At 70.3% G+C, this 447938-nt stretch carries 404 protein-coding genes, 5 pseudogenes and 2 CRISPR repeat arrays (2 of these 411 running past the window's edge); of the genes and pseudogenes, 216 read left to right on the top strand and 193 right to left on the bottom strand.

What is annotated here, in order from left to right; translation table 11 throughout:
- Window positions 1-1528, bottom strand: partial view of a M3 family metallopeptidase gene (locus KGD87_RS24715; protein ID WP_284663050.1) — the 5' portion only. The gene continues 533 nt to the left of window position 1, outside the view; the window shows 1528 of its 2061 coding nt (coding positions 1-1528); the start codon lies at window positions 1526-1528; its stop codon lies beyond the left edge, outside the window.
- A gap of 300 nt (window positions 1529-1828) precedes the next feature.
- Here KGD87_RS24715 and KGD87_RS24710 point away from each other — a divergent pair, with 300 nt between their 5' ends.
- From KGD87_RS24710 to KGD87_RS24700, 3 genes are read left to right on the top strand one after another with little or no spacing between them, the layout of a single operon-like run.
- The gene (locus tag KGD87_RS24710) at window positions 1829-2725 is read left to right on the top strand and encodes a hypothetical protein (RefSeq protein WP_284663049.1); all 897 of its coding nucleotides are present in this window, start codon (window positions 1829-1831) and stop codon (window positions 2723-2725) included.
- Between the two features lie 3 nt (window positions 2726-2728).
- The gene (locus KGD87_RS24705; protein ID WP_284663047.1) at window positions 2729-3106 is read left to right on the top strand and encodes a hypothetical protein; all 378 of its coding nucleotides are present in this window, start codon (window positions 2729-2731) and stop codon (window positions 3104-3106) included.
- 22 nt (window positions 3107-3128) lie between these two features.
- Window positions 3129-3680: a hypothetical protein gene (locus KGD87_RS24700; protein WP_284663046.1), complete on the top strand. Its 552-nt coding sequence runs from the start codon at window positions 3129-3131 to the stop codon at window positions 3678-3680.
- 92 nt (window positions 3681-3772) lie between these two features.
- On the opposite strand, the gene KGD87_RS24695 is transcribed toward KGD87_RS24700, so the two are convergent.
- The 6 genes from KGD87_RS24695 to tnpA (KGD87_RS24670) all read right to left on the bottom strand — a co-directional run bounded on the left by KGD87_RS24695 (window position 3773) and on the right by tnpA (KGD87_RS24670) (window position 7378).
- On the bottom strand, window positions 3773-4174 hold the full coding sequence (locus KGD87_RS24695) for a hypothetical protein (protein WP_284663044.1): 402 nt from the start codon (window positions 4172-4174) through the stop codon (window positions 3773-3775).
- A 376-nt stretch (window positions 4175-4550) separates the two neighbouring features.
- The gene (locus KGD87_RS24690) at window positions 4551-4832 is read right to left on the bottom strand and encodes a hypothetical protein (protein WP_284662566.1); all 282 of its coding nucleotides are present in this window, start codon (window positions 4830-4832) and stop codon (window positions 4551-4553) included.
- A gap of 68 nt (window positions 4833-4900) precedes the next feature.
- Window positions 4901-5578 carry an IS66 family transposase gene (locus KGD87_RS24685; protein WP_284663043.1) on the bottom strand — a complete coding sequence of 226 codons (678 nt, stop codon included), beginning with the start codon at window positions 5576-5578 and terminating at the stop codon, window positions 4901-4903.
- A gap of 11 nt (window positions 5579-5589) precedes the next feature.
- The gene (locus tag KGD87_RS24680; protein ID WP_284663042.1) at window positions 5590-6561 is read right to left on the bottom strand and encodes an IS66 family transposase; all 972 of its coding nucleotides are present in this window, start codon (window positions 6559-6561) and stop codon (window positions 5590-5592) included.
- A 58-nt stretch (window positions 6562-6619) separates the two neighbouring features.
- Window positions 6620-6991: an IS66 family insertion sequence element accessory protein TnpB gene (gene tnpB, locus KGD87_RS24675; RefSeq protein WP_095959537.1), complete on the bottom strand. Its 372-nt coding sequence runs from the start codon at window positions 6989-6991 to the stop codon at window positions 6620-6622.
- Window positions 6992-7378, bottom strand: a complete 387-nt coding sequence (gene tnpA / locus KGD87_RS24670; RefSeq protein ID WP_284662560.1) for an IS66 family insertion sequence element accessory protein TnpA — start codon at window positions 7376-7378, stop codon at window positions 6992-6994. It lies immediately after the preceding gene.
- Window positions 7379-7463: 85 nt separating this feature from the next.
- Here tnpA (KGD87_RS24670) and KGD87_RS24665 point away from each other — a divergent pair, with 85 nt between their 5' ends.
- Complete coding sequence (locus KGD87_RS24665; RefSeq protein WP_284663041.1) at window positions 7464-8006, top strand: hypothetical protein; 543 nt, start codon at window positions 7464-7466, stop codon at window positions 8004-8006.
- A gap of 59 nt (window positions 8007-8065) precedes the next feature.
- Here the strand turns inward: KGD87_RS24665 and KGD87_RS24660 are convergent, their stop codons facing one another.
- Window positions 8066-8365 (bottom strand): hypothetical protein, encoded by a 300-nt coding sequence (locus KGD87_RS24660; protein WP_284663040.1) that lies wholly within the window; start codon window positions 8363-8365, stop codon window positions 8066-8068.
- A 365-nt stretch (window positions 8366-8730) separates the two neighbouring features.
- Between KGD87_RS24660 and KGD87_RS24655 the strand changes: the two genes are divergently transcribed.
- Entirely contained in the window at window positions 8731-9240 is a 510-nt protein-coding gene (locus tag KGD87_RS24655; RefSeq protein ID WP_284663038.1) for a hypothetical protein, read from the top strand.
- Between the two features lie 1298 nt (window positions 9241-10538).
- Complete coding sequence (locus tag KGD87_RS24650) at window positions 10539-11072, top strand: hypothetical protein (RefSeq protein WP_284663037.1); 534 nt, start codon at window positions 10539-10541, stop codon at window positions 11070-11072.
- 261 nt (window positions 11073-11333) lie between these two features.
- Here the strand turns inward: KGD87_RS24650 and KGD87_RS24645 are convergent, their stop codons facing one another.
- The 5 genes from KGD87_RS24645 to KGD87_RS24625 all read right to left on the bottom strand — a co-directional run bounded on the left by KGD87_RS24645 (window position 11334) and on the right by KGD87_RS24625 (window position 16090).
- A complete protein-coding gene (locus tag KGD87_RS24645; protein WP_284663035.1) occupies window positions 11334-11708 on the bottom strand; it encodes a DUF2019 domain-containing protein in 375 nt (124 codons plus the stop codon).
- Window positions 11709-11800: 92 nt separating this feature from the next.
- Window positions 11801-13231, bottom strand: coding sequence for a serine/threonine-protein kinase (locus tag KGD87_RS24640; protein WP_350099686.1), 1431 nt, complete (start codon window positions 13229-13231; stop codon window positions 11801-11803).
- Window positions 13232-13339: 108 nt separating this feature from the next.
- Window positions 13340-13828 carry a hypothetical protein gene (locus tag KGD87_RS24635; RefSeq protein ID WP_284663034.1) on the bottom strand — a complete coding sequence of 163 codons (489 nt, stop codon included), beginning with the start codon at window positions 13826-13828 and terminating at the stop codon, window positions 13340-13342.
- 106 nt (window positions 13829-13934) lie between these two features.
- Window positions 13935-15443, bottom strand: coding sequence for an HAD-IG family 5'-nucleotidase (locus tag KGD87_RS24630; protein WP_284663033.1), 1509 nt, complete (start codon window positions 15441-15443; stop codon window positions 13935-13937).
- A 95-nt stretch (window positions 15444-15538) separates the two neighbouring features.
- A complete protein-coding gene (locus KGD87_RS24625) occupies window positions 15539-16090 on the bottom strand; it encodes a glutathione peroxidase (RefSeq protein WP_284663032.1) in 552 nt (183 codons plus the stop codon).
- 109 nt (window positions 16091-16199) lie between these two features.
- Here KGD87_RS24625 and KGD87_RS24620 point away from each other — a divergent pair, with 109 nt between their 5' ends.
- The 6 genes from KGD87_RS24620 (at window position 16200) to map (ending at window position 19614) form a co-directional block, all read left to right on the top strand.
- Window positions 16200-16820 carry a hypothetical protein gene (locus KGD87_RS24620; RefSeq protein WP_284663030.1) on the top strand — a complete coding sequence of 207 codons (621 nt, stop codon included), beginning with the start codon at window positions 16200-16202 and terminating at the stop codon, window positions 16818-16820.
- A complete protein-coding gene (locus KGD87_RS24615) occupies window positions 16817-17056 on the top strand; it encodes a hypothetical protein (protein ID WP_163779011.1) in 240 nt (79 codons plus the stop codon). The genes KGD87_RS24620 and KGD87_RS24615 overlap by 4 nt, the downstream gene beginning before the upstream one ends.
- Before the next feature lie 156 nt (window positions 17057-17212).
- Complete coding sequence (locus tag KGD87_RS24610) at window positions 17213-17860, top strand: START domain-containing protein (protein ID WP_284663028.1); 648 nt, start codon at window positions 17213-17215, stop codon at window positions 17858-17860.
- Between the two features lie 156 nt (window positions 17861-18016).
- The gene (locus KGD87_RS24605; RefSeq protein WP_284663026.1) at window positions 18017-18280 is read left to right on the top strand and encodes a TraR/DksA family transcriptional regulator; all 264 of its coding nucleotides are present in this window, start codon (window positions 18017-18019) and stop codon (window positions 18278-18280) included.
- Between the two features lie 120 nt (window positions 18281-18400).
- Window positions 18401-18622, top strand: a complete 222-nt coding sequence (locus tag KGD87_RS24600) for a hypothetical protein (protein ID WP_176420046.1) — start codon at window positions 18401-18403, stop codon at window positions 18620-18622.
- Window positions 18619-19614: a type I methionyl aminopeptidase gene (gene map, locus KGD87_RS24595; protein WP_284663023.1), complete on the top strand. Its 996-nt coding sequence runs from the start codon at window positions 18619-18621 to the stop codon at window positions 19612-19614. Before KGD87_RS24600 ends, map begins: the two co-directional genes overlap by 4 nt.
- 49 nt (window positions 19615-19663) lie before the next feature.
- Here the strand turns inward: map and KGD87_RS24590 are convergent, their stop codons facing one another.
- The 3 genes from KGD87_RS24590 to KGD87_RS24580 form a co-directional block, all read right to left on the bottom strand.
- The gene (locus KGD87_RS24590) at window positions 19664-20377 is read right to left on the bottom strand and encodes a class I SAM-dependent methyltransferase (protein WP_284663021.1); all 714 of its coding nucleotides are present in this window, start codon (window positions 20375-20377) and stop codon (window positions 19664-19666) included.
- A 105-nt stretch (window positions 20378-20482) separates the two neighbouring features.
- On the bottom strand, window positions 20483-21250 hold the full coding sequence (locus KGD87_RS24585; RefSeq protein ID WP_284663020.1) for a hypothetical protein: 768 nt from the start codon (window positions 21248-21250) through the stop codon (window positions 20483-20485).
- Between the two features lie 38 nt (window positions 21251-21288).
- Window positions 21289-21618 carry a DUF2917 domain-containing protein gene (locus KGD87_RS24580; protein WP_284663018.1) on the bottom strand — a complete coding sequence of 110 codons (330 nt, stop codon included), beginning with the start codon at window positions 21616-21618 and terminating at the stop codon, window positions 21289-21291.
- 209 nt (window positions 21619-21827) lie between these two features.
- On the opposite strand from KGD87_RS24580, the gene KGD87_RS24575 reads away from it, so the two are divergent.
- Window positions 21828-23264 carry an aminotransferase-like domain-containing protein gene (locus tag KGD87_RS24575; protein ID WP_284663017.1) on the top strand — a complete coding sequence of 479 codons (1437 nt, stop codon included), beginning with the start codon at window positions 21828-21830 and terminating at the stop codon, window positions 23262-23264.
- Here the strand turns inward: KGD87_RS24575 and KGD87_RS24570 are convergent.
- On the bottom strand, window positions 23261-23977 hold the full coding sequence (locus KGD87_RS24570; RefSeq protein ID WP_284663016.1) for a hypothetical protein: 717 nt from the start codon (window positions 23975-23977) through the stop codon (window positions 23261-23263). The genes KGD87_RS24575 and KGD87_RS24570 overlap by 4 nt on opposite strands.
- Window positions 23978-24048: 71 nt before the next feature.
- On the bottom strand, window positions 24049-25884 hold the full coding sequence (locus KGD87_RS24565) for a metallophosphoesterase (RefSeq protein WP_284663015.1): 1836 nt from the start codon (window positions 25882-25884) through the stop codon (window positions 24049-24051).
- A gap of 185 nt (window positions 25885-26069) precedes the next feature.
- Here KGD87_RS24565 and KGD87_RS24560 point away from each other — a divergent pair, with 185 nt between their 5' ends.
- Both KGD87_RS24560 and KGD87_RS24555 read left to right on the top strand, forming a co-directional pair.
- Window positions 26070-26534, top strand: a complete 465-nt coding sequence (locus KGD87_RS24560; RefSeq protein WP_176411037.1) for an acyl-CoA thioesterase — start codon at window positions 26070-26072, stop codon at window positions 26532-26534.
- A 32-nt stretch (window positions 26535-26566) separates the two neighbouring features.
- Window positions 26567-27337, top strand: coding sequence for a class I SAM-dependent methyltransferase (locus tag KGD87_RS24555; protein WP_284663013.1), 771 nt, complete (start codon window positions 26567-26569; stop codon window positions 27335-27337).
- A 22-nt stretch (window positions 27338-27359) separates the two neighbouring features.
- On the opposite strand, the gene KGD87_RS24550 is transcribed toward KGD87_RS24555, so the two are convergent.
- Window positions 27360-27962, bottom strand: a complete 603-nt coding sequence (locus KGD87_RS24550) for a malonic semialdehyde reductase (RefSeq protein ID WP_284663011.1) — start codon at window positions 27960-27962, stop codon at window positions 27360-27362.
- A gap of 171 nt (window positions 27963-28133) precedes the next feature.
- Between KGD87_RS24550 and KGD87_RS24545 the strand changes: the two genes are divergently transcribed.
- Window positions 28134-28487 carry a winged helix-turn-helix transcriptional regulator gene (locus KGD87_RS24545; protein WP_163779052.1) on the top strand — a complete coding sequence of 118 codons (354 nt, stop codon included), beginning with the start codon at window positions 28134-28136 and terminating at the stop codon, window positions 28485-28487.
- 3 nt (window positions 28488-28490) lie between these two features.
- Here the strand turns inward: KGD87_RS24545 and KGD87_RS24540 are convergent, their stop codons facing one another.
- Window positions 28491-29594, bottom strand: coding sequence for a hypothetical protein (locus KGD87_RS24540; RefSeq protein WP_284668689.1), 1104 nt, complete (start codon window positions 29592-29594; stop codon window positions 28491-28493).
- 161 nt (window positions 29595-29755) lie between these two features.
- Between KGD87_RS24540 and KGD87_RS24535 the strand changes: the two genes are divergently transcribed.
- Window positions 29756-30139, top strand: a complete 384-nt coding sequence (locus tag KGD87_RS24535) for an Mpo1-like protein (RefSeq protein WP_284663010.1) — start codon at window positions 29756-29758, stop codon at window positions 30137-30139.
- Here KGD87_RS24535 and KGD87_RS24530 read toward each other — a convergent pair.
- Entirely contained in the window at window positions 30136-30585 is a 450-nt protein-coding gene (locus KGD87_RS24530) for a DUF4265 domain-containing protein (RefSeq protein ID WP_284663008.1), read from the bottom strand. The genes KGD87_RS24535 and KGD87_RS24530 overlap by 4 nt on opposite strands.
- On the bottom strand, window positions 30582-31037 hold the full coding sequence (locus KGD87_RS24525; protein WP_284663007.1) for an HNH endonuclease: 456 nt from the start codon (window positions 31035-31037) through the stop codon (window positions 30582-30584). The genes KGD87_RS24530 and KGD87_RS24525 overlap by 4 nt, the downstream gene beginning before the upstream one ends.
- Window positions 31038-31502: 465 nt before the next feature.
- Between KGD87_RS24525 and KGD87_RS24520 the strand changes: the two genes are divergently transcribed.
- The 4 genes from KGD87_RS24520 to KGD87_RS24505 all read left to right on the top strand — a co-directional run bounded on the left by KGD87_RS24520 (window position 31503) and on the right by KGD87_RS24505 (window position 35277).
- Window positions 31503-32063, top strand: coding sequence for a methyltransferase domain-containing protein (locus KGD87_RS24520; RefSeq protein WP_284663006.1), 561 nt, complete (start codon window positions 31503-31505; stop codon window positions 32061-32063).
- 115 nt (window positions 32064-32178) lie between these two features.
- On the top strand, window positions 32179-34242 hold the full coding sequence (locus tag KGD87_RS24515) for a carbon starvation CstA family protein (RefSeq protein WP_284663005.1): 2064 nt from the start codon (window positions 32179-32181) through the stop codon (window positions 34240-34242).
- A 1-nt stretch (window position 34243) separates the two neighbouring features.
- Entirely contained in the window at window positions 34244-34447 is a 204-nt protein-coding gene (locus tag KGD87_RS24510) for a YbdD/YjiX family protein (RefSeq protein WP_284663004.1), read from the top strand.
- Window positions 34448-34554: 107 nt separating this feature from the next.
- Window positions 34555-35277 (top strand): YebC/PmpR family DNA-binding transcriptional regulator, encoded by a 723-nt coding sequence (locus KGD87_RS24505; protein WP_284663002.1) that lies wholly within the window; start codon window positions 34555-34557, stop codon window positions 35275-35277.
- A gap of 82 nt (window positions 35278-35359) precedes the next feature.
- Here the strand turns inward: KGD87_RS24505 and KGD87_RS24500 are convergent, their stop codons facing one another.
- The 3 genes from KGD87_RS24500 to KGD87_RS24490 all read right to left on the bottom strand — a co-directional run bounded on the left by KGD87_RS24500 (window position 35360) and on the right by KGD87_RS24490 (window position 42826).
- Window positions 35360-39739, bottom strand: a complete 4380-nt coding sequence (locus KGD87_RS24500) for a galactose-binding domain-containing protein (protein WP_284663000.1) — start codon at window positions 39737-39739, stop codon at window positions 35360-35362.
- Between the two features lie 290 nt (window positions 39740-40029).
- Entirely contained in the window at window positions 40030-40686 is a 657-nt protein-coding gene (msrA, locus tag KGD87_RS24495) for a peptide-methionine (S)-S-oxide reductase MsrA (RefSeq protein WP_284662998.1), read from the bottom strand.
- A gap of 94 nt (window positions 40687-40780) precedes the next feature.
- Window positions 40781-42826: a PAS domain-containing protein gene (locus KGD87_RS24490; protein ID WP_284662996.1), complete on the bottom strand. Its 2046-nt coding sequence runs from the start codon at window positions 42824-42826 to the stop codon at window positions 40781-40783.
- Window positions 42827-43005: 179 nt separating this feature from the next.
- Here KGD87_RS24490 and KGD87_RS24485 point away from each other — a divergent pair, with 179 nt between their 5' ends.
- From KGD87_RS24485 to KGD87_RS24475, 3 genes are all read left to right on the top strand, one after another.
- The gene (locus KGD87_RS24485; protein ID WP_284662995.1) at window positions 43006-43968 is read left to right on the top strand and encodes an ornithine cyclodeaminase family protein; all 963 of its coding nucleotides are present in this window, start codon (window positions 43006-43008) and stop codon (window positions 43966-43968) included.
- Window positions 43969-43976: 8 nt separating this feature from the next.
- Window positions 43977-45353, top strand: coding sequence for an MFS transporter (locus tag KGD87_RS24480; protein ID WP_284662994.1), 1377 nt, complete (start codon window positions 43977-43979; stop codon window positions 45351-45353).
- A gap of 208 nt (window positions 45354-45561) precedes the next feature.
- Complete coding sequence (locus KGD87_RS24475; protein WP_163784554.1) at window positions 45562-45855, top strand: YgaP family membrane protein; 294 nt, start codon at window positions 45562-45564, stop codon at window positions 45853-45855.
- A gap of 31 nt (window positions 45856-45886) precedes the next feature.
- Here KGD87_RS24475 and KGD87_RS24470 read toward each other — a convergent pair whose 3' ends face one another.
- Both KGD87_RS24470 and KGD87_RS24465 read right to left on the bottom strand, forming a co-directional pair.
- Window positions 45887-46579, bottom strand: a complete 693-nt coding sequence (locus KGD87_RS24470; protein WP_284662992.1) for a putative periplasmic lipoprotein — start codon at window positions 46577-46579, stop codon at window positions 45887-45889.
- A gap of 19 nt (window positions 46580-46598) precedes the next feature.
- Window positions 46599-47519 carry an NmrA/HSCARG family protein gene (locus KGD87_RS24465; protein ID WP_284662990.1) on the bottom strand — a complete coding sequence of 307 codons (921 nt, stop codon included), beginning with the start codon at window positions 47517-47519 and terminating at the stop codon, window positions 46599-46601.
- 227 nt (window positions 47520-47746) lie between these two features.
- On the opposite strand from KGD87_RS24465, the gene KGD87_RS24460 reads away from it, so the two are divergent.
- Entirely contained in the window at window positions 47747-48361 is a 615-nt protein-coding gene (locus KGD87_RS24460) for a hypothetical protein (protein ID WP_284662988.1), read from the top strand.
- Here the strand turns inward: KGD87_RS24460 and KGD87_RS24455 are convergent.
- The gene (locus KGD87_RS24455) at window positions 48354-48755 is read right to left on the bottom strand and encodes a DUF2203 domain-containing protein (protein ID WP_163784550.1); all 402 of its coding nucleotides are present in this window, start codon (window positions 48753-48755) and stop codon (window positions 48354-48356) included. The two genes, KGD87_RS24460 and KGD87_RS24455, sit on opposite strands and share 8 nt — an antisense overlap.
- A gap of 936 nt (window positions 48756-49691) precedes the next feature.
- On the opposite strand from KGD87_RS24455, the gene KGD87_RS24450 reads away from it, so the two are divergent.
- The gene (locus KGD87_RS24450; RefSeq protein WP_284662986.1) at window positions 49692-50000 is read left to right on the top strand and encodes a hypothetical protein; all 309 of its coding nucleotides are present in this window, start codon (window positions 49692-49694) and stop codon (window positions 49998-50000) included.
- Window positions 50001-50012: 12 nt separating this feature from the next.
- Here KGD87_RS24450 and KGD87_RS24445 read toward each other — a convergent pair whose 3' ends face one another.
- The 7 genes from KGD87_RS24445 to KGD87_RS24415 form a co-directional block, all read right to left on the bottom strand.
- Entirely contained in the window at window positions 50013-50816 is an 804-nt protein-coding gene (locus KGD87_RS24445) for a hypothetical protein (RefSeq protein ID WP_284662984.1), read from the bottom strand.
- 117 nt (window positions 50817-50933) lie between these two features.
- Window positions 50934-51428 carry an endonuclease V gene (locus KGD87_RS24440; RefSeq protein ID WP_284662983.1) on the bottom strand — a complete coding sequence of 165 codons (495 nt, stop codon included), beginning with the start codon at window positions 51426-51428 and terminating at the stop codon, window positions 50934-50936.
- 17 nt (window positions 51429-51445) lie between these two features.
- Window positions 51446-52747, bottom strand: coding sequence for a DUF1444 family protein (locus KGD87_RS24435; RefSeq protein ID WP_284662981.1), 1302 nt, complete (start codon window positions 52745-52747; stop codon window positions 51446-51448).
- 76 nt (window positions 52748-52823) lie between these two features.
- Window positions 52824-53543 carry a c-type cytochrome gene (locus tag KGD87_RS24430; RefSeq protein WP_284662979.1) on the bottom strand — a complete coding sequence of 240 codons (720 nt, stop codon included), beginning with the start codon at window positions 53541-53543 and terminating at the stop codon, window positions 52824-52826.
- Window positions 53540-54790: a YncE family protein gene (locus tag KGD87_RS24425; RefSeq protein ID WP_284662978.1), complete on the bottom strand. Its 1251-nt coding sequence runs from the start codon at window positions 54788-54790 to the stop codon at window positions 53540-53542. Before KGD87_RS24425 ends, KGD87_RS24430 begins: the two co-directional genes overlap by 4 nt.
- Window positions 54787-55425, bottom strand: a complete 639-nt coding sequence (locus KGD87_RS24420) for a hypothetical protein (RefSeq protein ID WP_284662977.1) — start codon at window positions 55423-55425, stop codon at window positions 54787-54789. Before KGD87_RS24420 ends, KGD87_RS24425 begins: the two co-directional genes overlap by 4 nt.
- A gap of 7 nt (window positions 55426-55432) precedes the next feature.
- The gene (locus tag KGD87_RS24415) at window positions 55433-56770 is read right to left on the bottom strand and encodes a WD40/YVTN/BNR-like repeat-containing protein (protein WP_284662976.1); all 1338 of its coding nucleotides are present in this window, start codon (window positions 56768-56770) and stop codon (window positions 55433-55435) included.
- Between the two features lie 196 nt (window positions 56771-56966).
- Here KGD87_RS24415 and KGD87_RS24410 point away from each other — a divergent pair, with 196 nt between their 5' ends.
- Window positions 56967-58148 (top strand): cyclic nucleotide-binding domain-containing protein, encoded by a 1182-nt coding sequence (locus KGD87_RS24410; protein ID WP_284662975.1) that lies wholly within the window; start codon window positions 56967-56969, stop codon window positions 58146-58148.
- Between the two features lie 14 nt (window positions 58149-58162).
- Window positions 58163-59380 carry a cyclic nucleotide-binding domain-containing protein gene (locus KGD87_RS24405; RefSeq protein ID WP_284662973.1) on the top strand — a complete coding sequence of 406 codons (1218 nt, stop codon included), beginning with the start codon at window positions 58163-58165 and terminating at the stop codon, window positions 59378-59380.
- 84 nt (window positions 59381-59464) lie between these two features.
- Here KGD87_RS24405 and KGD87_RS24400 read toward each other — a convergent pair whose 3' ends face one another.
- Both KGD87_RS24400 and KGD87_RS24395 read right to left on the bottom strand, forming a co-directional pair.
- The gene (locus KGD87_RS24400) at window positions 59465-60658 is read right to left on the bottom strand and encodes an OmpP1/FadL family transporter (RefSeq protein ID WP_284662971.1); all 1194 of its coding nucleotides are present in this window, start codon (window positions 60656-60658) and stop codon (window positions 59465-59467) included.
- A gap of 27 nt (window positions 60659-60685) precedes the next feature.
- Window positions 60686-63694 carry an alpha/beta hydrolase gene (locus KGD87_RS24395; protein WP_284662970.1) on the bottom strand — a complete coding sequence of 1003 codons (3009 nt, stop codon included), beginning with the start codon at window positions 63692-63694 and terminating at the stop codon, window positions 60686-60688.
- Between the two features lie 192 nt (window positions 63695-63886).
- Here KGD87_RS24395 and KGD87_RS24390 point away from each other — a divergent pair, with 192 nt between their 5' ends.
- Complete coding sequence (locus KGD87_RS24390; protein ID WP_284662968.1) at window positions 63887-64411, top strand: hypothetical protein; 525 nt, start codon at window positions 63887-63889, stop codon at window positions 64409-64411.
- A 29-nt stretch (window positions 64412-64440) separates the two neighbouring features.
- On the opposite strand, the gene KGD87_RS24385 is transcribed toward KGD87_RS24390, so the two are convergent.
- A complete protein-coding gene (locus KGD87_RS24385; protein WP_284662966.1) occupies window positions 64441-65307 on the bottom strand; it encodes an OmpA/MotB family protein in 867 nt (288 codons plus the stop codon).
- A 236-nt stretch (window positions 65308-65543) separates the two neighbouring features.
- On the opposite strand from KGD87_RS24385, the gene KGD87_RS24380 reads away from it, so the two are divergent.
- Window positions 65544-66506 (top strand): glutathione S-transferase family protein, encoded by a 963-nt coding sequence (locus KGD87_RS24380; RefSeq protein ID WP_284662965.1) that lies wholly within the window; start codon window positions 65544-65546, stop codon window positions 66504-66506.
- 179 nt (window positions 66507-66685) lie between these two features.
- The gene (locus KGD87_RS24375) at window positions 66686-67390 is read left to right on the top strand and encodes a nucleotidyltransferase family protein (RefSeq protein WP_284662963.1); all 705 of its coding nucleotides are present in this window, start codon (window positions 66686-66688) and stop codon (window positions 67388-67390) included.
- A 64-nt stretch (window positions 67391-67454) separates the two neighbouring features.
- Here the strand turns inward: KGD87_RS24375 and KGD87_RS24370 are convergent, their stop codons facing one another.
- Window positions 67455-68390, bottom strand: a complete 936-nt coding sequence (locus KGD87_RS24370) for a porin family protein (protein WP_284662962.1) — start codon at window positions 68388-68390, stop codon at window positions 67455-67457.
- A 288-nt stretch (window positions 68391-68678) separates the two neighbouring features.
- Between KGD87_RS24370 and KGD87_RS24365 the strand changes: the two genes are divergently transcribed.
- Window positions 68679-69083, top strand: a complete 405-nt coding sequence (locus KGD87_RS24365; RefSeq protein ID WP_284662961.1) for a response regulator — start codon at window positions 68679-68681, stop codon at window positions 69081-69083.
- A gap of 15 nt (window positions 69084-69098) precedes the next feature.
- On the opposite strand, the gene KGD87_RS24360 is transcribed toward KGD87_RS24365, so the two are convergent.
- The 3 genes from KGD87_RS24360 to KGD87_RS24350 all read right to left on the bottom strand — a co-directional run bounded on the left by KGD87_RS24360 (window position 69099) and on the right by KGD87_RS24350 (window position 72071).
- Entirely contained in the window at window positions 69099-69959 is an 861-nt protein-coding gene (locus KGD87_RS24360) for a hypothetical protein (protein ID WP_284662960.1), read from the bottom strand.
- A 79-nt stretch (window positions 69960-70038) separates the two neighbouring features.
- Window positions 70039-71550 carry a hypothetical protein gene (locus tag KGD87_RS24355; protein ID WP_284662959.1) on the bottom strand — a complete coding sequence of 504 codons (1512 nt, stop codon included), beginning with the start codon at window positions 71548-71550 and terminating at the stop codon, window positions 70039-70041.
- A 158-nt stretch (window positions 71551-71708) separates the two neighbouring features.
- Window positions 71709-72071 (bottom strand): hypothetical protein, encoded by a 363-nt coding sequence (locus KGD87_RS24350; protein ID WP_284662957.1) that lies wholly within the window; start codon window positions 72069-72071, stop codon window positions 71709-71711.
- A 204-nt stretch (window positions 72072-72275) separates the two neighbouring features.
- Between KGD87_RS24350 and KGD87_RS24345 the strand changes: the two genes are divergently transcribed.
- Window positions 72276-73124 (top strand): HAD family hydrolase, encoded by an 849-nt coding sequence (locus KGD87_RS24345; protein ID WP_284662955.1) that lies wholly within the window; start codon window positions 72276-72278, stop codon window positions 73122-73124.
- A gap of 80 nt (window positions 73125-73204) precedes the next feature.
- Here the strand turns inward: KGD87_RS24345 and atpA are convergent, their stop codons facing one another.
- The 3 genes from atpA to atpH form a co-directional block, all read right to left on the bottom strand.
- Window positions 73205-74752 (bottom strand): F0F1 ATP synthase subunit alpha, encoded by a 1548-nt coding sequence (atpA, locus tag KGD87_RS24340; RefSeq protein ID WP_163784611.1) that lies wholly within the window; start codon window positions 74750-74752, stop codon window positions 73205-73207.
- Window positions 74753-74875: 123 nt separating this feature from the next.
- Complete coding sequence (locus tag KGD87_RS24335; protein WP_284662952.1) at window positions 74876-76354, bottom strand: PAS domain-containing sensor histidine kinase; 1479 nt, start codon at window positions 76352-76354, stop codon at window positions 74876-74878.
- Between the two features lie 146 nt (window positions 76355-76500).
- Window positions 76501-77049, bottom strand: a complete 549-nt coding sequence (gene atpH / locus KGD87_RS24330) for an ATP synthase F1 subunit delta (RefSeq protein ID WP_284662951.1) — start codon at window positions 77047-77049, stop codon at window positions 76501-76503.
- Window positions 77050-77240: 191 nt separating this feature from the next.
- Between atpH and KGD87_RS24325 the strand changes: the two genes are divergently transcribed.
- The 4 genes from KGD87_RS24325 to KGD87_RS24310 all read left to right on the top strand — a co-directional run bounded on the left by KGD87_RS24325 (window position 77241) and on the right by KGD87_RS24310 (window position 84130).
- Window positions 77241-79067, top strand: coding sequence for an Hsp70 family protein (locus tag KGD87_RS24325; protein ID WP_284662950.1), 1827 nt, complete (start codon window positions 77241-77243; stop codon window positions 79065-79067).
- 70 nt (window positions 79068-79137) lie between these two features.
- Complete coding sequence (locus KGD87_RS24320; protein ID WP_284662948.1) at window positions 79138-80301, top strand: TIGR02266 family protein; 1164 nt, start codon at window positions 79138-79140, stop codon at window positions 80299-80301.
- Between the two features lie 152 nt (window positions 80302-80453).
- The gene (locus tag KGD87_RS24315) at window positions 80454-82577 is read left to right on the top strand and encodes a beta-propeller domain-containing protein (RefSeq protein ID WP_284662947.1); all 2124 of its coding nucleotides are present in this window, start codon (window positions 80454-80456) and stop codon (window positions 82575-82577) included.
- Window positions 82578-82732: 155 nt separating this feature from the next.
- A complete protein-coding gene (locus tag KGD87_RS24310) occupies window positions 82733-84130 on the top strand; it encodes an MATE family efflux transporter (protein WP_284662945.1) in 1398 nt (465 codons plus the stop codon).
- A 15-nt stretch (window positions 84131-84145) separates the two neighbouring features.
- Here the strand turns inward: KGD87_RS24310 and KGD87_RS24305 are convergent, their stop codons facing one another.
- Window positions 84146-84859 carry an esterase family protein gene (locus KGD87_RS24305; RefSeq protein ID WP_284662944.1) on the bottom strand — a complete coding sequence of 238 codons (714 nt, stop codon included), beginning with the start codon at window positions 84857-84859 and terminating at the stop codon, window positions 84146-84148.
- 334 nt (window positions 84860-85193) lie between these two features.
- Between KGD87_RS24305 and KGD87_RS24300 the strand changes: the two genes are divergently transcribed.
- The 9 genes from KGD87_RS24300 (at window position 85194) to KGD87_RS24260 (ending at window position 94822) form a co-directional block, all read left to right on the top strand.
- Window positions 85194-87440 (top strand): CRISPR-associated endonuclease Cas3'', encoded by a 2247-nt coding sequence (locus KGD87_RS24300; protein WP_284662942.1) that lies wholly within the window; start codon window positions 85194-85196, stop codon window positions 87438-87440.
- A 21-nt stretch (window positions 87441-87461) separates the two neighbouring features.
- Entirely contained in the window at window positions 87462-88121 is a 660-nt protein-coding gene (gene cas5c, locus KGD87_RS24295; RefSeq protein ID WP_284662940.1) for a type I-C CRISPR-associated protein Cas5c, read from the top strand.
- Window positions 88118-89863, top strand: a complete 1746-nt coding sequence (cas8c, locus tag KGD87_RS24290; RefSeq protein ID WP_284662938.1) for a type I-C CRISPR-associated protein Cas8c/Csd1 — start codon at window positions 88118-88120, stop codon at window positions 89861-89863. Before cas5c ends, cas8c begins: the two co-directional genes overlap by 4 nt.
- 38 nt (window positions 89864-89901) lie before the next feature.
- Window positions 89902-90816 (top strand): type I-C CRISPR-associated protein Cas7/Csd2, encoded by a 915-nt coding sequence (gene cas7c, locus KGD87_RS24285; protein WP_284662936.1) that lies wholly within the window; start codon window positions 89902-89904, stop codon window positions 90814-90816.
- Entirely contained in the window at window positions 90813-91454 is a 642-nt protein-coding gene (gene cas4, locus KGD87_RS24280) for a CRISPR-associated protein Cas4 (RefSeq protein WP_284662935.1), read from the top strand. Before cas7c ends, cas4 begins: the two co-directional genes overlap by 4 nt.
- A 12-nt stretch (window positions 91455-91466) precedes the next feature.
- A complete protein-coding gene (gene cas1c / locus KGD87_RS24275) occupies window positions 91467-92495 on the top strand; it encodes a type I-C CRISPR-associated endonuclease Cas1c (protein WP_284662933.1) in 1029 nt (342 codons plus the stop codon).
- Complete coding sequence (gene cas2, locus KGD87_RS24270) at window positions 92495-92794, top strand: CRISPR-associated endonuclease Cas2 (protein ID WP_284662931.1); 300 nt, start codon at window positions 92495-92497, stop codon at window positions 92792-92794. Before cas1c ends, cas2 begins: the two co-directional genes overlap by 1 nt.
- Window positions 92795-92976: 182 nt before the next feature.
- Window positions 92977-93291: direct repeats of the CRISPR family, unit length 37 nt; unit sequence GTCGCTCCCCGTGAACGCGGGGAGCGTGGGTTGAAAC.
- A 284-nt stretch (window positions 93292-93575) separates the two neighbouring features.
- Window positions 93576-93872, top strand: coding sequence for a hypothetical protein (locus tag KGD87_RS24265; protein ID WP_284662929.1), 297 nt, complete (start codon window positions 93576-93578; stop codon window positions 93870-93872).
- A complete protein-coding gene (locus tag KGD87_RS24260; protein ID WP_284662927.1) occupies window positions 93869-94822 on the top strand; it encodes an ISAs1 family transposase in 954 nt (317 codons plus the stop codon). Before KGD87_RS24265 ends, KGD87_RS24260 begins: the two co-directional genes overlap by 4 nt.
- Window positions 94823-94977: 155 nt before the next feature.
- Window positions 94978-97487: direct repeats of the CRISPR family, unit length 37 nt; unit sequence GTCGCTCCCCGTGAACGCGGGGAGCGTGGGTTGAAAC.
- An 8-nt stretch (window positions 97488-97495) separates the two neighbouring features.
- Here KGD87_RS24260 and KGD87_RS24255 read toward each other — a convergent pair.
- Window positions 97496-97777, bottom strand: a complete 282-nt coding sequence (locus tag KGD87_RS24255) for a hypothetical protein (RefSeq protein WP_284662925.1) — start codon at window positions 97775-97777, stop codon at window positions 97496-97498.
- A gap of 343 nt (window positions 97778-98120) precedes the next feature.
- Between KGD87_RS24255 and KGD87_RS24250 the strand changes: the two genes are divergently transcribed.
- From KGD87_RS24250 to KGD87_RS24235, 4 genes and pseudogenes are all read left to right on the top strand, one after another.
- Window positions 98121-99023: a DUF6310 domain-containing protein gene (locus KGD87_RS24250; RefSeq protein ID WP_284662923.1), complete on the top strand. Its 903-nt coding sequence runs from the start codon at window positions 98121-98123 to the stop codon at window positions 99021-99023.
- Window positions 99020-99775 carry a DUF5953 family protein gene (locus tag KGD87_RS24245; protein WP_284662922.1) on the top strand — a complete coding sequence of 252 codons (756 nt, stop codon included), beginning with the start codon at window positions 99020-99022 and terminating at the stop codon, window positions 99773-99775. Before KGD87_RS24250 ends, KGD87_RS24245 begins: the two co-directional genes overlap by 4 nt.
- A gap of 1142 nt (window positions 99776-100917) precedes the next feature.
- Window positions 100918-101420, top strand: a pseudogene (locus tag KGD87_RS24240) (hypothetical protein); the annotation flags it as partial.
- A 232-nt stretch (window positions 101421-101652) separates the two neighbouring features.
- The gene (locus tag KGD87_RS24235; protein ID WP_284662920.1) at window positions 101653-102591 is read left to right on the top strand and encodes a hypothetical protein; all 939 of its coding nucleotides are present in this window, start codon (window positions 101653-101655) and stop codon (window positions 102589-102591) included.
- Here the strand turns inward: KGD87_RS24235 and KGD87_RS24230 are convergent.
- Window positions 102573-103289 carry a YqiA/YcfP family alpha/beta fold hydrolase gene (locus KGD87_RS24230; RefSeq protein ID WP_284662918.1) on the bottom strand — a complete coding sequence of 239 codons (717 nt, stop codon included), beginning with the start codon at window positions 103287-103289 and terminating at the stop codon, window positions 102573-102575. The two genes, KGD87_RS24235 and KGD87_RS24230, sit on opposite strands and share 19 nt — an antisense overlap.
- 37 nt (window positions 103290-103326) lie before the next feature.
- Window positions 103327-103920 (bottom strand): hypothetical protein, encoded by a 594-nt coding sequence (locus KGD87_RS24225; RefSeq protein ID WP_284662917.1) that lies wholly within the window; start codon window positions 103918-103920, stop codon window positions 103327-103329.
- 150 nt (window positions 103921-104070) lie between these two features.
- Between KGD87_RS24225 and KGD87_RS24220 the strand changes: the two genes are divergently transcribed.
- Genes KGD87_RS24220 through KGD87_RS24205 form a run of 4 tightly spaced genes read left to right on the top strand, consistent with a single transcriptional unit; the run spans window position 104071 to window position 110505 of the window.
- Entirely contained in the window at window positions 104071-105252 is a 1182-nt protein-coding gene (locus KGD87_RS24220; protein WP_284662915.1) for an AAA family ATPase, read from the top strand.
- Window positions 105249-105722, top strand: coding sequence for a bpX5 domain-containing protein (locus KGD87_RS24215; protein ID WP_284662913.1), 474 nt, complete (start codon window positions 105249-105251; stop codon window positions 105720-105722). The genes KGD87_RS24220 and KGD87_RS24215 overlap by 4 nt, the downstream gene beginning before the upstream one ends.
- A complete protein-coding gene (locus KGD87_RS24210) occupies window positions 105719-107545 on the top strand; it encodes a hypothetical protein (protein WP_284662912.1) in 1827 nt (608 codons plus the stop codon). Before KGD87_RS24215 ends, KGD87_RS24210 begins: the two co-directional genes overlap by 4 nt.
- A complete protein-coding gene (locus tag KGD87_RS24205; protein ID WP_284662910.1) occupies window positions 107542-110505 on the top strand; it encodes a bpX6 domain-containing protein in 2964 nt (987 codons plus the stop codon). The genes KGD87_RS24210 and KGD87_RS24205 overlap by 4 nt, the downstream gene beginning before the upstream one ends.
- Before the next feature lie 4 nt (window positions 110506-110509).
- Here the strand turns inward: KGD87_RS24205 and KGD87_RS24200 are convergent, their stop codons facing one another.
- A complete protein-coding gene (locus KGD87_RS24200) occupies window positions 110510-111199 on the bottom strand; it encodes a response regulator transcription factor (RefSeq protein WP_284662909.1) in 690 nt (229 codons plus the stop codon).
- Between the two features lie 498 nt (window positions 111200-111697).
- Between KGD87_RS24200 and KGD87_RS24195 the strand changes: the two genes are divergently transcribed.
- The 3 genes from KGD87_RS24195 to KGD87_RS24185 all read left to right on the top strand — a co-directional run bounded on the left by KGD87_RS24195 (window position 111698) and on the right by KGD87_RS24185 (window position 113023).
- On the top strand, window positions 111698-112138 hold the full coding sequence (locus KGD87_RS24195) for a hypothetical protein (protein ID WP_240358372.1): 441 nt from the start codon (window positions 111698-111700) through the stop codon (window positions 112136-112138).
- Window positions 112139-112140: 2 nt separating this feature from the next.
- Window positions 112141-112590, top strand: coding sequence for a hypothetical protein (locus tag KGD87_RS24190; protein WP_284662907.1), 450 nt, complete (start codon window positions 112141-112143; stop codon window positions 112588-112590).
- Between the two features lie 154 nt (window positions 112591-112744).
- Window positions 112745-113023 carry a hypothetical protein gene (locus KGD87_RS24185; RefSeq protein WP_284662905.1) on the top strand — a complete coding sequence of 93 codons (279 nt, stop codon included), beginning with the start codon at window positions 112745-112747 and terminating at the stop codon, window positions 113021-113023.
- A 12-nt stretch (window positions 113024-113035) separates the two neighbouring features.
- Here KGD87_RS24185 and KGD87_RS24180 read toward each other — a convergent pair whose 3' ends face one another.
- Window positions 113036-115333, bottom strand: coding sequence for an ATP-binding protein (locus KGD87_RS24180; protein ID WP_284662903.1), 2298 nt, complete (start codon window positions 115331-115333; stop codon window positions 113036-113038).
- Window positions 115334-115510: 177 nt separating this feature from the next.
- On the opposite strand from KGD87_RS24180, the gene KGD87_RS24175 reads away from it, so the two are divergent.
- Window positions 115511-117958 (top strand): ATP-binding protein, encoded by a 2448-nt coding sequence (locus KGD87_RS24175; RefSeq protein ID WP_284662902.1) that lies wholly within the window; start codon window positions 115511-115513, stop codon window positions 117956-117958.
- Between the two features lie 5 nt (window positions 117959-117963).
- On the opposite strand, the gene KGD87_RS24170 is transcribed toward KGD87_RS24175, so the two are convergent.
- The gene (locus KGD87_RS24170; RefSeq protein WP_284662900.1) at window positions 117964-118332 is read right to left on the bottom strand and encodes a response regulator; all 369 of its coding nucleotides are present in this window, start codon (window positions 118330-118332) and stop codon (window positions 117964-117966) included.
- A 378-nt stretch (window positions 118333-118710) separates the two neighbouring features.
- On the opposite strand from KGD87_RS24170, the gene KGD87_RS24165 reads away from it, so the two are divergent.
- Window positions 118711-119865 (top strand): CARDB domain-containing protein, encoded by a 1155-nt coding sequence (locus KGD87_RS24165; protein ID WP_284662898.1) that lies wholly within the window; start codon window positions 118711-118713, stop codon window positions 119863-119865.
- A gap of 57 nt (window positions 119866-119922) precedes the next feature.
- Here the strand turns inward: KGD87_RS24165 and KGD87_RS24160 are convergent, their stop codons facing one another.
- A complete protein-coding gene (locus KGD87_RS24160; protein ID WP_284662897.1) occupies window positions 119923-120648 on the bottom strand; it encodes a DUF2378 family protein in 726 nt (241 codons plus the stop codon).
- A 439-nt stretch (window positions 120649-121087) separates the two neighbouring features.
- On the opposite strand from KGD87_RS24160, the gene KGD87_RS24155 reads away from it, so the two are divergent.
- The 9 genes from KGD87_RS24155 (at window position 121088) to KGD87_RS24115 (ending at window position 134143) form a co-directional block, all read left to right on the top strand.
- Window positions 121088-121555, top strand: a complete 468-nt coding sequence (locus KGD87_RS24155) for a helix-turn-helix domain-containing protein (protein ID WP_350099650.1) — start codon at window positions 121088-121090, stop codon at window positions 121553-121555.
- 295 nt (window positions 121556-121850) lie between these two features.
- The gene (locus tag KGD87_RS24150) at window positions 121851-122726 is read left to right on the top strand and encodes a DUF2381 family protein (protein ID WP_284662895.1); all 876 of its coding nucleotides are present in this window, start codon (window positions 121851-121853) and stop codon (window positions 122724-122726) included.
- Complete coding sequence (locus KGD87_RS24145; protein WP_284662894.1) at window positions 122723-124540, top strand: serine/threonine protein kinase; 1818 nt, start codon at window positions 122723-122725, stop codon at window positions 124538-124540. The genes KGD87_RS24150 and KGD87_RS24145 overlap by 4 nt, the downstream gene beginning before the upstream one ends.
- Window positions 124541-125036: 496 nt before the next feature.
- A complete protein-coding gene (locus KGD87_RS24140; RefSeq protein WP_284662892.1) occupies window positions 125037-125462 on the top strand; it encodes a hypothetical protein in 426 nt (141 codons plus the stop codon).
- Window positions 125463-125465: 3 nt separating this feature from the next.
- The gene (locus KGD87_RS24135) at window positions 125466-125846 is read left to right on the top strand and encodes a DUSAM domain-containing protein (RefSeq protein ID WP_284662891.1); all 381 of its coding nucleotides are present in this window, start codon (window positions 125466-125468) and stop codon (window positions 125844-125846) included.
- Between the two features lie 293 nt (window positions 125847-126139).
- The gene (locus tag KGD87_RS24130; protein ID WP_284662889.1) at window positions 126140-128917 is read left to right on the top strand and encodes a TonB family protein; all 2778 of its coding nucleotides are present in this window, start codon (window positions 126140-126142) and stop codon (window positions 128915-128917) included.
- Window positions 128918-129094: 177 nt separating this feature from the next.
- Window positions 129095-131416: a hybrid sensor histidine kinase/response regulator gene (locus KGD87_RS24125; RefSeq protein WP_284662888.1), complete on the top strand. Its 2322-nt coding sequence runs from the start codon at window positions 129095-129097 to the stop codon at window positions 131414-131416.
- 266 nt (window positions 131417-131682) lie between these two features.
- Window positions 131683-132945 (top strand): sensor histidine kinase, encoded by a 1263-nt coding sequence (locus KGD87_RS24120; protein ID WP_284662887.1) that lies wholly within the window; start codon window positions 131683-131685, stop codon window positions 132943-132945.
- A gap of 181 nt (window positions 132946-133126) precedes the next feature.
- Entirely contained in the window at window positions 133127-134143 is a 1017-nt protein-coding gene (locus KGD87_RS24115) for a hypothetical protein (protein ID WP_284662886.1), read from the top strand.
- A gap of 219 nt (window positions 134144-134362) precedes the next feature.
- Here KGD87_RS24115 and KGD87_RS24110 read toward each other — a convergent pair whose 3' ends face one another.
- Window positions 134363-134551, bottom strand: a complete 189-nt coding sequence (locus tag KGD87_RS24110) for a double-CXXCG motif protein (RefSeq protein WP_284662885.1) — start codon at window positions 134549-134551, stop codon at window positions 134363-134365.
- A gap of 79 nt (window positions 134552-134630) precedes the next feature.
- Complete coding sequence (locus KGD87_RS24105) at window positions 134631-134954, bottom strand: hypothetical protein (protein WP_284662883.1); 324 nt, start codon at window positions 134952-134954, stop codon at window positions 134631-134633.
- A 213-nt stretch (window positions 134955-135167) separates the two neighbouring features.
- Here KGD87_RS24105 and KGD87_RS24100 point away from each other — a divergent pair, with 213 nt between their 5' ends.
- From KGD87_RS24100 to KGD87_RS24055, 10 genes are all read left to right on the top strand, one after another.
- A complete protein-coding gene (locus tag KGD87_RS24100) occupies window positions 135168-136010 on the top strand; it encodes an enoyl-CoA hydratase-related protein (RefSeq protein WP_284662882.1) in 843 nt (280 codons plus the stop codon).
- Window positions 136007-136681: a TetR/AcrR family transcriptional regulator gene (locus KGD87_RS24095; protein ID WP_284662880.1), complete on the top strand. Its 675-nt coding sequence runs from the start codon at window positions 136007-136009 to the stop codon at window positions 136679-136681. The genes KGD87_RS24100 and KGD87_RS24095 overlap by 4 nt, the downstream gene beginning before the upstream one ends.
- Window positions 136678-137508: an SDR family oxidoreductase gene (locus KGD87_RS24090; protein WP_284662879.1), complete on the top strand. Its 831-nt coding sequence runs from the start codon at window positions 136678-136680 to the stop codon at window positions 137506-137508. Before KGD87_RS24095 ends, KGD87_RS24090 begins: the two co-directional genes overlap by 4 nt.
- A 64-nt stretch (window positions 137509-137572) precedes the next feature.
- On the top strand, window positions 137573-139411 hold the full coding sequence (locus KGD87_RS24085; RefSeq protein WP_284662877.1) for an AMP-dependent synthetase/ligase: 1839 nt from the start codon (window positions 137573-137575) through the stop codon (window positions 139409-139411).
- Between the two features lie 33 nt (window positions 139412-139444).
- Entirely contained in the window at window positions 139445-140581 is a 1137-nt protein-coding gene (locus KGD87_RS24080) for an acyl-CoA dehydrogenase family protein (RefSeq protein WP_284662875.1), read from the top strand.
- Between the two features lie 9 nt (window positions 140582-140590).
- Window positions 140591-141739, top strand: a complete 1149-nt coding sequence (locus KGD87_RS24075; protein WP_284662874.1) for an acyl-CoA dehydrogenase family protein — start codon at window positions 140591-140593, stop codon at window positions 141737-141739.
- Between the two features lie 30 nt (window positions 141740-141769).
- The gene (locus KGD87_RS24070) at window positions 141770-142981 is read left to right on the top strand and encodes an acetyl-CoA C-acetyltransferase (RefSeq protein ID WP_284662872.1); all 1212 of its coding nucleotides are present in this window, start codon (window positions 141770-141772) and stop codon (window positions 142979-142981) included.
- 40 nt (window positions 142982-143021) lie between these two features.
- Window positions 143022-145199 (top strand): 3-hydroxyacyl-CoA dehydrogenase NAD-binding domain-containing protein, encoded by a 2178-nt coding sequence (locus tag KGD87_RS24065; protein ID WP_284662870.1) that lies wholly within the window; start codon window positions 143022-143024, stop codon window positions 145197-145199.
- 23 nt (window positions 145200-145222) lie between these two features.
- Window positions 145223-146599 (top strand): aldehyde dehydrogenase family protein, encoded by a 1377-nt coding sequence (locus KGD87_RS24060; RefSeq protein WP_284662868.1) that lies wholly within the window; start codon window positions 145223-145225, stop codon window positions 146597-146599.
- A 332-nt stretch (window positions 146600-146931) separates the two neighbouring features.
- Window positions 146932-148443, top strand: a complete 1512-nt coding sequence (locus tag KGD87_RS24055; RefSeq protein WP_284662867.1) for an ABC transporter substrate-binding protein — start codon at window positions 146932-146934, stop codon at window positions 148441-148443.
- Between the two features lie 120 nt (window positions 148444-148563).
- Here the strand turns inward: KGD87_RS24055 and roxA are convergent, their stop codons facing one another.
- From roxA to KGD87_RS24040, 3 genes are all read right to left on the bottom strand, one after another.
- Window positions 148564-150543 carry a rubber dioxygenase RoxA gene (roxA, locus tag KGD87_RS24050; protein ID WP_284662866.1) on the bottom strand — a complete coding sequence of 660 codons (1980 nt, stop codon included), beginning with the start codon at window positions 150541-150543 and terminating at the stop codon, window positions 148564-148566.
- Between the two features lie 251 nt (window positions 150544-150794).
- Window positions 150795-151142 (bottom strand): acetyltransferase domain-containing protein, encoded by a 348-nt coding sequence (locus KGD87_RS24045; protein WP_284662864.1) that lies wholly within the window; start codon window positions 151140-151142, stop codon window positions 150795-150797.
- A gap of 82 nt (window positions 151143-151224) precedes the next feature.
- Window positions 151225-151704 (bottom strand): helix-turn-helix domain-containing protein, encoded by a 480-nt coding sequence (locus KGD87_RS24040; RefSeq protein WP_284662862.1) that lies wholly within the window; start codon window positions 151702-151704, stop codon window positions 151225-151227.
- Between the two features lie 76 nt (window positions 151705-151780).
- Here KGD87_RS24040 and KGD87_RS24035 point away from each other — a divergent pair, with 76 nt between their 5' ends.
- Window positions 151781-152626: a class I SAM-dependent methyltransferase gene (locus tag KGD87_RS24035; protein WP_284662861.1), complete on the top strand. Its 846-nt coding sequence runs from the start codon at window positions 151781-151783 to the stop codon at window positions 152624-152626.
- 72 nt (window positions 152627-152698) lie between these two features.
- Here KGD87_RS24035 and KGD87_RS24030 read toward each other — a convergent pair whose 3' ends face one another.
- From KGD87_RS24030 to KGD87_RS24010, 5 genes are read right to left on the bottom strand one after another with little or no spacing between them, the layout of a single operon-like run.
- Window positions 152699-153316, bottom strand: a complete 618-nt coding sequence (locus KGD87_RS24030; protein WP_284662859.1) for an LURP-one-related family protein — start codon at window positions 153314-153316, stop codon at window positions 152699-152701.
- Between the two features lie 22 nt (window positions 153317-153338).
- The gene (locus KGD87_RS24025; protein ID WP_284662857.1) at window positions 153339-153902 is read right to left on the bottom strand and encodes a response regulator transcription factor; all 564 of its coding nucleotides are present in this window, start codon (window positions 153900-153902) and stop codon (window positions 153339-153341) included.
- A complete protein-coding gene (locus KGD87_RS24020) occupies window positions 153899-155209 on the bottom strand; it encodes an ATP-binding protein (RefSeq protein ID WP_284662856.1) in 1311 nt (436 codons plus the stop codon). The genes KGD87_RS24025 and KGD87_RS24020 overlap by 4 nt, the downstream gene beginning before the upstream one ends.
- Window positions 155206-155970, bottom strand: coding sequence for a hypothetical protein (locus tag KGD87_RS24015; protein ID WP_284662855.1), 765 nt, complete (start codon window positions 155968-155970; stop codon window positions 155206-155208). Before KGD87_RS24015 ends, KGD87_RS24020 begins: the two co-directional genes overlap by 4 nt.
- A gap of 3 nt (window positions 155971-155973) precedes the next feature.
- Entirely contained in the window at window positions 155974-156897 is a 924-nt protein-coding gene (locus tag KGD87_RS24010) for a transporter (protein WP_284662854.1), read from the bottom strand.
- Between the two features lie 199 nt (window positions 156898-157096).
- On the opposite strand from KGD87_RS24010, the gene KGD87_RS24005 reads away from it, so the two are divergent.
- Window positions 157097-157534, top strand: a complete 438-nt coding sequence (locus KGD87_RS24005) for a DoxX family protein (RefSeq protein WP_163781870.1) — start codon at window positions 157097-157099, stop codon at window positions 157532-157534.
- A 3-nt stretch (window positions 157535-157537) separates the two neighbouring features.
- Here KGD87_RS24005 and KGD87_RS24000 read toward each other — a convergent pair whose 3' ends face one another.
- Window positions 157538-157714, bottom strand: coding sequence for a hypothetical protein (locus tag KGD87_RS24000; RefSeq protein WP_284662852.1), 177 nt, complete (start codon window positions 157712-157714; stop codon window positions 157538-157540).
- A 29-nt stretch (window positions 157715-157743) separates the two neighbouring features.
- On the bottom strand, window positions 157744-158646 hold the full coding sequence (locus tag KGD87_RS23995; RefSeq protein ID WP_284662850.1) for a metallophosphoesterase: 903 nt from the start codon (window positions 158644-158646) through the stop codon (window positions 157744-157746).
- A 353-nt stretch (window positions 158647-158999) separates the two neighbouring features.
- Here KGD87_RS23995 and KGD87_RS23990 point away from each other — a divergent pair, with 353 nt between their 5' ends.
- Window positions 159000-160160, top strand: coding sequence for a sensor histidine kinase (locus KGD87_RS23990; protein WP_350102596.1), 1161 nt, complete (start codon window positions 159000-159002; stop codon window positions 160158-160160).
- 59 nt (window positions 160161-160219) lie between these two features.
- Here the strand turns inward: KGD87_RS23990 and KGD87_RS23985 are convergent, their stop codons facing one another.
- The 4 genes from KGD87_RS23985 to KGD87_RS23970 all read right to left on the bottom strand — a co-directional run bounded on the left by KGD87_RS23985 (window position 160220) and on the right by KGD87_RS23970 (window position 163653).
- Window positions 160220-162013, bottom strand: a complete 1794-nt coding sequence (locus KGD87_RS23985) for a hypothetical protein (protein ID WP_350099635.1) — start codon at window positions 162011-162013, stop codon at window positions 160220-160222.
- Window positions 161970-162503 (bottom strand): hypothetical protein, encoded by a 534-nt coding sequence (locus KGD87_RS23980; protein WP_163781864.1) that lies wholly within the window; start codon window positions 162501-162503, stop codon window positions 161970-161972. The genes KGD87_RS23985 and KGD87_RS23980 overlap by 44 nt, the downstream gene beginning before the upstream one ends.
- Window positions 162504-162635: 132 nt before the next feature.
- Window positions 162636-163016, bottom strand: coding sequence for a response regulator (locus tag KGD87_RS23975; protein WP_284662846.1), 381 nt, complete (start codon window positions 163014-163016; stop codon window positions 162636-162638).
- A gap of 187 nt (window positions 163017-163203) precedes the next feature.
- Window positions 163204-163653 (bottom strand): Fur family transcriptional regulator, encoded by a 450-nt coding sequence (locus KGD87_RS23970; protein WP_176412337.1) that lies wholly within the window; start codon window positions 163651-163653, stop codon window positions 163204-163206.
- A gap of 587 nt (window positions 163654-164240) precedes the next feature.
- On the opposite strand from KGD87_RS23970, the gene KGD87_RS23965 reads away from it, so the two are divergent.
- The 11 genes from KGD87_RS23965 to KGD87_RS23915 all read left to right on the top strand — a co-directional run bounded on the left by KGD87_RS23965 (window position 164241) and on the right by KGD87_RS23915 (window position 178832).
- A complete protein-coding gene (locus KGD87_RS23965) occupies window positions 164241-166208 on the top strand; it encodes a hybrid sensor histidine kinase/response regulator (protein ID WP_284662843.1) in 1968 nt (655 codons plus the stop codon).
- A gap of 239 nt (window positions 166209-166447) precedes the next feature.
- Complete coding sequence (locus tag KGD87_RS23960; RefSeq protein WP_284662842.1) at window positions 166448-166825, top strand: response regulator; 378 nt, start codon at window positions 166448-166450, stop codon at window positions 166823-166825.
- Window positions 166822-168888, top strand: coding sequence for a chemotaxis protein CheA (locus KGD87_RS23955; RefSeq protein ID WP_284662841.1), 2067 nt, complete (start codon window positions 166822-166824; stop codon window positions 168886-168888). Before KGD87_RS23960 ends, KGD87_RS23955 begins: the two co-directional genes overlap by 4 nt.
- Complete coding sequence (locus KGD87_RS23950) at window positions 168885-169331, top strand: chemotaxis protein CheW (RefSeq protein ID WP_163785952.1); 447 nt, start codon at window positions 168885-168887, stop codon at window positions 169329-169331. The genes KGD87_RS23955 and KGD87_RS23950 overlap by 4 nt, the downstream gene beginning before the upstream one ends.
- Window positions 169312-171864: a methyl-accepting chemotaxis protein gene (locus tag KGD87_RS23945; protein WP_284662840.1), complete on the top strand. Its 2553-nt coding sequence runs from the start codon at window positions 169312-169314 to the stop codon at window positions 171862-171864. Before KGD87_RS23950 ends, KGD87_RS23945 begins: the two co-directional genes overlap by 20 nt.
- On the top strand, window positions 171861-174227 hold the full coding sequence (locus KGD87_RS23940; RefSeq protein ID WP_284662839.1) for a HEAT repeat domain-containing protein: 2367 nt from the start codon (window positions 171861-171863) through the stop codon (window positions 174225-174227). Before KGD87_RS23945 ends, KGD87_RS23940 begins: the two co-directional genes overlap by 4 nt.
- Before the next feature lie 10 nt (window positions 174228-174237).
- Window positions 174238-175059, top strand: coding sequence for a CheR family methyltransferase (locus KGD87_RS23935; RefSeq protein WP_284662838.1), 822 nt, complete (start codon window positions 174238-174240; stop codon window positions 175057-175059).
- The gene (gene cheB, locus KGD87_RS23930) at window positions 175056-176102 is read left to right on the top strand and encodes a chemotaxis-specific protein-glutamate methyltransferase CheB (RefSeq protein WP_284662837.1); all 1047 of its coding nucleotides are present in this window, start codon (window positions 175056-175058) and stop codon (window positions 176100-176102) included. The genes KGD87_RS23935 and cheB (KGD87_RS23930) overlap by 4 nt, the downstream gene beginning before the upstream one ends.
- Before the next feature lie 61 nt (window positions 176103-176163).
- Window positions 176164-177138, top strand: coding sequence for a fatty acid desaturase family protein (locus tag KGD87_RS23925; protein WP_284662836.1), 975 nt, complete (start codon window positions 176164-176166; stop codon window positions 177136-177138).
- A gap of 282 nt (window positions 177139-177420) precedes the next feature.
- Window positions 177421-178449: a PilZ domain-containing protein gene (locus KGD87_RS23920; RefSeq protein ID WP_284662835.1), complete on the top strand. Its 1029-nt coding sequence runs from the start codon at window positions 177421-177423 to the stop codon at window positions 178447-178449.
- Window positions 178446-178832 (top strand): response regulator, encoded by a 387-nt coding sequence (locus KGD87_RS23915; protein ID WP_284662834.1) that lies wholly within the window; start codon window positions 178446-178448, stop codon window positions 178830-178832. Before KGD87_RS23920 ends, KGD87_RS23915 begins: the two co-directional genes overlap by 4 nt.
- On the opposite strand, the gene KGD87_RS23910 is transcribed toward KGD87_RS23915, so the two are convergent.
- The 9 genes from KGD87_RS23910 to KGD87_RS23870 form a co-directional block, all read right to left on the bottom strand.
- Window positions 178829-180334, bottom strand: a complete 1506-nt coding sequence (locus tag KGD87_RS23910; protein WP_284662832.1) for a PAS domain-containing sensor histidine kinase — start codon at window positions 180332-180334, stop codon at window positions 178829-178831. The genes KGD87_RS23915 and KGD87_RS23910 overlap by 4 nt on opposite strands.
- A gap of 237 nt (window positions 180335-180571) precedes the next feature.
- On the bottom strand, window positions 180572-182359 hold the full coding sequence (locus KGD87_RS23905; protein WP_284662830.1) for a monovalent cation:proton antiporter-2 (CPA2) family protein: 1788 nt from the start codon (window positions 182357-182359) through the stop codon (window positions 180572-180574).
- A gap of 57 nt (window positions 182360-182416) precedes the next feature.
- On the bottom strand, window positions 182417-184126 hold the full coding sequence (locus KGD87_RS23900) for an ATP-binding protein (protein ID WP_284662829.1): 1710 nt from the start codon (window positions 184124-184126) through the stop codon (window positions 182417-182419).
- Between the two features lie 116 nt (window positions 184127-184242).
- The gene (gene cheB / locus KGD87_RS23895) at window positions 184243-185307 is read right to left on the bottom strand and encodes a chemotaxis-specific protein-glutamate methyltransferase CheB (protein WP_284662828.1); all 1065 of its coding nucleotides are present in this window, start codon (window positions 185305-185307) and stop codon (window positions 184243-184245) included.
- The gene (locus KGD87_RS23890; protein ID WP_284662827.1) at window positions 185304-187484 is read right to left on the bottom strand and encodes a hybrid sensor histidine kinase/response regulator; all 2181 of its coding nucleotides are present in this window, start codon (window positions 187482-187484) and stop codon (window positions 185304-185306) included. The genes cheB (KGD87_RS23895) and KGD87_RS23890 overlap by 4 nt, the downstream gene beginning before the upstream one ends.
- Complete coding sequence (locus KGD87_RS23885; protein ID WP_284662825.1) at window positions 187484-189127, bottom strand: methyl-accepting chemotaxis protein; 1644 nt, start codon at window positions 189125-189127, stop codon at window positions 187484-187486. The genes KGD87_RS23890 and KGD87_RS23885 overlap by 1 nt, the downstream gene beginning before the upstream one ends.
- Window positions 189124-189735, bottom strand: coding sequence for a chemotaxis protein CheW (locus tag KGD87_RS23880; RefSeq protein ID WP_284662823.1), 612 nt, complete (start codon window positions 189733-189735; stop codon window positions 189124-189126). Before KGD87_RS23880 ends, KGD87_RS23885 begins: the two co-directional genes overlap by 4 nt.
- Window positions 189735-191459 (bottom strand): CheR family methyltransferase, encoded by a 1725-nt coding sequence (locus tag KGD87_RS23875; RefSeq protein ID WP_284662822.1) that lies wholly within the window; start codon window positions 191457-191459, stop codon window positions 189735-189737. Before KGD87_RS23875 ends, KGD87_RS23880 begins: the two co-directional genes overlap by 1 nt.
- Window positions 191456-191935, bottom strand: coding sequence for a chemotaxis protein CheW (locus KGD87_RS23870; protein WP_284662821.1), 480 nt, complete (start codon window positions 191933-191935; stop codon window positions 191456-191458). Before KGD87_RS23870 ends, KGD87_RS23875 begins: the two co-directional genes overlap by 4 nt.
- Before the next feature lie 554 nt (window positions 191936-192489).
- Here KGD87_RS23870 and KGD87_RS23865 point away from each other — a divergent pair.
- From KGD87_RS23865 to KGD87_RS23845, 5 genes are read left to right on the top strand one after another with little or no spacing between them, the layout of a single operon-like run.
- Entirely contained in the window at window positions 192490-193785 is a 1296-nt protein-coding gene (locus KGD87_RS23865) for a TIGR02270 family protein (RefSeq protein ID WP_284662819.1), read from the top strand.
- A gap of 50 nt (window positions 193786-193835) precedes the next feature.
- Window positions 193836-194840 (top strand): DUF2169 family type VI secretion system accessory protein, encoded by a 1005-nt coding sequence (locus KGD87_RS23860; protein WP_284662818.1) that lies wholly within the window; start codon window positions 193836-193838, stop codon window positions 194838-194840.
- A gap of 1 nt (window position 194841) precedes the next feature.
- On the top strand, window positions 194842-195924 hold the full coding sequence (locus KGD87_RS23855) for a hypothetical protein (protein ID WP_284662816.1): 1083 nt from the start codon (window positions 194842-194844) through the stop codon (window positions 195922-195924).
- Window positions 195912-197165 carry a DUF4150 domain-containing protein gene (locus KGD87_RS23850; protein WP_284662815.1) on the top strand — a complete coding sequence of 418 codons (1254 nt, stop codon included), beginning with the start codon at window positions 195912-195914 and terminating at the stop codon, window positions 197163-197165. Before KGD87_RS23855 ends, KGD87_RS23850 begins: the two co-directional genes overlap by 13 nt.
- A gap of 14 nt (window positions 197166-197179) precedes the next feature.
- Window positions 197180-197908, top strand: coding sequence for a hypothetical protein (locus tag KGD87_RS23845; protein WP_284662813.1), 729 nt, complete (start codon window positions 197180-197182; stop codon window positions 197906-197908).
- Window positions 197909-198387: 479 nt separating this feature from the next.
- Here the strand turns inward: KGD87_RS23845 and KGD87_RS23840 are convergent, their stop codons facing one another.
- The 4 genes from KGD87_RS23840 to KGD87_RS23825 all read right to left on the bottom strand — a co-directional run bounded on the left by KGD87_RS23840 (window position 198388) and on the right by KGD87_RS23825 (window position 203102).
- The gene (locus KGD87_RS23840; RefSeq protein ID WP_284662812.1) at window positions 198388-199740 is read right to left on the bottom strand and encodes an IS1182 family transposase; all 1353 of its coding nucleotides are present in this window, start codon (window positions 199738-199740) and stop codon (window positions 198388-198390) included.
- Between the two features lie 64 nt (window positions 199741-199804).
- Window positions 199805-200128: a hypothetical protein gene (locus KGD87_RS23835; RefSeq protein ID WP_284662811.1), complete on the bottom strand. Its 324-nt coding sequence runs from the start codon at window positions 200126-200128 to the stop codon at window positions 199805-199807.
- A gap of 154 nt (window positions 200129-200282) precedes the next feature.
- Complete coding sequence (locus tag KGD87_RS23830) at window positions 200283-201137, bottom strand: DUF2381 family protein (protein WP_284668687.1); 855 nt, start codon at window positions 201135-201137, stop codon at window positions 200283-200285.
- Between the two features lie 96 nt (window positions 201138-201233).
- Complete coding sequence (locus KGD87_RS23825) at window positions 201234-203102, bottom strand: serine/threonine-protein kinase (protein WP_284662810.1); 1869 nt, start codon at window positions 203100-203102, stop codon at window positions 201234-201236.
- 183 nt (window positions 203103-203285) lie between these two features.
- Between KGD87_RS23825 and KGD87_RS23820 the strand changes: the two genes are divergently transcribed.
- Window positions 203286-203633: a helix-turn-helix domain-containing protein gene (locus tag KGD87_RS23820; RefSeq protein WP_284662809.1), complete on the top strand. Its 348-nt coding sequence runs from the start codon at window positions 203286-203288 to the stop codon at window positions 203631-203633.
- A gap of 6 nt (window positions 203634-203639) precedes the next feature.
- Here KGD87_RS23820 and KGD87_RS23815 read toward each other — a convergent pair whose 3' ends face one another.
- From KGD87_RS23815 to KGD87_RS23795, 5 genes are all read right to left on the bottom strand, one after another.
- Window positions 203640-204311, bottom strand: coding sequence for a protein kinase domain-containing protein (locus tag KGD87_RS23815; protein ID WP_284662808.1), 672 nt, complete (start codon window positions 204309-204311; stop codon window positions 203640-203642).
- 41 nt (window positions 204312-204352) lie between these two features.
- Window positions 204353-204835 (bottom strand): protein kinase, encoded by a 483-nt coding sequence (locus KGD87_RS23810; protein WP_284662807.1) that lies wholly within the window; start codon window positions 204833-204835, stop codon window positions 204353-204355.
- A 127-nt stretch (window positions 204836-204962) separates the two neighbouring features.
- Complete coding sequence (locus KGD87_RS23805; RefSeq protein ID WP_284662806.1) at window positions 204963-205586, bottom strand: MXAN_6652 family MXYO-CTERM-anchored protein; 624 nt, start codon at window positions 205584-205586, stop codon at window positions 204963-204965.
- Window positions 205587-205664: 78 nt separating this feature from the next.
- Complete coding sequence (locus KGD87_RS23800) at window positions 205665-206873, bottom strand: DUF4374 domain-containing protein (RefSeq protein ID WP_284662805.1); 1209 nt, start codon at window positions 206871-206873, stop codon at window positions 205665-205667.
- Between the two features lie 142 nt (window positions 206874-207015).
- On the bottom strand, window positions 207016-208791 hold the full coding sequence (locus tag KGD87_RS23795) for a CHASE domain-containing sensor histidine kinase (RefSeq protein ID WP_284662804.1): 1776 nt from the start codon (window positions 208789-208791) through the stop codon (window positions 207016-207018).
- A 177-nt stretch (window positions 208792-208968) separates the two neighbouring features.
- Between KGD87_RS23795 and KGD87_RS23790 the strand changes: the two genes are divergently transcribed.
- A complete protein-coding gene (locus tag KGD87_RS23790) occupies window positions 208969-210537 on the top strand; it encodes a phytoene desaturase family protein (RefSeq protein ID WP_284662802.1) in 1569 nt (522 codons plus the stop codon).
- 98 nt (window positions 210538-210635) lie between these two features.
- Entirely contained in the window at window positions 210636-211490 is an 855-nt protein-coding gene (locus KGD87_RS23785; protein ID WP_284662800.1) for a hypothetical protein, read from the top strand.
- Window positions 211491-211566: 76 nt separating this feature from the next.
- Here KGD87_RS23785 and KGD87_RS23780 read toward each other — a convergent pair whose 3' ends face one another.
- Window positions 211567-213342 (bottom strand): methyl-accepting chemotaxis protein, encoded by a 1776-nt coding sequence (locus KGD87_RS23780; RefSeq protein WP_284662799.1) that lies wholly within the window; start codon window positions 213340-213342, stop codon window positions 211567-211569.
- A 217-nt stretch (window positions 213343-213559) separates the two neighbouring features.
- On the opposite strand from KGD87_RS23780, the gene KGD87_RS23775 reads away from it, so the two are divergent.
- Window positions 213560-213751, top strand: coding sequence for a CsbD family protein (locus KGD87_RS23775; protein ID WP_284662797.1), 192 nt, complete (start codon window positions 213560-213562; stop codon window positions 213749-213751).
- Window positions 213752-213931: 180 nt separating this feature from the next.
- Window positions 213932-217948 carry a hypothetical protein gene (locus tag KGD87_RS23770; RefSeq protein ID WP_284662796.1) on the top strand — a complete coding sequence of 1339 codons (4017 nt, stop codon included), beginning with the start codon at window positions 213932-213934 and terminating at the stop codon, window positions 217946-217948.
- Between the two features lie 71 nt (window positions 217949-218019).
- On the opposite strand, the gene KGD87_RS23765 is transcribed toward KGD87_RS23770, so the two are convergent.
- Complete coding sequence (locus tag KGD87_RS23765; RefSeq protein WP_167371045.1) at window positions 218020-218178, bottom strand: hypothetical protein; 159 nt, start codon at window positions 218176-218178, stop codon at window positions 218020-218022.
- Between the two features lie 394 nt (window positions 218179-218572).
- On the opposite strand from KGD87_RS23765, the gene KGD87_RS23760 reads away from it, so the two are divergent.
- The 5 genes from KGD87_RS23760 (at window position 218573) to KGD87_RS23740 (ending at window position 225840) form a co-directional block, all read left to right on the top strand.
- Window positions 218573-219511, top strand: coding sequence for a universal stress protein (locus KGD87_RS23760; RefSeq protein WP_284662792.1), 939 nt, complete (start codon window positions 218573-218575; stop codon window positions 219509-219511).
- A gap of 72 nt (window positions 219512-219583) precedes the next feature.
- On the top strand, window positions 219584-221407 hold the full coding sequence (locus tag KGD87_RS23755) for an ABC transporter ATP-binding protein (RefSeq protein WP_176422687.1): 1824 nt from the start codon (window positions 219584-219586) through the stop codon (window positions 221405-221407).
- A 96-nt stretch (window positions 221408-221503) separates the two neighbouring features.
- Window positions 221504-223513, top strand: coding sequence for an ankyrin repeat domain-containing protein (locus KGD87_RS23750; protein ID WP_350099616.1), 2010 nt, complete (start codon window positions 221504-221506; stop codon window positions 223511-223513).
- A 992-nt stretch (window positions 223514-224505) separates the two neighbouring features.
- Window positions 224506-225258: an AHH domain-containing protein gene (locus tag KGD87_RS23745; RefSeq protein ID WP_284662789.1), complete on the top strand. Its 753-nt coding sequence runs from the start codon at window positions 224506-224508 to the stop codon at window positions 225256-225258.
- A 3-nt stretch (window positions 225259-225261) separates the two neighbouring features.
- Window positions 225262-225840, top strand: coding sequence for an imm11 family protein (locus KGD87_RS23740; RefSeq protein WP_284662788.1), 579 nt, complete (start codon window positions 225262-225264; stop codon window positions 225838-225840).
- A gap of 30 nt (window positions 225841-225870) precedes the next feature.
- Here KGD87_RS23740 and KGD87_RS23735 read toward each other — a convergent pair whose 3' ends face one another.
- Both KGD87_RS23735 and KGD87_RS23730 read right to left on the bottom strand, forming a co-directional pair.
- Window positions 225871-226215 (bottom strand): thioredoxin family protein, encoded by a 345-nt coding sequence (locus KGD87_RS23735; RefSeq protein ID WP_284662775.1) that lies wholly within the window; start codon window positions 226213-226215, stop codon window positions 225871-225873.
- Between the two features lie 41 nt (window positions 226216-226256).
- Window positions 226257-227777 carry a CotH kinase family protein gene (locus KGD87_RS23730; RefSeq protein ID WP_284662773.1) on the bottom strand — a complete coding sequence of 507 codons (1521 nt, stop codon included), beginning with the start codon at window positions 227775-227777 and terminating at the stop codon, window positions 226257-226259.
- Window positions 227778-228409: 632 nt separating this feature from the next.
- Between KGD87_RS23730 and KGD87_RS23725 the strand changes: the two genes are divergently transcribed.
- Window positions 228410-229969 (top strand): SMI1/KNR4 family protein, encoded by a 1560-nt coding sequence (locus KGD87_RS23725; RefSeq protein ID WP_284662772.1) that lies wholly within the window; start codon window positions 228410-228412, stop codon window positions 229967-229969.
- A gap of 61 nt (window positions 229970-230030) precedes the next feature.
- On the opposite strand, the gene KGD87_RS23720 is transcribed toward KGD87_RS23725, so the two are convergent.
- From KGD87_RS23720 to KGD87_RS23710, 3 genes are all read right to left on the bottom strand, one after another.
- Window positions 230031-230303: a hypothetical protein gene (locus tag KGD87_RS23720; RefSeq protein ID WP_284662771.1), complete on the bottom strand. Its 273-nt coding sequence runs from the start codon at window positions 230301-230303 to the stop codon at window positions 230031-230033.
- Between the two features lie 111 nt (window positions 230304-230414).
- The gene (locus tag KGD87_RS23715) at window positions 230415-231092 is read right to left on the bottom strand and encodes a SanA/YdcF family protein (RefSeq protein ID WP_284662770.1); all 678 of its coding nucleotides are present in this window, start codon (window positions 231090-231092) and stop codon (window positions 230415-230417) included.
- A 48-nt stretch (window positions 231093-231140) separates the two neighbouring features.
- On the bottom strand, window positions 231141-231569 hold the full coding sequence (locus KGD87_RS23710) for a response regulator (protein WP_284662768.1): 429 nt from the start codon (window positions 231567-231569) through the stop codon (window positions 231141-231143).
- A gap of 215 nt (window positions 231570-231784) precedes the next feature.
- Here KGD87_RS23710 and atpG point away from each other — a divergent pair, with 215 nt between their 5' ends.
- The 14 genes from atpG to KGD87_RS23640 all read left to right on the top strand — a co-directional run bounded on the left by atpG (window position 231785) and on the right by KGD87_RS23640 (window position 243430).
- A complete protein-coding gene (gene atpG, locus KGD87_RS23705) occupies window positions 231785-232669 on the top strand; it encodes an ATP synthase F1 subunit gamma (RefSeq protein WP_176415883.1) in 885 nt (294 codons plus the stop codon).
- 114 nt (window positions 232670-232783) lie between these two features.
- Window positions 232784-233581, top strand: coding sequence for a prohibitin family protein (locus KGD87_RS23700; protein ID WP_163779198.1), 798 nt, complete (start codon window positions 232784-232786; stop codon window positions 233579-233581).
- Between the two features lie 168 nt (window positions 233582-233749).
- On the top strand, window positions 233750-235192 hold the full coding sequence (gene atpD, locus KGD87_RS23695; protein WP_284662765.1) for a F0F1 ATP synthase subunit beta: 1443 nt from the start codon (window positions 233750-233752) through the stop codon (window positions 235190-235192).
- A gap of 36 nt (window positions 235193-235228) precedes the next feature.
- Window positions 235229-235798: a hypothetical protein gene (locus KGD87_RS23690; RefSeq protein WP_284662764.1), complete on the top strand. Its 570-nt coding sequence runs from the start codon at window positions 235229-235231 to the stop codon at window positions 235796-235798.
- Window positions 235799-235819: 21 nt separating this feature from the next.
- Window positions 235820-236230 carry a F0F1 ATP synthase subunit epsilon gene (locus tag KGD87_RS23685; protein ID WP_284662763.1) on the top strand — a complete coding sequence of 137 codons (411 nt, stop codon included), beginning with the start codon at window positions 235820-235822 and terminating at the stop codon, window positions 236228-236230.
- A gap of 268 nt (window positions 236231-236498) precedes the next feature.
- Window positions 236499-236879 (top strand): group I truncated hemoglobin, encoded by a 381-nt coding sequence (locus KGD87_RS23680; protein WP_284662762.1) that lies wholly within the window; start codon window positions 236499-236501, stop codon window positions 236877-236879.
- Window positions 236880-236894: 15 nt separating this feature from the next.
- Window positions 236895-237893 (top strand): 2Fe-2S iron-sulfur cluster-binding protein, encoded by a 999-nt coding sequence (locus tag KGD87_RS23675; RefSeq protein WP_284662760.1) that lies wholly within the window; start codon window positions 236895-236897, stop codon window positions 237891-237893.
- 1 nt (window position 237894) lies between these two features.
- Complete coding sequence (locus tag KGD87_RS23670) at window positions 237895-238341, top strand: RrF2 family transcriptional regulator (protein WP_284662759.1); 447 nt, start codon at window positions 237895-237897, stop codon at window positions 238339-238341.
- Window positions 238338-238598 (top strand): hypothetical protein, encoded by a 261-nt coding sequence (locus KGD87_RS23665; protein ID WP_284662758.1) that lies wholly within the window; start codon window positions 238338-238340, stop codon window positions 238596-238598. The genes KGD87_RS23670 and KGD87_RS23665 overlap by 4 nt, the downstream gene beginning before the upstream one ends.
- A gap of 369 nt (window positions 238599-238967) precedes the next feature.
- Window positions 238968-239996 (top strand): ADP-ribosylglycohydrolase family protein, encoded by a 1029-nt coding sequence (locus tag KGD87_RS23660; protein ID WP_163779172.1) that lies wholly within the window; start codon window positions 238968-238970, stop codon window positions 239994-239996.
- Between the two features lie 131 nt (window positions 239997-240127).
- Window positions 240128-240532 (top strand): phage holin family protein, encoded by a 405-nt coding sequence (locus tag KGD87_RS23655; protein ID WP_163779169.1) that lies wholly within the window; start codon window positions 240128-240130, stop codon window positions 240530-240532.
- Entirely contained in the window at window positions 240529-241047 is a 519-nt protein-coding gene (locus KGD87_RS23650; protein ID WP_284662757.1) for a hypothetical protein, read from the top strand. The genes KGD87_RS23655 and KGD87_RS23650 overlap by 4 nt, the downstream gene beginning before the upstream one ends.
- Before the next feature lie 36 nt (window positions 241048-241083).
- On the top strand, window positions 241084-242421 hold the full coding sequence (locus KGD87_RS23645) for a cytochrome ubiquinol oxidase subunit I (protein ID WP_284662755.1): 1338 nt from the start codon (window positions 241084-241086) through the stop codon (window positions 242419-242421).
- Window positions 242411-243430: a cytochrome d ubiquinol oxidase subunit II gene (locus KGD87_RS23640; RefSeq protein ID WP_284662754.1), complete on the top strand. Its 1020-nt coding sequence runs from the start codon at window positions 242411-242413 to the stop codon at window positions 243428-243430. The genes KGD87_RS23645 and KGD87_RS23640 overlap by 11 nt, the downstream gene beginning before the upstream one ends.
- Before the next feature lie 93 nt (window positions 243431-243523).
- Here KGD87_RS23640 and KGD87_RS23635 read toward each other — a convergent pair whose 3' ends face one another.
- The 5 genes from KGD87_RS23635 to KGD87_RS23615 all read right to left on the bottom strand — a co-directional run bounded on the left by KGD87_RS23635 (window position 243524) and on the right by KGD87_RS23615 (window position 248393).
- Window positions 243524-244036, bottom strand: a complete 513-nt coding sequence (locus KGD87_RS23635) for a hypothetical protein (RefSeq protein WP_284662752.1) — start codon at window positions 244034-244036, stop codon at window positions 243524-243526.
- 57 nt (window positions 244037-244093) lie between these two features.
- Window positions 244094-244864, bottom strand: coding sequence for an SDR family NAD(P)-dependent oxidoreductase (locus tag KGD87_RS23630; RefSeq protein ID WP_284662750.1), 771 nt, complete (start codon window positions 244862-244864; stop codon window positions 244094-244096).
- A 213-nt stretch (window positions 244865-245077) separates the two neighbouring features.
- Window positions 245078-246667, bottom strand: coding sequence for a glucose-6-phosphate isomerase (locus KGD87_RS23625; RefSeq protein ID WP_284662749.1), 1590 nt, complete (start codon window positions 246665-246667; stop codon window positions 245078-245080).
- 129 nt (window positions 246668-246796) lie between these two features.
- On the bottom strand, window positions 246797-247702 hold the full coding sequence (locus tag KGD87_RS23620) for a sterol desaturase family protein (RefSeq protein WP_284662748.1): 906 nt from the start codon (window positions 247700-247702) through the stop codon (window positions 246797-246799).
- Window positions 247703-247727: 25 nt separating this feature from the next.
- On the bottom strand, window positions 247728-248393 hold the full coding sequence (locus tag KGD87_RS23615) for a TetR/AcrR family transcriptional regulator (protein WP_284662747.1): 666 nt from the start codon (window positions 248391-248393) through the stop codon (window positions 247728-247730).
- A 340-nt stretch (window positions 248394-248733) separates the two neighbouring features.
- On the opposite strand from KGD87_RS23615, the pseudogene KGD87_RS23610 reads away from it, so the two are divergent.
- Window positions 248734-249186, top strand: a pseudogene (locus tag KGD87_RS23610) (M23 family metallopeptidase); the annotation flags it as partial.
- Between the two features lie 180 nt (window positions 249187-249366).
- Here KGD87_RS23610 and KGD87_RS23605 read toward each other — a convergent pair.
- Window positions 249367-251064 (bottom strand): GTPase, encoded by a 1698-nt coding sequence (locus tag KGD87_RS23605; RefSeq protein ID WP_284662746.1) that lies wholly within the window; start codon window positions 251062-251064, stop codon window positions 249367-249369.
- Window positions 251065-251236: 172 nt separating this feature from the next.
- Between KGD87_RS23605 and KGD87_RS23600 the strand changes: the two genes are divergently transcribed.
- Together KGD87_RS23600 and KGD87_RS23595 are read left to right on the top strand one after the other, a co-directional pair.
- Window positions 251237-252142: a dimethylarginine dimethylaminohydrolase family protein gene (locus tag KGD87_RS23600; RefSeq protein WP_284662744.1), complete on the top strand. Its 906-nt coding sequence runs from the start codon at window positions 251237-251239 to the stop codon at window positions 252140-252142.
- A complete protein-coding gene (locus KGD87_RS23595) occupies window positions 252129-252935 on the top strand; it encodes a hypothetical protein (RefSeq protein ID WP_284662743.1) in 807 nt (268 codons plus the stop codon). Before KGD87_RS23600 ends, KGD87_RS23595 begins: the two co-directional genes overlap by 14 nt.
- Window positions 252936-252957: 22 nt before the next feature.
- Here KGD87_RS23595 and KGD87_RS23590 read toward each other — a convergent pair whose 3' ends face one another.
- The gene (locus KGD87_RS23590; RefSeq protein WP_284662742.1) at window positions 252958-253611 is read right to left on the bottom strand and encodes an MBL fold metallo-hydrolase; all 654 of its coding nucleotides are present in this window, start codon (window positions 253609-253611) and stop codon (window positions 252958-252960) included.
- A 135-nt stretch (window positions 253612-253746) separates the two neighbouring features.
- Here KGD87_RS23590 and KGD87_RS23585 point away from each other — a divergent pair, with 135 nt between their 5' ends.
- The gene (locus tag KGD87_RS23585; RefSeq protein WP_502887958.1) at window positions 253747-255660 is read left to right on the top strand and encodes a lipase maturation factor family protein; all 1914 of its coding nucleotides are present in this window, start codon (window positions 253747-253749) and stop codon (window positions 255658-255660) included.
- A 112-nt stretch (window positions 255661-255772) separates the two neighbouring features.
- Entirely contained in the window at window positions 255773-256606 is an 834-nt protein-coding gene (locus KGD87_RS23580) for an Ig-like domain-containing protein (RefSeq protein WP_284662740.1), read from the top strand.
- A 25-nt stretch (window positions 256607-256631) separates the two neighbouring features.
- Here the strand turns inward: KGD87_RS23580 and traB are convergent, their stop codons facing one another.
- Both traB and traA read right to left on the bottom strand, forming a co-directional pair.
- Entirely contained in the window at window positions 256632-258266 is a 1635-nt protein-coding gene (gene traB / locus KGD87_RS23575) for an outer membrane exchange protein TraB (RefSeq protein ID WP_284662738.1), read from the bottom strand.
- On the bottom strand, window positions 258263-260407 hold the full coding sequence (traA, locus tag KGD87_RS23570; protein WP_284662736.1) for an outer membrane exchange protein TraA: 2145 nt from the start codon (window positions 260405-260407) through the stop codon (window positions 258263-258265). Before traA ends, traB begins: the two co-directional genes overlap by 4 nt.
- Before the next feature lie 584 nt (window positions 260408-260991).
- Between traA and KGD87_RS23565 the strand changes: the two genes are divergently transcribed.
- The 3 genes and pseudogenes from KGD87_RS23565 to KGD87_RS23555 all read left to right on the top strand — a co-directional run.
- Window positions 260992-261303: a hypothetical protein gene (locus KGD87_RS23565; RefSeq protein ID WP_284662735.1), complete on the top strand. Its 312-nt coding sequence runs from the start codon at window positions 260992-260994 to the stop codon at window positions 261301-261303.
- Between the two features lie 2 nt (window positions 261304-261305).
- Complete coding sequence (locus tag KGD87_RS23560; RefSeq protein WP_284662734.1) at window positions 261306-264779, top strand: hypothetical protein; 3474 nt, start codon at window positions 261306-261308, stop codon at window positions 264777-264779.
- A 66-nt stretch (window positions 264780-264845) separates the two neighbouring features.
- Window positions 264846-265886 (top strand): annotated as a pseudogene (locus tag KGD87_RS23555) (transposase); the annotation flags it as partial.
- Window positions 265887-266027: 141 nt separating this feature from the next.
- Here KGD87_RS23555 and KGD87_RS23550 read toward each other — a convergent pair.
- Together KGD87_RS23550 and KGD87_RS23545 are read right to left on the bottom strand one after the other, a co-directional pair.
- Window positions 266028-267098 (bottom strand): hypothetical protein, encoded by a 1071-nt coding sequence (locus tag KGD87_RS23550; protein WP_284662733.1) that lies wholly within the window; start codon window positions 267096-267098, stop codon window positions 266028-266030.
- A gap of 120 nt (window positions 267099-267218) precedes the next feature.
- On the bottom strand, window positions 267219-268961 hold the full coding sequence (locus KGD87_RS23545; RefSeq protein WP_284662732.1) for a GTPase: 1743 nt from the start codon (window positions 268959-268961) through the stop codon (window positions 267219-267221).
- 107 nt (window positions 268962-269068) lie between these two features.
- Between KGD87_RS23545 and KGD87_RS23540 the strand changes: the two genes are divergently transcribed.
- On the top strand, window positions 269069-270424 hold the full coding sequence (locus KGD87_RS23540; RefSeq protein ID WP_284662731.1) for a thioredoxin family protein: 1356 nt from the start codon (window positions 269069-269071) through the stop codon (window positions 270422-270424).
- Here the strand turns inward: KGD87_RS23540 and KGD87_RS23535 are convergent.
- The 3 genes from KGD87_RS23535 to KGD87_RS23525 form a co-directional block, all read right to left on the bottom strand.
- Complete coding sequence (locus KGD87_RS23535; RefSeq protein ID WP_284662729.1) at window positions 270396-271565, bottom strand: metallophosphoesterase family protein; 1170 nt, start codon at window positions 271563-271565, stop codon at window positions 270396-270398. The two genes, KGD87_RS23540 and KGD87_RS23535, sit on opposite strands and share 29 nt — an antisense overlap.
- Complete coding sequence (locus KGD87_RS23530) at window positions 271562-272689, bottom strand: helix-turn-helix transcriptional regulator (protein ID WP_284662728.1); 1128 nt, start codon at window positions 272687-272689, stop codon at window positions 271562-271564. The genes KGD87_RS23535 and KGD87_RS23530 overlap by 4 nt, the downstream gene beginning before the upstream one ends.
- 330 nt (window positions 272690-273019) lie before the next feature.
- The gene (locus KGD87_RS23525; RefSeq protein WP_284662726.1) at window positions 273020-273367 is read right to left on the bottom strand and encodes a hypothetical protein; all 348 of its coding nucleotides are present in this window, start codon (window positions 273365-273367) and stop codon (window positions 273020-273022) included.
- A 226-nt stretch (window positions 273368-273593) separates the two neighbouring features.
- On the opposite strand from KGD87_RS23525, the gene KGD87_RS23520 reads away from it, so the two are divergent.
- Together KGD87_RS23520 and KGD87_RS23515 are read left to right on the top strand one after the other, a co-directional pair.
- Window positions 273594-274574: a hypothetical protein gene (locus KGD87_RS23520; protein WP_284662725.1), complete on the top strand. Its 981-nt coding sequence runs from the start codon at window positions 273594-273596 to the stop codon at window positions 274572-274574.
- The gene (locus KGD87_RS23515; protein WP_284662723.1) at window positions 274574-277360 is read left to right on the top strand and encodes an Lnb N-terminal periplasmic domain-containing protein; all 2787 of its coding nucleotides are present in this window, start codon (window positions 274574-274576) and stop codon (window positions 277358-277360) included. Before KGD87_RS23520 ends, KGD87_RS23515 begins: the two co-directional genes overlap by 1 nt.
- Here KGD87_RS23515 and KGD87_RS23510 read toward each other — a convergent pair.
- Entirely contained in the window at window positions 277302-277826 is a 525-nt protein-coding gene (locus tag KGD87_RS23510; RefSeq protein WP_284662721.1) for a hypothetical protein, read from the bottom strand. The two genes, KGD87_RS23515 and KGD87_RS23510, sit on opposite strands and share 59 nt — an antisense overlap.
- 267 nt (window positions 277827-278093) lie before the next feature.
- On the opposite strand from KGD87_RS23510, the gene KGD87_RS23505 reads away from it, so the two are divergent.
- Window positions 278094-278555: a hypothetical protein gene (locus tag KGD87_RS23505; protein WP_284662719.1), complete on the top strand. Its 462-nt coding sequence runs from the start codon at window positions 278094-278096 to the stop codon at window positions 278553-278555.
- Window positions 278556-278564: 9 nt separating this feature from the next.
- On the opposite strand, the gene KGD87_RS23500 is transcribed toward KGD87_RS23505, so the two are convergent.
- From KGD87_RS23500 to KGD87_RS23485, 4 genes are all read right to left on the bottom strand, one after another.
- A complete protein-coding gene (locus tag KGD87_RS23500; RefSeq protein WP_284662718.1) occupies window positions 278565-279134 on the bottom strand; it encodes an IS630 family transposase in 570 nt (189 codons plus the stop codon).
- A gap of 5 nt (window positions 279135-279139) precedes the next feature.
- Entirely contained in the window at window positions 279140-279526 is a 387-nt protein-coding gene (locus KGD87_RS23495) for a helix-turn-helix domain-containing protein (RefSeq protein WP_284662717.1), read from the bottom strand.
- Between the two features lie 92 nt (window positions 279527-279618).
- Entirely contained in the window at window positions 279619-280293 is a 675-nt protein-coding gene (locus KGD87_RS23490) for a dienelactone hydrolase family protein (protein ID WP_284662716.1), read from the bottom strand.
- A gap of 37 nt (window positions 280294-280330) precedes the next feature.
- The gene (locus KGD87_RS23485; protein WP_284662715.1) at window positions 280331-281059 is read right to left on the bottom strand and encodes a class I SAM-dependent methyltransferase; all 729 of its coding nucleotides are present in this window, start codon (window positions 281057-281059) and stop codon (window positions 280331-280333) included.
- 126 nt (window positions 281060-281185) lie between these two features.
- On the opposite strand from KGD87_RS23485, the gene KGD87_RS23480 reads away from it, so the two are divergent.
- The 5 genes from KGD87_RS23480 to KGD87_RS23460 all read left to right on the top strand — a co-directional run bounded on the left by KGD87_RS23480 (window position 281186) and on the right by KGD87_RS23460 (window position 284900).
- On the top strand, window positions 281186-281617 hold the full coding sequence (locus tag KGD87_RS23480; RefSeq protein WP_284662714.1) for a hypothetical protein: 432 nt from the start codon (window positions 281186-281188) through the stop codon (window positions 281615-281617).
- Between the two features lie 121 nt (window positions 281618-281738).
- Window positions 281739-282464, top strand: a complete 726-nt coding sequence (locus KGD87_RS23475; RefSeq protein WP_284662713.1) for an SDR family oxidoreductase — start codon at window positions 281739-281741, stop codon at window positions 282462-282464.
- A complete protein-coding gene (locus KGD87_RS23470) occupies window positions 282461-283300 on the top strand; it encodes a dihydroneopterin aldolase (RefSeq protein WP_284662711.1) in 840 nt (279 codons plus the stop codon). Before KGD87_RS23475 ends, KGD87_RS23470 begins: the two co-directional genes overlap by 4 nt.
- 30 nt (window positions 283301-283330) lie before the next feature.
- Window positions 283331-284110 (top strand): SDR family NAD(P)-dependent oxidoreductase, encoded by a 780-nt coding sequence (locus KGD87_RS23465; protein ID WP_284662709.1) that lies wholly within the window; start codon window positions 283331-283333, stop codon window positions 284108-284110.
- Window positions 284111-284150: 40 nt separating this feature from the next.
- On the top strand, window positions 284151-284900 hold the full coding sequence (locus tag KGD87_RS23460) for a queuosine precursor transporter (RefSeq protein ID WP_284662707.1): 750 nt from the start codon (window positions 284151-284153) through the stop codon (window positions 284898-284900).
- 17 nt (window positions 284901-284917) lie between these two features.
- Here the strand turns inward: KGD87_RS23460 and KGD87_RS23455 are convergent, their stop codons facing one another.
- From KGD87_RS23455 to KGD87_RS23415, 9 genes are all read right to left on the bottom strand, one after another.
- Window positions 284918-285826, bottom strand: a complete 909-nt coding sequence (locus tag KGD87_RS23455; RefSeq protein ID WP_284662706.1) for an alpha/beta fold hydrolase — start codon at window positions 285824-285826, stop codon at window positions 284918-284920.
- Window positions 285823-286947, bottom strand: coding sequence for an alpha/beta fold hydrolase (locus KGD87_RS23450; RefSeq protein ID WP_284662705.1), 1125 nt, complete (start codon window positions 286945-286947; stop codon window positions 285823-285825). The genes KGD87_RS23455 and KGD87_RS23450 overlap by 4 nt, the downstream gene beginning before the upstream one ends.
- 1 nt (window position 286948) lies before the next feature.
- Complete coding sequence (locus KGD87_RS23445) at window positions 286949-287386, bottom strand: hypothetical protein (RefSeq protein ID WP_284662704.1); 438 nt, start codon at window positions 287384-287386, stop codon at window positions 286949-286951.
- 51 nt (window positions 287387-287437) lie between these two features.
- Window positions 287438-288001 (bottom strand): Uma2 family endonuclease, encoded by a 564-nt coding sequence (locus KGD87_RS23440; RefSeq protein ID WP_240358331.1) that lies wholly within the window; start codon window positions 287999-288001, stop codon window positions 287438-287440.
- Window positions 288002-288139: 138 nt separating this feature from the next.
- Window positions 288140-288889 carry a bifunctional NADP-dependent 3-hydroxy acid dehydrogenase/3-hydroxypropionate dehydrogenase YdfG gene (gene ydfG, locus KGD87_RS23435; RefSeq protein WP_284662702.1) on the bottom strand — a complete coding sequence of 250 codons (750 nt, stop codon included), beginning with the start codon at window positions 288887-288889 and terminating at the stop codon, window positions 288140-288142.
- A 42-nt stretch (window positions 288890-288931) separates the two neighbouring features.
- Window positions 288932-289294, bottom strand: coding sequence for a 6-carboxytetrahydropterin synthase QueD (gene queD, locus KGD87_RS23430; RefSeq protein WP_284662701.1), 363 nt, complete (start codon window positions 289292-289294; stop codon window positions 288932-288934).
- Window positions 289295-289902: 608 nt separating this feature from the next.
- The gene (locus KGD87_RS23425; RefSeq protein ID WP_284662699.1) at window positions 289903-290847 is read right to left on the bottom strand and encodes a hypothetical protein; all 945 of its coding nucleotides are present in this window, start codon (window positions 290845-290847) and stop codon (window positions 289903-289905) included.
- Complete coding sequence (locus KGD87_RS23420) at window positions 290844-291482, bottom strand: DUF6932 family protein (RefSeq protein WP_284662698.1); 639 nt, start codon at window positions 291480-291482, stop codon at window positions 290844-290846. The genes KGD87_RS23425 and KGD87_RS23420 overlap by 4 nt, the downstream gene beginning before the upstream one ends.
- A 314-nt stretch (window positions 291483-291796) precedes the next feature.
- The gene (locus tag KGD87_RS23415) at window positions 291797-292531 is read right to left on the bottom strand and encodes a PDDEXK nuclease domain-containing protein (protein WP_284662696.1); all 735 of its coding nucleotides are present in this window, start codon (window positions 292529-292531) and stop codon (window positions 291797-291799) included.
- 209 nt (window positions 292532-292740) lie between these two features.
- Between KGD87_RS23415 and KGD87_RS23410 the strand changes: the two genes are divergently transcribed.
- The 3 genes from KGD87_RS23410 to KGD87_RS23400 are packed head-to-tail and all read left to right on the top strand — an operon-like array spanning window position 292741 to window position 298357.
- Window positions 292741-294414, top strand: a complete 1674-nt coding sequence (locus tag KGD87_RS23410; protein ID WP_284662695.1) for a right-handed parallel beta-helix repeat-containing protein — start codon at window positions 292741-292743, stop codon at window positions 294412-294414.
- A gap of 54 nt (window positions 294415-294468) precedes the next feature.
- On the top strand, window positions 294469-296451 hold the full coding sequence (locus KGD87_RS23405; RefSeq protein ID WP_284662693.1) for a GAF domain-containing sensor histidine kinase: 1983 nt from the start codon (window positions 294469-294471) through the stop codon (window positions 296449-296451).
- Entirely contained in the window at window positions 296441-298357 is a 1917-nt protein-coding gene (locus tag KGD87_RS23400) for an ATP-binding protein (protein WP_284662691.1), read from the top strand. The genes KGD87_RS23405 and KGD87_RS23400 overlap by 11 nt, the downstream gene beginning before the upstream one ends.
- An 8-nt stretch (window positions 298358-298365) precedes the next feature.
- Here the strand turns inward: KGD87_RS23400 and KGD87_RS23395 are convergent, their stop codons facing one another.
- The gene (locus KGD87_RS23395; protein ID WP_284662689.1) at window positions 298366-299481 is read right to left on the bottom strand and encodes a bifunctional methionine sulfoxide reductase B/A protein; all 1116 of its coding nucleotides are present in this window, start codon (window positions 299479-299481) and stop codon (window positions 298366-298368) included.
- Between the two features lie 58 nt (window positions 299482-299539).
- Window positions 299540-300430 (bottom strand): GspE/PulE/PilB domain-containing protein, encoded by an 891-nt coding sequence (locus tag KGD87_RS23390; RefSeq protein WP_284662688.1) that lies wholly within the window; start codon window positions 300428-300430, stop codon window positions 299540-299542.
- 329 nt (window positions 300431-300759) lie between these two features.
- Here KGD87_RS23390 and KGD87_RS23385 point away from each other — a divergent pair, with 329 nt between their 5' ends.
- From KGD87_RS23385 to KGD87_RS23355, 7 genes are all read left to right on the top strand, one after another.
- Window positions 300760-301497, top strand: coding sequence for a MotA/TolQ/ExbB proton channel family protein (locus KGD87_RS23385; protein WP_140795753.1), 738 nt, complete (start codon window positions 300760-300762; stop codon window positions 301495-301497).
- Window positions 301498-301619: 122 nt separating this feature from the next.
- On the top strand, window positions 301620-302108 hold the full coding sequence (locus tag KGD87_RS23380; RefSeq protein ID WP_140795752.1) for an ExbD/TolR family protein: 489 nt from the start codon (window positions 301620-301622) through the stop codon (window positions 302106-302108).
- 25 nt (window positions 302109-302133) lie between these two features.
- A complete protein-coding gene (locus KGD87_RS23375) occupies window positions 302134-302718 on the top strand; it encodes an ExbD/TolR family protein (RefSeq protein ID WP_284662682.1) in 585 nt (194 codons plus the stop codon).
- Window positions 302719-302805: 87 nt separating this feature from the next.
- A complete protein-coding gene (locus tag KGD87_RS23370; RefSeq protein ID WP_284662680.1) occupies window positions 302806-303465 on the top strand; it encodes an HAD family hydrolase in 660 nt (219 codons plus the stop codon).
- Window positions 303466-303480: 15 nt separating this feature from the next.
- Complete coding sequence (locus tag KGD87_RS23365; RefSeq protein ID WP_284662679.1) at window positions 303481-304068, top strand: putative glycolipid-binding domain-containing protein; 588 nt, start codon at window positions 303481-303483, stop codon at window positions 304066-304068.
- Window positions 304069-304245: 177 nt separating this feature from the next.
- Window positions 304246-305421, top strand: coding sequence for a tetratricopeptide repeat protein (locus KGD87_RS23360; protein WP_284662677.1), 1176 nt, complete (start codon window positions 304246-304248; stop codon window positions 305419-305421).
- Window positions 305418-306539 (top strand): HupE/UreJ family protein, encoded by a 1122-nt coding sequence (locus KGD87_RS23355; protein ID WP_284662676.1) that lies wholly within the window; start codon window positions 305418-305420, stop codon window positions 306537-306539. Before KGD87_RS23360 ends, KGD87_RS23355 begins: the two co-directional genes overlap by 4 nt.
- Window positions 306540-306551: 12 nt before the next feature.
- On the opposite strand, the gene KGD87_RS23350 is transcribed toward KGD87_RS23355, so the two are convergent.
- Window positions 306552-306827, bottom strand: coding sequence for a DUF5683 domain-containing protein (locus KGD87_RS23350; protein WP_163783768.1), 276 nt, complete (start codon window positions 306825-306827; stop codon window positions 306552-306554).
- Window positions 306828-306904: 77 nt separating this feature from the next.
- On the opposite strand from KGD87_RS23350, the gene espC reads away from it, so the two are divergent.
- Window positions 306905-309424: a serine histidine kinase EspC gene (espC, locus tag KGD87_RS23345; protein WP_284662673.1), complete on the top strand. Its 2520-nt coding sequence runs from the start codon at window positions 306905-306907 to the stop codon at window positions 309422-309424.
- 13 nt (window positions 309425-309437) lie between these two features.
- Here the strand turns inward: espC and KGD87_RS23340 are convergent, their stop codons facing one another.
- Window positions 309438-310427, bottom strand: coding sequence for an alpha/beta hydrolase family protein (locus KGD87_RS23340; protein ID WP_284662672.1), 990 nt, complete (start codon window positions 310425-310427; stop codon window positions 309438-309440).
- A 161-nt stretch (window positions 310428-310588) separates the two neighbouring features.
- Here KGD87_RS23340 and KGD87_RS23335 point away from each other — a divergent pair, with 161 nt between their 5' ends.
- The 6 genes from KGD87_RS23335 (at window position 310589) to KGD87_RS23310 (ending at window position 316801) form a co-directional block, all read left to right on the top strand.
- Window positions 310589-311245 carry an LON peptidase substrate-binding domain-containing protein gene (locus KGD87_RS23335; RefSeq protein ID WP_284662670.1) on the top strand — a complete coding sequence of 219 codons (657 nt, stop codon included), beginning with the start codon at window positions 310589-310591 and terminating at the stop codon, window positions 311243-311245.
- Between the two features lie 78 nt (window positions 311246-311323).
- Window positions 311324-313216 carry an NAD(+) synthase gene (nadE, locus tag KGD87_RS23330; protein ID WP_284662668.1) on the top strand — a complete coding sequence of 631 codons (1893 nt, stop codon included), beginning with the start codon at window positions 311324-311326 and terminating at the stop codon, window positions 313214-313216.
- 139 nt (window positions 313217-313355) lie between these two features.
- Complete coding sequence (locus KGD87_RS23325) at window positions 313356-314501, top strand: hypothetical protein (protein WP_284662666.1); 1146 nt, start codon at window positions 313356-313358, stop codon at window positions 314499-314501.
- Window positions 314502-314651: 150 nt separating this feature from the next.
- Window positions 314652-314975, top strand: coding sequence for an FKBP-type peptidyl-prolyl cis-trans isomerase (locus KGD87_RS23320; RefSeq protein ID WP_163782839.1), 324 nt, complete (start codon window positions 314652-314654; stop codon window positions 314973-314975).
- A 13-nt stretch (window positions 314976-314988) separates the two neighbouring features.
- The gene (gene trxA / locus KGD87_RS23315) at window positions 314989-315366 is read left to right on the top strand and encodes a thioredoxin (protein ID WP_284662664.1); all 378 of its coding nucleotides are present in this window, start codon (window positions 314989-314991) and stop codon (window positions 315364-315366) included.
- A 199-nt stretch (window positions 315367-315565) separates the two neighbouring features.
- Window positions 315566-316801, top strand: a complete 1236-nt coding sequence (locus tag KGD87_RS23310; protein WP_284662663.1) for a hybrid sensor histidine kinase/response regulator — start codon at window positions 315566-315568, stop codon at window positions 316799-316801.
- Window positions 316802-316808: 7 nt separating this feature from the next.
- On the opposite strand, the gene KGD87_RS23305 is transcribed toward KGD87_RS23310, so the two are convergent.
- A complete protein-coding gene (locus KGD87_RS23305; RefSeq protein WP_284662662.1) occupies window positions 316809-317696 on the bottom strand; it encodes a hypothetical protein in 888 nt (295 codons plus the stop codon).
- A gap of 116 nt (window positions 317697-317812) precedes the next feature.
- Between KGD87_RS23305 and KGD87_RS23300 the strand changes: the two genes are divergently transcribed.
- Complete coding sequence (locus KGD87_RS23300) at window positions 317813-320401, top strand: TonB family protein (RefSeq protein ID WP_284662661.1); 2589 nt, start codon at window positions 317813-317815, stop codon at window positions 320399-320401.
- A complete protein-coding gene (locus KGD87_RS23295; protein ID WP_284662660.1) occupies window positions 320398-321237 on the top strand; it encodes a hypothetical protein in 840 nt (279 codons plus the stop codon). Before KGD87_RS23300 ends, KGD87_RS23295 begins: the two co-directional genes overlap by 4 nt.
- Before the next feature lie 7 nt (window positions 321238-321244).
- On the opposite strand, the gene KGD87_RS23290 is transcribed toward KGD87_RS23295, so the two are convergent.
- Complete coding sequence (locus tag KGD87_RS23290; RefSeq protein WP_284662659.1) at window positions 321245-322495, bottom strand: sterol desaturase family protein; 1251 nt, start codon at window positions 322493-322495, stop codon at window positions 321245-321247.
- A 65-nt stretch (window positions 322496-322560) separates the two neighbouring features.
- Here KGD87_RS23290 and KGD87_RS23285 point away from each other — a divergent pair, with 65 nt between their 5' ends.
- Window positions 322561-323148: a Crp/Fnr family transcriptional regulator gene (locus tag KGD87_RS23285; protein WP_284662658.1), complete on the top strand. Its 588-nt coding sequence runs from the start codon at window positions 322561-322563 to the stop codon at window positions 323146-323148.
- A gap of 43 nt (window positions 323149-323191) precedes the next feature.
- Window positions 323192-324511 (top strand): MFS transporter, encoded by a 1320-nt coding sequence (locus KGD87_RS23280; protein ID WP_284662656.1) that lies wholly within the window; start codon window positions 323192-323194, stop codon window positions 324509-324511.
- Between the two features lies 1 nt (window position 324512).
- Here the strand turns inward: KGD87_RS23280 and KGD87_RS23275 are convergent, their stop codons facing one another.
- The 5 genes from KGD87_RS23275 to KGD87_RS23255 all read right to left on the bottom strand — a co-directional run bounded on the left by KGD87_RS23275 (window position 324513) and on the right by KGD87_RS23255 (window position 328476).
- Window positions 324513-325484 carry an Ig-like domain-containing domain gene (locus tag KGD87_RS23275; protein WP_284662655.1) on the bottom strand — a complete coding sequence of 324 codons (972 nt, stop codon included), beginning with the start codon at window positions 325482-325484 and terminating at the stop codon, window positions 324513-324515.
- A gap of 113 nt (window positions 325485-325597) precedes the next feature.
- Entirely contained in the window at window positions 325598-326299 is a 702-nt protein-coding gene (locus KGD87_RS23270; RefSeq protein WP_284662654.1) for a hypothetical protein, read from the bottom strand.
- A 114-nt stretch (window positions 326300-326413) separates the two neighbouring features.
- Window positions 326414-327049: a hypothetical protein gene (locus KGD87_RS23265; RefSeq protein ID WP_284662653.1), complete on the bottom strand. Its 636-nt coding sequence runs from the start codon at window positions 327047-327049 to the stop codon at window positions 326414-326416.
- Window positions 327050-327181: 132 nt separating this feature from the next.
- A complete protein-coding gene (locus KGD87_RS23260; protein WP_284662652.1) occupies window positions 327182-327784 on the bottom strand; it encodes a hypothetical protein in 603 nt (200 codons plus the stop codon).
- A gap of 47 nt (window positions 327785-327831) precedes the next feature.
- Window positions 327832-328476, bottom strand: coding sequence for a hypothetical protein (locus KGD87_RS23255; protein ID WP_284662650.1), 645 nt, complete (start codon window positions 328474-328476; stop codon window positions 327832-327834).
- 273 nt (window positions 328477-328749) lie between these two features.
- Here KGD87_RS23255 and KGD87_RS23250 point away from each other — a divergent pair, with 273 nt between their 5' ends.
- Both KGD87_RS23250 and KGD87_RS23245 read left to right on the top strand, forming a co-directional pair.
- On the top strand, window positions 328750-329613 hold the full coding sequence (locus KGD87_RS23250) for an exonuclease/endonuclease/phosphatase family protein (protein ID WP_284662649.1): 864 nt from the start codon (window positions 328750-328752) through the stop codon (window positions 329611-329613).
- A gap of 5 nt (window positions 329614-329618) precedes the next feature.
- Entirely contained in the window at window positions 329619-331331 is a 1713-nt protein-coding gene (locus tag KGD87_RS23245) for a carboxypeptidase regulatory-like domain-containing protein (RefSeq protein ID WP_284662647.1), read from the top strand.
- A 51-nt stretch (window positions 331332-331382) separates the two neighbouring features.
- On the opposite strand, the gene KGD87_RS23240 is transcribed toward KGD87_RS23245, so the two are convergent.
- The 5 genes from KGD87_RS23240 to KGD87_RS23220 all read right to left on the bottom strand — a co-directional run bounded on the left by KGD87_RS23240 (window position 331383) and on the right by KGD87_RS23220 (window position 334644).
- Window positions 331383-331967 (bottom strand): winged helix DNA-binding protein, encoded by a 585-nt coding sequence (locus tag KGD87_RS23240; RefSeq protein WP_284662645.1) that lies wholly within the window; start codon window positions 331965-331967, stop codon window positions 331383-331385.
- A 153-nt stretch (window positions 331968-332120) separates the two neighbouring features.
- Complete coding sequence (locus KGD87_RS23235) at window positions 332121-332753, bottom strand: EcsC family protein (RefSeq protein ID WP_284662644.1); 633 nt, start codon at window positions 332751-332753, stop codon at window positions 332121-332123.
- A 3-nt stretch (window positions 332754-332756) separates the two neighbouring features.
- Window positions 332757-333200 carry a hypothetical protein gene (locus KGD87_RS23230; protein ID WP_284662642.1) on the bottom strand — a complete coding sequence of 148 codons (444 nt, stop codon included), beginning with the start codon at window positions 333198-333200 and terminating at the stop codon, window positions 332757-332759.
- A gap of 102 nt (window positions 333201-333302) precedes the next feature.
- Window positions 333303-333695: an aspartate 1-decarboxylase gene (panD, locus tag KGD87_RS23225; protein ID WP_163781340.1), complete on the bottom strand. Its 393-nt coding sequence runs from the start codon at window positions 333693-333695 to the stop codon at window positions 333303-333305.
- A 106-nt stretch (window positions 333696-333801) separates the two neighbouring features.
- Complete coding sequence (locus KGD87_RS23220) at window positions 333802-334644, bottom strand: LEA/WHy family protein (RefSeq protein WP_284662640.1); 843 nt, start codon at window positions 334642-334644, stop codon at window positions 333802-333804.
- 84 nt (window positions 334645-334728) lie between these two features.
- Here KGD87_RS23220 and KGD87_RS23215 point away from each other — a divergent pair, with 84 nt between their 5' ends.
- From KGD87_RS23215 to KGD87_RS23200, 4 genes are all read left to right on the top strand, one after another.
- Window positions 334729-336246, top strand: a complete 1518-nt coding sequence (locus KGD87_RS23215) for an alpha/beta hydrolase (RefSeq protein ID WP_284662638.1) — start codon at window positions 334729-334731, stop codon at window positions 336244-336246.
- Between the two features lie 13 nt (window positions 336247-336259).
- Window positions 336260-336997, top strand: coding sequence for an ABC transporter ATP-binding protein (locus tag KGD87_RS23210; protein WP_163781336.1), 738 nt, complete (start codon window positions 336260-336262; stop codon window positions 336995-336997).
- On the top strand, window positions 336994-338166 hold the full coding sequence (locus KGD87_RS23205) for an ABC transporter permease (protein ID WP_284662636.1): 1173 nt from the start codon (window positions 336994-336996) through the stop codon (window positions 338164-338166). Before KGD87_RS23210 ends, KGD87_RS23205 begins: the two co-directional genes overlap by 4 nt.
- A 128-nt stretch (window positions 338167-338294) precedes the next feature.
- Window positions 338295-339362: a DUF2804 domain-containing protein gene (locus KGD87_RS23200; protein WP_284662634.1), complete on the top strand. Its 1068-nt coding sequence runs from the start codon at window positions 338295-338297 to the stop codon at window positions 339360-339362.
- 10 nt (window positions 339363-339372) lie between these two features.
- Here the strand turns inward: KGD87_RS23200 and KGD87_RS23195 are convergent, their stop codons facing one another.
- Genes KGD87_RS23195 through KGD87_RS23170 form a run of 6 tightly spaced genes read right to left on the bottom strand, consistent with a single transcriptional unit; the run spans window position 339373 to window position 346431 of the window.
- Complete coding sequence (locus KGD87_RS23195; protein ID WP_284662632.1) at window positions 339373-340647, bottom strand: hypothetical protein; 1275 nt, start codon at window positions 340645-340647, stop codon at window positions 339373-339375.
- A 21-nt stretch (window positions 340648-340668) separates the two neighbouring features.
- Window positions 340669-342033: a DUF6986 family protein gene (locus KGD87_RS23190; protein ID WP_284662631.1), complete on the bottom strand. Its 1365-nt coding sequence runs from the start codon at window positions 342031-342033 to the stop codon at window positions 340669-340671.
- Window positions 342030-344582, bottom strand: coding sequence for a M1 family metallopeptidase (locus tag KGD87_RS23185; protein ID WP_284662629.1), 2553 nt, complete (start codon window positions 344580-344582; stop codon window positions 342030-342032). The genes KGD87_RS23190 and KGD87_RS23185 overlap by 4 nt, the downstream gene beginning before the upstream one ends.
- Window positions 344583-344595: 13 nt before the next feature.
- Complete coding sequence (locus KGD87_RS23180) at window positions 344596-345174, bottom strand: Wss1p-related putative metallopeptidase (protein ID WP_284662628.1); 579 nt, start codon at window positions 345172-345174, stop codon at window positions 344596-344598.
- 46 nt (window positions 345175-345220) lie between these two features.
- Window positions 345221-345808 carry a hypothetical protein gene (locus KGD87_RS23175; protein WP_284662626.1) on the bottom strand — a complete coding sequence of 196 codons (588 nt, stop codon included), beginning with the start codon at window positions 345806-345808 and terminating at the stop codon, window positions 345221-345223.
- Entirely contained in the window at window positions 345805-346431 is a 627-nt protein-coding gene (locus KGD87_RS23170) for a hypothetical protein (protein WP_284662624.1), read from the bottom strand. The genes KGD87_RS23175 and KGD87_RS23170 overlap by 4 nt, the downstream gene beginning before the upstream one ends.
- A 321-nt stretch (window positions 346432-346752) precedes the next feature.
- Between KGD87_RS23170 and KGD87_RS23165 the strand changes: the two genes are divergently transcribed.
- Window positions 346753-348141, top strand: a complete 1389-nt coding sequence (locus tag KGD87_RS23165) for a DUF2156 domain-containing protein (RefSeq protein ID WP_284662623.1) — start codon at window positions 346753-346755, stop codon at window positions 348139-348141.
- 3 nt (window positions 348142-348144) lie between these two features.
- On the opposite strand, the gene KGD87_RS23160 is transcribed toward KGD87_RS23165, so the two are convergent.
- On the bottom strand, window positions 348145-348393 hold the full coding sequence (locus tag KGD87_RS23160; protein WP_163781318.1) for a DUF2171 domain-containing protein: 249 nt from the start codon (window positions 348391-348393) through the stop codon (window positions 348145-348147).
- A gap of 174 nt (window positions 348394-348567) precedes the next feature.
- Between KGD87_RS23160 and KGD87_RS23155 the strand changes: the two genes are divergently transcribed.
- Entirely contained in the window at window positions 348568-349392 is an 825-nt protein-coding gene (locus tag KGD87_RS23155; RefSeq protein WP_284662622.1) for a hypothetical protein, read from the top strand.
- A 6-nt stretch (window positions 349393-349398) separates the two neighbouring features.
- Here the strand turns inward: KGD87_RS23155 and KGD87_RS23150 are convergent, their stop codons facing one another.
- From KGD87_RS23150 to KGD87_RS23135, 4 genes are all read right to left on the bottom strand, one after another.
- A complete protein-coding gene (locus KGD87_RS23150; RefSeq protein WP_284662621.1) occupies window positions 349399-350433 on the bottom strand; it encodes an acyltransferase family protein in 1035 nt (344 codons plus the stop codon).
- A gap of 4 nt (window positions 350434-350437) precedes the next feature.
- Window positions 350438-351598 carry a bestrophin family protein gene (locus KGD87_RS23145; protein ID WP_284662619.1) on the bottom strand — a complete coding sequence of 387 codons (1161 nt, stop codon included), beginning with the start codon at window positions 351596-351598 and terminating at the stop codon, window positions 350438-350440.
- Window positions 351599-351762: 164 nt separating this feature from the next.
- Window positions 351763-352494, bottom strand: a complete 732-nt coding sequence (locus KGD87_RS23140; RefSeq protein ID WP_284662618.1) for a 2OG-Fe dioxygenase family protein — start codon at window positions 352492-352494, stop codon at window positions 351763-351765.
- 11 nt (window positions 352495-352505) lie between these two features.
- Window positions 352506-354254, bottom strand: coding sequence for a DUF6311 domain-containing protein (locus tag KGD87_RS23135; RefSeq protein ID WP_284662616.1), 1749 nt, complete (start codon window positions 354252-354254; stop codon window positions 352506-352508).
- Between the two features lie 202 nt (window positions 354255-354456).
- On the opposite strand from KGD87_RS23135, the gene KGD87_RS23130 reads away from it, so the two are divergent.
- On the top strand, window positions 354457-356544 hold the full coding sequence (locus KGD87_RS23130; protein ID WP_284662614.1) for a prolyl oligopeptidase family serine peptidase: 2088 nt from the start codon (window positions 354457-354459) through the stop codon (window positions 356542-356544).
- 88 nt (window positions 356545-356632) lie between these two features.
- Here KGD87_RS23130 and KGD87_RS23125 read toward each other — a convergent pair whose 3' ends face one another.
- The 5 genes from KGD87_RS23125 to KGD87_RS23105 are packed head-to-tail and all read right to left on the bottom strand — an operon-like array spanning window position 356633 to window position 360997.
- The gene (locus KGD87_RS23125) at window positions 356633-357988 is read right to left on the bottom strand and encodes a CobW family GTP-binding protein (protein ID WP_284662613.1); all 1356 of its coding nucleotides are present in this window, start codon (window positions 357986-357988) and stop codon (window positions 356633-356635) included.
- Window positions 357989-358018: 30 nt separating this feature from the next.
- Entirely contained in the window at window positions 358019-359107 is a 1089-nt protein-coding gene (locus tag KGD87_RS23120) for a WD40 repeat domain-containing protein (RefSeq protein ID WP_284662611.1), read from the bottom strand.
- 17 nt (window positions 359108-359124) lie between these two features.
- Window positions 359125-359748 (bottom strand): HoxN/HupN/NixA family nickel/cobalt transporter, encoded by a 624-nt coding sequence (locus KGD87_RS23115; RefSeq protein ID WP_284662610.1) that lies wholly within the window; start codon window positions 359746-359748, stop codon window positions 359125-359127.
- Window positions 359749-359794: 46 nt separating this feature from the next.
- The gene (locus KGD87_RS23110; RefSeq protein WP_284662609.1) at window positions 359795-360418 is read right to left on the bottom strand and encodes a GNAT family N-acetyltransferase; all 624 of its coding nucleotides are present in this window, start codon (window positions 360416-360418) and stop codon (window positions 359795-359797) included.
- 6 nt (window positions 360419-360424) lie between these two features.
- Window positions 360425-360997 carry a helix-turn-helix domain-containing protein gene (locus tag KGD87_RS23105; protein ID WP_284662608.1) on the bottom strand — a complete coding sequence of 191 codons (573 nt, stop codon included), beginning with the start codon at window positions 360995-360997 and terminating at the stop codon, window positions 360425-360427.
- A 155-nt stretch (window positions 360998-361152) separates the two neighbouring features.
- Here KGD87_RS23105 and KGD87_RS23100 point away from each other — a divergent pair, with 155 nt between their 5' ends.
- From KGD87_RS23100 to KGD87_RS23085, 4 genes are all read left to right on the top strand, one after another.
- Entirely contained in the window at window positions 361153-361692 is a 540-nt protein-coding gene (locus KGD87_RS23100; protein WP_284662607.1) for a hypothetical protein, read from the top strand.
- 86 nt (window positions 361693-361778) lie between these two features.
- A complete protein-coding gene (locus tag KGD87_RS23095) occupies window positions 361779-363179 on the top strand; it encodes a 3' terminal RNA ribose 2'-O-methyltransferase Hen1 (RefSeq protein WP_284662605.1) in 1401 nt (466 codons plus the stop codon).
- The gene (locus KGD87_RS23090) at window positions 363176-365740 is read left to right on the top strand and encodes a polynucleotide kinase-phosphatase (RefSeq protein ID WP_284662604.1); all 2565 of its coding nucleotides are present in this window, start codon (window positions 363176-363178) and stop codon (window positions 365738-365740) included. Before KGD87_RS23095 ends, KGD87_RS23090 begins: the two co-directional genes overlap by 4 nt.
- Before the next feature lie 191 nt (window positions 365741-365931).
- On the top strand, window positions 365932-366933 hold the full coding sequence (locus KGD87_RS23085) for an alpha/beta fold hydrolase (RefSeq protein WP_284662603.1): 1002 nt from the start codon (window positions 365932-365934) through the stop codon (window positions 366931-366933).
- 63 nt (window positions 366934-366996) lie between these two features.
- Here the strand turns inward: KGD87_RS23085 and rpsD are convergent, their stop codons facing one another.
- The 4 genes from rpsD to KGD87_RS23065 form a co-directional block, all read right to left on the bottom strand.
- Complete coding sequence (rpsD, locus tag KGD87_RS23080) at window positions 366997-367629, bottom strand: 30S ribosomal protein S4 (RefSeq protein ID WP_284662602.1); 633 nt, start codon at window positions 367627-367629, stop codon at window positions 366997-366999.
- A 139-nt stretch (window positions 367630-367768) separates the two neighbouring features.
- Window positions 367769-369208, bottom strand: a complete 1440-nt coding sequence (locus tag KGD87_RS23075) for an MATE family efflux transporter (protein ID WP_284662601.1) — start codon at window positions 369206-369208, stop codon at window positions 367769-367771.
- 11 nt (window positions 369209-369219) lie between these two features.
- Complete coding sequence (locus tag KGD87_RS23070) at window positions 369220-369342, bottom strand: short-chain dehydrogenase (protein ID WP_284662599.1); 123 nt, start codon at window positions 369340-369342, stop codon at window positions 369220-369222.
- Between the two features lie 46 nt (window positions 369343-369388).
- Complete coding sequence (locus KGD87_RS23065; RefSeq protein ID WP_284662598.1) at window positions 369389-370444, bottom strand: NAD(P)-dependent alcohol dehydrogenase; 1056 nt, start codon at window positions 370442-370444, stop codon at window positions 369389-369391.
- Between the two features lie 248 nt (window positions 370445-370692).
- On the opposite strand from KGD87_RS23065, the gene ppsA reads away from it, so the two are divergent.
- Window positions 370693-373074, top strand: a complete 2382-nt coding sequence (gene ppsA, locus KGD87_RS23060) for a phosphoenolpyruvate synthase (protein WP_284662597.1) — start codon at window positions 370693-370695, stop codon at window positions 373072-373074.
- Here ppsA and KGD87_RS23055 read toward each other — a convergent pair.
- Window positions 373051-373671 carry a hypothetical protein gene (locus KGD87_RS23055; RefSeq protein WP_284662596.1) on the bottom strand — a complete coding sequence of 207 codons (621 nt, stop codon included), beginning with the start codon at window positions 373669-373671 and terminating at the stop codon, window positions 373051-373053. The genes ppsA and KGD87_RS23055 overlap by 24 nt on opposite strands.
- A 70-nt stretch (window positions 373672-373741) precedes the next feature.
- On the bottom strand, window positions 373742-374629 hold the full coding sequence (locus tag KGD87_RS23050) for a bile acid:sodium symporter family protein (RefSeq protein ID WP_284662595.1): 888 nt from the start codon (window positions 374627-374629) through the stop codon (window positions 373742-373744).
- 190 nt (window positions 374630-374819) lie between these two features.
- Here KGD87_RS23050 and KGD87_RS23045 point away from each other — a divergent pair, with 190 nt between their 5' ends.
- Complete coding sequence (locus KGD87_RS23045; protein WP_284662594.1) at window positions 374820-376112, top strand: type I restriction enzyme HsdR N-terminal domain-containing protein; 1293 nt, start codon at window positions 374820-374822, stop codon at window positions 376110-376112.
- A 1-nt stretch (window position 376113) separates the two neighbouring features.
- Here KGD87_RS23045 and KGD87_RS23040 read toward each other — a convergent pair whose 3' ends face one another.
- The gene (locus KGD87_RS23040) at window positions 376114-376362 is read right to left on the bottom strand and encodes an NAD(P)-binding domain-containing protein (protein WP_284662593.1); all 249 of its coding nucleotides are present in this window, start codon (window positions 376360-376362) and stop codon (window positions 376114-376116) included.
- Between the two features lie 83 nt (window positions 376363-376445).
- On the opposite strand from KGD87_RS23040, the gene KGD87_RS23035 reads away from it, so the two are divergent.
- Complete coding sequence (locus tag KGD87_RS23035; protein WP_350102591.1) at window positions 376446-376895, top strand: LysR substrate-binding domain-containing protein; 450 nt, start codon at window positions 376446-376448, stop codon at window positions 376893-376895.
- 25 nt (window positions 376896-376920) lie between these two features.
- Here the strand turns inward: KGD87_RS23035 and KGD87_RS23030 are convergent, their stop codons facing one another.
- On the bottom strand, window positions 376921-377319 hold the full coding sequence (locus KGD87_RS23030; RefSeq protein WP_284662592.1) for a hypothetical protein: 399 nt from the start codon (window positions 377317-377319) through the stop codon (window positions 376921-376923).
- Between the two features lie 126 nt (window positions 377320-377445).
- Between KGD87_RS23030 and KGD87_RS23025 the strand changes: the two genes are divergently transcribed.
- The gene (locus KGD87_RS23025) at window positions 377446-378177 is read left to right on the top strand and encodes a helix-turn-helix domain-containing protein (protein WP_284662591.1); all 732 of its coding nucleotides are present in this window, start codon (window positions 377446-377448) and stop codon (window positions 378175-378177) included.
- Between the two features lie 136 nt (window positions 378178-378313).
- Window positions 378314-378499, top strand: coding sequence for a VOC family protein (locus KGD87_RS23020; protein ID WP_284662589.1), 186 nt, complete (start codon window positions 378314-378316; stop codon window positions 378497-378499).
- A gap of 47 nt (window positions 378500-378546) precedes the next feature.
- On the opposite strand, the gene KGD87_RS23015 is transcribed toward KGD87_RS23020, so the two are convergent.
- From KGD87_RS23015 to KGD87_RS23005, 3 genes are all read right to left on the bottom strand, one after another.
- Entirely contained in the window at window positions 378547-379473 is a 927-nt protein-coding gene (locus KGD87_RS23015) for a hypothetical protein (RefSeq protein ID WP_284662588.1), read from the bottom strand.
- Between the two features lie 132 nt (window positions 379474-379605).
- Window positions 379606-379914, bottom strand: a complete 309-nt coding sequence (locus KGD87_RS23010) for a DUF378 domain-containing protein (RefSeq protein ID WP_284662587.1) — start codon at window positions 379912-379914, stop codon at window positions 379606-379608.
- A 134-nt stretch (window positions 379915-380048) separates the two neighbouring features.
- Entirely contained in the window at window positions 380049-380966 is a 918-nt protein-coding gene (locus KGD87_RS23005) for a LysR family transcriptional regulator (RefSeq protein WP_284662586.1), read from the bottom strand.
- Between the two features lie 130 nt (window positions 380967-381096).
- Between KGD87_RS23005 and KGD87_RS23000 the strand changes: the two genes are divergently transcribed.
- On the top strand, window positions 381097-382098 hold the full coding sequence (locus KGD87_RS23000) for a zinc-dependent alcohol dehydrogenase family protein (RefSeq protein ID WP_284662584.1): 1002 nt from the start codon (window positions 381097-381099) through the stop codon (window positions 382096-382098).
- Window positions 382099-382140: 42 nt separating this feature from the next.
- The gene (locus KGD87_RS22995) at window positions 382141-382869 is read left to right on the top strand and encodes a glutathione S-transferase family protein (protein ID WP_163784034.1); all 729 of its coding nucleotides are present in this window, start codon (window positions 382141-382143) and stop codon (window positions 382867-382869) included.
- Window positions 382870-382928: 59 nt separating this feature from the next.
- On the opposite strand, the gene KGD87_RS22990 is transcribed toward KGD87_RS22995, so the two are convergent.
- From KGD87_RS22990 to KGD87_RS22980, 3 genes are all read right to left on the bottom strand, one after another.
- Window positions 382929-383963, bottom strand: a complete 1035-nt coding sequence (locus tag KGD87_RS22990; RefSeq protein ID WP_163784032.1) for a rod shape-determining protein — start codon at window positions 383961-383963, stop codon at window positions 382929-382931.
- 167 nt (window positions 383964-384130) lie between these two features.
- Window positions 384131-384682, bottom strand: a complete 552-nt coding sequence (locus KGD87_RS22985; protein WP_284662580.1) for a putative ABC transporter permease — start codon at window positions 384680-384682, stop codon at window positions 384131-384133.
- 186 nt (window positions 384683-384868) lie between these two features.
- Window positions 384869-386836: a hypothetical protein gene (locus tag KGD87_RS22980; protein ID WP_284662579.1), complete on the bottom strand. Its 1968-nt coding sequence runs from the start codon at window positions 386834-386836 to the stop codon at window positions 384869-384871.
- A gap of 361 nt (window positions 386837-387197) precedes the next feature.
- Here KGD87_RS22980 and KGD87_RS22975 point away from each other — a divergent pair, with 361 nt between their 5' ends.
- Both KGD87_RS22975 and KGD87_RS22970 read left to right on the top strand, forming a co-directional pair.
- Window positions 387198-387647, top strand: coding sequence for a hypothetical protein (locus tag KGD87_RS22975; protein WP_284662578.1), 450 nt, complete (start codon window positions 387198-387200; stop codon window positions 387645-387647).
- A 107-nt stretch (window positions 387648-387754) separates the two neighbouring features.
- Complete coding sequence (locus KGD87_RS22970) at window positions 387755-389854, top strand: monovalent cation:proton antiporter family protein (protein WP_284662576.1); 2100 nt, start codon at window positions 387755-387757, stop codon at window positions 389852-389854.
- A 10-nt stretch (window positions 389855-389864) separates the two neighbouring features.
- Here the strand turns inward: KGD87_RS22970 and KGD87_RS22965 are convergent, their stop codons facing one another.
- Together KGD87_RS22965 and KGD87_RS22960 are read right to left on the bottom strand one after the other, a co-directional pair.
- Window positions 389865-390584, bottom strand: coding sequence for a glycosyltransferase family 2 protein (locus KGD87_RS22965; RefSeq protein WP_284662574.1), 720 nt, complete (start codon window positions 390582-390584; stop codon window positions 389865-389867).
- A gap of 78 nt (window positions 390585-390662) precedes the next feature.
- Complete coding sequence (locus KGD87_RS22960) at window positions 390663-392105, bottom strand: pyridoxal phosphate-dependent decarboxylase family protein (RefSeq protein ID WP_284662573.1); 1443 nt, start codon at window positions 392103-392105, stop codon at window positions 390663-390665.
- A 188-nt stretch (window positions 392106-392293) separates the two neighbouring features.
- Between KGD87_RS22960 and KGD87_RS22955 the strand changes: the two genes are divergently transcribed.
- The 5 genes and pseudogenes from KGD87_RS22955 to KGD87_RS22935 form a co-directional block, all read left to right on the top strand.
- Entirely contained in the window at window positions 392294-392530 is a 237-nt protein-coding gene (locus KGD87_RS22955) for a SelT/SelW/SelH family protein (protein WP_284662572.1), read from the top strand.
- A 348-nt stretch (window positions 392531-392878) separates the two neighbouring features.
- Window positions 392879-394261 (top strand): hypothetical protein, encoded by a 1383-nt coding sequence (locus tag KGD87_RS22950; protein WP_284662570.1) that lies wholly within the window; start codon window positions 392879-392881, stop codon window positions 394259-394261.
- On the top strand, window positions 394251-396095 hold the full coding sequence (locus KGD87_RS22945; RefSeq protein ID WP_284662569.1) for a hypothetical protein: 1845 nt from the start codon (window positions 394251-394253) through the stop codon (window positions 396093-396095). The genes KGD87_RS22950 and KGD87_RS22945 overlap by 11 nt, the downstream gene beginning before the upstream one ends.
- Before the next feature lie 30 nt (window positions 396096-396125).
- Window positions 396126-396500, top strand: coding sequence for a hypothetical protein (locus KGD87_RS22940; RefSeq protein WP_284662567.1), 375 nt, complete (start codon window positions 396126-396128; stop codon window positions 396498-396500).
- Between the two features lie 15 nt (window positions 396501-396515).
- A pseudogene (locus KGD87_RS22935) lies at window positions 396516-396641 on the top strand (ATP-binding protein); the annotation flags it as partial.
- A 139-nt stretch (window positions 396642-396780) separates the two neighbouring features.
- Here the strand turns inward: KGD87_RS22935 and KGD87_RS22930 are convergent.
- The 4 genes from KGD87_RS22930 to tnpA (KGD87_RS22915) all read right to left on the bottom strand — a co-directional run bounded on the left by KGD87_RS22930 (window position 396781) and on the right by tnpA (KGD87_RS22915) (window position 399608).
- Window positions 396781-397062 carry a hypothetical protein gene (locus KGD87_RS22930; RefSeq protein WP_284662566.1) on the bottom strand — a complete coding sequence of 94 codons (282 nt, stop codon included), beginning with the start codon at window positions 397060-397062 and terminating at the stop codon, window positions 396781-396783.
- Between the two features lie 67 nt (window positions 397063-397129).
- Window positions 397130-398791, bottom strand: a complete 1662-nt coding sequence (gene tnpC / locus KGD87_RS22925; protein ID WP_284662564.1) for an IS66 family transposase — start codon at window positions 398789-398791, stop codon at window positions 397130-397132.
- Between the two features lie 58 nt (window positions 398792-398849).
- Complete coding sequence (gene tnpB, locus KGD87_RS22920; protein ID WP_095959537.1) at window positions 398850-399221, bottom strand: IS66 family insertion sequence element accessory protein TnpB; 372 nt, start codon at window positions 399219-399221, stop codon at window positions 398850-398852.
- A complete protein-coding gene (tnpA, locus tag KGD87_RS22915; protein WP_284662560.1) occupies window positions 399222-399608 on the bottom strand; it encodes an IS66 family insertion sequence element accessory protein TnpA in 387 nt (128 codons plus the stop codon).
- 871 nt (window positions 399609-400479) lie between these two features.
- Between tnpA (KGD87_RS22915) and KGD87_RS22910 the strand changes: the two are divergent.
- From KGD87_RS22910 to KGD87_RS22875, 8 genes and pseudogenes are all read left to right on the top strand, one after another.
- Window positions 400480-401729 (top strand): annotated as a pseudogene (locus KGD87_RS22910) (ISKra4-like element ISMfu2 family transposase); the annotation flags it as partial.
- Window positions 401730-401825: 96 nt separating this feature from the next.
- Window positions 401826-402749, top strand: coding sequence for an AHH domain-containing protein (locus tag KGD87_RS22905; RefSeq protein ID WP_284662558.1), 924 nt, complete (start codon window positions 401826-401828; stop codon window positions 402747-402749).
- Window positions 402746-403354 (top strand): imm11 family protein, encoded by a 609-nt coding sequence (locus KGD87_RS22900; protein WP_284662557.1) that lies wholly within the window; start codon window positions 402746-402748, stop codon window positions 403352-403354. The genes KGD87_RS22905 and KGD87_RS22900 overlap by 4 nt, the downstream gene beginning before the upstream one ends.
- Window positions 403355-403696: 342 nt before the next feature.
- Window positions 403697-404014, top strand: a complete 318-nt coding sequence (locus KGD87_RS22895; RefSeq protein WP_284662556.1) for a hypothetical protein — start codon at window positions 403697-403699, stop codon at window positions 404012-404014.
- A 53-nt stretch (window positions 404015-404067) separates the two neighbouring features.
- Window positions 404068-404892 carry a 2,3,4,5-tetrahydropyridine-2,6-dicarboxylate N-succinyltransferase gene (locus KGD87_RS22890; protein ID WP_284662554.1) on the top strand — a complete coding sequence of 275 codons (825 nt, stop codon included), beginning with the start codon at window positions 404068-404070 and terminating at the stop codon, window positions 404890-404892.
- 61 nt (window positions 404893-404953) lie between these two features.
- Window positions 404954-405583: a cupin domain-containing protein gene (locus KGD87_RS22885; RefSeq protein ID WP_284662552.1), complete on the top strand. Its 630-nt coding sequence runs from the start codon at window positions 404954-404956 to the stop codon at window positions 405581-405583.
- Between the two features lie 25 nt (window positions 405584-405608).
- Window positions 405609-406697 (top strand): succinyl-diaminopimelate desuccinylase, encoded by a 1089-nt coding sequence (dapE, locus tag KGD87_RS22880; protein ID WP_284662550.1) that lies wholly within the window; start codon window positions 405609-405611, stop codon window positions 406695-406697.
- Between the two features lie 167 nt (window positions 406698-406864).
- Window positions 406865-407266 (top strand): cell envelope biogenesis protein TolA, encoded by a 402-nt coding sequence (locus KGD87_RS22875; protein WP_284662549.1) that lies wholly within the window; start codon window positions 406865-406867, stop codon window positions 407264-407266.
- Between the two features lie 77 nt (window positions 407267-407343).
- Here KGD87_RS22875 and KGD87_RS22870 read toward each other — a convergent pair whose 3' ends face one another.
- From KGD87_RS22870 to KGD87_RS22815, 12 genes are all read right to left on the bottom strand, one after another.
- Window positions 407344-408888: a hypothetical protein gene (locus KGD87_RS22870; RefSeq protein WP_284662548.1), complete on the bottom strand. Its 1545-nt coding sequence runs from the start codon at window positions 408886-408888 to the stop codon at window positions 407344-407346.
- 109 nt (window positions 408889-408997) lie between these two features.
- The gene (locus tag KGD87_RS22865; protein WP_284662546.1) at window positions 408998-410290 is read right to left on the bottom strand and encodes a hypothetical protein; all 1293 of its coding nucleotides are present in this window, start codon (window positions 410288-410290) and stop codon (window positions 408998-409000) included.
- Complete coding sequence (locus tag KGD87_RS22860) at window positions 410287-410598, bottom strand: 4a-hydroxytetrahydrobiopterin dehydratase (RefSeq protein WP_284662545.1); 312 nt, start codon at window positions 410596-410598, stop codon at window positions 410287-410289. The genes KGD87_RS22865 and KGD87_RS22860 overlap by 4 nt, the downstream gene beginning before the upstream one ends.
- Before the next feature lie 29 nt (window positions 410599-410627).
- Window positions 410628-411986 carry a hypothetical protein gene (locus tag KGD87_RS22855; protein ID WP_284662543.1) on the bottom strand — a complete coding sequence of 453 codons (1359 nt, stop codon included), beginning with the start codon at window positions 411984-411986 and terminating at the stop codon, window positions 410628-410630.
- Window positions 411986-413476, bottom strand: coding sequence for a glycerol kinase GlpK (glpK, locus tag KGD87_RS22850; protein ID WP_284662541.1), 1491 nt, complete (start codon window positions 413474-413476; stop codon window positions 411986-411988). Before glpK ends, KGD87_RS22855 begins: the two co-directional genes overlap by 1 nt.
- A gap of 92 nt (window positions 413477-413568) precedes the next feature.
- Window positions 413569-413784 (bottom strand): hypothetical protein, encoded by a 216-nt coding sequence (locus KGD87_RS22845; protein ID WP_284662540.1) that lies wholly within the window; start codon window positions 413782-413784, stop codon window positions 413569-413571.
- 168 nt (window positions 413785-413952) lie between these two features.
- Window positions 413953-415548 (bottom strand): ligand-binding sensor domain-containing protein, encoded by a 1596-nt coding sequence (locus KGD87_RS22840; protein ID WP_284662538.1) that lies wholly within the window; start codon window positions 415546-415548, stop codon window positions 413953-413955.
- Window positions 415549-415710: 162 nt separating this feature from the next.
- Window positions 415711-416586 (bottom strand): toxin-antitoxin system YwqK family antitoxin, encoded by an 876-nt coding sequence (locus tag KGD87_RS22835; protein ID WP_284662537.1) that lies wholly within the window; start codon window positions 416584-416586, stop codon window positions 415711-415713.
- Window positions 416587-416775: 189 nt separating this feature from the next.
- Window positions 416776-418014: a lipocalin-like domain-containing protein gene (locus tag KGD87_RS22830; RefSeq protein ID WP_284662535.1), complete on the bottom strand. Its 1239-nt coding sequence runs from the start codon at window positions 418012-418014 to the stop codon at window positions 416776-416778.
- Window positions 418015-418017: 3 nt separating this feature from the next.
- On the bottom strand, window positions 418018-420558 hold the full coding sequence (locus KGD87_RS22825) for an ABC transporter permease (RefSeq protein WP_284662533.1): 2541 nt from the start codon (window positions 420556-420558) through the stop codon (window positions 418018-418020).
- Window positions 420555-421283 carry an ABC transporter ATP-binding protein gene (locus KGD87_RS22820; RefSeq protein ID WP_284662532.1) on the bottom strand — a complete coding sequence of 243 codons (729 nt, stop codon included), beginning with the start codon at window positions 421281-421283 and terminating at the stop codon, window positions 420555-420557. The genes KGD87_RS22825 and KGD87_RS22820 overlap by 4 nt, the downstream gene beginning before the upstream one ends.
- Before the next feature lie 65 nt (window positions 421284-421348).
- Complete coding sequence (locus tag KGD87_RS22815) at window positions 421349-422155, bottom strand: alpha/beta hydrolase (RefSeq protein ID WP_284662530.1); 807 nt, start codon at window positions 422153-422155, stop codon at window positions 421349-421351.
- A 75-nt stretch (window positions 422156-422230) separates the two neighbouring features.
- Between KGD87_RS22815 and KGD87_RS22810 the strand changes: the two genes are divergently transcribed.
- The 8 genes from KGD87_RS22810 to KGD87_RS22775 all read left to right on the top strand — a co-directional run bounded on the left by KGD87_RS22810 (window position 422231) and on the right by KGD87_RS22775 (window position 427724).
- Complete coding sequence (locus tag KGD87_RS22810; RefSeq protein ID WP_176415596.1) at window positions 422231-422521, top strand: DUF3467 domain-containing protein; 291 nt, start codon at window positions 422231-422233, stop codon at window positions 422519-422521.
- A 91-nt stretch (window positions 422522-422612) separates the two neighbouring features.
- Entirely contained in the window at window positions 422613-423371 is a 759-nt protein-coding gene (locus tag KGD87_RS22805) for a hypothetical protein (RefSeq protein WP_284662528.1), read from the top strand.
- A gap of 83 nt (window positions 423372-423454) precedes the next feature.
- Window positions 423455-424369, top strand: a complete 915-nt coding sequence (hemF, locus tag KGD87_RS22800) for an oxygen-dependent coproporphyrinogen oxidase (protein ID WP_284662527.1) — start codon at window positions 423455-423457, stop codon at window positions 424367-424369.
- A complete protein-coding gene (locus tag KGD87_RS22795) occupies window positions 424362-424856 on the top strand; it encodes a hypothetical protein (RefSeq protein ID WP_284662525.1) in 495 nt (164 codons plus the stop codon). The genes hemF and KGD87_RS22795 overlap by 8 nt, the downstream gene beginning before the upstream one ends.
- A 70-nt stretch (window positions 424857-424926) precedes the next feature.
- Complete coding sequence (locus KGD87_RS22790; RefSeq protein ID WP_502887957.1) at window positions 424927-425859, top strand: Immediate early protein ICP0; 933 nt, start codon at window positions 424927-424929, stop codon at window positions 425857-425859.
- A gap of 81 nt (window positions 425860-425940) precedes the next feature.
- The gene (locus tag KGD87_RS22785) at window positions 425941-426555 is read left to right on the top strand and encodes an RNA polymerase sigma factor (protein ID WP_176412009.1); all 615 of its coding nucleotides are present in this window, start codon (window positions 425941-425943) and stop codon (window positions 426553-426555) included.
- Between the two features lie 72 nt (window positions 426556-426627).
- Complete coding sequence (locus KGD87_RS22780) at window positions 426628-427272, top strand: anti-sigma factor family protein (protein WP_284662521.1); 645 nt, start codon at window positions 426628-426630, stop codon at window positions 427270-427272.
- Window positions 427269-427724: a hypothetical protein gene (locus KGD87_RS22775; RefSeq protein ID WP_502887956.1), complete on the top strand. Its 456-nt coding sequence runs from the start codon at window positions 427269-427271 to the stop codon at window positions 427722-427724. The genes KGD87_RS22780 and KGD87_RS22775 overlap by 4 nt, the downstream gene beginning before the upstream one ends.
- Before the next feature lie 16 nt (window positions 427725-427740).
- Here KGD87_RS22775 and KGD87_RS22770 read toward each other — a convergent pair whose 3' ends face one another.
- A complete protein-coding gene (locus tag KGD87_RS22770; RefSeq protein WP_284662520.1) occupies window positions 427741-428526 on the bottom strand; it encodes a hypothetical protein in 786 nt (261 codons plus the stop codon).
- Window positions 428527-428552: 26 nt separating this feature from the next.
- A complete protein-coding gene (locus KGD87_RS22765) occupies window positions 428553-429128 on the bottom strand; it encodes a hypothetical protein (RefSeq protein ID WP_284662519.1) in 576 nt (191 codons plus the stop codon).
- 470 nt (window positions 429129-429598) lie between these two features.
- Here KGD87_RS22765 and KGD87_RS22760 point away from each other — a divergent pair, with 470 nt between their 5' ends.
- The 7 genes from KGD87_RS22760 (at window position 429599) to KGD87_RS22730 (ending at window position 437739) form a co-directional block, all read left to right on the top strand.
- Window positions 429599-429838: a chaperonin gene (locus tag KGD87_RS22760; protein WP_176412007.1), complete on the top strand. Its 240-nt coding sequence runs from the start codon at window positions 429599-429601 to the stop codon at window positions 429836-429838.
- 131 nt (window positions 429839-429969) lie between these two features.
- Complete coding sequence (locus tag KGD87_RS22755) at window positions 429970-431520, top strand: phospholipase D-like domain-containing protein (RefSeq protein WP_284662518.1); 1551 nt, start codon at window positions 429970-429972, stop codon at window positions 431518-431520.
- Between the two features lie 152 nt (window positions 431521-431672).
- Window positions 431673-432140 carry a hypothetical protein gene (locus KGD87_RS22750; RefSeq protein WP_284662516.1) on the top strand — a complete coding sequence of 156 codons (468 nt, stop codon included), beginning with the start codon at window positions 431673-431675 and terminating at the stop codon, window positions 432138-432140.
- A gap of 133 nt (window positions 432141-432273) precedes the next feature.
- On the top strand, window positions 432274-433689 hold the full coding sequence (locus KGD87_RS22745) for a hypothetical protein (RefSeq protein ID WP_284662515.1): 1416 nt from the start codon (window positions 432274-432276) through the stop codon (window positions 433687-433689).
- A 127-nt stretch (window positions 433690-433816) separates the two neighbouring features.
- The gene (locus tag KGD87_RS22740; RefSeq protein WP_163783338.1) at window positions 433817-434200 is read left to right on the top strand and encodes a BlaI/MecI/CopY family transcriptional regulator; all 384 of its coding nucleotides are present in this window, start codon (window positions 433817-433819) and stop codon (window positions 434198-434200) included.
- A 4-nt stretch (window positions 434201-434204) separates the two neighbouring features.
- The gene (locus KGD87_RS22735; protein ID WP_284662513.1) at window positions 434205-436442 is read left to right on the top strand and encodes a M56 family metallopeptidase; all 2238 of its coding nucleotides are present in this window, start codon (window positions 434205-434207) and stop codon (window positions 436440-436442) included.
- Between the two features lie 127 nt (window positions 436443-436569).
- On the top strand, window positions 436570-437739 hold the full coding sequence (locus tag KGD87_RS22730; protein ID WP_284662512.1) for a tetratricopeptide repeat protein: 1170 nt from the start codon (window positions 436570-436572) through the stop codon (window positions 437737-437739).
- A 22-nt stretch (window positions 437740-437761) separates the two neighbouring features.
- Here the strand turns inward: KGD87_RS22730 and KGD87_RS22725 are convergent, their stop codons facing one another.
- On the bottom strand, window positions 437762-438676 hold the full coding sequence (locus KGD87_RS22725) for a LysR family transcriptional regulator (protein WP_284662511.1): 915 nt from the start codon (window positions 438674-438676) through the stop codon (window positions 437762-437764).
- 113 nt (window positions 438677-438789) lie between these two features.
- Between KGD87_RS22725 and KGD87_RS22720 the strand changes: the two genes are divergently transcribed.
- Window positions 438790-439560: an SDR family NAD(P)-dependent oxidoreductase gene (locus tag KGD87_RS22720; RefSeq protein WP_284662509.1), complete on the top strand. Its 771-nt coding sequence runs from the start codon at window positions 438790-438792 to the stop codon at window positions 439558-439560.
- A 10-nt stretch (window positions 439561-439570) separates the two neighbouring features.
- On the opposite strand, the gene KGD87_RS22715 is transcribed toward KGD87_RS22720, so the two are convergent.
- Together KGD87_RS22715 and KGD87_RS22710 are read right to left on the bottom strand one after the other, a co-directional pair.
- Window positions 439571-440734, bottom strand: coding sequence for a PQQ-dependent sugar dehydrogenase (locus tag KGD87_RS22715; protein WP_284662508.1), 1164 nt, complete (start codon window positions 440732-440734; stop codon window positions 439571-439573).
- Between the two features lie 101 nt (window positions 440735-440835).
- Window positions 440836-441750, bottom strand: a complete 915-nt coding sequence (locus tag KGD87_RS22710) for a DUF1684 domain-containing protein (protein WP_284662506.1) — start codon at window positions 441748-441750, stop codon at window positions 440836-440838.
- 87 nt (window positions 441751-441837) lie between these two features.
- Between KGD87_RS22710 and KGD87_RS22705 the strand changes: the two genes are divergently transcribed.
- The 3 genes from KGD87_RS22705 to KGD87_RS22695 all read left to right on the top strand — a co-directional run bounded on the left by KGD87_RS22705 (window position 441838) and on the right by KGD87_RS22695 (window position 443401).
- Window positions 441838-442707, top strand: coding sequence for a 2-oxo acid dehydrogenase subunit E2 (locus KGD87_RS22705; RefSeq protein ID WP_284662505.1), 870 nt, complete (start codon window positions 441838-441840; stop codon window positions 442705-442707).
- A gap of 30 nt (window positions 442708-442737) precedes the next feature.
- Window positions 442738-442965 (top strand): hypothetical protein, encoded by a 228-nt coding sequence (locus KGD87_RS22700; protein WP_163782765.1) that lies wholly within the window; start codon window positions 442738-442740, stop codon window positions 442963-442965.
- A gap of 79 nt (window positions 442966-443044) precedes the next feature.
- Window positions 443045-443401: a TipAS antibiotic-recognition domain-containing protein gene (locus KGD87_RS22695; protein WP_284662504.1), complete on the top strand. Its 357-nt coding sequence runs from the start codon at window positions 443045-443047 to the stop codon at window positions 443399-443401.
- Window positions 443402-443498: 97 nt separating this feature from the next.
- On the opposite strand, the gene KGD87_RS22690 is transcribed toward KGD87_RS22695, so the two are convergent.
- Both KGD87_RS22690 and KGD87_RS22685 read right to left on the bottom strand, forming a co-directional pair.
- The gene (locus KGD87_RS22690) at window positions 443499-444167 is read right to left on the bottom strand and encodes a bZIP transcription factor (RefSeq protein WP_284662503.1); all 669 of its coding nucleotides are present in this window, start codon (window positions 444165-444167) and stop codon (window positions 443499-443501) included.
- Window positions 444168-444516: 349 nt separating this feature from the next.
- Window positions 444517-444789, bottom strand: coding sequence for a carboxypeptidase-like regulatory domain-containing protein (locus KGD87_RS22685; protein ID WP_284662501.1), 273 nt, complete (start codon window positions 444787-444789; stop codon window positions 444517-444519).
- Window positions 444790-444940: 151 nt separating this feature from the next.
- Here KGD87_RS22685 and KGD87_RS22680 point away from each other — a divergent pair, with 151 nt between their 5' ends.
- Both KGD87_RS22680 and KGD87_RS22675 read left to right on the top strand, forming a co-directional pair.
- Window positions 444941-445825 carry a hypothetical protein gene (locus KGD87_RS22680; protein ID WP_284662500.1) on the top strand — a complete coding sequence of 295 codons (885 nt, stop codon included), beginning with the start codon at window positions 444941-444943 and terminating at the stop codon, window positions 445823-445825.
- Between the two features lie 200 nt (window positions 445826-446025).
- Window positions 446026-447938, top strand: the 5' portion of a protein-coding gene (locus KGD87_RS22675; protein WP_284662499.1) for a HAMP domain-containing protein. The gene runs 5506 nt beyond the window's last position; the window shows 1913 of its 7419 coding nt (coding positions 1-1913); the start codon lies at window positions 446026-446028; its stop codon lies beyond the right edge, outside the window.

The raw sequence follows: 447938 nt of genomic DNA, 5'->3' as shown, positions 1-447938 counted from the left end.
TCTCCACGAAGTCCCACTCCACGCGGGTGCCCGCGATGCCCGCCCACTTCAGGTGCCCGCCGAAGATGGCGTGCAGCAGGTGGCCGAACTCGTGGAAGAAGGTCTCCACCTCGTCGTGCGTCATCAGCTCGCCGGGGCGCGCGAAGTTGCACACCAGCGACGCCTCCGGGTAGCGCTTGCCAGCCTGGCCCGCGACGAGGTCGAACTGCGCCGCGTGCTTGTACTTGTCGTCACGCGGGTGCATGTCCAGGTAGATGCGGCCCAGCAGCGTGTCGCCATCGAACACGTCGTAGGTCTCCACCTCCTGCTGCCACACCCGGGCGCCCTTCACCGGCTTGTAGGTGATGCCCCAGATGCGCGAGGTGATGTCCATCACCCCCGCCTTCACCCGGCTGTACTCGAAGTAGGGCCGCACCGCCTGCGAGTCGAAGCTGAAGCGCTCCGCGCGCAGCCGGTCCTCGTAGAAGTCCTGGTCCCAGGGCTCCAGCACCTTGGCGCCCTTGATGTCCTGCTGCTTGCGCGCCAGCAACTGCGCGTACTCCTGCTTCGCGCGGGCCTCGGTGGCCACGCCCAGCCGGTCGATGAAGTCCGCGGCCGCCTGCTGCGTGCGCGTCATCTTCGTCTCGGTGGTGTACGCGGCCCAGCTCGCGTAGCCCAGCAGCGTGGCCAGCTCGTGGCGCCTGGCGATGAGCCGCGCCAGCACGTCCTGGTTGGCCGGGTACGCGCGCTGACGGTAGGTGCGCCACAGCTTCTCGCGCGCCTTCGCGTCCTTCGCGTACGTCATGAAGGGGAAGTAGTCCGGGTAGTTGGTGGTGATGACCACCAACCCGTCCGCGCCCGGCGGGTGCGCCTTGCGGTAGTCCTCCGGCAGGCCGTCCAGCTCGGAGGGCTTGAAGGTCGCCTTGCGGACGTCCTCGGCGATGTTCTTGCTGAACTGCTGCCCCAGCTTGAGCAGCTCCTCGTTGAGCGACTTCACCTTGGCGCGGGTGGCGTCGTCGCGGTCCACGCCGGCGCGGCGGAAGTCGAGCAGCGCGCGCTCCATCCAGTACCGGGTCGCCGCGTCCGCGCTGGACAGGTCCACGGCGGCCAGCACGTCATAGACGCCGCGGTCCTGGGACAGCGCCACGTTGGCGGAGTCCACGCGCTGCTCGCACTCGCGTGCGGCGTCGCGGAAGGCCGCGTCTGGATGCACCTCGCGCGCGAGGCTGGAGCGGTTGGCCGCGGCCAGCAGCGAGCCCTGGGCCTCGTCATAGGCGGCGAGCACGGCCTGACCGTCCGCGCGCGCGTCCAGCGCCTTGATGGCGGTCACCTGCGTGCGGGTGCGCTCGAGGTCCGCGTCACACGCGGCGGTGAAGTCGGCCAGGGTGCCGGCGAGGACGCTGGCACCTTCGGGAGGCGGCACGGGCTTGGGCGCGGCGGCGGGGGCCGGGGCCTGCTGGGCGGTGGGCTCGGGGGCCGCGGCGGGGGTGTGCGTGCAGCCGGCCGACGCCAGTGCCGCGCAGAGGGTGAGGGCGCTCAGTCTCTTCAAGGGTAGGTTCCTCCTGGGTCCAATGACAACGTCGGAGCGTCATGCCACATCCCGCCTGCCTCCGCTCGTGCCGACATCCAGGAGGAGGCCGAGCCCGCGGAGTGGGATGTGTTGGAAGGAGACTTCGGCCTGACGCGCGCCGCTGGCCCGCTGCCTGTCTTCACGCGGACAGACGCATGAGACCGCCGGGCTCTGGCCACGAATTCGTCCGGTGAGAGCATTCCGCGTCGCTGGGCCGTGCTCCCCTGACGTGAGCGGGAAGGAGGACTCGGGCCTGCTCCTGGCCGGGGGAATCCGAGGATGCGCACGAACCTGTGGTGGAGCGTGGTGCTGGTGGCGTGTGCTTGTGGCGGCGCCGCGAAGACGGGCGACGCGCTCCGCTCGCGGCAGGTGGGACTGTCGCTCTCCGCCGCGCCAGGAGGCGTCCAGGGCGCCTTCGTTCATGAGGACGGTGCGGTGACGTTCTCCTCTCGCGAGGTGGAGCCAGGGGTGTACCGGCTGGAGGTCCGGCTGCGCGGGCTGGCGCTCACCGGATTGATGGAGCCGGCCAGCGGCGTCTCCACGCTGGATGGCTTCGCGGAGGCGAATGCCGCGGACGCGCAGATGGGCGCCGCGGACCGCGCGCTGCTCACCGCCCTCTATCGCGAGCTCGACGCGGCGCTCCCCAAGGGAGATGCGGCGGTCCCCGCGGCCATGTACCTGCGCCGCGCGGTGAGCGTGTGGTCCCAGTACCCGGACACCGTGGGGCTGCGGCGCGTGGTGATGGGCGAGAAGGGACGTGGCTACACGATGTTGTGCAGCTATGCGCAGTGCAACGGGCGCAACTCGGGCAGCTGCGAGGGGCGCTACAACTGGTACGCCCACGCGACGCATGACTGCGACCGGGGCGGCTTCGACTGGCCGGGCAATCAGCAACTGGCCCAGCTCGGTGACCACTATTCGTGTAACGGAGACGAGTTCTACCTGGCCGGCGATACCTGGCACTGCGGTTCACCCAATCACTGGCACCGGCCGAAGGTGGTGGGCAACTGCTTCGGGCGCTGCGGCAGCACGTGCGGCGGGGACACCCAGTACACGGTGGACGCCACCAACCACGACAGCTGCGTGCGCAATGGCCACATCCTGGTGAGCGGCTGGTGCAATGACCAGTTCGTCGCCGCCGTGGATGACGAGCTGTTCGCCCCCAACTGCTACTGAGCCATGTCACGACGGTCCGCGCCAGCGAGGTGGATGGGGTGGCTGACGCTGGCCGCGCTCGGGTGTTCCTCCGACGCGTCGAAGACGCGGGACGCGGAGGCGGCGGTGCGCCACTTCTTCTCGGCGCTGCCCGCGGGTGACTGCGAGCTCCTGGCACCGCTGCTGGCCACGGGGGGAGGCGCGAGACCCTGTGCGGAGACGGTGCGTGAGCTGCGGGGGCATGGCCTCACGCTCATGGGGATTGTCGAATCGACGGTGGACGGGCGCGACGCCGAGGCCGTTCTCGTGCGGGCCCGGGTGGCCCATGGTGGACGCGAGCGTCCGGCACCGTGGTTGCTACGGGTGGAGCGTCAGGACGGCGACTGGCGGGTGCGCTTCTGAGCGCCGGGGCGGGGAGGGGACCATGCGGATTCGTTACCGTTTGATTCTGGCGGGTGCGGGCGTGCTCGCCGTGACACTGGGCGGCGTGGAGTTCTGGCCCCAGCCCGAGCCGGCGCCGCTGCCCGCCGCGATGCTCGCCATGGCCGTGCCCCCGGCTCCACCTCCGCCCGCGCCGCCCCCCGGGGTGGTGCCGGTGAACGCCGCCGAGGTGCCCGCTCCGGCGCCTCCGCGCGAGGTGCCCCAGGTCACGGTGGCGCGGATGGCGCTCGAGCCCGTGGCGCCGGAACCAGAGGACGCGTCCCCGCCTCGCTTCGAGGACAACGACGACATCGAGCCCGAGCTGCCACAGACCGCCCAGTGGGAGCTGGAGAAGACGGCGCGAGTGGCGGCGCTGGTGGAGCGAGACGTGGTGCGGCTGGCGCGCGAGCGCGAGGACGCCGCGGCACAAGGTGACGTGCGGCGGGGCGAGCAGCTCGACGTGCTCCTTCAGCGCAGCCTGGAGCAGTTGCGCGAGCTGCACGAGGAGGTCCGCAGGCTGGCCGCGGTGGTGAACAGCGCTGGCCCCACGAAATGAGCACCAGGGGGACGGACGCCGCGGAGGCAACGGGGGGCCTGCCAGGGCCTGGAGGCATGGCTCATCGCGCATGACTCCAGGCTGGAAGGGCCTCAGGCGCGGACGCCCGTCTTCCGCGCGCCCGCGCGTTTGTAGACCTTGCCCGCCTTCAGCGGAGCCGTCTCGCCGCGTCCTGTCGTCTTCTTGGGGCGGCCCTCCTTGCGGTAGGCCACGGCGGCCGCCGACGGCAGCGTCTTGCGTCGCGAGGTGCTGCTCTGGCCCGGCTCCGGTTCGGGCAGCTTGCGGCTCTTCGCCGTGAGGCCCGTTCCTGGCGCGTGGCGGGGGCTGACGCTGCGGTCCGCGAAGGTCCGTTTGCCCAGGGCCCGCCGGCCGCTCTTCTTCGCCTTGTGGGTGCTGTCCTCGCTGGCGAGGTGCATATCGGTGGGCTTGAGCTCCAACGTCGTCCCCTGCCGCTTCGCGCGCTTCACTCGCTCCGTCTGACTCTTCTCTGGCATGCGACCTCCAGCGACACAGGTAGGAATGCCGCGAGGGGGATGCCAGGGAGCAGTGGAGCGGCCGGGCCCCGGTGCCCACGCCGGGCGGCGCCTCCAAAACGTCCGTCATGGCCTTCCGGGACGGGTTGCGGCGGCGCGGGGCGAGGTGCTCCGATGGTGGGGCCATGCGCCGTGCTCGAAGCTCCCTGGACGCGCCGTACCTCTCGACGGAGTCGAGCGAGCTCCGCATCGTCTGCCCTGGCTGCGGGCACGCCGTCACGGTGAGCGCCGGGGCACCCTGCATGAAGGTGTCCCTCCGCCCGAGCGCACCCGGCAGGCCCTTGAAGTCTGAGCGGAGAGAGTGTTGGGCGGGCCGCCAGCGGCGCGTCGTCAGTCGTCAGAGCACCGACTCGAGCGCGTCCGAGAGGGCCAGCAGCAAGGCCAGCTTCCGCTTCTGGCGGCGGTCGGCGTGGTTTGCATCACCGGCAACCCAGCCGGCGAGGCTCTCGAAGTCATCACGGGTGCCGCTCAATTCGTAGTCCAAGCCCTCGTCTTCGAGCCCTTCGACTCGCTTCGCCGAGGCGAGCACTTCCTCGGAGCATGGGTAGTCGAGGTGCTTGAGCAGCGCGAGCGCGTCGGCGGAGATGTAGATGCGGAGCTTCCTCTGGTTCTTCGGCATGCCGTCCTCCGCCGAGGACCATACGAGAGGGCCACGCCTGCCTGCGAGGCGCGAGGCGCCCCTGGCGCTCAGCGCGCGGCTGCCGCCTTGCCGCGCACGGCTTCGGGATGCGAGCGCTTCCATTCCGCGGGCAGCAGCGCGGGCATGTCGCGGAGGCACAGCTTCTTGGTGGCCAGCCGGGGCAGGACGTCCGCCAGGTATGCGACGGGGTCTACCTCAGCCAGCTTGCAGCACCCCAGGAGGGTGTACGCAATGGCGGCGCGTTCGCCACCTGCGTCACTGCCGGCGAAGAGGAAGTTCTTCCTCGTCAGCGCGGTGCGGATGTGCAGGCGCTCCACGACGGTGTTGTCGATGGGGATGACGCCGTCTTCGAGGTAGCGTCGCAACGCCTGTTGGTGGTTGAGCAAGTACCGGATGGCCCGGCCCAGCGGGGAGGAGGGCGGCTCATTGGGTTGGTGGGCAATCGCCCAGGCAATGAGGTCGTCGTAGACGGGTTTGCTGCGCTCCTGCCGCCCTCGCCGCCGCTCGTCAATGGTACAGGCCTGGAGCCTTCGCTCGATGGCGAAGAGTCGCTTGAAGGCCGCCAGCGGCAGCGCGGCTCGCTTGTCGCCGCCGTCCAGGGCCTTCCGGAAGTAGCGCCTCGCGTGCGTGTTGCAGCCACATTCCAGCAGGCCCGCCCGCTTGAAGGACGCGTCGAAGAGGCCGGCCGCATCGGCCACCGTGAGGCCCACTCGCATCGCCAGCATCTGCGCGGGGCCTATCTCCCCTCGCGCTGGCCCTCCCGCTTGCCCGTCGAGTTGTACAGACACAGCGCGGTGTGCTGCGTGCCGCAGTCTTTCACGTCGGCGCCCACATAGCCCCAGATGGCGCCCAGGCGAATGCCCTTCGCATTCTTCGAGTCCAGCACCGGCAGCGACGTCGCATCCAGGTGCATCACCGTGGCGCCCAGTACCTTGGACATGGCCGCGCGCCACACGGGCCGGAGCGCCTCGGTTGCCCAGGCCACCTGGTCGGCGAGGGTGGAGAGGGCCACCTCGAGTCCCAGCCGCTCAAAGCGCTCCACCTGCCGGCTCAGCGGCAGCCCGTCGTAGTACTTCTCCACGAGAAGCTGGGCCACCAGCCTGGCGCCCATCCTCCCGCCGCTCACCACCTTCTCGCCCAGCGGGGCGCGGACCACCTCCGCCTCGCACAGGTGGCACGCGAGCTTCTCCCGCTTGTCCTGCCGGACGATGACCTCCGCCGGAATCAGGTCGATGACCTCCGTCACCTCGTGCCCGACGCACTTCCGCACCTCGCCGCACCGAGGGCACGGACGCTGCTGTGCAGGCACCGGGATGACGTTCTCCACCCGGCGCAGATTCGTCGGAATGGGGCGGCGGGCGGGACGCGTCCGCTTCGGCCGCGCTTGTTCCTTTTGCGGAGGCTCCTCGTCAATGCCGGACGAGCGGCGAAGTCTTGCATCCACTTCCGCCACGTCACCATCGGAGTTCGCCGGCAGTCCGCCCAGGAGCAGCTTCAGCTGCGTGGTGGACACGCCCTCGCTCTTCTTGCCCTTCGTCTTGGCGTCCTGAAGCAGCCGCTCCAGCTCCGAGTTTCTCGACACCAGCCTGGCCACCAACGCCACCACCTCTTCGGTGCGGCCCTCGGCGAGGAGCGCTTTGAGCACCTCCAGCACCGGGCCTCGGCGCGGCTTCTTCGTCGTCTCGGAGGTGGGCGCGGTACCTGGCAAGGCGCGGGAAAGGTAACCAGCCGCCGTGCCCGCGCCACACCCTCGAAGGAGATTTTCTTCAGGCCGAGCGCAAGTGCCCCGGGGGCTCCCAGCGCTGCGACGTCCGCGCGCGCTGCACGTCGATGCCCTCGAGCAGCATCGCCAACTCATGCACGTCGAGTTCAATGCTGGTGGCGCCCAGGGCCACCTGGCTCGGAAAGGTGAAGGTGCCACGCTCGAGGCGCTTGTGTACGAGGGTGAAGCCGCCGCGCGTCCACAGCAGAAGCTTCACCTGGTTCTTCCGGCGGTTGAGGAAGACGAAGACGTGGCCGCTCAGTGGGTCCTTGGCCAGCACCTCGCGGACTTCGTTGCTCAAGCCATCGAAGCTGCGCCGCAGGTTGCACGGCGCCATCGCCACGTACACCTTCACCGCCCGGGGCAAGAGCAGCATCTACCCGCCCCCCGCAGCCAGCGCACCCACCAACTCTGCGACCCAGGCAGGGGGGATTGCGGCCGCGTCCAACAACTCCAGCACACAGCCGCCCGGCAGCCTCACCACCACCGCGGCACTCCCTTCCGCGGGCAGCGTCGGCGCAGCGCTCATCCCCCTCAGCACGGCCGGTACCCACCGCGCTGGGCCGTTAACGGGCGCCGCCTCCTCCCACTCCCCGAGGCGCTCCCGCCACCAGCGCAGTCGCTGGTCCGAGACGCCGCGCTGCCGCGCGTACGTGGCCAGCGGCAACCCGCTCCTCTGCAACGCCGCCAACTCCCTGCGTGCCTCGTCAGGCGTCCACTGCCGCCAACCGCCCCGCTTCTTCGTCGTCCTGAGTCCGTGCATGGCTCGCTACCTCCGCGGCCAGCCTCAGCATACCTCCTGGCGGAGCGCAGCCGCCCACCCGGTGCGCTCTGGCGGAGGGACACGCATGAAGTGCGGCGCGAGCCTGGAGGTGGCCTTGAGCGCCGCGCGAGGTCCGCCGCCTCCGTTGCCCCCGCGCCGGTTGACCCGAGCACAGCGCGCGGCCGTCTCGCGGCCCAGGCTGCACAAACACTACGTCCTGGGAACGCTGGCGCTCTGGGTGGGGGTGATGCTGCTCCCGGTGGGACTGCTCTTCGTGCGGCCCCTGCTCCTGCAGTCCGCCATCTTCATCGGGATGGGGGTGCTCTTCCGGCGCACGAGCTGGCCGGTGGCGCTGCGGCGCGAGCAGCAGCGCCAGTTGAAGGCGTTGGTCTGGGGATTGCCGGCCGCGGCTGAGCTCACGCGGGTGGAGCGTCAGGTGGCGCCTTCGCTGCATGCCGGACGCCTGGTGCAGCTCGACTATGTCTTCACGGTGCATGGCCAGCGCGTGGAAGGGAGCCTGCCTTCACCGCATGCGGTGGACCTGCTGCGGCGCCCGGGAGAGCGCGTCTGGGCCGTCTACGCGGCGGAGGACCCTGGCGCCAGCGCGCTATGGCCACCGGGCCCTTGAGATGGGCACGGCCCCTGCCCGGAGGTCGCGAGGCAGGGGCCGCGTCACGACGTGTCCCGCTATCCGCCGTGAAGGGGCAGGCGCTTCTTCGGCCCGCCGAGGTGCTTCACGTTCATCTCGCTGGGGGTCTTCTTGCGGCCCTTGAGCGCCGTCGCGCGGCGCCGATGACTCTTGGGCTCATGCGCCTCGGCGGCGGGGCCCAGCGTCACGCGCTCCAGCGTCTTCTGCCGCCGCAGCGCGGCCGCGTCATCGTGGGGCAGCGTCTTGCGCCCCTTGCTGGCCTGCACGCTCGGCTGGGCCCCGTGCGCGTCGACCCGCCGCCTGTTCTTGATGCCTGCCACTGTCGTCCGAACGGCCATGTTGCCTCCCTCCCGGTGAGGTAAGGACGGCGCCACGGCTTTTCCAGCACGCTGCGTCAGCCGCCTCGGGTCGGACTTGAACGTTCACCTGAGACAACCTGCTTCGCGGCCCACCGCTGTACTCAATGTCACCGCAAGGGACGTGCCGCTTCGTGGTCTGTGGAATTCACTGCCGGGAATGTGAAGCGGGCGCCCCCTGAATGGTATGCGGCTTCCCTTTACACCTGACGTCACCTGTCCGGCGGGGCCTGGCGCTTGTCGTTGCCGCGATACTCGCCATCTAGCCAGACCATGAAATCCGCTGGCACAAGGGGTGCTCTCTCCCTTCGCACGACCGCCTGTTCGGTCGACAGGAGAGGGAACCAATGAAGAAGAGCATCGGCCTTGCGCTTGCTTTGGCAGTCATTGCTTGCGGCAAGGCCCAGGATGATGAAATGCCGCCAGTTGAGCCCGGGGAGGGAAATACGGCGCAGACCGTGGCGGTGCGGTTGCTGGGCGTCCGCGGCTCCGGGCCGGTGCGCGTGCAGGTCTCCGCGCTCGAGTTGACGGTCGACGGCAACCCGCTTTCGTCTCAGCTGGGGGGCAGTGAAATCGACCTCGGCAACGAAGAGAACGCGTGGGCCGTGACGACGTTTGACCTCCCGGTCGACGCACGCAAGGTCGGGATCCGGTTGAAGTTTGACCCGGAAGGCATCGTGGAGCGCAACGGGAAGACGCAGTTGCTCGACCTGAGTGGTCCACCGGTCTCGGTGATCGCGGACGCCGCGCAGCTCCGAAAGCGCAGCAAGGTCGTGCTTGAGATCGACCTCGCGCGCTCATTGGTCGACCGTGGCGAACAGGTCTTCATGTTTCCGGAGTTCATCGTTCGCTACTGATGAGACTTCGAGCATCACGGCCACATGCGGTGAATTCAAACTGTAAGCAGAAAAGAAAGGTAGACGGGGGGAGTATGCGTTTTGGATGGCTATTGGCAACAGCGGGCCTGCTGACAGGCAATGTCGCGCTTGCGCACGAGCTGGCGTGCGACAAGCGAGTGAACGGGGAGCTCATCTACGAGATTCAGTCGTACCCGGCGACGCTCGAATGGACGATGAAGGTGCGCAATGTGCACCCAACGGGCGCGTCGACGGTCGACGCGGTGGAGGACCGACTGCTCACCGATGCGTTCGGTTGGGTCCCCACTCGGACGCCGCCGTACACGCTGGCCGTTGGAGAATCGTATACCGAGCGCTACACGGTCACGGTGAACTCGTTCGAGGAGTGCAAGCAGCTCGCGCTGGCTGATGGCTCGAAAGATGAGCTCATCGACAACGTGTTCTCCGCGTCCTGGGACGATGGTGAGATTCAATGCCGGGCTCGCGTCGTCTGCCTGCCGCTCTGCCCGCCCGGGACCTGCATCGGCGAACAGGGACCTCCGGGGCCCGAGGGGCCGCAGGGGCCCGAGGGACCTCCGGGGCCCGAGGGGCCGCAGGGCGAGGATGGGCTCCAAGGGCCCGTGGGGCCTCAAGGCGTGCCAGGCGTCGCTGGACCGCAGGGGGTGCCCGGTGTCGCCGGTCCAGTGGGTCCTCCCGGTGAGACGGGCGCCCCGGGCCCTACTGGGCCTGCGGGTGAGACAGGCGCCACGGGCCCTGCGGGGCCGGCTGGGCCGGTGGGTGAGACAGGCGCCACGGGCCCTGCGGGGCCGGCTGGGCCGGTGGGTGAGACAGGCGCCACGGGTCCTGCGGGGCCGGCTGGGCCGGTGGGTGAGACGGGCGCCACGGGCCCTGCGGGGCCGGCTGGGCCGGTGGGTGAGACAGGCGCCACGGGTCCTGCGGGGCCGGCTGGGCCTGTGGGACCTGCGGGTGAGACAGGCGCCACGGGTCCTGCGGGGCCGGCTGGGCCGGTGGGTGAGACGGGCGCCACGGGTCCTGCGGGGCCGGCTGGGCCGGTGGGTGAGACGGGCGCCACGGGTCCTGCGGGGCCGGCTGGGCCGGTGGGTGAGACGGGCGCCACGGGACCTGCGGGGCCGGCTGGACCTGCCGGGCCGACGGGGCCTGCGGGTGAAACGGGCGCGACGGGGCCTGCCGGGCCGACGGGGCCTGCGGGTGAAACGGGCGCGACGGGGCCTGCCGGGCCTGCGGGTGAAACGGGCGCGACGGGGCCTGCCGGGCCGACGGGGCCCGCGGGGCAGTCGGTGGTCGGTGCGTCCGAGCCTCCCGGGGCGAACTGCACCTATGGGGGCGTCCAGTACACCTCCGCGTCGGGCATCAACTATGTCTGCAATGGTGCTCCGGGCGACACGCTGGCCTTCGGGTACTTCTATGCCCTGATGCCGCCCGACAACGCGGCGACCGTCGCGGCCGCGTCCGCGGTGGACTTCCCGCGCGATGGCGCAACGAGCGGAATCAGTCGGGCCAGCGACAGCGAGTTCATCCTGCCCGCGATTGGTGTCTACGAAGTCTCCTGGCAGGTGAGCGTCACCGAGGCCGGTCAGCTCATCCTGGGGCTCGACAGTGGTGGCGGGGTCGTGGAGCAGATCAGCACCGTGGCTGGCCGCGCTACCGGAGCGTCTCAAATCATGAACCACGTCTTGATCACGACGACCGTGGTGAACTCGGTGCTCACCGTCCGCAATCCCGCGGGGAACTCGCCGGCACTGACGATTACGCCCCTCGCTGGCGGAACGCGCGCCGTCTCCGCCTCGCTGGTCATCAAGCAGATTCAGTAGCTGGACCCCCGGAGAGGCCATTCGACACGTTCGAGTGGCCTCTCCTCAGGGGTGATGGTCCGTAGGGCTCTGCCGGACGTGACGTCGACCGTGTTCGGCAGGGCCTTCCGTGGACGAAGCGAAGACGGATGAGGCCCGGTGCTACGTCGACGACCCGTTCCCACACCGGGGCGGGCGGGTGCTGGTGGTTCTTTGCCTCCCTCCGGGTGAGGTAAGGACGGCGCCACGGCTTTTCCATCCCCCTCCGAGAGACGGCGGAGGTCATGAGGGTGGGTATTTCCCGCTCTTCCACTCCCGGAGCGTCAGTGCGGCACTGAGGCCGACCTGGCTCATCGGCGGCGCGGCCAGATCCTCCAGAGCGCGCTCCGCCTCATCGGGTGCGGACTTCAATAATAAGGCCGTCGCGGCCCAGTAGCGGGTTCCTGGCTCGGACGCCGTCAGGAGGTTCCGCAGAAGCGGCAGCACGGCGGGCCCTCGCGTGGTCAACTCGCTCCGCGCCTCGGCAGCGGCGTCGTACGCCCGGTTGGCCGCCTGGGTCTTCCGGGCGTTCAGCAGGCGTCCATGTCGCGCTGAGACTTCCCGGAAATGGTCCACCAACCGGGCGGTATCAAGCTTTCCGAGTTCGTGTGCCTTCATGGCAGGACTCCGAACCACGGAAGAAGAAGGGCTACGCGCCAGGAGGCGAGGTGCGCCGACAGGTCGCGACGTCACGCGTCCTCGCAAGATGTTTAAAAGGGTGGCTCGGAAGGGCCCGAGGTAGATGGCCGCGCTGATGGGAACGTGGGGCCGTAACACGCGCCCTTGTAGATGATGTAATTCCAGTCCGGGTCGCAATCCTTTAATTTCACGTCTAACTTCACCCAGCATCCGCCATTGATGGGGATTTGTGTTTTGCTTGGGCAGCGGCCAGAAGCATCTGTTCGTGTCTGGCCTGGGATGGGTCTGGGCGGAAGATCTACAGCGATGGTTGACCACGCAGATGGAGCCCGCCGCAGGGGGCTCGGGGCCGTCAATGCGGAGTCTCCGACGGCCACTGTGCCACCATCCTTCACTCCCTCGGACTTGGATGCGTGAGCCTGCTCGGTTCTCTCGGAGTCTCCGCGCAGCATCCACATGGCGCCAAGTGCCAAGGCGCTTCCCAGGGAGCCTGCTACCGTGAACCTTGACCACCGAGTCCACCTGGATGCTTGAGGCACGGCGTGGTGGGTGCCAGCTCCAGCGTCGCTGGACTGGAAGTCCTCCTGGGCCACAAGTGGCAAGTCTGCCTCGGGGCCTGCCTGGGTGGCGGCCCGTGTCAGCGCTTCGGCCAGTGCTTGGGGGCTACCGCGTGCCTCGGGCTGCACGGCCAGCATCTGGGATACAAGCGCGCTCAACTCCGCGCAGCATCGAACGTTGACTGCGCATGGCAGGTGAACCCCCGGGCCCTTCGGATTCCAGGCGTGGAGCGCATCATCCAGCTGCGCCGTTGCGAGCGGGTACTCGCCGGTCACGAGCCGATAGGCTGTTACCCCCAGGGCGAAGACATCATCCGCGGGTCCGGGCGCGTAGGCGGAAGTCGACTCACGCGTGGGATGCCGCGCCGAGCGCCACGCCTCGGGTGAGCGATAGGGAGGCGTCCCCGGAGGAAACGGCGGTGGCGTGAGGGGGGCGGCACCTACGTAGTGTCCTGACCCGAAGTCGATCAAGAAGACCTGGTCGTCCGTAGCACGCACCAGCACGTTGTATTCCTTCACATCTCTGTGGACCCCGCCCGCGGCATGGGTGGCCTCAAGCGCGCTCGCGAGGCTGGCGAGGACGTTGAGCACCTGCCGCGAGGTGGGGCGTCGCACTCGCCCCCACTCGGATAGGGACACGCCCTCTATCCACTCCATGGCGAGGTAGGGGTGCGTGGCGCCCGCCGCTTGCTGCCAGCTCCCATGGTCCACCAGGCGCGGAACGCTCCGATGGCGGATCCGAGAGAGCAGCTCCGCTTCGCGAGCGAAGCGCTCATCGCTTAGGTGCAGTGCGACTTTGAGCGCAACGGGAGCCGAGTGGCCTGCTGCGTGGATTGCACGATAGACGGCGCCGTAGGTTCCCCAACCTCGGCGCTCCAACACGCGCCACCGCCCTATGCGTGTTCCTGGTGGCAGACGTGCTGGATTCAGGTTGCCAAGTCCCATTGCAGACCCCGTGCAAAGAGGAGGGGCGCTACGCTGGCGGCGAGCCTACTGGTTGGAACAGAGGGTGTCAGGGCATCTCCCGGTCGGCGTGCGCCCAGGGGCCCGGTGCTACGTCGACGACCCGTTGCCACGCCGGGGCGGGCGGGTGCTGGTGGTGCTCTCCGGCGGGAACAGCCAGCCGTCCGTGTCGCGCGGCGCGCTGTTGCTGGTCCGCGACGTCTCCGAGGGCTCCAGGTGCAGGCCCCGGCAGCCGCGGCACCAGGACTGGGGCCGGCGCTCACCGCGCATGATGCGGTAGCCGAAGTCCTGCGCCGTGGGGCCTCTGTGGCCGCAGCGGGGGCAGGTGCTCAGGGACGTGACGCCCGTCTCCTTCGCCTTCTGCTTGCCATGCTCCACCACCAGCGCCAGCGCCGCGGCGAACCCCACCCGCCGCTCCGAGGCGACGTGGAAGCGCCGGGCGCGCTTGCGGCCCTTGCCGCCCAGCACCGGTTCCAGGTCCATGCCCCCAAGCAGGTTGCGCTGCTCGAGGATGCGCGTCGAAGAGCTGTTCGCGGTCGAGTGGCTCACAAGAGCACTCATACCGGGGCGGTCTGACATGCCCTGTGGAGGAGGATGCCTGCCTGCCCTCGCCTCGAAGGGGCACTGAACGAAAGTTCAATGAATCCGAGGCTCTACGCATCCGCCCCTGCCGGTAGGACGCCGGCTACTCCCCGCCGTCCGTGCCGGACATGCCGCCGCCGGCCTCGCTGGTGCCGAAGACGGGAGTGCCGCCGGGCAGGCTCGGGTCATGCGGGAGGCTGCCGCGCGGGCTGCGCAGGTAGACGAAGGGCGTGGCGAACAGGAAGTTGGACACGCGCGACGTGTAGATGTCCGCGTACCGCTCCACCTGCCGAGCCAAGTGGCTCTTGTCATTGCCCGCGCGCGTCAGCAGGCCCCAGATGGGATTGGACAGCTCGGTGGCCGCGCGCGCCAGGGGCCCCAGCTCCGCGTCCAGCGCCTCCAGCTCCGTGCGCAGCGTGGCCTGCCGCGCCACCAGCTCCGTCTCCGTCGGCGTGTCCGTGCGCGGGCCGTACTGGAAGCGCCGCCGCTGGAGCTCCAGGCGAATCTGGCGGCTCTCCGCCTCCAGCCGCTCCTTCACCACCATGCGCTCGGCCAGCCGGGACTCCGTGGCGCGGAACGAGGCGATGGCGCGCACCTCGTCCTCCAGCTCGCGCAGGATGAGCGCCGTGCGCCAGCGCAGCACGTTCTTCGTCACGTGCACGTCGCCGAACATGTGGTCGCCCACGTAGAGAATCTGGTCACCGTTCATGCCCAGGTGGCGCTCCAGCTCCACCGCGCTGCCGCCGAAGTACGGCGTGCCGGGCTTGAAGGGGCCTGAGTGCGGACGCAGCAGCGCCTCGCCGCTGGACTCCACGACTTCAAAGAGCGACGAGCGCGTGGTGAAGAACTCCGGCTTGCGCGCGGAGACAATCACCACGTCGAAGAGCTGCCGCCACGTCATGCCGTCCGGCAGGTGCCGGTCGAAGGCGAAGTGCATCATGGGCTCGGTGTAGGCCCACTCGCTGTTGGTGATGAGCAGCAGCTTCTTGCCGGCGTTGCGCTGGTCCAGCAGCGCCAGCGGCGTCTCCGGGTCGTCGATGACGTAGCGCTCCGGGTCGGCGATGATCTCCGCCTTCAGCCGCCCCTGCATGTGCGCGGCGTCCAGGTTCTTGCGCACGTGCTCATAGAGGTCCGAATAGCCCATGGGGCCGGGGAGCTGGCCGGCGTCCAGCCGGTCCACGAGCTGCGCGTAGATGCACGCCTCCGACAGCGAGAAGAGCGTGTTGAGGAACACCCAGCGCCGCTCATGCAGGTCGATGATGGTGCGCGCGTATTCGTCACGCTGGGCCTCGAAGCTCATGGCCTGCGTGCCGTGCAGCGCCTTCTTCACGAAGCCGAAGCGGTTGGCCTTGAGGAGGTTGCCCTTCTCCGTGTCGATGATGAGGCCGCGCATCGACAGCTCGGGGTCGAACGACAGGTCCGCCACCGGCCAGCCCTGCTCCACGAGCCGGTCGCGGATGTGCTCGTAGGCGCGGCGCTCCCACGCCTCCACATGGTAGTGGATGAGCGTGTAATCCATGTCGTAACCCACCGCCTTGATGGCGCGCAGGTTGAGGGTGCGGTTGCAGAACAGTCCGCGCTCGGGCGGGGGACCAGGAATGAACGTGCTCATGGCCCCCCTGGCTTGCCCCGGAGCGCGCGAAAAGTCACTGCTTTCGTCAGGGCCCGTCCGCTGGACGGCAGAGGTCCAGCGGCACCCCGGCCGGCTCAGGCCTGCTTCGCGAGCTCCGCGTCGATGGCGGCCAGCAGGCGCGCGTCGTCCGCGGCGACGTCCGGCGCGAACCGCGCGGTGACGCGGCCGTCACGCCCGACGAGGAACTTCTCGAAGTTCCACTGCACCTCCGGCACGGGGTTGGCGGTGATGCCGTAGCCCTGGAGCCGGCTGCGCATGGGGCCTTCGCCCACGGCGTCCGGGATGGCGCCCGTCAGCGCGTGGTAGAGCGGGTGCTTGTCCGCGCCCACCACCGAAGTCTTGGAGAACAGCGGGAACTTCACGTCGTAGGTCAGCGTGCAGAAGTCCTTGATTTCCGACTCGCTGCCCGGCTCCTGGCCCAGGAAGTCGTTGGCCGGGAAGCCCAGCACCTCGAAGCCCTCGGCGCGCTTGCGCTCGTAGAGCTTCTCCAGGCCTTCGTACTGCGGCGTCAAACCGCACTTGGAGGCCACGTTGACCACCAGCAGGACCTTGCCCTTGAACTGGCCGAGCGACTGCGGGGCACCGTCAATGGACTTGAGGGGAATGTCGTAGAGGTTCTGGCTCATGCCACACCCTATAACCGCTCGGTGGGGCGTAGGCCGGGGAGATTGTAAAATCCAGAATTGACGACTATCCATCACCTCCTTCCAACCTTTCCCCACTGGAGGTCTGCCCATGTCGTGGACGATTCGGAGCCTGCTCCTTGGTGTCTTCCTGCTGTCCGGCTGCAAGCACACGGGAGGCGGCGGCGTCACCCCCACCCCGGCGCAGCCGCAGGCCTGTGATGCGCAGCAGGCGCAAATCTCCCGCGAGGCCGACGAGCGCGCCAGCCCGTGGAGCGTGGAGCAACACCTGGCGAAGAACTTCCCCGGGAAGAAGGTGTCGTGGCTGATGACGGACTCCGCGTACCAGAACTTCGTGGTGAAGCCGAACGCGCGGAACTTTGGCCGCTGCAATGACAGTGGCTGCTACCTGTTCGCCGCGCCGTCGGAGACCATCCAGGCCGCCGTCGAGAAGTCGATGGTGGACGGCGCGCATGACCCGGCGGTGATTGGCCAGGCGCTGGGCCTGCCGGCGAAGAACTTCGAGGGCCCGCTGCGGATGATGACGCTGGACCTGGCGGCCACCGGCGTGTGCGTGCGCCTGCCCGTGGACAGCGACCTGGGCGTGTGGAAGTGCACCAGCGAGGCGGACACGGACTGCTTCAAGTTCGGTGGCTACACCTCTGGCGGCGTGCCGGAGTTGATGGTCATCGACGCGCCCGTCTCCCAGGCGGTGGTGACGGAGATTCCGTGAGCGAGGAGCAGGTCCTCATCCAGAGCCCGCTGATGTACCGGCTGGTGCGCTCGGCGGAAGGGGCGCTCTTCCTCGACGTGGTCGTGGGAGGCATCGCCCAGTTCACGGTGCGGGTGGTCCTCACCGCCCAGGAAGCGGACGCCTACGGCCGGCTGGGCCGCCCCTACGCCGACCGTCTGGCAATGGATGTCATGGCCAGCCCGGCGTTCGGTGGGCGGGCCATCCGCGTGCCGTAGGGCGCGGTGTGGCATTGCCGCCCCGGGCCATCTTGGATGGTGGCTCGGGGGCAGAGCTTGCGTGGGCCCGTTGCACATTCGTGAATGTGCCGCCGCGCCTGGGTGTCGGAGGCTGACGTGACGTCACCACCGGCCCGAGCCGCGAAGGAAGCTTGCATGAAGATGCTGTGGAGTGGGGCGGCCCTGTCCGCCTGTGTGCTGGGGCTCGCCGCCGGAGCAGCCCGCGCCGAAGAGGCGTGGAAGACGGTGGCGGAGAAGCCCTACGTGGTGAAGGTCCGCGCGCGCCCGGGCTCCGAGGCCAAGGACGTGTGGGCGGAGGGCGAGCTGGCCGCGAGCGCCGCGGACGTCCAGGCGGTGCTGCGGGACGTGGACGCCTACCGGCGCTGGATGCCGTATGTGAAGGAGTCCCGCATCCTGAAGGACCTTCCGGACGAAGGGCAGCGCACGTACACGAAGCTGGACCTGCCGGTGGTGTCCTCGCGCGACTACGTCTGCGACGTGGTGCTGGAGTCGAAGCTGGCGGAGGACGGCTCGGGGGTGTTCGCGCAGCGCTGGCAGGCGACGCCGGACGCCATCCCCCAGCGGCGCGGCACGGTGCGCCTCCGGCTCAACGAGGGGAGCTGGCGTGTGGAGCCTCGCGGCGAAGGGAAGTCCCATGCCGTGTACCGCTTCAGCGTGGACCCGGCCGGCTCCATCCCTGGCTTCCTGGCGCGCATGGGGCAGAAGGACGCCGTGGAGGACACGTTCCGCGCGGTGGAGAAGCGCGCCCGGGAACGCGCCGCGTCCCGTGCGAAAGCGAAGTGACGCCGGTGCGCCGCAACCGATGCGGGGCCCTGGCCGGAGTGCGCAAGCCTTGCGCGCCTCCAGGAAGCTCGCGACGCGCACCGCAAGGCACGCTTCCTGAAAGCATTACCCGGCGCTGGGCCGCGGGGCCTGCGGTGGCCGCGGTGGGAGGCGAACGTGGAGCTGCTGGCTCGGGAGGCCCAGGAAGCACTGCGGCAACGCAGCCGTCGGCTGCGCGCTCGGGCCTCGTCGGGGGGAGGGGGCCTGTCCTTCACCCAGGCGGAGGCGCAGGAGCTGCGGGACATCGAGGAGGCGCTGACACGCATTGCCCAGGGCGAGTTCGGCCGCTGCGCGCGCTGCGGCGGGGCCATTGGCCGGCACCGGCTGCGCGCTGTCCCAGAGGCCCGGCACTGCCTGACGTGTGCTGCCCTGGCGCGCTGAAGGCCCGCTCCCTGCCCGGGCGGGCGGGGTTGCCTGGCGCGCAGTGACGCCGCCCCGCCTGGGAAAGAAGCCGTGCATGGGTGCGTGTCTAGGGGTATAGACACGCCCGACATGTGTCCCATGGTGAAGACCGAAGACCTGATTGACGCTCAGGCGGTGGCCGGGTTGCTGCGCCTGCGCCACTCCAACAGCGTCAGCACCTACCTGCGCCGCTATCCCGACATGCCCCGGCCCGTCCTGGACCTGGGAACGGGGCGGCCCCGGCTTTGGCTTCGTCCCCAGGTGGTGCGCTGGATGCGCGCCCGTAAGCCCGAGCAGCTTCGCGCTGGAGGTGAGTCATGACTACCGCCGTTCCCCGTACCCCGCCCGCCGTGCTTCCGGGGCCCAACGACACCTGCTGGTGTGGCAGTGGCACCAAGTACAAGAAGTGCCACCGCGGCGCGGATGCCGTCGAGGCGCGCAAGAAGGGCCCGGACGTCCTCCGCAAGGGCGTCCGCCCGGGCGTCATCAGCCCCCGCCGCGAGGTGCCGCTCCACATCCCCCGGCCGGACTACGCGCTGACGGGCCGTCCGTCGCGCAAGGACGTGGGCTCCGACATCAAGACGCCGGACGTCATCGCCCGCATGCGCAAGGCGTGCAAGGCCGCCGCCGAGGTGCTGCGGGAGGTGGGGTCGCACGTGCGTCCGGGCATCACCACGGACGAGCTGGATGCGATTACCCACGAGGCTTACATCCAGCGGGGCGGGTACCCGAGCACGCTCAACTACCACCGCTATCCGAAGTCGCTCTGCTCGTCCGTGAACGAGGTCATCTGCCACGGCATCCCGGACAGCCGGGCGCTGGAGGACGGCGATATCGTCAACCTGGACGTCACCATCTTCCTGGATGGCGTGCACGGTGACTGCTCGGCGACGTTCTTCGTGGGCAACGTGGACGAGGAGAGCCAGCGGCTGGTGCGCGTGACGCGCGAGTGCCTGGAGAAGGGCATCGCCGCGGTGAAGCCGGGCCGGCCCATCAGCGACATCGGCCGCGCGATTGAGACGCATGCCACCCAGAACGGCATGAGCGTGGTGCGCGCCTACTGCGGCCACGGCATCGGCGAGACGTTCCACACCTCGCTCCAGATTCCGCACTACTACGAGGCCGAGGCCGACACCGTCATGCAGCCCGGCATGATTTTCACCGTCGAGCCGATGATCAACCTGGGCGGCTGGGGTCACCGCACCTGGGATGACGAGTGGACCGCCGTCACCGCCGACGGCAGCCGCAGCGCCCAGTTCGAGCACACCCTGCTCGTCACCGAGCAGGGCGCGGAAATCCTCACCGTGCCGTGAGCCCGTGGACGCGCGCGGCCGGGCTCTTCCGGCCGTGCGCTCCGGGTTCTCAAGGCGCGTTGCGCGCCAGGAACACCTTGTACTGAAGTGACACGAAGAGGGTGCGAGGCTCCACCAGTCCCGCCCTCGCGAACATGTCGAAGAGCGCGGCGTCGGACGGGATGGGCTTCATCAGGGCGGACATCTGGCGTCGCCGCTCCAGCGCCTCCGGGGAGACGCCGCAGGCCCGCAACCGCCGCAGCTCGAGGTTCGTCAGCACGGGGTCCATGCCGACGCGGCAGCCCAGGACCAGCGGCGCTCCCGGCTTGAGCCGCCGCGTCACCTCGCGCAGCAGCGCCATGCGGGCCTCCTCTCCCTCCACGTGGTGGAGGACGCCCATCACCTGCGCGCCGTCGAACGGGGCGCTGGCGGGCAGGGTGTGCAGCTCGCCCTGGTGCAGGTGGGTGCGCGAGCGCAGCCCTTCGTCCTCCAGCCGCTTGCGGGCGACGGCGAGCATGGGCTCCGAAGGCTCCACGCCCGTGAAGCGCCAGCCCGGAACCTCGAAGCGGTGGTAGGGCACCAGCTCCGCGCCCGTGCCCACGCCCACGAAGAGGATGGCTGCGGCGTCCTGCCCGTCGAGCTGGGCTGTCAGCGCGGTGGCGCCGAGTTCATAGACGGCCGGCGCGCCCGCGAGGTTGATGGCGGCCTGGGCGTCGTAGTGGGGGGCGCGGTCCGCGCCGAAGCCCGCCACGACGAGGTGGTGGGCGGAGTGCTCATGCGTCATGAGGGGACCTCGGGTGAAAGCAGATGGACCCCGAGGATGCGCCGCGGCTTCGATGTTCGGGAGAGCGGGGGTTCAGGTTGAATCGGCGGGGACGCGCGCCCGGGCTCACTCCTCCTTCACCCAGGCGCGGAGCTTCGGGCAGGGCAGGGTCGTGGCGAGCGACTCCTCCATGCTGCGCTCATAAATCGTGATGGCGCTCGCCACGTCGGAGCCCGCGATGTCTCCAACCGCCTTCATGGCACCGCGGATGCCCGGGTCGACGTGCGCGCCGTGCTCGGCGAGGAAGCGCTTGATGGTGGCGCGCCATTCCGCGCCGGCCCGCGGCTGTTGAGTGACTTTCAGTGCGGAGAGGGCCTTGCAGAGGCCGCTGTAGAAGTCACGCAACCGGGTGGCTGCCGCCGTCCGTTCCGCCTCCGTGGTCCGGAACCGCGCCCACAGCTCGACCTGCACCCGCTCGTCAGGGTTCGCTGCGAAGCGCGGGAAGGACCAGGCCTTCAGCTTCTCCTCCGCGCAGCCGGTGTCGAGGAACATCGACCGCACGTCATAGGCTTCCGGTCCCCTGTCTTCCTCCAGAATCGTGCCGTCCGGCTTCAGGGTGAAGCGCATCCGGAGGCGGTCATCCGTGTCGGGTGACGGCTTCCAGGGCACGAACTCCAGGGCGTTGTCCTCCTTGCGCTGGATGGAGACCAGGCGCATGCAGGAGGCCAGCGTCTGGCGTTGGCTGTCGAAGGCGCGCCGCACGGCATCAGGTGAAAGGCCCGGCGAGGTCTCCACCCGTTCCGCCGGGGAGACCTCCGCGGCTTGAGCGGTGAGGAGCGAAGACACGAGCGTGATGAGCGCGGCGAGGCGGCGACAGTCAGGGGCGCTGGGCATGATGGCGCGGACGATAGCAAGTCGGGGAATGGCACGGACTATCGGACAGGGGCCTCATGCTCCCGCGCTGGAGGCGTGCACGGCGGATGGGCCGGGGTGCGCTGCATCATGCAGAAGCGCGAGGGCCTCAGCGCCTGCATCACCACGTGTCCGGAGCGTTCCAGGCGGAGGGTGTCGCCGGGGTGTAGCACGTAATCCTTCGCATCCCCTTCGCAGGTGAGCCACAGCAGGCCCTCGCGGCACGTCAGCGTCAGGGGCTGTCCGCTCCGAGGGTGCTCGCTCCACAAGGCGCCCTGGGCCAGGTGAACCGGGCCCAGGCTCCGCGCGGGCGCTGCTTCAAACCGCAGCCAGTTCGTCACCCTCCTCATCCAGTCCCACATCGCCGCGTCCTCCGTGGAGGCCAACATGCGTCGGGCGGCGGATGCGGAACAGATTCAGTCCATTGTGATTGTTACCAGTACAGTTCTGCTCCAACGAACTGTACCGGTCGCTGTCAGTGGGAGCTGTATCTGGGCAACGGGCCCGTTCTCGTCTCCGATGCTGGCCGTGATGGATGCGGCTCACTTTGGGAGGAGCCATGGGCGCGGTGGCACACAAGACGAAGCTCTACGAACAGGTGGCGGAGCGGCTCGCGGAGGCCATCTCCGCGGGCACCTTGCAGCCTGGAGACAGGCTGCCGTCCGTGCGGCAGCTCAGCCTGCGCGAACGGGTGAGCATCTCCACCGTCCTCCAGGCCTACCTGCACCTGGAGTCCCTGGGGCTCATCGAGACGCGCCCGCAGTCCGGCCACTACGTGCGCCGCCGTGAGCGCCCCCGGCTGGCGGAGCCCCAGGTGTCCCGGCCCGCGGCCAGCGCCACCGCCGTCACCGTGAGCGGGCTCGTCGCGAGCGTCTATCAATCCATGGGGGACGAGCGCATGGTGAAGCTGGGCGCCGCCTCGCCTTCGCCGGAGCTGCTGCCCGTCCGCAGGCTGTACCGCGAGCTGAACGCGCTCAGCCGCGAAGCGCGCGACCGGAGCATCCTGTACGACGTGCTGCCCGGGTGTCTGGAGTTGCGCCAGCAGCTCGCGCGCCGCTCCCTGGACTGGGGCTGCTCGCTGTCCGCGGACGACTTCATCACCACCTTCGGCACGTCCGAGGCCATCCACCTGTGCCTGCTCGCGGTGGCGCGGCCCGGGGACACCATCGCCATCGAGTCCCCCGCGTACTATGGGACGTTGCAGGCCATCGAGGCGCTGGGCCTGCGCGCGCTGGAGATTCCCTGCTGCCCGCGCAATGGCATGCAGATGGAGGCGCTGGAGGCGGCGCTGACGCGGCGGCGCATCGCGGCGGTCCTGGTGGTGCCCAGCTTCAGCAACCCGGTGGGGAGCTGCATGCCCGACGTGCGGCGCCAGCGGCTGGTGAACCTGCTGGATGCGCATGACGTGCCGCTCATCGAGGACGACATCTACGGCGACCTGCACTTCGACGCCGAGCGCCCGCGCTCATGCAAGGCGTTCGACACGCGCGGGAACGTGCTGCTGTGCAGCTCGTTCTCGAAGACGCTCGCGCCGGGGTTTCGCGTGGGCTACGTGGCGCCGGGCCGCTTCCGGGAGCGGGTGGAGTTGCTCAAGTTCTCCACCTCCGTGGCGACCGCCACGGTGCTCCAGTATGCGATTGCGCGCTTCCTTCAGAGTGGAGGCTACGACAGACACCTGCGCTCCCTGCGCCGCCGGCTCGCCGCACAGGTGGAGCGCACGGCGGAGGCCGTGGCGGAGTCCTTCCCCGAAGGCACGCGCGTGACGCGGCCCACGGGCGGCGCCCTGCTCTGGGTGGAGCTGCCGCGGCAGGTGGACTCGCTGGCGCTGCACGCGAAGGCCCTGGAGGCGGGCATCAGCATCGCCCCGGGGCCCATCTTCTCCGCGCGGATGGAGTCGTACCGCCACTGCTTCCGGCTGAGCTGTGGCCACCCGTGGACGCCGCGCATCGAGGCGGCGCTGTCCACGCTGGGGGCGCTGGCGCGCGGCCTGGTCTAACGCGCGAACAGCAGGCCCGCGCCTTCCCGGGCCGCCCGGTCGACGGCGCGGGCGATGGCGTCAATCGCCGGGGCGGGTGCGCCTCCCCGGCCGGTCCGTGTCAGCTTCAGGCGGAGCGCCGTCATGAAGCGGCCCTTGCCGGTGAGCGGCGGGTAGTCGGGGGCCTCGCCCAGGTGCTGGCGCAGGTCGTCGCGCACCTGCCGGACCTCGTTGGACGTCCAGTAGCCCATGGAGGGGAAGTTGCGCCGCAGGCCGATGCCCTCCGCCACCACGCGGTCCGGGGCCCGGCCCCAGACGAGGTGCCGCCACAGCTCGAACGTCCGCTTGGGACAGTTCACCGCGATGACGACGTCCGAGGCGCGGACCTGCTTGTCGGTGGGCTTGAGGTCCGTCGCCAGCTCCATGCCCTCCGGGGTGCCCGCCTCGTCGCGAGTGAAGTAGTCGGACAGCTCGTCGAGCAGGTCCAGCATCGTGTCCGCGTGGCGGGTGGGGGGCTTGCGCAGGGACTCGGAGCCCTGCTGGAGCAGGTGGTCCACGAAGGCGAGGAGGGCCTTGAGCTCCTCGTCCGAATCGATGTCGGCCAGCTCCTCCGCGCTCAGGTGCTCCGTGTTCTCCCGCCAGAGCCATTCGCGGAAGGCCGCGAGCCGGGCTGGGGTCAGCAGGGGCACGAGTCCTTCAGGAGGCGTCAGATAGATGAAGACCGGGGCGCTCATGGCCCCTGTCTACTCCGGACTTGGGCGCCTGGGGATGGCAGAGGCGCTTCCGGGACGGCGGGCGGCACGGCTCACACGCGGATGGGAGGCTCGATGAGCACGGGCGCGGTGGCCTTCGGGTCATCCGGGTCGAGCGCGGGCGCGTAAGGCCCCGCGTGAGTCTCCTTCCACTTGCGAGGCACGCGTTCGAGGCCCACGGGGAAGACGGTGAGCCGCCCGTCTTCACCGATGCGCAGGCGCAGGAAGTTCTTCCAGTCCGGGAGCGCGAGCGAGATGAAGGCCTCGTTGGAGTGCGCGCCGAAGCGGTTCACGCTCAGCCACAGGTACAGGCCCATGACGAAGGGCCCCACCAGGAAGCCGCCCAGGAAGGTGAAGCCCGACGACAGCAGGAACTTGCCCGCCAGGTGCCACCAGCCCGCCTCGCAGTGGATGCCGTCCGCGGAGATTTCTGGGCACACGCCCAGGCAGCTCACCGTGAAGTAGGTGGCGCCCCAGGCCACGAAGAAGGCCGCGGCGATGTGCCCGAGCCCATGGAGCGTACCCGCCAGCGTGCGCCACTTGCCGAAGGTCGAGTCCGCCAGCCCGATGAGCCCGGCGATGGTGCCCATGCCCAGCACCAGTGTCCACGGCCGGGCCACCATGCTGTTGGCCACCGCGAGGATGACGTCCGAGAGCTGTGACATTCCGAAGGAGCCCACCTCCGCGTAGGCCGCCAGCGCCAGCAGCAGGTACAGCGCGCCCGTCAACAAACCGAACAGCGGACTGTGACGGATGAGCAGCAGGTTCTGCCGGGCCAGCTTCCGGGACGTCCATTCGTCCGGGAAGCTCTTCTGCAGCGTGTAGCCGTCCCGCAGGACGTGGGCGGAGGGCGCGTGCGTGGGGTGGAGGAACGCGCCGCCGCCGCCCGCGGTGATTTTCTGCCGCCCGCCGGCGTCCTCGTGCCGCCGGTAGTGGTGCAAATCGCCCGCGAGGAAGACGTTGATGCGCCGGCCGAACACCTTCTCCTGGAGGTACTCCAGGTTGTTCTCCAGGTAGCTGCCCTTGCGCCGCTCGGTGGCGGCCAGAATCCAGGCGGGCTCCGCGTTGCAGAGGATGATGCGGTCGTCGGGGCCCATGTGGCTGGCCACTTCGCGGAAGTACTCCACCTGCGGCACGTCGATGTCGCTGTTGAGCTGCACGTCCGTGCCGATGAGCCACCACCGCTGGGGCAGCTTCAGCGCGAAGTAGCTGCGGCTCTGCCGCGTGCGCCGGCCGGCAATCCACCGGTTCGCGCAGAACAGCCGCAGGAAGGCGCCGAGCCCATCGTACCAGTCATGGTTGCCCGGAATCACGAACAGGTCCGGGCTGGGCGCATGCGAGCGCCGCATGGCCGCCTCATAGGGCTGCACCAGTCGCTCGTCGTACACCTCGCGGCTGGCGCCGGGATACACGCCGTCACCGCCGAAGACGAGCAGCCGTCCTCGCTGCGTGGCGTGGGGCTCCCCGGAGGGCTGGCCCTGCACGGGCAGCGTCAGCTCCGGCAGCGCCAGCAGCCGCGCCACCGCGTAGGTGGAGTTCCAGCCGTCGCCGGTGTCCGACACGTAGTCCAGCCAGAAGCCGCCCTCGGGCATCGGCTCTTGCGAGTAGTCGAAGTAGGGCACCTGCGGCCGCACCACCGCTTCGATGAGCCGCTGGTCCGCGCGCGCGCCGAAGACAGCCGCCACCACCGCGTCCAGGCCCGTGCGCAAGAGCTGCGCGGGATGAAGCCAGCGCACCATGTCCGCCCGCTTCTGGCGATGCGCCGCCAGGCTCCGGTCCGACCGCGGCAGGCCCTCGCGCGGGGACAAGGCGTAGGGGCGCAAATCCTGGGCGGGGAGGTCCGCTCGTGGCGGCTCCAGCGGCTCCAACGGCTCGCGCTCAGCGGCCATGAGCGGACTGCTCCAGGACGGGGCCGGAAGGGACGGTGGAGCCGAGCCCGGGGGCCGCGGGCGAGGACGTGTGGAGTCGTGAACGCATGGCTGTCCTGGATTACCACGGCCGTGGCCCTCGCCTGGAGGCCAGGCGGGCGCGGTTCGCGGTTCCCTGGGGCCGCCGGGTGGGGCACCCTGGGGGCATGCCGGACTCGCCGCTCAAGGACTTCCCGGTGGTTGTCTCCTTCCCCCTCCACTGGGGGGAGATGGACGCCTTCGGCCACGCCAACAACACGCGCACGTTCACCTGGTTCGAGACCGCCCGCATCCACTACTTCGCGCGCATCGGCCTGACGGGCCCGTCAGGCGCCGGGGACGCGCGGACGAACCGCGACGGCGTGGGCCCCATCCTGAAGGCCACCAACGCGGAGTACCTGCGTCCCGTCCTCTTCCCCACGCGCCTGGTGGCCGGCTGCCGTGCCACCCGCATCGGCACGTCCTCCCTCACCCTGGAGCACGCGGTGGCCGGAGAGGACGACGGCGTCGTCTACACCCGGGGCAGCTGTGTCATCGTCACCCTGCGCTACGCCACGCACGAGAAGGTCCCCGTGCCGCCGGAGCTCCGCGCGGCCATCGAGGCGCTCGAGGGGCGCTCCTTCAGCTCGTGAGTGAGCGGCGGTCTCCGAGCGGCGCGCCGTCCATGAGCGACCTGGCGCTGGGGTTCTACGAGGGCATGGCGGAGGAGTATCACCTGCTCTTCGCCAACTGGCCGCAGACCGTGGAGCGGCAGGGCGCCATGCTGGACGCGCTGCTGCGCCGCTGCGAGGCGCCGCCGCCCCGGCGCGTGCTGGACTGCGCGTGTGGCATTGGCACCCAGGCGCTGGGGCTGGCGGGCCGTGGCTACACCGTCCATGCCACCGACTTGAGCCCCGCCGCCGTGGCGCGCGCCGAGCGCGAGGCGCGCGCGCTGAACGTGCACCTCACCACGGGCGTGGCGGACCTGCGCACGCTGGACGCGCAGGTGGAGGGCACCTTCCCGGTGGTGCTGGCGCTGGACAACGCGGTGACGCACCTGCTGACGGACGAGGACCTGGACGCGGCGGCGCGCGCCATGACGTCGAAGCTGGCGCCCGGCGGGCTGGTGGCGCTGAGCGTGCGCGACGCCGACGCGCTGGCGCAGAGCCAGCCCCGCTTCACCTCGGAGCGGCTCCTGGAGGCGCCCGAGGGCCGCCGCATCCTCTTCCAAATCTGGGACTGGGCCGCGGACGGACGGACGTACACGGTGCGCCAGTTCATCCTCCGCCCCGAGGGCAAGGGCTGGCACACCACCGAGCACATCGGCGTGTACCGCGCGCTCCAGCGCGTGGATTTGGAGCGGGCGCTCACGCGCGCGGGGCTGATGGATACGCGCTGGCACACGCCGGAGGAGACGGGCTTCCATCAGCCCATCCTCACGGCGCGGCGGGCCTGAGCTTCCGCGGGGAGGCGGGCCGCTACTCGATGCGGCACGCCTCGCTGAAGTCCAGGCGCGGGTTGCGCGGGAAGAGCTTCTCCGCGTCGCCGTAGCCGAGGTTGATGAGGAAGTTGGACTTCCACTTCCCTTCCGGGAAGAACGCCGCGTCCGCCTTCGCGTTGTCGAAGCCCGCCATGGGGCCGCAGTCCAGGCCCAGCGCCCGCGCGGCGAGGATGAAGTAGCCGCCCTGCAGCGAGCTGTTCATGTAGGCCATCTTCTCCCGGACCTCGGCGGGGCTGCTCGCGATGCCCGTCTTCATGTCCCGCGCGGGGAAGAGCTGGGGCAGCTTCTCGTAGAACTCGGTGTCGTACGCGATGATGGCCGTCACCGGCGCGTTCATCGTCTTGTCCACGTTGCCCGGGGACAGGGTGGGCTTGAGCCGCTCCTTCGCCTCGCGGCTCTTCACGAAGACGATGCGCACCGGCTGCGAGTTGGCCGCCGTGGGCGCCATCCGGGTCAGCGCGTAGAGCTGCTGGAGGACGTCGTCCGCCACCGGCTTGTCGAGCCACGCGTTGTGGGTGCGGGCGTCGAGAAAGAGCTGGTTGAGCGCGTGGGTGTCGAGGCCGGCTTGCTGCGTTGCCATGGGCGATTCCCTTCCTCGAGGGGTCCGGCGCGTGACCTTCCTGGGGCCACCGCCATGGTCCTTCAGGTAATGGGGTCGCTTTTAATGTGCAAGTTACTTCCAAAAAGTAAGTGACTTGGGACTTCCGTGCCGGAGGCAGGGCGGCTCGCTATATTCGGAGGAGGAGGCGCCATGGAGCATTCGCCGACACGGTGTGTGCGGTTCGAGAAGGCCAGCGAGCTGATGGGGAAGCGCTGGACGGGCCTCATCCTGCGCATCCTGCTCGCGGGGCCCCGGCGCTTCGGCGAGCTGAGTGAGGAGATTGGCGGCATCAGCGAGCGCGTCCTGTCGGAGCGGCTCAAGGAGCTGGAGGCGGAGGGCGTGGTGTCGCGTCACGTGGACGCGGGGCCGCCCATCCGCGTGGCGTACCAGCTCACGGAGAAGGGACAGGCGCTGTGGAAGGTCGTGGATGAGCTGGCGCGGTGGGCGGAGCGCTGGGTGGACGTGAAACCGGCCTCCGCTGCTCGCAAGCGCAAGTCCGCGTGAGGCTCAGGCGCCGCCGCGCTTCGCGTCCGCCGGGGCGTTCGGGTGGCGGGTGAGCAGCATGCGCAGCGGGGGCTGACGCCGCACCGCCTCTTGCTTCAGCAGGTGGGCGATGAGGGCCGGCGGGGCCGCGCTCCAGCGGGCGATGTTCTGGATGAGCATGGGCGAGCGGTAGGTGCGGCCGCACAGCAGGGACGCCGTCTTCCCATCCACCGGCAGGCCGATGAGCGCCGCCAGCGCGCGGCCCTCCGTGTTGAGGATGAGCTCCACCTTCTCCTCCGCGGGGCCGCTGGCGAAGCGCTGGCGGAGCACCTCGCGCGCCGCGCGCCGCGTGGACTCCGGCACGTCGCGGTCATTGCCCACCTTGTGTAGCTCCATGAGCCGGCGCGCGCTCCACAGCCGTCGGAAGAGGCTGGCGGGGAGCTGCGGGTTGCGCACGAGCCAGCGCCGTACTCCCGTGTCCGCCGCGAAGGCCGCCCGGGCGCACAGCGCCTCCAGGCCCACGGGGTTGCGGTGGTAGCGCGCGACGAGTCGCGCATGGGGCAGGCCCGTGCGCGCGTTCTCCAGCACGGCCTTGATGACGGCGGGCACCGGGTCGAAGCACAGCGCGGAGAGGACGGGGTCCTCCGCCGCGTGGGCGTGGGCGATGCGCTGGTCCTCGGGGAGCGGGTGCAGCCGGAGCTCGAAGAGCTGGCGGTAGTTGCCCAGGGCGACCTCGGGCTCGTCCTCGGCGTCAGTCGCCGCGTCGGGGGCGGACGCGGCGTCTTGTGGGGGCAGGTCCGCTGCGGGCGCGGCGTCCAGCGGCGTCAGGTCGAGCACTGGGAGGTCCGCTTCGGGCTCGGGGGCCGTTCGCCGCTGGGGCTCGAAGGCCATGGGCGCAGCGGCGACTGGGGCCGCCGGGCTCGCGGAGGGTGTGGGCAGCAGCGCGCCCTGGGCGACGAGCCGGGAGAGGATGGTCCGCAGCCGCTCGGGAGGGAGGCCCGTCAGCGCGGGCAGGTTCCGGGCCGGGGTGGCGCCGTCCAGGCGGGAGAGCACGAAGCCCTCTTCTGGACTGAGGGCCAGCGTCCGCAGGTCGACCGAGGGGTTCGGCTTGGGCATCCACTCCGTCATGGCTCCAGAGTCTTTCATGACCTGGAGGACTCGGGCAGGCCCGGGTCGGGGCGGGCGACCTCCGACTGGAAAACATGACGGATGCTGGACGGCCTGCCTGGCGGGTGGGGGTGTGGGGAGCACCCTTGCCTGTCCCTGCCCGTGGGCCCTAACTTCACACCATGTCCGACCGCATCGAGACCTATGCCGAGTTCTGGCCGTTCTACCTGCGGGAGCATGCGCTGCCCTCCACGCGCTGGCTTCACTTCACGGGCACTTCCCTGGGCGTGGGGCTGGGCGTGACGGCCGCTGTCACGGGCCGCGGCGCGCTGGTTCCGGCCGCGCTCGTCGCCGCCTACGGCTTCGCGTGGTTCAGCCACTTCGTCATCGAGCGGAACAAGCCCGCGTCGTTCAAGTACCCGCTCTGGTCGTTCATCTCCGACCTCCGCATGGCGGGGCTGATGGGCGCCGGACGGCTGGCCCCGCACCTGGCGCGTGCCCAGGCGGGAGGCATGGGCTCGGGCGAGGTAGCCCGCGCGGTGCCCGCGGCGCAGCAGGCCCGCTAAGGCAGACACGCCTCCTCGTAGCCCCAGCGCTCCGCGTCTTCACCTTCGTCCAGGAGCGGCTTCAAGGCGTCGAGAGAGACCGCGGGCGGAACATCCACGGAGATGAGCCCGGGGACATGGCTCTTCTCGACGGCGCAGCCGTGCTTCTCCAGGAGCGCCTTGACGGAGGGAACCTCCTCCTCGTCGTAGATGATGAGGCGCAGGGTGGCATGTCCCGAGGGACGGACGACCTTCTGGAACAGGAGCTCCCCGTCCACGAGCTCGGCGGAGACGACGTCTTCGCAGGCGACGCCCTTCGCGAAGAAGGGGACGTTGTCGAGCTGGAACAACCCTTCTCCTACAGGCCGCGCCCAGAGCCCCTCGGAGTCGGCGGGGGGATAGTCGTCTTCGTCCTTCTCCAGCTCGAAGATGATCTTGACCCGGTCATCGCTGTCCGCAGTGCTCATTTCGATTTCCCGTCGCAAGAGTGCCTGTTGCCCTTCTTGAGGTTGCACTTCCGACAGAGCACCTGTCCATTCTCCACATCCCCCGCGCCTCCCTTCGACCTGGCGCGCTTGTGGTCGACATGGGCCTCGTTTGTCGGAGGCGTCACGCCCTTCTGGTGCCTCTTGCCGGGGACCGTCTCGACGTCACAATTCACACAGCGGATCTTTCCGTCATTCTCCTTCGCGTTCCGATCCTTCACGATTGTCTTCTGCCGCTTCGTGAAGGCCTTTCCGGACCGGTCCTTCTTGTCCTTGTCCTTGTCTTTGTCCCTGCCCGCAATCCCCGCCTGACCGTCAGGAATGACGGACTCGAGTAGCGGAGCGGGTTCAAAGGGCGAGGGCGCCGCGGGGACCTCCATCGTGGATGGAGTTGCGACCGCGACCGCGAGCAGGACCAGATAAAGAGTGTGCATCAGAACACTCTCGCACGTGCGAGGCTTTGGTGGCAGGGTGAGGTCTCGGCAAGCAGGCGCGCCAGGGATGCGGACTCCGGGTCGCATTGACGCGTCCGGAACGCTCTCTCAGAATCCGGCTCGTTTCGGGCATCCGCCCAGGGACCTCCGTGACTCTGCTGACCCGCGTGAAGAAGAGTGTCCGGCACCGCGCCGCCTACAAGGCGTCGGAGCCGCTGTCGAAGCTGCTGAGCCTGACGGGGTTTGGCCGCTATGGCCCGGGCCCCCAGCTCAAGCAGCTGCGCCAGGCCGGCATCTCCTTCGAGTCCTACCGCTTCGACGTGGCGGAACTGGAGCGCTTCTGGGACGGGCTCCAGGTGCGCAACGCTACCATCCGGCACTTCTGCGGCTTCCAGCCCTATTGGGAGAAGCGGCCGCAGTATTACTTCACGTGGAAGCAGATTGAACCGCTGGTGGCGCGCGAGGATGCCGTCTACGTGGACATCGCCTCCACCCCGAGCAAGCCCGTACCTGGATGTCGTCCGCGAGCTGGGTCGGACGCGGAACATCTACGCCCAGGACCTCGTCTTCCCGCCTGGCATCCACGGCCACCAGATTGGCGGCTCGGCGGCGGAGCTCCCGCTCGAGGACGGCTCGGTGGACGCGATGACGCTGCACTGCTCCTTCGAGCACTTCGAGGGGAGCGCGGACACGGGCTTCATCCGGGAGGCCGGGCGCGTGCTCCGGCCCGGAGGCAAGGTCTGCATCGTCCCGCTGTCCCTGGGCGAGTACGCCTTCACCATGTGTGACCCCGCGTGGGGTTACGACATCCGCCGCGACGCGGAGCCCATCATCCACCTGTTCCCGCGCTGGGGTGAGCGGCACGGCCGCTTCTACGACGCCGTCACCTTGAAGCAGCGCGTCCTGGCGCCCGCGCACGCGGCGGGCCTCACGCACCGCGTCTTCCACTTCGAGAACATCATGGACCTGCACCCGACCTGCTACACGCACTTCGGGCTCGTCCTGGAGAAACCCGCGAAGGGCTGACGCGCGCCGCGTCCCTGCATTTGTTACCCCGGGTGCGGAGCCCGGGCTATAGCCGCCCGTGGGAGGCCGGTGCCCGCCGCGCGCAGCGGCATGGCGCCGCCACATGGAGGCACGCATGGGTGGAGTCGCGCGGAAGTTGGGCTGGGTGCTGCTCGCCGCCGTGGGCGCGGTGAGCCTGGGCACGGTGGCCCTGCACCGAGGCGAAAGCATCAACGCCATCTGGCTGGTGGTGGCGTCCGTCTCCGTCTACGTCATTGGCTACCGCTTCTACGGCCGCTTCGTGGCGCGCAAGGCGCTGGCCGTGGACCCCTCGCGCGCGACGCCGGCACACCTGCGCAACGATGGCCTGGACTACGTGCCCACGGACAAGTGGGTGCTGTTCGGCCACCACTTCGCCGCCATCGCGGGGGCGGGGCCGCTGGTGGGCCCGGTGCTGGCCGCGCAGATGGGCTACCTGCCCGGCACGCTGTGGATTCTGGTGGGCGCGGTGCTGGCGGGTGCGGTGCAGGACTTCGTCATCCTGGTCTTCTCCGTGCGCCGCGACGGCAAGTCCCTGGGCGACATGGTGCGCCTGGAGCTGGGGCCCGCCGCCGGGGTGACGGCGATGATTGGCGTGTTGATGATCATGATGATCATCCTCGCCGTGCTGGCGCTGGTCGTCGTGAAGGCGCTGGCGCACAGCCCCTGGGGCACCTTCACCGTCGCGATGACGATGCCCATCGCCGTGCTGATGGGGCTCTACCTGCGCTACCTCCGCCCCGGCCGCGTATTGGAGATCTCCATCGCGGGCTTCGTGCTGCTGATGCTGTCCATCTGGCTGGGGGGCCACGTCGCCGAGCACCCGCACTGGGGCGCCGCGTTCACCTTCGACGCCAAGGCGTTGGCGTGGATGCTGATTGGCTACGGCTTCTGCGCGTCCGTGCTGCCGGTGTGGCTGCTGCTGGCGCCTCGGGACTACCTGTCCACCTTCCTGAAGATTGGCACCGTGCTGCTCCTGGCCGTGGGCATCCTCCTGGCCGCGCCGGAGCTGCGGATGCCGGCGATGACGCGCTTCATCGACGGCTCGGGGCCCGTGTTCTCCGGCGGGCTGTTCCCCTTCCTGTTCATCACCATCGCCTGCGGCGCGGTGTCCGGGTGGCACTCGCTCATCTCCTCTGGCACCACGCCGAAGATGCTGGCCAGCGAGGGGGACGCGCGGATGGTGGGCTACGGCTCCATGTTGATGGAGTCCTTCGTCGCCATCATGGCGCTCATCGCCGCGTCGGTGTTGGACCCGGGCGTGTACTTCTCCATGAACTCGCCGCCGTCGGTGATTGGCACCACCGTGGAGGAGGCCGCGCGCACCATCAGCCAGTGGGGCTTCGTCGTCACGCCGGAGGTGCTCAGCCAGACAGCCAGGGACATTGGCGAGTCCACCATCCTGTCCCGCGCGGGCGGCGCGCCGACGCTGGCGGTGGGCATGGCGCAGATTCTCCATGGCCTGGTGTCGGGCGAGGGGATGATGGCCTTCTGGTACCACTACGCCATCCTCTTCGAGGCGCTGTTCATCCTCACCACGGTGGACGCGGGCACGCGCGTGGGCCGCTTCATGATTCAGGAGCTGGCCGGGCTGGTGTACGCCCCGCTCAAGCGCACCGAGTCCTGGGCGGCGAACATGGTCGCCACGGCCCTCTGCGTGGCGGCGTGGGGGTACTTCCTCTACCAGGGCGTGGTGGACCCGCTGGGCGGCATCAACACGCTGTGGCCGCTGTTCGGCATCGCCAACCAGATGCTGGCCGCCATCGCGCTCACGCTGGCGACCGTCATCCTGGTGAAGATGAAGCGGCAGCGCTACGCCTGGGTGCCCGCCGTGCCCGCGGCGTGGCTGGTGCTCTGCACGCTGACGGCGGGGTGGCAGAAGGTGTTTGGCGACGACGTGCGCATCTCCTTCCTGGCCCACGCGCGGGCCTTCTCCGCGGCGGTGGCGGAGGGGCGGATGGTGGCGCCCGCGGCGTCCGTGGAGGAGATGGAGCGCATCATCACCAATGACTACGTGGACGCCGCCCTCACGGGCGTGTTCATGGTGCTGGTGGTGGCCACGGTGCTCTTCGGCGCGCGCGCCGCGCGGGCGGCCTGGCGGTCCCCGGAGCCCACCGCGAAGGAGTCCCCCGCCGTGCCGCTGCCGGCGGAGGTCCGCTGACATGGCCGCCGTGTGGGCTCGGCTGGGGCACGCGTGGCGCCGCGCGGTGCGGGTGGCCCGGCTGATGATTGGTGTTCCGGACTACGACACCTATGTCGAGCACATGCGCCGCCACCACCCGGACCGGGAGGTGATGAGCTACGCCCGCTTCTTCGACGAGAGGCTCCAGGCCCGCTACCGCGGGGGCGGAGGCCGCTGCTGCTGAAACGGGGGCGGGGTGGGACAGGCGGGACTGTCCTGGTCAACATCCGGGCCCCGGGGGCGCGACAGGGAGTAGCCACGCGGAACGTGGCCGACCTATACATCCCTCCCATGGGACGCATTTTCGAGACACGCAAGGCCACGATGATGGCCCGCTGGAACAAGATGGCGAAGGTGTTCACGCGCATCAGCAAGGACATCGCCATCGCGGTGAAGGCGGGTGGGCCGAACCCTGATTCGAACTCCACGCTGCGCCGGGTGCTCCAGAACGCCCGCGCCGCGAACATGCCGAAGGACAAGGTCGACGCGGCCATCAAGCGCGCGAGCGGCCAGTCGGCGACCGACTACGAAATCGTGCTCTATGAGGGCTACGCGCCCCACGGCATCGCGCTGCTGGTGGAGACGGCGACGGACAACGTCGTGCGCACCGTGGCGAACGTGCGCATGCACTTCAACAAGTACAGCGGCAACCTGGGCACCACGGGCAGCGTGGCCTTCATGTTCCAACGAATGGGCGTGTTCCGGCTGAACCCGGAGGGCCTGGACCTGGACGCGCTGGAGCTGGAGCTCATCGACCACGGCCTCCAGGAGATGGGCGAGGGCGTGGGTGAGAAGGGGGAGAAGCAAATCATCATCCGCTCCGCCTTCACGGACTTCGGTCAGCTCCAGGCCGCCATCGAGGCCAAGGGCCTGGTGCCCGTCTCCGCTGACTCCGAGTACGTGGCGCAGAACCCCATCGAGCTGCCCGAGGACAAGGCCACCGAGGTGCTGGAGCTCGTGGACGCGCTGGAGCAGGACGACGACGTCCAGCGCGTGTTCCACAACCTGGCGTGAGCGGGGCGGGTTCGCTGTCGCCCGGCAGGACACCTGAGGGGACCACCGCCGCGCTTCGCGGTGGCCCCCGTGAAGCACAGCGCTACTTGGTGAAGGTGATGGGCCCGTTGGACAGCGTGCTGTTGCCCGCGCCGTCCACGGCGCGCACCCGCCACGTGTGGCTGCCCGTGGCGAGGCCCGTCACCGACAGCTGCTCCGTGCCCACGCCGTACACCTGGAACTCCCACAGCGAGTACCCGAAGCCCGTCGCGCGCTCCACGCCGCGCATCCGTACGTAGCGCCCGACGCCGCTCAGGCCGGTGAGGTCATCCAGCCCGCCGTCGCCGTTCGCCTCCGTGTACAACGTCCGCCAGCCCGTGCTGCCGTCGATGGACGTCTCCACCACGTACCGGCGGCCGAACGCGGCCTCCCAGCTCAGCACCACGCGCTTGATGGCGTACACGCCGCCCAGGTCCACGGTGATGGACTCCGTGTCGGGGCTGGCTACGTCGTAGCGGCTGGCCCAGCGCGTCTCCGGGTTGCCGTCCACCGCGTCGTTGGGGCTGCCGAACTCGGACGACGTCGCCGCCACGTTGCGCCCCAGCGCCAGGTTGGTGCCCGTGCCCACGTAGGCCCGCGGCGTCACCGTGGGCGTGCGGTCCGCCCCGTCCACCACCAGGACGTACCGCGCCACGCCCGCGCCCACGTCCGTGGTCTGCTCCCAGATGAACGTCGTGGACGTACCCGGCACGGAGGCGCCGGCCGCCGGTGACAGCGCCGTGAAGGCCGCGGGCGGCGCGGTGTCGTTGAGCGTGAAGGTGGCCGTGGCGGACGTCGTCACGCCTCCCGCCCAGTTGTAGGCCCGCACGAACCAGGTGTGCTGCCCGTTGCCCAGGGACACGTTGGCCAGGGCCGCGGACGGCGTCTTCGTCGTCGCCGCCGGGAAGGGACTGCCGTCCAGATAGACTTCGTAGCGGTGGATGCCCGTCTGCGGGTCGCTGCTGGCCGTCCAGGTGAAGGTGGGCCGCGTGGTGAGGGTGGCGCCCGGCGCCGGCGTGAGCAACGTGAAGGCCGTGGGCGGCGTCGCGTCCGACAGCCCGAAGCCCTGGATGCCCGCGCCGTACTGGTACAGCGGGTTGCCGTACACCGGGGCAATGGGCAGACCCTGCGCGATGCGATGACGAATCTCCGCGCGCTGGGCCGCGGTGGCGCCCAGGTCGAAGGGCAGGTCCCACTGCTCCAACTGGTTGGTCTCCACGTCGGTGCCAATCTGCTCCAGCGAGCGCGGCAACTGCCACGGCAGTTGGCCTCGCGGCAGCACGTCACCGAAGAGCACGTCCGCCACCGCGACGCCGCCCATGTCGCCGGGTCGGTACGCCATCAGCAGCGCGTTCGTCTGCGGCACCACGTTCGTCAGGATGTAGGGCCGCGGCAGAATCATCACCGTCGTCACCGGGACGCTCTGCGCCCGGAAGCCGGTGATGAGGCCGTACTGGTTGCCCCACTGGGGCTCGTGCGGAGGGCCAATCGGGTCGCCCGGCAGGTAGGGCTTCTCCTTGTCCCACTCGGTGCCGTGGGTGAAGTAGCTCTCACCCACCACGACGATGGCCGCGTTGACGGTGACGCCCGCGGGGGCCGCGTCCTTGTAGACGGTGATGCCGTCCTGCTCCGCGCGCTGCTTGATGGCCTGGTAGATGGTGAGGTCGCCGAACTCCGTCCCGTGGAAGTCGGAGCGCCACGTCACCATGCAGGCCGGGTCATCCGCGCGGGGGCCCGCCACCACGATGCGCGAGCCCGCCGGGAGCCGCAGCGGCAGCGCGCCGTCGTTCTTCAGCAGCGTCATCGCGTTCTGCGCCGCGCGGCGCACCAGGGCCTTGTTGTCGGCCGTGTGCCACTCGGAGGTGCCCGCGGGGCCGCCGCGGTACGGGTCCTCGAAGAGGCCCAGGCGGAACTTCAAGTCGAGAATCTTCCGCACGGCCTCGTCGATGCGGGCCGGCGTGACGACGCTCTCGAAGTCTCCCATCTGCTGCGGGTTGGCGCCGCCCATGACGTCCGAGCCCGCCATCGCCGAGCGCGACCACGCCCCCGAGGGCAGCCAGTCCGAGCAGATGACGCCCGTGTAGCCCAGCTTCTGGCGCAGGTAGTTGAGGATGCCCGGGTTGTCGCCCGCGCCCCAGCCCTCCGGCCCCAGCAGCCAGCTGCCCGCGTAGCCGGGCATGATGCCGCTGGTGCCCGCCTCGATGGCCGCGTGCCACGGGCGCATGTGGTAGTGGATGGTGGTGCCGTCGTAGGTGATGCCGCCCTCGCCGCCGGCGCCCTGGCCCGGCCAGTGCTTGGTCGTCACCCAGAGGGAGTGCGGGTTCACCTCGGGGCCGCCCTGGAGGCCCGCCACCAGCGCGCGCGTCATGCCCGCCGCCAGGTCCGCGTCCTCGCCGCCGCCTTCCTGGATGCGCGGGTAGAGCACCTTGGTGCCCACCTCGGCCAGCGGCGACAGCGTGCCGCGGCTGCCCACCGCGACCTGCTCGCGGCGCTGCATGTCACCCAGCTCATAGACGGTGTCCAGGTCGCGCGCCGCGGCGAGCGCGGGCTGCGTGGGCCAGCTCGTCTTGAAGCCGTGGATGGTGTCACCCGCGTCGACGTGGGGGATGCCCAGGCGGGTGAGCGCGGAGGCGCGCTGGAAGCTCGCGATGTCGGTCGGGCTGAGCGGCCCCATCATGAAGCCGGCCTCCGGCACCGTCCGCGCCTCGTAGAACATCTGCAGCGCCTTCTCGTGCAGCGTCATGCGCGACATCAAGTCATTGACGCGCACGGAGATGGGGTTGGCCCAGTCCTCGTAGGGGTCGATGACGCCGTTCTTGTTCAGGTCGCGCCGGCCGTTGATGAGCGCGACGCCGTCCGCGGCCGTCTCCACCACCGGCAGGTAGACGCTGAAGATGCGCAGGTCGGAGCGGCTGGTGCCCCCGCCGCCCAGGTTGGCCACGACGTACCACTTGTACGTCCAGCGGTCGGGCAGGTCCTGCGGCAGCGTGAAGGAGGTGGCGGTGGTGGTGCCCACCTGGGTGAAGCGGTCCAGCAGGCTGCCGGGCGCCATCCAGTCGTAGTCGTCGCGGCTCAGGTTGACGAACACCGTGTAGCCGGTGGCGCCGGTGACGGGCGCCCACTGCAGCGTGGGCCGGCGGGTGGTGGTCAGCACCGCCTCGTTGGCGGGCGCCACCACGCGGAAGGCCCCCGCGACGGCGGGCGGCGGCGGCTTCGGATACGGGTCCGGGATGATGGTGCGGTCCCTGCCGTCCGGGTCGGTGATGATGGTGAAGATCTCCACCCGCCACTCCGCGCCCTGCACCGCCAGCGCGGACACCGTCTGCCCGCGCAGCACCGTGCCGGTGGACGTGGTGACGGCCAGCCGGATGTCCGTGTTGGGCGCGGTGGGGGAGAACTGGTTCTTCGACATCGTCACCACGGTGTTGGGCGGGAAGGTCAGCTCGTAGGTGAAGGGCCCGGGCGGGTTGCGCACCGACGGCGTGGTGTTGCCCTCCTCGGGCGTGGGCGTGACGCTGAGCGGCGCGGGTGACACGTTGATTTTCGCGTACGCCAGCTCGGGGAACATCAGCTTCACCGTCTGGGGCGTGCTCTGCGGCGGTGGCTCCTGCGGCCCGCCGCCGGGCGCGTACACCTCGAAGGACCAGAGCGAGTAGCCGTAGCCGGTGCCGCGCTCGATGCCCCGCACGCGCACGTAGCGGGCGCTGCCGGACACGGTGATGCTGCGGCTGCCGGGCGCGCCGTCGGTGATGGTGGGCGCCAGCGCCGTCCAGGTGCTGTCGTTGGTGGAGCCCTCAATCACGTACTGCTTCCCGTAGGCGCCCTCCCAGTCCAGCACCACGCGGCCGAGCTGCCGCGAGGCGCCCAGGTCCACGCGAAGCCACTGGGCGTGGGACGTGTCGTCGGAGGACCAGCGCGTCGATGCGTCGCCGTCCACCGCGTAGCCCGGCGCCAGGTGCGCGGCGTTGGCCTCCACGCTGGAGGCCGTCGCGGGCCGGCCACGGGCCAGGTCGCCCGAGGGATGCGAGTCCCCGTACACGGCGAACTCCCAGAGGGAGTAGCCGTAGTCGATGGCGCCCCGCTGCGTCCCGAGGATGCGGACGTAGCGGCCGTTGCCCGTCACCGCGAGGTCATCCACGCCGCCGTCGCCGTCCGTGATGACGCGCACGTCCTGCCACGCCGCGGCGTCGTTGGAGACCTGGACGCGGTAGCCCCGGCCGTACGCCGTCTCCCACGTCAGCACCACGCGGGTGATGGCCGTGGGCTGGCCCAGGTCCACGTAGAGCCACTCGCCCTCCGCGAACACGCTGCCCCAGCGCGTCCCGGCGTCGCCATCCACGGCGAAGTCGCCGGTGAGCCCGGGCTCCGCGGAGGACGTCACCACCGGACGGTTGAGCGCGAGGTTCGTGCCCGTCTGGGCCTCCGCGCGCGCTCCCACCACCATGAACAGCCATACCGCGACGACGGCGCAGGCCCTGGCCAAAGACAGCCAGGGGCCGTGCGTGCCCTGCACACGGGAAATCGGCACACGCATGGGAAAAGCGGACCGTTGGAGAAAGTAGGGGAGGGGGGTGAACCAGCACGCAGCGACGATGAACGGCGTCCGAGCGGTCCTTTCCTTTCTACGGTCTATTCTATTCCTTCGGCATCACAACAAAGTCAAATCGAAGCCGGAAAATGCGCCAAGTCGAGAAATATGGGTGTGTGACCTGGCGCGCATGTCGGTGTCTGGCTTCAGGCGTTGACGCCCACGCCCACCGGGCAGCTCACGCCGGTGCCGCCCAGGCCGCAGTAGCCACCTGGGTTCTTCTCCAGGTACTGCTGGTGGTAGTCCTCGGCGTAATAGAAGGGCGGCGCGGGGAGCAGCTCGGTGGTGATGGCGTCGAAGCCCCGGGCCGCGAGCGCCTTCTGGTAGGCGTCACGGCTCGCCTCGACGGCGCGCTGCTGGGCCTCGCTCGTGAAGTAGATGCCGGAGCGGTACTGCGTGCCCACGTCGTTGCCCTGGCGCATGCCCTGCGTCGGGTCATGGCTCTCCCAGAAGACGCGCAGGAGCTGCTCGAAGGACACCTTCTTCGGGTCGAAGACGACGCGGACGACTTCGTTGTGTCCGGTGAGGCCGCTGCACACCTCGCGGTAGGTGGGGTTGGGCGTCAGGCCTCCGGCGTATCCCACCGCCGTGCTGTACACGCCGGGCGTCTGGTAGAACTTCCGCTCCGCGCCCCAGAAACACCCCAGGCCGAAGTAGACCTCCTCCAGGCCTTCCGGCACGGGGCCCTTGATGGGCGTGCCCAGCACCTCGTGCTTCTCCGGGACGGGCATCACGTCCGAGCGGCCCGGCAGTGCCTCCTCCGGGGTCGGAATCCTCGGCTTCTTGGTCGGATTGAAGAACATGTCCCAGGCATAGCGGCCCGCCGGGCGCGATTCACCCCAGAAGGAGCGGGCGTGCGGGCGGAGGGTGGCAGGCCGTCCCACCTGCCGCGCTGCTTCATGTGCCCCCGAGCGTCGTGAGGGTGCGGGGCCAGTGGACGGTGAAGGTGGTGCCCTGGTCCCGGTTGGAGCGGACCTCCACGCGGCCCCCGTGTGCGCCGACAATCTGGCTGACGATGTAGAGGCCCAGGCCCAGGCTGCGTTTCTTCCTCGCGATGTCCTGCGGGAGCGCGCTCACGGGCATGCTCTTGAACGGGTCGAAGATGCTCGGCATCAGCTCGGCCGCAATCGGCTCCCCGGTGTTGTGGACCTCCAGCACCACCTCACGCGCCTCTCCGCGCACCGTGACACACACCGGCCTGTCCTCCTGGCCATGCTGGAGGGCGTTGGCCACCAGGTTGCCCAGCACCTGCGACACCCGGTCCGGGTCCCAGTTTCCCTGGGTGTCTCCGCTCGCCTCGAGCATCAGCGTGCGCTCCGGGGCGCTGACCTGGAGCTCCTCCAGCGTCGCCTGGCACACCTCCGCGAGGTCCATGGGCTGGCGGGCCACGGGAAGCCCCCCGCCCAGGCGGGTGCGGGCGAAGTCGAGGATGTCCGTAATCATGCGCCCCATGCGCGCGGTGGCCTTGCGGATGCGGTCCACGGCGCGGCGCTCGGGCGGTGCAAGGTCCTCGGCCCGCGTCAACTGGAAGGCCGAGGCGTTGATGGCGTTGAGCGGGTTGCGCAGGTCGTGTCCCAACACCGCCATGAGTTGTTCCCGGAAGTCCACCGCCCGCTGGAGCACGGCCTCGGCCCGCTTGTGGTGGGTGACATCCACCACCGTGCAGCTCAAGCCCAGCACCCCCTGGTCTGGCGTGCGGACCGGGTGGAAGCTGGCCTGCCACGTTCGCAGGTCTCCGGCGTTGGTGAACTCGAACGCGTCCACCGGCTCACCTGTCTCAATCATGCGGCGGAACAGGGGCTCGAGCGTGTCCACCGCCGTCACGGGGGCCATCTCCTGGAAGCGGCGGCCCAGGTGGGCTTCTGGCGAGTGGCCGTTGATGTCCGCCATGGCCTGGTTGATGCGCACGAAGCGCAGGTCCCGGTCCAGCAGGGCGATGCCCATGGGCGTGGAGGCCAGCAGCGCGTCCAACTGCGCCAGTGAGCGCTGGGCGTCCGCGTGGGCCTGACGCTCGCGGGCATGGAGCCGGTCATGTACCAGGTACGCGGTGGTCCGCTGCGCCATGGTCCGGAACAGGAGTGCGTCCGGCTCGGAGAAGACGAAGGTGGTGCGCGAGCTCATGTACGCGATGCCCAGGAGCTGGTCGCCGTCCAGCAGCGGCACGCCGTAGACGGCGCGCAGCCCTTCCTGCTTCAGCGCGGGCAGCGCGATGCGCGGGTCCGTGGACGCCGAGCGCAGCGCCAGCGGCTGGCGCTGGCGGGCCACCTCGCCCACGAAGCCCTCGTCCAGCGTCAATGACGCGCCGAGTGTCTCGTCCGCGCCCAGGCCCACCGCGGCGCGCACCACCAGCGCGTCCCCCTCCACCAGCAGCAACGCCGCCGAGTCCACCGAGAGCGCGGACTCCACCAGGACGGAGAGCAGCCGCGAGGGGAGGCCGTCCATGGAGGGGCTCTCCAGCGCGGCCTGCGTCATCCGGTCCAGGGCCTGGAGGATGCGCTGCCGTCCCTGGGAGAAGGACGTCATCGTCCGGGTGACAATCCGGTCCAGCGCGTCCTCCATCCGCTCCAGCTCGCCCGGCGCGAGGAAGGCCGCGTCGGCCTCCAGCCTGTGGAGGATGCACTTGCGCAGGAGCGCGTACTCGGACGCCACCTGTCCCAGGTTGAAGCCAGCGTCCAGCCGGGACATCGCGTGCTCGTCCGGCAGCGTGGTGAGGATTTCGTCCGAGTCGTGGTCGACGAGGTCCGCGAGCACGCAGAGCAACTGGGGCACGTGGTCCAGCAACCAGGAAGGCTGCGTCGCGTGCCCCGCGTGGAGCGTTCGCATGACCTGCTGCCAGTCCTCCAGCACTTCCTCCTGATGGGCGCGCAGGAACTCCGCGGCCCTGAGCGTCCGAGCCCCGGGGGCCTGCTTGTCGCCCGCTGTGCGTGACTCTGTCTCCAGCATCACCGGCCTCCCGAGGCCCTGGGGCCGCCCACGCCGCCGTTCACTTCCATTCTGGGGACGATGGCGCCTGCGTGCCTCGTCCCACCGTTCGTCCGGACGTCCAACTTCGGGCGCTTGCCGCCGTGTCCGCACGCCGTGGAGCTGTGGGCCCGCACGGGCTCGGTTAGGGTGGCTGCAAGATGCGCACGCTCCTGCTGACCCGCTCCGACGTCTCCCGCAACCTGCAGGCCCCCCTCTTGCTGGAGGACCTGCGCGAGGCCTTCCGCACCGACGCCCTGGCACGCACCGTGGCACCGCAGCGCGCCCGGGCCTCCCTCCATGCCGAGGGCACCGCCCTGGTGCTGTTCCCTGGCAGCCTGCCCGCCATCCCCGCCTACTCCGTGAAGGTACACGCGAAGTTCCCCGGCCAGTCGCCGGCGATTCGAGGCGTGGTGCACCTGCACGACGTCGCTACCGGCGAGCTGATGGCGGTGATGGACGCCGGCCACCTGACGGCGGTGCGCACGGGCGTGGTGGGCGCGCTGTCGGCGGATGTGCTGGCGCGGCCGGACGCCAGCCGGGTGGCGCTCATCGGCGCGGGCCGGCAGGCGGTGCTGCAGCTCAAGTCGTTGCGGCTGGTGCGCTCGCTGACGCACGTGCGGGTGTTCGACACGGCGCCGGAGCGCTCGCTCGCCTTCGCCACGCGCATGTACCAGGAGTTGAACCTGCCGGTGCGGATGGCGGAGACCCTGGAAGAAGCCGTCTCCGACGCGGACATCGTCGTGACGGCGACGTGGAGCCGTCACCCCTTCCTGCACCCCGGCATGGTGCGGCCGGGCACGCACCTCATCGCGCTGGGCGCGGATGAGCCGGGCAAGACCGAGCTGTCCGCGGAGCTGCTGCGCCAGTCGCGGTTCATCGTCGACCACCGGGGCCTGGCGGTGTCCACCGGCGCCGCGGGCGCGGTGGGCCTGGGGGAGGAGGCCATCCACGCGGAGCTGGGCGAGGTGCTGGCCGGCTTGAAGCCCGGCCGCACGTCCGAGGCGGACGTCACCGTCTTCGCGGCGGTGGGCCTGCCCTTCCAGGACCTGGCGGCGGCCTGGCACGTCTACCAGTCGGCCCAGGGTGACGACGCCGTGGGCGGGTTGGACTTCGACGCATGAGGCGCAGGGTGCTGGAACTCCTGTCGCGCATCGGCCTGACGCGGCCCGCGCTGCGCGCGTGGGCGATGTACGACTGGGCGAACTCGGCCTTCATCACCACCGTCGTCACGGTGGTGTTCCCGCTCTACTACGCCTCCGTGGCGGCGCAGGGCCTGCCGCGCGAGATGGCCACCAGCCGCTTCGCCACCGCCACCGCGGTGGCGCTGAGCGTGGTGGCGGTGCTGTCACCGGTGCTGGGCGCGCTGAGCGACCGGGCCGGGCGCATCAAGCACATGCTGGGCATCTTCGCGGGCCTGGGCATGGTGTCCACGCTGGCGCTGACCACGGTGGGCCCGGGTGACTGGGAGTGGGGCCTGCTGCTCTTCGGCTTGGGCAACGTGGGCGTGACGGGCAGCATCGTCTTCGCGGACGCGCTGTTGCGGCACATCGCCCGGGACGACGAGCTGGACCGCGTGTCCACCGCGGGCTACGCGCTGGGCTACCTGGGCGGCGGCCTGCTGCTGGCCGCGCAGTTGGTGCTGCTGATGAAGCCCCAGTGGTTCGGACTGGCGGACGCGGGGGCCGCCTCGCGCGTGGCCTTCGCCTCCGTGGCGGTGTGGTGGGCGGTCTTCTCGGTGCCCCTCTTCCGGCACATCCCCGAGCCGAAACCGGACGTGTCCGTCCAGCGTCCCCCGCTGTCCCTGCGCGGCATCTTCACGCAGCTGGCGAGCACGCTGAGCGGGCTGCGCCAGCACCGTCAGGCCTTCCTGCTGCTGGTGGCCTACCTGCTCTACAGCGACGGAATCGGCACCATCATCCGCTTGTCCACGCTGTACGGGACGGAGCTGGGCATTGGCCGGGGCGCGCTGATTGGCGCGTTGCTGCTGACGCAGGTGGTGGGCGTGCCGTGCGCGGTGCTGTTCGGCCGTGCCGCGGGGCGGGTGGGGGTGAAGCGCGCGCTGATGTTCGCCCTGGCGGTGTACATGGGGGTGACGTTCCTGGGCTACTTCATGCGCACGCCGGCGCACTTCTTCGCGCTCGCGTTGCTGGTGGGCATGGTGCAAGGCGGCAGCCAGGCCTTGAGCCGCTCGCTCTTCGCGCAGATGGTGCCCCGGGACAGGGCGGCGGAGTTCTTCGGCCTCTTCAGCGTCTTCGAGAAAGTCACGGCGGTGGCGGGCCCGCTGGTGTTCGCGGCCACGGTGGAGCTGACGGGCTCCAGCCGGCAGGCGGTGCTGTCCCTGCTCTTCTTCTTCGTGTCGGGCGCGGCGGTGCTGTCCCGGGTGGACGTGGCCGAGGGGCGACGCGCGGCCCGCGACGCGGAGGCGCGTGCCGGATGGCGCGGCGACGTCGCACCGGAGGCCACCTCGGCCCTGGAGGGCGCGCCTGACGCGGGCCGCGGCGCCTGAGCCGTCAGTGCCTCGCGGGTGGGGCTTCCCGGGGCGCGGTGGAGCCCGCGTGAGACTGCGGGCGGGCGCTCGGTTGAGGCCGCCGCGTGAGCGGGATTGTGTGGCCACCGGGTGCCTGCCCGGCTGCCCGGCGTTCCACCCGTGCGGGGCTCTGGCCCGGGTGGCCGCCCGCCAGGACGTGGCCATCTTCGCCCCTGGGGAGGTGCATATGGTCGTTGGTTTCTTGGCGTCGCGGCCGGGGCGGTGGCTCCGCATCGTGACGGGCGCTGGGATGGTGGTGGGCGGACTGGCGTCAGGGACGTCGCGAGGCGCGGCGGTGGCGCTCTTGGGCCTGGGGCCCCTGGTGGCGGCGGCCCTGGACTGGGTGCCCATGGCGGCGCTCTTCGGCCTGCCCATGGACGGCCCGACGCTGCGGCGCGAGCTGGGGGTGTCCGACGAGGCGTCGTTGCTGGAGGGCTTCCCTCGCGCGTCCATGCGGGACGTCTCGCCGACGCTTCACTGAAGGCAGACCCGCGGCGCCGGGCCTTGGGGGCTCAGCCCTTGCGGACCTGGAAGGGGATGTCGAGCGTGCCCAACGGCGCGCCGCTCTCCGCGTCCACGAGCCGGGCCTGGAGCACCACCTGGCCTTCGCGCGAGCCCACGCCCTGGAAGTAGAGGAAGCCCGACATGCGGCCACCGGGCTCGAGCGTTCCCTCCGGCAAGGCCCGTTGCAGCATGTCCCGCGTGGGCAGGGGCTCACGGCATTGGTAGCCGGCGTAGTACGGGTCCGGGTAGTACGGGCCCATGTACGAGCCCACGCCGAAGCCGCCAAACGGCCGGTAGCGCCCGTAGCCCCAGCCCGAGGAGAAGCCGAGCGCGGCCCCCGAGCCTCCCCTGCCCTCCTGTCCCGAGATGACGGTGTCTCCCAGCGACAGCGGCGCCAGCGCCGCGTAGCGGAAGCGCGACTGCGTGCCCACGAGGGAGAAGACGTCGTACTCGATGCGCAGGGGGCGCTGGCCGCGGTTCTCCAATTGAATGAAGACGGGCGTGAGGCTGCGCTCCAGGTTCTTCGGCGTGCCCTCCCAGGCCGTGCCATCCGCGACCAGGACGATGCCGTCCGTCGCCGCCTTCGCGGCGTTCGCGTCGCTCTGGAGGACCTGGGTGCCCGGCGAGGGGCGCAGCTGCGTCTGGGCCGCGCACCCCGTCAGGATGAACAGCGCCGCCGTGGTGGGCATGAGGGCTCGCATGGACAGTCTCCTCGGGGGTTCATGGGGATACGGGCTCCGCGGCGGCATGGGGCCACGCGGGAGAGGTCAGGGCGCTCCAGTCCTGTCCGCGCGCCCAGTCCTCGAAGGTGTGCCAGCGGACCTCCGGGAAGCGGTGCCGCAGCGTGAGGACGTCCGCCTGGTAGCCTTTGCGGTCCAGCCATTCGTACATGGCGGCCAGGTCCTCGCTGCGCTCACGGATGTAGTCCAGGGAGAGCTGCTCGTAGTGGATGCGGTGGCCGCTCACCATGGACAGCAGCCCGGCGGCCTGCTGGCCCGTCACCTCGTCGGAGGCCACCTCGATGCGTTGCTCCTCGAAGCGCTCCGGCTCCTCCATGACGCGGACGGAGAAGGCCGCCAGGTCCTCCAGGGCCACCATCTGCAGGCCGCGCGTGGGCGACAGGCCCATGGCGAGCACGCCCGCCTTCAGCCCTTCTTCGAACATGCCGCTGGTGAAGTTCTCCATGAAGAAGGTGGGCCCCAGGAGGGTGTAGGGCAGGCCGCTGGCGCGAACGTGCAGCTCGATGCGGTGCTTGCTGTCGAAGTGGGGGATGCCCGTCAGGCGGTCCGCTCCGGCCACCGACGAGTAGACGTAGTGCTGCACGCGCGCGAGCCGGGCCGCGTCCGCCAGGTTCTTCCCGTGGCGGACCTCCGCCTGCACGCCGCCCGGGCCAAAGGGCGTGGCGGCGGCGAACATGGTGTCCATGCCGTGGGCGGCGTGGGCGATGGAGTCCAGGTCGTCGTAGTCCCCGACGGCCAGCTCGGCGCCGAGCGACTCGAGCTCCCGGGCGGCGGGGGAATCCGGATGGTGGACGAAGGCGGTGACGCGGTGGCCGCGTTGCAAGAGCTTCCGCGCGACGGCACCGCCCTGCTGGCCAGTGGCGCCGGTAACGAGCACGGAGCGTGAGAAACCCATGGGCATGTGTGCACCTCGTGACGACAGATGTCCGGAAGTTGGGGATGACGGACGCCGCTGGCGAGCACACCGTGGGCGCATCGAGTCTCAGTGTCAGGGGTTGCCGGGCGGCCGGGCCAGCAGGCGGCCTGGGCGTCTGCTGCCTTGCCGCGTCGTTCCGAAGACCTTTGGGGCGCACGGTGCTTGCTTGGGTGCGGCGCCTCCTCGTGGGAAATGTCATGGTCCCGCTCACGATGAGCAAGCGTGACAAGCTTCAGGACTCCGAGCTGGTGGTGGCCGCCCGGGCACTCGACGCGGAGTTGGTGCGCTTCGAAGCCCAGGCCGAGCAGCTCGAGAAGGCGCCACTTCAAGCCGAGAAGCACCTGGAGCGCGCCTCGGCGATGCTGCAGGGGCTGGCGGACCTGGATGAGCAGCTCAGGGGGCGGGTGACGGCGCTGGTGGGGGCCATCTCGAAGGTGAGAGACCGGCAGCAGACGCAGGCCGAGGCCATCCACCTGCGTGCGCAGGAGCTCCAGCGGCGCACCGAGGTCTTCAAGGACCTGCTCGTGCGTTATGGCGCCCTGGGACAGAACGCGGGCGAGCTGAACGTGCAGATGCAGCAGTTCGCGCAGCAGCGGCAGGCGGCGAAGACGCCGGAGGAGAACGCCGCGCTGGCGGGGACCTTCCAGGCGCTCCAGGAGCGGATGTCCCAGGTGGCGGACGAGGCCCATTCGCTGGCGCGGGCCGCGGAGGAGCAGGCGTTCCTCGACGTGGCCCGGCAGGCGGACTCCCTGCGTCAGCAGCTGTTGTCGGCGCGGAACAAGATGTCGCTGTTGCAGGCGAGCTTCGGCGGTGGGGCGGCTAGCTGAGGTACGTGGGGGCGAAGTCGTCCGGGCTTTCGATGGGGCGCCGTCCCGAGAAGCCGTCGAGCATGGCGTGCCAGTGGGAGACGGCGGGGTCTCCGAAGCGCCAGCACAGGTAGACTTGCTCGCCGCCCCGGTGGGCGCGGAAGTCCACGAGGCCGTCGGCGCCCTTGATTTCCAGCCCCATTTCCTGGAGCTGGAGGAGCTCGCCGCGGATGCGCTCGAGGAGGGTGTCGCGCTCGTCGCGCAGGGAGGCCAGGCTCGAGTCCTTGGGGTTGGGTGCGGCGCCCAGCTCATCCGCGAGCTGCTGGGCGCGCTCCACCCACGGGCGGACCCGTTCAAAGGTGCGCGTCAACAGCGGCACCAGCCGGTTGGCTTCTTCCACGCTGAAGTAGCGCATCCCCCCGAGCATGCATCGGCGGGGCCTGCGCCCGCTACTGTCCCGGTGCGTGGGGGGGCCAGCTTGTCGCCCAGCCCGCGCTAGGCTGCGTCACGCGGGGATGGGATATAAGCGGCTGTCAGTCGCTTCAAGTCAGCCTTTGCTGCTTGAATCCGCTTCACATGGAGGACTCATTGTCTATGAGGCTCGCGGCGGCGTTTCTGTTGTGCTCGCTCGGATGTTCGAGTGCTTCGCTTCAATCGGAGGCGTCTGACGACTACGGGTTCGAGACAGGGAGTCGGCACGTATGGGTACGTGGCCCTTGGGCGGACATTGAACCGTCCCGTGACGTGGATGCGGTTATCGACCAGCTATGCCCTGCAGTGATGCGACTTCCTCGCGCAAGTGAACGAGATTATGGCCAGGAGTACTGTGGCCTCATCTACTCCTTGGGCGACGGAGTTTTCTATGCCAGCAAGGGCTCACCCTTGGGGGAAACGCAGTTGGTGGGAGCCTCCAGGCGAAAGTCGTGTTTTTCGCCTCGCCGCGTGGTCGATGGGCGTGGACGAACTGTTCCCTTTGCGGATTTCCATAGCCATCCCTGGTCGCCTTCGCCCATGTCCCCCAAGGACCGACAGGGTGGCAATCAGCGATGGTTCATCAGGCTCCAGTTCGATACGTCATGTCACCTCCAAAAGCTGATACCCCATGTTGGCGAGACGCGACCAGGTGAGGTCTATGAGCGTGTGGACAGACGATGGAGACTCGTGGGGATCATCAAGCCCGAGGACAAGGCAGTTGGCCGCATCACCGCGATTGAGGACGTGCGAGACTAAGATGCGCCTCGGGCTGCTCGTTCCGCTCTGTTTAGCGCTGCTTCCAGGCTGTGCGTTGTTTCGGCCCGCGCCTCGGCCTGCGAAGGCGTCGCCTGACGAAGCCGCGCGCTACCGATTTCCCGTGGTGCTTCCCTCCGAGGGGCAGCATGTCCTGCCGGGGGCGATTGCCGCTGCTGTCGCGTTCGCCATGGAGGACTTCCTGCCGTTGGGTGCGCAGCCTCGTCGGGGCGCGACGCCCACAGAGGTTTGTGCCTCGCAGCGCCAGTCCTATGACGTGACGGCTGTTCCGGGGGCGGATGCCGTGGTCTTCGTCAGCTTCTCCGCCCGGCAGGACGCCTGCCGCGACATGGAAGGACCTCCCCTGTCGGACGTTCCCATCGTCTACGCCGTGGATACGGCCAGGTGGGTCATTCTCTCTGTGCAGAAGTAGCAGGCCCGCGCGCTATCGGCCGCGCAGCAGGGACGCGTGATTGTCACCCAGCCAGCGCTGGGCTGTGTCCCGCAGCGGGAACAGGGCTTCGCGCTCACGGAAGGCTGGCGTGTGCTCCGGTGCGCAACGCCCCTCGTTGCTCGTTCCGTCGTCGAGGTCCGCGTGCAACATCGCGTGGAAGACGAGGTAGTCCACCACGAACGCGGGCACATGCGGCCGGTCCAGCGCGGGATGGATTCGAATCTCTCGCAGCCGCGCGTCATAGCCGCCGACGTGGATGCTGCGACGCTTCGTGCCGGCCGGCTTGCGCGCCCACCCCACGTCCACCTGCACCCGGCCGTCGAACCAGCTCGCGTTGAGCCGGGCGAAGACGGCCTGCAGGTCGAAGCAGCGGCCTCTCGCGCGCAGCGGCTTCCCCGGACGTCGCTCCCGGCGGACCCGTTCGCTGTGCGCGTGCGCGTAGGACTCCAGCACCTCGCCCGCCTGTGCATCCGCCCGGCCCGCATACGCCGCCATGGCCTGCACCACCGCATCCGGCGCGCCAAGGAAGAGGTGATGCACGCGCAGACGCAGGCCTTCTTCTCCCCGACGAAAGCTCACCAGCGTGGCCCGGTTGTCCGTGAGCCGCAGATGCACCGGCACGCCGAGAATCGAAGACAACCGCCGCGCCAGGTCCGCCGCCAGCGGAAGCGCTTCCTCACGGGCCGGAGTCCGGCTCCGCACCCCGGTGCTCGCGCGCGGCTCCGCCGACACGTCCGCGCGCTCAGGCGCCGCCGTATCGAACAAGCCCAGCTGTGAGGTCGGGTGCGAGGCCATCCACCGTCAAAGGTAAGCTCCCCGGCGCGAGGATTCCAGGAGGATGCTCGCTCCCCGGACGGAGAAGCGCCGCGCGCTGTTCGAAAATGTCGGGGGTTTATCGCTGCCGCCGCTCGCTCAGGACCCGCGGCAGAGCCGGTCCACCCGGTTCAGCATCGTGGGCGTGCGCGACGGCCCATGCATCCGCCGGATGTGCTCCGCCGCCGTGGCCGCGTCCATGCCCGCCGCTCCGACGAACAACGGCCGCAGGCTCTTCCCCCGCACCACGGGCACCGACGGCCCCGTGGTGACATAGGCCGTCTTCGCCACGCCAATGACGGGCACCTCCCGGTTGAGCGCCTCGTACAGGTGTGCCCCCAGCCCGGGCCGGTCCTCGCCGAGCCACGCATAGCCATCCACGATGATGGCCTCCAGTGGCACCTCCACCCGCGCCAGCACCCGGAGCAGGTGCGGCAGCTCGCGGCGGTAGAACTGCCCAGGCTCATAGGGCGCGGCGGCGGGCCCATGCTCCACCAGGTGCGAGGCTTCGTGCCCATCCGCCCAGTTTCGGAACAGCACGCACCCGGCCACGGTGAGCTCGGGGCGGTAGTCCACGTCCACGCAGGCAAGCATCGCTTCGTCCTCCCGACTCAGGGCGCCTGGAAGTCCTCGAAGGAGACCTTCGCGGCGCGAAGTTGCTCCATCATCTCCGGAGAGGGCGTCTGCGTGGTGCGGTAGCGCGGCGGCCACAGCTCCGGCACCGGCGTGAGACATCCGCCCGCGATGCGCTGCACCTCCCGCCACGGCACGGTGAAGAACTCCTCGCCTTCCGCCGTGGGACGGACGGCGACCATGTCCGCCTCCGGCAGCAAGGCGTCCACGTCATGCGACCAGACACACCAGGAGATGGGGAACTCGTCCCGCTTGCGCGCCGTCGCGCTGTAGCTGGCGACGAACACGTCCACGCCCTGCTCCTCATGGAGCGCGTCGAGCGCCTCCTTCTGCGCGCTGTACTCCGCCAACGCCAGGCGGATGTGGGCCAGCCGCACCCGGTTCGACAGCACGTCCTGCCCGGGATGCACGTAGGGCACCACGCGTCCCGCGTCGTCCACCGTGTACAGGGCGGGCGTCAGGCACCGGGTCGCGGCCGCGTACTCCCGTTCGGCGCTCTCGCTCAGCCGTGCCACCAGCTCCGGACGCGCGTCACCACCGATGAGCAGCGTGGAGCGCTCCGGGAGGATGGCGATGGGCCGCCCCTCCACGCGCCCGGCGAAGGACGCGAGGAACCCCGGGCGCAGCAGCCGGGACGTCTCGTAGGTGTCGCGCGTCTCCACCGTCCACAGCGGGCCGTGCTCCTCGTCGTAGAGCTCCACGCCTTCGTCCGGAAGGCGGGCCAGGTTCGCGTGGGCCGCCGTGAAGGCCTCCTCCTCGGTGATGCCCCATGTCTCCAGGTGCCGGCGCTGGACGAACATGGCGGACTCCGGCAGGTCCATCACCAGCAGCTCGCGCAGGAAGGGCAGCGTGCGCCGCCCCACCATCTCCCGGTCCGCATCCGCCTGCTTCTGCAGCGACATGCCGAAGGTGGACGCGCGCAGCACGGGGAGCAGCAGCTCACGCGCCTGCTCCCACGGGAGCGTATCCGGCGACTCCTGCCACAGCGCGCGCAGGTAGCGCTGGATGAGCTGGACGCGCTGGTCGGGCGGCAGCTCGCGCGTGTCCGCGAAGAGGTTGTCCAGGAAGAAGGTGCCGTCACTGCCGGCACGGGTGATGTCGAGCCCGTAGTCCTGCGTGCGCCGCACCACCTTCTCCACCGCCGGGTCGGTGCGCAGCAGGGCCTCCACCTGCCGCATCAACGCCTCGCGCGGCTCCACCGCCCAGTCGTTGGCGGGGCCGGGAGGAGTCTCGGCGGCCGTTGGTGTCTTCCTCCCGAAAAGCCTGCCCCAGAACCCCATGCTCGCTCCCACGTATGTGTCCGCGGCGAGGTTATGCCCGGTGGCCCGTGGGCTCCACCGGAACACGCAGGTCCCGTCACAAAGCCAGGAATGCGAGCAATGCGCCCAGGTCCTCGTCGGACAGGGTCTCCAGGCCGTAGAGCGGCATGTTGCCCCCGACACCGAAGAACTGGCCGTGCCGCACCTTCTCGATGACGACCAGTGACTTGGGCACGCCGGGGAACAGCGCGTCGTAGTCGTCCGTCACCTCCGGCAGAATCGACGCCAGCTCGGTCAGCCGGCCCGCGCCGGTGTGGGGCTCGCCGTGGCAGCTCTGGCAGGCCTCCACATAGACTTGCTGTCCGCGCGTCACGTCACCGCGTGTGACTTCGACGATGTCCTTCACCACCGTGAAGGGGCGGGCCGGCGCGGACGGGCTCGGGCTGATGCTCACTAGGTACTCGTACAGTGCCCGGCTCTGCGGAGAGTCCTTCGGCAGCGGCGTCACGCCCCGCATGAAGTTCACGTAGCAGAAGTTCACCGCGTCCAGCAGGCGCGTCTCGAAGCCGCCCCACCAGCGCTCCCGGAACGCCGAGTCATACAGCGTGTAGCCGGAGTCCATCCGCCCCGCCGGCGCGGTGGGCGTCGTCGCGTGGCACGTCGCGCACGAGAAGCTGTTGAAGCCGCTCTCCGACAACCGCGAGTCGTTGAACAGCACCTCGCCGTACTCCGCCGCCGGCACGCGGCCATCGCCGCCGTCGTCACAGCCCGTCATCACCAGGGCCAGCGCCACCACCCCCCATGCCGCGCGCTTCATGGCTGCCCCCGCAGGATGCTCACCGAGTCCGGGAAGATGCCCACCTCCACCGTGCCCATCACCGTGCCTTCCACCAGGTCCACCGCGTGCAGCGTGCCCGGCTCCACGTGGTCGCCTTCGCAGACGACCAGGCCGATGCGCTCGTCGGGTGTCAGCGTGACTTGATGCACGTTGAGACAGCCAGCGTCCGCAAGCTGCACCTCGCGCAGCACGGTGCCCGTCTCCGGGTCGATGACGGCCAGCGCGTCCACCAACTGGTAGGGCATGTACAGCGTGCGCCCATCCGCGGTGAAGGCGCCGAACATCGGCGGCCCGCGCAGCGGCACGGCGCGCTCGGGCATCATCGTGCGCGTCTGGGGATTGAGCACCTGCACCTGCCGGCTGGCCATGGAGCTGACCCAGACCTCGCCCGTGGTGGGGGACTGCGTCAGCGCGTAGGGCTGGTGCCGGGGCGTCACCGCGCCGCCCGAGCCCGCCGCCACCTTGACCCGTGTCACCGGCGGGTTCGCCTCCGCGAGGTCGACGATGGCCACCTCGTCCGACCAGCAGGCGATGTAGGCCGTGCGCTCGTCCGCGGACAGGCGCACCGCGTGAGGCGCGGGGCACACCTCCACCATGGCCTTCCGAGTCATCGTCCGCGCGTCGATGATGGCCAGGTTCGCGTTCATGTCGGATTCGGGGCGGCCCTGGCGCGCCATCTCGGCAATCTTCAGCGTGTCGAAGTGCGTCTGGTACAGCGTGCTCCCATCCGCGGTGATGATGACGTCGCCGGGGTTGGGGTTCACACGCACCGAGCCCACGAGCCGGTTGTCGCGCGCGTCCAGCTTCAGGCAGTAGCCGTCATCCGCGCCAGTGCCGTGGGCCCCATGCGGCCCCGAGCCCCCCCCTGGCACGTAGTTGGAGATGCCGACGTAATAGAAGTCCCCCGCCGGCGACACGGCGGTGTGGTGCGGTCCTTCCAGCTCCACCGGGTTGAGCCCCACCGGCACGCGCGCAAGCTCGCGGAAGTCCGGCGTGCCCACGGTGTTCAGCTCCACCAGGCTGAGCGTGTCGTCCAGACTGTTGGTGACCAGGATGCGTCCGCCGGGGCCCGGCGGTGGAATGAACGTTCCTTCCCGCCAGGGCTCCTCGTGCGCGTAGTCCAGCCCTTCCGGCGGCGTCACGCCCACCACCCGCGCCGAGTTCTCATCACAGCCGGCCATCAGCAGCGCCAGCGCCGGCATCCACCACGGGGCCCGGTGTTTCATCGTGAAGTCTCCATGCGGATGGTGTGGGGTGCCTCCAAGCGATACGGACCTTCCCGCAGCCGGTTCTGGACCAGGTAGGCGCTGGTCACCTGGACGCGGAGGTCCTGACCCGAAGCCGCACGGAGCACGTCCCAGGTCGCCGCGTCGAGCTGCCACGCCATGTCCGACGTCAGCAGCTCCACCGGACACCGCCGCCCGGGCACGGTGACCTGCACCCAGTAGAAGTCGCCGGTGACGGGCGGCAGGTGCGCCTGGGCGGATGGCAGCAGCAGGTTGCCCAGCCACGCCAGCATGGCCCGGGGTGTCTCGCGCGGGCGGACGGGCGTCAGGGGCGCGTGGGATGGAAGCCGGGAGGCCAGCGGAGAGAACCAGCGCCACGTGGGCGGCGCCGCGTCCGAAGCATAGGTCTGACCTTGGACGGGGGACTCCAACGTCACCGCCATGGAGCTGTCGGTGGGCCGGCCTTGCGCGTCGACGAAGGTGCGCCACGCCTCGTCGGTGGCATCGCCGCTGTAGAGCGGCTCGCCGCACGCTTCGCCCGGTGGCGCGTCCTCGCCGCCGTCGCAGGCGGTGCCCAGCACCAGCAGCGCGGCCGCGCAGGGGGCCCACCGCGGCTTTCGATTCGGGAGTGTCATCAGGAGCCTATCGGTGCGGACGCCGTGGGCCACGGCGCCTCGGGAGGAGGGAGGACAGCAGCAACAGCAGGGGAAGGGGGGGACCCGAGGCGGCGGCGCAGCCACCGGACTTCGGCTCGGGTGGCTGTTGCCCCGCGTCGGCGGTGCCCGCGTCCGGTGTCCCCGCGTCGGGCGTGCCCGCGTCCGGCGGCGGTGGTGGCTCCTCCACGCCACCATCCGGGTAGAGCGGCGCGCCCAACTGCTCCGCGAGCTGCGGCCAGCGGGCAGGGCACAGGTCCCGCACGGGGGTTCCACGCGGGCACAGCTGCGTGCCCTGGATTTCGTACAGCGCGAAGAGGTGCTCCCAGGTGCGGCCCTGGTCCGTGCTGCGCGCCAGGGCCCAGTCATGCAGCCAGGTGGAGCCGCAGCCGTAGAGCGTCTCGCCGTCGCGCAGCACGCACGCGTTGCCGGTGGGCAGGGGCTGCTTCTCCAGCGGGCCGGTGCTCGAGCCCATGAAGAAGTAGTTGAGGGTGCCCACCCAGGCGGTGCCGCCATCGGAGGACAGGTCCATGTTGATGAACGTGTCATCCAGCACCGTCACCTGCGTCAGCGTGCGGCCCCCGTCCTCGCTGCGCAGCAGGTGCGTGTAGCCCTGGGCGGACACGCGCACCCACACCCCGTCCACGGCGACGGGGTCCACCGCCACCACCGTCAGCGCGTAGGGCCGCAGCAGCTCCGGCAGCGCGTGGGGGAACTCCTGCCAGGTGTCGCCCGCGTCGTCGCTGCGCAGCACCACCATCTGGTTGTTGGAGACGCCCGACACGTAGAGGCGGCGGGGGTCCACCGGAGACACGCGCACCGCGTTCAGCTCCAGCCCCGTGCGCAGCAGCGGCGTGGCGGTCCACGTCTCCCCGCCGTCGTCGGAGCGGTACACGCCGTTGGCGATGCCGGGCCGTCCGGTGACGGCGTGGAAGACGCGGTCATCGGTGGGGTGGGCCGCCAGCCCCGTCACCCAGGTCGACTTGAAGAAGGGGTGCGTGCGCCAGGAGCAGCCCGCGTCCGGGGAGTGGAGCAGCGCGCTGCCGGTGGCGGCGAGGATGTCTCCGGTTTCCCGCCACAGGTAGGCCTCCGGGCGCCATCCGCCATACCCCATGGCATCCGGACACACCCAGCGCCACGTCTTGCCGCTGTCGCGGGAGATGACCGCGCCGAACGTCGTCCCGGAGAAGAAGTCCTGGGGGTGGCCTCGGCGGAGGGTGATGTTGGACGTCTCCGGGAGGCCCGCGTGGGCATGCGCCGCCATTCCAGGCAGCAAGGCCAGGAGGGACGCGATGGTGCTCCAGGCGACCGTGATGCGCGACTTCATGCCAATGGACTCCGGGAGGACGTGCCGGCCTCCCACGTGAACGTTCGCCTCGCCGGAGCATAGCGGGGGCAATCGCGGGCCCGGAGCCTCGCGAGGATGCTCGCCTCCCCTCATGGGGTCTGCTACGCACGGCGCTGTATCCGGCACGTGGAGCGCCCAGGGGGTGGGCACCGGGGTGCCTGGGGGAGTTCACGGCATGGCACGTTCCTCGGTGGAGCCCGCGCACGGTGACGAGTTGCCCGCCAGCACGGGCCCGCGGCCTTTCTGGGAGGCGGTGGCGCAGGGGACGGTGGACGTGGCCGTCCGCACCTACGAGGCCCTGGCGGCGTCGCAGCGGGACGCCGTGCTGGCGGAGTCCTCGCGCGCATCCGCGTCCGCTCGCGCCACGCTGGTGTCGGTGCTGCGGCGGGCGCGTGACTTCGCTGGCGCCGCGCGGGTGCTGGAGATGGATGGCGCCGCGGCCGACGCCGCACAGCTCCACGAGCAGGCGGGCGCGCTGCTCCTGGCCGCGGAGGCGTGGCTGCGCGCGGGTGAGCCGTCCCGGGCGGCGGCAGCCTTCGAGCGCGGCGGCGCGCTGGAGCGGGCGCTGTCGCTGTACCAGTCCCTGCGGGCGCGCGAGGGCATGGCCCGCTGCCTCACCCGGCTGCGCCGCCCCATGGAGGCCGCGGCGGTGTACCGCGAGCTGGGCAACCCCCACGCGGAGCTGGAGTCCCTGCGCGCCGTGTCCCCGGACATCGCGGTGGCGCGGCGTGAGGCGGTGCTGCGGATGAGCGCGCTGCTGGACGCGCAGGGGGATTCGTGGCGAGCGCTGGTGCTGCTGGCGGATGCGCTCCAGGCATCGGAGCTCCAGGGGGACATCGCGCTCCAGGCGGAGCACACGCGGCTGCTGCGTCACCTGAACCTGAATGGTGGCCCGTCGGTGGAGCCCGCCCGCGCGCCGCCGCAGCCGCCGCCGGACGGCTACGAATACCTCAAGGCCATTCCCCTCTTCGGTGAGCTGTCCCTGGTGGACATGAAGGACCTCTACCAACTGGCGCGGCCGGTGCAGTTCGCGCAGGGGGCCACGGTGTTGGAGAAGGGCGCGCCCGGCTCGGGGCTGCTGGTGCTGCTGGAGGGGACGGTGGACGTGCTCGTCGGTCCGGAGCCCGGCGCCCGGTTGCTCAACACGCTGGGGCCCGGGGCCTTCATCGGCGAAATCTCCCTCATCCTGGACGGAGACACGTCCGCGCAGGTGTGCGCGCGCACGGCCGTGCGGGCCCTGCGGGTGACGCGCGTGGACTTCCAGCACTACCTGGACACGCACGAGGCGGCCGCGCTGCGCATCCTCCGCCTCTTCACGGAAAAGCTCGCGGAGCGCGTGCGCGCGCTCAGCGCGTAGCAAGGGAGGTGGCCATGGCGCACGGGCACGGCGCGGACAGGCAGCGAGCCGTTCAGCTCGCCAGCGAGGGCAAGCTGGAGGAGGCCCTGGCGGAGTACCAGGGCGTGGTGAAGGACGCGCCGGACGACGCGGAGGTGCGTCAGAAGGTGGCGGAGTTGCTGGAGTGGCTCGGCCGTCCCTCGGACGCCGCCGCCGCGTACCAGGAGGCCGCGCTGGCCTGGACGAAGGCGGGCCAGCCCCTGCGCGCGGTGGCCGCGTGCGTGGCCCTGCCCCGGCTGGGCGCGACCCACGCCGCGTTGGTGCGCACCGCGCGCGTGCTGGCGGAGCGCTTCGCCCTTCCGCCGGGCGCCACGGTGTCCGTGGAGGCCACCCGGGTGCAGGTCTCAGAGGAGGGCGCCCAGAGGCTGCCCATCCTGTCGCAGGTGAGCCGGGAGACCTTCGTCGCGTTGCTCGAGGCGCTCCAGGTGCGCGCCTTCTTTCCGGGCCAGACGGTGGTGGAGGAGGGGACGCCGGGCGCCTCCATGTTCGCCATGGTGGAGGGCCGAGCGGACGTGATGCGCGCGCTGGAGGACGGCCAGCGGCGGAGCGTGGGCACCGTGACGCCGGGAGACTTCTTCGGGGAGCTGGCGCTCATCTCCGAGGGGCCCCGGCTCGCCACCGTGGTGGCCACCGAGCGCGCGGTGCTGCTGGAGCTCACGCGCCAGCACCTGGAGGCGGTGGCGGCGCGGCATCCGGACGTGACGGCGGTGGTGGAGGCCTTCTACCGGCGGCGGATGGTGGAGAACCTGCTGCGCAGCAACCCGCTCTTCAACCAGCTGACGCCCGCGCAGAAGGCCGCGGTGTCGCGCGACTTCGAGCTGCGCTCCTTCGCCGCGGGCGAGGCGCTGATGACGCAGGGCCAGCCGGGAGACGCCTTCTACGTGCTGCTGCGCGGGCGCTGCACGCCGTGGCTGGAGCAGCCCCATGGGCGGCGCGTGGCGCTGTCGGAGCTGCGCGAGGGCGACGTCTTCGGTGAAATCTCCCTGCTGCTGGACAAGCCGGTGTCCGTCACGGTGCGCGCGGAGGTGGCGAGCGTGGTGCTGCGGCTGGAGCGCGACGCCTTCCAGAAGCACCTGCTCAGCCAGCCGGGCCTCAGGGGCCAGTTGATGCGCATGGGCACGGAGCGGCTCCAGCGCACGGCGCAGGCGCTGTCCTCCGGGCGGGTGCTGCACGACGGAGACCTGCGCGTCTGACGCGCGGGGCTGGCGCTGGAAACACAACGCCCGGGCCTCCGTGAGGAGACCCGGGCGCGGTGAGGTCCGGACGGTGCCGGAAGACTACATGGTGTAGCCGAGCGTCAGGCCGAACACCTGGGCCGTGCCGTTGTAGACGCCGGAGATGCCCGGCGCCGTGCTGTTCTTGTCCGACAGGTTGACGAACTGGTAGGCCGCGTCGACGCGCACCGCGCCGAAGCTGTAGCCCACGCCCGCCGACACGCCGAAGCGGTCCGCGTCCGGCAGGTCCGGCGTCAGCGTGTCATCCGGGCTGGGCGCCGGGTCCAGCAGCACGCCGGCGCGCACCTGCAGCGCGTCGGTGATGCCGTACTCACCGCCCAGGTGGAAGTTCCACGTCGAGCGCCAGTTCTTCGGCAGCGGGTTGTTGATGGCCGGGTTGTCCGGGAACTCGATGGCGAGCTCCGGGAAGCTGGACCAGCCCACCCAGTTGGCGTCGAACGCAATCGTCAGGCGGTCCAGCGGCGTGACGGCGATGCCCGCCACCACCGACTGCGGCAGCTTGACGTCACCCTCCACGCGGGTGTCCGGCAGGCGGCCCTGGAAGGCCGGCGGCACGTTCTGGAAGTCCGCGTCGCCCTTGAACGTCATGCCGATGGCGCTGCGGTACTGCACGCCCAACGTCACCAGCTTGGGCACCACCACGGCCTGGACGCCGGCGTTGAAGCCGAAGCCCCAGCCCGCGCCGCCCAGGTGCACCTGGCCTTCGCTGGTGACGAAGCCCAGCGCGCGCTTAATCTCCAGCGTGCCGCGGGCGATGTTGAGGCCCACGCCCACGCGGAAGCGGTCGTGCACCTGGTACGCCACCGTGGGGTTGATGTTGTAGATGGACAGCCCGGACTCCTGGGCGCGGAAGCGGCCCACGAAGCCGTCTTCCCACCGGCTGCTCGCGCCGAACGGCGTGTAGAAGCCCACGCCGGCCGCCAGCGAGTCCGAGATTTTGTACACGGCGAACACGTGCGGCGGCGGGGACAGCGTCGTCTTCTGCCCCTGCACCGGGCCACCCGTGGGGGTGAACTGCAAGCTGGGGAGGATGCCCGTGACGCCCGCGGTGATGTCCAGCTTCTCCACGCCCAGGATGTTGGCCGAGTTGGAGTAGATGGCGGACGAGTCGTCCAGCCACGCTGCCGCCGCGTTGGCCATGCCCGAGGAGCGGGCGCTCTGGGTGTTGACCTGGAAGCCCGCGGCCTGGGTCGTCCCGGCGGCGAGCAACGTGATGAGGGAGAGTGTCTTCTTCATGGGGGTTCGTTCTCTCTCTTGAGGCCGTTACGGGGTGGGCGCGGTGCCCGTGTTCAGGAACTCGATGACCTGGTTCTGGGCGGTGTTGCGCACGGACCGGAGGAACTGGCTGGTCGCCGAGCCGGGGTCCTGTGAGGGGTCCACGATGCCGAAGAACGCGTGACGCACGTTCGCCGGCAGGCCCTGCACGTCCGCCAGGTACGACTGCACCGTGCGAGGCGTGGAGGCGTTGACCAGCGGGTGGTTGGCCGCGTCGATGAGGCCCTTCGTCACCGGGTTGGGCATGACCAGGTCGCCCTGGATGTACTGGATGAACGCCTCGCGGTTGGCGGGGAGCGGCGGCTTGGAATCGTCCTCGGGCCAGTTCTCCAGGTACTTGCCGTAGTTACGGGGCGAGGCCGGGTCCAGGATGGTGCGCGCCAGGGTGATGAACTCGTAGAACTCAGGCGTGCCCGGGGTGCGGCCAATGCTGGCCAGGGAGTTGAAGAAGCCCGTGCGGTACTGCACGAACGTCGGGTCCGTGGCCGTCAGGAGGATGTCCACCAGGTCACCGCCCACCGCGTTGAGCGCCGTGCGGCTCACGACAGGGGACACGGAGGCGGACAGGACGCCCTGGATGCCGCCCAGGCTCTGGCCCACGTAGTTGAACTGGCTGGTGTTCAGCGTCCCGGCGCCCGCGCCGGCCAGGCGGCCGTTGAGGCTGTCGGTGTCCAGCGCGCGCACGAACTGGGCGAAGTCCACCACGTGGTGGCGGAAGTTGTCGCGGGTGGCGAACAGGTTGACCAGGTTCAGGAAGCCCGCGCCGGAGACGTACGGCGGCTGGGTGGGACCGGGACGGGCGAAGTCGCCGCCCTCGCAGGTGCCGGCGGCGCTGCCAGGCGCGGCCACGCAGCGGCCCAGGCCCTGGCTGGAGCAGAACAGGTCACCGTGCGGAGAGGCGTCCGGCGCCACGCTGCACGCGGGCCGGTTGTTCGACACGCAGCGGCCGAAGGTGGGGCTGCCCGCCGTCACGTCGCAGGTGTCGCCGTCATCGCAGGCCTCGTCCGGCGTGGTGAAGACGTACTCGGGCGTGCCATCGCGGTTCTCGTCGACGACGACCGGGGACGCCTCGCTGATGCCGGCGCAGCTGGCGCGCTCACCGTGGAACACGGTGTCGATGGCCGCCACGGCGTAGCCCGCCGCGTTGAAGTTGTTGGCCACCGTCATGATGTTGGTGCGGTTGCCCGTCAGGCCGTGGCCGAAGACGACCACCGGGTAGCCGTCCGCGGGCGCCGTGCCGGCGGGCGTGAAGAGCATGAACGGCACGCGGTCGATGCGCGGCGTGGCGCGGTTGAGCGTGCCCTGCGCGTCATCCAGGAGGAAGGGCGAGTGGTACGCGCCGATGAAGACGCGGCCCACCGCGTCGTTGTCCAGCGTCAGGGCGTCCATCGTGCCCTTGATGGTGGCCGTCTGGTCCACCAGGTACACCGGGTCGGCCGGCACCTGCGTGGGGGCACCGTTCAGCACCTCGAGGATGGAGCGGGTGCTCTGGGTGGTGAAGGCCCAGGCCAGGTTGATGTCCTTGCGCGGGATGCCCGCGGCCTCCAGGCCGTCGAACAGCGGCTTCATGCCCAGACGCGCCGGCTCCAACTGCGCGGCGAGGTCGTCCGGAACGGCGGCCACCTGGCTCTTGCCGTTGGCGTCCACCAGCGGGTTGGCCATGCGCATCAGCGCCTGCGCGGCGGTGGGCGCCACGGTGCGGCCCAGCGTGTCCTTCATGCCGCGCAGCATCACCACGCCGTACTGGGTGGCCTCGTCCAGCGGCACCTCCGGGACAATCTGGAGCTGCTGCGGCGAGTTCGGCGCCGGCGTCAGGCCCTCCACGACGGGCTCGCAGTTGAAGCACGCCTTCACCTGGGGGTTGGTGCCCGAGGTGGGGTTGGTCAGCTTGACGAAGCGCAGCGTGGTCTTCGCATCATCCTCGGTGCCCTCGGCGTCCGGCGCGAAGCCAATCTTCAGCCGCACCGTGTTGGCGTCCAGCAGGGAGCCCGGGTCGATGGGGCCGCGGGTCGCGCCGTTCTCCGACACGATGGGCGCGGTGGTGGACCAGCCGTCCAGCGTGTTGAGGCCCGCGATGAGGCTCTGCGCGGGGCCCGCCTCGGGGGGCAGGGGCAGGTTCAGGTGGGCCGGGGTCGTCTCCGTGGCCCGCACGCGCAGCAGGTCATTGGGGAAGGGGATGACGCTGCCGGCGGGGTCGAAGGTGGCCTCCGGGTGGTCCATGATGCTGAAGGTCCACAGGAGGACAATGTCCTCGCGCTTCACGCTGAACTGCTCGGACACCAGGTTCAGGATGGGCGCGTAGCCGCGGCGCAGCTGCTCCAGCCGCAGGGCGCTGGCCGTCTGGTCCGCCAGGCGGGCGGCGGGCTCCGTTACCGTGGAGGGGATGAGCTCGGTGGCCGTCTGACAGTCGGGGGCCTGCAGGTCGTCGCAGGTGACCAGCGACTCGGTGGAGCTGGCGAAGGCCCACGTGGCGGACGGGATGACCGGCTTGCCGGCCGTCGTCTTCACGCCGTTCTCACCGCCGATGATGGCCACCGCGTAGCGGCCACCCTTGGGCCAGCCCGCGGGCAGCGGGGGGATGATGGTGACGAGGTTGGTCTCCTCGTTGTACCCGATGTAGCTGGGCGTCGCCGGCTTCGCCAGCGGCGTGCCCGCGTACACGTCGATGATCTTCACCGTGTTCGTGTTGACCGTCCCCGCCTCCAGGCCTTGGATCCGGGTGGTCGCGGTGACGGTGGTGGGGAAGCCGTTGAGCGTGTTCACGTAGTCGCGCGTGAACTCCTGCTCCGCGGCGGGCGCCTGTGGGTTGATGGGCGCGTTGACCAGGCCATTGACGATGGCCAGGTCGTTGGGCGACGGGACGACGGGCGGGGACCCGGTCGGATCGAACTCCGCGACGACGGAGTCTTCGGCGCTCCGCGGCGGGTCCTGGGCGATGTCGGGAGTACAGGCCGAGGCGCCCAGGGCAATAGCCCCGAGGAACAACACCTTTCTCATGGGTACAACCCCCTCCAAGTCCTGGGTTGGGATGACTGGACTGGAAACGTTCGTGGCGTACCACGTCCATGGGTTGGCAGGAAGACGGGGGACTTGACGCGTTGTGTCACTTGTGATGGCGCGTGCGGGGTGGTGAGACGGGCGGTCGTTGACACGCTGCGCAGTGGGCCCCGGGCGGTTACGCTGCCGCGCATGAACCGACTATTGGGTGTGCTGGTGGTGGCCGTTGCCGTGGTGGCGCATGCGGAGGACGCGGGGGGCTTGACGTGGACGGCGCCCGCGGAATGGGCGGTGCAGGGGCCCCGGCCGATGCGCGCGGCGACGTACAAGCTTCCCGCGGCCAAGGGGGACACGGAGGGCGCGGAGCTGGCCGTCTTCTACTTCGGCCCGGGGCAGGGCGGCGCGGTGGACGCCAACGTGAAGCGCTGGGTGGGCCAGTTCCAGACGGCGGACGGCAAGCCCATCACGAAGGAGGCGAAGACGAAGGCGGAGAAGCTCAACGGGCTGCCGCTGACGACGGTGGACGTGAAGGGCACGTACACGGGCGGCGGGCCGATGATGGGCCCCTCCACGCCCAAGCCCGGCTTCCGCCTGCTGGGCGCCATCGTCGAGGGCGCCCAGGGCGCCGTCTTCTTCAAGCTGACGGGCCCGGAGAAGACGGTGGCCGCTTCGGAGAAGTCCTTCCGCAAGCTGCTGGAGTCGGTGAAGAAGCAGTAGCGAAAGAGGCGCCACCCGCCGGCGCGGGGCTACTTCGCCCCGCGCGCGGGCTTCGCCTGGGCCTTGGTCGCGGCGCCACCCGCGATGGCGCGCTGGACGGCCGCGGCCGGCGTGCGCTTGGAGGGCAGGTCCGGCATGAGGAGCACCTCGATGCGCCGGTTGCGCGCGCGGCCCAGCGGGGTCGCGTTGGTGGACACCGGCCGCATCTGCCCGTAGCCGGCCGCCACCAGCCGCCGCGCGGGCACGCCGCCGGTGTCCTGGAGGAAGCGCACCACGTTCACCGCGCGCGCCACCGACAGCTCCCAGTTGGACGGGAAGATGCTCTGCAGCTTCTGCGACGGGGGCGAGTCATCCGTGTGGCCCGACACCTGGATGGACTTGTCCTCCACCTTGGCCAGCACGCTGCCCAGCCGCGTCAGCACCTCCTGGCCGCGCGCGCTGATGCTCGCGTCGCCGGAGTCGAACAGCACCTTGTCCACCAGGTCCACCTGGATGCGGCCCTCGACCTGGGACAGGCGGATGGCGCCGTCGGCGATCTCCGCCTTCATCTTGTCCTGCAGGTCGTCGTAGGTGGCCTTCAGCTTCGCCAGCTCCGCCTCCTGCTCCTGCACCGTCTGGCTGAGCTGCTCCTTCTCCGTGGCGAGCTGGGTGCGCTCGGCTTCCAGCGCCGCCAGCTTCTGCTCCAGCTGCAGCCGCGCGGTCTCCGCGTCCCGTGCCCGCGTGGCGGCGTCCATGGCGGACTGGCGGGACTGCTCCGCCAGCGCCTCGGCCCGGCTCGTCCCGCGGTGCGCCAGGTACATCATCCCGCCCGACATCAGCACCACCAACGCCGTCACCAGCCAGGGCACCCAGGGCCGTCCATGCTGTGCCTGGCCGTGCTGCGTGGACTCCGTCATGTCGAGACCTCCCGAGTGGCTGAACGGGGGCCACCGTAGCCAGACGTCCAGGGTGCGCCTCAAGGCGCCCCGGTGTGCGCAGGTGTCTGGCGGTGCAAGGTTGCAGCGGTGTTAGAAGGGAGCCCGCCCCTTCGCACGCCGCGTCCGGCGGACCCGGCCTGGGAGCGGAAACCCGCGCCGGAGGTGGTGCATCTGGCGGCGAGGATGGACACGTTGAGCGCGGGGAGGCGTCCGCCATGGGACAGTTGATTGAGGGCAGGTGGCACACGGGCTGGTACGCGCCCGACGCGGAGGGGCGCTTCGAGCGCCCGCCCACGGTGTTCCGTGAGCGCGTCACGGCGGATGGCGCCAGCGGCCTCCCCGCCGAGCCGGGGCGCTACCACCTCTACATCTCCTACGCGTGCCCGTGGGCCAGCCGGCTGGCCATCATCCGCAAGCTGAAGAAGCTGGAGGGCGCCATCGGCCTGACGGTGGTGGACCCGCGCATGGGTGATGACGGGTGGACCTTCCAGGGCTACCCCGGCTCCGACCCGGAGCCCTTCTACGGCTTCGCGTTTTTGCGGGAACTCTACGTGAAGGCCCGCGCGGACTACACGGGCCGCGTCACGGTGCCGGTGCTCTGGGATTGCCAGCGGGAGACGGTGGTCAACAACGAGTCGCGCGAGCTGCTGCGCATGCTGGACACGGAGTTCGACGCGTACGGGGACGCGTCCGTGCAGCTGGCGCCGCCGCACCTGCGCGCGCAGGTGGACGCCACGCTGGACGCCATCTACCCGTCCATCAACAACGGCGTGTACCGCGCGGGCTTCGCCACCCGCCAGGAGGCCTACGAGGACGCGTGCCGCGAGCTGTTCGCCGCGCTCGACACGTGGGAGCAGGTGCTGGGCACGCGGCGCTACCTGTGCGGCAGCGCGCTCACCGAGGCGGACGTGTGTCTCTACACGACGCTGGTGCGCTTCGACCTCGTGTACCACGCCCACTTCAAGTGCAACCTGCGGCGCATCCAGGACTATCCAAACCTGTGGGGGTACCTGAAGGACCTCTACCAGACGCCCGGCTTCACGGAGACGACGCAGCTGGACCACATCAAGCTGCACTACTACTGGAGCCAGACGACGGTGAACCCCACGCGCGTGGTGCCGCTGGGGCCCACGGTGCCGCTCGGGGAGCCCCATGACAGGGCCCGGCGTTTCGGATGACGGATGGAGGACGGAGCGCCTGGCCGGATGCTCATCCAGCGAACACCCGTCCGGAGTGACTGGCGTCTGGCTGACGGCTGGGACCCAGGGGTGGGCTGCAATCCCACGCGGACGCCACAGCCTTTGAGCGGAGGCCCCCGGGCCTGCGGCGTTCATTCATGGGGGCGGAGGAGGCTGGCATGAAGGCAGTGGCGATCATCCTCGCTGCGGGTGAGGCCCGGCGGATGGGCCACCCCAAGGCGCTTATCGAGCATGAGGGAGGCAAGAGCTTCCTCCAGTCCCTGGCATCCACCTTTGGCAAGGCGGGTTCCATGGTGCTCGGCGTGGTGGGGAAGGACTCCGAGGCGGTGCGCGAGCAGCATCCGGGAATGGAGCTGGTGGAGGCGGAGCGGTGGCAGGAGGGGCCCCTCCTGTCGATAAAGGCGGGGCTGGAGGCCGCGCTGGAGGCGGGCGCGGACGTGGTGTTGCTGCATCCGGTGGACATGCCGGCGCTGCGCGCGTCCACGCTCAAGTCGCTCCTGAAGATGGAGCAAGACGCGGATGAGCTGCTGCGTCCGGAGTTCGAGGGCGCGCCCGGCTGGCCGCTGGTGCTCTCCCGGAGCGGGGCGGAGCGGCTGCGCGCCGCGGACGGCTCGCAACTGGAGCCCGCGCTGGCGGCGATGAAGGTGCGCCGCGTGCCGGTGAAGGACCCGGGCGTGGTGGTGAACATCAACACGCCGGAGACGTACGAGCGCCTGTTCGGCACGCAGCCGCGGCTGGCGCCTCCGCCCAAGCGGCGCGGCACCAGCAAGCGCGGCACCGGCCCGGCGACGTCCAACGTGGCGGAGCTGGGAGGTGAGCTGGGCGGCGGTTCTGCGCCCATGGCCGCCGCGTCCGACGAGTAACGTGTGGCGGAGGGCTGGCTGGGGCCCGTGAGACAAGGGGCTCCGGCCAGCACCACTCGATGCGTCAGAACGTGAGGCCCAGCCCCAGGTACGGGCCGGTGAGCCGTTCGACTTGCTCCTCCCCGTTCGTGTGCCCGGCATCGTTGAGGTAGAGCGCGCGCCAGCCGCCGCGCAGGTTGAGCGCTCCCGCGTGCAGGGCCAGGCCGGCCTGGGCATCCACCTGACGGTGCGGGAAGGGCACCGCCTGGATGCGCGCCTCGATGTCCACTGGCGAGGCGCCGATGCAGGCCTCCGCGGACGCGGCGAAGCTGGGGCCCACGAAGAGGATGCTCGGCGCATGCGCGCTGGCGAAGCCGCCCTCCAGCCGCAGCCGGCCCCGCGCTCCCGCCCACAGCGCCGCGGAGGCATGCGCGCTCAGCAGGGTGATGCGGACGGTGGCCTCCGAGCCCTCCGTCGCGGGCAGCGTCATGCCGGTGATGCGCGTGTCCAGACCCAGGCGGCGGCCGTCCATGGCCATGAAGAGCCCCATGGCCCCGGCGTCGCCCAGCAAGTCCCCCTGCACGCCCATGCGCACCAGCAGCGGCACCGTGTCCTCCGGCTCGCGCATCACCCGCTGGGCGGGCCGCGCGGAGGCGAAGCCCGGGCGGGTGGCGCCAATGAGGGCCCCCGTGACGATGACGCCCGGTGGCAGCCGGCGCACGCGCGTGACGCGCCGCCGGGGCGCGTCGTCACCCCGGGGCGTGCGCTCCCGGCCAATGGCGGAGGCCGGGTGGGTGCGGCGGTTGCCCCGCGAGCCCTCGCGGCGCTGGCCAATGGCGGACGCGGGATGCGCCCGGTCGCCGCGCGACACCTGGGACGGGGAGGCCTGGCGGGACGTGCTCCGGGACGAAGCCGAGGACGAGGAGGTGCCGCGCTTGCCGAAGCGCGCCTGGGCGGGGGAGGTGCCCAGCAGGACACCCGCCGCGAGCGCGGCGCACAGCACGGCCTTGGATGCAGGCAAGGTCCACTCCTCGTGGGGATTTCGGGGGCGGGCGGATTCAACCGCCTTCCCTCCCCACGGACCATGGGCCTCCAGCGCGACGTGTCGTCCACCAGCGCGTGCTGTGCGGCGCCGGACACCGCGGCGGGGTTCGCCGTCGCCGCGAATCTGGCGCGTGGTGCTGGCGGGCGGCAGCGGCCTTTCCCGAGCTGTAATATGTGCATGCTCGGGCCCGGCAGATGCTCATGCTTTGACAGAGAGCGGAATGCGGCGAAGTCGCTCGTGCCTGGGCGCGGAGGAGGGACTAGGGTGCCGGGTGTGACTCATCCCGTGGTGCAGCCGCAGGTCCTGATTGTGGAGGATGACCCGGACGTTCGGGGGGCCATGGCGGAAGCGCTGCACGACGAGGGCTTCGAGGTGTCCATGGCCATCAACGCCGTGGAAGCCCTTCGCGTGCTCGCGGCGCTGGAGTCCCCCTGCCTGGTGCTGCTCGACTGGGAGATTCCGCGCGTGGACGGGCGAGGGCTGCTCGAGCGGCTGCGGTCCGATGAGCGCTTCGCCGGGACGCCGGTGGTGGTGATGACGGCGGAGGCCGGGCCACTGCCTCCTGGCGCGGCGGGGGTGCTGCGCAAGCCCGTGAGGCTGGAGATGCTGCTGGAGGCGACGCGGCGGCACTGCCCGGTGGCCGGCGGCGTGGTGAAGACGCCCGCGTGAGGACTCCAGAAGACGTCAGTAGGTGAGGCCCAGGCCCAGGAAGGGCCCGTAGAAGGTGTCGACGTGGGAGACGCCATCCACGTAGCCGGCGTCGTCCAGCACCATGCCGCGGTAGCCGCCGCGCAGCACCACCGCGCCCAGGTGCAACGCCAGCGCGGCGCTCGCGTCCACCTGCCGGTAGGGGAAGGGCGTCACCTGCACGCGGGCCTCCAGGTCCAGGGGGCCGGCGATGCAGGCCTCCAGGGAGGCGCCGAGGCTGGGGCCGACGAAGGTGATGTCCGGCGCGTGCGCGGTGCTGACGCCCGCCTCCGCGCGCACGCGGGCACGCTCGTGGGAGATGAGCGCCCAGGTGAGGTGGGACTGCGTCAAGGTGATGGAGTCCGAGCCGCTCGTCCCGTCATCCGTGGGCAGGCCCAGGCCCGTCAGCCGCAGGTCCACGCCGAAGCGCCGGCCCTCCAGCCCGAGGAACAGGTCGGCGCCGCCGCCCCCTTCGTTGACGGGCCCGCCCTGAAGGCCCAGGCGGAAGGAGAGCGGCGCCGCGTGGCGCGCTCCGCGCAGCTCCGGCGACAGGCTCAGCCGGTGGTTGCCGGTGGCGAAGAAGAAGGAGAGCCAGCTCACCGACGCGGTGCTCGAGCCGCCACTCGCGTACCGCCGGTTGCGCGAGGAGCGCGGCCGGGACGTCCGCCGGGGCGCGTCGTCGTCGTCATCGTCGTCCGAGCCGATGGCGGAGGCCCCGTGCTCCTTGTCATCCCCATCCCGCTTCGGCTCACTCTGGGACGGCCGGGAGCGCTTGCCGAAGCGGGCCTCGGCCGCCGTGGGACCCAGACCCAGCGCGAGCGCGAGAAGGGCACACAGCAAGGTCCGGATTGGGAACACGGGGTCGCTCCTGAGGATGGGCCGGGGATGCGGCCGCCGGAGTCCTGGACGCCCGGCGGCCTGCTTTATTCAATCCGCGTCATTGCTTGGGCGGCGGTGGGCAGTCGGCGGGGTCTTTCAGGCACGCGTCCGTCTGCAGGCACTGGCCCGGGGACTTCTTGAGCTTGCACGAATCCGTGCACTTGGGAGGGGACACGGAGTAGTCACACGTCCCCCCACAGGTGGTCTGTGCCTGGGGGTCCACGTTCTCGCAGGGCGAGCGCAGGAACACGGTGATGGGCTCGGGGTGATGGATGCCGCGCGAGTCCTTGCAGCCCTCGAAGTCGCCGTCCCCCCAGACGGCGGTGCCGTCATTCACCTTGCAGCGGGCGGGGCGGGGGTTGTAGCTGCCTGGCTCGCAGGGGCCCGCCGCGTGCGCCATGCAGCCGGAAATCTGCTGGCCACCGATGTCGGCGTTGGCGCAGATGCGCGAGCGCAGGTGGCTGTCGCCGTCCACCCAGTCCCGGCCGTGGCAGGCGTGGACGTTGTCGTGGACCACGCCCTTGAAGCGCAGGTTGACGAGCTTGGGCTCGAAGGTATCCGGGTTGAGGACGACTTCCACCGTCAGCTCGCGCGAGTCGAACATGTTTCCGTAGAAGGCGCCCTCCCGGAACGTGTACGCGCCGAAGGGCTCGGCCGGGTAGGTGCCGGCGGTGGCCACCGGGGCCACCCACGAACCCGGCGTCGCGGCGCGGCTGTAGGGCGCGGACATGATGCTGTAGCGGCCGCTCGCGGGGCACTTGAAGTCGACGCTGGGCTCGATGCCGCCGCAGGGGTTGTCGAGCGTGTCGGCCACGCGGTCCCCCCAGGCACAGCCCCGCGGGTCCTCGCACACGCGCAGCACCCGGTCGCCGAAGATGCGGCCCAGGCGGCCGGTGCAGGTGGCCGGGTGGGGCGCGCCCGCGGCCACCGTCACCTCTTCGCCCGGGGTGCAGGCGCCCACGTGTTCACCCAGCCAGCCGCACTCGGCCTGGAGGCCCGCCTCGCCCGACGCGCAGGGCAGGAACATGGGGCTCCACTCGTGGCGGTTGCCTGACGGGTTGAAGCGCCGGAGCTCGCGTGAGTCCTCGCCGCGCATGGACACCATCACGCTGTCCCCGAAGGCGTTGTTGCGCGCCAGCAGACAGGCCGTCACGTAGCCCAGGCAGGCCTGGGTCGGCTTGTCCTTCTCCCACTCCGGGCACAGCCCCACCTCGCCCTTGAAGGCGTGGATGTCGCCAGCGCGGCTCTTCCATTTCACGGTGGCGCCGGACGGCAGCGCGCACTCGGTCAGATAGGTCATCACCTCCCGGGCGGGCGGGTGCTCCAGCGTGTGCTTCAGCCGGCCGTCGCTGGCGAACGACTGCGTGTGCAGCGGCAGCTCGGTGAGGGCCTCCAGCGCGGCCCGGTTGGTGGTGAGCGCGTTGAAGGCCAGCTCCTCGGTGCGGAGCGAGTTCAGGATGCGGATGCCGGGCTCCGCCTGAACCGGAGCCTGGGGAAGCAGCAGCGCGGTCAGGAACAGGAGCGCGGCCCGCGAGGAGCGCGAGGAAAGGCGAAGCGCGAAGGGCGACATGGAGCGTGGACCTCGGAGCGAAAAGGGACTCGGTGGCTCTGGGGTAGCACGTAGCGGGCCGGACACGCAGGCCCGCGGTTTCGCGGGGTTGGCGGTGGGCCCTGTTGCCTGGGGGTCCACACCCGCTCAGGAGGTGTGGACGTGGAGGCCACGCGCCGTCAGCGCCGGCCCTGCTTCTTGGCCTTGGCCACGCGCCGGGGCTCGGGCTTGCCCGGCGCGGGCGGGGGCTGGAGCGCCGTGGTGCACGCGGCGGTGGCCGTCACCGCGGCGGCATAGGCGGCGTGGTGCTGTTGCTCCAGTGTGCGCAGCCGGCGCGACATGGCCTCGCGCAGGGCCTGGAGCTCGGCCACGCGGGCCTCGGACTCGGCCGCCTCGCGCGTCAGGGCGTCGTTGCGTTCCACCAGGGCGGAGATGGAGCGCGAACCCGCCCAGGCCCCTGTCGTGGCGAGCAGCACCGCGCTCACCAGCAGGCCCCAGGGCAGCCACGCCCGGCGCGGGGGCGCCGACTCGTTTCGCTGCATCGCTTCCATGCCCGCGAGGTTAGCGGCCTGGGCGGGGTAGGCTTCAAGGGGAGGACGTGGGAGAGCGCCCAGGCCGGCTCCCGCGCGGCGTGCGCGCCAGGGCGCGGACCCCCGTCCGCCCGTTGATGCGGCTGGGCTTGCTTCGAGGCCCGTGGGTGAGGCGTCATCCGGCCCCTTTCCTCAACTTCGGGAGCCGGTGGTCTGATGGCGATTGCGTGCGTGGTGCTGGACTTCGACGGAACCTTCACGGACGTGGCGGCGGAGAGCGCGCCCTTCCTCCGGCATTTCCGGCAGGGCCTGGCGGCGGCGGTGGGGGAGGACCTGGAGTCCGCGTGGGAGGAGGAGGTCGCCGCGTTGCGCGCGGGCGCGGACGCGCTGGGCTGGGATTTGGGCGGCCGGGTGGTGGCGCCCGCCACGGCGGACCCGTACCTGACGGCCACCTGCGCGGCCCACCGCCTCATGCAGCGCTTCGGGCAGGGCCAGGACGAGGCCCGCCGCTCCGACGTGGTGCAGACGCTCTACCGCGAGGCCTACGCGCACTCGGCCACCGCCTTCAAGCCGGAGGCGAAGGAGGTGCTGGAGGCGCTGGTGGCCACGGGCCTGCCAGTGACGGTGGTGACCAACGCGCACACCGACCTGGTGGAGAAGAAGCTGGACCAGCTGGCGCCCAGGGGGCGCGAGAAGCTGACGGTGTCCGGGGACGCGCGCAAGTTCCTCCTGGACGCGCCGGACGCGCCAGATGCCCGCTTCACCGCGGTGCCGGAGACGCAGACGCTGGACGGCGTGCTGCGCCGCCCCGTCTACCTGCGCCGGGGCCGGTACTTCGAGGCCCTCAAGCGCGTCTGGGAGGCCACGGGCACCACGCCGGAAGAGACGCTGGTGGCCGGTGACATCTACGAGCTGGACCTGGCGCTGCCCGCCGCCCTGGGCGCGCACGTGCAGTTGGTGGCCCGCGACAACGTGCTGCCCTACGAGCTGAAGGCCATGGAGTTGCTGGGCGCGCGCGGCGGCGTGGACCGCAGCCTGCACGGCGTGCTGCCCCGCCTGCGCTGAAGGCCGGGCCCGCGGAAACACGAAGCCCCGCCTCCCGGTGAAGGGAGCGCGGGGCTCGTGGGCCACGACCGGCGGGGGCGTTAAATCTTGGCGCCCGGCGTCGGCTGGAAGACCTCGTTGAACTCGGTGATGGCCTTGCTCAGCGCCGTCTTGATGTCGGCGGTCAGCTCGCGCTTCGACGCCAGGTCCTTGGCGACGTTCGGGTGCTTGCCGTCGGCGAACTCCAGGAACTCACGCATCCAGCGCACCACGTCGGCCACCGGGATGTCGCGAATCCAGCCGCGCTTCTTGGGGTCGTCGCGGTTGGTGGCGGCGTAGATCTGCATGACCTGCTTCTCGACGGGCATGGGCTCGTACTGGCCCTGCTTGAGCAGCTCCACCATGCGGGCGCCGCGCGCCAGCGTCTCCTGGGTGGCCTTGTCCAGGTCGGAGCCGAACTGGGAGAAGGCGGCCAGCTCGCGGTACTGCGCGAGCTCCAGCTTCATGGTGCCGGCCACCTGCTTCATGGCCTTGATTTGCGCGGCCGAACCGACGCGGGACACGGAGAGGCCCACGTTGATGGCCGGGCGGACGCCGGCGAAGAAGAGGTCCGTCTCGAGGAAGATCTGCCCGTCGGTGATGGAGATGACGTTCGTCGGGATGTACGCCGACACGTCACCCGCCTGCGTCTCGATGATGGGGAGCGCGGTGAGCGAGCCGGCGCCCTCCTCGTCGGACAGCTTGGCGGCGCGCTCCAGCAGGCGGCTGTGCACGTAGAACACGTCGCCGGGGTAGGCCTCGCGTCCCGGCGGGCGGCGGAGCAGCAGCGACAGCTGGCGGTACGCCACGGCCTGCTTGGACAGGTCGTCGTACACGATGAGCGCGTGCATCTTGTTGTCGCGGAAGTACTCGCCCATGGCCACGCCGGCGTACGGCGCGAAGAACTGCATGGGGGCCGGGTCGGAGGCGTTGGACGCCACCACCGTGGTGTACTCCATGGCGCCGAAGCGGTTCAGCTTCTCCACCACCTGGGCCACCGTCGACTGCTTCTGGCCGATGGCCACGTAGATGCAGTAAACGTTCAGGCCCTTCTGGTTGATGATGGTGTCGATGGCGACGGCCGTCTTGCCCGTCTGGCGGTCACCGATGATGAGCTCGCGCTGACCACGACCCACCGGCACCAGCGCGTCCAGCGCCTTGATGCCCGTCTGCAGGGGCTCGTGCACGCTCTTGCGGGCCACGATGCCGGGCGCCTTCACTTCCAGGCGGCGCATCTCCGTGGCCGCGATGGGGCCCTTGCCGTCCAGCGGCTTGCCGAGCGGGTCCACCACGCGACCCAGCAGCTCCTTGCCCACCGGCACGGAGGCAATCTGCTGGGTGCGCTTGACGGTGTCACCCTCACGGATGGCCTGGAAGTCACCCATGATGGCGACGCCGACGTTGTCCTCTTCCAGGTTCAGCACGAGGCCCTGCACGCCGTTGGCGAACTCCACCAGCTCACCGGCGAGCGCGCCCTCGAGGCCGTAGATGCGCGCGATACCGTCACCGACGGACAGCACGGTCCCCGTCTCTGCGACGGTGACCTTCTTCCCGTAATCCTTGATCTGCTCCCGGATGATTCTGCTGATCTCGTCGGCGCGGATTTCCATGAGCGTATGCGTCCTTGCGCAGGGGCGGCCGACGTGGAGCAGGCCGCCGAAACCTTGAAGTCGGGGCCCCTTACCATGCACACCCACCCGCTGCAATGCGGTCGGCGACAGGCGCCAAGGCCTTCAGTGCCCCACTCCCTCGCGGGGCAGCCAGGCGGTGAAGCTGACCCCGCCCCCGGAGCAGGACTCCACCGCCAGCTTCCCCCCGTGCGCCACGGCGATCTGCCGCGCCAGGTAGAGCCCCAGGCCCAGGCCCTCTGGCGCGGCGCCGCGCTCCTTGCGGAAGGGCTCGAAGAGGGAGGAGTGCTCCTCCGCCACCACGGTGAGTCCAGGGCTCTTCACGCAAAGCGTGACGCCGCCCACCGCGCCCGCCACGCGCAGGGTGATGGGTGACTCCTCGGCGCCTTGATGGAGCACGCTGCCCAGGAGGTTGTCGGCCAGCTGCGCCAGCCGGCGGGTGTCCCAGTGGCCGCGCAGGTCGCCTTCCGTCTCCAGGTGGAGGGTGCGCCGGGGATGCTCGCGGCGGCGCTCTTCCACGACGCGCGCCACCACCGCGTCCAGCACGGCGGGCTCCAGCCGCAGCGCCAGCCCGCCCGTCAGCCGCGCGCGGGTGAAGTCCATCAGCTCCTGGAGCATCCGCTCCATGCGCCGGGCGGACCGGGCCACCTGGCCCACCAGCGTGCGCTGCGGCTCCTCCAGCCCGTCCATCCGCTGCAGGGCGCGCGTGCCTTCCTGGAGCGATTGCAGGGGCGCTCGCAGCTCCGCGTCCACCACACCCAGCATCTGGTGCCGGAACTGTTCGGTGCTCGCGGAGCGCTCCTCCGCGGCCTTGCGGCTGCTGATGTCCCAGACGGCGGCCAGCCGCACCTGCCGGCCTTCCCACGTCACGTAGCGCCCCAGCACCTCCAGGGGCAGCCGCTGGCCGTCCCGGCGGAGGACGACCACCTCATAGGGCGTCTCCAGCCCGCGGCTCAGCACCAGCCCCACCTGCGAGCGGAACTCCGGGGCGACGTAGTCCGCCAGGTGCCGGCCGATCATCTCCGACGGGGACGCGTAGCCCAGCAGCTGGGACATCGCGCGGTTGGCGTCCATCACGATGCCGTTGTCATGCAGGAAGTGCCCGTCACAGGCCACGTCCGCCAGGCTGCGCATGTGTGACTCCCGCGCGCGCAGCCGTTGCTCCTCCAGGACGCGCTCCGTCTCGTCGCGCACCCACAGCGCCACCCCCGCCAGCGAGCCGCCCTGCAGCGCCGGGGACAGGCCCACCCGCAAGTGCCGCTCCCCCGCGGAGGGAGCCAGCACACCCCGCACGGGGGCATCCGTGACGTCCTCGCCGGAGAGCGCCCGGGCCAGCAGCGGCGACAGCGCCTGCGCCACCTGCGGCCACAGCTCCGCCAGGGGACGGCCCACATGCGCGCGCGGCTCCAGGCCGGACAGCGCCGCCAGCGAGGCATTCACCCACACCGGACGCAGCTCCCGGTCCAGCAGGGCCACGCCACACCCCGCCGCGCTCAGGAGGGCCCCCAGGAAGGGCCGCGCCTCCTCGGGTGCCGCCAGCGTGGACGGACCTTCGGAATACCGGTGGAGTAGGGACTGCGGCATGGTCAGGTCGTCCAGGCGGCACGGGGCTGTCCCGTTCCGCTGGCGAGTATACCGCTGTCAGGGCCCGCTGGAAATACCGGTTAGCCCTGGACTGCGGGGTGATAGAGACGACCTGGAACGTTGGTTGCCCGGCGAGCGGGCAGGCCTCAGCGCTGCTTCAGCTCGCGGCGCAGCTCCTCGAGCTGGGTCCGGATGCTGCCGTCGTAGAGGATGCTGCCCACCTGGGCGGCGACCCCCCCCAGCAGGCTGGGGTCCACGCGCGTCTCCAGCAGGACGTTGCGCTGGGTGAGCTGCTGCAGGGTCTGCTGGAGCTGGGCCAGGGCGTCGGCCGGGAGCGGCGCGGCGCTGGTGACGTGGCCCCGGACGCGGCCGGCGCGGGCATCCGCCATGTCACGGAAGAGGCGGGCGATGTCCGCCAGGTAACCCAGGCGGTTGCGGTCCACCAGCAGGCGGAGGGTGTTGGCCAGCGTGGGCTCCACGCCGCCGGGAATGGCCTGCATCACCGACTCCACCACCCGCAGGCGCTGCTCGCGGGTGTAGGCGGGGTTGACGAGCACATCCGTCAGCTCGGCGTTCTTCGCGATGATGTCAGCGAAGGCGGTGAGCTGCTCGGTGACGGCGTCAGTGCGGTCCGCCTCTGAAGCGACATCGAGGAGGGCGCGGGCGTAGCGGCGGGCGATCGACACGTTCACCATGGCGGTCGCGCCCTTAGCACGGGGATTTCCCCCGAGCAACGTCCCTGGCATCGGGGCGCCCTGTCGCCGGGGGCACGCCTGCTGCCCCGGGCCGTGGCGTGGGAAAGCGACGCTTATCGGCAGGCAGGCGCGGGAAGGGGGCTTGGCGAGCTGGCGCGAACACCCGTAGGGTGGTGTCCTCTCGGCCCCCCATGCATGACCCCGTCATCGGCATCGACCTGGGTACTACCAACAGCGCCGTGGCGACCGTGGAAGACGGACGCCCGCGCCTGATTCCCGCGCGCGCGGGTGGCCGGTTGACGCCGTCCACGCTGGGCGTGAACAAAGCTGGCGAGCGCGTGGTGGGCGTCGCCGCGCAATCCCTGGCCGAGGAGCACCCGGACTCCGTGGTGTGGGCCACCAAGCGCTTCCTGGGGCGCCGCTACACGCCGGAGCTGGTTCAGGAGGCGAAGGCGCTGGTGCCGTACCCGCTGGTGGCCGGGCCCGCTGGCGACGTGCGCGTGCGGCTCGCCGGGCGGGTGATGCCCGTCACGCAGGTGTCCGCGATGATTCTGGGCGAGCTGGCCCTGGACGCGCAGGCGCACTTCGGCCGCCCCGTCACCAAGTGTGTCATCACCGTTCCGGCCAACTTCGACGACAACCAGCGGCAGGCCACGCGTGAGGCGGCCAGCATCGCCGGGCTGGACGTGGTGCGGCTGGTGAATGAGCCCACCGCCGCGGCGCTGGCGTATGGCCTGTCGCGCGGCTTCGAGGGCAACGCGCTGGTGTTCGACCTGGGCGGTGGCACCTTCGATGTGTCCATCCTCGAAGTGAAGGCCGGCGTCTTCGAGGTGCGCGCCACGGGCGGTGACCCGAAGCTGGGCGGCGAGGACTTCGACCAGCGCATCGTCCAGTGGCTGCTGGCGCAGGTGGACGATGAGCTGCGGCACGTGGTGTCGCAGGACGCGCAGAGCCTGCGCCGGCTGAAGGTGGCCGCCGAGTCCGCCAAGCGCGAGCTCACCGAGAAGGAAGAGGCGTCCATCTACGTCGCCGGGCTGGGAGACCACTCGGCGCCGGGCAAGCGGATGGCGGAGCTGGAGACGGTGCTGACGCGCTCCTTCTTCGAAACGCTGTCCGAGCCGCTGTCGCGCCGCTGCCTGGACGTCTGCGAGTCGGTGATGCGCGACGCGAAGATGGACCCGCACGCGGTGGACGTGGTGCTGCTGGTGGGCGGCATGACGCGCGTGCCGCTGGTGCGGCGGCTGGTGGCGGACTTCTTCGGCCGCGCGCCCTCCACGGACGTGCACCCCGACGAGGCCGTCGCGCTGGGCGCCGCGGTGCAGGCCGACGAGCTCATCCGCCAGTCCGGTCAGGCGCTGCTGCTGGACGTCGCCACCCAGAGCCTGGGCGTGGGCGTCATGGGCGGGCGCGTGAAGCGGCTCATCCCGAAGAACACCGGCGTGCCGGTGGTGGCGCGGGACATCTTCTATCCGGGCAGCTCCGGCCAGCAGGAAGCGCGCATCCCCGTGTACCAGGGCGAGAGCGAGTTCCAGGATGAGAACTACAAGCTGGGCGAGGTGGTGCTCAAGCGCCTCCACGTCGCCTCGCGCGGAGACGTGCCGCTGGAGGTCGTCTTCGAGCTGTCCAGCGAGGCCATCCTGTCCGTCAAGGCCACGGACCTGACCACCGGCAACATGGAGGCCGTGCGGCTGGAGGCCCGCGCGGGGCTGCCGCAGGGTGAGGCGGAGAAGCTGGGCGCGGAGCAGGCCCACTACGCGCGCTCGCAGGGCGTGGTGGACTCGAAGCGCGCGGAGGAGCTGTTCCGCAAGCTGCTGGAGCGCGGGGAGAAGCTGGCGCGGCTCCTCCAGCGCAGCGCCCAGGAGAACCCCAGCCCGGAGGCGCAGGCCACCCTGGGCACGGTGCAGCGCCTGCTGGATGGCGGCCGGTCCGCCCTGGACAGCGGCAACGCGGCGCAGTGCGCCACCATCGCCAAGCAGCTCACGCGGTTGTTGTCCGGTCGCCAGGAGCCTCGCGCCTGAGCGTCCATCCCCGAACGGTGGCCCTGGGCGCCGGTGGCCTTGGCACCTCTTTCCACCTATCCGTGAGCGTATGAGCCCTCCTCCCAACGCGCGTGACACCGTGTTCGTGGTGGATGACTCCCGCACCGCACGGGAGGTGGTGCGCCTGCACCTGACTCGGCTGGGCTGCGAGGCGGTGGCGCTGGAGGGCGGCGAGACCTGCATGGCCGAGCTGGCCCGGCGCACCCCGGCGCTCATCCTGTTGGACCTGCGCATGGAGCGCATGCAGGGTGACGAGGTGTGCCGGCTGGTGAAGGCACACCCGGCGGGGCGCAACGTGCCCGTCATCATGTTCACCTCCGGCGGCGAGCCCCACGAGGTGATGCACTGCTGGCGCGCGGGCGCCGACGACTTCCTGCCCAAGCCGGTGGCGCTGGGCGCCCTGGAGGCGAAGCTGGCCGCGGTGCGCCAGGCCCGGGAGCGTGTCCGCGAGGGCCTGCCGCGAGGGCGCCGGGTGCTGCTGGTGGAGGGCGGGCGTTTCCTGCACACCTTCCTGGGCGGCTCGCTGGAGCAGGAGGGGCTTCACGTCCTCTACGCACGGGACATGGGGGACGCGGAGAGCCTGGCGGCGGAGCACGGCGCGCGGCTGGATGGCTTCGTGGTGGACGTGTCGCGCACGCCGCGCGAGGCGCTGGCCCTGGCCACGAAGCTCCACGACGCGCACCCGCGCAAGCCGCTGGTGCTGCTGTCGCGCGCGGAGGAGTCGCAGGAGGTGCTCGCCCGGGCGCTGGCGCTGGGTGGCGCGCCGCTCCTGGAGAAGCGTCACCTGGGCGCGGACGAGCTGCTCGGCCGCGTGCTGGGGCGGCTGGTTCCGGGCCACACCCCGCTGCGCGCCGCCGAGCGTGTGCCCTTCTTCACGGTGGTGGAGTTCACCACGTCCAACGGGACGACGCTGTCGGGCTTCAGCCATGACGCGGGGCCGGGCGCGCTCTTCGTGCGCACCCTGACGCCGGCGCGCGAGGGCACGCGGCTGACGCTGAAGGTGTTGCTCGCGGGCCAGCGCTCGCCCTGCACCGCCGAGGCGACGGTGGCGTGGTCCAACCCGCCCCTGCCGCAGGGCGCCTTCCGGTCCGCGGTGGGCATGGGGCTGCGGCTGGAGCACATGGACCCGGTGCTCACCCAGCAGTTCGTCCGCTTCGTGCCCCGGGGCCTCGGTTTTCCGGCTCCAGGTTCACCGCGCGCCTCAGGTTTCTGAGAGGCGCGGGGCCGCGCGGCCGCTCGACAGGCCTGGGTTCGCAGGGGACGAAGCCCTGGCACGCCGGTGGCAACAAGGCCCGGCCGCCGCTGGCGCGACACCGGGGAGGCCCGTGGGCCGCCAGTGGGGCCGAAGTGCAAAGGGAGGGTCGAATGCGGCAGTGGAAACGCTGGAGTTGGGCCGGAGTGGTGGCGGTCGTCGCGGCGGGGTGTGGTGACGAAGGAAGCAAGCCGCCGCCTCCGTTCGGCAACGAGCCCGTGCGGCAGGAGGCCCGGCTGGAGACCTTCCCCGGCTGCGAGGCCCTGGAGCAGCACATCGAGGACACCGCGACGAAGCAGATGCGCGCGGTGCTGGAGGTCTACAAGCAGTACACCTACGGGGGCGGCCGAGGGGGCGAGGCGCCGCCCACGGTGGACGCGCCGCAGGAGGACTCCGCTGGAGGCGGCGGCAGTCCCAACGACTACACGGGCACGAACAACCAGGTGTCCGGCGTGCACGAGGCCGACTTCGTGCAGAACGACGGCACGCGCATCTTCGTGCTGTCGGGGCAGCGGCTCTACCTCCACCGCTCCTGGCCCGCCGAGCAGCTCGCGCGGACGGCCGCGCTGGAAGTGGAGGGCTGGCCGCGGGAGATGTTGCTCGACCCCGAGCGCAACCGGCTGGTCATCACCTCGGCGGTGTCCGAGCCGCGGCCGGGCTCGGGCTCGGGAGGCCGCGTCACGGACGGGCCCGCCGTCGACTGCGCCGGCTTCGGCTGTGGCTACGGGCACGGCAACACCGTGAAGGTGACGGTGGTGGACGTGGCGGACCTGGAGGCGCCGCGGGTGATGGAGCAGGTGTACCTGCCCGGCGGCTACCTCAGCGCCCGTCGCGTGGAGGGCGCCGTGCGGCTGGTGGTGTCGGACGGGTTCCGCTGGCCCGCGGACGTGCGCCTCTACCCCGACTATTCGCCGGGCCTCTTCGACAACCGCATCCGGCTGAGCGCGCACATCGACGCGCTCATCCAGCAGAACGAGCAGGCCATCCGCGCGCAGACGCTGGCGCAGTGGCTCCCGCCCGGGCGCCGCGTGACGGCGGATGGCGAGGTGAAGCCGCTCTCGTATGACTGCACGTCGTTCTACCGCACCAACGCGCCCACGGGCCTGGGCCTGGTGTCGGTGCTGTCGCTGAACCTGGACGCGAGCGAGTCGGAGCCTGGCCGCACCAGCCTGGTGGCGGCGCCCGGCGAGGTGTACGCGTCCCAGGACGCGCTCTACCTGGCGGCTCGCCACTGGTGGTGGTGGCCGGAGCCGGGCCAGACGACGCACACGTACCTCCACAAGTTCGACATCCGCGACCCGGACCAGGCCACCTACGTGGGCAGCGGCACGGTGGAGGGGTACGTCGTCAACCAGTTCGCCATGGACGAGCATGAGGGCGTGCTGCGGGTGGCCACCACCGTGGAGCTGCCGAGGGAGGAGGTCGCGGGGGATGGCGACGCCGTGTGGACGCCTCCGGAGACGGTCAACCGCGTGGTGACGCTGCGCGAGGAGGGCGGGCACCTGAAGCAGTTGGGGCGCAGCGAGGACCTGGCCCGGGGCGAGCGCATCTTCAGCGCGCGCTTCGTGGGCACGCGCGGCTACGTCGTCACCTTCCGGCAGGTGGACCCGCTCTTCACCTTCGACCTGAGCGACCCGGCGCACCCGCGCAAGGTGGGCGAGCTGAAGATTCCCGGCTTCTCCACCTACATCCATCCGTTGGGTGACACGCACCTGCTCACCTTCGGCGAGCACCGCAACGAGGACGGCACCTGGCAGGACCGCGCCCTCAAGCTGTCGCTCTTCGACGTGAGCGACCTGGCGAATCCCCGGGAGACCTTCACCCACCAGCTGGGCTCGATGAGCAGCCACAGCGAGGCGCTCCACGAGCACAAGGCCTTCACCTACTTCCCCGCCAAGGGATTGCTGGCCCTGCCCTTCATGGACTGGGATTACAACGCCTCCGACTACTGGTCCGGCTTCCGCAGCGAGCTGCGCGTCTTCCGCGTGGACACGGCCACGGGCTTCTCGCCGGTGGGCACCGTCTCCGTGCGGGACATGTACCAGGCATTCAACTTCCAGCACTGGAGCTGGTACTGGCAGCCCACGGTGCGCCGCAGCATCATGGCGGACGACTACGTGTACGCCATCTCCGACGCGGGCCTGCGCGTGTCCCACGTGAACAGCCTCCAGACGCCGCTGGCCACCGCGCCCTTCCTGCCGCCGGCGGCCGGCAAGCCAGGGCCCCTGGAGCCGTGACGCGGGGCTGACGGGCGGCTCGCCCCTGGGACGCCGGGTGTCCCAGGGGACGTGTCACGGGGATGTGGCCAGGCCTCCCCGTCAGGCGAGGGGTCGCGGCGCGTCGGACGTGGGCAGCGCATTCCCTACCGGAAGGCGCTATAGGCGCACTCCCCATGTCCACCGCCGTCTTGCCGACGTCCTCCGTGAATTCTCCCCGCACCGAGCTCCGGGAGCTGGCCCGGCTGGCGGTTCCCATCGCCATCGCCCAGGGCGGGCAGGCGCTCATGGGGCTGGTGGACACGCTGGTGGTGGGGCGCGCGGGGACGTCGGCGCTGGCGGCGGTGGGGCTGGGCAACGGCCTCTTCTTCGCCGTCAGCGGCTTCGGCATGGGCCTGATGATGGGCTTCGACCCGATGATGTCCCAGGCCATGGGCGCGCGGCACTTCACCCGGGCCCGGGGGCTGCTCTGGCAGGGCGGCTGGCTGGCGCTCTTCTCGGGCTTGTTGCTGGGCTCGCTGCTGCTGCTGACGCCGCCGTTGCTGCTCCTGGGGGGCATTGGCGAGGCCGAGGTTTCGGGCGCCCGGGACTACCTGTTGTGGCGCGCGCCCAGCATGCCGCTGATGCTGGCCTTCCTCATGGTGCGCTCGTATTGCCAGTCCACGGCCTACACACGGCCGCTGGTGATTGCGACGGTGGCGGCCAACGTCTTCAACGTGGCCGCGGACGTGCTGCTGGTGTTCGGCGGTGAGGTGTTGCCGGCCGCCTTCGGGCCGCTGCGGGAGATTCCGGCCATGGGCGTGGCGGGCTCCGCGATGGCGACGACGCTGTGCACCGCGTTGCAGCTGGCCGTGGTGGTGTTCGCGGTGCGGGCCAGGCCCCTGGCGGGCGCCGAGTCCTCCACGCGCCTGCCCGTGTGGGCGGACCTGGCCCGGGCGGTGAAACTGGGCACCCCCATTGGCCTCCACTTCGCCGCGGAGATTGGCGTGTTCGCGCTGGCGGGGGTGCTGGCGGCGGGCCTGGGGCCGGCGAGCGTGGGGGCGCACCAGATTGCCATCTCCTTCGCGAGCGTCACCTTCACGGTGGCCATGGGCATCGGCAACGCGGGCAGCGTCCGGGTGGGCTGGGCGGTGGGGGCGCGCAACGGGCGGCAGGCGCGGCTGAGTGGCTTCATGGCCTTCGCGGGAGGCGCGGGCTTCATGGCGCTGGGCGGGCTGTTGTTCGCGCTGTTCCCGACGCCGCTGGCCCGGCTGGCGGGGGCGCCCGAGGACGTGCTGCCGCTGGTGGTGCCGCTGCTGATGGTGAGCGCCGTCTTCCAGGTGTTCGACGGCGTGCAGGGCGTGGGCGCGGGCGTGCTGCGCGGCGCGGGCGACACGCGCTTCACGTTCCTGGCCAACATGGTGGGGCACTACGCCATTGGCTTGCCGCTGACGCTGCTGCTGGGCTTCAAGCTGGGCCTGGGGGTGGTGGGCATCTGGTGGGGCCTGTGCGCGGGCCTCGTCACCGTGGCGGTGGCGCTGCTGTGGCGCTTCAACCGGATGAGCGCGGGCGCGCTGCGTCCAGTTGAAGCGTAGCGGCGCGCGGCGCGGCTACCAGGGCAGGTACTGCTGAATCATCTGCCGCCACACGGGCCAGTCGTGCGTGCCGCCCTGCCACACGGCCAGGTGGTTGCCGATGTCCTTCTTCCACAGCACGTTGGAGAGGTGCTCGTTGGAGGGGCGGCAGAAGTCGTGCTCGCCCACCGCCAGCACCAGCTCCACGCGCTGGAGGGCGGAGAGCTGCGCGGGGTCCGTGAGGTTGGGCAGCCACTCCGTGCATGAGTGGAAGTAGACGTCCGAGTCGTGGTGGCCGTCGAGGAACTCGTCCGTCTCGAACTTGCCGCCCATGGACAGCAGGCGCCGGAAGACGTGCGGGTGCCGCAGTCCAATGTTGTACGCGTGGAAGCCGCCGAAGCTGCACCCGGCCAGGGTGAGGCGCCCGCCGGTGCCGCGGCTCTTGAGCAGGGGCACCACCTCGTGGAGGAGGTAGTCCTCCCACTGCTGATGGCGGACGACGCGGTCATGCGGGTGGATGGCGGTGTTGAACCAGGACTCCGCGTCCACCGAGTCCGGGCACACCACGATGTACCGGCCGGACTGGACGCGGTCGGCGATGGCGCCGATGAGGCCGAAGTCCTCGGCCTGGAAGAAGCGGCCCTTGCTCGTCGGCAGCAGGAGCACGGGCTCACCCGAGTGGCCGAAGATGAGCAACTCCATGTCGCGGTGCAGTCGCTCGCTGTACCAGCGGTGGTATTCGCGGTTCATGGCGCGCAACTTAATCGCAATGCGTCAAAGGCCGCGACTGGCGTGCAAGGCCTGCCCGCCGGACTGCCGGGAGTGAACACCTGGGCGGATGTCTGACTTTGCCGAGTCGGCGGCTACCCGCCTGGGGGTTCGTTGCGGCCCCTACGGCTGGCGCGGCCTGTGGGGCCGGAAGCCTGCCCGCATTCCTCGCGCTCGGGCATACCACCGTGGGGGGAGCGCGCGCTCCGGCCGTTCGTAGGACAAGGCACCTTGTGCCAGTCACCGGACGGAAACCAGAATGCAGACGCGCAGGTCCGCTTGTGCCGCTGGACGCGCGGTCGGTGGGGGGAGTGCCATGACGAAGGACCTCGGGCGTCCGGAGCCGTCCGCCGTGCCACGCGTGGTGACGGCGGAGCCCTTGGCGCACGTGACAGAAGCGGGGCGTCCTCATCTGCTGCGCGAGCACCTGGAGGCCGTGGGGCAGTGGGCCGCGAGGCTGGCGCCGCGAGAGGACTTGCGCGCGCCGGCCCTGGCCACCGGGCGCTGGCACGACCTGGGCAAGTACACACAAGACTTCTGGTATCGCATCCGCGCGGAGAATGGCTTCGAGGCGCACCTGGAGAAAGAGGGCGCGCTGGAGCGAGACCACTCGACGGCCGGGGCGCTCTGGGCGCTGCGCCGCGACCCCCGCTTGCTCCCGCTGGCCCTGGCGATTGCCGGACACCACGCGGGGCTGCCGGACCTGGCGGCGTTCAAGGAGCGCCTGGGGCGCAAGGAGAAGCAGGCGCTGCTCGCGGACGCGAGGGCTCGGTGTGATGTCCCCGCCTTGCTGGATGGGCCGCTCGGCTTCGAGCCGGACGCGCTGCTGCGGCTCGAGCCGCTCCGGTTGGAGCTCTGGACGCGGATGCTCTTCTCGCTCTTGTGCGACGCGGACTTCCTGGACACGGAGGCCTTCTTCGACGCGAGCCGGGGCGCGGAGCGCCAGGTGCCGGTGTCGCTGGCTCAGCTCGCCGAGCGCCTCCGTGGCTTCCTGGAGGAGAAGCAGCGCGAGGCCCCGGACACGGAGGTCAACCGGGTGCGGCGCGAGGTGCTCTCCGCCGCGGTGGAGGCCGCGTCCCTGCATCCAGGCGTCTTCAGCCTCACGGTGCCCACGGGCGGGGGCAAGACGCTGACGTCCATGGCCTTCGCGCTCGAGCACGCGCGGCGGCATGGGCTCCAGCGCGTCATCGTCGCCATTCCCTATACGTCCATCATCGAGCAGAGCGCGGGCGTGTACCGCCAGGCCTTCCAGGGGCTGGAGCACGCCGTCATCGAGCACCACTCCGCCGTCGACCCCGGGAAGGAGACGCCGCTCAACCGCGTCGCCAGCGAGAACTGGGACGCGCCCGTCATCGTTACCACCACGGTGCAGCTCCTGGAGAGCCTCTTCGCCCGCCGCCCGTCGGCGTGCCGCAAGCTGCATCGGGTGGCCCGGAGCGTCATCGTGCTCGACGAGGCGCAGACGCTGCCGCCGTCGCTGCTGGCGCCCATCCTGGATGGCCTGGGCGCGCTGGTGCAGGACTACGGCTGCTCCGTGGTCATCTGCACCGCCACGCAGCCCGCGCTGGGCCGCCGCCCGGACTTCCAGGAGGGCCTGCCGGACGCGCGTGAAATCGTCCCGGCCTCGGTGCGCGCCTTCGAGCGCCTGCGCCGGGTGCGGGTGCGGTGGCCCACCCTGGGACGCAAGCTCCCCTACGCCGAGCTGGCCGACGCCGTGGCGGCCGAGCGGGACGTCCTCGCCGTGGTCCACCTGCGGGACGACGCGCGTCGGCTCTGCGAGCTCGTGGACGCGCGGCTGGGGCACCAGGACACGCTGCACCTGTCCGCGCTGATGTGTCCGGAGCATCGCTCGGAGGTGCTCGCGGGTATCAAGGCCCGCAAGCGGCGTGGGGAGCCGGTGCGACTGGTGGCCACGCAGCTCGTCGAGGCGGGCGTGGACCTGGACTTCCGCGTCGTCTTCCGTGGGCTTGGAGGACTGGACTCGCTGGCCCAGGCCGCGGGCCGGTGCAACCGGGAGGGGGTGCTGGACGGGCTCGGCGAGCTGCGCGTCTACGAACCCGAGACCCAGCCTCCCCGAGGCGTTGCGCGCGCCGCCCAGGACGTGACTCGCGGTCTGCTGGAGCAGGCGCCCGACCTGGACCTGTTCGCGCCCGAGAGCTTCCAGCGCTACTTCGAGCGGCTCTATGCCACCCGCAAGCTGGACGAGAAGGGCATCCAGGACCTGCGCAAGAAGCTCCACTTCGAAGCGGTGTCCAAGGCCTTCAAGCTCGTCGAGGACGACTGGAGCGCGTCGGTGGTGGTGCCCTACGCGGGCTGTGAGGCGCACCTGGAGGCGCTGCGCCAGCGAGGCCCCTCGCGGGAGCGGCTGCGCGCGCTGCAACGCTTCACGGTGTCGGTGAACCGCGGGCTCCGGGACGCCTGGCTGGAACGGGAGTTGGCTCGGCTCGCTTCGGAGACGGTGGCGTACCTGGGGCCCGAGCACGGGCCCGCGTATCACAAGCGCTTCGGCCTTCTGCGTGACCAGGTCGGCGTGCTGGACCCGACGTTCCTCATTCCCGGCTGAGACACGCTTCAGGAGGTGTGGATGACATCGACGGCAGGCAGGCGGTTTCGCGTGAGGGCCCGAGGGCCCGTGGCGTGCTTCACGCGGCCCGAGATGAAGGCGGAGCGCGTCAGCTACGAGGTGATGACGCCTTCGGCGGCGCGCGGCGTGCTGGAGGCCATCCTGTGGAAGCCGGCCATCCGCTGGCACGTCCACGAGATTGCGGTGCTCGCGCCGGTGAGATGGACGAGCTTCCGCCGCAACGAGGTCAACAGCCGCGCCACGGTGGGCAGGTTCGACTACGCGGCGGACGAGGACCGGGCCCAGCGCAACACGGTGGCGCTGCGGGACGTGGACTACGTCATCACCGCGTCCTTCACGCTGGTGCCCGGGAAGGCGGGGCCCGAGGACAACGCGCGCAAGTTCGAGGACATGTTCGAGCGGCGCCTGGAGCGGGGCCAGTTCTTCCATGCGCCCTACCTGGGCTGCCGCGAGTTCGCGGCCCGGGTGGAGCCCGCCGAGGACGGCCTGCTGCCGCACGAAGCGGGCAGCGGGCGGCGGCCCTTGGGGCTCATGTTCCACGACTTCGTCTTCGACGTGCCCGGTGAGCCCGTGCGTCCCGAGTTCTTCCAGGCGTTCCTGGAGGATGGGGTGTTGCTCGTGCCGCCTCGGGCGCAGGTGCTGGGGGGAGGTGCCTCATGATGCTGACGGCACTGAACGACTTCGCCCGTGAGCGCGGGCTCACGGATGACCTGTTGTACGAGGTCAAGCCCGTGGACTTCTTCATCCGCATCAGCGCGGCGGGGAAGTTCGTCACGCTGGAGAGCACCGCGGGAGAGGACGGGAGGGGAAAGCCCCTCTCGATTCCCCGGCTGCCGCAGCGGGCAGCAAACATCGCGGCGGGCTTCTTCGCGGACAATCCGAAGTACGTCCTCGCCTACGAGAAGGGCACGCCCAAGACAAAGGCTGGAGGCGTGGAGAAGCGCGTAGCCCGGCTGGAGGCCTTCCTGAAGCCGGTTCGGGAGGTCGCCGCGGAGACGAAGGACCCGGAGGCCCGGGCCGTGGAGGCCTTCCTTTCGAACGAGGCCGAGCGGAGCAAGGTGCTGGCGGCTCGCGACGCGGAGGAATGGACGGGCTCCGAGCTGCTCGCCTTCGTCGTCGGTGAGGCCACCGTGCCCGTGCATCAGAACCCGGCCATTCGCGCCTGCTGGGAGCGGCGCTCCGGAGAGAAGCGCGCGCTGGGGCGGACGGCGCGGTGCCTGGTGACAGGACTGGAGGGGGTGGTGGCCGTCACCCATCCCAAGCTGAAGAACGTCCCGGAGGCTCAGCCGGCGGGCGCTTCACTGGTCTCCTTCAACGCGCCCGCGTTCTCGTCGCACGGGCTGGAGCAGGGGGACAACGCCCCCGTCTCCCAGGAGGCGGCGCTGGGCTACGTGCTGGCGCTCAACGACATGCTCCGTGGGACGGAGCAGCGCCGCTTCCGGCAGGGCATTCAATTGGGGGACGGCTCGGTGCTCGTGTTCTGGACGCGCGCGTCCGCGTCTGAAGAGAGCCTCCTGCTGTCGTGGATGGACCCGACAGAGGAGGACCTCCAGCGCTTCGCGGAGTCGCCGCTGCAGGGTCTGGAGCCCGGCGAGCTGGATGACCGCGCCTTCTACGCCGTCACGCTGGCGGGCAACGCGGGCCGCGTCGCCGTGCGTGACTGGTTCGAGTCGCGCGTGGGCGAGGTGAAGCAGAACATCCGGCGCTACTTCGATGACCTGCGCATCGGGCAGGCGCCGGCGAAGCCAATCCCCGTCTATCGCCTGCTCAAGGCCGTGGAGGCGCCCTCGGGGCGTGGCCTGTCGCCGGACGTCGCCACGCGGATGCTGGGCGCGGCGCTGCGAGGACAGCCCTTCCCGCGCCAACTCCTGACGTCCGCGCTGGACCGACTGCGGCTGCCTCCCTCCGACGACCGATTCGAGCGCGAACAACTGCGGCTCCGCGTCGCGCTCATCAAAGCCACCCTGCTGCGACTCCCTCGAAGTGGAACCACTCCCCTGGAGGTCTCCGTGTCATTGGACAAGAACAACGCCTCGCAGCCCTATGTGCTCGGCCGCCTCTTCGCCGTGCTGGAGCGGTTGCAAGGCGCGGCGCTGAAGGACCTCAACGCCACCATCCGCGACCGCTACTTCGGCGCCGCGTCTCGCAACCCCGTCACCGTCTTCCCCCGGTTGCTTCAGCTCTCCGTCCACCACGCCTCCAAGGCGGCGGAGAACGGCAGGTGGCTGGAGCGGACGAAGGGAGAGGTGATGTCACTGCTTCCTTCGCAGCGGCCATTCCCTCCCGTGCTTGACCTGGAAGCGCAGGGCCTCTTCGCCGTCGGCTACTACCACCAACGCGAGGCGTTCTTCACCAAGCGCGAGGCGCCGGCTCCTGGCGAGCCCGACGCGTCCATCTCCTGACGTTCCCCCGTCTTCACCCCATTCCCAGAGGAAGCGCCATGACCGACCTCAAGCAGCGCCACGACTTCGTCCTGTTCTTCGACGTGCTGGATGGAAACCCCAATGGAGACCCCGACGCGGGCAACCTGCCCCGCATCGACGCGGAGACGGGCCACGGGCTGGTGACGGACGTGAGCCTCAAGCGCAAGGTGCGCAACTTCATCCTGCTCACGCAGGAGGGCAAGCCGGGGCTGGACATCTTCGTGAAGGAGAAGGCCATCCTGAACAACCGCATCGCGGACGCGTACAAGAGCCTGGGCATCGACCTGAGCGAGAAGCCCGCCCGCGCCGAGGACGGGAAGAAGCGGAACAAGGACAAGGAGGCCCAGGGCTCCGAGGTGGACAAGGGCCGCGCGTGGATGTGCAAGACGTTCTTCGACGTCCGCACCTTCGGCGCAGTCATGTCCACGGGGCCCAACGCGGGGCAGGTGCGCGGGCCGGTGCAGCTCACGTTCGCGCGCTCGGTGGACCCCATCGTGTCGCAGGAGCACTCCATCACCCGCATGGCCGTGGCGACGGAGGCCGAGGCCGAGAAGCAGGGCGGTGACAACCGCACCATGGGCCGGAAGAACACCGTGCCCTACGCGCTCTACCGCGCGCACGGCTTCGTCTCGCCGCACCTGGCGAAGCAGACGGGGTTCGGCACGGAGGACCTGGAGCTGCTCTTCCAGTCCTTCACGCACATGTTCGAGCTGGACCGCAGCGCCGCGCGGGGGCTGATGTCCATGCGCAAGGTGGTGGTCTTCAAGCATGGCTCGGAGCTGGGAAACGCCCCTGCGCACGCGCTGTTCGACCGCGTCCATGTGGCGCGCACCCAGCCGGAGAAGCCGGCGCGGAGCTTCTCTGACTACGAGGTCCGCGTGGACAAGGCCGGGCTGCCCCAGGGCATCGAGGTGCTGGAGCTGGCGGGATGAGCGCGGACCGCGAGACGTGGGTGGCGCTGTCGGCGCTCCAGCACCTGCTGTACTGCGAGCGGCAGGCGGCGCTCATCCACGTCGAGCGGCAATGGCGCGAGGACGTCAACACCGCCTCCGGGCGGCTGCTCCATGAGCGCGTGGATTTGCCGGGACATGACGCGCGGGTGGGGCGGCGGGTGGAGCGGGCCGTGTTGCTGGGCTCGCAGCGGCTGCGCGTGTCCGGGCGCGCGGACCTGGTCGAGTACCAGCGAGACGCGAAGGGGGCGGGCTGGCGGCCCTATCCGGTGGAGGTGAAGCGCGGCCGGCGCAAGGCGGGTGAGGCGGACCGCGTGCAGCTCTGCGCGCAGGCGCTGTGTCTGGAGGAGATGCACGGCGTGGACATCCCGGAAGGGGCGCTCTTCTACGGGACGGAGCACAAGCGTGAGGCGGTGCGCTTCGACGCGAGGCTGCGTCAGCGGACCGAGGACGCCATCACGCGCATGCACGAGGTGCTGCGACGGCAGGAGGTCCCTGTCGTGGCGCGCGCGCCCCGGTGTGACGGGTGCTCGCTGGAGCCGCTGTGTCTCCCGGGGGTGACGGCGGGGCAGCGGAGCGCCCAGGACTTCCTGGCGCGGTGGCTGGACGAGGACGGCTGAACGGAGGAACCCATGACGACCGCGCTGAACACGCTGTTCATCACCGCCGAGGGGACTCGCCTGAACAAGGAAGGCGAGTGCGTGGTGGTGACGGTGCAGGAGCAGAAGAAGGCGGAGGTCCCCTTGCGGCACCTGCGCTCGGTGGTGTGCCTGACGCGCGCGTGGCTGACGCCGGAGTTGATGGAGAGCTGCCTGGAGGCGGGCATCCACGTCTCCTTCTTCGGGATGACGGGGCGCTTCCTGGCGCGGGTGGAGGGCGTGCCGGGCGGCAACGTCCTGTTGCGGCGGCAGCAGTACCGGGCGGCGGATGATGTCGCTCGCTCGGTGGCCATCTCCCGGGCGCTGGTGGTGGGGAAGCTCGGGAACGCGCGGCAGTTCGTGCTGCACGCGCGACGTGACGCGGCGCCTGAGCGGCAGGAGGCCCTGTCGGGGACGGCGCGGCGGCTGTCGGAGCACCTGCGCGCCCTGGGCCGCGTGGAGGACCTGGAGCAGGTGCGGGGGCTGGAAGGCATCGCGGCGCGTGACTACTTCGAGGCCTTTCCGTCGCTGCTGAAGAAGAGCGCCAGTGGTTTCGAGTTCGATGGCCGCAACCGGCGGCCCCCGAGGAATCCGCTGAACGCGATGCTCTCGTTTGGCTATGCGCTGCTGGCGCAGGACTGCGCGGGGGCGCTCGCGGGCGTTGGGCTCGACCCCGCCGTGGGTTTCCTGCACGAGGACCGTCCGGGGCGCCTGTCGTTGGCGCTGGATTTGATGGAGGAGTTCCGTGCGCCGGTGGTGGACCGGCTCGTCTTCTCTCTGGTGAACCGGGGGCAACTGAAGCCCGGGGACTTCCGCACGGAGTCGGCGGGGGCCGTGTTGCTGAAGGACGATGCGCGCAAGACGTTCCTCGTGGCGTACCAGGAGGCGAAGCAGGTGGGGGTGCGGCACGCGTTCCTGGGGCAGGAGACGACCTGGGGCATGGCGCCTCACCTGCAAGCGCTGCTGCTGGCGCGTCACCTCCGAGGGGAGCTGGACGGCTACCCTCCCTTCGCGATGCGCTGATGCGTAGCTTGACTGTGTTGATTTGTTACGACGTGCGGGTGTCGGACCCCCAGGGGCCCCGGCGCCTGCGCAAGCTTGCGCGGGCTTGCAGAGACCATGGCGTACGAGTGCAATACTCTGTCTTCGAGTGTGTCCTGGAGCCGAAGGACTGGGTCGTCCTGCGCGCCCGCTTGCTTGGCGTATTTGACTCGGAATGCGACAGCCTGCGCTTCTACTTCCTGTCGGAAGATGATGCCCGGAAGACGGAGCATCACGGCGCCAGGGCACCCCTGGACGTCGAGGGGCCCCTGGTCCTGTAGGCCCCCGCGAACCGCTCCCGGTGTGTGCTCCGTCGAGGGTTCGCGCTCTTTGAAATCCCGAATAGATTCAGTGGGTTGGGGCAGTGGGCGGCAGGAGCGGCGGGGCGCTTTCGTGGCGGCGAGGGCCGGTTCGCGAAATCCGGCCGGATTCCGTAGTCAGAACGCTATGTTGGAGAGGTGGAGTCGCTCCCCGTGAACGCGGGGAGCGTGGGTTGAAACTCCCGCCCCTGGGCAACGTGCGCGGCGACAGCGTCGCTCCCCGTGAACGCGGGGAGCGTGGGTTGAAACTAATTGATGCCACGTCAATTGAGCTAGAAGGAAGTCGCTCCCCGTGAACGCGGGGAGCGTGGGTTGAAACGAGGTGTCGCTAAAGGAGGTTCGCGCGCTGGTGGTCGCTCCCCGTGAACGCGGGGAGCGTGGGTTGAAACCTCATGCGCAAGCAGTTGGAGAAGGAGCGCGCGTCGCTCCCCGTGAACGCGGGGAGCGTGGGTTGAAACATGGACGCACTCTAAGCGAGAAAGGGGCCGCCTGTCGCCAGGCCTGATGCGTTTTCTCGGGGTCGGATTTGAAGAAGGGTCGTCGGGTCGCGGGGTTGCGCGCGGGAGGGGTGAGCGGATTCGTGCACCACCTGACGGGTGCCCTGGATGATCGCCCCCTGGCGGGTGGGTTGTGCTCGAAACTGAGCGCGGCAGCCGGAGGCGGAGGGACGGGGCCGGCGAGCCCCATCCCCCCTATGCCCCGCTCCGCGAGACGCGTGGACCGGGGCGAGAAGGAGTCGAGCATGGGTGGACTTCGAGGACAACAGCGGCGCGTGCTGCGACAGGCGCGCCTGCAGTGGGATGACGCGGTGAGGGACCCGCGAGACGCGCGTGGCACCCGCCATGAGCACCTGGGCCTGTTGGGGCTGGTGGTGGCTGGCTTCGCGGTGGGCAAGAAAGGGTTGAAGCAGGCCGCGCAGCTGGCGGGGGATGTGGGAGCGCGGACGCGCAAGCGACTGGAGTTGCCGCATTCGGTGAGGGCTCGACGCTCTGGCGTCTGCTGCGCAAGCAGCAGACGGACGGCCTGCGGGAGACGTTGAGGGCCCAGGCGTGCGAGGTGCTGGAGGATTCGAGCGCCCCCCGCCTGCCATTTCCCTTGGGCGTGGTGAGCGTGGACGGCAAGAGCCTGTGGACGACGCACCAGGGCGAGGTGGAGGGGCTGGAGGCCGTCGCCAACGACGAGGAGGGCCGCGCACTGTGGCGACTGGGCGCGCTGCGGGCCGTGCTCACCAGTGCGCTGGCGGCGCCCTGCCTGGACTTGGAATTCATCGGAGCCAAGGAGGGTGAGTCTCCGGCCTTCCGGCAGTTGCTTCCGCGGGTGGTGGAAGCCTTTGGCGAGCACTTTGGGGTGGTGACGGCCGACGCGGGGCTGACGGCCGCGCAGAATGCAGCCTTGGTGCGAGAGCTGGGCAAGCACTACTGTTTCGGGTTGAAGGCCAACCAGCCCACCCTTCACGAGTACGCCATGCGGGCCATCGCCTCCAAGCAGTGCCCAGCCCGCTCGCGCACCGAGGAGCGGGCGCATGGGCAGACAGTGGTGCGCGAGTTGTGGACGCACGCGCTGACGCCCGACGAGGTGGACTTCCCTGGAGCGCGCACGTTGCTGCTGGTGCGTCAGCAGCACTGGGACGACGAGGACAACCTCCGGGCGGAGGACTACCGCTACTTCGTCACCTCGCTGGACACCACCGTCTTCAACTTCCACCAACTGCTGCGGCTGGTGCGGGTGCACTGGGGCATTGAGAATCGCCACAACTGGACGCTGGACGTGGTGCTGGGCGAGGACGCGCGCCAGCCCTGCCGCCCAACGCGCACGGCCCTGGAGGTGGTGGCCTGGCTGCGGGCGATGGCCTTCAATCTGCTCGCCTGCTTCAGAACGCGTCTGCCTCCGCAAGGCCGTCACCTCGTGGAGTGGACACGCGCGTGCGAGCTGCTGCGCGACAGCCTCGTCCATGGACGACGACAGACGGCATTGGCCACACCGGACTGAGGGCTCGCCGGCCCTCCCTCCGCTTCTGGCCGCCACTCTCCTCCATGCGCACGGCGCCCCGGCCGAACGGCGAAGCTTTGCCGCACCGCGCCTCACTCTCACGCGGCCTCCTCACGAAATCGCAGACACCCGAGAACGCATCAGGCCTGCCGCCTGTCGCTCCCCGTGAACGCGGGGAGCGTGGGTTGAAACATGAGAAGTCGTACTCGGACATGTCGGTGATTTGTCGCTCCCCGTGAACGCGGGGAGCGTGGGTTGAAACCTCCCGGACCCCACCAATGAAGAGGAGACAGGCGGTCGCTCCCCGTGAACGCGGGGAGCGTGGGTTGAAACAGGACATCCGCGTCATCCTGACGCACGGAGAGGGTCGCTCCCCGTGAACGCGGGGAGCGTGGGTTGAAACTCTTCCGCGTCACTGGGCTGGTGGACTGCCAGTGGTCGCTCCCCGTGAACGCGGGGAGCGTGGGTTGAAACCCGCTTTGTCGTGTCGTGGCCCCTGAGGGCCAGTGTCGCTCCCCGTGAACGCGGGGAGCGTGGGTTGAAACGACTGAGGGAGGGCGACCCGGTGCCGCTGAAAAGTCGCTCCCCGTGAACGCGGGGAGCGTGGGTTGAAACGCGAGGAGTCGGATGAAGGCCCGAATGGCGTCGGGTCGCTCCCCGTGAACGCGGGGAGCGTGGGTTGAAACAGCGGCTCTTCGCAGCGGAGGCGGCGCGCTCGGGGGTCGCTCCCCGTGAACGCGGGGAGCGTGGGTTGAAACGCCTGGACGATTACGAGCGATGGCAGGGACTAGTCGCTCCCCGTGAACGCGGGGAGCGTGGGTTGAAACGCCCCCAGGTGTGGTGTGTTGGGGGTGCCCGCAGTCGCTCCCCGTGAACGCGGGGAGCGTGGGTTGAAACATGGCATGCTGCGAGGATGCGCCCAGTGGACGCTGTCGCTCCCCGTGAACGCGGGGAGCGTGGGTTGAAACAGCACCCCAACGAGGACCTCACCCTGCCCCCGGGTCGCTCCCCGTGAACGCGGGGAGCGTGGGTTGAAACCACTTCAGCCGGTGCGCGCACGGTGCAACTGTGGTCGCTCCCCGTGAACGCGGGGAGCGTGGGTTGAAACTCGACAGGTGCGCGAGCGACATGCTTGGCGCCGTCGCTCCCCGTGAACGCGGGGAGCGTGGGTTGAAACTGGCAGGGGGATGGGAATGACGATCCCGAGTCCATGGTCGCTCCCCGTGAACGCGGGGAGCGTGGGTTGAAACTTGAGGGCGGCGGCCATCTGCTCGGCGGGCGCGGTCGCTCCCCGTGAACGCGGGGAGCGTGGGTTGAAACACCATGCCATTCAACGCGAGCGCGGGACTCGTGGAGTCGCTCCCCGTGAACGCGGGGAGCGTGGGTTGAAACTGCTTGGCCGTCACCGAGCCGGTGAACTGCCGCGTCGCTCCCCGTGAACGCGGGGAGCGTGGGTTGAAACTCGGCGGCGCCGTTCTCGGCGTCGCAATCAGCAGTCGCTCCCCGTGAACGCGGGGAGCGTGGGTTGAAACAACGCGCTCCCCCCCGGCTACGTGCAGGCGCTGAAGTCGCTCCCCGTGAACGCGGGGAGCGTGGGTTGAAACGGCATTTGGATGGACACCAATCCGTGGCACACCGGTCGCTCCCCGTGAACGCGGGGAGCGTGGGTTGAAACAGGGCGGGCCAGCAGTCCGTGGTTGACGGCACGGTCGCTCCCCGTGAACGCGGGGAGCGTGGGTTGAAACCACCTTCGTGGCGGACACGCCCTTGCGCGACGGGACGTCGCTCCCCGTGAACGCGGGGAGCGTGGGTTGAAACGATTCCTCCATGGGCATATGGCCCGTGTGAGGAAGTCGCTCCCCGTGAACGCGGGGAGCGTGGGTTGAAACACTGCATCCCCGGCCTTGCTCACAACAGCACCTGTCGCTCCCCGTGAACGCGGGGAGCGTGGGTTGAAACGTTGGCGAATCGGCAGTCGGTGAGGACGGCCAGCGTCGCTCCCCGTGAACGCGGGGAGCGTGGGTTGAAACGCGGAATCGGGGGGGAGTGGCTGGGCGACTACGTGTCGCTCCCCGTGAACGCGGGGAGCGTGGGTTGAAACGAGACCGAGACGTTCAACCTGCAGCACCAGGTGGTCGCTCCCCGTGAACGCGGGGAGCGTGGGTTGAAACGCCCAGGGCTGGTGCCGGAAATGCCGGGCGACGGTCGCTCCTCGTGAACGCGGGGAGCGTGGGTTGAAACTCGCCGGGCTGAAAGTCGTACACCGGATGCGGCGTCGCTCCTCGTGAACGCGGGGAGCGTGGGTTGAAACGCGGTCACCGTCGAGCACTCCCAGCAGCTCTGCGGTCGCTCCTCGTGAACGCGGGGAGCGTGGGTTGAAACCCCTGGCTGGCCATGTCCGTCAGCGTCGGGCCCAGTCGCTCCTCGTGAACGCGGGGAGCGTGGGTTGAAACTACCTCGTGGGAAAGAGCGGGCCCCTACTCCTACGTCGCTCCTCGTGAACGCGGGGAGCGTGGGTTGAAACCGAAGCGGGCACGCGCTCGGAGACGCCTGCGCTGTCGCTCCTCGTGAACGCGGGGAGCGTGGGTTGAAACGAGGACAACATGCTGGACCCGCACCCCACCAGCGGTCGCTCCTCGTGAACGTGGGGAACGTGGGTTGAAGTCGCTGATTTCAGCCCGGGTGCCGACTGTCATCGCGGAGCGCGGGATTCTGGTCATCGACGCGGTCATCGCGGAGTGCGGAAGTCGGGGCATCAGCAATCACGAGTATCGAGTCAATCTTGATTTCGGTCGGCTCGGGGTCGCTTGGGTTCCGGAGAAAGCTCAGCCCTTCAAGCGGGGGCACCTGCGCCTGCTGCACGGCCACCAATTCGCGAAGATGCTTTCGAAGCACCATGCCGCGAACGTCGCCGACGCGTGGGGAGCTCCCGGGCTTACGGTCGTCTTCGGGCATTCACACCGACTTGGCGTGCATGTGAAGCCGCGTCGTGAGGGTGCTTGTCGAGCAATAGCGGTCGGTGCCGGGCAGACGCGGGATTCGGACTGGATGATGTGCGCCCTGGTGGTTGGGAGTTCGAGCTGCTCGTCGCGTATCCGTTGCCGACGGGGCGCGTCGCAGCCTACAGCGTGAAGCTCGTCGGGAGCGCGTTCCGCTGGAGTGCAGAGGTGTACCGCTGAGCTGCGGCAACTCGAACCGGATGCGTTCGGGGCTGGCTCTCCAGGGGCCACGCTGCCAGACTCGGGCGCGCTCCGTACCCCCCGCTGTCGAGCAGAACCCCTTCCGTCAGGACGTGGCCATGCTTCTCCGAACCCGTGTCGCACTCCTGCTGTTTCTCGCGGCCTGCGCGACGACTGAGCCGAAAGAGTCGGCGGCCCGGAGCCCGAGGGTCGCCAATCTCCAGAGAGCGGCGACGCTGCCGTGGGCTGATGGCGGGCGATGCGTGGTGCGGGAGGCATCCAACGAATGGGCCGTGCTTGTGGAGAGGTGCTATCAGGCGCTCGACCATGAGAGGATCCAGTTTCGCGATGTCACGGGAAGATGCTCTGTCGCTTCTGCGGGGGCCGCTGCTATTGGATTGGGCGTCTGCATCCTGATAGCACCCGAGATAGTCGTTGGAGCCGTGATTGTCGCTGGAGCAGTCGTGGTGGCAGTCGCCATCAAAGAGGAGTTGGATGCATATCGGAGGGCATCCCGCGAGCGCGCGAAGCCTGAGACCCAAACGCGGCCATCCAATGAGCAGGAGCGGTTGACGCACCGAAAGCACGAGCCGGAGCCATCAGGGCAGGATGGGTTCCCCCCGGTACCGACCGATCCACTGGACCGAGAGCGACGCCCGGAGTGCAGGCCCGTCCCGGTGCCGCACGCGGGAAAAGATGATCCGCATAACGAGTGCGCCGACAGGTTTCCGCCGAACCGCTACCCCGGCATGGACGTGCTCGTGAACGGAATACGGTTTGATGCGCTACAAGTCGGCGTGCGCGTGCTGTGGGAGATTAAAACCCATCAATTCGACACGTACTCTGACTTTATCCGGGATCGGGAGGTCGAGAAGGGATTGGAGCAAATAGAAAATGAGCGAAACGCCGCGGCGGCGTGTGGATATGGATTCGTCGTTGGGGTGAGCACCCAAGCGCACAAAGAAGCGCTGCTTGCTGTTGTTCCCTCCCTCAAGATCGTCGTCACGGGATGCAAACGATGACCACCCAAAATCGCCTCGTTCTGACCGTCTATGCGTCTGCGCTCGTGGGTGCCGATAACCGCACACTCGCTGCCGTTCATGGGATGGAAGAGGCGCTCCCTGGCTTGCGTCTGGAGTGGAGAGTTACCGGAGGGCGACGGCTTGCTGCGTTGCCACAGCGCGACGCATGGATCGTAGAGAGGATCAAGGACGGGGGCTTCCCTTTGGTGTGCAACGGGGACGAGAGCTACCCCGTGACGGTGATGGGGAGAGGAAACTCGGGGCTCTTCAGCCCTGGCGGTCAGGCCCTGTTCGAAGTCCATGCCAAGTTGCCGCTCGATGCGACGGTCATCGCTGCGGCGGCGGAGATGCTGGAGCGAGTAGCGGAGGGCACACGCGCATTCTGGGGGCGTGCGACGCCGCACGACGCGGCGGTGGACATCGCGTATCAGACAGCACCCACGCTGGAAGGGCCGCCGTCGCCACGCCGGGGCCTGCCCGCACTGAAGCTGTTCGAGCACATCCGCTCGCCCGAGATTCCCTATTACCTCGGATGGCTGAACTACTGGTCCGCGGCTGCCGCGCGGGCCATCGGGTTTCCGGATCCCTCGCGCGACGCGGACCTGCTCACGCGGGCGCGTGGAACGCCTTCGGGGGGGTGGGTCGTGCAGCTCACCGACGCGCCGCTCAATCTCGACAACCCCGCCCATTTGGACGCGCTCCAGCGTGCCTATTCGCGCTTCCCGGAGATTGGTGGTCGCGCAGCGCCTTGAACCCTTGGCTCGGGCGCCCCTGCGGATGCATTGCTCGTCGAAATGGTTCGCCGGCTTGATGCCAGGCACGTCGTCAAACGTCCAGAGGCTGTGTGATTGAAACCTTCAGGCCGCTGAGCATGCGAACAGGCTGCGAGATCGCTCGTCGTAAACGCGGGGAACGTGGGGTGGAAACCACGAGGTGCGCCGGGATTTCAGCGACGACGGTGCGTCGCTCCTGGTGAACTCTCCGCTGCTCATCGCGCTTTGATGGATCCCGGCGTGAGCAATGTGCCAACGAGCATGCGCTACGTGGGCGCCCGCATCTCCGATGTGGAGATGCGGGCGATGCATGATTGTGGCTGTGCGCTGAGATAGCGTTCTAATTCATGTTTCAACCCGCACGCCAAGCCGGCGATGGCGTGAAATGTGTGATGTTAATGGGTTTTGCTGCGGGTGCAATTGGAGACAGGTTCTTGAGGTACTAGTGGACATACTTGTCGGCCCGCAGGGTGAAGTCGTCTGCCGAGGCAGTTCCGCCGACTTGGCATAGGGATGAGATGATGAGTTCAATGGCGATGGCGAGAATTTGATGTTTTGGTGATGCGATTTGTAGCCGTAGTGAAATGGTGTGTGCTAAGTGTTCGGTGGTTCCATTTGTGGGGAGCATCAAGACCTCCTTGGTTCTTCATGAATAGAAGCTATTCAGCCACAGTCACTACATCTCTTCGGTTGGAAGGTGTGTGTGTCTAGAATCCCTGTCATCTTCGACGGAAGGCTTGGGGGGATGTGTAGATGTGGACGCGTCCAGGAGGAGGAGCCCGCCGCTGCGTGTGACCCGCGGCGGATGTCGACGAAGGCCCCCGAGACGCGGGAAGCGAAGATTGAACGACTGCTCCGTGAGGCCGGTGTGCCGCGCTGCCTGAACACGATGGCGACCATTCCCCTTGAGCGTGCCGTGAATAGAGTCGATAGCAGGGCAGAAGGCGTGGAGGTGCTGTTTCGATGAAGGCAATGAGTCCGCTCGAACCGAATGCAGGTGATGGCCTGCGATTCCTGCTGGACGGGGGAACCTGGCCATTCTGCCGAGTCGGACACTGAGCTCACGCCCCTCCTCGCGACGCTGGAGTCCCACGCGGAAGGCTGGATGCCGGATATCGTGAAGGGAGCGCAGCGCCGCGCTCGCTCCGGTGGAGCCTCGTTTCCACCCGGACCTGGCGCCGCTCCTCTCACGGCTGCCGGACACGTTCGCCATCAGCGAACGGCAGGCGAAAATCTCCGAGCTCAACGCCTTCCGACCGCCAGCGCCGGAGGAGTGGCTCCCGGCCGCCCTTCCTCCGGACGTCGAGAATCTCGAACGCATCCGTCGTGACTACGGCGACCTGTCCGAGCAGCTCGTGGCGGCGCTGCACGCCCAGGTGCCCTCCATCATGAACGAGACGCCAGCGTCTCTCACGGACCTGGACTTCTACTTCTGGAGGGAGAACTCCCCGAGCGGTACACGCGGGACCTCATCGACGAGCACACCGCTCCAGCGCTGGGGGCCTACCTGGGCGGCATGCTCGTTCGCCGGCTGGGCGGGGCGTGGGTTCCGCGACGGAAGCTGGAGGAGTCGCAGGTGCGTGTCGGAAGGCGCGTCTGCTCACCCAGTTCTTCCACGAGGCGGAGCGGCACCGTTCCTGAGTCGCGGGCGTTCAACCAGGCGACACCCCCAACGCCGGAGGTGCGCGTCTCCCGCTTCAAGAAGCCCTATCCCCATGATTTCCCGACATGGTTCACTGCGAGTCATGTCGCGACTTCACCGGCTCGCCGTCGTCATCCTCCTGGCGTGTCCCCTCCTCGGCGCGGCGCCCGGGGACACCCGGTCCGTGACTCCCAAGAAAGGGGCTCCTGCCAAAATGGCTCCCACCTGGCGTTTCGAACTCTACCATCAGGTCAACCGCGGCGACCCCAACGCGAAGAACGACGTCCACATCGGCTCGGACGGGAAGCGCTACGGCATGGGGCGCGAGGACTACCAGCCCTTCATCGAACGGTGCGAGCTCATCCCGCCCGAGGGCTTTGAGCCACTGTCCGCCGAGCTCGACTTCCTCCCGTACTTCCGCGAGCAGAAGTCCACGACGACGCTGGGCGCATACTTCAAGGCGCAGGCCCTTCGCGGGGACACGCTCCAGAAGCTGCTGCCGAGAGACCTCGAGGGGATGCTCCGCTCCCCCAAAGACGACCGGCAGTACTTCTCCACACGCGTCGAGCCGACGTCACAGGCCAGGCGCCTCGTCGTCATCTGGAACCCCGAGGGACAGTGGTACGTCGACGAGGTCTTCTACCGCATCGAGGGCCTCGGCGGCTGGCAGCGGGGGGCGTGCGCCGACGTGGTCGAAGGCACGTTCAGCGATTTCCTCAAGTACTCGCCACTGCTCGCGCCGCGGCTGAGCGAAGGTTTCTCGCAGTTGGAGCATCCGGACCGGCGCCAGCAGCGGTTCTCCAAGGACGCGCTCGTGCTCAGGCTCGAGAAGACGCCCGGCATGCCCAACACGCGGAGCTACTGGCTGGAGGTCTTCGCGGATGGCCGCTTCAAGCGCAACGGCCCGCTCCTCTCCGAGGTGAACGCGGACGACGCCCATCGGCTCACGACGCTGCTCATCGCGGCGAGCCGACTGAGCGAACTCAAGGAGGGCCGAAGCGCACCGCCTCCCCCCGCCCATGACGGGCAGGAGACGACGCTCGAGTTCACCGTGAACGGTCGGCGCACGCGCCTGACGTTGGGCAACGACACCCCGCCCTTCATGCTCCGCTTCATGAAGCAGGTGGCCACCGCCTACGGCATCGAGCTGTGAGCGCGCGGCCCCCGGGCGCCCCACGGCTGGAGGAACACCTCCGTCTCCTCCAGAATCCGCGGCAGTGAATCGGTGAGCTCGTGGCCGTCATCCACCTCCACCAGCCGGACGTGGCGCTTGCCCTCCGCCCACTGGCGCGAGTTGCGGACGTCGCAGGTGTCATCCTGGCGGCCGTGGATGATGAGCGTCGGCACGCGCACGTCGGGCCAGCCCTCCGTCCGGGCATCCACGGCCTCCGCGTCGGCGATGAAGCCCGAATGGATGCGCGCCTTCCGCTGCGTGACGGAGTCGTCCGTCTCAATCCAGCCCGACGTCTGCCAATGCCGCCACGCCGCGTCCCCCATCCTCCGGCGCAGCTGCGGGACGACGCGGAAGGCGGGCGCCAGCAGCACCAGCGCGCACACGCGGGCGTCCTGCTCCGCCACCCGGGCCGCCGTGAGACCTCCCAGGCTGGAGCCGATGAGCACCACGCGCTCCTCGGGCCCGCCCATGGCGGCCAGCACCGTGTCCAGCATGGCGCTCAGGCGGAGCTGCTCCAGGGAGGGGACGCGGAGGTTCAACCGCTCCACCGGGATGCCCTGGTCCGCGTAGTGCCGGGCCACGGCCACGCCCTTCTTCGAATCCGGGCCCGAGGCGAAGCCGTGCAGGTACAGCCAGCGAGGACCCATGGCGGAGGGCGATGTCGTCGAAGCGCTCATGACGGGCCCACTCTAACGGGCGCGCGGCGCCCTGGCTTCAGATGCGTAACACCGGCCCCGCAATCACCGACTGCATGAGCTTGGCGCATTGGTTGAGCGCGTTGGACGTCAGCTTCACGTCACAGAACTGGAAGCCCGTGGAGACGGACACGCCCCAGCGGTCGCTGAACCAGCCGTCCACGCCCACCCGGAAGGCCATGCTCGTGGTGTCGATGTTCGTCCGCAGCCACATGCCCACGTCGTCCGGCGTGAAGGTGCTCCCCCAGCTCTTCGACAGCCGCGCGCCCACCCACGGGGTGATGGGCTTGTCCTGGAAGAAGCGCAGCCGCGCCTCGATGCCCACCGCCCGGTAGTCGAGCTGCGCGCGCTCCAACTGTCCCGACCGCATCGCGTCCGGGAACTGCTGGCCCCACGTCTCGGAGATCTCCGCCAGCAAACCCACCGACAGTCCGGGTGGGGTCTCCAGGCCCAGGTAGCCGTGCAGCGCCGGGCCCCTCGTGCGGAAGTCGCTCAGATGGTCCAGGGTGACGCCGGCGCCCAGCGATGCATAGCCATTCCAGCCTGCCGCCACCGCGTCCGTTCCCACACACAGCACGCCCACCACCGCCACCCACATCGACTGCTTTCTCATGCGTTGCAGTCTATGCCTGGAGGTCGCCGTGGGGGACTCCGAGTGCCGCCCCTCGGACAGTTCAACTACTTCCGCCCTGTCGGATGGAGGGCGGGGAGGGGGCCTGCATGCGCTTTCAGACAGCAAGTCCGGCGGTTAGGGTGGTGTTCCATGTCCAGCTCCTTCGAAGCCGCCGCCTCCGCCGTTCGTGACGCACTTGCCAGTGCGGGCCGGGGCCTGGTCGAACGCGAGGCGATGGTGGAGCTCGTCGCGCTCTCCGCCGTGGCGGGGGAGCACCTGCTCGTCATCGGCCCGCCGGGCACCGCGAAGAGCGAGGCCGTGCGGCGCACCGCTCGCGTCCTGGGCGGCTCCTACTTCGAGTATCTCCTGGGCCGCTTCACCGAGCCCTCCGAGCTCTTCGGCCCCGTGGACCTGCGCAAGCTGCGCGAGGGCCTCGTCGAGACGGAGACCCAGGGCATGCTGCCCGAGGCCGAGGTCGCCTTCCTCGACGAGGTGTTCCTCGGCTCCACCGCCATCCTGAATACGCTGCTGGGCCTCCTCAACGAGCGCACCTTCCGGCGCGGCCACACCCGCATGCGCTGCCCCCTGCGCGTCTGCGTGGGCGCCTCCAATGCCTTGCCGGAAGACGAGTCGCTGGCCGCCTTCGCGGACCGGTTCCTCGCGCGCATCTTCGTCGAGCCCGTGCCGGACCCGCGGCTGGAGGAGCTGCTCGCGGGCGGCGCTTCGCTGTGGGGGGACGCGGACGCGCACGTCACCTCGCTGGAGTCCCTGGACGTGGTCGCCCAGGCCGCGCGTGAGGCGGACCTCTCCGGGGTGCGCCCCCACCTGGCCCATGCGCTGCGCACGCTGCGCGCCGCGGGCGTGGCCTTGTCCGACCGCCGCGCGGTGAAGGTGCAGAAGCTCATCGCCGCCGCCGCCGCGCTCGCGGGCCGGCGCACGCCGGGGACCGCGGACCTGTGGCCGCTCGTGTATGCCGTGCCGACGAAGGACGCCCAGGCGCTCGCTCGGGACGTGCTGCGGGACGTGCTCGCCGGGACGGAGAACCCGGCCCTGCCGGCGGCGGCGCTGGAGGCCAGCGCGGGCCCCCTGGCGCGGGCGCGGCGCATCGCCTCCGCGGGGCAGGCGCTGCTGGCGGAGCGGCCCGTGGATGCCAATGGCGAGGCGCTCGCCGCGTGGCGGCTCAAGCTGGAGGGCGTGGCGCGGGAGATGGACGCGGGCTTCGCTCCCGAGTCGCTTCCAGAGGACTTGAAGGTGCTGCGCGCGGAGGTGGCGGGGGTGCTCGCCGCCGGTGCTTCAGGGCCCGTGTCGTCCGAGACGGAGGTGGCGGTGTGAGCGCCCTGGAGTCGCGTGGCGAAGACGCCGCGCGCCTGCCGGTGCGGTGGCGTTCGCGCGCCGAGCCGCTGGAGCCGCTCGCTGTCGTGGGCGAGGGGCCCGTGGCGGTGGCGCTCGCGCGCCGGGTGCTCGCGGAGGACGACGCACGCCTCGCCACCTGGGAAGGCGTCGCGGGGCCGGGCCTCCTGGTGCTCCTCGGGGCGCCGGCGTCGCTGCCGTGGGTCGACGGCGCCGTGTACCTGGGGCGGGATGACGCTGCGCCCTCGCTGTTGCTCCCCTGTGCGCTGGCGCCAGCCGTGGCGGCTCCGCTGCTGGAGCGTGCGTTCGTGGCGCATGCGCGCGGGCCAGGAGCGAAGTGGGCGGTGCTGCCCGCGTCCATGTGCCTTGTCAGCGTGGAGGCCGCGCGGCCCGTGTCCCGTGTCGCGCTTCGGGGCTGGCTGGACACGGCAACGACGGGGGGCACGCCGTGAGCACGTTGCCCCATGCGTTGCACCCCTGGGCGTCAATCCTCGCGACGTTCCCGTTGGACGTGGCGCTGAGCCTGGGCCCACTGGTCGCCCGGTTGTCCGCGGCGCTGGGGCCGCTTCGGGCGCCCTCGGAGCAGATGGGCGGCGAGCCCCAGGGGTATGACGGCCTGTCGCGAAGAGGCTCCTTCGACCGGTTGCTGGTGAGTGAATGGCTGTGGGCGCTGGAGGCCCCCGACGAGCTGGTGCGCCGCGCCGCCTTCGGAGAGCTGTCCTATCTCAAGCCCTCGTTCCGCCAGCCCCAGCGTGCGCGGCGCACGGTGGTGTTGCTCGACGCGGGACCGGACCAGCTCGGCGCTCCGCGCATCGCGCACCTCGCGTTGCTCATCGTCATGGCGCGCCGGGCGGAGGCCGCGGGCGCCACGTTCGCGTGGGGCGTGCTTCAGGCAGACCCGAAGCGTGGCGGGTTCACGGAGGTGACGCCCGCCACGCTGGGCGCCTGGTTGAACGCGCGTGACACCGCGTCTGCCTCGGCTGAGCGGCTCGCGGCCTGGCGCGACGCACTCGAGCTCGACGCGGGGACGGCGGACGCCTGGCTCGTGGGGGCTGCCCGCCTGTCCCGGCTCGAAGGGGCGGAGACGCTCTCGCGCATCGAGGTCTCCGAAGTCCTGGCGCCCGAGGTGCGCCAGCTCGCGGTGGAGGTGCGCCCCGCCGCGCGCGCGCCGCGCTCCGTGCTGCTCGACCTGCCGTCGCCGGATGACAGCGTGCGTCTGTTGAGGGACCCGTTCCGCGCCCGCGTCGCCGCGCCCGTGAGGACCGTCCAGCACGCGCGGGTGTCGGGGTTCTCCTTCTCCGCGGATGGTCGCCGGTTGATGCTCTTCCTTGACGGGGGCGGCGTCGGCGCCATGGCGCTGCCCAACTCCCCTCGCGCCACCCTCGCGCGGCCCCAGCGGATGAATCCTCGGAGTGATGAGACCTTCCTGGGCGCGGGGTGGCGGCGCCAGGGCGGGCTGCTCGTGCTGACGCGGAAGGGGCGCGCCTATGCCTTCCGGGGACGGCTGCAACATCAGGCCAGGCGCCACATGCGCGGGCCCGCGGCGCTTCCCTGGACGCTGCGCGATACGCAGGCGCATCCACCTGTTCCCGCGCTGGGACAGCCACCCGGCCGGCTGACGACCTATCTTGATGCCTCCCAGCGGGAGTGCGTGCTCCTGTCCGGCCTGGACGACACGCTCCATTGCTTCGAGGCGGACTCCGACTCCCGCCGCGTGGACGCCACCCAGGTGGCACAGCGGGTCATCGCCGCCGCGCAGGTGAAGGGCGCCAGCGTCTTCGTGACGCGCGACGGGGCGGCGGAAGCCGGGAGCTGCATGCGACTGTGCATCGTGAGCGCGAAGGAGGTGCGCCAGGTGCCACTGGAGGACTCGCGGGGCGACGCTGTCTGGTTCGGCGCGTCAGCGCACCCAGGCCACCCGGAGGCTGGGTTGCTCGCGGTGAACCAGAGCCCCGGCGTGTGGCGCTTGCATCACCGGAGCTCGGAGCCCTTCGTGACGCTGCGCCCGGGCTTCCGAGCCGTGGGCGTCGGAACGTGTCAGCAGGCGCGAGGGGAGGCCGGGCTGTTGGCGCTCGACCCGGACCAGCGGACCTTCTGGAGCGTGGGGCCGCGGCACCAGTCCAAGCTGACGGTGGCCGCCGCCAACGTGGTCCACGCGGAGGCCAGCCATGCGGTGCCCGTGCTCGCGTGGCTGACGGCGGAGGGCGAGCTGGTGCTGTACCACCTGGAGCAAGGCGCGGTGCTGTGCCGTCTCCAGACAGGAGGCGGGGTATGAGCGCGGCGCGTGCCGGCCCGCGGCCCCGGCAGCAGGTGCACCGGGGCACGGTCCGGGCCTCGGCTTTCTGGCTCGACCCGGCCCTGCTCGGTGAGGCGGAGGCGCGCCGCCGGATTCTGTCGCTGTGGGCGCCCGGCATGTCCGTTCACGCCGTGGCGGGTGGATATCTTGTGGAGCTGTCCGCGCCACGCGCGGTGGCGTGTGAAGCCGCGCCGGGGTTGCCGCTCACGCGCGAGGACGGCCTCCTCTCCTCGGCGCCCTTGTCTCCGTCGGAGCGCCGGCACCCGAGCCTCCATGAAGGCGCGGTGGTGCTGGTGCTCAGCGGACGGGCCCTGGTGTTCTCCGCCGGCGCGATGCCGCGGGTGGAGGTGTCCGCCTGGCTCGATGTCTCCGAATGGGAGCTCCGAGCCCCGCGGACGCTGGGCGCGCCGCCGCCCCCCGTGCCGGTGCTGGAGCCCGTGCCGCCGCCGTCTCGCGAGCGCTTCGGTCCCGGCGTGCCCGAGCCGTCAGTCGAAGCCCAGGAGATGCTCGCGCGCATGGAGGGGCGCCGCGCTCCCGCCGCCGCTGGGGCGCGCCGTCCGGGCTGGTGGGCGCGGCTGCGTGAGCAGCTCCTCCCCGACGGGACGGCGGCGCGTGGCGCCGGTGGTGACGCGCTCGTTCGCCAGGGATGGCTGGCGCGGCTGCGCGCGAAGTTCTCCCCTCAGGGCGCGTCGGCGCGCGGAGGCAGCGAGTCCGGGCGTGGCCGGCCAGGATGGCTGGCGCGGCTCGGAGCGGCGTTCTCTGGGGCTGGGCCTCGCGGACCGCGGCAGGGGGCCCCTTCGTCTGGATGGCGGGCGCGACTGGCCTCGAAGCTTCGGGGTCCTTCGCGTGAAGCGTCACCACCGGCCTTGCCGCCGTCCACGCCCGCCGTCCCTTCGGGCCCGAGTCCCTGGGACAGGCTGTCCGACTGGATGATGAACAACACCCTGCTCGGCGAGTGGGCGCGGCAGCGGAAGGCGGAGTACGTGCGCCGCCTCTTCGACATGTTCGAGGAGGGGAACCTCGACGAGGCCCTGCGGCACGCCATCCCCCTGGGCCAGGAGCTGAGCGAAGACGCGCGCGAGGCCTTGGGGCTGCCGGGGCCGCGTGAGCACCTCACCCTCCAGACGGAGGCGCGGGGGGCGGCGGGGGCCGTGTTCGCGGGCGGGGCCGGGCTCTACTCGGCGCTCCAGCAGCGCTACCGCGACGCCTTCCGCCGCTTCGAGCGCGAGGGACGTGTCGACGAGGCCGCGTTCGTCCTGGCGGAGCTGCTCGGCGCCGTCGAGGAGGCCGTGTCCTTCCTGGAGCGGCATGGCCGCTTCAAGCTGGCGGCGGAGCTGGCCGAGGGGCGAAAGCTGGCTCCGGGGCTCGTGGTGCGCCAGTGGTTCCTGGCGCGAGACGTGGCACGCGCCGTCGCCATCGCCCGGCGCAGCGGCGCCTTCGGGGACGCGGTGGCGCGACTGGAGCGCTCGAATCCACCGGAGGCGCGTGCGCTCCGGCTGCTGTGGGCGGAGACGCTCGCCGAGGCCGGCGACTACGCGCGCGCCGTGCAGGTGGTGTGGCCGGTGGCGGAGAATCGCTCCCCGGCGCGCGAGTGGCTGGAGCGAGGCGTGGCGAGCGGCGGCGCGACGGGCGCGCGGCTGCTGGCGCTGTGGGCCACGGCGTTCGCGGATGGGCTGACGGTGGCGGATGCGCGGGTGCGTGAGCTGCTCGACGACGACACGCCGGGCCGCGCGCCCGAGCGCTTCGTCTTTGGGCTGGCGCTCGTGGAAGAGTCTCCTTCTGCCAACCGCACCGCGCTGGTGGTGCCCACGTTGCGTGCGTTGCTTCGAGACCGGGCGGCGGGCAATGCCCGCTTCACCTCGGACCTGAAGCTCATCAAGCGCTTGCTGGGCGATGCGCCCGACGGCACCCTGCGCACGGACCTGCCGGCGTTGACGGACTGTCTCCACCCCGCGTGGCGCGATACCCATTCACGGCCGCGCATCGACGCCACCGTGCGGGCCTCCGAGGCGGGGACCTTCACGCTTCATGACGCGGTGGTGTTGCCAGACGGGCGGTTGCTTTACGCGCTGGGAGAGGCGGGGGCGCGGCTGGTTCGCGCGGATGGCCGGACGGTAGCGCGCTTCGACGTGCCGGCCTTCCACCTGGTGCCTTCCATTCATGGTGACCGGGTCCTGGCGCTCGCGCGGCGGGGTGAGGTCTGGCGCCTGTCCCGGCTGGACCTGGTGACGCGCAGGTGCAGCCCCTGGCGTGACATGACGTTGACGGCCTGGTCCCCTAGCTACGACGGCAATGTCTGGTTCGTGGCCTCCGGCACCACGGTGATGATGCTGGATGCGCTCGCCGCTGACTGCCGCGCGCTCTGGCGGGTTCCGGACCTGGCCAGGGGAGTGTCTGCCATTGCGGCGGATACTACGCACCTGAGCTTCGTGGTCGGCAACCAGGAGCGCTGGACGTATGCGCTCGCGGACGGGCCCACGCTTCGCGAGCGGTCGGAGCTGCCTCCAGAGGTGTCGGGTCCGAACTGCGTGCTCGTCAGCGAGTCCGTGGTGCCGGATGGCGAGCTCATCGTGCTGGGCACGGAGGTGCCACCTCCCCCCGAGGCGCTGACAGGCGAAGTGGACCCGGTGACCTTCGCTCTGGCGTGGTTGCCGCCCGTGGCGCTTCGCAACCGGGTCCCGAAGACGCACGGCAGCGCGCCGCTCAAGGCCATCTTCATCTCTCAGGAGTGGTGGCTGGAATTGCTGGATTTGAGTGAGGAGTGGCAGCTTCAATTGACAGACAGGCGAGGAGTCCTCCGCGCCGTGTTGGCCTTCGAAGGGAAGGACTGGCCAAGGGTGCGGCTCACCGACAGCATGTTGCTGGTGTTCGGCGAGGGGGGCCGGGGGGTGTGGTTGGATTTGGAGAGCGGTGAGGTCCGGCACCTGCCGGTGCCTTGAGCCGTCAGGCGCCGTGGCGCAGGTGCGGTGACAGGGTGACGTCACGGACGGTGAGCCGTCGCTGCGCGTCATCCACCTCCAGCTCCACTTGGACGCCGTCCACTGTCACCAGCAGCGAGGGCGGCGTCCCGGGGAGCGCCATCAGCCAGGTGGAGGCGAGGGGCAGCTCCGTGCCCACCAGCTCCGCGGCGCGCAGCAGGTGCAGGCGCACCGCGTGGCTCAGGGCGCCCGGCAGGGTGCGCAGCGGCAGGGACACGTCCTCGGGCAGGTGCAGTGCGTAGGGCTCGGTAGAGTCCCGGGCGGGAAGCTCGGGGAGCCCGCGAAGCTGGGCGCGCAGGGCGCCGTCCACGGCCTCGGGCGCGTGCGGCTTGCGCAGGTAGCCCACCACGCCGTCCAGCGGGGGCTCCTGGCCGCTCAGCGCGCTGGAGAGCATCAGCACGCCCAGGTGGCGCAGCCGCGCGTTGGTCCGGAGCTGTCCGTAGAGCTCCCACCCGTCCATCCGCGGCATCACCAGGTCCAGGAGGATGAGGTCCGGGTGGCTCGCCCGGGGGTGTGTGTCGAGCCAGTCCAGGGCTTCCTGGCCATCCGCCGCGTGGGAGACCTTCACCCCTTCCGCGTGAGCAACCACGGTCAGCCGCTCGCGCCAGGCGAGGTCATCCTCGACGAGAAGCAGGTGCTGGAGCGGTCGGGCCATGGTGGACGAGGCGAGGAGTCTCAAATACCCCGGACCCAAGGGCAGCACCAGGGGCCCGCCCTCTCCCCGTCCGATGCACGACACCCAGGGCCTCCGGCGCTTCCCGGCGCCCTGTGGGATGAGCTGATACCTACCTGCTGGGTTTTAAATCTATATACCAGTCAATCAGGTAGGATAGAGTCGGGATGAGGTTCACTCTAAAGCCGGAAATACCGGCCTTATCCGGATTTAATGGGCATGTTAGATGCGCTAGCCAAGAGTTCACTGCTCGGCTGGAACTGGCGTGTCCACGCGCGAATTCTGGCGCATGGAGGCATGCATGTGGCGGTTGCGGTTCATGGGGCTATTGCTGGCTGCGTGTTCCAGCACGCCCGCTGGCCCCGTGGAGGGGCGGACTACGGCTACCGCAATGGGGATGTCTGGGTTCGTGGTCCTTGGGACGCCATCATGCCTTCGGCGGACGTGGACGCGGTGATTGATCAGTTATGCCCCGCAATCATGCAATTGCCTCGCGCGCAGGGCCGCGAGTACGGGCAGGAGTACTGCGGCGCCATCTACTCCCTGGGCGACGGCACCTACTACGCGAGCCTGCCATCTACGCTGGGCCCGTTGCTCAAGGCGACGCCGGAGCCGCAGAAGTCTTGTTTCGCGCCGCGCTTCGTGAATGATTCGCGTGGACGCACGGTGGTGCTGGCCGACTATCACAGCCATTCGTGGCCCAACTCGCGCATGTCGAGCGCGGACCGACGGCAGTCCCGCCAGCGTTTCAGTATCCGGATTCAGTTCGACACGGGGTGCCGGGTGATGAAGCTGGTCCCCTACGTCGGTGAGGCCCGGCCCGGTGAGTTGTTCGAGCGACGCGAGCGGCACTGGGTGCGGATTGGTGTCATCAAGCCCGAGCACAAGTCCGCGGGCATCGTGACCTGGATGGATGAGTAGCCATGGACGAGCCTCGTCGACCCGGAGACATCATGAAGCGCGGACGCCTCCTCGCCCTGTGCCTGCTGTTGCCCGCATGTGCGCTCTTCCAGCGCCCGTATCGCCCACCGCACGCGTCTCCAGAGGAAGCGGCGAGGGTGGAGTTCCCGCTCGACCTCCCTGCGGATACGCGGACGACGCTGTCAGGGGAGCTGGTGACGGCCATGCAGCTCGCGCTGGACGACTTCCTGCCCCTGGACGTGAAGCCCCACGAGGGCGCGACCGACGTGGAGCGCTGTCTCTACCGGCGTGAATCGTACGAAGTGATTGCGTCCCCAGGCCCCGAAGGCGTGACCTTCGTCCGTGTGACACTGCGTCCGGATGTCTGTGAAAAGCAGAACATCATCATGGACATGGAAGCGACCTACGCCGTCGACGTGGAAGGGCGGCGTATCCTCGCGCGGCAGCGGTAGGTCCGCGCCCGGACGGTGTCTCCACCGCCTTGGCTGTCTGGCACTCCACAGCGAAGTGAGGGGTGGTCCCCTCATGGGGCTGGAAGCCGACGCCAAACATGCACTCCGGGTACAGCTTGTCGTCACCGCCATGGCTCGTCAGTCTGAAACAACCATGGCCCTTCGACTTCAGCTCGCTCCCCGGGCACTCCGGACCCTGGCGGGATGTCCGACTCCGGTGCGAGAGCAGCTCCAGTGTGAGCTGGGCGCGCTCGTCGCGGGCCTTCCACTCGACGGGCCCTTGCGGTCGGACCAGGGGGGGGTGGTGGTGCTCGACTCGGGTTTTCGAGTCCGCTACCGGCTCGACCTGGGGCGCAGCTTGTTGCGGCTGACCCATGTGGCCGCGCCTGCGTTGCCGCGGCCCTGGCCCGACGGGCCACCCGCCGACCCATAGCGGGCGTGCACGTCACACCTCGCGCGGGTCGTTCCGCGGCAGGCGGACCCGGGCGCAGGTGCCGCCGCCCTCGCGGGCGGCCAGGTGGATGCCGCCGCCATGGCGGGTGATGATTTCACGGCTCAAATACAATCCCAGGCCCAGGCCCTCCACGCGGCTGATGGTGGACAGCGTGCCGCCGCGAAGGGCCCGGCTGAAGAGCGCCTCGCCCCCGCGCGGCCCCAGGCCCACGCCCCGGTCCTTCACCTCCAGCAGCACGTCACCGTCCTCTCGCCGGAGCACCACCTCCACCGGTCCGCCCTCCGGGCTGTAGCGGATGGCGTTGTCCACCAGGTTGTAGACGACCTGCTCCAGCCGGGGTTCGTCCCACCAGCCGTCCACCCGCTCCAGCTTCAGCGTCAGTTGATGCTGGGGCGCGGACGCCGCGCGCCGCTCCGCCACCCGCCGCACCAGCGAGGACAGCTCCAGGGGCACCTGCGCCAGTGACAGCCGGCCGCTGGCCAGCTCGGACACATCCAGCAGTTGATTGACCAGCCGCGCCAGCCGGTCCACCTGCCGGTCCATGAGGACCAGGTCCTGCTGACGCACGGTGTCCGGACGCAGCCGCTGCAAGCGCAGCTTGAGGGTGGCCAGGGGCGTCTTCAGCTCATGGCTGGCGATGGAGAAGAAGGCCGCCTTGGCCTGGCTGACGCGCTCCACTTCCTCCAGGTGTCGCTGGAGCCGGGCCGCCATCTCGTCGAAGGCCCGGCCCAGCTTCTCCACCTCGAGGGCGCCAGAGCGGTGGAGCATCCCGAAGGCGCGCACGTCGCGCTCGCCCGCGGCCATGCGGCCCGCGGCCTGGGACACGGCCTCCACCGGCCTGGAGAGCATGCGCGTCAGCAGGCGGGTGACGGGGATGGCCAGCACCAGCGCCAGCGCCAGCGTGGCCAGCAGCGCGCGGTAGGCGCCGACGACGCCGAAGCCCATGAAGTTCATCGGTTGCTCCACCACGACGCGCCAACCCGTCTGGAGCAGCGTCGCGCTGGCCAGGTGCCGCGTCCCCTGGGTCCGCCGCGGCCTGGGGGCCCGGGGCTCCGTGTCATAGGTGCGGGTGCCCGTGGCGGGCAGCTTCGACAGCATCTCACCCCACGCGGTGCCCTTCAGGGACCGAGGCTTCGGCCCGGGCGTGGCGCCGGTGTCGAAGGCCACGTTGCCGTCCGGGTCCACCAGCAGCGCGCGCTGGCCCGTCGCCAGCCGCTCCTGCGCCACCGCGCGCATCCGAGGCAGGTTGATGGCCACCAACGTGAAGCCTTCGAAGCGCTGCTGCCGGAGCAAGGGCGCGACGGCGACCATGACGGGGCCCGACACCGCGGCGCGACCCTCGAACACGCCGCTCACCACGGGCGCGCGCGTGCCGCGGACCTCCTGGAAGTAGGCGCGGTCCGCGAAGTTGGCGCCCGCCGCCGATTGGGCGCCCACGCCTTGCGGCGGCCAGATGGCCACCAGGTTGCCGTCGCGGTCCCCGACGCCGCAGTTGAGCGCGAACGCGGAGTGATACATCCAGTCCCGCAGCAGCTCCTCCAACTGCGGCGGGGACGGGCGCTCCCCTTCGCGCTCCCACCAGTTGATGACGACGCTCGCCAGCAAGGCGGTCTGGGATTGGGCGGTGGCCAGCTCCGCGTCCACCGTCTCCGCCAGCAGGTGCGCGGTGGAGAGGCCCTGGTCATCCATCCGCCGCAGCTCGGCGGCATAGCGGGCCCGGCCCTCCAGCGTTCCCACCAGCATCAGCGGCAGCATCAGCGCCAGCAGCAGCGCCGAGCCCACCGCCGACGACAGGGTGAAGGTGCGCAGCGCTGGCGGCAGCAGGGGCCAGAGCCGCGAGCGCGCCGCGGGCGTCATCAGCACCACCTGCGTCATCAGCGCCGGCACCAGGCTGTTGAGCGCCTGCTTGAAGGCGATGGCGAGCGCGCTCGTCGCCGTGACGTCCACGCCCAGGTGGTAGCTGATGAAGAGGTAGGGGATGCCCGCCAGCCAGTAGAGCCCGTCCGCCTGAAGGGGCCAGTAGCGCCGGGTGAGCGCGCCCAGGACGACGGCCTCCATCATCGCGCCCAGCATGGCCCAGGGGTGGCCCCAGAGCTGGACGGTGACGGCCATGGCGATGCCGGCCGCCAGCCCCGCGCACCAGGGCCCCAGCAGCGAGGCCGCGGGGATGATGACGAAGAAGCCCAGGAGGATGTCGATGCCTGGGATGAGCTCCACGGGATGTCGGTTGAGCGCATGGCCCAACAGTCCCACCCCCAGCGCCCAGGCAATCCGTGCGCGCCCGCTCATGTCGAAGGGACCCTAACAACGCCACCCCCGGCGGCCTCCAGCGCTCTTTTCAAGGAGTGTCCGTGACACGCACTCCGGACGTGCGAGGTGGCTGCGGGCTTTCGGACATTTTCGCTGCCGGGCACTCGGCGCGCTTTGCTGTTGTCGCCGGCCGCGCTGACGCCTATCCACGAAGGCGTGCCCATCAACCTGGCCGAGTTCCTTCTGCAGCAGCGGGAAGCCATCCTGTCCGCGTGGGAGGTGGAGGTGCGCCGCATCCCCGCGGCCCAGGCGCTGCCAAGGCTCGCGCTGCGGGACGGGCTGCCCCGGCTGCTGGAGGTCGTCGCCTCGCTGATGCGCCGCGGCTCGCCCGGCGGCGCGGAGGAGGGCCTGGAGGAGATTCCGGACCAGCACGCGATTGAGCGGCTGGGCGAGGGCTTCGCCCTGCGGCAGGTGGTGACGGAGTACCGGCTGCTTCGCGCGTGCGTGCTGCGCTTGTGGACGTCCCGGGAGAACGCCACCCACCACCCGGAGTCGGAGCTCGTCTTCCACGGGGCCCTGGATGAAGCGGTGGCGGCCTCCGTCAGCCGCTACTCGCTGGCGCGCGAGCGCACGTTGCAGGCGCTGGACCGCATCAGCACCGCGGCCCTGGGCAGCACCGACGCCGCGAACCTGTTGCCGAGCCTCCTCCAGGTGCTGCGGGAGTCGGTGGCCGTGGTGGACGTGGCGGCCGTCCTGCTGCTGGAGGACGGCGCCCTGCGGGTGGAGAGCGTGGTGGGCACGGGGATGGCCGTGGGCGACGTGGTGCCCATGGGGGAGGGCTTCACGGGCACCGTCGCGGCCACGCGCCAGCCGCTGCTGGTACACGAGGCTCGCACGGACAGCCGGGTGAGCGAGCCGTCCTTGCGCGCGGCGGGCCTGTCCGCGCTGTTCGGGGTGCCGCTGCTCCGAGGTGAGCAGCTGATGGGCGTGGTGCTGATGGGCAGCCGCGCCGCCCGCGAGCTGGCGGAAGAGGACCAGTTCCTCTTCCGGGCCATGGCGGCGCGCACCACCGCGCTGCTGCTGCAGGCCCAGGCGCATGCCCGCGAGCGCGAGGCGCGCGCCGTGGCGGAGGCGTCCCTGGAGCGCCTCCGGGAGAGTGAAGCGGGCCTGCGGCGCTGGGAGCAGGTCTTCACGCGGCTGGGCGTGGGCGTGGCCGTGGTGGACGCGGCCGAGGAGCGGCTGCGCGAGGTGAACCCCGCCTTCGCGCGCATGCACGGCCATGCCCCGGAGGAGCTGGCCGGACGGCGGCTGGAGGACACCTATGCGCCAGAAGCGCGCGGCGTGTTGCCTCGGCACATCTCGGTGGCGGACTCCAAGCCGTCGCACGAGTACGAATCCCTGCACATCCGGAAGGATGGCACCCGCTTCCCCGCCTTCAACCATGTCACGGCCTTCAAGGATGAGGCCGGCCGTGTGGAGCAGCGGGTGGTCACCGTGGTGGACATCACCCAGCGCCGGGCCATGGAGATGGACCGGCAGCGACTGCTGGGCACCATCGAGGCGGAGCGCGCGCGGCTGGCGTCGGTGCTGGACCAGATGCCCGCGGGTGTCTTCATCGCGGAGGCGCCGTCCGGCCGGCTGGTGATGGCCAGCCGCCAGGTGGAGCTCATCACCGGCAGGCCCTTCCAGCCCTCCGTGTCGACGCACGCCTACTTGGAGGACTATGGCGTCTCACTGCGCCCGGACGGGCGGCCCTACGCCATGGAGGACCTGCCGCTGGCGCGCAGCCTGCGCCACGGCGAGGTGGTGCGGGGCGAGGAGATGCTCATCCCCCGCGAGGATGGCCAGTACGTCGCGGTGCTGCTCTCCAGCGCGCCCATCCTGGACCGTGAGGGCACCATCATCGCGGCGGTGGCCACCATGGTGGATGTCTCCGAGCGGCGCCGCGCCCAGGAGGCCGCGCTGCAGGCGGCCCGGTTCGGCGAGCGGCTCATCGCCATTGTCAGCCATGACCTGCGCAACCCGCTCAATGCCATCCACCTGTCCGCGACCCAGTTGCTGCACAGCGAGGCGCTTCCGGAGCGCGAGCGCCGCCTGGTGACGCGCCTCGCCCGCTCCGGCGACCGGATGAAGCGCATGATTTCAGAGCTGCTCGACTTCACGCGCGGGCGGCTGGGGGGCGGCATTCCCATCCAGCGCACGCCCGGTGACTTGCGGGCCGTGGTCCAGTTGGGGATTGATGAATTGGAGGCGGCCTGGCCCGAGCGCAAGCTGGCGCTCCAGGTGGAGCCGGGCCGCTACGAAGGGGCGTGGGACGGAGACCGGCTGCTCCAGGTGGTCAGCAACCTGGGCGGCAACGCGCTCCAATACAGCCCCGCGGACGCGCCCGTGGTCTTCAAGCTGTCGGACGGTGGCGACTCCGTGGTGCTGGAGGTCCACAACCCCGGCGAGCCCATCTCCCCCCAGATGCTCCCCCGGCTCTTCGACCCCTTCCGGCGCGGCGCCATGGCCGGCGCCGGCGGCGCGGGCAGCAGCGGGCTGGGGCTGGGGCTCTACATCGTCGAGCAGGTGGTGAAGGGCCACGGCGGCCATATCGAGGTGACCTCCACCGCCCAGGCGGGCACCACCTTCCGGGTGTCGCTGCCCCGCATGCAGGCGGACTGACGCGCTCAGGTGGGGCTCACCACCCGCTCCAGGGTGGCGCGCAGCTCGAACAAATCCACGGGCTTGGGCACCGTGGCCCGGATGCCCTCCGGCAGCGGCTGGGCGCTTCCCGCGCCGGAGACCACCACCACCGGCAGGGTGCTCAGCCGCGCGTCCTCGCGCACGTGGCGCATCAGCTCCCAGCCGCTCATCACCGGCATCATCAGGTCCAGGAGGACGGCGTCCGGCAGGGGCGGGCGGCTCAGTCGCTCCCAGGCTGACAGCCCGTTGCCCGCCGTCTCCACGGTGAAGCCCTCCAGGGTGAGGAACTCTTCCAACAGCTCCCGGCTGTCGGCATGGTCTTCCACGAGCAGGACGAGGTTGGGCGTGCACATGAGGCAGTAGACTTGTACTGAAGTCCAATGTCCGCCAGTGCCCCAGGGCAATGCGTTCGCCCGTGGACGCCCCGGATGTCCACCGCGACACGATGCGGGAGTTGGCAGCTAAGTCAGTTTTTGCGGGTATATGTCTGATTTGACTCATGGGTGTCAGGCATGCATCGCTCCATGTCTGATTATCAAGAATGAAGGTGAGGTGTCGTCAACCACCCCCGTGGGAGCGCGAACTTCATACAGGCTGGTGAGAATATTTGCCTCCATATGCACTGGGAGTCCGTGGTATCCGGGTAAACGACTCGACATAAAAGAGTGGCCTCGTTGAGAGGCATTTCCCCCTGCAGCGCAGGCGTGCTCTCGGCATGCCAGGAGCCAGACATGACACGGAATCATGGCGTCTCGACGTTGACGGCGTTGTTTCTTCTGACGGGCTGTGAGGGCACCCTCCCCGAGGAGCGCCCGGCGGACACCGACATGGAGGTCCAGCGTCAGGAGGCGAAGGAGACGGGGCTGGACCTGAGCGTGGTGGACCTGTCCGCCTCGTGCGCGGCGACGGCGCTGACGCTCTCCGCGGCCATCAAGAACGAGGCACTCACGGGCATCGGGGATTCCACCGCGGCGGTGTACGCGGGGACGCCGGGCGCTGGCGGCGTGCGGCTGGGCACCCTCAGCGTCCCGTGGCTGGTGGGCGGAGAGCGCTTCCCCTTCTCGCTGTCGTACACGGTGCCGGAGGGCACCACGAAGGTGGTGGTCGTCGCGGACGAGGACGGGACCTATCCGGAGGACGACGAGGACAACAACTTCGCCTCCATTGATTTCGAGGTTCCCTGTGCCACCAACCTGCCGCCGGTGGCGCACTGCCAGGACGTCACCGTCCCCGCGGACGCGGCCTGTCAGGGCAGCGCCAGCATCGACAACGGCTCGTTTGATCCGGATGGCTTCCCGGGGCCGTTCTCCGTGGAGCAGTCGCCCGCGGGCCCCTATGGGCTGGGCACTACGAGCGCGCAGCTCCAGGTGTCCGACGGCGCGGCCACCCGCACGTGCTCGGCGAACGTGACGGTCGTCGACGTCAGCGCCCCCACGCCGGGCGCCAACCGCGGCCTGGTGCTCCAGCCGGTCCTGGGGTCCGACTACGTGCTGGTGCCCCTGGCTGACTGCGCGATGCCGGCCGCCGACAACTGCGGCGGCGAGCTCGACCTGGACGCGTCGGCCCGCATCATCCGCGTCACCTCCGACGAGTCCAACGACGCGCTGTCCCTGCTCCGGCTGCTGGCGTGTGACGACATCAAGCTGACCGCGGACCGCAAGTCCGCGATGGTCCGCGCCGAGGCGGCCCTGCTGGGCAACGGCCGCGTCTACAACTTCACGTACGCCGTGCAGGACGCGTCCGGCAACAGCGCCATCGGCACCTGCAACGTGAAGGTCCCCGCCCTGCTGGCCAACCCCGCCATCGATTCGGGCGTGAAGTACTGCCAGGGCGACGACTGCCCCGCCGGTTCGCGTTTCCCCGGGCTGCTCTGCTCGCTGCTGTAGTCGAAGCGCCGCCCCGTCCCACTGGAAGTGGGGCGGGGCCCCTGGTGGTGTTGCGTTTCAGCGCCAGGACAGCGCGTACTCCGAGTCGAGCAGGCCCAGCTCGCGCCCCCGCACCCCGATGTCGCGCGCGCCCACGGCGCCCAGGGCCGCGTGCAGGACCCCTTCGTGGTACGCGGTGGGCATGAAGTCCCGCTGCATGACGAAGCGGCCGCTGCGAGGCCCCGTCCACACCATGCTCCGCTCTCCATAGCTCACCGCCGCGAGGAACCCGGTGGGGAGCTGCCCGAGCAGCAGCCGGGGCTCTTCATAGGCGAGCATCAGCAGGGTGCGGCCCGCGACGGACTCCAGGAAGTCCCGCGCGGCCTTCTGGCCCATGACGCGATGGGCGGCGGCCAGGCCCCCGCAGTGTTCGGAGAGCAGGTCGGCGGCCTGGAAGGCCAGCGGCAGGAATTGGGTGATGGGGTAGCTGAAGAAGTCGATGTAGCGCTTCTCCGGCAGGCCCTGGCGGCAGCGCTGCTCCAGGCTGGAGCCGCCCACGCGCCGCACCGTCTCCAGGACCCCCCGGAAGAACATGCCACGCGCGGTGTCCTCGGGGGTGGCGAGCGCGCAGCGCTGACGCAGCTCGCGCGAGGACTCCGGCCCCAGGGGCTGCGGCGGCGCGGGGTCTCGCACCAGGTGCGAGGTCAATCTCAATTCCATTGCGGGGGGACTCCGGAAGAAAAGGGGGGCGCCGCCAGGCCGAAGCCAGACGTGCCGTGCTCCAGGGTGGATGCGGGCCCCCACAGGGGCGGCGAACGCCTTGGCCGCCCATGCCCAGACTCACGCGTCCAGCCGCGGGCCTCCGGTCCAGGAGGCTTCACAGACAGGTCGCGGAAGTGTGGCCGTAATGATGCACATTGCATGGAGTGCTTTCGCGAGGCAACCCTGGTCGTCGAATTCTGGTGAAGGGATTGGCTGCTCCCCCCTCAATGACAGACATGGCGAGGAGGGCCGGACGGACCCGGTGCCGGACGGGCCACGCGGGCTGACGCCTGGACGTCTGCCGGGTGTGTGGTTCCGGGTACGACACTTTTCGCGGAGGGTGCGGGGCGGAGGACTACCCTCCATATCGGTATTTCGCCTGAGGACGTGCTGGGTTATAAGTCACTGGAAAACTCGTGACCGAGCGCGGCCTGTTCCCGGGCAGGGCGTGAGCTTGGCCCGTACTCACAAGGTTGACGCAGTGAAGACCCACCTCGAAGGTCCAGCTCCTCCCCGCAAGCGGCCCCGCGCTCCGCCTCGAAGCCCGGCGGCGCGGGCCCGGAAGTCGCGCGAGCAGTTGGAGAGCCGATTGGCGGAGAACGTGGGCGAGGCGGCGCGAGGCGCGCGGCTGCTCGCGGGGCTCACCCAGGCGGATGTCGCGGCGCGTGTGGGCATCGCCGCGGAAGTCTATGGGCGCATGGAGCGGGGGAAGATGATGCCCAGCGTGCCGACCCTGTTCCGCCTGTGTCTGGCGCTGCGGTTGTCGGCGGACGTCGGGCTGGGACTCGCCACGGCGGCCAGCGTCGGCGCCGCGCTCTGGGAGGGGGACTCCAGGCACAGGGACCAGCTCCCGGAGATGCGGAAGGTGCTCCGGACGCTGCGGCGCATGTCGCGCAGGCAGCTCAACCTGATGAACCAGGTCGCGGTCGCCCTCCTGCCGGAGCGGTGAGGGCGGACTCCGGACGGTGAGGCCTTGATTGTCCGGAGGTGGGTGCTTCCGTGCCGGGATGGGCTCCCGGCGCTACCTGGGGGGGCAGGCCTGATGCGTTCTGGGGTGTCTGTGATTTCGTGAGGAGGCCTCGTGAGCGTGAGGCGTGGTGCGGCAACGCTTCGCTTTTCGGCCGGGGAAGACGTGCCTTGAGGCACGAGCGCAGGTGGCTTGGGACGCGGCTCCGGCTGTAGGAAAGGGCCCCCTGCGCAAGCGTTGGCGATGGTAGCGTGCCCATTCGGGAGGTCACGCACCCTTGCTCCAACCTTTGAGATTGGCTCTTCCTCTGGCGCTCATGCTCGCGTGGGAAGCCGCCGCGCAGGCCCAGGCAACACCTGGCGGGCGTGTCAAGCGCGAGCGCACCGTCAGGGTTGCCCATGCTCCCGCCGATCCGTTGCCCGTCGTCCATGTCGCGCAGGACACCATGACGTTGCTGTTCTTTCCCGCGCCCATTCAGAAGAAGAGCCTGACCTTCAATGAGTCCCGGCTCCGTGTCCTGGATGCGGGCGAGCGCTCCGTCATCGTTCAGCCGGTGGAGGACCTGGGCGCGGGCGAACGCCAGGAACTCGGGGTCTTCTTCGCTGACGGCCGTTCTCCTTCGCGGGCCGCCTTCGTCCTCGTGACGGCCCCGGGTGAGGTGGACTTGCGGATTGACGTCCAGCGCCCGGAGCCGCTGAGTCCAGATTGCAGGTCCACGGCACAAGCCCCGGCGCCGAAGCCGGAAGACTTCGTACTGCTCGGCTACGTGGATGGGAATGGCGTCACAGCGTCCAGCATCAAAGGCAAGGTAGAGGCAGTGAAGGGGCTTGGTTGGACGTCGATGCGCTCTTTTCGGGGAGCGGGTTGGATTCTGGCGGACGTGGAGATTTTCAACGGCCCCGCCCACCCAGCCTGGACGCCACGGGAGGCGACGTTCGCGGGGCGTGTCGGCGTGCCGCTGCGGGCGCGGCTCATCTTGAAGAAGCCAGGGCCCATCCTTCCAAGGGAGAATGGGCGGGTTCTCGCCGTCGTGGAAGTGCCAGAGACGAAAGCGGACCTCGTCTTCACCTTGGAGGTCCGCGGGGATGGGGGGCGGCGCCTCACCATTCCGGACGTGCGCTTCCCGCAGCCCACGCCGAGGGAGACCCGATGACTCCGACGCTGCTCAACGTGCCCCCCGGTTCGCTCATTGATGGATGGCAGGTCTCCAAGGCGCTCGGCGATGGAGGCTTCGCCTTCGTCTTCCTTGGCGAAAAGAACGGCAAGCACCGCGCCATCAAGGTGGCCCAGCACCGGGAGACCAGCGGGGACCTCAAGCAGACCCATGCGCGGACGTTGCGGGAGTTGACGGCGCTGCTCATGCTGGAGCATCCGAACATCGTCCGGCCGCAAGGGCATGGCTTCGCGGAGAGCGGAAACCTCTACCTCGCGCTCGACTACGTCGAAGGCTGGACGCTCGCGGAGTGGGCGGAACGCAAGCACCCCACCGTGCGCGAAGTCCTTGGCGTCTTCGAGAAAATCGCCGGTGCGCTGTCATACATGCACGGCCGGGGCATCCTGCACCGCGACTTGAAGCTGTCCAACGTGCTCATCCGGAAGAGCGACGGTGAGCCCGTCATCATCGACTTCAGTTGCGCGTCCTACACCCTCGCCGAAGATTTGACGGACGGGGGCTTGCCTCCGGGCACGGACCGCTACCGCGCGCCGGAGCAGTTCCAGTTCCTGCGCGCGCACAAGGACGAGCAGCGGGCCCGCTACGCCTTCCAGGTGGCCGACGAAATCTTCGCGGTCGGCGTCATGCTCCATGAGCTGCTGACCGACCCGCGGCCGACGGAGTTCCGTGCGCGCTTCGACTTGAACAGCCCGGCCCTGCGGCCACCGCCGCCCCGGTCGGTGAATTCGCGGGTTCCAGCGCCGCTGAGCGACCTGGTGGAGAGCATCCTGTCCAGAGAGCCCACGCGGCGTCCCGTCGACACCGAGGCGCTGCGCCGTGAGCTGGCGGACCTCCGGTCAGTCCCCGCCGTCGAATACGACGTGCCGGTCCACCCACCGTCGAAACAGCGTCCCCGCGAGCCGGAACCCGAGGTGGAGTCCGCGGCGTTGGGGGGGCCACTCGTGCCTCCGCCTCTCAAACAGGACGCCGCCCTGCTCAAACGTCCGCGAGGCTGGGCCCGGTGGAGCGGGGGCCTCGCGGGCCTCGCCGCCCTTGGCATTGCCGCGCTCCTCTGGCGTGCCTCTGGGGACGACCCCGGGAGCCACGCCGCGCCGCGTGTCGCCGAGCGCCCACGCCCGCTCGTCGCTCCCCATTCCACACCGCCCGATACGGCCCCACCTGCTATGTCACCTCCTGGCCCCTCGCCCGTGAAGGCCCCGGGCCCGGCAATCGCCGCTGCTCCGAAGGAAGGTTCAACCGTGAAGACCCCCTCACCCGAAGCGCCACCCCAACGACGCACACCCCGCCTGCCAAAGAAGGCCGTTGCCGCCGCTGAGTGCGCGTCGCTGTCGCTCGTCGCGGCGCTGGCGGCGGGGTGTCCGGGGGCGCAGATTCGGCCCGAGGCCTTCACCTGCCCGGCAGGGGCGGAAGACGCCATGCTGGAGCAGCTCCGCTGGAGATGGAGCGACCGCTTCATTCTCCAACTCGACGACCGCCAGGAGTATTTCACGAATGTGTGGTTCACCGCTGGCGCGGAGGTGGTGGGGGTTGTCCCAAAAGGCCACAACCGCGACCGGCAGCAGGAGGTCGCCCCGACCGGGACGCGCTTCTACGGAAAGGCGTACTACCTCTCCGACAGGATGGGCCGCGCGGATGGGCCATCGCTCGTCATCCGGTATGACCGCGTGAAGCTCCCGGGGCAGGATGAGCAACCCGTTTGCTTCGTGGCTGAAGCAACCGCCTTGGAGTTCAAGGATGGCAGGGTGAAGGCGCTCAACGCTGCCGATGGAAATGTCGTGGACCGCTGGCCCTGAGCGGCGCAGGGGGGACGTGGTGGGCAGGTGCGCGAATTCATCTTCCTGCCCCCCAGCAACGACAGGACCTCTCCGGGGCGTTCCGTTACCTCACGACGGACGCGCCTGCCCGCCGGCGCGTGTGGAACAACGCGCGTGAGGGCTTCCGCGAGCGCTGGACCCACGAGTTTGGTGCCTGGCCCGAGACACCAGGCCCCGGCAAGGCATGGGCGGGGCACCACATCCGAGACTTGTTTCACGGGGGGCCTCCGACCGCGTCGGCCAACATCCTGCCAGTGCCGAGCGAGGTCCACTCTGTATACAACTTGGAGTATCCAGCGTGTTGCTCGCTTGGGTTTCAGGCGTCAACCCTGGGCGGTAAATACCACCCAGGGCTGCGCATGGCGGGCGGCGTGCCAGCCCCGGCCTACGTGGAAGCCTTGGGGGGGCCGTTCCTGACGACGACCCATCCAGGGTGATAGACGTTCCACCTAGAGCGATGCTGAGCTGCACAGTCATGCGAAAACACAACACAGAACTTTCCTTGTTGTGCGTCGCCGCCGTGTCGCTGGGGTGCTCCAGTAGCGCCACGGGCACGGCCAGCCGCCGCGATACATACGCACTGGCATCCTGCACTGACACCGTCTCGTGCTGCGTCCAGCGCAACCCCGGAGCGCCCGAAGCGTGCGGCCTCACGGCAGCCGAGGCCGCCGCCTACGTCGGGACCATGGATGCCGCCATGAAGCGCGCGAACGAAAAGGAAAAAGAGGAGGACGATGACGAGGGGTGGAAGGAGGAGTGCAAGGAAACCTACGTCCAGTGTCGAGACGAGAAGAATCCAGTGTGGGAAGGCGATTGCTACGCCTGCTTTCGTTACTGCGAAGGCCAACACGAGTGGCCTGCCGATATGTGCAAGCCTAGCAAGAACAAGAAGAGGAGCTAGGGCATGTCCGAACCGCTCGACTGGAACCCAATCCGGGCGCTTGCTCGGCGCGTACTTCGCGAAGGACAGCCGCTCTCTCTGACTGATGACGTGCGCGAACTCCTCCTTCGTTCGGCAAGGGAAGTTGCAATCAGCGATGCGGATGCCGCGCGCGTCCTCGCGTCGGACGCCGACGCGCGACAACTCCTCGAAGAGATATCAAACCGAATCAGCAAAGGGTCACGGCGTCTGACACGCACCATCAGCGCAGTCGTGCGGTGTCGGGATGCCGGGGACGTGGAAGGCGCTCGCCAGCTACTTCACGACGTCCTCACCGTGGAAGTAGTGCCGCTCTACCAGGACATTCTGAACACGTACTTGGAGTCCCTAGACGACGAGCCGTAACAACAAAGGGGGGCGCGACTGACGCCGCGCCCCCGTCGCACTCAGGTGCCGTCACCAGCTCCAGGCGGCGCCACCCAGCGGCACGCGGCGTCAGGCCGGACCGTCAGACTGGCATCCAGGTCCGAGGCTACCGTCCGCGCCGAGCCCCACGCCGCTTGTCACTCCGCCGTCTCCCTGGCCTCATGGGGGACAGGGTGCGCCGCGCCCCGCTTGGTGAGGGAATGACCCGCGGACTTGGGTGGTGGACAGGCAGGCCAGCAGCGCGCGCGGCGGTCGCCGTGGTGGCCCTGTTCATGTCCGCGACTCGGGCGCACGCGCAGGACGCGGGGACGCCGGACGACGGGGGCGCCACCCAGGCGGAGCGGGAGCTGCAGCGCACCGACGCGGGCTGGGCCGTGGAGTCGGACGCGCCCTTGTCGGAGGACGCGGGTGTGCCGGAGCCCGCGTTCACGCCGCCAGCGATGGTGCAGGACTCGCCCGCGCCCTATCCGCCCGGGCTGGCGTCAGCGGGCGTCGCGGGGGTGGTGAAGCTGGAGCTGCTCATCGACGACGCGGGCGAGGTGGAGTCCGCCACGTTGGTGGACGGGCTGCACCCGTTGTTGGACCGGGCGGCGCTGCACGCGGCGCCGTCGCTGCGCTTCGCCCCCGCCACCGTGGACGGCCTGCCGGTGGCCGTGCGCATCTTCTTCGAGTACCGCTTCGAGGCGCCCGCGCCGGTCAGCGCCGCGGGTGCCACGCCCGCGGCGCCCATCACCCTGAAGGGCCTGGTTCGCACCAAGGGCAACCGCCGGCCGCTGGTGGGGGCCACGCTGGTGTCAGACGCGCAGCCGGACGCGCCGGTGCAGACGGACGTGGACGGCCGCTTCGAGGCGCGCTGGCCCGCGGGCGTGCACCCGGTGCGCATCACCGCCCCCGGCCACAAGCCCGCCGTCTTCCGCGAGGGACTGAATGCGAACGAGGCGCTGGAGGTGGTGTACGGGCTGGAGCCGCTCATCATCAACCCGTACGAGACGGTGGTGCGGGGGGACCGCGAGCGCACGGAGGTGAGCCGCGTCACCCTGCATGACGCGGAGCTGCGCGAGGTGCCCGGCACCATGGGGGACCCCTTCCGCGTCGTCATGCTGCTGCCCGGCGTGGGCAGCATGGTGTCCGGCGTGGCCTACCCGGTGGTGCGCGGCAGCCAGCCCGCGGCCACGGGCTACTTCCTGGATGGCATCCGCGTCCCCATCCTCTTCCACCTGTTCCTGGGGCCGGCCGTCATCCACCCGGACTTCATCGACGCCATCGACTTCTATCCGGGCTCGCCGCCGCCCCGGTATGGGCGGTTGATGGGGGGCGCCATCGACGGGCGCCTCAGCCGCCCGCGGGATGACGGCGTCCACGGCAGCGCCTACGCGGACCTCATCAACGCGGGCTTCTTCATCGAGACGCCGTTCAAGGACACCGGCACCAACGTCAGCCTGGCCGGCCGCTATTCCTATACACCCTGGCTCATCGCCCTGGCGGCCAACCAGCTCCAGGCGCCGCCCCCGCCCGGGCGGGAGAACCCCAAGGTGGTGCTCGACTTCTGGGATTACCAGGGCCGGGTGGAGCAGCGGCTGGGCGAGGGCACGCTGCGCCTGTTTGCCTTTGGCTCCTCGGACACCTTTGGCTCGGAGGCCCAGGACGAATGGGGCGACACCGCGCTGCAGTCCATTGTCTTCCACCGGGTGGACCTGCGGCACCGGCACCCCGTGGGCCCCGGTGAGCTGGAGGTGGGCGGGACGTGGGGGCTGGACCGCTTCGCCATCGTCAGCCGCAGCCCGCCTGGCGACGCCACCGAAATCCATATCGACCAGGGGCACTGGTCCGCGCGCCTGGGCTACACCGCGACGCTGTCCCCCAGCGCCACGCTGCGCGCCGGGGCGGACGTGGAGCACAAGCGCGCCATCGTCGAGCTGCTCCAGCAGGAAGGCGGCCCCGACGTGGACAGGGAGGTGGCGCCCGTGGCGCTGGGCACCTTCATGGGGGCGTGGACGGAGCTGGTGTGGCAGCCCCATGAGAAGTGGGCCGTGGTGCCCGGCCTGCGCGTGGACAACTACCACCTGTCGCCGGGGATTGACCGGCGCGCGCTGGAGCCGCGCCTCACCGTGCGCCACAAGGTGTCGGAGGCGCTCACGCTCAAGGGCGGGGCGGGCCTCTTCCATCAGCCGCCCACCACCCTCATCAGCCTGCCCGTGGTGGACGTGGGCAGCCTGCTGCTGGGGCTCCAGCAAGGCGTGCAGCTCTCCGTCGGCGCGGAGTGGAAGGCGTGGCGCGGCCTGGAGGTGGGGCTGGACGTCTACCTCAACCCCATGCTGCGGACGCTCGAGCTGACGCCCTTCTCAGATGAGGGCCTGGGGGAGGACGAGCCGCCGGACACCCAGACGCCTCCAGGCGGCCTGCGCCGCGGCATGCAACTGGGGGATGACGGTGGCATCCCCGACCGCTCGGACTTCGACTTCCCGGACTTCCGCGGCAGCGGCATGGCCTACGGCCTGGAGTTCCTGCTGCGCCACCCGCTGGGCGACAACTGGTTTGGCTGGCTGTCGTATTCGCTCCAGCGCAGCACGCGCCGCACGCGCTTCTACCGCTACGACGCGGAGGGCCACCGGGTGGGCGAGGCGGAGGCGGACCTGCCCTTCGCCTTCGACCAGACGCACATCCTCAACCTGGTGCTCAGCTACAAGTTCGCCAACAACGTCACGCTGGGCGGGGTGCTGCACTTCAACACCGGGCGCCCTGAATACGGCACGTTGGGCACGCAGACGCACCGCCCGGGTGAAGACACCTCCGGTCGGCCCGCATGGGTCAAGTCAGACCGAGATCGCGTGGACCGGCTGCCGGCCTTCCTCCGCTTCGACGTGCGGCTGTCCAAGTCGTGGGTCTACGACACCTTCAGCCTGGAGGCGTACCTGGACATGCTCAACGTCACGCTCCGTCGGGAGACGCTGGGCTTCGAGTACGAGGGGGGCAACGGCTTCCCGCTGCGCAAGGACGCGGTGGGGCTGCCCATCGCCCTGCCCATCCTGGGCGTGAAGGGTCGTTACTGAGCACGAGGACTGATGGATAGCGCACGCTTGGTGCCGCGACGCCGCCTTGACCTGGGCACGACGGCGCGCCGCGCGGTGTAATCCAACGCCGCCAGTTGTTCCGGGGGCCGGTCCGCTCCTGGGGGCCTGGAGCGCCCGGGCCGAGTTCCTGACCACCGCACACCAGGTGACTTCTTCATGTCGCAGGACGGGATTCCAACGATGGTGCCGTTGCAGCGCGGGGGCATCCCTTTCAGTCGGGGGGCCACCGCTGCCAGCCGGCTGGCGCTGACACACCCGCGGGTGACGGACGAAGAGCCCCATCGCCAGGCGAAGGCGGTTTCGGAGACCCCCGCCGTGTTGCTGGTGGATGACCATGTGTCGAACCTGGTGTCGCTGGAGGCCATCCTCGAGCCGCTGGGCGTGCGCATGGACAAGGCCTGTTCGGGGGAGCAGGCCCTGCGCTTCCTGCTGCGTGAGGACTACGCCGTCATCCTGCTGGACGTGCGGATGGCGGGCCTGAGCGGCTTCGAGACGGCGTCGCTCATCAAGCGGCGTGAGCGCACGCGCAACGTCCCCATCATCTTCCTCACCGCCTATGGCCGCGATGACGCGGAGCTCGTCACCGGCTACGCCACCGGCGCGGTGGACTTCCTCCAGAAGCCCTTTCCGCCGGAGGTGCTGCGCTCGAAGGTGTCCGTCTTCGTGGAGCTGTTCCGCGCGCAGCAGCAGGTGCGGCGCCAGGCGGAGCTGCTGCGGCAGAAGGAGGCCGAGGCGCGGGATGACGCGCTGAGGGCCGCGGGCTACATCGACCGGCTGAGGGACTTCGCCGCCCGGCTGTCGGAGGCGGCCACCGTGCCGCAGGTGTGCCGCGCGCTCTTCGAACAGGGGCTGGTGGCCGCTGGCGCGAAGGCGGGCACCGTCAACCTCCTGGACGCGGAGGGCGAGGCGCTGGAGGTGGTGGATGCCATTGGCTACCCGGAGAGCGTGCTGAGCCGGTGGCGGCGCATCCCGATGACGGCCGCCTTGCCGCTGGTGGAGTCGCTGCGGGAGCAGCAGGCCATCTGGGTGGGCTCGCCGGAGGAGTGGAGCGCGCGTTATCCCCTCATGGATACGCGAGGCCTCCACGAGGCGGGGCTCGCGCTGCCCTTGCTGGTGAAGGGACGGGCGCTGGGCGCCATTGGCCTGTCCTTCGCGCGGCCCCGGACCTTCACGGAGATGGACCGGGCCTTCTTCACCGCGCTGGCGCATGCGTGCGCCCAGGCGTTGGACCGGGTGCACCTGACGGCGGAGGAGCGCCGGGCCCACGCCGTGGCCCGGGCCGCCGCCGCTCGGCTGCAGATGCTCACGGAGGCGTCCGACGCCTTCGATGCCACGAACCGCGACCTGTCCGTGCTGCTGGGCACCATCACCCGCCAGGTCGCCTACTTCCTGGGGGACACATGCACGCTGTGCCTGTTGTCCGATGACGGGACGCGGCTGGAGGTGGCGGCCAGCCATTCCAGTCAGGGGGAGGACGGAGCGCCGCTGCTCCCGGGCGAGGGGCTGAGCGACTTCGTGCTGCGTGGCGGACGGCCGCTGCTCGTGCCCGAGCTGTCCCAGGACCAGCAGCGGGAGCTGGGCCAGGGCGAGGCGCTGCGCAGCCTGCTGTGCGTGCCGCTGAGGGCGCAGGGCAGGGTGGTGGGGACGCTGGCGGTGGGGCGAATGGGCCAGGGCCGGGGCTTCACCCAGGAGGACCAGGAGCTGGTGGAGGAGCTGGCGGCGAAGGCGGCGCTCTCCATCGAGAACGCGCACCTGTTCGCGGAGCAGCAGCGGTCGCAGGAGGAGCTGCGCCGTCGCGCCGAGTTCGAGCAGCAGCTGGTGGGCATCGTCTCCCACGACTTGCGCAATCCCCTGGCGGCCATCTCCATGTCGGCGGGGCTGCTGGAGAAGAAAGGGGATTTGACGGAGCCGCAGCAGCGCATGGTGTGGCGTATTGGCCAGGCCACCGAGCGCGCGGCCCGGATGATTCGCGACCTGTTGGACTTCACCAAGGCCCGGCTGGGCGGCGGCATTGCCCTGCACCGTCAGGCCACCGACTTGCGGGAGGTGGTGCACCAGGTGGTGGATGAGCTCCTGGTGGCCAACCCCGGGCGCCGCGTGGAGGTGGAGGTCCAGGGCGAGGTGCGCGGTGAATGGGATTCGGACCGCATCGCGCAGGTGCTCACGAACCTGCTGGGCAATGCCCTGGCCTACAGCCCCGCGGACGCCCCGGTGCGAGTGGACACTCGGCTGGAGGGGGAGGCCGCGCTGCTGTCGGTCTTCAACGGAGGCGCCCCCATCCCCCGGGAGCTGCTGCCGCGCCTGTTCGAGCCGCTGACGCGGGGCGCGTTGAAAGAGGGTCAGTCCACCCGCAGCATCGGCCTGGGGCTCTACATCGTGCAGGACATCGTACGCGGCCACGGCGGCGGCGTGGAGGTCGTGTCCTCCGAGCAGCACGGCACCACCTTCACCGTGCGCCTGCCGCGCGCGGCGGGCTGAGGAGATGCGCTGCTCCGTGGGCCCCTGCTGACCTGGGCGAACGCGCCGCGGCCCTGGCCGTTCGCGCAGGGCCATTGCGGAATGACGACACCGCGGCGGGTATCGGGCCACGTGGCGCGCGGGCACTGGCGCGGAGTGAGCACTGAAGGCCGCGCCGGTACTCACGTACAAGGTCGCGCCCCCGGAGATTTGTCACTCTTGCCCCGCGTGCGCTCCGCGACCGGGCGTCGAGCACCGGGGCTGGGGCGCGCGCCAGGGGAACGTCGATGGGGGTGTGTCTGTCGTCGAAGTGGGGCTCCGCCTGGACCTGGACGACGCATGCGGGAGGCCTCGCGCCCTGCCTGCGCTTCGAGACGGTGCGAGGGACGGCGGGGGAGGTGCTCGATTTCCACCAGGCCGCGCGCGAGGCGTCCGCCGAGCCGGTGGAGCTCGGCTGGGTCCTGCCCGCCTGTGTGTCGCGCTGGGAGCAGGAGGGCGTGCGAGGGCTTCGCCTGGAGGACTGCGCACGCGTGGTGGACACGGGTGAGCCGGTGTCCGTCGTGTTGCGCATCGCCCGCGAGGGCAGCACGGAGGCGCGCTTCCGGGCCGTGGGAATGAAGGCGCTGGATGCCTTCGTGCTGTGGCTGCTGCCCGATGACGCGGACGACGCGCAGGCGCTTCGCGAGGCGCTGGAGCGTGAGCGCGAGGCCCGCCACCGCGCGGAGGGCGCGCTGGAGCACGCGACGGCCCGGCTGGCACGCCAGGCCCTGGATGGCACCGCGCGCCACCAGGCGCTGGAGCGGCTGACGGAGGAGGCGGAGTTTCGTGAGCGGTTCATCGGCATCCTCGGGCATGACTTGCGCAATCCCCTGAATGCCATCGCCCTGTCCGCCCGGGCCATGGCGCAGCGCACGCTGCCGGCGGCTCAGCAGCAGCAGTGCGCCCAGCGAATCGAGGCGAGCGCCGCGCGGATGGGCGCCATGATTTCAGACATCCTCGACCTCACCCGCGCGCGGCTCGCGGGCGGCATCCCCCTGCACCTGGGGACGGTCTGCCTGGCCATCGTCTGCCGGATGGTGGTGGAGGAGCTGTCCGCCGCGCATCCCGGCCGGCACATCACCCTGGACGTGGAGGGCGCGTCGGAGGGCTTCTGGGACGCGGACCGGATGGTGCAGGTGCTCAGCAACCTGGTGGGCAACGCGCTGGAGCACGGCGCCGAGGACGCGCCCGTCCGGCTCAAATGTATCGCCGTGGACGGTGAGCAGGTCCTGGAAGTCCACAACACCGGGGCGCCCATTCCCTCTCAACACCTGGAGACGTTGTTCGACCCGTTCCGCCAGGTGGGCACCGCTCCCGGGAAGCACCACCGTCGCGGCGCTGGTGGCCTGGGGCTGGGGCTCTTCATCGTGAAGCAAATCGTCCAGGCGCACGGGGGCGCGGTGTGCGTGTCCTCCTCCGAGGCAGAGGGAACGACCTTCACGGTGAAGATGCCACGAGACGCGCGACAGTCGCAGGAGCCCGCACCCTCGGGCGCGAGGCGTCGCGTGTGAGTGCAACGTTGGCGGCTGGGCGGAACGGGCGCTGAGCGTCAGCCGGCGCACGGACTACGTGTTTGCCGCATGACCGACGTGCGCGAACTGCCCGAGAGGGCACCTGTCAGCAGGGAAAAGAAGGACTACCGGTTATCTTGGCCGCGACAAACGCGGCTACCCCCAAAAACCGGAGGCAGCCATGTATCACCACCCCACCTCGAAGACCTGTTCCAGCTCCAAGGTCACCTACGCCGGGCGCCGTTGTGCGCATCGGTGGGAGCTGCTGCCAGCGTTGCTTCTTGTCGCCGCCGTGGGGTGTGGCCCGGCGGAGCCGATGGATAGGGCCCGCGAGACGCTGGGCACCGGGTCGGACGCGTTGGTGTCGGCCAATGGCCTGTCGACGAACGGCTTGTCGACGAACGGCCTGTCGACGAATGGCTTGTCGACGAACGGGCTGTCGACGAATGGCCTGTCGACGAATGGCTTGTCGACGAACGGGCTGTCGACGAATGGTTTCAGCACGTGGTTCAGCGCGGACCCCGTCAAGGCCGAAGAGGTGATGCGATACATCGTCCGGTGCGCGCTCGCCTCGGGCCAGACGCTGACGTACACGCATGCGGGCACCACGCACACCTGGCAGGGCTCCCTGGGGCTGGCGCCGACGTGGTCGAACCCCACGCCGCCGCCTCCGCCGAGCCCGGCTGCTCCGGAGGCCGAGCAGCAGCTGGTGTCGAGCTGCCTGGCGGCACACGTGAACAAGTACGGCGTGCACCTGAACATCTCCGTGCAGGGCAAGGACTCGCAGGGCAATGCCATTCCGACGACGGCCGAGGAGCTGCAGACCTACAACCAGCATGAGGCCGTCTTCTTCGGCAACCTCTTCAATGGCCAGGGGCTCTTCGCGGCCAATGACGCGCCCTACCTGGCCTACGACGAGAGCACGGTGCGTGCGTGCGGCCTGTCGTCGTGGAGCGGGGACCCGGACTGCGCGGCCGTCATCTCCCACGTGGGGGCGGCCCAGACGTACTGCCAGCAGGACCCCACGCGGTCCTACTACACGCGCTGCACGTACAACGGCGTCGTGTACCGGCCGCTCACCACCCGCATCCGTCCCCAGGACATCTACAAGTGCGGTGACGGGACGTGCCAGCTCTCCGAGCGCTGCGGCACCAGCAACACGCCGGACAGCTGCGCCGCGGACTGTGGCGCCTGCTAGGCGTTGACGTCTTCGCGGCCCCCCCATGCCGCGCGCAGTGGCGGTCTATCCTCCTACCCCTCGGGAGGATGCCGTGGAGTCCGAGCCTGTCCGAGCGCGGCGGCTGCCGCATCCAGGCTGAACATGTTGCCCGGCTCTCTCAATTGGCTGCTTCGTGAGCTGCGTCCTCACCTCGCGCGCCGCGCTGGAGGCAGGGAGCGGATTGCTCATGGCAGTGCGTCAGCGGACCGCGACCTGGCGGAAGGTGACGCCGTCGAGCTCCAGGCGCTGGACCGCGTCCACGAAGCGCTGGGTGGCCAGGATGAGCGTGGGCCAGTCCGCGAGTCCGGGCAGGCTCCAGCGATGCGCGGCATGCAGGTTCCCCGTGTAGCGCGACGGTCGCGGCGCCTCGACTTGATAGATGTGCAATCACGCCTCTTCTCGGGAGTCACGGCGCCCGCCCCACGCCAGGATGCGCGGGGCGGGCCGGGGCCCAGGGTGACGCGTGTTACCGGGCGCTCACCGGCGCGGACAGGCAGGCCGCCGCCATGCCGGGCATGCTGCTCTGGCGCGGCTCCACCGACGACAGCTCATCCTCCTCCTCGGAAGGAAGCTGGGCGTCCGGCGTGCACGTGCCGCCCAGCTCGTAGTCGCTGAACCACCGCTCACAGGTGATGACGCGCATCCCCCAAGGCACCGCACAAACGAGCGAGCAGGGTGCTTCGTCGGCACACTGCACGTCACAATCCGGAGGCAGCGCCGACGCGGACAGCGGGGAGAACGTGACAAGGGCCACGGCGCTCACGAACAGCGTCTTCGAAAGCAGGTTCATGGTGACTCCACGACGACGGGTGGCCGGAACACGAAATGTGCCCCGGCACCCCGCAGTATCGAGCCAGGCGGGAAAAACATCAAAAGCAGTGCTGGCGGCTTTTTACAGACGCGCGCACCAGGGTGTCCGCACCCAGGAGAGATGATGCCCGCTATTGACACTCCGCCAATAAGCACCCATCATCACCCTCACAGCAGCATCGGGGCACCTTCCATGACCTACCAACACCTCCGCTCCTCGGTGACGAACCGGGTCGCCACATTCGAGCTGCACCGGCCCGAAGCGCGGAATGGATTCACGGTGACCATGGCGGACGAGCTCGAGGCAGGGCTCGCCGCGGCCGATGCGGACGAGGACGTCCGCGTCGTCATCCTCACCGGCGCGGGCAAGGACTTCTGCGTGGGGGCGGACCTGAGCGGCAGCTCGCTCGAGGTGACGAACACGGAGCCGCCCGAGGGCGCGTGGGTGGAGCCCGCCACGCGCGTGACGCGGCGGATGTTCGCGATGCGCAAGCCCGTCATCGCCGCCATCCGAGGCGCCGCCGTGGGCGTGGGCTCGACGATGCTGCTGCCCGCCGACTTCCGCCTGGCCGCGAAGGACAGCCGCTTCGGCTTCGTCTTCAGCCGGCGCGGCATCTACCCGGAGGCGGGCTCGTCGTGGTTCCTGCCCCGCATCGTCGGTCTGGGGCGCGCGCTCGACTGGATGGTGAGCGGCCGCCTCATTCCCGCCGACGAGGCGCTGGGCGCGGGCCTGGTCCGCTCCCTCCATGAGCCGGACGCGGTGCTGGACGCCGCGAAGGCGCTGGCTCGGGAGCTGGTGGAGACCACGGCCCCCGTGTCCGTGGCCGTCATCCGTCAGGCGCTCTATCAGATGAGCGCGCTGCCCTCCCCGGAGCCCGCGTTCCAATTGGACAGTCAGCTCATCGCCAGCCTGGGCCGGAGCGCGGACGCGCTGGAAGGGGTGACGGCCTTCTTGCAGAAACGGCCGCCTCGCTTCACCCGGACGGTGGCGCACGATTTGCCCTCGTTCCTGCCGTGGCGGGAGGTGACGCCATGAGCCCGGCTGACGCGCCCCGCTGGAAGCGGTTGGAGCCGGACGAGCGCCGCGAGCAGATTCTGGAGTGCGCCACGCGGCTGTTCGGCGAGCGCCCCTACGCGGAGGTCTCCACCACGGACATCGCCCGGGAGGCGGGCGTGGCCCGGGGACTGCTCAACCACTACTTCGGCCAGAAGCGCGACCTCTACTTGAAGGTCGTGAAGAGGATGCTGCTCATGCCCGGACTGGAAGAGAAGGTGAGCGCGACCGGAACCCTGCGGCAGCGGGTGGAGCGCAGCGTCGAGTGGTACCTGGACACCGTGGCCGCCCACGGCAAGACGTACGTCGCCGTCACCGGCGCGGGGAGCATCGCGGACCCGGAGGTCGAGCGCATCATCGCCGAGGCCGACGACGTGGCCGCCGCGAAGACGCTGGAGTTCCTCGGCCTCAAGGTGGAGGTCGGCAGCGACGCGCGGCACCGCGCGATGATGCGCTCCTACGGCGGCCTGGTGAAGTCCACCATCCGTGAATGGATTCGAGGGGAGACGCTGTCCCGCGAGGATGCGCACCTGCTCTTGAGCGAGGCGTTGATTACCATCGTCCGCGACGTCTTCCCCCACCTCCACCAACAGCCAGGGCCCGGCCGCGCCGCGGCGAAGTCTGGCGCCAGGCGGGGCAAGGACACGCAATGACCGCCACCTCGACACTGGCGGGTCGCACGCTGCTGATGTCGGGAGGCAGTCGTGGCATCGGGCTGTCCATGGGCATCGCCGCCGGGCGGCTGGGTGCCAATGTCGTGCTGCTGGCAAAGACAGACATGCCCAACCCCCGGCTGCCCGGGACGGTGCACACGGCGGCGCAGGCCATCCAGGACGCGGGGGGGCAGGCGCTCGCGGTGGTGGGGGACGTGCGGGAGGAAGCGGACGTGCAGCGCGCCGTGGATGAGGCCGTGGCGCGCTTTGGCGGCATCGACTTCTGCGTGAACAACGCCAGCGCCCTGGCGCCGCTGAAGACGGAGGAGCTGCCGCTCAAGCGCTTCGACCTGATGCAGCAGGTTCAGCTCCGGGGGACGTTCCTCCTCACGCGCGCGGCGATTCCCCACCTGCGCCGCTCGCCGCATCCGCACATCCTGTCGCTGTCCCCGCCGGTCAACCTTTCGCCGCGCTGGCTGGGGCTGCACCCGGCGTACACGATGGCGAAGTATGGGATGACGTTGCTCACGCTCGGCTGGGCCGCGGAGCTGGCCGAGGCTGGAATCGCCGCGAACGCGCTCTGGCCCCGGACGCTCATCGCCACCGCGGCGGTGCAGAACCTGCTCGGGGGCGATGCGTCGATGCAGCGGGCGCGCTCGCCTGAAATCATGGCGGACGCGGCCATGGCCATCCTGCGGCGCTCGCCTCGCGACTGCACCGGGCAGGCCTTCATCGACGAGGACGTCCTGCGCGCCGAGGGTGTCACCGACTTCAGTGGTTACGGTGGCGGCTCCGACGTCCTGCTCGACCTCTACGTCGACCCCTGACGCAGGGCGCTCCGGCGCTGTTTGTCATTGCAGTCCAGTGAAGCGGTGAGCCGAGGAGATGCCCATGCGTCCGTCGTTCGCAGGCCTGGAAGCGCAGTGCCAATCCCTGGCGAACAAGCTCACGCTGCCGTTGCTCTTGAAGCGCAACGCCGACGAGTACGCGGACTCGCCCGCGCTCACGGCGGGCGACACGACGCTCACCTGGACCCAGCTCCGCGAGCGGACCGCCGCGCTCTGCCGCGGCCTGGGGGCGCTCGGGCTTCGGCGCGGCGAGCGGATGATGATCATGATGTCCAGCCGGCCAGAGCACTGGCTCATCGACTATGCGGCCGTGCACCTGGGCGCCATCTCCTGTACCGCGTACCAGACGCTGAGCGTCGAGCAGATAGGCTACGTGGCGAAGCAGAGCCAGGCCCGCATCGTCGTGTTGGAGGGCGGCATCGAGGTCGCCCGATGGCAGCCGGTGCTCGAGTCGCTCGACGCGCTCAGGCACGTCATCGTCGTCGACGCCTCGGCGATTCCCACCGGGGACGCGCGCTTCAGCTCCTTCGCGGAGGTGGAGGCCCAGGGGCGCGCGCTGCACCAGGAAGACGCCTCTGTCTTCGAGGCCGGCTGGGAGCGCATCCGGCCCGAGGACCCCATCGCGATGATGTACACGTCCGGCACCACCGGTGACCCGAAGGGCGTGGTGCTGAGCCACCGCAATGCCTTCTACGAGGCCATCGCCGTGGACGCGGTGGTCCCCACGCCAATGCGCTCCACCTCCATCGCCTATCTCCCGCTGGCGCACATCGCCGAGCGCGAGCTGGGGCTGTACCGCTCGCTCTACAAGGCGCTGCACGTCTACATCTGCTCGGACCCCGCGGGGGTGATGCCGCTCTTGGCGAAGGCCCGGCCTCCGGCCTTCTTCGGCGTGCCGCGCGTCTGGGAGAAGCTCGCGGCGGGACTGAAGGCGAAGCTGGACGCGATGGAGCCTGCGCAGCGGACGCCCGTCGTGGCCGCGCACGCGGCGCTGCAGGAGGTCTTCCGGATGGAGGGCTCGGGGCGGGAGGTGCCACCCGAGCTCACGCGCAAGGCGGCCGAGGCGGAGGCGCGGGTGCTCAAGCCCCTGCGGGCGGCGCTGGGCCTGGACGCGCTTACCTGGGCGAGCAGCGGCTCCGCGCCCATTCCCGTGGAGGTGCTGGAGTTCCTCGGAGGCTTCGGCCTCAAGGTGCTGGAGGTCTGGGGCATGAGTGAGACCACCGGCTGCGCGACCATCAACACACCCGAGGACTTCCGCGTCGGCTCGGTGGGGCGGCCCATCCCCGGCCTGCAGCTGCGGCTGGCGGCCGACGGAGAGATTTTCGTCCGGGGGCCGGTGCTGTTCATGGGCTACCTGTCCGCGGATGGGCAGATTGTGAGCGCGGCGGACGCGGACGGCTGGCTGGCCACCGGCGACGTCGGCTCGGTGGACGCGGAGGGCTACCTCACCATCACCGACCGCAAGAAGGAGCTGCTCATCACCTCCAGCGGGAAGAACATCGCGCCGTCCAGAATCGAGGGCATGCTGCGCGCGCACCCGCTGGTGGGGCAGGCCATCGCCATTGGTGACAACCTGCCCTACGTGACGGCGCTCATCAGCCTGGACCCGGACGCCGCGCCTGTCTGGGCCAAGGCCCACAAGCTGGAGTCGCGCTCGCTGGAGGCGCTCACCCACGCGCCCGCCATCCGCGCCGAGTTGGAGGCCCTGGTGGCCTCCATCAACGTCCGGCTCTCCCGCGCGGAGCAGGTGAAGCACTTCGACGTGGTCGCGGAGAGCTGGTCGCCCGTGACAGGCGAGCTGACGCCCAGCCTGAAGCTCAAGCGCCGCGTGATTCTCAAGCAGTACGCCGCGCGCATCGCCGCCTTCTACGAAGGCGCCTGACGTCTCACCCGCAGCGTCATCCCCTGGGCCCCCATGCATGCGAGAACTCCGGAGCAAGCGTCGTTCGCCGACGCCATCGACGCCTTCTGCCGTGACAGGACGGGCACCCGCGCGCAGCGGGATGCGCTGACCCGGCACGGCGCTGAGTTCCACCACCGCGCGCTCTACGCGCAGATGGCCGAGCTGGGCTGGCTCGGCGTGGGAATCTCGCCGGAGTACGGCGGCTCGGGCGGGGGCCTGTCGGAGGTCTGCCTCTTCGCGGAGCGCACCGCGTATGGGCTCGCGCCGGTGGGCGGCTACGTCACCACGGCCGTGGCCGCCGGGCCCTACGCGAAGTTCGGGACGCAGGCCCAGCGCGAGAAGGTGCTGGGTGGCATCGTCCAGGGCCGCGTGGAGGCCATCGCCATCTCCGAGCCCAACGCGGGCTCCGACGTCGCCGCCATCGCCTGCCGCGCGGAGCGGACTGACGGGGGCTTCATCATCAACGGGCAGAAGACGTGGTGCTCCAACGCGCACCTCGCGGACCACGTGCTGCTGGTGGCGCGCACGCAGGTGGGCTCCCGGCACGAGGGCCTCACCCTGTTCTGCGTCCCCACGGACACGGCGGGCGTGGAGATTCGCGGCATCCCCACGCTCAACGGCAAGGACGTCAACGACGTCTACTTCACCGACTGCTTCCTGCCGGAGAGCGCCGTGGTGGGCCGCGTGGACCAGGCGTGGCCCCAGGTGATGTCGGGGCTCAACAGCGAGCGCCTCATCCTGGCGGCCACGATGCTGGGCCGGGGCCGGCGCGCCTTCGACGACGCGGTGGCCTACGTGAAGGAGCGCAAGCAGTTCGGCAAGGCCATTGGCTCCTTCCAGGCGCTCAAGCACCGCATCGCGGACCTGGCCACGGAGCTGGATTGCTGTGAGCTGCTCATCTACCGCGTGGCGGCGATGGCGGACGAGGCCCCGGAGCGGATGCTCCCGCGCGAGGCGTCGATGGCGAAGCTGAAGACGACGGAGACGGCCAAGCGCGTGGCGCTGGAGGGCGTGCAGATGATGGGCGGCTACGGCTACGCGACCGAATACGACATGGAGTCGCACCTGCGCGCCACGGTGATTTCCACCGTGTACGGCGGCACCAGCGAAATCCAGCGCGACATCATCGGCAAGACGTTCGGGCTCTAGGAGGCGGACATGACGGCGACATCCCGGTGGGGCTCACCCGAGCTGGAGCAGGTCCGCGCGCTCGCGGCCAGCTACTTCACGAAGGAAGTCCTCCCCAACGTCCCCAAGCACGTGGAGCAGGGCTACCCGGACAAGGCGCTGTACCGCCGGGCGGGCGAGTTGGGGCTCTTGTGCATGTCCATCCCGGAGGCCTACGGCGGCGGCGGTGGCACCTTCGCCCACGAGGCCGTCCTCACCGAGGCGCAGGTCCGCGCGGGCGACCCGTCCATGGGCTTCTCGGTGCATTGCACCATCGTCGCGCACTACGTGCTGGCCTACGCGTCCGAGGCCCAGAAGAAGAAGTGGCTGCCCAAGCTGGCCAGCGGCGAGTGGGTGGGCGCCATCGCCATGACGGAGCCGGGGACGGGCTCCGACCTCCAGGCCATCACCACCCGCGCGGTGCGTGACGGTGACTTCTACCGGGTGAGCGGCTCGAAGACCTTCATCTCCAACGGCCGCGTGTGTGACTTCCTCATCATCGCCGTGCGCACCGGGGACGCGAAGGGCCATGCGGGCATCTCCCTGCTGTGCGCCGAGGTCTCCGACACGACGCCGGGCTTCGGGCGCGGGCGCATCCTGGAGAAGCTGGGCGGCAAGGGGCAGGACACGACGGAGCTGTTCTTCGATGACTTGAAGGTCCCCGCCGTCAACCTGCTGGGCGGGGAGGAGGGCCGGGGTTTCGTCCAGATGATGCAGCAGCTCCCTCAGGAGCGGCTGAGCGTGGCGCTCATCGCGATGGCCAGCCTGGAGCGGGCCATGGACCTGACGGTCGAATACACGAAACAACGCCAGGTGTTCGGCAAGCCCCTCTTCGCCCTCCAGAACACCCGCTTCGAGCTGGCGGAGGTCGCCACGCTACGGCGGGTGTGCCGCACCTTCATCGACGACTGCATCGTATCGCACCTGGAGGGTGGGTTGGATGTGACGACGGCGGCCATGGCCAAGTATTGGGTGTCGGATCAGGCGTGCATCGTCGTTGACCGTTGCTTGCAGTTGTTCGGGGGCTACGGGTACATGAAGGAGTACCCCATCGCCCACCTGTTCGCGGACACGCGTGTGCTGCGAATCTTCGCCGGCGCGAACGAGGTCATGAAAGAACTCGTCGCCCGTTCCCTGTAGACCCACATCTTCGTCTCAAGGAGGCTCTTCGTGAGCCAGGAAGCACTCATCTTCGACGCCGTCCGGACCCCTCGCGGCAAGGGCAAGAAGGGCGCGCTGCACGGCACCAAGCCCATTTCCCTGCTCACCGGCCTGGTGGACGCGCTCAAGCAGCGTCACCCGAACCTGGACCCCCAGCGCATCGACGACGTGGTGCTCGGCGTCGTGTCGCCCGTGGGTGAGCAGGGCGCCGACATCGCCCGCACCCTGGTGCTGGCGGCGGGGCTGCCGGAGACGGTGGGCGGGGTGCAGCTCAACCGCTTCTGCGCGTCCGGCCTCACGGCGGTGAACATGGCCGCCCAGCAGGTGCGCTCGGGCTGGGAGCACCTGGTCATCGCGGGCGGCGTGGAGAGCATGTCGCGCGTGCCCATGGGCTCGGACGGTGGCGCCTGGGCCATGGACCCGGCCACCAACTTCGACACCTACTTCGTCCCGCAGGGCGTCTCCGCGGACCTCATCGCCACCATGGAGGGCTTCACGCGCGAGGACGTGGACCGCTACGCGGCCCGCTCGCAGCACCTGGCGGCCCAGGCGTGGGCCGGCGGGTACTTCAAGAACTCCGTCGTCCCGGTGGTGGACCAGAACGGCCTCACCGTGCTGGACCATGACGAGCTGATGCGCCCGGACTCCACCGTGGCGTCGCTCGGGAAGCTCAACCCGTCCTTCGCCGTCATGGGCGAGGCGGGCGGCTTCGACGCGGTGGCCCTGCAGAAGTACCACTTCGTGGAGCGCATCGAGCACGTCCACACGCCGGGCAACTCGTCGGGCATCGTGGACGGCGCGGCGCTGGTGCTCATCGGCTCGGAGCAGGTGGGCAAGTCGCTGGGCCTCACGCCGCGCGCGCGCATCGCCGCCGTGGCCACGTCCGGCTCGGACCCCACCATCATGCTCACCGGTCCGATTCCGGCCACCCGGAAGCTGCTGGAGATTGCCGGCCTGTCGGTGAAGGACATCGACCTGTTCGAGCTCAACGAGGCGTTCGCCTCGGTGGTGCTCAAGTACCAGAAGGAGCTCGGCATTCCGGACGAGAAGCTGAACGTGAACGGCGGCGCCATCGCCATGGGGCACCCGCTGGGCGCCACGGGCGCGATGATTCTGGGGACCATGGTGGACGAGCTGGAGCGTCGCAAGGCGCGCCGCGCGGTCATCACCCTGTGCGTCGGTGGTGGCATGGGCGTGGCCACCCTCATCGAGCGCGTCTGAGCTTCTCTTCCAATACTTCGACAGGATTCGAGCGAACCCCATGAGCGAGCAGAACACCATCCGCTGGGACAAGGACGCCGACGGCATCGTCGTCTTGACGTTGGATGACCCGAACCAGTCCGCGAACACCATGAACGCCGCGTATCTGAAGTCCATGCGCGCGACGGTGGACCGGCTGGTCAAGGAGAAGGACACCCTCACCGGTGTCATCCTCACCTCCGCGAAGAAGACGTTCTTCGCCGGTGGGGATTTGAAGGACCTGCTGAAGGTGCGCAAGGAGGACGCGCAGCAGTCCTTCGCGCTGGGGCAGGAAATCAAGGCGCAGCTGCGCACGCTGGAGACGCTGGGCAAGCCGGTGGTCGCGGCCATCAACGGCGCGGCGCTGGGCGGCGGGCTGGAGATTGCGCTCGCGTGCCACCGCCGCATCATCGCGGACGTGAAGGGCGCCCAGGTGGGCCTGCCGGAAGTCACGCTGGGCCTGCTGCCCGGTGGCGGCGGCGTGGTGCGCACGGTGCGGATGCTGGGCATCGTGGACGCGCTGATGAAGGTGCTGCTCCAGGGCCAGCGCTACCGCCCGCAGGAGGCGAAGGAGGTCGGACTGGTCCACGAGGTGGTGGACTCCGTGGAGGCGCTCCTGCCCGCGGCCAAGGCGTGGGTGAAGGCCAACCCCACCGCGCAGCAGCCGTGGGACGTGAAGGGCTACAAGATTCCGGGCGGCACGCCGTCGTCTCCGGGGCTGGCGGCGAACCTGCCCGCGTTCCCCGCCAACCTGCGCAAGCAGCTCAAGGGCGCGAACATGCCGGCGCCCCGCGCCATCATGGCGACGGCCGTGGAGAGCACGCAGGTGGACGTGGACACCGCGTTCACCGTGGAGTCGCGCTACTTCACCGAGCTCGTCACCGGGCAGGTCGCGAAGAACATGATTCAGGCGTTCTTCTTCGACATGCAGCACATCAACTCCGGCGGCGGCCGGCCCAAGGGCTTCCCGCAGTACACCGCGAAGAAGGTGGGCGTGCTGGGCGCGGGGATGATGGGCGCGGGCATCGCCTACGTCTGCGCCAAGGCCGGCATCGACGTGGTGCTCAAGGACGTGAGCCAGGCCTCCGCGGAGAAGGGCAAGCAGTACTCCGTGAAGCTGGTGGAGAAGGCCATCCAGAAGGGCAAGTCCACGAAGGAGAAGGGGGACGCGCTGCTGGCGCGAATCACGCCTACCACGGACGCCGCCGCCCTCAAGGGGTGCGACGTCGTCATCGAGGCCGTCTTCGAGGATGTGAAGCTCAAGCATCAGGTCTTCCAGGAGGTGCAGGACGTGGTCGCCCCGGACGCGGTGCTCGGGTCCAACACGTCCACGCTGCCCATCACCGTGCTCGCCGAGGGCGTGAAGCGGACGGAGGACTTCGTGGGCATGCACTTCTTCTCCCCCGTGGACAAGATGCCGCTGCTGGAGCTCATCGCGGGCAAGAAGACGAGCGACGCCACGCTCGCGAAGGCCATCGACATCGCGGTGCAGATTGGGAAGACGCCCATCGTCGTCAATGACAGCCGGGGCTTCTTCACCAGCCGCGTCATCGGCACCTTCCTCAACGAGGCCATCGCCATGGTGGGTGAGGGCCTCTCCCCCGCCTCCATCGAGCAGGCCGGCCTCCAGGCGGGCTACCCCGCCGCCCCGCTCCAGTTGGTGGACGAGCTCACGCTGACGCTGCCGCGCAAGATTCGTCAGGAGACGAAGGCGGCCACCCTGGCGGAGGGCAAGCCCTGGGCGGAGCACCGCAGCTACGCTGTGATGGACGCGATGATTGACCAGCACCAGCGCAAGGGGCGCTCCACGGGCGGCGGGTTCTACGACTACGTGGACGGCAAGCGCACGGGCCTGTGGGCGGGCCTGACGCAGCACTTCACCAGGCCCGGCCACACCATCCCCTTCGAGGACATGAAGGAGCGGATGCTGTTCGCCGAGGCCATCGACACGGTGCGCTGCTTCGATGAAGGCGTGCTGCGCTCCGCCGCGGACGCGAACATCGGCTCCATCCTCGGCATCGGCTTCCCGGCCTGGACGGGCGGCGTGGCGCAGTTCATCAACGGCTACGAGGGCCGGACGGGCAGTGGGCTTCGGGGCTTCATCGCCCGCGCGCGTGAGCTCGCGCAGCGCTACGGCGCGCACTTCGAGCCTCCTGCGTCGCTCATCGAGAAGGCCGAGCGAGGCGAACTCTTGAAATAGCAGCTCACACAAGGAGAGGTCCGATGACGCAGGGCTCCAGCGCGAAGGCGCTCGTCGAGAAGCAGCGAGCCCGTTTCGAGACCCGAGCCACGCTGCCGCTGGCGTGGCGCCGGGAGCAGTTGCAGGTGCTCGAACGGGTGGCACGCAAGTACGAGGCGGAGATTCTCGCCGCCCTGCGGTCGGACCTCTCCAAGAGCCCCGAGGAGGCCTACCTGACGGAGGTGGGCAGCATCTACGGGGAGCTGAAGGACGCGCTGAAGAACGTGAAGGCGTGGATGGCGCCGCGCAAGGGCTCGGCGCCGCTCGTCATCCAGCCCGCGCGCGTCTGGCAGTACTCGGACCCGCTGGGGGTGACGCTCATCATCTCCCCGTGGAACTACCCCTATCAGTTGGCGGTTGCCCCGCTCATCGGGGCGCTCGCCGCGGGCTGCACCGCCGTGGTGAAGCCCAGCGAGCTGGCCCCGGCGACGTCCGCCGTGCTCGCGCGGATGCTCCGGGAGGCCTTCCCCGAGGACGTGGTCGCCGTCGTGGAGGGCGGCGCGGAGGCGAGCCGGGCCCTGCTCGACGAGCGCTGGGACCTCATCTTCTTCACCGGCGGGCCCCAGGTGGGCCGGGTGGTGGCGGAGGCCGCCGCGAAGCACCTGACGCCCACCGTGCTGGAGCTGGGCGGCAAGAGCCCCTGTATCATCGACAAGAGCGCGGACCTGGAAGTCACCGCGCGCCGCATCGCCTGGGGCAAGTACGTCAACGCCGGGCAGACGTGCATCGCCCCGGACTACGTGCTCATTCCGCCCGAGCTCAAGGGCCGCTTCACGGAGTTGCTCCAGAAGGCCGTCACCAGCTTCTACGGCGCGGACGTGCGTGAGAGCCGCGACTATGGCCGCATCATCAGCGCGCGGCACTTCGAGCGCGTCTCGACGCTGGCGCGGGACGGGGCGGTGGCCTTCGGCGGTGAGCGGGACGCGGACAGCCGCTTCTTCGCGCCCACCGTCATCACCGACGCGCCCCTGTCCAGCCCGCTGATGCAGGAGGAGATTTTCGGGCCCCTGCTGCCGCTGGTGGACTGTCCGAGCATCGACGAGGCCATCCGCTTCGTCCGCTCGAGGCCGAAGCCGCTGGCGCTCTACACCTTCTCCAAGGACGCGGCGGTGAACGAGCGCGTCCTCACGGAGACGTCGAGCGGCGGCGCGGTGGCCAACGACGTATGCGTCCACTTCGCGGCCAAGGGGCTGCCCTTCGGCGGCGTGGGGGAGTCCGGCACCGGTGGCTACCACGGCCGGGCCAGCTTCGATGCCTTCAGCCACCGCAAGGGCGTGGTGAAGCGGCCCTTCCTGCTGGACATGAAGCTGCGCTACCCGCCCTACGCGGGGAAGCTGGACCTCTTCAAACGCTTCCTGTGACGCGAAGGCCGTGGCCTCCTGGCGGTTGCTCCAGGAGGCCGGCGCCCGCGCTCAGGTTCGACGTTCGCCATGCTGCTGGGGCGCAAGGCAGGGAGGCGAGGGGATGGCACCACGCAACGCGCTCCAGGCCCCCGGCGGTGAACGCAGTCACCAGGCGGATGGCGCCAGTCATCGCGGAGTCCGTTGCCGGGCTCACCTGCCGACAAGCGCGCTAGCTTTCACTGTCCCGAGGGAAGGTTGGAGTCAAAGCGCTCCCGGAAAAGTCAGACCGATCCGGTATGAATCTCCCTGCGCGGCGCCTTCATGGCGTCGCCGAAAGGGTTTCTTTCACCATGAAAGTGTCATTGATTTCAGTCGGGCTGTTGGTCGGCATGACAGGGGTTGGCTGCGGAGGGCTCGACGGGGCTGACGCGGTGGAGGTCTCCGCGTCGCTGGACGCGACCTCTGAATCGACGCAAGGCCTGTCCACCCAGGTCACCGGGAGCAGCCAGGTCACCTTCATCGCCATGTCGGGCAACGAGACGAAGCCCTACGACCAGTCCGCCACGTCGGTGGTGGCATACACGCGGGATTCATCGAATGGGACGTTCACGGCCTACCCGGGAACGGGCTCTGCGGACGGCACCATCTCCGTGCCGAACGTCCCTTCCGGCCGCATGTACCTGAAGCTGGGCTCGCGCTACCTGGTGAGCACCGGCCGCACGTTCGACCTGGGCTCCACGGCGTGGGGCCGCGATGGCACCTTCGTCTCGCAGCCCACGCAAATGACGGTTTCCGCCACCGGCATGTCTCCCTGGCAGCCGGAGGATTATCTGGACGTGTATTCGTTGAATGCGGGCGCGTTCGGCTACGCGGGCTCCATCGCCACGGGACGCCCCCTGACGGGCGCCACGTCGCTCTCGGGATTGAGTTTCGATTACGCCAGAATGGCCAACCCCGTCCTGCTCGATAGCAGCCGTGGGGACTTGCTCTCCCTGGCTCAGATGCGGTTTCGGACGAGCGCGAATGGCGTGCCCTACCGCGCGATGCACAAGGTGCTCCTCTCGAGCGTGACGCAGGTGGAGGGGCAGCCCAACTCCATCAGCGGAACCTTCACCCAGCCCGCCGCGACCGGCACTTTCTCGGTGGACTGGAGACGCTCGGCCTTCGAAGCCCTGCGCACCCAGGTGAACCCGGCCGCGGTCAGCACGTACAACGAAATCTGGATGTCCTCCCGGCCGGCCGCGCTGAGCTCGGCGGGCGCGTCCATCAGCGGGCCGCCGCTCCTCGTGAAGCTCAATCCTGACTCGCAGCGGACGGACATCGTCACGGGGAGCATGACCTACAACAACCCGCTCCCGGCGGCGTGGCAGAAGGTGGCGACCGCCACCGCGGGCTTCACGAAGAGCTACGCGCTGGGGACCGCGACGCCCTACACGATGAACGTGGACATCCGAGTGGAGCAGGAGGAGAGCGCGTTCACCGCCGCGCCCGTGGAGCCCCTCGTCGGGCCGGTGGTGGCGCCCCTGGTGAACACGCGCGGCGCGTTCCAGAACCTCACGGGCGTGGGGGCAGACGCCTCGCTGCGCTGGTCGAAGCCGTCGGTCGGCACGGCCACGAACTACGTGGTGAACATCTACCGGCTGGGCACGAGCAACGGCTCCACCACCGCGTCGCGCGTGGCGGTAATCCACACGGACCTCCAGAGCGTGCACCTGCCCCCGGACGTGCTGCGGGCGGGCGGGACGTACTTCGCGGAAATCCAGAGCTGGTACCAGCCCGGCTCGAACCTGGCGACGAGCCCGTTCAAGCGCTCGCTGCCTCGAGGCCGCGCTAGCGTGCTCACCGGCATGTTCAGCCCGTAGACGCTGAAGTCCTGGGGAGGGAGGGAGCCCGCTCCCTCTCCAGCCTCCTTTCCGCGCACCCTTCGGACCCGCCGCTCCCACATGCGGCTTGAGCGGCGGGCCAGGTTGGCGAAAGTCGAGTCAGAGCGTCTTCATGTATTCGATGATGGCCCAGCGCTCATCGTCCGTGAGCGACTGGTTGAAGTCATGGCCTTCGTTGCCGAGCCCGTAGAGGTGCGAGTTGAAAATCATCCGCGAGCGAATCTGCTTCTGGGTGATGGGCGGCGGTGACTGGTAGGCCAGCGAGTTGTAGTTGGCCACCAGGTTGGCGATGTTGGCGAAGGCGATGTCGATGGTCGCCATGTGCTGGCTGCAGGGGATGAACGGATCCCTGCTGGGCACGTCGCCGCAGGCCAGGCGCGACACCTTCCAGCCGAGCTTGTTGAAGTCGTACGCCGCGAAGTCCATGGCGTAGCCGGCGTTGGTGCCCCGGTTGTTGGGCTCCGTCTGCTGTCGCTGCCACACCTTCGGGCGGTCCGACGGCTTCAGCACGTCCCACAGGGTGGGCACGCTGCTGTTGTGGAAGTAGGGCGCGGAGGCCCACGCGCCGTAGAGCGGCGGCGCGATGTAGCCAAACGGCTCAATCCAGATGTTGGGGCCCTCTGGGGAGTAGATGGGGCCCACGCCACGGTCATACGCGGCGCGGGGCACGCGGCGCAGGGCGCTGACGATGGGGTCGTCGTAGAAGGGCCCGTGGTCGGGGTGCATGTCGTTGTAGGCCAGGAAGGACGTGTTCCAGGCCCGGCGCTTGCGCTCGTCCGCCATCAGGTCCTTGCGGGCCGGGTCGGTCCGGATGGTCTCAATGGGCGTGATGACGCCGGAGATGCCCTTGAGGCGTGGGTCCGGCAGGAAGGCGGGGTTGGCCGCGTGGCGAGGCGAGTAGACGCCGTGGCAGCTCGCGCACGAGCCGTTGCCGGGTGTCTTCGGAATGTGGGGGTTGGCGCCGTTGGCCCAGAGGTCGCGCTCGTGGAAGAGGATGGCGCCGCGCTCGGCGAGCGCGGTGTTGATGGGCTTGGGGTAGGTGGGGGGGGACATCGAGAGGAAGAAGTTGTCATTGTCCTCGAACTCCGCGGTGAGCGCGCGGCGCTCCGAGGCCGAGCGGCCGATGTTCGCGACGCCGAACGCCATCTCCGAGCGGACGTTGTCCGACGTGAGCGCGCCGTCCCAGAACTGGCGCGTCTTGAAGGCGCGGTACCACCAGTTGGGCGCGCGGGACATGCCACCCGCGTGCGTGGGGAAGTACTCCAGCAGGCTGGGCGCCAGCGCCAGGGAGTCCATGTCGAAGATGGCGGGCAGCAGGTCGACGATGCCGATGGCGTCGCTCATGCCGCGGCCCACGCTCCAGGGCACGGGCACAATCTGGAATACGTTGCCCACGACGGTGGAGCGGAACATGTCGGACTGGATGAGGCCCGGATCGCTGGCGTCCGTGGAGCGTCCCCAGACGAAGGAGGACTCCTGGTCGTTGCCCAGCTTCGAGTCGTGGCAGCCCGAGCAGCTGGAGGCAATCATCCCCGTGAAGCGACCATTGGAGTCCCGCTCCTGCACCAGGCCCAGCGGGAGCTGGCCGCTGCCGCCGTTGGTGAGGTTGGGGTTCTCCCACGGCAGCGGGTAGGGATTGCGGAACGGCGCCTTCGAGAGCCCGTAGCGGTTGATGATCTGCTCGTCGAAGTCCGAGGGGCGGAAGAGGTATCCCCATTGGAGATACATGTTGTAGTAGGCCAGCGACGTCGTGAACGGCTGGAAGTAGGCGCGCGTCTCGATGTTCACCCGGCCGCGGTGGGCGCTCGCGCGGAACTCGCCGCACGTCTTCGGATTGGGTGGCAGGTTGGAGATGAACGGCGGCGGCGGTGAGTGCAGGTCCACCCAATAGGCATTGAACTGCACCGCGGCGCCCGGCTTGTTGACGCCGGGAACCACCAGGGTGCGTGGGTCCACCGGCAGCGGTGTTGAATCCGGTTTCCCCTGGCACGCCGCCGCGAAGGGCGCGCGAAGGGGCGTCGTGTCCAACAGCGGCAACGGGTCCGCGGCGGCCTGCGCCACGCCCAAGGTCAGGAGCAAGGTACTCGAAAACGCCAGACGACGACTCCAGTGCAGTCGCATGCGCGCAGCCCTCCATGGCTTATTGGCACAATGACAACAAGCCACTAGTAGGCTTCCGGGTGAAGGCTCACAATACGCAGTGCGTTAGGGATTCCCGGTGCGGGCTGGTGGCTGTTGGCCGCGGGTGGGGAGCGCGTAGGGTGGATGGATGGCGTCGACACCCGCGCTGACTTCCGGCGTTGGACGCAGTGGGGTGAATGGAACGACGACTACCGCACGTTCTCGGTGGTGGAGGACAGCCGGGTGCTGGCCAACGCCTCGGTGATGCGGATGCGGTTGCTGCTCGAAGGGCGGGAGGTGACGGGCTGCCAGCCCCCGTCATGCAGCAGCGCCCACAGGGCCTGTCCCGGCTGGCCTGCTCCGAAGGGAATCGGGTCGAGCAGGTCGTGGCCGAAAATCACGAGCAGCGCGAAGGCGAGCCGCGCGGGTCGTGGCAGGTAGAGCAGGGCGGACAGCACCATCATCGACAGGCCAATCGCGCCGATGACCTGGAAGTAATAGGTCCGGGGCAGGGGCGTGAAGGTCCAGGCGAAGTTGATGACAGTCAGCCCCAGCACGAGCAGGAAGAGGCCGCGCTTGAACGGGAACCTGGAGGCCGCTCGCGAGTCCCCCAGCCCGCGAACTCACGGCTGGCGCCGCCTATTCGTGCGCTGGCCGTGCTGGGGCTTGCTTCCGGTGGCGCGTGCGCCCGCCTTCGCTCCCGCGCGACTCGTGCGCCCGCCTTTGTCTGGAGGCAGCGGCAACCTTCAGGAGCTGGCGAAACCTGGGACATGCCAGGTGGCTCGGCGCGGGACAGTTCGCCGCGTGCCGCAAGCCGTCGCGCATGGCGCTCAGCCGCCGGATGGTGCTGTCGAGTTCCTCCGCCTTCGCGGTCAGCAGCTCCCGGTCAATGCGCAGTTGTCCGTCCGGCGCGAACATTTGAACCAGCTCATCCAGTGAGAAGCCGGCTTCGCGTCCCAGGGCGATGAGTGCGAGCCGCTCCAGCACGTCGGGATTGAACAGGCGGCGAAGGCCTCGCCTGCCCGTCGAGCAGAGCAGGCCCTTCGCCTCATAGAAACGCAGCGTCGAGGCAGGAACGCCCGTGCGCCGGGCTACCTCGGTGATGTCCAGGTCTCTCACCCTGTTGACCTCAAGTCGACTTGAACTGGCACTGTACGGCCTTCACTTCTTGAAGGCATGTGAAGGGAGACGCGCGATGGCATCTGGTCACCAGCCCCCGGAGGGGCAGGCAGCGCTTTGGAATGGCCCCGCGGGACAGGCCTGGGTCGATAGCCGGGACCTGCTCGAAGGGATGTTCAAGCCGTTCGAGGACCTGCTCGTCGAAGCCGTCCAAGCCCACGGCGCGCGTCAGGTGCTCGACGTGGGTTGCGGGACGGGCGGCACGACGCTCGCTGTCGCGCGGCGGCTCGGCGTCCAGGGGCACTGCGTCGGCATCGACATCTCCGCGCCCATGCTCGCGGCGGCGCGGGCCCGGGCTGAAGCGGAGCAGGTGGCCGCCAGCTTCATCGAAGCCAACGCGGAGCATCAAACCGTCGAGCCAGCGCGCTTCGACATGGTGGTTTCACGCTTCGGCGTGATGTTCTTCGACGATGCCGTCCAGGCCTTCGCGAACCTGCGGCGTGCCGCGAAGCAGAGCGCCAGGCTGTGCGTCATCGCCTGGAGAAGCCCCTTGGAGAACCCGTTCATGACGACCGCCGAGCGGGCCGCGGCGCCCCTCGTGCCAAACCTCCCCACACGTCAGCCGGACGCGCCGGGGCAGTTCGCCTTCGCGGACCAGGGCCGCGTCCATCGCATCCTTGAGCAGAGCGGCTGGGCGGACATCGACATCCACCCCATTGATGCCACCTGTACCCTGCCCGAGCGGGGGTTGGTCCAGTACGTGACCCGGCTGGGGCCCCTCGGCCGCGTCCTTCACGAAGCCGACGAGAGGACCCGGACTCACGTCATTGAAACCGTCCGCGCCGCCTTCAACCCCTATGTGCACGGCGACGAGGTGCGGTTCACCGCCGCTTGCTGGCGGGTCGAAGCTCGCGCTCCCTGAGGCTTGCTCGGCGTGACGCGACGGGCGGCGCCCTGAAGGCCGCCGTCGCCCGGCTGGGAGGAGGCTCGGCGACTACTGCTGCCGGCCTTCGATGGCGCACATGAGCACCGCCGCCGCGATGCCGAGCCGCCGGTCCAGCTTGCGGTCGGTGTCCATGGAGAAGTCCAAATCAATCTTCTGGATGAACGGGTTGAAGCGCTGGTGGAAGGCGAACACCTGGGTGTCGCCCAGCGTCCCGGTGAAGGACTGGGGAATCAGCGCGGTCAGGAAGCGGCGCACCAGCGCCATCATCATGCTGTCCTCTTCAATCTTCCCCACCTCCTGGTCATTCGCGTCCAGCACCAGCCACTGGTCGCGGAGGAGGGAGCGCAGGCCCTTGCGGCGCAGCGCGCCCATGCGCTCGCCCGTGGCGGTGTCCGTCACGTCGTACGTCATGCCGAAGTCGAGGATGCCGCGCGCCTTGATGGTGAGCAGCTCCTCGCGCAGCTCCTCGTCGCCGTAGATGCGGATGTCCTCCTTCAGCTTGAAGGCCTTCAGCTTCGAGTAGAAGGCGAGGTTCCCCGCCTCGTCGTAGATGTGGAACGCGTCGCCGAACAGCTTGAAGAACTTGCGGCGAATCATGTAGCGCGTCTGGCCGAAGCGGCCGGGGGCCAGGTGGCTGGGAGGGCGGGTCTGGAGTGCGGTCGACATTCCGTCACCCATAGCAAAGGTGCTAGCGGGAAGGCGGGTACTTCTGCAGCTTCCGCTGGAGCGAGCGCCGGTGGATGCCCAGCTTGCGAGCCGCCTCGGAGATGTTGCCGCCGCAATCCGCCAGCACGCGGTTGATGTGCTCCCACTCAGCACGCGCCAGGGACGGGGCCTCGAAGCGCTCCGCCGCCGCGACGGAGGGCTCGCCGGACGCGCGCGCGAAGGCCGCGAGCAAATCGTCCGCGTCCGCGGGCTTCGGCAGGTAGTTCACCGCGCCCAGCCGGATGGCATCCACCGTGGTGGCGATGCTCCCGTAGCCCGTGAGGACGATGACGCGCGTGGAGGCATCCACCGCGAGCAGGTCCCTCACCACCTCCAGGCCGCCGCGGCCCGGCATGCGCAGGTCCACCACCGCGTACTCGGGCGACTCGCGGCGCGCGGCGGCCAGGGCCTCGTCGTAGTCCCCCGCGGTGGTGACGTCCCAGCCGCGCTCGCGGAAGGCGCGCGCCAGCCGCTCGCGCAGGGTGGAGTCGTCATCCACCAGCAGCAGGCTGGGGCGCTGCTCCGTGCCCGCGCCATCGACGCTCATGGCGCGCCCTCCGTCACCGGCAGCGCGAGGCTCGCCGTGGTGCCCTGGCCCGGCGTCGAGCGCAGCTCCAGCGAGCCGCCCAGCTGCTCCACCAGCGTGCGCGCCAGGAAGAGCCCCAGGCCCATGCCTTCGCCCGGTGGCTTGGTGGTGAAGAAGGGCTCGCCCGCCCGGGACAACACGTCCGCCGCCATCCCCGTGCCCGCGTCGCGCACCTCCAGCAAGGCGCCTTCGCCGCGCGCTCGCACGCGCAGCTCCACGGGACGTGACACCTGGGAGGCCTGGAGCGCGTTCTTCACCAGCCCCCGCAGCACCCGGGCCAGCGCCCGGGGCGGGCCGTGGACGCGCCACTCGCGGGCCTCGGCGGGCAGTTGGACCGTCACCCGCTCCGCGCCGGGGAGCTCCGCCAGCATGTCCTCCACCAGCCGGGCCAGGGGCACGGGGTGGAAGGGCTCGCCCGTCGTCTGCCCGGCGTCCGCGGACATCTGCACCAGCACGTCACGGCAGCGGTCCACCTGCTGGCGGATGAGGCGCAGGTCCTCGCGCACGGACTCGGAGGTGCCCGCGGTGGCCAGCGCGCGCTCCACCTCCTTGGCCACCACGGCGATGGTGGACAGCGGCGTGGACAGCTCGTGCGCGGCGCCCGCGGCCAGCGTCGCCAGCGAGGCCACCTTCTCCCGCCGCGCGTGCAGCGCGCGCGCCTGCGCCAGCTCCTGCTCCCTCGCCCCGAGCGCCCGCGTGACGCGCTGGACGAAGTAGACGATGAAGCCCGCGGCCACCGCGAAGGCCACCCACATGCCGTTGAGGTGCAGCCGCATCAGCTCCGCGTGGTCCGGCCGCGACAGTCCCGCTGGCAGCTCCACGTCCTGCAACACGAAGAGCGAGCCGAAGGCCGTCAGCGTGAAGCCGAGCAGCCCCCACATCCACCGCGAGGGCAGCAGCACGGTGCCCAGCGCGACGTTCACCAGGTAGAGCGTGGTGAAGGGGTTGTGCGTGCCGCCGCTGAGGGCCAGCAGGCCGGTGAGCACCAGCGTGTCCCACAGCATCAGCTTGCCAAGGGAGCCCTCCGTCACCCGGAGGCCGCGCGCCAGCCACGCCCGCGCCGACACGTTGGTCAGCGCCTCCAGGCCCAGCAGCGCGAACAGCACCGGCACCGGCAGCGCCAGCTCCAGCCCGAAGGCCGCCACGCCGATGACGAGCGTCTGGCCCAGCAGCAAGCCCCATCGCAAGCGCAGCAGCCACTCCAGGTTGATGCGGGCCCGGGAGTCGGGCTCTGGGAGCGGCGGGGCGGCTTGGGGCGGAGGCGTCATGGTGCGGCGGAGGAGGGGGGCACCACCGAGCGGGCCACGTTGGCCACCAGGTCCACGTTGGCGGGCGGCTGCTCGGCGCTGACGCCATCCAGCCACGTATCCCACGAGAGCGCAAAGACGAGCTGGGTGTGGGGCTCGGCTTCCGACAGCGTCACCCACTCCAGCAACACGTCCACCGACGCGCGCGTCTGGAAGCTCACCTCGAAGGGCTGGGGCTCGCCGTCCTGTCCGGTGCGCAGGGTGCCGCGCAGGTGCAGGCTGCGGCCCACCATGTCCACCGGCGCGTCGCCCTGGGCGGCGGCGGCCAGGCCCTGCGCGTCGCTGCCCGCGGGCTCGAAGTGGAGGCGCGCGTGGCAGTAGCGGCCCGGCGCCGGGCGCAGCGTGCCCAGCGGAATGACCGTTCCATCCGCGCTGCCCAGGCTCACCACCCGCGGGACGTCCATCCGCATGGGGTTGGTGGCGGTGTGGTGGGCCCACGCCGTGCCCACCGGTGAGAGCTGGCGCAGCAGGCGCTTCCAGCCGACCTCCGCGCACGGGAGCAGCTCCACGCTGCCCAGCGTGACGAAGCCGCTGGTGAAGACGGCGTGGGTGCCCTGGTCGTTCATGAACTCGCGCGCGCCGGCCGCGCCCGAGATGGGCCGCGCACGGGCGGTGATGAGCGCCAGGTCGAGCGTCATGCCGTCCTGGACGTTGGTGCCGCCGCAACCGGTGACGGACAGGAGGGCGGCGCCCATGGCGACGGGCTTGAGGAAGGAGCGCATGGTTCAGAGGTCGTAGGCGACGGACAACATCGCGATGGGCGTGGGAGCGACGCGGCCACGCAGTTGGTTGATGAAGGGCACGCGGACGCCCGCCGCGACGACGACATCCATGCCCGGGCTGAAGATGACGTCGGGAGACGCGTAGCCGATGAAGCCGCCCGTGTGCTCATGGCGGTCGCTGTCCGTGTGGCCCTGGTGCTCGGCTTCCGTGTCGGCCGGCGCTTCCAGGCGGCTGTCGAAGCCCAGGCGGAGCGCCCAGCGGGCCGACGGCTGGTATTGCGCGGCGAGCGTGGTGCGCAAGGAGGCACCCGCGCGGAAGCCCTGGATGCCGCGCGTGGGGAGGAAGCCCGTGGCGCTGGCCAGGAAGGACCAGCTGCCGCGGAAATGCTGATAGGCGAAGCCGGCCAGTGGGTCCACCGAGCCGCTGCCCAGCTGACTGTCCAAGGCGAGCTGGGCGCCGTCCGGCCCGCGCAGCACGGGCGCGGTGGGGAGCTTCACGCCGCCCAGCACGCTGAACAGGTGGTCCGCGGAGAAGGCCTTGTCCTGGAAGAGGAACACCTTCGCGGCGACCTCCACGTCGCCAAGGCCCCAGCCGCGGTCCCGGGCGAGGCTGACGTGTCGCACCTCGCGGGCCTGCAGGGGCAGGGTGGCGGAGAGGAACAGCCAGGGGAGCGGCGCGTAGGCCACCGCCAGGTCCATGCGCGCCTCGCGCAGGCGCAGGGCGTCCACCCCCTCCGTGCCCACCGTGTGGCCCCAGCCCCGGACGGTGGAGGACACGCGCAGGCGACCGGAGAAAGGCTGCTCGGTGCCCATGGACATGAGCGTGGGGTCGCCACAGGCGCAGGTGGCGCAGGCCCAGGCGCTCGAGGTGGGGGCGAGCAGCAGGGCGCTGGACAGCAGGAGGGTGACAGTCAAAGCGTTCTTCACGGCCCGGGCACCATACGTGCTGCTCCGGAGGCTCGCGTGTGGCGTGTTGTCGCAGCGTGCCATGGCCTGGAAGGGCCCGCGGTGAAGGGCGAGCAGGCAGGCGAGCGGCTGGTGTCACGCAGGAATCGATGCCCACGTTGAGAATGACGACGTCCTGCCAGCGTTGTGGGGCTGGGAGGAGGGACCACAGGGAGGATTCATGGGCGTGCTAGCGCCGATTGGACGGCTGCTCTTCTCGGCCATCTTCATCACCAGCGGCCTGAACCACTTCTTCCAGTTGGAGGCGTTGACGGGCGTGGCCCAGGCGTCCGGGGTGCCGGAGCCGCGCCTGGCGGTGCTGGGGTCCGGCGTGGCGCTGGTGGTGGGCGGCTTGTCCGTGCTGCTGGGCGTGTTCGCTCGACTGGGCGCGGCGGCCATCGCCATCTTCCTGCTGTCCGCCGCCTTCATGGTCCACCGGTTCTGGCTGGTGACGGACCCGGTGCAGGCGCAGAACCAGCTCATCCACTTCATGAAGAACCTCTCCATGGCGGGCGGCGCGCTGTTCATCGTCTACTTCGGGTCCGGGCCCTTCAGCCTGCGGCGCAAGAAGGCGGAGGGGCTGGGCAGCGGACGGCTGGGCGTTCCGCTGCGACCTTGAGGCTCAGGGCGTGGGGGCGCTGACGGCCGGGGCCTCCGCGCTGTCGGGGACCCAGGTGATGAAGGTCGAGGCCTCGGGCAGGTTCCGCTTCAGCTTGTCGCAGGGGACGTGCACGAGGGCGTGGTTGCTGCTGCCCGACGTGAGCAGGAGCACGGCACACCGGAGCAGGGGTTTGCGCATGCTACCCGCTCCGGCCGTACGGGGGCATGTCACCCCGCGCTGACGGCGGCCTGGCGCAGCGTGAAGAAGGCCACCTCCGGTTCGCTGCCTCGGCGCAGGTAGGGGCCTCCGAAGCCGAAGCCCAGGCCCCGGTTCACGTACAACTGGTTGCCATTCACGTGGTAGTGGCCGCGGATGTACGGCTGGCCCGCGCGGCGGAAGATGGCCTCCGTCAGGCCGCGCACCACGAACTGGCCGCCGTGCGTGTGCCCGGAGAACTGCACCAGCCCCGCGTGCGCCGGCAGCTTGTCCGCCGTGGGCGGCGTGTGCGCCAGCACCAGCCGCGTGCCCGACACCGGCGCACCCCGGAAGGTGGCCGCCACGTCGTCCCGGCCCGTGAGCCCGTCGTCGATGCCCAGCACCGTCACCGGCGCGCCCTTCACCTGCACCTGCCGGTGCTCGTTCTGCAGCACCGTGTAACCCATCCGCTCGAAGGACTCGCGCAGGTACGGCGCGTTCACCCAGTGGTCATGGTTCCCCATCACCACGTAGACGAGCCCCTCGAGGCCGGCCAGCAGCTCGCGCACACGCGGCAGTGGCTTGGGGCTGTGCGTGACGTAGTCGCCGGTGAGGAACACCAGGTCCGGCTTCTCCGCGTTGACTGCCTCCACCGCCCGGCGGATGCGCAGCGCCGAGGTGGCCAGCCCCACGTGCACGTCCGACAGCTGCGCGATGCGCAGGCCGTCATGCTCGGCGTGCATGTGCTGGAGCATCAGCACGTTCTCCGAGAGGGAGAAGTGGTCCCGCAGGCGCAGGCGCCGCTCCGTGCGGAAGGGGTCGGCGCCGCTGCGCGCGACCAGCGCATTGCGCTCGTCCTCCTGCACGCCCCGCCGGAGGCTGTTGGCCGGAGCTGCCAGGGGCGCGGCACGACGGGCGAGACGTCTCAGGCGCATGCGGTTCGGTTCCTTTCCGTGCCAGGGACGGCGGGAGGGCTCGTTTGATTCTAGAGAGCCAGGTGGGGTGGGTTGAAGCAGGTGTCTCTCGCACGCCTGCCCAGCCAGCGGCCGGCGCTCGGGGTGCAGGGAAAACCCGCGCGATTTCAGGAAGATTCCGAAGCGTCCTCAGGCATTCTTCCACCATGGGACAGACGTCCGGGGGGCGTGCCGTGACGGTAGCCGTTGGGATTGCTACACCCGGGGAGGCGATGACCCCCAGGCTCGGGTCCGCCCAGGACACGGGGCCGGACGTGACAGCACCAGCAGGTGGAGGAAGCGCCGCGCCCCCTCCCGGCGGCGGTTCGCGGCCGGTGGAGCTGGCCGAGCTCATGTCCACGGTGCCGCTGGGCATGGCCATCATCGACCGCGAGCTGCGCTTCGTCGAGGTGAGCGACGCGATGGCCGCCATGCACGGCGTGTCGCGCGAGGCCCACCTGGGCCGGTCCATGGTGGAGGTGCTGCGCGCCGACCCCTCCGCGGCCGACGTGGTGCGCCGCGTCCGCCGCGTGCTGGAGACAGGCGTGGCGCTGGAGGGCGTGGAAATCATCCACCGCGAGTCGGACGCCCATGGCGAGCGCACCCGCGTCTACCGCGCCAGCTACCACCCGGTGCGCCGTGAAGGCGACATCGTCGCCGCGTGCATCTACGTGGAGGACATGACGGAGCGTCGCCGCGTGGAGGCCCAGCGCGACGCGGGCGCGGCCCGGGAGCGCTCGGTGCGCGAGCAGGCCCTTCGCGAGACGCAGGAGGCCGTGCGCGCCCGGGATGAGTTCCTCAGCGTGGCGGCCCACGAGCTGCGCACGCCCCTCACCAGTCTGCGCCTGCACCTGCAGTTGCTGCTGCGCCAGGTGGGAGGCTCGAACCAGGAGCCGCCCCCGGAGCTGGCGCCCAGGGCCCGCGTGCTGGACCGTCAGTTGTCGCGGCTGGTGGGGCTGGTGAACACGCTGCTGGACGTGTCTCGGCTGGCCGCGGGCCGCTTGTCGCTGGAGCCCCGGGAGCTGGACCTGGCGCAGCTGGTGCGGCAGATGGCGGAGGCCTTCTCCGAGGAGTTCAACCGCGCCGGCAGCACGCTGTCGCTGCACGTGGACGGGCCGCTGCTGGGGGAATGGGATTCGCTGCGCCTGGAGCAGGTGCTGGTGAACCTGCTCTCCAACGCCGTGAAGTACGGCGGAGGCCAGCCGGTGGAGGTGTCGCTGGCGAGCGAGGGCCTCACGGCGGTGCTCGCCGTGAAGGACCAGGGCATCGGCATCTCCGAGGACGGCATGGCGCGCCTGTTCGGCAAGTTCGAGCGCGCGGTGTCGGAGCGGCACTACGGCGGCCTGGGCCTGGGCCTCTTCATCACCCGTCAAATCGTGGAGGCCATGGGCGGCAGCATCACCGTGCGCTCCGCGCAGGGAAAAGGCTCCACGTTCATCCTCCGCCTGCCCACGCGGCCCCCGGTGCCCACGAAGGCCGCCGCGGGCGCGCGGTAGACTCATGACGCGAAACCCCGGGGCGCCTGTGCAGGGCACCCCGGGGACTTCCCCGTGCTTCAGTTGCCGCGGAGGACCGTCAGGCCGCTGTCGGTGAGGACGTACAGCGCCGCTGGCGTCACCCGCGGGTCGTGGATGAGCTGCCGCACCCGGGAGCCGCTCACGCCCGCCACCTTCTCCAGCGTCTTCAGCGGCGTGAGGCGCCACAGGCCCGAACGGGCCGTGCCGATGTAGAGCGAGCCGTCACCCGTGGCCGCCAGCGCGTTGATGTTCTGGAGCGCGGCGCGCTGCTCCTCGTTGGCGCCGGTCAGCCGGGTGCCCGTCTGGGCCTGATTGGAGGCCCACGTAATCGTCATCTCCCAAAGGCCGTGGTCCTTGCTGCCCAGGTAGTAGCGGCCGTCCGTCGTCTGCTGGAAGCCGCGCCAGCTGTCGAACTCGCTCATGCTGTTGAGCTGGGGCAGGTAGGAGGACTCCACTTTCATCAGGTTGACGCGCTTGTCCATGTTGTCCCAGTCGCCATGGTGGGGCGTCGGCGTGACGATGCCGAACATCCATTCGTTGGCGATGAGGACGTCCCCGTCCTGCGCGATGCCCAGCCCGTAGGTGTAGCCCGCCATCTGGCTGCCATTCTCGTTGAGCCACACCGGGTGGCGGTGGGAGCTGTACTCCAGGCCGCGGATGCGGGTGACGCCGTGGTTGGAGCCCACGTAGACGTCGCCCTTGTCTCGGCCGTGCATCACCGTCACGCAGCTCAGGATGCTGCGGTCCTCGTCGAAGTGATGGTCGTTGCTGTTGCGGATGCCCAGGTTGTGCACGTCATCCAGCCGGCGCGGGCCCGTCTGCACGTGGGGATTGCCGTTCGCGTCCGTCGTGTTGCGCACCGACTGGTGCAGGTGCTCCTCGAGGACAATCTCCCCGCTGCCGTCCAGGCGCACCACGTCCACGTCACCCTGCCTGTAGTACTGGAGCCGGCGGTGGCTGTACGGGAAGCACGGCTGCGCCGGGTCCGGCTGGTAGCACTCGTTGGGGCTGACGATGTAGTTGGGCTGCAGGCCCGGGAACTCCGGGTCCGTGCGCAGGTCGGTCGTGGCGTAGCCCACGTAGGCGCGGCCCGCGCCGCCACCGCAGATGACGGTGGAGCCGGTGGCCGCCCGGTCCGGACCGAAGCCGCCCTGGGCCTGGCCAATGGGCGAGCGCGTCCAGACGACCTGCTGCGTGTCCGCGCGCAGCACGCCAATCCGGTCCCCATCCAGCAGCCAGATGTTGTGCGCGGCGTCCACGCCCACCGCCTGCGCCCGGGAGATGTTGTAGCGGGACGAGTAGTTCGTCACCGCGTCCGTCGGCCACGGTCCTTCAACAGGGCCGCTGCCCGCGTCGGGCTCCGGCTCCGAGCCCCCGTCGGGCTCCGTGCCCGCGTCGGGCTCCGTGCCCGCGTCCGGCTGCGTGCCCGCGTCCGGCTGCGTGCCGGCGTCGGGCTCTGGCCGCGTCACCGGTGGAATGTTGTCGATATCGTTGTCCGTCGTGGGAGACGTGGGCTCGTTCGAGCCACCGCATGCCCACGCCGTCATCACCACCGCCCCGAGACATCCGCCCCACAGTCGTCGATTCACCGATTCCTCCTTCCTCGGGACGCACAGCAATTCGCATACCGGGCTTTGGACGCCTGGCCGCCTGGGAAACAGGGCCTGCATGGGCAAAACACTTCCCTGTCTGGAGAAGAAGAGGGCCTCGCGGTGACGAAAAACAAACGGGCCCGCCTCCGGTGTGGAAGCGGGCCCGTTCCGAGGCACGATGCGCGTGTCGCCAGGACTACCGCGTCGGCGTGCCGTCGAGCTCCTTGTCGACGGACTCATGCGGCTGCGTGCCCGCGCCGCCGGTGCCCGGCTGCTTCTTCTTGGCACCCTTGGGGCTGGTGGCGCGCAGCTCCAGCGCCACGACCTCCTGGCCCTCCAGCTGGAACTTCGCGCGCACCGAGGCGCCTTCCGGAATCTCATCCGTCTTGGCGACCTTCTTGCCGTCCAGCATCAGCTTCGTCTTGTCGCGCACGTCCAGGTCCGCGTCAGGCAGGCCCGGGCGGGACAGGCTCACGCCGTCCGCGGTGGCATCCTTGAGGGTGCCTCGCAGGCTCATGGCCTTGTCCATCTTGAAGGTGCCTTCATCCTCCGTCTGGACGCCCGTCACGTCCTTGGCGGCCTCGCCGATGGCGGGCCCCACTTCCGTGGCGTCCACGCCGGTGCTCTTCTCCGTACCAGGACGGGGCACCTGCGTCCGCGACGGCTGCTGCTGCGCGAACGCGGCGCTTCCCACGCACAATGCGACTGCGGCGATGAGCTTCTTCATCATCCCTCTCCCTGAGTTCAGTTCGGTTGGACCGGCTGCTGGAAGCAAGGGTGGGGCCGCTTCCTGCTCTCGCCAATCCAGGCCGGATGCCCCTGGGCGCCCCTGGCCGCAGGGCAGCCGGGCGGGCGCTCGCGCTCAGTTGGGCAGCTGACTGAGCCGCTTCACCGCGGTGAGCAGCTCGCGCAGGTCCAGCGGCTTGCGCAGCCAGCCGGCGACGCCCAGGCCCTCCGCCGCGCCCCTCACGTCCAGGTCCGCGCTGGCCACGAGGACGGGGATGCGGTTGAAGCTCGTGTCGTGACGCAGCGCCTCGCGGAAGGCGAAGCCGTCCATGCGGGGCATCATCAGGTCGAGCAGGATGAGGTCCGGCATGGATTCGACCTGGCGGAGCTGGGTCAGCGCCTCCAGGCCATCCGCCGCGAGCAGGACGGCGTAGCCTTCCAGCTCGAAGACGTCCTGGAGCGCGTCACGGATGTCGAGGTCGTCGTCGACGACCAGCAGTGTCTGAAGGGGTTGCACCGAAGCCTCCGGCGAAGGCGGGGCAGTCTTCCCCGCGACGCCGTCCCCAGGATGTGTCCGCTCCCCTGAAGGCGGAAGCGCATGGCAAGCCCGGGGGCGGGCAAATGCTCAACCCCCGACGCATGCCAGGCCGCTCTCCGACGCATCTTCCCGGTGCGCGCGCCTGGGGCCGCGGTGGCCCCGTCACTCAGTTGCAGCCGTCGCAGAGACCGCGAAGCTGCACTTCCACCGAGCGCTGGGACACCGCGCGGGGGACGCCCTTGGAGGACGCGATGCGGACCGACTCCTCCGGGAGGCAGGCCACGGTGCCGCAGTCGGTGCAGGTGAAGTGCGGGTGGCTGCCGTTGTGCTCCTCGCCCGCGCGCTTCAGCTCGAAGCGCCAGACGTGGTCGCCCAGGTCCGCCCGCACCACGAGCCCGGCCTCGGTGAGGTCCGTCAGGTTGCGGTAGATGGTCACCCGGTCGTAGCCCTCGTCACCCAGCGCGTCCACCAGGTCGGCGTGGCTCATCGGGGACGTGGCGTCCTCCAGCTCCCGCAACACCGCCACGCGGGGCGCGGTGCTGCGCAGGCCCGCGGAACGAATCCGGTCCTGGAACTCAGTGAGCTTCGGCTGCACGGCACTTCGCTTTGCTCCCATGATGCCCTTTCGATACCCGATTTGACGGTCACTTTCACCCTGCTGAGACCTGGAGCGTTGAGTCTTCACGCTCCGCGTGACACCTCTCAGCGGGTCTCCCCCGACTCCCCGCGCGTGCTTCCAGTAGACGGTTGTAGCTGCTTCCAATGCAATCTGGATGCAGAAGAATCGCTGTTGCCTCCGTGAGTGGATGAGCCGTGCGTCCACAGGCCCTCACCCGGTGCCTGGTGGCTGACCTGCCCGGCGTCATCCGACGGAGGGGGCGGGAGGGGGCGCTGGATTTCCGGGAGCCGCGCGGCATGTCGCTGGGGAAGACCTCCGGGGTGGCGGGCTGGCCACAGGTGAGCCCCTGCCTGCCCGGATGCGACTGTTGACGAGATACCGCTGCCGCGCTGGATGCATCCGTCACGCAGGTGCGTTCCGGGAAGGAGGGCCCAGGGCCGGCGACCGACTGGCGGTCGTTTGCACCGGAGAACACTTGCCGCCGGAGCGCTTGACTCGGTGCGTTCGGTGCCCAGACTGCGACTCTTTCCTTCATCCGGGGTGCCTGAACGCCCTGGCCGCCCGCCCGCCTTCGACCCGTCGTGATGACGCCCTCCCTCCTGCTCATCGATGACCCCGGTGCCTCCCGGGAACTCCAGGTGCTCGCCCTGGAGAGCCAGGGCTGGCGGGTCTGGGTCTCCGCGGATGTGCCGGGTGCGCTCGCGCTGCTGCAGGCGGAGTCGGTGCAGGTGGTGGTGGCGGCCGCTGGCCTGCTGGTATCGGACGGGACGCACCTGGAGTCACTGCAGCGCGCCTTGGCGCTGGCGGGCGCCCTGTTGCAAATCAGCGCCTTCCCCGCGGAGCGGGAGGCGCTGCGCCCGCTCGAGCTGCGGGTGGAGCGCTACCTGAGCCGGCCCCTGTCGCTGGGGGCGCTGGTGGAGGGGGCGCGGCAGGCCCTCCCGGCGGAGGCGGGCGGGGGGCCGGAGACACGGCGGCCACACGTGCTGGTGGCGGACGACGACCCTGTCTCCCGCAAGCTGGCGCAGCTGCACCTGGCGCCCTTCCGCTTCGACGTGACGCTGGTGGCGGACGGCGCCACGGCGTTGGATTTGGCGCGGCGCCGCGGGCCGGACGTGGTGCTGGCGGACGCGCTGATGCCGGGCATGGACGGCTTCAAGCTGTGCCTGGGGCTGCGGCAGGACCCTCGGTTGGCCCGGGTGCCCGTCATCCTCACGCACACCGTGGCGCCCGACGAGCTGGACCTGCGCATGGCCCACAACGTGGGGGCCAACCGCTTCGTGCGCAGGACGCAGGAGGGGGACGAGCTGGTGGGCGCGCTCCTGCGCGAGCTGCGCGCCGGTGGGCCGCCCCACACGTCTCCGCCCGTGGACCTGAGCACCGAGGACCACCTGTACCGGATGGTGCGGCAGTTGGAGCGGCGGGTGGGGCTGCTGGAGCAGGCCGAGCGCACCGCCCGGGAGAGCGAGGCGCGCTACCGGCTGGTGGTGAGCGGCTCCTACGACGGCATCTGGGATTGGGACTTGCGCGGCCAGTCCTTCTACTGGAGCCCGCCGCTGCTGGACATGCTGGGCCTGGGGCCAGGGGACTTCGGCGGGACGTTCTCCGCCTTCCTGGAGTTGATTCACCCGGACGACCGGCCGGACGTCATGGCCGCGCTGTCCGCGCACCTGGAGCGGGGCACGCCCTATGACGTGACGCTGCGGCTGCGGCACGTCACGGGCACCTGGCGCTCGTGCGTGAGCCGCGGCCGGGCGCTGCGGGACGCGCAGGGCCGCCCGGTGCGGATGGCCGGCATCATTGGCGACGTGACGGAGCAGCTGCGCCTCTACCGCGAGACGCAGGAGGCGGTGCGCGCGCGCGACGACTTCCTCAGCGTGGCGGCCCACGAGCTGCGCACCCCGCTGGCGGCGCTGCGGCTGCGCGTGCAGGGCGCCCAGGGCGTGCTGCGCGCGGGCCTGGGCGGCGGGCCTGGGCGGCTGGAGCGCGCGCTGGAGTCGGCGGACCGGCAGGTGCAGCGCCTGGCGGACCTGGTGGAGTCGCTGCTGGACGTGTCGCAGCTCCAGGGCGGCGCGCCCCGGCTGCACCTGGAGGACGTGGACCTGGCGCTGGTGGTGCGCGAGGCGGTGGTCCGTTCGGAGGAGGCGGCGGCGCGCGCGGGCTGCCTGCTGGTGCTCAGCTCGCTGGAGCCCACGCCGGGGCGGTGGGACGCGGTGCGCCTGTCCCAGGTGATGACGCACCTGTTGTCCAACGCGATGAAGTTCGGGCCGGGCAAGCCGGTGGAGGTGGCGCTGGAGTCCGGACAGGACGCGGCGACGCTGATGGTGAAGGACCATGGCATCGGCATCGCGCCCGGGCGGCTGGAGAGCCTCTTCCGCCGCTTCGAGCGCGCCGTGCCGGTGCGGCACTACGGCGGGCTGGGCCTGGGCCTGTACCGGCTGCGCCGCATCGTGGAGGCACATGGGGGCGGCGTGTCCGTGGACAGCACGCCCGGAGAGGGCGCCACGTTCCGCGTCCGCCTGCCGCGCGAGCGGCCGCCCGTGGTGAGGGACTGACGGCGCGTCCCTCACCGCGGCCGTTACCCAGGTGGCAGGCCAGGCAGGGGAGGGGGCGGGCGTCCAGGCCGGCGGCTTCCGCACCGCAGGAGGGTTGAGACTGATATCGAGTGTCCCAGGCGGGGCACGCCGATGTTGTGGACTGTCTGCCAGTGTGCGCTGTAGCAGCCACAGGTCCGGCCATGTCTTTCAACTTCGAGGAATCGCTCTAGGTTCGGTGGCCGTTTCCAGGGGACGCCATGGCAGAGGTGCTCGTCGTTGATGACAGCAAGGTGATGCGCGACATGGTGGTCGCGTGCCTGCGGCCCTATCCGGGCCTTACCTTCACGCATGCTTCCAGTGGCTTGGAGGCCATCGAGCGGTTGTCGCTCCAGCCGTATGACTTGTTGGTGTTGGACCTGAACATGCCGGACATCGGCGGCATCGAGGTGGTGGAGTTCGTGCGGGGGCAGGACCGGCTGCGCGAGCTGCCCATCATCATCGTCACCACGCGTGGTGATGATGCCTCGCGGACGCGGGTGTTGGCGGCGGGGGCCAGTCGCTTCATGACGAAGCCCTTCACACCGGACGCCATCTTGTCGGAGGCGCGTGGGCTGCTGGAGGGGGGGCGCGCTTGAGCGCGTCCGTGGACCTCGCGGACTTCCTTCCCGCCTATCTGGCGGAGACGGAGGAGTTGCTGGGGACGGGGCACCGTCAGTTGCTGGCCATGGAGGCCAGCATCCGGCGGGGGCAGCCGCACCCGCGCGCCGTGCGCGAGCTCTTCCGCGCCGTGCACACCATCAAGGGCCTGTCCGCCATGGTGGACGTGGAGCCCATCGTCGACATCGCTCATTGGATGGAGACGTGCCTGCGCCACGCCGACCGCGCCGGGGGGCGTCTACCCGAGGCCAGCGTGGAGCCGCTGATGGAGGGGCTGCGCGAAATCGAGCAGCGCGTCCGCCAGCTCGCCGCGGGCAAGCAGGCCGCGCCGGTGCCCCCGGGGCTGCTGGCGCGGCTGGAGGCGCTGGATGCCGAGAGCGCGCCGGGTGGGGGCGCCGCGCAGCCCGCGCCCGCCGCGCTGACGCTGGAGGAGGCCGTGGCCTCGCGGCTCTCCGCCGCGGAGCGGGAGCAGCTCGCCACGGGCGCCACCGGTGGCCGCCGCGCGGTGCGGCTGGACTTCATCCCTGGCGCGGACCGCGCCGCCCAGGGCGTCACCATCAACAGCGTGCGTGAGCGCGTGGCCCCGCTGGGCGAGACGGTGAAGGTGCTGCCCCTGTCGGGGTCCGCCGTGGGCGGCGGGGCGCTCACCTTCGTGCTGCTGCTGCTCACCGAGGCCTCGGACGCCGCGCTGCTGGAGGCCGCGGGGGGACCGCCCGCGTCGGTGCGCCCGCTGGCCGCCGAGGCCCCGCGGGCGCCGGCCCTGGCGCCCCTGCCCGAGTCGGCGCTGGCGGACGAGGAGCCCGAGGAAGCGCGGCGTGGCGGCGGCTCCCTGCGGGTGGACGTGTCCCGGCTGGACGAGGCGCTGGAGCGGCTGGCGGCGCTCGTCGTCAACCGTTCGCGGCTGACCCGCGCGGTGGCGGCGCTGACGGCGGCCGGCGCGCCCACGCGCGAGCTGCAGGCCATCCTCCAGGAGAACGCGCGCCAGCTCCGCGACATGCGCACGGCCATCCTCCGCCTGCGCATGGTGCGGGTGGGGGACGTGCTGGAGCGGCTGCCGCTGCTGGTGCGCGGCCTGCGCCGCAGCACGGGCAAGTCGGTGCGGCTGGAGCTGGACGTGGGCGACGCGGAGCTGGACAAGGCCGTGGCGGACCGGCTGCTGCCCGCGCTGGTGCACCTGGTGCGCAACGCGGTGGACCACGCGCTGGAGTCGCCGGAGGCGCGCCGCGCCGCGGGTAAGCCGGAAGAGGGCGTGCTGCGCGTGGCCAGCCATGGCTGGGCGGGGGGGCTCCTGGACCTCACCGTGGCGGATGACGGGCGCGGCGTGGATGCGCGGGCGGTGGCCGCGCGCGCGGGCGTGCCAGTGCCCGCGACGCCGGACGCGCTGCTGGAGGTGCTCTGCCGGCCCGGCTTCTCCACCCGGGATGCCGCCAACGCGACCAGCGGGCGGGGCATGGGCATGGACATCGTCCACCGCATCATCGTGGACCAGCTGGGCGGCGAGCTGGGGATGGAGACGCGGCCGGGCGCCGGCACCACCTTCCGGCTCCGCGTGCCGCTCACGATTACGCTGCTGGACGCGCTCGTCTTCGAATGCGCCGGGCTTCGCTACGCCGTGGCGGTGGGCTCCGTGGAGGAGCTCATCGAGGTGGACGCCGCGCGGCGGGTGTGGCCCGCGGGCGCGGGAGGCGTGGCCTTGCTGGAGCGCCGGGGGAGCTCGGTGCCGCTGCTGGGGCTGGCACGGCTGCTGGGGCGCGGGGAAGCGGACGGCCCCGGAGGCGGCTCGGTGGCCAAGGCGCTCCTCGTGCGTCAGCGCGGTGAGCTCGTCGCGTTCGGCGTGGACCGGCTGGTGGGGCAGCAGGAAATCGTCCTGCGTCCACTGGAGGACCCCTTGGTGCGCGTGCCCGGCGTGGTGGGCGCCACGGACCTGGGGGATGGGCAACCCACGCTGGTGCTGGACCTGGCCGCGCTCGGGCTGGCGCGAGGTGGCGGCGCGCCGCACCAGCGCAGGGCCTCCGCCCAGGAAGAGAGGCGCCTCGCGTGAGCGTGCTGCATGTTGTGTTCAAGGTGGATGGGGCCGAGTACGTGCTGCCCGCGGCGGACGTGCTCCAGATGGAGTCCTTCGCGGGGGCCACGCCCGTGCCGGGCGCCGCGCCGCACGTCGCCGGGTTGGTGCAGGTGCGCGGGCGCGTCATCCCGGTGGTGGACGCCCGCCTGCGCTTCGGCCTGCCGCCCGTGGAGCGCACGCTCGACTCCCGGGTGGTGGTGGCGCAGCTCGGCAGCCGGGTCGTGGGGCTGGTGGTGGACAGCGCCCGTGAGGTGCTGAAGCTGGACCTCCAGCAGCTCAAGCCGCCCCCTCCGCTGGTCGTGGAGGGAGCGCGCGGTTTCGTGAAGGCCGTGGCCCAGGTGGGGCCGCGCCTGGTGATGCTCATCGATTTTCCTCGGGTCATCGGGGAGGAGACGTTGGATGGCGACGGAGAGCGGTAGCGCAGGGGTGACGCTGGATGCGGCCCGTGCCCTGGCCGGGGAGGCGGTGCGCAGCGTCCAGGAGAGCACGGAGCTGGTGCTGGCGGTGGAGGGGCTGGCGACGCGGCTGGCGGCCGGCGGCAACGAGCAGGCCGCGGCCTCCGAGCAGGTGCGCGCCGCCATTGAGTCGGTGGCCGCGCACGTGGAGGAGACGGGGCAGTCCGTCCATGAGCTGGTGCGCTCGCAGCGAACGGTGAGCGACTCCGCGCGGGCCCACGTGCAGGACGCCGAGGCCACCGCGGGCACCCTCCAGGAAGTGAACGCCTCCGTGGCGGGCGTGCGCAAGGACGCCGCGCACCTGGCGGCCTCGGCGGACGCCACGGCCGGGGCGCTGGAGGAGGTGTCGCGCTCGGTGAAGGGCGTGAGCGCCAACGCGGAGGAGCTGGCCGCCTCCAGCGAGGAGCTGCTGGCCTCCATGACGGAGATGAACGCCACCGTGGCGGACCTGGTGGCGCGCAACCAGTCCAGCGCCGCCGCCACCGAACAGGTGGCCGCCACCGCCGAGGAGATGGCCAAGGGCATTGCCCGGCTGTCCACGGACTCGCAGGGCGTGGGCGAGCGCGTGGCGCAGGTGACGCAGGCGGTGACGGGAGTGGTCCGCACCCTGGGCGAGGCGTCTCGGGACGCCACGGCCATGGCCTCCAGCGTGGAGGATACGGCGGCCACGGTGGAGGAGCTGGCGCGCAGCGTGAAGGGCGTGGCGGAGAACGCCCGGACGCTGGAGACCCACTCCGCCAGCACCGCGTCCACCGTGGAGGAGGTGGCCGCCAGCGTGGAGGAGGTGGCCGCCACGGCGGAGAAGAACGCGGCGACGGTGGAGGCCAACGCGGCCACCATCGAGCAGCTCGCCCGCTCCGCGCAGGCGGTGGCGAAGGCCTCCGAGCAAATCAACACCCTGGCGGCTGGCAGCGCCGCCGCCTCCGCGCAGCTGGAGTCGTCCACGCGGCGGGTGGCGCAGATGATGGAGGAGGCGCGCGCCACCGCCGAGCGCGTGGGGACCACCGCGCGGGAGGGTGGCGCCACGGTGACGCGCTCCATCGCCGGCTTCGGCCGCATCCGCGAGTCCATTGTCGGGTCGGCCGGGGTGATGAAGGAGATGGGCCGGCGCGCCGAGGAGATTGGCGACATCGTGCAGACCATCAACCTCATCGCGGACCGCACGAATCTCTTGTCCCTCAACGCCAGCATCGAGGCGGCGCGCGCCGGTGAGCACGGCCGGGGCTTCGCGGTGGTGGCGGAGGAGATTCGCGCGCTGGCGGACCGCGCGGCGGCGGCCAGCGCGGACGTGGCGAAAATCGTCCGGGGCCTGCAGACGTCGGCGCGCGAGGCGGCCGCCGCTTCGGGCGAAGGCGTGCGGGCGGCGGATGAAGGCGCGGCGCTGGCCGGGGACGCCGAGCGCGCGCTGTCCACCATCCTCAAGGGCGTGGAGGACCTGGGGAACAACGTGCGCGAGGTGTCGCGCGCCTCCGGCGAACAGGTGCAGGCCACGCAGGCGCTGGTCCAGGGCACCGCGAAGGTGAGCGAGCAGGGGCGGGCCATCGCCTCATCCGCCGCGGAGCAGGCGCAGGCGTCCCAGTCGCTGGCGCAGGGCGGCGCGGAGATGCGGCGCATGGCGCGGCAGACGATGCAGGCCACCTCCGAGCAGGCGCGCGCGCTGCGCGAGGTGGTGCGCTCCAACGGCCAGCTCGCGGAGGCGACACAGAAGGTGTCGCGCGCCGTGCAGGAGCAGGCGCTGGCGGCGGCGGACCTGTCCAAGGGCACCTCCCAGATGCGCCAGCTCGTCCAGGGCGTGAGCGTGGCGGTGACCACCCAGAGCCGTGACGTGGCGGGGGTGGGCACCCTGGCCCAGGAGGCGGCGGCGGCCACCCAGCGCACCCTGGTGGGGCTGGCCGAGCAGGCCACGGCCGCCCAGGAGGTGACGCGGGCCATGGAGGAGACGCGCAAGCAGGTGGCCCAGTCCTCGCGCGGCATGACGGAGCAGGCCCGCGCCCTCAAGCAGGGTGAGACGGCCAGCCGCCAGGTGGCGAAGCTGGCCGCGTCGGTGACGCGGGCCGCCGAGGAGCAGTCGAAGGCGCTCAGCGGGCTGGTGCGGGAGGCGGACGAGGTGCGGCGCGTGGCGCGGCAGACGTCGCGCGCGCTGGACGAACAGACCGAGGCGCTCGGGGCGCTCACGGGCTCCGCCAGCCGCCAGGCCACGGGCGTGGCCGTGGTGGCGCGGGCCAGCGCGGAGGCCACGGCGGTGATGGAGGACCTGGCCAAGGGCGTGGAGGAGATTCGCGTCCGGGCCCGGGACATCACCACCGCCACCGAGCAGCAGTCGCGCACGACGGCCACCACCGCCGCGGAGGTGCGGGAGGTGGCGGGCCGGCTGGCCCACCTCACGCGGCTGCAAGGCGCGCAGTCGGAGAGCCTGGCGCGGCTGCAGGGCGCGCTGGGCGGTGTGAAGGACAACCCAGAGGCTGCGGCGTCCTCGTCGCGGGAGCAGCGGGCATGACGGCCGCATCCTCGACGTCAATGCATCCGCTGACGCTGTCGGCGGAGGACCGCTGCCAGGTGGATGAGGTGGAGCAGCTCGCCCGGCGCGGCGCCTCCAGCCTGGCGCTGCTGGTGGGCGGGCTGGATGCCCAGAGCTGGGCGGTGCGGCGCGCCGTGGTGGGCGCCCTGGCGAAGCTGGGGACGCCCGCGGTGGCGTCGCTGCGCGACGTGCTGGTCCACCGCCGCGACAGCGAGGCGCGCGTGGCCGCGACGGTGGAGGCCCTGGTGGCGTCCTCCGGAGACGTGGAGGGCGTGCTGGAGCCGCTGGGCGAGGACGCCAACCCCGCCGTCGTCTGTGACGTGGCCCAGGTGCTGGGCCGGCGCCGCAGCCGGCGCTCGGTGCCGCTGCTGTCCCGGCTCACCGTGCACGCGGATGACAACGTGGCGGTGGCGGCCATCGAAGCGCTGGGCCGCGTGGGCGGCGGCGCGGCGGTGGACGCGCTGCTGGCGGCGCTGGGCAGCGGGAACTTCTTCCGCATCTTCCCCGCCATCGACGTGCTGGGCCGGTGCGGGGACCCCGTCGTGGTGCCCGCGCTGCTGGGCCTGCTCGCGGACCCCTTCTACACCCTGGAGGTGGCGCGCGCGCTGGGGCGCACGGGCCAGGAGGCCGCGGTGCCCTCGCTGGTGGGGCTGCTGCGCCGGGGCAATGACTCGGCGGTGCGCGCGGCGGCCGTGGCGCTGGTGGACATCCACGAGGCCCAGGTGCAGCGCTTCGGGGGTTCGCGCACCGTGCAGGCCGCGATGCGGGGCCCGGAGTCGGCCGTGCTGGGGCGGCGGCTGTCGCAGGGCGTGACGAGCGCGGACACGACGGAGAAGACGGCCCTGTCGCGCCTGCTGGGCTGGGTGGGCGGGCTGGACGCCGCGTCCGGGCTGCTGAGGCTCCTGGACGGGCCGGACCCGTCCGTGGCGCGCGCGGCGGCCAGCGCGCTGTCGGAGCTGGGCGCGGACGCGGACGCCCAGATTCTCCAGGCGCTGCGCGAGGGCGACAGCGCCCGGCGCCGCGTGCTGCTGCCGCTGGTGGGCCGCAGGACCGCGGCGGTGCCGGACGTCATGTCGTGTCTGGAAGACCGGGACGCGTCGGTGCGCGCGCTGGCGGCTGACACGCTGTCCCGCATTGGCAGCCCGGCCGCGGTGCCGGCCCTGTTCGAGCGGCTGGTGGACGAGGACCTGCGCGTGGTGCAGGCCGCGGTGGGCGCCATCCAGTCGCTGGGGAGCGACGCCACGGAGAAGCTGGCGCTGCAGGCGGCCCATTCACCCGACTCGCGTCTGCGTCGCGCGGCGCTGCGCATCATCTCCTACTTCGGTTATTCGAAGGGGCTGGACGTGCTGCTCCAGGCCATGAGGGACCCGGACGAGCGCCTGCGCGACGCGGCCATCTACGGCCTGCCCTTCATTGATGACCCGCGCGCGGTGGACGCGCTGCTGACGGCCGCCGACCATGAGTCGGAGCGCACGCGCGCGGCGGCGATGCGCGCGCTGGGGCAGACGGAGAAGGAGGCGCGCATCACCTCCACGCTGCTGCGGGGGCTCAATGACCGCGACCCGTGGGTGCGCTACTACGCGTGCCAGGCGCTGGGAAAGCTGAACGAGGAGGCCGCCGCGGACGCCATCGTCGCGCTGGCGGACGACGCCGCGGGCCAGGTGCGCGTGGCGGTGGTGGACGCGCTGGCGCACATGCACACGGAGAGCGCGATGACGGCGCTCCAGCGCGCGGCGGCCAGCGCGGACGCGGACGTGCGGCGCGCCGCCCTGCTGGGGCTGGGCGTGGGCCGGCGGCCGGACGCGCTGCCCGTGCTGCTGGAGGCGGCGAGGTCGGAGGACGCCGCCACCCGGCTGGTCGCGCTGTCCGCGGTGGCGGAGTACGAAGCACCGGAGACGCTGCCCGCGCTGCTGCACGCCGCGGGTGACGGCGACGACAGCGTGCGCAGCGCCGCGGTGGGCTTCATCGCCACGCGCCCCGGCGTGCCCGCCACGCAGGCCCTGGTGTCGCTGCTGGGGGACATGACGCTGCGCGAGCGGGTGGTGAGCGCGCTGGCGCTGCCCCTGGAGGGGCGGTTGCCGGGGCTGCTGGCCGCGCTGGAGGCGGCGGACGAGCTCACCGCGCCGCTGCTGGTGGCGGCGCTGGCCCGCATGCGCCGCTCGGACGCGCAAGCCGCGCTCGTGCAGTTGCTGGGCTCCGCCAGTCCCGCGGGCCGGCGCGCCGCGGTGCCGGCGGTGGCGGCGCTGGGGACGTTGGAGGCCCGGGAGGCGCTGGAGCGCGCCTCCACGCAGGACGAGGACCCCGAGGTCCGCCGGGCCTGCCGGCTGGTGCTGAGCCGCTGACGCCGCCGCCATGTTCTCACTGCCCATGTCTCCCCAGGTGTTCGCCATCCTGGCCGCGCTCATCGAGCAGCGCGCCGGGCTGCACTACGGCCCCGAGGACCGGGAGCTGCTCGCCGACAAGGTGTCCTCGCGCGCGCTGGACGCGGGCTTCGACTCGCTGCTCGACTACTACTACTACCTCCGCTACGACCCGGCGGGCTCCGAGGCGCTGGACGCGCTGGTGGACTCGCTGCTGGTCCACGAGACGTACTTCTTCCGGGAGGCCCTGCCGCTGCGGGTGCTGGCCGAGGACCTGCTGGTGCCCGCCGTGCGCGCCGGACGGCGGCCCCGGGTGTGGAGCGCGGCCTGCTCCACCGGAGAGGAGCCCCTCACGCTGGCGATGATGCTCGCGGAGCTGGGCGTGTTCGACGGGGTGGAGCTGGTGGCCAGCGACCTGAGTGCCCGCGCGCTGGAGCGGGCCCGCACCGGGGAGCACAACCTGCGCTCCCTGCGCGCGCTGCCTCCGGGCGTGGAGGGCCGGTGGCTGGAGACGCGCGAGGGGCGCCCGCGCGTGCGGCCGGAGTTGGTGGACGCGGTGGACTGGCGGCGCGTCAACCTGATGGATGCCGACGCGGTGGCGCGATTGGGCGCCTTCGACGCCATCCTCTGCCGCAACGTCCTCATCTACTTCCAGGACGACACCGCGCGCAGCGTGGTGGAGTCCCTGACGCGCGCGCTCGCTCCGGGGGGACACCTGCTGGTGGGGACCTCCGAATCCCTGATGCGCTTCGGCACCGCGCTCGCCTGCGAGGAGCGGCGCGGCGCCTTCTTCTATACCAAGGCCAGGCCATGACGGCGGTGTCTCCCATTCGCGTGCTGGTGGTGGATGACTCCGCCTTCGCCCGCAAGGTGCTGCGGCAGGTGCTCTCCAGCGCGGAGGGCCTGGACGTGGTGGGCGTCGCGCGCGACGGCCTGGACGCGCTGGAGAAGGTGGCCGAGCTCTCTCCAGACGTGCTCACGCTGGACCTGGTGATGCCGGGCCTGGACGGGCTGGGCGTGCTGCGCGCGCTCACCTCCAATGCCGCCGCGCCCCGCGTGGTGGTGGTGAGCAGCGCGGGCGAGGAGAGCGAGCTGGCGGTGGCCGCGCTCCAGGCCGGCGCGGTGGAGCTGGTGAACAAGCCCACCGCGCTCGCCACCGAGCGGCTGTATGAGCTGGGCGGCGAGCTGGTGGCGAAGGTCCGCACGGCCGCGGGCGCGGTGGCGCGCGCGCCGCGGGAGCCGGCACCATCGCCTGTGTCCGCCTCCGCGCCGGTGGCTCGCGCGGCCGCGAAGAGCCTGGTCGTGGTGGGCACCTCCACCGGCGGGCCGCAGGCGCTCACCCGGCTGCTGTCCGAGCTGCCCGTGGACTTCCCCGCGCCGCTGGCGCTCGCGCTCCACATCCCCACGGGCTACACGGAGGCGGTGGCCCGGCGCCTGGACGCGCACTGCGCGCTGGAGGTGCTGGAGGCGGTGGATGGGCTGGAGCTGCGGCCCGGCCGCGTGGTGCTGGCGCGCTCCGGGCAGCACCTCAAGCTGGAGCGCCATGGACCGGTGACGCTCGCGCGGTTGGACATGCAGCCGCTGCGCACGCCGCACCACCCCAGCGTGGACGTCCTCTTCGACAGCGCCGCGCGGAGCTGGGGCTCGGACGTGGTGGGCCTGGTGCTCACCGGCATGGGCGACGACGGCGTCGCGGGCGCCCGGGCCATCCGCGAGGCCGGAGGCACCGTCCTCACGGAGAGCGAGTCCTCCTGTGTGGTTTACGGCATGCCACGCGCCGTGAAGGAGGCCGGGCTGTCGACCGCCAGCGCTCCGCTGGAGGGAATGTTGGCGTTGCTGCGGCGCCACGTGCGCTGAAGTCCACCTGTGTTCGAATCCAGGGAGGAGTGGATGGCAGTGGAGCGCCGGCTGGGTCAGGATGGCCGGCATGCTCCGTTACGCCGCTGACCGCCGGACGATGTTGTGGTGTCTGGCCATGCCCGTGGTGGCCCTGTCGATGTACGTGGCGCCCGGATGGATTCCCTATCTCTGCCCACTGGCGTGCTACCTGGCGCTGTCGGCGGGCGTCATCGCGCACAACCACAACCACTGTCCCACCTTCCGCAACCGGAAGCTGAACGAGGCCATGGGCATGTGGTTGTCGCTCTTCTACGGGTACCCCACCTTCGTCTGGATTCCGACGCACAACCTCAACCACCACAAGTTCGTGAACAAGGCGGGCGACGCCACCATTACCTGGCGCTACTCGAAGAAGCACAACTTCCTGGTGGCCTTCCTCTTCCCCTTCGTCTCCACGTACTGGCAGCAGGAGCCGACGAAGGCGTTCATCGACAAGGCGCGCGAGCGCAACCGCCCGCTGTACCGCCAGATTCTCACCCAGTACGCCGTCTGGGGCGGCACGCACGTGGCGCTGCTGGGGCTGGCCATGGCGCTGCACGGCGTGGCCGGCGGCGCGCGCATCTGGGCATTCGCCTTCCTGGTGCCCGCGCTCTTCTCGCTGTGGACCATCATGTTCTTCAACTACATCCAGCACGTCCACACGGACCCCTGGAGCGAGTACGACCACAGCCGCAGCTTCACCGGCCGGCTCATCAACTTCTTCCTCTTCAACAACGGCCTCCACACCGTGCACCATGAGACGCCGGGCCTGCACTGGAGCCTGCTGCCCGAAGCCCACGCGAAAATCGAAGCCGGCATCTCACCGGCCCTCAAGCCGGTGAGCTTCTTCGGCTGGTGCTTCCGCTCGTACGTGGTGGCGCCCTTCCTGCCCCGCTTCGGCACGGCGCAGGTGGGACGCGCGCCCTACGAGCCTCCTGAGGGTGTCGCGCTGGACGTGCGCTTCGGGGACGACCTGCAGGCCGTCGACTCGGGCGTCAACGTCGCCCGCGTCTGACGCCGCTTCGTGCCGCCGCGGCCACCGCCCGGGGCCCCGGGCGGTGGCCTCTGTCCTTTATTCCCCATCTGTCTTCGGAATCTGACCCAGGGGGATTTTCGTCGAGTGGCCGTTTCTCATACTTCGAAGTCGTAGGGTGAGAAGCGCGGTGGGGCGGGCCGGGGGGGATGAAGACCAGGGAGGCTCCGCATGATGACGGCTCCAGGACGCGTGTGTCCTTCACCAGGGCGGGTGGAAGCAACGCCGCGGGTGCTGTGTGTGGGGGCCACGAGCGAATCCTGGTTGGCGCTGTCACGGGCCCTGCGTCCGTTGCGCTGCGTGTCCTCGCAGGTGCCTTCCCTGGAGTCCGCCTTCCTGGAGGTGCGGCAGACGCGGCCTTCCCTGGTGCTGGTGCACTGGCGGCAGCTGGTGGCCGGCGCGGGGATGGGCCTGCGCGCGCTGAAGCTGCGCCTGGGGGTGGACGGTCCGCCGGTGGTGCTGGTGGCGGAGCCGGAGACGCCCGCCGAGGTGCTCGAGGTGGGCGACGCGGAGGGCGTCGAGGACTGCCTGCTGTCGCCCCTGCGCACGCACGAGCTGCGCGCGCGGTTGGCGCTGCTGGCGGGTGAGGGCGTCCCGGCCGCGCAGGTGCGTGCGTCCCGGGCGCGTTCGCGCCTGCTGCTGCTGGCCGGCGCCAGTGGCCCCCTGGCGTGGAGCGGGCTGGGCGCGCTGCTGGAGGCGTGTGGCCATCGCATCCTCTACAGCGCCACCGTGGGCGGCGGCGCCGCGCGGGTGGCCGAACACGGCGAGCGGCCCGACCTGATGTTGTCGCGGGAGGGCGCGCCAGGCACGCCGTGGGGCCTGTCCTCCTCGCGGATACAGCCGCTGCTGGCCGGGGTGCCGTCGCTCACGCTGGACGCGGCCGCGCCGGTGCGTCCGGCCCCGTTGCTGTCCCGTATCCACGCGCTGCTGGGACGAGAGGACGTCTCGCTGCGCGCCGAGGCGCGGGTGCGCTTCTGCTGTCCGGTGTCCTTCGGCGAGGCGGGGCCGCGCGGCGCGGAGTGGCGCTCCGGGGTGTCCAGCGCGCTGAGCCCTGGCGGCCTCCTGGTGCGCACGCTGGTGCCGGCGAAGGCGGGAACGGCGGTGGAGCTGCACATCCTGCTGCCCACCCTGGGTGAGCGCCTGGAGACGCACGGCGTGGTGGCCTGGGCCCACGCCTACGCGCCTCGTGGCGGCGTGTCCCACCCCTATGGCATGGGGGTGCGCTTCCTCGGCATGGGCCCACCGCGCCTCATGCAGTTGCGCCAGCTGTGCCAGGCGGAGGCGCGCCCGTGACAGCGCCAGGCGCACCGAAGCGCAAGAAGGTCCTGCTGGTGGATGACTCGGACACCGTCCTGCTGCTCCAGCGGATGTTGCTGGCGGAGCTGGGCCACGACGCCATCATCGCGCGGGATGGGCTGGAGGCGCTGGCGCGCGCGGAGCAGGAGCGGCCGGACCTGGTCTTCCTCGACGTGCTGATGCCGCACCTGGACGGACTGGAGACGTGCCGGGTGCTGCGCGGCCGGGAGCCGACGCGGCGCACGCCCATCATCCTCTGCAGCGCCAGCGCCGAGGCGCGCAGCGTGCGCGCGTGCTTCAACAGCGGCTGCAACGACTTCGTGGCCAAGCCCTTCGACGGGGCCGCGCTGGTGGCCCTGCTGCGGCGCTACCTGGATTAGTCGCGCGGACCGCCGGTGGGCGGCATGGGCGGCCGGGCCGGCATGGAGCGGCGCGGCAGCGTCACGGTGAAGGTGGTGCCTTCCAGCTCGTCGGAGTGGACCTCGATGGTGCCGCCGTGCGCCTGGATGATTTCCCGGACGATGAAGAGCCCCAGCCCATAGCTCATCTTCAGCGTGCGCGAGCTCTGCGGGCCGCCGCGGAAGGGCTCGAAGAGGTGGGGCAGCAGGTGGTCCGGAATGGGGCGGCCGGCGTTGTGCACCTCCAGCACCACCTGGGTGTGCAGCCCGCGCGCCGTCAGCCGCACCGGCGTCTCCGGCGGGCTGTACTTGAGCGCGTTCTCCACCAGGTTGGACGTCACCTGCGCCAGCCGGTCCGGGTCCCAGACGCCCTGGGTGTTGCCCTTGTGGTCCACCTCGACGGTGCGCTGGGGGAAGGCCACGCCGAACTCGTGGGCGACCTTGGCCGCCAGGTCCTTCAGGTCCGCCGGCCGGGGCTCGATGGCCACGCCGCCCATCAGCCGCGTGCGCGTGAAGTCCAGCAGCAGCCGGGTGAGCCGTTCGATGCGCACCGCCGCGGTGGCGATGCGCTGGCTGGTGCGCTGCGCGTCCTCGTCGGTGCCGCCCGTGGCGAGCACGCGCGACCAGTTCATGATGGCGCCCAGCGGGCTGCGGATGTCATGGGTGACGATGCCCATGAGCTGCTCCTGGAACTCGGAGTGCCGCCTTGCTTCCTCCTCCGCCCACTTGCGCTGGGTGATGTCGCGGCTGATGCCGAACAGGCCGAACACCTTGCCCTCGGCGTCACGCAGCACGCCCTTGGTGGACAGCCACACGCGCGGCCCTTCCACGCCCGGCTGCGCGTCCTCGTAGGTGACGGTGCGGCCGAAGGCGAACACCTCGCGGTCGTTCGCCGCGTTGGTGCGCGCCACCGCCGGGTCGAACAGCTCGAGGTCCGTGCGCCCCACCACGTCCTCGGAGCGGTAGCCCACGGCCTTCGCGCCCGCCGCGTTCATCATCGTGAAGCGGCCGTCCAGGTCCTTCGTGTAGACGGCGTCCGTGGTGCCTTCCAGGATGGCGCGGAACACCTCGCCGTTGCGGCGCAGCGCCTCGCGCGCCTGGCGCTCCTCGGTGATGTCACGGCAGTGCACCAGCAGGCCGCCCTCCACCGGGCGCACGCGCACGTCGAGGCACGTCTCCGCTTCCGGCCAGGCGTGCTCGTAGCGGACGGAGGGCTGCTCGGCCACGGGCCGCTCGAAGCGCAGGTGACGGCTCAGCTCCAGCAGCTCCGGGCACACCCGGCGCACGTCGTCCCGCAACCGCGCCGCGCCGCCGAGCAGCCGGACCATGTCTGGATTCACGTACGCCAGACACCACCGCGCATCGAGCAGGAAGAAGGCGTCCGGGAGCGCCTCCAGCAGCGTCTGTAGCAGCTCGGGGGAGGGGGCCTCGGCGGACGGCTCGGCCAGAGGACGCTGGCGCTTCTTGGCGGGGGTGGGGGGCATGCCTCTTCGGTTTCGGCGGTGGGGAGGGAACCATACCCCGCTCCCCGCCCCGCGCGATGCCAGGCGGGCATCGGCTCACCGTGCGTCGCACCCGTTGCCTGGAAGGAGGGCGACCGCCGCCTCCGGGGTGCACCCGTGACAGAGGAATGCGACCCGGGTGGATGCAGCGCGGGGTGAAACAAGAATTTCAGGAAGTCACTTTCGAGGGAGGGTGGAGAAAGTCAGGCACGCGGTGGCTCACGCGCTCCTGTCGGAGTGCTCCGCTTCGTCCTTTTCGAAGAGGCTCTCCAGCTCCTTGCGGGCCTTGTCGGCCAACTCCACGAGCTTTTGCTCGTCGCGGTGGAACCGGGCCGTCTCGCGCAGGAGGCGCTCGTCGTGTTCCAGCATCCGCTCCCGGGCGCGCCGGCTCTCTGAATACGTGAGGCCCAGCTCCTGGAGCACCTCGGTGCCCAGCTCCAGGCTGTCCAGGAACGTCTCACGCATCACCCGCTCGATGCCCAGGTCCAGCAACTGGTAGGCATGCACGCGGTTGCGCGCGCGGGCGAACAGCGTGAGGTGAGGGAAGTGTTGGCGCACCGCGCGCGCGGTGCGCAGCGACGCTTCGACGTCGTCGATGGCGAGCACGAACACCTTCGCCTTGTCCGCGCGGGCCGCGCGCAGCAGGTCCAGACGGGAGGCGTCCCCGTAGAAGACCTGGCTGCCAAAGCGCTTCATGAAGTCAATCTGCTCCGGGCTGGCGTCAATGGCGGTGAAGCCGATGCGCTTGGCGCGCAGCAGGCGGCCCACCACCTGCCCCACGCGGCCGAAGCCGGCGATGATGACGGGGTTGTCCTCGGTGGGCGCCACGTCGTACTCGCGCCCCGCGGACTTCGGCGCGAGGCGCGGGCGCACCCAGCGCTCGTGCAGGATGTACAGCACCGGCGTGGTGGCCATGGACAGGCCCACCACCACCACGAGCAGCTCCGACAGCGAGCGCTCCATGACGTGCTGGGCGGTGGCGAGCGAGAAGAGCACGAAGGCGAACTCACCGCCCTGGGAGATGACGACAGCCAGGTCGAGCGCCGGCTCGCGCTGCCCCAGGGCCATCCGCCCCAACCCGTAGAGCACCGCGCCCTTGAGGGCCACCAGCCCCAGCACCAGCCCGAAGACGAGCAGCGGCTTCTGGAGGATGAGGCTCAGATTCACCGACATGCCCACGCTGATGAAGAACAGGCCCATCAGCAGCCCCTTGAAGGGCGCCAGGTCCGCTTCCAGCTCGTGGCGGTACTCGGAGTCCGCCAGCAGCACGCCGGCGAGGAAGGCCCCCAGCGCCATGGACAGGCCCACCGCGTTGACGAGCGACGCGGTGCCCACCACCAGCAGCAGCGCGGTGGCGGTGAACAGCTCCTGGCTGTGGGTGGCCGCCACGGCGCGGAACACCGGGCGCACCAGGTAGCGGCCGCCCAGCACCACCGCCACCAGCACGCCCACGTCCTTGAGGAGGACGCGCCACACCGGGTCCGGGGAGGGCGCGCCGCCGTCACCCAGCAGCGGCACCACGGCCAGCAGCGGCACCACGGCCAGGTCCTGGAAGAGGAGGACGCCGAAGGCCAGCTGGCCATACGGCGTGGTGAGCCGGTTGCGCTCGGCCAGCAACTGCAGCGCGAAGGCGGTGGAGGACAGCGACAGGCCGAAGCCCGTGACGATGGCCGCGCCCCGCGTCAGGCCACACAGCAGGCCCACGCCGGCGAGCAGCGCGCCGGTGAGCAGCACCTGCGCGCCGCCCAGGCCAAAGACGGAGCGGCGCAGCGCCCACAGCCGGCTGGGCTGCAGCTCCAGGCCAATGACGAACAGCAGCAGCACCACGCCCAGCTCCGCCACGTGGAAGATGTGCTCCACGTCGCTGATGAGCTTCAGCCCCCAGGGGCCAATGGCCGCGCCCGCGGCCAGGTAGCCCAGCACGGAGCCCAGCCCGAGCCGCCGCGAGAGAGGAACCGCCAACACCGCCGCCGCGAGGAACACGAGCGCCTGCTGCAGGAAGGCCATGCGGCTTCCTTGCATGGACGTCCAGGTGGGGGCAATCCGGCGCGGCGCCCCGCGGGCTCAGGCGTCCGTGGCCCCGCGCGCGAGCGGCGGTTGTGCCGGGAGCGGCGCCGAGCCGCCCGTGGAGGGCAGGGTGAAGGTGAACACGCTGCCTTCGCCCAGGGTGCTCTCCGCCTGGATGCCACCGCCGTGGGCTTCGACGAGCCCCTTGGCGATGGCCAGGCCCAGTCCGGTGCCGCGGCTGGCCGCGTCGCGGGCCTGCCAGTAGCGGTCGAAGATGTGGGGCAGCGCGTCCGGGGCGATGCCGGAGCCGGTGTCGCGCACGTAGACGGACACCTCGCCGCCGCGCTGCCGCGCACCCAGGGTCAGGTGGCCCCCGCCGGTGGTGAACTTCACCGCGTTGCCCAGCAGGTTGCCCAGCACCTGGAGCACCCGCACCTTGTCGCAGCGCACGCGCACGTCCGCGGCGGGGAGCTCCACGGACAGGTGCAGGCCCTTGGCCTCCGCCAGCGGACGGACGGAGTCCAGCGCCTCGGTGAGCAGCCCCGCCACGCCGTGCTCGCCCCACTCCAGCGGCAGCCCGCCCGCCTCCAGCCGGCCCCAGTCGAGCAAGTCGGAGATGAGGCGGGACATGCGCTCGGTGGCGTCCTGGATGCGGGTGGCCTGCTTGGCCACGCTTTCGCCGCCCGGCTTCGCCCCCGCGCCGCGCAGCAGCAGCGCCGCGCCCAGTTGCACGACGCCCAGCGGGTTCTTCAAGTCGTGCGACACCACGGCCAGCAAATCCTCCCGGGCTCGCGCCGCGCGCCGGGACTCCCCCACCAGCCGCGCGTTGTCGATGGCGAGGCTGGCGCGCAGGCACAAGTCCTCCGCCAGCGCCAGGTCGTCCGGGCCATAGCGGCGCCCGGAGCCCGACGACACGAAGGTGACGGCGCCCAGCGTGTGGCCGCGCGCGCGCAGGGGCACAATCATGTACGAGCGCGCCTGGAGCAGCCGCAGCAGCGCGGGGTGCGCGGGCTCCGCGACGGCGGCGCGCAGCAGCGAGTCCGTCACCGCCGGCACCAGCTCCGGCTCCCCGGTGCGCAGCACGCGCAAGAGGCCCACGGGAGCGTCGTCCCGCAGCTCGATGCGGGTGGGCAGCGCGCCCGCGCGCTCCTGCTGCGTCGGGTCCAGGCAGGCCGCCGCCACGCGCGTCACCCAGGGGCCCTGCTCCAGCGCGTCCACCAGGCACCAGTCCGCCACGTCCGGCACCGCCAGGTGCGCCAGCAGCGTGTACATGCCCTGCGGGTCCGGCGGGTGGGTGAAGAGCGTCGTCATGGCCTGGTAGAGGAAGGAGCGGCGGCGCTCGGCCTGCTCCACCTCCGCCCGCGCGGCCAGCTCCAGCTCCATGGCGCGGGAGAACACGGCCTCCGCGTCGGTGAGGGGGCGCGCCGTCACCAGCACGCAGCACGGCTCGCCATCCTCCGAGGGCAGCGGACTGAGCACCAGCGCGTGACGCCGGAGGCCCGTCTGCGTGGCCCAGGGCGCCTCCAGCTCGCAGGTGTCCTGGATGCGCATCACCCGCGCGCGCGCCGTCTCCAGCCGCGCCAGCTCCTCGGGTGGGAAACCCAGCTCACCCCAATGCCGGCCCTCCAACTCCTGGGGAAGCCGGCCCACCGTCTTCGCGCCCGCCTGGCTGCACACCAGCACCCGGCCCGTGGCGTCCAGGACGTACGACGGGTCGGGGAGCGCGGAGAAGACGGTGGCGAGGGATGCGGGGAGTCGAGCTGCCATGAGAGAGAACTGGCTGGGGAGGTGCCCCCATCATGACACCGCCCGGACGCGGAGCCATCCCGACTCCAGGCGATTCCTGCAGATGTTCCAGAATCCAATATTGTGGCGCGTGTAACTCAGACTCCCGGAGTACCCCGGAGCGCCAGGGAGAGCCTGCTCGCCAGGTCGGGCAGGGCGACGACTTCGTGGGCCAGGTTGGCGCCCACCACCACGCCAGGCATGCCGTAGACGACGGAGGACTGCTCGTCCTGGGCCAGGATGTGGCCTCCGGCGCCGTGGAGCTCGCGCACGCCTTCCAGGCCGTCCTGGCCCATGCCGGTGAGGATGACGGCGAGCGACGCGGACCCATAGGCGCGGGCCACCGAGCGGAACATCCACGTCGCGGACGGCCGGAAGCCATTCACCGGCGCGGCCCGGGAGACCTCCGCCCGGCCTTCGCCCCGCACGCCCAGGTGGCGATCATCCGGCGCCAGATAGACATGCCCGGGGAGCAGGGGCTCGCCATCCTCCGCCACCTTCACGGACAAGGGGCCCGCGGTGCGCAGCCACTGCGCCAGGCCCTCGCTGAAGCCAATGGCGATGTGCTGCACCACCAGCAGCGGCACGGGGAAGGTGGCGGGCAGCTCTGACAGCAGGCGGTAGAGCGCCGCCGGGCCGCCCGTGGAGGCGGCCAGGGCCACCACGCCGGGGCGCGTGGGCGACACGGGCGGCGCGGGCATGGTGGGTACGGGCGTGGGCGCGGCGGCGCGGTCCGGCCAGCGGCGCACCACCTTCACCTCGGCCATGGCCTTGAGGGTGTCGCGCAGGCGGCGGCTGTCCGCGTCGAAGTCCAGGGACTCCGGCCCCAGGGGCTTCTGGAGCACCGCGAGCGCGCCCGCGCGCAGCGCGGCCATGGAGGTCTGGATGTCGCGCTCCACCAGGGTGGACACCACCACCACCGGCGTGGGCACCTCCGTCATGATGCGGCGGGTGGCCTCCAGGCCGTCCATCCTCGGCATCTGGATGTCCATGGTCACCAGGCTGGGACGCAGGCGCTGGGCCAACTCCACCGCCTCCACACCGTCCTTGGCCTCGCCCACCACCGTCAGGGCGGGGTCGGCGCGGACGATTTCCACCAGCAGGCGTCGGGCGGTGGGCGAGTCCTCGGCCACCAGAATGCGCAACGGGTCGTCGTTCTTCATAGCAGTCGTCTCAGCGTCTCCAACAGGCTCGTCGGGTCGAACGCGCTCTTCACCAGATAGGCACTGGCGCCGGCTTGCAGGCCGCGCGCCTTGTCCTCCGGCCTGCCTCGGGCGGTGACGAGCACCACTGGCAACCGGGAGAAGCGCGGCGAGCCCCGCACCGCCTCGGTGAGGGTGAAGCCGTCCATGCGCGGCATCTCCACGTCCAGCACCAGGGCGTCCGCGCCGCCCGCCTGGAGCCGCTCCCAGGCGTCCGCGCCGTCCACGCAGGCCACCACTTCATAGCCCGCGCTCTCCAGGATGCTCTGCTCCAGCGCGCGCGTGGTGGGCGAGTCGTCCGCCAGCACCACCCGCCGCCGCGTCCGCTGGGCGGCGGGGGCGGGGAAGAGCGAGGCCGCCGCGAGGCCACCCGCCGCGCGGACCAGGGACAGGGGGTTGAGCAGGAGCGACAGCCGTCCGTCCGGCAGCACCGCCGCCGCGGACACGTGCCGGGCCCGGCGCACGCGGTGGCCCAGGGAGCGCACCAGCGCCTCCTGTTCGGCGAGCACCTCGTCCACCACCACCACGGCGCGCGCGCTGCCCGCGGCCAGCACCACCGCGCCCCGGCGCGCGCGCGGCGGGCCGGGCGGCAGGCCCAGCACCTCCGCCAACGAAGCCAACGGCACCAGCGCGTCACCCGAGGCCCAGGCGGGGCGGCCCTCCACGTCGCGCACCTCGTCGGGCGACAGGCGCACCAGCCGCGCCACGCTCTCACTGGCCAGCGCCAGCGTCTGCCCGCCCGCCGACACCAGCAGCACCCGCAGCGTGCTCAGCGTGAGGGGCACGTCCAGGATGAAGCAACTGCCCAGGCCCGGCCGGGTCGTCACCTCCACGCCGCCGCGCAGCCCCTCCACGTGCATGCGCACCACGTCCAGCCCCACGCCGCGGCCGGCCACCTGCGTCACCTGCGCCGCGGTGGACAGGCCGGCCAGGAACACCAGCCGCGCGGCCTCCTCGTCGCTTTCGGGCACGCGCAGGCCCCGGGCGCGCGCCTGCCCCCTCAGCGCGTCCAGGTCCAGGCCGCGCCCGTCGTCATCCACCGTCACCTCGACGCGGCTGCCCTTGATGCGCGCGGTGAGGATGAGGCGCCCTTCGGCGGGCTTGCCCAGCCGCTGGCGCTCCTCGGGGCTCTCCAGTCCGTGGGCCACCGCGTTGCGCACCAGGTGCAGCAGCGGCTCTCGCAGGCCCTGCAGCAGGGAGCGGTCCAGCTCCAGCGCGCCGCCCTGAATCTCCAGCCGCACCTTCCGGCCCAGGCTGCGCGCCACGTCGCGCGCGGCGCGCTCCAGGCCCTCGCAGCCTTCCTCGAAGGACAGGGTGCGGGCGCGGCGGACCTCGTCGTCCAGCCCCGTGGCCACGCCACCCAGCGCCCGGCGGTCCGCGGCCAGCTCCAGCGTCACCCGCGTCAGCTCCGTCTCCGCGCGCAGCAACGCCTGTTCGCCGGGCGTGCCGAGCACCGCCTCGCGGGCCTGCGCCAGCGCCTCGCGCACCGAATCCAGCGCGTCCGCGCGGCCCTCCAGCCGGAGCGTCGCCACGCGCAGCTCACCGCTGCGTGCCAGCAAGGCGTCCAGCTTCTGCGCGGAGACGCGCACGGGCAGCGCTTCGGCCCCGGGGGCGGCACCGCCGCCCGGGGGCGGCTCCACGCTGGCCGGGGCGGCCCTGGGTGACGGCACCGCGTTCTCCAGCCTGGGCGGAGGCGCTGGAGGCGGCGCGCCGCGCGTGGGGGCGTGCGCGCCGGCCCGGCGTCCGGCGGCGCGCTCCAGTTGGGGCAGCAGCGTCTCCAGGGGGGAGCCCGCCAGGTCCTCCCGCGCGGCCAGGCGCCGGCCCGCGTCGTCGAGCGCGTCCACGGTGGTGAAGCACAGCTCGTACACGTCGGGCATGCCGGCGCCCGCGTCACGCACCTGCTCCAGCAGCTCCTCCAAGCGGTGGCAGGCCGTCTCCACCAGCGTGGCGCTGGCCGCGCGCGCCGCGCCCTTCACGCTGTGCAGCGTGCGCAGCAGGGACGCCACGAGCCCCGCCATGCGCGCGGGCGCTGTCTCGCGCTCCAGGGCCAGCAGCTCGCGGTTGAGCGAGACGACGTGCCCCTCGAGCTCCTCGAGGAACGTGGCCAGCAGCGCCTGGGCCAACCGGTCGCGGTCCATCAGCGCCCGTACTCTCCCAGCAGCCCCTTGAGCTTCTGGCCCATGCCATTGAGGTCCTGCATGGCGCGCTCGGTCTGCCGCGACGAGATGAGGGCCTGCTGCGTGGCCTGGTTCACGTCATGCATGGCCTGGCGAATCTGGCCGATGCCGGTGGCCTGCTGGTTGGCGGAGGCGGCAATCTGCGCCGCCGTCAGCGAGGCCTGGGCCAGCAGGTCCGACAGCGTCTGGATGTTGGAGCCCGCCTCGGACACCACGCGGGTGGCGGTGGCCACGCTCTTGGTGCCTTCCTCGGTGGTCATCACCGCGCCGTGGGTGGCCTTCTGAATCTGGCCCAGAATCTGGCGCACCTGGCCGGTGGCCTTCTTGGACTGGTCCGCCAGGGCCTTCACCTCGGAGGCCACCACCGCGAAGCCGCGGCCGTGCTCGCCGGCGCGGCTGGCTTCGATGGAGGCGTTGAGCGCCAGCATGTGCGTCTGCTCGGAGATGTCGTTGACGGTGGTGATGATGTCGCCAATGGCCTGGGCCTGCTCGGCCAGGGCGAGGATGCGCGAGGCGATGGACTCCACCTGCTCCCGCACCGCGCCCATGGCGCCCACGGCCTCCTCCACGGCGCGGCGGCCGCTGCGGCCCACGTCCTCGGCGTGGCGGGCGGAGTCGCTCACCGCGCGGGCGCGGCCCGCGGCCTCCTCGGACGTCTTGGTGATTTCCTCGATGGTGCTCACCGTCTCCGTCACCGCGCTGCCCTGCTCCTGGGCGCCGGCCACCTGCTCGGTGGTGCTGGAGAGGATTTCCGCGCTGGCGCCGGCGAGCTGGTTGACGAACTCCGCCACGGTGCGGAGCGTGTGCTCGCGCTGCTCGGACTCCTTCTCCAACTGGACCTCGTTCTGCTGGCGCTTCTCCGCCATGTCGTTGAACGCGCGCGCCAGCTGGGCCGTCTCGTCCTGGCCCTTCACGTCGATGCGGTGCTCCAGCTTCCCGCGCCCCAGTTGCTCGGCGCCCACCATGAGCGCGCGCAGCGGCGTGGTGATGCCGCGGGTGATGAGGTAGCTGCCGCCGCCGACGATGAGCACGCCCAGCAGCGTGCCGATGCCCAGCACCCAGAGGATGCGCTGGGCCATGTCCCGGGCCGCGGTGGCGTGCTGGTCCCAGCGCTCCTGCTCCGCAATCAGCATCTCGGCGATGACCTGCTTGACCTGGAGCATGACCGCCCGGCCCTGGCCGGCCTGGACGAACTTCGCTCCGGCGTCCAGTCCCTCCTCGCGGCGCAGGCGGACGCCTTCCTCCAACTGGTTCAGCCGCTGGGTGACGATGGGCTCCAGCCGGTTCAGGCGCGTCCGCTGGGCGGCGTGGTCCGCCATGGCGTCGCGCAGGCGGGCCAGGTCTTCCTGGAGCGCCGCCGTCGCCTCCTGGTAGGGCCCCAGGTAGGCCTCGTCCCCCGTGAGGATGAAGCCGCGCTGGCCGGACTCGGCGTCCATCAGCAGCGCGCGGACCTCGCGGATGACGCGGAAGTTCTCATGGGCCATCAGCAGGCCCGCGGTGCTCGTCGTGAGCTGGTTGGCGCCCTGGAAGGACACCCCCGCCACGATGAGCAACATCAGCAGCGACAGTCCGAAGCCGAACGCGATGCGGTTCCCGATGCTCATACTGCTCCTTCGCCGGACAAATCGAACATGAGGCGACTGTCACCCAGGAGCGCCTCTCCCTCCAGTACCAGGCTGCCGTCCCTGTCGGCCGCGGACACGAGGTGCCCGGCCGTGTCGCTCAAGGAGATGGGCGGCGCCAGCAGCTCGCTGCCCACCAGCATGGTGACCTCCTCCACTTCCTCGGTGCGCACGCCCAGCTCCGCCCGCCCCACGCCCAGCACCAGCAGCGGGCCCGCGGCGTCCGAAGGCGCGCGTCCGAAGAGCGGCGCCAGCTCCACCACGGGCAGCACCTCGCCATGCATCAGGGTGAGGCCGCGCAGCACGGGGGGCGCGCCTGGCAGCGTCACCAGCTCCGGCGCGCGCACCACCTCCAGCACGAAGCGGGACTCCAGGGCGTAGCGCTGGCCGGCGGCCTTGAAGCGGACCACCTCGCGCAGGGTGCCGGGGTCGACCTGGGGACGGGGCTCGCGCGAGAGCGCCCGGGCGCGCTTCTCCAGCAGCGCCGTGGCCTCCTCGGGCGACAAGGCGCCCTGCTCCTTCTCCAGGTCGGCCAGCCGCGCCAGCCGCGCGCGTGTGGCGTCCCAGTCGATGTTGCCGGAACCCGGCATCAGCTCAGCTCCTCACCGGCAGCCAGGGCTGCCTGCATGCGTGACCGCTCTCCACGCGCCACCTCCGCCAGCCTGCTGGCGCTCTCGCCGTCCGCGTGGGGGACGGGCGCGTCTGGAGGCAGGGCGTGGCACAACTGCTCCGCTTCGCGCCAGGCCTTCATGGCGCCAGACGGGTCGCGGTGCCTGCGTAGCACGCGCCCGAGGATGAGCCACGCCACGATGAGTGTGGGCTCCAGATACAGCGCCTGCCGGACAGCGCGCTCGGCGTCCGCTGTGCGTCCCTGTCCCAGCAGCAGCAGGGCTTCCAGGTAGCGCAGTCCTGGCACCAACGGGTGCCGGGCGGCGGCTTCGGCGCAGGCGTAGACGGCGGCGGCGGCGTCCAGGTTCGCCAGCGCGCGAACCGCCAAAGCGGCGGTGTCCGCGTCGGAGTCCAGCGCGCCCAGTTGCTGGGCCGCCTCGCGCCAGTGGCCCCGCGCCAGGGCCTGCCGGGCCGCGTGCAGGGCCGTCGCGCTGGGGGCGTGCGCCGGCTTCCCGGGGGCACGGGTGCTCGGCGTGGCTTCTTGCGCGGACTGGGATGGGCCCGCCCCGGGGGTGAGGGCCCCGCCCGCACGGCCGCCGTCCGCTCCGGGGGCGTTCCACGCGGGCGCCGGCCTCCCGGCGGTGGCGCTGGACGGTGGGGCCGCCGTCCCGGCACTGGAGCCGCCAGCGGTGCCCGGCGAAGCGCTGCCCGTCGCCGTCCCGTCGCCGGAGCCGCCCGGAGGGGGGGGCAGGGACGTGGCGCCCGTCGCGGCACCGGGCACGCCGGCGGAAGACGGGCCCCAGGCGGGCGCGGCCGTCGAGGCGGTGGCTGTCGGCGGCTCGGTCCACGCGGCTGGGACGGGCAGGGAGAGGGTGGCCCCGGGCAGGGGCCGGCGGTACAGCACGCCCCACTCGGTGAGGACGGACTCCAGCGGCGCCAGTCCACCGAGCGGCGGGTCCGACGGGCCGGTGTAGAGGTAGCCGCCCTCATCCAGCGCGTCATGGAGCCGGCGCGCGACAGCTTCGATGGTGGGCCGGTTGAAGTAGATGAGGACGTTGCGGCAGAAGATGACGTCCAGCTTCCAGATGCCGCTGTCCGCGGACGGCCAGGTGTCGAGCGCGAGGTTGAGGTAGCTGAAGCGCACGCGCTTCTGCACTTCCGGGGACAGGATGTACTGGCGTCCGTCGGCGCGCAGGTGGGCGCGCATCCGGTCCGCCCAGCCGCCACGCAGGGACCAGTCGCTGTAGTGGGCCTTCCGGGCCCGGGCGAGCGCGCCGCGCGACACGTCCGTGGCGTACACGGTCATGCGCGCATCCCAGCCTTCGCCCAGCAGCAGCGCGGCGATGGAATAGGGCTCCTCGCCCGACGAGCACGCGGCGCTCCACAGCCGCGCGGTGTGGTCCGGGCCATGGCGCTCGCGCAGCTCCGGGAGCACGACGCTCAGCAGGTGCTCGAAGTGCTCGGGCGTGCGGAAGAAGTACGTCTCCCCGACGGTGAGCTCGATGAGCAGGTCATCCAGCGCGGCCGGCTCTTCCGTGAGCCGCACGCGGTAGGCGTCGAAGTCCTTCAGCCCGGCTCGCTCCATGGCGCGAGCGATGCTTTCCTCGGCGGACGCGGGGCAACTGGGCGGCACCAGCCCGGCGCGCTCCTCCACCAGCGCGAGCACCTCCGCATAACCCGGGTGGCTCCAGGGGCCCCAATTCACGCGGGCTCCGACTCCTGCGGCGCCGCCAGGGCGGCATCCAGCTCCAGGGCCTCGGCTTCGGACAGGAAGGTGCGCAGGTCGTGGACCAGGACGAGCCCGTCCTTCAGCTTCACGGCGCCCGCCACATAGCCCACGCCCGGAAGCTGGCGCGGCGTGGCGTCCCACTCCTCCGGCGTGAGGACGCGCAGGCCCTCGGCCCGGTCCACGCGCAGCACGACGCTGCGGGCGCCCGCGGAGGCCACGATGAAGTGGTCCATGGGGGACAGCGCGCGGGGCGGGTGACGGAAGCGCAGGCGCAGGTCCAGCACCGGCAACAGCTCTCCCCGAAGGTCCAGCAGGCCCTCCACGACGGCGGGCGCGCGGGGCAGGGGCGTCAGGCGCGCGGCGCGTACGAGCTCACACACGTCAGGTGCGGGCAGTCCGTAGCGCTGGCCGTTCAGGGTGAACAGCAGCACCTCCGTGGGTGCGTGGGTCATGTCCTGGGACATAAGACGTGGACGTGGCCACTGTCGAACACTGATGTCGGCTCCCGGTCACGGTGTCCACCAGTCCTCAGTGGGGACAGGGGGGCGGGCCCATGCTTCGGGGGGGACAGGACACGCTCCCGCTGCGCCCCGGCCTGGACGGCGGCTCCTGGAGGCGGGCAGGGGGACGGGGGAGCGGTCGTTCACTCCACCAGGAGGCGGCCGGGAGACGGCGCTCAGAGGGGCCACGGCGGCGCCCCAGGTCCGCCGCGCGGCTTGGGAGCGTGGCGCTGCTCAGGTGTTGCCCCGAAGGGCGATGTCCGTGACGGCCGTTGCTCCAATCAAGCCACGCCGCTGTCGGCTCCGTTCACGGGCTGACGGCGACTTGCCGGACAGGGGCTGGCACGCGTTGTCTCGGCCGCGCGTTCTGCACTTAATGTTCGCCAGCGCCACTGCACTCAACGCAATGGCTCTCATGCGCCGGCCGCAAGCGAAGCAAGAAGTCCTTCGCGCGTTCATGTCAGCCTTTGCAGCTGCGCTCCGCGGAATCGAGGGGGAGAGGGGCCATGCTCTTGGTGGACGTGCTGGAGGAGCACCTCGACGAGGCCGAGTTCCGGTGGCTGCAGTGGGAGAAGGCGCTGGAGGCGCCAGACTTTTCGCTGACTGAAACCGCGAGGTTGGAGGAACTCCTCCTCGCGCACCTGGACGGGCTGGTGGTGGGTGCATCCACCGCGGCTGAATCCGTGCTGCGCCCGGCCTTCGAGTCAGAGGACGCCTTCCGCATCGGCGCGGCGGCCTTCTCGCTGCTGGCCCTTGGCGAGGTGGACGAAGTCCTGCTGCGACTGCGCGAGGCCGAGCCCGAAGCGCGTGCCGCCATTCGGCGGGCCCTGGAGCTCAGCGAGGCCCCAGGGCTGGGCGCATGCCTGCTCGACTTGTTGAAGGGGGAGGACGCCGCGCTGCAGGCCGAGGTGCTGGAGGCGCTGGCGTTTCGCCAGGAGGCACCTCCCGAGGTGCTGGCGCACTTCTTCACCCATGACGAGCCGCGGGCTCGGATTGCGGCCCTGCGCGCCGCTCTGCCTCTGTCGGACGACGCCGCGCGAAGGCTGCTTCCCATGCTGCTGGACTCCCCCCACCCCAGCATTCGCGCGGCGGCAATGGGGGCAGGACTGGCTTCCGGTGTGAGGCAAGCCTGGGAGACGTGCCGCGCCGCCGTGCGTGCCCGCGACGCGCACAGCCTCGAGCCCATGGTGCTGCTCGCCATGGGCGGAAGTGAGTCAGACACTCCCTTGCTACAGGGGCTGCTGGACGCGGAGGAACTTCGGCCCCATGTCCTCTGGGCCCTGGGCTTCAGCGGCCGGGTGGCGGCCATGGAGGCGTGCCTCGCGCACCTGGAGGTTCCCGCGGTGTCACAATTGGCCGGGGAGGCATTCTCAGCCATGACGGGCTTGCGGCTGGAGGGGACCTACGCCTTGCGCCCAGGCGAGAGGCCCGAGGGTGCTCCACCGCCTCCGGAACCTCAGGAGGACTTGGACGCGGACCTGGTGCCCAGGCCCGAGGACGACTTGCCCTGGCCGAACGTGGCCACCGTCAGGGACTGGTGGGACAAGGAGAAGAAGCGCTTCGTGAAGGGCACGCGGTACCTCCTCGGCCGGCCCTTCAACGGCAGCGTGCTGGTGGAGGCACTGGAGTCGAGTCCGATGCGCCGCCGCCACGTCCTGGCCCGCGAGCTGGCCCTGCGGAGTCACGGCGCGCTGGCGGTGCCCACGCGGGCCTTCACGCACGTCCAGCGCGTGGAGCTGGCCAAGGCCCGGGCCGCCAGCGTCCGCATCCGCACGCAGTCCTTCGACAGCGGCCTGCGCTGACGGCAGGCCCCACGCCGCGCTCCTTCACACGGCTCGCCTTGCCACCAACCATGTGGGCACTTCAAAACAAGACACCCTACGCGGTCGAGCGGACGTGGGTCCGCGACAAGGACGGCCACCACCTCTGGGTCATTGCGCTCAAGGCGACCTTCGACGTCGACGACGCGGGCCACCTGCGCCTCGCGGACGAGCAGGAGGCTCCATTGGCCGAGCCCGTCTATTGGGGGGCGCCTGGGCGCTCCAGTCCGCGCTACGAGGCCGAGCTCGTCGCCCCCAAGTCCCACACCGACGTCCTCTTCAACGCGTGCGCACATGCGCCCGGTGGGCGACCCGCGTCCAGCGTCGAGGTGGCCGTCCGCATCCATGACGTGGACAAGATGCTCGTGGTGTACGGCGAGCGCTTCTACACGCGCGGCCTGACGGGCGTGAAGCCGTCGTCTCCCAAGCCCTTCGTCACCCAGCCCATTCGCTACGAGTGGGCCTGGGGAGGCGCCGACACGCGTGACGCGGACGCGCGCAAGCACGTCAGTGATTCGCGCAACCCCGTGGGCCGCGGAGTGGCCATCCGAGAGGCGCACCTGGTGGACCAGCCTGCCCACCGAATCGAATACCTGCGGGGCAACCCGGCGAAGTCGGGGCCGGCCGGGTTTGGCCCCATCGCCAGCCATTGGTCGCCGCGTCTGGAGTTGGCGGGCACCTTCGACGAAGTCTGGCGGAAGACGCGACACCCGCTGCTGCCGCGAGACTTCGACGAGCGCTTCGCCTTCTGCGCCCCCGCTGACCAGCGGCCCTCACGCCGACTCGTGGGCGGAGAGAAGGTGGCCCTGGTGCACCTCACGCCGAAGGGCTCGCTCCACTTCACGCTGCCGCGCCTGCGCTTCGGCTTCACCACCTGGTTCGGCGCCGTCCGGCGCTTCCACGATGCGACCCTGGGCGCCGTCGTCATCGAGCCCGAGCTGAAGAAGGTGCGCATGGTTTTCCAGACGGGCTTGCGGGTCGGCCCTCGGGACATCGACTGCCTCGACTTCACAGCCATTACAGAGAGGACGGACTGACATGGGCGTCGAGGCAGTGATTGTGGCAGCGGGAGCGCGTGCGCCCGTGGGGACGACGGCGGAGAGCGTCGCGGCGGCGGTGCGCGCGGGCATCAGCCGCGTGCGGCGCGTCCAGGTGCCGGAGCTGGGGCGCCGGGCGGACTCATTCATCGCCAGGGACGGGCTGCTGGACGCGCGGGAGTGGAGCGGTGCGGCGCGCATGGCCGCGCTGGGGGCCGCGGCGTTGGAGGAGGTCCTCGCCAGGCTGGCGTCCGCCCTCCCCATGGAGGATGTCGACGTGCCGGTGCTGGTGGGACTGCCCGAGGAGCGTCCGGGATGGAAGGCCGCGGATGCCTCGCGAGTCGTCGCCGCTCTCTCGGCCCTGGGGCGTGAGCGCCTGCGCCTTCAGGTGGAGCCTCGGCTGACGGGCCACGCTTCGGCGATAGAAGGGCTCCGCGAGGCCGTGACGCGTGTCAGCCGCGCTCCGCTGGTGATTGTGGGAGGCGTCGACAGCTACCATGACGTCCGGACGCTGGCCTGGCTGCGCGGGCGGAACCAGTGGCTCGAAGAGGGCGCGCGCACGGGCTTCGCCCCTGGAGAGGCAGCGGCCTTCGTCGCGGTGATGGCCGCGCCGGACGCGCGCCGGTGGAGACTGGCACCCCACGCCACGGTGCGCGCCGCCGCCACGGCCCGCGAGACGAAGCGCATCCACACCGATGACCTCAACCTGGGCGAGGGGCTGACGGCCGCCGTGAGCGAGGTGCTCGCGCCGCTGGAAGGCGCGCGAGCGGCGGTGGCGTGCGTCCACAGCGACCTCAACGGCGAGCGTTACCGCTCCGAGGAATGGGGCTTCGTCGCACTGCGGCTGGGGGCCGCGTTCCACGACGCCTCCGCCATTCACACACCTGTGAGCAGCTGCGGCGAGGTGGGCGCCGCCACGGGCGCGCTGAACCTCGTCCTCTGTGCGCAGTCCTGGCGGCGTCGGTATGCGAGCGGTCCCCGGGCGCTACTCTGGGGCAGTTCGGAAGCCGGGTTGCGCGCCGCCGCACTGCTGGAAGAGCCACCGTCCGGAAGTGAGGAAGGAGCGAAGCCATGGCCAAGGTAACAGTCAACGCACCGAGGACGCCCGTCACCCAGGGCAGCGCGGGCGTCGCCTCAGCCACGTTGCCCAACGTTTGCAAGATGCCGGGCCCGCCGGCGCCCTTCGTGCCCACGCCCTTGCCCAACATCGGCAACAGCGGCGACGCCGCCGAGGGGTACTCGAAGACAGTCACCATCAATGGGCACCCCGTGGCCATCGCCGGAGCCAGCTTCGGCAGCCAGGGGGACATGGCCAGCAAGGGGACGGGAGGTGGGCTCATCTCCAGCAACACACAGGGCCCGACGAAGTTCATCGGTCCCGGCTCGATGAACGTCAAAATCGAGGGGCGGAGTGTCCAGTTGCTAGGCGACCCCATGCTCAACAACTGCGGCCCGTCCGGCAGCCCCGCGAATGCCGCCACCATGACGGGCATCATCCAGGCCTCTGGCGTCATGAGTGTCATCTACGGCGACGACATCCCGTGCTCGCTCTGCGGGAAGACGCACCCGCTGGAGGCGGGGGAAGAGACGCAGACGGCGATTGCGGCGCTGTTTGAACGACTCCAGATGGCGCTCGATGCACAGAAGCAGCAGATTCTGGAATTTGCCAGGCTGGACAAAGAAGAGAAACGAAAGGGCTCGCGCCTCCAAGAGTTGAAGACACTCAACACAGAGGAAAGAAGGAGGGCGGGAAAGGGACTGAAGGCGGACCAGAGAGCAGAACTGGAAAGACTGCCAGACGAGCTCGCCATGCTGAGTGCACAACTCGCACCTCTTCGAGAGTTCTTCAGTACAAACGCGGTGCTTCGATACAGTCGCAGCAGTGGAACCCACAGCAAGGGGTACATGATTGGTGTCATGGTCTGCGCATGCAATGGAAAGAAGCTTGCGGCTTGCTCGGGCCACGCGCCACCCGGCTTCTTGGCGATCGTAGTCACTACGGGCTTCGAGTGCGCAAGCCCTCCCGTTGGTTTGAAATCCCAGCAGGAGGACTGGGACTGTGCCGCCAAGCGGATTATGGAAAGACATGGAGGGCACAAACCCAGGCAGCTCATTGAGCGGTTGTTCTACCCAGTGGTCGAGGGGGTCAAGCCAGACAGAGGGCCCAGGGTAAGGTTCTGGGTTCGGATAGAGGAGCTGGACGCCATGAAGTTCTCCGCCCCTGAGGAGCGCGAGCAAATATTCAAAAATGGCGAGAGTGTGCCTTCGTGTTCGGAATGCCAACAGAAACTTCCCGCTATGTACTGTAAAGCAAGCTGTGCCTGATTTGGGAGTCGAGATTGAAGGCTTTCATTGAATTCGTTGAAAGATATCGCCCCGACTTCTCCAAGGAGGTTGTTCCGGCAGATCGATTTGACATCATGGCTCTGGAAGAAAAGGCGGGCCCTCTTCCGGGGGTCTATCGTCGCTTCCTTGAAACAATGGGAGCAACCATGGGGGAAATAGAACTTGCTGACGCCTCCTTCTCCATTGATGGCGTCCGCAGTGTCTACAACGCCATGCCTGGACTGCAGCGCGGGAGGTATATTCCCATGGCGGGGGATAATGGACCCTCTAGTTTTGATTGGTTCCTGGACCGGTCCAACCCTCATGGGGACGACGACTGTCTGGTCGTCCGAAGGGCCCTGGAGGAGAACTATCCTCCCGAGGCCAGTTCTCCCCAGTATGTCGGGCTGGAAGAGTTCCTCTACGTAGAGGCCTTCAAGGAGCTTCGACTGCCACAGCTGCGCTTTCGGCGGAAGTACTCGTCACCGGATGATGCCGCTGCCGCAGCTGCCTACCGTTCGGACGTGGTGACTGCGCTGGCAGAGGAGAAGGGCTTCAAGCGCATTCCGCCTACGGAGCACTGCGCGCTGTACGAGCGAGGAGACGCCGCGCTGCTGCTCTACCGGCACCCGACTCAGCCCACCTTCTCATTCATCCTGGGCTGCGAGGACTCGGGGGAACTGGAGCGACTGATCCAGGCGTTCGAGACACGAACAGGGCTGAAGAGCGTCGCCACGCGGTAGGCGAAGCGGAGGGGGCGAGAGGCCGTGACGCACGTCGGCCGCGCCGCCCGCTCCCCGTTGGTGATTGTGTGTCATGGGCCGGGCAACGTGCCCAAGGGACGCGAGGCTCTTGAGTGTCCGGGCGCGGAACTCAGGCTGGATGAGTTGCTGGACTACGAGGGGCACCGCAGCAGGGTTCCCGAAGGCCACCAGTGCCTGCAGCGCCACGGGCGTGAGGCGCACGTCCCCCCGCTGCAGCGCCCGGAGTACCTCGGGCGTGGCCTCCGCCCCTCTTCGCTCGTAGGCTGCCGCCACTTCGGAGAAACGCCGCCCAAGCCGGGCGTCTATCGCTACTTCCCCGCGAAGCGGTACGCTCCCGCGAGCCTTTGCGCAGGTGGCGCTCATCCGGGAGCGGCGGACGCTAGGAGTGTGTAGCGGTAATGGGGTTGGAAGCGAGACCGGACGAGAGACACCGGTCCGTCGCTGGGTGCGGCAGGCCGCTACGCTGCCGTCGCCCGGAAGAGCTTGAGGAGGTTGTGGGTGGCGCAGATGAGGGCCCACTCCTCCCGGGCGGCCGTCAGGCCTCGTCGCAGCAGGGCACGAATACCGCGTGCCTCTTTGATTTGGCCGAAGACGGGTTCCACAATCGCCTTGCGCATCCGGTACACCTCCTTGCCTCGCTTCGTCGCCAACTTCCGGGCCATCCGTTCCTTCGGGGTGAGTCCTGAGGGCGGACGGCCTCGGACTTTCGGTGGCGCTTCTCCATGCTTCTGGCGGCCGGTGGCGAGGTACGGCTCGACGCCCACCGACTCCAGCCAGCGGACGTTCTTCGCCGAGAAGTAGCCCGCGTCCGCGCTCAGCTTGACTGGCACTTCTTCGAGGTGAGCGGCCACCCGGTCCACCAGCGCCGGCAGGTGCTCGGCGTCCGGAGGCTGGTTGGTGAGGGCCTGGGCGACAATCACCTGGTGTGCCGAGTCCACCGCCGCCTGCGCGTTGTAGGCCTGCTCGAAGCTTGCGCCCTTCTTCATGATTCGGCTGTCGGAGTCCGTGAAGTTGCGCTGCGCCTTCGGCGTCGGCTTGCCCTCCGCCGTATGGGGCACGGTGTGGATGGGCAAGTCCTGGACGGACGGGGGCGCGTCGTCGTCATCATCCTTGCGTTTGCCTGCTTCCGCGGCGGCCTTCGCCTCTGCCTCCAGGGCCCGCCGGGCCTCCTGGATTCGCTGCAGTCGCGACTGCGCCCGCCGCAACTCCTCGGGAAGCTCGTCGCCTCGCTTGCCCTTGCCGTGGCGGGCATCCTCTTCCGCGTCGACGGCCTCCGCCTGGGCCAGCAGGTGCCGCACCTGCTCGCGCAGCTTCGCTTCCTCCTGCTGCATCCGCTCGTAGCTCATCGCCTTGTGCTTGCTGGCGTTCGCCTTCAGCTTCGTGCCGTCCAACGCCACGTGGCCCAGCTTCACCAGCCCCGCCCTCGCGCACAGCTTCAGCATCTGCACGAAGAGACTCTCGAAGTGCGCCCCGTGCCGACGCCGAAACTCCGAAATCCGCGAGTGGTCCGGGGACTGGTTCGCCGCCAGCACGCGGAAGGCCACGTCCTCCTGCGTCTTCCTCTCAATCTTCCGAGAAGACGTCACCCCGGTGCAGTACGCGTACAGCAGCAGCGCCACCATCATCTTCGGCTCGTACGGCGGGTAGCCTCGCAGCTCCTTCTCGTACGACTCGTAAATGGGCCCCAAGTCCAGCTCCTCCACCACCTCCAGCACGAATCGCGCGAGGTGGTGCTCCGGCAGCCAGTCCAGCAGCGACGGCGGCAGCAGAAAGGCCTGCTGCACATTCCAGGGGCGGAACTTCTTGCTCATGCCCGGCATTCACCACGCGGGCCTCCCTCCGGGCAAGCCCCACCGCGATTACCGCGACACGCTCCTAGCGCGAGCGCAGTGTCTGCTGTTGCTGTTGCCTGTTTTGCGCCTTCCTGTTGAGCTCAATGGCGGTATGGATGGCCGCGCCACCAATCACCGCGGAAGAGCTCTTGGCGGGAGGCGTGCCCGTCGCTTCATCGCGAGGTTCACAGACGCAGCCCGCGCTGTTCATGATGACCACGACCGCGCCCAGTCGCATGTCGAGGTCCTTGCAGATGGTCCGGCATTCCGCGGCGCGCTCCTTGGGCACTGTGAGCGTGGCGGGCCGGGCGACGGTGCAGCTTGAGAGGGCAAGGGCTGTGAGGAAAACAAAGTTGGGTTTGTACATGGCCTCCTGTCTAGCAGAGAGAGACCGGACCCTGTATGTCTCCCAAACGCAGGGCCCCGAGGATACGCCTCAGTACACCCAGACACTCTTGCCTGCCACCCCGAGGACTACGCTACGGGCGTTCCATGGGATGACTTGCGCCCGGCGGAGGGCCTCACGGGAACATCAGGTTGCCGAGGATGACGGAGCGCTTGTCGCCCCCCGTCCACACGGTCAGCGTGTAGGGGCCTGGGCTCATGGTGTCCGTGGCCTCCGCCTCCACGATGAACTGGCCCACGATGCCCGCGGCGGTAGGCGCGGCCTGCCAGACGCGTAGCACGCGGAGCGCGGCCCCTTCGTGGGGAACCAGCGTCGCGCCCCGGGCCTCCCATGGCGCTCCCCCGCGCAGTTCCTCGCACTCGACGGCCACCGCAACCTGGGCTGCGGCGCGATAGGTCGTCGCGCTCCTTATTTTGAGGGCGTTGCGCGGATGGCGCACGAGTTGTTCATCATTCCAGCGCGCCCGCACGCCAGTCTTGTCCAGGTGCCTGATGGCCAGCATGCCGGTGAGGCCATCTGGCAGGCTCCGGGCCGCCTCCATCCGCGCCAGTTCTTCTCGAAGGCGCCGCATCTCTTCCTCCTTCTCCAGCAACTCGGCATGGAGCGAGTCCGCGCTTCGGGCCTGCCGGTGGACCTCCACCTGACGGTCGGCCAGGGTAGGGTGGGGCACCAGCCGGAAGGTCGCGCTCGCGGGCGCGGCGCCATCCGCGAAGTGGACGGTCATCCGCAGCTCCTCGCGGTCCTCCACGCTCGCGGAGGGCATCAGCGTCAAGGTGTCACCCGCCAGCCGCACGCGGGTGAAGTGCTGCTCACCTTCCAACTCCGCGCGGGCCACTGGTGTGTCGAAGAGCAGCAGCGTCCCCATTCCTGGGCTGATGCGCACCTCCGGATGCGGAATGGCGGACCGGGGAACCTGGAGGCCCACCGTGAGGCGCCGCGCTGTCGGTACCCATGGGGCGGCCGGAGACAGCGGGGGGCGGCCGTCTGTGTCATGAGGAGCGAGTGAACGAGCAGGAGCGCCGCGGAGGCATTCATCACGGGAGACCCCAGGTGTGGGAACGCGGTGTCACTCGAAGCGCCTCACTACCTTCAGGCCCGCGACGGTGCGAATGATGGGCTCGGCGGGCGGATGGTTTCCTCCCACGCGCGGCACGCCGCGCAGGTCGTCGCCCGGGTAGTTGAGCTCAACGCACACGGGGAAGCGCTCGCCGTCCTTCTCCGCTTCCGTGAAACGGCCGTAGATGCGTTCACTCACGCTGAGCCGCCCGCTCAGGGTCGCGTTCGCCAGGCCATAGGGCGTGGCCCCGACGCGGACGCGCACCCAGCCCTCGCTCACGGTGATGTTCGTTGGATCCCCTCGGTCGAAGTGCACAGAGCCCAGCTCTCCTATGCGGAGGCCCCGCGCCTCCATGGCCTGCAGCGCGCCCTCTGGGCACGGTTCGGAGGGAGGGGCGGGACGCACCTCGGGCCCGGCCGGGCAGGCCAGCGCGGTGCATGCGGCGGCCGCGACGGCGGCGCGCCGGGCCCGCGCGCCCACCGAGCGTGACGGGGGCGGAGAGGAGGGGGCGATATCTGGCTTCTTCACGGGTGAGGCTTCCTTCGGGTCGCGCGCCATGGGAGCGGCAGCGGTCGCGGGGAGGAGGGCCGCCGACGAGGGCGGGGCCGCGGCCTGGACAGCTTCCGGCGAGGTGCGCGGCGACGCCATTTCTGGACGCTCCGCCCTTGCTGGCGTCGCGCCATCGCGCCGCGTGAGCGCCCACGCGAGCGTCAGCGCGACCAGGGTGCCCACCATGAGCGCCAGCGCGGCGGGCCTCCAGGAGCGTGAGGCCCCTGGCGCAAGCCGCTTGGAGGGCGCGGCGGACCCTGACCCCGCGTCCCCTGGACCCACGCGGCCGACCTCGGCGGGAGGCCGGGCGCGCCCCGGCCGTCTGCCACGCCTGGGCGGCGCCATCGCGGATTCCCCCTGATGCAGCCAGCCCTCCAGCCCATCCCGTGGAGGAGGGGGCGCGGGGAGCTCGGGTGGCTCCTCCCACGACGCGCACAGGGGCCGGTCCCACGCGTCGTCCGCGGCGGCCAGCGCGGCCTCCAGGGCTTCAGCCAGGGCGGCGGCGCTGGGAAAGCGCGCCGTGGGCTGCTTCTCCAGCAGCCGCGAGCACACCGCGTCCAGCGGCCCGGGCACCCGCGGGTTCACGGCGCGCGGCGGCTCGGGGGGCTGGGAGATGACGTGCTCCACCTCCGACGGCGTTCTCGGGGCGGGGAAGGGCGCGCGGCCCGTCAGCACCCAGTAGAAGACGACGCCCAGCGCATACAGGTCATCCGCGGCGGTGGGCGCGTAGTGCGCCCCGTCCACGCCCGCATGCGACTTGCGGAAGGCCAGCGCCTCCGGGCTGCGGTACTGCGGTGTTCCCGGGGGGAGCACCTCCCGGGTGAGGCGGGGCGCGCCGGGATAGGAGCCCACGCCGAAGTCCACCAGCACGGGCGTCCCGGTGGCGTCGCGCACCATGATGTTGGACTCCTTGACGTCCCGGTGGAGGACGCCCTCCGCGTGCGCCGCCGCGAGCCCTCGGGCCAGCGCGAGCGCCAGCGCCGTCGCCTGCCGTGGACTGGGGTTCTCCTCGTCCACCCACTGGTTCAGCGGCCGGCCCTCCACCAGCTCCATCGCCAGGTAGAACCACTCGGGGGCCGTGTCCCGCCACAGGCCGCACGCGTGGAAGCGCACGACATTGGGGTGGTCCAGCCTCCGGAGGATGTCCACCTCCCGCTGGGCCCGACCGCCCAGCGCGGCGATCGACTGGAGCTTCAGCGCGACGCGCGCGGTGCCCCGCCGGGCGCGGAAGACGGCGCCGCAGCCACCCATCCCGAGCAGGCCCTCCACGACGAAGCCCCCTACCTGGGTGCCGATGGCCACGTCTCCTCGAAGGCGCTGTCCCTTCATTCGTCCGCCCCTCCTGCCAAGGTCATCGCTTCCCTGTCGCATGGGGCTTGTCTCTGGATGGACCCGGCATGGCGAAGGCGGGACGCGGTCCAGCAGCGGGAGTTTAGCTTCTCTAGAACTCTAAAGGTAGAGACTTGCCCTCTGTCCCAGCCATCCCGTCGGATGCGCTACGTTCTCCCGCGTATGGACGAACAACTGGGCATGATGGTGGGAAAGGCGGCGCGCGAGGCGCGCGCGCGCCTGGGGTTGACGCAGGTGGAGGTGGCGGCCTTGGTGGACATGCACCCCATGGTCTACAGCCGCGTGGAGCGGGGAAAGATGGTTCCCAGCGCGGGCATGCTGCGCCGCCTCAGCATGGTCCTTCGCGTCTCCACGGACGAGCTGCTGGGGCTGGCCCGGCCCGGCAAGGAAGAGCGGCGTGATGTGGAGAAGGAGCCGCCGCTCCTGCGCCGGCTGGTGACGCTGGCGCGTGAGCTGGACGAGCCGAAGCTGGAGGCGCTCGTCACGATGGCTCGCGCGCTGGGCCGATAGGATGCGTCAGGGCTCGGTCGTCTCGTTGAAGTGGGCCGCTCCGAGCTCATGGGCCTCCAGCCCGGAGGGGAAGAGCCGCTCGTCTCCAGGCTCCGCCTCGTCGCGGTGCTGGCTGGCCTCGGAGATGAGGCGGGCGAGCTCCTCGGCGGCTTCCTTGCGGCCATAGGGGCGGCCGCCGCTGGCCTCCCGAACCTGGACGAGGCAGTTCCGCAGCGCGTCTCGCAGCTCCTCCGCGGTGGTGTAGCGTTCATCGGCACGTTTGCGGAGGGCCTTCCGCAGCGCGGCCCGGAACCCCTCGGGCAAACCGGCGGTTGCCTCCTCCACGTCGTCTGGCTTGTAGGCGTCCAGCAACATCATCAAACGCGTGAGCGGAAGCGAGGGTTCCTCCTCCACGGGCGCCCGCTGCCGCCACGGAAGAGGCACCGCCGGCCATTCCAGGGCGGAATGGAAGAGGTGGCGTCCCGTGGCCAGCTCCAGCAGGACGAGGCCCAGCGAGAAGAGGTCCGCCGCGGGAGTCAATGGCAGGCAGTGCAGGTACTCCGGCGAGGTATAGGCGGCATCTCCCTTGCGCAGACCGCCCTGGGTCTCCTCGCGCCCGCGAAGATGCGTGTAGGCCGCGCCGAAGTGCGTCAGCTTCACCTCTCCGCCCATTCCCACGCTCACGTTGCGCGGGCTCACGTCCCGGTGAATCAACCCCAGCCGCGCCCCTTGGTCATCTGTCAGGCGGTGCGCGCATAGGCCAGCGCGTCCGCGACCTCCGCGCCCACGTACAGTGCGAAGGCGGTGGAGACGGGCTGGCGCCGCAGGGCCATCAGGTTCAACACGCCGTCAAGGGTGGGGCCGTCCACGTACTCCATGATGACGTAGGGTTTGCCTGAATGGACGGTGAACAGGTGGACCTTGGCGATGGCCGGGTGGTTCAGCCGGTAGGCCAACTGGACCTCTTCCACCAACCGCTGCCTGCGCTCGAACGTGGCGGGCGAGCTCACGCGGCGGATGAGGACCGGGCCGCTCAGGCCGTGGCGCTCCTGTCGCTCGGCCCGCATGAGGACCTCGCCGTTGGGGCGTGAGTCCAGGGTGCTGACATAGATGTACCGCGTTCCCGCGACCTGGAAGAGGGTCGGCCGTCGCGCGGGATGCGCGCGGGCCTGTTCCTCCTCGGTAATGGGGCGGAGCCTGGGTTGCGGGGGGCGGATGAGCACGGAGACTCCCGGATGCAGGTTGTAAACCTTCTCGGTTTATCGTGTGATTGAAGCCAGGTGAAGAGGCGCGCCTTCACCCCCCCCGGTGGATGAGGCGTGGGCCTCATCCACCCGCGCGAGCGACGTCTCAGCTCCGGCGGCGGCGCGGCAGGGCCAGCGGCGCGGCGGCCATCAGCAGGGCCCACAGCGGCGCGCTGCCCGCGGCGGCGCAGCCTCCGCTCTCCTCGTCCGGCTCATCCGGCTCCATGTCCGGCGTGCCCTGGCCCACCTTCACGCTCAGCTTCGTGGCGGCGGCCCGGTCTCCGTCGGTGTGGAGGTCCGCGTTGGAGGAGTTGCCAGCGCCGAAGAGCGTGAGGGTGACGTCCGTCGCGGGGGCGACGAGGCTGAAGTTGAACCGCAGCTCGTTGCTCGCGAAGGGCTGGGGCTGTGCGTGAGTCAGCTCGGCGCCGAGCTTCTTCATGCCCTCACCGGGCTGGAGCGTGGCCGCCGTGCTGTCCACGGCGATGCCCACGCCGCCCGTCCTGGCGGGACCGCCCCGGATGATGAAGGTGTACTGGCCGGTGGCGCCCGGCGCGAGCGTGGCGGGCCCTTCGAGCGCGACGGTGGGGCGCTCCCCGCCCTGGTGGCAGGTGCTGCACGTGGGACCCTCCTTGCCCGTCTGGCCGGTGACGCCCGTGCTGGTGGCGGAGGCGGGGACGGAGCACAGCGATGACACGACGACGACGCCCGCGATGCGGAACGGAAGACGCATGGACACTCCAGAAGATGGGTGAAACCCGGTGGTGCTACAGCCGGGGCCCCGCGTGCGCGGAGCCCCGGAGACCTCCGCCTAACGCAGCTGGAGCAGGGAGAAGGACAGGCCCTGCGTCGTCAATGTGGGCCGGCCGTTGTCGCCCAGCACGTGCAGCGTCGTGGAGGCGGAGCCCGCGCCGAACTCGGTGTAGAGCGTCTGGTTCTCGGTGTGGAAGAGGAAGCTGCTGCCCGAGGTGGCCGGGAACCCGGTGTTCCGCGTCGCCGTCAGCGTGTTGAGATTCAGCGCCCACCACTGCCAGCCGGCGCCGCTCGCGATGCCGCGGGGGTGCGCGCCCTCCTGCACCGGGGCGACGCTCTCATCCAGCACGCGCAGGTACGCCGTGCCCGACGGGCCGGGGACCAGCGAGCCCGCGGTGCCGCCGCCCACGAGCTCCGACAGCGAGCGGTGGAAGCCAGTGTCGAAGGTGCGCGTCTGCGGGTCGAACCGCAGCAGGCACGGCTCCGGCGCCGCGTCGGCCGACACCCGGTGCACCGCCGCGCCGTAGGCCTCCGTCGCGACGTAGACCTTGCGGTCCGGGCCGAGCACGGCGTCGTGCGCGTAGCCACACCGCTCATCCGTGACGACGGTGGCCGTGTCCGTCGCCGTGTCGACGGCCACCACGCCCGTCCGCGGAGTGATGCCCACGCCGGCCACGGGACGCCAGCCCACGGGAATGATGAGCTGTCCGTTGTCCGAGACGACCGAGCCCGAGAAGGCCATCTCGGTGTCGGGCACCTCCAGCGCGTCCAGCGCGATGTTGCCGGTGACGGTCATCTCCGTGGGGTTCCAGATGACCGCCTGCGCGGTGATGCCGTCGAAGAAGTACGCCTTCGTCGCCGACACGAACTGGAAGTTCGCCTGGTACTCGCCCAGCGACATCACACCCAGGCTGGCGAAGCTCACCGTGCCCGACTGCTCCAGACGGCCGTCCTCGGTGAGCGAGTAGCGCGTCACGACGGGGCTGTCATCCGACACCACGTAGACCTGGCCCGACTTGCGGATGCCCACGCCCAGCGCTCGGCCGGACACCTTGATGGCGCCGTCCAGCGACAGCTGCGCGGTCTGCTCCGCCTCCCGCGTCACCACCACGTAGCTCTCCGCCGGGTCGGCGTTGAGGTCCTGCGTGGTGATGGCGTACAGCGGGCCGGTGGAGTCGTCGCCGGAGTCGTCACAGCCGCCCATCAGGGACAGCGCGAGCGCGGCGGCGGAGAGTCGGAGACCCGAGCGGGCAATGAGCTGCTTCATGAAGACGGCCTTCCTGGAAGTGGAGCGAGGCGCCGTTTCATCCGGAGCGGAGCTGTAGGCTTTGGATGAAAACGATACGCATTCTCAATTTCAGGAGTTGTTTAGGCGGAATTCATGAAAAGTCAAGAATCAGACGGGCGCGTCAAGCCACGGGGCTTGGGCCGCGCAAGGGCAGCACGACGGTGAAGGTGGCGCCCTGGCCCGGGGTGCTGGCCACGCTGATGCGGCCTCCCAGGGCCTCCACGAGCTGGCGGGTGATGAAGAGGCCCAGGCCCAGTCCGCCGTAGTGGCGGCTGGAGACGGCGCGCTCGAAGCGGCCGAAGATGCGCTGCGCGTCCTCCGGCGGGAGGCCGATGCCGTGGTCCTCCACCTCCAGCGTCGCGTGTGTTTCGTCCGAGCGCACGCGCACATCCACGGGGGCGCCGTGGCCGTACTTGAGCGCGTTGGACAGCAGGTTGGTGAGCACCTGCTCCAGCCGCATCCGGTCCCACTGGCCCGTCACGGGCCCGGGCGAGTCCACCGTCACCTGGACCCCCGCTGTCCTGGCTTCCGTCTCGAACCGGCGGACGGCCTCGTGCGCCAGCTCATCCAGGTCCACGGGCTCCAGGTTCAGCTCCATCCGGCCGCGGGCCAGCCGGGACACGTCGAGCAGGCTGTCCACCAGCGTCGCCAGGCGCGTGGTCTGCCGCTCACTGGACTGCACCCGCTGCGCCAGCTTCTCCACGTCCAGGGGGCCCTCGCCGCGAAGCTGGCGGTACAGCAGCTGGAGCTGGAGCTTGAGGTTGGTGAGGGGCGTGCGCAGCTCGTGCGCGGCGATGCTGAGGAAGTCGTCGCGCACCTGGACGGCGTCGCGGGCCTCGCCGGTCAGCCGCTGTTGTTCCGTGTTGGCGGCCTCGGCCGTGGTCCGGGCGCGGACCTCCGAGCGGGTGATGAAGAACAGCAGCAGCGTCACCAGCAGCCCGGCGCCGATGACGGTGCCACGCTGCCCGGTGGTGCCGGTGGCGAGGAAGGCCTGGCTCGCGCTGAACCGCAGCGTCCAGGTCTGGCCGGCCACGGGTATCCTCACGTCCTGCTGGAAGACGGGGGCCCCGCGTGACGCCGGGTGGTTGGACGCGTAGAGGCGCGCGGCGTCGCGGACCTCCGTCCCGTCATACACCTCCAGGTCGATGTTCTCCTTGAAGCCGATGAAGCGCAGCTCGCTCGTCAGGTCCTCCATGGCGAGGGGGAGGTAGACGAAGCCGCGCGGATTCTCGGTGGGGGCCCCAGGGGGCCGGGCGTCCCGCGGAGGGGTGTACACGGGGATGAAGAGCACGAAGCCCACGCGGCCCGCGGCGTCCTCCCAGCCTTGGATGAGCCGCACCTTGCCCGTGGCGGCCAGGCGCCTCGTCTCCAGCGCGCGCAGCATCGCGGCCCGGCGGCTGGGCTCGGTGAGCATGTCGAATCCCAGGCCCTGCCGCGTGCGCGCGTCCAGGGGGTCCATCATGACGATGGCGGTGTAGGCCGCGCGCGGGCCCGGGGGCCACACGGGAGGGCCTGGCGTCTGCCTGTCGCGGACCTCCGCGTCGTACCGGGCCACGTCCTCCGGCCGAAGCCACCGCGCGAAGCCGATGCCCTCCAGCTCCGGGAAGGTGCGATTCAACGTCAGGCTCTCCATGTAGGCGCTGAACTCCGCCTGGTCCACGTAGCGGCTGCCGGTGAACAGCCCATGCACCCCCAGGAACAGGGACTCGTTCAGCTCCAGGCGCTGCTGGAGGCCCAGCACCCCGTGTTGAACCGCGTCGTCGAAGCGGCGCAGGCGGCGCTCGTGGATGCTCTGCTGCACATAGGCCGTCGCCGCGGCGGTGATGAGCAGCCCCACCAGGACCACGCAGTAGGCGGCGGCGTTGCGGCGCAGATGGGAGGAGGAGCGCGGTGGCACGGTGGGGGGAGAAGGCTGGAATGGCGTCTGCCCGGGAGCCAGTGCCGGACGATGCTCTTGTAACGTCCTGGCCGGCTCGGGCGTTCGCTACATGAATGAGAAGGTGGGATTTCGTTCACCGGGGTACCGGGGGGCCTTGGCATCCGGTAGGTCAGGGCGGCGAACGAGGGAGGCAGCGTGCGGCACGTCATCGTCGTGGGTGCGGGACCGGGGGGCCTGTCGGCCGCCATCAACCTGGCGGGGCAGGGCTTCCAGGTCACCGTGGTGGAGAAGGACGCGGTGCCCGGAGGGCGGATGAAGGGGCTGACGCTGGGCGCGTCGGCCGAATACGCGGTGGACACCGGGCCCTCCATCCTCCAGTTGCCGGGGGTGCTGGAGCAGATATTCCGGCGCTCGGGCCGGCGGCTGGAGGACTACGTCAAGCTGCTCCCGCTGGACGTCAACACGCGGGTGCACTTCTGGGACGGCACGCACCTGGACACCACCCGGCACCTGGACCGCATGGAGGCGGAGCTGGAGAAGTTCGGCCCGCGGCATGCGACCGCGCTGCGCCAGTGGATGGAGGACGGGCGGGAGAAGTACAGCATCGCCTACGAGAAGTTCATCTGCACCTCCGCGGACAACCTGGGCTACTACGCGCCGTGGCGGCTGGCGTCCGCGCTGCGCTTCAAGCCCTGGCAGACGCTGTACCGGCAACTGGACGGCTTCTTCCACGATGACCGGCTGACGTATGCCCTGGCGTACCCGTCCAAGTACCTGGGCCTGCACCCCACGACGTGCTCGTCGGTGTTCAGCGTGATTCCCTTCCTGGAGCTGGCCTTCGGTGTCTGGCACGTGGAGGGCGGCTTCCGCGAGCTGTCGCGCGGCATGATGCGCTGCGCACAGGATTTGGGCGCCACCTTCCGCATGGGCGCGCCGGTGGAGCAGGTGCGCGTGGAGGCGGGCCGCGCGGTGGGCGTGAAGCTGGTGGGCGGCGAGGTGCTGGAGGCGGACGCGGTGGTGGTGAACGCGGACCTGGCCTACGCGGCGCAGTCGCTGATTCCGGCCCAGGCGCGGGAAGGCTCGCGGCTGACGGACGCGGCGCTGGAGCGGGCGAAGTATTCGTGCAGCACGTTCATGGCGTACTACGGCCTGGACACGGTGTACGCCGACCTGCCGCACCACCTCATCTACCTGTCGGAGTCCGCGCGGCGCACGGACCGCGACACGCTGGAGGACCGGCACGTCGACCTGGAGGACCCGCCCTTCTACGTGTGCAACCCGGGCGTGACGGACCCGTCCGGCGCGCCCGCGGGCCATTCGACGTTGTACGTGCTGGTGCCCACGCCGAACACGGGCCGTCCGGTGGACTGGGCGAAGACGGAGCAGGCGCTGCGCGAGCGCATCCCCGCCATGCTGGAGAAGGTGGGGCTGAAGGGCGTGCGCGAGCACATCCGCGAGGAGCGCTACTTCACCGCGGAGACGTGGCGGGACGACTTCAACGTATTCCGGGGCGCGGTGTTCAACCTGTCGCATACGTGGCTGCAGCTGGGGCCGCTGCGGCCGAAGGTGAAGAACCGCGACATCGAAGGGCTGTACTTCGTGGGCGGCGGCACGCACCCGGGCAGCGGCCTGCTGACCATCATGGAGAGCGCGAACATCGCCGCGGACTACCTGACGCGCGAGGCGGGCAAGGGACCGCTGCCGGGCTGGCCGTATGTGCCGCCGCTGGAGCCGGAGGCGCCCGCTCAAGCTCGCGCGGGGTGAGCGCCGCGCCATCCGGTGGCGCGCCCACCCGGCAGGCGGGGAAGGGCCGCCCGCATCCGCCGGGCGGGACAGGGGCGAAGCTGGCATAGTCGGGAGGCATGCCCTTCTTCATCCCATTCGCGGTGGGTGGCCTGGTGCTGACGGCGCTGGGCCTGGGTGTGCGGAAGGTCCTGACGGAGACGGGCGTCACCCCGCCAGGGGATGCCCGGCGGGCCCAGGCGCGTGAGCGGCACCGCGCGGCCGTGGCCGCGCTCCGGGCGGACCGCCTCCAGGTCCGCGACGGCGTGGCCACCTACGGCGCGCTCCAGGCGCGGGTGCACGCGGAGGTGCTGGTGCCCTTCGGCGCGCTGCTGGAGCGGCTGGAGCGCTGGGGGTACGTCCGGGAAGCCGAGCTGCTCGACGCGGAGGCGCTGGAGGCGCTGCGCGCGCTCCTGCGCCAAGCGCCGTCCCGCGCGACGCGGCGCGGTGGGCCCTTGTTGGGCATGGGCGCTCAGGTGCCCGCCGCGCTGGAGTCCGTGCTGGCGTGGTTGGAGCGGGGCTGGCTGGACGAGGAGTCGCCGCCGGTGGTGCTGGATGGGACGTCGTTGTACGCGGCCCTCTCGGCCCGCGGCATCCTCGCGGGGAGCCCTCCGGAGGAGGGCGCTCGGGCGCTGGATGAAGCCTCCGGGCTGCTGGCCCGGACGGCGGCGTTCCTGGGCGCGCTGCGCACGCGGCTGACGGCGCTGGAGGAGCGGGTGGCGGGGCTGCAGGGGCGGGCTTCGGCGCAGCTCGCCTACCTGGACGCGGCCAGCTTCGAGGAGGGCGGCGAGGAGCCCCGGGAGCGGCTGACGCGACTGGCGGTGCTCGTGGGCCAGCTCGCCGTGCTGCTGCGCACGCCCGTGCTGAGCGCCGAAGGGCGCCTGACGCCCCTGCTCGCCGCGCGCGTGGAGGACGACGCCCCGTCGCGCGACTGACGGCGCGCGGAGGCGCCGCGCGCGTGCCGCTCCAGGCGGCATGGGGCCCGCGCTCATGCACGGGCGAGCCGCCGCCTCAGACGTAGCGCTCAGCCATCTGCGACACCTGCCCCGTCGCGTGGCTCACGGCCGAGGCCGCCTGCTGCGTGGTGTCCAGGTGCCGCAGCGTGTCCGTCGTCAGCTCGTCCAGCTCGCGCACCGCCGCGAAGAGCTGGTCCACGCCCGCGTGCTGCTGCGACACGGCCTCCGTAATCTGCCGCACCGCCACCGCGGACTCCTTGGACAGGCCCGCCAGCTCGCGCAGCCGTTCGCCGCTGTGCCGCAGCGGCTCCAGTGCCTCGGCCACCCCCTCCGCGCCCTGGTCCGACATCGCCGTGGCCTGCTGTGTGGCGGAGGCCATGCCCTCCAGCAGCCCGCGCACCTGGTTGGTGGCCCGGACGGACTGGTCCGCCAGGTCGCGCATCTGCCGCGCCACCACGCCAAAGCCCTTGCCGTGCTCGCCCGCGCGCGTGGCTTCAATCGCCGCGTTGATGGCCAGCATGTGGGACTGGTCCGCCAGCGACTTCACCACCTCCGACACGCGGCCCACCTCGCGGGCGCGCTGCTCCAAGTCCAGCATCTGCTCGTGCAGCCCGGCCGCGATGTCGCGGATGGCGGTGAGCCCCTTCTCCGTGCCGGCCAGGGACTCCTCGCCCAGCTTGCCCACGGCGGCGGCGCGCTCGGCCACCTGGAGGATGCTGGTGGCGCGCGAGTGCGTGACGTGAGACGCCCGCTGGATTTCCTGCGCGGTGGCGCGCGCCTGGTGCAGCGCCGCGGCCTGCCGCGACAGCGTCTGGTTCTGCTGGGAGCTGGCGTGTGACAGCCGCTGGCCCGCGTCGGCCAGGTCCCCCGCGGAGGCGCGCAGCGAGCGCGGCAGCTCCTGGAGCCGCTGGTAGAGCTGCCACGTCGAGGCCGCCAGGTCGCCCACTTCATCCGAGGAGACCCACTGGGGCGGCGTGGCGCGGCCCTCCACCAGGGCCTCCAGGGACGCCCCCACCGCGCGAGCGCCCCGGGCCAGCCGGCGAGCCGCCCAGGCCGCGGTGAGGATGGAGCCCAGCGCGGCATACCCGCCGAGCACCACCACGGGCTGCACCAGCTCCGCCTCCAGTGGCCGCACCGTGGCCTGGACGCGCTCGGCCGCCGCGGTGTCTCCCCGCGCCGCCAGGTCCGCCGCCAGCGCGCCCATGCCGCGCTCCAGGCGCAGGTGCAGCGTGACGATGCTGGCCAGGCAGGTGATGAGCAGCGCGGAGACGACCATCGCGGGCAGCAGCCACGACTGGCGCGTGGCGAAGCCCTCACCCGCGGGCTTCGTGCTGGGCGCGCGCTGATAGGCGTCCAGCACCGTGGGCATCATCACCCGTTCGAACAGCATGTACGCCAGCGGGCTGCTGAAGAGGCCCGCGCTCACCGCCACCGCCACGCCCAGCATCACCACCGACGCCGGCCGGTCCAGCAGCAGCACCGCGCCGCCGTTGAAGAGGATGCCGCCCAGCGTCCACGACACCATCATCTCCACGAAGGCGATGCTGGCGGGGATGCGGATGAGCCGCTCCACCCGCGTCGTCCCCTGGGTGCTCAGGGCGCGCTTCATCAGCCACGGCATCACCACCAGGGGTTGCACCACCGCGCACAGGCCCAGCACCACCGGGGTGATGATGCCCAGGAAAATCTTGAACTCCCGCGCACCCGACAGGTCGAGCAACTGCATGTCGACGTAGACCGCGGGCGTGAAGGCCACCGTGGTGATGACGGACCGCAGCAGGTAGAGCCGGCGTAGCAGGGCGCCAGGGGTCGGTAGCGAGGAGGTGGCCATCGGGGAAGCGGTGCTCCTGGGTAACGGTGACCCCAGCGTGGGGCGCGAATGGCTCGCCGTCAATGTCCAGTCTTGTTCCGCCTCATCCAGCGTGTATGGAAATGCGGGGCTCCCCTGGTTGCTGGCCAGGCGAGCGGCCCTGGGGCGCCTGCGCGACCCCTTCGGCATGCCCACACTCTGGCTCCAACACGCTGTGTGCTGTGAAAGGAGACCCGTCATGGGCGAGTGGACCGACAAGGCCAAGGGCAAGGTCAAGGAAGTGGCCGGCACCGCGAGCGGCGACCGTGAGCTGGAGGCCGAGGGCAAGCGTGACTCCACCAAGGGCGCCGTCAAGGGGAAGATTGAGGACGCCAAGCGCGCCATCAAGGACGCGGTCGACTCCGACAAGCCGCGCCGGGACGAGCCCTAGCCGTCCCTCCCGGCTCCTGCCGGCCGCATGCAGGTGCCTGTGAATGATTCGGGCCGCGAGGAAGCCTTCCTCGCGGCCCGTTTCGTTTCAGCGTGAGGACCAGGAATCCCCGCTCCCTTCGTATCCGGTGTTGGACGGCCCTTTCGCGCCGTCGCAGACCCGAACGAGGGGGAGTCCTCCATGCAGGTGTCGCGAAGTTCGTCGTTGAGGGGAGACGTGTGTCCGCCGGGGGCACACGCGTCCGCCAGAAGCTGGCATCCGCGCTGGCTCCAGGGGGTGGTGGCCGCGCTGGCGCTCTGGGGCTGCGGTGAGCCCGCGCCCATGGGCGCCGAGCCGTCCCATGGGCCCGTCGCCGCGCGTACCGTCGAGGACGGCCTGGCCTGCACGCCGGAGGACATCGCGACCGGTGACTGGACGTGTACCGGCGGCTTCACCTACAGCCTGGAGTGTTACGCGCAGCAGTCAACCGCGGCCTGTGGCGAGGACACGAGCCCGAAGACGTGTACGTCGTACGGCACGTGCCGGCACTCGGACTTCGGCTTCTCGTTGGGCGGGCACGAGGCGGTCGTCCCACTGGGCGTGCAGCCCGGCGCCTCGTGCGAAAGGCACGCCCAGAACTACGTGTCGGCGAACGCGCCGTCGTCGACGTGGGGTGGCATCACCTGGCTCTGGTACATCGGTGGCAGGCCCGTGGGTGGTGGAGAGGAGTCCTCGCGCGCGGAGGGCGGGGCCTTCAAGGGCGCCACCGCGGGGGTGGGCGAGGAGTTCTGCTACATCACCTTCTACAACTACCCGGTGGTGAATACGGGCACGGGACCGCAGTGCGGCACGGTGGAAGCGCCCTGCACGGTGGCCTGCCTCAATCCCCAGACGTGCCAGGTGAACGGCGCCTGGGTCACCGACGCGGCGCAGTGCGGAACGATGACGGGGCCCTGCGGCCCTGGCAGTGGGACGCCGCTCTACGGCACCTGCCGCGACGTCAGCCATGGCGCGGCGCCGGACGCGGACTGTGGCGCGGGCTTCGTGGAGGGCCAGGCGCCCGCCACCGCCACCCAGGCGCAGGTGCAGGCGCAGGCAGCGGCGGAGTGGGCGGCCTCGGGGAGCCTTGGCGCGCCCGTGTATGACGCGCCCATCCTCTGCTCGGAGTGCCGCAGCGTCTTCTCGCTGTCCGCGCAGGAGGTGAACCGGCGCGTCTACGCGGCGGTGGCCATGTCCAACGAGCACCCGCGGCTGCATCTGCTGGCGGGCGCGGCGTACTTCCTGGCCCGCGACAACCCGGCGCTCTCCCAGGCGGAGCTGACGGCGGGGCTCAACGCCATCTCCACCGCGCTGGACGTCTACCCCTTCGACCCGGCGAAGGACGGCTCCGGCCCCCGGGTGCGGACGATGATTCGCATGCTCGCGCGGGCGGAGCCGCACCTGTCCACCGCGACGACGCCGGGCCGCGCGCTGCGGGCCTATGCGCGCGCGCTGCTGGCCAGCATGCACAATGGCCTGGACCTGGAGCGGGGGCTCGCCAACGCCCAGTCCTTCGTGGACCGCTATGGCGAGGCGGAGTCCTTCACCGAGGACACCTGGGCCCGGCTGCATGACCTCGCCCAGGGCAACGCGGCGCTGGCGGCGGCGGTGAATGGCGGTGGCATCGGCGCTGGCGTGGGCTTCCAGACCCACCACACCGCCTCGGTGATGCTCACCGCCAGGCCCATGGGCCCCCTGGGGGCCTTCGTCCTGCCGCGCCTTGGAGCGGATGGAACGCTGTCCGTCATGCCGGAGGAGGCTCGTTCCTTCGTGACGACCGCGGCCACCGCGGGGCTGTCCGCCGTGGAGCAGTACTCGGACATGCTCCATGACTTGAACACCGCCGAGCAGGCGTACCGCGCCTCCGTCGCGCTGAAGAAGCCCGCCCAGCAGGGGCAATCCCTGGACCACGGCGGCGAGCCCGAGGCGGCGTTGGTGGGCGCCCTGGCCACGCCGGAAGAGACGGCGCTCGCGGAGGCCATCGCGGCGGCGAAGACGCGCGGGACGGAGTTGAAGGAGACGCTCGGCGGCGTGAAGGAGGGCGTGTCGGTCGGCCTGGGGTTGGTGGCGGAAATCCTCAAGATTGATGGCCAGGCGCAGCTCGCCGCGGACATCGTGAGGTTCAGCAAGGCGCTGGGCACCACCCTGGAGGCGGTGGCGAAGTACGCGGAGAGCTCCATCAAGGTCGCGGAGAAGGTCGCCGGCTTCCTCGACGCGGGCTTGAAGGGCTTCCAGGTCATCAGCGCCGCCGTGTTCACCGGTCAGATGGTCGGCGCCGTCATCCAGCTCTTCTCCATCCTGCGCAAGCCGGCCGAGCCGCCCATCGAGCAGGTCATCCTCAAGGAGCTGCGCAATCTCCATCAGCTCGTCGTGGAGCTGCAGGGACGGATGCTCAGCCGCTTCGACCGGGTGGACCGGAAGCTCAATGACATCCACCGCGACATGCATACGCGCTTCGCCCTGGTGGACTGGGCGCTGGGCCGCGCCAACCAGAACGTGGAGGAGGTCCAGGAGGCCCTGTACGCCCTGCACGCGGGCCTCAACCGCGTGGACCAGAACATGTACGAATACTTCGCGGACACGAAGAACGACCCCTTCGAACTGGCGGCCTGGAACTACCTGGGCTGGGATTCGCGGCACCCCACTCCCATGCGCTACACGGAGGAGTTCGTCCCCGCGGAGACCCAGTTCTCCATCTGGGGCGCGGTGGACGCGCATGTGTCCACGGTGCTCGCGGGCATCGACGGGCGCGGCTCCAACCCGGACCTCAGCCCCGCGGATGAGCTGTCCACGCACAAGCTCTCCTACAACATCAACTACCTGCGCGAGTTCCCCGTGCAGTTGGGGCTGGGGCTGTCCATGTTGCACAGCGAGCGCATCTCCAGCCCGAAGGACTGGATGGCGGGCGCGGAGGCCTACGCGCAGCTCTTCGAGGAGCAGCCCGTGCTCGGCGGGCAGATGGTCTCCACCCGCCACAACGAGCTCATCACCCAGGGCACGAAGCTCGAGACGGCGCTGAAGAACATCGGCAAGCCGCTCTTCGCCGGGATTCACGCCCGCTACCTGGCCGACTGGGCGTGGATGAAGGTGCTCATCGAGCAGGCGGAGTCCACGTGGCGCAATGACCCCGCCCGGGGCATGCACGGCGTCGATATGTGGGGCGCTCCGGAGCAGGAGCCGGCGACGCACTTCCTGAAGCAGGGGGAGAAGCCCATCGTCCCCTGTGGCGGCGGCCAGTGGGGCGACTACAACGGCGACGGCGCGGCGGATTACCTGGGCGTGGACCCGGCCCGCTGGAACCACGACGTGCTGCGCCCCCTGCTCATCGCGGACAACATGAACGTGGACGGGGCCTCCATCGACCTGTGCGGCGAGGGGAGCTGGCAGCTCTACTCGGAGGTCTTCACGGGCCTCGGCGGCCTGTACGAGCGCAAGTACCGGCTGGAGTCCACGGTGTACGTCCGCTACACGTCCTGGGACACCGCGACGAACGCGTGGAAGTCCGAGCGGGTGTTCGCGCACCGCTTCACCGGAGGCCAGGAGTTCACCGCCATGGTGCGCGGGGTCGACCGGCCCACCTACAACCCGAACAACGCGCAGAACCCCCAGGAGTGGATGGTGAAGCGGTGGGGCTACGTCTCGCAGAACATCGCGTCGTCCGACTACGCCATGGCCACCGCCTTCCGCGCCGCCGTCCGCACCCGGATGGTGGACGTGCTGAAGTCCCAGCAGCGCCAGTTCTACGGCTCCATCGCGACGCGGATGAACCAGGCCGGTGACGCGTTGCAGGTCCAGGGGAAGCGGATGACGGGCACGCGGCTGGTGTGGCAGGCCTACGCGGCGCTCGCGTTGCCGCTATCGCTTGAGCATGACGAGCACCTGCGCGGACTGCTGTACGGCGAGGACGCCGTGCTGTCGGGGCACGACACCCTGCAAGACGTCGAAGTCACGCCGGTGATGAACGACGTGATGGACATGTACGCGCTGTTCAGCACCGCCGCCGAGCTCCCGGCCCACCACATCCTGGCGGACCTGCACCCGGCGGTGACGTCGCGTGCCGACCGGTTGAAGGCCGCCATCGACGCGTCCCTGGATGCCCAGGCCCAGGCGGGAGGCCCCGAGGCGAGCGCCTGGGTGGAGCCGACGCTGCTGCGGCTGCGGCTCAGCGTCCCGCAGTGACGCTCACGCGGTGACATGACGTGAGGTGGCGCGGGCCGCGGGGGGAACTTCCTCCGCGGCCCGTGCCGTTGCTACCGCTTCGCCACCGGCGGGCACGCGACCTCGAGGAACGTCGTCGTCTTCCCGCTCAGCATGACCCACAGGCAGCGCAGCACGCAGCCCGTCCCGAACTCCCGGTAGATGAGCCCCAGGTTGGCGACCACCTCTCGTCCGGTGATGACCCCGCGCATTGGCACTTCCCCCTTCTTCAGCGTTCCGCCCGACCCCGCCTGTTGCTGCCCGCCTGTCGCTGCCCGCCCGGACCCTTCTGCAAAGCAGCGGCCGTGCCTCGCTCGGACCTTCTGTCGGACTTCGGACGTGCCAAGCAGGCCAAGCCTCGTGATGGACGCCTGCTCTCCCTTCTCCTCCGGGGGGACGGCCGGCGGGTTGCTGGAGATTTTTCAGGGAGCCGCTCCTCGGCACCTCTGCCCACCGCGGGGTGTGCCCTGGGGGGAGGTGGGCCTGTTTCGGAGGCTTGCCCGGTCGCGGACTTTGCGACACGCCGAGCCCGGTGGCGCCTGGCGCGCGGCGCCTGAATCTTCGAGGTGTGAACGTGAGTCGGGTGGAAGGGAAGGAGGGATGGAGATGAGGTCATCACAGCTTTCGAGGATGGCAGCGCCGCTGCTCCCTCCAGGGCTCGCCCGAGGGCAGCGGGGCGTGTCGCGCCTGGTGGTGGGGACGGATTTCTCGCTGCGCTCCGAGTTCGCGCTGGCGCGCGCGCTGCGCCTCCCGCTGGCGCAGGGGAGCGTCTTCTGCGTGCTGCACGTGGCCCCCGTCCTGGACGGGCAGCAGGGGCCCGGTGGGACGCTGTCGGGGGAGCGCTGCCTGCGCAAGGCGGTGAGCTCCGTGTGCAGGCGGCTGCGCAGCCGCGTGGACATCGACGTGCGCGAGGAGCTGGGGCGGGGGGACCCGGTGGAGGTGGCGTCGGCGGTGGCGCGGACGTTGGGCGCGGAGCTGGTGGTGCTGGGGCGTCCGCACGTGACGTACCCGGTGCGTGCGCTGGCCGAGGATTCGACGGTGCGGCACATGGTGCGCCGGCTGGGCGTCTCCGTGCTGGTGGTGGTGCCGCACCCGGGCCGGCCCTACGGCAGGCCGCTGGTGGCGGTGGACTTCTCGCGCGAGTCGCGCAGGGCGCTGGAGCTGACCTTGCGCCTGTGCCCGGCGCCCGCGCTGGTGGACGTGCTGCACGTGGTGGATACGGAGGCGCAGGAGGCGGAGCTGCGCCGCGCCCACGCGCCGGCCGAGCGGTGGCTGCTGCTGAGGCAGGAGCGGGAGCATCAGGCGCGGGTGGCGCTTGGCCGCTTCCTCGCGCCCTACCGGGAGGCGGGCCGCGAGCTGGAGGTGCGGGTGCGCTGCGGTGAGCCGGCCGAGGAGGGCATCCTGGCGGAGGCGCTGGAGCGGGGCTCGGACCTGCTGGCGCTGGCCATGTCCGCCGAGGAGGCGCGCACGCCGCTGACGGAGCAGGTGCTGGCGCGCGCGAGCTGCGACGTGCTGGTGTCGCGCCACCTTCCGCCCGCATCCTGAAGCAGGCGGGCGCGCTCCGCGTTATGAACGCGGCCCGTGTCTCCTCGTCCTACAACAGCCCCCGCCGCCCCGGTGTCGCTCAAGGCCCGCTTCCAGAACGCGGGCAGTCTCTTCAAGCAGTTGCCGGGGACCTTCCGGCTCTTCTGGCAAGCCAGCCCGCGCGGCGCGGTGGTGCTGGGCGCGCTGACGCTGGTGGCGGCGCTGCTGCCAGCGGCCATCGCCTGGGTGGGCAAGCTCATCGTGGACTCGGTGGTGGCGGCGGCGCAGGGCTCGGTGGAGGCCCGCTCGCGGGTGTATGGGTTGGTGGGGTTGGAGTTCGGGTTGATGTTGGGCTCGGCGGTGGTGGAGCGTGGGCTGACGCTGACGCGCGAGCTGCTCCGCGCCAACCTGGGGAACCTGCTCAACGAGCGCATCCTCCAGAAGGCGCTGGCGCTGGAGCTGCAGCACTTCGAGGACTCGGCCACCTACGACAAGATGCAGAACGCGCGGCGCGAGGCGAACAGCCGGCCGCTGTCGCTGGTGACGCAGGCGTTCTCCATCGTCCGCAACGCCATCACCCTGGGGACCTTCGCCGCGTTGTTGGTGGCGCTGTCGCCGTGGAGCGTGGTGGTGCTGGTGGCCGCGTCGGTGCCGGCCTTCATCGCCGAGGCGCGGCTGGCCATGGCGGGCTTCCGGCTCTACTCGTGGCGCGCGCCCGAGGGACGCAAGCTGAACTACCTGGAGTGGATTCTCACGCGGGACAGCCACGTGAAGGAGGTGAAGCTCTTCGGGTTGGGGCCGCTGGTGCTGGGGCGCTACCGCACGCTCTTCCAGAAGTTCTTCGCGGAGGACCGGGCGCTGGCCTTCCGGCGGATGGCCTGGGGCCTGGGGCTGGGCGTCTTCTCGCTGGGGGCCTTCTACGGCTGCTACCTGCTGGTGGCGGGCCGCGCGGCGAGCGGGAGCATCAGCGTGGGCGACATGGTGCTGTACCTGAGCGTGTTCCGTCAGGGGCAGGCGGCGTTCCAGGGCATCCTGACCAGCGTGGGCTCCATGTACGAAGACGCGCTCTTCATGAGCAACCTGTTCGCGTACCTGGACATCCCCACGGGCGGCGAGGCGACGCGGGTGCTGCCGCCCCTGTCGCCGCCGCGAGGACAGGACAGCGCCATCGAGCTGCGTGACGTGTCCTTCCGCTATCCGGGGAAGGAGGCGTGGGCGCTGAGGAACGTGTCGCTGACGCTGAAGCCGGGACAGAAGCTGGCGCTGGTGGGAGAGAACGGGGCGGGGAAGAGCACGTTGGTGAAGCTGCTGTTGCGCCTGTACGAGCCGGTGGACGGCGACATCTTCTACGGCGGCGTCAACCTGAAGGACATGGACGTGGAGGACCTGCGCAGCCGCTTCGGGGCGGTGTTCCAGGACTTCGTGCGCTACCAGTTCAACGTGGCGGAGAACATCGGCCTGGGGCATGTGCCGGCGCTGGAGGACCGGAGCCGCATCGAGAAGGCGGCCGAGGAGGGCGGGGCCAGCGGGGTGATTACGGCGCTGCCGCAGCAGTTCGACACGATGCTGGGCGGCTGGTTCGAGAAGGGACAGGAGCTATCGGCGGGGCAGTGGCAGAAGCTGGCGGTGGCGCGGGCCTTCATGCGCGACGACGCGGAGGTGCTGATTCTGGACGAGCCCACGGCCAGCATCGACGCGGAGGCGGAGCACGCGCTGTTCGAGCGCTTCCAGGCGCTGGCGGCGGACCGCATCGCGATTGTGATTTCGCACCGCTTCTCCACGGTGCGCATGGCGGACCAGATTGCCGTGCTCCACAACGGGCAGGTGGACGAGCTGGGCAGCCACGACGAGCTGATGGCGAAGGACGGCCGCTACGCGCACCTGTTCCGGCTGCAGGCGCGCGGCTACCGGGACTGAGCAGGCAGCGCTCATGCCACTGTCTGGCGCGTGAGAATTCTCGGATTGCGAGGGTCCCCGCGGTCCGTGAATTTCGCGCGCGCAGGTCACTGTCTCATGGCAGGTTCACTCGCCATGTCGCGTGCTCAGGCTCCGAAGAAGGTCCATGTCGCTGGGTTGATGAAGAAGGCGGACCGTCTGCTGGACGAGATGCCGCCGCAGCTGGACCAGGCGATTCCATTGCTGCGCGAAGTCGTGGCGGCGGAGCCCGAGCATCTGCTGGGTCTCCACTCCCTGAGCTGGTGCTTGGACTCGACGCGCCGCATGGAGCCGCACCGATGGGAGCAGGAGCTGAAGGCGGAGCATTGGCGGCTTCGTGACCGCATCCTCGCGCTGACCCGAGGGACGAAGCCCGGTGGCGCGCTGACGCTCGCTCATCGTGCGCGCTCGCTGGCCCTGAGTCAGTGGGCGGAGGACCTGGTGCGGCGCAAGCCGACCGTGGCGCAGCTCGACGAGGCGGAGGCCGCGCTGGATGAGGCCGACAGCCTGCGGCCACTCCCTGACCATCAACGCGGGCGTCGTGGACTCGAAGCCTGGCGTGCGTTGACACAGGGCAAGAAGGAGCAGGGCTACCGCGAGCTGTTCTCCAAGCTGGAGGAGTCCCCCCGCGTGTGCGCCCAGGGCGTGACGGATGACACCGACCCGCTCAACTTCCAGGGCCTGGAGGGCGCCTTCTCCGATGAGGGCTTCCACGCATGGCTGCGGAAGCAGAAGCCCGCGGCGCGCCCCAAGGGGAAGCAGGCCAAGGACCTGGATGCTGGGCTCCTGCTCGCGGCGGGGCTGGACGCGAAGCCGTTCTTCGGGCGTGGCTTCGAAGGCAACAGCCGCACGGGCCGGGTGCTGGCCCTGGTCGCGCTGGGGGCGGACCTGGAGGTGAAGGACTCCAGCAAGCACAGCGTGCTCCACCTGGCCGCGATGGTGGATGACGCGGCGCTGGTGAAGGAGTTGCTGCGCCTGGGCGTCACCGCCGACGTCGTCGATTCGAAGAAGTCCACGCCGCTGCATGTCGCGGCCGAGCACGGCAGCGTGTCCTGCATCGCCCCGCTGGCGAAGGGCGGCGTGCCCGTGGATGCGCTCGATGCGTCAGGGCGGACGGCGCTCTTCGAAGCGCGTCAGGCCGACGTGGCTCAAGCGCTCATCGACGCGGGCGCGAGCCCCAACGCGGGTAAGGGTTGGACGCCGCTGCATCAGCACGCGCGCTTCAAGGAGCGAGGCCCCGTCATCGAGGTCCTGCTCAAGGTGGGGGCGGATGTCTCGCTGAAGAATGGCAGCGGCCAGACGCCCGTGCAGGAGGCGCTGGAGCACCAGAACGCGTCCCTCGCCCAGCGCATGGGAGCCAAGGTCTCCTCGGGCAAGGCCGGCGCGTTGGACGTGCAGCCGCTGCTGGAGGCGCTGGCGCGTCAGCGCAAGGCGCTGCTCAAGGCCTGGTACTTCGAGGACAAGGACGTGGACGGCGTCGAACAGGTCCTGAAGGGGCTCGCGCTTCAAGGTGCCACGTCGTGGGACCAGCTCGCGGCCGCGCTCCAGGGCGGGCTCCCGTGGACGGCGATGGCGGTGGTGCAGCTCGCGCGGGATGTGCTGCCGGCCGAGGAGAAGACGCCCCGTCTGTCCAAGCTGCCGCGCTTCGTGCGCGGGGACCTCGTGGTGAAGGGCGACGTGCACGTCGACGGGCCGCTGCTCGTGACGGGAGACCTCACGGTGGAAGGTGTGGTGCGCAACGCGGGGATGGAGGGGATGCTCGTGGTGGGCGGCACGCTGCGCGCCACGGGGCTGGACACGGACGGCGAGGTCGTCGTGGGCAAGGACCTGGAGGCGCGGGTGGTGTGGGGCCACGGCAACGACGCCTCGCTCCGGGTCGGCGGCGTGCTGAAGGCGGGCGTGGTCATCGCGGACGACCACGACATCCAGGCCAAGGTGAAGGCGAAGCACCACTACGAGAACGGCGAGTTCGACGCCTCGGACGCGGCGCTCAAGAAGCTCTTTGTCGCCAAGGCCTTCGCCAGGTCGGAGCTGGACCGGGACAAGCTGTTCAATGTGCTGCGCAAGGACGGGGCCGTGCAGGTGTAGACGCGTGCCGCGGGTGGCGAGTGCGCCGCCATTGCATACACCCTCCTGGGGTGCTGCAAGCTGCGTGGCACCCGCGATGACTTCGAGCGCCTCGCCGGCTGAGTTGCCGGTGATGCAAACTCCGTCCAGGCTTCAAGTGGCTGCCGGGCGCGCTCGGGCGGAGGGACACCCTCGGAGCGGAGGATGCGCAGGTTCAGGGCGCCCGAGCGGTGGGCGCGCGGGATGCCGGCGCGACCGAACGTCGCGACGAGGGACTCCAGGCGGGTCCAGGCCGTGCGGGAGACGTGCAGTTCCTCAAGGCAGCTTGTGTTGCCGGCGGCGGCCTGTCCACCACTGCAGCCACTGCATCGGTGACTGATGCTTCCGGTTTGTCTGCGCTATCATGTCCTGCGTGGAGCCGTGGCGCCGCCAGCACTTCGTGAGCGTGTCCCTGTTGCGCGCCCTTGGCGGCTGCGGCTCGGCCACGGTCAGCACGAAGCCCTCGGCGAAGTGGGTGGGGCCGACAATCCCTGGCCCGGTGGGCGGGACGGTGCAGACGACCATCTACTACGGCCCCTGGCTGTGCAACGCCGCGCTCTTGGCGCGCTGCGAGCGTCGGTGCGTGGCCGAGGGGCACGTCCCGCTGCTGGGCTGCATCTGGCTCGCGGACATCAAGGGCGACTGGCAGGGGCGCTGGTGCTCCCGGCGGCGGCAGGTGGGGGCTTGGCCGTCACCCAGTGAGGCAGCGCAGAGGCTCGCACGGGGCCTGGGGACTCATTCCGGACGCGGACTTCATCTGCGATGGGTGTCTCAACGGGATTCACCTGTGCGGCTTCGCCACCCGTGAGGAAATCCTGGAGGCCCTCGGTGCCCCGACGTCTCTCCTGAAGTTCGTCCGCGCGGTGACGCGGCGTGCGGCCATCGGCGCTGGCCCCTGAGACGCTCGGCGTCCTGTAGGAAAGTGCGCGTTCGCCTGCGCCCGCGTGCCATTTAATAGGCGGTACGCCAGGTGTGTGATTCAGGGCATGCCTGTCATCATTCGCGGGGCGCGTGTCCGATTCCTGCAATCGAAGCCAGGCGATGGGCCGAAGCCGCCGCCTCGCCCGCCATGCGAGTACTGCGGGAAGGCGTCGCACAAGTTCGCCGCCGCGTGGGGCTGGCACCATGGGAACCCCACCGAGCTACGTGAGAACATCCTGGCGGGCCGCAAGTCGAAGGAGCACCCCTGGTATACAGGGCGCTGGACCATCGCAGCCCACCACCTCATCTGCTCGGAGGCCATGGCGGATGACGAGCTGTGGGCACGTTTCTGCCGAGATTTCGGCTACGACATCAACCGGCGCGAGAATGGTGTCATGCTGCCGATGGTGCTGGCCGTGGCATGCGAGCTCCACGTCCCCGTCCACATCGGTCCCCATTCTGGAGGGTGGGCCTTCGACATGGATTTGGCCTATCCGGAAGCGGTCAAGCGGTTGCTTGCACAGGTTGCGCAGGTGGCTGCTGGTGGCGCCTTCTGTTCCAACCCCAACGGGCTGACGGCTGAGCTGGACGATGTGAGCCAGATGATTCTTAGGAAGTTGGCTGCTGGCCAATGGACGCTCACGACCGATGGGCTGGACTACCTACCTGGGGGGAGCGGCTGTGCTGGAGTTGAGAGCATCCAGGACAAGCCGCGACGCGCGTGTCCTCGCGGCCGAAAGCATGGAGCCAGTCATGGTGACACCGGTGCCGCGTTGGCGCGGCGTGCTCTCCAGGTGGGGGAGTAGGCCATGCAAGACGACTACTGCGTCCTCGTGCGTGCGCGGTCCCAGCAGCACCCGCTGCTGACGTGGGACCAGGGGTACCTCCCCTTTCTCAAGCCCGCGCCCGTTGTGGTCCACGAGCCGGTGAAGCTCAAGTGGGGGGAGCCCATTCCGCCCAGGCCGGTCATGGTGGACCACCACAGCCTGCCAGCGCCAGTCGTCTCCACCAGGGTGAAGGAGGCGCTGGAGGCTGTCGCTCTCCGCGGTGTCCAGCTCGTCCCCGCAGACGTTCAGGCAGGAGATTTTGTGCTGCGTTACTGGCTGGTTCACATGTGGAAGTCGATTCGCTGCATGGACCGGAATCGCTCCATTTTTGAGGCATCCCGGAGCGGATTGATTCTGTTGAGCATCGACAAGCTCTTCCTGGATGAAGCGGTGCTTGGCGAGACTCCTCTCGAAGAACGCCTGGTCTTTCGCCTCGCCGAGTCCGTGGTCCACGTCTTTCACCGGACGGTAGTTGAGCGGGTGCTCGCCCTGTCACCGCCGCCGGAAGGGCTGCGCTTCATCCCTGTGTCGGAGTGGGGTGACGCTTCCGGATTCAGGTGAGCGATTTCCGACCCCTCTGACGCACTCCCCTCAGCCCTTGGGCAGGTGGTCCCGCACCACGCCGAGCCAGTACTCTTTTCCATAGTACTGGCTCATCTTCCCGATGAGCTTGCCCTCACGGAACAGCAGGAACGTGGGGATGCCGAAGAGTCCGAAGCGCCTGGCCAGGTCCTCGTACTGGTACGCGTTCACCTTGACGACGCGCATCGGGGCGCCATCCAGCTCCGCCAGCAGCGCGGGCTCGGCCGCCGCGTAGATGTCGCAGTTTGGGCAGCCGTCACCCCAGAAGTCCACGACCACCAACTCGCCCTTGGGTTCGAGGACCAGCTGGTCGAAGTTCTCCGCCGTCCCCTCGTAGCTCACGGGATGTGCCATGGCCTCCTGCCTAACGGGCTCGAGCGTCGTGTTCAATCCGCTCACGGGGCTCGCGGCTCGAAGTCCTCGCCAGCGCCCCCGCCCCGGCGCTCGTACACCGTGCCAGCGGGCAGTGGGCCGTACCAGACGGCATCCTCGGGGCTGTGGAGCAGCGGACGCGCCCCCCGCGTGGCGTTGAACACCCCCACCTCGCCCCCCTCCGAAGGCAGGGTGAACGGGAGGTGCCACGGTCCTCGGGCCACGTCGCCGCTCGCCTCCAACCGGAGGGCCGCGCCGGCCTCCAGGACGCCGGCTGGAAGTCGGTAGCGCACCGGCGCGCGCAAGTCGGAGGTGACCTCGTAGTCCTCCAGGCGCAGTGGAGCGGTGCCGCGGTTGTGGAGCTCCACGAAGCCCGTGCTCCCCGAGGCGACCGCGCGGATGACCAGTGGGCCTGTTCCGTGTGCGCGCAGGGCGCTCAGGGCTTCGAGCAACCACGCGCGCCGTCCACGCACGTAGTCTCGGAGGACCTCCCGTGCGCGACGCGCGTGTGCTTCGGAGACGGACGGGTCTTCGCGCAGCTCGGGCTCCACGACCTTCCACAGCGCCTCGATGTGCGCCAGGGCCTGCTCCTCGGAGAAGGGGCCCGCGAGCGCGGCCTCGAGCTTCTCCAGCACGCGTGCTCGGAGCGCGGGCCGGTCCCACACCCGCGTGGCCAGCACGCTCCAGGTGGGCCGCTGTTCGGGCCGGGTCCGCACCCGCTGGTCGAACACCTCCTGCACCGCGGCGTCATACAGCGTGAAGGACCGCGGCGAGGCGTCGACGGGGAGCGGCGTCTCGGCGTTCGTCGTGCGCCAGTAGAGCATCCGAGCGTTGTTCAAATCCCAGGGCACGTACGTCCACCGGTCCGTCTGGGGCTCGTGAATCCAGAAGCTGCCCGAGTCCTCGATGAGGCTGTTGGAGATGAGCGCATCCGCCACCAGGTTGCCGAGGTACGCCTCCACATCCACATGCCGCTCCATCATGGCGTCGAAGGTGGCGTCATCGCCCCGGTTCACCCATGCCAGGAGCGTGTCGAGCGCCTCGCGGTCCGGCGCGTCGTTGGGGATGCGTTTCTCGAAGTCACCCTGGTGGGGGCCGGGCTCCAGCGTCAGCTCACAGTTGCGATGGCCACAGCGATAGATGGCCGCGCCCCGTTCGTGCCCGTGGTGCCTCAGCCAGTCCTTTCCGACGTGCTCCATGTCCAGGTAGAGCCCCTGGTGTTCGCCATTCACGCTCACGCGGGCGTAGCGCGCGCTGGGCACGGGCAGTCCCATCGCGGTGTACAGGTCCACCGCGAACTTCTCCGTCAGCTTCCCTCCGTCGAACCAGCTCGCGAGCAGATGGAAGTGGTCGCGGTCCTCCAGCGCCTGGCCGGAGTCCAGTTCGATTTTGTAGCTCTTCTGCGGCAGCTCCCGCGTGCTGGCGCCGCGGAAGCGCAGCTGCCCCGTCGCGCGCACGCCTCCCAGGGTCACCACGCAGGGCACTGTGTCGTCCGACGACGGGTCCGCCTCCAGCCTCGCGAGGTCTTCCGGCGCCACGTCCACGGCGAAGGTGGGGACGTCCTGCTGGACCTGGGGATATGCGCCCCCAGGTGTCGAAGGGGCTCCATCCTGGAGCGGAGTCTCCCGTCGTTGCCCATCGCCTGGACCACAGGCGGCCAGGACGACCCAACATGCCACCCACCATCCCGCTCCGCGTCCCATGCGTCGTCCTCCCTGCCTGTTACGTCCCGGGGAGCCGCCAGCGCGGTGCTCCCGGCACGGTCTGGCGGAGGCTAAGCACGGTCGGAGATTCCGCTCGTGCGGCCGGGCGGCTCCCTCCATTGAGCGCTCTGGCCGGGCCCTGGGCGGCCAGGCGAGTGGGGTGTTGCCGCGATGGGACGCCTCACCCGGGGGAGGATGGATCAGCGGAACGCCTGGACCGTCCCGAAGCGCGGGCGGCTGGAGCGGGCTCCCGGGGCATCCCCTCCGTGCGTGAGTCCTGTTTTTCCGGAGGAGGGGATGGGTTGGACAGGGGGGACGGGTTTTCAAGGTATGCCTGCGCGCGGTGGTGGCCGCCCTGTCAGCCGGAGCGAATTGGATCAGCTCTGGCGCGGTGTCATCAAAAGCCAAAGCCCGCGCTGCGCAGGAGCGCTCAGCCGCCGTAAGGTTGTGCGACTGGATGTCGTGGAGGGGTCATGCACGAGTGGTTGGAGGCACTTCGCAAGTCGGTAAAGGCATCGTCAGCTGGCGTCTCTCCGGAGGAGATTCGTCGGGCCGAAACGGAGTGCGGCGTTCCATTCCCCGACGAGCTCACCGACCTGTATCAGGCGTTCAATGGAGGCGAACTCAACGGTGAGGTGCTCCTCTTCCGGCTGCACGGCGCGGAGGCGGACCCGAGCGTCATGGAGAAGACCCGCCTCAAGCTGGAAGGGCTTCCCGCGGCGGGGCTGTGGCGCATCGGCTTGAAGGGGCAGCACCGGCACCTCTTCGCCTCGCGCAAGTCGGCCATGGTGGAGCAGGGCGATGGTGGCGGTCCGTTGCCGGCCTGGGTCGAGGCGCTCGAGGGCGACGACTGGCTCTATGGCACCTGGGAGGGCGAGAAGCGGCAGATGCGGCTGTACCGCTCGCTGAAGGACATGCTCGACGTGCTCGTGCCTCCCGCGGAGGTGGAGAGCTTCGGTGAGCGCACCTTTGCCCGGGCGATGAATGCCGTCCTCCAGGGTGCGCTTTCCGGCGTCCAGGTCGACGAGGAGGAGGACGCGGCGGAGGCCGGCGAAGCACCGCCCGGTGCGGCGGCCGAGGCTGAAGCGGTCGAAGAGGCGGAGCAGCTCGAGGAGGCGGAGCTGGCCGATGAAGAGGCCGCCGAGGTGGAAGAGCCGGAGGTTCGCGAACTCGCGTACGAGTACGACGACGTCCGCTCGTCTTCCCGGCACGAGGATGGAGCAGGCCCGAAAAAGGCGCGCGCGCAGGCCCAGCAGATACCGCTCGCCATCGGCGGAGCTGGCGTGCTGTTCCCGAAGAGCGCGTCGAGCAAGGTGCAGGGTGTGAAGAAGGCCGCCGCGGAGCCGGCTTCCGCGAAGACGCGCCCCGCGAAGAAGACCGCGACTGGAGTGGCCTCGGCGGACCTCCTTGCTGGAACGGGTGAGGCCGCTGCGGGACCGGAGGCTGCGCCCAAGAAGGCCGCGACGAAGAAGGCCGGTACGGCGAAGGCAGCCCAGCAGGCCGCAACGAAGCAGCTCGTCGCCGCGAAGTCCGTGACGGAGGATTCGACTCAGAAGGGTGCTCCGAAGAAGTCAGGCACCGCGAAGGCCACGACAGAGGCCGCTGCTCGGAAGAGCGCAACGAAGAAGTCGGCCACCTCGAAGGCTGCGACGAAGGCCCCTGTGCAGAAGGCCTCGGCGAAGAAGGCCGCTACCTCGAAGGCCCCTGCCCAGAAGGTCGCAGCGAAGAAATCCGCTACCTCGAAGTCCGCGAAGAAGTCCGCTGTGCAGAAGGGCGCGGCGAAGAAGGCCGTCACCGCAAAGGCCCCTGTGCAGAAGGGCGCGGCGAAGAAGGTCCCCGCTCAAAAGGGCGGTGCGAAGCGGGCTGGTGCCCCGAAGGGCGCAGCCAAGAAGGCGGCTGCTCCGACGCGCGCAGCCAAGAAGTCCTCTGTGAAGAAGGCCGCTGCTCAGAAGTCCGGGGCGAAGAAGACCGCCGCCTCGAAGAAGGGCTCAGCCAAGAAGCCAGCGACGAAGAAGGCCGCTCGCGGCCGGTAGTCACAGGCTCGGAGGCAAGGCGCACCCCTGCGCCTTGCCTCGACGTCGCCTCACCGCACGTCTATCCCTGCGGCAGCTTGTCGAAGTCGATGGGGCGGAGGCGGTAGCCCGGCTGCGCCGTCAACTCCAGCGGCTCTTCCTCCTCATCACCCCGGCGGAACTCATGAATCTCGTCCGGGAGGATGTCGCGGAAGTCCGGCTCCTCCTCCAGCGGTGGGGTCGCCGCCAGGTCCTGGTCGGAGATGTTGATTTCATCCTCACCGGTGTCCGGGTTCATGTGACGCCGAGAGGTGGACTCGCCCACGTCGTCTGACCCCAGCTTCTTGAATCGCATGGCCTCTCCTCGGAAAGCGCGGTGAGTCGGCTGCCCTCGTCTCAAGGATGAGAACCCGCGGGGGCCCCGGCAATTCTCGCCGCCCGCCTGCCTGCCATGCCTGCCCGTGCCTCAGCGCTCCGGGAGCACGGTGTGGCCGGAGGGGTAGGCGGGCTCCACCTCCAGCATCACCATGGCCAGGGCCAGCACGCGCGACAGCGTCTCTCGCACCTGGTAGCGCCACGGCGTCGACCGTCCTTCGTCAGCGGCCACGCCCCACGCCTCGATGCCCACCGAGTTGGCGATGAACAGCGCCCGCGTCAGGTGGAAGCGCTGGGTGACGAGCACCGCCCGCTTCGCGCCGAACACCGTGGCGGCCCGCAGGCAGCTGTCATAGGTGGACAGCCCCGCCTCGTCGCCCTGGACCGCGCTTTCGGGGACGCCGTGCTCCACCAGGTAGCGCCGCATGGCGCGCGTCTCGTGGTGGAAGGGCTTCGTCTGGTCCCCGCTGACGAGCACCGTCCGCACCTTGCCCTGCTGCCACAGCGCGACGGCCGCATCCAGCCGCTGGGCGAGCACGGGAGAGGGCACCGCGCCCCGCGCCAGGCCCGCGCCGAACACCAGCGCCACGGGGGCCTGGGGCGCCTGCTCCAGGGGGACGATGCGGTCCTCGTAGCTGATCCGGACGAGATGGGAGAGGGCGAGCAGCCCCAGCCCACCCGCGGCCAGGACCGCGAGGCCTCTACGCAACCACACCCGTCTCGCACCGCCTGGCTTCATGGGCCCCACGAACACCGGTAGAGGGGCCATTGTGTTCCGGGCTCCCTCCACCGGAAAGCCCAGAGCGACGCCCTTGTCTCAAGGGGACATGCCCGCCTGGGTACCTGCCGGCTTGGGCGCGTACCGCTCGATGGCCTCCAGCAACTGCCGGGGCTCCACCGGTTTCTTCAGGAATGCCGCCACGTTGTACGTGGACGCGTAGACGGCCCGGTCTCTCGGATTCATCGCCGCCATGCCCGCGGACAGGATGATGACTGGCACCTGGGCCAGGGCTTCACTCGCCTTGCGGGTCGTCAACACCCGGTGGCCGTCCAAGATGGGCAGGGCCATGTCCAGTATCATGAGGGCGGGGCGGGGAGGCTGGGCGAGCTGCTCCAGGGCCTCCCGGCCGTTGCGCGCCACTCGCACCGCGTGGCCGTGCATCTCCAGGTAGTCCTGGAGGGCCTCACAGATGTCGACGTCGTCTTCGACGATGAGCAGCGGACCGGATGACGATTGAGCCACCATGCCCGCAAGGTAAGTCCGTGTACGACTGTGGGGAGGGGCTGTCAGGGAGGCTCGGCAGCCTGCCGTATCCGGTGGGGCGGGCGATCGTCTGCCCGGCGGCGGCAGGCATCCGTTGACCGGCTCCCGCCCCGCCTATATAGGGGGCCCCGTCTTACCCTGCCCCGCCTTCCTTCTGGACAAAGCGGGTCGAACGCCCCACAGGAGCTCCCCGGTCCATGGCGTCCCTTCGCGACATTCGCAAGCGCATCCGCTCGGTGAAGAACACGCGTCAAATCACCAAGGCGATGAAGATGGTCTCCGCCGCGAAGCTCCGCAAGGCGCAGGACGGCATCCTGGCGGCGCGTCCCTACGCGACGATGCTGGACCAGATCATCGCGGACCTGTCCGCCCGCGCCGGGGCGGAGAGCCTCAGCCACCCGCTGCTCACGGCCCGTCCGGTGAAGCGCGTGGAGCTGGTGCTCCTCACGTCGGACCGTGGCCTCGCCGGCGGCTTCAACTCCAACGTCATCCGCCGCGCCAACCGGTTCCTCTACGAGAACACGAACCTGGAGAGCATCCGCCTCTCCACCGTGGGCCGGAAGGGCAACGACTTCTTCCGCAACCGCGGCCAGAACATCCGCAAGGACTTCGGCGGCCTGTACCAGCGCCTGAACTACCGCGCCGCCGCGGACGTGGCCGAGGAGCTGGTGGCCAGCTACATCAACGGCGAGGTGGACGCGGTCCACATCGTCTACAACGAGTTCGTCTCCGCCATCGCCCAGACGGTGAAGGTCGCTCAGTTGCTGCCGCTGCAGACACTGGGGACGCCGGGCCAGGCCCCGACGGAGGGCTCCACCGCGCTGGTGGACTTCAAGTACGAGCCGGACCGTCAGGCCGTGCTGGACCGCCTGGTGCCCCAGGCCGTCAACATCAAGCTCTACCGCGCCCTGCTGGAGAGCGTGGCCAGTGAGCACGGCGCCCGCATGAGCGCCATGGAGAACGCCACCTCCAACGCGACCGACATGATTGGCAGCCTGACGCTCACCTACAACCGCACGCGTCAGGCGGTCATCACCAAGGAGCTGATGGAGATCGTCTCCGGCGCCGAGGCCCTGAAGTAGGGCGCTTCGCGCCGCCGCGCCTCCGTCTCCTGGGCCCGCCCCGTCTATCGGGGTGGGCCCTTCGCGTTTAAGCCCCTGGCCGAGCGCGCAAGTCCGCGCTCGAGGAGGGGGTACATGCGTCAGCGGCTGTGGTTGTTCCTGGGGCTGGTGTGCTGCGTCACGGGGTGTGGCTTCGAGACTGTCTCCAGCGGGTATGGGGGCATCGGGTTCGACTCGTTCGGCAGCGGCACGCAGCGTGAGCCGTATGGCGAAGGGTTCCACCTCCTGCGGCCGGGCAAGTCGCTCATCGTCTACGACTTGCGCGTGCAGGAGATGAAGGACGGGCTGAGCGTCCTGTCCAACAACGGCCTGGACCTCAAGGTGGACGCCAGCGTGCGCTACCGGGTGGACCCCGCGAAGCTCTTCGAGCTGCACACCCAGACGGGGCCCAAGTACGCCGACATCCTGATCGCCCCCGTGGTCCGTTCGGAGGCCCGCAAGGTGTTCGGCCGCTACGCGCCGGAGGAAATCTACTCCTCGAAGCGCGAGCAGATTGAGCAGGAGATTTTCGAGGAGGTGATGCGCTCGCTCGAAGGCAAGCACGTGGTGGTGGAGGCCATCCTGGTGCGGGACGTGACGCTGCCCTCGGCCATCCGCGACGCCATCGCCGACAAGCTGGCGGAGGAGCAGCGCAGCCAGAAGATGCGCTTCACCCTGGACAAGGAGCGCCAGGAGGCGGAGCGCAAGCAGATCGAAGCGGAGGGCATCGCCCGGTACCAGGACATCGTCCGCAAGGGGCTCACCGAGGAGTACCTGCGCTTCAAGGGCATCGAGGCCACGGAGCGGATTGCCCAGAGCCAGAACGCCAAGGTCGTCCTGGTCGGCAGCCCGAACAGCGGGCTGCCCCTGGTGTACCAGCCGGATGGGCGGTAAGGGGTGGCGCGCGGCCTGTGGCATGCGCTAAGCGGGACTTACCAGTCAGGTGCCCGGGAGGCTTGACCCCCGGGGGGGGCCCCGGTAAAGGGGGCCCGCCCTCCCAGCCGGGCCGAAATTTCAAGGGTGGCGGCGCCCGTCCGCTCCCCGTGCGAGGCAGACGATTCCATGAGCGCTCAAGTTCCGACGGCAGGCAGAATCATCCAGGTCCTCGGCCCCGTGGTCGACGTCGAGTTCCCGCCCGGCGGTCTCCCCGAGGTCTACACGGCCCTCAAGGTCACCAACGCGAACCTGAGCGCCGACGCGGACAACCTCACCCTCGAGGTCGCGCAGCACCTGGGCGAGAACACCGTCCGCACCATCGCCATGGACTCCACGGAGGGCCTGGCTCGCGGCGTGGCCGTGAGGAACACGGGCGCCCCCATCCAGGTGCCGGTGGGCAAGGCCACCCTGGGCCGCATCCTGAACGTCACCGGCGACCCGGTGGACGAGATGGGCCCCGTGAAGGCGCAGGAGTACTGGTCCATCCACCGCGCGCCTCCGCCCTTCACGGAGCAGGACGTGCGCGTGCAGATGTTCGAGACGGGCATCAAGGTCATCGACCTGCTCGCCCCGTACACCCGCGGCGGCAAGATTGGCCTCTTCGGCGGCGCCGGCGTGGGCAAGACGGTGCTCCTGCAGGAGCTCATCCGCAACGTGGCCGTGGAGCGCGGCGGCTTCTCGGTGTTCGCCGGCGTCGGTGAGCGCACCCGCGAGGGCAACGACCTCTACCACGAGATGCAGGACACGAAGGTCATCCAGACGGACAACCTGGAGGCCAGCCAGGCCGTGCTGGTGTACGGCCAGATGAACGAGCCGCCCGGCGCCCGCGCCCGCGTGGCCCTGTCCGCGCTGACCATGGCCGAGTACTTCCGCGACGTGGAAGGCCGCGACGTGCTCCTCTTCGTGGACAACATCTTCCGCTTCACCCAGGCCGGCTCGGAAGTGTCCGCCCTCCTGGGCCGCATCCCCAGCGCCGTGGGTTACCAGCCCACGCTGGCCACGGAGATGGGCAGCCTGCAGGAGCGCATCACCTCCACCACGAAGGGTTCCATCACCTCCGTGCAGGCCATCTACGTCCCCGCCGACGACCTCACGGACCCGGCGCCCGCGACGGCCTTCGCCCACCTCGACGCGACCACGGTGCTCAACCGCTCCATCGCCGAGCTCGCCATCTTCCCCGCCGTGGACCCGCTGGACTCCACCAGCCGCATCCTGGACCCGGCCGTCATCGGCGCGGAGCACTACGGCGTGGCCCGCAAGGTCCAGGGCATCCTCCAGCGGTACAAGGAGCTGCAGGACATCATCGCCATCCTCGGCATGGACGAGCTCTCCGAGGACGACAAGCTGGTGGTGGCCCGCGCCCGGAAGATCCAGAAGTTCCTGTCGCAGCCCTTCTTCGTGGCCAAGGTCTTCACCGGCAAGGACGGCCGCTACGTGAAGCTCCAGGACACCATCCAGGGCTTCAAGGAGATCTCCGAGGGCAAGCACGACGAGATCCCCGAGGGCGCCTTCTACATGGCGGGCAGCATCGACGAGGTCGTCGACAACGCTCGCAAGATGGCGGTCTGAGTTAAGCTGGACGTTCCTCCTCTCGCCGAGTCCACCATGCGCCGTGCCGCGCTCGCCCTCGTCCTGATGTTCCTGAGCTCCCCCGCCGTGGCGGAGGAGCGCAAGGGGCGGGCCCGGGTGAGCGCCAACGGGCTGTACAGCGTGCGCATGGTGGAAGTGGCGCAGGGGCAGTGCCGGCTGGAAGTGACGCAGGAGAGCGGCCCCGCGTGGTCGCTGCCGCAGTGCCTGGGCACGGTGGACGACTACTACTTCGTCTCCAACGACGGTGAGCGCGTCTGGGTGGTGTGGCCGCTGGTGGAGAAGGGCAAGCCGGTGCCGGAGCCTCGCCCGAGCAAGAAGTCGAAGGCGAAGAAGCCCAAGGGGCCTCCGGGCTGGGCGCGCGTGGTGGTGGCGGCGCAGTACGGGCGGGATGGCCAGCGGCTTCAGGAGAAGCGGCTGACTGAGTGGCTCACGACGCGGCAGCTCTCCGAGGTGCGCCAGCTCACCCACCACTTCAAGTGGCTGGAGGGCACGCTCGGCATCCCCGGCAAGGGGCCTCGGCTGACGGACGCCGGGGTGGTGGAGTTGGAGCCGGTGGGTGGAACCACCCGTCAGCTCACGTTCTGATTCGGTTGTGCGAGGAGCCTCATGGCCAAGCTGACTGTGGAGATTGTCACCCCCGAGAAGCGCATCCTGTCGGTGCAGGCCGACGAGGCGATTGTCCCTGGCGGCCGGGGCCTGTTCGGCGTGCGCCCGGGGCACACCCCGTTCCTGTCGCTGATGGAGCCGGGCGCGCTGACGCTGATTGAGGGCGGCCGGCGCGAGTCCTACTTCGTCGCGGGCGGCTTCGTGGAGGTGGGCAACGACAAGGTGCTGGTGCTCGCCGACGCGGCCGAGCCCGTCGCCGGCATCGACGTGGAAGGCGCCCGCCGCCGCATGACCGAGGCGCAGGAGCGCATGAAGGGCATGTCCTCCGAGGACGCGCGCTTCGAGCTGGAGCAGGCCACGGTGCGCCGTGAGGCCGCCCGTATCGGCGCCGCCAACACCGCGCGCGCGTAGGCTTCTCCCGCGGTTCACCGTCCAGGAGCGCCCCCCGCTCCTGGCGGCCCTGGCGTGACACCCGGGCTCCCCTCGCGCGGAGCCGGTGTCCGCTGCTGTCTTCCGTGACGGTGCCCCCTGGGGTGGCGCCTCCGGAGCATCCCCCCGTCAGTCGCTGTCCTCGGTCGCAGTAGCTCCACTCACAGGCGTGCTCCCATTTGACGGTGCGGGTTTTAAAGTGCATTTAAAATGCATCTTAAAGCCCATGCCGGGCGAGAGGAGCGGCACCATGAGCGTTGCGGCGGAGCAGAGTGTCTACGAGCAGTTGGGGGGAGAGCCGGCGATGGCGGCGGCGGTGGAGGTCTTCTACCGGAAGGTGCTGGCGGACGAGCACATCAGCCACTTCTTCGAGGACGTGGACATGGAGCGCCAGGCCGCCAAGCAGAAGGCGTTCCTGACGATGGTGACGGGTGGGCCGGTCCACTACTCGGGCAGGGACATGCGCGCGGGCCACGCGCCCCTGGTGAAGCGGGGGCTGAACGACTCGCACTTCGACGCGGTGGCGGGCCACCTGAAGGCGACGCTGGAGGAGCTGGGCGTGGCCGCGCCGCTGGTGGCGAAGGTGCTGGCCATCGCGGAGAGCGCCCGCGTGGACGTCCTGGGCCGCTGACCGGAGGCGCACGCCATGGCCAAGGTGAAGCACGAGTCCAACTGGTATCCGCTGGAGTCCGGAGAGAGCGTGCTGGACGCGCTGCTGCGCCAGGGCGTGTCCATTCCGAATGCGTGTCGCGCGGGGGCCTGCCAGTCCTGCCTGATGCGGGCCGTGGCGGGGACGGTTCCGGAGGCCTCGCAGGTGGGGCTGAAGGACACGCTCCGGGCACAGGGCTACTTCCTCGCCTGTGCCTGCCGGCCTCCGGAGGGCACGCTGTTGGAAGTCACTGGCGCGGAGGCCCTGCGCCTCCCCGCGCGCATCCAGGCGCTGTCGTGGCTGTCCACCAGCGTCCTTCGCGTGCGGCTGGTGACGGACAGCCCGCTGGCGTACCACGCGGGGCAATACCTCTCCCTGGTGCGCGAGGACGGGCTGACACGCAGCTATTCGCTGGCCAGCCTGCCTCATGAAGACGCACTGGAGCTGCATGTGCGGCTCCAGCCCGGTGGGGCGATGAGCGGCTGGCTGGCGCGTGACGCACGGCCGGGAGACAGGCTCCAGGTGCAGGGCCCGGCGGGGAGCTGCTTCTATGTGCCCGGCCGGCCCGAGCAGCCCTTGTTGCTGGCGGGCACGGGCACGGGGCTGGCGCCGCTGTACGGCATCGTCCGCGACGCGCTGGCCGCGGGCCACTCGGGGCCCATCTGGCTCTTCCACGGCGCTCGGACGCCCGAGGGGCTCTACCTCACCTCCGAGCTGCGGGCGCTGGCCGAGCAGCATCCTGGGTTCCGCTATCGTCCGGGCGTGCTGGAAGGCGGCACCCGGGACATCGCCGAGGGTGCGCTCGATGCGCTCATCCGCGCCGACTGCCCCAGGCCGCTGGGCTGGCGCGCATGGCTCTGCGGAGACGGGCCATTGGTGCTATCCCTTCGCAAGAAGCTGTTCCTGGCCGGGCTCTCGCTGAAAGACCTCCACACGGATGCCTTCCTGCCGAGCGTCCCCCAGGTCCAGCGTACTTCCGACGCCGGAGCCCGCTGACGTGCACCTCACCCTCCATGCCGACTACTCGCTGCGGGTGCTGCTCTACCTGGCCACGCGCACCGGGCGGCCCGTCTCCACGCAGGAGATGGCGGATGCGTACGGCATCTCCAAGCACCACCTGGTGCGCGTGGTGCAGACGCTGGCGGGGCAGGGGGTAGTGGACGCGCGAGCGGGCCGCTCCGGCGGCGTGGTGCTGGCGCGCGCGCCAGCGGACATCCGGGTGGGGAGCGTGCTGCGCGCCGCGGAGCCCGACTTCCACCTGGTGGAGTGCTTCGACCGGGAGCGCAACGCCTGCCCCATCTCCCCCGCTTGTGGGCTCAAGGGCGTGCTGGACGAAGCGCGCGAGGCGTTCCTCGCGGTGCTGGACCGGTACACGCTGGAGGACCTGCTCCGCCGCTCGCGCCCGAACCTGCAGGACTACTTCCTCCCCGCCGCCGCGCCATGATGTCCGGCACGCTGGAGCTGTTTCATCGCATCGCGGATGCACCTTCCGCGCAGGCCCGGCGCTACATCGTGGACTACGCGCTGGAGGACCGCGTGCGCTTTCGCAACGTGGCCTTCGACGAGGCGGAGGCGGACTGGCGCGAGCATGGCGGACACACCACGCCCGCGCTCTGGGACGGCACGCACCTGCATCAGGGCGCGCAGGCGGTGATGGCGCGCTTGCAGGCCGTCGTCAACCTGGGACGTGACGACGCGTGAAGTGACGGCGCGCGTGTGCCGACACCCGCGTGCTCGTGCCACTTGCGCGTCCCTCGTGCGCCATTCCCACCGTGCGCGAAGCTTCGAGAGTTGGACACGTGTACAGGTGCGCGAATGCGCGCACCCGCCGAGGCTTGCCGCGCGTGTGTTGGTTGCGGTAGTCACCCCACCCCGCGCTGCGATCCACCAGGCGCCAGGGATGGAGCGTGGACGGTGAAGAATCCGAGCGGCGGAGTTTCGAGGACGGCTGTGGCGCGCTCGTCAAGCCCCGGCATGATTCTTCCCGCTCCGGCTCGCGGATGTTTCACGGGCTTCGCTCCTTTCTCGCTGGCCGTTCTGCCCTGAGCCTCGGTTAATCTCCACGACCCCATGCCGCTGACTCCCGCCGAGCGCCAGGACAGGTTCCATGCGGCGTTCGTGGGGCTCGCCATCGGTGATGCGCTCGGCTTTCCGCTGCGCGGCATCCCACCGGCGAGCCTCGCGCGGCTCCCCGGCCTCGCCGAGGACTTCGCGCCCCGTCCGCGCGGCAAGTTCGCCAAGGGCCAGTTCAGCGACGACACGCAACTGCTGCTCGCGGCGGCGGAGAGCGTCATCCGCGAGGGCAAGGTGGAGGGCCGCAGCGCGGCGGCGCACCTGGCGTGGCTGTGGCAGGAGGGCATCATCCTCCAGCCGCCCAAGAGCCTGTCGGACGCGCTGCAGCGGCTGGCCAGCGGCGTGCCGTGGATGAGCGCGGGCGCGTCGTTGGGCACGCGCTGCCATTCGGTGCTCAGCCGCGCGCTGGTGGTGGGCCTGCTGGAGAGTGGCCACCGCGCGCGCCTGCCGCATGACGCCGGGGTGCTCACCATCATCACGCACAAGGATCCGGTGTGCGCGGCGGCGGCGGCGGCTTTCGCGCAGGCCGCGGCGCTGGGCATGGAAGAGGAGCCGCTGACGCCCGCGGCCTTCTGCGAGGAGCTGGCGCTGGCGGCGGCCGTGCACGACAAGGGGCTGGCCGAGGAAGTGCGCCACCTGCCGCGCCTGCTCACCTGGGACACCGCGCGCGCGCTGACGCAGCTGCGCAAGGTGGGCGTGCCCCCCAGCGAGCTGAAGGGCGTGGACGGGCTGCCGCCGCACGTGGTGCCGGTGCTGCTGACGTCGCTGTACGCCATCCTCAAGGTGCCGCACGACTTCCGGGAGGCGGTGGCCCTCACGCTGCGCTGCGGCGGCGAGGCGGACGTGGCCGCCGCGCTGACGGGCGCGCTGCTGGGCGCTCACCTGGGGACGCGCGCCATCCCCGCGCGGCTGCGCAAGCAGGTGCTGTACTCCGAAAACCTGGTGGATACGGCGGACCGCCTCTTCCGCGCCCATCAGGTCCGCGAGACGCTGGCCACCGCCCTGTCGCACCGCCGCCGCCGCTGAGCGCGAGGGCTGGGCAGGCGGGCAGCCGTCGGCGTGCATTCCCCCGGGGCTTCACTGGAGGGAGCGTCCTGCCCACCTTGTGCGAAGGAGCGGGCCGCAAGGATGCCAGGCAGGCATGGGAGGCGAACGTCGTGGATCTCGAATCGGAACGCCTGGAGCGAAGTCAACTGGAGACGCTCTCCACGGCGGAGCTCATCCGGCACGCCTTGGCGGAGACGCGCCTGCTGGTGCGCGCCGAGGTGATGCACGCCAAGAAGGAGCTGCGTGAGGAGCTGAAGGCCGCGCGCACCGCGGGCATCCTCCTGGGGGCGGGCGCGGTGCTGGCGCTCACCGCGCTGGCTGTCCTCTTCGTCGCGCTGGGGCTGGCCTTGCCCATGGCCCAGGCGCTGGGCGTGCTGGTGGTGGGCGTGGTGCTGCTGGCGATTGCCGGTGGCCTGCTCTTCATGGGCCGCAAGCGGGTGCCCAAGAAGCCACTGCCGCACACCCAGGAGCGCTTGAAGACGGACTACCAGCTCACGCGGGAGACGCTGCAATGAATGGCAACGGCCGCGACGCAGGCGGGCCCTCGGCAATCGAGCGGCACGAGGACCACCACATCACCCGGGGCATGGGGGACCGCAAGCAGGTGGAGGAGACCGCGGACCGCATCCGGGACGAGCTGATGCTCACGCTGGCGGAGCTGGACCGGCGGCGCGAGCGCGCGCTCGACGTGCGCTACCACGCGCGGCAACACCGCACGGAGTTGATGACCGCGGGCGCCGCGCTGCTGACGGTGGTGGGCCTGGGGGTGGGCTACGCCATCTACCGCGCGAGGCACCGCGACGAGATTCTGCGCCGCAAGCGCCGCAAGGCCCTGACACGCGCCTGGGAGCATCCGGACCGCCTGGCCTCCACCGCGGAGCAGCGCCCGCTGGGCGCGGAGCTGGGGCGAAAGCTCGTTCTCATCTTCGCCAGTGCGCTCGCCACCGCGGTCGCACGAAACGCCGTGGTGACGTTGGTTCCCGCGCGCCGCGCCCCCGCTTCTGCTCAGGGGGCTGATAAGAACTCATAATTGCGACAAAATCAGACATAAACCATTCTGATTCCCATGACGGACCTGCTCTATGCGCGGGCTCAAATGGGCATGTCGCTCGCGTTCCACATCATCTTCGCCGCGGCGGGGGTGGCGCTCCCCGTCCTCATGGTGCTCAGTGACTGGAAGGGCCGGCGCACCGGGGACGCGGACTACCAGAAGCTGAGTCAGAAGCTGGCGAAGGGGACGGCCATCCTCTTCGCGGTGGGCGCGGTGAGTGGCACGGTGCTGTCCTTCGAGCTGGGCCTGCTGTGGCCGGAGTTCATGGGGCAGTACGGCGAGGTGATTGGGCTGCCCTTCAGTCTGGAGGGCGTCGCCTTCTTCACCGAGGCCATCTTCCTGGGCATCTATCTGTACGGGCGGGAGCGGGTGTCTCCGGGGCTGCACCTGTTCTCCGGCGTCATGGTGGCGGTGAGTGGCGCGGCCAGCGCCTTCTTCGTCACGCTGGTCAACACGTTCATGAACCACCCGTCGGGCTTCACGCCGTCGGCGTCGGGGCCCATGGACGTGCAGCCGCTGGTGGCCATGTTCAGCCCTGGCTGGCAGTACCAGACGGCGCACGTGCTGCTCTCCTGCTACCAGGCGAGCGCCTTCGCCATGGCGGGCATCCACGCCTTCGTGCTGCTGCGCTACCCGGGCGCGGCCTTCCACCGCAAGGCCCTGTCGGTGGCGCTGCCGCTGGCGTGTGTCACCGCGCTGCTTCAGCCCGTGGTGGGGGACTTGTCCGCGAAGCACGTGGCGAAGGCGCAGCCGGTGAAGCTGGCCGCCATGGAGGGGCAGTTCGAGACGGAGCGCGGCGCGCCGCTGCGCCTGGGCGGACTCCCCAACGTGGAGACGGGCGAGGTGCCCTACGCGGTGGACATCCCCAAGGGCCTGTCGATTCTCGCCTTCGCGGACCCGGACGCGGAGGTGAAGGGCCTCAACGCCTTCCCGCGCGACGAGTGGCCGCCGGTGGCGAAGGTCCACGTGGCCTTCCAGGTCATGGTGGGCACCGGCAGTGCCATGGCGCTGCTGGCGTTGGTGACGCTGGGCTGGCGCTGGCGGAAGAAGGCGTGGCCTCACGGGCGGAAGCTGATGTGGGCGTGGCTGCTGTCGGGGCCGCTGGGCGTGGTGGCCATGGAGGCGGGCTGGCTCGTCACGGAGTGGGGGCGGCAGCCGTGGATTCTTCGCGGCGTCATGCGCACGGCGGACGCGGTGACGCCGGTGCCACACCTGGCCGCGCCCTTCTGGACCTTCACCGCCGTGTACCTGTTCCTGGGGGTGACGGTGGTGTTCCTGCTGGTGCGGCAGGTGGCGGGCACGCTGCCCTCGCGCGACAGCCGGCTGACGGGAGGTGAGGCCCATGCCCACTGACGCGATTCTGGGCTTCGCGGTGGCGGGGACCTTCGTCCTCTACGCGCTCTTCGGTGGGGCGGACTTCGGCGGAGGTGTGTGGGATTTGTTGGCCTCGGGGCCGCGCAAGGCGGAGCAGCGCGCGCTCATCGCCCGCGCCCTTGGCCCGGTGTGGGAGGTGAATCACATCTGGCTCATCGTGGGCATGGTGCTGCTGTTCTCCGGCTTCCCACGCGCCTTCGCGGTGCTGAGCGTGGCGCTGCACGTGCCGCTGACGTTGCTGCTGCTGGGCATCGTCTTCCGGGGCGCGGCCTTCACCTTCCGGACCTACGACACGCGCGGGGACATGGTGCAGCGGCAATGGGGGCTCGTCTTCAGTGGCGCCAGCGTCATCGCGCCGGTGCTGCTGGGCCTGTGCGTGGGGGCCGTGGTGGGCGGCACCATCCGCGTGGAGGGGCGGGTGGTGGTGAGCGGCTTCTTCGCGTCGTGGCTCACGCCCTTCTCGTGGGCGGTGGGTGTGCTGGCGCTGTGCCTCTTCGCCTTCCTGGCGGCGGTGTACCTCACGCACGAGGCGCCCGAGTCCGCGCTGCGCGAGGACTTCCGCCGCCGGGCGATGGGCGCGGGCGTGGCCGTCTTCGTCGCGGCGCTGGCGGTGCTGCTGCTGGCCCGGGACGGTGCGCCGCGCGTCTGGGAGGGGCTCTTGCGTTCGCCCTTCGCCCTGGCGCTGCATGCGGGCACGGCGGTGGCGGCGGTGGCGTCCTTCGCGCTCTTGTGGACGCGCCGCTTCCAGTGGGCCCGCGTCGCGGCGGCCGTGCAGGCGGGGCTCATCGTGCTGGGGTGGGCCGCCTCGCAGCATCCGTTCCTGGTGGTGCCGGACGTCACGTTGCACGGCGCGGCGGCGAGCCCTGGTGCGCAGCGCTTGTTGTTGGTGGCGCTGGGCGTGGGCACGGCTGTCGTGGTGCCCTCGCTGGTGCTGCTGTTCCGCGTCTTCCGGCCCGTGCCCACGCCGCGTGCCGGCTCGGAGGCGTGAGCTGCGCGGGCGCACCCCCCGCGCGGAAGGCGGAATCTTCTACACCCGTCGTAGAAGCCCGTCTTCGGCGCGGAGGTGCCCGCGAGGTGTGCGTCAGGCTTGAGTGGGCCAGACGGCCCGCGGCGCTTCGTCGTCCGTGGCGATGAGCAGGGTGGCGCCTTCGAGCAGGTCCTCTGCGTCCAGGGCCTCCACGGCGGTGCGCACGCCCGCGTCGGCGTCCATCACCCGGCAGTAGACGCGGAGCTGCTGTTCCTGGAGCTCGCCGCCTTCGACCTCGCCATTGCCCGTCCAGCCGAGCGCGTCCGTGAGCAGCTCCTCCACGGCGACGCGCTTCTCCACGTCGTGGCCGGTGCCCTTGCCCTCGACGGTGTACTGGACGATGAGGGTCATCATCGCCGTGGCATCCGGCTCGTCATAACCCTGGTCCACCAGGGGCCCCGCGGCCTCGGCGATGACCAGGTCCGGGTCGTCATCCGGGGGGAGGGGGAGCTGGTGGTCCTCGCCCGTCTCGCCCACGAGGCCTTGGTGCACGGTGAGTGCGCCGTCATGCACCCAGGCCTCCCAGTAGCGGAGCCGGTTGCCTTCCTTCTTGTAGAGCTTCAGCACGCTTCGAGTCTCATTCGGAGGGCCCCTGCATAGCACGGAGCACGGGGGGCTTTTCGCTTAGAAGGCACGGCCCTGGCCCCCATCCACGGGCAGCGTGGCGCCTGTGACCCAGCGTGCGCGCTCCGAGCAGAGGAAGGCCACCACGTCGGCCACTTCCTCGGGGGCCCCAAAGCGGCCCCAGGGCAGCTCGTCACGGACCAGCTTCGCCACCTTCTCCGGGTCCGCCTGCTGGCGTTTGTCCCAGCTTCCCCCGGGGAAGAGGATGGAGCCGGGGGCCACGCCGTTGACGCGGATGCGGTACTGCGCCAGGTCCACCGCCATCTCCTTGGTGAGCGCGGTGATGCCGGCCTTGGCGGTGGTGTAGGGCGCGCTGGTGGCGTACTCGCGGCCGAAGATGGAGTTGATGTGGACGATGCAGCCGCCGCCCTGCTGGCGCATGGCCTCCACGGCGCGCTGGCTGCACCACACGGCGGACAGGAGGTTCCGGTCCAGGACGGACGTCCACTGCTCGGCGGTGGCGGAAGGGAAGGCGCCCGCGCCGCCGCTGCCGCCCACGTTGTTGACCAGGATGTCCAGCCGGCCGAAGGCGCGCACCGCCGCGTCCACCGCTTCCACGGCGCCGGCCTGGGTGGCCACGTCCGCCACCACGGTGGCCACGTCCGCGCCCTCGGCGCGAAGCTGCGCCGCCGTGGCCTCCAGCGCCTCCGCGCCACGTGCGCTGAGGCACACCCGCACGCCCTCGCGGGCCAGCGCCGACGCGATGGCCCGGCCAATGCCTCGGCTGCTGCCGGTGACAAGGGCCGTCTTTCCTCTAAGCTCCAAATCCATGGGTGGGCGTTCTACTGCGCCCGTCCGCTCATGGGGACGTCATGGTGCCGGGGCGTTGAGTCCTGTGCGGACGGACTGACGGCGCCGAGGCGCGGTGCCGCTTCGCCGCACGGCTTGCCGGCCTGCTGCTTGGGGAGGCCGTGAGGCACTGGGGGCGCGTGCTCGCGGTTGCCGCGGCCAGGTGCTTCGGCCGCGGGCAGAGGGGGCCGCCCCCTACTTCGCCTGGAAGCGCGCCTGTGCCGGCGTGGCCCCTGGGGTGCGCGTGACGCCGCGGTCCGGGTTGGCGGCCAGGTGCTGGAGCACCTTGAACACCGTCTCCACCTCGTCCGGCATGCCGATGTCCGCCGCGAGCTGCTCGGCGGTGCGGGCCTCCGCGCGGGCCTCGCGCAGGCGCGTCGTCAGCTTGCGCTGGAGCTCCAGCACCACGCCCGCGGCCTTCTTGCCCGCCTCCACGCCCGGCTGGTGGTACGCGTTGATGTGCACCAGCGTGGCGTAGAAGCCCACGGCGCGCTCATACAGCGCAATCAGCGCGCCCAGCGTGCGCGCGCTCACGTCCGGCACGGTGAGGGTGAGCGACTCGCGGTCCTTCTCGTAGAGCGCGCGCCGCGTGCCCAGCAGGAAGCCCAGCAGGTAGTCGCCGCTGGTGACGCCGGGCTCCACTTCCTGCGAGCCGCCGTCACGGTCCTTGAGCACCTCGATGAAGGTGGCGAAGAAGTTGAGCACCCCCTCGCGCAGCTGCTGCACGTAGGCGTGCTGGTCCGTGGAGCCCTTGTTGCCGTAGACGGCGATGCCCTGGTTCACCACCTGGCCAGCCAGGTCCGTCTCCTTGCCCAGCGACTCCATGACGAGCTGCTGCAGGTAGCGCGACATCAGCAGCAGCCGGTCCTTGTACGGCAGGATGACCATGTCCTTCTGGCCCCGGCCATCACCGGCGTAGTGCCACATGAGCGCCATCAGCGCGGCCGGGTTCTTCAGCGCGTCGCGCTCCCGCGTCGCCGCGTCCATGTCGCGCGCGCCCTTCAGCAGCGCGTCGATGTCCAGTCCCTGCAGCCGCGCGGGCAGCAGGCCCACCGCGGACGTCACCGACGTGCGCCCACCAACCCAGTCCCACATGGGGAAGGTGCGCAGCCAGCCCTGCTTCTTCGCGTGGGTGTCCAGCTCGCTGCCGGCGCCGGTGACGGCCACCGCGTGCTTGCTGAAGTCCAGGCCCCGCGCCGAGTAGCCGCGCTCGGCCTCCAGCATGCCGTTGCGCGTCTCCTTGGTGCCGCCCGACTTGCTGATGACCAGGGTGAGCGTCTCCGCCAGCCGCTCGCCGAGCTGCGCCAGCACGCGGTCGAAGCCGTCCGGGTCCGTGTTGTCGAAGAAGGACACCTGCATCGGGTCCTTCGCCGTGCCCAGCGCGTCCGCCACCAACTGCGGCCCCAGCGCCGAGCCGCCAATGCCGACAATCAGCACCTGCGTGAAGCGCTGCGCCTTCTGCGGCTTCACCCGGCCCTCATGCACGTCCTTCGCGAAGGCGTGGATGGCGGCCACCGTGTCGGTGATTTCCTGCTGGAGCGCGGGCTCGGGCGCCAGCTCCGGCGCGCGCAGCCAGTAGTGGCCCACCTTGCGCTGCTCGTCCGGGTTGGCGACGGCGCCCTTCTCCAGGGCCTCCATCGCGTCGAAGGCCTCCTCCACGCGGGGGCGCATCCGCTCCAGGTAGTCCGCCGGGAAGCGCATCCGCGAGACGTCGAGCGTGAAGTCCAAGGCCGGGACGACGCACAGATAACGCTGGTACCGCTCCCACAGTTCTCGCTCGGTCATGGCTCCTCCTGGCAGTTCTCGCGTCGCGAAAAGTGCCCGGTGGCTTAGCGCCTCCGTGCGCGGGTGGGAAGCCGGACGGCGGTGTCGATGCGCATCCACGAGGCCAGGGACGGCCGGGTGCTCAACACCTCACACGGAGGGGCGGGCCGCTTCGGGCGGCGGCTGGACGCCGGACGGCTGGGGCGCCTCCAGGGCGTCGGGCTTCCAGGCCGGGTTGCGGAAGACGTAGCTCAGGCGCTGCTTCAGGGAGCCGGGCTTCGCCGCGTCGCGGGTAATCGCCGCGAACTCGTGGAAGGCGATGCGCACGGGATTGAACGTCTCCAGGTTCTTCGTCAGGCCGTACACGGGCTTCTCGCCCTCTGGCTCGAACGTGCCGAAGAGCCGGTCCCAGATGATGAGGATGCCCGCGTAGTTCTTGTCCAGGTAGCGCGGGTTGGACGCATGGTGCACGCGGTGGTGTGACGGCGTGTTGAGCAGCCACTCCAGCGGGCGCGGCAGCCGGTCAATGGCCTCTGTGTGAATCCAGTACTGGTAGAGCAGGCTGACGGACTGCTGCACTACAATCAACACCGGGTGGAACCCGAGCAGCGCCAGCGGTGCCCAGAAGACGAAGCTGGTGGGCGGCGTCCACGTCTGCCGCAGCGCAGTGGAGAGGTTGTAGTGCTGGCTGGAGTGGTGCACCACGTGGGAGGCCCAGAAGAAGCGGCTCTCATGATGGACGCGGTGGAAGGCGTAGTAGCAGAGGTCGTCCGCGAAGAAGAGGAGCACCCACGCCAGCACGCCGGTGCCCATGCGCAGCGGCGTCAGGTGGTAGAGCGCCAGGTACCCCGCGAAGGCCACGCCCTTCCACAGGACGTTGATGGCCACGTTGCCCAGCCCCATGGAGAGGCTGGCGAGCGTGTCCTTCCAGGTGTAGCCCACCATGGGACGGCCTTCGTCCCGCTGCTTCTTCACCCAGAGGGCCTCGGCAATCACCGTGAGGGTGAACACCGGGATGGCCGGAGTGATGAGGTCGGGGATGTGTGCTGCGTCCATGGTGGGGCCCTCCGTGTCGACAAGCTCAGGAGCGGGCGCGGCGGCGAGGCCGCGCCAATGAGGGGAGGAAGGCGTTGCGCATGAAGTGGGTGAGCGCATCCAACATGCGCCGGTGCGCCGGGTCGTCCGGCCGGGCGCTGCCCCCCACCGCGGCGCCCTGCACCGCGTCCAGCGCCAGCTCTACGACGGAGTCGAAGTCCGGGTGGGCGGAGGCCTCGGGGAACAGCTCGCGCGCCACGCGGTGCAGGTTCTCCCGGTGCGGCCCGTCCACCGCCGCCAGCGCTACGCGCAGCTCCGCGTCCGTGCGCGCCGCGACGTACAGCTCGATGGCGGCCTGCAGCTCCGGGCGCTGGAAGGCGGCCCACAACATGTCCACCGCCGCCGCGATGCGGTCCCTGCCCGATGGCCGGGCACCCACGCCCGCCAGGTAGTCCTGGATGAGCCGCGGGAAGAGGTGCTCCACCGCCGCGGCGAGCAGCTCCTCCTTCGTATCGAAGTGGGTGAAGAGCGCGCCCTGCGACAGGCCCGCCCGCTTCGACACCTCCACCGTCGTCAGGCGGGCGTAGCCCTGTTCCACCAGCGTCTCGATGGTGGCGTCCAGCAGCTTGCGCCGCGTCGTCTCACGGCGCTCCTGCTGCGTGCGGCGGACAGGCCGGGCCGGCGCGTCCGATGGAGGGTTCTTCGCGGCCATTCGACTCGCAGGATAATGCCGAACTTAATGAGTGACCAGTCACTTTCCGTGACTGGGGGTGAGCGCTCCTCACAGTGGCGTGCGCCTCCGCCTGTCCCCGTACATGGGCACGTCGAAAGGGAAGTGGCCGCTCGCGAGGCGCGCCGGGCTCGCTTCCCCAGCGGCCGGGCGGGCAGGGCCCTGGCTGTCATGCGCGCGGCGTTCGCTCGGGACTCGGGTATGAGTCCCTTCAGGAGGGTGGGCGTGCCGAGGCCCTCCGCGTCGTCCAGCAGACAGGCGCGGCGAAAAATCCGCAGGGAAATACCCGCGCCCCTTGCCCCCGTTTCCGCCGCGCCCCGATATGAACCTCTCAGCCCTCCTCCTTGGTTCTCTCCTGGCTTCGGCCCCCGCGGTTCCTTCCTCTGCCCCCACGGATGTGGGTGAAATGCCTGAAGTAGGCGTTCCATTCGCCTGTGGTCGCATCCACACGGTGAGTCAGGGGCATGACACGGGAAGCCACCAGCACAACGACACGCATGCATGGGATTTCCGCATGCCGGATGGCACGCCCATCGTCGCCGCGCGCGACGGCACGGTGCGCCTGTCTCGCGGTGACAGCACGAAGGGTGGCTGTGACGAGAAGTTCGCGCCCTACGCCAACTACGTCGTCATCTCCCACGGCGACGGACTGGAGACGCAGTACCTCCACTTCAGCGCGGTGGTGGTGAAGCCGGGTGACGTGGTGAAGGAAGGCCAGCTCATCGGCTTCTCCGGCTCCACGGGCTGGGCCTGCGGCGCGCACCTGCACTTCAAGGTGGCGCGTGAGAGCGGCAAGGGTTGGAACAACCCGTCCGTTCCGGCGCGCATCGCTGGCTACGGGGACCCGGTGCGCGACACCCGCGTGGCCGCGCCCATCTGCAAGGACAACGGCACGCAGTCGCTCATGGCCAGCAACGGCGGCGCGCACGCCCCGGGGCAGCCGGTGGTGTCCATGTCACCGGAGCGCCAGCAGGCCCTTCGCGGCCTCCCGCCCGGGGCGCAGAGCATCCTCGACGGCCTCTCCCAGCCTCCCGCCCAGGGCGGCCAGGGCCTCGACGAAGCGCGCCCGGCCGGTGGTCCCCGCACGGCGAGCGGCCCCAGCGAGACTCGCTGAGGCCAGCAGCGCGCCCGCCCCGGCGAGCAGCATGAAGAGGGCCCCCGCGTTGACGAAGTAGTCCAACGGCAGCAGGGGGCCTTCCACGTAGGCCCGCACCACGCGGTAGCCCACATGGCCCAGCAGGGCCAGCAGCGGCAGGTTGATGAGCGGCAGCACCAGCCAGCGCGCGGTGCGCCACCAGCCGGCCACCGCCTCCGCCACGCCGGTGGTGGCGGTGTAGCGCCAGGCGCCCGCCCGGGCCACCCGCACCTCCTCCAACAGTGTGTCCATGTCGGGGACGCCCAGCAGCGCCGGCTCCAGTCCGCTCGCGCGCGCCACGCTGCGCGCCTCCGCCAGCGCGGTGCGCGCCGCGGACTGGGCGCTGAAGTCGTCCTCGAAGGGCTCCACCACCGCGGACTCCGCGGCCCTGGCGCGGGTGTGTCCGCGCACCACGTCCACGACGGTGGAGGCCGCGGCCACCGCCAGCCCCGCGGGCAGGCTGCTCCGCCCCACCAGCGCCGCGGCGCCCAATCCGCTGGCGCCCCAGAGGGACAGCCGCAGGCCCCAGGCCGCGGGCCCCCAGAAGCGGCCTCCCGCCTGACGCCGCACCTCCGCCGCCAGGTGGCCGTGCGCCAGCCGCAGCCGCGCGTCGAAGTCCGCGCGCAGGCCCTCCGCCGCCTTCTCCAACCCCGAGTCCAGCGCGGCGCGCGTGCGTGACAGCGTCGCTTCCGTCTCCTTCAGCGCGGCCTCCACGCGCGTGTGCACCTCTTCCAGCGCGCCCATCGCGTTCGTCTTGCGCACGCGCGCGGCCACCGCCTGCGTGGCCAGCCCGCGCAGGTGGAAGAGCAGGGCGCCGAACTCGCCGGACACGTCCCGGCCGTCCTTCGCTGACAGGGCGCTGATGGCGAAGACGGGCACGTCTTCCTGGGACAGGCCGTACTGCTCGGAGGCCACGCGGCGCACCTGGGCCTTGAGCGTGTCGCGCGACTCGGGGGACAGCTCGTCCGCGAAGTTGAGGATGAAGACGAGCGCGCGGCGGCGGGCGAACTCCGTGAGGAACTCCACCTGCGAGGCCTCCGCCACGCTGCCGCGGTGCATGACGACGAGCGCCACATCCGCGCGCTCCAGCGCCGCGCGGGCCACTTCGCGGTGCGTGGTGGCCACGCTGTTGAGGTCCGGCGTGTCGATGAAGACTTGTCCGCCCCACAGGCCCTGGGGGCCGGGGGCATACGTCATGACGCGCGCGCCGGAGCCCGCCAGCGCGTCCGTGGGGGTGCCTTCTGGCGCGAACACGGTGGCGGCCGTGCTGGTGGGCCGGTTGACGCCCTCACGCGACAGGGCCTGCCCCGCCAGCGCGTTGAGGAGGGTGGACTTGCCCGCGCCGGTGGCTCCCACCAACGCCACGCTCAGGGGGGCGTCCTTGCGCGCCACGCCGCGCGCATAGTCGTCCACGAGCCGCTCCAGGCGCGCGGCATGCGGCCGGAGCGCGGGCAGCTCCAGGGCCGTCTTCAGCAGGGAACGCAGGGCATCGGGTTCAGGCAGGCTCGTCTCGTCCACGTGGGGAGAGCCTGTCCCGGCTTCGCCCGGGTGACTACGAAGAAGATGCGCGGAGGGTGCGCCAGCGTGCAGTTTCCGGCGGCGGCCCCTCGCGAGGTGCCCTCCCGGGAACGTCGGGCGCCAAGGGAGGCGGGGACCGGATGGCCGCGGGGATGCCGGGAGGAGTAGAAGCATGGCCACCATGGACCTCTTCCTCATGTCTCCGCCGGGACGCGCGTGGGCCCTGCGCGGCCGGAGCAACTTCCGCAGCCGCGAGGCGCCGCCCGTGGACGCGCGTCAGGCCCGGCGGGAGTGGCTGGCGCTGGCCCGGGACATCGAAGCGCGCGGCGGCACGGTGGTCGCGTTGCCGTCTCCCTCCGAGCTCCTGACGGGCATGCCGTACGCCGCCGAGTGCGGACAGGTGGTGGCGCGTCCGGGCGCCGCGCCGCTGTTCGTGCTGCCGCGGATGATGAGCGCGCACCGGCAGACGGAGCGCGAGCACTGGGCGCCCCTGGCCCATTCATTGGGCATGGAGGTGGTGGACCCGGGCGTGGGCATCTGGGAGGCCCACGGCGACGTGGCCACCTTCGACGGTGTCACGCTGCTGTTCTGGGGCGGCCGCACGACGCTGGATGGCCTGGATGCCGCGGCGCGCTACTTCCCCGGAGAGGTGCTGCGCATCCAGGTCCGCGAGCCCGCCTTCCACGGCAACATGGCGGTGCTGCCGCTCCCCGCGGTGGACCGGCTGATGGTGTGTCCAGACGTGATGACGCCGCAGTCCCATGCGCTGCTGCGCGAGCGCTTCGGCGAGCACCGGCTGCTCCTCGTGACGGAGGCGGAGATTCGCCGCTACGCGACCAACGGGCTGCCGGTGGGGCGTGACGTGCTGGCGCCTTCCGTGGTGCCGGACTCGGTGCGGGAGCGGCTGGAGGCGCTGGGGCTGCGCGTGGTGTCGCACCCCATGCGCGAGCTGTGTGAGAAGGGCGGCGGCTCGTCGCGCTGCCTCGTGTCGCGCGCGGAGGTGGACGCGGCGACGCTGCACATCCCAGCCGCGTTCCGGCTGTCGGCCATCGCCAGGGACATCGATGCCGATGGGTGACGCGGACACGCTGCCACGTCAGGCGGAGGCCTTCCTCGCGGCGCACCCCGGGGCGTCGCTGGTGGCGCTGGGCTCGGGCGAGCACGCGGGCGCGTTGGACCTGTCGCCCCTGGGCGTGCCGGTGACGTTCCTGCCCGCCGAGCGGAACGCGGACCTGGCGCAGCAGTACCTGACGCTGAACCAGCTCGCCTTCAGCGGCATCGGCGTGCCGCGTTGGGTGCTGTCGGACCTGTATCTGCTACCGGGCGCCATTGGGCTGCTGCGCTGTCCGGCCCGGATGCTGGCGGCCCCCGTGCGCGAGCGGCTGGGTCTGGCCGACGAGGACCCGGCCATTGGCGCGGCCTACTACGCGGCGCCCTCGGTGACGCCGGGGCTGTTCATCGGCGTGTCGCTGCTGAGCGTGCTGCCGGGAACGGGGGCGTCGCCATGGGTGAAGCTGCTCACGTTGCGGATGCTGCGCGCGCGGCGGCTGCGAGGCGTGGCCCAGTGGGACAACCCCAGCGTCCGAGTCCATTCCAGGCTGGGCCCGCTGCGCCTCGTGGGGCGCGTGCCCGGCGGGCACGAGTACGCGGAGCGCTCCTTCGTCTACGAGTCGGAGCTGACGGACCGGGCGCGGCTGGGCGACGCGATGGCGCGGCGCCTCTCGCTGACGCCGTCGCTGCGTGTGCCCGCAGGCGACCTCCCGACGCTGAGCGCGCTGCTCACCCGCGCGGAGGCAGGCGAGGTGCTGCACCTGGTGCCTCCTGGGCTGGAGGCGGGACAGGTGCTGGTGCGCGAAGGCCCGCTCGGCTGAACCTGAACGCGCGCGTGCCCGCTCAGGGCGCTGGCGCGGCGGGTGACTCCATGTCCTCTTCCAGCGCGAGCCGCAACGCGCGGGAGCCGTCGCGGAGGATGGGCGCCCCGTGGGAGAAGCACAGCGTCTCCACGGGGAGGTGGTCCAGGATGCGCTGGACGCTGTGCCGGGTGCGCAGCGGTTCGTCCTGATACTCGCTGGGGACGAACTCCGGCGTCTCCCCCTCCTCGTGCGTGAGCAGGTCGGAGAGGAACGCGACGGCGCGCGGGTGTTGCTGCATCCACAGCGTGTACATCGCCTCGGTGGGCCCGGGCGTGTGGAACGAGATGAGCCCGGCGGGCAGCGTGTCTCCCGCGACGTAGAAGAAGTCGGGCTGCTCCTCCAGCGCCTGTGCGCCCTCGGGCGCCCAGACGGGCACCTTGAAGGCCTTGCGCAGCCGCCACGCGGAGCGCTGGTGGTTTCCCGCCGTCAGGACAATGGCGGAGATGTTCCCCAGCGCGCGCAGCGCCGCCTCGTCGATGGGCAGCGGGTCGATGAGGACGACAGCCCCGTCGACGTCCACCACGGCATACGCGTCACTCCGCGCGCCGCCGATGCGGTCATCGGAGAGGGTCCAGTGGTGGACGCCGGGCACCAGCTCGCTTGTCCGCTTCGCCTTCCCCTTGGGCTCGCTCATGCGGACAAAGCTAGGCACCCGCGGGCGGTGTCACCGGGGCCGGGAGGGAGGCCACGGCCTGGATGCTCGGCTTCTTCCATGGCGGGCGCCCGAGGACACGGGGACGTCGTCCGTGGGACGGCACAACGTTCCCGCATGATGACGGCGCGACTGTCTCGCGGTGTGCTGGCACGGCCCCTGGTGCTCTTTGACGGCGACTGCGCGTTCTGCCGGCGCTGGGCCGCGCGCTGGAGGTGGCGCACCGGGGACCGCGTCCGCTACCGGCCGGGCAGCGGGTGGCGCCGCTGGCTGTTGGGCATCCCGAAGGCGGACATGCGCAGGGCCATGCAACTGGTGGAACCCTCCGGCCGGGTGTCCCAGGGCGCGGAGGCCCTCTTCCGCGCGCTCGCCGCGTCACCTCGCCGGGGGACTCGGGTGGCCGCGCGGCTGGGGTTGATGCCGGGGGTGTTGCAGTTGGCCCAGGGCGTCTACGCGGTAGTGGCCCGGCATCGCCGTCAGGTGGCGGGCGTGGACCGCTGGCTCTTCGGGCGCGCGGTGGTGCCGCACGAATACCGGTGGGTGCGCTGGGTCTTCCTGCGGCTGCTGGGAGGGACGTTCCTCATCGCCTTCACGTCGCTGGGGCGGCAGGTGCGGGGCTTGTATGGGACGCAAGGCCTCCGGCCCGTGGCGGAGCGTCTGGCCGCGGAGCGCCGCGAGGAACCCTCGGCGCTCGCGCGGTGGCGGCGCATCCCGTCGCTGTTCTGGTGGGACGCGTCGGACGCCGCGCTGGTGCGTGGGTGCTGGGCGGGGCAGGTGCTGTCCCTGGCGTTGCTCTTCAACGTTGCGCCCCGGCTCAGCGCGTCGTCGCTGTGGGCGCTGTACCTCTCCTACGTGGCCGTGGGGCGTGAGTTCCTCTCCTTCCAGTGGGACGTGCTGCTGCTGGAGATGGGGCTGCTGGCGGCGCTCACCGCGCCCCGGGGCTCGCGGCCGGGCCTGGGCCGTGACGAGCCCTCCTCTCTGGAGGTGTTCCTCTTCCGGCTGCTCGTGTTCCGGCTCTACTTCGGCTCGGGGCTGAGCAAGCTCAAGTCGGGAGACCGGACCTGGCGCGAGCTGACCGCGTGCGAGCACTATTACGAGACGGCGCCGCTGCCCACGCGGGGCGGTTGGTACGCGCATCAGCTGCCTCGCCGGCTCCAGCGGGCCTCGACCGGGGCGGTGCTCTGGCTGGAGACGGTGGTGCCCTTCCTGGCCTTCGGGCCCCGGCGCTTGCGGCAGTTCGCCTTCGGGAGCCTGAGCGGCTTGCAGGCCGCCATCGCCGCCACGGGGAACTACGGCTTCTTCAACGTCCAGGCCTGGGTGCTGGGCGTGTGGCTCCTGGACGACGCGGCGCTGCGGCGGGTGCTGCCGTTGAAGGACGAGCCCCCCGCCCAGCCTCGGCCCTGGTGGCGCACGGGTGTGTCCGCGCTGGGGGGGGCGCCGCTGCTGGTGCTGGGGGTGTCGGAGGTGCTTCGCCGGTTCGAGGGGTGGCAGCGGCACCGGCCCGAGCGTGTCGGCGCGATGATGACGTGGCTGGAGTCCCAGGCGCGGCCCCTGCGCTCGGTGAATCCCTACGGCCTGTTCAGCATGATGACGGTGCAGCGGCCGGAAATCCTCGTGGAGGGCTCCGACGACGGCGAGCAGTGGAAGGAATACTCCTTCCGTTACAAGGCGGGAGACCCGGCCCGGCCTCCCCGGCAGGTGGCGCCCCACCAGCCGAGGCTGGACTGGCAGATGTGGTTCGCCGCGCTCGGCTCGCCCCCTGGCTGGTTCGTCGCGCTCCTGGCCCGGCTGCTGGAGGGCTCGCCGGAGGTCCTGGGCCTGCTGGCGGGCAACCCCTTCCCGGACCGGCCGCCTCGAATGGTGCGAGCGGTGCTGTACGACTACCGGATGACGGACGTGGCCGAGCGGCGGCGCACGGGCATCTGGTGGCGGCGCGAGCGGCTGGGTCTCTACGTGTCGCCCCTGTCGCTGGCGCCAGGGCCTCGGCCTCGTGGACGCCTTCCCGCGCTGCAATGGCAGGCCGGGGCGTGAGGCGGGTGGGAGCAGGCGTGCGGCCCTGAAGGTCGAGGGCCCCTTTTCATACGCCGACGACGGGGTGGGGCTACAATGGAGGCTTCCCACCCATCTCCGCCGTCGTGACGCCGTGAAGACGCCGCGTATTCCTTTTCGCCTCCCTCTTGTCGCCGTCATCGGGCTGCTGAGCGCCTGCGGGCCCACGCCCACCACCATGAAGCTGGAGCCGCTGGAGACGAAGTACCTCCGCACGCCTGGGCAGACCGTGAAGCTGGCGTACGAGGTCTTCGACGCGGAAGGCCGGCCCATGTCCGACCCGAAGCTGCGGTGGACCAGCTCCGCGCCGGACGTGGCGCAGGTCCAGGAGGGCTTGCTGACGGTGCGCAAGTCCGGGAGGACGACCATCGGCGCGACGGGGGGCAAGGTCCGCGCGGCGTTGCCGCTGGAGCTGACCATCCTCAACTCGCTGGACGTGCGGGCCCCGGGCTCGGACTTCCTCGAGGTGGGGCGCGTCATCAAGCTGCGCGTGGTGGCGAGGAACGAGCAGGGCTCCTCGTTGCAGGACGCCACGCCCAGCTTCCGCGTCTCGGATGAGACGGTGGCGCGGGTGGAGGAAGGGCAGCTGGTGGCCGTGCGCCCGGGCAAGACGGTATTGAGCGCGACCTTGGGGCACCTCAGCCGGCACATCGCGGTGCAGGTGGTGCCGGCGGACTTCGCGCGGCTGGGCCTCAACCTCACGCACCACGCCTTCCAGCGCCGGGGGCAGTCCGTGCAGCTTCAGGCGCGCGCCTTCAATCGCAGCGGCGTCGTGCTGGACACGGTGCCGCTGGAGTTCTTCACGTCGGACTCCTCCGTGGTGTCGGTGTCACCCGAAGGCCGCGTGACGGCGGTGGGCTCCGGGCGCGCCGTGGTGTCCGTGGTCGCCGGCCGGCGGCGGTCGGCGGCGGAGTTCGTCGTCCCGTAGCGTCGCTTCGCGGCGACCGCGCGAGTCAAGGCTTCGGCGTCGCCGCGGGAGCCTTCGACTTCGACTTGGGCGAGGCCGGAGCCTTCTTGGTGGGGCGCTTGCGCTTCTTGGCGTCCGCGTCCTCCGGGCAGGGCGGGCGAGGCCCGTCGCTCGGCGGCTGGATGGTGAAGTCGACGCGGCGGTTGAGCGCCATGCCTTCTTCCGTCGCATTGTCCGCGACCGGCCGCGAGCGACCGAAGCCCTGCGAGCACAGTCGCTCCGCCGCCACGCCGCTCTCCACCAGGAAGCGCATGACGCTGGCCGCGCGGCGGCGCGACAGGTCCAGGTTGTATGCATCGCTGGCGCGCGAGTCGGTGTGACCCTCGATGTGCACCCGGTCGGCCTCGGGGCTCTCGTTCATCACCCGCGCGACCTCCTCCAGGATGGGGAAGGACTCGGAGAGGATGATGTCCTGGTCGGTGGCGAAGTTGAGCTGCTCCAGGATGACAATCCGGTTGCCGTCGCGGCGGGCCAGCGGGCACCCGTCCTTGCCGCGGCTGCCGGCGGGCTGGTCCGGGCAGCGGTCGAGCCGGTCGACCACGCCGTCACCGTCCTTGTCCGTGTCCGGGCAGCCCATGTTGGCCACGGGGCCGGCCACGTCGGGGCACGCGTCCGACTCGCCAATCACGCCGTCGCCATCCGGGTCGACGGGCGGAGGCAGCGGCTCGGGCGGCTCCTTGAAGCGCTCCAGCGCCTCCCACTCGCGCGTCTTCGCCGGAATCCACAGGATGGAGGTGAAGAAGCTCAGCGAGGGCGAGGCAATGGAGCAGCCGCAGCCCATGCCGCCGCCGAACGTGAAGGTGAGGCCGGTGGAGCTGTACCAGCGCAGGCCGAAGAGCGCCTCCGCGGGGACCTGCCGGGGCTCATCGGGCTGCTTCTGCAGCCCCACCGCGCCGTGCACCATGCCCACGGCGGTGACGCCGCTGCCTCGGAGGATGGGGACCTCCGCGCCGACGCCGAAGGGCATCATGTCGCCCACGGAGACGCCGCTGAAGACGCGGTCCGGGCGCTGCCAAAAGCCGCCGTTGAGCGCCAGGAGGATGCCGTTCTCGAAGCGGTAGTCCAGCACCAGCCCGGGGGCCCACGTCAGCTCGCCGTCTCCGGCGAAGGCGTCCTGGGCGCCGGTGGGGAAGCTCACGTTGAGCGTCACCGCGCCGCCCCAGCCCTTGCCCTCGGCGGGCCGACGCAGGCCGGGGATGGCCACCTTGCCCGAAAGCCGGAGGTCGCCGAGGACGAAGCTCTCCACGCTCCCCTCGGTGCCGATGACCTCCAGGTTGTCGCCGCCCTGGGCCAGGATGAGCGGCATGTCCACGCCGATTTCGGCCCAGTCGAAGAGGCCGACGGTGGCCATGACGTCCAACTGGAGGCGGTTGCCGACCAGGTTGATTTTGCTCAGGTCGCCGCCCTCCGGAACCAGCGACAGGGGGTTGAGCGAGTAGCTGAGGTACGGACCGGCGGAGACGGACAGGTGTGACAGCGGACGCGACTGCTGCACCACCACCAGGTCCTGGGGCGCGCCGGACGGACGGAAGAGTTGCACGTTGAAGCGCGCATCCGGCTGAGCGGTGGCGGCGGTGGACAACCCCAGCGCCACGAGGAGGAGCAGGTGGGAGGGCTTCATCGCGCGGTGCGCCGGGGGCGGAGGAACATGAGGCCCGCGGCGAGCAGCAGCAGGAAGGTGGTGCTCCCCGCGGGTGTGGCGTCGGCGGTGGTGCCGCAGCAGAAGGCGCCGCCTTGGGGCTCGGTGCCCGGCTTGCGGCGGCCGCGCTCGCACGCCATCGTCTTCGCGGAGCAGTGCTCCACGCCCAGGCAGTCTCCGCTGTCGGAGCAGGCGGTGGAGCAGGTGTTCGTCGCGACGTCGCAGGTGCCGCCGCAGGGGCAGTGGGCATCCGCGAAGCACTCCACGCAGGCGGTGCCGTCGCAGACCGTTCCCGGCTCGCACGTCACCGCGCACGCGCCCGAGTTCTCACAGGTGCGCGTGGTGGGGTTGCACACGCCGCTGCCGCAGTCCCCGTCATCCGTGCAGCCCACGCAGGTGCTGCCCTGCGCGGTGCCATTGGAGAGGCAGAACGGGGTGTCGCCGCCGCAGGCGCCGCAGCGGGGGCCGCAGTGCCGGTCCGTGGTGCAGGACGCGCATTCGCCACTGAGGCAGAACTGGCCGTCGCCGCACTCCAGGTCATTGCGGCACTGGACGCAGACCTCGCCGTCGAGGCAGTAGGGGCGCTCGCCGGGGCACTTCACGCAGCCAGGGCCGCAGCTGTCGGCCGTGTTGCAGGAAGGCACGCTGTCCACGCAGCGGCCGTTGGCGGTGTCGCACTGCTGGCCGGCGGCGCACTGGCTGCTGGTGGTGCACTCCACGCAGGTCGGTGTGGCACCGGGCGTCAGCGCCGTGCACTGGGTGCCGTTGGGGCAGCAGTTGCAGGAGTTGCCGGCGCACGAATCATCGGTGGCGCAGGGCGAGCACACGTTGTTGGTGCAGGACTCGCCTTGAGGGCAGTGGGCGTCCAGGGTGCATTCGCGGCACTCGTGGAGGTCGGTGGCGCAGAACTCGCCGCTGGGGCACTGGCTGTCGTCGTTGCACTCGACGCAGGTGAACGTTTCTGCGTCACAGGCGCCGGTGGCGCAGTCGCTGTCTTCGTTGCAGCCGGTGCACTGGTTCGTTTCGAGGTCGCAGCGGCCGTTCGGGCACTGGCCGTCCTCGGTGCACTGCACGCACTGGGTGCTCCCGTTGATGTTGGCGCAGTGGGGCGTGGACTCGCCGCACGGGGAGCAGGAGTCGCCGCAGAAGAGCGAGGAGTCGCAGGGGGCGCAGAGTGCCGCGGCATTGCAGTGGAAGAAGGAGCCGCAGCCTCCGTTGCCGGGCGCGTTCGCGTTGCCGCGGTTGCACTGCTCGCAGCGGTCGAGCTGGCCTTCGAAGGAGGGGAGGCCGTTCTCCGTCTGGAAGAACTGCGCGGGACGGAGGAGCTGGAAGCCGGAGCTGAAGAGGTTGACGACGGGCGGCTGGTTCGCGGCGCGCTCGAAGTCAGTGAAGGCGCCCGTTCCCATCGACAGCTCGAGGGCCGCGTGCTCGCCGACCTGCGAGTAGAGCATTTCGACGGCGTACAGCCCCGGCGCATTGAACGTAACGCTGTTGGTGGTTCGCCACGTTGCGAATCCGAGCACCGGCGGTCGGTTGATGACCTGGTAGGCCTGGCTGCGGTCGTAGATGACGAGGCTGATGCCGTCGTCCACGTAGTAGCCGAAGTGAAGCGGCTGGCCCGCCAGATCCGCAGTGACGTTCAGGTAACCGCGAAATCGCGACGCGAACGGGGTGAAGGCGTCGTTGTCCTCGATGACGGTGAAGGTGCATCCGCCAATCGAGCACCCGGGGGCCGTGACCTGATTGACGAAGTCCCCATAGCTCAGCGTGCGCCCGTCGTTGAGGTTGTTGGACAGGTCGAATGGTGTCCGCAGCACCGTTGTGACACGGCTCTGCCTGCTGGCGGGTTCCTCAAGGAAGCCGTTGATACCGTCGATGTACGTTCCGCGGGCCTGCGGAAACTCATTCAAGGGGCGCGTCCACACATTGGACGCCACGCACAGGCCCTGCCCATCACCAGCGAGTGCGGGGGCAATGGGGGGCCCTTGGACGACGACATCGGGCAACTTCTGGCCCCAGGCGGTCGAGGCCGCGAGGCACACCGAGAAGACAGTGAGCGCGGTACGCGCGATGCGGGACACGGGCGATTTCAAAGCCCCGCAACAATGCGGGATATCTCCCACAACCGCAATTCCGGCAACGTGCGGCTTTCCGCTACGACGTCCCAGGTCCTCCAAGGGGCGCTCAACGGCGGCGACTCAGTGGGCCGCTGCTACTCTGAATAGTGAGGAATACAGGTTTCGTGGCGTCACGAGGATGAGTCGGTGCCTTCATCAGCGTGACGAACTCCGAATCGATGCGCTCCAGCGAGAACGGTCAAGTCCCGAATCGTGTGTAGTTGGTGCGGAGGGGGTTCGGGGGAGGGAAGCTCGTTGGCGGCATCATGCAGCGCAGGCACCAGCGCTCCACGCCTGCCTCCTGTCTACTGGCCCCCGGCGGCACGCTCACGCACGTTCGCCGAAGGGACACGCTCTACCTCCGAAAGAGAGGCTAGAGTGGCCCATTGCTCCCAGCGTCGTACGCTCCTGTCTGCTTCGCCCCCCTCTTCATCGTGAATGCTCGGCAGCGCCGGTACCGGTGCTTGCCTTGCTCCGGAATCGCTGCTCGACTTGGCCCGGTGCACGCACTTGCCCCAACGCCGCGTGCCCGCGATAATAGCCCGCTCTCCCATTCAGCCATCCGCTCCGCTTCTAAAGGGGAATACTTCATGGATCCGGTAACCCTTGCGACCGTAACCTCAGCCATCACAGTCCTCGGCACCAAGGTGGCGGAGGGACTAGCGTCCGGGGCTGGAAAAAGCATATGGGAGAGTGTGCTTAAGATCTTTAAGTGGGACGCGGCACCGCCTGTGGACGGCCTTGCACAGGCGACAGCCGAGCATCTCCAGGCACATCCCAATCATGTGGCACAGACCATCCAGGTGCTTAGGCAAGATACAGGCTCTGTCGGCATGCTTGTTGGCCGCATTGACGCCGAGAAGGTCGTTGTTGCGCAAAGTATCCACACCATCAATATGTAAACATGTCTGACGAAGAGAATCCTCTGCCGGTAGCTGTGAAGACCATCCCGCTCGTGGAGGAGGTCAACGCGAAGACTGCTGTCGTCGCTGCCAGCATCCACAACCTCAGTCTAAATATTGATGCCTCCAGTGGTGATGTAAAAGAGTTACTCCGAGTCGTTTTTCCGGCTGGGCATCGCAGTAGTGAGGCTGTGGATGACGATCCTCTCGCGCCAGAAATCGATGCCAACGTTGGACTCATTAAACGCCACCTCTTCAGCGAAGCGTTGGAAGGGTTCCACCTCCTCCAACAGAAATGCGGTTCTAAGCCAAACCTGTCGAGGTCGCGTTTTCGAATCGCAAACAATACTGGAGTATGTCTTCTGGGCCTTGGGCGCTTCTCCGAGGCTCAGGCCGAGTTCAATAAAGCTCTCAGCATTGAGCCCAACGACGACTTGGCGAGGAGTAACCTTGCGACAGCGCACCTGCATGCGGATGAGCCTGCTCGCACCTTGGACCTGCTAAGGAAGCCTGTCACGAATCTATCCGTGAAAGGGCAAGCCGGTGCGCTTCGTATCGCTGCGCTGTTCCGTCTCGGGCGTCATGAAGACATTGAAGCGTTCTTGCGTGAGGAAGCTTGGACAGCCTACGACGCGCATGTCCAGTTCGCAGTCGCGCAGGTAAGAATAGCTAAAGGTGATACAGATGGCGTAGACGAGGCTCTTCGCGTCGCCACAACCAATGCGGAAACTGCCCGAGAGGCTCACGTACTCAATGGGATGCGCGAGCTAGGGATTGCTGGGGCAGTCGTTGGGGGTGCTGGTTTTGTATCGATAGACAAGGAGTTGCCTCAGGCTCGGCTGGAGGCGGCGCTCGCGCATTTCGAGCGCGCGCTGGAATCATGCCCGCTTGGTCTGCACGACGTTCGTGCGGAGTTGTTGGCTCACTGTGGGCTGGTGCTGTCTCTGCTTGGGAATTCGGAACAAGCATTGAGGAAATTTGAAGCCAGTCGGAGCATCAATTCACGTTTTAGTGTCTCGGCCGTGGTCAATCACGCCGCTGTGCTGATGGAGCGCGATGAATTTGCTGCCGCCACGCGCATTATTCGCGACTCCGGCCTGGCTGACCAACACCCACATGTTCGGCTCCAGTTAGCGGAGGCACTGCATGCCGCGCATGCAGACGCTGAGGTGATTGATCTCCTTGCTAATACATGGCAAACGTTTCAAGATGAGAGACATCGCATACACGGGGCAGCGATGGTGCTCAACTCTTGCCGACGACTCCAACGTCTGGAGCTTGGCAAGAAAACTGTTGATACGCTGATTCGAGAGGATTCTGGGTCCTGGAATGCATGGCTCCACTTGGGACGGCACTTCGCAATTTCAGGAGACCGAACTCAGGCGATGTCTTCATTTAAGAAGGCACTCTCGCTAACTGACAGCGTAGGCAGCCAGCAGGTTCGGGAGGAACTAGGCTACAGACAAGCTCTGTGGGGAAATTATGCAGACTGCATCGCCACCTTGGAGCCTCTGGATAGCACGACCCTCAATGATGAAGCAACTCAGGCCTTGGCAGTTTCGCTGTTCAATACAGGGGCACTAAAGCGGGCACACACCATCACCAATGGCTTTTTGGCGCGCGAGCATGTTCCAGTCCAAATCATTGAAATGGCTGTTGCTCTTGCCTCAATAGCAGGTGATATCGACAGAGCGACGGAGTTTCAGCGTAGGCTCTTGCTGAACCGTAGGTCTCATCTTTGCGACATCAACTGCTTGGCGACCCTCCTACTGCGTCAGGGGAAAAGAGAGCAGGCGGCAGAAACACTGTCCGTTGAGGCATCTGAGATGGAAGGAGGGCAGGACGCCCACTCATTGATGACGTTCGCGCACCTTTTGAGCGAGGTGCAAGACAGACGTGCCCTGACATATGGCTACCGCGCTTGGGAGCGTGGCCGGGATCAAGCACAAATCCAACAGGGTTACATTGGACTCTTCCTGCGTCGGGAACGGGATGAGGCTGATGGTCTAAAGGTGGACGCTGTGTCACCTGGGACCACAGTGACGCTTTCAGTGGTAGGTAAGGGCACTTCGCGTGAGGTGTCCATCGTTCGAGATGAAGATCTGATCCCAGATGCCGCAACATGGGTCAAGGCGTCTGACCCGTGGGCCACTCGACTAATCGGTAAGCGGGTGGGAGACGAGGTTTCAGGGGCTTCAAGTCCGCTGATGCAGACGAACTACCGAATAGATAATATCAAGTCGAACTACGTTCGTGCATTTCAGGAGACAATGTCGGGCTTCAACGACAGGTTTCCAGATGCCACTGGGCTGTGGAAGGTCGAGGTTCCATACAACGATCCTGCAGGAATCACTAAGACAATACTTGCCTTTCAGGGGGACTCGGCACGTATCAAAGAGTTCGTTGCGATGTATGCTCAGTGGAAGCTGCCGCTCGCGGCGCTTGCGAGTGCATTGCATCGCCCTGTGCCAGTTGTGTGGTCTGGACTCATTGCTGATGAGGATGGGATTTGTTTTTCCCTTGGCGCGGAGCAGGAGTTGAATGTGGCTGCGCGCGTAATTGGGAGGCGCACTGCACCGCTGTATCTTGACTACTCTGCATTAATGACGCTTGTGTTGCTTGATGATGGGTTGCGGGAGAAGTTGGTTCAATTGGTAGGTCATGCCCGTGTCATGCAAAGTCTTCTTGATGATTTGCATACCCATGCCGCTCGGGCAATGGTGAAAGGCACGGGTGAAGGAATGTATGTGTCGGTAGGCGAGGATGGGCGACTCAAGATCGCGCCGCTTGGAGATCTTCACGGGTTCCTTGCTCGGGTCCAAAAAACCGCGCGTGAGGTGGCCTCGCCGTGGCCTGCCTACTCTCGGTTTGAGCCCTCGCCTCCTGAGTGGCAGAACGTGATTGAGATGCTAGGGGAGCCAACGTCAGATCTGCTCGCGGAGGCAGCGGCGACAGATGGTATCGTGCTTTGTGACGATCATGCACTTGGAGTGCTGGCCCGAGCCAAGAATCAGACATGTACTGTTTCTATTCAAGCTGTAGCGCTAGCGGCATATCGGGAGGGCCGCTTGGCTCTTCCCGAATATGCGAGCATTGTGGAGCGTTTGGCGGTAGCCAAGTACAGCTTCCTCTCGGTGAACCACGACATCATAGAGGTTGTCCTCAAACGCCATCAATGGCAGGTCACTTCGGAAGTTGCCGCCGTGTTCTCTTGCCTAGAGGGGCCTCGTTGCACCACAGAGAGCGCAGGTGTTGTAGGGGCGAAAGCGCTCAGGGCTATCATTCTGGAGCCATCGGCGACACCGCATCGAGACGTCATTATCGATGCATTGCTTTCGCGGCTCACGAGAGGCCATGATGTCCAGCAAGTCACCGACCTCATGGTGCACATATTGCGCAGGCTACTGCCGCTTGCCTCTATTCATTTAGATTGGCTTGTCCGGACCATTCGTGCTTGGACTGCCGCTCGGTCTTAGTACGCCTAATAATCGTAAGGGATGAGCCAGGCCGCCATAGGGTGATGCTCATCAAACCGGACCTTGTTAGGTGCTAAAAGTTTCGGAAATCCTAGACGTGGAGCTGCCCACGCCCGGCGAGACGCCCTGATGGCCGTGGCACTGGAGCTGTCGACGCACTGGGCGTGGCGCCGGTGTGTCAGGCACTGGGGCTGCCTCGCGCCACTTTCTACCGGCAGGCTCGGCCCCTACACGGGCCGGTGCGCAGAGGCCCTCAGCCGCGGGCCCTGTCGCCCGAGCAGCGAGCCGAGGTGCTCGCGGTGCTGCACGAGCCGAGATTCGTGGATGCCGCGCCCGCGGAAGTCTACGCGCAGCTCCTCGATGAGGGGCGCTACCTGTGCTCGGAGCGCACCATGTACCGGGTGCTCGCCGAGAATCAGGAGGTGCGCGAGCGCCGCGGGCCAGCTGCGCCATCCCAACCACCCGGTGCCCCAACTGCACGCGACGAGGCCCAATGAGCTTTGGAGCTGGGACATAACGAAGCTGCACGGCCCGTCGAAGTGGACGTACTTCTACCTCTACGTCGTCGGGTGGATGGAGGCCCACCGCGAGTCGGCCACCCTGGCCAAGAAGCTGCTGGCGACAACCTGCGAGCGCCAGGGCGTGGTGCCCGGCCAATTGACGATTCACGCCGACCGGGGCTCCTTCATGACTTCCAAGCCGGTGGCCCTGCTGATGGCCGACCTGGGCGTGACGAAGACGCACTCGCGGCCCTACGTCTCCAACGACAACCCCTTCAGCGAAGCCCACTTCAAGACGACGAAGTACCAGCCCGACTTTCCAGAATGCTTCGGCTGCATCCAGGACGCTCGCGGCTACTTCGGAAATTTCTTCGGCTGGTACAACAACGAGCACCACTACGGCGGCCTCGGCCTGCTGACGCCCTACGACGTGCACCATGGCCTAGCGGCCGAGCGCCTCGCGGCCCGGAGCGCGGTGCTCGCCGCGGCCTACGCCGCTCACCCTGAGCGCTTCCCTCGTGGTGCACCCAAGCCGAAGGCCCCGCCAACCATCGTCTGGATAAATGACCCCGCGCGGCTCTCTGCCTCACAGGTAGCTGCGCAGTAATCTCTCGAACTCACTGTCTCACTCGCGTTGACAGGTTCCGCGCGCGACCAGTAGCGCCACGATGTCGGACAGCCTGGCGCCTCGCAGCTCATCCAGTAAGAGCGTTTCGATTCGCAACATCGTTTCCTCGGACTGGAAAGTTCAAACCCGCTTGCAGCTCACGTCCCCATCCTGGGAGCGGATGAACGCGGCGGTGAGCTCCGTGCCCAGCGCCGCGCACAGCACCTCGAAGGTCCGCCGCCGGGCGCCGCCCACCACGGACGGCTGGCTGGCCAGCGTCTCCGGATGTCGCACGAAGATGTTGTAGCCCACGATGCAGCCATCCGCGCGGAGCACGGTGATGCCATCGGTGGCCATCATCCCCCGCAGCAACTGCGCGGCGGCGCGCACGGCGGTGCCCGAGCTGTCGGTGGGGTCCACGTGGTAGCGCTCCAGCAACGCCACGATGTCCAACGGACGGGGCAGGATGATGCCGTCCACGAACAGCGTGGAGCCCGCGCGCTCCCGGGGCAGCACCGCCACGAGCGCGCCGTGGGAGCCCTGCATCACCTCGAAGAGCACCCGGCGGAAGAACCCGCGCGCCCGCTCGCGACTGTGCGTGGTGACGCCGGCCGTGACGACGTCCGCCAGCTCATCCATCACCTCCGGCGGTGAGGCCGCCTCCACCCTCGCGCCGGACAGGTACACATGCCGGCACAGCCCACCGCCCGAGCGCAGCTCCAGGATGTTGTCGGCGAGCTGAAGCACCCCCACCACGCCCGCGCCCCTGTCCTCGACACGGCGCAGCCGCTCCAGCGGCGTCTCCGCGAGAGGGAAGGGGTCCGTCCGGAAGACGCCGTAGGCGAAGCCCTCCGGGACGCGCAGCAGGTACAGCGCCCACCAGCGCCCCTGGCCCAGCGGCGCGCACTGCTTGAGCGCGCGCTGGATGGTGGCGCGCGAACGCGGACCGATGCCGATGGCAATCGGGTCATGCCCGCCCAGGTGTTCGAGCATCTGCCCCAGGTCGTCTCCCACGAAGGCCATGGGAAACAGCGGGGCGCCCTCCTCGCGATAGCGCGACAAGGTGACGATGAGCTCGCCAATGGCGTCCGCCGTCAGCTCGCAAGACATGCGTGCTTCGTCCAGGAACGTGCTGACGGCGTCGGTCAGCAGGTGACGGAAGGAGAGGACGAGAGGGGGCGAGCCCAGTCCGGCTGGGTCCGAGCCGTTCATGAGGCGCGCAGCATGGCGCATTGCCGCCGGGCACGCACGGACGGAGTGACAGCGGGCCCAGGTGCTCGTTCCCTCACCAGGGTGTCAGCGTCGCCGAGTCCACTCAGGGCGCACGGCCCCTCACGACAAGCCTGCCCGGGCCTCGTCCAGCCGGGCAGCCGTCTGGTCCCAGTCGCTGGCCAGCCCGTCGAGCTGCTTCAGGATGTCGGAGAAGTACCGCGCCTCCAGGGCCTTCGACAGGGTGGCGCCGTGGGCCTCCGCCCACTTCTTCGTGACCCGGGCCCGCACCTGGGCGCCCAGCAGGTCCACGAAGCGCTCCATCAGCGGCGTGGACAGCAGCGTGCCCGCCCACACCACCGCGTCATGGCCCATGCCGCCCGTGGCCACCGTCACCGCCGCCGCCGCGCCTGACGGCACGGAGTACACCAGCGTCGTCAGTGTCTGGAGAAGCTCCTCCCGCATGCCGCTCTGAAGCTCCGCGGAGACCAGCTCCCGGCAGTACGCATACAGCGTGGCCCGGTCCGCCGCGTGCGCGTGCAGGGGCTCGAAGCCCAGCGGCTCCTCCAGCTTCGTCAGCGTCACCGGACCGAAGGCTTCCTCCAGCTTCGCTCGCGTCTGCGCGTCCGCGCGCCACGCGGCCACCTCCGGAGCGAAGGCCTCCACCAGCCGCCGCACGCCGTCCTTCAGCGTCTCGTCCACCGCGTGGGTCGGCGTGTCCGCGCTCGGGGCCTCGGGCGCGGTGAAGGACTCGCGCACCTTGCGCGTGACGAAGGTGAGCGCCGTGGCCAGCCCCCGGAAGGGCAGGCGCACCCACTTGTGGAACTGGCTGCGCGCATCCAGTTCGTCGCGAAAGGCGTCGATGAGCACGTCCGCCGGCACGGCCTTCAGCGCCGCGTGCGCCCCCACCACGTCCAGCTCGTGGCGCAGCCGCTTGCGGAGCCGGTCGGGCTCCCGCGCCGCCTCCGAGGCCGCGCGCGACACGGCCTCCAGCTCCGCGCGTGCATCCGCGAGCGAGGCCTCCAGCGCCCGGGCCTTCAGCTCGCGCGCGTGCTCGGCCTGTCCCAGCAGCGCGCCCAGCGCGGGCTTCCCGTCCAGCGGCTCCGTGGCCAGGGGCTTCAGTCCCGCCTCCACGTCGGGCTGGTGCGGCGCCAGGTAGCGCGCCAGCGCCGGGTGGCCCACGTCCGCGGCGAGCTTGTCCAGGTGCCCGCGGGCCACCTCCTCGCGCGTAGCCTCGTTGTAGACGAGCAGGTACGGCCGCCCGTGCCCCACGGCCGCGCGCAGGAAGTCCACCAGCGCGGCGTTCTGGTACGTCTGCCGGCTCACGACGAACGCCAGCACGTCCACGGTGACGAGCAGCGCCTCCGCGCGCTCGCGGTTGTCGCGGTACACGCTGTCGAAGTCCGGCGTGTCCATGACGAGCAGCCCGCGCGGCACCGCGTCCGACAGCGTCAGGTACAGCCGGCCCGGAGGCCCCGCCTGGTCCACGGGCGCCGCGTCGCCGGAGGCCACGGGCACGATGTCATAACGCCGCGTCAGGAAGTCCTTCAGCGGCCCGGTCCACGTCTCCGGGTGGGCCGCCGCCAGGCACTGCTTGGTGAGTCCGCCCTCCGGCCTCGCGGGGGACAGCGCCGCGCCCACCAGCGAGTTGAAGAGCGTGGACTTGCCCACGTTGTTGGGGCCGGCGATGGCCACCAGCAGCAGGGGCGCGTCGGCGGAGCCCAGGCGGGGGAGCAGGTCGCGGCGCAGGCGTTCGGCCAGACGGCGCGCGAGCTCGGCGTCCGAGGCGTCCGGGAAGCGCTCGGGAGCGGGCAGGGCGTCCAGGGCGGACGCGAGGAAGGTGCGCAGGGCGTACGGGTCTCTCATCACCAGAAGTCCTCGCACCACAGCACGCGGGACGCCCCGTGCCCAGGCACTTGTCCTCCCAGGTGTCGGCCGGGGACAGAGCGGGTGGCGCGCGGTAGGGTCGCCCCATGCGCCTTCTCGCCGCCTGCCTGCTCCTGTCGGGGCTCGTCGCCTGCACCGCCGCGAACACGAACGCCCCCGCGTCCGAAGCGGCTCACGCCCAGGGGCCGTTGCCCTTCATCGAGGATGACTACGCCCGCGCGCTCGCCGAGGCCCAGGCGAAGGGGCTCCCCCTCTTCGTGGACGTCTGGGCGCCCTGGTGTCACACGTGCCGGTCGATGAAGGCCTACGTCCTGTCCGACGCGGCGCTGGCCCGGCACGCGGACCGCTTCGTGTGGCTGGAGGTGAACACCGACCTGACGTCGAACGCGGCGTTCCAGGAGAAGTACCCGGTGGAGTTCTGGCCCACGCTGTACGTCATCGACCCGCGCGAGGAGAAGGCCCTGCTGCGCTTCGCCGGCAGCGCCACCGTGGCGCAGTTGGAGAAGCTCTTCGAGGACGGTGAGCGCGCGTACCAGGGCGGCGTCACCGGCGCGGAGGCCCTGCTGGCTCGCGGGGACGCGCTCTATGCGGAGGGCCGCTCGGCCGAAGCCGCGGAGACGCTCGCGGAGGCCCTGGCCGAGGCACCCGCGGACTGGTCCCGCCGGGGCCGCGCGGTGGAGTCGCTGCTGACGGCGATGTACGGCGCGAAGCAGCACGAGGCGTGCGCGCGCAAGGCGCTGGAGGAGCTCCCGAAGACGCCTCGCTCGCTGTCCTGGGCCAACGGCGCTCTGCTGGGCATGTACTGCGTGCTGTCGCTGCCGGAGGAGCACGCGGCGGGGACGGAGCTGCGCGGCGGCCTGGAGGCCAAGGTGGCCGAGGCCCTAGCGCCTCCGGCCATCGAGATGTCCGCGGATGACCGCTCCGGCTTGTACGAGGTGCGCGTGCAGGCGCGCGAGGTGGCGAAGGACACGGCGGCCGTGAAGGCCCTGTCGGAGGAGTGGCTGGCGTTCCTGGAGGCCGAGGCCGCGAAGGCGCCCAACCCCCAGGCGCGCACGGTGTTCGACTCGCACCGCATGCTCGCGGCCATGAAGTTGGAGACGCCCGCCCGGGCGATTCCCGCGCTCGAGCAGAGCGAGAAGGACCTGCCCCAGGACTACAACCCGCCCGCGCGCCTCTCGACGCTGTACCGGCTCGTCGGCCGGCTGGATGACGCGCTCGCCGCCAGCGACCGTGCCCTGGCGCGCGTTCAGGGCGCGCGGCGGCTGTCGGTGCTGTCTGGCCGCGCGGACATCCTCGTGGCGCGCGAGGACACGGCGTCCGCCGTGAAGACGCTGGAGGAGGCCATCACCTTCGCGAAGTCGCTGCCCGCCTCGCAGGTGTCGCCGCGCATGGTGGCCGGGCTGGAGAAGAAGCTCAGCGGCCTTCAGGCCCCGGCGCGGTAGCCGCCGCGCGGGTGTCCAGGTCGAACAGCGCGTAGTCCGGGGCCTGGCATTCGCGCATGGCTCCGTCGGTGAACACCAGCATCGCGGCGCCGGGGGCAGGCGGAGGCGGCGCGCCGTGGGCGTAGTCCACGCGCGCTCCGTCCGTGATGAGGTGCCGCAGCACGCCGTCGCGGGCGCCGGTGGGTGGCAGCCCCAGCATCGCGCGGCTGCGCTTGTCGCGGGTATGGCCCACCACCTGCGTCAGGCCCGTGGGCAGTCGCCTCGGGTCGAAGCGGCGCCGGGGCGTGCCGCGCACCCGCTCGGCGTCCTCGGGCAGCAGGCTGGGGCGCTGATAGAAGATGCCCGTGCCCTCGCCCTGGGCCGCGTTGCCCGGGTGGTGCAGTCCCGGAATGACGAGCGGGCCTCGAGTCCATCCCGCCACCGCCGCATCCAGGGCCGCGTTGAGCGCCGCCGCCACCGGGTTCGCGTCCCCTCGCCGCGCGGGAGGCAGGCGCGCCGCGTCCAGGTCCTCCCGCGTGACGCCCGCGTGCAGCACCAGCAGGTCGGGCGCCGCGGCATGGGCCACACGGAAGCGCTTCACCCGCAGCAGGTGCTCCACCCAGGTGCGCTGCACCTCGCGGAAGTTGCCGAAGTCGCGCGCCACCAGCTCCGCGGAAGGAACCTGCGGCCAGCGCGCGAGGAACGCCTGCTCCGCGGCTTCGTCCGTCTCCCCACCCTGGTAGATGCGGTCCGCTTCGGCCTGGGCCTCGGCGAAGCACGCATCCGAGAAGCCGGCCAGCTCGCCCACCCGTCCCAGGTCGTGGTTGCCCAGCAGCATCACCGCCTGGTTCGCCGGGTGGGCGGCCAGCCACGCCACCAGCGCCAACCCACTGGCGGCGACGGGCGCGCGCTCGTCGGGCTTGCCCCAGTCGAAGTGGTCGCCCACCGAGATGAGCTGCACGTCGGAGCGAAGCCAACCCTCGCGGGTCAGCAGCCCGTGGTGCGCCAGGATGGCCAGGACCTGGTCCAGGTCGGCCTGCGGGTCCCCCATGACGAGCCGCCGCCGCCAGACCGGGTCCTCCGCCGGGACGGAGCGCGGCGCCTCCGCCGCGGCCTCGGCGGCCCGCGCGAGCGCGGCCTGGATGGATGGCGGCTTGCTCACGAGCTCTGGAAGAAGCGGGCGATGAGCGCCGAGCGGCTCTCCACCCGTGCCTTGCTCAGCAGGTGCGTGACGTGGACTTCCACCGTGCGCTCGGCGCAGCCCAGCCGGCCGGCGATGGACTTGTTCGTCTCGCCCTGGATGATGTGCGTCAGCACCTCGGACTCGCGCGCGGTGAGCGACCAGCGCGCCGACAGCGCCTGCACGCGCGCGGCGGCGCTGGACGCGGTGCCGGTGTCGATGGCCAGGTAGTGCGGCGGCAGGCCGGTGGTGAGCAGCGGCGTCATGGTCAGCGGGCCGGAGCAGGGGATGCCCTGGGCGCCGCGGCGCAGGGACTCCATCAGCTCCGGGTCAGGCCGCTCCAGCCGCGCGCGGCCGGCGTTGTTGGCGTGCACCACGCGGCCACTGGAGCTGACGACCCAGGCGGCGCGCCCCAGCGCCTCCATGGCGACCTGGAGCGCCGAGGACATCAGGCCCGACTCGCGCAGCCGCGTCTCCATGGTCAGCCGCCGCTGGAGCGCGGGCGTCAGGGCCTGGAGCAGGCGCTGCTCGCGCTCGGTGAAGGGCTCGGCGCGGGCCAGCCCCACCCAGCCCAGGAGCACCGGCCCATCACAGACGAGCGTGCGCAGCCATTGCATGTTCTCCACGCCGAGCTGCCGGAACATCGCCGCGGAGCGGACGCTGATGCGCTCCCGGGTGCTCTCCAGCGACTCCTCGCTCATGCCCAGCCGGCGCCCCACCTCGCTGGCAGACAAGTCATGCAGCGGCAGCTGGCGGGCCGCCTCGGTCTCCGTCAGCGAGCGGAAGTGCAGCGCGCGGTTGCGCTGCGCGGGCTCGGGCCGGGCGGGATTGAACCAACCCCAAGGGTCTCCCCAGGCAGACACCTGGTTTTCGATGGCCGCATTCACTGTCGCGGTAGGGAGTGGGAAGCCCGCGCAATAGGAGTAGCTCGCGTGGTAGCGCTCGGGGCCCACGTCCACGCCATAGGCCACGGCGCGTTCGGCCCGCAAAGCCTCTCGTAAAGCACCTAGCACCGGGGGCAGGGATTCCGTCCCGGGCTCGGCCTCCACGAGCATTGCCTCAAGGTCCGTCAGCAGGCCTTGCTCCTCGGAATTCAAACGAATCACGGTTTGTGAAGTATACGCCCGTCAGGGATTGCGCCCAGTACTTGACCACCCTTCACGCACATCTCGAACGTCCAGAATTGTCCCGACAGAAACTTCCTGGCATTCAAATGTTCTGGGTTTTTAATGACCCGGGGATTTCCCCCATAGCCGGACACGGGGCAGTGGCGGAACACTCTCATGTCGGCCCCCAGGGGGGAGGGCCGCCGCGGTGGACTGTGAGCGCGCGCCGGGCGCTCGGTTTCGGGTGCCCGGTGCGCCGCTCCTTTCCCACACGCCTGTCGCCCGCGCGCCAACCCATGAGGATGGCTGCCTTTGTGGGCCCACCCGACCTCATGGAGCATGCAGGACGCGAGGCAGCCGCCCGGCGGGCACCACCCTGCGCAGGAAATGAAGCATGCCCAGGCCCAGGTAGGCCATGCCCAGGGCCAGCGCAGCCCAGCCCAGCCAGGCGCTGATGGCGCCCGTTCCCAGTCCCACCAGGGCCCAGATGGCGAGCGCCGAGCCCACGCTCCAGGGCATGGCGGTGCGCAGGTGGGGGCCGCTGAAGGCACCGCCCAGCGCGCAGAAGGCGGCCGCCAGGACGCCAAAGCCGAACCACTTCGGCTCCTGGACGGGGAAGATGGCCGCCATGGATAGCAGCGCCGTGAAGAGTCCGAGAATCGCGAGTCCCAGGGTCATGGCTTACTCCGTGGCCGTTCCTGGGAAAGGTGCTCACCGGGCGCGTAGCGCGTAACGCACCTTCGGTTCGTGGGCTTCGCGGTATGCCGCATGGTGTCGTGCGCAAAGGCGCGAAATCGCACCATTCTTCCGCTCGGCATGCTGCTGGCTAGGCTGCCAATCGGCTGTACCACCGTGCGACGGCCGGCCCACGTGGAGAACGGATGGACACCTGGAAATGCGTTCAATGACGACGAAGAAGTCCGTGAAGCGCGCGTTGTGCATGGCGGTGGTGATGACCATCTCCGGTTGTAGGGCGCCCGCTGCGTTGGGGCCCGGGGGCGGCATGAGCGCTTCGGAGGGCTCCGACTCCGGCGCTTCGTCCGAGGGCTCCAACTCCGGCGCTTCGTCCGAGGGCTCGGGTGAATCGAGCCAGTCGGACTCGGGTGCGTCGTCGGAGGGCTCGGGCGACTCCAGCCAGTCGGAGTCGAGCGGCTCCAGTGGTGAGGAAGGCTCCAGCCAGTCGGAGTCGAGCGGCTCCAGTGGTGAGGAAGGCTCCAGCCAGTCGGAGTCGAGCGGTTCCAGCGAAGAGGGCTCCAGTCACTCCGAGTCGAGCGGCTCCAGCGAGGAAGGCGCGAGCCACTCCGAGTCGAGCGACAACGAGTCCACGGAGCCCGCCTCCCGAAGCTCCGAGGAAGGCGGAACGAGCGAGGGCTCGGCTGGAACGGAGAAGGCGGACGGCGAGGCGTCGCGCTCCCGCAGCGACAACAGCAGCCAGTCGAACAACAACGACGTGGCGTCCGCGGTGACGGTGGCCGCGCTGGTGGTGGGGCTCGGCATCATCATCTGGCAGGCGTATGCCGCGGCGGAGCGGCGGCGCCGAGGGGTGTCTCCGAAAGAGGCGGGTCGCGCGGCCCAGGTGTACCTGCGGGCGCGCACGCACCAGCTTCGCGAGGACCTCGCCCTGGGCGCGGGGCCGACGGTGGAGGACCTGGCGGCGGCGGCGCGCATCCGCCGTGAGCACCTGGGGCTCTTCGGGCGCGTGCTGCGCGCGAACCGGAAGGAGCTGCTGGAGATGGCCGAGGCGAGCACCCTCACGCCGGACCGCGCGCTCGCGTGGCTGGAGCGGGTGGGCGAGCTGGCTCGGGCCGAGCCGCGGTTGGAGGAAGATCGCCGCGCGTTCCTCGCGGCACCGGCCCGGGAGGGCACCGCGACGGTGGCGCACTGATGCGCTGGCTGGGGCTGCTGGCGCTCGTCTTCGCGCTGCCGGTGCACGCCGAAGAGGCCCTGTCCGCGCGCGTGCACGCGCTGGAGCAGGCGGGCGTGGTGCTGCGGGGCGCCGCCGCGGCCAACGCGGACCTGGTGACGGAGGTGGAGGCGGGACTGGAGGCCCTGCCTCCGGCGATGCGGCGTCCACCCGGTGGGCCCCTGGAGCTGGTGCTGCACGCGGAGGCCGCGCCGCTGGGCCTGGGCGATGGCTCCCCCGAGCGCCCGGACTGGACGGAGGGCCGCGCGCGCTTCCACCTCTACCAGTACGCCCCATCGGACGAGCGCCGGGCCACGCTGCGCCTGTCCCGGCTGACGGACGCGGAGTCAGCGCGGCTGTGGCGCCGGCGCGCGGTGGTGCACGCGGTGATGCAGCGCTGGGATGACGCGAAGGGCTGGAGCGGCACCCCTGCCTGGCGCCGGCTGTCGGGTTGGATGAAGCCCTTCGAGCGGCCCCTGGTGTGGAAGGAGGAGGTCCGCCTCCGCTACGCCGGAGCCTTCAGCCGCGCCATGGGCCAGCGCAGCGCCTCGTTGGACTGGGTGACGTTCGCGGAGGAGCTGCTCGTGCCCGTGGAGTCCCTGCGCGCGGACGCGCTGCCGGTGGATGACCACGTCCGCTGCCAGGAGTTCTCCAAGGCCCGCGCGCTGACGGAGCAACTGGAGGCGTCGGGCCTGGGCACGCTGCCGCCGCGCGGTGACTGTCCCGCCTTCGACGCCTGGGCGGAGCTGGAGTCCCTGTCGCACTTCGAGGTGCTGCTGGTGGCCTCCACCGGCCGCCAGCCGGAGTCCCTCTTCGGACACCTGCTGCTGCGCCCCGTGTGGCGCGAGGGCGAGGTGCCACGAGGGCCCACCTTCGAGCGGGTGGTGCAGTTGGTGGCGCTGACCGGCATGGAGTCCAAGGGCCTGGGCTACGTGGTGAAGGGAATGACGGGGGCCTACGACACCGTCTTCCTCACGGGGACGATGGGCGACCTGTCCCACGAGGCGCTGGAGCTGGAGCAGCGCTCCATCCGCCGCTTCCGCCTGCGCCTGAAGCCCGGCGAGGACGCGCGGATGCTGGAGCGGGTGTGGGAGCTCGAGCGCCGTGGGTACATGGGCTACTACTTCTTCACGGACAACTGCGCGAGCGCGCTCGTCTTCCTGCTCAACGGCGCGCTGGAGGGGGGGCGGCAGCTGCGTCCTCCCGGCACGCTCTGGGTCCTGCCCACCGCCACGCTGGACACCCTGGCCCGGGTGCAGGTGGAGGAGCCGGGGGGCGAGACGTCTTCCCTCCTGGAGCACATCCCGGATGCGTTCGAGTCCACGGGGGACCGCGCGGTGCGCGCGCACTCGGCGCAGCAGGAGGCCATGGACGCGCTGGCCGGGCATGTCGGCGCCGATGAGCTCGCGCGTCTTCGGGGCGTGCATGCCCGGTTGGAATCGCCGGAGCCACAGGTCCGCGCCCCGGCCTATGACGAACTGCCCGCCGTGGTGGCCGCGCTGATGCACTCGGCGAAGACGGCGTCCCGCGACACGGTCCGCGCGCACCTGCATGCCTACGTGGCGCACGCGGTGCGGGTGGAGCGTGCCGCGGTGGACCGCGCCGACGGCGAGCGCCTGCGTATCGAGCGCGAGCGGCTGCTCGCGGTGAAGGTGCCGGTGGCGGGCTCGGCGCGGGCTGGTATCGCCGAGCGTCAGCGCGTCTTCGAGACCGAGGACGCGCTCCAGCGGAGGCTCGCGGTGTTGGACCGCGTCACCTTGTTGAAGGACGCGCTGGCCTCCGCGGAGCGCCGTCCACCCACGCCCGAGGAGCTGCGGACGCTGGTGTGGGCCGAGCGCACCGAGGCCACCTTCCACCGGGCCACGGAGGTGCAGGGCACGCTCAATGACGGCGTGCTGGCGACCGTGGACCCGGTGGCCTTCCTGCACGAGGACCGGCGCCGCAAGGTGGCGGCGGAGACGGCCTGGGCGGAAGGCGCGCTGAGGGAGTCCGGGGCGGGGCGCATGATGGTGGCCCTGGGCGTGGACTTTCCCGAAGGGGCAGCGGCCCGGCCCCTGGTGGGGCTGCGCACGGCGGGCATGGCCGAGGCCCTGGGCGATGCGCGGCTCCACGGCTTCCAGCCGAGCAGTGAGCTGCGGGTGCTCGATGGCGAGCTGTTCCTCCTCCCGCGCTGGGGGCTGCCGAAGGTGGTGGCCTCGGACCTGACGCTGTTGGGCTACCGCACGCTGCTGCGCGAGCTCCCCCAGTTCCGTGACTCCGTCTGGGATTCGCTCGGCTGGGGTGCCGAGGCCCGCGTGGCGTCGAGCGACGCGCGCCTGCTGCGCTATCGCGCATCGGTGCAGGCGGAGGCGTTGATGGTGCTGGACGAGGACGCGCGCTTCTCGCGCTTCACCACGGTGGGCGTGGGCGGCCTGGCCGCGGTGCACTGGAACCGGGAGGGGTTGACGCCGGCCGCTGGGCCGCGCCTGTCCCTGGCGCATCGGATGGGGCTGTTCGGCTCGGGCGCCAACGCGGTGCGGCTGGAGGCGGCCTACGCGCCCACCTGGCGGGTGGGGGACACACACTTCACCCATGAGGCGGGCGCGGCGCTTCAGTTGGAGGTGTGGCTGGGCCGCGCGGGGCCCTTCGGCGTGCTCCTCACGCCCCGCGCGCAGGTCCGGTGGGAGGGGGCGCTTTCGCCCACGCCCCACTGGGAAGCCCTGGCGCCCTCTACGTGGTTGGACGGCGCCGCGGAGCGGCGTCTGGCGCTCGGGTTCGAGGTGCGCTGACGGAGGTGGGCGCGCCGATTCTGTAGCTCGTCCAGAACGGGTGGCTGATGGCCCCCGTCACCGCGCCGATGAAGAGTCCGATGACGTAGAGCGCTGTGTATCCCCAGAAGCCCAGGCCATAGAAGAGGTGGCTCTGGGTCGCCATACCGATGAAGATCAAGAAGGCGAGGGCGGTGGGCACCGCCACGGCGGAGAGGGTGGCCGCGCCGAGCGCGCGCGGCAGCCTGCGCGCGTGGAAGCCGCCGAAGGTGCCGGCGAGGAGCCCGTTGAACATGGGCAGGAAGAACAGGGCCAGGCTGGTGAGCGCCATCACCAGCGTGCTCACGATGAGCCGGTTGTGGACCAGGTTGATGGTGTCTGGCTTGAAGGTCAGGTCCGCGGGTATCTCCTGGCGGATGTATTCGTAGCGCGGCTTGGGACCGGCGAGGGCCTTCTCCGGGTCCTGGGTCAGGATGCGCTCGGGCATGTCTGGCTCCCTCCTTCGGGGGCACATCAACGGGTGCCTGATGGTCATGAGGTTGTGACGCCAGCGGGTGCGCGGAAGGGCCGCTGGCCGCATCGAGGGGCGGGCAACCTGCCGGGCCCTGGAATTCCCCCTCCGGAATACTCGCGGAGTCCCTGGATACCGGAGCCAGGGGGAGCCGAAGATGCGCGCCGGACTTGGCGGACGGTGGCCTCCGGCTATGCTGCCGCGCCCGGCAGCACCCCCATCCCTGCCCGTACGGAATTTCCCATGAGCTTTCGCCGCAAACTGCTGACCCTCGCCCTTGCCTCTTCCTCCCTGCTGGCCGCCTGCGTCGTGCAGCGTCCGTTCTATCGCGACGTCGTCCAGCCCGCGGGCTCCTCGGTGACGGCCGGCACCCCGGTGGACCTCATCGTCCTGGACTCGGACACCAACCAGCCCGTGAAGGGCGCCAAGGTGCTCTGGGGCGAGGACTACCGTTCGCGTGAGTCCTACGTCACGGACGAGGAGGGCCGGGTGTCCTTCGACGTGGCGTCGGCGCTGCTGAAGGAGAACCCGCTGGTGGAGGTGGTGCTGCCCAAGGGCGTTCGGAGCTACCGCCTGCAGGTGGTCCCGGCGGTTGATGCCGCCGCGCCCGAGGCGCCCGAGGCCCCTGCTGCTCCCGAGGCTCCCGCCGTGCCGGAGACGCCGGCGACGGAGGCTCCCGCCGCGGCGCCTGAAACCGGCAACTGATAGCGCAGGTCAAATGAGCTGAGCGACGGAGTAACCGCAGTGGGCGAACCAGCCCACTGCGTCGCTTGAGGAGATGGCCGCCAGGGCGAGCTTGATGCCCTGGAGCAAACCGGAGCGGGTACGAAACCGCCACTTGCGTAGCAGCGCCTTGACCTTGCTCCATGCCAGCTCGATGGGGCTGAAGTCGGGACTGTAGGGAGGCAGGAAGACAACCCGGGCGCCGCGCGATTCAATGACGTCGATGAGCGCTCGGCACTTGTGGGCTGCCAGATTGTCCCAGACGACCACCTGGCCGGGCTCCAAAATGGGCACCAGGTGCTCCAGGACGAAGTGGCCCCAGACTTCCATACTGGTGCCCCCCTCAACTTCCATATGGGCCTCGATACCGTGGTGCGTCAGGGCACCGAGCACCGTTGTCACGCAGCCGCGGTTGCGCGGCACTGCCTCGCCCGTCAGGCGCACTCCCTCCGGTGCTCGCCCGTGCGTACGAGTCATGTCGGTGCGGCTGCCCATCTCATCGACCACGACGAGTTTTTCGGGCGCCACCTGCTGCATGCCGAGCGCGTATGCCCAGCGCAAGGACTCTACGGCCTGGGTGTCGCGCTCAGTGGCGTGGAGGGACTTTTTTTACGCGTCAACCCCATGCGCCGCAGCGCTCGGTTCACCGTGGTGTGGTTGATGGCGCACCCAGCGCGCACCGCATAAACGCGCGCCAACTCCTCATCCGTGGCGTCAGGGCGCTCGCACACCAGGCGCCGCAGCACTTCTTCGCCCGCCGCGTCCACCTTGCGAGGGGCTCCGCCCCCATGGGGGCGCGCACAGACGCTGCCGGTTGCCTCGAAGCGCGCGATGTAGCGGCGCACCGTGGCATAGCCGAGCATGAAACGACGGGCGATGGCACTCTTGCCCTCGCCCTCTTGCCAGGCTGCGATGACACGCTCACGCAGGTCGAGCGAATGCGTACTGGACATGGCAGGCGGCACCTCCTTACCTAGTCAACAGCCGCCGCCTGCTCTCTTCATCCGCACCCCGCTATGAGTCCGTTCCCTCTTCCGCGCGAGGCTCAGCCGAGCTTCGCGTGGAGGAAGTCCACGGTGCGCTGCCACGCCTTCGCGGCGTTGTCCGGTGAGTAGACCTCCGGACGCGTGTCATTGAAGAAGGCGTGCTGGGCGTCGTAGCGGTGAAGCTCCACGGGGACGCCGCCGCTCTTCAGCTTCTTCTCCAGCACGTCCACCCGCTCCGGCGAGCACCAGTCGTCATTCGTTGCGAAGTGCCCCAGCACGGGCGCGCGGATGCGCGACACGTCCGCTGCCTCCTCCGGTGGAATGCCGTAGAAGGGCACGGCGGCGTCGAGCCCCGGCTCATTCGCGGCGGCCAGCAACGTCAGCGCGCCGCCCATGCAGAAGCCCATGATGGCCACCTTGGTGCCGGACTTTCTCGCGCGCAGCGCCTCCACCGCGGCGCGCAGGTCCGCCGTGGCCTTGCCCCAGTCCAGGGCCTTCAGCATCGCGTTGGCCTCGTTGGCGTCCTTCGTCACGCGGCCTTCGTAGAGGTCCACCGCGAAGACGGTGAAGCCTTCACGCGCCAGCCGGTCCGCCACGTCGCGCGTGTGCCCGTTGAGGCCCCAGTACTCGTGAATGAGCACCACCGCTCCGGGCGCGTCGCCCTTCGGGGCTTCACGCAGATAGCCCGCCAGTGCCTGGCCCTGCTTGCCAATGAGCTGCGTCTGTCCTGTCATGGCTTCATCCTCGCGAGGTAATGGAAGGGGGCGCAGCTTAACGGCTGCTTCCGCGTTTGGTGGCGATGACGGTGCTCAGCACGGAGAAGGGCTCTGGCATCAGGCCGTCGCGCACCTCGACGGTGAAGCCCTCCGCTTCGAGCAGCGCGCGGGCCCGGGGCACCAGGAACGTCAGGTAGTACATGACGAAGGGCGGCTTCCACAGCGCGTTGCGCGCGCGCATGGCGGCGTTGAAGCCCTTGGCCATCCAGTAGCCCGGGCGGAGCTTTGACGGCGGGTGCGCGGTGACGAAGAGGAAGCGGCCTCCGGGGCGCAGCGCGCGGGCGATGCCACGCACGAGCCTGGGCTCGTCCTCTTCGAGGATGTGACCGAAGGCGCCGAAGCTGGTGACGGCGTCGAACGCCTCGTCGAAGGGAAGCGCCAGCGCATCGCCCTGGACGAACTCCAACGCAGCGGTGCCCGGCGCCCGCGCGAGCTGCAGGCGGGCCTCGTCGAGCATGCCCTGGCTGAGGTCGAAGCCCACCACGCGCTCCCTCGCGAGCGGGCGCAAGAAGCGCATGGCCGCGCCGGTGCCGCAGCACACGTCTAGCGCGCTGCCGACGCTGCCGGGCGCGCCCAACTGGGCAATGGCGGCCTCGAGCACCGCATCGGGCGTGCGAAAGGGCGTGTACTCGAACTTGGGCGCGAGCAGGTCGTAGCCGTGCTCGACGGACGTGAGCGCCTGCGCGGCCAGCTCCCGGAGGGTGGGGCCCTTGCGGTGGAACATGGTGTCTGGGGGTGTATCGCACCCACACCGGCCCCTCCCTCTGAAAATGCGGCCGGTATCGGGCAGTGAATGTTCCGCGGGGTGCCCCGTCAGAAGGTTCAAGCAGGACGACGGAGGAGGACGACAATGGCGCTCAAGACGGGTCTCGCGGTGCTGGCTTTCGGAATGATGTTCCTCGGCTCCACGGCCGCGCATGCGAAGGACGACCACGAGAAGTCGCGGTTCTCCCAGCAGCACCGGCATGACGGCCGCGGCGGCAACTTCGGGGTCCACGTCGACGTCCGCCGCCACCCGGGACCCGCGCCGCTGCCGCCGCCGCACGCTCGGGGCCGCTACGAACTGCAGACGGTGAACCGCTGGGTGCAGGGCCGCCACGAGCGCGTGTGGGTCCCCGAGGTGTGCCGCGAGCGGAACAACCGCCGCGCGCGGGTGACCCGGTGCACCGGTGGCTTCTACGAGCAGCGCTGGGTGCCGGCCCGCTACGAGCCGGTCCAGGAGTGGGTGTGGGTGGCCTACGGCCCGGGCCGGGTGCACATGGCCAGCGCCGGCCGCCGCTAGACGCTTCGAGTATCGGGGGACCGCGCCGCGGGCGCGCCGGGATACGGGGGTAACCCGGCGCGCCTCGCGGCAGCAGGTCCGCAGTGCCTTTCCCCGCCGGGCCTGTTACTGAATGCGCCGCATGGCGACCGCATTCATCACCGGGGCTGGCATCCGCATCGGCGGCGCGGTGGCTCGGGCGCTGGGGCGCGCGGGCTATGACCTGGCGCTCCATGCGAACCGCTCCCTTGAACCGCTGGAAGCACTGGCGGATGAGCTCCGAGGCCTCGGCCGTCGCGTCACCCTGCACGCCGCCGACCTGAGCCGCCCGGAGGCAGTGGACTCCCTGGCCGCGCAGGTGCGTGAGGCGTGGCCCGCGCTGGATGTGGTGGTCCACAACGCGGGCCTCTTCGAGCGCACCGACTTCGCCGCCATCTCCCGCGACCAGTACCGCGCCATGATGGCGGTGAACCTGGACGCGCCCTTCTTCCTCACCCAGGCCCTGCTCCCCGCGCTGCGCGCCGGCGAGGACCCGTTGGTGGTGCACCTCACCGACGTCGGTGGGGAGCGGCCGGTGAGCCACTACGCGCACTATTCGGTGAGCAAGGCGGGCCTCATCATGCTCACCCGCGCGCTGGCGGTGGAGCTGGCCCCGCACATCCGCGTCAACGCCGTGTCACCCGGCACGGTGGCCTTCCCCGAGGACTTCGACGCCGAGGCCCGCGACGCGGTGCTGCGCCGCATCCCCATGGGGCGCGAGGGCAACGTCGAGGACATCGCCCGCACCGTCGTCTTCCTCGCCCGCGAGGCGCCGTACATCACCGGGCAGGTCATCGCCGTCGATGGCGGCAGGAGCGCACAGCTATGAGCGCGGAGCACGCATTCCATCCTCCTGTCGTCACGGCAGCGGACGGCCGCCCGCTGGACGTCATCGAGATGCGGGGCCTCACGGTGGACTGCATCGTGGGCATCTTCAACCGGGAGCGCATCGCGGCCCAGCCGCTGCGGCTGGACGTGGCCCTGTTCCTGGACACCCGCGCCGCCGCGGTGGGCGGCAGGCTGGCGCACACGGTGAACTACGGTCGGCTCGCGGGGGAGCTGCGCTTCCTTCTAGAGGCCTGTCGCTTCGAGCTGCTGGAGTCCGCCGTCGAGACGGTGTGTCGCTACGTGCTGGCGCCGCCCACCGACGACGTCCCGCGCGCGCAGGTCCACGCGGCCACGGTGCGGGTGACGAAGCCGCTGGCGTTGGGTGGGCTGGCGGTGCCGTCGCTGCAGATTCACCGCACGGCCGCGGAGATGGTGTACGGCCGCGAGGAGAAGGGCTTTGGCCGCGTGGACATCATCCACGAGGGCGCGGGCTACGGCGTCTACCGGCTGCGGGTGAAGCCGGGAGGCTGCATCCCCACGCACGTACACCAGCGGATGGAGGAGAGCGAGCTGGTGCTGGGCTCGGGGCTGCTGCTCCAGTTCAAGCCGGTGGCGCGGGGCATGGCCTTCCACTGGCCGCGCGGCTTCCTGCACCGCTATGACAACCCGTCATCCACGGAGCAGACGGTGCTCTGCGTGGACAGGCCAGGCTTCATCCCCTTGGACGAGGTGGAGACCGAGCCGCCGCCGGAGGGGCTGCTGCCCATCACCGGCCACTCCTATTACCCGCTGGATGAGCCCGCGGCGCCGGGCTCTCCCGCGGAGCACCAGCCGTGAGCGGGGCGGTGTCTCCTGGGAGTGCCCGCCATGCGTGAGGTGGGCACGCGCAAGGTGCTCGTCACGGGCGGCGGGACAGGCATTGGCCGCGCGGTGGCGGAGGCCCTGCTTCGCGCGGGGGGCCAGGTGGTGGTGTCGGGCCGGCGCGCGGAGGTGCTGGCGTCGCTGACGCGGGCGTGGCCGGGACAGGCCTTCGCGCTGCCGTGTGATTTGGCCTCGCCGGAAGCCCGCGAGGGGCTGCTGCGCCGTGCCGCCGGGCTGCTGGGGGGGCTGGACGGCTTCGTCCACAGCGCGGGGCAGGTGGTGCACCAGCCGCCGGGCCACATTGACGAGGACGCGCTTCGCGCGCAGCTCGAGGTCAACCTCATCGCGCCGCTGCGGCTGGGAGAGCAGGCGCTGGAGGTGTTGGAGGCGGGTGGGGCGCAGGTGTTCATCGCGTCCACGCTGGCCACGCGGCCCGTCGTCACCAGCGCGGTGTATAGCGCGGCGAAGGCGGGGCTCCTCCAGGTGATGAAGGTGCTGGCGTTGGCGGGTGCGGCGCGAGGCGTGCGCGCCAGCGCGGTGCTGCCGGGCGTGGTGGAGACGGACATGGTGCGCGAGGTGCGCCTGGCGCCCGGCGAGGGGCCGCTGTCCGAGCCCGAGTACGCGCGGCGGCGGGAGGCCCAGCTCGCGGGACTGCGGGCGCTGCATCCGCTCGGACGGCTGGGGCGCCCCGAGGACGTGGCCGAGGCGGTGCGCTACCTGCTGGGCGCGGCGTGGATTTCCGGTACCGAATTGGTGCTGGATGGGGGGCTACTGCTGCGGGAGTGAGGCGCGGTATGACGCGGCCTCGGCTCACAAGGACGATGGAATGCTCATCGACAGACGGCTTCAGCTCTTCGTGGTGTTGGCGGGGGTGTTCGTCACCTCGCTGGTGGTGGGCGACATCATCGGCGTGAAGCTGTTCGAGGCGAAGGTGGGGCCGGTGGTGGCGGTGATGTCCATCGGCATGTTGCCCTTCCCGGTGACGTTCCTCCTCACGGACATCCTCAACGAGTTCTACGGGAAGAAGGCGGCCCGCTTCGTGACGTGGGTGGGCTTCTTCATGGCCATCTTCGCGTTCGTGGTGATTGCCATTGCCGTGCAGGTGCCGTGGGCGCCGCTGACGCGCGCGCCGGACTTCAAGGGCGCGGTGGAAGGCTCGTTCAACAACGTCTTCGCTGGCTCGCAGCGCATCCTCGTCGCGTCGATGATTGCGTACCTGGTGGGCCAGTTCTGCGACATCGCCATCTTCAACGGGCTCAAGCGACTGACGCGCAACCGGCTCTTGTGGGTGCGGGCGACGGGCTCCACGCTGGTGTCGCAGTTCATCGACACGGTGGTGGTGCAGTACGTGGCGTGGACGGGCGTGCTGCCCAACTCCACCATCGTCGACATCATCTACACGTCCTACGTGGTGAAGCTGCTGGTCGCGGTGGGCCTGACGCCCTTCATCTACCTGGGCCACGCCTTCGTCGAGCGCAAGCTGGGCATTGCCCCCGTGGTGCTGGGGGAGAATGGCGAACCCATTGTGCCGCCCGCGCAGCCTGTCACTCCGGAGGAGCAGTCCCGCGCCGCCTGAGCGCGGGGCTCAGCGGCTCAGCTTCCCTGCCGCACCAGCGGCGTGAGGATGTCCGTCCAGTGGGAGAACAGGGAGAAGTGCCCGCCGCCAGGAAAGAAGCGAGGCACCGCGCGCGGAAGCCGGTTCGCCAGGTAGCGTCCCATCTGCGGCGGGACGATGCTGTCGCCCTCCCAGTACCAGAGGTCCACCTCCGTCCGAATCTCCTCCAGGGGGACGTTCCACGGCTGCGCGAGGATGTGGGCCTCGCGCCGCATGCCCGCCACGCCCTTGCGCGTGGCCTCGTAGCGCCAGCCCTGCACCTGCGCGGCGATGCGCGGGTCCGCGAGCACCGCGCGGTCATCCGCTGACGCCTGGGCGCGCAGGCCCGCCAGCGCTCGCGCGGGATTGGCGCGCACCTGCCGGTCATGCATGGCCATCAATGGATGCAGCAGCCACTCCGGCCACGCGGCCATGGTGTACGCGTTGCGGTAATCCCGGTTCACCCCCGCCATGGCGCCCGGCCGGGCCAGCGGCGCCGCGCCAGAGACGACCGCCGCGCGGGTGATGCGCTCGCCCAGCTTCCACGCGGACGCGGCGACATAGGGGCCACCGGCGGACACGCCGAAGAGGGCGAAGCGGCCAATCCTCAGCGTGTTGGCCAACTGCTCCAAATCATCGGGGAAGTCGAGCAGCGTGCGCCTGGGCTGGTAGTCCGACAGGCCATAGCCCGGCCGGTCCGGAGTGATGAGGCGCACGCCCAACGCGTGGGTGAGCCGGTCATCCGGGTGGCGCATGTGGCGCGAGCCCGGGTTGCCGTGGATGAAGAGGACGGGGAGGCCGCTCAAGTCTCCAGACTCGACGTACGCGAGCCGCCGGCCGTCCCGCAGGTGGACGGTGCCTTCGCGGACCTGCACGCCCAGGGCTTCGGTTTCGGACGAGACGTTCATGGCTCCATCGGCTTCGAGCGCGCGCCAATCCACGCGGAAATAGAGGGCCACACCTTCGTCGCGCCCTTGCTGGAGGCGGACAGGCCAATGTGGCCCACGGGGTAGCGCCGCGTCTCACAGTCCTGCGAGCTGACCAGGGAGGGCAGCGGCTCGCTCATCGCAGGCAGCGCGATGGTGTCGTGCTCGGCGATGACGTTGAGGATGGCGCACTGGATGCGGCGCAGGTCCACGCGCTCGCCGCCTACTTCCATGAGGCCCTGGGGGAAGAGGTTCTGCTGGTAGCAATCCTTGATGTACTGCCGGTAGACCTCGCCCGGGAAGGGCACGGGGTCCGCGCCCCAGCGCTCCATGGCCAGGAACGTGGTGACGAACTCCGGGTCGTCGATGCGGCGGCACACCTCCAGCCAGCGGGTGAGGCGCTGCACCGGCGCGGCCATGAGGAAGCCGCTCTCCAGCACCGGCGTGGGCACGTTGCCGTAGGCGTCCACCAGCGAGTCCACGTCGAAGTGGTTGGCGGACGTCCACAGCGTGTAGAGGCCGCCCTTGCTGAAGTCCACCGGCGTGGCCTGCGCCACCAGGTTGCGGACGCCCTGGGGGTACAGGGACGTGTACGCCAGGGCCATGGTGCCGCCCATGCAGTAGCCGTAGAGCGTCAAATCCCGGCTCTTGCTCACGCGCAGCGTCCACCGCACCGCCGTCTGGATGAGCCCGCCGAGCAGGTCATCCCAGGTGAGCCGCTCCTCGTCCTGGCCCGGCACCCCCCAGTCGATGGCGTAGACGTCGTAGCCCTCGCGGGTGAGGTGCTCGATGAGGCTGCGCCCCGGCAGGAAGTCGAGGATGTACCAGCGGTTGATGAGCGAATAGACAATGAGGATGGGCGTGCGGTGGCGCCGGCGCGGGGCCGCGTAGCGCAGCAGCCGCATGCTGCCGCGCGTGTACACGATGGTGTGCGGTGTGGCGCTGATGGGCGGCTCGCGCACGCCCGAGGCCCTCTCGATGAAGGGCTTGAGGTACGGATACGGATTGAAGGGCCGCGACTTGAGCGCGTGCGCGACGGCGCGAGTCAATTCGACCTGGCCGGTGACGAAGGAGCGAAGACGCTGGGGCGTGGACGCGGTCATGTCAGCGGCGGCGCTTGGAGGGCGCGCGCTCCTTGGGCGTGGGCTCGGGGGACTCGGGCTCCGCGCCTTCCTGACGGTGGAGCAGGTCCACCACCAGCTCCAACTGGGTGCCGAGCGCCTCCACCTGGTCATTCATCCGGCGGAGCTGGTCGCGCAGGGTCTCCACCTCGGAGGTGGTGGGCAGGCGCAGGGTGCGCAGCGCGCCTTCCACCAGACCGTTGCGGCGGACGCGGGCATTGAAACCCTGCCGCATGAGGGAGCCACTCACGCGCAGGTACGAAGGGCTCTCGGTGAGCCTGACGGCAGCGCGGGTGAGGCCCTGCTCGGCGCGGGTGAAGACCTTGCCGGTGCGCGTGTCCGGGTGGGTGAGGTGGCCCAGCAGCTTCAGGCCGCGGGCCAGGAGCCCCTGGGACGGCGGCGGTCGTTCCGGATGACTCATGGGCGGACAGGTTATCCCAACACCCGGCGTTGGGGACGCCGCGGCCAGGGCTCAGCGCTGCCAAAGTGAACCGAGATTCAACTTTTGTGCCTCGAAAGGTTCGGCATGGACAGTGGCGTCGCCGGTGTAGGCGCCCAGCCGCTGCCAGCGCTCGCCCTCCCGCCGGTAGATTTCGAGGAGCTGGATGCGCGGGTCCACGAGCCACAGATGGTTCACGCCCTCGCGGGCGTAGATCGTCATCTTCCTGGAGCGGTCCATGGCCTCGGTGGAGGGGGACAGGACTTCACAGAGCCAGTCAGGGGCGAGTTCCACACCCGTTACGTCTGGGAGTTCCGGCATGCGTTCGCGCCGCCACCCGGCGAGGTCTGGCACGAGCACGTTGCCTCCGAGGTGAAGCTCCGGTTCCGGGAGGAAGACCCAGCCTCCGGGCCCCTCTGTGTCAGGCTCCTGGTCGAACGGCCCAAGCTTCTTGCCGAGCCGGAAAGCGGCTCTGCCGTGCATCGTTCGCGGCCGGGGGCTGACGTGCAGCTCACCTTCGATGATTTCCCCGACGACGTTCGGAGGGAGGTGCTCCAACGCCTCGTACACGCGCTCCGGAGGCGACTTGTTACCCATGTCCCCAGAATGCGGCCAGACCGGGGACCTCGCAAGCCGCGCCGCTTCCCGCCCGTGGATGGCTTCGCTCATGTGTCGAGCATGCGCCATACCTCTGACATCATCCAGGGAGATGGCTACCCCAGAGGTCCTGACGCCTCAGCCCTGGCGCTTCACGGGCAGGGGCCCGAAGGACTGGGACACGGGCATCAGCGACATGACGTTGATATTCACATGCGCGGGGCGCGTGGCCACCCAGTGCACGGCGTCCGCGATGTCCTCGGGCGTCAGCGCCTGGGTGTTGGCGTAGACGGACGCGGCGCGCGTGTCGTCGCCCTTGAAGCGGACGTTGGAGAACTCCGTGCCGCCCACCAGCCCGGGCTCGATGTCCGTCACGCGCACGGCGGTGCCATGCAGGTCCGCGCGGAGGTTGAGGCTGAACTGGTGCACGAAGGCCTTGGTGGCGCCGTACACGTTGCCGCCCGGGTAGGGCCACTCCGCCGCCACCGAGCCCATGTTGACGACGTGGCCCCGGTTGCGCGCCACCATGCCGGGCAGCACCGCGTGCGTGCAGTACAGGAGGCCCTTCACGTTGGTGTCCACCATCGTGTCCCAGTCCTCCACGCGCGCCGACTGCGCCAGGTCCAACCCCAGCGCCAGGCCCGCGTTGTTGACCAGCACGTCCACGTCGGCGAAGTCCGCCGGCAGCGAGCGGATGGCCCGCTCCACGGCCTCACGGTCCGTGATGTCGAGCGTCAGGGGGAGCACCCGCTCGCCCAGCTCCGCGCGCAGGGCCTCCAGCCGCTCGGTGCGCCGTCCGGACGCGATGACGCGCGCGCCGTCCTGGATGAAGCGGCGGGCAATGGCCAGGCCGAATCCCGCGGTGGCCCCGGTAATCAGAACGTTCATGGCAGTCCCCTCGGGGAGCCAGCCCCGCGAGGGCCCGGCTCGTCAGTCGTCTTCGCCTTGATAGATGCAGCCGCTGGTGCACGTCTCGCGGACCACCACCCGGCTGAGCAGGGGCAGGCCCGGACGCAGGCGCTTCCAGATCCACCGCGACAGATTCTCACTGGTGGGGTTCTCCAGGCCCTCCACCTCATTGAGGTAGTAGTGGTCCAGCTTCAGCCGCACGGGCTCGAAGGCCTCCTTGATGTCCGAGAAGTCCATCACCCACCCGGACTGCTCGCCCACCGGGCCACGCACGTGGACTTCCACCCGGTAGCTGTGGCCGTGCAGCCGGCTGCACTTGTGCCCGGGCGGCACGTTGGGAAGCCGATGCGCGGCCTCGAAGGTGAATTCCTTGAAGATGTCCAAGGTGTCTCCTGACAGCGGGTGGAAGCCGGCTCATATCCCGCGCGCTCCTCCCGACGTCAAGGTATGCCCCGCCTCCCTGAATGAAGCCCTGCGCGAACGCGTTCCCGACTTTCTCTCAGAGGATCCAAACTCTCTGAGGGGCCGAAAGCCGAGTAATATTCAGATGTTTTAAGGAGGGGACTGGTTGCGCCCTTCAAATCGGCGACCGATTGAATCTCCGCGAACTTCACTTGGTGTATGCCCGGGCATCATGGCGAAGGGCCGCTGTCAGCATCCCCCTTACAGGCGTGAAAGTGGGTGAGCGTCGCGTTGTTCAGGGGCGCGAGCAGCGCCAGAGGCGAACCGCTGGCCGGGAGTACCGCGACGCTGGCCGCCTGGGCCTGCGGTCGACTTCAAGAGGCTTGCGGTCGTCGGGCCCAGTTTGGCACTACCTTTGTTACGAGCACACGGCCTCTGGAGTGCGCTGGACGGTGTACGTGGTGCCTCAATGACTTCGACCCTACTTCGCTGGGACAAGAACCCATTGCCCCCAAGCCCGCCTTCGCATTGTCGCACCGACGACGCAGCGACCGCCTTGGGGAAGACATGCGGACTGGAGCACTGGCGCCCTACGGCGTCGGATCGCCGAGGCGTTCGGGACGCAGCCACAGAAGCTGGTACGTGACTTTCGGCTCTCGTCCGGGACGCCGCACGGTCGTGATACGCACCATGGCGGTGCACGTCCCCATTAGAATGGGCGCAACCTCTGCCACCATGTTCGCATCGAGCCCTGGGGCGAGCTTCCCCTTGTAGACGACTCCGGTCTCTAGATCTTGGAGTTCGAAGCGCCGCGACTCGCCTAAGACGCCTAGGTACTTCACTCTTCGCGACACATCATCCACGCTTGGCGCGCCTTCGGAGAGGCGCGTGCTCGCTGTGTGTACTTCGTCCTTGCTGAGCTTGAGCTTGCGAGTTCGGCCCTCCATTCTAAGCGTAGCCTCGCTCTTGGACAGCACCTGGACGAACTCGTTTAGCGCGGTCCGGACGCGCGGCTCCACCTCGGCGATCCGCTCGTAGAACTCCTCTTCTTCGGCTCGGAGCCCCTCAATGAGTTGCGTTGTCTCATCGACGGCATCCCGCATCTCCTCGGCGGACTCGTTTCCCTCAAGCTGCTCGAAGTGGAAACCGAAGGAGCCGCGCGCGATGCCGGTAATGTGCAACCGGAAGTCCCGGCCCCCGGGAACTGCGCCTCCGCGTCCTAGCGCTCCATGGCGGCGCGAGGCACCAACGAGCTCCACCAGTCCCTGGAACTGCGCGATGGCGGAGGCCGCGAACGAGGCATCGATAGCACGCTGACCAACGACAGGACCGCCGTCGAAGTACACCGTGGTGCTTGCAGGCTCAACGGAGTCCGCTTGCGACGCTCCGAGATGCTGGAGCTCCTGGTCGATGCTCTCAAGGCGCGACTGAAGGGAGATGCGCTCGATGAAGTGTGAAGGCGAAAGGCGTGCGAGCAGCGACGCAGCCGCAGCGCGTTCTGCTTGCAGGAAATGTCTGCGTGTCGCGCTGTTCACGGTCCAGGGTTCTCGGTCTTCGCCAACTTCAATGCCAGTTCCTGCTGCTTCACGAAATGCGCCTTGATGGTCACTAGCAACTCTCGTGCCGGGTCATCGTACTCCGCCGGGAGGAGGTCCAGGCGGAGGAAGCCCTTCCAGGCGTACGTGTCGCGACGGTGGGAGAACAAACCGTACCAGTAGGTGGTGGAGTCGACGAGTACCGCCCCGTGCTCCGTCGGGTCCGCGCCGGACGATGCGGGATAGCTCAGCGGAACGGGGTAGTGGTCGCAGAAGTACGTCTTCTTGTTGTGCCCGTGATTGAAGAGCGCTTTGGCGTCCTCCTCGCTGAATGGTGCTGGGACCTGGAAGAAGGTGACGACGTCGACGTCGTTTGGTTCGCGGTTGATGTTCTCGACGAAGCTCCCCGTGAGCCACTGGAAGCCGACGGTGATCCCGTGCTCGCGCAATAGCGCGCGGTAGCCAAGTAAGCCGAGAAGGATGTTGATGCGCCTCGGAGAGGTGGCGAAGCGGTTGATGATGTCCTGCCAACTGCAGCGGTACGGCGAGCGGTTGACGCTCGCTGTCGGATCCCGCCCTTCCCACGGCGGCAGCAGGCCATCCCACGAATGGTCCGGAATCGAAGTCGAAGACACGGCTCCCTCCCCTGAGGGGGCGGTATTTTACCCACATCCGGGGCGTCGAGAACAGCGAACCGTGCTCCCGGCGGCGCAGGCGCACCTCCCGTGCCTTGTCTGGGGCAACGTGAACGCGGCGGCGCGGACCGCGGAGGGCGGAGCCCTCCGAACCTCAAGGCTACGCCGTGCCCCTGGTGACTCCGCCTTCTGGCTCACCGGACCAGGGATTCGACGGTGTCGCGCGCCCCACTCTCTCGCCGTGACGCCCTACAGGACTGGACTTGACGCACTCATGACGCAGCGGCCGGATTTTGGGTAGGCACAGGTGCCGTTCATGAGCGTCTCCGTAGATGCGTCGCTCGGGGAACGACCGCATCCTCCGGCGCGAGCTGCGCGTACAACTCGTGGAGCTTCGCCCGCAGCAGCTCCCTTGCCGGCAGGAACGTCTGGTACTCGGCGACGAGCGTGGGCGACGTCGTCCGCGCGAGCGCGTACTCGACGACCGCGTCGTCCTTTGTCGCGCAGAGGAGCACGCCTATCGAGGGCCGCTCGTGGCGCTTCTTCACGTCGCGGTCAAGTGCCTCGACGTAGAACGAGAGCTGTCCGAGATCTGCGGGCTTGAACTTGTCGACCTTCAGCTCGAAGGCGACGAGGCACTGAATGCCACGGTGGAAGAATACGAGGTCGATCGCGAAGTCCTGGCTACCGACCTGCACCGGGTACTGCGAGCCGACGAAACAGAAGTCGCGACCCAGCTCGGTGAGGAAGCGGCCGAGGTTCCGAAGGAGCGCGTCGTGGAGGTCGGCCTCGGAGTGTTCGGCGGCGAGGCCGAGAAACTCAATGTTGTAGGCGTTCTTGAACTCGTCGATTGCCGTCGGGTGAGTTTGTCTCACCGCTGGCGAGACTTTCTTCGTGGCGCGCGCCTCGCGAAGGACGGCGCCCGATTGGATCTGCCGTTCGAGCTCCCGTTTGGGCCAGCGCTCCTTGATGGCGGCGAGGATGTAGAACTCGCGCCTTCGCTCCGCGTGAAAAATCTCTGGGAATATCCCCACGTGCGTTGCGCACATCACACCTCAGCTCCCCGCGAGGGCCCACCTGTCGGTGAAGCGGAGCATCCGTCCCAACCCCGCGAAACCACGTTTCCTGTCTCCTCCCTCTGCGTCCCGGCAGGCAGGGGTTGCCGCGCTCGGAGGGAATGAACAGCGCGAGGCTCGGAATTGGCGGCCGTCCTCGCGAGCGCCTCCCGCGCCGCGACCCACACCGGGAGTCCGCCAGGATGCGCAACCGCTCGCCGTGGTCCACGGCCCTCTGCTCCGCTGCCCTGCTGTCCGTGTTGGCCTGCAATGGGAAGGGGGAGCTCACCCAGGAAAGTGGCTCACCTCCGGGCTCCAGCGAGACGCCGTCCACGGGCAACCCATCCGTTCCCGGCACACCTCCCACCCACGATGACGACGACACGAACAACCCGGGGCCGTCGGAGCCTCCGCCCGTCATCATCGACATCCCGCCCCCCTTTCCGAATCCGGAGCCGCCGCCTCCCGAGCCGGAGCCCGAGCCCCAACCGGAGCCCGAGCCTCCGCCCCAGTACTCGCGCATCCTCTGGGTGGCGCCCAACGGCAGTGACAGCGCCTCCGCCACGGAGACGGCGCCGCTGCGCACGGTGACGCGCGCGCTGGAGCTGGTGCGGCCGGGCGAGGCCATCTACCTGAAGACGGGCACCTACTCCGAGCGCCTCAAGCTGGAAGAGAAGGGCGGCTCCGCGTCCCACCTGCTCACGCTGCGGGCCGCGCCGGGCGCGAAGCCGGTGCTGAAGCCGTCCGGCGGCGGCTCCTCCATGGTGGACGTGCGTGGCGCGTACTGGAGCATCGAGGGGCTCACCCTCGACGCGGGGGGCCAGGCCTCCTTCGCGGTGATGTTCCGCGGCGCGGGTGCCCACCACGGCGTGCTGCGCGGCTCCACGCTGAAGAACGGCACCGCGGGCGCGGGCGTCAACGTGTGCGAGAAGGCCAGCGACGTCCTCATCGAGGGCAACACCATCTCCCACTTCAACCGCAACGGGGACGACAGCCACGGCGTCATCGTCCAGACGACGGCGCGCAACGTGGTGGTGCGTGGCAACGACATCCACCACAACTCCGGAGACGCGGTGCAGTGCATCGGCCCCGAGGGCGGCGCCACCATCTCCGGCACGCCCTTCGACAACCTGCTGGTGGAGGACAACGAACTGCACGAGAACCGGGAGAACGGCGTCGACGTGAAGACGTGCACCCGCGTCACGCTGCGCGGCAACATCATCTGGGGCCACAAGATGTCGTCCACCTCGCGCGGCGAGGGCGTGGTGGTGCACCTGTCCGCGAAGGACGTCACCCTGGAGGACAACGTCTTCTACAACAACGGCCGCGCCATCAGCATCGGCGGGGTGCGCCAGGGCGCGCCGCCCACCAACATCGTCATCCGCCGCAACCTGGTGCGGGACGGCCTGGGCGGCGCGGAGGAAGGCAGCGGCATCCGCGTGGACACGTCCTCGAACGTGAAGGTGCACCACAACACCCTCTGGAACATGCCCGGACCGTGCCTCACCTTCGGCCAGGGGGACACCGGGGCCAGCGCCAGCCTGGATGTGCGCAACAACGTCTTCTCCGGCTGTGGGGTGGCGGTGCGCGGCGGACCCGGGCGCTCGGGGGCGGTGGTGGACGCCAACCTCTACTTCCGCACCGCGGGCGCGGCCGTCTACCGCCTCAACGGCGTGGACATGGGCTTCTCGCAGTGGCGCTCGCAGAGCGGGCTGGACGGCCGCTCCCAGGAGAAGGCCCCTGGCTTCGTCAACATCGACACCGGGGACTTCCGCCTGGGGTCGGGTTCGCCCGCCCTCAACGCGGGGCTGTCGCTGGGGCTGACCTGGTGCGGGCCAGGCCCGGACCAGGGCGCCTTCGAGTCGGACTGCCCCTGAGCCGTCAGGGCGTGTAGAGTGGGGTCCCCTTCTGCCCTGGACCCCACTCCCCACGTGCCGTCCTCGCTGGAATTCGTATCAGGCATCTCGCTGGTGCCCTCGGACTCCCCCGCGCGGGAGCTGCTGGCCGCGGCCGCCGCGCGTGCGGGTCTGCGCGTGGTGGACGGCCTCGAAGAGGCCTCCCTGGCGCTGGTGGACCTCACCGCGCCGGGAGGGCTCGCCGCGGGGCAGGCCCTGCTGGACGCCGCCCTCGCCGCCCACCTCACGTTGGTGGTGCTGGTGGCCCCGGGCGAAAGCCACTTCGCCACGGCGCAGTCCCTCAAGCCCGCGGACGTCCTCACCACGCCGGTGGCCATGCACGAGCTGGCCTGGCGGCTCCAGTGCGCCGCCGAGCGCCACGTGGAGCGCGAGGAGCAGGCGCGCAGCCAGGAGGACCTGGCGCTCCTGCTGGAGCTGACGGCGGACTACGCGGAGACGTCCGACGTGGAGGTGCTGCTCCACGGCGTCACCCGGCGGCTGGCGGAGAAGCTGGACATCGCGCGCGCCACGCTGGTGATGCTGGGGCGCAGCGCGGAGGAGGGCATCATCGTCGCCGCCAGCGACGACCCCGCGCTCAAGGACCTGCGCATCGACCTGTCGCGCTACCCCGAGATTCGCGAGGTGATGCGAACGGGCAAGCCGGTGGTGATGCTGGAGGCCTCCACCCACCCGCTGCTGGGGGACGTGGAGCGGCGCGCGGTGGCCGCCCGGGGCATCCACGCCATCGCCGCGCTGCCGCTGCCCATCCGCGGGCAGGTGCGCGGCGTGCTGCTGCTGCGCGCGGCGGGACGGCGGCGCACCTTCACGCCTCGGGAAATCGACTTCCTCACCACCGTGGCGCACGCCACCGCGGTGGCCCTGCGCAACGCGTCCGTGCTCCAGTCCGTGCGAGGGCAGACGGAGGCGGAGAAGACGGCCCGCCTGGCCGCGGAGGAGCAGGCGGCCTCGTTCAAGCCGTACCAGCTCTTCTTCGCGCACGTCAGCGAAGGCGTGGCCATCCTCGACGACAAGGCCTGCGTGCTGTCGCTGAACCCGTCCGGCGCGGCCATGCTGGACGTGGACGCCCCCGACGTGCGGGGCCGCCACCTGCACCAGGTGACTCAGCCGGTGGATGAAAACGTGCTGATGGAGCTGGTGACCACCGCCGCGCGTGGCGAGGCCCGCTCCGGCACGGACGTGGAGGTGTGCACGCGCACGGGCCGCCGCCTGACGCTGTCCATGTCCGCCGCGCCGCTGCGCGACGAGGAGGCGGCCACCATCCTCTCCTTCCGCGACGTCACGGACGCGCGGAGGCTGGAGGACGAGCTGCTCCAGACGAAGGACTTCCTGGAGCGGCTCATCGACTCGTCGGTGGACGGCATCATCGCGGCCGACCTGAAGGGGCGCATCATCCTCTTCAACAAGGGCGCGGAGGCGCTGTGCGGCTACACCGCGCAGGAGGCCCTGGGCGGCGGCTTCTCCGTCCACCAGCTCTATCCGCCGGGCGTGGCGAAGCGGGTGATGGCCATGATTCGGGCGCCCGAGCACGGCGGCAAGGGCCGGCTGTCCCTCATCCGGGAGGAGCTGATGCACCGCTCCGGTGAGCGGGTGCCGGTGAACATGACGGCCTCCATCGTCTACGAAGGGGGCCGCGAGGTGTTCAGCGTGGGCATCTTCACGGACATGCGCGCGCGCATGCAGTTGGAGCGCAAGCTGTCCGACGTGGAGACGCGGCTGGAGGAGAGCGAGAAGAGCGCGGTCATCGTCGCGCTCGCCGGCACCGCCGCCCACGAGCTGAACCAGCCGCTCACCTCGGTGATGGGCTACGCCGAGCTGCTGAAGCGGAAGTTGAAGGAAGACGACTTCGCCTGGAAGCCGGTGGACATCATCTACCGCGAGGCGGAGCGCATGGCGGAAATCGTCCGGAAGATTGGCAAGATTACCCGCTACGAGACGAAGTCCTACATGGGGGCGCAACAGATTCTCGACCTGGACAAGGCCACCTCCCATGAAGACTGAGCCCCGAGCCGTGCGCATCGCCAGCGGCCCTGCCCCCGAGTCCTTCCAGGCCCTGTTCGAGGCGCTCGATGCCCCCGCGGCCCTGTGTGACCCGGCCCTGCGGCTGGTGGCCGTCAACGCCGCGTTCCGCCGCTTCTGCGCCGACCAGCACGCGTCCGTGGAGGAAGTGGCGCGCACCCTGGCCGGCGCCAGCGTGCCGGCGGATGGCGCCAGCTGCGACGTGGAGCTCCTGCCCGACCTGCCCGGCGTGGTGCTGACGCTGTCCCGCCGGGGCGACGTGGTGGCCGTCCGCGCGCGCAACGAACCGGAGCTGTCTCGCAACCGGCTGGTGGTGGCGGAGCGGGCCCTGCTGGAGCAGGCGCGCACCGAAGGCGTGCTGTTGGATTTGGGCCGCAGCGTGGCCGAGGCCGGCGGCGAGGAGGAGCTGGTCGCCGCGGTGGCGCGCGGCGTGAAGGAGCTGTTCCCCGGGCGCTCGTTCTGCATCCGCATCACCGACTCGCGGACGGGCGGCCTCACGTCGCTCTACGCGGAGGGGCGGCTGAAGGAAGGCGCGCACGAGCCGCTGGTGCTGATGGAGCGCGCGGTGGACAAGACGAGCCTGGACCGCGCGTCCCTGCCCGGAAGCCGCGTGGCGGTGCTGAGCGAAGTCCCGCTGCTGTTCCAGGACAGCACCCATGGCGTGAGCGCGCCGCTGGTGGCCAGCGGGCAGCTCTTCGGCGCCATCAACATGGAGTACCCGGCGGGCTTCGTCTCCGACGTGCCGCATGACGAGCGCGTGCTGCTCCAGCTCGCCAACCAGGTGGCGGTGGCGGTGAAGAACGCGAAGCTCATCGACGAGCTGACGTTCGTGCGCAAGTACCTGGAAGACCTGCTGGAGAAGGCCAACGCCCTCATCCTGGTGGCGAACCGGGACAAGCAGGTCGTCGTCTTCAACCAGGCGCTCAGCGCGCTCACCGGCTTCAGCAAGGAAGAGGTGCTGGGCCGCGACTTCTTCTCCCTCATCCCGGAGAGCGAGCACCTGCGGCTCAACCAGCTCATCGCCGCGGCCATTCGCGGCGAGCCGGTGAACAGCTTCGAGACGCGGCTGCTGACGCGCAGCGGCGCGGAGGTGCGCGTCTCCTTCGCGACCTCCTCCAAGCTCTCCCAGCACGGGGAGGTGGAGGGCGTCATCGCCATCGGTCAGGACATCACGGTGGTGAAGGAGCTGGAGAAGCGCATCATCCACGCGGAGAAGCTGGCCTCCATCGGGCAGCTCGCCGCCAGCGTGGTGCACGAAATCAACAACCCGATGACGGCGGTGGCCACGTACGCGGACGCGCTGCTCCAGCGCTCGCGGATGACGCCGGGGGCCAACCCGGCGGACCAGGAGAAGCTGCGAAAAATCCTGGAGAGCAGCCACCGCATCCTCCGCTTCACGCGAGATTTGGTCAGCTACGCGCGCCCGGCGCAGGACCGGCCAGAGCGGGTGCAGCTCAACGCCGTCGTGGACATGGCGGTGGGCTTCTGCGAGCACGTCGTGGCCCAGGCGCGCGTCAGCATCCAGCGCGAGTACACCGAGCTGCCGCCCCTGTCCGCCGTGCGCGCCAACCTGGTGCAGGTGTTCGTCAACCTCATCACCAACGCGTGCCACGCGATGCCGCCGGGAGGCTCCGTCATCCTGGCCACGGGCCGTGACGGGCAGGACGCGGTGGTGAAGGTGCGCGACACGGGCACGGGCATCGAACCCAAGCACCTGCAGCGCATCTTCGAGCCCTTCTTCACCACCAAGCCGGAAGGGAGGGGCACCGGCCTGGGCCTCTCCATCTGCCAGGGCATCGTGGAGAACCACGGTGGCCGGCTGACGGTGGAGAGCACCCTGGGCCAGGGGACCACCTTCATCGTCCGCCTGCCGCTGCAGCAGGCCTGAGCCCGCGCTCAGTCCCGCAGGTAGTGGCAGGTGTAGCCGCCCGGGTTCTTCACCAGGTAGTCCTGGTGATAGTCCTCGGCGGGGGTGAACTCGCTGGCGGGCACAATCTGCGTGACGACGGGCCGGGGCCACTTCCTGGAGGCCTCCACCCGCGCCTTCACCTGCTCGGCCACGCGCTTCTGGGCTTCGGACAGGTAGAAGATGGCGGAGCGGTACTGCGTGCCCACGTCATTGCCCTGACGGTTGAGCGTCGTCGGGTCGTGCATGCGGAAGAACCACTGCTCCAGCAGCGTCTCGTACGTCAGCCGGGTGGGGTCGAACACGACGCGCACGGCTTCGGCGTGGCCCGTCCTGCCCGAGCTCATGTCGCGATACGTGGGCTTGCGAAAAGCGCTGGAGCCGCCCGTGTAGCCCACCTCCGTCTGGACGACGCCGGGAATCTTGCGCAGCAGGTCCTCCATGCCCCAGAAGCACCCGCCCGCCAGCAGCGCCGTCTCCGTGAAGGGCGAGCCGGCCTGGCGCTTCGCGGCGGCGGCCGGGACGGGGCGGCCGAAGAGCGGCAGCCAGGCGCCATAGCCCTCCTTCGCCAAATCGTTCACCGCGACGAAGCGCAGGGCCGCGGAGTTGATGCAGTAGCGCGTCTTGGCGGGCGCGGGCCCGTCCCCGAAGACGTGGCCCAGGTGTGAGCCCGCGGCCTTCGAGCGCACCTCCACGCGCTCCATGCCCTGCGTGCTGTCGTGCTTCTCGACGACGCGAGCACTGTCGACCGGCCGGGTGAAGCTGGGCCAGCCGGTGCCGGAGTCGAACTTGTCGCGCGAGGAGAAGAGGGGCTCGCCGCTCACCACGTCGACGTAGAGGCCCTCTTCGTGGTGGTTCCACAGGGGGTTGCGGAAGGCGGGCTCCGTGGCTCCCTGCTGCGTCACCTGGTAGGCGAGCGGGGACAAGGTGCGCCGCACCTCCGCGTCCGAGGGCTTCTCGTAGCGGCGGGGGTCCTGGATGGTGGGGCCTGGCGCGGTGGGCGCGGCCCCGTGGGCCTCGGTGCACGCGGACAGCACGGCGAGCGCGGCAAGGGCCAGCGGCATGAGCCGGCGGGCCAGGGGTGAGCATGTGGATGCGGTGGGCATGGACGCGGTCTCCGGGCTTTCTGTGGGTACGCGCGAGGCCCCGAAGTGGTTTCCACCCTCACGACTCGCCGCGGGCCTTGTCCTCGTCGTCCAGCTCCCGGGTGAACTCCTCGTTCGTGAGCAGTCCCTTGCGCGCCATGATGCGCATCAGCGCCCAGAACTTCCGCTCCAGCTCCTCGACGCGGTCCGGGTCTTCTCGCGCCTGTCCGAAGAGGTAGTCCAGGTCGTCCAGCACGCCGGCCGCGTTCTCCACGGCGGCCTTGGGCTTCGCGGCGCCGCCCTGTCCGCGCTTCTGCTTGCTCTGCGCCTCGCGGGCGCGAATCAGCTCCGCCAGGGACGTGCGCTGCGTCGCCTCGCCGGGCGGCAGCTCCTCGCCGATGATGACCTCCTCGTCGTCGTCCTCGTCGGACGCAGGCGCCGCGGGGCGTGTCACTGGCGGCGCGGCCTTCACCGGCTTCGCCGCGGGCCTCGCGGGCGCGGGGCGGCTGGCGGTGGGCGAGGCCACCGGCACCTTGTGGTAGTAGCGGAGGATGGCGCCGCGCACGGTGGACAGCGGCGCCACGCGCGGGCTGACCTTGAGCCCGGTGGTGAACTCAATCTCCTCCACCGCCGTCACGTTGAGCGGATCACTCATCGCCACCACGAGCTGCTTGCGCCCGCCCACGCTCTCCAGCGCGATGGGGAACAGGTCATGCTGTTCACAGAAGCGCGCGCGCAGCATGTGCACCGCCGCCCACTCCGGCGTGGTGGCCGCGAGGTCCACTCGCGGCAGCCCCAGGGCCTGGCTCAGCGCGTCCGCGAGCGTGGCCTCCGTGATCGCACCCTGCGCGATGAGGGTGGCCCCCAGCCGCTGTCCTGATTTCCGGTGAGCCGCGAGCCCCGCTTCGAGCTGGGCGACGCTGATCGCCCGCTGCTCCAACAGGAGCTCGCCAATGCGCTTCCTCGCCATGGCTCCGGCCTTACCACGCGCGACGAAACCCAGGAAGCAAGCGCGGTGTCACATCCGGAGGCACTTGGGAATACCCCCCAAAATGCCCGCAATGCTGCTTGGAGTCCGAGCTGGCAAGAGGGGGCTGGGCGCAAAATTCCTGTGAGATTTCAGCACTTAACGCCGCTGGGCCTGCCTTGACACCCCAGACGCCCATTCCTAAAGTCGGCACACCGTTTTCAACATCCATTCCTGCCGCCCAACCGGGTGGACCGTCCGCTCGGGGGGACGTCAGGTCTGGAAGGTCCGCTACTGAAACGGGCCAAAGCTGCCTGTGGAGGCAACACTCGATGAACCTGGCGTCTGTGACGAACCTGACCGTGCTGGCGAATGTCGGCGGCCCTCAGCGGGGCTTCTTCGAAGAAGTCGCCATGCGCTGGGAGGCCGGCCAGTGGGGTATGTACCCCATTGCCGCCTGCCTCATCGTGGCACTCGCCATCATGGTCGAGCGAAGCATCATCCTTTTCGGCAAGGCCTCCATCAACAAGGAGGCCTTCCTGCGTGGCCTGAAGAAGCACATCTACGCGGGTGACCTGGACAAGGCCATCAACTACGTGGCCGGCCAGAAGTCCACGCCGCTGACCAACGTCATCAAGGCCGGCCTGATGAACGTCCCCAAGGGCAACGACGAGGTCCAGGCCGCGCTCGACGAGGCCAGCCTCCGCGAGACGCCGAAGATTGAAGCCCGCACCGGCTACCTCGCCATGCTCGGCAACGCGGCGATGCTCGCCGGTCTGCTCGGGACGGTGTCCGGTCTCATCGCCTGCTTCGAGGCCGTGGCCAACGTGAACCCGGCCGACAAGGCGACGATTCTCGCCAACGGTATCTCCGAAGCCATGAACTGCACCGGCTTCGGGCTGCTCACGGCCATCCCGGCGCTCATCTCCTTCTCCGTGCTGACGGGCCGCACGCAGAGCCTCATCAACGACATCAACGAGACCAGCGTCTCCGTCCTCAACCTCATCGTGGCCAACAAGGACAAGTTCAAGAACCTGAACGTCCCCACGTCGGCCCGCGACGAGGAGTAGGAAGTCCTTCGGGAACCCGGAGTCCGGGCGCGCTGTCATGTCCCCACGGGTGTGGGGACGCGCGGCGCGCTCCCAGCAGTCTCACCGGCGCTCACTGAGCGCGGCCGAAGGAGAAGAACGCCATGGCCGGCGGAATGGACACAGGTGGAGGTAAAGGCGGCAAGAAGTCGCTCGACACCTCTATCAACCTCACGGCTTTCATCGACCTGATGGCGGTGACCATCAGCTTCCTCATCATGACGGCGGTCTGGACCCAGATTGGCCGGCTCCAGGTTTCGCAGGCGGGTGGCCCCTCCACGGAGGAGGAGCAGCAGCAGGAAGAGCAGACCAAGACGGTCCAGCTCAACCTGCTCATCACGCCCACGGAGCTGCGGCTGACCGCGGACCAGAGCGCCTTCGAGCCTATTCCCCTCACCAAGGATGCGAAGGGCAAGACGGACCTGTCCAAGCTGGTGGCGCGCTTCAAGGAACTGAAGGCGCAGCTGCCGGACCAGTCCGCCATCACCCTGCAGCCTGAAGACAAGGTCCGCTACGAGGACCTGGTCCGTATCATCGACGAGTGCATCGGCTCTGGGCTGCCCCAGGTGTCGGTGTCCGCGGCGATGGGCTAGCCGCTCACGGAGCTCACGACACCTCATGGCCATCCAGGTTCCAGGCAAGCGATACGGCAAGCGGCTCCAGCACTCCAAGGTGTTCGGGCACGGCGTGGCCGCGAAGAAGAGCGGTTACTCCGACCTCCTCATCACCCCGCTGGTCGACATGTTCATCATCATCGTGCTCTTCCTCATCGCGAACTTCTCCGCGACGGGCGAGGTGCTGATGATGACCAAGGACATCGAGCTTCCCGAGGCGGTCAACGTCCAGGAAGTGGAGATGCACCCGGTGGTGATGGTCTCCGGTGACCAGATCAGCGTCTCCGGCACCATCATTGGCCGCGTGGAGGACTTCACCAAGGACGAGTACCTCAACATCCCGTCCTTGGAAGAGAAGCTCCGCGACATGAAGAAGCAGTACGAGGACCTCCACTCCATGGCGCAGGACACGGCCAACACCTTCAAGGGCGACATCAACATCCAGGCCCACAAGGACGTGGAGTACGCCATCATCAAGCGGGTGATGTTCAGCTGCGCCACGGCGGGCTACAACAACATCAACTTCGCGGTGATTACGGCTGGCGGTGGCGACGCGGAGAAGGAAGCGAGCGCCAAGGCCACCCCGTAGCTTCCAGGTGATGGGGCCTCTGGCCCCCCAGGCGCCCTGGTCCTCGTGGCCAGGGCGTTTTCGTTTTTTGAAGAAGGACTCGAGTTCATGCTGCTTCGCGCCGTCATCTTCGACCTGGATGGAACCCTGGTGGACTCGCTGGGGGACATCGCCGACGCGACGAACCACGCGCTGGCCCACCACGGCCTGCCCACCCACCCGGAGCCCGCCTACCTGCGCTTCGTGGGCAGCGGTGTCCGGGAGTTGATTCGCCGGGCGGTGCCTCCGGGGCAGGACGCGCTCATCGAGCCGGTGCTGGCCACCTACAAAGCCTACTACGACGACCACCTCTTCGACCGCACCGCGCACTACCCGGGCATCCCGGAGCTGCTGACGGCGCTGGCCGCGCAGGGCACGAAGCTGGCGGTGCTCAGCAACAAGTCAGACGACTTCGTGAAGCGCCTGGTCACACGTCTGCTTCCGCGGGTGCCCTTCGCGGCCGTGTACGGTGAGCGGCCGGAGCTGCCGCGCAAGCCGGACCCGGCGGCGGCGCTGGCGCTGGCCTCGGAGCTGGGCGTGCCGCCCGTGGCCTGCGGCTTCGTGGGGGACACGTCCATCGACATGGACACGGCGCGCGCGGCGGGGATGTACGGCGTGGGCGTGGCCTGGGGCTTCCGCGGGGTGGACGAGCTGCACGCCCACGGCGCGCGCGCGGTGGCCGCCACCGCGGCGGAGTTGCTGGCGGCGCTGCGGGATGCCAGGCCTTGAACAGGAGGAGGACCCATGGACGTTGATGTCTCGCGCCGCGGGCCCCGGGCGCTCGTCTGGCGGCGGTTGCTGTCTCCCGGCAGTGAGTACTTCGAGCTGCGAGCGCGCCCGGAGGGGTGGGAGCTCGCGGGCTCGGTGGTGTTCGTGGACAACGGGCTGCCGCACTTCGTGGAGTACACCGTCACCACCAACGCGGCGTGGGAGACCCAGGCGGTCCACGTCCTGCGCCGGAGCGGAGAGGGCGAGGCACGGCTCCAGCTCCGCGTGGACGCGGAGCGGTGCTGGTGGAAGGGCGACGAGGAGGTGGTCCACCTCCGAGGCTGCTCGGACATCGACGTGGCGTGCACGCCCTCGACCAACACCTTGCCCATCCGCCGGCTTGGGTTGGAGGTGGGGCAGGCGGCGGACGTGCGCGCCGCGTGGCTTCGCATCCCCAGCCTCGCGCTGGAGGTGCTGCCCCAGCGCTACACGCGGCTCACCCAGACGCGCTACCGGTACGAGAGCAACGCGGGCCGCTTCGTCGCCGAGGTGGACGTCGACGCGCACGGGTTGGTGACGAACTATCCCCCTGGCTGGGAGCGCATCGCCGTCACCAGGGACTGACGCCGACGGGCGCACTCCAGTCCCGCTTCGCTGTTGAGTGGAGGGCGGCGACCCCGGGCGGTGTGTTGCGCCGGCGACCCATGTCCCCGGACGGCCGCCATTCGAAGAGCCGCTGCGTACAGTGCGGAGCCCATGCGAGCTCCAATGTGCCGCCGCTCTTCCGCCGCGAGACGCGCCGTGGTCCTGGCCACGGCGTGGGTGCTTGGCTGTGGGCGCGCGCCTTCCTCGGGGGAGCGCGAGCCCTTCACTCCCCGGGACACCGAGGAGGTGCTGGCGCGCGTGCCGGCCGTGGGGGTGGATGCGCGCGCTCGCGAGCGCGCCGCGCTCCGCGAGGCCCTGGCCGGGCACGCCGGACAACTGGACATGGCGCTGCGCCTGGCGCGGTTGGAAATCGAGATGAGCCGCGTGCTGGGCGACCCGCGCTACCTGGGCCGCGCGCAGGCGGCGCTGCGTCCGTGGTGGGACCTGGCCACGCCGCCGCCCGGCGTGCGGTGGGTGCGCGCCACCCTCCACCATGCGCGGCGCGACCTTCGGGCGGCCTTGGAGGACCTGGACGCGGTGGTGAAGGAGGACCCCGGCAATGTCGACGCGTGGCTGCTGCGCGCGGAGGTGCTGGGGATTCACGGTGAGCATGCCGAGGCGGCCCGCAGCTGCGAGTGGCTGACCGCGCTGACGTCTCCGTTGACGATCGCGGTGTGCGAGGCCCGGGTGCGAAGCCTCGCGGGGCATTCGCGCAAGGCGCACGCGCTCCTGTCGGAGGCATTGAGGCGCAGTGGGCGCAGTCAGGAGACGCGGACGCGCGCGCTGGCCACGCTGGCGGAGGCCGCCGCGCTGGCGGGGGACTCCGGCCTGGCGGAGCGCTACTTCCTCCGGGTGCTCTCGCTGGAGCCGAAGAACTCCGCCGCGCGCGCGGCCTTCGCGGACCTGCTGCTGGACGCGGGCCGTGCGCGTGAGGCGGCTGTCGTGGTGATGGACCACACGCAGGATGACCGGCTGCTCCTGCGCCACGTGCTGGCGGAGAACGCGCTCGGCTCTTCGCGCGCGCCCGAAGTCACCCAGGCCTTGTCCCGCCGCTTCGAGGCGAGCCGCCTGCGGGGGGACAATCTCCTCGCGCGCGAGGAGGCCCGCTTCGCGCTCCAGGTGGAGAAGGCGCCGGAGAAGGCGCTCCGGCTGGCGCAGGCCGCGTGGGCGTCACGGCGTGAGCCGTGGGATGTGCGGTTGTTGCTCGAAGCCGCGCTGGCCGCGAACAGACCGGAGGCGGCCCGGCCCGCGCTGGACTTCCTTCAGGCTTCGGGCTGCGAGGACCCGGGGCTCGTCTACCTGGCCGAGCGCGTGCGGAGTCTGCTGCCATGAGCCGCGTCGCCGCGCTGGCGCTCTTGTGCGTCTCCCTGGCCGCCCAGGCGCACAAGCCGAGCGACAGCTACCTGCACCTGACCGAGGCGGACGGCCCCGGCATCTCCGGCCGGTGGGACGTGTCGCTCCAGGACCTGGACGACGTGCTCGGGTTGGACGCGGGCGGAGACGGCGCCATCACCTGGGGCGAGGTGCTGGCGCGCGAGGCGGACATCCGGCGCTACGTGCTCGGCCGGCTGGTGCTCGGGGTGCAAGGTGGACCCTGCGCGCTCGTCTCCCGGGACGGGCTGCGCATCCGCCGGCACTCGGACGGGGCCTACGCGGTGCTGGACTTCGACGCGCGCTGCGCTGGCCCCGCCGCGCGGCTGGACGTGGACTACACGCTGCTGTTCGACCGCGACCCGCTGCACCGGGGCATCGTGCACGTGGGCGCGCGCGAGCCGCTCATCTTCTCCGCGTCCCAGCACTTCGCGCGGGTGCGCCTGCGGGACGAGTCTGCCTGGCGCACCGCGCAGCGCATGACGGTGGAGGGGGCGCTGCACGTCGTGAGCCGGGCGGACCACCTGCTCTTCCTCTTCGCGCTGCTGCTGCCCTCCGTGCTGCGCCGGGACGCGGACGGGCGGTGGGTGGCCATCTCGGACTTCGCCGCGGCGCTGTGGGACGTGGTGAAGGTGGTGTCCGCTTTCACCGTGGCGCACGCGCTGACGTTGGTGGCCGCCACGCTGGGCTGGGCGTCGCTGCCGCCGCGCTTCGTGTCGGTCGCCATCGCGCTGGCCATCCTGGTGGCGGCGCTCGACAACGTCCGCCCGCTGGGGCGGGGGACTCGCTGGACGGTGGCCTTCGTGCTGGGGCTGCTGCACGGCTTTGGCTTCGCGTCGGTGCTGGCGGGAATGGGCCTGTCCGCGGGGAGTCTCACGTTCGCGCTGCTGGGCTTCAACCTGGGCGTGGAGCTGGGACAGGTGGTCTTCGTGACCGCGCTGCTGCCCCTGGCCTTCCTCCTGCGCGAGGCGCCGCTCTACCGCCGCGCCGTCGTGGTGGGCGGCTCGGTGGCCGTCGCGCTGCTGGCGTGCCTCTGGTTGGCGGAGCGCGCCCTGGGCCTGGGCGCGTCGGCTACCTGACACGCGGGCGCGTCACACGACCGTGACTCTGTACTTGTCCTTGTCCTCCGCCCGGTTGTGGGCGGTGACCGCGGCGATGATGTGGCACACCCAGCCCAGGCACCCACCGGTGCCAATCCAGAAGCCTGGGGTGATGATGAGCCAGAACAGGCCCCGGAGCAGGTCCCCGTTGTAGATCTGCCCCACGCCAGGGATGAGAAAAGACAGCAGGGCTGCGATTGCGGGACGCGACATGGTTCGGGTGACCTCCTTGTCTTCCCCTACGGGCGAGTTCCGGAGCCATTGCATTTCGCCTATCGGCTCCTGGACGGTTGCCTTCCAGTCAGCCGGGGGGAAGGTGCAATGGCGACGGTGCCCCGGCTAGCATGGCCCTCATGGATACCTGCCGGGTCGGCGCGCGGGTGTCGGGGGGAAGGGTCATCTTCGGGCTGCTCCGAGCCAGTGCACGTGGAGTTCAAGGCCGGCATCTGATGGAGATGCTGGGCCTGGTCGTCGTGTATCTCCTCGCGGGAGGCCTGGGTCAGAAGGCGGCCACCGTGGGCAACATCAGCCCGGCCTGGCCTCCGGCGGGAGTGTCCCTGGCGGCGCTGGTGGTGCTGGGGGTGTCACGCTGGCCCGGTGTCTTCGTGGGCGCGTCGGTCATGTCCATCCTGGCGGAGGTGCCCGTCGTGGCGTCGCTCGGCGTGGGCGCGGGCAACACACTGGCGGCGGTGCTCGGCGTGGGCCTGCTGCGGCGGGTGGGGTTCGACAAGGGGCTGGAGCGGATCCGCGATGTCGTCGCGCTGTGCGCGGGAGCGGGCGCGCTGTGTCTGGGCGTGAGCGCCCTGGTGGGCGCGGCGAGCCTCGTGCTGGGCGGGCGGCTTCCGTGGACGTCCCTGGCCACGGGCCTGCGCGTGTGGTGGGTGGGGGACTTGATGGGCGTGCTGGTGGTGGCGCCAGCGCTGATGCTGTTCAAGCGGTGGTCCTGGCCGCGGCGGGGCGGCGAGGCGGTGGTGCTCGCGGGGCTCACCACGGTGCTGGGAGGCGCCATCTTCTTCGTGCCGGAGCTGCCGCACAGCGCGGCGCACGCGGCCGCCTTCCTCCTCTTCCCCATGTCCGCCTGGGCCGCGCTTCGCTTCGGTCCTCGGGGCGCGGCGGCGGCCACGCTGTGCATCGCCGCCGCTTCCATCGCGGGCACCGCGCGCGGGCAGGGGCCCTTCGCCACGGATGACCTGACGCAGGACCTGCTGGTGCTGCAGCTCTTCATCGCCGCCAACGCCGTCACCGGGCTGCTGCTGGCGGCGGCGAGCACCGAGCGTCAGCGCGCCGTTGGCCAGCTCCAACTGTTGGGCACCACCGTGCGCAGCGTGCACGAAGGTGTCCTCATCGCGGAGGTCCGCGCGGGAGGCGCGCTGCGCACCGTGTTCGCCAACGAGGCCCTGTGCTCGCTCCTGGGGTACCGGCTGGAGGAGCTGGTGGGCCAGGACCCGTGCTCGCTCTACGGCGCGCAGGAGCCGGAGTTCCGCCAGCGCACGCGCCAGTCGCTGCTCGCGGGCGAGCCGGTGTTCGCGGAGGTGAAGCTGACGCACCAGGAGGGCGGCCTCGTGTGGAGCGAGGTGCTGCTGTCCCCGGTGCGCGCCACGGGCGAGGACATCACCCACTTCGTGGCCACCCACCGGGACATCTCCGCGGCCAAGGAGCTCCAGGCCCGCCTGGTGGCGGCCGAACGCGTGGCCGCGGTGGGCACGCTCGCGGCCGGAGTGGGGCACGAAATCAACAACCCGCTGGCCTACCTGGTGCTGAACCTGGAGGCCGCCGAGCGCGGCTTGAGCCAGGGCGGCATGGCGGGCATGCGCGACGCCATGGCCAACATGCGGGGCGCGCTGGAAGGCGCCGAGCGCATCCGCCTCATCGTCCGGGACCTCCAGGTGTTCAGCCGCCAGGGGAACGAGGAGCCGGGGCTGGTGGACCTCAACGCGCTGGTTCCGCCCGCGGTGCGCATCATCAGCCACGCGCTGCGCCACCGCGCCCGGTTGGTGGAGGAGTTCGGTCCGGTGCCGCGCGTGTCGGGCAGCGAGGCCCGCCTGGGGCAGGTGCTGCTCAACCTGCTGGTGAACGCGATGCAGGCGATTCCAGAGGGCAACCCGTCCATGAACGAGGTGCGCGTGCGCACCAGCACGGATGCCTCCGGCCGGGCCCGCGTGGACGTCGTGGACAGCGGCGCGGGGATTGCCGCGCACGTGCTGCCGCGCATCTTCGAGGCCTTCTACACGACCAAGTCCAGCGGCGAGGGCACGGGGCTGGGGCTCGCCATCTGCCAGCAGATTGTCCGCGCGCACGGGGGGGAGCTGGAGGTCCGCAGCGAGCCGGGCCGGGGCTCCGTCTTCAGCGTGCTGCTGCCGCCCGCGCGCGTGCATGCGCCCGCGCCGCCACGGCCCCTGTCGCGCGTCAGCCCGCCGCAGCCGCCCGCGGCGCGGCGGGGCCGGGTGCTGGTGGTGGATGATGAGCCGCGCCTCGCGCAGTCCATGCGGCTGCTGCTGGAGCCCTTCCACGACGTCGTCACCACCACGCGGGGCAGCGAGGCGCTGGCGCTGGTGGACGCGGGTCACCGCTTCGACGTCATCCTGTGTGACTTGCAGATGCCGGAGACGGACGGCGCCGCCGTCTACCAGCACCTGTGCGCCCACGCGCCGGACCTGGCCGCGCGGGTGGTGTTCATCTCCGGCGGCGCCTATACGCCGGAGTCCCGCGCGTTCATCGACTCTGTGCCCACCCGCGTGCTGGAGAAGCCCGTCCGGCCGGAGCTGCTCATGGGCACGGTGGCCACGGCCCTGGCCGCGGTGGAGCCGGAGCCGCGCGTGGGTGAGGCGTCCGCCGAGGCGGCCGTTGGCGGCGTGCGGCACTGAGGCACGCACGCGCTCACGCCGTGGCGTCCACCCGCGCCAGCGCATCCCGGATGGCGGCGCACAGCGCGGCCCGCTCCGTGAAGAGCGCGGTGACGTGCCCGGCGTCCACCCACCGCAGCTCGCTTCGAGGCCAGTGCGCGTGCAGCGCGAGCGCTTCGTCACCGGGCACGAAGCCGTCACGCCGGCAGGCCACCAGGACGGCCGCCTCGGGCTGCCGCGGCGGCGCAAAGCGCGTGAGGTTCGCCAGGTCGAAAATCCGACCCAGCCGGCTCCGGGCCTGCTCCGCGTCGCGCCGGGGGCCATCCAGCAACGCGAAGGCAATGGACCAGGACAGCAGCCCCTGCGTGAAGACGGGGACTGGCGATGCTCCGGCCGCGAGCGCCGCCACGGCGAGCGGCTCCGGGACGACGGCCGCCGTGAGCGCCGCCATGTAGCCACCCATGCTGTAGCCCGCCACGCCCAGCCGCGCGTGGCCCTGGCCGCGCAGCCACGCGAGCAGCGCGCGGGCCTCGTCGACCATGCCCAGGTTCATCAGGACGTGGTCGCTGACGGTGCGCAGCGCGCCGCCCTTCTGCCCCACGGGGCGGCGCAGGCCGTAATAGGGGTTCTCCAGCAGGAACAGGTCGATGCCTTCCCGCGCCAGCGGCGCGTACATGCGCTCGCGCAGGGAGAAGCCCTCCTCGCGGGACGCCGCGAGCACGACGCAGGCGCCGCGTGAGCGCCCCTGCCCCGCGCTCAGCCACCGGACATGGGCCGTGCGCGCCGCCGCGTCCAGCCGGGCCAGCGGGGAGGGAAAGGTGCCATCCCGGACCTGGAGGCCGCGCTGGAGCCGGGGCGCGCTCCACTCGGGCGCGATGGGCGCAAGCCGCTGCTGGAACGGCGCGGCCGCCGCGACCTCTTCAAGGAACTGCTCGTCACCCCAGCCTTGGGAGAAGAGCCGGGCGCGGCGGGAGAGGCCCGCGAAGAGGACGTCCACCGGATGGGTTCGGAGCACCCGCGCCATCCTACGCCCGTGCCGGGAAGGGTAGGGGTGTGGGATTCCCGGGATTCCGTCTGCCCTCCGAGGCGGGGTGTGGGCCCGCCGATGGAACAGGGCGTATCATTCCAGGGCTCGTTTGGAATGCGGCTGGGGGGAGCCGGGCTTATCACACCAAGGTGCCCCCCATGACCGCTCAAGAACGCATCGAGCGTGCCGCCAGCGCGCTGAAGGTCTTCCCCCTCCCGTCGGCGGTGCTGTTCCCGCACACCGTCATTCCGCTGCACATCTTCGAGCCGCGCTACCGGGCGCTCATCCGGGACGCGCTCGCGGGAGACCGCGTCCTGGCGCTGTCCCAGCTCGAGCCGGGTTGGGAAGGCAACTACGGCGGCAAGCCGCCCATGCTGCCCATGATGTGCGCGGGCGTCATCGTCTGGGATGAACAGGTGGAGGAGGGGCGCTACAACATCCTCCTCCAAGGCGTGAGCCGCATCCGCATGACGTCCGAGCTGACGACGGAGAAGGCCTACCGGGAGGTGCTCGCGGAGGTGCTGCCGGATGTGCCCTTCGAGGGCCCGGAGGAGGAGCAGCTGCGGCAGGCCGTCTTCGAACTGGCCGGCCGCGTCCCGCCGTCCTTCGCGGAGAACCTGCTGCCGGTGGCCGCGCGGGCCCAGGGCGGCATGCTCGCGGACGTGGTGGCGTCCGCCGTCATCCCGGAGCCCGAGCGGCGGCAGGCGCTGCTGGCGGAGCTGGACGTGCGCAGGCGCCTGGCGGGAGTGCTGGAGGACGTGGGGGCGCTCATCGGCAGGCTCCAGCCCCTGCGGCCCACCGGCCCCTTGAACTGAGCGGGTTGCGCTTGCCTTGTCCGGCGGCCCGCGCATTGCTGCGCGCCGGACGCGTCATCGAAAGGGACGGGAGCAACCATGCGGCTCGTGAAGCTCGGGCTTGCCAGCGTGAACACCACCGTAGGGTCCTTCACCCGGAACACGGACAAGGCGCTGGCGCTGGCGGGGAAGATGGCGGCGGAGGGCGTCACGCTGGGCGTCTTCCAGGAGCAGGTCATCGCCGGCTACCCGGCCGAGGACATGGTGCAGTGGCAGGGCTTCATGGACCGCCAGTGGCCGGAGCTGGAGCGCTTCGCGCGTGAGACGGCGGCGCTGTCGACGGTCTTCGTCGTGGGCGTGGGCGTGGCCCACCAGGGCCTGCGCCTCAACTGCGCGGCGGTGGTGGCCGGTGGCCGCATCCTGGGCCTGGTCCCCAAGGAGAAGCTGCCCACCTACAGCGTCTTCTACGAGGCGCGCACCTTCGGCCGCGGTCAGCCGGGCATGGCGGAGGTCCACCGGGGCGTGCCGCTGGGGGACTACCTGTTCCGCTTCGACTTCGGCGTGGTGTCCCCAGAGGTGTGCGAGGACATCTGGAGCGCGGACGGCCCCATGCGGCGGCGCACGTACTCCGGCGCGGAGCTGGTGGTGAACCTGTCCGCGTCGCCCTTCCGGCTGGGCTTCGTGGAGACGCGGCGCGAGCTCATCGCCACCCGCGCGGCGGACCATCAGTGCACCATTGCCTACTGCAACGCGGTGGGCGGCAACGACGGCCTCATCTTCGACGGCGGCGGCTTCCTCAACCAGAACGGCCGCCACGTCATGGAGACGCCGCGCTTCCAGGAAGGCTACGCGGCGGCGGTGGTGGACCTGGACCGCACCCTGCGCCTGCGCGCCGAGGCCACCACCTGGCGCGTGGACCGTGAGTCATGGCTGGCGCAAGGCGGCCAGGCGGTGGCGGTGCTGGACTGCACCCAGGCGGTGCACACGCAGCGCGACGCGCTGACGTACCCGGTGCCTCCCCACCGCAGCTTCTTCCTGCCGTCTCAGGACACGCGCCGCACCGCGCGGGAGGCGCTGTGCGAGGACATCCTGGACGCGCTCTGCCTGGGCGTGGGCGACTACTTCGAGAAGACGCGCGCCTTCAAGGTGCTGGGCATCGCGCTGTCGGGCGGACGGGACTCGCTGCTGACGCTGCTCATCGCGCACCGGTACGCGAAGCGCGCGCGGCCGGAGAACCCCGGCTCGCTCATCCAGGCGTTCTACATGCCCAGCCGCTACTCCAGCGACGCCACGCGCGACGCGGCGGAGACGATTGCGCGCGAGCTGGGCGTGGCCTTCCAGGTGGTGTCCATCGACGAGGCCTTCGAGCGCGAGCGCGCCGTCGCGAAGACGATGCTGGGCGGCAAGGACGTCACGCCGATTACCGAGCAGAACATCCAGGCCCGCCTGCGCGCCCAGCGCATGTGGAACTGGAGCAACTCCTGCGGCGGGCTCTTCCTGCAGACGGGCAACATGAGCGAGAAGTCCGTGGGCTACACCACCATCGGCGGGGACCTCATGGGCGCGCTGGCCGTCATCGCCAACGTCCCGAAGACGGTGGTGATGTACCTGCTCGACTACCTCCAGGACACCACGGGCCACGAGGGCATCCGCAAGGTGCTCGCCAAGCCCGCGGGGCCGGAGCTGGCGCATGACCAGGTGGGCGAAGAGGAGCTGATGCCCTTCCCCATCCTGGACGCCTGCTTCTACCTGTACGGCAGTGAGAAGCTGACGCCCGCCGAAATCCTCCAGGCGCTCACCGCCATGTTCCCGGAGGTGGAGGCCTCCCGGCTGAGCGGCTACGTGGAGAAGTTCGTCCGCCTCTTCCAGCAGTCCATCTACAAGTGGGTGCAGTCACCGCTGTCGCTCCACATCGGCAACCTGGACCTGGACCGGGAGCGCGCGTTGCAACTGCCCGTCGTCACCGGCACGGAGTGGATGCGGCCGGGGTAGCACGCCTGTGGGCCGTCCACCACGCCCGGTGGCCTGCTCCCCGGGCAATTACCCCCGGGGGTGAGTGCCGCCGCCGAGCCTTGCCGGATGTCGCGCGGGAAACAACCTTCATGTCTGCCACTCGACGATGGAGGCATGGATGAAAGCGAAGATTCTGGCGGGCGCCGTTGCGGCGCTCATGTACGGAGGCGTTGCTGTTGCCGATGACGGCGACTGCCCGCCACCGCAGGCCAGCACCAGCCAGAGCCAGCAGGACGCAATGGTGGCCCAGGGGCAGCAGGATGACCTGAGCGGCGAGGACATGCTGCAGGAGGACGACACCATCATCCTGGAGATGGAGCCCGTGCCCGACGTCTCCGGCCAGCAGTCGCAGGACAGCATGGGCATGGGCATGGGCGGCAGCGGCCAGCAGCCCTCGGGCGCCCAGGGCGAGGTCTACATGAACGTGCCCGTCCGCTGCGAGCCGGTGGGCCAGCAGGGCACGGGCGGCAGCGGCCAGGAGTCCATGACGCCGCCTCCCGCCGCGCCCCAGGGCACGCATGACAGCGAGCAGCTCGTGGTGCCGCCGGCGCCGCCGATGGGCACGGGCGGCAGCGGCCAGCCTTCCACGCAGCCCGTCTACCCGGAGCCGGAGTCCGCGTACCCTCCGCTGGACGAGGACGCCATGGGCGGCAGCGGAATCGCCACGACGCCGCCTCCCTCCAACTTCCAGCCGTCGGCCGAGCGCGCCGAGCCGATGGAAGTGGAGCAGCGCGAGGAAAAGAACAAAATCAAGGGCCTCTCGGTGATGCTGGGCGGCGGTGTGGAGGGCTACACCGGCGCGCTGGCTCCGCAGCTCAGCCCCGGTGCCACCGCGGGCGTTCGCGCGGCCATCAAGCCGTCCAAGGTGCTGGGCATCGAGCTGGGCTACACGGGCGCGCTCAACAACATCCGCAACGCGGAGACGGGCGCGAGCGGGCCGGACCTCGTGCGTAACGGCGGGCAGGCCGTCCTGACGCTGGGCATCGCGCCCACGGCGTGGCAGCCGTACCTGCTGGGCGGCATCGGTATCAACGACTACAACTTCCGGGGCGGCGAGTCCCTGGGGTACCGCGATGACACCGTGGGCAACGTGCCCGCGGGCCTGGGGCTGCGAGGTCACGTCGGCCAGTTCGTCGTGGACGCGCGTGCCAACTACAACTTCCTCTTCGACAAGGACTTCGCTCCGGGCATCGACCCGGGCGGCGGTGACTTCGAGGGGGGCGGTAGCTACCAGGGCACGGTCAGCGTCGGCGGTACTTTCTGACGCGAAGACGAAGCCCCAGGGGGTTCAGGCTGGAATCGGCGGCGCGGTGCCCGGTAGCCAACGGGCCCGCGCCGCCGTGCTTTCCAGGGGCGCACAGGCGCTGAGGTCGCGCTAAGGTGCCGCCCTTTCACGCGGTCAGAGGAGCGTTGGATGGGTTTGAACATGGAAGACGTGAAGGTGGGCACCGGCACCGAGGCGACGGCCGGCAAGTCCGTCACCGTGCACTACGTGGGGACGCTGACCAGCGGCTCCAAGTTCGATAGCAGCCGGGACCGGGGCCAGGGCTTCACGTTCCGCCTGGGCGCCGGGCAGGTCATCGAGGGTTGGGACAAGGGTGTGGCCGGCATGAAGGTGGGCGGCGTGCGCAAGCTCACCATCCCGCCGGAGATGGGATATGGCGCGCGCGGGTTCCCGCCCGTTATTCCCCCCAACTCCACCCTGCTTTTCGAGGTGGAGCTCCTGGACGTTCGTTGAAAGCGAGGACCTGATGGCGGCGGTCGAAATCACCAAGGACAACTTCAAGGAGACGGTGTCCAAGGAGGGCATCGTCATCTTGGACTGGTGGGCGACGTGGTGCGGCCCCTGCCGTGCCTTCGCGCCCATCTTCGAGCAGACCTCGAACAAGCACCCGGACGTCGTCTTCGGGAAGATTGATACGGATGCCCAGCAGGAGCTGTCCGGGGCGTTCGAGATTCGCTCCATTCCCACGCTCATGGTGTTTCGTGACGGGATTCTCCTGTTCGAGCAGCCCGGAGCGCTGCCAGCCGCCGCGCTGGAGGACCTGCTCAAGCAGGTGAAGGGACTGGACATGGAGCAGGTCCGCAAGGAAGTCGCCGCCAGGCGCGGGGAGCCGCCGCAGGCCTGACGGCCGCCCCCAGGTACCGGGCGGGGGGGCCGGTGGCATGTCCGCCGCTGGCCACCCGCCGCGTTCCAGGAACCGGTGTGCAACCGGGGGGCTGGAACGAGAGGGCCCCGGACGGTGTTGTCGGAACGTGGCTGTAGCGGTCAGGCCCGGATGGGCAGGCCAGCGAGGCCGCCTCCCTCCACTCCACGTCTTGGATTCAATGCCGCATTCCGTTCTTCGAAGTACCCCGGGGGAGGACACGCCGCGCGCGCGCATCCTCCTGGTGGATGACACGCCCGCCAACCTGCTGTCCCTGGAAGCCATCCTGGAGCCGCTCGGCCAGGAGCTGGTGCTGGCCCGCTCTGGCGAGGAGGCGCTGCGTGAGCTGCTGCGCGGAGAGTTCGCCTGCATCCTCATGGACGTGCAGATGCCTGGGCTGGATGGGCTGGAGACGGCGAACCTCATCCGGGCGCGCGAGCGGACGAGCCACCTGCCCATCCTCTTCATCACCGCGCTGAGCCGCGAGGCGGCCTTCGTCACCCGGGGCTATGCCGAGGGCGCCGTGGACTACCTGCTCAAGCCCGTGGACCCGGACATCCTGCGCGCCAAGGTGCGGGTCTTCGTGATGCTGCACCTTCGCGGCGAGCAGGTGAAGCGGCAGGCGGTGGAGCTCGCGGAGCGGCGCCGGGCCGAGCAGGCGGCGCAGCGGGCCTCCGAGCTGGAGCAGCAGCTCATGGGCATCGTCGGCCACGACATCCGCACGCCCTTGTCCGTCGTGCTGACGACGGCGAAGAGTCAGCTCTCCGGTGGCGCGTTGGCGCCGGCGCAGCAGAAGGCGTTCGAGCGTGTGGCGCGCAGCGGCGAGCGTATCCAGCACATCGTGGAGCTGCTCATGGACTTCACGCGCTCGCGCCTGGGGGGAGGCCTCCCCGTCATGCCACGGGCGGGCGACCTCAATGCGCTGTGCCGCGAGGTGGTGGACGAGCTGCAGGTGGCCCGGCCGGGCCGCATCATCCGGTGCGACTTCTCACGCGACAGCCTGCACGGCGTCTGGGACCTGGAGCGCATGGGGCAGGTGGTGGCCAACCTGCTGGACAACGCCTTGAAGTACAGCCCGGAGCAGTCCGCCGTCCGCCTCTCCACCTGGGAGAAGCTGGACGCCGTCTTCCTGGAGGTCCACAACGAGGGCGCGCCCATTCCCCGCTCGCTGCTGCCGCACCTGTTCGAGCCCTTTCGACGGGGCGAGGACTCCCGGGGGCTCGACCGCTCCAGTCTGGGCCTGGGGCTCTACATCGCCCGGGCCGTCGTGGAGTCGCACGGGGGGCGGCTGACGGTCCGCTCCTCGGAAGGAGAGGGCACTTCCTTCCGACTCTGCCTGCCCCGGCGGGCGGAAGCGCGGTTGCTCGACGACGGCGCGAGCGACGTGGGGAAGTCCCTCGTGCCCATGATGGCGTGACGCGGCGTTACTTCACCACGGTGCAGACGCCGCCTCCGTTGAGGTGGGCCTGATCCACCACGCTCTGGGTGATGAACTCCTGGAGCGTGCGCACGTCGAACGCGCCGGGCTGGTAGATGACGGGCTGGCCCTGGGTGTCGCGCAGCTCGTCGCCGTCGCGGCCCCTCAGGTCGGTGAGCGCCTGCGTGGCGAGCCCTTCGGGGGTGATGACGTTGTCCGCGCCCGCGGTGGCCGCGATGGCCTCGAAGCGCAGCTGCACGCCCCGGTGCGTGCCCAGCCTGTCATAGAACATGTGTTCGGCGTGGATGGTGACCTCGGGCCGGGCCACGGAGCCCTCCGGAACGATGATGCCCTGCGTCCCGTCCGCGCCGTTGATGCAGTCGTTCATCAGCGCGTTGACGGGGAAGCCCATGCGGAAGCGCAGCACGGGTTCGTTCTGCTTCGTCGCGTGGCCCTCCACGAAGTAGCTGAAGCCGCGCTCGCGCATCATCGCGAGGTCCTCCGCGGAGACCTGCCCGTCCGCCAGCTCGGTGCGCGCCTCGGGAGGACTCACCCGGAAGCCCACGTCCCAGCGGCCCGCCGGAACACCCGTCAACTCCACCAGGGGGATGTCGCCCTTCTGCACGTCCACCAGCACGTGGCGGCTGCTGCGGTGCGTCTCGCCGGAGGCGGAGGTGAGGGTGACGTCGCCCAGCGCCACCAGGTAGCGGGTGAACTGGATGGACCAGCCATCCTGGAAGAGCGTGTCCGGGAGCCCACGCTGCGTGCCATCACCCCCACTCATCGTGACCTGGACGTCGCCCGTGGCCACGTTGTCACAGGCCGTGCCCGCAAGGCCCCACACCACCAGGGCCGCGCACCACCACTTCCGGGACTGCCGCCGCTCCGTGTTCATGCAATAAGTAGTTAATTGCAACGTGGTTGCGAGTCAATCGGGGCGTGGTGTATCTGGGGTGTGGATGCAGCCCGGATGCATGAGCTCCGCCCCAGGGCGGGTCGCTCCGGAACCTAGTGAGGTCATCACCCGTGTGGATTCCGACTCTGGTGCTCTGCGTGCTGAGCGCCACGGGCGAGTTACCTGTGACGCCACCCGTTCCGCTGGAAGCGCCAGGGCCGGTGCTTCCCTCGGAGGTGCCCCCGCCCGAGGTGCCCGCCACCGTCCTGCTGCGGCTCACCATCGACCGCGCGGGCGAGGTGTCCCGGGTGGAAGTGCGGCAGTCCGCTGGCGTTGCGTTTGATCGCGCCGCGATGAATGCCGCGCTGCGCTGGCGGTTCCAGCCGGCACGGCGCGGCGAAGAAGCCATCGACGTGCGGGTGGATGTGCCCGTCACCTTCGTGCCGCCGGTGCATGGCCACCACATCGAGGCCGTGGCCTCCGGACATGACGGGGCGGAGGAGCCTCCGGGGGCGGTGGGGGCGCAGGGTTCGGGAGCGCAGCCGGGCGCTTCATCCGTTGGGGACGAAGCGCCGCGCGCCGAGGAGCCCGCCTCGGATGCGCCCGTGGCGCCGGAGCCGCCGCCCTTCTCCACCACGGTCCATGGCGCCGCCCAGGCGCCGCCGCCGGTCGCCGTGGGCGACTTCCACATTCCGGTGGGACAGCTCGCGGACGTGCCGCGCCGCTCCGCGTCGGACCTGATGTTGCTTGCGCCCGGCGTCATGCTGGCCAACCACGGCGGCGAGGGCCACGCGGAGAGCATCTACATCCGGGGCTTCGACGCGGGCGAAGGCAAGGACGTGGAACTGCGGCTCAACGGCGTCCCCCTCAACGAGGTGTCCCACGCGCATGGCCACGGCTACGCGGATACGTACTTCATCATCCCGGAGCTGGTGGAGTCCCTGCGCGTCACCGAAGGCCCCTATGACCCGTCCCAGGGCGACTTCGGCGTGGCGGGCACGGTGGAGTACCAGCTCGGGCTGGCGCGGCGCGGCCTGACCGCCTCCCTCTCCACGGGCAGCTACGCCGCGCGCCGGCTGTCCCTGCTCTGGGGGCCGCCGGAGGCCAGTGACGCCACCTTCGTGGGGCTGCTGCTGCGCCAGGGTCACGGCTTCGGCCCCAACCGCTCCTACGCCAACGCGGGCGTCATGGCGCAGGTGGAGCTGCGCGTGGGCGACGAGTCGCGGCTGCGCCTGTTCGGCACCAGCTACGGCATGCGCTTCGCGTCGCCGGGCGTGGTGCGGGAGACGGACGTGGTGGACGCCCGGATGCCGTGCGCTCCGGATGCGGACTCGCAGTTCTTCTGCTCCTACGACCCCAACCAGGGCGGCGCCGGGCAGCGCCACATCCTCTCCGCTGAGCTCCAGTCACGGCTGAAGCGCGGCGGGCGCTTCGTCCAGCAGGGCTACGTCATCCTGCGGCAGACGCGCATCCGCGACAACTTCACGGGCTTCCTGCTGGACACCACTCCGCCGGACGGCCAAAGCCAGCGCGGTGACAACACGGAAGGGTACTACCGCGGCTCCACCATGGGCCTGCGAGGCCGCTACGTCCCGGGACTCACGCTGCTGGGACAGCCGCAGCCGCTGGAGCTCGGCTACGTGGCCCGCTACGACGACGTGCGCACGCGCTCGCGCCGGCTGAGGGACAGCGGCGGCGTGCCCTACGCCACCGTCTTCGACAACCAGGTGCGCACCACGAACCTGGGCGCCTACGCCTCGTTGCGAGTCGCCCCCTTGTCGTGGCTCACCCTGCGCGGCGGCATGCGCCTGGACACCTTCCTCTTCGGCGTGGATGACTTCAACCGGCCCACCCAGGACCGGGATGGTCCCCGCCTCCCCGACGAGTCCCTGGAGGCCTACGGCTTCTTCGCCAGCCCGCGCGCCTCCGCCGAGCTTCGCCTGACGCCCCGGCTCACCTGGCTCACCAGCGCGGGCCTGGGCGCGCGCTCCAGCGACGCCGCCGCGCTGTCCGACGCGGAGCTGGCACCCTACGCCCGCGTGGCCTCGGGCGAGACGGGCCTGGGCTGGCGGCTGGACGGGCCCCTGGCGTTGGAGGCCCGCGGCGCCTTCTTCGCCACGCGCGTGTCGCAGGACTTCGTGTTCGACGAGACGGTGGGCCGCAACCAGCCCGTGGGCGCCTCGCAGCGGCTGGGCGCCTTCGTCAGCGCGCGCGGGACGTTGAGGGACAGGGTGGACGTCCAGGCCTCGCTGGCCTGGGCGCGCGCCACGCTGCCCGCGCCCGGGGCCTCGGCGTGGAAGTTGTGGGACGGGACGGTGATGCCCTACATCCCGGAGCTGCTGGGCCGCGTGGATGCGTCGCTGCGGGGCACCACCCGCGTCGCGGGGCAGCAGGTGGACTGGAACGTGGCCCTGGGGCACAGCGCCATCGGCCCCCGGCCCCTGCCGCTGGACCGCTACAGCGCGCCCATCTTCCTGTTCGACGTGGGCACGCGGGCCCGCTGGAAGGCGGTGGAGGTGGGCCTGTCGGTGGAGAACCTGCTCGACGCGCGCTGGCGCGAGTCGGAGTTCAACTACGTGTCCAACTTCCGCGGCCCGGACGCGCCTCCGTCGCTGATGGCCACCCGGCACTTCACCGCGGGCGCACCCCGCATGTTCATGGGCACGCTGACCCTGCACCTGGACCTCCAGGAGGACTCGCCATGACGTCCCCGCTGCACACCACCCGCCGCGCCTTCACGTGGATGCTGGGCACCGCGCTCGTGGGAGGCGCGTCCGCCTGTGGCCTCTCCGGCACGGGAGGCCGCGGCGTCACCTTCCGCATGGGCCTGCGCACCGCGAAGGCGCCCGGAGAGGAGTCGCTCGGCGAGTTCACCACGGACCTGGGCTGGCGCCTCCGCCTCTCCTCCGGGGTGATGGTGCTGGGCCCCATCTACATTTTCGAGAATGCCTCGCCGCTGGAGCCCACGGCCTCGGCGCCGCGCGCCCTGCGACGGCTGGGACAGTGGCTGCTGCCCACCGCGCACGCCCACGACGGGCACTTCTTCTCCGGGGGCACGGTGCTGGGTGAGTGGGACCGCGAGGTGGTGTTCGACCTGTTGGCGGAGGCGGGCGAGGTGCGGGAGCTGGGGCGCTCGCCGGGCATCGCCGGGCTGGCGCGCTCCTTCTCGTTGCTGCTCCAGCCGCCGTCCCGGGCCCTGGGCGCGGAGGGCGCGGCGCTGGGCGGCCGGTCGATGATTCTGGAGGGGACCGCGTCCCGGCAGGAGACGCACGTCCCGTTCCGGGTGGCCCTGGACTTCCCGCCGCCCGTGGAGCTGCAGCGCGTGGACTTCGTGCCCATCGCGGCGGAGCTCGATGAAGGCGGCCGCTTCGTCGTGGAGGTGCAGCCGCACCGCTGGTTCGAAGGCGCGCACTTCGACCGCGTGACGGTGCCCGAGGGCGGCGGGGTGGTGGACCTGACGCCCGACACGCAGGTGTTCCGGGCGCTGACGCTCAACGTGCGCCGCTACACGGCCTTCGCCGGGACGTGGGAGCCCGCCTGACGCGCCTTCAGCGCGAGCCCTGTGGCACGGGCGTGGCGCCCTGACTTGCGCCGCGCACCACCATCACCAGCCAGACGAGCGACACGCCCATCCACGCCGCGCACAGCGCGGTCCAGCTCTGCGGCGCGGAGGCGTGCACCAGCCACCACGTCACCGCCGCCCCCATGGCGAGCACCCGCCCCAGCTCCAGCGGCAGGCTCCAGCGCCGTGACTCCAGCATCCCGCTCCACGCGGTGGCCATGGCCCAGAAGAGCAGGCTGAGGACCAGCTTCTGCCAGCCGGTCAGCGGCGAGGCGTGGTGGCTCACCAGCAGCATGAAGGGCATCGCCGCCAGCAGCTGGAACACGAGGTAGCCCCGGGCGCCGGGCAGCTCCGTGGACTGGAACTTCAGCTCCACGCCGTCCTTCTTCCAGCCCAGGGAGGGGCGCGGCGGCAGGTCCGCGGGCCGCCAGCCGGTGGGCATCACCCAGATGCGCAGCCGGTCCCAGTGGCTCTTGGTGGCCACCGCGTCACCGACGAGCTTCCCCCACGCCTGGAAGTTGATGACGGTGGGGTCCCAGGTGTTGGGCGGGGAGGTGAGGCCGTAGGAGCACGCCTCCTGCTCCTCCTGGAAGGTGCCGAACAGCTTGTCCCAGATGATGAGGAAGCCCGCGTAGTTCTTGTCGATGTAGACGTCATTGCGCGCGTGGTGGACGCGGTGATGCGACGGCGTGTTGAGCCAGGACTCAATCCACCGGGGCAGCTTCGGGATGACGCGCGTGTGCGGAATGAACTGGAGCACCAGGTGGAAGGCCACCATGGCCAGCACGGCCTCGGGCGGGAAGCCCACCAGCACCAGCGGCCAGTAGAAGAGGAACGAGAAGAGGCGCTGCGTCACGCTCGCGCGCAGGGCCACCGCGTAGTTCAGCTCCTCGGTGGAGTGGTGCGGCGAATGGGCGGCCCAGCCGATGTTGGTGCGGTGGCCGAAGCGATGGAACCAGTAGAAGAGGAAGTCCACGCCCAGGAAGAGCGCCACCAGCTCCAGCGGGGACGACACCCCCAGTTGCCAGGGGGCGAACTGTCCCAGTTGGATGAAGAGCGGGAGCACCAGCAGCGCCACCGCCACGTTGACGCACTGGTTGAGCACCGCGGTGCCCATGCTCGCGATGGAGTCCTGGAAGGCGTAGTACCCGTTGCGCCGGATGACGCAGTAGGCGAACTCCCCCAGCGCCAGGACGATGACGAAGGGCGTGGCCACGGCGTAGACGTTGATGCTCATGCCGCCGGTGTATGGCGCCCGGAGGAAGGCCGCCTTAACCTGGGTTAAGCCCAGGTGCCCTCCGCTTGAGATACCCGAAGCTCTTCGAGCACATCACCGCGCTCACGCCGCTCCCCGCCAGCGAATGGCTGAAGGCGGAGGCGCTGGCGCGGGAGCAGGCGCTGGACAAGCGGGCGCTCTTCCTGCGGCCGGGGGATTCCGCGGACCGCTTCGGGCTGGTGCTCCAGGGCGTCTTCCGCGCGGTGCGCGTCTCCGCTCGGGGGGAGGAGTCCATCAAGGCCTTCCGCGCCGAGGGGGAGCTCATCGGCGCCTACGCGGAGATGTTGCAGGGCCAACCCTCCATGACGTCCATTGAAGCGCTGGAGCCGGGCCGCGTGCTGGCCTTCCAGGCGCGGGACCTTCAAGCGCTGGAGGCCGGCCACCCCTGCTGGGCCCAGCTCGCCCGGAGGGTGGCGGAGTGGCACTTCATCCTGAAGGAGCGCCGCGAGCAGGAGTTCCTCGACCTGTCCGCGGAGGAGCGCCTGGAGTGCTTCTGGCAGGAACACCCCCACCTGCACGGGCGTGTCCCTCAGCGGGACGTCGCGGCCTACCTGGGCATCACCGAGGTGGCGTTGAGCCGCATCGTGTCACGCCGCCGCAAGCGGGCGGAGTGAGCGCGGCGGCGCGGTCCATGGTTTCATCGAGCGCCGACCCGCCATGTCCTCCTTCCCATCCTCGCAGGACCTCCCGCAGCGGCCACTGACTCGTGAAGACGCCCGGACGCTCACGCTGGCGGCGCTGGGCGGCGCGCTGGAGTTCTACGACTTCATCATCTTCGTCTTCTTCACCAAGGTCATCGGCGAGCGCTTCTTCCCGCCCGACACGCCGGAGTGGCTGCGTCAGTTGCAGGCCTTCGGGCTGTTCGCGGCGGGCTATCTGGCGCGCCCGCTGGGCGGCATCGTCATGGCCCACTTCGGGGACCGGGCGGGCCGCAAGCGCATGTTCACGTTGAGCGTGTTCATGATGTCGGTGCCCACGCTGCTGATAGGCCTGCTGCCCACCTATGAGACCGCCGGCTACGCGGCGCCCCTGGCGCTGCTCCTGTTGCGGGCGGTGCAGGGCGCGGCGGTGGGCGGCGAAGTCCCAGGCGCCTGGGTCTTCGTGTCGGAGCATGTCCCTTCGCGCAGGGTGGGGCTGGCGTGTGGGACGCTCACCGCGGGCCTCACGTTCGGAATCCTGCTGGGCTCGCTGGTGGCCACGGCGGTGAATTCGCTGCTGGGCCCCGAGCAGGTGAGCGCCTACGGCTGGCGAGCCCCCTTCCTCATCGGCGGCGTGTTCGGCTTCCTGGCGGTGTTCCTGCGCCGCTGGCTGGCGGAGACGCCCGTCTTCGAGGAGCTGCGGCGGCGCAAGGCGCTGGTGAAGGAGCTGCCGCTCAAGGCCGTGCTGCGAGGCCATGGCGGCACCGTGGTGATGTCCATGCTGCTCACCTGGGTGCTCACCGCCGGCATCGTCGTGGTCATCCTGATGACGCCCACGTTGATGCAGAGCCTGCACTCGGTCACCGCCACGCACGCGCTGGTGTCCAGCAGCGTGGCCACGCTGAGCCTCACGTTCGGCTGCGTGGCCTACGGCCTGCTCGCGGACCGGGTGGGCGTGGGCCCGTCATTGGGGCTGGGCTGCGCGTTGATGCTGGCGGCGGCGTACGCGCTGTACCTGGGCGCGGCGGCATCGCCGGAGGCGCTGGTGCCGCTGTCCGCGCTGGCGGGCTTCAGCGTCGGCGTGGTGGGGGTGGTCCCCACCGCCATCGTGCGCGCCTTCCCCGCGCCGGTGCGCTTCTCGGGGCTGTCCTTCTCCTACAACATGGCCTACGCCCTCTTCGGTGGGCTCACGCCCCTGGTCGTCACCTTGATGATGAAGGTGTCGCCCCTGGCCCCCGCGCACTACGTGGCCGCGGTGAGCGTCATGGGCGTGGGGCTCGCGCTCCACCTGCTGCGCGCGGGGCGGGGCGCGGCGCCGCACCCCGCCACCGGGCCCTGACTCAGTAGCGCTCGAAGACGAAGTTGAACGTCTCCTGCTCCGTCGGCCCGAAGGTGAGCCGGAGGAAGCGGTCGCCGCCGGGGGCGGTGAACTTCAGCGTGTGGGTGATGGCGGGCAGGCAGACGGGCCGGGCGGGCTCCAGCGCGGAGGCGACGGCGTCCTCGCCTTCCGTCATGTCATGCACCGTCACCGGGATGGGGCGGTCGAGGTACAGGACGACGGGCTCGTCCCGGCTCTCTCCCGAAACGACCTCCGTGTAGCCCAGGAAGGAAGTGCCGCTGGCGGGGAGCGTCAGGGCGTAGAACTCGTGGGAGGCATCCGTCGCGGGGTAGATGGTGGGGGAGGCGCTCGCGGTGACGGGCACCGGGCTCTCCAGCAGCGCGTGGGCGCAGGCGTGCTCGGTGGTGCCGTCGCGCCGGCCGGTGGTGAAGTCCAGCCGTCCATCACCGAGCCCCGCATGGGACGTGTCCACCGCGTGGCCTTCCGCGCTCCGCAGTCCGCCGAGCTCCAGGGTGTACGCCGTCTCCTCCTCGAGCGGGGGCAGGTCGGATTCAGGCCGGGGGATGTCGACCAGCAGCATCAGGCCGTACTCCAGCCAGGTGCCCGTCAGGGTGCGAGGCGCATTGGCCGGAGTCGTCCGGTCGACGAGCGTGACCTCCGCCGCCGTGGTGTCCATGGGCGTGTCGAAGACGAGCGTGACGCGCTTGCGCGCCGCGGTGGTCATCGCGTCCGTCTTGAACAGCTCCACGGGCAGCACGTTGGTCTCTCCCTCCGAGGGAGTGGAGCCGATGACCGCGGGGCCCTGGACCGAACCGGCGTCGGGCTGCGTGCCCGCGTCGGGCTGGGTGCCGGCGTCGGGCTGGGTGCCCGCGTCTGGCATCGGATTGGGCGGCGTGGGGTCGTCGTTGTCACAGCCGGCCAGGGCCAGCAGGGCGCACGTGGCGAGCAGGGTGGTGGTGGCGGCGGTTCGCATCGGAGGGCCTTGGTGGGGTGGTGCGAGGAGGAGATCCGGGGCGCCCCCGTGGTGAGCGGAGCGCCCCGGTGGAGGGGCCGAGGTGAGGCCCAGGTCACCCAGTGGGTGACGGGCTAGCAGTTGAAGATGGCGGGGTTGGTGTCGTCGCAGTCGAAGCGCTGGGTGACGTAGCCCGCGGGCGCCTCACACGCGAAGCGGTAGAGCGGGCTGTTCGCGCCGTAGCCATCTCCGTCCGCGTCCCGGTAGTAGCGGCCGCGGTTGTCATACAGGTACTCGGGCACGATGCCGACCGAGGTGGTGGGCGCGCTGATGTTGATTTCATAGGTGTGGCCGACCGTCAGGTCGAACACCCGCGCGTGGTGCAGCGCGCAGGTGCCCTCGGTGATGCCGTCGGTGCTGACCAGCGCGTTCAGCGTGACGTTGGGCGTGACGCTCGTGTCCACCGCGGTGATGGAGACGTTCTGCGTGGCGTAGAACGCTACGGACTCCACGGTGGAGCCCGCCGAGGTCTTGGCCACGGGGATGTACGTCACCGTGCCCGCGCCGCCGCCGGACAGCGTCACCGTGTAGTGCTTGTGCTGGGTGCTGATGTTGGGCGCGCCGCTGGTGCCGTTCACATTCACGTTGTCGCCAGGGTTGGACGCGTGGGCGCACGCATGCGTCGTCATGGCCGTGTTGTCCACGCTGGTGCAGGTGGCCTCCAGGGGCTGCTCCTGCTCCGACGTGAAGTCCTGTCCCGAGTCGTCCATGGGGCCGCAGGCGGCCAGTGACAGGCCGAGGAATGCACTGAAAAGGGTCCGCTGGGTCAGCTTCATGATGAGGCTTCCTTTCGTGAGCCGGGCCCAAAGCCGCGAGCACCGGTAGTCGCCACTCATGACGCATTAGCAACTTGGTTGCAATAACGCGGAAGGTCGGTTCGTCCCGGAAGCCTAATCCAGGTGCTCGATGACCATGTGGAGCTCGGGCAGCGACGTGGGGCCGAGCCGGAGCGTGTACTGGACGCGGTCCGTCAGCTCGTAGCCAACCATGTGCTTCAGCCCGTCGCAGAAGCCGCCGGTGGCCTGGGCGCCGGCCTGGGGCACGGTGGTGCTGATGGCCGTCTCGGTGAGGGTGACGGGCACGTCCGGGCTGCTCAGGTAGACGACGAAGTTGCCGGTGGCGAAGGCCTTGTAGCTGAACGTCCCCACGTACTGGCCGTTCTCCGGGAGGAGCTTCACCGTGTAGTAGGTGTGGAAGTCATCCACGCGGGGGTGCCGGGCGGTGGTGGCGTTGACGGTGACGAAGGGGCCGTTCGTCACGTGCCAGCACGCGTGCTCGCCGTCGTCGCCGAAGTCGAAGCCCTCGCTGGGGACGTAGTCCGGGTCCGGCACGCAGGCCAGGCCATCCTCGGCGGCCAGGTAGCCCTTGTTGCAGTGGCACCAGTCACCGGTGGGCTCCCGGTGGATGTGGCCGTTGGGCTCGCAGGGGTCGCCTTGTTGGACGGGGGGCGGCTCTTCGTCACCGCCACAGGCGACGGCCGCCGCGGCACACGCGGCCAGGAAGAGGACTCGGAGGGTCGGGCGCATGAGGTGCTTCCTATATGCTTCCTGGATTCAAATGCAACTCAAGTACATGTGTTGCTCGGGCGCGAACGCGCGAAGGCCCACGGCGGGAGGAGGAAGCTCCCGCCGTGGGCCAGGAGGCCGCGCTGCTGTCCGTCAGTGGTGACCCGCCTCCTCGATGATGAGGGTGAAGGCGGCGTTGGTGGGGAGGATGGAGCGGAACTCCAGGTAGTACTCGGTGTCGGCCTCGAGGTCCGCGACGAAGGCCCTCTTCAGGCTGGAGCAGACCTCGGTGGGGACGGTGTAGCGGCACTCGCGGGCGACCTCGGTGCCGGTGGCGGCCTCGAAGATGCGCAGGCCGCGGTTGCGCGACAGCATGAAGGCGAACTCACCCGACTCGTCCGGGAGGAACGAGACGCGCCCGGCGTAGTTCCACGGCGAGCGCTGCGGCAGGGTGACCTGGTAGGCGGTGTGGGCCTGGCTGACGTCCACGAGGACGGGCGCGCCCAGGGCGGCGGCGGTGACGGGCTCGAAGGGGCCGTACTCGGCGTGGTAGCACGCGTGCTCGACGACGTGCTCCAACTCCTCGGGCTCCTCGCAGGCGGGGAGGGCGTTGAACAGGGCCTCCTCGCTGCTCTCCAGGGCGGCTTCCTCGGGGGCCACGGGGGCCTCCTCGTCGACGGGGGTGCCGCAGCCGGCGAGCAGGACGGCCACGCTGGTGGCGAGCAGGGACTGCTTGAAGGGGAATTGCAGCTTCATGGTGATTGCTCCTTGGAGGGGTACTGCGGGGTGACAGGTGTGGGCGTTCAGGGGGTGGCGGGGCGCAGGACGAGCCACGCGGCCACGACCTCGCCCGAGGCCCGGCGCTCGGGGGGGAGCTGCATGTGCGTGGTGCCCTCGCCGAGCTGCAGGTCGGCGGTGCGGCGGAAGGACTCCTGGAAGGAGTCGCCGTCCGGGAAGGTGATGCGCGCGACGCAGCCCGCCGCGAAGCACTGAGGTGGCTCGGCCTGGACGGGCAGCACGTCGGCCTCCACCTGGGCGTGCCACTTCGCCAGCGCCGCCCGGGCTTGCTCCGTCCAGGGCTCGTGGCTCACACCGGACGCCCTCAGCTCCGCCAGCACCGCGTCCCGGCGGGCCTCGGGCGCGGCGTAGGTGCCGCGCAGGGCCTTCACCAGCGGCAGGCGCGAGGCGGGAGGCGCGCGCCGGGAGCGCGAGGCGGGCGCCAAGGTGGGGTCGTCGCTGGGGCGCACGTCCGGCAGCGCCTGGGGGACCGGGCCGGCGCTCCGGCGCGCGACGGCGATTGGGCGCGGCGCGGGGGCCGGGGCGAGCGGAGCGGCGGCCTCGGGCTCAGGAGCCCGCCGTGGAAGCTCCACCGGCCGGTGAGGCCAGGAGGCGGCGGCGCAGGCCAGCGCCAGTCCCGTGAATCCCATGCTCCAGATGATTCGGCTCACGATGACGCGCCCTCCTTCGTGGCAGGACAAAGCTCCGCCGTCCCCGCCAGGTCCCCATTCCAGGAACGCTCGCGATAATCTGCCATCTGGATTCATATGCAATCAAGTTGCATTTAATGAAAGGAGGCGTGGCGTTGTGTGTCACGCGGACGGCGAGTCACGCCGCGACAGGGGTCTCCGAGGACCCTGTATTTCTCGTGTTTCGGGAAAGTGGGTTGCCGGTCAGGGACTTCATCCACTAGGACGGTTGCCCTCTCACGCCGAGGTCACTCCATGGGAATGCCGTCCTTGTTGCTGCGCGTGGTGGTGCTGGTCGTCCTGACTGTTCCGACGCTGGCCCAGGCGGGCTCGTATCTGCGCGTCGTCAGTTGGAACCTGCGTCACGAGGGATGGACCGCGGAGCAGACGTATCGCGAGGACGCGGAGCAGATATGGCGGCAGTACGGCGCGAACAGCAATTCGAACAACGGCTGTGACGTGGTGTTCCTGCAGGAGGTGATGAACGCCAGCGTGGTTCCGGCCATCGTGGCGGAGCTCAACGCGGTCTCCGGCGTGACGTGGCGGTATGCGCAGACGCCGCTCATCGGGCGCTCGTCGTACAAGGAAATCTACGCGGTGCTGTACCGGGAGGACACGGTGTCGCTGCTGGCCTCCAGCGTGTACGGCGACACGGGGGACGTGTTCGAGCGCGAGCCGCAAATCGTCCGCGTGCGGCACAAGCCCACGAGCGCCGACTACACGTTCATCAACTGGCACACCGTCTGGGGCAACGCCGCGGACCGCGACGCCGAGGTGAAGCGCATCGGCGAGGTGTTCAAGTCGGTGCAGGACGCCAGCCGCACCGACCAGGACGTCATCCTGGTGGGGGACCACAACATGGCGTGCACGGCGTCGTCGTGGGCGAACCTGGTGGCGCTGTCTCCCACGGTGACCTGCAGGCTGAACGTGGCCACCACCATCAACCTCAGTGGCAGCTACGTGAATGCCTATGACCACTTCTGGATGCAGCCGACCTACGTGACGGAGTTCTCCTCGGCGGGGCGCGACTACATCGGCGATACGCGGGATTTCGTCACCCGCCTGTCGGACCACGCGCCCATCTATCTGACGCTGTATTCCACCAGCGATACGGACTGAGACGCTTGAAACACCGCGCATGGGGTGTGGGGGGCGCCGCGCTGGTGTTGGCGGCGCTCGTGATGTGGCGGCTGTGGCCCGCGGATGTCGCCGCGCCGGTGGCGCCTCCCCGCGCACCCGCTGAGCGCATGGAAGCCGCGACCCCGGTGAAGCCGCCGCCGCCCGTGGCGCTGGAGCCCCCTCCTCCCGAGGGGCTGCGTCTGCGCGTGGTGCTGCGAGGGGATGTGCCCTTCCAGGGAGAGGCCCGCGTGGGCGTGGCCTCCATCACCGACGCGGACCGGCACCTGTGGGAAGTGGCGAAGCGCGAGGGGCGCGAGGGCGCTGGGCCTGAACGACTGGAGGAGCTGGCCAACGTGTCGGAGTGGCGGCCCGTGGAGGTGACGCCGTCGCCGGCGGGTGGGGTGCTGGGGCCGGTGCTCGTGCCAGTGGCGCCGCTCTACCGCGTGGTGGCCTGGGCAGCGGATGGAACGTTCTGGCTGGGAGACGTGGTGCCCGAGGAGGGGGCCGCCACCGGCGTCGTGGAGGCCGTCCTGTCTGCCCGGGCGCCCACCGGTGTGCGGGTGCGGCTCGCGGGAGTGCGACCCGCGCATGGCCCGTTCTCACTGCGTGTGGTGCGTGGCGTGTCCCGGGACGCTCGCGACGCGGCGCGCGCGAGCGAGCTGTTGCCCGTGATTCGGCATGTCGCGCCGGACCTCGCCGCCGCGCTCGCGGACGGAGTGGCGCTTCCGCTTCCCGTGGGGAAGCCGCTGGAGCTGCTGCCCTTGCCCACGGACCCGGAGGTGGGGTTGGTGCTCCGGAGCGCGGCGGGGCGGGAGAGCGGGTGGGTGGAGGTGCCGCTGCGCGAGGGGCGGTTGGAGTCGGTGGTGTTGGACGTGGACGCGCTCTTCCCCGAGGGCGTGGGGGAAACGGTGACGCTGCGGGGGAAGCTGGAGCTGGAAGGAACGTTCCGTCCACCGGAGGGCGCGAGGTTGTTGGGGCCGGAGGACGTGGAGGTTCCGCTCGCGCGGGATGGGCGTTTTGTGGTGACGGGGTTGCCGTCCTGGCAACCGTCCCGCTTCCGCGTCGAGGTGGCGTCGCCGGTCTCCGGACGTCCGGTGGCCGCGACGGAGCAGTCTTTCGACTTCAGCCCCGAGCCGGGGGTGCGCGATGCCGAGGCGACGTGGCGCGTGAAGGCCTACCGGTGGCTCGTGCTGCGCATGGATGGCGCGATGCGGGCACAGCTAGAGGCGCGGAGCCAGAAGCCCTATCCCGTGTTCGTCCTCCAGCGGTGGCGCCACGAGACGCAGTGGGCGCTGGCCTCCGCCGGCGCCTTCATCCAGGAGGAGGATGGGATGGCCGTGTCCATCCTGGAGCCGGGGCGCTACCGGGTGCTGGTGTCCTTCTCCGTTCACGAGGTCTACAGCAGCACCGCCGCGGACGTGGGCGAGGACCGGGTGGATGCCGCCGTCACCTTCCAGGTGGACGTGGAGGGGAAGGACTGCGAGGTGCTCGTCACGGACGGGCGCAAGCCGGTGTTCGGCGCGCGGGTCACCGTCTCCAGCGACGTGGGCTCACTGCCTCCCGCGTGGGGCCTCACGGATGCGCGGGGCCGTTGGCGGTTGGGGCGCGTGAGGCCGTTCGGCCTTCACCTGGAGGTGGAGGCGGAGGGCCATGCGCCTTGGACTGGGGAGGTCGCGGAGGAATGCCGAAGAGCGGGCGAGGTGCGCGTTCAGCTCTAGGGAAGGCTCCGCTCGCGGCGCTGGCCACGAGCAGGACCTGGGCCGCGCACGTCAGGCCGCGTTGGCCGTGATGGCGATCAGCTCCGCGCGCGTGCGCCTGGGCGCCGCGGCGGGCTCCAGCGCATCGGTCACCGGGGCGTCCGCCTCGCCCTCCTCGGCGGCCGCATCCGGCGCGCGATTCTTGCCGCCCAGGGCCTCCACCCAGCCCTCCAGCAGGTCCATCAGCGCGCTGCGCTGCTCGCCTTCCAGCGGCATCAGCAGCCGCGCCATGCGCTCCTGGACCACCGAGTCGGCCTGCTCCGCCAGCGCGCGTCCCTGCTCCGTGAGCCGCACCCGCACACGGCGCCGGTCATGCCGCACGGAGCGCTCGCGCTGGACGAGCTGCGCGGCCTCCAGCCTGTCCAGCAGCCGGCTCAGCCGCGGCGGGGCGATGCCACCCAGCCGCTCCGCGAGGATGTTGACGGGAAGCAGGCTCTCCGCCTTCAGCCACCAGATGGCCTGGACCTCCATCGAGTCCAGCTCGGTATGAGGGAGGGCCCCCAGGGGGCTGCCCAGCGCACCGCAGCGCGCTACGTCGATGAGCAGGTTCTTCAACCGCGCCACCTGCACCCGCACTTCCGCCGAGAGCTCGGACATCCTGGTCGTCTCCGTCTCTCGGGCGTCATCGTCCCACCGGCCAGGGGAGCCCGATGACCGCCCGTCTCCATGGGGGAAAAGCCCCCGACGGGGTCATCAACGGCCCGGCGCGGAAGGCATATCGGACCCACGGAGGGAAATGAGCGGGGTGCGTCAGGCGCCGCTGGCCTTCTTGCGCTGGGCCTTCGCCTTGCTGTGAGCCTTGTCGAAGCCCTCGTAGAAGCGCACGGCCTGCTCGCCCACCACCTGGATGTGCTGGTTGTTGAAGTAGGCGGTGACGGGCGCGGCCACCAGCGGCATGGCCCGCCCCAGCGTCCGCAAGCCGCCCTTCTCCAGCAGCATGGCGGCCAGCTTCCCCAGCACCTTGGGACCCGCGCGGGGCAGCGGGCCCAGGCCATTGGCGTGGCCGAACAAATCCAGCATCTCCCCGCGCGCCCGCGCCGTCTTGAGGTTCACCTTGTAGAGGGTGGCAACGTCCGTGAGCAGGATGATTTGCAGGTACGCCATGAAGAGCAGGTCCGCCGGCAACGCCACCAGCCCGAACACCCCGCTCACCCCGCCCACCATGCTGGCGAGGTTCTTCTTCTCGTCCACGATGCGCTGGGCCAGCTCCCGCGGCGACGCCTGCGGGTAGCGCTTCTCCAGGGTGGCGATGCGCACGCGCGAGCGCGCCACCTCCTGCAGGACGATGTCCGACAGCCGCGCCGAGCCGAGCTTCTTCAGCTCCGCCGGAGTCATCTTCTTCATGAAGGCCAGCCGCTCGGCCACGCTGTCGTAGATGCCCATCCCTCAATAACCCCGCTCGGACAGGTAGAGGTCCACCAGCGCGCCTTCTTCGTACCAGGCGTGCCGCATCTCCACGTTGAACCAGCGCGAGTCCGGCTTCGGCCCGCGCACTTCCAGCTTCACCTGATTGGGAGAGGTGTCGATGACGGCCGCGCGCGCCTTGCACGCAGAGCCCGGCTCCTCGCCGTAGCCGCCTTCGAGGCAGATTTCATCCCCCACCGAGAGCCGGCGGGTGTACTCGGTGGCCAGGTAGAGGGCGTCATCACACGAGCCCCGCGGGGACGAGGCGCCCAGCGCTTCACACCGGTTCTGCGGCGGCGCCTTCACGACGGGGATGACTCCGTAGAGCGGGTCGTCGTTGTTCGGATCCGGACGAAAGGCTCCCGTGCCCGTACAACCTGTCAGCACCAGCGAGAGCGCGCCAGCGCTCACCCACGACCGCCTCATCGTATCGACTCCTTCGGGGCCCATGACCCCACCCTCTAAGAAAGGGGGGAGCATGGCAAAAGGCGTTCGATGGGGCAAAGCAGCCAGCGGTCAGTGGCGCCGTCAGGCCGAGCGACGCTGCGGGCCCGGAATCTCCGTCGTCTGCCCGGGTACCACGCGGTTGTCCTTGTCCACGAACACCACGGTGGGCTTCCAGGTCGCCACCTCGGCCTCCTCCACTTCCGCGAAGGTGGCCAGGATGACCAGGTCGCCCGGCTTGTTCAGGTGCGCCGCCGCGCCGTTGATGCAGATGACGCCGCTGCCGGCCTCACCTTCCAGCGCGTAGGTCTCCAGGCGCGTGCCCTGGGTGATGTTCCAGACCGCGACCTTCTCGTTCTCCACGATGTCGGCGGCGCGAAGCAGGTCGCGGTCGATGGTGACGGACCCTTCGTAATCCAGGTCAGCCTGGGTGACGGTCGCGCGGTGGATTTTCGACTTGAAGAGGATGCGGCGCATGTGGGTCTGGACCTTGGAAAAAGCGGCAAGGACGCCCCACCGTAACGTCTGAGGCGTCCTGGGACAACCCTGCGTTCAGCTCCCCTGCCCGCAGTGCAGGCAGGCGTCACTTAACGAAATTGACGAGCTGATTGAGGCTCAGGGGGACGCTCTGGGATTCCGAGGTGAGCTTGCCGTCCAGGCGGACCTGCGCATTTCCGCCCGAGCGCAGGGCCAGCGCCGCGTTCGCCGCGCGCGCGAAGTTGATGGTGAGGGGCAGGGTGACCTGCTTCGTCCCGCTGCCGTCCAGCTTGCCCAGGTTGCCGGTGGACAGCGTGCCCACATCCGCGCCCGCCACCTTCAGCGCGCCGGTGATGCCGGCCACCGGCAGCGGGAAGCTGTTGCGGTTGGTGATGGACAACGGGAACTCCACGGTGGCGCCGGACAGGGTGATGTTCTTGATGCGCGGCGCCTGGAAGGACACCTGCGGAACCTTGGGGACCTCGAAGGTGCCTTCCTTCGCCAGCGGGAAGCTCAGCACGCCCACGGGCGTCTTCACGCCCAGCGTGCCCTGCGCCTTGAAGGCAGCCTTGTCCTTCTTGAGGAAGGTCTCCAGCACGGGGGCGATGTCCGCGAACTTCACGTTGGCGGGGAAGACGAGCTCGCTCTTGCCGTTGGCCTTGAGCGCCAGCCCCGAGCGCGGCTTGCCGGCCACCACCTGCTTGCCCTCCACGAAGAAGGCGTAGTCCACCTCGGCCAGGTTCAACCCGAAGCCGTTGGGGTTGTTCATCTCGTAGACCAGGTTGATGGTGGCGTCGGACAGGGACGCATCCGCGAGCCGGGCTGTCTTGAAGGAGAGGGTGGGCTTCTTGAAAGCCCCCTTCAGCAGGTTCTGGAGGGCGGCGCAGCCACTGAGCGTGGTGAGTCCAAGGACGGCCAGGACGAGGAGGGCGCGTTTCATGGTGGGCATGGGCGTATCACCGGACGCCCCTTCTCCGCGCGGATTCAATGCAATGCCGTGGGAGGTGGTATGTGGGAAGCCTCCCGTACCCAGATGGAGGCACCCTTGTCCGGGGTCCGTGCACACATCTCCTCCCATCTTCCACCCTGGCGCGCCTGGCTGGCCCTGGGATTGCTGGCCGCGGCATCGGTGTCTTGCTCCAAGAGCAGCCAGGACTCCGCGGAGCGGCGGACGCTGTCGCTGAAGCCCTGCCGGTTGGAGGGGCTGGCCACGCAGGCCCAGTGCGGAACCTACGAGGTCTTCGAGGACCGGGCCGCTCGCACGGGCCGCAAGATTCCCCTGCGCGTGGTGGTGGTGCCGGCGCTGGCGGCGCAGCCGCGGCCGGATCCGCTGGTGTTGCTGGCGGGTGGACCGGGCCAGGCGGCGTCGCGTTCGACGCAGGTGCTGATGGCGGTGGAGCGCATCCGCCGCAAGCGCGACATCGTGCTGGTGGACCAGCGGGGCACGGGGGACTCGAACCCGCTGAACTGCAAGACGGACACGCCGGAAGAGGGCCTGTCCTCGCGGCTGGAGGAGCGCGGCGCGGCGGAGGAGGTGCGCAAGTGCCGCGAGGGCTGGGACGCGGACGTGCGCCACTACACCACGCCCGTCGCCATGGACGACCTGGACGAGGTCCGCGAGGCGCTGGGCTACGAGCAGCTCAACCTCTGGGGCGTGTCCTACGGCACGCGCGCGGCGCTCGTGTACATGCGGCAGCACCCGGAGCGCGTGCGGACCGCCATCCTGGACGGCGTGGCGCCCATGGGGCTGTACCTGCCGCTCTACGCACCCCGCGACGCGCAGCAGGCGCTGGACCGCCTGCTGGCGAACTGCGAGGCGGACGCCGCGTGCGCCAAGGCGTATCCGGACCTGCGGCCCAGGACGGAGGCGTTGCTGACGACGCTGGAGACCACGCCCTCGCGCACCCAGGTGGCGCACCCGCGCACCGGCGTGCTGGAGGAGGTCGTCCTGTCGCGCCGCGCCTTCCTGTCGCAGCTCTTCGTGCAGCTCTACAGCCCGGAGATGTCCTCCCTGGTGCCGCTGATGCTGGACCGGGCCACGCAGGGAGACTGGTCCCCCTTCGTCGCGCTCAGCGTGGGCCTGACGGAGAACCTGGGCCGCACGGTGAGCCAGGGCCTCTACTTCGCCGTCGTGTGCGCGGAGGACGCGCCCTTCTACGACGAGGCGGCGGTGGCTCGCGAGTCGCAGGGCACCTGGTTCGGTCCGAGCATGGGCCGGGAAGTGCTCTCCGTCTGCGCGGACTGGCCTCGCGCGGCCCTGCCCCAGGGCTACCGCGAGCCGGTGGTGTCGTCGGTGCCCACGCTGCTCTTGTCGGGCGAGCTGGACCCGGTGACGCCGCCCGCGTGGGCCGAGGAGGCGAAGCGCACGCTCTCCAACAGCCTGCACGTGGTGGTGCCCGGCGTGGGCCACAACACGATGGGCGTGGACTGCGCGCGCACGCTGATGGTGGACCTGCTGAACCAGGGGAGCGTGGAGGGGCTGTCGTCCACGTGTGGCGCCAGGCTCACCCGTCCCCCCTTCTTCACCTCCTTCGCCGGCCCGGTGCCGTGAGGACGCGCGCGCCATGATTGAAGCCAGGAACCTGCACAAGCGCTTTGGCAAGAAGGTGACGGCCGTGGAGGACGTGTCCTTCACGGCGGAGGACGGCGTCATCACCGGTCTGCTGGGCCCCAACGGCGCGGGCAAGACGACGACGATGCGCATGCTCTACACGCTGGTGCGGCCGGACCGCGGCACCGCGCTGGTGGATGGCGTGGACGTGGTGCAGCGGCCCCAGGAGGCCCGGCGGGCGCTGGGGGTGTTGCCGGACGCGCGCGGCCTCTATCCGCGCCTCACCGCCCGCGAGCACGCGCGCTACTACGGCGAGCTGCACGGCCTGTCCGGCGCCGCGCTGGACAAGCGCGTGGACGAACTGCTGGACCTGCTGGACATGCGGGACATCGCGGACCGCCGCACGGAGGGCTTCAGCCAGGGCCAGCGCGTGAAGGTGGCCCTGGCGCGGGCGCTGGTGCACGGGCCTCGCAACGTGCTCCTGGACGAGCCCACCAACGGGCTGGACGTCATGAGCACGCGCTCGGTGCGCACGCTGCTGCGGCGGCTGAAGGATGAGGGCCGGTGCGTGGTGTTCTCCAGCCACGTCATGCAGGAGGTGGCCGCGCTGTGTGACCGCATCGTGGTGGTGGCGCACGGGCGGGTGGTGGCGGACGGGACGCCGGAGGCGCTGCGCGCGAGCACCGGCAAGGACAGCCTGGAGGAGGCCTTCGTGGCCACCATCGGCACGGACCAGGGGTTGATGCAATGAGCGGGCTGGCCTTCTCCGTCTTCCGCAAGGAGCTGAAGGACCACCTGCGAGACAGGCGCTCGGTGCTCACCTCGTTGATGTGGCCGTTGATTGGCCCCGTCGTGTTCATGGTGATGTTCAACCTGCTGGCCTCCTGGTACCGGCAGGACCGGCCGCTGGCGCTGCCGGTGGTGGGGCGGGAGCACGCCCCCAGCCTGATGGCCTTCCTGGAGCGCTACGGCGCGCAGTTGGAAGAGGCGCCGGAGGACTACGAGTCGCGCATCCGGGCGGGCTCGCTGGACGCGGTGCTGATAGTGCCGGACGACTACGCCGAAGCGTACTCCGCCGGGCGCACCGCCGAGGTGCAGCTCGTGGTGGACAGCTCGCGCCAGTCCGCGCGCCAGTCGGTGCTGCGCGCGCGGCGGCTGCTGGAGGCGTACGCCCAGCTCCTGGGCACGCAGCGCCTGTATGCACGGGGCGTCGCGCCGGAGCTGGCCATCCCCGTGCGGGTGCAGGAGGCGGACCTGTCCACGCCGGAGCGCACCGCGGCGGGCCTGCTCAACATGGTGCCGCTCTTCCTGGTCATCGCCGCCTTCGCGGGCGGCATGCAGGTGGCCAGCGACGCCATGGCGGGTGAGCGCGAGCGCGGCTCGCTGGAGCCCCTGCTGCTCAACCCGGCGCCCCGGAGCGCGGTGGTCACGGGCAAGTGGCTGGCCACCGTCGTCATGGCCGTCGCGGCGGTGCTGATAACGCTGGTGGGCTACATGCTGGTGGTGCGGCGCGTGCCCTTGGAGGACCTGGGTGTGAAGGCCCGCTTCGACGCGCCCGCCGCCCTGGGCATGGCCGCCGCCGTGCTGCCGCTGGCGCTGGCCGCCTCCGCCGTGCAGGTGTGGGTGTCCACCTATGCACGCTCCTTCAAGGAAGCGCAGACGTACCTGTCCCTGCTGATGGTGGTGCCGATGATGCCGGGCATGGTGCTGGCCCTGTCTCCGCTCCAGCCGAAGCTGTGGATGTTCGCGGTGCCGGTGCTGGGCCAGGAGGTGCTCGCGGGCGAGGTGATGCGGGGTGAGCCGCTGGGCGCGCTGCCGTTCCTCATCGCTGGCGCGTCCAGCATCCTGCTGACGGTGCTGGCGCTGGTGGTCACCGCCCGGCTGTTGTCCCAGGAGCGCATCGTCTTCGGCCGGGGCTGACGAGGGTCCCCAGCGCGCCGACGTTGCGTTACGCTCCACACAACCTCTCAGGTGTCACTGTCGGCGGGTGGCACTTGGGCGGCGGCCTGACATGACAGCCACGCGCCTTTGCCTTCCAATGGGGCCAGATGAAGCCAGAGCGAGACGCCTTGTTCCCTCCCGCGCCAGCCTCCGTGGCCACCGCCGGGGGGGAGCCCCGATTCGGTACCTACCAGGGTGAGCTGCCCGAAGTGGACCTGCCGCGCCTGCGGGGGCTGTGGGCCCCGGGCCGCGCCACGCGGCTGCTGAAGCGCAAGCGCTGGCACTACACCTTCGCGGCCACGCCCGAGGTCGCCGCGCTCTTCGCGGTGGTGGACCTGGGCTACACGTCGAGCGCCTTCGCGGTGGCCTTGGACTTGCGCGAGCGCAAGCCGCTGTGTGACGTGAGCTTCCTGGGCGCGCCCGGCCCCATGGTGGAGCTGGGCGACAAGCCGGGGCAGGGCCTCAAGGCCTCCTTCCGCACGCTGGGCGGACGGCTGTCGGTGCAGCGCGGCCAGGACGACGAGCGCTACCGGGTGGCGGTGGACGTCAGCCGGCTGCGCACCGGGAGCCTCCAGTCCTTCCAGTGGGAGGGCGACCTGATGGTGGCCGGCGGCCCGCCCGCGCTCACGGTGGTGGCGCCGGTGGAGGGTGACGGGCTGGTGAACGTCACCATGAAGAGCAACGGCCTGCTCGCCTTTGGCAGCCTGGAGGCGGGCGGGAAGCGCTTCCGGCTGGACGGAGGCGTGGGCGGCATGGACTACACGCAGGGCTACCTGGCGCGGCACACCGCGTGGCGCTGGGCCTTCGCGGCGGGGCGGCTGGCGGACGGCACGCCGGTGGGCATCAACCTCGTGGAGGGCTTCAACGAGGGCAACGCGGACGCCAATGAGAATGCGCTGTGGCTGGGGGACAAGCTGTACCCGCTGGCGCGCGCCCGCTTCGAATACGACGCGAAGGACCTGATGGCGCCGTGGCGGCTGGTGACGGTGGATGGCGCGGTGGACCTGCGCTTCCAGCCCCTTCATGTGCACCGCGAGGACCGGAACCTGCGCCTCGTCGTGAGCCACTTCGCGCAGCCGGTGGGCTTCTTCAACGGCACGGTGCGCGTGGGGAGCCGCGCGCTGGAGCTGTCCAACGTCCCCGGCGTCACCGAGGACCAGGACATGCTCTGGTGAGGCGTCTGCTTCAGGGCGGCGGGGCGGCGTGGACGAGCTCGGACGTGAGCTGCCCCTCGGGGAGGGCGCGTCCGGTCCACTCCAGGGCGCCGCTTTCGGCGGCCCGCGCCTCCTCGGTGGTGGCGCCCGTGGTGAGCGTCAGGGCTCGCGGTCCGGCGGAGGGCGTCCGGCGCAGCACCAGCTCCACGGGGGCTGAGGGCACCTCGGCGGGCCGGTAGACGTCGAGCACTGCCTCCGCCGGGCCACCCGGCCGCAGCACGTCGCGCACGGTGTCGTGGAGCCGGTCTTCCGTGGCGAGCCCTCGCTTCGACGCGAAGGTGCCCTTGAGCGTGCGCGAACCCTGTCGGCCCTCGTAGCGGTACACCGTCCCGGGAGCGGCGCGCGGGGGCTCCCGTTCGCGGCGGAGCGTCACCTGGAGCGTGAGACGTCCGCCTTCCGCATGCGCATGGCGCTGCTCCGTCAGCCGCCCCGCTTCATCCGTGACGGTGGTGAGGGTGCGGTCCTCCGCGCGCGGGCCATTCGCGGCGCCTGGCAGCAGCAGGCTGGTGGAGACCTCCGTGCGTCGCGAACCGCCCTCCAGGCTTCGCTCGGTGCGCCAGTCGAAGCCCGCGAGCTGGCCATCCAGCTTCAGCGCGCGGAGCGCCTTCGTGCGCGCGGGCGCCCGGGCGGGGCCGGGCACCTTGAGCGTGGCGGCCAGGCCGGTGGTGACGCGGTGGAAGGTTCGCGCGTAGCCGGGCTCGTCATGGGCGCACAGCAAGGGCAGCTCCGGGCTCGCGCTCACCATCAGCTTGAGCCGTCCCGCGCTCACGTTGTCCCGGGGGGCGACCACCTCGTAGTCCACGTCCACGAACATCACCGGTGCGTCCGCGACGATGGAGACGTCCGTGGGCGTCATGCTCCGGACGGTGACGCCCTGGTGGCCTTGCACCGCCTTCGCCACCGCGAGCACCGCGCCCGCCGCGTCGATGGGGCGCTCGTACACGAAGCAGCTCAACGCGGCCTCGGTGCCCAGGGGAATCTCCAGGCGCGTGGAGCCCTCGTGCCGCGTCAGGCGAGGCGCGGCGGTGGCTTCCACCTCGGCGGTGAAGATGCCTTCGGCGGAGCGCACGCGCTGCTGGGGCAGCGGTGCCAGCTCCCGAGCGAAGGGGCCTGTCGGCGCGGGTGCCAACGGAGGTGCCTTCGAGGTAGGCGCCGGCTCGGGCACGGGCTGCTCCGGCCGGACCGTCGTCACGGACGGTCCGGCGCAGGCGGAGGAGAAACACAGCAGGAGCGCGAGACGCCGCATGACGAAGCCTGGAGCCGCGGCCTAGCTGGAGCTGGACCGGGCTCGGCGCGCCGCGACGATGTCCCGGAAGGAGCGGCTGCGCAGCTCCTCCAGCGTGAGGCCAGCGGCCAGCACCTCGTCCTCGGTGAGCGCGCCGCAGCTCAGGCCGCGCAGGAAGAAGTTGAGCAGGCCCTGTCCGGTGGCCGCGTCGTCGAAGACGTCTCCCACCAGCGTGGCCTGCGCGGCCTTGTCCATGAAGGCCCTGAGCCTGCGCGAGGCCGCGTCCAGCCCCTCCAGGAAGAACGCATACACCGCCGCGTAGCGCACGGGGAGCTGACCCGGGTGCAAGTCCCACCCCTGGTACCACCCCCGCTCCAGCGAGTGCCGGATGTGCCGGTATGACACCTGCCAGACCCGGTGAATCGCTTCCATGTTCTCCCGGCGCTCGGTGGGCAGCAGCGACTCGTCCTGCTTCACCCGGTGGGGTGGCACCGGCATGACGTTGGTGGCGCCGTCCGCCAGCCGGATGCCCGTGTCCGCGAGTGACACCTGCACCAAATCTCGCAGGAAGTCGCAGGCCGGGTGCAGCATCGTCTGCGCATGCGCGCTGACGCCCAGCGCGGCGGTGTAGTCGTACACGCCCAGGTGGACGCTGGTGCAGCGGCCCGCGCTCGCGGCCACCAGCGTGGGCAGGTGCAGCCGGCCCTGCTGGTCGAAGAGCGCCTGGGGCGTCTCCACCATCAGCTCGATGCCCACCGTGCCCACCGGCAGCCCGTGCCGCGTCTCCAGCACCTCCAGGACGCGGGCGAGCGCCGCCACCTGCTCCGGCAGCGACACCTTGGGCAGCGTCACGACGAAGCCGGGCGGCAGCTTCCCACCCGAGCGCTCCAGCAACGTGCTGAGGAACAAATCCAACGTGCGCGTGGCGCGGTCGAACAGCTCCTCGGTGAAGGACTTCACCCGGATGCCGATGAAGGGCGGCAGCAGCTCCTGCGCCAGCCCGCGCGCCAGCTCCTCCGCGGTGGACACGGCGTGCCCGTCCTCCTCCGCGTCGGAGCGGTGCCCGTAGCCGTCCTCGAAGTCGATGCGCAGGTCCTCCACCGGCTCGCGCTCCAGCTTGGCCACCACGCGCGCATAGACGCGCTGGGCGAAGCGGCCACGCTGGGGCAGCCCCAGCCCGTGGGCCAGGACAGGCGCGTCCGGTGCGTACTCCTTGAGCGTGTTCAGCGCGATGCCGCCCAGCTTCCGGGCCGTCTCCGCCCGGAAGAGGTGCGCGCCGCCGTACACCACGTGCACCGGCTGCCGCCGCGTCGAATCCCCCGGGTAGGCGCGCTCGAGCCCCGCGTTGGCTCGCCGCAGGGCCTCCCGCACCCCCAGGAGGCTCGCCTCCGTCAGCGTCGTCTTCACGGCTGGCGCTTCAGCCACGCGGAGACCTCGGACATGCAGCGCTCACGCAGCGCCACATCCTGGGACAGCCGCTCCAGCGTCTGCGCCGTGGCCTGCTGCGCCTCGGGGATGGGCTGGGCCTTGAGCAGGGCCTGCATCTGCTCCAGGTGCTCGCGCGTGCGCAGCATGCCCATGGCCTCGACGATGCGGCGCAGCAGCATGGGGGCGCCGCCGGTGCGGGCCACCACGTCCTTCCACTGCGTGCGCATCTGCGCCCACCACGCGTCGCGGCCGACGCGGTTGCCCAGCAGCCCGGCGACGAAGCTGGACACATCCTGCGTCTTCACCGTGTCCGTGTAGAGCAGCCCGCGCGCGCGCTCGGTGAGCTCCTTGGCCTCGAAGGCGGTGAGGGCCAGGAGGTAGCGGCGCTGCGTGGCCGGGTCGGGCTCGGACGGGAGCTTCTGGAGGAAGGTGTCGAAGAGCGCCGCGTCGCCCGCGCGAGCCACCATGCCCACCGCGGCGTCCAGCAGGTTGGGCTCCAGCGCGTCCCGCTGTCCCTGGAGCATGCGCTCCACACGGGGCCGGGCCTCGGCGAGCGCGTCCTGGCTGCGCGCCAGCCCGCCCACCGCGCGCACCAGCGACGCGCGCCGCAGCTTCACCCGGTCCGCCTCGTTCGGCGCGGGCTGCCAGCCCAGCTTCTTCAGCCCGGGCCCCAGCAGCTTCTCCACCCACGCGCGGAAGCGCACCTGGTCCTCGCCGTCCGTCAGCCGGCCCTCGATGTAGGCCAGCCGGCCCACCAGTTCGTCCAGGACGGAGTCGTCCTCCTCGTCACCGAAGCGGCCCGCCAGGTCCAGCAGGTCCGCCACCGTCGCCTGTCCCGCGCGCACCAGCGCCCACTGGTCCGCCAGCAGGGCGGTGCGCTCGGAGGGGGCCAGCGCCTTCAGGTTCGCCGCCAGCTTCGCCAGGCCCGGCTTGTCGTAGGCCACCCGGTAGAAGCCGGTGGAGCCCGCGTTGGCCGTCAGCCACTTCACCTCGCCCTCGCCCTCCAGCTTCACCGTGGCCTGGGCATCCCGCAGCAGCACGCGCTGCTCGCGCACGCCCGAGCCGTCCTCGTAGCGCAGCACCACCGGCACCGGCCACGTCTCGCCGCTCCGCACGCCGGGCTCGGTGTAGAAGCGCCGCTGCGTCAGCGACAACCCTCGCCCGTCCAGCGTCGCCGTCACCAGCGGGAAGCCGCTCTGGCCCACCCACGCGGTGGCCAGCTCCTCCACCGGCTGCTTCGCGGCGTCGCCCAGCGCGTTCCACAAGTCTTCCTTCACCGCGTTGGCGCGCGCGTGCTTGCGCATGTACTGGCGGATGCCCTCGCGGAAGGGGCCTTCCCCAAGGAAGCCCTCAATCATCCGCAGCACCGCGCCGCCCTTCTCGTACGTAATGGCGTCGAAGCTCTCACCCGCCTCGCCCGCGTTGCGCACCTCGCCGTGGATGGGGTGCGTGGACTTGAGCGCGTCCAGGTGCAGCGCGCTGGCGCGGTGCGCGTCGAAGTCCAGCCACATGCGCCACTCGGGGCGCCACTGGTCCACAATCTTGAAGGCCATCCACGTGGCGAACGCCTCGTTGAGCCACAGGTCGTCCCACCACACCATGGTGACCCAGTTGCCGAACCACTGGTGCGCCAGCTCATGCGTCACCACCTCCGCCACGCGCTTCTTCACCGACAGCGGCGCGGTGGCCGGGTCCAGCAGCAGCGCCACCTCGCGGTAGGTAATCAGGCCGGCGTTCTCCATGGCGCCGGCCTCGAAGTCGGGGATGCCCACCTGGTCCACCTTGGTGAAGGCATACGGCAGCCCGAAGTAGTCCTGGAGCCTGGGCAGCACCGCCAGCGCCACGTCCTGGCCGAAGCGCGTCAGGTGCGCCTTCTCCGGCAGGGCCCAGGTCCGCACCGGCACGCCCTCCACGTCCTGCGCGTCGGTGCCCACCAGCGGGCCCACCACCAGGGCGATGAGGTAGCTGCTGAGCACCTCCGTCTCCTGGAACGTCACCGCGCGCAGGTCGCCTTCCTGCGTGTCCTTCACCACCGGGCCGTTGCCCAGCGCGGTGAGCCCCGGCGGCACGCGCACGGTGAGGGCCCAGCGCGCCTTGAAGGCGGGCTCGTCGAAGCAGGGGAAGAGCCGGCGCGCGTCGGCGGCCTCGAACTGGGTGGCCGCCACCTTGCCCGCCTGGTACAAGCCGCGCAGCCCTTCGGTGAAGCGCCCCGTCCACGCGACGTCCAGCGACGCGGCGCCCGTGGGCAGCGCTTCCTCGAAGCGGAGCACCACCGTCTCGCTCGCCTGCGCGGGCTGGATGGAGGCCGGCTTGCGCTGCTGGCCACCGGCGCGGAACGTCACGTCGCTCAGCGCCAGGGCGATGCCGTGCAGGATGATTTCGTTCGACGGCGCCGACACGTCCAGGTCGACGGTCTGCTGGCCGGAGAAGGACTTCGCGTCCAGGTCCAGGGTCAGTGTGGCCGCGTAGCGGCGGGGACGGATGGAGGTCGGTAGGCGGAAGTTCTTGTCTTCGGTCGGATGCGCCATAGGGACGCGGAATCTAGCCTCCGCGCCGCCGCCTGCCTGGACTTATGTCGGGGGTGTCCGCCGTCACACCCTTCCTGACCCCGGAACGCCGTGGCCTGGCCGAGCGGGGCACCAGCTGGTGGAAGAGGCTGGATTCGCGCTGGAAGAAGCCTTCCGTGTGGAAGGAAGCGGGCAGCTCCAGCAGAAGAAAGTCCAGGTGGTGACATAGCTCGTGCAACAGGGTGCGCAGGTAGGTGCGGAAGGCCACCACCCGCGCGTGCTTCGCGGTCCGCATCCATAGCTGGATGCGAGGGCGACGGCCCCGCTCCAGGGTGTACATGCCGTGCAGCTCTCCCGTCGTCGAGGACGGGCGGACCTCCAGCACCTCCACTCGCGGCGCGAACAGGTCCAGCCGCTCGCAGAGGGCGTCGCTCAGCCGGGCGGTGGCGCGCTCGGTGTCCGGCTGCCGGCCCGTCGCCAGGGCCTCGCGCAGCGCGGCCACCAGGGGCTCCAGCGTCTTGGGCTCGCGGAGCCGGAGCGCGCTCACCGAGTCACTCATCCGGTAGACGCGCTGCTGGGTGGGGGTGAGGGTGTCGTAGTAGGCGAAGGGCACGGGTGGGTCGGTCCTGCACAAGCTTCCCACCCGCGCCCGCCACTGGCTACAGGCCGCCGGCCTCCAGCGCGCCGCCCAGCCCGGGGAAGGGCTTGGTGAGCAGGGCCTGGAAGACGATGTCCTCCAGCCGGACTTGCGCCGGGAGTTGGGGCAGGGTGAGGCCGGAGCGGACCACCGTGTTGCTGACGATGACCCAGACGCGCCGCCGGCCAATGGCCTCCTTGAGCGCCGGTGAATCGATGCGCACCGGCGTGCGCGAGTCGGGCTGGAAGGTCCGCTCGGCGAGGATTTCCGTCGCCCTGTCGTAGTAGGCCGGCCGGTTGAAGTCCGTGTAAAGCCGCGGGTTGTCCGGCGTGGCGCTCCCGGTGAGCGACAGGCGCGCGGACGTGCGCAGGGTGAGCGTGGGGGACGGGTTGACCACCACGAGGGTGGCGGAGACCTCGTTGACGATGATGTCCAGGTCCTGCGTGTTGACGGACTCCTCCGGCAGGTCGAGCGCCACCTCCGCGTAGACGGGCTCGAGCAGCGAGGTGACGGGCACCACCTGGTCGAAGGGCTCGGTCTGGATGGCAATCTCCGCCGAGCACGCGGACAGCAGCAGCACGCAGGGCAGCAGCAGGGCGCGCATCATCATCGGAAGCTCCACGACACGTCGAGGACGGGGAGGACGGGCAGGCTCTCTCCCGGAAGGGCCGGGTCGCTCATGTCCACGTAGGTGGCGCCCAGGCCCAGGCCGAAGTGCTCGCCGCCGTAGCGGATGCCCGCGGCGGCGCGCAGGGTGGTGCCCCCCTTCACGCGAACGCCCGCCTCGCCCACCACGGACCAGGGGCCCGCGAAGTTGAACGCCAGCGCGCCGGTGAAGGAGAGGTAGTCGGACGTGTAGTGGCCGTAGCGCGCCTCGCCCTGCACCAGCACGGCGCCCAGCGCCAGGCCATAGACGCCGTAGAAGGAGGGGCCGGACAGCTCGGGCTCGAAGCGCTGGAGCGCCGGCGTGTCCGCCTCCGACGTCACCACGTCCGAATAGACGGAGGCGCCCACGAAGTGCGTGTAGCGCGCGCCCAGCACGATGCGGTGTGGCCCGGCGGCCATCGCCCAGCGCAGTCCCACGTTGGGCGCCAGCAAGGCATTGGCATACATGGACGTGTCCACGGCCAGTCCCGAGAACAGCGGCAGCGCCGTGCGCTGGAGTCCCAGCACGGGCGCGTCGATGACCTCCGCGGCGTCTGTCGTCAGCAGGCGCGCGGTGTTGGTTCGCACGCCATCGGCATCATCTCCATTGGCGGCAGCCAGACAGGGGGACAACAGGACCGCGAGCGCACAGGCCGCGAGTGAAGGAGGTTTCAATCCACGGGCTCCAGTTGGAGGGAGTGCCCCGCACGTTAGGCTGACTTTCGCTTTCCCTGAGTGCTCGCCTGCCCTCGTGTGCTGCAACTGTCGGCTGGCGCGCGCGTGTGGTCGCTGGAGACCTCGCTGCGTCGCGTGCGCTCATGCGCGCCGTATGAGGCACGCGGCTCTGGTCCGGACAGAGGGTGTTCTCGTTTGCCGTCCACGGGGTGGGGCACATACCTTCTGCCGCGCGTGGAAGGACATTCCCCAGAGAAGGCCCCGGCTGGTGGCCCGGAGCCACGCGAGCAGGTGCTGGCGCTGCTGCGCCGGTACGGCTGGAACGCCACCTCGTTCCAGGTGCTGCAGCCCGGCTTCCGCTACTGGTTCGACCCGGCGGGCGACGCGTGCGTGGCGTACGTGGACACGGGCGGTGCCTGGGTGGCGGCCGGTGCGCCCATCGCCGCGCCGGAGCGGCTGGCTTCGGTGACGGAGGGCTTCCGCGCGGCCGCGCGAGCGGTGCGCCGGCGCGTGTGCTTCTTCGCCACCGAGCCGCGCTTCCTGGAGCTGGCTCCGATGGCGTCGCTGTCCATCGGCGAGCAGCCCGTCTGGGACCCGGCGCATTGGGACGACGTCGTGCGAGGCAGCCGCGGCCTGCGCGAGCAACTGCGCCGTGCCCGCGCGCGGGGTGTGAAGGTCCGCGAGGTGCCTGCCTCGGAGCTGGGAGATTCGCTGCACCCCACGCGGCGCGCGGTGGAGCTGCTGAAGGCGCGCTGGCTGGCGTCCCGCCGCATGGCGCCCATGGGCTTCCTGGTCCAGCTGCGTCCCCACGCCTTCGCGAGCGAGCGGCACGCCTTCGTCGCGGAGGTGGACGGCGAGGTGGTGGGCTTCCTGTCGGTGTCGCCCGTGTATGCCCGCGAAGGCTGGTTCCTCCAGGACCTGCTCAGGGACCCGGAGGCGCCCAACGGCACCGCGGAGGCGCTGGTGGACGCGGCCATGCGCGCGGCGGTCGCCACCGGGCGGCGCTACGTGACGCTGGGACTGGCGCCGCTCGCGGGGCCCGTGCGGCCGTGGCTGCGGCTGGCGCGGGCGTGCGGCCGGCCGCTCTTCGACTTCGAGGGGCTGCGCACCTTCAAGGGGAAGTTCCGCCCCGACGCCTGGGTGCCCCTCCATCTGTCCTATCCCGAGCCTCGGGGTGGGCTGGCGGCGGTGTACGACGCGCTGCGGGCCTTCGCGCAGGGCGGCCTGCTGCGCTTCGGCATCGCCACGCTGCTGCGGCGTCCGCGCCTGCTGGTGCACGCGCTCGCCGTGCTGCTCGTTCCGTGGACCGCGCTGCTGGCGCTGCCCTCCACGGCGCGCTGGTTCCCGTCCGTCCAGGTGCAGTGGGCGTGGGTGTTGTTCGACGTGGGCCTGACAGTGGGCCTCTTCTCCCTGGTGCGGCGCTGGCGGGATTCCCTGGCCACGGTGCTGGGCGGGCTGACGGCGGCGGACGCGTGTCTGACGTTCGTCCAGGCCGTCACCTACAACGTGCCGCTCGCCCGCAGCCCGCTGGACTGGGCCATCATCGCCCTGGCCGTGCTCGCGCCAGCGTCGGCGTCCGGGCTGCTCTTCAGCTCCCGCGACCTGCGCCTGCCCGGACGCTAGCTGTCAGATGTACGCGCCGCTGTCGGGCGCCTCGTCCTCCGTGGGCACGGTGGCGCCGTGGCCGGGGTGGAGGAACACGTCGCCGTGGTCCACCCGCGCCACCAGGTGGAAGCTCACCATGAAGTCGCGGCTGGGCGGCCAGCCCTGCTCCAGCTCGAAGTGCGTGTCTCCGATATGCACCACCGTGCCGAGCCTCCGCCCGTGCTCGTCCCTCACGGCCATGCCCTCGCGCAGCTCTCCCGGGTCCCACATGACGCCCTCCTTTTGCGAAAGATGCGCGCGTCCGGGATGTTCGGCAGCCCACGCAAGGGTGAACGCAAGCTGGACCGCGGCACGGGGACAGTGGTGTTTTCGTGAAAGAACTGACCCCGGTCCGGCGCCTCGACTCCTCGCGGCTTGCAACGTGGCTGGTGGGGAGGGGAGACCATGCGCCCGCCGTGTGGCGTTGCACTGTCGCTCGCCGTCCTGCTGTTCGCCCAGGCCGGGCAGGCCCAGACCGCCGCGAAGGAAGCGGCGCCTCCGCCCGCCGACCTGCCACCGGGCGTGTCGGCGGTGCTGTGGAGGCTGTCCGTCCCCGCCAGCCTCGCGCCCACGCCGGAGCGGGTGTTGCTGGGCGAGAAGCTCTTCAACGGCAAGGCCCGCTGCAACACCTGCCACGCGGGCAACGTGGTGTCGCCGCTGTTCAGCGACCAGAAGTTCCACAACATCGGCATCGCGGCGCACAAGCAGGACTTCGTGAAGCTCGCCCGCGAGGCCCTGAAGGTGGTCCGCACCGGCGACGAGCAGCAGATTGACGAGCTGGCGCTTCAGACGCGCTTCTCCGAGCTGGGCCGCTTCCTGGTGACGAAGCAGGAGAATGACGTGGGCGCCTTCAAGACGCCCACGCTGCGCAACATCGCCATCACCTATGGCGCGTTCTCCGACCGGGACAAGGCCATCTGGGCCGCCTCCACGGAGCAGTTCGTGGACGAAGGCCACCGCGTCTTCCACGACGCCCAGGCCATTGGCGGCACGGTGGGCATCTCCTGTGGCATGTGCCACCCGGACGCGTCCAACACGCACCCGGAGACGTATCCGAAGTACCAGGTGCAGCTGGGCCGCGTGGCGCTGCTGCGCGACATGATCAACTGGTGCATCGAGAACCCGGCGCGCGGCAAGCCGCTGGCGGATGGTGACCCGCGGATGCGCGCCATGGAGGCGTACATCTACGCCAAGCGCAAGGGCGTGAAGCTTGAGTACGGGAAGAAGTAGGCCCGCTCAGCGCCCCAGGCCCGGCACGGCGTCACGCGTCCGTTGGAAGAGCCACCGCGGCTCCCACAGCGGGCGCGTGGCCTGGACGACGTGAGGGTGGCCCAGCAGCACCGTGAGCAGCACCCCCGCCCCCAGCGCGAGGGCGACGCCCACCGGCCCCTGGAGGAGCGCGTACGCGCCCAGGTGCTCGGCGGCTCGCACGACGAAGCCGTGCAGCAGGAAGGGCGCCAGGCTCCGGCCACCCAGCCGCGTGAGCGCGCGCTCCTGCCTGGGGCTGAGCGTGAAGAGCGCCCACGTCAGCGCCAGCGCACCGCAGAAGAGGGCCGCGCGCGTCGCCATGCCCTTGAGCGCGGTGGCGCCGAGCACCGCGTAGCCGCTGCTCCCGTACAGCCACTGCGGCGCGGGCGCGGGCAGCGCGCCCACGGCCACCGCCCCGACGCAGGCGCCAAGTCCCACGGCCAGGGACGCCGCGAGCACGACGCGCCAGCCCCGGGTGTGTCGAGGGGCCAGCAGCCACTCCCTTCGCGTCAGGTGGCCGGCGACAAAGCAGGGCAGGAACACGAACGTCCGCGACAGTCCGAACAGGTAGCCCACCCAGGGCAGCAGGCCCGCGACGAGCGCCAGCGCCACGGCCCACAGCAGCGGCCGGGGCAGGCGGAGGAGCAGGGGCAGCACCAGCCGCCAGCACCCGAGGCTCAGCAGGAACCACAGCAGCCAGTACGGCTGCACCAGCCAGTGCGAACTCCAGCCCCGGCCGAGCACCCACGCGTCGAAGGCGACATACAGCACCTGGAACACGGCCAGCGGCGCGAGCTGCCCCCAGGCGATGGCGCCCAGCGCGCGCGGCCCACTGTCCGCGCGGGACAGGTGCCCGGACAGGAACGCGAAGGCGGGGATGTGGAACAGGTACAGGCCGGAGTAGAGCGCCTTCGCCAGCGGCTCTCGGCCAAGCAGGGGCTCGAGCGCATGCCCCATCACCACCAGGGTGATGAGGAGGCCTCGCACGTTCTCGAACAGCGGGATGCGGCCAGCGGTCGTCACAACCTCAGTAGAGAAGCCCATCTTTGGGCTGAACGGGAGGGGGGAGCTCCGTTTCTCCCAGCATCTGCCGCAGGTTGATTTCGATGGTCCGGCAGAGCGCCGTCATGGGCGTATCGCTGAGGTCGTCCTCGAAGGGCGTCTCGATGTCCCGGCCCACGGCGTCCAGCCCGATGAAGAGGAACGCGATGACGGCGGTGACGAGCGGGGTGAGCCAGCCCAGGTCCTCCACCACACCCAGGGGGAGCAGCACCAGGTAGGCCCGTGTCATGGCCAGCAGCAGGATGTCGTACTGGCGGGGCAGGGGCGTGTTCTTGATGCGCTCACACGCGCCCAACAGGTTCGTCAGCTCGGACAGCGTGCGGTCCATCGTTACGTGGAGGAAGAGCACCTGCTGCGTGTCGGTCACCTGTCCGTAGATGCGGCGCAGGCGCGTGCCCATCCACAGCAAGAGGGCGGACGGGACGTTCTGCTCCTCGCGCAACGCTTCAATGACGGCGGGCCGGAAGAAGGGAACGATTTCTGGCAGCGGGTCCTGCCGGCGCAGGTGGCAGCGCATGGCATTCACGAAGCCAATCTGCGCGTACACCAGCTCGCGTGCGTCCTCGGTGATGTCCTGCACCATGCCGCCGGTGATGGCGCCGCGGGCCTCGCCCTCCGCCGGGGGGGCGGTGCCCATGTCGGCGAGCTTCTCCCGGGGGCTGCCCTGCTCCGGGTGCATGCGCGCCTGGCCGAACTGGTCGCGGACGGCGCCGTCGCTCGCTCGCGTTCCCGACACCGTCAACAAGGGACGGGTGCGCTCCGCCGCCGTGCGCAGCAGGGGCGACGCCGACGGCGCCAGCTCCGTCAACGCCGCACCGGCCCCGCGCTCCGGGCGCGGCAGCAGCGTCAACACCTGCCGGGCGAAGGTGCGCGACCAGTTCACCACGCCGCCCCAGAGCGAGCGGGCTTCCCACCAGCGGTCGTAAGCGGAGCCGTTGCGGAACGCGAGCAGCACGCCCAGCGCCGCCGCGAGCACCGACACGGGCATGGCGGGGACCGCCATCCACCAGGCGTCGAACACGCGGTAGCCCACGATGACAGTCAGCGCGAAGAGGACGTGCATCGCGACGCCCCTGCCGGTGTAACGCAGGATGATGTGCCAGGACAGCCTCCGGCCAACAATCATTCGGGGAATGCTCCAGGGTGGGTGAGGTCGCCTCGCGCAATGCGTCTAGTGACGCCGGCGCGCACTGGCAACACACGCCCCCCGCTCGGTTGCGCGCGTGTGTCAGGCAATCACGCGGACCGAAGCTGCAAGTGTCCTGGAGCGAGCAGAGGCGCTCCCGGGCGCTACCCGGGGCCCTGGAATCCCCCGGCCCGGAACGTGAGCACCAGCGTGTCCCGGTGGCCGGTGCCTCCCAGCGGCTGGATGGGCGTGCTCTCGTGAATCACGCGGGCATCATCGAGCAGCAGCGCGGACCAGGGCTCTGTCAGCGTGAAGCGCAGGCCGTTGGGACCCTGGGCCTCGAAGACACGCGTCTCACCGCCCTTGATGCCCTCGCGGCCCACGAGCAGCACCGCCACGAAGTCCACGCCGTCCCGGTGCGCGCCCTCGGGGGTCGGCCGGCCGATGCCGTCAGTGGTGTCGATGCGGAACTGGTGGGCTTCGACGAACCAGGGGCGCTCGCCCTTGAGCTGGGAGCAGCACGCGGCGAGGCCTCGAATCAGCCCCGCCCACACCGGCTGGGACACGACGTCGGGCTGCACGGGCTCGAACCAGCGCTCCAGCCCGCCGTGCAGCGCGTTGTATTCCACGGGCTGCCAGTGCGCGCGGTGAGGCACCTGCGTCACCGAGCCGCCGTCCACGATGAAGCAGGCGTGTCGCCGTGAGCGGTAGCGGCCCCCATCCCGGAGGAAACCATCCTGCGGCAGCGCGTCCCAGGACGGCCGCAGCGCGTCCAGCGCGGGCGAGTCAATGCCCGCGAGCTCGCAGAGTCCGTCGCGGTTGAGCACGGCGTAGCCACGCCCGCGGAGGGCCGTGGGGACTTCGGACGCGGGGGTGACGGGGGGCTGGAAGCTCATGGGCGTCGGACTCAGGGAGGCGGGCCCGCGGCGGCGGGTGGTTCCTGGAGGAAGGGAGCCGGAGGCGCGCGCTTCAGGGCCTCGCGAAAGGCGCTGTCCCGGGTGGGCACGCACACGGTGAAGCCATCCACCATGCCGCAGGTGACGCGGTCGCCCAGGCGCTGGAAGAGCGGCAACTTCGCCGCGTCCACCACGTAGAGGGTGTCCTCCGCCAGGCGCCCGTGCTCCACGTCGTCCAGGAGCGCGGCGCAGACCTCGGCGATGCGCGGCTCGTTGAGCCGGGCGGAGTAGCCGCTGTTGGTCGTCAGGCCCTTGCGGTAGGCGAGGTCGCCGAAGCGCACGTAGGTGTATTGGGGAAACGTGTTCTCCACGCACGGCCGAAGTGAGCCGTGGATGACGGGCGGCACCAGGGTGACGAAGCGGTAGCTCGCGTCCACACGCTCCCATTCGGGCGCCTTCAGCCGAGGCCAGGGCGCGCCCACGAACCGCGTCTGAGACCACACATCGGGTGAGTCCACGACCTGCAGGAGCACCGCGCCCAGCAGCAGGCCGGTGGCCACGCGGGGCCGGTGGCGCCAGCGCCACAGCACGAGCGCGAGCACGCCCGCCAGCAGCAGGTAATAGGAGGGCCAGATGAAGCGGCCGGACGCGCGGAAGGCCCCGAGCATCGGCATTGCGGGCTCCATCAGCTTGCGCATCGTCAGCACCGTGCGGCCCGCCGCCGTCATCGTCGACGAGAAGCCGAGCACGGCCAGCGCGAACGCCACCACCACCAGCGGCAGCAGGGGCTTCGCCTGGCTCCAGCTTCGCGGCCTGCCACCCGTCAGCCACCCGAGCACGCCCGCGACGCCGAGCGCGAGCGCGCCCGTGCCCAGATAGCCGAACCCCTCCAGTTGACCGGGGTTGACGGGCAGCGCGGGCACCCAGCGTGACCAGCCCAGGGGGTTGATGAACGTGAGCAGGTCCGCGCTGTAGAAGCCGAAGCCGCTCGCGCCCGTGCTCACTCCCTGGCCCACGTAGCCGAAGGCGAGGAAGGGGATGGCCACCGTCAAGCCCAGCCCCGCGAACACGCCGGCCGTGGTGCCTTGGGACAGGTGCCCTTCCCGGTACACCTGGAAGAGCAGGGCCACGCCGAGCGCGAACACCATCACTGTCAGGTATGGATGGGTCCCCGCGGCGTACAGGTTGATGAGCAGCGTCCACTTCAGCGCGCGCCGCGCGGCCTGGGCGTCTTCCCGCGGACGCAGGTACAGCCAGAGCATCGCGGTCAGCAGCCACTGCGCGCAGAGCGTGTCATGCCCGGAGCGGTAGAGCAGCACCGGCGCCGTCACGAACAGCGCCGCGCCAAGCACGCGTTGGAGCGGGTTGCGCGTGAACAGGCCCAGCAGCTTCACGGCCATCCATCCCTGGAGCGCCAGGCACAGGGCCAGCCACGGCCCGATGAACTGGAAGTCCCGTGGCAGCCAGTGGGCGAAGGGCTTGAGCAGGAGTGACACCCAGGGGTTCGCGTCCGAGAAGCCCACCGTCATGACGTGCGGGTGCATCAGGCTGGGCGTCCTGCCCAGCGGGAAGCCCCACGGCGCGTCGCGGAAGTGCAGCCACCCGAGCACGTGCTGCGCCGGGTCTCCGGCGCCCATCCAGTCCAGGTGGGTGGGGTCGAGCGCCGGACCTCCTCCCGCCGCGAGGAACCACAGCACTCCGAGCGCCGCGCCCACCCAGGGCCACAGCCGCTCCCGCTTGTCGCTGGGTCCTGTCGTCACCACCTGGCTTCCACTCCTGAGGTCACCACGCGCGGACCCATACTCCCTTGCAGGCCATCACCGCCAGTCCCGATGCGATGCACGCACGGCGGGCGCTCACGGCCCCGTCAGCACGGCCGCCGTGGCACAGGCGTTATCGTCGAGGGAATGGGAGGCGGCTCGGTCTGTTGGGGGGCCACCTCGGGCATCGGGAGATGAGGACATGAGAAGGGCGTATGTGGCGTCGTTGCTGACCGGGCTGTTGACCTCCGCCGTGGCGACGGCCGAGGCCCCACCTCAGGACCCCTTCCTGTGGCTCGAGGAGGTCCAGGGGGAGAAGGCACTCGAGTGGGTGCGCGCCCAGAACGCGCGGACGCTCGCGGTGCTGGAGAAGGACCCGCGCTTCGAGACCTTCCACGCCCAGGCGCTCGAGCTGCTCACCTCCACCGACCGAATCCCTTCGCCCGGCTTCCGGGCTGGCGGTGTGGACAACTTCTGGCAGGACCGCGGCAACCCCCGAGGCCTCTGGCGGCACACCTCGCTGGACGGCTACACGCGCGCCCAGACACCGTGGGAGACGGTGCTGGACGTGGACGCGCTGGCGAAGGCCGAGAAGGCCAACTGGATTTGGAAGGGCAGCAACTGTCTGCCGCCCGCGGACCAGCGCTGCCTCGTCTCGCTGTCCAACGGCGGCAAGGACGCCGTCGAGCTGCGCGAGTTCGACGCCGCCGCGAAGCACTTCGTGGAAGGAGGCTTCCGCGTCCCCGAGGGCAAGCTGTCCGCGTCCTGGTTGGACACGGACACGCTGCTGGTGGGGCGTGACTGGGGCGGGGACACGCTCACGGAGTCGGGCTATCCCTTCGTGCTCAAGCGCTGGAAGCGCGGCACGCCGCTGACGGAGGCGCAGGAGGTCTTCCGGGGCGAGCGCACCGACGTCTCCGCGTCTCCCTTCCTGTTGCGGGACGCGGACGGCGCGCTGCGGGCGGTGCTGGTCAACCGCGCGGTGACCTTCTTCGAGTCGGAGTACTACCTGCTGGGAGACGCGGCGCCGGTGCGGCTCCCGTTCCCCCGGAAGTCCTCCCTCCAGGCCTTCGTGGACGGGCAGGTCGTCTTCACGATTGAAGAGGACTGGGGCCGCTTCAAGCAGGGCGCGCTGCTGGCGTACCCGCTGGCCGCGCTGAAGGCGGACCCGGCGAAGGCGAAGCCCGCGCTGCTCTTCCAGCCGGGCGCGCGCCAGGCCATCGAAGCGGTGGCGGCGACGCGGGGGCGGGTGCTGGTGAACCTCTACGAGGACGTGAAGGGCGCGCTGGATGTCTACACGCCGGGGAAGAACCGCTGGAGCCGCAAGCGGCTGGCCTTGCCGAAGAACGCCTCGGTCGCCATCACCGCGACGTCGTCTTCACATGACCGCTTCTTCGTGAAGTCCCAGGGCTTCCTCGAGCCGACGGCGCTGTGGCTGGCGGACGCGAAGGCGGGGACGGTGAAGAAGGTGAAGTCGCTGCCCGCGCGCTTCGATGGCTCGAAGCTCCAGGTGGACCAGTACTGGACGAAGTCGAAGGACGGCACCCGGATTCCGTACTTCCTGGTGCGGCCGAAGGCGCGGAAGCTCGACGGCACGCTGCCGACGCTGGTGTATGGCTATGGCGGCTTCCAGGTGTCCAAGCCGCCCGTCTACCTGCCGGAGGAGGGCAAGTTGTGGATGGAGCGCGGCGGGGCCTACGTCGTCGCCAACATCCGGGGCGGCGGCGAGTTCGGTCCGCGCTGGCACCAGGCGGCCCTGCGGGAGCATCGCCAGCGCGCGTTCGACGACTTCGCGGCGGTGATGGAGGACCTGGTGCGCAGGAAGGTCAGCTCCCCGCGCCGCCTGGGAATCTACGGCCGCTCCAACGGCGGCGTCCTCACCAGCGTGGCGATGACGCAGCGCCCGGACCTGTTCAACGCGGCCGTCATCGAGAGCCCGCTCATCGACATGATGCGCTACCACAAGCTGCCGGCGGGCGCGTCGTGGGTGGGGGAGTACGGCGACCCGGAGGTGCCCGGGGACGCGGCGTTCATCTCGAAGTACTCCGCCTACCAGAACCTGCGTGAGGGGGTGCGCTACCCCGCGCCATACATCACCACGAACACGAAGGATGACCGCGTCCACCCGGGCCACGCGCGGAAGTTCGCGGCGCGCCTGGAGGCCATGGGCCTGCCGTACCTGTATTACGAGAACACCGACGGCGGGCACTCCAACGACGCGGACCCGTTGCTCAACGCGCGCCGGTGGGCCCTGCACCACGTCTACCTGTCGCGGCAGTTGATGGACTGAGCGGCCGTCGCGGCGCGCATGGGCCGCCGCCCGCTCATCCCACCCGCGCCTCGGCGACACGCCCCGCCTCGACGGGCCCCGTCCTTCTTCACTTGAGGCACTTGCGGAACCCTTCCGTGAGCGCCTCCCGGTCCAGGTCCCGGCCGATGAAGACGAGGTCGTTCGCGCGCGGCGTCCTGCCCCAGGGCTTGTCGGGCTGGCCGTCGAAGAGCATGTGCACGCCCTGAAAGACGTAGCGGTTCTTCTGGCCCGCGATGGCGAGGATGCCCTTCATCCGGAAGATATTCGTCCCCTGCTCCTGAAGCACCTTGGACAGCCACGCGTTCAGCCGATGCTGGTCGACCTCGCCCTCCAGGTGGATGCCAACGGACGACACCGTCTCGTCGTGTGAGTGGCCCGCGCCGAAGGCCCGCTCCGCCCGGCGCGCCATGCGGCCTCCCCCGGCGTCTTCCACGCGGAGCGTGTACTCGTCGGGGCCATGCTCCGTGAAGAGGGCATAGAGCCCCTCGCGGGGCACCGTCAGCGGGTAGACCTTGCGGCCCTGCTCCTGGGCGAAGTCGAGCTGGAAGTGCGTGTCACCCGCGGTGACGGCATCGCCGGAGACGCGCCGTGTGGGCGAGCGCGACCAGAAGCGCACGGCCTTCTCCGCGCCCGCTTTCAGCCCCGCCTCGTCGGCGGAGCCCACTGGCACCAGGGCGACGTCCATCGACGCGTCCGGGCCTTCCCCCAGCACGAGGCTCGCCTGGCCTGGCTGGAGCGCGTACACGCCGCCCCACTCGAAGGGGTATTCGGGCTCAAGGAAGGTCGGCTTCTGCTTCAGCGCCCGTCCCAGGTCGAAGCCGCCCACGTCGAGCACGGCTTCAATGGGGACCTGGCCCTTCACGGCGCGGTGGACGCGGGCCAGGGCGTTCATGCTCCGGATGCGGCGCTCCACGCGCTCGACCTCCTCCGGCGCCACCAGGTCCGTCTTGTTGATGATGACGACGTCACCGAAGGCAATCTGCTCCTTGCACTCGTCACTTTCATCGATGTGCAGGGCGACGTGCTTGGCGTCCACCATGGTGACGATGCCGTCGAGCTGGAACTGGGAGCCAATCTCGTCATCGACGAAGAACGTCTGGGCCACCGGGCTCGGGTCCGCCATGCCCGTGGTCTCCACGAGGATATGGTCGAACTTGTCCTTGCGGCGCATCAGGCTGCCGAGGATGCGGATGAGGTCGCCGCGCACCGTGCAGCAGATGCAGCCGTTGTTCATCTCGAAGACTTCCTCGTCCGCGTTGATGACGAGCGCCTGGTCGATGCCGATTTCCCCGAACTCATTCTCGATGACGGCGATGCGCTTGCCGTGGTGCTCCGTCAGGATGCGGTTGAGCAGCGTCGTCTTGCCGGAGCCCAGAAAGCCGGTCAGGACGGTGACGGGAATTTTCTTCGCTGAAGTCGCCAAGGCGTTGCCTCCTTGAATGATGGGGACTGCTCAGTGCCGCGTGGGCGGCGCGAAGCTCCACGCCAGCAGGCGCCCACCGGCGCCAATGGCGGCCACCAGGGACTTGTCCGGTGAGAGCGTCAGTCCTTCGAGCGCCACACCTGCCTGGAGCGCCCACAGCGGGCGCCGCCCCTGAGTGGGGCTCCAGCCACAGAGTTGCCCGTCGTGCCCGGTGGACAGCAGCGCCTCGGAGCTCGGGCCGCCCTGGCGGAAGGCGAGCCCCGTCACCCGCTCCGAGTGGGCCGTCAGGCTCCGCGCGCCTTGCCGCTCGCTCATCCGCGTCCCCAGCTCCCAGACGGCGACCTCCGCGCCGTCCCCGGTGGCCAGGAGGTTGCTGGCCGCGTTCCACGCCAGCGCGCGGACCTTGGAGCGATAGCCGGGGATGTCGTAGGAGACGGCCTTGGAGTCGCGCACGGCCCAGAGCCGGAGACTGGAGTCCTGTCTGCCCGCGGCGATGAACTTCCGGTCCGGGCTGATGGCCACGGCGAGGACCGCCCCCTCCGCGTCCAGCGTCTCCAGCGGCCGCTTCCGGCCCGCCTCCAACCGGTGAATCCCGCCATTGCACGAGGAGATGATGCCGGTGCCGCTCGCGCTCCACTGGATGGAGGTGACGGTGCTGGCGTGCTGCTCGTAGCCGCCCTTCGGCGTGCCCCGGTGGGACCAGATGCGCACTGAGCGCCCCGCTGCCGCGGCGAGGTGGGCGCCCGAGGGCGACCACAGGACGTGCTCCACCCAGGCGCCGCCGGCCTCCCACGCGTGAAGCGCCTGTCCTGAGTCCAGGGCGTGGATGCGGACGTGGCCGTCCTGGCCTCCCGTGGCGAGACGGGCGCCGTCCGGGGAGAAGCTCACCGAGAGCGTTCCCCCCGCGTGCCCGGGCAGCTCCCGGAGCAACGCGCCGGACCTCGCGTCGACCAGGGCCACCAGGCCGCCAAACGTTGCCGCCGCGATGTGGTGGCCGTCCGGCGAGAAGGCCACCGCGCTGAGGCCCTCTGGCAGCTCCACGTCGAAGAGCGGCATGGGCCCATGGACCTGATTGCGCTTCGCCTGCGTGGGTTTCCTGGCCACCTTCTTGGAGCTCATCTGTGCCTCCGTTGTGCTCAGCCCACCAGGGCCTGAAGCGCCGACAACCCCATCCACGCGCCGAGCGCGATGCTGAACGCGCTCGTCACCTTGAGGATGCGCGAGCGCCAGCGCGCCGAGTTCCGGACGACAAACCCCAGGGGCAGGGAGAGCAGGACGGTGAGCAGCACCATGCCCCCGGAGACGCCCAGGCCGAACAGCAAGAGGAAGAGGAAGGCGGACAGCGGCTCGTCGACAGTGGCCAGCGCGAGGATCGCGATGCCCGCGGAGCCCGCCAGGCCATGGACCACGCCCACCAGCGCCACGCGCAACGACTGGGGCCGCGCTGGCTCGGCGCTCTCCGGCAGCGGACAATCCGCGTGGCCCCACTGCACGGCCCCCAGCGTCACCAGGAGGGTTGCCACCAGCAGCTCCATGACCGGGTCCCATGCCTCCGGCACCGACAGGCTTCCGCTGACGAGCACCGCCCCGACGGCGAAGAAGGTGAGGGAGTGCCCCAGGCTCCAGAAGAGCGCCGTGCGCACGGCCGCCCGGAAGCCCTGCCCCGTCCTCAGCAATGAGGCGATGGCGCAGACATGGTCGGCGTCCGAGGCATGGCGAAGCCCGAGTATCAACCCGAGACTCAGGGCACTTTCCAGCATGGGGAATCCGAGGCGAGAGGGACGCCTCAGCTATCGCATCAAGCCCTTATTTGCAATCTAGTTGCGTTTTGTCGCGGGTCGGAACTCGGTGCCCCTGGTCGCGCGGCCGCGCCAGGCATGCTGGGTGGGGCGCCAGGGCCTTGTACATGACGGTGGTGGCGTCGAGCCGGCTCCCTGTCGGGTCGAAGCTGAAGTCTGGGATGACGCCCACCGTCTGGTAGCCGAGCGAGGCATACAGCGGCTCTGCGTTGTCGCCGGTGCGTGTGTCCAGCGTCACCAGGGTGCGCCCCCGCTGGCGCGCATGGTGTTCGAGCCCAAGCATCAGCGCGCGGGCCAGTCCCTGGCGGCGGAAGTCCGGGTGCACCAGCAGCTTGCGCACCTCCGCGCGGTGGGGCTGATTGGGCGGCGTGTCGCAGTCGAGCTGGACCGAGCCGGCAATCCGGCCCGCGCGCCTCGCCACCAGGACGGTGAGCCCACCGGCTCGCGCGGCGGGAAGCACCTTCTGGCGCCAGAAGGCCTCACTGGCCTCGGGAGTGAAGGGCAGCACGAAGCTGACGCAGGCGCCCGCGTTGACGCAGTCATGCAGCAGCGCGGCGAGCTCGGGGAGCTGGTGGGCGACGTCGTCCGCCGAAAGCGCTGAAACATCCAGGGTGGGCGTGTCGTGGGCCATGTCGCCTCACACGAGGAAGAGCACGTACCGGGCCGCGCTGTGTCTGGGCGTCGCGAAGGCGCTGGGGCCGAAGAGCTGGTAGCGCAGGCAATCCCCTGGCTGGAGTGTATGGGTTTGTCCCTCCACGGTGATGTCCAGCTGTCCTTCGAGCAGGAGCAGGTGGTGCTCCAGTCCACGCCGGGGCGGTTCGTCGTAGGTGATGCTGGCGCCGGGAGCGAGCTCGCAGACCAGGGCTTCACCCGCCAGCGTCTGCGCGGGAGGCGACACCGAGCGCCGCTGGAAGCCCACGCTCGCGTCCGTCCAGACGGGCTGGGCCTCGCGGCGGACCAGGGGGACGAAGTCGGCCTCCACCATGTGCATCAGCCGTGACAGGGGCAGGCCGTAGGCCGCGCAGAGCTTTCCCAGGACCATCGCCGTGGCGCTGACCTCGGCGTTCTCCAGCCGGGACAGGGTGGCGCGGCTGACCTGGCTGCGCCTGGCGAGCTCATCCAAGGACCAGCGCCGCTCCGCGCGGAGTGCTCGGAGCCGCTGGGCAATCTGCCCGTCGAGGTCGTCCGCTGCCGGCTTGGGGCTTCCCATATAAGGGAATATTTCTCAGAATGGAGATGTGGTCAATGCGCCTTGGGGCATGGCGCATAGATTGAAAAACATGATTATTGTGATTTTAGGCTTATTCCTGATTTTGGCTGGTACGTTGCTTCGCGCAGCGCTTCCCCCTTTCAGGAGCACCACCCATGTCCCAGCTCAAGATGCGGCTTGTCTCGTTGTCCATCCTCACCCTGTCCCTCACGGCCGTTGGCTGTGGTGTTGGCGCGGAGGTGGAGCCGGAGCCGCTGCCGTCCGAGTCGGAGCACGTCGTTGATGAGGAGGCTCTCTACGGAGGACACGAGCACGATGAGGGCGAGGTCTCCGCCATGGCCTCCGCCGCGGCCTGCGCGGGGTTCTGCAATGACGAGTGTGTGGCGTATGCCCGATGCCGGGCGCCCAACCTTCCCTATGGGCTGTTCACGTGGGCCGACAAGCGCGCCATCATCAACAGCAACCACGCGCACGTGGGCTGCGTGGCGATGATTCTGGGCTCGAACCCCGCGGGGCACACGGCGTTCGTCGCGAAGGTCAACAAGACGGTCAACCCGTACCGCATCACCCTGAACGAGTCCAACTGGGGCTCGCGCACGTGCAACACGCGCACGGGGACGAAGGGCGGCCTGAACATCACCAACTACTGGTGCCCGCGCGCGGCCCACACGGCGAGCTGCGCCGGCCCGATGTAGTGCCGAGGCCCGCGGGTCTTCGCCGGGCTACAGTCCCGCGTCATGGGAAACGTCCCTGACGCCGTGGAACCGAAGCTGGGAAGGCCATGCTGCTGACGCTCTCGACGACGCATCATCCCGCGACCGACCTCGGGTACCTGCTCCACAAGAATCCGCACCGTCCGCAGTCGTTCGAGCTGTCCTTCGGACACGCGCACGTCTTCTATCCCGAGGCCACGGAGGCGCGCACCACGGTGGCGTTGCTGCTGGAGGTCGACCCCGTCGGGCTCGTCCGGGGTCGTCGCGGCCCTTCAGGCGAAGGCGGTGTGCTGGAGCAGTATGTGAATGACCGGCCCTACGTGGCCTCGTCGTTCCTGAGCGTCGCGCTCGCACGCACCTTCCGCAACGCGATGTCGGGCAGCAGCAAGGAGCGGCCGGACCTGGCCGGGCAGCCGCTTCCGCTGGTGGCCCGCCTCTCCGTGCTTCCCTGTCGCGGCGGCGAGCCCTTCCTGCGGAAGCTCTTCGAACCCCTGGGCTACACCGTCACCGCCACGCGGCATGCGCTGGACGAGACACTCCAGGACTGGGGCCACAGCCGCTACTTCACCGTCACGCTGGAGGCCCACACGCGCCTGAGTGACTTGCTCACGCACCTCTACGTGCTGATTCCCGTGCTGGATGACGACAAGCACTACTGGGTGGGCGACGAGGAGGTGGAGAAGCTCCTGCGGCACGGGGAGGGCTGGCTGGCGGCGCACCCGGAGCGGGACATCATCACCCGGCGCTACCTGCGTCACCGCAAGAGCCTCGCGCGCGAGGCGCTGGAGCGGCTCTCCGGTGACGAAGCGCCCGAGCCAGAGGAGGGCGCGCAGGCGCGCAACCAGGAGGAGGCCGCGCTCGAATCGCGGCTGAGCCTCAACGAGCAGCGGCTGCAGGCCGTGGTCGCCGTCCTCAAGGAGAGCGGTGCCACGCGCGTGGTGGACCTGGGCTGCGGCGAGGGCAAGCTGCTCCGGGCCCTGCTCAAGGAGCGGCAGTTCACCGACATCCTCGGCATGGACGTGTCCTTCCGTTCGCTGGAGATCGCCCGGGAGCGGCTGGATTTGGACCGGATGTCGGAGCTTCAGCGGCGACGGATACAGCTCCTCCACGGCTCCCTCATGTACCGGGACGCGCGGCTGGCCGGGTATGAAGCCGCCTCCGTCAACGAGGTCATCGAGCACCTGGACCCGCCGCGGCTCGCGGCCTTCGAGCGCGTCCTCTTCGAAGCCGCCCGGCCCAACGTGGTGGTGCTCACCACGCCCAACGCCGAATACAACGTGCGTTTCGAATCGCTCCCCGCGGGCACCTTTCGCCACCGCGACCACCGCTTCGAGTGGACCCGGGCCGAGTTCGAGTCCTGGGCCCAAGGCCTCTGCGAGCGCTTCGGCTACAGCGTTCGCTTCCTCCCGGTGGGACCCCCGGACCCGGACGTCGGTGCGCCGACCCAGATGGCGGTGTTCGCGCGATGAAGCTCACGATTCCTGAACTCTCCCTGGTCCTGCTCATCGGTCCTTCCGGCGCGGGCAAGTCCACCTTCGCGCGCCGGCACTTCAAGCCGACCGAGGTCCTGTCATCGGATGCCTACCGGGGCATCGTCTCCGATGACGAGAACAGCATGGAGGCCACGAAGGACGCGTTCGAGACGCTGCGCTTCGTCGCGGCCAAGCGGCTGGCGCGGGGGCTGCTCACCGTCATCGACGCGACCAGCGTGCAGCCAGAGGCGCGCAAGCCGCTGGTGGAGCTCGCGCGCGAGTTCCACGTGCTGCCCGTGGCGGTGGTGCTCGACGTCCCCGAGAAGACATGCCAGGAGCGCAACCGGCAGCGGCCTGACCGGGCCTTCGGTGCGCATGTGGTGCGCAACCAGCTCCAGCAACTGCACCGCTCGCTGCGAGGGCTGGAGCGCGAGGGCTTCCGCCATGTCCACGTGCTGAAGCCGGAGGTGCTGGAGGCCATCGAGTTCGTGCGGCAGCCGCTGTGGAACAACCGCAAGCACGAGCACGGGCCCTTCGACATCATCGGCGACGTCCATGGGTGCCGGGAGGAGCTGGAGGCGCTGCTGGGCAAGCTGGGCTACGAGGTGCGTCCCCGCGCGGACGGTGCGCCAGGGTTCGACGTGCGTCCGCCCGAGGGCCGCAAGGCCCTCTTCGTGGGAGACCTGGTGGACCGGGGCCCGGACACGCCGGGCGTGCTCCGGCTCGTCATGGGCATGGTGGCGGCGGGCAGCGCCCTGTGCGTCCCGGGGAATCACGAAGTGAAGCTGATGCGCAAGCTGCGCGGCCGGGACGTGAAGGTGTCACACGGGCTGGCCCAGTCGCTGGAGCAGCTCGAGCGTGAGCCGCCCGAGTTCCACAAGGCGGTGGTGGACTTCATCGACGGGCTCGTGTCGCACTACGTCCTCGACGAGGGGCGACTGGTGGTGGCGCACGCGGGCCTCAAGGCGTCCATGCAGGGCCGTGGCTCCGGCCGGGTGCGTGAGTTCGCCCTGTACGGGGAGACGACGGGCGAGACGGACGAGTTCGGTCTGCCCGTGCGCTTCAACTGGGCCGCGGAGTACCGGGGCAAGGCGGCGGTGGTGTACGGGCACACGCCGGTGCTGGAGGCGGACTGGCTCAACAACACGCTCTGCGTGGACACGGGCTGCGTGTATGGCGGCAAGCTGACGGCGCTGCGTTATCCGGAGCGGGAGCTCGTCTCGGTGCCCGCGGCGCGGGCCTACGCGGAGTCCATCCGGCCGCTGGGCGGTGCCGTCACGCCAGGGAGCGGGCTGAGCGCGCAGCAGGTCCATGACGACCTGTTGGACATCGAGGACGTGCGGGGCAAGCGCGTGGTGACGACGCGGCTGAGCCAGAACGTGACGGTGCGCGAGGAGAACGCCACGGCGGCGCTGGAGGCGATGAGTCGGTTCGCCATTGACCCGAAGTGGCTCATCTACCTGCCGCCGACGATGTCGCCCTCGGAGACGAGCAAGGCGCAGGGCTACCTCGAACACCCGGCGGAGGCGTTCGCCTACTACCGCAAGGAGGGGGTGGCGAAGGTCGTGTGCGAGGAGAAGCACATGGGCTCGCGCGCGGTGGTCGTGGTCGCCCGCGACGAGGCGGCGGCCCTCCGGCGCTTCGGCGTCACGACGGGCGCGCCAGGCGTCTGCTACACGCGCACGGGGCGCCGCTTCTTCACGGACACGGGGCTCGAAGCGGCGTTCCTGGCGCGGGTGCGCGCGGCGCTCACCGCGTCGGGGTTCTGGGAGGCGCACCAGACGGACTGGGCGTGCCTCGACGGGGAGCTGATGCCCTGGTCCTTCAAGGCCCAGGAGCTGCTGCGCGACCAATACGCTTCGGTGGGGGCGGCCTCGCGCGCGGCCCTCACGGACGTGGTGTCGGTGCTGGCGCAGGCGGTGGGGCGCGGGCTGGAAGTCGGGGAGCTGGCCACACGCTTCGGCGAGAAGGCGCGCAGCGTGGAGCGGTACGTGGAGGCCTACCGGCGCTACTGCTGGCCGGTGCATTCGCTGGAGGACGTGCGGTTCGCGCCCTTCCACCTGCTGGCGACGGAAGGGGTGGCGCACCTGGACAAGGACCATGTGTGGCACATGGAGACGCTCGCGCGGGTGTGCCAGGCGGACGCGACGTTGCTGGTGGCGACACCGTTCCGCGTGGTGGCGCTGGAGGATGACTCCGCGGTGGCGGAGGGCGTGCGCTGGTGGGAGGAGCTCACGGCGCGAGGAGGGGAGGGCATGGTGGTCAAGCCGCTCGACTTCGCGGTGCGTGGGCGCAAGGGGCTGCTCCAGCCGGCCATCAAGTCGCGAGGGCCGGAGTACCTGCGCATCATCTACGGTCCGGAGTACACCGCGCCCGCGAACCTGGAGCGGCTGCGTCAGCGGGGCCTGTCCACGAAGCGCTCCCTGGCGCTGCGTGAGTTCGCGCTCGGGGTCGAAGGCCTGGAGCGGTTCGCGCGAGGCGAGCCGCTGCGTCGCGTGCACGAGTGTGTCTTTGGCGTCCTCGCCCTGGAGAGCGAGCCGGTGGACCCACGGCTTTGATGTAGGCTTTGGGGCGGGAGCGCCGTGACGAACAGGCGCCTCAGGCAGTGGGTGCGAGCCGCACCGCGCTGAAGTCCGTGGCGGCGGCATCCCGGTTGTGCGGGGCGCAACCGGCCCATGCGGGCAAGGGGAGAGCCAGCCCCCGCGGGCGCTGGTGCCTGGCGAAGGCGCTCGCCAGAATTCCCAATCACATGCGAACGAACTTCGTGGGTGCCGCGCTTCTCCTGCTGGCTGCTTGTGATTCCTCTTCGTTGGACCCTGGGCCCGAAGACCCGCCGTCCCTGCACCAGGTGACGCGGGTGGAGGCGGTCCAAGGCGTCGAGTTGGAGGTGCTCGACTATGGCGGTCAGGGGCCGGCGCTCGTGTTCCTCGCGGGCATGGGCAGCACGGCCCACATCTTCGACGCGCTGGCGCTCGAGTTCCGGGACACACACCACGTCTACGCGCTCACCCGCCGTGGCTACGGCGCCTCGGATTGGCCCGACACCGGCTATGACACCGCCACGCTGGCCGCGGACGTCCTGGGGGCGCTGGACACGCTGGGGCTGTCGAAGGCGTCATTCGCCGGCCACTCCCTGGCGGGGGACGAGTTGACGTGGCTGGCGCTCCACCACCCCGAGCGCGTGGAGGCGCTCGTCTACCTGGACGCCACCGACAGCCGGGGCGAGATTGCCGCGTTCCTGGAGGGCGAGCCGTTGCCGCCGCTGCCCTTCTCCGTGCTCGACGGCCTCCCTTCACGGCAGGCGGTGGCGGAGCGGCTGGCGCAAGACTTGGGCGGAGGGCTCCCCGCGCACGAGGTCGAACAGGCGTATGAGTTCGACGCCGCGACCGGGGCCTACCTGCGCGAGCGCCGCCATCCCGGCGCCACGGAGCAGTCCGTCCGGGGCGCGGCCATCCTGGACCTCACGGACGTGCGGGGACCGGTGTTGTCCCTGTCGGACGGGCAGGGCTTCACCCCGTGGGTGGAGGCCCTGGCGGCGGCTGAGTCGCTGCCGCTGGAGTTCCGGGAGAAGGCCCGCGGCTTCCTGCCCACCATCCGGCGGCACGAGACGGACCTGGAGGCCGCGCTGCGACGTCATCCCGGCTGGAGGCACCTGCAACTGGAGGGCGCGGGGCACTACATCTGGCTGACGAACCGGGCGGAGGTCGTGACGCGGATGCGCGACTTCTTCGCCGCCACCGCCGCGCCGTAGCACGCCCCCCGCCGGCGTTGTCTGTCCGAGCCACATGCCCGGCAGAGCGCCACAGAGAACGGCTCAGCTCCGCTGCGCGTAGTACTCCACGATGAAGGGCTCGTTCACGTCCACGGGGATTTCCTCCCGCTCGGGCAGGCGCATGTAGCGCAGCCCTTCGCCCTCCCCCAGCACCTGGACGTAAGCGGGCACGGGCCGCGACTTCATCCGGCTGAAGGACTCCTGCACCACGGCGAGCTTCAGGTTCGCCGTGTGGAAGCGGACTTCGCTGCCAGGCTTGACGCGGAAGCTGGGGATGTCCGCCCGCTTGCCGTCCACCTGGAGGTAGCCGTGGCGCACGAACTGCCGAGCCTGGCGGATGCTGGTGGCCAGCCCCGCGCGCAGCACCAGCGAGTCCAGCCGGCTCTCCAGGAGCTGCAGCAGCACCGTGCCGGTGTTGCCCGGGGCCTGGCGCGCCTCCTTGAAGGCCGCACGGCACTGATGCTCCAGCAGGCCGTAGTACAGCTTCAGCTTCTGCTTCTCCCGCAGCCGGCGCGCGAAGTCGCTCACGCTGGTGCGCGCGGTGGCACCGTGCTGGCCAGGTGGATAGGGCCGGCGCAGCACCGGGTCCTTGTCCGGGTCCTTCGCGGTGACGCGCGAAAGCGGAATCCCCAGCCGACGACACATCTTTCCCCGCGGTCCCAAGTCGCGTGCCACGTGTTCCTCCGACCATCTCCCGGTGTCCGAACTGGAGATGAAGTTGATAATCAGTATCAATTTCAATACTCCCGGTTCGGGCCCGGGGTCAAGCCCGGAATTCGAGGTGGGGACGCGGGCGCGGGCTGGACGGGGCCAATCAACCGCCGCGCGGCGCCGTCTCTCGTCGGAAGATGGCGCCCGCGAGCACCGCCACGACGGTGACGCCGGCGTAGGCCACGAGGCCCGCGGCCACCATGGCGAACAAGGCGGAGAGCCCCGCGTCGAGCCGCGCGGCGACGAACCACCCGGCGCCCGCGCTGATGACCAGGCGCGAGGTGCCCGCCAGGAAGGGCCACAGCACGCGGCCCGCCCCCTGCGCGGCGAACGCGAGCACGAAGCCCAGGCCCAGCAGTCCGTAGAACGGCGCCACGATGCGCAGGTAGTCCAGGCCCGGCGCCACGACAGCCGGCTCGCGGCTGAAGGCATGGAGCCAGACTTCTGGCGCCAGCGCCGCCGCCAGCCCAATGACTCCCGCCGCCACGAAGCCCAGCCCGCCGCCCAGCCAGGCGATGCGCCGGGCGCGCTCGTGCTGTCCCGCGCCCACGTTGGTCCCCACCAGCGTCAGCACGGCGGTGCCCAGGCCAAAGAGAATTGGAATGATGAGGTAGTCCAGACGCGAGGCCATGCCGTAGCCCGCCAGCGCCTCCACGCCGAACATTCCCACGACGCCGGTGATGACCATCACCATCAGGTTGGGCTGCAGCGTGCTCAACGCCGTCAGCAGGCCCACGCGCAGGATGTCGCGGAGCAGGCGCGGCTCCACCGGCCCCTTCGTGAGTTGGACCGCGGCCCGTCCGGACGCCATGTATCGCAGCAGCCAGAGCGCCGCGCCCGCATAGAACAGCGTCATCGCGAGCCCCGCGCCCGCCAGCCCCAGGGCCGGCACCGGGCCAAAACCGAAGATGACCCCTGGCGTCACCACGAGGAAGACGGCGGCGCCCACCAGCGTCACCAGCGCAGGGACGCGCACCTCGCCCGCGCCGCGCAGCGCCGCCGCGAGCAGGTTCACCAGCCAGAAGGGAATCGAGCCCGCGAACACATAGTTCGAATACTGGAGCGCGGCGTCCAGCGCGCCCGCCCGTCCACCCAGCGCCGTGTACAGCGCGGGGCCACTCATCCAGGCGAGGACGCTGAAGAACAGGCCAATGGCCAACGCCAACACCACGGCATGCCAGACCAGGGCATTCGCATCGTCCCGCCGGTTCGCGCCCAGGGCTCGGGCCACCGCGGAGGCCACGCCGCTGCCAATGCCTCCGTTGGACATCATCGTCATCAACATCACGACGGGGAAGACGAGGGAGACGCCCGCCAGCGCCTCCGTGCCCAGGAAGCTCGCGTACCAGTTCTCCGCCACGCCCACCAACGACTGGGCAATCAGGACCAGCGTGGTGGGCACGGCGAGCTGGAGCAGGGGCTTCAGGAGCGGGCCCCGCAGCATCGCGTCTTGAAATGATGCGCGCCCGGGGAGCGCGGAAGGCGTGGACCCGGGCGTTGCCTCCTGCGCCGGAGCTGCGTCGCTGCTGGCTGCGTCACCCATGGGACGTCACCTCACGCGCTCAGCGCACCAAGATAGCCACCGGAGGACAAGCCTTGTTTGACCATGCGGCTCACGTCGTCGGCGAGCACTTCCTCCTCGCTGGCCTCCAGCGCGGTCAGCGTGAGACGCACCACGTCTGTAGGATTCGCCCGTCGCGTGGCGACCTGCTGGGGCCTGCGCTCAGGGCTGGATGGCCACCTTGAAGACGCCGTCACGGCGCTCGCCGAAGAGGGCGTAAACCTCCTGGATGTCCGCGAGCTTGAAGCGGTGGGTGATGAGCGGCGACAGGTCGACGCGCTGGTGGTGCACCAGGTCCATGAGGCGGCGCATGCGCTCCTTGCCTCCTGGACACAGGGTGGTGACGATGCGGTGGTCCCCCAGGCCGGCGGAGAACGCGTCGTAGGGCAACTGGAGCTTGCCCGAGTACACGCCCAGGCTGGACAGCGTGCCCGCGGGCCGCAGGCAGCGCAGCGCGCTCTCGAAGGTCTGCTGGGTGCCCAGCGCCTCGATGGCCACGTCGGCGCCGCCGCCCGTGAGCCGCTTCACCTCGGCCACCACGTCCTGCTGACGGTAGTCGAGCACCACGTCCACGCCCATCCTCCGCGCCATCTTCAGGCGCGCCTCATCGCCGTCCACGCCCACCACGAGCGAGGCGCCCATCAACCGCGCGCCAATGGAGGCGCACAGGCCGATGGGACCCTGTGCGAAGACGACCACCGCATCGCCGATGCGCACGCCGCCCGCCTCCGCGCCGCTGAAGCCCGTGGATGCGATGTCCGACAAGAGGACGACCTGCTCATCCGTGAGCCCGTCCGGAATGGGCGCGAGGTTGGCCTGCGCGGAGGGGATGCGGATGTACTCGGCCTGAGCGCCATCCTGGGTGTTGCCCATGCGCCAGCCGCCCAGGGCCTCCCAGCCCGCGCCGTGGCCGCACTGCGAGAGGTGGCCGGACAGGCAGGCCCTGCATTGTCCACACGGGGTGATGGCGCCCACGAGGACACGCTGCCCCGGGCGATAGTCCGTCACGCCGGGGCCAAGCTCCTCGATGACGCCCACGGGCTCGTGACCGATGACGAGCCCTGGGCGCACCGGGTACTCGCCTCGGACGATGTGCAGGTCCGTGCCGCAGACCGTGGTCAGCGTCATCCGGATGACCGCCTCGCCGGCTCCCGCGTGGGGGCGCTCCACCTCTTCGATGCCAAAGCGGTTCACCGCCTGAAAGACATTGGCTCGCATGCTCTCCCCCCGTGGCTCGTGGATGCCCACCCGTGAAGTCTTGGCACGGTGCTGGAAGGTGTCATCCGCTCGGGCGTGGAGGCGGCGGTGGCGTTCGTGCCGGGCGCATGCTCGGGGGCATGGGGATGTGGCAGTGGCTCGGGCCCGCGCGCTCCGGGCCCGGGTGGATGTCATCTCCTGACATCGGCCGCATCGTCCTCGGTGAGTCGCGCCCGCGCAATCAGGCGTCTACTTCAGGGGGCGGTACCATGAGCGTCTCACCGGACACGCAGAAGCCACCGCAAGCCGAGCAGCCGGAGGTGGCCGCCGCGCCTCGTCTGCGCTGGTTCAGCGAGCTGTCCCGCGAGGACGTCGCGCTGGCGGGTGGCAAGGGCGCGAACCTGGGCGAGATGACGCGGGCAGGGCTGCCCGTCCCGCCGGGCTTCGTCATCACCGCCGCCGCCTTCCAGGAGGCCATGGCGCCGGTACGTGCCCGGCTGAGCGCGCTCTGGGCACAGGTGGACCCGGATGACCCTTCGTCACTGACCCAGGTGACCCAGCAGCTCCGTGCGCAGGTGCGGAGCGCGCCCGTCCCGGAGCGGCTGCGCGCTTCCATCCTGGAGGCGTATCAACAACTGGGCGCGGACCGGGCCGTGGCGGTGCGCTCCTCGGCGACCTCGGAGGACTCGGTGGCCACGTCCTTCGCGGGGATGCACGAATCCTTCACCCACGTGCTGGGCGAGGACGCCTTGATGGACGCGCTGCGGGCATGCTGGGCTTCGGCCTATGGCGAGCGCGTGGTGTCCTACCGCAAGGCGGCGGCGCTGACCGAGGAGCCCGCCATCGCCGTGGTGGTGCAGGCGATGGTGGATGCGTCCCGCGCGGGCGTCATGTTCACCGCGGACCCGTCCTCGGGAGACACCGGCCGCATCGTCATCGAGGCGGCCTGGGGGCTGGGAGAGGTCGTGGTGGGCGGGCAGGTGGAGCCGGATACGTATTACGTCACCAAGAAGGAGCCTCGCGTGCGCGAGGTCCGGGTGGGCGACAAGAGTGTCCGCCTGGTGCGCGATGTCGAAGGCCACACGCAGCGCGAGACGCTGAGTCCGGAGCAGGCCCACGAGCGCGTGCTGAGCGACGTGGCGGTGCTGGAGCTGGCGCGGTTGGGACTGCGGGTGGAGCAGCACTACGGCGCGCCGCAGGACATCGAGTGGGCGGAGGAGCGCGGCCGGTTGTACCTGGTGCAGACGCGTCCGATTACCACGTTGGGCAAGCCCGCCGCCGCGCCTCCGCCGGAGGAAGGCCACGCGGGCAAGGCGCTGGTGCGGGGACTGAGCGCGTCGCCTGGAGTGGCGGCGGGCCGGGTGCGGGTGCTGGCGTCACCGGCAGCGGGCGGGCAGCTCCAGCCGGGTGAGGTGCTGGTGGCCGAGATGACGTCGCCGGATTGGGTCCCCACCATGCGGCGGGCCGCCGCCATTGTCACGGACCGAGGCGGCATGACGTGCCACGCCGCCATCGTCAGCCGGGAGCTGCGCAAGCCCTGCGTCGTGGGCACACGCACCGCCACGCGCACGCTGCGAGATGGCGAAGCGGTGACGGTGGATGGCTCGACGGGAGAAGTCCGGGAGGGACAGGAAGCGCCACGTCCGCGGGCGGCGGAGGCGACCGCCAGCGCGCCCACGGTGGGCACGGCCCCGGTGCTGGCCACGCGCCTCTACGTCAACCTGGCCCTGCCCGCGCAGGCCCGCGAGGCCGCGGCGCTCCCGGTGGATGGCGTGGGCCTGCTGCGCGCCGAGTTCATGCTCACGGAGGCGCTGGGCGGTGTGCATCCGCGCAAGCTGATCGCGGAGGGCCGGAGCCGTGAGTTCGTGGAGCGCATGGCGGGGGCGCTGCTCCAGACGACGCGGGCCTTCCATCCGCGCCCCGTGGTGTACCGGACGACGGACTTCCGGACGAACGAGTTCCGCGGCCTGGACGGCGGCGCGGAGTTCGAGCCCGAGGAGTCCAACCCGATGATTGGCTTCCGGGGCGCCTACCGGTACCTGCGCGAGCCCGACGTGTTCAACCTGGAGCTGGAGGTGCTGGCGCGGGTCCGCGAGCAGACGCCCAACCTCCAGGTGATGCTGCCCTTCGTGCGCACGCTCTGGGAGCTGGAGGCGTGTCTGGAGCTCATCGCCCGCAGCCCGCTGGGGCGGCAGCGGGGCTTGAGGAAGTGGGTGATGGCGGAGGTGCCTTCCATCGTCTACCGCCTCCACGACTATGCGAAGTGTGGGATTGATGGCGTGTCCATCGGCTCGAATGATTTGACGCAGCTCGTGCTGGGCGTGGACCGGGACTCCGAGTCGTGCGCCGAGCTGTTCGACGAAGCGGACGCCGCGGTGCTGGCCGCCATTGGCGACATCATCCGCGGGTGCGAGGAAGCGGGCCTGACATCTTCACTGTGTGGGCAGGCGCCGTCGAACCGGCCGGACTTCGCGGAGCACCTGGTGCGCGCGGGGATTACGTCCATCTCCGTGGACCCGGCGGCGGTGCTCGCGACGCAGCGGGTGATTGCGGCCGCGGAGCAGCGGCTGCTGCTGGCCGCCTCGAAGCCGGCGACGCTTCAGGGTTGCCAAGGAGGGGAACGTCGCTCAGGGCTGCTTGTCGGGCGGTAGGGGAGCGGTGGTGGCCTCGACCTCCGCGGGCAGCGGCTCGGCATGGGCGGCAATCCGCGCTCGCTCTGCCGCCAGCTTGCGCGGCAGTTCGGGGTCTCCGATGGCGCGGAGCGCGTCGGCCGCGTGACGCCGGCTCTCTGGAATCCGGGTCTCGATGGCGAAGCGAAGCAGCGCCTCGGTGACGGAGGCCTTCCGCTGCTGGCCCAGGTAGAAGATGACGCCCAGCGCATACCACCGGGGCAGGGAAGGGACCTTGACCAGCCGGAGCGCGAGCACCTCGACGACCCGGTCCTGGAAGTGGCGCCCGAGATAGGAGGAGATTCCACTTGGGCTGGGAGCCAGTACGGGCGTCTTCGCGATTTGCCTGGGCAGGGCCTCGAGGTAGGCCAGGGCCTTGTCATTGTCGGGCGCCTTGCCCTCCACCCAGGCAATCAGCGTCCGGGCCAGGAGCCGGGGGAGCGGCGCCGGGTCCGCCAGATGGCGGCGGAGCTCCGCGACTGCCGCCGCACCTCTTCGGCGCAGCTGCGCCTCCGCGTTCAGATAGGCGTCATCCTGGGTGCTCAGCGCTTCATTGAAGAGTTCGCGCTCGGTCTTCATCGCTGTCTCGAGTTCCGCGGGGCAGCGCAATGTCGCACACGCGGCTTCCGAAGCGGACACTGCAGTGGCTTCAGGCTCGGGTCCGTCCGTGGCGGAGGACGTGGTGCTTGTTCCAGAGCAGGTAGGGGAGCAGCGCGAGCGTCCGCAGCACCAGGTAGACGCAGATATAGGGGAGCAGTCGCCGCCCCTGGTCGCTGGCGCTGGCGACGGCGAGCGCGATGGAGGGATTGCCGAAGACGGCGGCGAGCGCGAGGGCTGTCCGGTCCTCTGGCAGGGGCCCCCCCGCCAGGTGGCCCATCATCGCGGAGCCCAGCGTCATCACCAACATGCCCAGCAGCATCCAGTCATTCACGTCGTGCAACCTCGGACCGCTGATGACCAGCAGGGCGAGCACGGCGCAGACGAACACGGCCTTGAAGAGCCACAGCATGGGCCGCAGCAGGCGCCTCGCCAGCGCCGGGCGCCATGCGCGCAGGGTCCAGCCCGCGATGAGCGGCACCAGGAAGGGCATCATGACCTGCTGGATGAGCCGGGTGGTGGGCGGAGCCTGGAACACCGCCGGAAAGAAGGCACTGAGCAGCCGCAGCGTGAGCGGCAGGAGCAGGATGGCGGCCAGCGACAGCGTGAGGGACAGCGCCACCGTGAGGCTCAGGTCTCCACGCTGCCGGTAGGACGCGACGGCGACGCTGGGCACGCCGGGGCTGACGGCCATCAGCAGGATGATTCCCGCCGCGAGAGGCGGCAGCGGGAGGACATGCACCAGCACGAAGGCGAGCAGCGGGACACCCAGCAGCACGGTGGGAAGTCCCCGCGCGTAGGCCGGCAGGCGCATGGCGCGCCTCACGGCGCTCGCGTCGACGGCGAGCCCCAGGACGAACCCCATGAGCACGACGAGGTGCTGGACCGCGAACTCGACTGCGTGCCGCAGGCCCAGCGCGGCAATCACCCCGGTGTCCATGCGGAGAGGATGGCCACGGCCAGCCCCTGGGAGGCACGGCGGGGCGGCCAGCCGTGCATGCGTTCCTCGAAGTGGCCGCGGAGTCAAGGGGGCGGGCCTCACCCCTGGGAGGGATGGCCGCCAGGGCTCGCTCGCCTTGAAATCACCTCCGCGCCCGGACGCCTCGCATTCCCGGGCAGGGGGACGTGCCATGGACGCGAACCATCTGCTGGAGCTGGTCAAACGCTATCAAGACAACAAGGCGTTCATCTCCAATGAGGAGACCGCGAAGATCGCGTTGGTCGTCCCGTTCATCCGGAGCCTCGGCTACGACCCGAGCGTCCCGCGGGAGGTCCGCCTGGAGTACACGGCGGACTTCGTCCAGGGAGACGGCAAGAAGCTGCCGGACCGCATGGACTTCGCCATCTTCGACCAGACGGGCACCAAGCCGCTCATCGTCATTGAGACCAAGCCCCTGGGCACCGACCTCAAGGCCCGCGCGCAGCAACTGGCGCGCTACCTGTCACAGCTGCCGGAGCTCCACTTCGGCATCATCACCGACGGGTGCCACTACCTCTTCTTTGGAGACCTGGAGAACCCCAACGTCATGGACCCGGAGCCCTTCTTCACGTTCTCCCTGGAGGACACGAAGGCGGACTGGGTGAAGGTGGCCAAGTTCCTGTCCAAGTTCAGCCGTGAGGCCTTCAACGCGACGACGTTGATTACGGACGCGGAGAACAGCCGCTACCGGCAGGGGATGATAGACAAGCTCGCGTCCGCCCTGAAAGCGCCCGGCGAACACGAGGCCTTCCTCAGGTGGCTCACGGAGGACATCTACAAGGGCAAGCGGACCACCGCGGTGATGGAGCGGCTGGCGGATGTCGCGAGGGAGGCCATCGAGCCGACGCTGCTGCGGGTCATGGGCGACGACTTCCTGAACAAGCTCAAGGAGCGCATCCAGCGGCTCAATGAGGGCGCGGAGCCCGCGGTGGCGCAGGAGGGCGCCAACGTGGTGAAGCCGGAGTCGGCCAAGCCCTTCGAGGCGGAGGGCCGCGCCGCGCCTGACGAGAAGGGCCGCGCCGCCGTGGAGACCACCGAGACGGAGCTGGAGTTCTTCGGCGTGGTGCGGGACATCTGCGTCAAGAACGGCCACGCCGCCGAGGACATGCTCTACCGGGACACGGCGTCCTACTTCAACGTGTCCTTCAAGCGGCCCACGAAGTGGTTCGCCCGGTTCTTCGGCAATGGCAAGCGCAAGAGCATCGTCACCTGGGTGCCGGTGGACGAGGCCCGCGCCATCGCCGCGGGCTTCGAGGTGGAGGCGGCGCCCGCTGGGTTGGGCACCAGTCGCGTCTTCATCGAATCGGTGCCCCAGGTCTGGGCGCTGAAGGCGCTGGTGATTCGGAGCCTGGAGCTGTCCAAGACGGTGCGTGACGAGCCACCGTCTTCAGACGCCGCCACACAGGAGGACGGGAAGCCCGCCCTCAAGGTCATCACGGGCTGACTCAGCGCTTCGCGACGTGGATGTTGAAGTCGCCGCTGCCCAGGCTGCGCCACAGGCGCAGCCACAGCGGGAGGAAGGCCTCCGTGCCTCGGGCGGTGGTGATGTCCCCCAGGTCGATGACGTGCTTCCAGCCAAAGCCCTCCTTGAGGAGCTTCGTCACCAGGGCCTTGGCCTCCGCGTCATTGCCGGACACGAAGACGTCGTGGTCTCCCGGCACGCGCGCTGACTCCACCATCACCTGGCAGTTCATGGTGTTGAGCGCCTTGACGACCTTGAGGTCCGGGAAGGCGCGCTGGAGCTGTTCGCCCAGGGAGTCATCCGGCGCCGTCCTACCTGGCCCGGCACGGGACCCCCGAGCGCCCGGCGGACCTGGCCCGGCACACCTGCCTGAAGTTCGTGGACCCACGAGGCCGCGCCCGGGAGTGGCGCTTCCAGGAGACGCCGGGCGGGCCAGCGCGGGTGGTGCGCACGGACGCCGCCATGGACGTCGACTTCGGTCCGGCCCTGCTGGACCTGGCGGCGGCGGGCGCGGGCCTCTGCCAGGTGCTGGACTTCATGCGCGACGCGCGGACGCAAGACGGCTCCCTGGTGGAGGTGCTCGCGAGCTACGCGGCCGAAGGGCCTCCGGTCCACGCGGTGTTCCTGGCGGGCCGCCGCGCCGTGCCCAGGGTCCGGGTGCTCCTCCAGGCGCTCTCCGAGGCGCTGGGCGCTCCGCCGGAGCAGGCGCGCGGCGCCGCTCCCGCCGCGCAGCGCCGCACCGGGCGGAGGTCCGCCCCGCGCTGAGCGGACCTCTGGAGGGCCGCGGTGCTCACGCCGCCGCGCGAAGCGACGTGAGTCCCATGGCCTTGAGGGCCAGCACGCCCACCACGGCGAAGGCCTGCCCGCCGAGCAGCGCGACGCCCAGGGGCGTGAGATCCTGGGCGTGCATGACGACGAGCAGCACGCTGCCCACCACCCAGGCGGCGTCCACCAGGACGTGCACCAGGGCCGCGCCCAGGACGGGCTGCTTGAGCCCGACCCAGAGGTTGAAGGCGGACCATGGCAGCAGGAAGAGGCCTACGCCGAACAGGAAGCTGGGCGGCAGCGTCCACCCCGCGAGCTGGGTGAGGGTGGGCGCCAGGAGCAACAAGGCCACGCCCATGAGGAGCGAGGCGGCGGCGTCGAAGCGGTAGACGAAGCGGGGATTGCGAAGCAGGTGGGGCATCATCTGGGCTCTCCGGTTGGGCGGGAACGGGAGCACAGTGTTCCTGGCGGGGAAGGTTCTCAATTACCTCGAAGGTCATCGTCCCGCGTCACGCGCTGGGGCAGTCTGGGCTCGGAAAGGGACACGGCGATGATTGGACCCCTGCTCAAGGAATGGAGAACGCTGCGCGGCAAGAGCCAGTTGGCCCTGTCGCTGGAGGCGCAGGTATCGGCGCGTCACCTGTCGTTCCTGGAGTCGGGCCGCTCCGGAGCCAGTCAGGACATGGTGCTGCGGCTGGCGGAGGCACTGGGGCTGGGCCTGCGGGACCGCAACGCCCTGCTGGTGGCGGCGGGGTTCGCGCCTCAATTCGGCGAGCGCGGCTGGCACAGCGCGGAGCTGGCGGAGGTCCGGCGGGCCGCGGGACTCATCCTCGCGTCGCATGAGCCGTATCCCGCCATCGTGGTGGATTCGACCTCGACGGTGCTCGATGCGAATCCGGGCGCGCTCGCGATGATGGGACAGACGCGCGAGGCGCTGGGGCACGTCAACTTGATGGACCTCGTCTTCGTGCCCGGGCCCGTGCGCTCGGCCATTGGCAACTGGGAGGAGATCGCGGGGTATCTGCTCCACCGGCTGCGGGAGGGCGTGCGCATGCGAGGCCCCCGCTCACCCGTGGCGTCAGTCCTGTCCCGCGTTCTGGCGCAGCCAGGTGTCGAGGCGTTGACCGCGCTGCGGCCCGCCAACGCCGGCTCGGTGCTGGTGCCCTTGACGTTCACCCGGGAGGGCGTGACGACCCACTGGTACACCACGCTCACCAGCTTCGGCGCTCCCCAGGATGCGCTGGTGGAGGAAATCACCATCGAGCAGTTCCATCCGATGTGATGGATGATTCCCCGCGGGCCGCGTCGTTGCGTCTGGCGCGGTCCATTTCCAACTGAAGGGGAGCGCCGGGGACGGCGGCCATCCAGCCAGGGAGTCAGGCAAGTTCGGAGACACGAAGGCGTTCAGCGGCTTCTCGGTGCGCGACGTGGCGGACATCGACAAGGCGGTGGAGGAGCTCACCCGCCGAGGCGTGCGCTTGGAGCGGTATGACGGCTTCGACGCGGATGCGAAGGGCATCGTCCGCGGTGACATGGGGCCGCCCATCGCCTGGTTCAAGGACCCTTCGGGCAACGTGCTGGCCGTCTTGCAGACGCTGGCCTGATGGATGGAGCCGAGCGTCTTCCGCGGCGTGTGGGGCCCGTCGGGCAATCAGGGAGTGCGGGGCCCGCTGGTCAGCGTGTGCCACTGTCCGTCGTGAATCCGCCCGATGGTGTGGTCCGCGAAGGACCAGACGCCGTCGGAGGCACCCCGCAGCACGGTGAACTGCAACGGCGCTTCTTTCTGGAGCTTCAGGGGGCGCAGCGTCTGGCCGGACGCATGGTCGATGCCAGCCAGATGCGCGACGTAGAGCGTCCCCTGGTGCGCCGCGATGCCCCAGTAGTCACGGTCCCCGTCGACCGGCGTGAGGTCGCTCCATTCGTCCCCGCTGCCCGTCATCACGGCTCCGCTCTTCCCGCAGAGGGCGTAGCCCTGCTCCAGCTTGCAGATGGCGGTCAGTGAGGTGTGGATTGGCAGTGCCAGTATCTGCCACGTGCTGCCATTGAAGTGGGCGGCGTAGCCATCGGAGGCCACCGCGATGAAGTCCTCGCGGCTGTTGCCGGCGAGGTCCTCGATGGTGACAGGCTCTCCGTCCACCGTCAGGGGCGGAAGGGAGTCGAAGCGCTCGCCGTTCAAGCAGTACACCTGGCCCACGGAGCCGGCGCAGAGCACGTCTCCGCCGAGCACGCGAAGGCGGCGCAGTGGCCCCTTGTGGGTGACCGCCCCGTTGGCGAAGGGCTTGCGCGACGCGCGGAGCGCATCCCGCGTCTTGGGCGTCTTCCAATCGAAGCGGACGACGGTGCCGTTCTCCCCCAGGACGTAGGCCTCTCCGCCCGGGGTGGCGTCCACCGACAGGATGGCCTCGTTGGAGAGGCCGAACTCCAGCCATTCGCCGTCTTGACGGACGCCGACGCGATTCTTGGGCGCGTCCTCGTCATCGCCCACGGTGCAGGCGGCGATGACCACGCCAGGGGCCGGGCTGACGCCTTCCTGGATGAAGGCGTCCTGAAGGAACTCGGCATCGGGGATTCCAGGCATGGCGACGGCTTTCTCGTGCGGAGGCCCCGGCCCGGGATGGACGGGCCGAGGCGGAACCGCTGCGTTGTGGGTCGCCGAACGTATCACCCGCGGTGGACGCAGGGGCCCGTGAGAACAGCGGGCCCGCCTGCGTCAGGGACGCACTTCGGTTCGGCGGTGAATCCCCATGTCCGTTCTCGGCGTGGTGGTGGTCGTGCTGGCTCCCAGGCTCTTCTTCCACGGGAAGGTGAGTGCCAGCGCGATGCCCGACAGACCCACGATGGAGTAGATGAGCCGGCTGAGCGCGCTCATCTCTGTTCGTGTATCGCCGCCGAACAGCGCGTTCACGAGGTTCCAATTGAAGAAGCCAATCAGGCCCCAGTTGATGGCGCCGATGATGGCCAGGACGGCCATCGCCTTGGCGATCCCTCCTCTGGTTCGGTCCGCGTCCGCTCGTTCCATGGCTCGTATCCTTGGCTAGGTGTGTTCCACTCGTGCAGGTGGGTGATGCCTCCCGGATAAGGTGTTGCTCCGGCGCGTTCTGGCTACTCCACCGGCATTGATTGTCCGGCTCGGTGCTTCGACTGCCGTGCGGCTCAGCGGGAGTCGGTGTCCGCCAGTCGCTCGGGAATGCGCGCGACGAGGAGGTCGATGGCCGCGCGCACCTTCGAGGTCAGGTGCTTGCTCTGGGGCCACACCGCGTAGATTTCATTGTCATAGGGGCGCTGCGTCTCCAGCACCTCGACGAGCCTTCCGCCGCGCAGGTGCTCCGCGATGAGCCAGCGCGGGAGCCACGCCAGCCCGGTCCCCTGCACCGCGGCGTCCATGATGGTCTCCACGTCGTCGAAGCGCATGCGCGCCTGGACGGTGATGCGCTGCTCGCCGCCCTGGCCGTCCGGAAAGCGCCAGGGCTTGTTGACACCGTTGCGGCCGTAGACGACCGCGTCGTGCTGGCTCAGGTCCTTGAGTGTCTTCGGGCGGCCACGGCGCTTCAGGTAGCCGGGCGCGGCGCAGACGGACATCGTCTGGACGCCCAGCCGGCGCGCCGTCAGTCCCGCGTGGTCCGCTAGCGGCGCGACGCGGAGCGCCAGGTCGTAGCCTTCCTCGACGAGGTCGACCACCCGGTCACTGAAGGCCATTTCCAGCTCCAGTCCTGGGTGCTGGAGGACCAGCTCGCGCAGCAGCGGCGCGGCGCAGTACCGGCCGAACATCATGGGCGCGCTGACGCGCAGGCGGCCCGTGGGCGCGCGCCGCCCGGAGTCCAGCGCCGTCTCCGCCGCCTCCAGCTCCGCCAGCGCGCGCACGCAGCGCTCATAGAAGGCCTGGCCGTCCTCGGTGAGGCTCTGCCGGCGCGTGGTGCGCTGGAACAGCCGGGTCTCCAGCCGCTCCTCCAGCCGCGCGATGCTCTTCCCCACGGCCGAGCGTGAGAGCCCCATGCGCTCCGCGGCGAGGGCGAAGCTTCCTGCTTCCACGGCCTGCACGAAGGCGAAGACGCCCCCAAGGCGGTCCATCATGACGCTGCTCCCATTGGTGCCCTCGCGTCTCCAGTGACTCGACAAAGTGTCGCCACTGGCGACACTGCTTCGTCCGTATAGCTCCCTCATCACTTTCATGCAGGACGCGGAGCGGACGATGGGCGCAACGATGAAGCGTTGGCAGGCGAAGCAGGCGGGACGGGCGCACCTGGAGCTGGCGGAGGTGGAGATTCCCTCTCCGGGTGCAGGTGAGGTGTTGATCCGTGTGTCGGCCGTCTCCCTCAACTACCGCGAGAAGCTGATGCTCGACGGGGGCGGCTACCTGACGGCGCACCAGCCCTTCACGCCGGCCTCGGACATGGCGGGCGTGGTGGTCGCGGCGGGCGCGGGCGTGCACCGCTTCAAGGAAGGGGCCCGCGTCATCGCCAACTTCCAGACGGACTGGGTGGATGGGCCCGTGCCGCGTGGGACGGTGCGCAGCCTGGGGGGAAACGCGCCGGGCGTGCTGGCCGAGTACGTCATCATGCCGGAGCCGTGGCTGGTGGCGTCGCCCGGAACACTGGATGACGTGCAGGCGAGCACGTTGCCGTGCGCCGGCCTCACCGCGTGGACGTCCCTGGTGGAGCTGGGCGGGCTGCGCCCGGGGCACACGGTGGTGACGCAGGGCACGGGAGGCGTGTCCCTGTTCGCGGTGCAGCTCGCCGCCGCCATGGGCGCGGAGGTCATCGTGCTCTCGGGGGACGAGGACAAGCTGGCGCGCGTGAAGGCCCTGGGCGCCGCGCACGGCATCCATCGTCGTCACACCCCGGAGTGGCACACGGCGGTGCTCGACCTGACGCGAGGCGCGGGGGCCGACCACATCCTGGAGCTGGTGGGCGGGGAGAACCTGGGCCGCTCGGTGAAGGCGCTCGCGTCGGACGGGCGCGTCTCACTCATCGGCGTGTTCGAGGGCTTCGAGAGCCGCTTCCCGGTGCAGCCCTTGTTCCTGAGCTCCGGCGTCATCCAGGGCATCTTCGTCGGACACCGGCGCGGGCTGGAGAACCTGGTGCGCGCGGTGGACCGGCTGGCATTGAAGCCCGTGGTCGACGCTGTCTATCCGCTCGAGGCGCTGCCCACGGCGCTCGAACATCTGGACCGCGGGCCGTTTGGCAAACTGGTCATCACGGCTTGACCTGGAGTCGCGCATGCCGTCGGGCGTAGTGTCCCGGGCGGCATGCGCACACTCTACGGACTCAGCTACTCGCCCTGGACGGAGAAGGCTCGCTGGGCGTTGGACCACCACCGCGTCGCCTATCGCTACCGCGAACACCTGCCGCTCATCGGTGAGCCGCTGCTGCGCTGGCGTACGCCACGGGGTGTACGCCCCGCCGTGCCGTTGCTCATCGACGAGGGCGAGGCGTTCCCCGGCTCGTTCGTCATCGCGCGGCGCGCGGAGGAGCTGGGGCAGGGGGAGCCCCTCTTCCCCGCCGCGGACCTCCCGGTGATTCAGCGCTGGGATGACGACAGCGAGCAGGGCCTCGCCGCCGCGCGCGTCAGGGTGGTGGCGGCGTTGCTGGAGAATCGTCAGGCCCAGATGGAGAGCCTTCCCTCGTTCCTGCCCGAGGGGCTCCGGTCGGTGCTGGCGCCGGCCGCGAGGCTGGGCGCGCGCTTCGTGGCCCGCAAGCACCAGACGCCCGCGGACATCGACGCCGCCGTCCATGACAAGGTCATCCCCACGCTGGAGCGCCTGCGCGCGGCCCTGGGCGGCCGGCCCTACCTGCTGTCGCGCTTCAGCTACGCGGACGTCACGGCCGCGGTGCTGCTCCAGTTCGTGCGGCCGGTGGACGACCGCCACCTTCCCCTGGGCCCAGGGACGCGAGCGATGTGGAGCGACGCGGCGCTCGCCTCCCGCTTCCCGGACCTGCTCGAGTGGCGGGACGGCCTCTATGCGAAGCACCGCTGAAACGTGAAACGGCGCCAGCCTCGTGAGAGGTGGCGCCGTGGAGCCGAGGCCTTCGAGGCTCAGCCCGGCTGGCAGACCTGCCGGAGGATGTCGAGCGACTCCAGCGCCTTGCCCGCGCCCATCACGACGGCGGACAGCGGGTCCTCGGCGAGGAACACGGGCAGGCCCGTCTCCTCGCGCAGCAGCGTGTCCAGGTTCTTCAGCAGCGCGCCGCCACCAGCCAGCACGATGCCGCGGTCGGCGATGTCGCCGGCGAGCTCGGGCGGGGTGCGCTCCAGCGTGAGCTTCACCGCCTCGACGATGCCGTTGACGGGCTCCGCCAGCGCGTCACGCACTTCATCGCTGGACACCGTCAGCGTGCGCGGCACGCCGGCCACCAGGTCGCGACCCTTGATCTCCATGGTCATGACCTCGTCCGTCGGGTACGCGGTGCCGATGCCCATCTTGATGAGCTCCGCCGTGCGCTCACCGATGAGCAGGTTGTACTTGCGCTTGACGTACTGGATGATGGCTTCGTCCAGCTTGTCGCCGCCGATGCGCACGCTCTTGGCGAACACGATGCCGGCCAGGCTGATGACCGCGACGTCGGACGTGCCACCGCCGATGTCCACGATCATGTTGCCGCTGGGCTCCGTCACCGGAAGGCCCGCGCCAATGGCCGCCGCCATGGGCTGCTCGATGAGGTAGACCTCGCGAGCGCCCGCGTTGGCCGCCGCCTCGCGCACCGCGCGGCGCTCCACCTCGGTGATGCCGGAGGGGATGCCGATGATGATGCGCGGGTTGACGAGCGTCTTGCGGTTGTGCGCGCTCTGGATGAAGTAGCGCAGCATCGCGGCCGTGATTTCGAAGTCCGCGATGACGCCGTCCTTCATCGGACGGATGGCCACGATGTTTCCCGGGGTTCGCCCGAGCATCTCCTTGGCTTCCTTGCCCACCGCGAGGACCTTCTTGCCCCCGCGCGAGTCCTGCTGGACGGCCACCACCGAGGGCTCGTTGGAGACAATGCCCTGGCCTCGGATGTAGATGAGCGTGTTCGCCGTGCCGAGGTCGATGGCGAGGTCACGCGAGAAGAGGGTGTGAAGCCAGTCAAACATACGGGGGCGGGAACTTTCGGGGGAGTCGGCGGAATTTCCCCGTCATCGCGGGGGCAGAGGCAGGCCAAGGTACTACGCGACGCAGCACGGAGGAAGAAAAGCCGGTAGCGGCTTTCATATCCGCCTGGGGGGCAGTCGGCCAGCGGACTCGGGCGCGCTCCCGGCTCTCAGGGAATGGACGCGGGCTCGGCCTGCGCCGACTCGAAGCGCGCCGCCACCAGGCCCGCCTCCAGCGGCTTCTCCTCGGGGAGCGCCGTGGGCAGCAGCGTCCCCTGAGCCTCCGCGTCGCGGTACTCCGGCGTCTGGCGCAGGGCCTCGCTGGTGACGTGGAGCAGCGTGTCACGGACAGGCTCGAACAGCAGGGCGGTAAGGTACCAGGCCGGGGCGTAATCCAGCCGGATGAGGCCGTGCACGCTCCACTTATGTGGCGCGTAGTCCCACGGGCAGCAGCCGAGCAGGCGCTTGAGCAGCCACCCCGTGCCGTACTCCGCGCCGAAGATGAGCCCCGTGTAGGCCAGCGCCCGCAGCGGCCGGGGCAGGGGCTTGAGCCGGGCGGAGACCTCCTCCAGCGCCAGGGCCGTGCCTCCGTAGATGGGGTGCATCCACAGGTAGGTGCGCGCCGTGGCGCTCCGGTCCTTCTTCAGCGCGGCGCCCGTGCCGGTGAACATCACCTCGAGCACCCAACCCACACACCCGTAGACGAGGAATCTTGAAAGCACTTCGGAAAGCTAAGTCCGCCCCGCAAAAGGGGCACTCCTGCCCCGCCGGCCAGTGCTGACCGCTTGCCTCGGCTGTGCCATGGCGGACGGTGTGCCTGTTCCCATGGCCGGGAATCCAACCCGGACGACACGGGCCCACACACCCAGGAGCCCGCCCAGGGCGGGCGGGCTCCCGACAGCGTCGGCTCAGCCCGGGATGCCGGCCGACCAGCGCTGCGTGAGGTACAGCTCGGCGAGCTGCGCCGCGGTGAGGTCCTGCTCCTCGCCCGCGTAGGTGCGCTCGGTGGAGATGCCCACCTCGCCGCCACCCACGCCCGCGTGGATGCCCACGCCCAGGTCACCGGTGACCTTGTGCTTGTCCTGGACGGTGGCCTTGATGTCGACCTTGTCCTTGAGCTGCTCCAGCGCCTGGCCCACGTCGCCCTGGGCGATGCTGCCGAAGGCGCCGCTGGTGGCGATGTCGTTGATGTTGCCGCTGATCTCCGCCTTCACCTCGCGGCCCGTCGCGCCGCCCAGGCCCAGCGCGGACGCGTTGGCCTGACGCGAGTCGGTCAGCGTCAGCCTGGCCTCCTGGGTGTCACGCACGCTGGCGCCCAGCTCGCGGGCGGTGCCCTTCGGGTCCTTGATGAAGTCGGTCGGGTTGAAGCCCTCGGGCAGCTCCACGCTCTGCTCCAGCTCCACCCCGAGCGAACCGGACACGCCCGCGGACGCGTTGGTGGGCAGGGACACGTCCCCACCGGGGATGCCCACGCCCGCGGACGCGCTGGCGTTGCCGTTGATTTCCAGGCTCTGCTTGAGCGTCAGCTTCTGGGGCTTGCCGCCCTCCATCTCGATGCGGGCCGTGGTGCTCTGGTTGATGCCGGCGCCCGCGCCGGCGCCCGCGCTGAGGGCCTCCGGCAGGCCCTTCATGCCCAGCTCGGCGTTGACGCTGGCCTCGGCGCCCAGCTTGAACTCCACGGCGCTCATGTTCTCCGTCAGGCCGGCCAGGTCCGACAGCGGATCTCCAAGGACCTGATTCACACCCGCGCCCAGCACGGGGTTGCTGGCGGTGGCGCCCGCGGTGGCGGTGGAGGCCGCGATGATGCGGGTGGCGCGCTTGGCCTCCTCGGCGGTGTCGAACTGGAACTCCACCGTGGCGCCGGCGGTGCCGAAGGCCTCGGCGCCCACGTCCGCCGCGCCCTTGGCGCCCAGCTTGGCGGCGACGCCCGCGCCCACCTCGCCGGTGACGGACACCGTGTAGCCTCCGCCTTCCTCCTCACTGCGGCTGACGCCCAGGGTGCCCTTCACCTTGCCGGCCAGCGTGGCGCCGTTGGCCTCCGCGTAGAGGCCGATGGAGGTGCTCTCACCCGGCTTGAGCTGGTCCACCTGCCGGTTGAGGTTGACCGCGTCGCCAATGGCCCGGGCCGTGTCCACCGGGTCTCTCACCACGTCGGCCGTGCCCTGGAGCACCCCGCCGATGATGTCGTTGCCGATGCCCTGCAGGGGGTTGAGCGTGGGCGCGTCCTGGATGGCGCGGCCCGCGAAGTCCAGCCCGTCCGCGGCGACGTCGGTGGCCTTGTCCAGCACCGGGCCCGCCCGGTTCACCGTCTCCTGGAGCACATTGCCCAGGCCATTCGCGGTGACGGTGGCCGCGGTGCGGCCCGCCTCGAACACGTCACCAGCGGCGTTGCGCACGTTGCCCGCCGCGTCCTGCACCCGGTCCTTGGCGCCCTCGACGACGTTCTGCGTCGTGTTGGCCACGCCGCCCACGGCCTTCTTGGTGACGTTGGCCACGCCGCCCACGACGTCACCGGCCTTGTCCTTGGCGCCCTCGACGACGTTCTGCGTCGCGTTGGCCACGCCGCCCACGACGTCACCGGCCTTGTCCTTGGCGCCCTCGACGACGTTCTTGGTGGCGTTGGCCACGCCGCCCACGGCGTCAGCGGCCTTGTCCTTGGCGCCCTCGAAGACGTCCCGGGTCCGCTCCTGGGCCACGTTGGAGACCTTCTCCTTGGCCTCCTGCGCCTTGGCCGCCGCGGCCTCCGCAGCCTCCGCGGCCTTGCGCGCCGCCGCCTCCGCCGCGCGCCGGGCCGCCTCCGCCGCACGCTTCGCCGCGGCCTCCGCGGCCCGCTTCGCCGCGTCCGCCGCTCCACCAATCAGTTTTCCGATTCCCATGGGGGGCTTCCTTCTCCAGGCTGTCACGGCCGTGGGTCGTCTCGCGGGGGCGGGACGCGGCGCGTGCGTGCATCAAGGGTGTGGTGCCGGCTGGGACCTTGTGGCGGGCCAGCCGAGGCCCTCCGCAGCGCCGAGCCTTGAAAGCAGGCGCGGTACTGGGTGAGGGCTGCCGGGATTCTCAGGAAATGAGGCGGAGGAGTTTCGTCGGCGCGGCAGAAACCTGGCCGACGAGCGCTGGATTGGCATTTTCCCGCCGCGGCGGAGCGCTTTACTGGGTGGCACCCGCGTAATACAGGAGAAGCGGATGTGCTCCGCCGGCCCGACATCTCTGCGATCTCCACCCAGGCGACGCGCGCACGGAATGCTGCTGGCCCTGGCCCTGGGCACGGCGCTCGCGTCCGTGCCGTGGAGCGACGCGCTGGGACTCGTGGTGTCTGCCGAGGCCCACGCCGTGTACGGGGCCTCCGAGGGCAGCGGCGCGTGGGTGGACCGGGGCGGCGCGGCCTTCGTGGGCAAGCGCACCCGGCAGTGGCGCTGTGGGAGCCTGGCCGGGGTGGGGAGCGATACCTGGGCCGCGGTGCTGAGCGCCCCGGCCGGGGCGAAGGCGAAGCCGTCCTTGGGGCGGGAACGAGCGTCCTTCCCGCCGGGCTTCCATGAGGCCCACCGTCAGGCCCGAGAACGGCGGCGGGCCGTTGCCACGGACACCGTCCGGCTGCTGCGCTCCGCGGCCTTGACGGCGCCAGGAGACACCGCCGGTGACCGGCCAACGCTCGTCACCCAGTCGTTGCGTGGGCCTCCCGCGCGCGGCTGAAGACGGCGCTCGGAATCGGGCCGCCGCATGATGCGCGGTCCGACGCACGCCGCCGGGCCGGTCCGAACCTCAATCTTCCGCTGGGTTTGTTCTTTCGAGGTGTCCCGATGCATGGAGCCCACGAGGTCCTCCAAGCCATTGCCGTCGTCCTGTGCGTCGCGGCCGTGACGACGGTCCTCTTCCAGAAGCTTCGCCAGCCCGTGGTGCTGGGCTACATCCTGGCCGGGCTCGTCGTCGGCCCGTACCTGCCGATTCCGCTCGTCGCCAACCCGGAGGTGGTGACGACGCTCTCGGAGCTGGGCGTCATCCTCCTGATGTTCTCGCTGGGGTTGGAGTTCAGCCTCCGCAAGCTGTTCGCCGTAGGGCCCACGGCGGGGGTCACCGCCGTCATCCAGTGCAGCATCATGATCTGGCTGGGCTTCGTGGTGGGGCGCGCCTTCGGGTGGACCACCCTGGAGAGCCTCTTCACGGGGGCGCTCATCGCCATCTCCAGCACCACCATCATCGCCAAGGCCTTCGACGAGCAGAACATCCGGGGCCGGCTGCGGGAGCTGGTGGTGGGGGTGCTCATCGTCGAGGACCTCATCGCCGTCCTCCTCATGGCCACGCTGACGGCCGTGTCCACGGGCACGGGCCTGTCGCTGGGCGAGCTGTCCCTCACCACCGGCCGCCTGGTGGCGTTCCTCGTCGGGCTGGTGGTGGTGGGGTTGTTCATCATCCCCCGCGCGGTGCGCTACGTGGTGAAGCTCAACCGGCCGGAGACGACGCTGGTGGCCAGCGTGGGCATCTGCTTCGCGGTGGCGCTGCTGGCGCAGGCCTTCGGGTACTCGGTGGCGCTGGGCGCCTTCCTGGCGGGCTCGCTGGTGGCGGAGTCCGGCGAGGAGAAGGTGGTGGAGCACCTGGTGCAGCCGGTGAAGGACATCTTCGCGGCCATCTTCTTCGTGTCGGTGGGCATGCTCATCAACCCGGTGCTCGTCGCGGAGCACTGGGCCGCCATCCTGGTGCTCACCGCGGTCGTCATCACCGGCAAGATTCTCAGCGTGGCGCTGGGCGCGTTCCTCACCGGCAACAGCACCCGCACCTCCGTGCAGGCGGGCATGAGCCTGGCGCAGATTGGCGAGTTCTCCTTCATCATCGCGGGCCTGGGCCTGTCGCTGAAGGCCACGGGCAACTTCATCTACCCGGTGGCGGTGGCCGTCTCCGCGATAACGACGCTCACCACGCCGCTCTTGATTCGCACGTCGGGCCCGGTGGCCAGCTACGTGGACCGCAAGCTGCCCAAGCCGCTGCAGACGTTCGTGACGTTGTACGGCACCTGGGTGGAGCGGCTGCGGGATGCGCCCCGGCGCCAGACGTTCGGGGCCGCGGTGCGGCGGCTGGCGCGGCTGCTGGTGCTGGACGCGGTGCTGCTGATGGTCCTGGTGATTGGCACGGCGCTGATGGCGGGCAAGCTGGCCTCCATCATCGAGCAGCAGCTGGGCATCGATGAGAACCTGTCCCGGTACATCATCCTGGGCGGCGCGGTGCTGCTCTCCATCCCGTTCCTGGTGGGCGTGGTGCAGGTGGCGCGCCGGCTGGGCGAGGAGCTGGCGGAGGCGGCGCTGCCGGGCCGCAAGGACGGGCGCGTGGACCTGGCGGCGGCGCCCCGGCGCGTGCTGCTGGTGACGCTGCAGCTGGGCATCATCCTGTTGGTGAGCGTGCCGGTGGTGGCGATTACGCAGCCCTTCCTCCGGGGCGCCATGGGCCCCCTCGTCGTGCTGGCCCTGATTGGCGCGCTGGGCGTGACGTTCTGGCGGGGCGCCACCAACCTGCACGGCCACGTCCGCGCGGGCGCGCAGGTCATCGTGGAGGCGCTGGCGGCGCAGTCCCACTCGCGCGAGCCCGGCGCGGACGAGCACGCGCTGGACCACGTCTCCAAGGTGCTCCCGGGCCTGGGCGAGCCCGTGCCGGTGCGGCTGGAGGTCTCCAGCCCCGCGGCGGGGAAGACGCTGGCCGAGGTCAACCTCCGAGGCCTCACGGGGGCCACGGTGCTGGCCATCCGGCGCGGGGACTCGAGCGTGTCCGTGCCGTCCGCGCAGGAGGTGCTGCAGCCCGGTGACGTGCTGGCGCTGACGGGCACGCACGACGCGGTGGAGGCGGCCAAGAGCCTGCTCACCGGTGTGGCGGCGCCCGTCTTGGCGTCGGAGCCGACGGGCGTCCAGGCGTGAGGGCCGCGGCCTACCGCTTCACGCTGTACTTGGCGATGGCGTAGAGGGCGCGCACGCCGTCCTTCCAGCCAATCTTCTTGCCCTCTTCGTAGGTGCGCCCGTGGTAGCTGATGGGCACCTCGAAGACGCGCCAGCGGCCGCGGGCCACCTTGGCGGTGATTTCCGGCTCGAAGCCGAAGCGGTCCTCCTCCACCTGCACGGAGCGCAGCACCTCGGCGCGGAAGGCCTTGTAGCAGGTCTCCATGTCGGTGAGGTTCAGGCCGCTGGTCATGTTGGACAGCGTGGTGAGCATGTTGTTCAGCACGGTGTGCCAGTAATAGAGGACGCGCCGGGGCGTGCCGGTGAAGCGGCTGCCGAAGACGACGTCCGCGTCCCCGTCGAGGATGGGCTGGATGACGTTGGGGATGTCGCGCGGGTCGTATTCCAGGTCCGCGTCCTGGACGATGATGATGTCACCCGTGGCCTCGGTGAAGCCGCGCCGCAGCGCCGCGCCCTTGCCCTGGTTCTCCTCCTGGAAGAGGACGCGCACCTCGTTGCGGTTGCGCGGCGTGCCCCCCAACAGGCCCACCCCCTGCTCCTGAAGCTGGCGCAGGAATTCACGGCTGCCGTCCTTGGAGCAGTCGTCGATGAGGACGAGCTCCTTGGGGAAGTCGACGGCGACGCAGCGGCGCAGCAGTTCGGCGAGGGTGGGAATCTCGTTGTAGACGGGGATGACAAGTGAGACGAGCATGGCGTTTTGCGGCTGTACCGCATTTTGCGTCATGGGGCGACCTTCTGACACGGAAGGTGTGGGCCGGGGGCGCGGCGTTCAGCGGAGCGCGGCGGCCCGGAGCGCGTCCATGAGGGCGTCCAGGTCCGCGTCGGTGGTGAGCGGGTTGATGAGGGTGACACGGAGATAGACGCCCCGGGGCAGCTTTGTCTGCACCAGGTAGAAATCGCCGCGCGTGACGAGGCGCTCGCGCAGCTTCGTCTGGAGGGTGTCCCACTGCTCGGCGGGGACGTGCGCGGGGGTGTGGCGGAAGCAGAGGATGTTGCACTCGGGCGGCACGGCGACCTCGAAGTCGCTGGCGGCGGAGAGGCGCTCGGCGAAGCGACGGGTCTGCTCGTAGGACTCCGTCACCGCGTCGGAGAAGAGTTGGGTGCCCAGCACCGCGAGGCAGGCGTACACCTTGAGAGCCATCATCTCCTTGGTGCACTCCAGGGTGCGCAGGGCGATGTCGCTCCAGGGGCGCTCCGAATCACCGTGGAAGATGTAGCTGGCCTCCTGGGAGAAGGACTCGAAGGAGCGGGCGCCGTCGCGGAAGAGGACGGCCGTCACCAGCGCGGGCATCAGCAGGCCCTTGTGAGCGTCCCACACCACGGAGTCCGCCCGGTCGATGCCGCGCACCAGGTGCCGGTGGGCGGGGCTGAGGACGGCGGAGGCACCGTGTGCGCCGTCGACGTGGAACCACAGGCCGTGGCGCTCGCAGAAGTCGGCCACGGGCTCCAGCGGGTCGAAGGCGCCGGTGGCGGTGGAGCCGGCGCTGGCGACCACGGCGATGGGCTTGCGCCCGGCGCGCGTGGCGGACTCGAGCGCGGCGTCGAGCGCCTCGGGGCGCAGGCGGAAGTGTTCATCCACGGGGACGGGCGTCACGCCGCCTTCGCCAAAGCCCATGATGCGCGCGGCGCGGGCGAGGCTGTAGTGCGTCGTCTGGGCGGTGAGCACGGTGAGGGGCGGGCCGGCGTGGGCGCCGCCGTTCCACGCGTCGTAGCCGGCCCTGGCTTGCCGCGCGGCGAGCAGGGCGGTGAGGTTGCCCAGGGAGCCGCCGGAGGTGAGCACGCCGTCCGTCGTTTCGGGCAGGCCGAGCCGCGCGGCCATCCAGCGCAGGACGTTGCGCTCCATGGCGGTGGAGACGGGGCCCATCTCGTACACGGCCATGCCGTTGTTGAGCAGGGAGGACACCGCGTCGCACAGGGCGGCCAGCGGCACGGGGGCCGTCACCTGGTGGCCCACGTAGCGCGGGTGGTGCAGGTGGTTGGAGCTGGAGAGCACGCGGGTGATGAGGTCGGCGAAGTCGCCCGTGGGGGCTTCGGGGAAGGCCGCGGCGAAGCGGTCCACGTTCACCGCGGGGGCGGCCCAGGGGAGCACGGGGCCTTCGGCGCGGGTGGTGCGCGCGAGGTAGTCGGAGAGCGTGTCCATCAGCCGGTGGGACTCCCGGCGGAAGGCGTCAGCGTCGTAGGCGGCGGCGATTCGCGCTCGGAAGTCCGTCATGGTGCGGCGGAACGTAGCCGTGCCGGTGCGAGGGCGGAATGGTCCCTTCGTCTGTTGCCGGGTGTGCGGAGAACCCTTGGTAAAAGGGGGCGAGTGAGCAGGCAGGGTGGCGTGTGGTGGCGGCGCGCACTAAGTCTGGTTCACGGGGCGCGCGTGTCGTGTGTCCCGCTCATGTGAGGAGGATGGCCATGGCCGACCCGAAGGTGACGATTACCTACTGTACTGCTTGAGGCTACAGGCCTCGGGCCGCCCGTGCGGCGGCCGCATTGAAGGATGAGCTGGAGGTAGAGGTGGAGCTGTTGCCGGGCCCTTCGGGCAGCTACGAGGTCGCCGTGGATGGCAAGGTCGCCATCCGGAAGGCGTCGCTCGCATTCCCCACGGACCACGAGGTGGTGGACGCGGTGGCGAAGGTGCTGGGGCGGTAGCGTGATGGCTGGCTGAGCCAGCTCCGCGATGGCATTTGGAGCCCATCAACCAGGGCGCTCGAAACTGGGCGTCCCTCCCTCATCCACCGTGCTCAGCAACACCGCTTCGTCGCGCGGCATGCCTGACGGACGTTGAGGAGCGCCGCCACGGTCATTCCTGTTCGCGCGGTTGGCGCCGTGCGCGGAGTTGGTCCGTCTCGCTGACGTAGCACGTCTGTCTATACCCCGACGGGCCGGGTTACCCGTGACTCTTTCAGTGCCATGCCCCACCCGGTCCGCCGTCTTGTCGGACCGAACAGGGAACCTCTGTCCTGAGCGCCCCGGCTGGGGCCTTCCGCGGAGGCGTCGATGGGCATGCACTGGAGTTGGGCCGTCGTGTTGCTGTTGTTACCCGGGGTAGGCGGGGCGCAGGAGTCTGTCACCCCAACGGACGTTGATGCCGCCGTGCGCAGGTTGGGGGAGGCCTTTCCATCCACCACGTCCGACTCGACACCTCCGTGGACGAACCTGTTGCGCATGGACGCGGCGACGTTGACGTTGCTGCCCCGAAGGGGCGAGGGCACCGAAGAAGGCTTCGTACAGGTGGAGCCCATGGTGGCCTTGGGAAAGGGGGAGTCGTTGCGCCTCATTCTCGGGGCGCCGGTGCGGCTGCGGCTGTGGGGCGGAGAAGAGGGCTCGGGCCTCGTGAGGAAGGAGGACTGGGACACGCTGTCCGACTGGGGGCAGGTGGTGCGCCTCTTCATGGTGGGCGGGGACACGCCCAACTCGGTGTGGTTGGGGATGATGGAGGGTTACTCCCTGTTGTCCGGGCACCTGGTGCGGCGTTACGGCAACCGCCTCAACCCCGACTACCACCCGGCCAGCGTCATCGCGACGGGGACATTGGGGCCGGTGTACGCGGAGGTCTTCGCCTCGGACATGCTGAGCGCTCGCCTGACGGGAGCGGAGGTGGCCCTGGACGTGCAGCACGTCCTCTTCGGCCGGCCCCCTGTCCCGGGGCGGTACACGTTGGCGCTGTCTGCGGTGCATGACTGGGGACAGGTAGGCGGCACCTCGATGCCCATGACGCTGGCGCACCTGGACGCCACCGCAGTGGTGCTGCGGCGCGGGCGCAAGGGCAAGAGAGTGGAGGCGCACCTGCTGGGCGGGTGGGGTGGACGCGCGGGCGCGGGCGGGGCCTGGGGCGCGGTGGCGGGCGTGGGCGTGGATGCGCTGACGCCGACGGTGGACTTGCGAGCCCGGCTGGAGGGGCGTCTGCAGCGCGGAGGTTTTCGTCAGGGCGCCTTCGGCCCGGACTACGAGTTGGCGCGCTTCCAGGTGGCGGGCCCGGCCTCCATGCCGCTGGCGGAGGCGTCCTTCCCGGAAGGGTACTCGGCCTATGGTGAGGTGATTCTCAGCTGGGACGCGGTGCGTCTGAGTGGCATGCGCCAGCGACACCTCTTCCTCTCTCTGGGAGTGGAGGCCTTCTCTTGGGGCCAGGTGGACGTGGACGGGCGGGTGGAGGCGCAACTCTTCCATCGGGACTTCAGCCTGGGCGTCGGCGGGCTGGCGACGGCCATGGGCCAGCCAGGGGCGCGCTACCTTGTCTCGGGGGAGGCCCGGTGGCGCCTTCTGGGCGGAAACCTCTACGCGCTGGGACAGGGCGGCACGCTGCTGTTTCCAACGCCGGAGGGGACGCTGCGGCCGGGGGCCTTCGTGGCCGTGGGGCTGGGGGTGGACCATGCGCGCTGAGCGACTGCCGCGCGGCGGAGCTGGCCTGCTGCTGGCCCTGGCGCTTCTGACGGCGGGGTGTGCCTCGCTGTCCTCTCGTGCGGACCCTGAAGGCACTCTGGCTGCTGTTTCGGGCGCGGGGCCCATGGTGGCATTGGGGCACGGTGCCGTCGCGCGTCTCCCGGAGGACGACGCCCGCGAGGACTTCGACGAAGTGGAGGCCGCGGCCGGACCGCTGCTGCACCGCCGCCGGGCCACGCCGTCTCCCCTGAATCCCGGAGGAGGCGAGACGGCACCCCTGCGAGTGGCACGCGCCCTGGCGGGCGTGTGCGGGGAAGTCCCGTCAGGCTGGCCGCGCCTGGACTCGGAGGAGGCGGTGCTGGCGCCCTTCCTCGAATGCACCACGCCAGCGGCCTTCCTGGCCTTGCAGCGCCAGGCGGACATGCCCCGGCTGGTGGAGGCCCTCTCGAACTGGAATGCCATCCGGCTGGGCGCCCTGGGCCCTCTGGAGGCCGAAGCGGCCCGCGTCCTCCTCGAGAAGCGCGCGGCCTTCCTCGCCACCGCCGCCCAGAAGCACGGCCTGGCCAAGGCGGAAGTCTTCGCCCTCTTCGTCCTCCACACCGCCCACGACGACGAGGTGCGGCTGCTGCTGCGCCTGCTGGCCGAGGACAAGATGCTGACGCGCGCGCTGGGGGGCATGGAGGTGGTGCGCGAGGAGCTGAAGCAGCGAGGCATGGCCCTCACCGACTTCCCGGAGCGAGACTTCCGCGCGGGCGACATCGCGCGCGGGCTGGGGAGGGCCGCGGACGACATCGCGACCTCCATTCCTGTCGTCGGAGGAAGCCGGAGCGTGGAGGCGTCCGCGCTGCCCGCGCAGCTCCCACCGCCCTACCAAGAGGCATACCGGGAGGTGGAGACGGCTCAGCTTCTGGGGGCCTTCGCACCGGGCAACGTGGCCCTGGCGTCCTTTGACTCCCTCACCTTCGGCGTGCCGCTGGGCTTCTACCACCTGGTGGCGGGGACGGCGCAGGGCGGGGCCACCCTCGCCAGGGGCGAGTACGAGGAGGCCACGCGGCAGTTGGCGCCCGCGGCTCTCATGGTGGGCCTGTACGCGGGAGGAAAGGGGGCGCGTGCATTCCGTGAAGTTGGCCTCTCCCGACAGGAGGGGGCACGGCTCCAGGCGGTGGTGCCTCGCGTGGAGGCGCTGAAGGCGGTGTTGGAGAGGTTGGAGGCGCGAATAGGGGAGAGCGCCGTGGGGGAACTGGCCCGGTACCTCCAGCAGAGCCGCGAGGCGGCCATGCTGGTGGGGGAGTGGGGCGAGGCGGGCGCTCTGGCACTGCACGAGGCGCGGGGGAGTGTGCCTGCTGCGCGGCACTCCGTGCTGTCCGTCGCCAACTCCGACCGAGCCGGGCCTGCTTCAAAGCAGGTCCGTGATACTCAAGGTAGAGTATCGGCCGACCAGGTGCTCGGCCGAGAGACTGCGACGTCCCAGCCGGGCCGAGCAGATGTAGGAACCAAGGTAAATGCCAAGGACATCAAGGGCGCCCGGCCGTATGGACCTGATGGTCGCCCCGGGCATCCTGACGCTCATGGGGTCAGTCGGCAAGATCAAGCGAACATCATCAACGACCCCAAGTCGACGCTCTACCGCGGGACCAACGCCAACAATCGCCCTGTTGACCACTATCATCGCGATGGGACGACGGTCGTTACCGAGCAGGGGGATCCGACGCACGTCATCACCGCGTTTGGTGCTCTCGCGACGAAGGACAGTCGCGGCCGTCCCATCAACCGGGGGACTGGAAAGCCGGCGAACCCACTCCCTGGTGGTGGTCCTTATGAAAGGTTGCGTTGAGTTTCTTCTGGCCGCAATGGAGTTTGAAAAATGATGGATGTGGACCTGTGGTCGAAACACGCCAAATGGATCGAGTCGTTATCGACATTCCTCGGCTGCCAACTTCAGACGGTCCAGGGGAGTGAAGCCATTGGGGTTGATACCGCCGCTGCAACGCTAGAGGGGGTGGTTGGGGCGCGGCATTCAGGGGTCGTGGTTGAGCTTGTTGTGAAGCTCTTGGTGACCCGAAATGATGACGGTGGTGTGTCGGTTTGGGCACTTGTGTTTTTCTTTGTCGATAAGCGGCGCGTTGCAGAAGAAGGGAAGTGCTGTTTGGCGGTGGAATGGCGCGAAGGTCAATGGGGTCGACGCGGCTGGGAGGCGGACGATAGTGGCGAGTGGGCAGGCCTTGAGATGCTTGAGTAATTCTTCCCCAACGCCGCGTGCGCCATCGCCCTCATTGACCGCGTCATCCACCACGCGAGCATCATCAGCATCGAGGGCGACAGCTACCGCAGGCGCATGGCCGAGGAGTCGCGCGCGCAGCGCAAGGCCAAGAAGAGCTGAGCGTCCCCGCTACTCATCGCTGCCCACCGGCCTCGCTCTGCGCCCCGCAGGTGTCCCTCCGCCCGAGCGCACCCGGCAGGCCCTTGAAGTCTGAGCGGAGAGAGTGTTGGGCGGGCCGCCAGCGGCGCGTCGTCAGTCGTCAGAGCACCGACTCGAGCGCGTCCGAGAGGGCCAGCAGCAAGGCCAGCTTCCGCTTCTGGCGGCGGTCGGCGTGGTTTGCATCACCGGCAACCCAGCCGGCGAGGCTCTCGAAGTCATCACGGGTGCCGCTCAATTCGTAGTCCAAGCCCTCGTCTTCGAGCCCTTCGACTCGCTTCGCCGAGGCGAGCACTTCCTCGGAGCATGGGTAGTCGAGGTGCTTGAGCAGCGCGAGCGCGTCGGCGGAGATGTAGATGCGGAGCTTCCTCTGGTTCTTCGGCATGCCGTCCTCCGCCGAGGACCATACGAGAGGGCCACGCCTGCCTGCGAGGCGCGAGGCGCCCTGGCGCTCAGCGCGCGGCTGCCGCCTTGCCGCGCACGGCTTCGGGATGCGAGCGCTTCCATTCCGCGGGCAGCAGCGCGGGCATGTCGCGGAGGCACAGCTTCTTGGTGGCCAGCCGGGGCAGGACGTCCGCCAGGTATGCGACGGGGTCTACCTCAGCCAGCTTGCAGCACCCCAGGAGGGTGTACGCAATGGCGGCGCGTTCGCCACCTGCGTCACTGCCGGCGAAGAGGAAGTTCTTCCTCGTCAGCGCGGTGCGGATGTGCAGGCGCTCCACGACGGTGTTGTCGATGGGGATGACGCCGTCTTCGAGGTAGCGTCGCAACGCCTGTTGGTGGTTGAGCAAGTACCGGATGGCCCGGCCCAGCGGGGAGGAGGGCGGCTCATTGGGTTGGTGGGCAATCGCCCAGGCAATGAGGTCGTCGTAGACGGGTTTGCTGCGCTCCTGCCGCCCTCGCCGCCGCTCGTCAATGGTACAGGCCTGGAGCCTTCGCTCGATGGCGAAGAGTCGCTTGAAGGCCGCCAGCGGCAGCGCGGCTCGCTTGTCGCCGCCGTCCAGGGCCTTCCGGAAGTAGCGCCTCGCGTGCGTGTTGCAGCCACATTCCAGCAGGCCCGCCCGCTTGAAGGACGCGTCGAAGAGGCCGGCCGCATCGGCCACCGTGAGGCCCACTCGCATCGCCAGCATCTGCGCGGGGCCTATCTCCCCCTCGCGCTGGCCCTCCCGCTTGCCCGTCGAGTTGTACAGACACAGCGCGGTGTGCTGCGTGCCGCAGTCTTTCACGTCGGCGCCCACATAGCCCCAGATGGCGCCCAGGCGAATGCCCTTCGCATTCTTCGAGTCCAGCACCGGCAGCGACGTCGCATCCAGGTGCATCACCGTGGCGCCCAGTACCTTGGACATGGCCGCGCGCCACACGGGCCGGAGCGCCTCGGTTGCCCAGGCCACCTGGTCGGCGAGGGTGGAGAGGGCCACCTCGAGTCCCAGCCGCTCAAAGCGCTCCACCTGCCGGCTCAGCGGCAGCCCGTCGTAGTACTTCTCCACGAGAAGCTGGGCCACCAGCCTGGCGCCCATCCTCCCGCCGCTCACCACCTTCTCGCCCAGCGGGGCGCGGACCACCTCCGCCTCGCACAGGTGGCACGCGAGCTTCTCCCGCTTGTCCTGCCGGACGATGACCTCCGCCGGAATCAGGTCGATGACCTCCGTCACCTCGTGCCCGACGCACTTCCGCACCTCGCCGCACCGAGGGCACGGACGCTGCTGTGCAGGCACCGGGATGACGTTCTCCACCCGGCGCAGATTCGTCGGAATGGGGCGGCGGGCGGGACGCGTCCGCTTCGGCCGCGCTTGTTCCTTTTGCGGAGGCTCCTCGTCAATGCCGGACGAGCGGCGAAGTCTTGCATCCACTTCCGCCACGTCACCATCGGAGTTCGCCGGCAGTCCGCCCAGGAGCAGCTTCAGCTGCGTGGTGGACACGCCCTCGCTCTTCTTGCCCTTCGTCTTGGCGTCCTGAAGCAGCCGCTCCAGCTCCGAGTTTCTCGACACCAGCCTGGCCACCAACGCCACCACCTCTTCGGTGCGGCCCTCGGCGAGGAGCGCTTTGAGCACCTCCAGCACCGGGCCTCGGCGCGGCTTCTTCGTCGTCTCGGAGGTGGGCGCGGTACCTGGCAAGGCGCGGGAAAGGTAACCAGCCGCCGTGCCCGCGCCACACCCTCGAAGGAGATTTTCTTCAGGCCGAGCGCAAGTGCCCCGGGGGCTCCCAGCGCTGCGACGTCCGCGCGCGCTGCACGTCGATGCCCTCGAGCAGCATCGCCAACTCATGCACGTCGAGTTCAATGCTGGTGGCGCCCAGGGCCACCTGGCTCGGAAAGGTGAAGGTGCCACGCTCGAGGCGCTTGTGTACGAGGGTGAAGCCGCCGCGCGTCCACAGCAGAAGCTTCACCTGGTTCTTCCGGCGGTTGAGGAAGACGAAGACGTGGCCGCTCAGTGGGTCCTTGGCCAGCACCTCGCGGACTTCGTTGCTCAAGCCATCGAAGCTGCGCCGCAGGTTGCACGGCGCCATCGCCACGTACACCTTCACCGCCCGGGGCAAGAGCAGCATCTACCCGCCCCCCGCAGCCAGCGCACCCACCAACTCTGCGACCCAGGCAGGGGGGATTGCGGCCGCGTCCAACAACTCCAGCACACAGCCGCCCGGCAGCCTCACCACCACCGCGGCACTCCCTTCCGCGGGCAGCGTCGGCGCAGCGCTCATCCCCCTCAGCACGGCCGGTACCCACCGCGCTGGGCCGTTAACGGGCGCCGCCTCCTCCCACTCCCCGAGGCGCTCCCGCCACCAGCGCAGTCGCTGGTCCGAGACGCCGCGCTGCCGCGCGTACGTGGCCAGCGGCAACCCGCTCCTCTGCAACGCCGCCAACTCCCTGCGTGCCTCGTCAGGCGTCCACTGCCGCCAACCGCCCCGCTTCTTCGTCGTCCTGAGTCCGTGCATGGCTCGCTACCTCCGCGGCCAGCCTCAGCATACCTCCTGGCGGAGCGCAGCCGCCCACCCGGTGCGCTCTGGCGGAGGGACACCCCCGCAGCGGGGGCGGGGCCGTCTTGTTTTGCCTCGACTCGGTACGCGCGCCTGCCGATGACCCGATTTCCGCGCTCCGCGATGACCGCCAACACCATGCGCCATCTCCACGGCGCGACAGCGGACCTCAACGACAGTGACTTGCAAGAATCCGGCTCGCTGATGGTCAACGCGTCCGCGCGCAACCACTCCCCATCATCCAGTCGGTCCGAGAACGGGCCGGTCTCCCTCATCCACCGTGCTCAGCAACAATGGGGCTCGCCGGCCCCGTCCCTCCGCCTCGGGCTGCGGCGCTCAGTTTCGAGCACGGTCCACTCGCCAGGGGGCGATCATTTAGAGCATCCGTCGGGTGGGGTACGAATCGGTTATCCCCCGTCCGCGCCCAACCCCCTGAACTCACGGGCCTTCTTCAATTCCTCGCCCCCGAGAACGCATCAGGCCTGGGGGGGGAGCCGGCCCGGCGAGGTCTTCGCGAGAGAAGAGCAGCGGTGGAAGGGGTGTGGCTCTGGAACTGAGCAACGAGTGAGCAAACAGGCAGGGGGCTTGCCGGGTGCCTGGTAGTCGGCAGCATGCGAGGTCACTGGTGGGTTGTGCCACTGGAGGACATCCAACGATGCCAAAGGTGACCATCGAAGTGCCGGAAGGGTTCGAGGACAGCGCGAAGGCGCTGGAAGAGACGCTGAAGCGTGCGCACCGAGGAGTGGAGGGAGCGAGCAGAGGGGACCTGGCCGCATTCGACGCCGCGTGGCAGGAGGTGAATGCGGGAGCAGAGCAGACGGAGCGGTTGGTGAAGCGGAGGTTGCTTCGAGGGCTCGACGTCGACGCGGCGCGAGTCCGCATCGAAGGCCAGCCCTACGTCCGAGTCGGACGGTACCCGGCGACGTACAAGACGCGGCAAGGGCCCGTCGAAATAGAGAGACGCCTCTACCGGCGGGTGGGTGAGCGCAATGGCCCCACGGTGGACACCGTCAGCCTCCAAGCCGGGTGCGTGGCGGACGGCTGGTTACCGGAGGCGGCGGTGCCCATGGCGTACCCGCTGGCGCGGGGCACGTCGCGGGAGGCAGAGGCGACGGCGCGCCAGGTGGGTGTGCTGCCCTATTGCCGCGCCTCTTTCGAGCGGGTGGGGCATGAGGTGGGAGCGCTGTACGGTGGCCAGCGGCCTCGGGTGGAGGCGGCGCTGGCCCGAAAGCTGCGAGTGCCCCGAGGCACCCGAGGCGTGAGCGTCAGCATGGACAGGGTAGCCGTGCCGATGGAGGAGCCGAAGAGGCGGCCAGTAGGCCGACCTCGCAAGGGCGCCCCCACGCGCCCGGTGGACGTCGTCTGGCGCATGGCCTACGCCGCCTGCCTCACCTTCCATGACGCCCACGGCGAAGCGTTGGGCACCCTCCGCTACGGGCGGATGCCGCGGGGCGAGGCCCGCGAGGTTGCCGAGCGACTGGCCCTCGACGTCCAGGCCCTGGTTTCCAGACGGCGCGGCCTGTCCGTCGTCGTCCTCACCGATGGCGCTCCTGAGTTGCACGCCCTGCTGGATGACGCGCTGGCCACCCACGCCCCCGCGGCCAAGAAGCCGGTGCGCCTGGTGGACTTCTGGCACCTGATGGAGAAGCTCGGAAGTGCGGCGCGCGTGGTGGCTGGGGAGGAGAAGGCCCCCGCGTTGCGTGAAAAGTGGAAGCTGTCTCTGCTCAACATGCCCGGGGCGTGGGCCATTGCCATGGCATTGCACGTAAGCGGCATGCGGCATGCCGTCCTCGGTGACGGCCAGCCGGTGCACGAGGCCCTCACCTACCTGGAGAACCACGGCGAGCGAATGCACGATGCCGAGGCACGCGCACGGGGACTGCCCATTGGCAGCGGCAACGTAGAGGCCACCTGTAAGTCTCTCGTCACCCTGCGCATGAAGCGCCCTGGCGCCCGCTGGAAGGAGGCGTCCGGCAGCACACCCTGGCCTTGCGCGCACTGGTGCTCTCGGAGCGGTGGGACGCGGCGATGCACCTCACGCTTGCGCCGCACGGGGCCGACGTGCGGCGCGCAGCATGAGCAGGATGGGCGCCACACTCGCCGTGGCCGCTTGACCCTCCCGGATGCGTCCGGGACACTTGATGGCGCAGGCACCCTTCAGCTCGGGACCAGGCGATGTCGAAGAAGAAGGACACGGGGCATTTCGGGGACGCGGAGCTCAACGACCTCCACCTCTCCGTGAAGAGCACGACCGAGGGTGGCGCCTGCCTCACTGGCCACACGGGCGACTTCTCCGGCTTCAAGAACAAGGTTTCCTGCAACTACCGGTATCAGGCCTACGAGCAGGCGGACAGCCACGGGGAAATCAAGGAGCGGCTGCACCGCTACAACGAGCACCCACCCGAGCGGCGCCTCCAGACCTCTGCCTACCGGGCGAACAAGGGCGGCATGACGCCCGACCGCTACTGCGCCCACCTGGACATTCCGGAGCCGGGAGACTGGGACATCGGCGGGCCTCCGCGCGCCATCAAGCGCAGGACCTTCGCCAAGGGCAAGGTCCGCATTCCCGCCGGCTACAACTTCACGCAGGACACCTGGCCGTACTGGAACAACGCCCACCACCTGATTCCGAAGGGCACGCTGGACTCGGTCATCCAGAAGCAGGAGGCCAAGGTCAGCAACATGATCCAGAAGGCCCTGCTCAAGGCCAGGTACAACATCAATCACAAGAAGAACATGTTGCTGATTCCGCAGGACCGTGAGGTCGCTGCGCTGCTCAACCTGCCACGCCACATCCAACTGAAGGATGACGATACGTCGTCGCTGCCTGCGTCATGCACAGACCACCCCGTATACAACGTCATGGTGAGCACGATGACTCGGGGGCTTGGCGAAGTCATAGACGACTACAAGGCCATCTGCGAGCAAGTGAAGGATGACGAGCACTCGATTCCGGACATAGAACTCGACAAGTCGCGCCTGGAAACACTGTCATCCAATCTTCTTGAAATCATCCTCGCCTGGGGGCGGCCAGGCAGCGCGGGACCGTCCTTGGATAAAAAATCAAACAACGCCATCAGATCATACAGTCCCAAGTGAACTACTACTACATCCACCTGATGCCTCGTGAGAACCTCAGCTACTGCTTCATCGACGAATACCCTAGCGAAGTAGGAATAAAGAGTTACAAGATCGGGAAGGGATTGAAGCTAGGGACTGACTATCCGGAGGACTCACGCGTCTACATGGCCGACCGCTACACAGGAATTCAGCTCTCTGACCTCATCGAAAACGCATGCGGCATGCTCATCGTCAGCAAGCGTATCAAGGAGACCTTTGAGCGAGTCAACAAGGGCCCTGTAGAGTATCTGCCGCTCACCATCTGCAATCACAAGAAGCGTGTTGCCTCAACAGAACACTTCATCGTCAATCCCCTGGGCACCGTAGACTGCCTCAACCTGAAGGCCTCCACCATCGTGTATCACGATGACAAGATAGTCCAGGTTCAACGCCCCGTCCTTGACCCAGGAAAGATAAAACACGCTCCACATCTCTTCAGGATACAAGAACACACATACTCGTTCCTCATGAGCGAAGTCATGATGGAGGAATTGGGCACGCTCAGCCCCCCTCCCACCAATTTCTGCTTCGAGCAACTCGACCAGGCCCCGTCGCAACCCGGTAAAACTCCCTCTGCGATCTAGCTCACACTCCAACGAGCGCGCCGGGTTGCCGTTGACGGACACCGCGTTCGTCGTTTCGCCCTCCGCGGTGACGCCGAAGTCCGCCCGGAGCTGCGCGTCGGTGAAGAGCGCTCGCGCGGGGAAGCGCTCATGAGCCCTCCATGGGGGGACGGGGGGATGAGACAAGCGTCCCACGAGTGTCCGGTACCCGACCCGAAGGTTGCTGAAAACCCAAGAAACCCGGGAAAATTCAAGTGTCGCGCGGGGCAAGCGGCCGGGCAGCCGCGAGGGAACCCGGCACCGTCGGACCGCTCCCGGTCACGGCGTGGGGCACCCAGCTTTGGGGCACAGGAGGTGACACCCATGGCGTGGCCGACCGTTGCGTCGCCCTACGAGCGGCGCTCCCTCACCAGTGGACTGCGGGTCCGGGACGAAAGCGGGGCGATGCTGGGCTACGTGGCCCTCATTGGCCGCGAGCACCTCTACGCGCGGCGCTGGCCCTTCAGCAGGCGGTGGACGGAGTTCTCGCTGTCCCGCGTGCGCCATGTCTCCCGGGATTCGGTGTTCCTGGAGGGGCAGCTGCCGGGCCGGGTGGTGGCGGCGGACAAGGGCGCACACGCGGAGCTTCCCACGCAGACCCTGCCGCTGGCCGAACGGGACGAGGCGTCCACTCCCGTCTGAGCCCTTCAACCAGGTGCGGCGCGGCGCGGGGTTTTGTGCTTCAAGGAAGCGCCATGGCCTCTATCGAAGAGCTGTCCCAGAGGGTGTCCGCCGCGTTCGCGGACCGGACGTTGTTGAAGGACGCGGCCCACGTGGCCGCCGTGCGCGAGACGCTGGCGCGGCTGGACTCGGGTGAGCTCCGCGTGGCGGAGAAGGGCGTGGACGGCTGGAAGGTGAACGCCTGGGTGAAGGAGGCCATCCTCCTGTTCTTCGCGGTGTCGGAGATGCAGGTGATGGAGGTGGGCCCCTTCGAGTTCCACGACAAGGTGCCGCTGAAGAAGGGCCTGGAGGCGGCGGGCGTGCGCGTGGTGCCCCCGGGCACGGTGCGCTACGGCGCCTTCGTGGAGAAGGGCGCGGTGGTGATGCCGGGCTATGTGAACATCGGCGCGCGCGTGGGCGCGGGCACCATGGTGGACACGTGGGCCACGGTGGGCAGCTGCGCCCAGGTGGGCAAGCACGTCCACCTGTCCGGCGGCGTGGGGCTGGGCGGGGTGCTGGAGCCGCCCTCCGCCTCGCCCGTCATCATCGAGGACGGCGCCTTCCTGGGCAGCCGCTCCATCGTCGTGGAGGGCGTGGTGGTGGAGGAGGAGGCGGTGCTGGGCGCCAACGTGGTGCTCACCGCGTCCACGCCCATCATCGACGTCACCGGCCCCGAGGAGCGCGTCTTCAAGGGCCGCGTCCCCGCGCGCAGCGTGGTGATTCCCGGCATGCGGGAGAAGCAGTTCCCGGCCGGCAGGTACATGGTGCCGTGCGCGCTCATCATCGGTCAGCGGACGAAGTCCACCGACCAGAAGACCAGCCTCAACGCCGCGCTGCGCGACTTCGCGGTGGCGGTGTAACGGCTGAAATCCAGCAGCCCTCGCGCGCCGTAGTAGGCGTGTGACGGCACGGAACGTGACGATGGCGCACCATCTGGACGACATCCTGCCCGAATGGGTACTGGGGATGCTGGAGGCCCCGGCCCGGGCGGCCGTCGAGCAGCACCTCGCGGAGTGCGCGAGGTGCCGTGAGGCGGCGGACCGGCTGGTGTCCACGCACGCGGCGCTGGCGTCGCTGGTGGTGCCGCCGCCCGAGGTGTTGTCCCGGTTGATGGACCAGATGGAGGGCCCGGGGCGGCTCGCCCGCTTCGCGGACCGGGTGGCGGCCTTCTTCGACCTGTCTCGCGAGCGGGCGCTGGCGCTGCTGGACGCCGTGAGCGACCCGGCCGCGTGGATGCCCGGACCGGTGGAGGGCTCGGAGCTGATGCCAGTGGAGACGGGCCCCGCGCGCGAAGGGACGATGGCCGCCATCCTCCGGCTCCACCCCGGGGTGCGCTACCCCCGGCACACGCACCACGGCCGCGAGTGGAACCTGGTGCTGGAGGGCGGCTTCCGCGAGGACGAGGGGCACGAGGTCTGGCCCGGCGAGGAGTTGGAGAAGACGGACGGCAGCACGCATGGCTTCACGGCGCTGACGGAGGGGCCGGCGTGTCTGTGCGCCTCCGTCCTGGAGGGCGTGACGCGCTTCGAGGAAGCGTTCGCGGACGGCTGACGCCCGGCGCTATGGTGGAAGGCGTATGGCTTCCATCGACCTCGCCACGCGGCTGGCTCGCACCACGCTCGAGCTGTGCCGCATCTCCAGCCCCATCACGCAGGAAGGGCCCATCGCCGACCATGTGGAGCGCTGGGCGCTCCGGCACTTCCCTCGGGAGGAGGTGTTCCGGGTCGGCCACACGCTGTTGCTCGGCAAGCTGGAGGATGCGCGCCCCACGGTGGCCCTCATCGGTCACCTGGACACGGTGCCGGCGCACCCCAGCGACGCGGGCCGTGAGGCGCGCATCGAGGGCGAGCGCGTCTTCGGGCTGGGCGCCTCGGACATGAAGGGCGGGCTGGCGGTGATGATGGCGCTCGCGGAGGACCTGCGCCGCGACACGCTGCCGGTGAATCTGGCCTTCCTCTTCTATGAGCGCGAGGAGGGGGCCTACGCCGAGAGCGGCCTCATCCCGCTGTTCGAGAAGCGGCCGGACCTGGCGAAGGTGCGGTTCGGCATCGCCATGGAGCCCACCGACAGCGTGGTGCAGGTGGGCTGCGTCGGCTCCATGCAAGTGACGGTGCGCTTCACCGGACGCAGCGCGCACTCCGCGCGGCCCTGGCAGGGGGAGAACGCCATCCACAAGGCGGGGCCGCTGCTCGCGGAGCTGCTCGGCCGTCAGCGCGTGGAGGTCAACGTCGCCGGCTTCCCGTTCTACGAGGTCATCAACGCCACGCTCGCCAAGGGGGGGCGCGCGCGCAACGTCATCCCCGAGTCCTTCGAGCTGAACCTCAACTACCGCTTCGCGCCGGGCAAGAGCGTCGAGCAGGCGAAGGCGGACGTACACGCGCTCGTCGCCGGGCGGGCCGAGGTGGAGTTCACCGATGCGTCGCCCAGCGGCCCGGTGGTGGCGGGCAACCCGCTGTTCCAGAAGTTGATGGCGCTCACCGGACTGCCCGCGGCCTCCAAGCAGGCCTGGACAGACGTGGCGCGCTTCGGTGAGTGGGGCGTGGATGCCATCAACTTCGGGCCCGGTGAGACGGCCCAGGCGCATCAGGCCAACGAGAGCGCGCCCATTCCTCCGCTCGCGGACGCGTACGAGAAGCTCGCTGCCTTCCTGAAGGGCGCGAGCTGACGAGGACTCGTCGCGGGACCTGCCCTCCAGGGCATGAGGCCCGCGCGCGGTGTGCGTCATTCGTCCGCTGTCGTTCATCTGCGTGCCTTCACCGCACACGTCCTGGCGTGCGTGGGCGTACCCTGTTCATGCATCGCCTGCAGTCTTCCCCAACCGGAGCCGACTGAATGACGAACGAGTCCGTCAATCCGCAGCTGAGCGACGATATCTCTCCCTCCACGGCGGAGGCGGGCCTTTCGCCCACGCCGCGGCGCCGCACCGCCACGAAGCGCAAGAGCGCTACACGCACTGGCAGCACGCGGAAGTCCGCGCGCAAGGCCACCACCAAGCGCGGAGCTCCGCGCGCGAAGAAGACGGCGGCGCGCGGGAAGACGGCCGCCCGCAAGTCCACCACGCGCAAGTCCGCTACCCGTGCCACCGGCCGCGGCGCGCGCAAGGCCACCACGCGGAAGACGGGGACTGCGGGACGGACCGCCCGCAAGACGGGGACGCGCGCCGCCGCGACGAAGCGGACCACCCCGCGCGCTGGCGCCCGGAAGTCGTCGGCCCGGCGCACCACGCGCCGCTGAGGCAGCCGCGCGGACACGCACTTCGGGGCCATGGGGGCAGGACTCCCATGGCCCTTGGCATTCCCGGAAGGCGTCGGTCAGCGTTTCATCCGCAGCAGGAAGACGTCGCCGCGTGTGGAGCCCTGGCGTCCGGTGCCGAAGTCAGTCTCCCGGTCCGTGTGGCCGAAGAGGAAGAAGTCCCCGTCGGGCAGCACGCCCATGGAGGGAATGGCTTCCAGGCCATACAGCTCGCCGCGCGGCTGAGGCGGGTCCGACAGGAACATCGTCGTGAGAAGCGACGTCCCCGCCGCGTCGTAGCGCAGGGCCACCGGCTGCGCCGAGCCCATGCCGTCCTTGCCCGCCACGCCGTCCTCGATGCGGTTGTAGGTGAAGCCCGCCACCATCAGCTCCCCAGCGGGCGCCAGCGCGAGCGCGTCCACCTGGACCCCGTCCCCCAGGCCCTTGGCCCAGGTCTCCTGTCCGTCCGCCTTGGCGGAGACGACGAAGGGGGTCTCCCGGAACGCATGCCCCGGCACCTGCGTGTCGCCCCAGGCCACGGTGCCCAGGAAGGGGCCCGCGGCCACCACGGTGCCCGCGCCGTCCATCGCCACGTCGCGCACGGTGCCGCGTGCCTGGCTCAGGGCCTTCGTCCACGTCAGCGCGCCACCCTGGTAGCGCGCGACAAAGGGACTGCCGCCCTCGGTGGCGCCCACCTGTTGGTCGCCGAAGCGCACCGTGCCCTCGTACTGGCCGCCCACCGCCATGCGCCCGGCGCCATCCACCGCCAGCGTCGTGAGCGCCACGCGCCCGCCCCCCTGGGGCTGACCCACGGACAGGGCGGATTCGGCCAGTCCGTCGTGGGAGTACGTCACCACCACCGCGCCAGCGCCGGTGACGCCGTTGCCGAAGTCCGTATCGCCCGGCGCGTTGAAGGCCGCCAGCGTCCGTCCCTGGGCGTCCACCGCCAGGTCCGCCACCGCGAGGCCGGTGCCCGCGGGTGTGTTCGTCCACAGGACGTTGCCGTCCGCGTCCATCCGGACCACGAAGGTGCCGTCCCCCAGCTTGTGGCCGAGGAGGTCCAGCACGCCCTCCGTGGTACCTGCGATGACGATGCCGCCCGCCGGGTCCGCGGCGATGCGGCCCCGGACGAAAGCGCGCAACTCCGGTGGCGCCACCGGGGCCCTCACGTCGAAGGCCTTCTGCCAGCGCGGCTCACCCGTGGGCGCGCGCCGCGTCAGCACCAGCTTCGCGCGGTCATCCGTCGGCTGCAGGCTGTCCAGGTCATCGATGTCATGAAGCGACAGCGTGAGGATGTCGCCGCTGGCATCCACCGCCGCGCCCAGCGCCAGGTCGTCCTGGGGCGTGCCCTCGCGCTGCACCCACACCGTGCTGCCCGGCCCCAGGGGTAGCGGTGGCGGACGCGGTGGTGGCGGTGGCACGCCGGGCGGCCGCTCTTCCGGAGGCGTCTCCGGAGCAGGCGCCTCCTCGGGGGGCACGACGCAGTCCCCCGTGGGCTCCTCGGTACAGCGCTCCTCGCCGGGGAGCTCGCTCGTGCTCCCTCCACCACAGCCCAACCACAGCCCCGCCCCACCCAGCCCCGCCGCGCTCACGACGGTCCGGACCCACCGCCACCCTGGATGCATGAAGTCCCCCGCTCCGCCCAGGGGAGGGTCGACATGCGCGTCTGTGTCAGCAACACCCACTGGGGCGTCTGCCTGCCTGGTCGCTCAGGGCCGTCGCGCCCGGGGGGCCTCAGCGCCAGAAGCCCACGGACAGGCCCACGTTGGTGTAGCGGCGCGCCAGGTCGAAGGAGGCCGTCATGGACCAGTCCTCCCAGTAGCGGAAGACGAACACCTCGAAGCCGCCGGTGACGTGGGGGCGCGCGGGCCGCTTGTCAAAGGGGGAGGGCTCCGCGTACGCGCCGGCCCGCAGCCGAATCATGCCCGGCACCGTGTCATGCTCCACGCCGATTCGAGGCGCGAAGGAGGTGCCCTTGCCCACCGTGGCCTCGTCCGCCGTGGACGCGAAGGTGCGCGCGGGCACCGCGTTGTCCACGCTGGAGATGAGGTCCACCTGGGCGCTGATGAGCCAGCGTCCGGCGGGCGCGTCCAGGGGCTCGGCTTCCGGCACCGGCAGCGCGTCTCCTTCCACGAGCAGTTGCCGCCGCGCCGCGGGAGACAGGCGGTTGTAGCGCTCGGAGCCTTCTCCGAAGCGCCAGCTCGCCCCCACCGACAGCACGGCGGGCGACACCACCGCGCCGAAGAGGGTGCGGCCCGCCAGCTCCGGGACCTGGTCCTGCTCGCGCCGCCAGTCACCGACCACCTCGGGCCGCACTGTCACGCCCATGCGCCAGGGGCGCCCATGGGGCCGGTACAGGATGTCCACCGCTACGCCCGTGTCACCGTAGCGCAGCTCCGTGCCCCCGGAGTCCAGCCGGAAGGAGGCCTGCGCCGCGTAGATGCCCAGCGCGAGGATGAAGTCGTCCTGACCAAAGGACATGGCCCCCGCCAGCACCGACTGCGTGAGTGACACGCGGATGCGCTCCCCCGGCCCCGCGCACGCGACCGTGGCGCAGTAGGACACCACGCTGTTGCGCATCGCGAAGCCGATGCCGAAGCGCTTGTACTGGAGCAGCAGGCCGCCCAGGAGCTGCCGGCTGTCGTGGGACTCGTCGGGCCGTCCGTCGTTGTCCACGTCCCGCTTGCGCGAGCCGGTGAAGGGCAAATCCAGCCAGGACAGGGTGACGCCCAGGTCCCAGTCCTTCTCAAGGGCTGGCCCCCGGTGCGCCAGCGAGGTCAGGTTGCTGGGCAGCCCCGCGGCGCCCTCGGCGATGCCCACGTACGCGCCGCCCATCGCCACCATGCGCGCGGAGCCCAGCAGCGCGCCGGGGTTGAGGTACAGCCGCTCCGGGCGAGGCTCCAGCGGCGGGGGCGTCTCCTGCGCCCATGCCGCCGGAGTGGCGCCCAGCACCAGCGCGCACCCGAACGCTCTCCACCCCCCGCCACCGCGTCCCGCCGGACGCGCCACCGACCTGGAAGGACTCACCGCGCGCGCGTGGCCTCCGTGAAGAGCCGGTCCGCCTCGGTGGCCAGCGCGGTGTCGCGGTCGGTGAGGCCCCCGGCGTCGTGGGTGACGAGCGCCAGCGTCACCTTGCGCCAGCGGATGTCGATGTCCGGGTGGTGGTCCGCCTTCTCCGCCGCCTGCGCCACCTGCTCCACGAAGGCGATGCCGGCGAGGAAGGTGGGGGCCTCGAAGGTGCGGCGAATCATCCCGCCCTCGTGCTTCCACTCGGCGTGCCGCGAGAGGAAGGACTGGAGCGCCTCGGGGGCGAGCAGCGTGGGTTTGGATGCCATGGCCGCCTTTCTACCACCGCCGTCCACCGTCAAGGGGTGGACGGCCGCGCGTATACTTTCACGCCGTACAGAATGTTCCAGTGCTCCAAATAGAAGTAACGCCCGCTGACGCAGGGAGGCTGGCGCTCGGGAGGGGACGGCAGTAATTCCAGGACGACGGTGCCCGTCTCCGCGCGCCAGCGGGGCACGGCGTAGGCACCCGAGGCGCTCGTGGCCGCGGCAATCACGGGGACTCCGAAGCCCGTCGTCCGCAGACGCCTGGCGCCCTGCACCTGGAAGGAGGCGGTCATCTCCAGGACGCCCTCCAGGCGCAGGCGGCCGCTCGCCGCCGAGTACCGGAGCAGCTCCAGGCGCTCCGTGCCGGAGGCGGCGCGCGCCCACAGCACGCCGTCCTCGTGGCCCGCGGGCAGGCCGGGGACGCTGTGGCAGGGCTCGTCCGGGACAGCTTCCGGCGTGCCCTCGGCGTCGAGCTGATAGGGGCAGGCCTCGATGGCCATTGTGGCGGGGGGCGGCGCCTCGGCGATGCGCACCACCAGGAGCCGCTCGCCCGCGCGCATCAGCAGCGAGGGCATGTCATCGCTGAACGTGGCCAGCCGCGAGGGGGGCACGGGGGTGGAGCCCATGGCGCGCAGCCCCTCTTCCTCCGAGAAGACGTAGCGGTGCAGCCGCGTGTCATCCAGCAGCAGCAGCTCGTTCGCCGTGGCGAGCCGAGCGTGGGGCGACGCCTCGGCGGGCGCGCCCGTGGCGGGGAAGGGCGCGGTGGCGGAGGTCGCCAGGGGGCCGCTTCCGGTGTCGACATAGCGGCGCACCTGCGCGGCCTCCGTCACCCACACCGCGTCGCCGGCCACGACGGTGGGGGCGAAGGCATCGCCCAGGGGCTGGGGCTCCTGGTCCGGCGTGCGCAGCGCCCGGCTGCCGCACAGCCACGTTCCCGACGCGGTCCGGTCCACGCCGAGGCACTCCACCACGGTGGAGAGGTCCGCCAGGGGGACCTGGGCGCTGTGGTCCTCCACCACGTAGAGGGAGGACTGGCGGACGCTGCCCACCGGTGCGAAGGAGACGACGAGGTGGTGGCGCCCCGTCTGCTCCGGTGTGAAGCGCACGATGGCGGACGCACCATGCACCCCCAGCTCCGCGGTGGCGGGGACCGCGCGGTTCTGTGGGTCCCTCACCTCCGCGGTGACGGATTGCGCCCGGTCTTCCTGCGAGGAAGCACACTCGTTGAAGACGCCGGGGACGGTGAGCTCCAGCGGCTGGCCCACGCCCACCAGCGCGCTGTCGAAGAGGGGCGCTGGCGGGTGCTGCTCGCAAGGACGCGGAGGGCACCCCACCCCCGTGCCCGCCGCCAGCAGCGCCGTCAGCAACCGGAGGGCGTGGGGCGCCCGCATCACGCGCGCTCCACGGCCCGCTTCCACTTGGCCAGGTGCCGCTCGCGGGCCTCCGGCTTCATCTTCGGCTTGAACGTCTTCTCCGCCTTCCACGCGCGGCGGATGGCATCCGGGCTATCCCAGATGCCGGCGCCCAGGCCGCCGAGGAAGGCCGCGCCCAGGCTGGTCGTCTCCAGGTTGCGCGGACGCACCAGCGGCACGCCCAGCACGTCCGCCTGGAACTGCATGAGGAGGTTGTTGGCCGCCGCGCCGCCGTCCGCCTTGAACACGGGGATGTCCCGCCCGCTGTCGCGGCGCATGGCCTCCGCCAGGTCATGAATCTGCAGCGCGATGCCCTCCAGCACCGCGCGCGCCATGTGGGCCACGGTGGTGGAGCGGTCGAGGCCGGCGAAGAGGCCGCGTGCTTCAGGCCGCCAGTGCGGCGCGCCCAGGCCGGCCAGCGCGGGCACGAAGACGACGTCCCCGGAGTCCTTCACGCTGGCGGCCAGCGCCTCGATGTCCGGCGCGCGCTTGATGACCTTGAGCCCATCGCGCATCCACTGCACCGCCGCGCCGGCGATGAAGCTGCTGCCCTCCAGCGCGTACGTGGTGGTGCCCGTGCCGCCCAGCCGCCACGCCACGGTGGTGAGCAGGCCCGCCGACGAGCGCACCGGCTCCGAGCCGGTGTTCATCAGCAGGAAGGCGCCGGTGCCATAGGTGCACTTGGATTCGCCGGGCTCGAAGCACGCCTGCCCGAAGAGCGCGGACTGCTGGTCACCCGCCATGCCCGCCACGGGGATGCCGTCCGGCAGGCTGCGCATGCCGCGCGTGGTGCCGTAAACCTCCGCGGAGCCGCGAATCTGCGGCAGGCACGCGGCCGGGACGGACAGCAGCGAGCGCATCTCGTCGCTCCACTGGAGCGTCGTCAAATCCATCAGCAGCGTGCGGCTGGCGTTCGACACGTCGGTGACGTGCGCCGCGCCGCCGGTGAGCTTGTAGACGAGCCAGGTGTCGATGGTGCCGAAGCACACGTCGCCCTTCTCCGCCTTCGCGCGCGCGCCCTTCAGGTGGTCGAACATCCACGTCAGCTTGGTGCCGGAGAAGTACGGGTCCACCACCAGCCCCGTCACCTCGCGCACGCGCGGCTCCACGCCCTGCTCCTTGAGCCGGCGGCACTGTTCGGCGGTGCGGCGGTCCTGCCAGACGATGGCGTGGGACAGCGGCTGTCCGCTGCCGCGCATCCACAGGCCCGTCGTCTCGCGCTGGTTGGTGATGCCGATGGCGGCGATGTCCTTGCCGCGAAGGCCCGCGTCCTTCAGCGCCCGGGCGATACACCACTCACTGCTGGCCCAGATTTCATCCAGGTCGTGCTCCACCCAGGACGGCTTGGGGAAGTGCTGGGTGAACTCCTTGTAGGAGCGGCCCACCACCTGCAGCCTGGTGTCGAGGATGGAGACGTGCGTTCCAGTGGTGCCCTGGTCCAGGGCCAGGACGTACTTCGCCTTCGGCATGGGGTGTGCCCTCCCTATGGTGGATGCCAGCGGGGAGGGACCCTACTCCAGTCGGCGGGCCGGGCAGGCGAGCTTCCTGCCCGGCGGCGCGGCTAGTAGCCGGCGGCGCGCCGGTTCCCGAGCACCTTCCGGATGCCGAACGCGGCCAGCCCGCCCAGGGCGATGCGGCCCAGCGAGCCGCCGAGCAGGCCGCCCGAGGCCGCCCGGCCCCGGCCGTAGCCCCGGCGTCCATACCTGCTCCGGCCGCGGCTCCATCCCCCGAAGCCCGAGCTGCGACGATTCCCCAAGATGTTGCCCAGTAGCGACATGGTGGCTCCTCTGTCCGTCAATGCGTTGAAAGCCCCCGCCGGTGCGGAAGACGCCCCGCGGGCGCGGAGTGCCCTCAAGTTGACGCTCCTTTCCGCTGGGGGCAGCCCTTGCCGAAGGAAGTGCCTCCCGCGCCCCTGGCAGGCACGGGAGGCAGCCAGGCGGTCTGCCTACTTCCCGCTGTAGATGCCGATGGCGCCGGGGCGGACGATGGCGCCCGCCGCGTCCCGCTGGGCGCTGAAGGCCACCAGCACCTTGCGGGCGTCACCGCTGCCCACCATCTGGATGTCCCAGACGGGCAGGGCGGACAGCCCGCCGAGCTCCCCGTTGTGGCTGCTGAGCTGCCCGTCGGGCTGCAGGCGCATCAGGCCCCTGCCCCAGCGGTGGCCAATCCAGAGGCTGCCGTCGCGCGAGTCCAGCTCCAGCGAGGAGACGTTGCGGTCGCCGTCGCCCTCCAGCAGGTAGCCCGTCACCAGCCCGGCGTCGTTCAGCTTCGCCAGGCCCCACGCGAAGCTGGACACCCAGACGGTGCCATCCGGCATCAGCGCCAGGTCGCTCACCAGGTCGTCCTTGCGCTGCGCGTGGGTGGGGTACTGGGGCTCGGCCACGGCGTCTGGCCACAGGTCGATGCGGTTGGCGCGGTGCTTCTTCTCCTCGCTCTGCTTGCGCGCCGCCTCGAAGTTCCACGGGGCGCCGGTGCCTTCGTGGCCCACGGCGTTGGTCATGATTTTGAACCGCGTGGTCCGGATGTGCGTGCCCAGCCAGACGTCGCCGTCGGGCCGCACCGCCACGCCCCAGACGTCTCCGGCGAGCCGGCTGTCCTCGCTGGTGCCGTCGCCCATCGCGATGGCGGGATGGATGTGCTCCATGACGCCGAACTTGCAGCGCTGACGCTTCTCGCCCCCCGTGTAGACCCACGCGTTGGCGGCGATGACCTCGGCGTTGGAGCACGCCTCGCCGCCCTGGTAGTCGGGCTCACCCCACGCCAGGCCGTGGTTGGACGCGAACCACAGGCTGTTGCGTGCCTTGTCCCAGACGATGCGGTTCACCGAGCAGAGCTTCTCGCGGTGGCCGTAGCCGGGCACCGAGTGCGCGGGCGAGTGGAGGTCGTAGTGCACCACGCGGAGCGTCCCGTCCGCCTGGAGCTCCACGCGGTCCGCGTCACCGCTCTTGAAGATGGCGGGGTCCTCGAACACGCCGGGGGCCTTGTAGAACTCGCTCTCGCAGTTGGGCCGGCCCTCGTAGCCAACGAAGACGGTGTCCGCGGGGCCCCCCGTCACCGAGAGGACCTTGAGGTAGCGCGCTTCGGGCGCCGGGTCCTTGCCCTTCCACGGGGCCCAGGGCTTCAGGCCGTCCGCCAGGGTGTAGCAGCGCAGGGCGGCGGCGCCCGGACGCAGGAGGCACAGGCCGTCCTCGCCGCCCGCGACCCAGAGGTTGCCGCCCTCGTCCTGGGTGACACCCAGCACCTCGCGAGGGCCGCCCTCGGCGGTGCCCCAGAAGCGCCAGCTCTCGCTGTCCGGAGGAATGGGTTCGCCGCCGTCGCCCACGGGGCCATTCGTGCCCGCGTCGGGCTCCACGGGCGGCGGGTCCTCGCCTTCGTCCGGAGGCGGGTCTCCCGGCTGTTCGGGGGGAGGTTGCTCGTTCTCGTCGCCAATCCCATCATCCGTGGGCGGCGGCGACTGGAGCTGCTCGCCGCCATGACAGCTCAGCAGCAACGTCAGCCCGAGCACGCCCGCCCACCACTTGCCCTGTTCAAGTCCGCTCATACCTGGGTCCGCCTCCGGAGTCTGTCTTTGGACGCGTCACTTCGCGTCCTGACTCCAGAGGCAAGCAAGGTGCCAGGGATTGAATGGCGAGCCTCGCGGGGGGAGGGAAAGGCAGAGGAAGCGGCAGGGTCCCGCGCTGCCCTCACGAGGAACCCGGACGCCTCACCCCCGGGCCCGTGCCGTGTGTCCGCTGGCCGCGGAGGACAGGGCGCGAGGCCTGCGCACGGGCGGGAGCGCGTCGGGGTCCACGTGGTGCGCCACGCAGCCGGGCCGGAGCCGCTCGAGCTTCCGGGCCTCCTGGAGTCCCAGGCCCGGGTTGCCGTCGAACCAGACCTCCCGCAGGTTCCTGAAGGCGGCCAGGACTTCGACGCCCTCCGCGCTCACGCGCGTCTGGACCAGCCGGAGCTTCGGGACGGCGCCGATGTCCGTCTGCTCCCGCAGCGTGTGCAGCATCGCCGTGTCGAACGCGCCGCCGAGCAGTTGGAGCTCCTCCGCTGGCGTCAGCGCGCTCAACAGCTCCATGTCCAGGAAGCGCGCGTCCCGCAGCACCAGCTCCCGCAGGTGGCCGTCGTCCCGCGTGTTGAGGCCGTAGACGAGCTCGCCCTTCAAGCCCCGTCGCTGGAGGCGTCCGTCGGGGAACCAGGACGTGTACTCACCGCCGTCCACGCGCATCTTGGGTTGTCCCGACACGTACCAGCGCCGCTCGGCCAGCTCGGTGGCGAAGCCCCCCGCGTACTCCACCTCGGAGGTGCAGTAGCCGTTGCGCGTGAAGGCATGGGCGACGCCCGTGAAGGGCCGGCCCTGGAAGAGGCGAGGGCCGTAGTCCTCGGGCAGCTCCAGCAGGGCGCTGTTCACACGCAGCCCGCCTTCGGGCAGCGGGAGCCAGTCGGCGGAGGGGCCGGTGAGGACCCCTTCCGAGACCGACGTCAGCGAGTCCAGCGTGCCGTCGTGCCTCAAGGAATACGCCAGGCCCGAGAAGAGCGAATGGCCATGTCGCAGCCTGCCGTCCACGCCCCGAATCAGAAAGCTCGCTCGCATCCGTTGCATGGTCCGCTCCCGTTCTCACCGGGCACGCGCCGGTGAAGGCCCCTGACACCTCCTTCGTGCCACTGGAGCGGAGGCCCAGGCAATCCAGGCTGGCGGCAAAGCGTTTGCCCTGGCCGTTCGGCGGTTCCGGCTGTCTGGAGTTGGCGAACGGGATGCCCCCGGGTTGGAGGCGAGGATTGGCTACCGGATGTTCCGCCGGGTCTCCGCCTCCGGCGTGCCGCGCGCCTGGGACTCCCTGCGCCGAGCCCCCTGCGTGTCCGCGTAGCCCGTCAGCTCCACGTAGCCACGCCCCGTGACGGGCTGGCCCGCGCGCGTCCCCTCCAGGTCCACCGTGCCCTCCCAGTAGCGCACGGTGACGGGGAGCTCCTGGTCCGCCAGGCGCGGTGTCACGGTGAGGTCCAGGCCCAGCGACTCCACCTGCATGCGCCAGCGTGACGGGTACTCGCCGCCACTGCGCGGGCTCTTCCAGGTGTCCAGCACCGTGAGCTTCATGTCGTCGCGGCCGACGTGCACCGCTTCCCCCGCGCCTTCGGGGGGCACCCACAGGCCGGAGCTGAACGCGTCCGGCGAGCCGTCCCGGTGACGGAGCTGGTAGTACATCAGCTCGCTGCCGTCGGAGAGCTGGAGCGAGAACCAATCCCAGCCCACCTGGTCCGCGCCGAGCGCGCTGGTGCTCCACTCGCGGTCCATCCAGCTATTGCCCGTCACCGGGTACGTGCGCCCGTCCACCCGCACCGTGCCGCGCGAGGGCATGCGCGTCATGGAGTAGTAGTAGGACGCGTTGCCGCGCTCCGCGCTCTTCTGGCTCAGGCCCCGGTCTCCATGGAGCACCGGCGGCTTGCCCGGCTCCAGCAGCAGCTCCAGCGCCACGGTGTCCGTCTGCGCGCGCAGCCGCAGGGGCCAGGTGGACGGGCCCGCGCTGACCGCCTCCCAGTCCTCCAGCCACACCTTGAAGGGTCGCGCGGTGGCGCCGGACAGGCCCAGCGCCACGCGGCTGAAGCGCTCCGAGGCGTGGAAGCCGCCGCCGGCCACGTCCGTCACCGTGAAGTGCCCCATGTAGACCTGGCTCGTGCCCCAGGCGGAGTCGCGCGGGGCGGCCTTGGGGGCCAGCGCGTTGCGGAACAGGGTGAACTGGTAGCCGAAGGCGCGCCCGTCCTCGGTCTCCAGGTTGCCCGTCCAGTACCACCACTCCGTGCGGTACTCCGGATGCGGGCCGTGGTCCTCGGGGAAGTGGAAGTCCCGGGGCTCCTCCGCGCGCGCGTAGCCCTCCGTGCTGCCGCTCATGGCGCCGGCCACGGTCAGCGTGCCGCCCTGGCGCAGCGCGGGCAGGGGCTGCTCGCGAGTCATCGCCACCACCGCCGCCGTCAGTCCCACCAGCACCACCGCCGTTCCCACGAGGAGTCCCCGGCCGTTGCTCATGTGTCACTCCTCCCGCAGCGCCAGCGCGGGGTTGGCGCGCGCCATCTTCCAGGCGGGGTAGAGGCCCGCCAGCGCCGACGCCACCAGCGCCAGCACCACGGCCTGCACCAGCGTCTGGGGTGTCAGGGCCAGCTGCAGCGTCCAGCCGAAGGAGCGCTGGTTGATGACGTGCACCAGCACGTAGGCCAGCCCCACGCCCAGCGGCACGGAGAACAGCCCCGCCAGCAGCCCCAGCAGCCCTGTCTGCAGCGACACCAGTCCCCAGAGCTGCTCCGGCGTCAGGCCGGTGGCGCGCAGCACGGCGAACTCGCGCGCCCGCTCCAGTTGCAGCGCCATCAGCGCGCTCAGCACGCCCACGAAGGCCACGCCGATGGCGAGCAGCCGCAGCACCTGCGTAATCGTGAAGGTGCGGTCGAAGACGTCCAGGGACGCCTGCCGCAGCGAGCGGTTGGCGCGCACCAGCAGCGCCTGGGTGTCTCCGGCGTGCTCGCGCACCGAGGCCACCAGCGCGTCCACGTCCTGGCCGGGCGCCGCATACAGCGCCACGCCGCTGATGCCCCGGTCGTCGAACCAGCGCTCGTAGGTGGTGCGCGGCAGCAGCAGCGTGCCCACGTCGGAGCCGTAGTCGAAGTACACGCCCACCACGCGGAAGTCGCGAGGCCCCTTGTCGGTGGCCAGTCGCACGGTGTCCCCCAGGCCCACGTCGCGGTGGAAGCCGAAGGGCTCCGAGACGAGAATCGTGTCGGGCGAGGACTCCAGCTCGCGCCACGCCGTCTCCGCGTCGCCCTGCTTGAAGGTGTAGGGCCGCACCGGCGTGCGCGAGAAGTCGACGGCCATCAGGTCCGTGGGCACGCCGTCCACGCGCACGTTCGCCACGCGCAGGGTGCTGCTGCCCGCAACGCCCGGCGTGTCGCGCAGCGTCTCCGCCAGGTCGGGGAGCAGCGTCGCGCCGCCGCGCCGCGCCACGAGCGAGGGCGGCGAGATGAACACGTCCGCCTGGAGCGAGGTGTCCAGCCACGACACCACCGTTCCCCGGAAGCTGGACACCATGAGGCCCACGCCCACCGTGGTGGCCACCGCCACCATCAGCGCCGCCAGCGCCACGGACGTGCGGCTGAGGCTGGTGTGTACGCCGCGCGCGGCCATGCGCCCCAGCAGACCAAAGGCCAGGCCCAGCGGCCGCGCCGCCAGCGAGGACACCGTCTGCGTGGCCCAGGGCACCAGCAGCGCCGCGCCCAGCAGCACCGAGAAGAGTCCCCCGTAGGCGGGCAGCAGCGCCTGGGTGGGCCACCGCAGCAGCACGGCGCCCCCGGCCAGCACCCCCAGGCCCAGCAGCGCCAGCCGGGGCGCCCGTCCGCGCGACACGTCCTCCAGCGTGGACCTGCGCATCGTCGTCACCGGGGGGGAGCGCGCGGCCTCCCACGCGGGCACCAGCGCCGCCAGCAGCGTCGCGCCCAGCCCCAGCGCCAGCCCCTTGAACAGGGTGAAGGGCTCCAGCGCCAGCCGCCGCACGCTCACCACGAAGTACAAGTCATTGAGCGTCTGGGTGACGAGCTCCACCAGCCCTCGCGCCAGCAACACGCCCAGCAGCAGCCCCGCCACCGTCCCCACCGCGCCCAGCACGGCCGCCTCGCCCAGCACCAGCGCGAAGAGCTCGCGGCGGGTGATGCCCACCGCGCGCAGGCGGCCCAAGAGGCCGCGCCGCTGCACCACGGAGAACGTCATGGTGTTGTAGATGAGGAACATCCCCACCACCAGCGCCAGCAGCGACAGCGCGGTGAGGTTGGTGCGGAAGGCCCGCGTCATCTGCTCCACCGTGCCCGCCCGCGCGGCGGCGCGCACCAGCTCCAGGCCTTGCGGCAGCGTGGCCGCCAAGGCTTGTTCCTGCGCGTCGCCGCCGGTCAGCCGCAGGTCCACGCGCGTCAGCCGGCCGGTGTGCCCCAGCAGCTCCTGCGCGGTGGACACGTCGGTGAGCACCAGCGCCTCCAGGGCCCGCGCCGTGTCCTCGTCCGCGGGCTCCAGCAGGCCCACCACGCGCAGCGGCTTCTCCAGCCCTTCCAGGCGCACCGGCAGCGTGTCGCCGGTGGACAGGCCCAGGGCGCGCGCGGCGCGGGCGCTCAGCATCACCGCGCCCGGCTCGGTGAGCAGCGCGCTCACGTTGCCCACCGCCTCGCCCCGGGCGTAGTCGCGGAACGGCCCTTCCACGAAGGGGTCCACGCCCAGCACGGTGAGCGTGCGCTTGTCGCCCACCGCCGCCTGGACGTAGCCCTCCACCACGGGCGCGGCCACGGGGGCGCCGGGGCGCACGCGCAGCGCCTGGTACACCGCCTCCGGCACGCCCGTGGAGCCGCCCAGGAGCTGGTGCGTGGCGCGTCCGGCCACCGCGTCCGTGGAGCGCTCGAAGGCGCGCAGGGCGCTGCCGCTGGCCAGGTCGATGGACACCACCACCGCCACGCCCAGCGCGATGCCCAGCAGCGACAGAGCCGTCAGCCACGGGTGGCGGCCCAGGTGGCGCAGGCTGGAGCGGACCAGCAGCCCCTTCACGGCGCCTCCCTCAGCGCGTGGGTGGGCGTGTGCTCCACCTCCACCAACCGGCCGCCTTCCATCGTCAGGACGCGGTGCGCGCGGGTCACCAGGCCGGGCTCGTGGGTGACGACGAGCGCGCAGGTGTTGCCCTTCCGGGTCAGCGCCTCCAGCAGGTCCAGCACCTGCCGTCCCGTCGCCTCGTCGAGGTTGCCGGTGGGCTCGTCCGCCAGCAACAGCGGTGGCTCATGCGCCAGCGCGCGGGCCACCGCGACGCGCTGCTGCTCGCCGCCGGACAGCCGGTCCGGAAAGCTGTTGGCGCGCGCGCCGAGCCCCACCTGTTCGAGCAACGCCCGCGCCCGCGCGCTGGCCTCCGCGCCGCCATGGCCGTTGAGCTCCAGCGGCAGCCGCACGTTCTCCTCCACCGTCAGCGTGGGGAGCAGGTTGAAGGCCTGGAAGATGAAGCCGATGCGCTCGCGCCGCAGCAGCGTGCGCTCGCGCTCGCTCAGCCGTCCCAGGTCGCGGCCATCCACGCGGACCTCGCCCTGGCTGGGCAGGTCGATGCCGCTGATGAGGTTGAGCAGCGTGGACTTGCCCGAGCCGCTGCGCCCCAGCAGCACCACGAACTCGCCTCGGCGCAGGGAGAGCCGCACGTCGGAGAGCACCTCGCGCGTGGTGTCGCCTTCGGCGTAGGCCTTCGTGACGTCGCGCAGTTCGACCAGGGGCGGAGAGTCGGGCGGAGACATGGGGGCTTCTCCATACACAAATGCCCTGTCCGTCGCTCGACCTTCGGCGCATGCCCGCACCCCACTCAGGCGCCAGCGGCGGGCGCCGCGGACTCCCACCCCGAGGCGCTCCGCTGCTGCGCCAGGAAGTCGCCCACCTCCGCCGCCAGCAAGGGCCCCGCCGCGTCCCGAGGGATGACGTGAAACCCCTGCCGCAGGGACAGGACGCGCACCGACGGCGCCGCGGTGAGGCGCCGTGCGAGCCACCGCCCGCCCTCCGGGTCCACGACGTGGTCCTGCTCCGCCACCGCGACCAGGGTGGGGCAGCGCACGCGCGCCGTGTCCCGGATGGCCAGCGCCTGCAACGTGCACACGTCACGCAGCCGGGCCACGGGAAAGGCGGGCAGCACCGGCGCCTGGGCCAGCGCCTCCGGGTCCGAGATGTCCGTGCCCGTCTTCTCCACCCACGAGTGTGTCCACTCCAGAACGGGCGTGCGCGCCAGTTGCCGGACCAGGAACATGCGCGGCCCCCGGAAGCGCACCGCGGGCGCCACCAGCGTCAGCGCGCGCACGGCCTCCGGATGCCGCGCGGCCAGCCCGAGCGCCAGCAGCGCGCCCATGGACAGGCCCGCGACGAACACACTCCGGTGCCCCCGGAGCGCGTGCAGGGCGTGCTCCGCCGCCGCCAGCCAGTCACGCCAGGTGACGTCGAGCAGGGCCTGGGGGGTGGTGCCATGGCCGGGCAGGCGCGGCGCCACCACGCGCAGTCCACGGGCCGCCAGGGCCTCGCCCAGGGGCCGTACGTCCCAGGGGCTCCCCGTGAAGCCGTGCAGGAGCAGGCACGCGTCCTCGCCCCGGCCCAGCTCGAAGGGCGCCGTCTTTCGCGGGTCCATGGGGGCGGCTTCTGGGAACGGGCTCACGCCGTGACACTGGCCACGCGCGAGCGCAGGCGCTATGCCCCCTGCCTCATGGCGGACACTCCGAAGCCCCCGGACATGCAGTTGCAGATTCAGTTGGACGATGACGTGGCCAATGGTCAGTACGTCAACATGGCCCTGGTGAACCACTCCGACACCGAGTTCACCCTGGACTTCATCTACGTCCAGCCCCAGCAGCCCAAGGCCCGGGTGCGCTCGCGCATCATCACCAACCCCAAGCACATGAAGCGCCTGGTGGCGGCCATGCAGGACAACATCCAGCGCTACGAGGCGAAGTTCGGCCCCATCGCGGTTCCAGAGGAAGACGGCGGCATGCACTGAGCGCCGTTTTCGCCGGGAGCAACCCGCACGTCGTGTGTTTCCACGGCCGCTTCGCTGGCCTTCGGGCCCGGTGGCGCGCAGACTTGGGGCCATGGTGCTGAGATTCCTGGTCCCCTTGCTCGTATTGCTCTACGCCTCTTCCGCCGCGGCTCAGTGCCTGGGGGATGGCGTGCAGCTCTTCCCCACACCGGGCTCCATCATCCCCACCAACTCCCGCTTCCTGCTGGAAGGCGTCGGAACCGCGCGCCCCCAGGTGGCCGCGCTGGTGGGGAAGAAGCTGCGGCTGGTGTCGGACAGCCACGTCGTCGAGGTGGCGGTGCAGCGCGGCTGGGAGAGCAGCCTGGGCCGCGTCACCGTCATCCTCAAGCCGGCCGGGGCCATGGAGGAGGACAAGCGCTACACGCTGCGCGTGGATGAGTCGCTGCCCAACGTGGCGCTCCTCAACGGCCGCGGCACCATGCTGCCCGAGTGGCGCACGGGCACGGGGCCGGACAAGCAGGCGCCGCGCTGGCTCAAGCGGCCCGCCGTCTCCGAGGGCTTCCTGCGCCGCACCGCGCAGGGCACCGCCCGCTTCGTGCGCCTCAACCTGTCGCTGAAGGAGTCCAGCCCGGCCTACCTGGTGGTGAAGCTGGAGCCGCGCCGCCCTGGTCCCAGCGTGCAGCAGTACGTGGTGCCGGTGAGCAACAACACCGCCTTCATCGGCCATGAGGCCTGCAGCGGCACCTTCGCCATGGAGGACGGCCGCAGCTACCGGGCCCGCATCCAGGCCTTCGACGCGGCGGGGCAGATGGCGCCGGCCGTCCCGCCCGTGGACTTCGAGGCCCCGGACGAATACTCGATGCAGCAGTAGCGCGCGGGAGTTCTCCCCGGGGCCGGGAAGTTGGTGTAGGCCTGACGCGGGCGCCCCTGCGCGCCGAGCCTTCGGGAGCGCGAATGACGACGGTGGACGTGGAGAGCCTCAAGGAGCGGATGACGGGCTTCATCCGGTCGCTGCAGGACGACATCTGCGGCGGCCTGGAGCGGCTGGACGGCTCGGCGCGCTTCCGCGAGGACTCCTGGACCCGGCCGGGCGGTGGCGGTGGACGCAGCCGGGTGCTGGAGGACGGCGCCGTGCTGGAGAAGGCCGGCGTCAACACGTCCGTGGTGTACGGCGAGTTGGAGGAGCAGTTCGCGCAGAAGCTCCAGGGTGAGGGCCGCCACTTCTGGGCGGGCGGCATGTCCCTGGTGCTGCACCCGCGCAACCCGCATGTGCCCACCGTGCACGCCAACTACCGCTTCATCCACCAGGGCGGGAAGGCGTGGTTCGGCGGCGGCGCGGACCTGACGCCCTACTACCTCTATGAAGAGGACGCGGCGCACTTCCACCGCGTGCACCAGGCCGCCTGTGACAAGCACGACGCCGGCTACTACCCGCGCTTCAAGGCCGCCTGCGACAAGTACTTCTACCTGCGTCACCGCGAGGAGACGCGCGGGGTGGGCGGCATCTTCTTCGAGAACATGGGCGGGGCGCTGGAGAAGGAGTTCGCCTTCATCCAGGACTGCGGCCGGGCCTTCCTGGACGCGTACCTGCCCATCGCCGAGCGGCGCAAGGACACGCCGGTGACGGAGGGGCAGCGCTTCTGGCAGGAGGTGCGGCGCGGGCGCTACGTGGAGTTCAACCTCGTCTATGACCGGGGCACCGTCTTCGGCCTGGAGACGCGCGGGCGCACCGAGTCCATCCTCATGTCCCTGCCGCCGCAGGTCCGCTGGCGCTATGACTACCACCCCGAGCCCGGCACCCCGGAGGCACGGCTGGTGGAGGTGCTGCGCCAGCCGCGTGACTGGGCGCAAGGAGGCCTTAATGGATGATTGGAATGATTCGACACCGGTCCGGAAGCCGGCCCATCCCATCCTCGTCCTCGTCGCGCTCGTGGCGGTGTCGGGCTACATGCTGATGCAGAAGTATTCGGGAGGGCGCCCCGCCACGCAGGTGGCGCCCCCCAGCGACGCCGAGGCCCGCGTCAACGTGCTCGCCCTGTGTGACGCCGTCCAGGCCCACCGTGACGAGCACGGCGTCTACGTCACCGCGGGCCCCACGCCGAAGGAGATTCCACGCGGTGGCAAGGCCGTGCCCTTCCCCAAGGATGAGACCTTTCACCGGATTGGCTTCGAGCCCGACGGAAAGGTCCACTTCCAGTACCAGGTGGTGGTGCAGGAGAGCCCCGTGGGTGAGCCGGAGGTGTCCTGCCTCGCGCGGGGGGACTTCGACGGCGACGGGCTGAACTCCCTCTACCGCGTTCGTCTGGATGCCAACGGAATGACGACGCCCATCGAGGTGGAGCGCGAGGGCGAGTAGTCCACCGCGCAACCCGGCGCTTCCGCCCGCCGAGAATCAACAGGCCGGGACCCCAAGCCAGCGTGAGGCATTGCCCATGTCCTCCTTCCGCATCCCCAACGTGATTGACCGCGCCCTCCGCTCACTGGAGAGAGGCGGCGGCTCGAGACGTCCCGACGGTCCGGGCGTGCAGGGGCCTCGGCCACAGGACTGGGGCCCACCGGCGCCGCCGCCCCGGCCGGGGGACAACTTCCGTCGTCCAGCGCCGCCGCCCCTGCACCCGCCCATCGGCGGCCAGGAGCGCGCGCCGGTGAAGTCGGTCGCGGAGCTGGTGCCGCCGGGCCTGGAGGACACGCCAGGGCAGGAGGCGTTGGGGCAGCGCTTCGGGGCGGACGCGGCGCTGCTGGCGTCGCACCTGTCGCCCCCGCAGGTGTCGGGCTCGGAGCGGGCCACGCGGCTGTGGGCGTTCTACACGGCCTACGCCACGGCGGCGGCGCGGCACCCGCCGGAGCCGGAGGCGCGCGCGGCCTTCCGCGAGGCGCTGGAGGGGCAGGGCTTCGCCGAGCTGCGGGACGCGCACACCGGCGAGGACGGCGTGACGCGGGGCCTGTGGGTGATGGAAGCCCGCACCCCCGCCGAGGCCCGGACGCGGGCCGCCGAGGTGCGGCTGGAGCCGCCTCCCGAGGTGCGCCACTCCGAGGAAGCAGCCCGGCCGGCCGAGCAGGCGCTTGTCCAGGCGGCCGGTACCCGCGCGGCCACGACCTTTCATGGCCCGGTCATGCCCGCCCTGCGGCGCGACGAGGCCGCTTCATCAGAGGACGCGGGGCAAGACGGGGACGCCCGGCGCCGGCGCGGGACGAACGGACGGCTGGGCGCGCGGATGCTGTGGAACGTGCTGCACCGCTTCCGCTCGGGGCCGGACGACGGGGCGGTGGCGGAGGGGCAGTGGGACCGGGTGACCTTCGGCGCCCTGCTGGCGCTGCTGGCCATCGCGCTGGCCGTGGCGGCGCTCGTCAACCTCTAGGCCCGGCGGCCCGGCGGCGGCGCCTTCGCCGGTGCGAAACTCCTTGGATTGTGTCCGCTTGTGCTAGGTTGCCGCACCCACTTGGCAACCGACGACCTCACTCTCGTCAAGCGCGTCCGGACCGGCGACCAGCGCGCTTTCAAACTCCTCGTCGAGCGTTACCAGCGCAAGGTGTACGCCGTTGCGCTGGGCATGCTGAAGGACAAGGAGGAAGCGATGGACGTCTCCCAGGAGGCGTTCGTCAAGGTCTACAAGTACCTGGACCACTTCAAGGGCGACTCGTCCTTCTACACCTGGCTCTACCGCATCACCGTCAACATCTGCATCGACGTCATCCGCAAGCGTGGCGGGGCCGGCGAGGCCGTGGAGTTCGACGAGAACCAGGCCGTGGACCTGTCCGAGGCCCGCATCGGCGCCCTGGGCAGCCGGCTGGGCACCAATCCCCAGAAGAGCGCCCTGCGCCGCGAGCTGGCGGAGAAGATCCAGGAGGCCCTGTCCACGGTGCCGGAGAAGCACCGGGCCATCCTCCTGCTGCGGGAAATCGAGGGAATGTCCTACGACGACCTCGCCCGCACCCTGGACATCCCCAAGGGCACGGTGATGAGCCGGCTTTTCCATGCCCGGGCCAAGGTCCAGAAAATCCTCAGTGAATACCTGGAGTTGGACGAAGCGAAGAGCGGCGTGGGCAGTGAGTGAGCGGGCCTCGAATATCTGAGGGACCTGCCCGTCCCAAGTTTCGCAGCCCCTTCCAGCGAGCAGGTGGATTCAATGGCCGGTAATCCCGCGTGTGAGCGTTTCGTCCCCATGCTGTCCCCGTACGTCGACGGAGAGCTGAGCTCCGGCGAGCGCGTCAACGTGGAGCGGCACCTGGCGGCCTGCCGGGACTGCACCGGACGGGCGGCGGACCTGCGCGCGGAATCCGGCCTGCTGCGGGTGGGCCTGGACATGGCCGTGGACGACGTGGACTTCAAGGACTTCACCCAGCGCGTCATGGCGCGGGTGACGCCGGACAAGCCGCCCCTCATGGAGCGGCTGAAGCTGGCAGTGTCCGAAATGTTCCTCTACCAGCGCACCGCCATGATTTCGTCGCTGGCCACCGCGGCCGTGCTGGTACTGGTGGGCGTGCCCTTGCTGATGAGCGACCGGGCGCCGGTGGGGTACGCCTCCGAGCGCATGACGGTGAAGTCCATCCAGCCCTACCGCAACGCCGAGGTGGCGCCGGTGGTGATGGAGACGGACAATGGGGGCACCATCATCTGGCTGGTGGACGAGGACTCGGACGTCCTGTCTCCCGGCGCGGAGAAGGGTGAGCGGCAGGACCAGACGGGGCTCGGTCAGCCAGACGCAGGCGGGCGCAGCGGCCCCGCGCGCCCGGCTCCCGACGCCCCCAGGCCGTCGGGAGGTTCCTTGTGAGAAGACACGTGTCGTCGGGCCGGATGCTGTGGGCGCTGCTGGGGCTGGGCCTGGTGGTGCCCATGGCCGCCAGCGCACAAGACGCGAAGGTCCAGGTCCAGGTCGAAGTGGTGCTCGCCTCGAAGAAGGGCACCGACGTCGACCCGCCCGAGCTGGAGAAGATGAAGGAGCAGTTCCAGAAGCAGAACTTCAGCTTCACCTCCTTCAAGCGCCTCTCTCAGGAGGTGCTGACGGTGAGCGCGAAGAGCGCCTCCGAGGTGAAGCTGCCCAACGGCGCCAACGCGACGCTGCAGCTGTCTGGCATCAAGGACGGCACGGCCACGGTGCGCGTGGCCATCCCCCGGCAGCCCACGCTGGACGTGGAGCTGGGCCGCCAGGGCGCCGTCTACCAGAAGGCCGGCAAGTACGTGGGCGGGGAGCTCATCCTCGTGCTCTCCCCTCCCGCGCGGTAGCTCCCCCAGCGCCGCCTCAGGCGGCGCGAGCTTCCCCGTCCGCCTCCAGGACGATGACCTCCAGGTCCTCTTCCAGCTCCAGGGGGAGGACCTCCTCGGTGGCGGTGTGCGGCTGGAGGCCCGGTGCGGGGGGCTCGGCGTGCTCCCGCTCCAGGTGGACGCGCAGCCCGTCGAACATGGTGTCGAACGCCGCGTAGATGCGGTCCACCATGGCCAGGGCCTCCGCGCGCACCTGGGGGGACAGCTGCATGGCCTCCAGCTCCGCCGCCAGCTCCTGTTCGAACATGGCGTGCTGCGCTTCGGCCTGCATGTGGTGGTCGGAGAAGTACTTCAGCCGGTCGTCCGCGCCCTGCGCCGCGCTGATGATGGCGGTGCGGCTGAAGAAGACGTGGCTGGTGGACTCCAGCGCCCACAGCAGGACGATGCGCAGCCGGTCATCCACCGGACGGTACACCTCGCTGATGATGGCGTAGGCCGCGTCACGCGTCTTCACGTGCGCGCGGCCGTACATGCTGCCGATGCTGAGCGAGCCGCCGGTGAGCGCGGAGATGTCCTCCTCGAACCACTGGTCATGCCCGCCCTCCTCGGCATGGTGCCGCGTGGCCAGCGCCTTGAAGTGCGCGTCCTGGATGAAGTGCGCGTTGAGGCGCAGCACGTCCTGGAACGTCATCACCCAGAACGTCAGCCGCGGCGCGAAGGCCATCACCTGTTCAATGGGGCGGTCCATCCGCATGTCGGAGAAGAAGGGGTGCGCTGCGAAGCGCGCCTCGCGCACGGCGATGTGTTGGAGCACTTCCTTCATGATGGACCTCCCTGGGGTGTCTGCCTCTACCAGTTGATGCAGTACGTGCAGGCGCTGTCGCCGCGTCGCCGGCAACTCTTGGCCTCATGTTCAATACGCACCCAAAGCGAATCCTTGGGGCGGAACCGGTCGCCAATGGCCTCGATGAGCCCCAGGTCCAAGTCACACGGATAGGGGTTGTCACACACCATGCGAGCGTTTCGCTTGTCCACCGGCTCGAAGCGGTAGCCGCCAATGGCGCCCTTGCCGCGGTGGTTCATCCGGTACGCCAGGTCCACCGCGCGCAGGCCCTTCTCCAGCGTGTCGATGTCCGGCGGGAAGTGCGCGCTGTCCGGAATCTTCCGGCCAATGGTCCTCACCGTGCTGGGGCCAATCTTGTCGAACACCAGCTGGAACGACTTCAGCAGGGCGGGCATGGGGTACCAGGCATCCGCCTTCAGCGGCGAGATGCCGTTCTCCCCCAGGATGCGCAACGCGCGTGACTGGGCGAGCTCCATGCCGTTGACGATGGCGAGAATCGACTGTCCGACGACTTCGATGCCCTGGAACGACACGGGCTGAAGGGCCGGCGCGGTGGCGCTGGTGGGGGTCTTCAATTCCATACGGTTAACGCCCTCGTGAGGAGTGACACGCATTGAAGCGGCTTTTCCCGATATTTTCAAATAGACTCACATGTCTGTAATTTTCCGAAAGATTCGATATGGGATTCCCCGTGGCGCAAGAGCGACCCGCGCGGTCGGTATGAAGCCAGGTGACCTGGCCTTCGCTGTGAGTGAGCGTGAGGCCACGCGGCGCGCGGGAGCGGGCCTCCGTGGGCCGCGTGGGGCGGGATGCCCCGGCGGGGCAACCTGCCCCGGCGCAAGTGCCCCAGCGGCCGGACGCCGCCTCCAGGCCTCCTGGAAGAACTTCCGTCGGGAGGCTGCCAGGACAGGGCTGAAAAAAAGTCAGAAGTCCAGTCCCCGAGGCGGGGGTGCAAGCAGCCGACCCTCGGAAAATCGCGGGGTTGTCGCTCGGCACGCCGGTTGCTGAAGGGAGCAGCACAAGCAAACCCCTCACCCTTGGAGACGAAATCATGGCGAAGACCCAGAAGCGTGGACAGGTCATCCGTCGTAAGGCCCAGCAGATGAAGGTGTCGACGGCGAGCGCGGTGAAGGGGGCTGGCCGGAGCGCCCGCCAGGTGCAGGTGACGCTGGGTGACCTCATCGCGGCGGCCTTCGACACGGTGGGCGGCGAGGTGAAGAAGGTGGCGCAGGTGATGTCCTCCAAGGACATGACGGTCGCCACGGGCAAGCACATCGTCTTCGTTGGCTGACACGCGCCAATCCGGGGCGTGTGCGGTGCAGGAGGGCCTGGCGGTGGCGCCAGGTGAGGGCGGCAGAGGCGGGGACGGGAAGGGACGCACCTGTGAGACGCATCATCAGTCCCGGACGGAATTGCTGGACGGTGGAGGAGGCAAGCGACGCGGGCGTGCTGGTGGACGCGCGCGACTACTACCGGGAGCTGTACCGGGCCGCGCAGAAGGCCCGTCACTCCATCGCGATTACCGGCTGGCAGTTCGACAGCGACGTGGCGCTGCTGCGAGGCGAGGACCTCCGCGAGGCGCGCGGCGAGTCACGGCTGCTGCCGATGCTGGACGCGCTGTGCCGGGCCAACCCGGAGCTGCGCGTCTACGTGCTGGCGTGGGACTTCAGCCTGCTGCTCGCCATGGAGCGGGAGTGGATGCAGCGGCTCATCTTCAATTGGACGGCGAACGGGCAGGTGTGCTTCCGCTTCGATGCCTCCAGCCCGTTGTATGGCGCGCATCACCAGAAGCTGGTCGTCATCGACGGCGCGGTGGCCTTCGCCGGCGGCATGGATGTCTGTGATTGCCGGTGGGATGACCGGGACCACCCGGTGCGCTCGGAGCTGCGCTGTGACAGCGGGAGGGACCCTCACGGCCCCTACCATGACGTGCAGTCCGTGCTGACAGGGCCGGTGGTGGACCGCCTGGCGGAGCTGTTCGAGGCGCGCTGGGCGCACTCCGGCGGCGGGGAGCTGCGGCTGCCCAGGGTGGCTCGGGATGACGTGGACTTCACGCCGAGCCTGCCGGCGCCGCCGGGGCCGGTGGCCATCAGCCGCACCTTCGGCAAGACGCTCCTGCCGCCGCAGCCCGCGGTGCAGGAGGTGGCCGCGCTGTACCTGGACGCCATCGACTCGGCCGAGCGCTTCATCTACATCGAAAACCAGTACTTCTCCTCGCGGGCCATCTTCCAGGCGCTGGTGAAGCGCATGCGGTCCCCCGGGCGAGGACGGCTGCAGGTGGTCCTGGTGCTGCCGCGGCAGCCGGAGGCGCTGCGTGAACAGCTGGCCATGGGCATTGCCCAGGTGCGGCTGCTGCGCGCGCTGGAGCGCGTGGCGCACGAGACGGGACATGCCTTTGGCGTGTACTGCTCCGCGGGGCACGACGCGCGCACTGGCGTGGACATCTACACGTACATCCATTCGAAGGTGATGGTGGTGGATGACCGCTTCCTCACGCTGGGCTCGGCGAACACCACCAACCGCAGCCTCGGGTTGGATTCGGAGCTGAACCTGAGCTGGGAGGCGGAGGCGCCGAACGACGCGACGATGCGCGCCATCCGCCGCATCCGGGTGTCGCTGATGGCCGAGCACGCGGGGCTGGAGGGCCTGGCGGCCCTGCGACTGCTGACGGCAGCGGACAGCGGACTGGTGGAGTGGCTGGACGACGTGGCCGTCATGGGGCTGCAGCGTCTGCGCGTCCACCCGATGTCGACGGTGTTCGACCAGAGCCCGCTGCTCAAGTCGCTGGAGCCGGAGGAGCTCATCATCGACCCGGAGGCGTCGGTGCTGGACGAGTCCCTCTTCGAGGCGCTCCACCGCGCCGAGGACGGGCTGTTCGCCTCCGGGGTCCGCCTGCTGTCGCGCTGGCTGGTGGGCACGGGCACCGAGCGTCCGCACCGCGCCATCCTTCCCTGCGCGCAGGACGAAGGGTAGCCGCGCGCGGAGGCGGCAAGCCGCCAGGGGCCCGCCCGCCCGCCTGCCTTGGGACGGGCCCGGAGGCACGGGCATGGCCGGCGGGTTGTTCCTGCCGCGCGGGACGCCACCTTGTCGAGAGCACGACTTCTCTCACGCAAGGGGGATTCACCATGAAGCTTCCTCTCATGGCCGCGGTGGCGGCGCTGGCTCTCTGGGGTTGTTCGAGCAACTCGGCGAACACGCGCGCGGATGACCGCGCCACCGGTGGTTCGGGCACGGAGACGACGGCGCCCGAGTCCGTGGACACGTCTTCTGAATGGGATGACCGCAGCGCCGGTGAGGCCGCGGACGTGACGGAGAACGAGCGCCGCGACCGGATGGACGCGCCCACCGTCTACGACGGCGAGGCCACCGGTGGCAGTGGCCCCGGCATGGGCGCGGGCACCTCGGTGACGACGCCGGAGGGTGAGAAGTACGACGTGCAGGACGGCCCGCTCCTGGGTGGCCAGCAGCGTGAGGAGTCCCGTGAGGAGGGCGTGGGCGGCTCCGGCAAGTCCGACGTCGAGGAGCTCGACGCCAGCGATGTAGAGACGCAGGAAGTGGAGCTCGACGAGGTTGAGGTCGACGGCAGCCGCTAGCGCGGCGTGAAGGTCGCGCGTCTCCCGCTGCCGCCAGACGGGGGCGCGTGTGCCGACGGTCCGCAGTGTCACCCACACGCGGATGCAGTCACCTGCTTCGTCTCGCGCCATGGACAGGTAGAGTCGGGGGACGATGACTGGCGCCCCCCTCTTCGCTCTTCTCGCCCTGGTGTCCACGCAGTACGACGGCAGCTCCACCGTGGAGGAGGTGTCCTCGGAAGAGGAGGTCTCCTCGAGCGCGCGGGGGGAAGGTGCCCCCGTCTCCGCCGCGCGGCTGGATGAGCCCGCCCCTCCGGGCAGCTCCCGCACGGGCGGCGTGGGCTTCGGCTTCAGCGGACAGCTGGAGGTCGGTGGCCTGAGCCTTCCGTCGGGGCCTCGCGGCGGGGGGCAGGACTTCTTCGCGCGCATCTACCCCTCGCTGGGGCTGACGCACGGGGAGACCTTCGTGCTGCGGCTGGGGGCGAACCTGCGGCTGCGCGTGGTGGACGAAGCGCCCACGGCCGAGGCGGACTACAGCGGCGGCATGCGCCGCGAGGACTGGGATGAGCTGAGTGACTTCGGGCAGGTGGTGCGCATGCTGCGCATTGGCCAGGAGGGCCGTCCCGTCTTCCTGCGCGTCGAGCCCTTCTCCGAAGAGACGCTGGGCCGCGGCTATCTCGTGGGCCGCTACAGCAACACGCTGGCGCCGGACTACCACCCCGCGGGTGGCTCGCTCACCTTCGTGAAGGGCGCGGTCCGCGCGGAGCTTCTCGCCAGTGACGTGCTCGCCGCGCGCATCTTCGCGGGCGAGGCGCTGCTGGACCTTGGCCGCATGGCCAGTGACGACGCGCAGCGCTTCGACCGCTACCTCATCCGGTTGTCCGCCGCGCATGACGCGGGCCGCGCGGGCGGCACGTCGCCCGACCTCACCCTGGCGTCGGTGGGCGGCGACATCGCCCTGTACAAGGGTGAGCGCCTGCGCGCGTGGGCCCTGCTAGGCGGCGGCGCGCGCTTCACGCAGGCCTACACGCCCGCCTTCGGCGGATTGCTGGGCGTGGCCTTGGAAGGGCAGTTGGCCAGTGGCACGCAGGTGAGCGTGACGGCCCAGGGCCGCAAGCAGGGGGGCCGCTTCCGCTTCGGCATGTTCGGCCCTGACTACGAGCTGGGCCGCTTCTCCGGCGTCGGTCTGTCGGAGACGCCCATCGCGGAAGAGGTGCTGCCGTCGGGCTTCGCCGGCTACGCGGAGCTGAGCGTCGCGAAGGGGAACCCCAACGAGCTGCTCCTGCTGGGCAGCGTGGCGGCGCAGTACTTCGGCTTCGGCAGGACGGACGCGGACGTGTCCGCTGGCTTCGAGCTGCCGGGCGGCAGGACGCGAGCGCTGGCGCGCGTGGTGCTGACGGGCCTGGGAGACCGGCCGCGTTATTCAGCGGGGGTGGAGCTGCGCCAGCGCATCCTCAACCACTTCTATGCCTGGGGCTCCGGCGGAACCGTTCATTTCCCACAGCCGGACGGCACGCTCGTGCGAGGCGTCACCGCGGGCGCCGGCGTCGGCGTGGACTTCCAGCGCTGAACGGCGGTGACGCGAGCGGCGGACGGGCCTTGATGGGCCTGCCGCCGCTGTCTTTTCGTCCGGCTTGACTACGATTGTAGTCAGTCGTACCTTCTTCGTGACTACAGTTGTCGTCACGGGAAGGTCCATGAAGAAGCCGGTGGGAGAGCAGGAGCTGTTGGTGCTGCGGTACGTGGCCGAACACGGCCCGGCGACCGTGGGCGAAGTGGCCGAGCGCTTCGGCGAGGCGCAGGGGCTGGCGCGCTCCACCATCCTCACCGTGATGGAGCGGCTGCGGCTCAAGGGCTACCTGACGCGGCGCAAGGTGGAGGGCGTGTTCCAGTACGCCTCACCCGTGCCGGCGTCGGAGCTGCTGCGGGACGTGGTGGGGGACTTCGTGCAGCGCTCGCTGTCGGGCTCGCTGTCGCCGTTCGCCGCGTACCTGTCCGAGGCCAAGGACGTGTCCGACGAGGACCTGGCGCAGCTCCAGGACGTCGTGGCGCGGCTGCGCTCGAAGAAGCGGAAGGGATAGAGACATGGGCATGGACTGGCTGTCGCACGGAGGGGCGTGGGCGTCGTCGGGGCTGTGGCGGGCGTCGTGGCAGGGGGCGCTCTGCGCCGTGCTGGTGTGGGCGGTGGCGAGGACGTGGCCGAGGCTGCCGGCGTCGCTGCGCGCGGGGCTCTGGTGGCTGGTGGCGCTGAAGTTCGTGGTGGCGCTGGGGTGGCTGCCTTCCCTCGCGTTGCCGGTGCTGCCCGCGTCGGTGGCTGCTGGCGGGGCGCGGGTGGAGGCCTGGTGGAGCGGGGCCTCCGCGCGGGAGACGGTGGCGCGTGTCATGGCGCCTGGGGCGGTGGACGCACAGGGGCAGGTGACTGTGGAGGGCGCGGCCGTGCACGGGCCCGTGCCTTCTCCGCGGAGGGATGGCTCATCGTGGGAGCGCACGACCTTCGCGACGCCTGGGGCGGAGGCCGCGCAAAGTGGCGTCATCCGGGAGCTTCCGACCGGTGCTGTTGATGCGGGCATGGTGGCCGAGTCTGGTGGTCCCTTCCCGTGGCGCCGCGCCGCCGTGGGGGGCCTCCTGGTCCTGTGGGGCGCTGGCGTGCTGTGGCAGGTGTATGGCCAGGTGAAGGGCGGGCTCGCGGTGCGTCGCCTGCGTCAGTCCGCGCGCCCGCTGGTTCACCCCGGGCTGGAGGCGGAGGTGCGGGAGCTGTCCACGGCCGCGGGGCTGCGGCGCGTGCCGGGGCTCCTGGTCTCCGAATCGGTGGCCAGCCCGCTGGCCACGGGACTGCTGTCTCCCGTGGTGGTGCTGCCCGAGAAGGCGGTGCGACGGTTGCCCGTGGCCGCCCTGCGCATGGCGCTGGCGCACGAGCTGGCGCACCTGCGGCGCGGTGACTTGTGGCTCGGCTGGGTGCCCGCGCTGGCGGAGTCGCTCTTCTTCTTCCATCCGCTCGCGCGGTTGGCGGCTCGCGAGTACGCGCTGGCCCGTGAGGAGGCGTGTGACGCCGAGGCCATCCGGCTCACGGATGCGGAGCTCGCGGACTACGGCGAGCTGATTCTCGCCTTTGGAATCGCCAGGACTCCCGGCACTGCCGCTGCGCTGGGTGCGTCCTCTCACGTTGATGCGTTGCACAGGAGGTTGAGCATGCTGGAGCACGTCGATGCCGTTTCCCCTCGAATCCGGCGCCTGTTGAGGGTGGCGCTCTCCGCCATGGGCGTCGCCGCGCTGGTGCCCTTCCAGGTCGTTGCACGGGAAGCGGGGGAGACACCTCGCCTGGCGCCCGAGTCGGCGACGTCAGGGCAGCGCGGCGCCGCGTCGCCCGGCTCCGCATCGTTGCCGCCCGCGTCGCCCGGCCCCGCCGCGTTGCCGTCCGCGTCGCCCGGTCCCGCTTCGTTGCCGCCCGCTCCGCCCGCGTCGCCCGGCCCCGTTGCGTTGCCGCCAGTGCCGCCCGTGCCGCCCAGCGTTGCTCTGCCGCCATCCGTTCCCGGGACGCCGCGAGCGCCTTCTGCTCCGCGCCTTGCCGTCGTCACGCAGCGGCACATCGTGAGGACCTCGCCGCACATCGCCGCTGTTCCGCCGATGCCTCCGACTCCACCCGCGCCGCCGCCTCCTGGCGACCCGGACAGCGGCTACGTGCTGCTCACGGACGGCATGGCGATGATGAACGGCAGCACGGTCGACCTGGAGCTGGCGCGCACCTTCAAGCAAAAGGACAAAGCGATTCTCTTCGTCCGCCGCAAGGGCGAGGCGTTCATCATCCGCGACGCGGCCACGCTGAAGTCCGTTCGCGAGGCGCTCTCCTCCACCCGCGAGCTGGGCAAGGCGCAGCGCGCGCTGGGAGAGAAGCAGGGCGCCCTGGGCCAGCAGCAGGCGGTGCTCGGCCAGCAGCAGGGCGCCCTGGGCCACGAGCAGGGCGGGCTGGGACGCAAGCTGGGTGACCTGGCCTACAAGCAGTCCGGGCTCCACCTGGAGGAGTCGCGTCTGGACGCCCTGCCCGAAGCCGAGCGCGAGCGCCGCCGCTCCGAGCTGAAGAAGCAGGACCGCGAGCTGGAGGAGGAGATGAAGGCCCTGGAGACGAAGATGGCGGGACTGGCCGAGAAGCAATCCCTCCTGAGCAAGGAGCAGCACCAGCTCAGCGAGAAGCAGCACGCCCTGCACCTGGAGCAGTCCAAGTTGAGCGAGCAGCACCTGTCTCGCATGAAGGAGGCGGAGACGAAGGTGCAGGGCCTCATCGACGAAGCGCTGCGCAAGGGCCTGGGCCAGCCGCTGCCCACCTGAGGCACCCGGGGTGGGTCCTCGATACCTCCCGCCGAGGTCTCATCCCTCGCACTTCGAGGCGAGGGCCACACGGGCAAGTGGCTCCGTGAACTGCCGGGACTCGGCACCCCGTGGTAGACCCTGATACATGGCTTCGACGCATGCTCAGGAAGGGGGTCGCTTCCTTCAAACGGGACAGACCCAGGACGCGGTGAAGAGCTTCCAGAAGGGGCTCTCCATTGATCCGAACGACGTGGATTGCCTCCTGGGCCTGGTTCGAGTGCACCTGAGCACCGGCGCGGCGGCGGACGCGGAAGCCGCGGTGCTCCGCCTGCTGAAGGCGAAGCCGGACCACACGGAGGGGCAGGCGCACCTCGCCATGCTGCGCGCGCAGGCGGGCAATCCGGAGGCGCTGGAGTCCCTCAAGGCGCTGGCCGCCGCGCCCACCGCGGGCTACTTCGAGCGCTTCAACCTGGGCTCGCTGCTGTTCGAGCGCGGGGACCTGGCGGGCGCGCGCGCCGCCTTCGAGTCCGTGCTCCAGCTTTCACCCGGCAGCACCCACGTCCACTTCGAACTGGGACGCATCCGCCTCCAGCAGAACGAGCCGGATGGCGCGGTGTCTCACTTCCTGCGGGCCGCCGAGGGCGCGCCGCAGGAGGCCATGCCGCTGCTGATGTTGTCGCGGGCCCATGCCGCTTGTGGCCAGCTCGGCCTGGCCATCCAGGCCGCAACGCAGGCGCTGGAGAAGGCCCGGGGTGGGCTCCACCGCGCGGTGCTGGAGGACCTCTTCAAGCTGTACCTGTCCGCCGGAAGCTCGGAGGGCGCCAAACGCGCGGCCCTGGAGCTGCGCAAGCTGGACCCTTCCAGCACCACCTATCTCTACCTGCACGGCCTGGCGACGATGAGCGCCGGCGCCTTCGCCGAGGCCAAGGACGTCTTCGCGGAGGTGCTGCGGCAGGCGCCCGGGAGCTGGCAGGCCCAGCACGCGCTGGCGCAGATGCACCTCGCCCTGGGCGAGCGCGCCGAGGCGGTGACGCTGCTGGAGGCGGCCGTGGCCACGGTTCCGACGGACCCCGGCCCCACCAATGACCTCGCGGTGGTGCTGATGCAGGACAACGGGCACGCGCGAGTCGCCGCCTTGCTGGCGCCCGTGCTGGGCGCGCACCCGAACGACGCGGGCACGCACCTCAACATGGCCCTGGGCACCTTCCCCTCGGACAAGGAGCTCTCCGCGCGCCACGCGAAGCAGGCGCTGGCGCTGGGCGCCCAGGAAGTGCGCGCACAGGCCGAGCAGCTGTTGAAGCAGCTCGGCGCCTGAGGCACGGGCGGGCGGGCGGGCGTCAGCCCTCCTCGTGCGGCTCGAAGGAGTTCGTGAGCTGCTCGGTGAGCCAGTTCATCACCACGCGCACCCGGCGCGGCAGGCTCCTGCCATAGGTGTGCAGGAGCGAAACGGGCATGGGCATGCAGGTGAGCTCCGGCAGGACCTCGACGAGCTCGCCTTCGCCCACCTCGGGACGCGACCTGCGCCTTGGAATCTGGATGATGCCGAGCCCCGCCCGGCACGCCGCGACGTAGGCGTCGACGCTGCTGACCGTCACCATGCCGCGCATCGGCCACTCGCGGTAGCCGCCTTCGTGCGGGTATTCGAAGGAGGGCGTCTCCGCGCCGAGCCCCGGGGAGTAGTGGACGACGAGGTGCCGGTCCAGGTCCTCCAGCTTGCGCGGCGTGCCGTACTTCCTCAGGTACGCGAGGCTGGCGTAGTTCATCATCCGCAGGACGCCGAGCTTGCGCCCCACCAGCTCCGAGTCCCCCTGGGAGCCCACGCGCAGCACGCAGTCGAAGCCCTCCCGGAAGGGCTCGGTGCGCCGGTCCGTCGTGTTGATGAGGACCTCCAGGTGGGGATGCCGCGCGAGCAGCTCCGGCAGACGCGGGAGGATGAGCTCGCGCGCGATGTTGACGGGCAGGTCGATGCGCACGCGCCCGCGCAAGCCCCTGGCCGCCTGGAACAACGCGCCGAGCTCATCCGCCTCCTGCACCAGCCGCCGCGCCCGAGGCAGCAGCTCCTCCCCATCCGGCGTGAGCCGCACGACGCGCGTCGAGCGCTGGAAGAGCTGGCAGCCGAGCTCCGTCTCGAGCGCCTTCAGCCGCAGCGACACCCGCGCCTTGGGCATGCCCAGGTGCTCCCCCGCGCGCGTGAAGTTGCCGAGCTCGGCCACCTTCACGAATATCTTCAGCGAATCGAGGTCCAGGCTCATTGTTTCTCCAATCGAAACAGTGTGTCGGAGCGCAGCCGCTTTCTCAATCCACTCACGGCTCACTATTCATGGACAGGTGCGGCGCACCGCCGCGTCACCTGAAAGGACTGGACATGAGCACCTCGAAGAACATGCCCGTGGCACTCATCACGGGGGGCAGCCGTGGACTGGGGCGGAGCATGGCGCTCAAGCTGGCGGCCCGGGGCACCGGCATCATCCTGACGTATCGCACCGGCGTGGAGGAGGCGGCGGAGGTCGTGAAGCAGATTGAAGCGGCGGGCGGCAAGGCGGTGGCGCTTTCGCTCGACGTAGGGGACACGCGAGGCTTCGGCGCCTTCGTGGAGGCGGTGCGGACGGAGCTGGGCCGTCACTTCGGGCGCGAGCGCCTGGACTTCCTGGTGAACAACGCGGGCATGGGCATCCACGTCAGCTTCGCGGAGACGACCGAGGCCCAGTTCGACGCGCTGATGAACGTCCACCTCAAGGGAGCGTTCTTCCTCACGCAGCGGCTGTTGCCGGTGCTGGCGGATGGCGGGCGCATCCTGAACATCTCCACCGGGCTCTCGCGCTTCACCTTCCCCGGCTACGCCGCCTACGCGACCATGAAGGCGGGCGTGGAGGCGCTCACCCGCTACCTGGCGAAGGAGCTGGGGCCCCGGCGAATCTCCGTCAACGTGCTCGCGCCGGGCGCGACGGCGACGGACTTCGGGGGCGGCGTCGTCCGGGACAACCTGGAGCTGAACAGGAGCCTGGCCGCCCAGGTCGCGCTCGGCCGTGTGGGGCAGCCCGACGACATCGGGGAGGCCGCCGCCATGCTGCTGTCGCCGGAGAGCGCGTGGGTGACGGGCCAGCGCATCGAGGCCTCGGGCGGGATGATGCTCTGACGGCGCGCGCTCAGCGCTTCAAGCGGAGGATGACGTCCTTGTCCGGCCCGCAGTCACCGCGTCCGTCGCAGTTGCTGGTGGTGACGTAGAGGTGGCAATCCGGCCCCATGATGACCTCGCGCAGTCGGCCATGGGTGTCGCGCAGGTACACCTCGTGTCTGGCCACGCGGCTCGAATCCGGCGCGAACTCCACGCGCTGGAGGTGGCGTGAGCCCAGCGTGCCGATGAGCAGCGAGCCCTCCCATTCGGGGATGGCCGTCCCGGTGTAGATGGCGGCGCCGCCCGGGGGCAGGGCGTCCTTGTAGGTGATGGACGGGGTGATTTGCCCCTCGCGCGTCTCGCACGAGTAGATGCCGGGCCAGCCCAGGTTGTCACCGCGGCGGGCGACGCTGACCTCGTCGTGGCCTCGGCGCAGCGTCTCACCGCTGGGGCCGTGGTCCACGATGTACAGCGTGGAGGCGTCGCGCCAGTCGAAGGCCTGGAGGTTGCGGATGCCGGTGAGGAACGCGGGCGAGCCAGGGATGGGATTGTCCTGGGGCACCGCGCCCTCCGGCGTGAGGCGCAGCAGCTTCCCGGCCGGGTCGCTCGCGTCCTGCGAGCGGTCCGGGTCTCTCGCGTCGCCGGTGCCCGCGTACAACATGCCGTCCGAGCCGAAGCGCAGGCGTCCGCCGTCGTGGTACGTGGCGGAGGCGATGCCGCCGAAGATGACGCGCTCGTGCGTCGCCGTGGCGTGGTCCTCCGACAGCGTCCATCGCTCGATGCGGTTCTCCTCGGTGCCACCCGCGTCCGTGGTGACGTAGATGTAGAACTGGCGGTTGCTCGCGAAGTCCGGGTGGGCCGCGATGCCGAGCAGCCCGCCCTCCGCGGCGTCCGCGACGGGGACCGTCGCCACGGGCTGGGGTTGGAGGACGCCGTCCTTGAGCAGGCGGATGCGGCCCGGGCGCTCGGTGACGAGCGCGTCGCCTCCAGGGAGCCACGCGATGCCCCACGGCGTCTCCAGGCCCCGCGCCACCACCTCGACGTTGAAGGGCACGGTGCCGTCGGCGCCCCAGTCGTCCTCCACGCGGATGCAGTCCTGGGGAGACGCGGTGCCTTGCGCCTGGCTCTTGCGGCAGCCGGAGGCGGACAGGGCGAGCACCACGAGAGCGGGGAGGAGCGTCAAAGAGGCGCGCATGGTTGGATTTATGTCCGCGAGCCCGCGGATGCGCCAGCCCCCCGGGCACGGAGCGTCCAGGCGCGGACGCGCGTGCCGGGCTGCTTGCTCCAGGCCCGGCCTCAGTGGTCCGCGTAGCGTTTCTCGCCAGCCTCCACGCGCGTGGCGAGCCGGTTGCCGCGCGGAGGCAGCGGGCAGGTGGCGAACTTCGTGAATGCGCAGGGCGGATTGTAGGCGCGGTTGAAGTCGAGCACGACGCGCCCGCCAGTAGGCATGTCCGCGGAGAGGAAGCGGCCCGCGCCGTAGGTCGCGTCGCGGTTCGTCTCATCCGCGAAGATGATGAAGAGCTTGCCCGAGCCGTCCTCCACGGGCGTCAGCCGGTGCTCCTTGCCCGCCACCGTGAACACGAGCGTGCCGGGGGCCTTCATCTCGTCGATGGTTCCCAGCACGTTGGGCACCTTCAACATGCGAGGCGTCTGCGCGGGCTCGAAGCGCGCCTCGATGCGCCAGTCGTTGCTCGCCGGGTACGTGGGGATGCCCTGGAACTGCTTGCGCGCCGCCGCGCCGGAGTCCCTCACGCGGACGCCCAGCTTGTCGCCTCGGAGGATGAGCTGGAAGCTGACGTCGCCGAGCTTGAGCACGTCCGGTGTGCCCTTCTCGTCCGACTGGAGCGCGCCGCCCGTGAAGGGCTGGCCGTCGCGGGTGAAGGTGACGCCGGGCGCGGGCTGGAAGCGCGCGGTGTTGCCCTGCCGCGTGAAGGTGCCCAGCTTCGCGGGCGTCCCCGCGGGGAAGTCCAGGTCGCTCTCGGGTGCGGAGCCCGCTGTCTGCACGCCTTCCTTGAGCCAGAACAGGCCCACGAGGGTGAGCCAGCCATCCTCCGCCTGGAGCCGCTGGACGCGCTGCTCGTGCCAGGCGCGGGTGGACGTCTGCAAGTCATCGGCGGTGGGCGCGGCGGGCTGGGGCATGTTCCGGGGGGCCGGCTGGGCGGCTGGCGCGGCGTGGAGGGCGAGAGACAGGGCCAGGGCGATGGGCGTCATGTCGGAGCCTCGGGGGAGGAAAGCCCCTGTCTAACAGGGCGGCGGGCCAGGCGCAGGGCTCCGCACGGTTGCAGGGGGCCGGACTCCGTGCGAAGGCGGACGCTGCCCGTGCACCTCGACCTTCAACCCGCACCTCCGGCCGGTGCCTTCCGCAAGCTCGCCCTGGGGACGTGGCGCTCGCCGGGAGACCCCAGCGCCTATGCGGCGGTGGAGGTGCGCATGGAGCGGGCGGTGGCCTTCCTCGAGGCCTTCCGCGCCCGGACGGGACAGCGCCTCACGGTGACGCACCTGGTGGCCAAGGCCGCCGCGGATGCGCTGCGCCGCCATCCGGAGGCGAACGTCCTGATGCGCTGGAATCGCCCCTGGCGGCGCAAGGAGGTCGGCGTCTGCGTGTTGGTGGTGCAGCCCGCGCAGGCCGGGCGCGCGGACCTGACGACGGCCACGGTGCACCGCGCGGACGCGCTGTCCCTGGGCGCCTTCGCGGAGACGATGGCCTCGCGCATCGAGGCGGTCCGAGCGCGCCGGGATGCCGTCATCGAACGGGGCAAGCGGCGCTCCTCGCTCCTCCCTGGCTTCTTGATGGGGCTGACGCTGCGGCTGCTGTCCTTCGTGTGGTTCACGCTGAACGTGGACCTGCGCTGGGTGGGGATGCCGTGGGACCCGTTCGGCTCGGTGGCGGTGACGAGCCTGGGCTCGCTGGGGCTGGAGCGGGGCTATGTGGCCCTGGTGCCGTACACGCGCGTGCCCTTCCTGTTGGCTCCGGGCTCGGTGCGGACGGAGCCCGTGCTGGACGCGGGCACGCTGGTGCCTGGGCAGGTGATGACGCTCACCTGCACCTGGGACGCCCGGCTCATCGGCGTGGAGGACGCCGCGCGTGTCCTGCGCGACATCGGCGCCGCGTTGGAGGACCCGGAGGGGACGTGGGGCGGGGCTGCGAGCGGTGCGGAGGTGGGGTAGCATCGGGCCGCTGCTTCGAAAGGGGCCTTCATGTCCGTGGATACGAACCGCCGTGTCATCGCATCGCGCCCCGTGGGCCGCGCGCTCGGTGGGCAGGACCGCTTCGAGAAGGAGTCGCTGGAAGGCCCCGCGGAGGGCGGCCTCGCGATGACGCGGCGGCAGCGGATGGCGGGCGGCTCGCTGCGGGCTGGAGAGGAGAGCCCGTTCGCCGCGAAGCTGCGGAAGCTGGCGGGTGGCGCTCCGGATGATGAGCGCTGAATCCGCTTGAGCCTCACGCCGCGTGAGGCCGTACCCACCTCATCACGCCACACTGCCGTGGCGGGATGAGGTGTGAATCATGTTCGAGAAGCACTACACGCCGGAGCAGCTCCAGCAGTTGAAGGCCCGCCGCGAGGCCCTGGGCGAGGAGGCCATCCGCCAGGTCGAGGCCGAGTGGCCCCAGCTCATCGCCCGCGTCCGCGCGGAGATGGACCAGGGCACGGACCCCACGCGCGAGCCGGTGCGCTCGCTGGCCTTGCGCTGGCGGGAGCTGCTGAAGGCGTTCACGGGGGGCGCCCCTGGCATCGAAGGGGCGCTGAACGCGACGCATCAGCAGGAGCCCGAGGTCGCGGCGAAGCACGGGTTGGACCCCGCGCTCTTCGCCTACATCGGCAAGGCCATGGCCAGTCTGGAGGGGCCGGCGTCGCCGTGGTGAGGCCGCCTGCTTCGTCGTCGCTGGATTCAGTCACGGCGCTCCAGGCATGTCGCTGGGGCGCCGTGTCACCGGACGCGAGGCGTGGATGCGCGAGGCCTCAGCGCCTGCGGCCGGGATAGGCCTGAATCTGCGTGGCGTAGGTGTCACCGTCCGCGATGTAGTTGAACGCGGCCTGCACGGGCGTGCCCGCGGAGAGCTGTTTCGGTGAGACGCGCTTGCCGTTGGCGCTGATGCGGGTGGTGTTGGTGACGAACAGGTTGAAGGTGTCTCCGGACTCCGCGTCGCGGACCACGACGCGGTCTTCCCCGACGGAGGCCACCCGCCCTTGCATGACGACGCTGGCCAGCACCGTGGAGTCCGTGTCCGCGTCGGACGCAGTGGCCTGCGTCCCTGCGCCGCCCGTGCCCGTGCCATCGCGCCGCAATGTGTCCACCTCGGCTTCGAGCCGCTGGACCTGGTCGCGGAGCCGCGCGACCTCTTGCTCAAGGTTCTCGGGCCGCGCGCCGCTGGCTTCCTGCGTGTCCGTTGCGCCGCCGCTGACCGCGCCGCCCGTGGTCGCGCCAGTCGGTGCTTCACTGCCACCTGTCGGGCTGCCCTGGTTCGACGCGGGGGACTGCGGTCCCATCGTGCTGCCGCTGGCGGCGTTCGCGGGTGTCTCGGGCTGACCGCTGCCACCGATACCCGGCTGTGGGGGGTACCCGCGCGTCGCGCCCGCGGGTGGCGCGGCAACGGGCTCCGCGCCGGTGTTGGTCTCAATCGAGTCCATCGAGCTTCGTCCCAAATCATCGGGAGCCAACTGCGTTGGCGGAGTGAAGTTGCCCGGTTCAGAGGCTCCCTGTGGCGGGATGGGGCCTGGAGTTTCGTCGGACGCCGTGCCTCCGGCCGAGCCACCGCCTGCTGACTGGGCGAGCCCAGCCGACGACGTAAGAAGGCTGAAGCTCAGGGCGGCATGGGTGATGGCGCGTCGCATGGTCGGTTCCTTTCTCTTTGCCTCGCAAAGGTGAGGTCCGGGAGCGAGGCGGCAAGCGCGGGAACAGGCGAACAGCCAGGAGGATGGCCGCATGTCGGGAGCGTTGGCGTCAGGATGCTCCTGTCGAGTCCTCCTCACGGGCCTCTCAGCGCCGCCGCCACAAATGTCCCGACAGGGTCCCGTACAGCTCGCGCTCGAAGCGGTGCGTGTAGTCGCCCGGGGGCAGGTCGGGAATCCGATACCTTCCTTCGGGCTGGCTCACGGCGATGTGTTCAGCCGCGTCTGGCGCGGACGGGCTTCCGGGACGGGCATCCATGACCGTGCCCAGAATGGCACTCCGTGGATTCTCCGCCGCACCGGCCGTCAGCAACGCGGCCAGGGCGACGCCCACGATTCGCGGCGCCTTCTCCCTCACCATGCGGGTGTTGTCTCCCCTCCAGAACAGCGTGACACGGCCACCCTTCGGCCCCGTTCTGTGCTGTCGTGGGGAAACGAACGGGGACGTGGCGCCGGGCCGCTGTTGACACCACCACCCGGCAAGGTCGGGAACGCCGCCGCGAGGAGCCGCCGTGAGTGGACGGGAGAGTCCGGTGTCAGGGGGCAAGGCGGCGCGCGCTTCCGCCAAGGAGGCCCGCCTGCGCCGAGCCGGTCCCTGGCCGCTCACCGTGGCCACCGCCGCCGCGCTCGGGCTGCTCGTCTACGTCGCCACCACCAGCCTGCCCTACCTCATCTCCGCGCCCACGTCGGATCCGCACTTCGGCGCGCTGAACCACTGCCTCGCCCGTCACCTGCAGCGCCCCCTGCTGGGCTGGGCCGTCTCGCCGGATGCCTCGCGCGCCGCCGTCTATGGCGCTCAGGCCATGGCGGTCTGCACCCTGCCGGAGGGCTCCCGGCGGTTCCCCCTGGCGGGCGTCCGCGCCGTCACCTTCGACCGGGAGAATCGCCTCTGGTGGTCGCAGGCCGGACAGCTCTGGCGCGACGACGGGGCCGAGGCCCGGCGCATGGGCGACTTCTCCCCGGTGTCGCTCGTCAGCCACGGGAGCGGGGTGCTGGCGCTCGACGCGGAGGGCCAGCTCGTCTCGGTGGCGCCTGACGGAGCGGTGCTGGGGCAGGCGCCGGTATCCGGGGCGGAGGCACGGCTGTCCGTGGGAGCGGAGGGCACCTTCGCCGCCGTACTCGACGGGGCCTCGCTCCGCTTCTACGAAGCGCGCACCCTCACCCCCCTCCCCGTGGAGTTGCCGTGTGAAGCGGAGGGACTCTGGTGGCTCGAGCGTCCCGAGCGTGTGCTGATCGCCTGCGCCCAGGACGCCGAGCAGGCTTTCGTGGTGGACCTCCGGACGGCCCGGTCCGAGCCGGCGAGGCGCCCGTCCGGGACGCCTGCTCGGAGGCTCCTCGGACGGCCCCTCTATGTGCACGGCTGCGACGGATTTCCGTGCACGGCCCCCGCCCCCTGAGATGTTGGTATGAGGCGCGGCGTCCCGTGCCTTTCACGGGTGGTCCGGCCTCCTGAACCACCGCGTTCATTGGTGAACGCTCAGGGGTCCGCGGGGCCTGCATTGAATCGACAAGCCCGCGAACTCCCTGGAGATTCACCCCAGCCCGGGCGCCGCTTCAGCGCAGCCAGCAGCGTTCATCCCGATCAGAGGTTTCTCGCGTGGACGACACCAAGGTTCCCCAGTCCCCTACCCACGGCCGCAAGCGTGTCTCCGCGCGCAAGCCTTCGGGGAACGGCACTTCCCGCCCGGAGGAGCCCGCTCGCGAGGTGGCTTCCTCCGAGCGCCCCGCGGTCAATCGCGCGAGGGGCGACCGAGGACGCCCCCGCACCACCTCGCCAGCCGACCTTGAGGCGGCACCGAAGCCCGCCCGTCGCAACACCCGGGGCCGTGGCGCGCGTGCGTCCAGCCCGCGGGGCCAGGGACGTGGGGGCCATCCGCTGCAGCCCCTGCTCGCCGCGCTTCGTTCGGTGCACGGCGGTGACTTCACCGTGCGGCTCCCCGGCGGCGCCACCGACCCGGTGATGGAGGAGATCGCCAGCGCCTTCAACGCCGTGGTGTCGCTCAACGCCACCCTGACGCAGGAAGTGGTCCGCGTGGAGCGCGTGGTGGGCCGCGAGGGCCGCATGGGCGAGCGCGTGTCGCTGGGCGACGTGCGCGGCGACTGGGCCCACAGCATCAACTCCATCAACTCGCTCATCGGCGACCTGGTGCAGCCCACCACGGAGGTGGCGCGCGTGCTGGTGGCCGTGGCGCAGGGCGACCTCACCCAGAAGATGGCGCTGGAGATTGATGGCCAGCCCGTCAAGGGCGAGTTCCTCCGCATTGGCACCACCGTCAACACCATGGTGGACCAGCTCAACTCGTTCGCCGCCGAGGTGACGCGCGTGGCCCGCGAGGTGGGCAGCGACGGCAAGCTGGGCGGTCAGGCCGAGGTGCGCGGCGTGTCCGGCGTGTGGAAGGACCTCACGGACAACGTGAACCTGATGGCCAACAACCTCACGGCCCAGGTGCGCAACATCGCCGAGGTGTCCACCGCGGTCGCCAACGGCGACTTGTCCAAGAAAATCACCGTGGACGCGCGCGGCGAGGTCTTCGAGCTCAAGAGCACCATCAACACCATGGTGGACCAGCTCAACGGCTTCGCCTCCGAGGTGACGCGCGTGGCGCGTGAAGTCGGCACCGAAGGGAAGCTGGGCGGTCAGGCCGCGGTGCCCGGCGTGTCCGGCACGTGGAAGGACCTCACGGACAACGTGAACTTCATGGCCTCCAACCTCACCACCCAGGTGCGGGGCATCGTGAAGGTGGTGACGGCCGTCGCCAACGGCGACCTCACCCAGAAGCTGATGGTGCCGTCGCAGGGGGAGATTGCCGCGCTGGGCGCCACGCTCAACGCGATGACGGACACCCTCAACGTCTTCGCGCAGCAGGTGACCAGCGTCGCGCGCACGGTGGGCGTGGAAGGCAAGCTGGGCGCCCAGGCCCAGGTGCCCGGCGCCGCCGGGACGTGGAAGGACCTCACGGACAACGTGAACCTGATGGCCAGCAACCTCACGGCCCAGGTGCGCAACATCGGCGAGGTCACCACGGCCGTCGCCAAGGGCGACCTGTCCAAGAAAATCACCGTCGACGTGCGCGGCGAGGTGCTGGAGCTCAAGGACACCATCAACACCATGGTGGACCAGCTTCGCGCCTTCGCCTCCGAGGTGACGCGCGTGGCCCGCGAGGTGGGCACCGACGGCAAGCTGGGCGGCCAGGCCGACGTGAAGGGCGTGGGCGGCGTGTGGAAGGACCTCACGGACAACGTGAACTACATGGCCTCCAACCTCACCACGCAGGTGCGCAACATCGCGCTGGTGACGACGTCGGTGGCCAACGGTGATTTGTCCAAGAAAATCACCGTGGACGCGCGCGGCGAAATCCTGGAGCTGAAGAACACCATCAACACCATGGTGGACCAGCTCAACAGCTTCGCCTCCGAGGTGACGCGCGTGGCGCGCGAGGTCGGCACCCACGGCAAGCTGGGTGGCCAGGCCGAGGTGCGCGGCGTGTCCGGGACGTGGAAGGACCTCAC

Source organism: Myxococcus sp. SDU36 (assembly GCF_030168875.1).
Taxonomy (GTDB): Bacteria; Myxococcota; Myxococcia; order Myxococcales; family Myxococcaceae; genus Myxococcus; species Myxococcus vastator.
Note: the sequence above shows the minus strand (reverse complement) of the source record. Positions and strands in the feature narration are given on the sequence as shown.

What these genes read in the sequence shown, in the direction of transcription:
- KGD87_RS23325 (WP_284662666.1), top strand. Translation starts at nt 313,356, where the DNA reads ATGAAAGCGAAGATTCTGGCGGGCGCCGTTGCGGCGCTCATGTACGGA.
- KGD87_RS23090 (WP_284662604.1), top strand. Translation starts at nt 363,176, where the DNA reads ATGAAGCTCACGATTCCTGAACTCTCCCTGGTCCTGCTCATCGGTCCT.
- KGD87_RS23415 (WP_284662696.1), bottom strand. Translation starts at nt 292,531, where the DNA reads ATGTGCGCAACGCACGTGGGGATATTCCCAGAGATTTTTCACGCGGAG.
- KGD87_RS24355 (WP_284662959.1), bottom strand. Translation starts at nt 71,550, where the DNA reads ATGTCGCCCTTCGCGCTTCGCCTTTCCTCGCGCTCCTCGCGGGCCGCG.
- KGD87_RS24035 (WP_284662861.1), top strand. Translation starts at nt 151,781, where the DNA reads ATGGCATCTGGTCACCAGCCCCCGGAGGGGCAGGCAGCGCTTTGGAAT.
- trxA (WP_284662664.1), top strand. Translation starts at nt 314,989, where the DNA reads ATGGCGGCGGTCGAAATCACCAAGGACAACTTCAAGGAGACGGTGTCC.
- KGD87_RS23375 (WP_284662682.1), top strand. Translation starts at nt 302,134, where the DNA reads ATGGCCATCCAGGTTCCAGGCAAGCGATACGGCAAGCGGCTCCAGCAC.
- KGD87_RS24690 (WP_284662566.1), bottom strand. Translation starts at nt 4,832, where the DNA reads ATGCCGAAGAACCAGAGGAAGCTCCGCATCTACATCTCCGCCGACGCG.
- KGD87_RS23760 (WP_284662792.1), top strand. Translation starts at nt 218,573, where the DNA reads ATGAGGTCATCACAGCTTTCGAGGATGGCAGCGCCGCTGCTCCCTCCA.
- glpK (WP_284662541.1), bottom strand. Translation starts at nt 413,476, where the DNA reads ATGCCGAAGGCGAAGTACGTCCTGGCCCTGGACCAGGGCACCACTGGA.
- KGD87_RS23110 (WP_284662609.1), bottom strand. Translation starts at nt 360,418, where the DNA reads ATGGCCCACGACACGCCCACCCTGGATGTTTCAGCGCTTTCGGCGGAC.
- KGD87_RS24645 (WP_284663035.1), bottom strand. Translation starts at nt 11,708, where the DNA reads ATGAAGGCACACGAACTCGGAAAGCTTGATACCGCCCGGTTGGTGGAC.
- KGD87_RS23335 (WP_284662670.1), top strand. Translation starts at nt 310,589, where the DNA reads ATGACCGCTCAAGAACGCATCGAGCGTGCCGCCAGCGCGCTGAAGGTC.
- KGD87_RS23725 (WP_284662772.1), top strand. Translation starts at nt 228,410, where the DNA reads ATGCACGAGTGGTTGGAGGCACTTCGCAAGTCGGTAAAGGCATCGTCA.
- traB (WP_284662738.1), bottom strand. Translation starts at nt 258,266, where the DNA reads ATGAAGCCCTCCCACCTGCTCCTCCTCGTGGCGCTGGGGTTGTCCACC.
- KGD87_RS23105 (WP_284662608.1), bottom strand. Translation starts at nt 360,997, where the DNA reads ATGGGAAGCCCCAAGCCGGCAGCGGACGACCTCGACGGGCAGATTGCC.
- KGD87_RS23305 (WP_284662662.1), bottom strand. Translation starts at nt 317,696, where the DNA reads ATGAACACGGAGCGGCGGCAGTCCCGGAAGTGGTGGTGCGCGGCCCTG.
- KGD87_RS23925 (WP_284662836.1), top strand. Translation starts at nt 176,164, where the DNA reads ATGGCCGGCATGCTCCGTTACGCCGCTGACCGCCGGACGATGTTGTGG.
- KGD87_RS23055 (WP_284662596.1), bottom strand. Translation starts at nt 373,671, where the DNA reads ATGAAGACCGAGCGCGAACTCTTCAATGAAGCGCTGAGCACCCAGGAT.
- KGD87_RS23645 (WP_284662755.1), top strand. Translation starts at nt 241,084, where the DNA reads ATGACGGACCTGCTCTATGCGCGGGCTCAAATGGGCATGTCGCTCGCG.
- KGD87_RS22735 (WP_284662513.1), top strand. Translation starts at nt 434,205, where the DNA reads ATGGGCATGGACTGGCTGTCGCACGGAGGGGCGTGGGCGTCGTCGGGG.
- cas2 (WP_284662931.1), top strand. Translation starts at nt 92,495, where the DNA reads ATGCGTAGCTTGACTGTGTTGATTTGTTACGACGTGCGGGTGTCGGAC.
- KGD87_RS22890 (WP_284662554.1), top strand. Translation starts at nt 404,068, where the DNA reads ATGGCCTCTATCGAAGAGCTGTCCCAGAGGGTGTCCGCCGCGTTCGCG.
- KGD87_RS22950 (WP_284662570.1), top strand. Translation starts at nt 392,879, where the DNA reads ATGGGCATGCACTGGAGTTGGGCCGTCGTGTTGCTGTTGTTACCCGGG.
- KGD87_RS22745 (WP_284662515.1), top strand. Translation starts at nt 432,274, where the DNA reads ATGACTGGCGCCCCCCTCTTCGCTCTTCTCGCCCTGGTGTCCACGCAG.
- KGD87_RS22810 (WP_176415596.1), top strand. Translation starts at nt 422,231, where the DNA reads ATGGCGGACACTCCGAAGCCCCCGGACATGCAGTTGCAGATTCAGTTG.
- KGD87_RS24550 (WP_284663011.1), bottom strand. Translation starts at nt 27,962, where the DNA reads ATGGCAACGCAGCAAGCCGGCCTCGACACCCACGCGCTCAACCAGCTC.
- KGD87_RS23865 (WP_284662819.1), top strand. Translation starts at nt 192,490, where the DNA reads ATGCTCTTGGTGGACGTGCTGGAGGAGCACCTCGACGAGGCCGAGTTC.
- KGD87_RS24590 (WP_284663021.1), bottom strand. Translation starts at nt 20,377, where the DNA reads ATGACGCATGAGCACTCCGCCCACCACCTCGTCGTGGCGGGCTTCGGC.
- KGD87_RS22960 (WP_284662573.1), bottom strand. Translation starts at nt 392,105, where the DNA reads ATGACGGACTTCCGAGCGCGAATCGCCGCCGCCTACGACGCTGACGCC.
- KGD87_RS23195 (WP_284662632.1), bottom strand. Translation starts at nt 340,647, where the DNA reads ATGCGGCGTCTCGCGCTCCTGCTGTGTTTCTCCTCCGCCTGCGCCGGA.
- KGD87_RS23230 (WP_284662642.1), bottom strand. Translation starts at nt 333,200, where the DNA reads ATGAGGCGGTCGTGGGTGAGCGCTGGCGCGCTCTCGCTGGTGCTGACA.
- KGD87_RS23860 (WP_284662818.1), top strand. Translation starts at nt 193,836, where the DNA reads ATGTGGGCACTTCAAAACAAGACACCCTACGCGGTCGAGCGGACGTGG.
- KGD87_RS24375 (WP_284662963.1), top strand. Translation starts at nt 66,686, where the DNA reads ATGAAGGCAGTGGCGATCATCCTCGCTGCGGGTGAGGCCCGGCGGATG.
- KGD87_RS23720 (WP_284662771.1), bottom strand. Translation starts at nt 230,303, where the DNA reads ATGCGATTCAAGAAGCTGGGGTCAGACGACGTGGGCGAGTCCACCTCT.
- KGD87_RS24165 (WP_284662898.1), top strand. Translation starts at nt 118,711, where the DNA reads ATGACACGGAATCATGGCGTCTCGACGTTGACGGCGTTGTTTCTTCTG.
- KGD87_RS23275 (WP_284662655.1), bottom strand. Translation starts at nt 325,484, where the DNA reads ATGCGAACCGCCGCCACCACCACCCTGCTCGCCACGTGCGCCCTGCTG.
- KGD87_RS23620 (WP_284662748.1), bottom strand. Translation starts at nt 247,702, where the DNA reads ATGGACGCAGCACACATCCCCGACCTCATCACTCCGGCCATCCCGGTG.
- KGD87_RS24125 (WP_284662888.1), top strand. Translation starts at nt 129,095, where the DNA reads ATGTCGCAGGACGGGATTCCAACGATGGTGCCGTTGCAGCGCGGGGGC.
- KGD87_RS24685 (WP_284663043.1), bottom strand. Translation starts at nt 5,578, where the DNA reads ATGCTGGCGATGCGAGTGGGCCTCACGGTGGCCGATGCGGCCGGCCTC.
- espC (WP_284662673.1), top strand. Translation starts at nt 306,905, where the DNA reads ATGGCCCTCATGGATACCTGCCGGGTCGGCGCGCGGGTGTCGGGGGGA.
- KGD87_RS23905 (WP_284662830.1), bottom strand. Translation starts at nt 182,359, where the DNA reads ATGGCCTTCCTGCAGCAGGCGCTCGTGTTCCTCGCGGCGGCGGTGTTG.
- KGD87_RS23640 (WP_284662754.1), top strand. Translation starts at nt 242,411, where the DNA reads ATGCCCACTGACGCGATTCTGGGCTTCGCGGTGGCGGGGACCTTCGTC.
- KGD87_RS23450 (WP_284662705.1), bottom strand. Translation starts at nt 286,947, where the DNA reads ATGACCGCGTCCACGCCCCAGCGTCTTCGCTCCTTCGTCACCGGCCAG.
- KGD87_RS23835 (WP_284662811.1), bottom strand. Translation starts at nt 200,128, where the DNA reads ATGTACAAACCCAACTTTGTTTTCCTCACAGCCCTTGCCCTCTCAAGC.
- KGD87_RS23630 (WP_284662750.1), bottom strand. Translation starts at nt 244,864, where the DNA reads ATGGATTTGGAGCTTAGAGGAAAGACGGCCCTTGTCACCGGCAGCAGC.
- KGD87_RS23800 (WP_284662805.1), bottom strand. Translation starts at nt 206,873, where the DNA reads ATGAAGCAGCTCATTGCCCGCTCGGGTCTCCGACTCTCCGCCGCCGCG.
- KGD87_RS24585 (WP_284663020.1), bottom strand. Translation starts at nt 21,250, where the DNA reads ATGCCCAGCGCCCCTGACTGTCGCCGCCTCGCCGCGCTCATCACGCTC.
- KGD87_RS23805 (WP_284662806.1), bottom strand. Translation starts at nt 205,586, where the DNA reads ATGCGTCTTCCGTTCCGCATCGCGGGCGTCGTCGTCGTGTCATCGCTG.
- KGD87_RS23030 (WP_284662592.1), bottom strand. Translation starts at nt 377,319, where the DNA reads ATGATGCCCCACCTGCTTCGCAATCCCCGCTTCGTCTACCGCTTCGAC.
- KGD87_RS22965 (WP_284662574.1), bottom strand. Translation starts at nt 390,584, where the DNA reads ATGCTCGTCTCACTTGTCATCCCCGTCTACAACGAGATTCCCACCCTC.
- KGD87_RS24100 (WP_284662882.1), top strand. Translation starts at nt 135,168, where the DNA reads ATGACCTACCAACACCTCCGCTCCTCGGTGACGAACCGGGTCGCCACA.
- tnpB (WP_095959537.1), bottom strand. Translation starts at nt 6,991, where the DNA reads ATGCTGCTCTTGCCCCGGGCGGTGAAGGTGTACGTGGCGATGGCGCCG.
- tnpA (WP_284662560.1), bottom strand. Translation starts at nt 399,608, where the DNA reads ATGCACGGACTCAGGACGACGAAGAAGCGGGGCGGTTGGCGGCAGTGG.
- KGD87_RS22870 (WP_284662548.1), bottom strand. Translation starts at nt 408,888, where the DNA reads ATGCATCCAGGGTGGCGGTGGGTCCGGACCGTCGTGAGCGCGGCGGGG.
- KGD87_RS23550 (WP_284662733.1), bottom strand. Translation starts at nt 267,098, where the DNA reads ATGAACGGCTCGGACCCAGCCGGACTGGGCTCGCCCCCTCTCGTCCTC.
- KGD87_RS22940 (WP_284662567.1), top strand. Translation starts at nt 396,126, where the DNA reads ATGATGGATGTGGACCTGTGGTCGAAACACGCCAAATGGATCGAGTCG.
- KGD87_RS24225 (WP_284662917.1), bottom strand. Translation starts at nt 103,920, where the DNA reads ATGAGAAAGCAGTCGATGTGGGTGGCGGTGGTGGGCGTGCTGTGTGTG.
- KGD87_RS23220 (WP_284662640.1), bottom strand. Translation starts at nt 334,644, where the DNA reads ATGCCCACCATGAAACGCGCCCTCCTCGTCCTGGCCGTCCTTGGACTC.
- KGD87_RS24090 (WP_284662879.1), top strand. Translation starts at nt 136,678, where the DNA reads ATGACCGCCACCTCGACACTGGCGGGTCGCACGCTGCTGATGTCGGGA.
- KGD87_RS24180 (WP_284662903.1), bottom strand. Translation starts at nt 115,333, where the DNA reads ATGAGCGGGCGCGCACGGATTGCCTGGGCGCTGGGGGTGGGACTGTTG.
- KGD87_RS23715 (WP_284662770.1), bottom strand. Translation starts at nt 231,092, where the DNA reads ATGGCCCCTCTACCGGTGTTCGTGGGGCCCATGAAGCCAGGCGGTGCG.
- KGD87_RS23270 (WP_284662654.1), bottom strand. Translation starts at nt 326,299, where the DNA reads ATGAAGCTGACCCAGCGGACCCTTTTCAGTGCATTCCTCGGCCTGTCA.
- hemF (WP_284662527.1), top strand. Translation starts at nt 423,455, where the DNA reads ATGACGACGGTGGACGTGGAGAGCCTCAAGGAGCGGATGACGGGCTTC.
- KGD87_RS23660 (WP_163779172.1), top strand. Translation starts at nt 238,968, where the DNA reads ATGCCGCTGACTCCCGCCGAGCGCCAGGACAGGTTCCATGCGGCGTTC.
- KGD87_RS22725 (WP_284662511.1), bottom strand. Translation starts at nt 438,676, where the DNA reads ATGAGCCTGGACCTCGATTCGCTGAAGATATTCGTGAAGGTGGCCGAG.
- KGD87_RS23115 (WP_284662610.1), bottom strand. Translation starts at nt 359,748, where the DNA reads ATGCTGGAAAGTGCCCTGAGTCTCGGGTTGATACTCGGGCTTCGCCAT.
- KGD87_RS24535 (WP_284663010.1), top strand. Translation starts at nt 29,756, where the DNA reads ATGTCCGACCGCATCGAGACCTATGCCGAGTTCTGGCCGTTCTACCTG.
- KGD87_RS24325 (WP_284662950.1), top strand. Translation starts at nt 77,241, where the DNA reads ATGCATGACCCCGTCATCGGCATCGACCTGGGTACTACCAACAGCGCC.
- KGD87_RS23145 (WP_284662619.1), bottom strand. Translation starts at nt 351,598, where the DNA reads ATGATTGTTGGCCGGAGGCTGTCCTGGCACATCATCCTGCGTTACACC.
- KGD87_RS24305 (WP_284662944.1), bottom strand. Translation starts at nt 84,859, where the DNA reads ATGAACCGCGAATACCACCGCTGGTACAGCGAGCGACTGCACCGCGAC.
- KGD87_RS24600 (WP_176420046.1), top strand. Translation starts at nt 18,401, where the DNA reads ATGGTGAAGACCGAAGACCTGATTGACGCTCAGGCGGTGGCCGGGTTG.
- KGD87_RS23600 (WP_284662744.1), top strand. Translation starts at nt 251,237, where the DNA reads ATGGCCACCATGGACCTCTTCCTCATGTCTCCGCCGGGACGCGCGTGG.
- KGD87_RS22795 (WP_284662525.1), top strand. Translation starts at nt 424,362, where the DNA reads ATGGATGATTGGAATGATTCGACACCGGTCCGGAAGCCGGCCCATCCC.
- KGD87_RS24470 (WP_284662992.1), bottom strand. Translation starts at nt 46,579, where the DNA reads ATGCGAGCCCTCATGCCCACCACGGCGGCGCTGTTCATCCTGACGGGG.
- nadE (WP_284662668.1), top strand. Translation starts at nt 311,324, where the DNA reads ATGCGGCTCGTGAAGCTCGGGCTTGCCAGCGTGAACACCACCGTAGGG.
- KGD87_RS24655 (WP_284663038.1), top strand. Translation starts at nt 8,731, where the DNA reads ATGAAGAAGAGCATCGGCCTTGCGCTTGCTTTGGCAGTCATTGCTTGC.
- KGD87_RS24320 (WP_284662948.1), top strand. Translation starts at nt 79,138, where the DNA reads ATGAGCCCTCCTCCCAACGCGCGTGACACCGTGTTCGTGGTGGATGAC.
- KGD87_RS24345 (WP_284662955.1), top strand. Translation starts at nt 72,276, where the DNA reads ATGGCGATTGCGTGCGTGGTGCTGGACTTCGACGGAACCTTCACGGAC.
- KGD87_RS23595 (WP_284662743.1), top strand. Translation starts at nt 252,129, where the DNA reads ATGCCGATGGGTGACGCGGACACGCTGCCACGTCAGGCGGAGGCCTTC.
- KGD87_RS23310 (WP_284662663.1), top strand. Translation starts at nt 315,566, where the DNA reads ATGCCGCATTCCGTTCTTCGAAGTACCCCGGGGGAGGACACGCCGCGC.
- KGD87_RS24575 (WP_284663017.1), top strand. Translation starts at nt 21,828, where the DNA reads ATGGGCGCGGTGGCACACAAGACGAAGCTCTACGAACAGGTGGCGGAG.
- KGD87_RS23960 (WP_284662842.1), top strand. Translation starts at nt 166,448, where the DNA reads ATGGCAGAGGTGCTCGTCGTTGATGACAGCAAGGTGATGCGCGACATG.
- KGD87_RS24440 (WP_284662983.1), bottom strand. Translation starts at nt 51,428, where the DNA reads ATGCTTGCCTGCGTGGACGTGGACTACCGCCCCGAGCTCACCGTGGCC.
- KGD87_RS23850 (WP_284662815.1), top strand. Translation starts at nt 195,912, where the DNA reads ATGGCCAAGGTAACAGTCAACGCACCGAGGACGCCCGTCACCCAGGGC.
- KGD87_RS23365 (WP_284662679.1), top strand. Translation starts at nt 303,481, where the DNA reads ATGGACGTTGATGTCTCGCGCCGCGGGCCCCGGGCGCTCGTCTGGCGG.
- KGD87_RS23585 (WP_502887958.1), top strand. Translation starts at nt 253,747, where the DNA reads ATGATGACGGCGCGACTGTCTCGCGGTGTGCTGGCACGGCCCCTGGTG.
- KGD87_RS23100 (WP_284662607.1), top strand. Translation starts at nt 361,153, where the DNA reads ATGTCCCAGCTCAAGATGCGGCTTGTCTCGTTGTCCATCCTCACCCTG.
- KGD87_RS23160 (WP_163781318.1), bottom strand. Translation starts at nt 348,393, where the DNA reads ATGTGGGACCCGGGAGAGCTGCGCGAGGGCATGGCCGTGAGGGACGAG.
- KGD87_RS22975 (WP_284662578.1), top strand. Translation starts at nt 387,198, where the DNA reads ATGCTGCTGGCCCTGGCCCTGGGCACGGCGCTCGCGTCCGTGCCGTGG.
- KGD87_RS23045 (WP_284662594.1), top strand. Translation starts at nt 374,820, where the DNA reads ATGGACGCGAACCATCTGCTGGAGCTGGTCAAACGCTATCAAGACAAC.
- KGD87_RS24635 (WP_284663034.1), bottom strand. Translation starts at nt 13,828, where the DNA reads ATGTCAGACCGCCCCGGTATGAGTGCTCTTGTGAGCCACTCGACCGCG.
- KGD87_RS23210 (WP_163781336.1), top strand. Translation starts at nt 336,260, where the DNA reads ATGATTGAAGCCAGGAACCTGCACAAGCGCTTTGGCAAGAAGGTGACG.
- KGD87_RS24710 (WP_284663049.1), top strand. Translation starts at nt 1,829, where the DNA reads ATGCGCACGAACCTGTGGTGGAGCGTGGTGCTGGTGGCGTGTGCTTGT.
- cas8c (WP_284662938.1), top strand. Translation starts at nt 88,118, where the DNA reads ATGATGCTGACGGCACTGAACGACTTCGCCCGTGAGCGCGGGCTCACG.
- KGD87_RS23820 (WP_284662809.1), top strand. Translation starts at nt 203,286, where the DNA reads ATGGACGAACAACTGGGCATGATGGTGGGAAAGGCGGCGCGCGAGGCG.
- KGD87_RS24640 (WP_350099686.1), bottom strand. Translation starts at nt 13,231, where the DNA reads ATGGGACTTGGCAACCTGAATCCAGCACGTCTGCCACCAGGAACACGC.
- KGD87_RS24570 (WP_284663016.1), bottom strand. Translation starts at nt 23,977, where the DNA reads ATGAGCGCCCCGGTCTTCATCTATCTGACGCCTCCTGAAGGACTCGTG.
- atpG (WP_176415883.1), top strand. Translation starts at nt 231,785, where the DNA reads ATGGCGTCCCTTCGCGACATTCGCAAGCGCATCCGCTCGGTGAAGAAC.
- KGD87_RS23455 (WP_284662706.1), bottom strand. Translation starts at nt 285,826, where the DNA reads ATGAACGTCTCGTCCGAAACCGAAGCCCTGGGCGTGCAGGTCCGCGAA.
- KGD87_RS23475 (WP_284662713.1), top strand. Translation starts at nt 281,739, where the DNA reads ATGGCGACCGCATTCATCACCGGGGCTGGCATCCGCATCGGCGGCGCG.
- KGD87_RS23675 (WP_284662760.1), top strand. Translation starts at nt 236,895, where the DNA reads ATGGCCAAGGTGAAGCACGAGTCCAACTGGTATCCGCTGGAGTCCGGA.
- KGD87_RS24085 (WP_284662877.1), top strand. Translation starts at nt 137,573, where the DNA reads ATGCGTCCGTCGTTCGCAGGCCTGGAAGCGCAGTGCCAATCCCTGGCG.
- KGD87_RS24335 (WP_284662952.1), bottom strand. Translation starts at nt 76,354, where the DNA reads ATGCCGCAGTCCCTACTCCACCGGTATTCCGAAGGTCCGTCCACGCTG.
- KGD87_RS23480 (WP_284662714.1), top strand. Translation starts at nt 281,186, where the DNA reads ATGGCGCTCAAGACGGGTCTCGCGGTGCTGGCTTTCGGAATGATGTTC.
- KGD87_RS23510 (WP_284662721.1), bottom strand. Translation starts at nt 277,826, where the DNA reads ATGCCCGAGCGCATCCTGACCCAGGACCCGGAGAAGGCCCTCGCCGGT.
- KGD87_RS23785 (WP_284662800.1), top strand. Translation starts at nt 210,636, where the DNA reads ATGCCCTTCTTCATCCCATTCGCGGTGGGTGGCCTGGTGCTGACGGCG.
- ppsA (WP_284662597.1), top strand. Translation starts at nt 370,693, where the DNA reads ATGAGCGTCTCACCGGACACGCAGAAGCCACCGCAAGCCGAGCAGCCG.
- KGD87_RS22855 (WP_284662543.1), bottom strand. Translation starts at nt 411,986, where the DNA reads ATGCGGGCGCCCCACGCCCTCCGGTTGCTGACGGCGCTGCTGGCGGCG.
- KGD87_RS23120 (WP_284662611.1), bottom strand. Translation starts at nt 359,107, where the DNA reads ATGAGCTCCAAGAAGGTGGCCAGGAAACCCACGCAGGCGAAGCGCAAT.
- KGD87_RS23025 (WP_284662591.1), top strand. Translation starts at nt 377,446, where the DNA reads ATGATTGGACCCCTGCTCAAGGAATGGAGAACGCTGCGCGGCAAGAGC.
- KGD87_RS23465 (WP_284662709.1), top strand. Translation starts at nt 283,331, where the DNA reads ATGCGTGAGGTGGGCACGCGCAAGGTGCTCGTCACGGGCGGCGGGACA.
- KGD87_RS23625 (WP_284662749.1), bottom strand. Translation starts at nt 246,667, where the DNA reads ATGACCGAGCGAGAACTGTGGGAGCGGTACCAGCGTTATCTGTGCGTC.
- KGD87_RS22885 (WP_284662552.1), top strand. Translation starts at nt 404,954, where the DNA reads ATGGCGCACCATCTGGACGACATCCTGCCCGAATGGGTACTGGGGATG.
- cas7c (WP_284662936.1), top strand. Translation starts at nt 89,902, where the DNA reads ATGACCGACCTCAAGCAGCGCCACGACTTCGTCCTGTTCTTCGACGTG.
- KGD87_RS22750 (WP_284662516.1), top strand. Translation starts at nt 431,673, where the DNA reads ATGAAGCTTCCTCTCATGGCCGCGGTGGCGGCGCTGGCTCTCTGGGGT.
- KGD87_RS23485 (WP_284662715.1), bottom strand. Translation starts at nt 281,059, where the DNA reads ATGTTCCACCGCAAGGGCCCCACCCTCCGGGAGCTGGCCGCGCAGGCG.
- KGD87_RS23445 (WP_284662704.1), bottom strand. Translation starts at nt 287,386, where the DNA reads ATGAGTCATCCGGAACGACCGCCGCCGTCCCAGGGGCTCCTGGCCCGC.
- KGD87_RS23390 (WP_284662688.1), bottom strand. Translation starts at nt 300,430, where the DNA reads ATGGCGAGGAAGCGCATTGGCGAGCTCCTGTTGGAGCAGCGGGCGATC.
- KGD87_RS24505 (WP_284663002.1), top strand. Translation starts at nt 34,555, where the DNA reads ATGGGACGCATTTTCGAGACACGCAAGGCCACGATGATGGCCCGCTGG.
- KGD87_RS23380 (WP_140795752.1), top strand. Translation starts at nt 301,620, where the DNA reads ATGGCCGGCGGAATGGACACAGGTGGAGGTAAAGGCGGCAAGAAGTCG.
- KGD87_RS24420 (WP_284662977.1), bottom strand. Translation starts at nt 55,425, where the DNA reads ATGACACTCCCGAATCGAAAGCCGCGGTGGGCCCCCTGCGCGGCCGCG.
- KGD87_RS24510 (WP_284663004.1), top strand. Translation starts at nt 34,244, where the DNA reads ATGGCCGCCGTGTGGGCTCGGCTGGGGCACGCGTGGCGCCGCGCGGTG.
- KGD87_RS24195 (WP_240358372.1), top strand. Translation starts at nt 111,698, where the DNA reads ATGCAATTGCCTCGCGCGCAGGGCCGCGAGTACGGGCAGGAGTACTGC.
- KGD87_RS22905 (WP_284662558.1), top strand. Translation starts at nt 401,826, where the DNA reads ATGTCGAAGAAGAAGGACACGGGGCATTTCGGGGACGCGGAGCTCAAC.
- KGD87_RS24140 (WP_284662892.1), top strand. Translation starts at nt 125,037, where the DNA reads ATGCGAAAACACAACACAGAACTTTCCTTGTTGTGCGTCGCCGCCGTG.
- KGD87_RS22895 (WP_284662556.1), top strand. Translation starts at nt 403,697, where the DNA reads ATGGCGTGGCCGACCGTTGCGTCGCCCTACGAGCGGCGCTCCCTCACC.
- KGD87_RS23010 (WP_284662587.1), bottom strand. Translation starts at nt 379,914, where the DNA reads ATGGAACGAGCGGACGCGGACCGAACCAGAGGAGGGATCGCCAAGGCG.
- KGD87_RS23250 (WP_284662649.1), top strand. Translation starts at nt 328,750, where the DNA reads ATGGGAATGCCGTCCTTGTTGCTGCGCGTGGTGGTGCTGGTCGTCCTG.
- KGD87_RS22695 (WP_284662504.1), top strand. Translation starts at nt 443,045, where the DNA reads ATGTTCGAGAAGCACTACACGCCGGAGCAGCTCCAGCAGTTGAAGGCC.
- KGD87_RS23495 (WP_284662717.1), bottom strand. Translation starts at nt 279,526, where the DNA reads ATGTCCAGTACGCATTCGCTCGACCTGCGTGAGCGTGTCATCGCAGCC.
- KGD87_RS24255 (WP_284662925.1), bottom strand. Translation starts at nt 97,777, where the DNA reads ATGCCCGAAGACGACCGTAAGCCCGGGAGCTCCCCACGCGTCGGCGAC.
- KGD87_RS22715 (WP_284662508.1), bottom strand. Translation starts at nt 440,734, where the DNA reads ATGCGCGCCTCTTTGACGCTCCTCCCCGCTCTCGTGGTGCTCGCCCTG.
- KGD87_RS24055 (WP_284662867.1), top strand. Translation starts at nt 146,932, where the DNA reads ATGAAAGTGTCATTGATTTCAGTCGGGCTGTTGGTCGGCATGACAGGG.
- KGD87_RS24520 (WP_284663006.1), top strand. Translation starts at nt 31,503, where the DNA reads ATGCCGTCTACGTGGACATCGCCTCCACCCCGAGCAAGCCCGTACCTG.
- KGD87_RS24425 (WP_284662978.1), bottom strand. Translation starts at nt 54,790, where the DNA reads ATGAAACACCGGGCCCCGTGGTGGATGCCGGCGCTGGCGCTGCTGATG.
- KGD87_RS23515 (WP_284662723.1), top strand. Translation starts at nt 274,574, where the DNA reads ATGCGCTGGCTGGGGCTGCTGGCGCTCGTCTTCGCGCTGCCGGTGCAC.
- KGD87_RS23005 (WP_284662586.1), bottom strand. Translation starts at nt 380,966, where the DNA reads ATGATGGACCGCCTTGGGGGCGTCTTCGCCTTCGTGCAGGCCGTGGAA.
- KGD87_RS24235 (WP_284662920.1), top strand. Translation starts at nt 101,653, where the DNA reads ATGGCTCCCACCTGGCGTTTCGAACTCTACCATCAGGTCAACCGCGGC.
- KGD87_RS24025 (WP_284662857.1), bottom strand. Translation starts at nt 153,902, where the DNA reads ATGAGCGTCGATGGCGCGGGCACGGAGCAGCGCCCCAGCCTGCTGCTG.
- KGD87_RS23825 (WP_284662810.1), bottom strand. Translation starts at nt 203,102, where the DNA reads ATGAAGGGACAGCGCCTTCGAGGAGACGTGGCCATCGGCACCCAGGTA.
- KGD87_RS23440 (WP_240358331.1), bottom strand. Translation starts at nt 288,001, where the DNA reads ATGGGTAACAAGTCGCCTCCGGAGCGCGTGTACGAGGCGTTGGAGCAC.
- KGD87_RS24105 (WP_284662883.1), bottom strand. Translation starts at nt 134,954, where the DNA reads ATGAACCTGCTTTCGAAGACGCTGTTCGTGAGCGCCGTGGCCCTTGTC.
- KGD87_RS23855 (WP_284662816.1), top strand. Translation starts at nt 194,842, where the DNA reads ATGGGCGTCGAGGCAGTGATTGTGGCAGCGGGAGCGCGTGCGCCCGTG.
- KGD87_RS23910 (WP_284662832.1), bottom strand. Translation starts at nt 180,334, where the DNA reads ATGCCCCCCACCCCCGCCAAGAAGCGCCAGCGTCCTCTGGCCGAGCCG.
- KGD87_RS24120 (WP_284662887.1), top strand. Translation starts at nt 131,683, where the DNA reads ATGGGGGTGTGTCTGTCGTCGAAGTGGGGCTCCGCCTGGACCTGGACG.
- KGD87_RS23775 (WP_284662797.1), top strand. Translation starts at nt 213,560, where the DNA reads ATGGGCGAGTGGACCGACAAGGCCAAGGGCAAGGTCAAGGAAGTGGCC.
- KGD87_RS24170 (WP_284662900.1), bottom strand. Translation starts at nt 118,332, where the DNA reads ATGTGCACGCCCAACCTCGTCCTGCTCGTGGAAGACCATGCCGACAGC.
- KGD87_RS23980 (WP_163781864.1), bottom strand. Translation starts at nt 162,503, where the DNA reads ATGATGAAGAAGCTCATCGCCGCAGTCGCATTGTGCGTGGGAAGCGCC.
- KGD87_RS24080 (WP_284662875.1), top strand. Translation starts at nt 139,445, where the DNA reads ATGCATGCGAGAACTCCGGAGCAAGCGTCGTTCGCCGACGCCATCGAC.
- KGD87_RS24660 (WP_284663040.1), bottom strand. Translation starts at nt 8,365, where the DNA reads ATGGCCGTTCGGACGACAGTGGCAGGCATCAAGAACAGGCGGCGGGTC.
- KGD87_RS23590 (WP_284662742.1), bottom strand. Translation starts at nt 253,611, where the DNA reads ATGAGCGAGCCCAAGGGGAAGGCGAAGCGGACAAGCGAGCTGGTGCCC.
- KGD87_RS22815 (WP_284662530.1), bottom strand. Translation starts at nt 422,155, where the DNA reads ATGGACCCGCGAAAGACGGCGCCCTTCGAGCTGGGCCGGGGCGAGGAC.
- map (WP_284663023.1), top strand. Translation starts at nt 18,619, where the DNA reads ATGACTACCGCCGTTCCCCGTACCCCGCCCGCCGTGCTTCCGGGGCCC.
- KGD87_RS24030 (WP_284662859.1), bottom strand. Translation starts at nt 153,316, where the DNA reads ATGTCGACCGCACTCCAGACCCGCCCTCCCAGCCACCTGGCCCCCGGC.
- KGD87_RS23240 (WP_284662645.1), bottom strand. Translation starts at nt 331,967, where the DNA reads ATGTCCGAGCTCTCGGCGGAAGTGCGGGTGCAGGTGGCGCGGTTGAAG.
- KGD87_RS24625 (WP_284663032.1), bottom strand. Translation starts at nt 16,090, where the DNA reads ATGAGCCAGAACCTCTACGACATTCCCCTCAAGTCCATTGACGGTGCC.
- KGD87_RS23870 (WP_284662821.1), bottom strand. Translation starts at nt 191,935, where the DNA reads ATGACCCACGCACCCACGGAGGTGCTGCTGTTCACCCTGAACGGCCAG.
- KGD87_RS23370 (WP_284662680.1), top strand. Translation starts at nt 302,806, where the DNA reads ATGCTGCTTCGCGCCGTCATCTTCGACCTGGATGGAACCCTGGTGGAC.
- KGD87_RS23320 (WP_163782839.1), top strand. Translation starts at nt 314,652, where the DNA reads ATGGGTTTGAACATGGAAGACGTGAAGGTGGGCACCGGCACCGAGGCG.
- KGD87_RS24265 (WP_284662929.1), top strand. Translation starts at nt 93,576, where the DNA reads ATGGGTGGACTTCGAGGACAACAGCGGCGCGTGCTGCGACAGGCGCGC.
- KGD87_RS23460 (WP_284662707.1), top strand. Translation starts at nt 284,151, where the DNA reads ATGCTCATCGACAGACGGCTTCAGCTCTTCGTGGTGTTGGCGGGGGTG.
- KGD87_RS24095 (WP_284662880.1), top strand. Translation starts at nt 136,007, where the DNA reads ATGAGCCCGGCTGACGCGCCCCGCTGGAAGCGGTTGGAGCCGGACGAG.
- KGD87_RS23280 (WP_284662656.1), top strand. Translation starts at nt 323,192, where the DNA reads ATGTCCTCCTTCCCATCCTCGCAGGACCTCCCGCAGCGGCCACTGACT.
- KGD87_RS23770 (WP_284662796.1), top strand. Translation starts at nt 213,932, where the DNA reads ATGCAGGTGTCGCGAAGTTCGTCGTTGAGGGGAGACGTGTGTCCGCCG.
- KGD87_RS24300 (WP_284662942.1), top strand. Translation starts at nt 85,194, where the DNA reads ATGACGAAGGACCTCGGGCGTCCGGAGCCGTCCGCCGTGCCACGCGTG.
- KGD87_RS24515 (WP_284663005.1), top strand. Translation starts at nt 32,179, where the DNA reads ATGGGTGGAGTCGCGCGGAAGTTGGGCTGGGTGCTGCTCGCCGCCGTG.
- KGD87_RS22830 (WP_284662535.1), bottom strand. Translation starts at nt 418,014, where the DNA reads ATGAGCAACGGCCGGGGACTCCTCGTGGGAACGGCGGTGGTGCTGGTG.
- KGD87_RS24380 (WP_284662965.1), top strand. Translation starts at nt 65,544, where the DNA reads ATGGGACAGTTGATTGAGGGCAGGTGGCACACGGGCTGGTACGCGCCC.
- KGD87_RS23395 (WP_284662689.1), bottom strand. Translation starts at nt 299,481, where the DNA reads ATGCCCACCGCATCCACATGCTCACCCCTGGCCCGCCGGCTCATGCCG.
- KGD87_RS24250 (WP_284662923.1), top strand. Translation starts at nt 98,121, where the DNA reads ATGCTTCTCCGAACCCGTGTCGCACTCCTGCTGTTTCTCGCGGCCTGC.
- KGD87_RS23985 (WP_350099635.1), bottom strand. Translation starts at nt 162,013, where the DNA reads ATGAGTCCGTCGACAAGGAGCTCGACGGCACGCCGACGCGGTAGTCCT.
- KGD87_RS22760 (WP_176412007.1), top strand. Translation starts at nt 429,599, where the DNA reads ATGGCGAAGACCCAGAAGCGTGGACAGGTCATCCGTCGTAAGGCCCAG.
- cas1c (WP_284662933.1), top strand. Translation starts at nt 91,467, where the DNA reads ATGACGACCGCGCTGAACACGCTGTTCATCACCGCCGAGGGGACTCGC.
- KGD87_RS24620 (WP_284663030.1), top strand. Translation starts at nt 16,200, where the DNA reads ATGTCGTGGACGATTCGGAGCCTGCTCCTTGGTGTCTTCCTGCTGTCC.
- KGD87_RS24705 (WP_284663047.1), top strand. Translation starts at nt 2,729, where the DNA reads ATGTCACGACGGTCCGCGCCAGCGAGGTGGATGGGGTGGCTGACGCTG.
- KGD87_RS23065 (WP_284662598.1), bottom strand. Translation starts at nt 370,444, where the DNA reads ATGCGAGCCAATGTCTTTCAGGCGGTGAACCGCTTTGGCATCGAAGAG.
- KGD87_RS24445 (WP_284662984.1), bottom strand. Translation starts at nt 50,816, where the DNA reads ATGGCCTCGCACCCGACCTCACAGCTGGGCTTGTTCGATACGGCGGCG.
- KGD87_RS24065 (WP_284662870.1), top strand. Translation starts at nt 143,022, where the DNA reads ATGAGCGAGCAGAACACCATCCGCTGGGACAAGGACGCCGACGGCATC.
- KGD87_RS24115 (WP_284662886.1), top strand. Translation starts at nt 133,127, where the DNA reads ATGTATCACCACCCCACCTCGAAGACCTGTTCCAGCTCCAAGGTCACC.
- KGD87_RS23205 (WP_284662636.1), top strand. Translation starts at nt 336,994, where the DNA reads ATGAGCGGGCTGGCCTTCTCCGTCTTCCGCAAGGAGCTGAAGGACCAC.
- KGD87_RS24485 (WP_284662995.1), top strand. Translation starts at nt 43,006, where the DNA reads ATGCGCACGCTCCTGCTGACCCGCTCCGACGTCTCCCGCAACCTGCAG.
- KGD87_RS23520 (WP_284662725.1), top strand. Translation starts at nt 273,594, where the DNA reads ATGACGACGAAGAAGTCCGTGAAGCGCGCGTTGTGCATGGCGGTGGTG.
- KGD87_RS22690 (WP_284662503.1), bottom strand. Translation starts at nt 444,167, where the DNA reads ATGGACTCGATTGAGACCAACACCGGCGCGGAGCCCGTTGCCGCGCCA.
- KGD87_RS24395 (WP_284662970.1), bottom strand. Translation starts at nt 63,694, where the DNA reads ATGAGAAAGGTGTTGTTCCTCGGGGCTATTGCCCTGGGCGCCTCGGCC.
- KGD87_RS24525 (WP_284663007.1), bottom strand. Translation starts at nt 31,037, where the DNA reads ATGCACACTCTTTATCTGGTCCTGCTCGCGGTCGCGGTCGCAACTCCA.
- KGD87_RS23265 (WP_284662653.1), bottom strand. Translation starts at nt 327,049, where the DNA reads ATGCGCCCGACCCTCCGAGTCCTCTTCCTGGCCGCGTGTGCCGCGGCG.
- KGD87_RS23935 (WP_284662838.1), top strand. Translation starts at nt 174,238, where the DNA reads ATGTTCTCACTGCCCATGTCTCCCCAGGTGTTCGCCATCCTGGCCGCG.
- KGD87_RS24700 (WP_284663046.1), top strand. Translation starts at nt 3,129, where the DNA reads ATGCGGATTCGTTACCGTTTGATTCTGGCGGGTGCGGGCGTGCTCGCC.
- KGD87_RS22740 (WP_163783338.1), top strand. Translation starts at nt 433,817, where the DNA reads ATGAAGAAGCCGGTGGGAGAGCAGGAGCTGTTGGTGCTGCGGTACGTG.
- KGD87_RS23385 (WP_140795753.1), top strand. Translation starts at nt 300,760, where the DNA reads ATGAACCTGGCGTCTGTGACGAACCTGACCGTGCTGGCGAATGTCGGC.
- KGD87_RS23040 (WP_284662593.1), bottom strand. Translation starts at nt 376,362, where the DNA reads ATGAACTGCCAGGTGATGGTGGAGTCAGCGCGCGTGCCGGGAGACCAC.
- KGD87_RS23750 (WP_350099616.1), top strand. Translation starts at nt 221,504, where the DNA reads ATGGCAGGTTCACTCGCCATGTCGCGTGCTCAGGCTCCGAAGAAGGTC.
- KGD87_RS23130 (WP_284662614.1), top strand. Translation starts at nt 354,457, where the DNA reads ATGAGAAGGGCGTATGTGGCGTCGTTGCTGACCGGGCTGTTGACCTCC.
- KGD87_RS24560 (WP_176411037.1), top strand. Translation starts at nt 26,070, where the DNA reads ATGCCGGACTCGCCGCTCAAGGACTTCCCGGTGGTTGTCTCCTTCCCC.
- KGD87_RS23290 (WP_284662659.1), bottom strand. Translation starts at nt 322,495, where the DNA reads ATGAGCATCAACGTCTACGCCGTGGCCACGCCCTTCGTCATCGTCCTG.
- panD (WP_163781340.1), bottom strand. Translation starts at nt 333,695, where the DNA reads ATGCGCCGCATCCTCTTCAAGTCGAAAATCCACCGCGCGACCGTCACC.
- KGD87_RS23095 (WP_284662605.1), top strand. Translation starts at nt 361,779, where the DNA reads ATGCTGCTGACGCTCTCGACGACGCATCATCCCGCGACCGACCTCGGG.
- KGD87_RS24310 (WP_284662945.1), top strand. Translation starts at nt 82,733, where the DNA reads ATGTCCACCGCCGTCTTGCCGACGTCCTCCGTGAATTCTCCCCGCACC.
- KGD87_RS23900 (WP_284662829.1), bottom strand. Translation starts at nt 184,126, where the DNA reads ATGGCAGCTCGACTCCCCGCATCCCTCGCCACCGTCTTCTCCGCGCTC.
- KGD87_RS23560 (WP_284662734.1), top strand. Translation starts at nt 261,306, where the DNA reads ATGTCTGACGAAGAGAATCCTCTGCCGGTAGCTGTGAAGACCATCCCG.
- KGD87_RS23050 (WP_284662595.1), bottom strand. Translation starts at nt 374,629, where the DNA reads ATGGACACCGGGGTGATTGCCGCGCTGGGCCTGCGGCACGCAGTCGAG.
- tnpB (WP_095959537.1), bottom strand. Translation starts at nt 399,221, where the DNA reads ATGCTGCTCTTGCCCCGGGCGGTGAAGGTGTACGTGGCGATGGCGCCG.
- cas5c (WP_284662940.1), top strand. Translation starts at nt 87,462, where the DNA reads ATGACATCGACGGCAGGCAGGCGGTTTCGCGTGAGGGCCCGAGGGCCC.
- KGD87_RS24415 (WP_284662976.1), bottom strand. Translation starts at nt 56,770, where the DNA reads ATGAAGTCGCGCATCACGGTCGCCTGGAGCACCATCGCGTCCCTCCTG.
- tnpA (WP_284662560.1), bottom strand. Translation starts at nt 7,378, where the DNA reads ATGCACGGACTCAGGACGACGAAGAAGCGGGGCGGTTGGCGGCAGTGG.
- KGD87_RS22765 (WP_284662519.1), bottom strand. Translation starts at nt 429,128, where the DNA reads ATGGAATTGAAGACCCCCACCAGCGCCACCGCGCCGGCCCTTCAGCCC.
- KGD87_RS23525 (WP_284662726.1), bottom strand. Translation starts at nt 273,367, where the DNA reads ATGACCCTGGGACTCGCGATTCTCGGACTCTTCACGGCGCTGCTATCC.
- KGD87_RS24220 (WP_284662915.1), top strand. Translation starts at nt 104,071, where the DNA reads ATGTCCAGCTCCTTCGAAGCCGCCGCCTCCGCCGTTCGTGACGCACTT.
- KGD87_RS24580 (WP_284663018.1), bottom strand. Translation starts at nt 21,618, where the DNA reads ATGAGGAGGGTGACGAACTGGCTGCGGTTTGAAGCAGCGCCCGCGCGG.
- KGD87_RS22780 (WP_284662521.1), top strand. Translation starts at nt 426,628, where the DNA reads ATGGCCGGTAATCCCGCGTGTGAGCGTTTCGTCCCCATGCTGTCCCCG.
- KGD87_RS24540 (WP_284668689.1), bottom strand. Translation starts at nt 29,594, where the DNA reads ATGACGGAGTGGATGCCCAAGCCGAACCCCTCGGTCGACCTGCGGACG.
- atpH (WP_284662951.1), bottom strand. Translation starts at nt 77,049, where the DNA reads ATGGTGAACGTGTCGATCGCCCGCCGCTACGCCCGCGCCCTCCTCGAT.
- KGD87_RS22720 (WP_284662509.1), top strand. Translation starts at nt 438,790, where the DNA reads ATGAGCACCTCGAAGAACATGCCCGTGGCACTCATCACGGGGGGCAGC.
- dapE (WP_284662550.1), top strand. Translation starts at nt 405,609, where the DNA reads ATGGCTTCCATCGACCTCGCCACGCGGCTGGCTCGCACCACGCTCGAG.
- KGD87_RS24390 (WP_284662968.1), top strand. Translation starts at nt 63,887, where the DNA reads ATGAACCGACTATTGGGTGTGCTGGTGGTGGCCGTTGCCGTGGTGGCG.
- KGD87_RS23350 (WP_163783768.1), bottom strand. Translation starts at nt 306,827, where the DNA reads ATGCAATGGCTCCGGAACTCGCCCGTAGGGGAAGACAAGGAGGTCACC.
- KGD87_RS24610 (WP_284663028.1), top strand. Translation starts at nt 17,213, where the DNA reads ATGAAGATGCTGTGGAGTGGGGCGGCCCTGTCCGCCTGTGTGCTGGGG.
- cheB (WP_284662837.1), top strand. Translation starts at nt 175,056, where the DNA reads ATGACGGCGGTGTCTCCCATTCGCGTGCTGGTGGTGGATGACTCCGCC.
- KGD87_RS24200 (WP_284662909.1), bottom strand. Translation starts at nt 111,199, where the DNA reads ATGGCCCGACCGCTCCAGCACCTGCTTCTCGTCGAGGATGACCTCGCC.
- KGD87_RS24230 (WP_284662918.1), bottom strand. Translation starts at nt 103,289, where the DNA reads ATGAGCGCTTCGACGACATCGCCCTCCGCCATGGGTCCTCGCTGGCTG.
- KGD87_RS24190 (WP_284662907.1), top strand. Translation starts at nt 112,141, where the DNA reads ATGGACGAGCCTCGTCGACCCGGAGACATCATGAAGCGCGGACGCCTC.
- KGD87_RS23710 (WP_284662768.1), bottom strand. Translation starts at nt 231,569, where the DNA reads ATGGTGGCTCAATCGTCATCCGGTCCGCTGCTCATCGTCGAAGACGAC.
- KGD87_RS24205 (WP_284662910.1), top strand. Translation starts at nt 107,542, where the DNA reads ATGAGCGCGGCGCGTGCCGGCCCGCGGCCCCGGCAGCAGGTGCACCGG.
- KGD87_RS22700 (WP_163782765.1), top strand. Translation starts at nt 442,738, where the DNA reads ATGTCCGTGGATACGAACCGCCGTGTCATCGCATCGCGCCCCGTGGGC.
- KGD87_RS23885 (WP_284662825.1), bottom strand. Translation starts at nt 189,127, where the DNA reads ATGAGCATCGGGAACCGCATCGCGTTCGGCTTCGGACTGTCGCTGCTG.
- KGD87_RS24565 (WP_284663015.1), bottom strand. Translation starts at nt 25,884, where the DNA reads ATGGCCGCTGAGCGCGAGCCGTTGGAGCCGCTGGAGCCGCCACGAGCG.
- KGD87_RS22990 (WP_163784032.1), bottom strand. Translation starts at nt 383,963, where the DNA reads ATGTTTGACTGGCTTCACACCCTCTTCTCGCGTGACCTCGCCATCGAC.
- KGD87_RS23780 (WP_284662799.1), bottom strand. Translation starts at nt 213,342, where the DNA reads ATGGCCACCTCCTCGCTACCGACCCCTGGCGCCCTGCTACGCCGGCTC.
- KGD87_RS24475 (WP_163784554.1), top strand. Translation starts at nt 45,562, where the DNA reads ATGGTCGTTGGTTTCTTGGCGTCGCGGCCGGGGCGGTGGCTCCGCATC.
- KGD87_RS22945 (WP_284662569.1), top strand. Translation starts at nt 394,251, where the DNA reads ATGCGCGCTGAGCGACTGCCGCGCGGCGGAGCTGGCCTGCTGCTGGCC.
- KGD87_RS23650 (WP_284662757.1), top strand. Translation starts at nt 240,529, where the DNA reads ATGAATGGCAACGGCCGCGACGCAGGCGGGCCCTCGGCAATCGAGCGG.
- cheB (WP_284662828.1), bottom strand. Translation starts at nt 185,307, where the DNA reads ATGAAGAACGACGACCCGTTGCGCATTCTGGTGGCCGAGGACTCGCCC.
- KGD87_RS24315 (WP_284662947.1), top strand. Translation starts at nt 80,454, where the DNA reads ATGCGGCAGTGGAAACGCTGGAGTTGGGCCGGAGTGGTGGCGGTCGTC.
- KGD87_RS23340 (WP_284662672.1), bottom strand. Translation starts at nt 310,427, where the DNA reads ATGGCGCGGGTGCTCCGAACCCATCCGGTGGACGTCCTCTTCGCGGGC.
- KGD87_RS22875 (WP_284662549.1), top strand. Translation starts at nt 406,865, where the DNA reads ATGACGAACGAGTCCGTCAATCCGCAGCTGAGCGACGATATCTCTCCC.
- KGD87_RS23235 (WP_284662644.1), bottom strand. Translation starts at nt 332,753, where the DNA reads ATGGGCATCTACGACAGCGTGGCCGAGCGGCTGGCCTTCATGAAGAAG.
- KGD87_RS23295 (WP_284662660.1), top strand. Translation starts at nt 320,398, where the DNA reads ATGACGTCCCCGCTGCACACCACCCGCCGCGCCTTCACGTGGATGCTG.
- KGD87_RS23470 (WP_284662711.1), top strand. Translation starts at nt 282,461, where the DNA reads ATGAGCGCGGAGCACGCATTCCATCCTCCTGTCGTCACGGCAGCGGAC.
- atpD (WP_284662765.1), top strand. Translation starts at nt 233,750, where the DNA reads ATGAGCGCTCAAGTTCCGACGGCAGGCAGAATCATCCAGGTCCTCGGC.
- KGD87_RS24135 (WP_284662891.1), top strand. Translation starts at nt 125,466, where the DNA reads ATGTCCGAACCGCTCGACTGGAACCCAATCCGGGCGCTTGCTCGGCGC.
- KGD87_RS23690 (WP_284662764.1), top strand. Translation starts at nt 235,229, where the DNA reads ATGCGCCGTGCCGCGCTCGCCCTCGTCCTGATGTTCCTGAGCTCCCCC.
- KGD87_RS24385 (WP_284662966.1), bottom strand. Translation starts at nt 65,307, where the DNA reads ATGACGGAGTCCACGCAGCACGGCCAGGCACAGCATGGACGGCCCTGG.
- KGD87_RS23665 (WP_284662758.1), top strand. Translation starts at nt 238,338, where the DNA reads ATGATGTCCGGCACGCTGGAGCTGTTTCATCGCATCGCGGATGCACCT.
- KGD87_RS24460 (WP_284662988.1), top strand. Translation starts at nt 47,747, where the DNA reads ATGAGCAAGCGTGACAAGCTTCAGGACTCCGAGCTGGTGGTGGCCGCC.
- KGD87_RS24060 (WP_284662868.1), top strand. Translation starts at nt 145,223, where the DNA reads ATGACGCAGGGCTCCAGCGCGAAGGCGCTCGTCGAGAAGCAGCGAGCC.
- KGD87_RS23970 (WP_176412337.1), bottom strand. Translation starts at nt 163,653, where the DNA reads ATGGGAGCAAAGCGAAGTGCCGTGCAGCCGAAGCTCACTGAGTTCCAG.
- KGD87_RS24555 (WP_284663013.1), top strand. Translation starts at nt 26,567, where the DNA reads ATGAGCGACCTGGCGCTGGGGTTCTACGAGGGCATGGCGGAGGAGTAT.
- KGD87_RS23965 (WP_284662843.1), top strand. Translation starts at nt 164,241, where the DNA reads ATGACGCCCTCCCTCCTGCTCATCGATGACCCCGGTGCCTCCCGGGAA.
- KGD87_RS23085 (WP_284662603.1), top strand. Translation starts at nt 365,932, where the DNA reads ATGCGAACGAACTTCGTGGGTGCCGCGCTTCTCCTGCTGGCTGCTTGT.
- KGD87_RS22835 (WP_284662537.1), bottom strand. Translation starts at nt 416,586, where the DNA reads ATGCGAGCGAGCTTTCTGATTCGGGGCGTGGACGGCAGGCTGCGACAT.
- KGD87_RS23680 (WP_284662762.1), top strand. Translation starts at nt 236,499, where the DNA reads ATGAGCGTTGCGGCGGAGCAGAGTGTCTACGAGCAGTTGGGGGGAGAG.
- KGD87_RS23880 (WP_284662823.1), bottom strand. Translation starts at nt 189,735, where the DNA reads ATGCCGGGTTCCGGCAACATCGACTGGGACGCCACACGCGCGCGGCTG.
- KGD87_RS22995 (WP_163784034.1), top strand. Translation starts at nt 382,141, where the DNA reads ATGCGCACACTCTACGGACTCAGCTACTCGCCCTGGACGGAGAAGGCT.
- KGD87_RS23545 (WP_284662732.1), bottom strand. Translation starts at nt 268,961, where the DNA reads ATGAGAGACCCGTACGCCCTGCGCACCTTCCTCGCGTCCGCCCTGGAC.
- KGD87_RS23615 (WP_284662747.1), bottom strand. Translation starts at nt 248,393, where the DNA reads ATGGCCGCGAAGAACCCTCCATCGGACGCGCCGGCCCGGCCTGTCCGC.
- KGD87_RS23490 (WP_284662716.1), bottom strand. Translation starts at nt 280,293, where the DNA reads ATGACAGGACAGACGCAGCTCATTGGCAAGCAGGGCCAGGCACTGGCG.
- KGD87_RS22805 (WP_284662528.1), top strand. Translation starts at nt 422,613, where the DNA reads ATGGTGCTGAGATTCCTGGTCCCCTTGCTCGTATTGCTCTACGCCTCT.
- KGD87_RS24545 (WP_163779052.1), top strand. Translation starts at nt 28,134, where the DNA reads ATGGAGCATTCGCCGACACGGTGTGTGCGGTTCGAGAAGGCCAGCGAG.
- KGD87_RS24430 (WP_284662979.1), bottom strand. Translation starts at nt 53,543, where the DNA reads ATGAAGCGCGCGGCATGGGGGGTGGTGGCGCTGGCCCTGGTGATGACG.
- KGD87_RS24015 (WP_284662855.1), bottom strand. Translation starts at nt 155,970, where the DNA reads ATGCGCTCCTTCCTCAAGCCCGTCGCCATGGGCGCCGCCCTCCTGTCC.
- KGD87_RS24410 (WP_284662975.1), top strand. Translation starts at nt 56,967, where the DNA reads ATGGCACGTTCCTCGGTGGAGCCCGCGCACGGTGACGAGTTGCCCGCC.
- KGD87_RS24695 (WP_284663044.1), bottom strand. Translation starts at nt 4,174, where the DNA reads ATGCCAGAGAAGAGTCAGACGGAGCGAGTGAAGCGCGCGAAGCGGCAG.
- KGD87_RS22980 (WP_284662579.1), bottom strand. Translation starts at nt 386,836, where the DNA reads ATGGGAATCGGAAAACTGATTGGTGGAGCGGCGGACGCGGCGAAGCGG.
- KGD87_RS22970 (WP_284662576.1), top strand. Translation starts at nt 387,755, where the DNA reads ATGCATGGAGCCCACGAGGTCCTCCAAGCCATTGCCGTCGTCCTGTGC.
- KGD87_RS24020 (WP_284662856.1), bottom strand. Translation starts at nt 155,209, where the DNA reads ATGACGCCTCCGCCCCAAGCCGCCCCGCCGCTCCCAGAGCCCGACTCC.
- KGD87_RS23945 (WP_284662840.1), top strand. Translation starts at nt 169,312, where the DNA reads ATGGCGACGGAGAGCGGTAGCGCAGGGGTGACGCTGGATGCGGCCCGT.
- KGD87_RS24405 (WP_284662973.1), top strand. Translation starts at nt 58,163, where the DNA reads ATGGCGCACGGGCACGGCGCGGACAGGCAGCGAGCCGTTCAGCTCGCC.
- KGD87_RS24500 (WP_284663000.1), bottom strand. Translation starts at nt 39,739, where the DNA reads ATGGTGGTGGGAGCGCGCGCGGAGGCCCAGACGGGCACGAACCTCGCG.
- KGD87_RS23355 (WP_284662676.1), top strand. Translation starts at nt 305,418, where the DNA reads ATGAGCCGCGTCGCCGCGCTGGCGCTCTTGTGCGTCTCCCTGGCCGCC.
- KGD87_RS24630 (WP_284663033.1), bottom strand. Translation starts at nt 15,443, where the DNA reads ATGAGCACGTTCATTCCTGGTCCCCCGCCCGAGCGCGGACTGTTCTGC.
- KGD87_RS24130 (WP_284662889.1), top strand. Translation starts at nt 126,140, where the DNA reads ATGTCCGCGACTCGGGCGCACGCGCAGGACGCGGGGACGCCGGACGAC.
- KGD87_RS24000 (WP_284662852.1), bottom strand. Translation starts at nt 157,714, where the DNA reads ATGCGCAAACCCCTGCTCCGGTGTGCCGTGCTCCTGCTCACGTCGGGC.
- KGD87_RS23840 (WP_284662812.1), bottom strand. Translation starts at nt 199,740, where the DNA reads ATGAGCAAGAAGTTCCGCCCCTGGAATGTGCAGCAGGCCTTTCTGCTG.
- KGD87_RS22685 (WP_284662501.1), bottom strand. Translation starts at nt 444,789, where the DNA reads ATGGTGAGGGAGAAGGCGCCGCGAATCGTGGGCGTCGCCCTGGCCGCG.
- KGD87_RS24530 (WP_284663008.1), bottom strand. Translation starts at nt 30,585, where the DNA reads ATGAGCACTGCGGACAGCGATGACCGGGTCAAGATCATCTTCGAGCTG.
- KGD87_RS24005 (WP_163781870.1), top strand. Translation starts at nt 157,097, where the DNA reads ATGGGCGTGCTAGCGCCGATTGGACGGCTGCTCTTCTCGGCCATCTTC.
- KGD87_RS23200 (WP_284662634.1), top strand. Translation starts at nt 338,295, where the DNA reads ATGAAGCCAGAGCGAGACGCCTTGTTCCCTCCCGCGCCAGCCTCCGTG.
- atpA (WP_163784611.1), bottom strand. Translation starts at nt 74,752, where the DNA reads ATGGAAATCCGCGCCGACGAGATCAGCAGAATCATCCGGGAGCAGATC.
- KGD87_RS24350 (WP_284662957.1), bottom strand. Translation starts at nt 72,071, where the DNA reads ATGCAGCGAAACGAGTCGGCGCCCCCGCGCCGGGCGTGGCTGCCCTGG.
- KGD87_RS24665 (WP_284663041.1), top strand. Translation starts at nt 7,464, where the DNA reads ATGAAGTGCGGCGCGAGCCTGGAGGTGGCCTTGAGCGCCGCGCGAGGT.
- KGD87_RS24490 (WP_284662996.1), bottom strand. Translation starts at nt 42,826, where the DNA reads ATGCTGGAGACAGAGTCACGCACAGCGGGCGACAAGCAGGCCCCCGGG.
- KGD87_RS23175 (WP_284662626.1), bottom strand. Translation starts at nt 345,808, where the DNA reads ATGATGATGCGCGCCCTGCTGCTGCCCTGCGTGCTGCTGCTGTCCGCG.
- KGD87_RS23400 (WP_284662691.1), top strand. Translation starts at nt 296,441, where the DNA reads ATGAAGACTGAGCCCCGAGCCGTGCGCATCGCCAGCGGCCCTGCCCCC.
- KGD87_RS24245 (WP_284662922.1), top strand. Translation starts at nt 99,020, where the DNA reads ATGACCACCCAAAATCGCCTCGTTCTGACCGTCTATGCGTCTGCGCTC.
- KGD87_RS22860 (WP_284662545.1), bottom strand. Translation starts at nt 410,598, where the DNA reads ATGGCATCCAAACCCACGCTGCTCGCCCCCGAGGCGCTCCAGTCCTTC.
- KGD87_RS23890 (WP_284662827.1), bottom strand. Translation starts at nt 187,484, where the DNA reads ATGGACCGCGACCGGTTGGCCCAGGCGCTGCTGGCCACGTTCCTCGAG.
- KGD87_RS23215 (WP_284662638.1), top strand. Translation starts at nt 334,729, where the DNA reads ATGGAGGCACCCTTGTCCGGGGTCCGTGCACACATCTCCTCCCATCTT.
- KGD87_RS23075 (WP_284662601.1), bottom strand. Translation starts at nt 369,208, where the DNA reads ATGGGTGACGCAGCCAGCAGCGACGCAGCTCCGGCGCAGGAGGCAACG.
- KGD87_RS22840 (WP_284662538.1), bottom strand. Translation starts at nt 415,548, where the DNA reads ATGAGCGGACTTGAACAGGGCAAGTGGTGGGCGGGCGTGCTCGGGCTG.
- cas4 (WP_284662935.1), top strand. Translation starts at nt 90,813, where the DNA reads ATGAGCGCGGACCGCGAGACGTGGGTGGCGCTGTCGGCGCTCCAGCAC.
- KGD87_RS23000 (WP_284662584.1), top strand. Translation starts at nt 381,097, where the DNA reads ATGAAGCGTTGGCAGGCGAAGCAGGCGGGACGGGCGCACCTGGAGCTG.
- msrA (WP_284662998.1), bottom strand. Translation starts at nt 40,686, where the DNA reads ATGTTCTTCAATCCGACCAAGAAGCCGAGGATTCCGACCCCGGAGGAG.
- KGD87_RS23140 (WP_284662618.1), bottom strand. Translation starts at nt 352,494, where the DNA reads ATGAGCTTCCAGCCCCCCGTCACCCCCGCGTCCGAAGTCCCCACGGCC.
- KGD87_RS22730 (WP_284662512.1), top strand. Translation starts at nt 436,570, where the DNA reads ATGGCTTCGACGCATGCTCAGGAAGGGGGTCGCTTCCTTCAAACGGGA.
- KGD87_RS24465 (WP_284662990.1), bottom strand. Translation starts at nt 47,519, where the DNA reads ATGCCCATGGGTTTCTCACGCTCCGTGCTCGTTACCGGCGCCACTGGC.
- KGD87_RS24075 (WP_284662874.1), top strand. Translation starts at nt 140,591, where the DNA reads ATGACGGCGACATCCCGGTGGGGCTCACCCGAGCTGGAGCAGGTCCGC.
- KGD87_RS23700 (WP_163779198.1), top strand. Translation starts at nt 232,784, where the DNA reads ATGCGTCAGCGGCTGTGGTTGTTCCTGGGGCTGGTGTGCTGCGTCACG.
- KGD87_RS23015 (WP_284662588.1), bottom strand. Translation starts at nt 379,473, where the DNA reads ATGCCTGGAATCCCCGATGCCGAGTTCCTTCAGGACGCCTTCATCCAG.
- ydfG (WP_284662702.1), bottom strand. Translation starts at nt 288,889, where the DNA reads ATGAACGTTCTGATTACCGGGGCCACCGCGGGATTCGGCCTGGCCATT.
- KGD87_RS24455 (WP_163784550.1), bottom strand. Translation starts at nt 48,755, where the DNA reads ATGCGCTACTTCAGCGTGGAAGAAGCCAACCGGCTGGTGCCGCTGTTG.
- KGD87_RS23540 (WP_284662731.1), top strand. Translation starts at nt 269,069, where the DNA reads ATGCGCCTTCTCGCCGCCTGCCTGCTCCTGTCGGGGCTCGTCGCCTGC.
- KGD87_RS22930 (WP_284662566.1), bottom strand. Translation starts at nt 397,062, where the DNA reads ATGCCGAAGAACCAGAGGAAGCTCCGCATCTACATCTCCGCCGACGCG.
- KGD87_RS23155 (WP_284662622.1), top strand. Translation starts at nt 348,568, where the DNA reads ATGCGCCCGCCGTGTGGCGTTGCACTGTCGCTCGCCGTCCTGCTGTTC.
- KGD87_RS22845 (WP_284662540.1), bottom strand. Translation starts at nt 413,784, where the DNA reads ATGTCGCTACTGGGCAACATCTTGGGGAATCGTCGCAGCTCGGGCTTC.
- KGD87_RS23260 (WP_284662652.1), bottom strand. Translation starts at nt 327,784, where the DNA reads ATGAAGCTGCAATTCCCCTTCAAGCAGTCCCTGCTCGCCACCAGCGTG.
- KGD87_RS23565 (WP_284662735.1), top strand. Translation starts at nt 260,992, where the DNA reads ATGGATCCGGTAACCCTTGCGACCGTAACCTCAGCCATCACAGTCCTC.
- KGD87_RS24400 (WP_284662971.1), bottom strand. Translation starts at nt 60,658, where the DNA reads ATGAAGAAGACACTCTCCCTCATCACGTTGCTCGCCGCCGGGACGACC.
- KGD87_RS23505 (WP_284662719.1), top strand. Translation starts at nt 278,094, where the DNA reads ATGAGCTTTCGCCGCAAACTGCTGACCCTCGCCCTTGCCTCTTCCTCC.
- KGD87_RS24435 (WP_284662981.1), bottom strand. Translation starts at nt 52,747, where the DNA reads ATGGGGTTCTGGGGCAGGCTTTTCGGGAGGAAGACACCAACGGCCGCC.
- KGD87_RS23735 (WP_284662775.1), bottom strand. Translation starts at nt 226,215, where the DNA reads ATGGCACATCCCGTGAGCTACGAGGGGACGGCGGAGAACTTCGACCAG.
- KGD87_RS23995 (WP_284662850.1), bottom strand. Translation starts at nt 158,646, where the DNA reads ATGCGCCTGAGACGTCTCGCCCGTCGTGCCGCGCCCCTGGCAGCTCCG.
- KGD87_RS22710 (WP_284662506.1), bottom strand. Translation starts at nt 441,750, where the DNA reads ATGACGCCCATCGCCCTGGCCCTGTCTCTCGCCCTCCACGCCGCGCCA.
- KGD87_RS24145 (WP_284662894.1), top strand. Translation starts at nt 122,723, where the DNA reads ATGACTCCGACGCTGCTCAACGTGCCCCCCGGTTCGCTCATTGATGGA.
- KGD87_RS23765 (WP_167371045.1), bottom strand. Translation starts at nt 218,178, where the DNA reads ATGCGCGGGGTCATCACCGGACGAGAGGTGGTCGCCAACCTGGGGCTC.
- KGD87_RS22770 (WP_284662520.1), bottom strand. Translation starts at nt 428,526, where the DNA reads ATGAAGGAAGTGCTCCAACACATCGCCGTGCGCGAGGCGCGCTTCGCA.
- KGD87_RS22820 (WP_284662532.1), bottom strand. Translation starts at nt 421,283, where the DNA reads ATGTCTCCGCCCGACTCTCCGCCCCTGGTCGAACTGCGCGACGTCACG.
- KGD87_RS23940 (WP_284662839.1), top strand. Translation starts at nt 171,861, where the DNA reads ATGACGGCCGCATCCTCGACGTCAATGCATCCGCTGACGCTGTCGGCG.
- KGD87_RS23410 (WP_284662695.1), top strand. Translation starts at nt 292,741, where the DNA reads ATGCGCAACCGCTCGCCGTGGTCCACGGCCCTCTGCTCCGCTGCCCTG.
- KGD87_RS23740 (WP_284662788.1), top strand. Translation starts at nt 225,262, where the DNA reads ATGCAAGACGACTACTGCGTCCTCGTGCGTGCGCGGTCCCAGCAGCAC.
- KGD87_RS23185 (WP_284662629.1), bottom strand. Translation starts at nt 344,582, where the DNA reads ATGGCGCATCCGACCGAAGACAAGAACTTCCGCCTACCGACCTCCATC.
- KGD87_RS23685 (WP_284662763.1), top strand. Translation starts at nt 235,820, where the DNA reads ATGGCCAAGCTGACTGTGGAGATTGTCACCCCCGAGAAGCGCATCCTG.
- KGD87_RS24185 (WP_284662905.1), top strand. Translation starts at nt 112,745, where the DNA reads ATGGCCCTTCGACTTCAGCTCGCTCCCCGGGCACTCCGGACCCTGGCG.